The sequence below is a fragment of the Pseudomonas sp. S2_C03 genome (assembly GCF_054668405.1).
In genome coordinates this window covers 1154526-1610626 of record NZ_CP162766.1, presented here as the reverse complement: position 1 = coordinate 1610626, position 456101 = coordinate 1154526, and the positions used below count along the sequence as shown (strand labels likewise).

The following is a 456101-nucleotide window of genomic DNA, read 5'->3' as shown; positions in this document are numbered from 1 at the left end:
GCGTTCGCCAAGTCGAAGAAACGCCGGCAGCACCCGCGCCCAAACGCCTGACCAAATCCCCCGCCGACCCGGTCAAGGGCCAGACAGTGGCCAGCGGCGCACCGGGCGCTACCGGCAGTTCGTATGGCCAGTCGCTGCAAGATGATTCGCAACCGGCGCAAAGCGTTTCCAACCTGTACGACGAAGCCAGCGGCTTCTTCGGTGGCGGCAAGTTCAGCATCGAGACCGGCCTGACTTACACCCACTACGATACCCGTGCGTTGACGCTCAACGGCTTCCTGGCACTGGACTCGATTTTCCTGGGCAACATCAACCTGGACCGGATCAAGGCCGACAACTGGACCCTGGACCTGACCGCCCGCTACAACGTGGCACAGCGTTGGCAGTTCGACATCAACGTACCCGTGGTCTATCGCGAATCGACGTACTCCTCAGGCGGCGCAGGTGGCGCCGGCCCGGTCACGTCAGACGCCACCGTCACCCGCGACCCGGCCATTGGCGATGTGAACGTGGGCGTGGCCTACAAGTTTCTCGATGAAACGGCCGACCTGCCTGACGCGGTCTTCACCCTGCGTGTCAAGGCGCCCACCGGCAAGGACCCTTACGGCATCAAACTGGTGGAAGACCCGAACAACGACAACCTCGCGGTGCCCGAATCCCTGCCTACCGGCAACGGTGTCTGGGCGATTACCCCGGGTATCTCGCTGGTCAAGACCTACGACCCTGCCGTGCTGTTTGGCACCCTGGCCTACACCTACAACGTGCAGGATTCGTTCAGCGACATCAGCCCGCAGGTGGGCTCCAAGGTCAAGGGCGACGTGAAGCTGGGTGACTCCTGGCAAGTCGGCGCCGGTATCGCCTTCGCCCTGAACGAGAAGATGAGCATGTCGTTCTCCTTCACCGACCAGTTTGCCCGCAAGAGCAAGATCAAACCGGATGGCGGGGACTGGCAGTCCATCACCAACAGCGACTACAACTCGGCCAACTTCAACATTGGCATGACGTTGGCCGCGACCGACAACCTCACAATCGTGCCGCAACTGGCCATCGGCTTGACCGAAGATGCGCCGGACTTCTCCTTCAGCCTGAAATTCCCCTATTACTTTTAGGGGCAGCTACAAGCTGCAAGCCGCAAGCCGCAAGCTTGTAGCTTGTAGCTTGTAGCTCGCAGCCGCCTCATCGAATCTGATGTTTGTGCAACAACCGGTAGAAAGTCGGCCGGGAAATGCCCAGCACCTTGGCGGCAATGCTCAGGTTATCGCTGTGGCGGTTGAGGACATCGCACAAGGCCTGGCGCTCTGCCCGCAGCTTGTAGTCTTCCAGCGTGCTCATGGGCGCGGCGACGCCTGGATGACTGATCAGGCCCAGGTCCCGTGCCTCGATCTGCCGGCCTTCGGCCAACACCAGCCCGCGGCGCACCCGGTTGGCCAGTTCGCGAACATTGCCCGGCCAGTCATGATGTCCCATGGCAATCAACGCATCTTCACTGAAGCTACGGGGCCGGCGACCGGTTTCATGGCTGTAGAAGTGTGAAAAGTGATTGGCCAGCATCGCCAGGTCGCCATTGCGCTCGCGCAGCGGCGCGGTCACCACCTGCAATACGTTGAGGCGGTAATACAGATCCTCGCGAAAACGTTGCTTGCCGATCGCAACCTCCAGATCGACGTGAGTCGCTGCCAGGACCCGCACATCCACTGGAATAGGTTGACTGCCCCCTACCCGCTCGATTTGTTTTTCCTGAAGAAAACGCAACAGGCTGGCTTGCAGCTCTGGCGGCAAGTCGCCAATTTCGTCAAGGAACAGCGTACCGCCATTGGCCGCCTCGATCCGCCCGATCTTGCGTTGATGGGCGCCGGTAAACGCGCCCTTCTCGTGACCAAACAGTTCGGACTGGATCAAGTGCTCGGGTATGGCGCCGCAATTGATCGCAATAAAGGGTTTGTTGTGGCGCTGGGATTGACGGTGCAGCGTGCGGGCCACCAGCTCTTTGCCGGTTCCGCTTTCGCCGCGAATCAGGACGGGCGATTCGGTGGGCGCCAGCTTGCTCAGCAGCTTGCGCAGCTCGCGAATGGACTTGCTGTCACCGAGCAGCTCGTGTTCGGGCTGCTCGACGTGAACCGCGCCCTGGCCACGCAGGCGCGCCATGCCAAACGCCCGCCCCAGTGTGACCTGAACCCTGGAGACATCGAACGGCAACGTGTGGAAGTCGAAAAACCATTCACAAACAAAATCCCCGACATTCTGTAGCCGCAACATGTCCTGTTTAAGTACGGCTATCCACTCGGCGCCACTGCGGCTGATCAGTTCCTTGACGGCCTCGGGACTTTCCAGATGAAACGGCTGCAAACGCAGCAGGCCGACGTCGCAGGTTCGGTCGGCGGCATTCTCCAGGCTGCAACTGTCGACGTCCCAACCGATGGAGCGCAAACCTGGCAACAGACGATGACAATCGTCGCACGGGTCCACCACTAATAGACGTCTCGACGCGGGCGCTTCACTCATGACTATTCCTTGGCGCCAAATCAGAGGAATTTTATTAAAAACAGCCATTTGGCAAGCCCGACTGTAACGTTAGCAAGAATTTGACGGGGGCCTGGACCGTCTGTCTAAAGGTTTTCAATCTGCGTTTATAAACGGCGTAGTCCGTTAGTTCACCTGCGAGCCAAACCTTTCGTTGAGCTTTCAAAAACTGTCGTGCTATTGAGCCAGGACAAAAAAAACGTAATTTCTTTTAATAAAATGTGACCCACATGCTGCCAGCAGGCATCAGTACAAGTAACCAGCCGGACGGTACGCCCAACCGACGGCACATCACTTGATTGGGCATATAGAGAGAAGACCCCATGACAGCCCCGCTCCGTATCAACGAAGCTCTTTTGATTGCCGACCGCGCGTTCAAGCCATTCCAATGCGTGGCCTGGGCTCCACAAGACGGCAACGGTGAACTCAGCCTGACCGTCATCGACCGTACCAACAATCGCATCGGCCGCACGCAGATCCCAAGTAGCGCCTACACCGACCCCGCGCAACTTGAGCATGTTCTGGAAGAAGCCCGCAAAGAGCTGAGCCAGGAAGGTTATGCACTTCAATCGTGGTCGATGCCGCACTAAGTGAGCTGCGGATTACTTTCAAGTAATCCGCCCCCTCCCCCATCGTTAGTTTGTTGGCCTTTCGCGCCAACAACACTTTCGATCGTGTTTCATCCGAACTTTCACACGCCCGTTTGTTTACCTGGCTTATGAGTGGTTCGAAAAGTCATTGTTCTGGCACACAGCGACCCTCCGCCTGTTAGTTCTGTCAGTTGTGCATCGGGCCATTCAGGCGTTGAATGTTTCCCCAGTCGCCAACCCCCGTCCTGGATCCCGACGACTCGCAAGGAGATGCGTGCATGTCAATCCAGACCGCCTTTGCCTTACCCCCGCCGCAGACCAAAGCGGGCGAGCTTGATAAGCGCTTCGCCGGCACCGGCGTCACTCAGGTTTACTTCGCCGACAGCCTCAGCAGCATGACCAACGGCATTGCCATCGATTCAATGGGACGTCTGCTGATCGCGGCCAAGGTCGGCACAACGAGGGGCAGCCGCTTTGGTTTGGCCCGACTGCTGGAAGACGGCTCGGCAGACCTGGAATTCGGTGAACAGGGCAGCATCATCAGCCAGTTCGAACCGGGCTTCGAAGCCATGGCCGGCAGCGTTCAGGTGCTCGCCGATGGCCACATTCTGTTGGCTGGCCTGCACTATGAAGACGCCAACCACACGCTCCCGGCCCTGGCGCTGTTCGACCCGAGCGGCAAACCGGTGCAATCCTTTGCCAACAATGGCCGCTGTGTCGTCCGCCTGCCGGGTAATCTTGCCCGGGGCGCACGCGACAACTGGTTGCCACCGGGCGTGCCCGGCGCCGAAGCCTGTGATGCGCAGGTCCAGGCAGACGGCAAGATCCTGTTACTGGCCAATCATCATTTTGAACAGGCCGATCATGTCGGCCTGTTGATTCGCCTCAATGCCGATGGCTCAGCGGACGAGACCTTCAATGGGCGCGGCTTCGTCCTGGTCAGGCACCTGCTGATGAACACCTGGCTCGGCACGCTGATGGTGCAACGCGACGGCCGGATTCTGGTGGGCGGTTCGATCAATTTCCCCGAAGAAGGCTTGCTCGCGCGTTATCACAGCGACGGCACCCTTGATGACCACTTTGCCGTGGATGGTTTCATGAGCTTCATGGCCCAGGGGCGCCGCGTCCAGGTCAGCCAGATCGTCCAGCACGAAAACGGCGACTTGCGCTGCTTTGGCACCAGCCGCGACCCGATGCATTGCCTGGCCCTGAAGCTTCACCCCAATGGCCGACCGGACGTGCACGATAACGACGGTCAACCACGGTTGCTGGCGGTGGGTCGCAACGGCTGTCAGTGGACCGCCGCAAAAGCCCTGGCGGACGGCAGCGTATTAACCGCCGGCGCCACCAACGGAGGGATCGAAGGCGATTTCATGTTGGCGCGGCACCTGCCTGACGGGCAACTCGATGAGCGCTTCGGCAATGGCCTCGGCTGGGTCCGTACCCGCCTGAGCAGAGGCCCGGACACCGCGACTTCGCTGGCCGTGCAGGCCGATGGCAACATTGTCGTGGGGGGCTATTCGCTCGACGGCAACTACCGGGCGATGGTCGCGCGATATCAAGGATAACGACTCCGAACTTTCCTACGCTTGATCTTGCCTTCGGCTTGCGGCAACTTGCGCGCTTCTAAATAAAAGGAGCCGCCAATGTCCGGATCAATGGCCCAGGCGTTCGCGCACAATTTCCTCGGCAACTCGCCTCGCTGGTACAAAGTCACCATCATCGGCTTTCTGCTGCTCAATGCCGTGGTGCTGTGGACCGTCGGCCCGGTGGCGGCCGGTTGGCTATTGGTGCTGGAATTCATCTTCACCCTGGCCATGGCGCTCAAGTGCTACCCGCTGATGCCTGGCGGTCTCTTGCTGGTCGAGGCGCTGCTGCTGAAGATGACTACGCCCCAGGCGCTCTACCTGGAATTGCAGCACAACTTCCCGGTGATCCTGCTGCTGATGTTCATGGTGGCGGGCATTTACTTCATGAAAGACCTGCTGCTGTTCCTGTTTTCGCGCCTGCTGCTCGGGGTCCGTTCCAAGCCGATGCTGGCGCTGATGTTCTGTTTTCTGTCGGCCTTTCTTTCGGCCTTTCTCGATGCCCTCACCGTGACGGCCGTGATCATCAGCGCCGCAGTGGGCTTCTACTCGGTGTATCACCGGGTGGCCTCGGGCAAAGATCCGCGCCAGGACACCGAGTTCAGCGACGACCAACATTTGCCCAAGCTCAGCCTCGATGATCTCGAACAGTTCCGCGCCTTCCTGCGCAGCCTGCTGATGCACGGTGCTGTCGGGACGGCACTGGGCGGTGTGTGCACCCTGGTCGGCGAGCCGCAGAACCTGTTGATCGGCCACGAGATGGGCTGGAATTTCACCGAGTTCTTTCTGAAAATCGCCCCGGTTTCCCTGCCCGTGCTGGCGGCGGGCCTGGTGACCTGCGTATTGCTGGAGAAACTGCGCCTGTTCGGCTACGGCACGTTGCTGCCAGACAACGTGCGCACCGTGCTGGCCAACTACGCAGGCGAAGACGATGCCGGCCGCACGGCACGCCAGCGCGCGGCGCTGATCGTGCAGGGCGTGGCCGCGCTGATCCTGATCGCCAGCCTGGCCTTTCACATTGCCGAGGTCGGCCTGATCGGCCTGATGGTGATCGTGTTGATCACTGCATTCACTGGCATCACGGACGAACATCGCCTGGGCAGCGCTTTCAAGGACGCCATGCCGTTCACTTCGCTGCTGGTGGTGTTCTTTGCCGTGGTGGCGGTGATTCACGATCAGCAGCTGTTCACGCCGCTGATCCAGTGGGTTCTTGCACTGCCGGCCGATCAGCAACCAGGCATGCTGTTCATTGCCAACGGCTTGCTGTCAGCCATCAGCGACAACGTGTTCGTGGCGACCATCTACATCACCGAAGTCAAACAGGCGTTCGTCTCCGGACATATCAGCCGCGAGCATTTCGACACCCTGGCGATTGCCATCAACACCGGCACCAACCTGCCAAGCGTGGCCACACCCAACGGCCAGGCGGCGTTCCTGTTCCTGCTGACCTCGGCGATAGCCCCGCTGATTCGCCTGTCGTATGGGCGCATGGTGTGGATGGCGTTGCCGTATACGGTGGTGATGGGGGTATTGGGGTGGTATGCGGTGAGTTATTGGTTGTAGACATCCATCAAACATTGGATGCAAACCCTGTGGGAGCGAGTGTCGGTACCTATCCTGGAAGGATATACCGCTCGATCGCCTGCGCTGCGCCGTCTTCGGTGTTGGCCCCGGTCACCACATCCGCCTGGCGCTTGACCACCTCCTCTGCCTGCCCCATGGCGATCGACAGCCCGGCACGATGGAACATCGCCGGGTCATTGCCGCCGTCGCCCATGGCGGCGGTCTGTGCCAGCGGCACGCCGAGAAATTCGGCCAGGGTCGCCAGCGCGTCGCCCTTGTTGGCCTGCATCGCGGTCACATCCAGGTAGACCGGCTGCGAGCGCGACACTTGCGCCTGGCCCTCGACTTTGGGCAGCAATTGCGCCTCCAGTTCGATCAGCCGCTGCGTGTTGTGGCTGGCGGCGACAATTTTGTCGATGTGTTGCAGGTACGGCTCGAAACTGTCCACGACCACAGGCGCATACCCCAGGCCATGCTGCTCCCTCGGCACCATCGGGCCATTCGGGTCTTTCAGCAGCCAGTCACCGCCGCTGAATACCCAGACCTCGATGTCCGGCAGGTCGGCAAACTGAGTCAGCGCGGTCAGCGCCGCCGTGGCCGGCAGGTAATGCGCTACCAGCAGGCTGCCGTCGGGATGAACGATGGTGCCACCATTGAACGCCGCGGTCGGCAAGTCGACGCCCAGGGCTTCGATCTGCTGCAACATGGCTTTGGGTGGACGCCCGGTGGCCAGGCTGAACAACACACCGGCCTCGCGCAATGAGCGAACGGCTTCAATGGTGCGTTGGCTCAGGCTGTGATCGGGCAGCAACAGCGTGCCGTCCATGTCACTGAGCAGAAAGCGGATGGGTTGCAACGCCGCGTCACTCATCCCAGGCCGTGCCAGACGCGGCCATCGCGGGTCAGCAGGTCCTCGGCGGCAATCGGCCCGTCTTCACCCGCGGCATAGCCCTGCACGCTCGCGTCCTCTTGCCAGGCGTCGAGGAACGGCTGCACGGCACGCCAACCGTTTTCGATGTTGTCGGCACGCTGGAACAGGGTTTGATCGCCCGTCAGGCAATCGTAGATCAGGGTTTCGTAGCCGGTGGACGGCTGCATTTCGAAGAAATCCTTGTAGGCAAACCCCAGTTCGATGTTGGCCATCTTCAACGCCGGCCCCGGACGCTTCGCCAACAGGTCGAACCACATGCCCTCGTTGGGCTGAATCTGAATCCGCAGGTAGGTCGGTTGCAGCTCATCGACCTCGGTATCGCGGAACTGCGCGTAAGGCGCCGGCTTGAAGCAGATGACAATCTCGGTATCGCGCACGCTCATGCGCTTGCCGGTGCGCAGGTAGAACGGCACGCCCACCCAACGCCAGTTGTCGATCATGACCTTGAGCGCCACGTAAGTTTCGGTGGTGCTGTCGGCAGCTACGTTGTTTTCCTGGCGATAGCCGGGCAACGACTTGCCGTCGACTTCGCCTGCGGTGTACTGGCCGCGTACCGAATTGGCCCGCGCCTCCTCCGTGGACCAGGGCCGAATGGCCCCCACCACCTTGGCTTTCTCACCGCGCACCGCATCGGCGCCAAAGGCAGCCGGTGGCTCCATCGCCACCATCGCCAGCAACTGGAACAGGTGATTGGGCACCATGTCCCGCAGAGCGCCGGTGTGCTCGTAAAAACTGCCACGGGTTTCCACACCGACGGTTTCGGCGGCGGTGATCTGCACGTGGTCGATGTAATGATTGTTCCAGAACGCTTCGAACAGACTGTTGGAGAACCGGCTGATCAGGATGTTCTGCACGGTTTCCTTGCCCAGGTAATGATCGATCCGGTAGATCTGGTTTTCCGTCATCACCTTGAGCAGGCAGGCGTTCAGCCCTTGCGCAGTGGGCAGATCGGAACCGAACGGTTTCTCGATCACCACCCGCCTGAAGGCCTCCGGGGTTTCCACCAGCAAACCGGCGGCCCCCAGGCGGCGCACCACTTCGCTGAAGAAACGCGGCGCGGTGGCCAGGTAGAAGACGGCGTTACCGGTGCCGCTGGCGGCGATTTTCGCCGCCAGCGCCTGATACGTGCTGTCGTCCAGGAAATCGCCCTGCACGTAGCTGATACCCTTGGCCAGCTTGGCCCACAGTAGTGGATCAAGGGCCTGATCACCATTACCGACCTTGCTCGCCACTTCGGCCCGGATGAAATCTTCGAGCTTCTGCGCAAAGGCTTCATCGGTAACGGCGTTGTGGTCAACGCCAACGATCCGCAATCCTTCCCCCAGCAAACCGTCACGACTCAGGTTGTACAGCGCCGGCATCAGCAAGCGCTTGACCAGGTCACCGTGGGCACCGAACAGGAACAACGTGGTCGGCGGTGCAGGTTCTGCCTTGGATTTATTGCGGATCAGTCGGGTCATTTTTTCGAAGTCTCCACGTGGCCACCGAAGCCAAAGCGCTGGGCCGAGAGGATCTTGTCACCGAAGGTGCCTTGCCCGCGCGAACGGTAGCGAGCGAACAGCGAGTTGGACAGCACCGGCACCGGCACGGCTTGTTCCATGGCGGCTTCGATGGTCCATTGACCTTCGCCGCTATCGGCCACGGACCCCGAGAAACCGTCGAGTTTCGGATCGGCCGCGAGGGCATCGGCGGTCAGGTCGAGCAGCCACGAGGACACAACGCTGCCACGACGCCAGACTTCGGCGATGTCGGCCACGTTCAGGTCGAAGCGCTGGTCCTCTGGCAGGTGGGTGCTGGACTTGGTCTTGAGGATGTCAAAACCCTCGGCGAAGGCCTGCATCATGCCGTACTCGATGCCGTTGTGGATCATCTTGACGAAGTGCCCGGCACCCGCAGGGCCAGCGTGGATGTAGCCGCGCTCCGCACGGTCGTCATCGGATTGGCGGTCCTTGGTACGAGGGATGTCGCCCATGCCGGGCGCCAGGGCGGCGAACAACGGGTCCAGGCGTCGCACGGTCTCGGCGTCGCCACCGATCATCATGCAATAGCCTCGCTCGAGGCCCCAGACGCCGCCGGAGGTGCCAACGTCGATGTAGTGCAGGCCTTTCTCCGCCAGGGTCTTGCCCCGACGGATGTCGTCCTTATAGAAGGTGTTGCCGCCATCGATGATGGTATCGCCCGGCTCAAGCAAGGTGCTCAAGGTGTCGATGGTGTCTTCGGTCGGTGCGCCGGCTGGCAGCATCACCCAGACAGCGCGAGGTTTGGAAAGTCCCGCCACCAGCGCCGGCAGGTCGGCCGCGCCTTGCGCGCCCTCGGCCACAAGCGTTTCGATGAAGGCAGTATTGCGGTCAAATACAACGGTGGAGTGCCCGTTGAGCATCAGGCGCCGTGCAATATTGCCGCCCATGCGGCCCAGTCCAATAATCCCGAGTTGCATGTGCTGATGCTCCCTACTACAAATAAAAGTGTGTCAATGGTTATAGCCCAACGCGACTAATGGGGGTTAGTCCAGAGCGTCGGCATGAAGTTTCCGGGCATTGTGCCCGATCTCGATGGATAACGTCGGGAAACGTTCCGGAGACACAGCGACAGTGAAAAATAAAAAAGTTCCATTCCCAGGCAAAAGAAATCAAAATCGGCGCCGATAGTAGAACTGCACCCGATGGCGGGGCAGATCTACAGTTGAGACAGCCATTTGCGAGGTGAGCAATGGGCACAGTACAAACAGCACGGCCAGCACAAACCCTTTACGTCACGATCCGCCGCGATGAATTGCGCCAGTTGAAAGACGAACGCGACCAGTTAAAGCAGGAAGTCGAACAATTGCGCCTGCTGACGCAAGGTCTCCAGGCTCACTCGAAGCCGGTTACCCTGCGCGCCCCTCACGCCTGACCCCTCCCCGCCTCGGAAACAGCCCCTGAGCTGTTTCCGAAATGCCATTACGATTCGCTCACGAAACTTTCACAACCGCTTGTTGATACTTCGGCTCTTTACTGGCCGCGGCATCCGCGCGGCTACCGTTCGTCGGAGATTTTCAGTCCCGACGGTGGCATGTGATTCTGCCTGGAGCGCACGATGGTTTTTTTCAAACGCAGCGAGTCGACTGCGACAGGGTTCGATTGGGCCGGATTTCTCTGGCTGTTCGTGTTCTTCTGGTATTTCTCCGGCATTACCCAACTGCTGATTCAACTGACCGGCACCTCCGGCTTCACGGGTTTTCGCCAAGCCTTCGTGATGAGCGCCGTCTGGCTGGCGCCCATGCTGCTGTTCCCGAAACAGACCCGCGTCATGGCGGCCGTGATTGGTCTGGTGCTGTGGGTCTGCTCCATGGCGAGCCTCGGGTATTTCTTCATTTACCAGCAGGAATTCTCCCAAAGCGTCATCTTCATCATGTTCGAGTCGAACGTGTCTGAAGCGGGCGAGTACATGACCCAGTATTTTGCCTGGTGGATGGTGCCAGCGTTTCTTGCCCATACGCTGTTTGCCTACTTCCTGTGGACCCGCTTGCGCCCGGTGTACCTGCCACGTGGCCGTGCACTGATCGCAGCCACCGCCATCGTCGTGGCCGTCGTCGGCTATCCGCTCGTCAAGCAGACTCTGCGCGCCGGCAGCTTCGCCGAAGGTTTCGAGAAATTCGAGACTCGCATCGAACCCGCCGTGCCATGGCAGATGGCCGTGGCTTATCACCGCTATCTCGATACCCTGGCAGGCATGCAGGACATGTTGAGCAGCGCCAACAAGGTCGCACCACTGCGCAACTTCAAGGACGCGATGGCCAATCAGCCGGCGACGCTGGTGCTGGTGATCGGCGAATCCACCAACCGCCAGCGCATGAGCCTTTACGGCTATCCGCGCGAGACCACGCCGGAACTGGACAAACTCAAGGATCAACTGGCGGTATTCGATAACGTCATTACTCCCCGCCCCTACACCATCGAGGCATTGCAGCAGGTGTTGACCTTCGCCGACGAGGAAAACCCCGAGGCGTACCTGTCGACACCGTCGCTGGTCAACATGATGAAACAGGCGGGTTACAAAACCTTCTGGATCACCAACCAGCAGACCATGACCAAGCGCAACACCATGCTCACCACCTTCTCCGAACAGGCCGATGAGCAGGTGTACCTGAACAACAACCGCAACCAGAACGCCGCCCAGTACGATGGCGACGTGATCGAACCGTTCAACAAGGCCCTGGCTGACGCAGCACCACGCAAGTTGATCGTCGTGCATCTGCTGGGTACGCACATGAGTTATCAGTATCGCTACCCGTCGAGCTTCGACAAGTTCCAGGACCGCAACGGCGTACCGTCGGGCGTGCGTGATGACCAACTGCCAACCTACAACAGCTACGACAACGCAGTGCTGTACAACGACTTCGTGGTCTCGAGCTTGATCAAGGACTATGCCAAGACCGACCCGAATGGCTTTTTGCTGTACCTCTCCGACCACGGCGAAGACGTGTTTGACTCGGCAGGTCACAACACCCTGGGCCGTAACGAAAACAAACCGACAGCGCCGATGTACACCATCCCGTTCATGGCCTGGGCCTCGCCGAAATGGCGTGAAACCCATGACTGGAACTTCACGGGTGACCTGGACCGGCCCTACAGCAGTTCGCACCTGATCCATACCTGGGCCGACCTGGCGGGCTTGAGCTTCGATGAGCTGGACCGCAGCAAGAGCCTGGTCAGTGCCCAGTTCAAGGCGCGCCCGCTGTTGATCGGCGATCCCTATGCGCGTGAGCAGAAGGCCCTGATCGACTTCAGCCTGATCAAGCCCAAGAAGCCGGGACCGGCGGATGTGGTGGCCAAGTAATCCTGTCAGGGGCCGATTCCGGCCCCTTTTTCATGGGCGCCGGTCATCGGTGTGCCAAGCCGCGAATCAAACCCAGCCAACCCGCGAAGTCAAAGTGCCGGATGATCAGACGGCGCAGGTGACCGAGCGGTATAAACAGTGATCCTGTAGGAGCGAGCTTGTCTCCTACAGATACAGGTTCAGATCGGATTTAATTCAGTGGCTTGGTCCAAAACAGCATCCGGCCGTGCGCCGGGTCGAACATGCCCGCAGAGAAACCGAACTTGGCGTAGGACGACTGGGCAACCGCATTGCCTTCCAACACTTCCAGAGTGATCTTGCAGCAGCCACGCTGGCGGGCGATGTCCTCGACCTTTTGCAGCATTTTCTGGCTCAGACCCAAGCCGCGGAATTGCTTCATCACCACGACGTCATGCACGTTGACCAACGAGCGACAGGCAAACGTCGAAAACCCCTCGAAGCAATTGACCAGCCCTGCCGGCTCGCCACCGACAAAGGCCAGTACAGTGAATGCATACGGCCGTTTGGCCAGTTCCTCCGGCAGGTGCTCCAGCACTTCGGTGGGCAGCGAGTGCCCGCCACCCATCGGGTCTTCGGCGTAATGATTCAACACGACGCGCAACGCCTCGGCATGCACAGGGTTGGTGTAACTGGCTTGCAGCACAAGAATTTCAGCGGATTCCATTTCCACCCTCAAAGACACGTTTAACAGCGAGCGCTGACCCTATCGCGGGCGCACAGAGTGACGCAATGGAAATAATGACTTCAATTGTGGGAGCGGGCCTGCTCGCGATGAAACACAAAGAGCGCCTCGGGCTGTCACCCCCCCTGATTATCGTTCAAGACCATCGCGAGCAGGCTCGCTCCCACAGACAAGCAGAGGGCATAACCCCCGACCTTCAATGCCCCCAGATCAACGCTTCGGTCCAGCCCAGTTCAGCAAAATCCGCTGCCCGCAGACCCGACTCGCCGGCGCAGAAGAATTCGTCCAGTTGTGGCGGTGCAACCGAGGTGCCGCTGAGCATGGCGTGCACCTGACCGCGATGATGGATCTGGTGCTCGAACAGGTGCGACAACAGGCGCAGGCGGCTGTCGTGTTGCGGGGTGTCGCGGGCGATGGTCACGATCTTGCCCAGGTCGGCGTCGCGCAGTTGCTCGCAGTAGGCTATCAGCCGGCGATCCACCTGGATCTGTTCGCGCTTGAGATCTGCGGCGTCAGTGAAGGGCTCGTCGGCACTGAAAAATACATGACAGTCCGGGTGCGGCTCATCGGCTCGCAACTCTCGCTCCAGTGCGTCCACATAAAACCAGTCGCAGGTCAGGATGTGATTGAGGGTCGCTCGCAGACTGGGGAAGAAACTGACCCGCGGCGCTGCCAGCTCCTCGGCGCTCAACCGCTGCCACGCCTTGGCCAGTCGATGATTGGCCCACGCATTCTGGTAGGCCATGGTGAGCAAATGATGGGACAAGGGCTGATTCACGTTCGCGCTCCCAGGGTTCAAGCCTCGGCAAAACGTTGCAACTGCATTTCCTGGAGGCGGCTAAGCGTACGGCGGAACGCAAACTCCAGATAGCCCTCGGTGTAGAGCATTTCCATGGGCACTTGTGCTTCGAGGTACAACGGTACTTTGCGGTCGTAGCATTCATCCACCAGTGCGATGAAACGACGGACGCCGTCGTCATGCACCGACAACTGCGGCAGCTCGCGGTCGCCCGCCACCACCCGTTCGGCCCCGTCTTCAGTGCCTCGGGCGATGCGCCCTTCGCGTTTTTTTGCGCTGAGGTTGGGCACGTCACTCAACAGAATAGCCCTGAAGGTATCGCACAGGGCCATGAAATCCATGGCCGCCAGGGGTTGCTCGCAAAGGTCGGCGTAGCGCGTCCAGAGCACGCTATCGCTGGCCCTCACGACGTTCAATGAACGGTAGCCGACCTTGATCGGCTCGGGGCGGACCGACTGGCCGGCGGTCAGGGTCTTGAACACCTCGGCCAAAGCACTCGGCTGACCCGGCTGGGCCACCCAATAGCGCTGCAGGCCGGCGCCGGGATGCAGGCGATGATCTTCACCGCCGTCCACCGCGATCACCTGCATGTGCTGCTTGATCGCCTCGATGGCGGGCGTGAAGCGCTCCCGGTTGAAACCATCGGCGTACAACCCATCCGGCGGCTGATTGGAGGTGCAGACCACCACCACGCCGTGGTCGAACATCACCTGGAACAGGCGCCCGAGGATGATCGCGTCGCCAATGTCATTGACGAACAGCTCATCGAAGCACAGTACGCGCACCTCTTCGCTCAACTCTCGGGCCAGGGCCTTCAGCGGGTCGGCGGTGCCGGTCAGTTGAAACGAACGCTGATGCACCCAACCCATGAAGTGATGGAAATGCTGGCGTCGGGCCGGAACCTGCAGGCTCTGATAAAACTGGTCCATCAGCCAGGTCTTGCCTCGCCCGACCGGCCCCCAGAGGTAAACGCCCGACACTGGCCTGTGATCGCCTGCATGCAGCGCTTCGTAGCACTTTTGCAGCGCCCACACGGCATGTTCCTGGGCCTCGTCCTGGACGAAGCCCTTCTGTTCAACCGCCTGTTGCCAGGCACTTAACGGAGAGTTCACATTCATGCGCGGCAGTATGCCATCGCCCGGCCGTGACTACAGGGAAATATCCAGCCGCGTGATCTTGCCCTGCTCGTCCCCGGATAACGCTTGTCAGTAGCCCTCTGGCGCTTTTCACCGCTTATAAAATTCGACTTGACTCGATACATGAGTAGCATCATCTTAAATACATGTCTTGAAACATCTATGTAGCGTCTCGTCTCAGGAGTCTTCCCATGCATTACAAAGTGTTCGGCCGAAAAACCGGCTTGCGGGTCTCGGAACTGGCGCTGGGTGCCGGCAATTTTGGAACCGGTTGGGGGCATGGCGCCGAGCGCGACGAAGCCACCCGCATTTTTGACGGTTACCTGGAAGCCGGCGGCAACTTCATCGACACCGCCAACGGCTATCAGGGAGGCCAGTCGGAAACCATGCTCGGCGAACTCATTGCCCCTGAGCGCGACCGGCTGGTCATCGCCACCAAGTACACCCTGGGGACTACACCGGCAGCGGGCATTTCCCACACAGGCAACAACCGCAAGAACATGGTTCGCGCCGTGGAAGAAAGCCTGAAACGACTGAAGACCGATCACCTTGATCTGTTCTGGGCGCACATGAGCGATGGCGTGACACCGATGGAAGAGATCCTTCGCGGTTTTGACGATCTGGTGCGCGCCGGCAAGATTCATTACGCCGGGCTGTCGAACTTTCCGGCCTGGCGGATCGCCCGTGCCGACGTGCTGGCCGAGGTGCGTGGCTTTGCACCGATTGCCGCGATTCAGGTGGAATACAGCCTGGTAGAGCGCACCGCCGAACGGGAAATGCTGCCGATGGCCGAGGCCCTGGGGCTGGCCGCCACGCTGTGGTCGCCGCTGGGTGGCGGTTTCCTCACGGGCAAGTACCGCAGCAACGATGGCGACAACCGCGCCAGCAAACTCGGCATGCTGGTGCATGCTGAAAAAAGCGCTCGCGAGACGGCCCTTCTCGATGCCTTGCTTGCCGTGGCCGCTGAAGCTGACGCCAGCCCGACCCACGTGGCCATAGCCTGGTTGCTGGAAAAGGCCCGGCGCTCGACGACGGCGCTGATTCCGATTCTGGGGTCGCGCTCCCGTGAGCAACTGGACGGGACGCTGGGGGCGTTGAGCCTGAAACTGAGCGCGCAGCAGGTGGCGCGACTGGAGGCGGTCAGTGCAGTGGACGCCGGCGTGCCCCATGGCACCATCATTGGGTCGGCACCACGGTATTCAGGGGGTTGAGACGCTGGATCTGCCGGTTATTCCGGTGGCTTGATCCGCCAGTTGAATTGATCGTTCCCACGTCGTGGGAACGATCAGGCATAAGAGGGTTACTGGTCCACCTTGTGTCTGGCGGCATACAGGCACAGCATTTCCATCGCCAATGTCGCTGCCGCCAGTGAGGTAATGTCCGCACTGTCGTAGGCTGGCGCCACCTCTACCAAATCCATGCCCACCAGATTGATCCCGCGTAACCCGCCAAGGATCTCCAGCGCCTGCACCGTGCTCAGGCCGCCGCACACCGGCGTGCCGGTGCCAGGGGCGAACGCGGGGTCGAGGCAGTCGATGTCGAAGGTCAGGTACACCGGGTGATCGCCGACGCGCGCACGAACGGACTCGACAATCGCGTCCACCCCACGGCGATGCACCTGCCGCGCGTCCAGCACCTGGAAACCCCGATGATCGTCATTGGTGGTGCGCAATCCGATCTGCACCGAGCGGGACGGATCCACCAGCCCTTCGCGCGCGGCATGCCAGAACATGGTGCCATGATCGACGCGCTTGCCCTCCTCGTCCGGCCAGGTGTCGCTGTGGGCGTCGAAATGGATCAGTGACAGTGGCCCGTGTTTGCGAGCGTGGGCCTTGAGCAGCGGATAGCTGATGAAGTGATCACCGCCAAAGGTCAGCATCGCGCAACCGGCCTGCAAGATGTGCTCGGCGTGGGCTTCGATAGCCTCCGGTGTCGAGTGCGGCGAACCGTAGTCGAAGTCGCAATCGCCGTAGTCGATCACCGCCAGATGGTCGAACGGATCGAATGCCCACGGCCAGTGCCGTTCCCAGGCAAGCCCGGTGGACGCCGCGCGAATGCCCCGTGGTCCGAAACGGGCGCCGGGGCGGTTGCTGGTAGCGGTGTCGAACGGCACGCCGCTGACCGCTACGTCAACCCCGCGCAGGTCGCGGCTGTAGCGACGACGCATGAAACTGGTGATGCCGGCGTAGGTGCTTTCCGCGGCCGTGCCGTAAAGACTGTCACGGGTCATGGCCTGGTCGTTGAGTACTGGGACGTCCATCGGGTGCTCCTTCTGATAATTACTGACGGCTACGGAAAGCGGTCCACAGGCGAGTGCGCTGGCGCAGGTCCTTGAGGCTCATGCTTCGGTCGCCGTACAAGCGTTCGCGCACCTCGGCCAGCGGATAGATGTCCGGGTCGTTGCGCACCGCTTCATCCACCAGCGGGGTCGCTGCCCCGTTGGCCGTGGCGAAAAACAGCGTGTTGGTCAGCGCAGCCACCGACTCGGGGCGCAACATGAACTCGATAAAGGCACGGGCCGCTTCGGGGTGTGGCGCGTCCTTGGGGATCGCCAGGTTGTCCTGCCACACCAACGTGCCTTCCCGGGGAATGCGATAAGCCACCTCAAAGGGCTTATGGGCCTTGCGCGCCTGGTCTGCCGCCATACTCGCATCGCCGTTGTAGGTCAGTGCCACGCAGACGCTGCCGTTGGCCAGGTCGCTGATCTGTCGGCCACTGGCGACATACAGCACATTCGGCTGCAACTGACGCAGCAGCACATCGGCGGCTGACAGATCAGCCTTGTCGGTGCTGTAGGGATCTTTACCAAGGTAGTGCAGCGCCAGGCCGATCACTTCCTGGGGCGAATCGATGATCGCCACGCCGCAGTCTTTCAGCTTGCCGGCATATTCGGGCTTGAACAGCAGATCGAGGCTGTTGAGCGGCACGTCGGGCAAACGTTGTTTCACCGCTTCGACATTCATGCCAAGCCCCAGAGTGCCCCAGGTGTACGGCACGGCATAACGGTTGCCGGGATCAACCACCGCGAGTTTTTCCAACAAGTCGGGATCGAGGTTGGCGTAGCCCTTGAGCTCTTCGTGAGCAATCGGCTTCAACGCGCCCGCCGCCAGGCCCCGCGCCAGCACGCTGGACGACGGCACCACCACGTCATAACCGCTGCCGCCCGTGAGCAGCTTGGTTTCCAGCACTTCCGACGAATCGAAGGTGTCGTAGCGCACCTGGATCCCGGTTTCTTTCTCGAACCGCTCCAAGGTTTCCGGGGCGACGTAATCGGCCCAGCTGTAGAGGTTGACCGCTTTACCCTCGGACGGCGCCTGCGCGTGCGCCGATAGGGCCACGGCCAGGAACAGCGCGGGGGCACACCGCTTGAATGAAGGAGCCATGACGCACACCTGAGCAGAGGAAGTGGTTGCAGCATGAGGCGCCTGTTACATTGAAAAAAATACCAAGTCAGTTACCCTGACATTATTGCGGAGTAATGTTTGATGCTCGGCCAACTTCATGATGTGGATCTGCAACTGCTGCGCCTGTTCGTCAGCGTGGTCGAATGTGGCGGTTTCAGTGCAGCCCAAGGCGAACTGGGCCTGAGCCAATCGAGCATCAGCCAGCAGATGGCGCGCCTGGAAACCCGTCTCGGCTACCGCTTATGCAGTCGCGGCAAGGGCGGATTCCGGATGACGCCCAAGGGCGAGCAATTGCTGTTGGCCACCCGCGAGCTGTTTCAGTCCATCGAAGTGTTCAGGCATCAGTCCAACGGCGTCGCCGGACGCCTGCTCGGTGAAGTGCGCCTGGGCTTGTCCGAAGCTCTGGACCAGGTTGTGCTGCAACAAGTCGCCGACGCGATCCGGCGCTTTCGCGAGCGCGACGAATCGGTGCGCATCGAACTGATCAGCGCCATGCCGGGAGAAATGGAGCGCCTGCTGTTGCAGCAACGGCTGGACTTGGCTATCGGCTATTTCTCTCAGGTGCAGAGCGCGTTCGACTACCGCGAACTCTTCGTCGAAACCCAGCACCTTTATTGCGCTGCGGGCCACCCGCTGTTCACCGGCGATACCCCGGACGACCTGGTCCTGCAGGCCAGCGACCGCGTCGATCACCCCTACCGCTTCCTGCGCAGCCAGGAGCCGTTTCAGGGCCAACGTTGTTCGGCGCGCTCGGAACAGGTCGAAGGCACCCTCGCCTTCATCCTGTCCGGCAAACATGTCGGCTACCTGCCCAGCCACTTTGCCCGCAATTGGGAGGACAAGGGATTGCTGCGGGCGGTGCGCCGCAATGATTTGAGTTTCGACGTGACGTTCCACCTGGCCCGCCACCGCGCGCAGGTGCCGGGGGACGCGCAGAAGGCGTTCGAGGAGGATTTGTTGGCGGCGTTTGCCTGAAGGAGGATCATTCGTTGCCCTTGCTGCCGGCTGCTGGCATCCTGCGCCTCCCTTTTCCGACCCGGCCGCCTTTCGGCACGCAAACCATCATGATCGCCTCTGAAAAAGCTACCGCCCCGCGCCACAGCGACTTGCTCTACGGCCTCGATGACCGTCCGCACCTGACCGCCACAGTCTTCGCCGCCCTGCAACACGTGCTGGCCAGTTTTGTCGGGATCATCACCCCGACCCTGATCATGGGCAGCGCCCTGGGCCTGCAAAGCGAAATTCCCTACCTGATCAGCATGGCGCTGTTCGTGTCCGGGTTGGGCACGTTTGTCCAGGCGCGGCGCATCGGGCCAATCGGTTCGGGTCTGTTGTGCCTGCAAGGCACCAGCTTCTCGTTCATCAGCGTCATCCTCAGCGCCGGCTTCATGGTCAAGGCTCGGGGCGGCGGCACCGATGAGATTCTGTCGACCATTTTCGGCGTGTGCTTTTTCGCTGCGTTCATCGAAGTGGTGTTGAGCCAGTTCATCGGCAAGCTGCGCATGTTGATCACGCCGGTGGTGACCGGGACCATCATCACCCTGATGGGGCTGTCGCTGATCAAGGTCGCCATGACCGACATTGCCGGCGGCTTCGGTGCGACGGACCTGGGCGCCGCCAGTCATCTGGGCCTGGCAGCCCTGGTATTGGGAACCATCGTGGTGCTCAACCGGGTGGATGTGCCATTCCTGCGCCTGGGCGCCATCGTCATCGCCCTTACCCTCGGCTACTTCGTCGCCTGGCTCATGGGCAGCGTGGATTTCGGCAACATGCCGCAAGTGCCCCTGATGAGCGTGCCCGTGCCGTTCAAGTACGGTTTCAATTTCGACTGGGTGGCCTTTGTGCCCGTGGCGGTGATTTTCCTCGTGTCGCCTCTGGAGGCTGCTGGTGACCTGACAGCCAACTCGATGATCTCGCGCCAGCCGGTCAAGGGCCCGGTGTACATCCGCAGAATCAAGTCAGGCTTGTTGGCAGACGGTCTCAACTCGGCCATGGCGGCCGTGTTCAACAGCATGCCGATGGTCACGTTTGCACAGAACAACGGCGTGATCCAGCTGACCGGCGTCGCCAGTCGCTACGTGGCGCTGTTCATCGCCGGTCTGCTGGTCCTGCTGGGTCTATTCCCGATGATCGGCGCAGTGCTGCAACTGATGCCCAAGCCCGTGCTCGGTGGCGCCGAGCTGGTGATGTTCGGCACCGTGGCGGTGGCGGGCGTGAAGATCCTGGCCGAAGCCGGCCTGCATCGGCGCAACATGTTGATCGTGGCGATTTCCATCGGCATGGGCCTGGGTGTGGCGGCGGTGCCGGAGGTGCTGCGCGAACTGCCCAAGGCGCTGCATAACATCTTCGAATCGCCGATCACCGTCGGTGCGTTGTGCGCTATCGTGCTCAATATCTTCCTGCCCGAAGAGTTCATCGAGCTGGAAGAGGACGATTTCGACCCGGAAGCCTCGATTCTCCAGGTCATGGAAAACCCGGCCGCCAAGGATGAACCCGCGCTCGCTGAGGTTGTCGCACCTTTGAACCGATAGGCAAGCTCAAGGCCGAGCCCCTGGGGTTCGGCCTTTTCCTTTAGAGAGCATGCCATGCGCCGTGTCCACGCCCTTGTCCTTTGCCTGCTGCTGCTCACCCTGAGCGCCTGTGCCCTATTGCCCAACCGCGACCCGCTGAACATCAACGTGGTGGGCTTCGAACCGTTGACCAGCCAGGACATGGAAGTGCGTTTCGCGGTAAAGATACGCGTGCAGAATCCCAACGACACCGCCATCGACTACAACGGCGTGGCCCTGGACCTGTCGGTCAATGGTCAGCCGCTGGCGTCCGGGGTCAGCGATCAATCCGGCTCGATTGCGCGATTTTCCGAGACGGTGCTGAGCGTGCCAGTCAGCGTCTCGGCGTTCTCGGTCCTGCGCCAGACCCTGGGCCTGAGCCAGACGCAAACCCTGGACAACCTGCCTTACGTCCTGCGCGGCAAGCTGGCGGGCGGCCTGTTTGGCACCATGCGGTTCAGCGACAGTGGCAAGTTGAGTTTGCCGGGGGCGGCTGCAGGCACCTGGTAACCTGTCGTGCAGAGCCGCTCCCACAGGGGGATGTGTGCAACAGCAATCAATGGATAAATTTCACCCCGGGCTTGGCCCGCTCATCCACCGTCAACTCGAACACATCCGGCCGCGCATAGTGACCCACCACATCGTAGTCATAGCGCGCACGGATCAGTTCGTCAGTGTCAATCTCGGCGAACAGTAATCCACGTTCGCCACGCAGTGGCCCGGCAAGGACGTCGCCCATGGGACCGACGATCACGCTGCCACCGGCAATCAACGGGCGGTCTGCCGGCCAGTTGGCGATGTCCATGCCCAGCGCTTGCGGCGAGTCCTGGACCTGGCAGGCACTGACCACAAAACAACGGCCTTCATGGGCGATATGGCGCATGCTCACCTGCCACATCTCGCGCTCATCCACGGTCGGCGCGCACCACACCTCTACGCCTTTGGCGTACATGGCAGTACGCAGCAGCGGCATCATGTTTTCCCAGCACACCACCGCGCCGAGGCGCCCGACCTGGGTGTCGATCACCGGCAAGGTCGAGCCATCGCCTTTGCCCCAGATCAGCCGCTCGGTCCCGGTGGGCATCAATTTGCGATGCTTGGCAACCAGGCCCGCCTGCGGGTCGAAATACAGCGCGGTGCAATACAGGGTGCTGCCATCCCGTTCGATCACGCCGATCACCAGGTTCGCCCCGGTGCGAGCCGCCAGGCCTGCCAGCGCCTCGGTTTCCGCGCCGGGGACGTCGATGGCGTTGGCGAAGTAACGGGCGAAGGCTTCACGCCCTTCCGGCAGTCGATAACCCAGTTGCGTGCCGAAGCCCTCGCCTTTGGGGTAGCCCCCCAGCAGCGCTTCGGGCATCACCACCAGCGCCGCGCCGGCCTCCACGATGGCGTTTTCGTACGAAAGAATCTGTTCCAGGGTTTCAGCCTTGCCCCCGGGCAGAGCGCCGATTTGCAGTGCAGCAACGATAGACTTGGGCATCACGCCTCTCCATTCACATCAGGTGTTGCTCATTCTCGGGCCGCGCGCGATCATGAATAAAGACCGTTTCACTGCTGAATGATATGAACCAGATGAATATCGCCAATCTTGATCTCAATCTGCTCAAAGTGTTCGAAGCGCTGCATGAAGAGTCCAGCGCCAGCCGCGCGGCGTTGCGCCTGGGGGTGACGCAATCGGCGGTCAGCGCGGCCTTGCGCCGGCTGCGCGAAGTCTACGGTGATCAATTGTTCGTTCGCACCGGTCGCGGCCTGGCGCCCACGCTCAAGGCCAACCAACTCAAGCCCGTGCTGAGCGAAGCGCTGAGCAAATGCCGTCAAAGCCTGGCAATGGTCGATCCAGCGGCGCATCACTACGATGGCCGCTCAGTGACGGTGGGTCTCTCGGACGATTTCGAAATTGCCTACGGCAGGCGCCTGATCGAGGACATAGCCCGCCGCGCACCGAAGCTGCGCTTGATCTTCCGCCAGACTCACAGCCAGATCGTTGCCCAGGCGTTGATGGAGCGCAGCATCGACCTGGCGATCACTGCGGGCGGGTTTGCGGAGCGTCTGCTCAGTCGCCAGGTATTGGGTGAAGGCGACTATCAGTGCCTGGTCGACCCGGTCAGCCTGGTACAAGGACAGCACCGCCTGAGCCTTGAAGAGTTTGTCGCCCGCGAGCACATTCTGGTGTCCTCGGGCGGTTTCATCGGGATCACCGACGAAGGCCTGGCTGCAGTGGGTTTGAGTCGGCGGGTCTGCGCTTCGACCACGCATTTCGCCGCGCTGCCGCACCTGCTCAAGGGCAGCCAGGCAGTGGCCACCATTCCGGCCCACGCCGCACAAAGCATCGCGGCGCTCACCGGCCTGGCGGTGCTGCCCTGCCCCCTGGCATTACCGCGCTACCCGGTCGAACTGGGCTGGCGTACCAGCACGCAACTGGACCCGGTGGTATTGAAAGTGCGCGAGGCAATTGTCGCCTGCTTCGCCTGAGCGTCAGTGCTACTTGTTGGCCGCCATCAAGCGATTGACTTCACTGCGTACCATGTTGGCAAATTCCGGCGGTGACATGCCGTCCAGTTCGGCGCGGACCCACTCGGCCCACTTGCCCTTGCGCTTGGCCCGCTCGCCGAACAGGCGCCCCGCTTCGCCCTTGGCTTTACCGAGATTGCTCTGCCACAGTTCGAACAGTCGGGATTTCTCGTCCTCGATTTCCGCGCGCTCGGCGAGGGTTTTGTTGGCTAGATTGAAGCTCATGGGGAGTTACCTGTTGCGTAAATGGCTTCATATTACACTGTAGGAAGAAATACCCCGTGCTGGATTTTTGCCGAGTTGAGCCTACACGCAAAATCGCTGCAACTTTTCCCCTCGCGGCAGACTCCATTGTTCACTGCCCATTAACCCTCCAGGAGTAACCCAATGGCCCGTAAATCCGTCGCCCAAGCCGCCGAAGACCAAATCAAGGATCAGGCCTTCAGCGAGCTGCAAGCCTTGATCGAAGAATCGGAAAAACTGCTCAAGAGCAGCGCTTCGCTGGTCGGTGAAGAAGCAGACACCCTGCGCGGGCAAATCGCCCAGAAACTGCAGCAGGCACGCGACTCGGTGACCAGCGTGCGGGACCGTACGCTGCCAGCCGTTGAAGCGACAGAAACCTACATTGGCGGGCATCCCTGGCAGACCGTGGCGATCTCGGCGGGGTTTGGCCTGGTAGTGGGTCTACTGTTGGGCCGTAAATAACAACTGCCCCTGTAGGAGCGAGCTTGCTCGCGATGGCGATACATCAGGCAACGGTGATGCTGGATGTGCTGGCCTCATCGCGGGCAAGCCCGCTCCCACAGGGGAATGCGGATCCCTGTAGGAGCGAGCTTGCTCGCGATGGTGGCCCAGTTACCGCGGGCATTCAGACAGCCCACGTTATCGTTAACGACCATCGCGAGCATGCTCGCTCCTACAGGGGACCGTTGCAGGTTACAGTCCTGCCAACTCCCGCAACCCCGCCAGCGTCTGCGCGTCCAGCGCGATGCCGTTGGCCATCGATTTCGCCCGCTGGTTATGCCGGCGATCCCCCGGCAAACGCTTGAGACCCACGCCGTGCATCTGCCGGACCAGTTCCTGGCTGCGTTCGGCAAAGCCCTGCCCAGCCGCCTTGCTGGGGTCGATGACGATCAACAGTTGCCCGGTCCAGGGCGTCTTCGCTCCCGGATGGTTCGACCAATCGAACTCGAAGGAAAAATTGCCTCCGGTCAAGGCCGCCGCCAACAGCTCCACCATCATCGATAACGCCGACCCCTTATGCCCGCCAAACGGCAACAGCGCGCCGCCTTCGAGGATCGCCTTGGGGTCTTGGGTCGGCTGGCCCAGGCCGTCCACCCCCATGCCCGGTGGCAGGCGTTCACCCTGGCGTGCGGCAATTTGCACATCGCCGTGGGCAATGGCACTGGTCGCCAGGTCAAACACAATCGGGTCGCCACCGGTCCGTGGCGCAGCGAAGGCAATCGGGTTAGTGCCAAACAGCGGCCGGTCGGCGCCATGGGGCACGACGCAGGTCATGCTGTTGACCACGCTCAACGCTACCAGCCCTTCATACGCGAACGGTTCGACATCCGGCCACAACGCCGCGAAATGGTGCGAGTTACGAATCGCCAGCACCGCAATACCCGCACTGCGGGCCTTCTCCACCAGCAAGGGCCGCGCGGCCGCCAGGGCGGGCTGGGCAAAGCCGCCGCCAGCATCGACCCGCACGAACCCGGACGCCACGTCCTCGACCACAGGCTCGGCCTGGCCATTGACCCAGCCGCTCTTGAGCGTCGACACATACCCGGGGATCCGGAACACACCATGACTGTGCGCGCCGTCGCGCTCGGCGCCGGCACAGTTTTCAGCCAGCACCCGGGCGACGTCGGACGAGGTGCCATGGCGCAGGAAAATCTTCTCAAGCAGTCCCGTCAGCTCGTCGAGGGTCAGGTTTTGAGAGACCGCAGTAGACACTTGTTCGTGGGGCGCAGACATCTGAAGCTCCAGACTAATTATTGGAGGGAACAACAGCGTTGATCGAGTTGCAGATTAATCACGGCAGACCGCCAGCCTGTCAACCTCTGCCGTAACCTGTGCGCATGACAGACCACGGACGATGCGTTAACTATCTACCGCCAGCGCAATGCCGACGGCTTCTAGTCTCGAACCTCACCCCAACGGCGCACACGGGTGCGCCCTGTACGAGACTCGACAATGTCCACACCTTCCACGCCATTGTTCTTCCCCCAGGCCCTGCAATCTCCCGGCCAATGGGCTGACCTGGGCAAGGCCCACGGTTTGACGCGCAAGGATCTCCAGTGGCTTGCCCATGTGAAAATGGCCAGCCAAACACTGCGCAGCCAACAAACTCCGTCCATGCTCGCCGAGCGCATCCTGATCAGCACCGGTACGCTGTCGGTTCCCTTGGCCGGCTGCTTCGTCCTGAGCCCGACGCCGGATGACAAGGGCGACATTCTCTATACCCCCTACGGTGGCATGCGAAAGTTCGCCGGTCGCGCGCAACTGTCTGCCCACCTCAAGAAACAACTCGACAGTGCCGGCGAGGACGATGAACTGCTGGCGGTCATGTCCCTGGCCGCGCGCAAGGTCCTGGCGGCAGCCAGCGACATTTCGCTGGGCTTCGAGACCATCGACGGCGAGGTGTTCGCCGATCAACGCGCCCTCATCGAAAGCAGCCAGCGCAGCAACGAGCAGGCGATGTTCGATGAGCTGCAACAACTGCCAAGCCTGACCACGATGCTCGCTACGCTGCTCGACGAGCGCGTGAAACAGGTGTTCCCAGGCCTGGACCAGCGCCGCACCGTGGTCAATTTCTACGCCGAGGCCACCCCCAAACATGCGCCCAACCGTCGCTGGATCAGCGCCCAGTCCTTGAGCGAGGCGTTGCTTTCCTACTGCCGCCACCGGGGCTGGCCGATCGGGCAGCGTCCGGAGTTCCATCACCCATCGAGAAAGCCCCTGGATGCTGATCAGCAAAAGTGGGAAACCCTGGTCACCCAGACAGCCGAGACCCTGACCCGTCAACTGTGCGACCAACTGCAACGGTTCTGGAACGGTGTAAGCGTCGACGGCTCTACCCGTCGTGCCTTTTTCAGCCGGGCCATCCGCGAAAAGGCCCGTGCTCAACTGCTGCTCCAACGCGAGGCGCAGGTCATCACTGCGCAACAGAGCCGCGACTTGCAGCCCCTCATCGAGGAAAACCTCGGTACGGCTTCTGCGCTCACCGTTGAAACCGTTCGCCTGTGGGAATACCAGGCCAACTATGTCGAACTCGCCGGCTCCCTGATGATCAGTCAGGACAGCGCCAACGCGTTCCTCTACACCCCGTCCCAAGGGTTGCTGGTGCTCAAGGACTACAAGCACCTGAAACAGACCCTGAAGGAAAAATCCATCACGGCCGGCCACGATGACGAGCTGTATGACTTGATGAGTCTGGAGGAACGTGCGCGCTTCATCGGTTTCGACCAGGCGCAGGTCTCGGGCGCCCTTGTGACCGGTTCGGTATTCACCTGCCTCTTCGAAGCGATCATCGACAAGCAACTGGAAAACCTGGAATACGCCTTCCAGGTGTTCCGTCACAGCGATGGCGCGGTGAACATCCTGGCCTTTTTCGACAAGGCACTGGACATCCGCGCCATGCTCGGCGAACACCTGCTGACGCTCGACGCCAAGGGACGCTGGAGCACGCGCCCGGTCCTGTCGGGTCAGCAACCGTCCATGGTACTGGCGGACACAGCGGCAGGCCACGCCAAAACCTATCGGGACGTCGAATTGCCAGTGCGTTCGGAGTTCGCCGAGCAGCCGGTGTCAACGCAGGCCCAACAACGGGCGTATCTGCAAGGCATGAAGGAGCGGCTGGCGCACACCCTGTCCGTCGGTTTGCGAGGCGAGGCTGCACTTCGCGAGCTCAGTGCCAGCCTGCGTAATCTTGACTGGTATCTGGTGGAGACGGTGTTCAACCCTGACCGGCCAGACCGTAAAAGCCGACCCGCCATCCTCGGTTTTTATCCGGATGTGTTTTCGCTGGTGCTTCAATGTTCCGGCGAATACACGCTGTTACCCCTGGCTCAGTGTGCATTGTTGACCGAGCGTGGCGGCCTGGATGTCGAGCACTCGGGTCGCGCCATCCTGTGGACGCCCGCCGCAGGCCTGGAAGTGTTCGAGTCGGTGGGCTTCGCCCGCCAACAACTGAATCGGCGACTGCTGGATCCTGATCAGCGCCTTATCCTGCTGGAAAACCTGACGCCCGACCAACGCCTGCTGCATCGACGCTATTCCCTGCATTCGCTGCAACTGATCAAGGGCAATATTCTGCAGCACCTGATGCAATCGGCCATCGACCTTTTTCTGGCGCGCTGCGAGCACCTGCGTTCATTGAAACTGGACACGGCCAAACAGAACAAGGCCTTTTACGCGCTGACCCAAACGCTCATCGAGACCAACCTGCATCGAGCGAAGTGGATCGCCAACGCCATCGGCCACCAGCAGTCCCAGCCGGCGTGGTTGGGCCTGGCCCCGGTCGAAGAGCAACGGTTGCACATCGAGCTGCTGGAGCAATACCGCCACAGCGTGGCCGACGACAAGGATTACCTGCATCAGGTGCAAACGCTTGAGGACTACGTTCGCCAGACCCTCACGGCATTGCTGGCAGCGCGTTTCCCCGGACAAACGCTGAACCCGGACGAGATCGATATCGCACCCAACCTGGCACTGGCCGGGCCGGCGCAAACCCTGACCGAATACGCCCTCAACCATGTCAACATCGCCCAGGGCACAGGGTTCAGGGTCACCTCCCAGGCCGGGCGTACACTGCCCGAGGGTCTGACGACGGCTGCAGTCACACAATTGCTGCTATCGCTGAAGATTCCCGGCGATTATGCGAAAAACATCACTGAAACGCTTTCGGGCGCTCAATCGTCAATCCGTCAGTTGCGCTTCGCTAAACAATTGCCGTGGCAACTGCTGCACCACGCCCACACCCAGATGCTGCAGCAACACCTCAGTTCCAGCGCCTTCGACCTGATCAGCCAGGTACTGGACATGCCTGACGCCATCGCACGGGCGGCAGTGGCGGGCGCCCATGCAATCGTGCGCCCCCTGGAGCTGATTAAAACTGCCGGCGCCGCAGCGGTTCAGAGCCTGGGCCTGTACCTCATCGGTCCGGGCGCGGGCAAAAGCGGGCCACAGGTGCTGTATGCGCCGTATTTTTCCGGCCCGTTGTTCAGCGAGTTTGCCAATGAAGCGGCGGTAGTCGCCGCGATCAACACGCCCGGCGCGCTGCAGGACCTGGTGCTTCGTCGGCTGCCCGATGCGCAACAGGCATCGTTGCGCAACCTGCTGGCAACCAGCGTGAATGAAACGAGCGAAATCACCCTGGGCAGCACTCCGATCGTGGGCAATGTGCTGAAGCATTGGTTCCATGACAACACCCGGCTGCTCGCGCACCTGCTGGCCAGCCAGTCCCAGCCCGCAGGCCAGTCGGACTGGGACGCCGCCAAGGACCTGTTCAGCTCCGGCATCCACCTGATCGCCGGCTTCCTGCCCGGCAAGCTGGCCTACATGCGATTTTTGTGGAGCGCCTACAAAGACTTCAAGGACTCCGCCGAAGCCCTGCAAAATCGACATTGGCGGCGCGCCCTCAGGTCATTTATCGCCGGTGGCGCGCAGATGGTCACCCTGGGAAAACTGTCGCTGGACGCGCCACCGCTTCCTGAGCAGCCGCCCCCCGGCAACGCGCCCGACGCCACCCCCATCGTCGATCCGCAATGGCCACAGGTCCGACCCACCGCGCCAGCGCGCACCTCGCTGCAGCCTTTCGAGGTCACGGATGTGGCTTTGACGGACCTGAAAAAGAACGACGCCGATGGCACCTATCTTCAGTCCACGACGAAGAACCACTACGCCGCCATCGCCGGCAAAGTCTATCGCGTCGTCAAACCCGGGGCGGTCTGGCAAATCCACCATGAGCAGGGGAACGGACCGTTTCTGGCGCGCACGCCGAGCCAGCAACTGGTGATCGACCTGGACGGGCACAGCGTGCACCCCGGCAAGGCCTTGTCGACGCTGCACAATCGCTACGCCAACGACTATCTGACGCGTCGGGTGTTGAACGTCGAAGCGAGGGGAATGGACGAGATCCGCACCCTGCACCCGGAAAAGGCCCGGATGATCGTTCAGGCCATCGACATGGCACGCTTTTACGCCTTCAACAGCATGCATAACCTGGTGCAGCTGCGCAAACTGGCCCCGGGCACACGACTGGAGACCTTCCTCAAAGGCTTTTTCGATGTTCCCGAAGTTGATCTCATGCTGGTCGAGAAGATCAAACACGCCATCCTTCCCATCTGCAATGCCTTGGTGGACCCCGGCGAGGACCTGCTCAATAGCGAGCGTTTCGTGGTCGGCTCCACCCGCCAGGTGAGCAACGACCTGATCGCCTTCGTGCTCGACAATGACACGCGCAAATACGTGCACTTCACCGAACGATTTTTCGATCAGGGCCTCGACTGGTACAAGTCATGCCTAAGCGAGCCGTTCGACGTCAATGCGCATAGCCAGGCGGCCACGCTGATTCACGAGTTTGGCCATATTTACTCCAAGGCATTGGACATCGCGACGCTGGAAGCGCGACGGCCGTTCAGCGACCTCATTGCTCCCATCACCGGTTATGGCGCTGCGATGAAGCGGTCGCAACAGGACTTTCAGCGAACGGCGCTTTCCCTTGCGACCCCGCGAGACGAACTGTTTGCGCTCTGGAACGGCGCCCTGGGTGGCTGGATTAACCTGGACGCAGTACCGGGGCGCAAGCATGTCGGTCAGGAAGTCCTGAAACTGACCAACAGCAAGACCATGGCTGATGCTCGCAGCGTGTTTTTGAATCGAGTGGACGCAACCTCGCGAATCGACGTGATTTTGCGCAATGCCGACTCGCTTGCGTACCTGATCTGTGAAATGGGCCGCCAACTTGATTCGCCCACCTGACAGCCTGATTAAACGACCCGTTCAACAGCCCGTGCAGGGGCTGTCGGCCGGTGCCTGACTTTCTTACACGCAGCTTATGGATACGGTCTGAAAAGACCGAATCCATGGGCCTGCCGTGAAAATAAACAGCCGTTTGATGGGTAAATGCCATGATGGCTGTTCTCGCCGACTTCCTCTCAAGGTTAGAATGCGGGAAATCAGGATGAGTCAATGACCGACAGCCCTATCTCCCAAGCCGAATACGACGCCATCACCGACGCTGCCGCGCACTGGTGCATGCGTTTGCACGCCTCGGACTGCACCGAAGAGGAACGGCAGGCATTCGCGCAATGGCGCGACGCCCATCCGCTGCATGCTTTTGAGTACGAGGCGATGCTGGAGATCTGGGTGGTGGCCGAAGACTTGCCGCGCATGGACACGCCCCTGCCCGCTGCCGCCCCCGTCATTGCTAGGGCCCAACGTCAACCGCCCGCCTCCTGGCGCTCGCTGGCCGTGGCCGCCGCCGTCTGTGCCCTGGCACTGCCCCTGGCCGCGTACACCGGTTGGAACCTGGGTTGGCTGCCCAATTCCTACGAACATTTCGAAGCGGGCAATGCCACCCGCCAGGTCACCCTGGGCGACGGCAGCCAAGTCGAGCTGAACCTTGGCACCGAGCTGACGTACAGCAATTACAAGGATCAGCGCCGTGTCACGCTCAAGAAAGGCGAAGCGTTTTTCAGTGTCAGCCATGACGCCACTCACCCGTTCATCGTCAAGGCGGCAGAAGGCAGGATCCGTGTCACCGGGACCCAATTCAACGTGTGGATGTATCAAGACCAGGTACGAGTGAACCTGATCGAAGGCTCGGTACTGGTCAGCAGCAACGCTGACCTGCCAGGTGACGGCCTGCGCCTGGAGCCCTCGATGCAGGCGCGTTATAAACAAGGCGACTTCACGCCGCAGATCAGCCAGACCTACGCCAATGACAACTCACTGGCCTGGCGCCACGGCAAACTGGTGCTCGATGACCTGGCGCTGAGCGAAGCCCTGCCCCTGATCAACCGTTATCTGAGCAAGCCGTTGATGCTGGCCGACAGCAGCACCGGCACGATCCGCCTCGGCGGTATCTACAACATCAGGGAACTCAACGGCCTGGCAGCCACGTTGCCCAAGGTATTACCGGTCTACCTGACCCGCAACAAGGACGGCAACCCGGTCCTCAATTCCATCCCCCAACAACCCCCAAGAAGCTGAAAAGGCCGCCACATTTCAGTGTTGCGGCCTTCCTTGTGTCACGCTTTCCCTTACTGTTTTGCCACGTTGTCATCCTGCTCGCGGATCGTCTGCGCTTGATACTGCGGGTCGGCGGTAATCTGCTGTTCGGTGAATGGCAGTACGCTCAGTTGCTTCTTCGAAAATGCCAGGGTCTGATCGTTGGCGAATGTTGATGTCGGGTCGCTGGACAGCGAGAATGCCAGCAGCCCCTTGGCTTGCGGGCCGTTGTCGTCGAAGGTGACGATCTGCAGGTAGCTGGTGCCACTGACCACCTCACGTTTACCGTCGCTACGTGGCACGCTCTGGATGGCGTTGTACACGCCCAGTGCGCCCGGACCACCGTGAATCGGCGTCTGCTGGCCACCACTGCTGACCACCTGGATATCGCCCCAGCGGCTGTCAGCATCAAGGCCCGAGGCCTTGACCTGCTGCGCCGACGTCAACATCGCCTCGCGCAGCGCATTCGCCACTTCAGGTCGATCCAAGGCCAATCCACGCGGAGTGTTTTGTGGATCCGTTGCATCGAACGCCACCCGCCAGACGTCGGGCGCCTCCTGCAACGCGGCCATGAGGTTCTGGAAATGCACGAAGCCCAGGCCGCTGTCCAGGTTGGCGTGGCGGTCCCACGTCTCGAGGCTGCTGCACAACGCCTCCAACGTCGGTGCATCGCTGCCCAGCTCCCGCTCACAGAACTGCAACAGATCGGGCATGACCTGCCCGGCTTGATACACCTGGTCATCCATCACCATGTGTTGCAGGTCTACAGGCCCTATCGGGCCACCCTTTTGCAGCGCGGCCAGACGGGCCAGCGCGAAGCGTGAACGCAAGCCCAGTGGCTGGCCGTCCTGGCTGATCACCGGCGAGAAACCGGTGAGCGGTTGCGCCGGGTTGGCCATCCACGCCGAATCGTTGGAATGCTGGACGAAATCCTTGCGCAGCAGTTGTGGCATCTGCTCAGCGGCGTAAATGCCCTTTTGCGCGGCGGCGGGGTCGATGTCCCAGGCGCAGGCGCTGTTGGAACCATCGAGCACAATCATCTGCAAGCCGATCCGTGGATCGCTGCACTGCGCCAATTTGGCCGCATTGACGTTCGGCACCACCGACAGGTTCATGTACAACGTCTGCCCCTGGTCGTCCGCCGCCAGGGTGTTGACCCACGGGATGCCCTGTATCTTGTGCACCGAGGCCTGAAATTGCGGGAGGCTGGTCGCCCGATTCATCGCATACCACTGCTGCAACACGCGATCGTTGTCCAGATTGGCGTCACGCAGGCTGTAGGCGAATTGATCGTTCCAATCGAGCTTTCCAGGCCATTGCACGATCGGGCCGAACCGGGAGCTGTAGACCACGCGCGAAACCGCGCGGATCTGCCCGTCCGGCTGCCTGGCCTGCACCGTGACGGTCTGCTGTTGCATTGGCATGGATTGGCCATCGAGCAGGTAACGGGTCGGATCCTTGGGATCCAGTTGCAGGCGATACAGGGTGAAATGCTTGGACGAATCCACGGTGTGGGTCCAGGCCAGGTGTTGATTGAAGCCGATATTGATCATCGGCAGGCCGGGCAGCGCGGCGCCCATCACGTCCAGTTTGCCGGGAATGGTCAGGTGCATCTGATAGAAGCGCATGCCACCGACCCACGGGAAATGCGGGTTGGCCAACAACATGCCGCGCCCGTTGAACGAGCGCTCACTGCCCACGGCCACCGCGTTGCTGCCACGGTCGAGCGCGAAACGCTGGATACGTCGATCGGCGAGGTGGAACGACGCCGACGCGCCCGCATTGCGGGCGACGGTCTTGGGTGGCATGGCGCCGGCCAGCGCTTCGGCAAACTGCCCGATACCGCCTTCGACCAACAGGCGACGGGTCAGTTTGACGAGGTCCTGGACGCTGATATCCCGCACCCATTCGCCTTGGCATTGTTGCGGCAGCCCTCGCGCGCGACGCTCTTTCAGCGAACGGTTGTAGCCGGCCACATAACCTTGCATCAGGTCACGGACTTCGCCGGGTTGCGACTGCCAAAAAGCATCGACAGCCTGCGATGTGTTCAGCCAGTTGAAAAACACGTCGCTCACCTGGTTTTCGCGTTCCTCGACCGTGAACTGCTGCGCACCGAAATAGCGTGAACGTTCGCCATTCACCGTGACGACTTCATTGGCCAGCAGGCACAGATTGTCCTGGGCGTAGGCATAACCGATGCCGTAGCCGAGACCGCGTTCGTTGTCCGCGCGAATGTGCGGCACACCAAAACTGGTGCGACGGATGTCGGCCGTTGCCGGGTCCGGCTGGGTGCGCGCGTTTGCCTCGAGGCTCAAGACCACCATCACGGCGGCGAGACTCAATCGGGTGAATGGGCTGGTAATGATCACACGCGCTCCTGATCGAAAAACGAAGGTCGAGCCTGGCGTGCCAACACGCAAAAGGCCTGACTACAGGAACGAAATCGACAGGAAAAATTTACAGCGCCGCAGGTCGATTTTGCAGGACTTCACGGGTTTGCGACGCAGCGCCAACAAAATTTCTACATCGGGTTCTTCATGATTCGAGTGGCTCGTTCGTCCTAATTGATAAGAGCACCCAAACATTCATTCCGGTCCAGGCTCTGAATAGGAGTTTTCGCATGTACAACTCGCAACTGCCAACGGACGGTGGTACCGCGCCCCTGCACACAACCCTGGGGCCACGCCTGTTCGACCCGCGCACGGAAAAAAACGGCAATGAGCGTATTCGCGTGGTGCTCAAGAGCTTTGGGCTGCGCACCAGTCTGATACGCCTGAAGGTGATTGACGCCTTGCTCAACGCAGCCGATCACGACCACACCCTGGGCGTCCGAGGTGTGCACAGCACGCTGGTAGACCTGGACATTCCCCTGTCTTTCCTCAGCGTGCGTGAAGTGTTGAAGCGCCTGTGCAGCGAAGGTGTCATTGTGCTCAACGAGGACAAAAGCTACAGCCTTCACCCAACGGCTGCCGCCATCCTGCACGGCGAGTAATCACGGCGAGGACGTCGCTCAGAGTTTGACCTTGCGACGCATCACGCCGTTGATGACGACCACGATCACCGCCACGCCAATGGCGATGTACTGGAACAGCTTTTCGCTGATGATGCCGGCATTCTGCAAGTACGACAGGCCAAACATGATCGCCAGGACCACCAGGGCGATCAGGAGTGAATACTTCAAACGTTGCGACTGGGTCATTACCTTTCCTCAAAACAGGACATGCAGCGGATACGCCGCTGCAAGCGGGCGTTCATGTTACAGCCTATGAGGACAGGGCCGCATCGCAAAATTTCTGCATGCTTCCTGTAGGAGCGTGCTCGCCCCTACAGGTCGGTTTACGCTTTGGCGGACATGTTTTTATCGGTAGGTGTCGAGCCGTTGCCTTTGCCGTAGGAGGCCAGGTTCTGCAGAACGTAGATGGCCTTCTTGTATTCGGGGATCAAGTAGTTGGCGTACTTGTTGCCCTTCATATTGTTGTTCTGGATGCTGTCCAGTTGGGTGGCAAAATATTCAAGGGCGTTAAAGCTGGCTTCCGGGTCTTTCGGAATGCCGAAGCGATCGAACTTGTCACCGGCGTTGCTGAGGGTCACCGCCGTCACATCGGTGATCAGGCCGTTATCTTTCAGGAAGGTCGTCAGGTTGCCCAGCGACTTGGCTGTCACGTTTTCGGGATCAAAACCCTTGATCTGTTTGTGAAGTTTCAACTTGTCCATCTTCGCTGTATCCAGCGCGTTTGGATTGTTGCCCACCAACGCCAGCATCTGCTTGACCTTGACGCTCTGGGACACAGGTTTGGTGGTGGTGCCGGTGTCCTGAACAAGCAGGCCCGCCTTGGAACTCCATGCGCCGGTATAGCCGATAGTCATGACCAGGATCCTTGAGCGACGATCATAAAAAGTCCTTGTTTAAACAAGTTGGGTGCACGGAGTATCCGGGTCCAGGAAGCGCTACACAAATTACATTTCAAGTTTTTACAATTCTCGTACATTTCAGATACAAAGCGCCAGACCTCCTGATTTAATGGCCTATAACACTTTTGGATAATTGGACTAAACCAAAGTTTTTTCATTTCCTGACACATTCGTTTGATGTGTATCAATCCAGACACCTTCCCTCGCAGCATCACTTCGATACAATTTCTCCCGGTGTCATCTGCCAAAAAGCTCAGAATGTTGGCCCCGCCACCCGAGACGAGATCCTCCATGCGAACCCCATTGCGTCTGCTCGCCCTGAGCGCCCTGTTTATCTCTTCATTGGCCCAGGCGGCCGAACTGATTCCCATCGAGGTTCACCGTGACGCCAATTGTGGTTGCTGTAAAAAATGGATCAGCCACCTGCAAGACAACGGCTTCAAGGTCGAAGACCACGTCGAAAGCGACATGAGCAGTTTCAAGCGACAACACGGCGTCCCCCCTAGCCTGGCGTCCTGCCACACCGGGTTGATCAACGGCAAATTCGTCGAAGGGCATGTCCCCGCCGATCAAGTGCTGGCCTTGAGCAAGCGAGACGACTTGCTGGGTGTCGCCGCTCCCGGCATGCCCATGGGCTCGCCCGGCATGGAAATGGACGGGATGAGCGACGCCTATCAGGTGATCGGCCTGAAAAAAGACGGTTCTGACGTGGTTGTGGCGGATTACCCTGCCCGTTGATGTCCGGTGCCTACCTCGGGCTGTTTTTCGCCGCTTTCGGCGCGGCGACTCTATTGCCGTTGCAGTCCGAGGCGGTGCTGGTGGGGTTGTTGCTGAGCGAGCGTTATTGGCTTTGGGCGTTGCTGGCCGTGGCGACCCTGGGAAACGTTCTGGGCTCGCTGCTCAACTGGTGGCTGGGACGCGGCCTCGAACGCTTTCGCGACCGCCGCTGGTTTCCGGTCAGCCCGGCGCATCTGGAAAAAGCCCGCACCCACTATCAGCGTTACGGTCACTGGTCACTGCTGCTGAGCTGGGTGCCGATCATCGGTGATCCGCTGACGCTTGTCGCCGGGGTGATGCGTGAACCGATCGGCCGTTTTCTGTTGATCGTGACCCTCGCCAAAGGCGCGCGCTACACCGTGCTGGCCCTCGCAACGATGGGCTGGATGAGTTGAACCATCGCTCGCCGCCATTGCCTGTGTTTAATGTCGCCCTAATCAGGCCGAGCCAGCATCGGCCGATTTCTTCTGGAGTGTTCCCATGCCCCTCGCCCTCTCCCGCTGGCTGCCCGGCCTGCTGCTGACTGCCGCCCTGCCCACCTTCGCCGCCGAAGGTCCGGCCTACGGGCCCGAGCTGCAAGGTTTCCAATACCCTTATACGGTCAAGCATTTTGCCTTTGAGTCCCAAGGCAAATCCCTGCAGATGGGCTACATGGATGTCGCCGCCAATGGCAAGGCCAATGGCCAGAGCGTCGTGCTCATGCACGGCAAGAACTTCTGCGGCGCCACGTGGGAGACCTCGATCAAGGCCCTGAGCGACGCCGGTTACCGCGTGATCGCACCGGACCAGATCGGTTTTTGCACCTCCAGCAAACCGGACCACTACCAGTACAGCTTCCAGCAACTGGCGGCCAACACCCAGCAACTGCTCAAGGCCCTGGGCATCCAGAAAGCCAGCCTGCTGGGGCATTCCACCGGCGGTATGCTCGCCACCCGCTATGCCCTGCAATACCCTGATCAGGTGGAACAACTGGCGCTGGTCAACCCCATTGGCCTGGAAGACTGGAAAGCCCTTGGTGTGCCTTACCGGACCGTGGATCAATGGCATGAGCGCGAGCTGAAGCTCACCGCCGAAGGCATTCGCAACTACGAACGCAAGACTTACTACGACGGTCGCTGGAAACCCGAATTCGATCGCTGGGTCGACATGCTCGCCGGCCTGAATAAAGGCCCGGGACACCAGCAAGTGGCCTGGAACTCGGCGCTGATCTACGACATGATCTTCACCCAGCCGGTGTACTACGAGTTCAAGGACCTGAAGATGCCGACGCTGCTGTTGATCGGCACGTCCGACACCACGGCCATCGGCAGCGACATCGCCTCGCCCGAGGTCAAGGGTAAGCTGGGCCACTACGACGTACTTGGCAAGCAAGTGGCGAAGCTGATCCCGCAGTCCACGCTGGTGGAGTTCCCCGGCATGGGCCATGCGCCACAGATGGAAGAGCCCGCTAAATTTCACGAGGCCCTGCTGGCCTGGCTGGACAAAACCCACCCTGTTCGTTGATGAGGTAAAGCTGATGGCTGTGCAGATTGCAGTGCTCGATGACTGGCAGGACGTGGCGAGCGGCGTTGTGGATTGGTCGGTGCTGGAGCCGATTGGCCAGGTCAGTTTCCTCCATGATTACCCCGCCGACACCGACACATTGGCCCAGCGCCTGGCTGACTTTGCAGTGATCTGTGTGATGCGCGAGCGCACCCGATTCGACGAGGCGTTGCTGCGCCGTCTGCCGAAACTCAAGCTGCTGGTGACTGGCGGCATGCGCAATGCCGCCCTCGACCTGCAAGCTGCAGCCGACTTGGGCATCCAAGTCAGCGGCACGGACAGCTACAAACACGCCGCGCCGGAACTGACGTGGGCGCTGATCATGGCCGCCACCCGCAATCTGGTGCAGGAAGCCAACGCCCTGCGCGCCGGGAAATGGCAACAAGGCCTGGGCGGCGACCTGCACGGCAAGACCCTGGCGATTCTCGGCCTGGGCAGCATCGGTCAGCGGGTCGCACAGTTCGGCCAGGTGTTCGGCATGCGGGTGATCGCCTGGAGCGAAAACCTCACCGCCGAACGCGCGGCGCAGGTGGGCGTGACCTACGTCAGCCAGCAGGAATTGTTCGAACAGGCTGACATCCTGTCCGTGCATCTGGTGCTCAGCGACCGCAGCCGTGGGTTGGTCGATGCCCAGGCGCTGGGCTGGATGAAGCCGACGGCGCTGCTGGTCAACACCGCACGCGGACCGATTGTCGACGAAGCAGCACTGATCAAGGCCTTGCAGAAAAAACGCCTGGCCGGGGCGGCGCTGGATGTGTTCGAGCAGGAGCCCTTGCCCGAGCATCACCCGTTTCGCACGCTGGACAATGTGTTGGCCACCCCCCATGTCGGTTATGTCAGCCAGCAGAACTATCAGCAGTTCTTTTCGCAGATGATCGAGGACATCCAGGCGTGGTCGGCGGGGGCGCCTATCCGCCTCCTGGCCTGACACCGCGTCGGCTTCATCCCGAGCAGGCTCGCACACAGCTACTCCGCGCCCCTCTGTAGGAGCGAGCTTGCTCGCGATGGAGGCAAGAACACCGCGCAGGCGGGCCATCGAATAAAATCTCCCTGTGCGGTGTTCATGGTTCAGAACCCTGATCCGCTGCGGAGACTCCCTGCATGAACGTCCGTCTAGCCGTTTTCACCACCCAGTTGCTGCTCGCCGTCGCCTTGTGCAGCACCCTCGCCCTGGCCAACGGCGATGACAATGAGCCGGCAAAGCCCAATTGCCCCAAAGGCCAGGTCTGGGACAGCAAGTCACAGCGGTGCGTGCTGCAAACCAGCCGCCTCGTTCCGGACGCCGACCGTACCGACTACGCTTATCGCCTGGCCAAGGATGGCCGTTATGGGGAAGCCCTGGCACTGCTCGATACACTTGAAAACCCGAACACCGCCAAGGCCCTGAACTATCGCGGCTATGCCACTCGAAAACTGGGACGCACCGACGAAGGCATCAAATATTACCTACAATCGGTAAAGCTCGATCCACAGTACGCGCAAGTGCGTGAATACCTCGGTGAAGCGTATGTGATCAAGGGGCGGTTGGACCTTGCGCAGCAGCAGTTGCAGCTCATCCAGTCGATCTGCGGCAACACCTGCGAAGAATACCGGGACCTGGCCGAAACCATTCAGGGCGCATCAAAGACTTGAAACAACGGAGGTCGCTATCGCCAGCGATCAGGCAATACGAGCAGAGTTGGGCCAGCACCTGGCGCGTTTATGGCGCTACGGCCTGCTGTTGTCTCGCCAGCGGCATGTCGCCGAGGACCTGGTGCAGGCGACCTGCGTGCGGGCGCTCGAACGTGCCGGGCAGTTTGTTCCGGGTACCCGCATGGATCACTGGCTGATGACCATCCTGCATTCGATCTGGCTCAACGAAGTGCGCTCGCGCCGGGTGCGCCAGGGGCTCGGCCAGGTGGACGTCGATCACGTCCCGGCGTTCGATGGCGAGCACGCTGCCCTGACCCACGTGCTCGCCTCGCAGGTGATCCGGCGCGTCGATGCACTGCCCGAAGCCCAGCGCGAAACCGTGTTTCTGGCCTATGTAGAGGGCTTGTCCTACCGCGAAGTGGCGCAGGTGCTGGATGTCCCCATTGGCACAGTCATGAGCCGCCTGGCCGCCGCCCGGGCAAAACTGGCCGAGTACCCGCCCTTGCAGGCGGTACCGAACCCTTCCACCGGAGAACGTCGATGAACGAACGTGCACGACCATCGGACGAGCAACTGGTGGCGTACCTCGATGATGAGCTCGACACCGACCAGCGCAACCGCGTCGAGGCGGCCATCGCTGAAGACTCGACACTCAACCTGCGCCTGCAATGGCTGGACCGCAGCAGCCTGCCGTTCTGCCAGGCCTATGACGAACTGGCGACTCAGGCGCCGGTGGATCGCCTGCAGGCAATGCTCGACACCTTGCCGGCCCCCGCCCGGCCGCCGGTGAGCAGGCGCTGGTTTCTGGCAGCCGCGGCCAGCCTGGTGCTCGGCGGCGTCCTTGCAGACCGCCTGTACCTGGGTTGGCGCGCCACTCAGGTCAAACACAACTGGCGGGGTCTGGTCGCCGATTACATGTCGATGTATGTGCCGCAGACCCTGGAACACCTGCCCGTCGATGACCTCTCCCATGGTGCGCAACTGCGCACGATCGATGCACGCCTTGGCGTGAACCTGTCGCCCGCGCAACTGGCCCTGCCCAGGGCGCAGCTCAGGCGTGCGCAGATCCTGGAATACGACGGCGTGCCCATCGCCCAGATTACCTACCTGGATCCGGCCCACGGAGCCCTGGCGTTATGCGTCACGCTGTCCAACACCGGCAGTCGCCACTTTGCCCACGAGCGCCGGCATGGCATGAACGTGGTGTATTGGGCAGACATGGAGCACGCCTGGATGCTGATCGGGCGTAACCCGGCACCGGAACTCGAAGAGATGGCCAAACTGTTGAAGAGCCGACTCAATGCGTGAGGGCCGGCCTCGGCGGCAACGGGCCTGCGCCGGTTTTCAGCCGGTGTTGCCATCGTCACTGAACTTGCGCAAGTCCAGGGCCCTGGGGAACTCGCCCGCCCCGTCTTCCATCAGGACCGTGTAACTGACCCGGTCGCCGACGAGGAAATAGTCCTCACCCTGCGCGGTAATGTTGTGCCCGATGCGTACAGCCATCCTGGGGTAGCCGTCCCTGGACATGACGATGGCGAACTGCGTCGACAGGTCATCTACCCTGACATGCCGGATCGCACTGATCGTGCCTTCGGCGTGTCGTTTTATTATCAGTGCTCCCATTTCCACCCTCCTGCCGTACGCAGCTGTGCAAGCCCGACGGCGAAGGGTCATGAAACGCCTAAAAGGTCCTTGTGGCTACTGTCAGGTTTGACAGGTCAGGGAACAATCAGACAGGCGCCGGCAACCACAGGCGGAACCGTGCGCCACCTAACGGCGACGCTTCGACCGTCAAGGTGCCACCCTGCACTTCCAGTGCCCGACGGCTGATCGCAAGCCCAAGTCCAAAGCCGCCCGTCGCCCGGTCACGACTGCGGTCCAGGCGATAGAACGGTTCGAAGATGCGCTCGCGATCATCGTCCGGAATGCCGATGCCGTCATCGTCGACCCAGATTTCACAGCCTTTGGGACACACCTGCACGCCGACCTTGATGTGCTTCTCGCAATAACGCATGGCATTGCGCAGCAGGTTCTGAATCGCCCGAGCGGTCAGGCGCGGGTCGAGAAGGAAGCGTTCGAGCTGCCCGTGCAGCATCACGTCGATGACGATTTGTGGCGATTCCAGCTCCTCGTCGATGCTGCCCAGAATACTGTCGATGAACTCGTCCAGCGCCACCTCGACCCGTTCCAGCAGGCGCACAGGGTTTTGCAGCCGGCTGTAGGACAGCAATTCCAGCACCAGCTCATCCAGCTCGCGGATGTGCGCAATCAAGCCTTGCAAGCGCTCGCGACTGGCGGCTGGCAAGTCGTCGGACAGTGCCAGCGCCAGGCCGAAATCCAGGCGCGTCAAAGGCGTGCGTAATTCGTGGGACACCGCGTTCAACAAATCGCGCTGCTGATTGAGCAAGCTCTCGATGTCGCCGGCCATGGTGTCGAAAACGTTCGCCAGACTGCCGATGTTGGACCTGGCGGCGATCTGCGTGCGCTCGCTCAAGTGGCCTTTGCCGAAGCGCTCCGCCGTTGCCTTGAGGCGTTCAAGGTCATGCCAGTGCGCGCGCAACCACACCAGCAGGCACGCGAGCATGGTCGCGCCGATCAGGACGTTGATGCTCCAGTACAACAGGCTGACGTCCATCGGATCCGGCGGCACGACCATTTGCACCACGCGGTGCGCATTGAGCGGCGCCACCGCCAGCGTGCGCCACCCCCAGTCGCCGACCCGCACCACGTTTTCGCCACGCTGCAAACGCTTCTGCTCGGCCTGGGTCAGGCTGTCGTCGTCGATGGAACTGAGGACGATGTGCAGCGGTTCGAACTGCTTGTCCATCTCCGCCGCCAGCGCCGGCCATTCGGACTCGGGCACGCTCTTGAACTGCCTGACCATCAGCGATTGCAGGCCACGGGAGTAATCGAGGTTGTAGGTGAGAAAGCGTTCCTGGAACACCTTGACCACCACGTCCGGCACCAGATAAATCGCGGCGCTATAGGACACGATTGTCACCAGGTACAAGCGGAAGAGGATTCTGAACATCGTGTCAGCATTCCCACTCGGAACGGCTGAACAGGTAACCCTTGCCCCACACCGTCTTGATCTTGCGCGCCTCGCCGGCGTGGTCGTCGAACTTTCGCCGCAGCTTGGAGATCGCCACGTCCACCGAGCGGTCGGTGCCGTTGAATTCGATGCCGCGCAGGCGTTGCAGGATCTGGTCACGGCTGAGCACTTCGCCGGCATGACGCGCCAGCACCACCAGCAGGTTGTATTCGCCGCTGGACAATTCCACCAGATGCCCGCGCCAGCTCACGGTGCGTTCGGACAGGTCGATGCACAGGTTGCCCATGAGGATGCGGTCGTTGGCGGTCTGCGGTTCACTGAGGCTGCTGCGGCGCAGCAAGGTGCGCACGCGGGCCAGCAACACGCGGGGCTCGCAGGGTTTGGTGACGTAGTCATCGGCGCCCATTTCCAGGCCCAGCACCTGGTCGTGACTGTCGTCGCGAGCGGTGAGCATCAGGATCGGCAGCGTCGCCGAATCGGCGCGCAGCAAGCGGCAGACCTGCAAGCCGTCGAGCCCCGGCAGCATCAGGTCGAGGATCACCAGGTCCGGCGGATCGACGCGCGCCCGCTCGCGCACGTGGTCGCCGCGGCTGATGACGCTGACGCAGTAGCCGTTGCGTTCCAGGTAGCTGGCAATCAGTTCGGAGAGCGCGCTGTCGTCTTCGACCAGGAGAATGTTGGGCATGGGGTGTTTCCAAAGGGGTGCGGGGGTGCCGGGTAAATCGCTATCGCAGGCAAGCCCGCTCCCACAGGTTCGGTGGTGTTCATGTGATTTGTGAACAACACAAAACTCTGTAGGAGCGGGCTTGCCCGCGATGGGGCCAGCCCAGGCACAATCAATTCCAAGCCGTAAAGGATATACGCCCTCACTCGTCCCTGACTAAAACCCTTACACAATTTCACACAGCACCTACAAAGCTTCACCGCTACCCTCGCCAGCTCCCCGTAGGATGCGGGGCTCATTATTGGGGTATTTACATGTCCAAGAACCTGCTTGCCAGGCTGAGCCTGCTGGCCCTGGCGTTGACGCTCAGTGCGTGCGACCGGGCCTCGACCGCCGAGGCAGAGGCGCCACTGGCCAGCGTGCGCATCGAAACCCTCGAAGCCCGGCCACTGTCGATCACCAGCGAACTGAGTGGGCGAATTGCCGCGCCACGCATCGCCGAAGTCCGCGCCCGGGTGGCCGGCGTGGTGTTGCAGCGCGTGTTCCGCGAAGGCAGCGATGTGAAGAAGGGCGACGTGCTGTTTCGCATCGACCCGGCGCCGTTCAAGGCCGATCTGGACAGCGCCGAAGCCGAGCTGCGCAAGGCCGAGGCCAACGCCTTCCAGGCGCGCCTGCAAGAGCAACGCTACGCCCAGTTGATCGAAGACAAGGCCATCAGCGGCCAGGAGTACGACAACGCCCGCGCGGCCGCACGACAAACCGCTGCCGAAGTCGCCGCCAACAAGGCAGCGGTTGAGCGGGCCAAACTCAACCTTGGCTACGCCACCGTCACCGCACCGATTTCCGGGCGCATCGGCCGGGCGCTGGTCACCGAAGGCGCACTGGTGGGGCAGAACGAAACCACGCCACTGGCCCTGATCCAGCAACTGAACCCCATCCATGCCGACCTCACTCAATCGACCCGCGAACTCAACGACCTGCGCCGGGCCTTTCGCTCCGGGCAACTGAAGGAAGTCGGCCAGGGCGAGGCCCGGGCCACGCTGATCCAGGATGACGGCAGTGCGTACCCATTGCCCGGCAAGTTGCTGTTCACCGACATCACCGTCGACCCGGGCACCGGCCAGATCATCCTGCGCAGCGAATTCCCCAACCCGGACCTCGACCTGCTGCCGGGCAGTTTCGTTCGCGTGCGCCTGGAGCAAGCCGTCAACCAGCAGGGCATCAGCGTGCCGCAACGCGCCATCCAGCGTGACAGCGCCGGGATCGCCCAGGTGTTGCTGCTCGATGCCGAACAACGGATTGGCCAGCAACCGATCGAACTCGGCGCCGTGCAGAACGATCGCTGGATCGTCACCGCCGGCCTCAAGCCGGGCGACCGTATCGTCGTCGAAGGGCTGCAACACGCCAAGCCTGGCGACAAGGTGCAGATCGACGACTCCCTCTTCCACTTGCCCAGGTCACTGGCCAGTAAGCAGGACGCTTTTGTATGCCGCAGTTCTTTATCGATCGCCCGGTGTTCGCCTGGGTGGTTGCCCTGTTCATCCTGCTGGCCGGCGCCCTGGCCATTCCGCAATTGCCCGTGGCGCAGTACCCCGATGTCGCACCGCCACAGGTCGAAATCTACGCCGTGTACCCGGGTGCCTCCGCACAGACCGTGGACGAAAGCGTGGTCAGCCTGATCGAGGAAGAGCTCAACGGCGCTGACCACCTGCTGTATTTCGAGTCCCAGAGCAGCCTCGGCAGCGCCACGATCAAGGCGACGTTCCAGCCCGGCACCCACCCGGAACTGGCTCAGGTCGATGTGCAAAATCGCCTGAAAGTGGTCGAGTCGCGCCTGCCCCAAGCGGTCAACCAGCAAGGCTTGCAGGTGGAAAAAGTGTCCGCCGGCTTCCTGCTGCTGATCACCCTCACCTCCACCGACGGCAAGCTCGACGACGTGGCGCTCAGCGACTACCTGGCGCGCAACGTGATGAACGAAATCAAGCGCCTGGACGGTGTGGGTAAAGCGCAGCTCTATGGTTCCGAACGGGCCATGCGCATCTGGATCGACCCGCAGAAACTGATCGGTTTCAACCTGACGCCTTCGGACGTCAACACCGCCATCGTCGCGCAGAACGCCCAGGTCTCGGCCGGCAGCATCGGCGACCTGCCGACCCGCACCACCCAGGAGATCACCGCGACCATCCTGGTCAAGGGCCAACTGTCCACCCCGGAAGAATTCGCTGACATCGTGCTCAAGGCCAATCCCGACGGCTCCACGGTGCGCATCGGCGACGTTGCACGGGTGGAGATCGGCAGCCAGGATTATCAGTTCGGCACCCGCCTGAACGGCAAGCCCTCCACCGCCGTCGGCGTGCAGTTATCACCCGGCGCCAACGCCCTGAGCACCGCGACCCTCGTACGGGCGAAGATGGACGAGCTGTCGCGTTACTTCCCGGCCAACGTCGAATACAAGATTCCGTACGACACCTCGCCTTTCGTCAAGGTTTCGATCACCAAGGTGGTGTACACCCTGCTCGAAGCAATGGTGCTGGTGTTCGCCGTGATGTTCCTGTTCCTGCAGAACATCCGCTACACGCTGATCCCGACACTTGTGGTGCCGGTGGCGTTGATGGGCACCTTTGCCACCATGCTGGCGCTGGGGTACTCGATCAACGTGCTGACCATGTTCGGGATGGTGCTGGCCATCGGCATCCTGGTGGACGACGCCATTGTCGTAGTGGAGAACGTCGAGCGGATCATGGTCAGCGAAGGCCTGTCGCCCAAGGACGCCACGCGCAAGGCGATGCAGCAGATCACCGGCGCAATCATCGGCATCACCCTGGTCTTGGTGGCGGTGTTCATTCCGATGGCGTTCATGCAGGGTTCGGTCGGGGTGATTTACCGCCAGTTCTCGTTGTCCATGGCCACCTCGATCCTGTTCTCGGCGTTCCTGGCCCTGACCCTGACACCGGCGCTGTGCGCAACTTTGCTCAAGCCGATTGCCAAGGGCGAGCATCACGCCAAGGGCGGGTTCTTCGGTTGGTTCAACCGTCGCTTCGAGCAACTGACCGAGCGTTATCAGGGCTGGGTCGGTCATGCGCTGAAACGCAGCGGCCGTTACCTGTTGATCTACGCGGTGCTGCTGGTGGGCCTGGGCCTGTGTTTCAGTCGCCTGCCCTCGTCCTTCCTGCCAACCGAAGACCAGGGCTACACCATCACCGACATCCAACTGCCACCCGGCGCCAGCCAGAACCGCACGGTGCAGGTGGTGGAGCAGATCGAGGCGCACAACGCCGGCGAACCCGGCGTCGGTGACAGCACGGTGATCCTGGGCTTCAGCTTTTCCGGCAGCGGACAGAATGCCGCGCTGGCCTTTACCACGCTCAAGGACTGGTCGGAACGCGGCCGCGACGATGCCGCCAGTTCGATTGCCGACCGCGCCAACATCGCACTGAGCGGGATCAAGGACGCCATGGCGTTCGCCGTCCTGCCGCCTCCGGTGGACGGCCTGGGCACCTCCAGCGGCTTCGAGTTCCGCCTGCAGGACCGTGGCGGCCTTGGCTATGCGACGTTGATGCAGGCGCGCACTGAGTTGCTGGCCGCCGCCGAGAAAAGCCCGGTCCTGATGAATGTGCGCGAAAGCGCCCTGGCCGAAGCGCCGCAGGTGCAGTTGATCGTCGACCGCAAGCAAGCCAATGCCCTGGGCGTGTCCTTTGCCGATGTCGGCAACGTGCTGTCCACGGCCGTCGGCTCGGCCTACATCAACGACTTCCCCAACCTGGGGCGGATGCAGCGGGTGGTGGTCCAGGCCGAGGGCGATCAACGCAGCCAGGTGGATGACCTGCTGAAAATGCATGTGCGCAACACCGAGGGCAAAATGGTCCCGCTGGCGTCCTTTGTCCAGGCCAGATGGACCCAGGGTCCGGCGCAACTGACCCGCTATAACGGCTACCCGGCCATTGCCATTTCCGGTGAACCCAAACCGGGGCACAGCACCGGTGAAGCCATGGCGGAGATCGAGCGGCTGGTCGCACTGGGGCCGACGGGGCTCGGTCAGGAATGGACCGGGCTGTCGTTGCAGGAACGGTTGTCCGGCAGCCAGGCACCGATCCTGCTCGGGTTGTCGCTGCTGATCGTATTTCTCTGCCTGGCGGCCTTGTACGAGAGCTGGTCGATTCCGACCTCGGTGCTACTGGTGGTGCCGCTCGGCGTCCTCGGCGCGGTACTGGCGGTGACCTTGCGCGGCATGCCCAACGATGTGTTCTTCAAGGTCGGGCTGATCACCATCATCGGCCTGTCGGCGAAGAACGCGATCCTGATCATCGAGTTCGCCAAGAGCCTGTACGACGATGGCCATGACCTGATCGACGCGACCCTGCAAGCGGCCCGCCTGCGCCTGCGCCCCATCGTCATGACTTCGCTGGCGTTCATCCTCGGTGTGGTGCCACTGGCCATCGCCACCGGTGCCAGCTCGGCCAGCCAGCAGGCCATCGGGACCGGGGTGATCGGCGGCATGATCACCGCGACCCTGGCGGTGGTGTTCGTGCCGGTGTTTTTTGTGGTGGTGATGAAGCTGGTGCGGGGTCGTAAACAAAGCTAGCCCAGAGCCTCAATGACCTGTGGGAGCGGGCTTGCCCGCGATGAGGCCGGCACATCCAGCATCAATGGCGACCGGTCCGCCGCCATCGCGGGCAAGCCCGCTCCCACAGAGAGCAGAGCACCTCATTCATCTGGGGTGCTAAGGTATCCACACCTCCCCCACCCCCGAGCCTCCATGCCCTTCCTCGCCCGCACCCACCCTCGCCTGTCCGCCGCTGCCACCTTCGCCGTGGCAGTGGGCATTCTGGCGCCGGTCGATTCGATCATCAGCAAAGTCCTCATTGGCTGGAACGCCGGGGTCTGGACCTATCTGGTCTTGATGTTCTGGCTCGCTACTCGCGCCAGGGCACCGGACGTCAAGCGCATCGCCGAGGTCGAAGACGAGAACGCCGGGCTGGTGCTGTTGCTGGTGTGCATCGCCGCCATCGCCAGCCTGGCCACCATCGCCTTCGAACTGGCCGGCAGCAAGGAGCTGGCCACCGCCCCAAGGCTGCTGCATTATGGTTTTACCGCGCTGACGGTCATCGGTTCATGGCTGCTGATCGGCGTGATCTTCAGCGTGCATTACGCCCGCCTGTTTTACACCTGCACCGGCAAAGGCCCCGCCCTGCGTTTCGCCGAGGGCCTGACCACCCCCAACTACTGGGACTTCCTGTACTTCTCGTTCACCATCAGCGTAGCGGTACAGACCTCCGATGTCGGCGTGGCCACGCGCGAGTTGCGCAAGATCGTGCTGGCGCAGTCGCTGATCGGCTTTCTGTTCAATACGGCGATACTGGGGTTTTCGATCAACATCGCTGCCGGACTGTTCAACTGAACCGCTGCACAAACGTTCTAGGTATCGCGCGCGCCGCTACGGTTAAATAACCCGGCCATCCGCCCCACAGGTGCAGCATGACGACTCACAACTGGATCGACCTGGCCCAGGATGCCGACACCGGTATCGAGACGCTGCGCGCGCATTTCGAGGGGCACGCCTACGATCCGCATTGGCACGACAGCTACCTGGTGGGCGTGACCGAGCAAGGGGTGCAGCAGTTCAATTGTCGAAGGGCCAGGCACCAGAGCACGCCTGGCAAGGTGTTCATGCTCGAACCCGGTGACATCCACGACGGCGAGGCGCCAACGGAAGATGGTTTCACCTACCGCATGCTTTACCTCGATCCGCAGTGGCTGACCCGCGAGATCAGTACGCTGTTCGACAAGGCCCCGGACCACGGCGAGCTGGGTTTCGCCCACACGCTGACCACCGATGCGACGCTGGCCCGGGCCACTGCGCTGGCCTTTGAAACCCTGCACCATGGCGAACTCAAGATCGTGCGCCAGACGGCCCTCGATGGCTTGCTCGAACGCCTCACCACGCACCTGCACTGGCGGGCCCGTTATGGCGACGACCCGCGCCTGCCGCAGGTGGCACACAAGGCCCGGGAGTATCTGCACGCCCATGCCCACGAAGACATCGGCCTCGACCAACTGGCCCTCGCCACCGGTGTCGATCGCTTTCGCCTGACCCGCGCGTTCAAGGCCGCCTTTGGCATCGCCCCCCACGCCTACCTGGTGCAACTGCGCCTGGCCAGCGCCCGGCGCATGTTGGCCCGTGGCGAGCAACCGGCGACGGTGGCGATGACGCTGGGCTTTGCCGACCAGAGCCACCTGGGTCGCTGGTTCGTGCGCGCCTATGGCCTGACTCCGGCGCTGTACCGCAAGCGCTGCTCAAATCTTCCAGACAACTGAACCGTGGGCTTGTGAAGATCGGGTTCATGATCTTCACCGGAGTTGCCCGCGATGTTCGCTTCCTTTCCGACGTTCCTGCCTTTCCTGTTGTTCGCCTTCGTGGCCTCGATCACTCCGGGTCCCACCAACATTCTGGTGCTGAGCAACAGCGCGCGTTATGGTCTGGGCGCAGCACTGCCGATCATCCTGGGTGCCTGCGCCAGTGCCGCGACCATCGTGCTGCTGGTCGGCACCGGCGCTGGTTCGACATTGACCGCCCTGCCGGGGGTGCAAACCGCCATGCAATGGGTCGGCGTGGCCTGGTTGAGCTACCTGGCCTGGCAGATCTTCAATGCTCCCGCGCAGGCGCTGGATGCCCAGGACCCCAAGGGCCGGCTGGGGCTGGTCGGCGCGGCGAGCCTGCAACTGATCAATCCGAAAACCTGGATGATGGCGTTGGCGGTGGTCAGCGTGTTTGCCGGTGCGGGGGATGAACGCCTGAGCCATGTGCTGGTGCTGTCGCTGGCGTTTTTCCTCATTTCCCTCCCCTGCCTCGGGGTCTGGGCGCTGCTGGGGGCGGGATCGGTGCGCTGGTTGCGGTCGCCCGGCGCGGTGCAACGCTTCAACCGCTGCATGGCCTTGTTGCTGCTGGGGTCGGCCTGGCTGAGCGTGTTGGCGTGAGCCCCGCTCGTCGATCCTTGTCAGACAATTTTCCTCTCGGGGTTGACGACTCATCCGATTCTGGCGTTTTATGAAACCGGTTTCAGTGCAACCTCACACCGCACTGAAACCCTATAAATCCAATAACAAGGTTTCAGCCCGTGAACGACTTTTCCGCCGCCCAACGCAGCCGCGTCACCATGCTCGACGTCGCCGAACACGCCAAGGTGTCCAAGGCCAGCGTCTCGCGCTTCATCGGTGACGACCGTGCCCTGCTCTCCGAAGCCACGGCCCAGCGCATCGAGCAGGCGATTGCCGAACTCGGCTACCGGCCGAACCAGATGGCGCGCGGCCTGAAACGCGGGCGTACCCGCCTGATCGGCATGCTGGTGGCCGACATCCGCAACCCCTACTCGATTGCCGTGATGCATGGCGTGGAGACCGCTTGCCGCCAACATGGCTACAGCCTGGTGGTGTGCAACACCGACCGCGATGACGAACAGGAACGCCAGCACCTGGCGCTACTGCGCTCGTACAACATCGAAGGGCTGATCGTGAACACCCTCGGCCACCACCGCGACCAGTTGCACGAACTGCACCGGGAAATGCCCATGGTGCTGGTGGACCGCAAGGTCGAGCACCTGGACAGCGACCTGGTCGGGCTGGATAACCCCGCCGCGGTCGAACTCGCCCTCAGTCATCTTGAAGAACGCGGCTACCGCGATGTGCTGCTGGTGACCGAACCCTACGACGGCACCAGCTCGCGGATCGAGCGAGTCAGCAGTTTCAAGAGCGGCATCGCCAGGCGCACGGCGCTGCGTGGCACGTTGGTCGAGACCGGCAGCGACTTGACTGCCCAGCTGAAAAACTTCCTCGACAACCCCGGCCCCGGCCCGAAAGCGCTGTTTTGCGCCAACGGTGTGGCGGCGCTGGCCAGTACCCAGGCGCTGCGGGATTTGCAGTGCGACCTGTTTGCCGATGTTGGCCTGATTGCCCTCGATGACCTGGATTGGTATCCGCTGGTGGGCAGCGGGATTACGGCACTGGCGCAACCGACGGAACAGATTGGCGCGAGTGCGTTTGAGTGTCTGCTCAAGCGCTTGCGCGGGGATGTTGGGCCGGTAAAGACCCTGGATTTTTCGGCGCGGTTGATGGTTAGAGGGTCGACGCTGGGAAATTTGCGGTGAGGCCTGCTCGCGATAGGGCCCTCAAGACTCCACACCCTTTTTTTGAACAAAAATGAAACCGGTTTCAGAGGTACAAAAACAATGCACAAACCACCCGTTGCCATCAGCCTGTCCAGTTACGGCGCCGACCTCGTGCGTCAACGCGGCCAGGGCAGTTTCATCGAGATCCTCGCGGCTGCCGGTGCCAGCCGCATCGAGTGGCGCGAAGAGTTGCTGACCACCGAAGACCCGCAGCAACTGGCGACCGCCACCCAGGCAAACGGCCTGGAAAGCCTCTATTCCTCGCCCATGGAACTGTGGCTGGCCGGCCAGTCCAAACCCAACCCAGAACTGGTGACCGCCCTGCAACGCGCCCAGGCCTTTGGCGCCAAATGGCTGAAAGTGTCGCTGGGCTATTTCAACGACAACAACGACCTGTCCGCCCTCGCCCGCCTCCTGGCCACCTGCCCGGTGCAGTTGCTGGTGGAAAACGACCAGACCCTGCACGGCGGGCGCATCGAACCCTTCCAGCGTTTTTTCGCAGCGGTCGAGCAACACCAGGTGCCCGTGAAAATGACCTTCGACATCGGCAACTGGCACTGGCAGGACCAGTCCGCCAGCAGCGCCGCACGCCTGCTCGGGCGCGATGTCGGCTACGTGCACTGCAAGGCCGTTTCCCGCCGCGCCGACGGCAAGCTGGTGGCCATGCCGCCCGCCGCGAGCGACCTGCATCTGTGGGAACAACTGCTGCGGCACATGGCCCAAGGCGTGATGCGGGCCGTCGAATATCCGTTGCAAGGCGAAGACCTGGTGCAGCTCACCCGTGCTCACGTCACCGCCCTGAGCAGCCTGGGACAAACCCGCCTGGAGCACGCCCATGTCTGAGATCGATATCCTTTCGTTTGGCGAAACCATGGCCATGTTCGTCGCCGATCACAACGGTGACCTGGCCAGCGTCGATCATTTTCACAAACGCATCGCCGGGGCGGACAGCAACGTCGCCATCGGTCTGTCGCGATTGGGTTTCAAGGTGGCGTGGCTGAGCCGGGTTGGCCGGGATTCCCTCGGTCGGTTCGTGGTCGACACGTTGCAGAAGGAAGGCCTGGATTGCCGCCACGTCGCCGTCGACAGCGACCACCCGACCGGCTTCCAGCTCAAGTCGCGCACCGACGACGGCGACGATCCACGGGTCGAGTACTTCCGCCGTGGTTCGGCGGCCAGTTTTCTGGCACCGCAGTCGATCGTTGCCGAGTTGCTCGGCGCACGGCATCTGCACGCCACCGGCATTGTGCCGGCGCTGTCGGACAGTGCGCGGCAGATGTCGTTCGAACTGATGACGCGCATGCGCGAGGCCGGGCGCAGCGTCTCGTTCGACCCCAACCTGCGCCCCAGCCTGTGGGCCAGCGAACAACAGATGATCACCGAAATCAACCGCCTCGCCGCCCTCGCCCACTGGGTCTTGCCGGGGCTGAGCGAGGGTCGCCTGCTGACCGGTTTCGAGGACCCGGCCGACATCGCCGCGTTTTACCTCGACCAGGGCGCTGAAGCGGTGGCGATCAAGCTCGGGCCCCATGGTGCTTATTACCGCACGCAGATGGATCAGGGTTTTGTCGCCGGCGTGCCAGTACCCACCGTGGTCGACACCGTCGGCGCCGGCGATGGTTTTGCCGTCGGCATGATCAGCGCCCTCCTGGAAAACCACAGCTTCGCCGACGCCGTGAAGCGCGCCAACTGGATTGGCAGCCGGGCGGTGCAGAGTCGGGGGGATATGGAGGGGTTGCCCACTCGGCTGGAGATGACTGCTGAATTTGAGGCCGCCATCGCGGGCAAGCCCGCTCCTACAGGGCAACGCATTCCACGGTGGGAGCGGGCTTGCCCGCGATGAGGCCCGCCCGGTCACCGAAGATTTTAAAGCCGTTACCTGCTGCGACAAAAACAACAAGCTCAGGAGCACCACTGATGAAAACCGCTACCCTCGCCACCCGCCGCTGGTGGTACATCATGCCCATCGTGTTCATCACCTACAGCCTGGCGTACCTGGACCGCGCCAACTACGGCTTTGCCGCCGCCTCCGGCATGGCGGCCGACCTGATGATCACGCCTGGCCTGTCGTCGATGCTCGGCGCCCTGTTTTTCCTCGGCTACTTTTTCTTCCAGGTGCCGGGGGCGATCTACGCGCAGAAACACAGCGTGAAGAAACTGATCTTCGTCAGCCTGATCCTCTGGGGCAGCCTGGCCACCCTGACCGGCATCGTCTCCAACGCCTACTGGCTGATCGTCATCCGCTTCATGCTTGGCGTGGTCGAAGCAGCGGTGATGCCGGCGATGCTGATCTACCTGTGCCACTGGTTCACCCGGGCCGAGCGCTCGCGGGCCAACACCTTCCTGATCCTCGGCAACCCGGTGACCATGCTGTGGATGTCGGTGGTCTCGGGCTACCTGGTGCAGCATTACAGCTGGCGCTGGATGTTCATCATCGAAGGCCTGCCAGCGGTGCTCTGGGCATTCATCTGGTGGCGACTGGCCGATGATCGTCCGTCCCAGGCCAAATGGCTCAACGACCAGGAAAAGCACGACCTGGAGAGCGCCCTCGCGGCGGAACAAGTCGGCATCAAGGCCGTGAAGAACTACGCCGAGGCCTTCCGCTCGCCGAAAGTGATCCTCCTGGCCCTGCAATTTTTCTGCTGGAGCATCGGTGTCTACGGCTTCGTGCTGTGGCTGCCGTCGATCCTCAAGGCCGGCGCGCAGATGGACATGGTCGAGGCCGGCTGGCTGTCGGCGCTGCCATACCTGGCGGCGGTGATCGGCATGCTGCTGGTGTCCTGGGGCTCGGACAAACTGCAAAAACGCAAACGTTTCGTCTGGCCGCCGCTGCTGATTGCCTCGGTTGCTTTCTACGGTTCCTACGCGCTGGGCGCCGAACATTTCTGGTGGTCCTACACCCTGCTGGTGATTGCCGGCGCGTGCATGTACGCCCCCTATGGGCCGTTCTTCGCGATCATCCCGGAAATCCTCCCGGCCAACGTCGCCGGTGGCGCCATGGCCCTGATCAACAGCATGGGCGCGCTGGGTTCATTTGGCGGCTCGTACCTGGTCGGCTACCTGAACAGCGCCACTGGCTCACCCGGCGCGTCGTACCTGTTGATGAGCGGCGCCTTGATGGTATCGGTGCTGCTGACCCTTGCCCTCAAGCCTGGCGCCAGCGACCGGGAGCGTCCCACGGTGACCTTGAGCCGCCCAGCCCACCCTTGATTTGAAAGAGACACCGACGATGAAAAAGCAGGTTGTGCTGTACAAGAAACTCTCGCCGATGCTGATGGCTCGCCTGCATGCGCAGACCGACGTCACCCTGATCGACAAGCTCGACGCCGACGGCCTGGCGCAACTGCGCGCCGCCCTGCCCCGTGCCCACGGGCTGCTCGGCGCCAGTCTGAAACTCGACGCCCAACTGCTCGACCTGGCGCCCCACCTGCAGGCCATCGCCAGCGTGTCGGTGGGCGTCGACAACTACGACATCGACTACCTGACCGAGCGGCGCATCCTGCTCAGCAATACGCCGGACGTGCTCACCGAAACCACCGCCGACACCGGCTTCGCCTTGATTCTGGCCAGCGCCCGGCGCGTGGTGGAACTGGCGGCCCTGGTGCGCAACGGCGGCTGGCAACGCAACATCGGCCCGGCGCAGTTCGGCAGCGATGTGCACGGCAAGACGCTGGGCATCATCGGCATGGGGCGCATTGGCGAGGCCGTCGCGCAACGCGGGCATTTCGGCTTTGGCATGCCGGTGATCTACCACAGCCACTCCCCCAAACCAGCAGTGGAACAGCGCTTCGATGCGCAATACCGCAGCCTGCCGCAGCTGTTGCAGGAGGCGGATTTTGTCTGCCTGACCCTGCCGTTGACCGCCGAGACCGAGGGGCTGATCGGTGCCGAGCAATTTGCGTTGATGCGCCCCCAGACCATCTTCATCAACATTTCCCGCGGCAAGGTGGTGGACGAAGCGGCGATGATCGAGGCGCTGCGTTCCGGGCAGATTCGTGCGGCAGGGCTGGACGTGTTCGAGCGCGAGCCGCTGGACCCGGACTCGCCGTTGTTGCAGTTGGACAATGTGGTGGCGACGCCGCACATCGGCTCGGCCACCCACGAGACCCGGGAGGCGATGGCGGCGTGTGCGGTGGACAACTTGCTGGCCGCGCTGGCGGAGGAGCGGCCGAGGAACCTGGTGAATGGGGGGGCTTGGCGGGGCTGATTGCTTGTGGTGATTGTGCGGGCCCCATCGCGGGCAAGCCCGCTCCCACAGTGGCCTGCGGCGTTCACAAGACCTGTAGGAGCGGGCTTGCCCGCGATGGGGCCCGCACACACCCTGAAACCTCAGGCCCGCCGCGCCTCCAGCATGTCGGCGGCACACAGCGCAATCCGCCGACAGGCATCGGCCAGTTGCGCCTGTCCCACCACCAGGCCCAGGCGGATATGCCCCGCCGCGCTCGGCCCGAAGGCCTCGCCAGCCAGCACCGACACGCCATAACCCTCCAGCAACCGCTCGGCAAAGTGCTGGGCGGTGAGCCCGGTTTGCCGCACATCCACCATCACGAACATGCCGCCGTCTGGGCGGACGGCCCGCAGCCCCGGGCAGGCATTGAGGTGGGCGCACACCAGGTCACGGCGCTGGCGATACTCTTCCCGCATCAGCGCCACTTCCGGCAAGTCTTCAATCAGCGCCCTTTGCGCCGCGTTCTGGATGAACTCGGGAATGCCGAACAACATGCACAACGACAAATGCTCCAGATGATCGGCCAGGCGTTTGGGCCCGATCACCCACCCCACCCGCCAGCCGCTCATGGCGTGGGATTTGGACAGGCTGTTGATGGTCGCCGTGCGCTCGGTCATGCCCGGCAGGCTCGCCGGGCTGATGTGTTCGCCTTCATACAGCAAGTCACTGTAGACCTCGTCACTGATCAACCACAGGTCATGGCGCAGGCACAGCGCGGCCAGTTCCTGCCAGACCAGCAACGGCAAACTGGCGCCGGAGGGGTTGTTGGGGCTGTTGAGCAACAGGGCACGGGTTTTCGGGGTGATCAGCGCCGCGACTTCGGCCGGATCGACCCGAAAGCCGTTTTCCGGGCGCACCGCCACCGGCCGCACCGTCGCGCCAATCGCGCCGAACACCCCTTCGTAGGTCACGTACATGGGTTCGGCGACGATCACTTCGTCGCCAGGGTCCAGCAGACATTGCGCCACCGAATACACCGCACACTGGGCGCCGGGCATGACGACAACCTGTTCGGCACTGACCTCCTGGCCGCTGCGCAGGCGGTGACGACGGGCAATGGTGTTGCGCAACCCTTGAGTGCCACGCACCGGCGGGTAATGCGTATCGCCTGCCAGCAGGCTGTCGATGGCGGCGTGAACGATGGGCCCGGGCGTGTCGAAATCCGGGTCGCCAATCGACAGCAACAACACGTCCACGCCCTGCTCGCGCAACGCCAGCGCGCGATCATGGATCCGCCAGGCCGCCGCGCCGTCACCGGCAATACGTTGGGTCAGGGCTGAGTAGCGCATGGGGTCTCCTTGGGCGCGATTGCTCCTTGGCTCAACCCTATCTGAAATCTGTAAACCCGCCAGTGCGCCGCTGGAAATCGGCGAGCTGACGTAAAAAATCACGGGCGGTCATTTTTTTTCAAGGGCAAAAAACCGGGTTTTCAGCGACTTACACTCGAGGTCCAAGCCACCTGTAATTTGTGACAGGTTCCATCCATTTCCATTCGGGATATAAAGAAACCGAACCTGTCTGCACAGGATTCCGAAAAAGCGTCGCGCGTACCTGCCCTGCCGGGCGGGAGGCAGTTGCGTTGCCCGCAATCATGAAGAAAGTTGGGAGCCCTCCGCCATGTACCGTGTCCATTCAGACTCATACCCCTCAACACCTGCCCAGTCCTCCTATCACACCCGTGCGCCTGAAATGGCCACGGCGATCAACCTGACCAAGCGCGAGCGCGAAATGCTGCAGTGGAGCGCGGCGGGCAAGTCGTCCTGGGAAATCGGCAGGATCTGCAACTGCAGCGAAGCCGGGGTGAACTATCACTTTTCCAACATCCGCCGCAAATTCGGCGTGAATTCCCGGGGTTGTGCGGTGGTCAAGGCGTTGGAGTTGGGGTTGATCGAGTTGCCTTGAGGTCAGGCATCAAACACCCGGTGATTAAACAGCGTGGCCGCACGACAATTCGCTTGTCGTGCGGCCACAGGCTTTATTTTTGTTAATACTGAAACCTGCCCTCTCGCTTTACTATTTCCCTGACCGCTGCGGCCAAGTCCACCGGAGCCTCTTTTGTCTGTGCTACCGTACTACGAGGAGGTTTACCGGCCTTTTTTGACCGATCAGCAGCGGGTGCCTGACTCGACCGAGTTTGCTTGGCCCTATCCGCGCCCTTCGAAGCGGCTACTGGACGTACCCTTGAAGTCTTGACCGGTTCAAAAAAAGAATCATCAGGTACGGCATAGATTTGGTCGCTGTGGGAAACGGAGGCTGGCCTTGTAGTATTAAGCGGGGCGGGCGCTTTTTTCACCGGATTGAATTCCAATCCGGATGCCTTTGCCAGGCCCCTATCACCATGCTCCCACCAGTAGTTAATATTTATCGGCTCTTTAGTACCTGGCGAGCCCGAAACAGCGGCATTCGGATTACTTGAAGGTGAGATGGGGCCCACTTTGCCCCTCGGCGGCCGCGTGCTAAGAACCTGGGAGGTCCTGCCAGCCTTCGCCCCCTTCGAAGTGTACCTGGCGGGACCAAAAACGGACTTCAGCACCCGCCAAGCGCCCCTCAGAATCGAGAACAGCCCGGGCACATTCCCCGTAGGATCGACATAATTCACCGGGTCACCCAGGCAATACGCATACAGGTTGAACCCCGCCTCGCCATAGGGCCCGTAATCGTCCGGGCTATGGAACTTCATCAGCTTGGGGTTATACACCCGATGACCATTACCCAATAGATACCAACTGGTCCCCTCCTCCCGAACCTCGCCGTTGAACCCGATAAGTCCATGGGTCGCCGATTCCTCCTCGCGATACCCATAAGCCGAATAAACGCTGGCCACCCGCGCCGTTTTGCTCACGCTGGAGCAAACGGTCTGCTTCTGGTCGGTGGCCAGCATCATGACTTTGGGTCGGCACCTACCCGCAGCTCAGCGAGCATGCTTTCATCACCGCGCATGAAGGTGCTGCTGTTGGCACCCTCCAGTTGGTTGGCCAGTTTTCCATCGCTGTAGAAACGCTGCGCCTGGGCCGTGCCGTCGCTCATGCTGGCGAGCTTGTCCAAGGGGTCGTAGGCATGGCTTCGCGACGCTCCGCCAGCGGGTTCACTGACTTTGATCAGGCGGCCGAGGGCGTCATAATCGAGCGTGCGCAGGGCTTCATCCTGGGTCAGGTGCCCATCGTTGTTGTAGGCCAGGACAATCTCTTTCGGGTAGTCCACGTGATTGTTGGTGACCTTGGTCAGTTGCGTCTTGTCCGGGTTGTCATAGGCATAGATCGCCCGATTGGTCCCACCGGCAAAATTGGTCAACACCAGGGTCAGGTTGTCCAGCGCGTTGAAGTTGAACGTCTGCCCAGTGATGGATTTGCCATAAGGGTCCACGGGTAACTCGCTGCCCGTGCAGGTGTAGCTGGTCAGGCGTCCACGCAGGTCATAACCATAGGTTTCGTCACGCAGCACGTTGGCCCCTTCGGCCAGTGTGCGTTGCGCCAGGCCATCGACGTCGTTGTACTGCTGGTGCATCGTCTGGAGTGTGCCATCGAGGTCGAAGGTGCGCAGGGTTTCCCGGTCGAATTCATCGTAGTCCAGGGTCATGCCGACGCTCTGGTTGCCGGCGCTGTCGCGGGTGGTGATGCTGTCGTTGCGGCCAAAGCTGTCGTAGGCGAACTGCGAGCTGGTGGTGCCCAGCTCGGTGTACTCCAGGCGCCCGGCGCTGTCGTAGCGATAGCTCTGCGTCTGCCCCAGTACATCGGTGTACGCCTCCAGGCGCCCGAGTCGGCTGTAGCGGTAATGCATGGTGTACTCGTTGCCGGCCACCGTGCGTTTTTCGCTCTTCGGCTCGCCGGTGCTGAAGTAATCGCGCTCCAGGGCAATGTCCTGCTCCTTGCAGGCCAGCAGACGGGCGTTTTCCGTGTCGTAGTCGTAGCTCGATTCGCTGAACACGCCGATGTTGCCGGGGCTGGGCATCCGGCGAAAGACAGGGTCCTGACCCAGTCGCGTCTCGTAACGGTATTCGATGACCTTGTTGTCGGGCGTGGTGACGGTTTTCGGCTCGGTTTCCCCCGGATCGTACTCGTAGGTCTGCACACGTCCGCCGGTGATCGTCTTGATCCGTCGGTCCAGGCCGTCGAATTCCTGTTCGCCCAGGACGTTCGCGTCAACCGAGATCAGCACCGGCAGGTCCTCGCGGCTGTGGGCGGCAAACTCACGCTTGACCACGGCGTTGTCCGGCAACGTGTTGCTGATCAGGCGATCAAAGGCGTCATAAGCGTAAAGCGTATCGCGAATCATCGAGCCAAATCCGACCGACTCCTTGTGGGTACGCCCCAGGCCGTCGTACAGGGTCTGCGTCAGGCTGACCCGCTGGCCCGCGTTGTCGAAGCGCTCGATACGCACCGGTTTTTCAAACAGGTTGAACCAGGTTTCGGTCACACCGCCCATCACGGGCGTCGTGTCGCTGCTTTCACGCCAGCTACGCTGGATAGGACCTGCCGAAGCCGTGGTGCCAATCGGGTCGTTCTCCTCAACGTTGCGCACGCCATCAGGGCCGATCACTACGCGCTCCTCGCCCCAATCGTCATACTCGTACTGCGTGCTCAGCTTGAGCGATTGCGCGCCCAGCCAGTCGAACTCGCTCTCTTGCTGCAAGCGGTCGAACGGGTCGTATAACGCCTCGTAGATCTGCCTGGGCGGGCTGCCCGGCACGGGGTTGTCGGCATCGTCGCGCTGCTCATAGATCGCACGATTGAGCCCGTCGAAACGGGTGATGGTGTGCACGCCCTTGACGTCGATCATGGTTTGTTCGGCCTGATCGCCGGTGTTGGCACACAGCGCATACTCATAGTTGCGCGAGGCTTCGAACGCGGTGCCCGGCGCCACGGTTTCGCGGGTCACGCGACGCAGCGAATCGTAGGCGTAGCGGATCTCGACGTTGGTGTCATCGCGGTTGAGCAAAGGCTCACCGTTGAGCAGCGAATGCTCAAGGATGGTGACCTTCTGCGCGTTCCTGCCGCCCACGCCATGGTCAAACCCGGTGAGGGTTTCCCGGGTTTGCAGCACGCTTTCGTTGAGCACCGGGCCGTCGAGTTTCTGGTAGGCATAGGCGGTGCTGGTCGCCTTGCCGTTCATGGTCACCGTCTGCGTCTTGATGCGCCCGTGCAGGAAGCGGTCGCCTGGGTCATCGAACATCTGGTAATCGGTGCGTTCCAGTTCGGTGGGTGTGGCCCCATTCATCTGTTCCAGCACTTCGCTCTCGACCATCATCCAGTCGGACACTGTTGCGCCGGCCACCGGTTTCAATCTGGTGTAGAGGTAACGCGTGCGCAGCGTCGGCGCCTGGCCGTTGGGTGACGCGGCCGGGGTGACGGTCTTGTCGTTGAGGTGACGGACGAAGCCGAGCGGGTCTTCGGTGGCGGCCAGCCAGGTGCTGGTTTCCTTCACACCATTGGCCTGCAACTGCGTCAGTACGTTGCCGTGTGTATCGTAGGTGTAGCTCACGGTTTCGCTGCGGATCCGGCTCGGGTTGCTGCGCAGCGACCAGCGGGTAATGGTGTCCTTGGGCAGTTGGCAATAATTGGGCTGTGCCTGGAACGAAACGCCGGGGGTCAGGAAGTACAGGGTTTCCACGGTGTGCACGTTGTCGTTCTGGGTCGTGGTTTCCCTGGTCAGCAGGTGGAACTGGTTGAACTCGCGCTCGACGCTGCGCACCGGCTGATTGTTGACGTGCAGGGTTTCCGTGCTGCCGTAGGTGTAGACGCCCACGTGCTTATACAGGTTGTCACGGCCATCATCGGTCCAGGGCAGCGCCAGGCCATTGCCCAGGAAGTTATGCAAGTTGGCCGAGTAGGTGTAACGCACATCGATATCCGGCTGGCCGAAGCCGGGATAACTGCGATGACGGGTGACCCTGGGCAAAGGCTTGCGTGTGCTACTGGACGGGAACAGATGGCCACAGTCGCCGTAGGTGTATTCCTCGCGTCCGCCGGTGGGGGTTTCCATCGAGGTGACCACCAGGTGGTCGTCCTTGAGCAGGTAGGTGAATCGCCACGAGGCAAGTTCCGGCGTCGGCAGGATGATCTGCTCGACACGCCGGTCGGCACCGGTCAGTTTCATCAGGAACGTCGCCACCGGCCCACCGTCGGGCGCCGACACTGGCAGCAGCTGGATCTCCACCTGGAAATCGGTGCGCTCGACCGACAGCAACAGGTTGCCGGCGTCATCCTTGATCGCGCTGAGCATCGGGTGCAAGCCATTGAACTGGCGATACTCGAGCGTCACCTTGCGCCCGTCGGGCCCGTAGATCTCCACCGGCAGGGCCACGCGGTTCTGCGTGCTGCCCATCACTTGCAGTATTTCCACCAGGCCCGTGTTGTGCACCAGGCGAATGTGCGTGCTGTCGATTTCGAAGAGGTGGAAACTGTCGAGTTTCTTTTCCTCCATCTTCATTTCCAGGGCCGCCCGGTGGGTGACTTTGAACGTCTCGCCGCTACTGAGTGACACCACCTGGTCGGCGAGCGTGTATTGCGACAAGCGCAGGTTCCAGCCCAGGCCCCAGCCGCTGTCCTCGGTATTGAGCGGGTTGTAGCCCAGGGCCAGGGGCAAGCCGGGGCCGTTCAGGTCGTTGGTCTTGACGTCGGGCAGGGTCAGGGTCTGGGTGAATTGCCCGGTGCGCGGGTCGACCCCGCCCTGGATGAAACTCATGAACGCAAAGGCACCGGAGTGTACTGAAGTCTTGATGGTCATTGTGACGGCCTCGGGTAATGGCAGGCCGCGTCGGTTGAACCGCTGCCCGTCATTTAGTAAGTCAAGTTAAAAACCTGTAGACAACCGAGTCGTTACGGCACGGGTGAACGAATAATTCTGACGCAACTCAACTTACCCTTGAACGGGACAGTTGTATTCGTTCTCTTGGAGTCCAGTGTAATGCCTCTTCTGACAATATCGCCCTTCTGAAAGGTGGAAAGATCGCCGATATAAATCCAATCCGTGCTAATAGGATTAATGTATGTATCCAGCCAGAACCACCATGCCTCGCCCCCACGACAGTTTTCCGAACTCAGTTGAAATTGACCCGCTGATGGCGCGTCATTTAGCCTGAAATAACTGTACTCATCATTGACACACCCATAATTATCGCTCGTAAAATCTACAGCCGGCTGGGTTATGAACGGCACGCTGCAGGTTTTACCACCCTCGCTTCCTTTTTCTGAAAAAACGATCGAACCTGTTGCTTGCTTTTCAGTGGGCTGCTGCTCTGCTACTGCAAAGGTACAGACACACATAAACCCGCAGAAAACCGCTATTGAAGCTTTCATTTCAAACTCCTTGAAATCAATCGACACTGGCAATTGCAACGGTATTTGTTTATTTCCAGTTATGTTCTACATCACTCTGTCGTGGGCGGCGTATAGAGCGTGCGCACCAGCCTATTGCGGTGCCCCACAATACTTGGCGGCAAAAAATCGATTTGCATGAAGTGTGGATTACCGCGTTTATCCACCAATTTCAGGACCAACGGACGTGACAACTTAATTCGTTCTGGATTGGTGGGCCGCACATAGTTAACCCTCTTGTCACGATGCAACGTGATGAGCAACTTGCCTACTTCGAAGACATTCTTGACATCGATATCAAGACTGAGCCCTTCAATGACATTCTTGGTGACCTCATCAAATTTTATTTTTCTCGTTGACCCCTGACTCGGTTCTTCGAAGTACCAGCCAGTCCAACTGCAATATCTCTCGTAAAGTTGTTCCGACTCCCACCGAACCATCGAGGTATTGGTGAGCCCGTTTACCGGCAGGAATTCCAGCGTTTCGAAGGCTGTCCCGGGCATGCCTAGCCGGCCGACGAATTCAAACTTCCAGTAATCCTCGGTCTTGGGGTGAAAGTCGAAATCATCCTCCTCGTTTTCACCCGGCCCCGGCCCTCCCGATCCGCCATCGACCCGGGTTCGGGTGACCTTGTAATCGTCGTCGATATAAGTCGGTTGCGGATTTGGCGTGACGTAAATCCTGGAGTTAGGTTGTGACGCCTGGGTCGAGTCGAACCATTCGCGAGTGAATTCGGCCTGGAACTTGGCGAAGAACGTGCCCGTCAAGTTGCCCCGCTGCCGGGTATGGATGTACCGGAACATGGTGTCGGCAGCCTGCGGAACATCGTCCGGGAGAGCCGACCCGGCACCGCGCGGCGGAGCCAGTTCGAAACGGTTGGGGATGTTGCGCGTGCGCCACAGTTGAGGGTCATCGTCAGGCATGCCTTCGAGCGAGTCCGGCAGGGGTTCGACGTTCTGTTTCGAGGAATCGTCCACCAGGCGCATGCTCGCCTGCTCATAGGCACTCAACGGGTACTGCACGTTATTGATCGGGGTGGTCTGTACCGTAATCACCGCTCGCAGTTGCTGGTGACCGTTGTTGAACACGCTGCCCATCCGGTTGCCCTCGAGCCCGCCCGGCAGCTCGATGATGAACAGGTCGAGGTCTTCCCAGTGGGGTTCGTCATCCATCTGCGAAAGCAGGATGACGCTGTAACCGCTGGAAAACACCACGCCGTTGAGCACGATCTCGCACTGCACCACGACGCTGCCCGTGGCGCCCTGCGCAGGGGCTGTATAGCGCCCGTCGGCGTCGACCGTGCCGCCGCCGGCAATCACCTTCCAGCGTCGGCGCTGCCCGGGCAACAGGGTGATGTCGTCCTTAAGCTGGACCACTTCGGACGCCTTGAGCCTGGGCACGTAGGACGGTTCCATGCGTACCTGTTGCTGGCCATTGACGATCAGGATGGCGGCCTGGCCTGACTCGCTGCCCGTTGCCTGTGCCTGCTGCACGAGCAGGCTTTTGTTCTTGCCACGGGCGTCGACCGTGAACAGCGCCTGGCTGTCGGTCTGTTTCAACGTGCCGTATTCAGGCGTGAGCAGTTTCCAGGTGACGGGGACCGCATCCAGCGTCAAGGCCTGGAGCGCGACCGGTTGCCCGTCGAAGGCCGACACCGTGGTCAGTTGCGGCGAGGTCGTCATGCTGTCGAACAACACGTCCACCAGTGCTGAGGCGGTGCGGGTGACGCCGCCATCGACATACTCGGCGGTCACCACCACGTGCAGCCGGTCGTGCCCGACCAGCGCACGCACCGGGGCGGTGTAGGTGCCTGCGGTCACTTTGCCATGTCTTTCCGGCGAATGGCTGGCGAGGCTGACGGCCGTCCAGTTGCTGGCCTGGACCACCTGGCCGTCACCTTTGGTCAGGGTGAACTGCTGGGTGCCACCTGCCTTGATCGCACTGTACGCAGGGCTCAGGGCAATCGACTCGGGCGTGGCCCTGACCTGGCCGAATACGGCCAGGTCCCGAGGCGTGTGCCGCACAACTTCTTGAAAACGATTGCCTTCGGGAAACAACAGGTTCGTGAGCATCTCCATTTCGTTGCCTTCCATACGCCCGATCAACGACTCCGCCAGGATCAATACTGCGGGGTACAGGAGATCGCCACTGGCGTTCGCATCACTGGGAATGAAAAATGGGAAGTCCGCATCGAGAGGGAACTTGCCGGGCGTGGTTTGCCCCAGGACGCTGGCCAACAACACGACATTGCCGTCGCCGTAGTTTTTGGCTCCGCGTACGGTCGCCCCAGGCGCCGGTTGGGTCACGATGCGAAACGACTTGGGCGTCAGTTGCTTGTAGCCCTTGAAGTCCACCATGCTGATGTGAAAGGCGCTGCGATTGGCCGGCAGGTCGTAGAACTGCTGCTTGAACAAATCGCCCAACAGCGTGTTGGTCGGCGCATCGATGCCCACCAGATTGCACAGCACGTCGCCTCCTGCGGACAGGTTGACGGTCACCTTGCCCTGCCGGTCGACCGCCCCCAGCAACGAGATGAGGTCGACCTCCACTTCAATGGTTGAGCCCTGACCCCGCAGGATGCTGACATCGGAGAGCAACACTGTGCCGCGACCAGGTTCCTGGCGCGTGGTGACACAACGCCCGGACAGGAAATCCATGGTCAGCACCGCCTTGCCGTCCCGTAGCGATGCGTTCGCAAATGACAGCCTGGGAGCACCGAAAGCGACATCCTTCAGTTGCACGACGTCGTTTTGACCGGCAGCCCCCTTGACCTCCCCGCTGAACAACGGCAGGAAGTCCATCGAACCGAATCGGTTGGTGTATTGCTGCTCGAGCAACCGATTGATGCATTCCCGATTGAACACTGCAATAGCAGCCCAGCCCTGGGTTTTCGGACCGGTTTTCATGATTTCCAGCAGCTCAGTCAATGAGTTTGCAGCCATGATCGTACCCTCTGCCTTGATTGAATAAACAAAGCACTGCAAAAGCTTTCACAGGTTATTTGGCCAACGCCTCCAGCACTGCAGTGAAGTCACTCAGGGGCAGCGGCAGAACGATATGGCCTTCGAAGTTGCCCAGCTCACCGCCTTCGATGAGCACGGTAATCAGGGCGAACGGCTCCCTGGCCTGCGGGTCATGGGTATACAACCCCGAATCGTCGATCGTGCCCGGCCCGCCCGTGGGCAGCGACCACTGCCCGTCGACCTGGAAGCCGTTGACCCAGGCCTGCAATTGCACCTGGCCAGGCGGCAGGCCCGGGTCGATGACCGGTTTGATCGTCGCCGCCGGCTCGTGCTGGATCACCAGCATCCACGCCGATTCGCTGTCGTTGGTGGCGCTGTTTTTGACCTCGATCTGATCGATCACATAGGCTTTGCCGGTGACCCTCGGGGCGGCGATGTACGCATGATCACCGTCAGGCAGGTCGCTCTTGACCAGCGTGCCGCTCTCCCCCGGTACCGGATCCTTGATGGACCACACCAGGGGTTCGGCGCCGGTATGCCCCGCCGTTAGCTCCACGCGCTCACTGTGGTAACAGGCCTGGAAATGTAGCTGCAGGGAAATTGCACTGGTCTGCACGGTCACCAGCGCCACGCTTCGCTCCCGGCTGTCCGGGTCCGTGGCAATGATCAGCACCTGGTTGAACCGACCTTGCATCGTGTGCGCCGGTGGTGCCTGGTACTCGCCGGTCGGGCTGACGGTGCCGGGGTTGCTGCCGTCTTCGGAGAGGTTCTCCACCGCCCACTGCACCGGCCGCGCAGGCTCGACACCCAGTTGCATTTTCCTGCCCGCGATCGCCACCGCGTGTGCCGGCACCACGGAGAACGAAGTCCCCAGGGCATGCACCCGGCCGAACGCCGCGCGGTCGAACGGCATCGCCAGGTGAGTGGGCACGAACGCGCTGTCGCCCGCCACGCGCATGCCGTCGAACAATTGATCGGGCGCGGTGACGTTCAAAAGCTGGGAGAAACGCACCAGCAGCGCACGTTTGAGCGTCTGCAGGACAAAATCGAGAATCTGCACCCGCACCTTGGGGTCGATCGATTCCGGCAAGCCTTCAAGATGGGTGATTTCGTCATCGCCCCTGTAGGGCAGCGACAGTTCCGCTTCCATCCCGGCCGCCTCTGACACCTCTTCGTAAAAGCGCAAGGCATGTTCCAGGTGAACGGCAAACCTGGCGGTGTAGGTGGCCCAGACGGTGCCGCCAATGGGTCGATAACTGACGGTCACGGTGATCGGGCACTGCCAGCGTTGCAGGGCGTGGTCGTCATGCAACTCGACTGTCAGGGGTGCAGCGCCGTCCATGGCCGAAACGCTGTAGCGAGTCGACTCGAACTGGTAATCGGCGCTCTGGTACGCGGTACCCGGCACCTCCAGTTCACCGCTTTTGGCGACGAGCCCGGTCAGCCTGCCGGTGCTGTCATTGACCCGATCGAAATCGCCACCGTCCAGCAACTGGAGCACGGCGTTGGCAAAGGTTGTGCGGTGCATGAAGGCCTGGGACAGCAATATCGTCGCCGTGAAGGCTTCATCGCCTTGCGCATCAGGAATCAGGTAGCGATAGCCCGAATCGTTGCCGGGGTAGTCGCCGCTGCTGCCCTCCTCGAGTTTGGCGAACAGCAGCAAAGCGCCGTCTTCGTCGACGGCCTGGGGGGCCGCGTGCGTGGCGGGTGAATCCGGGCGTTTGTGCGCTCGTGCATCAAAACTGTGAGCATGCAGGAACGAGTTGTCCCCCTCGTCGAGCGCCAACACGTTGAAGCGCCGTTGATCGTCGCCGAGTACCTTCAGGCTTTCATGCAATTGCTCCCCGCCCTGGCGTTGTTGCTCCGGCGTCTGAAAGATCTGCAGCAACGGTTCGCGGCCCTCTGCCAGGTCCAGCAACGCTTTGCCCTTGTCGCTGCTCACCGGCAGTTCCATGGTCAGGTGCGGGGCATTGAGCGGATCGAACCTGGCAAGGCGCAGGACCTTTTTCTGCTCGGCGATGGTCTCGACCATCATCAGGCTGGCGTTGACGACCGGCAGGTGCAACTGGGTCCTGTTGACCTGCAAATTCGCGTTGGCGAATGACACCTGGGGCGCGCCCAGCCTTACGCCGGACAGATAGTGCACCACCGGCGTGTCACGGATCGGGATTTCCAGGTCGTGGGTACCCAGGCCGTTGCCTTGGCTGAGGCGCACAATGTGATCGCGCAGCAACACCCGGTTCAATTCATGCCCCTGCAGGGCCACCAGCGCATCCCAGCCGAACGTCCGCGAAGTTTCCCTCATCCATGCCTTCAGTTCTTCCAACGAGTTACCGGCCATGACGATGGCTCCTGTTGAGTAATGAATTAACCGCGCGGCGATGCACAACGCTCATCGCGTTATCCGGCTGAGCACCGCCGGGAACTCATGCAGCGGTAGTGACAGAATCATGAAACCTTCAAACCAGCCCATCATTCCGCTGTCGATCGCTGCGAAAATCAGCACGAAATGCTCAGTAGTCGTGGCCGGCGCGGTATACAGGCCATTGGCATCGATCGTTCCCGGCCCGAGCGCCACACTCCACTCGGCGGGATACGCATCGCCATTGGAAATGGCTTCCAGCTGTACCTCACGGGTACCCAGATCAAAATTGACCACTTTCACGGTCAGTGCGGGCTTTTTCTGCAGCGCCAGCACATGCACCGATTGGGCGGGACCGTTGGCGGTGGTCACCTCGATCTCATCCAGCACAAAGGTCTTCTTGGGCACTACCGGGCCATGCTCATAGGTGTGATCACCGCCGGGCACATCGCTGGGTCGCAGTTGGCCACTCTCACCGGATACGGGGTTCTTGATCTTCCACTGCCGTGCGCCTGTTCCCAGGCTGCCTGCTCGCAGTTCCACCGACTTGCCGACATCGCACGTCTGAATGCGCGGGTTCACATTCAGTTCGTTTTGCACCACGGTCAGTAGTGCCACGCTGTACTTGCCATCGTCAGCCGTGGCCGTCACCCGCACGTGCAAGTAACGCTCGTCCAGGACGGGCGCCTGATACAAGCCGGTGTTGCTGATCGTGCCCGGATTGGCCGTTTCCCCTGTGACGTTTTCCACTTTCCATTGCGCGCCTTGTGCAACTGGAACCGTGGACAATTGCAGCGTTGTGCCCTGGCGAAGCAGGCTTTGCATCGGGGAGATTTCAAAGGACGTCTGGATGGGGTTGATGTGCGCAACGTGAAGGATGTCATTGGGTGCAAAAAACTCGGTGCCGCTGATCACTCGGCCGAAATTCAGCCTGATTGTCTGCTGAAGATAATCATTGATCGCACCTTCGGGTTTCACCAATTCGGCAAATGCCACTTTGAGATAACCCAGTAGTGAGGCGTATACACCTTGCCCCATGACAAAGCCCAACAGGATGTTTCGGGTTGGCTCATCCATTTCAGCCGGGTTTTCAACTTCGACAACCTTGCCAAACTGCAACTCCACATCCATGGCGACTTGTTCCAACATTATTTCGCCATCAGTTTCGCGTAGTTCGTACTCAATCCGAAGCTCAATCAGAATCTCTGCATCGAGTATCAGCGGGTAGGAGCCAAGTGGCGTTAAAGTTATTCTCGTCACACTTACTGGCGCCCACTCAATGACGACGTTGTTATCATCAAAGCGCACTGTTAGAGCACCTTCGCCGACACCTGACAGGTGCATCTTGCTAAATATCCAGACGAACAGCGACGGATGCCCGGGGAGAAAAGTCGATCCGCCGCTACTGGGCAACTCCAGACTTCCTGATTTGATAACAGCCGATATGAGTTGCCCGTGATCACTGAAGTTGAAATTGTAACCACCACCGTTGACGAGACGAGTCACTTCATTCAGTAAAGTATCCCCTGCCGCCCGCCGGCGATCGAACAGTACACTGGCCGAGTAATTGACGCCCTGCTTGTGCGCAAGCAGATACCGATAGCCGTCCCCGGGATAGTTACCGCCATGACGAGCCATGGTCCGCACCAGGACCACGATGCAACCCTCACCGAACTCCTGCGAAGAGCGATCCCATGCCGCCGGGCTGATTGCCTGGGTTCGCAATTCAAATGACTGCGGATCCATCAGAACGTTGCTCCCGCGCTTTATCTCACCGAGCGGGTATACCCTCTGCTCATCGAGGAGCTGCTTGAAATAGTCATGAAAAAATTCCCCACCTAACCTCTTCGCATGGTCAGTGTTGGCAAAAGTCAGAAAAAACTGATCGCTGTGTTTCAGATCCAGACGCACTCGCCCTTCAACGGATATTTCCCCTGGCACGTCAGCCAGTAATAACATCAGCGTCAACTCCGGGCCTTGCAGGGGGTCGATCACTTCCACCTTGATAGCATTCCAGCCATCGCCATCCTGGGCCAGGGTAATTTGGTCGCCACCCATTACATTCATGGTCAGCTGGGCTTTGGAGTCATTCAGTCCGGTGTTGGCAAAAGACAGTACTGGAACACTTAACATAAAGTTCTGGATTCGCTCCACGTATTTGCCTTCGACCAATTCCACCTCACCTGAAATCGGCTTGATGAAACTCCCGGCGCCGAATCTATTGATGTACTCCTGACGAATCAGTAAGTTTGACTTCTGCCGATCAAGCGCAAATATCAACCCCCAATCCAACATGCGAGAAGTTTCCTTTAGCCACGTCAGCAAGTTTTCAAGCGAATTATCGGACATGACCATGATCCTTGTTCGTTCAGGTGAAAATAGCCGTCAACGGGCGAAATGGCGGCAAACGTGTTTCAGGCAACCAGTTGCGGATTGATGAACGGAAACTGTTTGTAAATGACGCCGTCGTCGAAACTTGTAAAAACTTCGACGCTGAAGTGTTCGTTCAGCTTTAACTTCTGCAGAAAAGCCAATGGCAGTTCGGCAAACAACTGACCGGCGAAATACTCCTCTTCGGTCACGACCTCTGCGTCGCCCACCCGCAAATCGAAGGTTTCCTTGTCATCGCTCGAGGACTTGCCGTCCACGGTTATCCTGACCCGCTGCCCCTTGTCCATGAAGGTCCAGGAGTCGAGCCGGAACAGCACCCCGGTGGTGACCTTGGCCAGCGAAATCACATTGTTGGGTGACTTCGGATCCTCGATCTGCAGGGTTGGCCACTTCGCGATGGGGAAGTCCTTGACCAGCAGTTCGAAGACGTCGGAATTTCTGCCGGGCGGGGTGACCTTGTAGAACACCTTGACCCATTGCTCCAGGTTGGCCGGCAGGGCCGAGGCCGGAATCTGGAAACGGTCCTTGTCGCCCGCCGTGTGATCGACGATGACGCTGCCGGTACTGCCACGACCTTCCCAGTGCATCTGCACCGTCATCCCCGGGCTGATTTCAGCATCCGCAGGCAGCTTGACATAGACACCGCCGAGCACATCCTCGGCGTACACACGCCCCCTTCCCTCGCCCTCGGCCGTGGCCTTTTCGACATTCGGCCAAGGCAGTTTGATCGGTTTGCTGAGCGTCACTTTAAGCGGCTGCGAAGTGCCTGCCGTACCGACCCGGGCGTGCTGGTAATGCAGGCTGACCTCAAGACCGACGTTGGCCGCCAGCCACACATGGCCCAGGTGCAACTCGACGATGCCGCTGTCGACCGTCGAACTGTCGATGAGCAGCGAGGCGATGGCCGTACTGTCGCCGTCGGCATACAGCACCACGCTGTCGCCGGGCTGCATGCCTGGCCAGGGCTCGACCACCACGAAAATGCCGTCTGGGAATACGTCCGGGTCCAGGTCACTGCCGTTGAAGTCCTTGATGCCCGGCGCCGGCAGCAAGGTGCTCGGGGGCGCAATGATCTGCACGGTCTGGCTTGCCGAAGTGGTGGGCGTGGTGGGCGTGGTGGGATCGGCGTACTCGATCACGTAGCGCAGATGGGCGAAACCATTGGCGATGGATTGCAGCCGGCCCCGGTCGATCAGCCACTTCTGCGGCTGGCCGATGTCAGCCTCCACCAGGGTGTTGGTGGAGCGGAAGGTTTCCCAGTACATGCCGTCGTCAAAATGCAGGTCCGCTTCCAGGGTCACCCGGTCGCCCACCGACATGGCCTTGTAGGGCAATGCCACCACCGTTGCCGGGCCCGTGGGAAACCAGTTGAGGTCGACGTGCAGCTCGTGGGACTGGCGAAAATGCGGCACAGGCAACGCCTGCGCGAACGGCCGTTTGCCCACGTAGAAAAACCGCCGCTTGGACTCCTCGCCGCGCTCGTCCGGCTGGCTGGGGTCATGCAACTTGAACGAGTAGAACACGTAGCCCTGGTCCAGGGCCTGGAGCATGTTGTTGCCGATGCTCACCTGCTTGCCTTCCGGCTCCAGCTCGCCGGGGCCGACTTCGATCAGGGTGGTGAACATGTCCCTCGGGTCGCCATTACTCGCGCAGCCGTACCAGGTAGGCCAGAGGAAGTCGCCCTCCTTGAGGGTCGAGTGATTGATGTAGGTGATCAGGTCGTCGGTGCCCAACTGGTCCAGGTCGATCGTATTGTCGGCGCCGAGTGCGGGCACTTCAGGCGGGGGTAGCGTGGCAGCCATCCTGATGACTCCTTGATGCCGACGGGCGTCGATTGCAGGGACCGGATCACCGAGGCGACCCTTGCGGATGTCACCGTTTTACGCCTCGACGGGCGTTCTGCCCACTATCAGAACTGATAGGTTCGCAGCCGATTTCTTGCTGATATGGTTTGCTGCGAAACCTGTCCGCGTGCAGGGGTCGGCCTGCTTCGGCGGTGCTGCCCACCGTGCTTTTACGCGCACTCGGGTGGGCGTTGGCAAACACCCACACCAAGCGTTCCAGGGCGAAAAAGCCCAGCAGTTTCCTGCACATTCCAAGCTGGAGGTCGATACCCATGGCTGCCCAAACGTCCCTGCACTCCAACGCCAACAATTTCCTGAGTGCCATGCAGGCGGGGGTCAACCCGCGCACCGGCCTGTACAGCATCTCGGTCAACCTCGGGGAGATCATCGCCAACGGCCTGCGTGGGCCGGGTTTCCAGCTGGCGCTTGGGTATAGCCCGCTTTCGCTGGTGGACAGCGGTTGGGGCCTGGGTTGGGACATGCAGCTGTCGCAGTACACGTTGTCCAACCAGGTGCTCTCGCTCAGCACCGGGGAATCCTTCAAGGTGACCGGCACCGACGGCAACGGGCAATTGCTGATGAAGGAAAAGAAACTCGACACCTTCCATTTCTACGAGGACACCGCCAACCAGTTTCGCGTCGTGCACAAGTCCGGCATGGTGGAAATTCTTGAAGTCAAAGGCAGCCTGCAAAACCGGGTGGCCGTGCCGACCAGGATTTACTCGCCCGTGGGTAACTTCATTACGCTGGAGTACACGACCTTCGCCGGCGTTCACCAGTTGCTCACGGCGATCAGGGATGAAGCCGGCCTGCTGCTGATGTCGGTCAAGCGCACCGACTTCCAACTGGAGGTGATGCTACTGCCGCTGGCCGGCCCCGGTGGCACCCCGTGGACGCGGTTTGTCATGGAGCTGGTCACCAACGACCGACGCGTCAGCCGAATCGTGCTGCCGGACGACAGCAAAGCTGCCTGGCGCTTCGACTACCTGCTCAAGGGACAGCACTTGTGCATCACCCAGATTGAGACCCCCGGCGGCAGTCGTGAGCAGATGTTCTATAACGATGCCGGCCATCAATACCCCACGGGAAACAACATGGACCCGCTGCCGCGGATCACCGAACATCGCCTTGACCCGGGCGCCGGGCAGCCGATGGTGCGGGTCGGCTACAGCTACCCCGGTGTCGAGAACTTTCTCGGTGGCGGGCGTACCATCGCCTGGGACCCCTCGGGCCTCGATAATCTCTACACCCTGCGCGGGCGCTACCAATACACCTGCGTGGAAAAACTGTTGATCGCAGGCAGTGCGGCGCGCACCATCGAATACACCTACAACCAGTTCCACTTGCTCACGGAAAAAACCACGACCCAGAACAACCATGTGCAAATCGTCAGGACCGAGTACTTCGTGGATGAAGACAAAACCTTCGAAGCACAGCCCAACTATTTCCAGTTACCCAGACAGGTCACCACGTTGTGGACCTACCAGGACAACGTGGCCCTGCAGCGCAGCGAAACGGCGACCAGTACCTACGACATCCACGGCAACCCACTGACACAGACCCTGCCCAACGGTGTGGTCGAGACCAATACCTGGCTCCCCCCTCGGCCAGCGACCCCGAGGGCTTTGTGCGTCACCTGAAAGAGCGCACGGTGACCCCGGCGCCCTCGGCCCCAGGCGATGCGCCAACACTGTGCACCCGCTACACCTACAAGGCCCTGACCCCACTGGGCCCCAGCCCGCTGTCGGACTATCACACCGTCGAGAGTGAAACCCTGCTGCAATTGCACAGTGGCGGCGCTGAAACCGAGTTGCAGCGTATGGTCTACAGCCACATCGATGACCCTGACGATGCGTTCCTCCATGGCCGCGTCTCGCGGGCAACCGTCACCTTGAACGGTATGTCGACCTTCAACGATTACCTGTACGAAAAGCTCGACTCCCCGGAGTTCCAGGTGCCGGTGCTGCAGACCACGCAGACCACCGCCAATGACTTTGACAGCACCAGCAGAAGCTCCCTGCAACAACAATCACTGCTCACCGGCCAGACCCTGTTGAGCCGTTTCGAGGACGTCGAAACCCGCAGTGTCTACGACAATCTTGGCCGCCTTGTCGAGCAGGTCGTTGGCCTGGGCACCCCCTATGAAGCCCGCCGTCGCTACGAGTCGAGCCTCAGCACGGTCATCGGCGAACAGCTCGAACAACGGGTGATCAATGCCCGCGATATCACTGCGCGCAGCGTACTCGACGGCTTTGGCCGGGTGGTGTACGAGGAGCGTGACCATGTCGATCCCGACAACCCGACTTCCACCCGTCAAACCAGTGCGTCGAAGTACAACGAATGGGGGGATATCGTCGAAGCCACGGCGATCGACTGGCTGGACGGTGTCCGACTGGAAGTGACCAGCCGGCAAGAGTATGACGACTGGGGCGAGCCGTTCAAGATCACCGGTCCCGACGGCGTGATCGCCTTCGACGTCGATGATCCGATCGGCACCCAGGAGTCCGATGGGCCGATTGTCCGTAGCTGGTTGCAGAGCCGCGACGGCTTGTTGATCACGGGCCTGAATGAAACCTGGCTCAACCGTTTCGGCAAGCCATCGCGCATCCGCGCCCTGAATGCAGCGGGCGATGAACTGTCGAAGAGGACCTACCAATACGACGGGCTGGGCAACTGCATCGAAGAGACCGACGAAAACAACCTGGTGACCCGCTACAGCTACGATGCCTTTTCGCGCCTGACCCGCACCCTGCTGCCCGACAACACTATCGTCAGGCGCGAGTACGCACCGCACAGTGCGGCGGAACTGGCGGTGACCCTGAGCAGCAGCACCGATGGCGTGCGGTTCACCCAGGTGGGTGAGCGCGAATTCGATGGCCTGGATCGCTTGACCCGCATGACCACGGGCACCCGCACCGAGCGTTACACCTACGAAGGCGGCCGCGAACAGCTACAAAGCCTGATCACACCGGCCAACGACACCATCCGCTACGACTACAACCTGCCGCTCAGCACCGCGCCGATTGCCAGCCAGGCGCCGGACGAAAATGCCAGTTTCTCCTACGACAACACCAGTGCACGCCTGACCCGGGCGAGCAACGAACTGGGTACCCGGGAGTACGACTACAACACCAGTAACCAGTTGACCGAAGAGCGCTGGATCGACACGCAGGGCAAGACCTGGCAGTCGCAGTTTTCCCACTCCATGAACGGTGCCCTGCTCAAGCGCACCGATCTGAAACAGGGCAACGACCCGGGGCTCGATACCGTGCATCATTACGACACCATCGGACGACTCATCCGTACCTTGCAGGGCGGGCTCGAGGCCGGTTTCAGCTACGATGGGCTGGGTCAACTCAGCGAGATCAGCACCCGGGACTTGAACGCCAGCAGCCAACTGACGACCCGGTTCGAGTACGACGACCAGGGCCAGGAATGCCTGCGTACGATGGTCGTGGACCAGCAGGTACCGCAGACCCAGGAACAGACCTGGCGCGCCGACGGACTACTGGACACCCGCCACTTGAAGCAGGGTGCCGTCAGCCTGCTGGAGGAACGATTCGGGTACGACCTGCGAGGTCGCCTGACCGAGCACTACTGTTCCGGCACCACCCTGCCCCACGATGAACTGGGGCGGGAGTACGTCGAGCAGATCTTCAATTTCAACGAGTTCGACAGCCTGACCCTGATCACCACCCGATTCAGCAACGGCCAGAGCGAACGTGCCTTCTACAGCTACTCCCCCAGTGATCCGTGCCTGCTGCAAAAAATCACCTACAACCCGACCCGCCCCACGGGCGACCCGACATTCAGTTACGACCTCAACGGCAACCAGAGCGTTGACGAGCAGGGCCGCCTGCTGACCTACGACAGCCAGAACCGCCTGGTGAAAGTGGAGGACAGCGCCGGGCAACTGGTCAGCGAGTATCGCTATGACGGCCACTCCCACCTGGTCAACACCGGCGACAGCAACGGTGACGACACCTTGCGCTTCTACAAGGACGAGCAACTGAACGCCATCGTCAAGGATGATCGCCAGACGCAATTGCTTTACCTGGGCGATCACCCCCTCGGCCAGCAGGAAGCCGGCGATCCGACGCAGACCCTGCTGTTGATGACCGGTGCGGGCAACAGCGTCATTGGCGAAAGCCAGCAGCAGGTGCTGCGTACGGCAGTGTACGGCGCCTACGGCGATCAACACAGCGATCAGGCCATGCAAAGCCTGACCGCGTTCAATGGCGAAGTACTGGAAAACGCCATGGGCTGGTACCTGCTCGGGCGCGGCTACCGGGCCTACAACCCGGTGCTCAAACGCTTTCACAGCCCGGACTCGCTGGCCCCGTTCGACGGCGGCGGCATCAACCCCTACTGCTATTGCCTGGGCAACCCGATCGCCCTGCGCGACCCCACCGGGCATCAGGCCATCGGTTTCAGCGGCCGCTTGCGTCGCCCCGACGAAGACGCCGTTACGCCCGTATCAGGCGGTAGTGACGTCATGAGCTGGATCTTCGTGGCGGTGGGCGTCGTCGGCACCGTCGCTGCGGGCGTGGCCACGGTGCTGACCGCGGGCAAGCTCGCGCCGCTGTTCGGCAAGGCCTTGTACTTTACCATCGCCAAGACGGCAGCCCTGGCCGCCTCCACCGTCACGGGTGCTGCCGCCACCGCGTTCAGTGCCGATGCTGCCGCCAACGACAACCCGGACTCCAACACCAAAGCCGGAATCTTTGGGCTCGTTTCGCTCGTGACCGGGATAGCCGCCGTCGGGTTCGGCATGGCGGCTTCGTTTTTCAAGACGGCAGGAGTTGCGGCGAGCGTGGCCGACTCGGCCGCCTCAGTGCGTTCGGCGGGTTCGATCAGTTCGGTGGGGTCGGGTAGCTCGGTTGCATCGAGTAGCTCGGGCAGCTCAATTGTCGCGGCGAGCAATCGGAACTCAGATGGATGGCAATTTTTACGACGCCTGCGTATACGGAAAGTTGGAAACAACCAACCACCAAGATCCGGCGCCAGGGCTGCAGACCTCATCAACAATAGTCCGCAAACGGCTGGCAGAAGCGCTTCGCGGGTACCACCTGTAGTGGATGATGCAGTCGCTTCCACCAGTGGCACTTCACCGGCGTCGAATGTCGGCGTGAGGCCCCCTGTCAGCCAGGGCGCACTGCGCGGGGCAAAGGCAAACCTGAAAAAAACGGTAGTACCCGACAAACCAGCGCCATCACGAGCTGATGACTTGTGGCAAAAACAAATCATCGCGGCGGCGGCGGCCCTGAATGATGGAAATGTGAGTGCTGCTGTAGACGTGGGTAACAACGTCGTGATGATGCCAAAAAGCTTCAAAATTAATCATACGGGCCCTCTCAGGCAAGCAAACATAGTCAAAGGATGATCCTCTTTAACTCGGCGACATACTTCATTGTGTCGCCGATTTTTTACCTACCCGACTTGCCCCCTCCAACAATTGCGCACAGCAGCCCCCTCCACTTCACCTTCCCACAAATAAATCCTACAAAACTTACACTACCGCCCTCCTACAACCCTACCTACGCTGACGACTTTTCCCACGCAACAAGTCTAAATTTCAACGTCTTACCTCACTACCCCTCTCCTACAAACCTCTCTACCATCCCCTCCCGTCATGACGCCGCTACAAAATAAACTTCCTGCAAAAGTGTAAGTAGCTGCATCAACAACCCGCGCCACTACTTACCCGAAACATCATTAAAGGATTCATCATGAAGAAACAACTGATTGCACTTTCCCTGGGACTTTCCGCTGCACTGGCTGGCACTTCGGCATTTGCCAACAGCGGTGTCATCAACTTCGAAGGGCGCATTACCAGCGCCACTTGCCCGATTGAAATCGTCAACCCGGAAGACGGCTCCATCGGCAACCAGGTCAAGATGGGCACCATCGAGGCCAGCCGCTTCACCGCCATCGGCCAGGAATTCAAGGGCAAGAGCTTCGGCCTGCGGGTAACCGCCGGCGCCGGTTGCGGTTTCAACCCGGCCGACAACGTGGCCAAGGTGGTGTTCAACGGCAACGCCGACAGCTCGGGCGACTACTTCGCCGTGACGCCGACCAGCGACGGCGCGAAGAACGTGGTGATTTCCCTGCACGACATCTCCGGGCCGTTGAAGCCTGGCACGGAGTCCGCGGAATACGCACTCAATGACACCGGTTCCACCGACATGATCTTCAACGCCTACTACCGCTCCACGGCCGCCACCGTGACCGCCGGTACGGCGTCGGCGGACATCCAGTTCATCGTCGCCATCAACTGATAACCCCCGCCCTCTGGACACGACGCCCGGTGCGTCGTGCGCCAGTGTTTTCGATGCGTGCGGCGAGCCTGGCTGGCCGCACGCATGAAGAAGGAGAACCCCCATGCCTGGCATCACCCCGTTACCCGCCATCTACCGCTACGCTGCCGGTTTGTGCATGCTGCTGATGTTGCTCGCACACATCCCTGCCGCCGAGGCGGCACTGAGCATCAGTGCAACCCGCGTGGTATTCGGCAGCGACAAACGCAGCACCTCGGTGATCATCTCCAACCCCAGCAATCGACCGTTCGCCGTGCAGACCTGGGTCAACACCGCCAGTGACGATGACACCACCGCCGTGCCCTTCATGCCCTCGCCGCCGTTGTTCCGGCTCAACCCGGGCAAGGAGCAACAGGTGCAGATCAACGGCCTGCCCAACGCGCTGCCCACGGATCGCGAGTCGCTGTTCTACTTCAACGTGCAGGAAATTCCCCAGGCGCAGGACACCGACGGCAACGTGCTGAACATCGCCCTGCGCACCCGCATCAAGCTGTTCTATCGCCCGGTCCAATTGAAGGACAACCCCATGTCGCGGCTCAAGGACCTTGAGTGGTCGGTACGGCAGGTCGGCGGCCAGGTGCACCTGGTGGTGCACAACCCGACGCCGTTTCACGTGTCGTTTACCCGGGTCGACGTCAGTGGCAACGGCCAGAAGCAGGCCGTGCAAAACCCCGCCATGGTCGAACCGATGAAACAGCAGCACTTCGTGCTCGACACCATCAGGCCCAGCCAGGGTTTGCAGGTGACCTTCTCGGCCATCAACGACTTCGGTGGCTTCAGCACGCCCTTGAGCGTGCCGGTTCAACCCGCCCCCTAGGGCAGTCCCCGCACTAACCCGCCAGGAACACTCATCATGATTTCACTACCCGACCGCGGGTGTGCGGCTGTGCCTGCGCGCCTGCTTTTTGCCCGGCTGCTCGTCATCGGTGGCAGTGGCTTGTTGCTGCTGGAATTGAAACCGGCGCACGGCGCGCAGCCCATCGAATTCCAGAGCGGCTTCATGCGCCAGAGCGCGGCCCATGCCGGTGATGCCGGATCCCTGGCCCTGCGCGCACTGGGCCACACCCAGGACCTGGGGCCCGGGCGCTACTGGGTCGACCTGCAGATCAACCTGCGCTACTTCGGCCAGCGCGAACTGGCCTTCGCCGTCGACCCCGCCACGCAACGCCTGTTGCCGTGCCTTTCGGCCGAACTGCTCGAAGAGCTGGGCGTGCGCCTGGGCAGCGTGGCCGACCCGACGTTGCTCAGCGGTCCGTGCGTGAACCTGTTCAACCTGATCCCCGGTGCCAAGATCGACTTCGATGGCGGCAAGCTGCTGCTGGCCCTGTCGATTCCGCAGATCGCCATGCGCCGCGATGTGATCGGCCGCGTCGACCCGGACCTGTGGGACTACGGCATCAACGCCGCCTTCGTCAGTTACCAGGTGGCAGCGCAACAGAGTTCCAGCCGGTACGGCGGCAAGAGCAACAGTGAAGACCTGTACCTCAACAGCGGCATCAACCTGGGTGCCTGGCGCCTGCGCAGCAACCAGTCGCTGCGCCAGAACGAAGAAGGCAAGCGCCAATGGACCCGCGCCTACACCTACGCGCAACGGGACCTACCCGGCACCCACGCCAACCTGACGCTGGGGGAAACCTTCACCGGCGGCGACGTGTTTCGCAGCGTGCCGATCACCGGTGCCCTGGTGGGCTCGGACCTGGGCATGCTGCCCGACGCCATGCAGGGTTATGCGCCGATCATCCGTGGCGTGGCACAGTCGCGCGCCAAGCTCGAGGTGTTGCAGAACGGCTATCCGATCTACTCGACCTATGTCAGCGCCGGCCCCTACGAAATCGATGACCTCAGCACCGTCGGTGGCAGCGGCGAACTGGAAGTGGTCCTGACAGAGGCCGATGGCCAGGTGCGCCGCTTCAGCCAACCCTATGCCAGCATCAACAACCTGCTGCGTGAGGGGGTGTGGCGCTACACCGGCGCCGTCGGGCGGTACAACCCCACCAGCAAGCTCGAAGACCCAATGCTGTGGCAAGGCACGCTGGCAATGGGCACGGTGTGGAACACCACCTTGTATGGCGGCCTGATGGCCAGCGAATTCTACCGTGCCGGCTCCCTGGGCGTGGCACGCGATCTGGGCACGTTCGGCGCCCTGGCGCTGGATGTCACCCGCTCCGATGCCGACATCGATACCCGCAACATCGGCCAGGTGCAGGGCATGAGCTACGCGGTGAAGTACGGCAAGTCCTTCCCCAGCCGCACCAGCCTGCGTTTTGCCGGCTACCGCTATTCCACCGAAGGCTATCGCGACTTCGAGGAGGCCGTGCGCCAGCGCAACCACAGCACGCCGTACCACGGCAACCGACGCAGTCGCCTGGAAACCTCGATCTACCAGCACATCGGCTCGCGCAGTTCGCTGAGCCTGACCCTGTCGCACCAGGACTATTGGGGCAGCAACTACGAGCAGCGCCAGTTCCAGTTCAACTTCAGTACCCAGCTGCAACACCTGAGCGTCAACCTGTATGCCTCGCAGTCGCTGAGCGATGACCGCAACGGCGGCGACAAGGACCGCCAGTTCGGCCTGAGCCTGTCGATGCCGCTGGATTTCGGCCACACCAGCAACGCGACCTTCGACCTGCAGAACAACGGCAGTCGCTACAGCCAGCGCGCCAGCCTGGGCGGCAACCTCGACGAAAACCGCCTCAATTACCGCGCCAGCCTGAGCAACAGCGAGGGCCGTCAACAGGCCGCTTCGCTGTCGGTGGGCTATCAGGCGTCCTTCGGCAGTATCGGCGCCGGTCTGACCCAGGCCAACGACTTGCGCAGCACCTCGATCAACGCCAGCGGCGCCGTGCTCGTGCACGCCGACGGCATTGCCCTGGGCCCGAACCTGGGCGAAACCAGCGCACTGGTGCAGGTGCCGGACATCGAAGGCGTCGGCGTCGTCAACGCCACCGGGGTGAAAACCGATGCCAAGGGTTATGCCCTGGTGCCGCATTTGCAGCCTTATCGATTGAACCCGGTGGTGCTGCAAACCGATCACCTGGGCCCCGAAGTGGAAATCGACAACGGTGCGACCCAGGTCGTGCCGCGCCGCGGGGCGGTGGTCAAGGCGAACTTCGCCGCGCGTTCGGTCAACCGCATGGTGATCACCACGCGCACCACCGAAGGCCTGCCGCTGCCCTTCGGCGCCCAGGTCAGTGCTGCCGACGGCACGGTCATGGGCATCGTCGGCCAGGCCGGCCAGGTCTTGCTGTCCAGTGGCGCAGAACCGCAGACACTGAATGTGCACTGGGGCGAACAGGCTGAGCCGCAGTGCCGCCTGAGCATCGACCCCGCCACCATGGAACAGGCCCAGGGCTACCGTTTGCAGGCACTGACATGCCTGTGACCTGCGCCCAACCAGTTGCCACCCTTGACGCGGTTGCGAGGAAAAAACCGATGAAATCTTCAACACATCGCCTGTTGCAGGGCGCGGCACTGGCCGCCAGCTGCATGGCACCCCTGGCGATGGCCAATTGCACCTGGAACACCGGCGGGCCGGCGACCATGAACTACCAGCGCGATGTCGGCTCGTTGTATGTCCCGCGCGATGCCCGGGTGGGCACGGTCATCGGCAGTGTCGACGTCAACCATGCCACTCCCAACAATGCGGGCCTGATCGCCCGGTGCATGAACGACGGCACGCGCAACCTGGAATTCAACGCGCGTGCGACCACCGGCATTTTCCCGGGGCCGATCGACCCGATCGACGGCGAGGACGTCACCGGCAAGATCCTGCAAACCAACATCCCGGGCGTGGGTGTGCGGGTCAAACTCGCCTACCCGCTCAATGGCCAGGCGGACAATACCTTCCACCCCGTCGGCCCGCCCACGGTGCCCTACGACGCGTTCAACGACCGTATGCTGCTGACGCATATTTCGCTCAACAGCCTGCACAACCGCATCACCCTGGTCAAAACCGGACCCATCGCGCTCGGCCCGCAGATGCTCGATGGCCGTGAGCTGTTCAGTGGCCACATGAGTGACCTGGGCAAGGTGTTCGGCTACGGCCTGACCGGCACCATCATTCCGGCGCAGTGCAGCGTCAGCGCCAACCCGGTGAGTGCCGACCCCGTGCTGCTGGGCGACTGGGACACCAGCGATTTCACCGGGCCAGGCTACACCACCACCGCCGTGCCGTTCAGGATTTCCCTGAGCCAATGCGAGACCGACACCGGTAATGGTTTTGTCGCCACCGCCAACATTCGCCTGGAAGGTATCCTCGGCTCGGCGCCCATCGGCCCTCCGGCCAATGGCATTTTCAGCCTGACCACCGATTCCAGCGCCAAGGGCATGGGCATCCAGGTGCTCAAGGGCGATGGCACCCCGGTGGAACTGGCCACCGAGGTCCCGCTGATCGCCATCACGCCAGGCAATACGCAGCTCGATTTCCAGGCCCGCTTCTACCAGACCGACCCACCCAACGCCGTCCGCCCGGGCCTGGCCAAGGGGGCGTTGAGTTTCACCCTGACCTACAAATGACCTGTAGGAGCGGGCTTGGAGCGGGCTTGCCCGCGATGGTCGTCAACGCTGACGCGGGCTGCCTGGATGCCTGCGGTGTTTGGTCTACCATCGCGAGCAAGCTCGCTCCTACAGTAGACCGCGATCCCCTGTAGGAGCGAGCTTGCTCGCGATGGTCGTTGACGGTGACGTGGGCTGTCTGGATGCCTGCGGTGTCTGGGCTATTTTTCGCGAGCAAGCTCGCTCCTACAGACGACCGCGATCCCCTGTGGGAGCGGGCTTGCCCGCGATGGTCGTCAACGGTGACGTGGGCTGTCTGGATGCCTGCGGTGTCGGGGCCATTTTTCGCGAGCATGCTCGCTCCTACAGGCAACCGCGATCCCCTGTAGGAGCGAGCATGCTCGCGATGGTCGTCAACGGTGACGTGGGCTGTCTGGATGCCTGCGGTGTCGGGGCTATTTTTCGCGAGCATGCTCGCTCCTACAGACAACCGCGATCCCCTGTGGGAGCGGGCTTGCCCGCGATGGTCGTCAACGGTGACGTGGGCTGTCTGGATGCCTGCGGTGTCGGGGCTATTTTTCGCGAGCATGCTCGCTCCTACAGACAACCGCGATCCCCTGTGGGAGCGGGCTTGCCCGCGATGGTCGTTAACGGTGACGTGGGCTGTCTGGATGCCTGCGGTGTCTGGGCTATTTTTCGCGAGCAAGCTCGCTCCTACAGACGACCGCGATCCCCTGTGGGAGCGGGCTTGCCCGCGATGGTCGTCAACGGTGACGTGGGCTGTCTGGATGCCTGCGGTGTCGGGGCCATTTTTCGCGAGCATGCTCGCTCCTACAGGCAACCGCGATCCCCTGTAGGAGCGAGCATGCTCGCGATGGTCGTCAACGGTGACGTGGGCTGTCTGGATGCCTGCGGTGTCTGGGCTTCCATCGCGAGCAAGCTCGCTCCTACAGGTTTAGGGTGTGGGGAGTCAAGCGATGAGCAACGGTCGCAACGAATCGAAGCGTTTCCAGGTGCGCTTGCCGTCGAAGCTCACCGTGGCCCGCACTTCAAGGCGCTCATTGAGCTTGAAGCGTTGCAGGTCCGCCTTGGAAATGCGCCCCACGGGAATTTTCGGGGCCACCTCCGGTACCGGACCTTCGACGAGCGCAGGGATCACCACGGTCTGCATGTTGGCGTCGATGCCCCGCACTTCCACGCTGACGAACTGTTCGGTGCTCATGAACGACCAGTTTTCCATGGTGAAGTTGGCAAAATCGGTGACGGCCTTCAGACTCAGGTTTCCGCCCGAATCATCCTCCTCGCACTGGACCGTGGGCAGGCCGCTGATGTCATCCACCCGCAAGTTGTAGGTCTGCGATTTGTGCGGGTTGGCCACACCCGGCTCGTGAACCTCATAGGTCACCGTCAGGCTGCCACCGCTGTGCTGGGCGATTCTGGTTTTGGGGATACTGTACTGACGCGACCCTGGTTCCACCGGGGTTTCGGTGGTGTAGTCCCCCGGCGTACCGGGCTGCGCCCAACACACCACCACCCGCTCGTCGTCATTGATGACCGCCGTTGCTGGCAGCTCCACCGTGACGCCATTGAGCGCCCTGGCCGGTACCAGCACCCCGCTGGATCCGCTGTTGCTGGCCTCCAGCACTTTCGCCGGTGGCAATACCCGGGGCACGACAGCGGTGTCCACGTTCAGCTCGACATGCACGGCGTAAGGCGTCTTGTTGCCCGCACGGTCCTCGACGCTGTACGACACAAACCGCGCACCGTTGCCGCGCAGGCGAATCAGGTCGCCGCTGGCCACCAGCTCCAGGGGGCCGGTGTAGTTCTTGTCGTCCAGTTCGATAACGCCCGCCTGCTGGTAACCCCCGGCACTGTCGCTCCAATACCAGGTGATGCGATCCCACGGCTTGGGAGTCGTGTAGAGGGGGATGCCGGCCTTCACCTGATCGTTGTTCTGCGCGAGGTATTGGGCGGTGAGTTTGTTGGGCGGCAGTACCGCCGGCGGAAACACCAGGGCGTTGGCGGTCGCCAAGGTTGGGGCCTGGGTATCGAGGGTCATGATCAGCGGGTTGGAATATTCCCAGTCGCCGTTGTAGATCGTCGCGCGATACCGCAGCGAATGCTCACCGTCATTGGCGCGCAGCCAGTGCTGGGGCAGCAGCACATAACGGTCGGTGTCGGTGATCGGCTGATCCCACGTGCGCACGACGAGCGGGTTGGGGTTGTTGTCCACGAACAGCTCGACCTTTTCTTCGCCCTTGGTGGGGTCCGAATACAACGGCACCGTGAACCAGACCTTAAGGTCGGTGCGGGTCAGGGCTTCGGGCAGCAGGTTGGTTTCGCCGCCGGGTTTGTCGGGCAGCAGCCCGACAACCTCAGGCGGGGGCATGAGCACATCGGTGGACTTGGCCATGAACAGACTCTCCTCGAACACTCAAAGAAGAGAACCGCCCCACGCCCCCTGCAGGAGCGAGCTTGCTCGCGATGGTCGTCAACGATAACGCTGGCTGTCTGTATCCCCGCGTCGTCTGGACTACCATCGCGAGCAAGCTCGCTCCTACAGGGGGCGTGTCACGGCTCTCATTTACCAGGTGTAGCGAAACCCTACATTGGCACCCCACGGCTGCTCGATCTTGCTGCCGTTGCTGTAGTCGAAGTCTGCATGGAGCGACACCTTGTCGGTCACCGTCATGGCAACACCGGCGCCCAGTTCGCCGCGCGAACCGCGCAGGTCGGTGTTGAAGCGGTTGTCGTTGACCGATACATCGGAGTTGTCGGCGAACTCATGCACGTAGGCCGCGCGCACATAGGGTTGTACGGTCTTGCCTTCTGCCCAGCTGTAGTTGCGACCGACCGTGGCACCCACCTTGCCGAGCAGCGAGTTCTCGCGATCACCCTTGGCTTTCAGGCCGTTGTCGAACGTGTAGTCGGCGCCTTCGAACGTGACCGCGGCAAACTGCACCGAAGGCTCGACGAAGTAGTCATCCGCCAGCTTGATGTGCCGGCCGAATTCCGCCGAAGCACCCAGGCCGTTGTTGTTGTAGTCGCCCTTGGTCTTGCGGCCATCGCTGAGTTGCACGTCGGCATCGTTTTGCAGGCGGTTGTACTTGATGACACCGTCGAAGTAGTAACCGCTGACGGCATCCAGCCAGGTGGCGTAAGTACCCAGGTAGTAGCTGTCGATGTCGCCACTGGTGCCACGGCTCAGGTCCAGGTCGGACTTGCTGTAACCGGCCAGCACACCCACCAGCCATTGACCGTCACCCACCGGCAACGGTGCATCGGCACCGAACGACACGCCCTGCTGCACTTGCTTGTAGGCAACGCCGGCGCTTTCGCTGACGTTGTACTTGTTGCCATACGCACGCATCCAGCCACCCGATTTACCGTGATCCAGGCGCACTTCACCCATGCGGCTGCGCAAGGTGCTGAGCTCGCCGTACCAGACCGTGCGCGCAGCGCTGAACAGCGCCATCACCGATTGAGTACCCGGGCTGATAGTGCGGGTGGCGGCATTGAGGTACCAGTCGTTGGCGCCGACCCGAACCAGGTCATAGGAATAGGTGCCCAGGTCCACCGGCCCACCTAGCAGGGAGAACTGCGCGTCACCGGCCGCGATATGCACCACTGCCGTCGAGAAGGCAGCCGTAGGTTCCGTGCCGCTGCTGTCCAGTGCCACGGTGTGCTCGCCGGTGGCAGTGCCGGTGACGGTCAGGGTGTCGATCTGTCCGGTGGTGAAATCGTTGTGCATGTAGAACGTGCCGCTGCCCGACAACTCGCCCACCGTCAGGTTGAAGAACTGCCCGGGGTTGCCAAACTGCACGCCGCCGCCATTGAGGGCCAGGTTCTCCACGGAGCCGTCGCCCACCATGATCCAGCGGGCATCATTGTTGATGGCCAGGTTCTCGACGTTTTCCAGGCGCCCGGTGAGCGTCGCGGCATTGTCCAGCGTCACATCGGCGTGGCTGCCCGCCTCGACCACGACGTCCCCTACCAACTGGCTGTTGTTGACGGCAAAGTTCGCCGAAGCACCATTTTGCACCTGCAACAGCACACCATTGCCACCGGTGAGCGTGGAGCCATTGTTGACCTGGATGTTGACCTTTTCGCTGTTGGGGTTCACGCCAACGACACTGATCGCGGCACCGCTCGTCCCTTGAACGGCCGTTTTGTCGAGGACAATCGAGTTGGCAGCCGGTAGCGCGTTGTCGGCAGACACCTCGATGCCGACGTCAGTGCCGATGATGGTGCTGTTGGCCACGCTCAGCTTGCCACCAAAGGAGAGGATGCCCACGCTGTTGGCACCGGTGCCGCTGATCTTGCTGCCTTCAATGGTCACTTCACTGTTGCGGCTCATGGTGACGCCGATCTCGCCACCGCTGATTTCACTGTCGACGACCCGTGCCTGGGACGCGCCACCGGGCAGCTCGGTCAGGATCAAGCCGCTGCGGTTGCTGGTGACCTTGCTCTGGCTGATTGTGGCTGTGCTGTTGACCAGGCTGATGCCATGCTCGTTGCCCAAAGCCGTGACCGTCGTACCGTTGAGCTGCAGGCTCGACTCGCTGGCGGCAATCTGGTTGGTGCTGGCGCCATTGGCCGTCAACTGTCCGCCCGTACGCAGTACATAGTCGTCCACCGGTGTAGTGCCGTCGATGGTTTGCGAGGCACCGTTTTCAATGATGGTCTGGCCCAGCACCAACGGGCTGGCGAACAGCAGTGGCCCCATGGCAAGCCATTTGAGAATGCGCGCAAGAGGGGTGACGGCAAAGGACGGGCTGGCATGCATGTTTATCGCTCCTGAAAGGTACACACAACGACTGTCTACAAACGCTTCGCACCTTTTCGTACAAGGGCCTGGCGTCAAACGGCGGCGATCCTAAGAATTTTCTTACGCGCGGTCTGTAGGACTAATCCGAAGCTGCTCAGAAACAACCTGTGCATGCCCGATGCGTGGAACGAAGGTCCTGCCTGCCAGCGTCGTGATGGGCGCCAACAGGCAGGGCTCGGGCATTTCGCCCTGTCATGGAGCCGGCGGCCTGGGGATTTCGCAGGAGTCATTGGGCCGCGTGAACGCTGTGCGGTTGACCTTTGGCGGGGAAGCGATCACTTCCGTGCCGTCATCGTGGGAGTACACGATCTTGACCCGTCCCCGGCGAAACGTCGCCGGATTTTCGGTCCAAAGCGGAAAGATGTGGAGGAGGTAGGGTTCGACGAAAAAATCGAAACCACCGAGGGGCGAGTCGGGCTGGCCCAATGTAAATTCCTTGCGAAAGATCGCTGTCGTAATGGGGTCGTCAGCGGCCGTCAAATCGTCGCCCTTCATCGGCGTAAACGTGACGTTGATCTTGTCGCCATCCTTGAGTTCACCTGAAAGGTCGGGGATCGTGACCTGCAATGCACCGTCGTCTCGCAACGCCATGCAACCCGGGTAATCAGGGTTGACCGCACCGTCGATTGAAGGAAAGCTCGCGGGTGGCAGCGTCACGGCAATGGCGTTGACCGCGACTTCCGTGGGCACTGAATGCAGTTCGTTGACCAGACCCGGCCCCGTGACACGGTAATGCACCAGGATCGGGTCGCCGTTGCCGGTCTCCTTGATGTAGGCCCAGGGAATATCGACGTTGTAATCCCCACCGGGAACATGGGTAGGGTCCTGGTCGTCAAAAACGACTCGCGCCTCGGCCACCTGCAACTCGCCCCAGTAGAACGTGATGATCTGATCGTTCTTGGCCTCGGTGTACCATTTGAAGTGGAACACCGCATCTTCGTCCTTGTCGGCGCGGGTCAGCTCATTGGTGCGCGTGCCATCGTGGTTTTTCACGTCGCCCTTGAGCAGGGACGGATGGATCGGGTTGGGCCAATCGACGGGAGGCCATGGGTTCCAGGGAAAGGCCACCTCGAGGTTGGTAGCGAAGCTTTCGGACAAGGGTCCGAACAACCGCCCGCTGCGAACGGCGTGGTAACTGACGAGCACCGGCTTGAGCCCGGTCGTGTTCTGTCCATACTCCTCCAGTATCAAAAGCGGTGGATGCACTGGAATCTCGAAGTTGGGCAGTGGCGCGGAGCCGGGGGAAAAGTCCCTCAGGGTTTTCGAGCCCCAGCTCACACGAATGGCGTCACCTTCCTTGTAATTGGTGTACTTGTCGACCCACACGCTCACGCCCTCCTGGACTTTCTCCATGGTCAGGAGGGGATCAGCTTGGGGGACCCGCGGTTCATTGGTCGGGTTGGGCAAAGGCCCGAAGGTCAGGGCGATTTTTTTATAGTTCGAGAGCTGGCTGGGGTTCTGCGCCTGGTCGACCAATACATAAAGCAGCACTGCTTCGGCATCGCCAAATTCACGAATCTTGTCGGCATCGATCTGCATGACCGTGTCAGCCGTGCCGGGACTGGGGACGGGGGCGTAGTAGATCGGGGTGAGCGTGGTCGGATCGGTCGGAATGTCATCGGCCGCGACCAGGTAAACGGCAACGATGTCCGTGGCCTCCCAATCCGTGTAGCCCGGCAGGGTGACGGCCAGCTTGCCACCGGCCGGCAGGTTGGAATCATCGAGGAAGTCGTCGGCGAATTCCGGGGCATCGGGCGGTGTACGGTCGTAGGGCGGCACGCGGTCAACCCGTACGGTCACTTCCAGGGAATGCGACGGAGGGTCTCCCTGGTAGTTGGTGTGCCTGTACCTCAGGATGCACGTGGCAACATTGGGAAAATCATTCGGATCGATGGTCATGACATACGGAAAGGTTTCCGGAAACTCGGTAACTCCCGCCGGGATCTTGAACTCCACTTCCAGTCCGATATCTTCGAACCTCCCGTTGCCCCTATCCACCTGCAACTGAATCTTGTCCCCGATCCTGGAACCCTCTGGAGGCAGTTCTTTCCACAACGGCACGGCGACGTCCAGCCCCTTGTTGACCTCCGGCCCCTTGAGCAAGCCCGTGGTCTTGTCGGCGTACATGTCGTCTTCGATGATCAGTTCTTTAAGGTCATCGACCAGCTTGGAGCGATACTCGGCACGCATCTTCAGGTAGGCCTGATTGCTCAGCGTGCTCGGGGTCATTTGACTTGCCATGTTCCCATCCCTCATCAATTGACAATGTTCGAGCCATGGACGAAGCCATGACCAACCGGTTGGTCAACTGCAGGGCACTGGCATACGCATCAGACACCGTCGAACGCGCCGCAGGGCGAAATGACCCTGGACGGATTAAGCGCTCGAACAAAAAAAAGCGAAACTGTCAGAGTTGACAGGTGGGGATTTGTACAGGGGTGGGATTGGACGGTGTTTAGCCCTGTAGGAGCGAGCTTGCTCGCGATGGGTTCAGGAATACCGCTGGGCTAATGACAGCCAGCGTCATCGTTGACGACCATCGCGAGCAAGCTCGCTCCTACAGGTATTGCGTGTGCATGTGTGGGGGCGCGTAGCCGAATCAGATCACGAACCGCGCGACCATCGCATTCAAGTCCACGGCCAGGCGCGACAGTTCGTGGGTGGCGGCGCTGGTCTGGTTGGCACCGGCGGCGGACTGGGTGGCCAGGTCGCGGATGTTGACCAGGTTGCGGTCCACCTCGCGGGACACCTGGGCCTGTTCTTCCGAGGCGCTGGCGATCACCAGGTTGCGTTCGTTGATCTGGTGAATCGACTGGGTGATCTGCTCCAGGGCAACGCCGGCAGCGCGGGCCAGTTCCAGGGTGCTTTGGGTACGCTGGTTGCTCTGCTGCATCGAGGACACCGCTTCACCGGTGCCGTTCTGGATACCGGCGACCATCTTCTCGATTTCCTGGGTCGATTGCGCCGTGCGATGGGCCAGTGCGCGCACCTCATCCGCCACCACGGCAAATCCACGCCCGGCTTCACCGGCGCGGGCCGCTTCGATGGCCGCGTTCAACGCCAGCAGGTTGGTCTGTTCGGCGATGGCACGGATCACGTCCAGCACCTTGCCGATGTCCCTGCCCTGCTCCGCCAGGCCTTCGATCATCACCGACGTGTTCTGCACATCGTGAGTCATGGTCTGGATCGCGTCGACGGTTTCCACCACACGGTCACGCCCTTCGCGCGCGGCCTGGGTCGACTGGTTCGACGCCTCGGAAGTCGACACGGCATTGCGCGCCACTTCTTCCACCGCCGCGGTCATTTCGTTGACGGCGGTGGCGGCCTGTTCGATCTCGTCGTTCTGCTGTTGCATGCCGCGCGACGCTTCTTCAGTCACCGCGCTGAGTTCTTCGGCGGCGGCGCCCAGTTGCGTGGCGGAACCGGCGATCTGTTCGATGGTTTTGCGCAGGTTGGCTTGCATCGTGGACAGGGCGCTGAGCAGGCGAGCCGGTTCGTCCTTGCCATCGACTTCGACGGTTTTGGTCAGGTCGCCACCGGCGATGGTTTCAGCGGCTCTCACCGCGCGGGTCAATGGCGTGACGATGCTGCGGGTCAACAGCCAGGCCAACAGCACGGTCATGACCGCCGCCAGTACGGCCACCGCGATGATGCCGTTGACGGCACCGCTGTAGTTGTCGGCGGCGGTCACTCCGGCGACCTTGGCAGCCTCGGCGTTGAAGGCCACCAGCTTGTTGAGCTGCTCGCCCATCAGGTCGGTGCCGTCCTTGATCCGCGTGTTGATCAGGGTGCGCAACTCATCGACCTTGTTCTGGCGCGACAGGTCGATCATCTCGCGCTGGGCTTGCATGTAGTTGTCCAGCGTCGTGCTGAACTCCTTGTACAGCGTGGCTTCCCGGGTGCCCATCGGCAATGCCGCGTAATCGGCTTGCGCCTTGCGCACCTTGTCGCTGAGCACGACGATGCGCGAGTCGGCTTCCTGCAAACTGGCTGGTTCGCGATTGACCAGGATGCGGAACGACAGGATGCGCATGCGCAACACGTTCTCGGTGACGGTGCTCAGGTAACCCACGCTCGGCAGTTGGTTGCTGCCCATGTCCACCGACGCCTGGCGGATGACCGACATGCGGTTGACGGCAAATACGCCCAGCACAACCACCAGCAGGGCAATGAAGGCGAACCCAAGGAAGGCGCGCGGTGCGATATTCAGATTACGCAAGGACATAGGACGATACTCGGGGGTGAGTGTGGCTTCGAGCATCCGTGCTTTGCGGGTGGGCACGACAGGTGCGCACCTGATTTATATATCGGCGGGGCTTGAGGTTTTTTGCGGGGGTTTGTGAAATATTTTTTTACGGGCTGAGGTGTGTTTCATCCTTGAAACACTCGAGGCGTCTAGCTCGATACTTGTGGGAGCGAGCCTGCTCGCGATGGCGGAGGGTCAGCTACATGAGCGCTGGTTGACCGGGCCTTATCGCGAGCAAGCTCGCTCCTACAGGGGGTGGGGAGTCAGGATTGGTTGGCCATCCGCCACACCCGGGCGATGTCGCTTGCCCGTTCCTGCAACAGGCGTGGCGCTTCACTGCACGCCTGTTGCAGGGTCATCGGGCCGCTGGTGAGGGCGAACGCGGCGTCGATGCCGTGTTCGTACAGTGCCTGGTAACCCTCGCCGAGGGTGCCGGCGATCACGATGACAGGCACACCCTGTTGCCGGGCGATGCGGGCGACACCGAACGGGGTTTTACCGCGCAGGGTCTGCGCGTCGAAACGGCCTTCGCCGGTGATCACCAGATCAGCGCCCTGCACCGACTCGGCCAGGCCCACCAGCTCCGCCACCACCTCAACCCCGGCCTGGAACCGCGCCCCGAGAAACGCCTTGGCGGCAAACCCCAGGCCGCCCGCCGCGCCACTGCCCGGCTCATCGCGCACATCCTTACGCAGCACCTGGGCGCAGTGGTCGGCAAAGTGGCCAAGGGCGCTGTCCAATTGCTCGACCTGCCGGGAAGACGCACCTTTCTGCGGACCGAAAATCGCCGAGGCACCGTGGGGGCCGCACAGCGGATTATCGACGTCGGCGGCGATGTCGAAGCGCACCGTCGCCAGGCGCGAATCGAGTTCGTCCAGGTCGATGCGCGCCAGTTGCGCCAGCGCCAGCCCACCCGGTGCCAGGCTTTGACCCTGGGCGTCCAGCAGCTTCACGCCCAGCGCCTGCATGGCACCGGCACCGCCGTCGTTGGTGGCGCTGCCGCCAATCGCCAGGATCACCCGTTGCGCCCCGGCATCGAGTGCCGCGCGGATCAGTTCGCCAGTGCCGTAGGTGCTGCTGACGCACGCATCTCGCTGTCCCGGCGCGACCAATTGCAGGCCGCTGGCTTCGGCCATTTCAATGATCGCGGTGTGGCTGTGCGGCAGCCAGCCCCAGGCGGCATCGACCGTGTTGCCCAATGGCCCGCGAACCTTCGTGCGGCGCAACTGACCTTCGCAGGCCGCGAGGATCGATTCGACCGTGCCTTCACCACCGTCTGCCATGGGGCACTTGAGCAACTGCGCATCCGGCCACACCTGGGCCAGGCCAATGGCGATGGCATCGGCGACACCCTGGGCGCTGAGGCTGTCCTTGAACGAATCCGGGGCGATGACGATTTTCATGGGGTATCTCCAGTTTCAATGCCTTTATGTTGAACCGTCCTGCCTCAGCGAGAGGGCGATCCACGTTAACGCAACCAATACCGTTTGCCACGCGGGAAAATTCTGGTATTTGATGGAGGCTTTCCCACTGGCAAAAGGAATTCATCATGAGCTACCGCACCTTGGGTCATTCCGGTTTGCAGGTGTCCACCCTGACCCTGGGCACCATGATGTTTGGCGAGCAGACCAGTACCGAAGATTCCCTGCGGATCATCGACAAGGCCTGGGACCAGGGCATCAATTTCATCGACACCGCCGACGTTTACACCCACGGCCGCTCCGAGGAAATCGTCGGTGAAGCCATTGCCTCCAACCGCCATCAGTGGGTGCTGGCCACCAAGGTCGGGTTCGGTCCGGCGGACGGCGTGCCGAACCGTTCGGGGCTCAGCCGCAAGCATCTGTTCAATGGGATCGAGGCCAGCCTGACGCGCCTGGGCACCGACTACTTGGACATCTATTACCTGCACCGCGAAGACCACAACACGCCGCTGGAGGTGACGGTGTCGGCCATGGGCGACCTGATCCGACAGGGCAAGGTGCGTTACTGGGGTTTGTCGAACTACCGTGGCTGGCGCATCGCCGAGGTCATTCGCCTGGCCGATCAACTGGGGGTCGACCGCCCCGTCATCAGCCAGCCGTTGTACAACATCGTCAACCGCCAGGCCGAGCCCGAGCAGATCACCGCTGCGCAGCACTACGGCCTGGGCGTGGTGCCGTTCAGCCCGTTGGCCCGTGGCGTACTCAGCGGCAAATATGCCCCGGATGCCAAACCCGACGCCAACAGTCGCGCCGGTCGTGCCGACAAGCGCATCCTGGAAGTCGAGTGGCGCATGGAGTCCCTGCGCATTGCCCAGCAGATCCAGCAATACACCCGGGAGCGTGGCGTGGGCATCGTCGAGTTCGCCATCGCCTGGGTGCTCAACAACAGCGCCGTCACCTCCGCCATTGTCGGGCCGCGTACCGAGGAACAATGGGATGCCTACACCAAGGCGCAGGCGGTGAAGATCACTGCCGAGGATGAAGCGTTCATCGATTCGCTGGTGACGCCGGGGCATGCGTCGACACCGGGGTTCAATGATGTGGGGCATTTTGTTTCCGGGCGTAAGCCACGATGAGGAGCGGGCCTGCCTGCGATGGCGGTATTTGTCAGACACAACTAGGCTGACTGAGACGTCGCCATCGCGAGCAAGCTCGCTCCTACAGGTGTTGTGGATTTTGATCGCGCGGCCAATATTCACAACAAAAACCGCGTATCCTCCGCATTCCGTTCAACGCTCGGCTACGCGAGGACAGTTTGTCTAAAGGTATCGCTCTATCGGTTTCAGCCTCGGTGCTGTTTGCCGTCATGTATTACTACACCTCACTGCTCAGTCCCTTGAATGGTGTGGAGATTTTCGGTTGGCGGATGCTGCTGACCGCGCCCTGCATGACCCTGTTCATCCTGATTTCCGGCGAATGGAAACGTGCCCTGGAGATCGTGCGGCGCGTTGCCGCCAACCCCAGGCTGATTGCCTGCCTGATCGTCTCGTCGGCGCTGCTCGGCGTGCAACTGTGGTTGTTCATGTGGGCGCCGCTCAATGGCTACAGCCTCGACGTCTCGCTGGGCTATTTTCTGCTGCCGCTGGCGATGGTGCTGACCGGGCGAATCGCCTATGGCGAGCGCCTGTCGTACCTGCAAAAGGTCGCGGTTTTTTTCGCCAGCCTGGGTGTGGTCAATGAGTTGTATCAGGTGGGCGGCTTCTCCTGGGCGACGCTGGTGGTGGTGGTCGGCTATCCGCTGTACTTCGTGCTGCGCAAATGGATGAAGTCCGACAACCTCGGCGGGCTGTGGCTGGACATGGTCATTATGCTGCCCATCGCGTACGGGTTCGTGCACGGCGGTACGAATGGTTTCGGCGTGTTCGATCAGTATCCGGCGCTGATGGGGCTGATCCCGCTGCTGGGACTGATCAGCGCCTCGGCGCTGGTGGTGTACATCATCGCCAGCCGGCTGCTGCCGTTCAGCCTGTTTGGCCTGCTCAGCTACGTAGAGCCGGTGCTGTTGCTCGGCGTGGCGCTGTTGCTGGGGGAAAGCATCAAGCCCGGGGAATGGCTGACCTACATCCCGATCTGGATGGCGGTGCTGGTGCTGGTGTTCGAGGGGTTCAAGCATTTGGTGCGACAGCGCAGGCCTTGAGGCTGCGCAGCACTCATTGTGGGAGCGGGCTTGCCCGCGATAGCGGTGTTACAGTCTCATCTGAGTTGACTGACACTCCGCCATCGCGGGCACGCCCGCTGCTACAGTTTTATTACTCGGCGTTCAACACGCCACGCCGAACCTGATCCCGCTCGATCGATTCGAACAACGCCTTGAAGTTGCCCTCGCCGAAACCATCATCGCCCTTGCGCTGGATGAATTCGAAGAACACCGGGCCCATCAGGGTTTCCGAGAAGATCTGCAACAGCAGGCGCTTGTCCCCCGCCTCGGAGGAACCGTCGAGCAGGATGCCCCGCGCCTGGAGCTCGCCCACCGGCTCGCCGTGGTTCGGCAAACGGCCTTCGAGCATTTCGTAATAGGTGTCCGGTGGCGCGGTCATGAAGCGCATGCCGATCTTCTTCAGGCGGTCCCAGGTGTCGATCAGGTTATCGGTGAGGAACGCCACGTGCTGGATGCCTTCGCCGTTGAACTGCATCAGGAACTCTTCGATCTGCCCGGCGCCCTTGGACGATTCCTCGTTCAAGGGAATGCGGATCATGCCGTCCGGCGCGGTCATCGCCTTGGAGGTCAGGCCGGTGTATTCGCCCTTGATGTCGAAATAGCGGATCTCGCGGAAGTTGAACAGCTTCTCGTAGAAATTCGCCCAGTACGCCATGCGCCCGCGATACACGTTGTGGGTCAGGTGATCGATGATTTTAAGGCCCGCCCCCGCAGGGTTGCGCTCGACACCTTCCAGGAAAACGAAGTCAATGTCGTAGATCGAGCTGCCCTCGCCAAAACGGTCGATCAGGTACAGCGGTGCACCGCCAATGCCCTTGATCGCCGGCAGGTGCAGCTCCATCGGGCCGGTTTCGATGTGGATCGGCTGCGCGCCCAGCTCCAGTGCGCGTTTGTAGGCTTTCTGCGAATCCTTGACGCGAAACGCCATGCCGCACACCGACGGACCGTGCTCGGCTGCGAAGTACGAGGCGACGCTGTGGGGTTCGTTGTTGAGGATCAGGTTGATCGCGCCCTGGCGATACAGGTGCACGTCCTTGGAACGGTGGGTCGCGACCTTGGTGAAACCCATGATCTCGAAGATCGGCTCCAGGGTGTTGGGGGTTGGCGATGCAAATTCGATGAACTCGAAGCCCATCAGGCCCATTGGGTTTTCGTATAAATCTGCCATGGTTGGCGCCTCATCATGCTTTTCAATTAACAAACGTTATTGGCTGAAAATGCTGAGACCGCCGGGTGGCGCGCAGGAGATGCCGCGTACGCTGCGGGCGAGGAAGTCACCATAGATCAATTGAAACCCGAAACTGTTCATCGTCGACCCAAGGCTCTGGCGGAAAAGGCTTCTGCTGCCAGAAGGATTATTATTGTATGCGTAAACCGATTCTACACAGCGTAAATCGGTTTGTCCGCCTGCTGTATCAAAAGCCCTTTTTCAACGCACGTGCAAGGGGTTTGATGCACAGGAAAACGCCCGCCAGGATCAATCCGGTCAACGAAAATGCCCAACGCCAACTATCATGGCCGTTGACCGGGCTTTTTGCGCGAAGCGTGTCCGGCAAGCAGCCCCACGCCAACGAGACAGACTCCACGCATGCCGCTGATCGTCAAACACCGCCGCACCCGCCGCACCCGCCGGCTGGTGACATTGCTCAGCGGCCTGCTGCCGATCGGGCTGGGTGTCGCCATCCTTTACTTGCAGGCCGGACGCACGCTGGAACACAGCACCCGACTCACCGCCGAAGAAGCCATCCGCCAGTTCGACCTGATGCTCGACAACACTGCCCAGGCTGCCCGGGAGCTGGTGCCACTGGCCGGCCAACCCTGCGAAACAGTGAAACTGGCCCTGCGTGAACAGGTCACCCGAAGGCCGTTCGTGCGTTCAACGAATCTGGTTTGGGAAGGCAACCTCTATTGCAGCTCGTTGTTTGGCGACTATCAGGAAAAGGTCAATGCCGACGACTACACACACGGCACCCTGTGGCTGATGAACGGCAACCCGGTCACGCCCGATACGGCGCTTCTGGTGTATCGCCTCAGCGAGGGCGAACAAGGGGCGTTGACCACCCTCGATGGGTATCACCTGAGCAACGTGCTACGCCTGATCGGTCGCAACACCCTGCTGATACTGCGCGTCGGGCCACACTGGTTATCCGCCGACGGCAGCGTCCATGAAGGCGCCCTGCCGTCGTTGCCGGTGGCTGAAAACCAGCTCACCTCCCAGCGCTACGGCTTCACGGTCGCCGCCGGTTTTCCCGAAGGCGAGACCTGGCGCTACATGCGCAGCGAATACCCGTCGCTGTTCAGCCTGCTGATCTTTTTTGGCGCCGTGTCCGCGCTGATCGGGCACGCACTGCAAAAGCGAGCATCGTCTCCCAGCCACGAATTGCGCCGAGCGCTGGATGCGCAGGAGTTCGTGCCGTATTTCCAGCCGGTGGTGCACGGCACCACCAAAAGGTGGTCGGGCGCCGAAGTATTGATGCGCTGGAATCATCCCAAAGAAGGCCTGGTGCGCCCGGACCTGTTCATTCCGTTTGCCGAGCATTGCGGCCTGATCGTGCCGATGACGCGCTCATTGATGCAGCAAACCGCGCAGTTGCTCGGCCCGCTGTCCACTTCATTCGCTGACCCCTTGCACATCGGCATCAACATCACAGCCAGCCACTGCCAGGACCTGCAACTGGTCGAAGATTGCCGGGCGTTTCTCGACGCCTTCGCACCGGGCTCGATTCATCTGGTGCTGGAGCTCACCGAGCGCCAGTTGATCGAGCCCACGCCCGTGACCCTGCAACTGTTTGATCAGCTACGGGCGCTGGGCGTGAAGATCGCCATCGACGACTTCGGCACCGGGCATTGCAGCCTGGGTTACTTGCGCCAGTTCAACGTGGACTTCCTGAAAATCGATCAGAGTTTTGTCGCCATGATCGGCGCCGACGCCCTGTCCCGGCACATTCTGGACAGCATCATCGAGCTGTCGGCCAAGCTTGACCTGGGCATCGTCGCCGAGGGCGTGGAAACCCACGAGCAAAGTGATTACCTGAGCGCCCACGGCGTTAACTTCCTGCAAGGTTATCTGTTTGGCCGACCGATGCCTCCGGCAGATTTCATTAACGCATTAACTCACCATTAACTAGCGCTTTTATGCGATGAAACAACCTAACGGCCTGTCCTTTTGAAACAACACGGCCAATCTTGTTACATGAAGAAAAAGTCACGATTTACTCTTCGGCCATTAACTACTACAATTTTTCTTGCCTGCGCTAGATTGGCAGGTGAGCCACTTATCACCGAGTCGCTTCAAGGCCCTTGCTTATAGCTTTGTTTGCGGTTGGTCTCAGCCAAACACACTATTGGAGTAAAGATATTGTCCAGACTCGCTGAATTTCGTGCAGCTGAAAAGGCCCTTCAAGAACAGCTCAAACAGCTGGAATCCCTGAAGAACGACGCCGGGCTCAAGAAAGAAATCGAATTCGAAGAAAAGCTCCAGGGGCTGATGAAAACCTACGGCAAGAGCCTGCGTGACATCATCGCCATTCTCGATCCGAATCCAAAGTCCGGCCTTCAGCAGGCTGCTGCACCCAAAACCCGCCGCGCTCGCGTGGTCAAGGTCTATCAGAACCCACACACTGGCGAACTGATCGAAACCAAGGGTGGCAACCATCGCGGGCTGAAAGCCTGGAAGGAAGAATACGGCGCCTCCACCGTTGATTCCTGGCTGCGCGGCTGATCACTCGTGGTAGCAAAAAGCCCTGCTCGATGCAGGGCTTTTTTATGGATGCTCAACAATTGCAACGAATTGAATCGATCAGTGTTCTACTTCCCGTTCAACTTTGTATTTAATCCTTTGGGGCATCTAAAAATGGCGCAATGCACGATGGTGCAATTGCTCCCATTAAAGTTGCAGGCTGTTACGGGCCGACGCTATTTCGTCCTCGCTGGCCTTATAAGCCTCGGCTTGCCCAGCGTAGGAAAAAACATACGCCTTATCCGCACCCAGCGCTGCCACCAATGTTTGTGAGAGCACATGTCGGCCATTCTGGGTAATGGTGCAGGTGGTTTCCAGCGCCGCTAGCCGGCTCAAGGTCGCCGTATGGATTTTAGTGCAGACGCTTTGATAGCCACCCTGGAAAAAGTCCTTCTGCACCGACTTGCGCATCTCCAGCAACACGCCTTGCAAATTGACCTGATGACCACTTTCCACAGGCGTCGTGGTCAACTCCATCACCATGACGGGCGTGCCACCCTCATCATGTTTCACCGCCCGCTGGCGAGACACCTGGGGCCGGGCGTCGTCCTGAGGCACCGTTTCGATCTCCCAGCCCTTCGGCCAGGTCACCGTGGGCGCATCAGCCTGCGCCTCGGCGATACCCATCAGCAGACCCAATAGAACGAACAGCAGTTTAGGGGATCGGATCATTGCAATGAACACTCGCGGATTGAACCGCAAAGTCTGAGCCCAGGCCATCGCTCAGGCAATAGCAGACGCTTTGGGGTTTGGTGATGCCAGCCCCCTTGCGTATCATTGGCACCATTATTTAGCCCAACTTGTTGACGGAGGGCCCATGAGCCTGCACGAATTGAACACCTTCCCCGGCGTCACCGCCCAACCGGACAGCGCCACCCGCCAGTTCGTCTTCAACCACACCATGCTGCGGGTCAAGGACATCACCAAGTCCCTGGATTTCTACACGCGCATCCTCGGGTTCTCGCTGGTGGAAAAACGTGACTTCCCGGAAGCCGAGTTCAGCCTGTACTTCCTGGCGCTGGTGGACAAGGACCAGATCCCGGCCGACGCCGCCGCGCGCACCGAGTGGATGAAGTCGATCCCCGGCATCCTGGAACTGACCCACAACCACGGCACCGAAAACGACCCGGACTTCGCCTACCACAACGGCAACACCGACCCGCGCGGTTTTGGCCACATCTGCATCTCGGTGCCGGACATCGTCGTCGCGTGCGAGCGTTTCGAAGCCCTGGGCTGCGACTTCCAGAAACGCCTCTCGGATGGCCGCATGAAGAGCCTGGCCTTCATCAAGGACCCGGATGCCTACTGGGTTGAAATCATTCAGCCTGCGCCGCTATAAGTCAGTACCAGGCGCGGTGAAACTATGGGAGCGGGCTTGCTCGCTCCCACAGGTTAAACTTTCACAGGTTGATTGGTGCAAGACACAAAAAACCCCATGATCACTCATGGGGTTTTTTGTTTCAGGGCCTGGCGTTACGCCGGGGCCGAGGTGCGGATCAGGTGGTCGAATGCGCTCAGGGAAGCCTTCGCGCCCTCGCCCACTGCAATCACAATCTGCTTGTACGGCACGGTGGTCACGTCACCGGCGGCGAACACCCCCGGCAGCGAGGTCTCGCCACGGGCGTCTACGATGATCTCGCCGCGAGGCGACAACTCGACAGTGCCCTTGAGCCAGTCGGTGTTGGGCAGCAGGCCGATCTGCACGAAGATGCCTTCAAGGTTGACCGTGTTGAACTCGCCCGAATCGCGGTCCTTGTACACCAGGCCCGTGACCTTCTCGCCGTCACCCTTCACTTCGCTGGTCAGCGCACTGGTGATGACATCGACGTTGGGCAGGCTGAACAGTTTGCGTTGCAACACCGCATCGGCGCGCAGCTTGCTGTCGAACTCCAGCAGTGTGACGTGGCTGACAATACCCGCCAGGTCGATGGCCGCTTCGACGCCGGAGTTGCCGCCGCCAATCACCGCCACACGCTTGCCCTTGAACAGCGGACCGTCGCAGTGCGGGCAGAAGCACACGCCCTTGGCTTTATATTCCTGCTCCCCCGGCACGCCCATTTCACGCCAGCGAGCGCCGGTGGCCAGGATCAGCGCCTTGGTTTTCAGGCTGGCACCGCTTTCGAAGCGCACTTCGTGCAACTCGCCAGGGTTCTTCGCCGGGATCAGCGCGCTGGCCCGTTGCAGGTTCATGATGTCGACGTCGTACTGCTTGACGTGTTCTTCCAGGGCACTCGCCAGTTTCGGCCCTTCGGTCTCCTGCACGGAAATGAAGTTTTCGATGGCCATGGTGTCCAGCACCTGGCCGCCGAAACGTTCCGCTGCAACACCCGTGCGAATGCCTTTACGGGCGGCGTAGATCGCCGCCGAAGCACCGGCTGGGCCACCGCCGACCACCAGCACGTCAAAGGCTTCCTTGGCGCTGATCTTCTCGGCTTGGCGCTCAGCGCCGCTCGTGTCGATCTTGGCGAGGATTTCTTCCAGGCCCATGCGGCCCTGGCCGAACACTTCGCCGTTCAGGTAGATGCTCGGCACGGCCATGACCTTGCGATCGTCGACCTCAGCCTGGAACAGCGCGCCGTCGATGGCGACGTGGCGGATGTTCGGGTTCAGCACCGCCATCAGGTTCAGCGCCTGGACCACATCCGGGCAGTTCTGGCAGGACAGCGAGAAGTAAGTTTCGAAGTTGAACTCGCCTTTAAGCGAACGGATCTGTTCGATCACTTCGGCACTGGCTTTCGATGGGTGGCCGCCGACTTGCAGCAGCGCCAGCACCAGGGAAGTGAATTCGTGGCCCATCGGGAGGCCGGCAAAACGCAGGCTGATGTCCTGGCCTGGGCGATTGATCGAGAACGATGGCTTGCGAGCATCGTTACCGCTGTCGATCAAGGTAATGAGTGTGGAAAGGCTGGCAACGTCTTTCAACAGGTCGAGCATTTCCTGGGATTTCGCACCGTCGTCGAGCGAAGCAACGATCTCGATCGGTTGGGTGACCCGTTCCAGGTACGATTTCAACTGGGCTTTAAGATTGGCGTCCAACATACGGGCGATTTCCTTTATCAAATTCTTTGCATAAAAAAACGCCCGAGCGAATCTCGCCCGGGCGTTTTCAGAGGGCGGTGCAGCTTACTGAGTAGGTGCGGTGGACCGCCCTGCGGAGCGTGTCACTGACTTAGATCTTGCCGACCAGGTCCAGGGACGGAGCCAGAGTGGCCTCGCCTTCTTTCCACTTGGCTGGGCAAACCTGGCCTGGGTGAGCAGCGACGTATTGAGCGGCCTTGATTTTGCGCAGCAGCTCGGAAGCGTCACGGCCAACGCCGCCATCGTTCAGCTCAACGATTTTGATCTGGCCTTCAGGGTTGATCACGAAGGTGCCACGGTCAGCCAGGCCAGCTTCTTCGATCAGCACGTCGAAGTTGCGGGAGATGGCGTGGGTTGGGTCGCCGATCATGGTGTACTGGATTTTGCCGATGGCTGGCGAAGTGTTGTGCCAGGCAGCGTGAGCAAAGTGGGTGTCAGTGGAAACACTGTAGATTTCGACGCCCAGTTTCTGGAATTCGTCGTAGTTGTCAGCCAGGTCTTCCAGTTCGGTTGGGCAAACGAAGGTGAAGTCGGCTGGGTAGAAGAACACGACAGACCACTTGCCTTTCAGGTCAGCGTCCGACACTTTTACGAAGTCGCCGTTTTTGAAGGCGTCAGCTTTGAACGGTTTAACTTGGCTGTTGATGATAGGCATCGATGACTCTCCGTCAGGGGTTGTGAAGTTGATGGAGAGGACTTTACCGGCTCAGGCAGCGATTGGCTCATTGGCAAACCTGATGCTGCTGATCGGTTTTGGCTATTAGCGGATGTTATTAATAGAAGAAATTGGTATCTAGCTGTCGCTGAGGTGACCTGTAGGAGCGAGCTTGCTCCTACAGGGGATTCACATCAGACCGGGGTGCGCATTGTCACGAACTCTTCCGCCGCCGTCGGGTGCACGCCGATGGTGTCGTCGAAGTCGCGCTTGGTGGCGCCGGCCTTCAGGGCGATGGCCAGGCCTTGCACGATCTCGCCGGCGTCAGGGCCGACCATGTGGCAGCCCAGCACCTTGTCGGTCTTGCCGTCCACCACGAGCTTCATCAGGCTGCGCTCCTGGCAATCGGTCAGGGTCAGTTTCATTGGCCGGAAACGGCTCTCGAAAATCACCACCTCATGCCCGGCCGCGCGGGCCTCTTCTTCGGAGAGGCCAACAGTGCCGATGTTCGGCAGGCTGAACACCGCCGTCGGGATCATCTTGTAATCCACCGGACGATACTGCTCAGGCTTGAACAGGCGGCGCGCCACGGCCATGCCTTCGGCCAGCGCCACAGGGGTGAGCTGGACGCGGCCAATGACGTCGCCCAGGGCCAGGATCGACGGTTCGGCCGTCTGGTACTGCTCGTCGACTTCGACAAAGCCCTTGTCATTGAGCTTGACCCCGGTATTTTCCAGCCCCAGGTTGTCCAGCATCGGACGCCGCCCCGTGGCGTAGAAGACGCAGTCGGCCTCCAGTACGCGTCCGTCCTTGAGCGTCGCCTTGAGGCTGCCGTCGGCGAGCTTTTCGATGCGCTCGATGTCGGCATTGAATTGCAGGTCCATGCCGCGCTTGGTCAGCTCTTCCTGCAAGTGCTTGCGGACCGCGCCGTCGAAGCCGCGCAGGAACAGGTCACCGCGATACAGCAAGGTAGTCTGGGCGCCCAGGCCGTGGAAGATCCCGGCGAACTCGACGGCAATGTAGCCGCCGCCCACGACCAGCACGCGTTTGGGCAGGGTCTTGAGGAAGAACGCCTGGTTGGAGCTGATGGCGTGTTCGTGACCCGGGATCTCCGGGATCTGCGGCCAGCCGCCCGTGGCGATCAGGATGTTTTTCGCGGTGAAACGCTCACCGTTGATTTCGACAGTATGCGGGTCGACGATGCTGGCGTGGCCTTCATGCAACGTCACGCCGCTGTTGACCAGCAGGTTGCGGTAGATGCCGTTCAGGCGGTTGATCTCGCGGTCCTTGTTGGCGATCAAGGTGGCCCAATCGAAATCGGCCTCGCCCAGGGTCCAGCCGAAACCAGCAGACTGCTCGAAGTCTTCGGCGAAGTGGGCGCCGTAGACCAGCAGTTTTTTCGGCACGCAACCAACGTTGACGCAGGTGCCGCCCAGATAGCGGCTCTCGGCCACGGCCACCCTGGCGCCAAACCCCGCCGCGAACCGCGCCGCGCGCACACCGCCGGAACCGGCGCCAATTACATACAGGTCAAAATCAAAGGCCATCGTCTATCTCCTCGGCAGGCCATCAGCATACCCGCCGCCGTTCGTTGGGCAAGCGCAGAAAAACAAAAAGCCACCCGAAGGTGGCTTTCAGTACAAGCAAGCGTGGCGTTATCAGTAAGCCTTGCCGGTCTTGTAGAAGTTCTCGAAGCAGAAGTTGGTGGCGTCGATGTAGCCTTCGGCGCCGCCGCAGTCGAAACGCTTGCCCTTGAACTTGTAGGCCATGACGCAGCCGTTCTGGGCTTGTTTCATCAGGGCGTCAGTGATCTGGATTTCACCGCCCTTGCCCGGCTCGGTTTGTTCGATCAGGTCGAAGATGTCCGGGGTCAGGATGTAACGACCGATGATCGCCAGGTTCGATGGCGCGTCTTCCGGTTTTGGTTTCTCGACCATGCTGTGTACACGGTAGATGTCGTCGCGGATCATCTCGCCGGCGATCACGCCGTACTTGTTTGTTTCCTGCGGGTCGACTTCCTGGATCGCGACGATCGAGCAGCGGAATTGCTTGTACAGCTTGACCATCTGGGTCAGGACGCCGTCGCCTTCGAGGTTGACGCACAGGTCATCCGCCAGCACCACGGCAAACGGTTCGTCACCGATCAGTGGGCGACCGGTCAGGATCGCGTGACCCAGGCCCTTCATTTCGGTCTGGCGGGTGTAGGAGAACGAGCACTCGTCAAGCAGCTTGCGGATGCCGACCAGGTATTTCTCCTTGTCGGTGCCCTTGATCTGGTTTTCCAGCTCGTAGCTGATGTCGAAGTGGTCTTCCAGGGCGCGCTTGCCGCGACCGGTGACAATGGAGATTTCGGTCAAACCGGCATCCAGTGCCTCTTCGACGCCGTACTGGATCAGTGGCTTGTTTACCACCGGCAGCATTTCCTTGGGCATGGCCTTAGTCGCTGGCAGGAAGCGAGTACCGTAACCGGCTGCTGGGAACAAGCATTTCTTGATCATAAAAGTCCTTGAAAGGGCTGTGTGTACGAGTTTCGGCGCAGTCTAATCAGGCGGCGTGCACCTTACAATGCCCCGCACTGGCTAACCGATGCCAACATAGAGAAATATTCCAGCGGATAGTTCCGCGTAATTGCTGGAGTGCCATTAGGCATAGCAGAAAATCGCGTCGACGCCGGGAATTCGCAGGCGGCGGATGCGGCCTTTTGACGCTATCATGCCGCGATTCAACCAGCCAACGAGGCAGATAGATGTCGGCAGCAAAAAGCGTCAACGGGTTCCTGATCAACAAATCCAGCGATGGCCAGTGGTGGGTCGACAGCGCCAACGGCGAGCGCATTGCCGGGCCATTCCCGAGCGAGAAGATGGCCGTTGAAGTGGCCAGCGTGCTGGAACTGGAGCGCCCGGCACCTGCGCGGCGCAGCAAGGACACCTGACTTACACCGTCCCCTGTAGGAGCGAGCATGTCGAGGCGTCGAACCGTCGCGATGGGCGTCAACGATGACGCTGGCTGTCTGGATGCCCGCGGTGCCTGAGCCACCATCGCGACGGTGCGACGATTCGACATGCTCGCTCCTACAGGCATCTCGGGAGATTGAGAAAGACATGGCCTTTGGCTATAACCTTTTGCTCACGGCGCTGTCACAGACTTAGCCCCATTATCCTGACGACGACCCAAACATGAACAAACTGCTACCGTTGATTGCGCTCCTGGCCCTGGGTGGCTGTGCCACCACCGAAACCACTTACCTGGGCAATGGCGAGCAAGGCCTCGCCATCGACTGCTCGGGGGAAGCCAATTCCTGGGCGACGTGTTACGAAAAAGCCGATGCCTCCTGCGCCGGCACCGGCTATCGAATCGTTGGCACCGACGGCACACCGTCTCCCAAAGAAGAGGACAAGACGCTGGGGGTCGACATCGGCAACTACAAGAACCGCAGCGTCGTGGTGGTGTGCAAGTAAGGCGCCCTGCCCTACATGTGGATCTCTGCGAACTTGATGCCCAGCCCACGCACCGTCTCGATCAAGTCATCGAGACGTGCGAAGGATTCGACTTCGTCGTTGTCGTCCACCAGAAAATAACTGCGCCCCGCGCTTTTCTTGAAGAACACAATCCATTGCGCCGGCTCCGCCGGGTTTTGAATCACATGGGTGGCAGAGATTTGACCCTCTGCATGGCGCTCCCGTACCTGCTCTCGCTTCATGCTCGACTCCAGAAATGACAATGCCGCCAAGCGTTGCTGTGGCGGCATCGGTGCTGACGGGCGGTATTCTATCAGCCGGAAATGCAGGCGGTGGCGGCGTTGCGTACATCCATCGGACGCAGGGGCACATTGGAAATGCGTTCGTGCAGCTTGATGCTGCTGCCACCGGAGCGTTCCTCGATATCGAACACTGCGGCAGGGCCCGAGGAAAATTTCTGCGGCACAATCACCCGTACCGCATCCTTGCCTTGCGGCTCGATTTGCAGGGGGCTGCGGCTGCTGGCCAGTTTTTCGCTCAGGCATTGCGCGTACTCATGGGGCTTCTTGCCGGAAATCACGTTCATGGTCGGCAGCGATTCATTGATTTCCTTGACGCTCGCACAACCACTCATCGCCAACGCGCACGGCAAGACCCACACAGCCCATTTCATACAAAACCTCCGACAAAGAGCCTCGGACAGCGCAAACGCTGATTTTCTCCATGGCCCCCTGCTTTTTCGTTCATTGAATTTTCGAAATACTTTGTTTAATTGCCAAAGCGATGCCCGGCGGTCGGATAATAACCCGTCCAGGCTGATAAACTGCGCCAATCACCCTGGCTATCGTTTTGATTTTGTAGAAAAAGGCCTTTTGGAGGCGCCCCCATGAAATTTATCCACCAGCGAGAGCACCTCAACGAGGACGACATCGTCGTCATCCAATGCTCGCAGACGTGCAACATCCGTTTGATGAACGACGCCAATTTCCGCAGTTTCAAGAATGGCGGCCGTCATACCTACCATGGTGGCGCGTTCGACACCTTCCCGGCGCGCATTACCGCACCGAGTACCGGATTCTGGAACATCACCATCGACACTGTCAGCCGCCGGGCAATCAGCGTGACCCGCAAACCGACCCTGACTCACTCGATCAAAATCATCCGTCGTTCCAGCACCAAACTGAGCTGAACGGCACTCGACGCACAGGCACGACCATGGCTCTAACCACTAAATACGTCATCAAGTACAAGCTCAACGGTGAGCGCCGCTTCGAGTTTGCCCAACTGGAAAACGGCACCGAAGCAGAAGCCAAGGCAGCCCTGGATGCCTTGCATGGCGCCGGCGACGATGTCATCAGCGAAATCAGCGTCAGCAAGGCGCTGTAATACTGCGCACCATGAACCCGATCACCTTTGATCTGTTTGCCGATGTTGAGCCCGAACAAGCGCCCCGGCGCGAGCAGATTGGCGAACAGTCCTACGTCTTGCGCGGCTTCGCCCTGCCCTGGCTGGAGCAATTACTGCCAGCGCTGGAAACGGTGCTGGCGGTGGCGCCGTTTCGGCAGATGGTCACCCCCGGCGGTTTCACCATGTCCGCCGCGTTGAGCAGTTGCGGCAACTGGGGCTGGACCACCGACCGCAGCGGTTACCGCTATTCGCACCTGGACCCACGTACCCAGGCCCCTTGGCCCGAGATGCCCGCTGTTTTTTTCGCCCTCGCCCAGGCGGCGGCGCTGGAAGCCGGTTTTGCCGACTTCGTGCCAGATTCCTGCCTGATCAACCGCTATATTCCCGGCGCGAAAATGTCATTGCATCAGGACAAGGACGAAGCGTCTTACGCGGCGCCGATCGTTTCGGTGTCACTCGGGCTGCCGGCGATGTTTCTGTTCGGTGGATTCGAGCGCAGTGAAAAAAGCCAGCGGGTGCCGTTGTTTCATGGCGACATCGTGGTCTGGGGCGGTGTCGACCGCTTGCGTTATCACGGGATTTTGCCGATCAAGCCAGGCGTGCACCCGCGCCTGGGCGAGCAGCGCATCAACTTCACGTTTCGCACTGCTCATTGATCATTCGAGTTTGACCGCAAGACCCGGAGTGCAGCGACCTCGTCGCCTGGTTAATCTGACTCAAACGGATCAACGGACTTCACGCCATGACCACCATCGAGAACGATCCCCGCTGGGCCGCCGTCGTCGCCCGCGATCCCCGCGCCGACGGACAGTTTGTGTATGCGGTGAAAACCACAGGGGTGTACTGTCGCCCGAGCAGCCTGGCCCGCTTGCCCAAACCGCAGAACGTCGAGTTCTTCGATTCAGCCGAGCAGGCCCAGGCGGCGGGTTATCGTCCGAGCAAACGTGCGGTGAAGGATCACAGCGACGGCGCCACGCAACATGCAGCGACGGTCGCCGCGGCGTGTCGCCAGATCGAGTCCGCCGAACACTTGCCGACCCTGGGCGAGTTGGCCGATGCGGCCGGCTTGAGCAGTTTTCACTTCCATCGAGTATTCAAAACTATCACTGGCCTGACCCCCAAGGGCTATGCCACGGCGCACCGCTCGCGCAAGGTCCGTCAGCACCTGGCGGGGGCAGGTTCGGTGACCGATGCGCTGTATGACGCCGGCTTCAATTCCAACGGGCGTTTTTATGCGGCGGCGGACCAGGTGCTGGGCATGAAGCCCGGTGACTACCGTGCCGAGGGGCAGAACAACGACATCCGTTTTGCCGTCGGCCAGTGTTCGTTAGGCGCAATATTAGTCGCGCAAAGCTCGCGGGGTGTCTGCGCGATTCTATTGGGCGACGATCCGCACCAGTTGGTCTGCGACCTGCAGGACAGGTTTCGTCGCGCCAACCTGATCGGCGCCGACCCCGAGTTCGAGCAACTGATCGCCAGGGTCGTCGGTTTTATCGAAGCCCCGGCCATCGGCCTGGATTTGCCGCTGGACGTGCGCGGCACGGCGTTTCAAGAGCGGGTCTGGCAAGCCCTGCGTGAAATCCCGGTGGGCAGCACCGCCAGCTACGCCGATATCGCCCAGCGCATCGGCGCGCCGAAAGCCGTGCGCGCCGTGGCCCAGGCCTGCGGCGCGAATAGCATCGCGGTGGCCATCCCCTGCCACCGCGTGGTGCGCAGCGATGGCAATCTGTCGGGCTACCGCTGGGGCGTAGAGCGCAAACGCCTGTTACTGGACCGCGAGTCGCACTGAATCAGCGGTTCACATCCACCACCACCCGCCCACGCAACTGGCCGGCGAGCAAACGCGGTGCGGCTTCGATCGCTTCGCTGAGGCCGATTTCGTGACTGATCAGCGGCAGCAACGCGCAGTCCAGATCGCTGGCCAGTCGGTTCCATGCCTCGATGCGTCTGGCCTTGGGCTGGGTCACGCTGTTGATCCCGGCCAGGGTCACGCCGCGCAGAATGAACGGCGCCACAGACGCCGGGAAATCCATGCCCTGGGCCAGGCCGCACGCGGCAACCGTGCCGTTGGCCTTGGTGCTGGCACAGGCGTTGGCCAGGGTGTGGCTGCCCACCGAGTCGATCACCGCCGCCCAACGCTCCTTGGCCAGTGGCTTGCCCGGCTCTGACAACGTGGCACGATCGATGATTTCATTGGCGCCCAGGCGCTTGAGGTAATCGTGTTCCGAGGTGCGCCCGGTGGAGGCGACTACCCGGTATCCGAGCTTGCTGAGCAAGGCAATGGCAAAACTGCCGACTCCACCGTTGGCGCCGGTCACCAGGACTTCGCCCTGTTCAGGGGCTACGCCGTTATGTTCCAGCGCCAGGATACTCAGCATCGCCGTGTAACCGGCGGTGCCAATGGCCATGGCCTGGGCGGGAGAAAACGGGTGTGGCAGCGGGATCAGCCAGTCGCCATTGAGTCGCGCCTTCTGCGCCAGCCCGCCCCAGTGCCCTTCGCCGACACCCCAACCATTGAGTAGGACCTGGTCACCGACCTTGTAGTCCGGATGCCCGCTGCTTTCGACTGTCCCTGCCAGATCGATACCCGGCACCATCGGGAATTTGCGCACCACCGGGCTGCTGCCGGTGATGGCCAGACCGTCCTTGAAATTCAGCGTGCTGTACGCCACCCGCACCGTCACATCGCCCTCGGGCAGTTGATCGTCGTTGATCTGTTGCAGCGAGGCGCGGTAACCGCTGTCGTCCTTGTCGATCAAAATACCTTGGAACATGGCTGTCTCCTGCGCATTTGTCGGGTTGTGATGCAATGGAATAACACATTCGCGCCCGATCCCCACACCCGACTTTCGGCCACCCCCACCCCCTGTAGGAGCGAGCTTGCTCGCGATGGGTCCAGCACATCCAGCATCAAGGCGACTGACACGCCGCCATCGCGAGCAAGCTCGCTCCTACAGGGGGTGGCGTGGTAAAACCCTCCTTGCCCTGTTTTGATGTCGGAGAAACCTGCAAATGAGCCAATGGCCAGACACCCGAATCATTGACCTGCTGGGGATCGAACTGCCGATCATCCAGGCGCCCATGGCCGGTGCAACCACTGTCGCCATGGTGGTCGCGACGAACGAGGCCGGTGGCCTGGGCTCCCTGCCGGCCGCCATGTTGAGCACCGAGCAACTGCGCGAGGACCTGAAAAGCATTCGCGAGCAATCCAGTCGCCCCATCAACGTCAACTTCTTCTGTCACCAGCCGCCCGCCGCCGATGAACAGCGTGCCCGGGACTGGAAAAATCTGCTGGAACCTTACTACCGCGAACTGGGCGTGGATTTCGACGCACCGACACCCGTGTCCAATCGCGCACCGTTCGATGATGCCACCTGCAAAATCGTTGAAGAACTGCGTCCCGAAGTGGTGAGTTTTCACTTCGGCCTGCCGGAAAAATCCTTGCTCGACCGGGTCAAGGCGACCGGGGCCAAGGTTCTGTCCTCGGCCACCACGGTCGAAGAAGCCATCTGGCTGGAACAGCATGGCTGCGATGCGATCATCGCCATGGGCAACGAGGCCGGCGGCCATCGCGGCATGTTCATCGCCGATGACGTCAGCAGACAGGTCGGTCTCTTCGCGTTGTTGCCGCAGATCGTCGACGCGGTGAAGGTCCCGGTGATTGCCGCCGGTGGCATTGCTGATGCACGAGGTGTCGCCGCAGCGTTTGTGCTCGGAGCTTCGGCGGTGCAAGTCGGCACGGCCTACCTGTTCACGCCAGAAGCCAAGGTCAGCGCTTCCCACCACCAGGCGTTACGCACCGCAAAAGAAAGCGACACCGCCCTCACCAACCTGTTCACAGGCCGCCCGGCCCGGGGCATTTTCAATCGAGTGATGCATGAACTCGGCCCCATGAGCGACAAGGCACCGGCTTTCCCCTTGGCCGGTGGTGCCTTGATGCCGCTGCGCGCCAAGGGTGAAGCGCAGTTCGCCAATCTCTGGGCCGGACAGGCGTTCCGGTTGTCCGTTGAGATGACAACGGCCGAGCTGACCCGGCAACTCGCCAAAGAAGGCCTGGCCAAACTGACTCGCGCCTGATGATCCCTCGTAGCAGCCGTCGCTGGCTGCTACGAGGGAATTCGACGCATCCGATGGATTCCGTTTACAGGCATTTCGCTATATAGTTTTTTACATAGCGATTTATCTCTCGAAATAACTGCCTATAACGGAGCTGTTTTTCATGACCATTCGTGTCACTGCCGCCCTGCTCGCCGTTTTCGCCACGGCCTTCGCTCACGCCGACGAAGTCCAGGTCGCCGTCGCGGCCAACTTCACAGCGCCCATCCAGGCCCTCGCTGCCGACTTCGAGAAAGACACCGGGCACAAACTGGTCACTTCCTTCGGCGCCACCGGCCAGTTCTACACGCAGATCAAAAACGGCGCGCCGTTCGAGGTGTTCCTGTCGGCCGACGACACCACCCCGGCCAAACTGGAAAGCGAGGGTGACACGGTCAAGGGTTCGCGCTTCACCTATGCGGTCGGCACCCTGGCGCTGTGGTCGGCCAAGGACGGTTACGTGGACGCCAAGGGCAAGGTCCTGGCCGACAACCAATACAAGCACCTGTCGATTGCCAACCCGAAAACTGCACCTTACGGCCTCGCTGCCACGCAAGTCCTGGCCAAACAAGGCCTGACCGACCAGGTCAAGGACAAGCTCGTCGAAGGCCAGAACATTACCCAGGCTTTCCAGTTCGTCTCCACCGGCAATGCCGAACTGGGCTTTGTCGCCTTGTCGCAGATCTATAAAGACGGCAAAGTCACCAGCGGCTCGGCGTGGATCGTTCCCGCCAGCCTGCACGATCCGATCAAACAAGACGCAGTGATCCTCAACAAGGGCAAGGACAACCCGGCCGCCAAGGCGCTGGTTGACTACCTCAAAGGGCCCAAAGCCGCTGCGGTCATCAAGTCCTACGGCTACGAGCTCTAAATGTCCCTGTCGAGTGCCGATTTTTCCGCAATCTGGCTGACCCTCAAGCTGGCCTCCCTGACCACGGTCATCCTGCTGATTGTCGGCACTCCCGTTGCACTGTGGCTGTCGCGCACCCGTTCCTGGCTGCGCGGCCCGGTCGGCGCCATCGTCGCCCTGCCCCTGGTGCTGCCACCGACGGTGATTGGTTTTTATCTGTTGCTGGCGCTGGGGCCGAACGGCTTTGTCGGCCAGTTAACCCAGTCATTGGGGCTGGGCACCCTGAGTTTCAGTTTTGCAGGCCTGGTCATAGGCTCGGTGCTCTATTCGATGCCGTTTGTGGTGCAGCCTCTGCAAAACGCCTTTTCCGCCATTGGCACCCGCCCGCTGGAAGTGGCCGCGACGTTGCGCGCCAACCCCTGGGACGTGTTCTTCAGCGTCATCCTGCCCCTGGCCCGACCGGGCTTCATCACCGCCGCGATCCTGGGATTTGCCCACACCGTCGGCGAGTTCGGCGTGGTGCTGATGATCGGCGGCAACATTCCCGACAAGACCCGAGTGGTTTCGGTGCAGATCTACGATCACGTCGAAGCCATGGAGTATGCCCAGGCGCATTGGCTGGCCGGAGCCATGCTGGTGTTCTCGTTCGCCGTGTTGCTGGCGCTGTATTCCGGCCGCAAAACCAAAGCCGGCTGGAGCTGATCGATGATTCACACGCGCTTGAAGTTGAAGTATTCAGGCTTCGCCCTGGATGTGGATGTGAAATTGCCAGGGCGCGGCGTCACCGCGCTGTTCGGTCATTCCGGCTCGGGCAAGACCACCTGCCTGCGTTGTATCGCCGGTCTGGAGCGCGCCGAACAGGGGTTTGTCCAGGTCAACGATGAAGTCTGGCAGGACAGTGAAAAGAACCTTTTCGTCCCACCGCACAAGCGTGCCATTGGTTATGTATTCCAGGAGGCCAGCCTGTTCCCGCATCTGTCGGTGCGGGCCAACCTGGAGTTCGGCCTCAAGCGCATCCCGAAGCCGCAGCGCCGGGTAGACCTGACGCATGCCACCCAGTTGCTGGGGATCAGCCATCTGCTCGATCGCCATCCACAACACCTGTCCGGCGGCGAACGCCAGCGTGTCGGCATCGCCCGCGCCCTGCTGACCAGCCCGCAACTGCTGCTGATGGACGAACCGCTGGCGGCGCTGGATGCGCAACGCAAAAACGAAATACTGCCGTATCTGCAGCGTTTGCACGATGATCTCGACATCCCGGTGCTGTACGTCAGCCATTCCCAGGATGAAGTGGCGCGGCTGGCCGACCATATCGTGCTGCTCAGCGAGGGCAAAGCCTTGGCCAGCGGTCCCATCGGCGACACCCTGGCCCGTCTCGACTTGCCGTTGGCCCAGGGCGATGACGCCGGCGTAGTGATCGAAGGCCAGGTCAGTGCCTATGACCGCGATTATCAACTGCTGACCCTGCAACTGCCCAACAGCGAGCTGAACATTCGTGTGGCCCACACACCGATGGCGGTCGGCCAGGCGCTGCGCGGCAAGGTGCAGGCGCGGGATGTCAGCCTGAGCCTGCATGGCAACGAACCCAGCAGCATCCTCAATCGCCTGCCGGTGACGGTGGTCAGTGAGCTGGGCGCGGAGAATGCCGCTCACGTCCTGATCCGTCTGGACGCCGCTGGCACGCCGCTGCTGGCGCGCATAACCCGTTACTCCCGTGATCAGTTGAATGTGCACCCCGGTCAGCAGCTCTGGGCGCAAATCAAGGCGGTGGCCGTGCTGGCGTAAATTCGCTGGCACGACGGCAACAGGCTGCGGTCAATGGCTGTAACGGCCCCTCTGATTCGCGCCCAAGGATTGTTGCCATGCCCGATTCCGCCCTGCCCGACGTGCTCCCCCCCGACCTGCATTATGTCGACGATGCCCAGCCCGGACTCACCCGCAGGAAGCTGCGCGGCAAGTTCTGCTATTTCGACGCCGCGGGCGAGCGCATCACCGACCCCGACGAAATCAAACGCATCAACGCCCTGGCCGTTCCGCCGGCCTATACCGATGTGTGGATCTGCGCCGACCCTCGTGGCCACCTGCAAGCCACCGGTCGCGATGCCCGGGGACGCAAGCAGTACCGCTATCACCCACGCTGGCGGGAGGTGCGCGATGCCGACAAGTATTCGCGCTTGCGCGACTTCGGCCTCGCCCTGCCCAAGCTGCGTCGACAACTGGAAGCGCTGCTGGACGCACCAGGCTTCAGTCGCGACAAAGTCATGGCCACGGTCATCACCCTGCTCGATGCGACCTTGATTCGTGTGGGCAATACGCAGTATGCGCGCGACAACCGTTCCTATGGGCTGACCACCCTGCGCAACCGTCACGTCGAGGTCAATGGCTCGGCGATCCGTTTCCAGTTTCGCGGCAAGAGCGGCGTAGAACACCAGATCACGGTAAAGGACCGGCGCCTGGCGCGGATCATCAAGCGCTGCCAGGAAATTCCGGGGCAAAACCTGTTTCAGTACCTGGATGAAAACGGCGAGCGGCACAGCGTCACTTCGTCCGATGTCAACGCCTACCTGCAAAGCCTGACCGGCGCCGACTTTACCGCCAAGGATTACCGTACCTGGGCCGGCAGCGCCCTGGCACTGGCGGTGCTGCGTGAACTGCAGTGGGAGCCGGAGTCGGACGCCAAGCGCCATGTCGTAAACATGGTAAAGGAAGTGGCAAGGCAACTGGGCAACACTCCGGCAGTGTGCCGCAAGTGCTACATCCACCCGGCGGTACTCGAGGGATTTCTGCTGGGGGCCTTGGCCGCATTGCCGCGACCCAGAACACGCAAGGGCCTGCGCGCCGAAGAAGTCGGGTTGGCGATGTACCTTGAGCAGATGATCGAGGCCAACCAACCGACGAACTGACCGCGCATTTTTTGCACGATCACGCAGGGCTTCTATAGTAGACCTGATAGAAATTCAGCTTCGGTGGGGCAATGGAAGACTTTTTCGTCGTCAAGCGCTGCAACAAGATCGTCATCCATGGCCGCCGAGCCGGGGAATCCGAACATCAATCCCCTGAGGCCGCTGTGTGGTACCGCATCGCCGATACTCGCACCAACGGCTTCATCGGTGACGGCTATGAATGCGAGGAAGACGCCCAGCGCATTTGCCGGCAACTCAATGCCCAATCACGCGTGACCGCCCGGCAAAGTTGAAGCCCGGGTCTATACTCAAATGGCTGAGGGACCAGCAACGGCAACAGCTCGCCTGAGGCGGGCTTTTTGATGCCATTTTTGCCAGGTTTCTTGAACGGAGGTTTGCCATGTCCGAAAAAGAGTCCATCACCACCCTGCTGACCTTGCTGGATTCACGCCAGGCCCGCTTGGCGGCGGCTTGCAAGGAAATCGCCGACTGGGTCGATCATCAAGGGGGGCACCCGACCGCCCTCAGGATTCGTGATCGCCTGAACGACATCGAGAAGGACACACCGCTGATTCGCAATACGCTGTCGGCGCTCAAGCCCGTCGATCGGCCACTGCCACGGTTCAGATGACGCAAGAACTTTCTTTCTCGGGACGCCTGACGGTGACGCGTGGTTCGCCGACTTCCGTCGTGCCTGACCGTTTGTCGCCAAACACCGACCCGACCGGGTGTCGGGCTTTTTTTTCCTGGCGGTTTCACGCCGTATTCACATTGGCCTTCGTACAGTCAAATCACTCCTTTTTGAACCCTGACCCGCCCGCATGCGGGTCTTTTTTTGCCCGCTAAAAATGCCTTCTCTCTGAACCGCGAGCATCAACGTCCAAGACACTTTGGGCATCGCGAGGGTGCGACAAGTTGACAGGCAAGAGAACGACGTTCGGCTGGGGCGATAACGGGTTTGCTCGGCTAGGATTGATAACGCATCCAGCCGGCGTCGACCTGTTGTGTGAACACCTGATCAAGGAGGAGCGATGACACGTATTCATGAAGCCGAGAAAACCTATCGCATGTGGTCCAGTCCGATCCTGCTGGAGCTCAAGGAACGCGAGCATCAACTGGACCCCAGCGCCCGCCAGGCCTTACAGAATATTCTGGTGGAGAGACGCCTGGTGAACACGGGCAACCCTGCGGGCGTCGAGCGGCGTCAGGAATGGGGCAGCCAGCCATAGCGCAGCCGCCTGCGGTGGCAAAACTTAAGTATGGCAATGCGATACACATGGACGATGGTTCCGTGTCCTGCCTGGGCATAGTGTTCTCGTTCATCCGCCGCAAACGCGGCACCCAGACGAGAACGCTCACCATGACCGACGAAATCCAAGGAACCTCCCGCCGTGCCCTGATGAACGCTGGCCTGACGGTGGCCGCATTGGCAGTGGCCGTGCCTGCCCTGGCAGGTCAGCCGGGCAGGCCCACAGCGCCAGCCAGCCGATCAAACCATCAGGGTTCGGGCTACCTCACACTCAAGGACGGCACCCGTCTGTTCTACAAGGACTGGGGCACCGGCCAACCCATCGTTTTCCATCACGGCTGGCCGCTGTCCGGGGACGACTGGGATAACCAGATGCTGTTCTTCCTGAGCAAAGGCTTTCGCGTGATCGCCCATGACCGCCGTGGTCACGGCCGGTCCAGCCAGACCGCCTCCGGCAACGACATGGACACCTACGCCGCCGACTTCGCCGAACTGGCAGCCCACCTCGACCTCAAGGGCGCCGTCCACATCGGCCACTCCACCGGTGGCGGCGAAGCAGCCCGCTACGTCGCACGCCATGGCGGCAATGGTCGCGTCGCCAAGGCCGTGCTGATCGGCGCCGTCCCGCCCATCATGCTGCAAACGGCAAAAAATCCCGGTGGCTTGCCCCTGAAAGTATTCGATGGTTTTCGCGAAGCACTCGCCGCCAACCGCGCGAACTTCTACCGAGACGTAGCGGCCGGCCCGTTCTATGGCTTCAACCGGCCAGGCGCCAAAGTCTCGCAACCCGTGATCGACAACTGGTGGCGCCAGGGCATGAACGGCGGTGCCAAGGCACAATACGACTGCATCAAGGCCTTCTCCGAAACCGACTTCACCGAAGACCTGAAAATGATCCAGGTGCCCACCCTGGTGCTGCACGGGGAAGACGACCAGATCGTGCCCATCGAAGACTCCGCTCGCCTGAGCATCAAACTGCTCAAGCATGGCACGTTGAAAACCTACCCCGGCCTGCCCCACGGCATGTGCACGACACATGCAGAGACGATCAATGCGGATTTGTTGGCGTTTATCACGGGGTGATGGGGTGGCTCGCGAGTGTGCGGGCTGAAACGAACAAGGGTTTGCAACGGCTTTCGCCTGCAAACCCTTGATTTTGAGCGGTGCCCGAAGCCCTTACGAGCGAGGGGATTTTAAGTCCCGAGAAGAAATGAATCACGCTTGCGACAGGTTTTCCGGCTCGCAATCGTGGGGATATTGCTGATAGGCAGCCCACTGTTTTCGCATACCTGAGAATAATTGCGGACCAGAAAACAGGGGCGAGAATAGACGGTTTCCCGACTATTTGTTACTCGGCTACGACCGCCGGTGGCGCCTTAGAAAATAGAGGCCGGGTGAACGTACCTCGCGCTCGCTCGGAATAGACTAGGTACACCATGAATATGAGTGTTAAAGCGCTACCAGCCCCGATGCCCTGTGGTCCAAGCGCCATAGCGATCAGGAAAATACCCACAAATGATTTAAGGATGAAGAACCATCGATAGATGCTCTTCCTTGCCCAAAATAAATATGCGTTCAAGACTGCCAAGGCCATCAGAATGCCGCCGATGATTGGAGCAATCGTTGCTAGCCACCCTGCAACAGCGAAATTGGTAACGGTCCATATAGCTGGGAACCAGAGCAACCCGCCTATTTTTTCGAATTGCTGAAGCTTCTTTTCTTCTATTGCCATGATCTTCTCCGTGATAGATGGCGATCTGTTATCAGTGTTGCGATTTATCCTTACCCCCGCTGTAAAAAGCAAGTGCAGCGGCGGCAAACCTCTTGGCATCCTGCAGGACGCAGTGGACCTCGCCTAGCTGACCGGGCAGCGCGTGACCGATACGCGAATGATGGACGAACGGGATGTGCGCAACGGGCAAATCTGGGTGCTCCAGGGCAAAACGAAAGCCAAGCGACGGATTGAAGTAACCGGAGAGCTGAAGGTTGATCGAATCATGTCCAGGAAAGCTCGGCATAAGGTCCGCTCGACGCGGCTGATCGTGACAGAGGATGGCTCACCAATGACGGTGGCGATGTTGCGCAGGAGGTTTGATATGACCAGGGAAGCGGCCGGGGTGTCGAAACCGGAGTTTCAAATGCGCGATTTGCGTGCCAAGGCCGGCACTGACAAAGCGGAATCCAGCGGCGATATCATGCAGGCCAAGGATCAACTTGGGCATACGACGGTGGTGATGACCGAGCAGTACATCCGCAATCGGAAAGGTAAGAAAGTCTCGCCCACCAAGTGAATTGCGGACCAACTTCAAAATTGCGGACCAGAAACGAACAAGGGCTTGCTGTGGCTTTCGCCCGCAAACCCTTGATTTTGAATGGTGCCCGAAGCCGGAATCGAACCGGCACGCCCTTACGAGCGGGGGATTTTAAGTCCCATGCGTCTACCAGTTTCGCCATTCGGGCGGTAGCGCGGTCAAGCGATCTCAACACTGACACGTGTAGGTCTGTCAGTTCTGACGCTTGTAAAACAGAGGACGAAATATATACATCCCGTCCGGGTGAAGCAAGTTCGCGCAGGCCCTTTTCAAGACTAAATCTTGCTGGGTGGCGCAAATAAAAAAGCTCCGTAAATCATTGATCTACGGAGCTATTTTAAGAGTGGAGGCCGAGGTCGGAATCGAACCGGCGTAGGCGGATTTGCAATCCGCTGCATAACCATTTTGCTACTCGGCCCCAATGCCCCTGATGCAATTGAAACAACATCAAAGGCGTACAAACCTGGAGTAGATTCAAGATCTAACTCCTTGAAAACATTGAGCTTTTTCAGCGATCAGTGCTTTCGATGGCGTGAATTATGGACTGATTTGCCGGGGCTGACAACCCCTTGATTTCAAAAAAAATCTGTCGAAGACTGGAACGCCCGCTGAGGTTTGTGCCCTCGCCCGCCAACGACAGGCAAAAAAAATCCCGGGCAGCTGATGGACGCCCGGGATCTAAAAATGCATAAACCGTGGTGGTGAACGCGGGCCGCATGTTACGGTCATTTTCACCATGTAACAAGATATTTTAGTTCACTGCATGGTTAATAAAACCTTTAACCCCTTCAATATCCACATGTTTTCCAGGGACGCTGCGCGACAGGTGGTCCATTTACAGGTACCAGCGGCACTCTCGGGCATCGATGTCCTGCAGGAAGGCTAGATGGTCCTGGCGCTTGTTTTCGCAGTAGACCATCAAGAACTCCGCGCCCAGCCCCTCGCGCACAGGCTCATGATTTTGCATGGCGCGCACGGCCTCCAGCATTTCCGTCGGGAAGTCCACGCCGCTGCCGCGATCGTCGTTGAGCGGCTTGATCGGCTCCTGCTGTGCCTCCAGCCCATGCTCCATGCCCACGAGGATAGCGGCCAGCACCAGGTACGGGTTGGCATCGGCGCCTGACAGGCGATGTTCGATGCGCAGGTTTTTCGGGTCGGACTCGGGCACGCGCACGCAGGCGTCACGATCCTCAAAGCCCCAACTGGCGCGCGTGGCGATGTTGGTGGTGCCACTCAGGCGCCGCATGGCGTTGTGGTTCGGCGCGAAGATCGGCATGCAGTGCGGGATCAGTTGCAGGCAGCCTGCGATGGCATGGCGCAACGGTTTCTGGTCATTGGCGGCCAGCAGGTTATTGCCCGCCTGGTCATACAAGCTCACGTGAACATGCATGCCGCTACCCGGATGCTGCAAATAAGGTTTGGACATGAAGCTGGCGCGGTAGTCGTGCTTCATCGCCACACCACGGGTACTGCGGCAGAACAGTGCGGCCCAGTCGGCGGCGCGGAGACCATCGTCGAGGTGGCCGAAATTGATCTCGAACTGGCCCGGCCCCAGTTCGGCGGTGATCACCGTGGTGTCGATGCCTTGTGCCCTTGCGGTCTCTACCATGTCATCGAGCACTGGCGCGAAACGCGTCAGCCGTTCGATGTGCATGTTGGGCTGGTCATCGGCGTCATCGGTCGCTGCATCCCGGGCAAACTGCGGCAAACCTTCACGCAACTGGCGATCGAACAGGTAGAACTCCAGCTCGAAGGCCACTACCGGGAAAATGCCTTTGCGTTTCAGCCGCGCCAGTACCTGCGCCAGCACTTCCCGTGGTTCGAATACAATGGGTTTTTCCGTGTCGCTGGAGGTGATCAGCATCTGGCCCACGGGCTGCTTTTCCCAGTCGACGATCTTCAGGGTGCCTGGCACGAGGCGGCGCGGCGCATCCGGGTCACCGTCGTTGAAGCAATAGTCGCCAATCTTGAACAGCCCGCCCTGGGTGCCGAGCAATACACAGTTCTGCGGCAGTTTGAGCGCACTGCCAGCGGCGACTTTTTCGAGCAGGTCGATCGGATAGCGCTTGCCGTAGAAATGCCCCGGGATGTCCAGGGAAATCAGGTCGACGTAGCGCACGTCGGGGTAGCGCTCGCGAAACGCGCGCACTTCAGCAACCAGATCAGAGCAGACAGCGTCCATCGTTGTGTTCCCTTGTTTTTATCAGGTGTAGACCCAGAGCACCCGGGTGAGTTGATCGGAGCGATTGCCGTAGCGGCAATGGGCATGGCTGGCGAGCTGGAAACTGTCCCCGGCCTCAAGCGTGACTGGCTCGGCGTCATCGAGCCAAAGCGTGAGTTGCCCTTCGAGCACGTAACCGCCCTGCTCCGAGCTGTCGTTCATGTGCCGCTCGCCGCTGCTGGCGCCGGGCTCGAGCAGGCTTTCGAGCATCGAGAACGATGCGCGCATTTTCGGCGAGACCAGGATGTCGGTGATCCCGTCGGCGTAGTACAACGTGCGGCGCTCGTCGGGGCGGGTCACCCACGGGAGGGCCATGGGCTTGGGCAAACTGTAGAAATAGGTCGTCGGCACGCCGAGGGTTTCGCTGATCGCGGTCAGGTCCGCCACCGTCGGCCGGGAGAGCCCGCGCTCGACCTGCGAGAGAAAACCCACCGAGCGGCCGATTTTGTCCGCCAGGTCCTTGAGCGTGTACTTTTTGTGCTTGCGCAGGTCCTGGATCAGGATCGCCAGCGCCGAGATTTCTTCTTGCCTGTCCATTCGATAACGTTCCGAAAATGTGCGGTTCAAAGGCTGTCGCGCAAGCGATACCAGGCTTTGCCGATGGCTTCCAGCGGGGCGGCCATGTATTTGCCGCCGGGGAAGCTGCCGTTGACCAGGCCCTGGTACAAGCCCAACTCGTCGGGCTGGCCGAGTATCGCGTCAGACACCGCACGAGCCGCCGCCAATGTCGGCAACACGCCGTGGCCCGAGTAGCCCTGGAGCCAGTAAAGATCGCCGCGCCGGCCGATATCGGGTGTGCGCTTGAGGGTCAGATCGATGTGTCCGCCCCAGGCGAACTCCAGCTCCACGCCCTTGAGCTGGGGGAACACACGCTCCAGGAACGGTCGAGTAGCCGCCGCGATGTCCTTGGGCATGCCGCCCAGGTAGGTACAGCCGCCACCGAACAGCAGGCGGTGATCGGGCGTGCGACGGAAATAGTCGAGGACAAACTGGTTGTCGGTGACGCAGGCATTGCTCGGCAGCAGCGCGGTGGCCAGCCCTTGGGAAAGCGGCGCGGTAGCGACCTGATAAGTGCCCACGGGCAACACGCAGCTCGCCAGTTGCGGGTCGAGTCGATCCAGATAGGCATTGCAGGCCAGCACCAGCACATCGGCCCGAACACGGCCGCGCTCGGTGGCCACCACGTAGCGCCCGCCTTCTTCGCGATAGCTCAGCGCCTTGCTCTGCTCATGAATGTGCCCGCCCGCGTTTTCGATGGAAGCGGCCAAACCGAGGGCGAGACGCAGCGGATTCAGGTGGCCGCCCTCGGGGTCATACAACCCCGCCTGATAACGCTCACTGGCGACCCATTGCGGCAACTGTTCACGGGGAATGAACTGCAAACCGTCGTGGCCCCACTTGTGGCTGGCCTCATGCTGCCACTCGGTGAGCAAATCGACCCGACGTGGCAGCACCGACGTCCACAGGTGTCCGGCGCGGTAGTCACACTCGAAATCATGCCGCGCCGGCAAGGCGCGCAATTCCTGCGCGGCCCAGCGCATACCATCCCACAAGCGGCGCGCCCGCTCGTAACCCAGCGCAGCTTCCAGTGGCGGCATATCGCACGACCAACCGAGAATCGCCTGACCACCATTACGCCCCGACGCCGCCCACGCCACACGGCTGGCTTCCAGCAAGGTGACACGCTTGCCAGCCAGAGCCAGGCGCAACGCCGTGTGCAAACCACTGAAACCGGCGCCAATGATCAACACTTCGGTGTCGTGCTCACCTTCCAGGGGGGCACGCTCGACCAGGTGATCAGCGCAGGCATGGGCGTAGTAGCTGGGGACGTGCCGGGTGGATTGTTGAAACATGCGGGAGGCTCATGAAATTTTGTTATTTAAATTTCATGAAAATTTATATGATTAATTTCACACGCACAAGCCATTCCTGTAGGAGCGAGCTTGCTCGCGATGGACTCAAGAACAACGTAGGGGTGTCAGGTTCCCCGCGTTATCGTTGACGTCCATCGCGAGCAAGCTCGCTCCTACAGTTTGTGTGTGAGGGCTACGGCCGGATCACGCGATCGGGATCAGCGGATCAGCCGCCGCCCAGGCAGCTTCGCGGTTGGCGGCTGGCGGGTAGATCCACACGGTGTTGATCTGGGTTTTCAGCGCCTTGGCCTCCTGCCTCACCAGTTTCACCTGGCGATCCCAGCCCTCGGTGTACACCGCGCCCCAAGCCCCCAGGTCCAGGCATGTCACGTACTTGGGCTGGCTGTAGGCAAATCCGTCCACGCCAAGGATCTGCGCCGCAACGTTATTGCCGGCGTAACGCCCCAGCATGATTGCGTGCTGGCAGGTCATCAGCGCGTAGTTTCCGATCTCGTCGGATGCCGCGTAGGCCACGTCGCCAGTGGCGAAGATGTCGTCCTGGCCGATGACTTTCAGATGGCTGTCCACATGCAGGCGGCCCAGATGATCGCGCTCCGCCGGGATCTGTTCGGTCAAGGCGCTGGCGCGCACGCCAGTGGTCCAGACCACGGTCATGGCGTCGATTCGCTCGCCATCGCTGAGGTTTACACCCTTGGCATCGACAGAATCCACCGAGGCCTTGAGGTGCCATTTCACGCCGGTTGCGATGCTGGCTTCTTCGATCGACAGGGCAATTTCTTCGCCCATGGAGCCACCAATCTTGCTCCCCCGATCGACGATGATCACGTCGATGTCCGCGTTCTCGCCAAGGATGGCTCGCAGGCGTGCGGTCATTTCGGTCGCCGTTTCAATCCCGGTAAAACCGCCACCGGCGACGACGACGGTGTTGCGCGCCTTGCTGTCCGGCAGATGGGCCAGGGATTTGAGGTGATTTTCCAGCCGTACGGCCTGCTCGATTTGATCGACGTCGAAGGCATGCTCTGCCACGCCGCTGGTCGGCGGAATGGCCAAGCGGCTACCCGTGGCCAGAACGAGTTTGTCGTAGCTGCACGACTGTTCGACGCCCGCAGCGTCGATGTAGCCGACCCGTTTGTGGGCAACATCGATGGTCTCGGCAGCACCCTTGATGAACTTCACACCCACACAATCGAGCAGCTCGCCAATCGGTGCGGCCAGTTGATGAGCATTGGGTTCATAGAAGCGCGGACGCACGCGCAGCTCGGCCTGCGGGGCCAGGACGGTGACTTCCACGTTGGTGTGGCCGTGCATGTCGAACAGGCGGGTCGCGCTCAATGCTGTCCACAAACCTCCAAAACCTGCGCCGATTACCAGGATGTGCTGTTTCATTTGTAACTCCGCGAGAAAGCCGATCAATGAATGACTGGAAGGTGGCAGGCTGTCAGCACCCACCGAACAACTACGACTATATTGATCCTAGTTAATCGACGCAATCAGTTTTTGTAGATAGCCACTATCGACCTCGTCCATACCCCTTAAAACAAAGATCTTGAAGCACACCAGCGCACCAAGGGAAAGCCTTCCAGATTGCCTGGCGAGATCCAGACTGCTAGAATTTGCGACAACATTAGTCGGAGATTGATATGTCTCTTTACAGCGCGGGCGTTGAGTACGGCATCCATTGCCTGGTTTTTCTGGTGGGCAACTGCGGCGACACCCGTGAGGCGAGCGTGCGCGACCTGGCTGAATTGCAAGGCGTGCCCCTGGACTATCTGGCGAAAATATTCACCAAACTGGCCAAGGCAAAATTGGTGGTGGCCACTGAAGGCGTGCGCGGCGGGTTTAAACTGGCGCGGCCTTCGGACGAGATCAGCGTGCTGGATATCGTCAATGCCATCGATGGGCAAAAGCAGATCTTCGAATGCCGTGAAATTCGCGGACGTTGCGCCTTGTTCGATGGCTGCACGCCCGATTGGGCGGTATCGGGACACTGTGCGATCCATGCGGTCATGCTCACCGCGCAAAAACGCATGGAAGAAGCACTGGCCCAGCAGACCATCCTTGATCTGGCCAGAAGAGTGGGACGCAAGGCCCCGGCGGCGTTCAACGGTCAGGTCGATGAATGGCTCAACGACCGGCGAGACAAAAAAAGCACTGCCGCACTGGTTATACCGACGACCGAAGTCGCAGACTGATCCGTCACAAACAGGTGCGAACGGCCTCGCGCAGTGCACCGGACTTGGCCCAGGGCGGCCCCTGGTACAACGAAACCCGGCTGCCGTCCTTGTTTTTGACGATATCCAGCGTCTCATCCGCACTGATCATGCCGGGCGCGGTGATCCGGTAGCCGTTGGAAATCCCGACTTGCGTTGTCTTGGAGACTTCCTTCTGCCAGGCCGGCAATACGCACGCAGCCAGCTCCTTGGGCGGCTTCTCACTGTATTTGCTGAAGTTAGGCTCACCCGGCACCACCGAGGCCGGCAATGAGCACCCCGCCAACATCCCCACTACGATTCCCGCCACCAGAGTCCGCATCGCGCATCCTTATCCCCAAAAAGAAAATGTAGCTCTTGGACAGGAAGATCGAGGCTAAAATTTCGTAGCGAGCATTTTCGGGAGATCATCATGTGGCTCAATGAATCTGAAAACGAACTGCGGCGGGACTTGCAGGGCATTGCCTCGGACTTGAGGTGGTCGGCGGTGGAGCTGTTGCGCCTGGCGGAACAACTGCGACAGTCGGGTAATGACGTGGATGCGCAGGCCGTTCACAGGTTATGCGATCTGTTTCAGGGAGATGAACAACGGCTGGCAGGGTATGCCGAGGAAGTGAAGGCGAAGGTGATCAGTCGCAATAAGCCTGCCTGACAACTGTAGGAGCGAGCTTGCTCGCGATGCGGTGTGTCAACCGACAAGCATGGAACTGGCCCACCGCTTTCGCGAGCAAGCCCGCCCCCACAGCAAAGCCCTTCAGTGGGCATTGGTTTTTTTGGCACGCGGCCTGTACCCCGGCAAAGACGCCGCAAACGCCAGCGCCTCTTCCCGACTGTCAAAGGCGCCCAGCCGGTCGCCCGGGGTGCAGACCCGCCAAGGGCCGTTGTTCACACTGACTACGTCATAGCCGTTCATGTGCATCTTGTTCAGCATCGGAACGCTCATAAGCCACCTCCTTTCGGTCACGTCTTTGAGCACTGACTCGGCTACCTTACACCCCTTCCTGCACCAATGCGGACCAGACGTCGTGTGAGGATCCAATATTAGATTGCACTTTTGTTTCAAGCACCCTCTCAAACCCCCTATAAGCCGCGAAGTATTGGCGACGGCTCAAATATTGCATTTTTATGACATAATTGTGGCACTGAGCTATTAGGCACCCCATGAAAGTACGCGCAACCGTCATTTGCGAGCAGGACCGGCACGTCCTCCTGGTTCGCAAGCCCAAATGTCGTTGGACGCTGCCCGGCGGAAAAGTCGAGCGAGGCGAGACCCACGCGAGCGCGGCCGTGCGTGAATTACAGGAAGAAACCGGCCTGGCCGTCGATGACGTGCTGTACCTGATGCAGCTCGAAGCCGGCAACACTCGACACCACGTGTTCGAGGCGTCGGTGTTGAACCTGGACGAGGCGCGCCCGTTGAATGAGATCTTCGACTGCCAGTGGTATCCGCTGAATGCCGTGCAGAACCTGGATGCCAGCGATGCGACGCTCAGGATCGTCAAGGCGTTTCAACGACGCCTGTAACTCAGCCGAGATCGCCACCCCCGACCGGAAGGGTAACGCCGGTGATATACGACGCCTCGTCACTGGCCAGGAACAGAATCGCGCCCGCCTGCTCATCCAGCGTTCCATAACGCTTCATCAAGCTGCTGTCCAAGGTCTGATCGACGATCTGCTCGTACCAGACTTTTTCCTGCGGGCTCTGCTGGGCGTTGTTACGCGGGATCAGCCTTGGCGGTGCTTCGGTGCCCCCCGGTGCCGTGGCATTGACCCGCACCCCGCGCCCGGCGGTCTCGAATGCCAGGCAGGCGGTCAACGCATTGACCCCACCTTTGGCCGCACCGTAGGGCACGCGATTGACGCTGCGAGTGGCAATCGATGACACGTTGACGATCGCCCCGCTGCCCTGCTCCAGCATGTACGGCAGCGCCGCATGGCAACACCACAGGGTCGGAAACAGTGAGCGACGCACTTCGGCCTCGATCTGCGCTGCCTCGTAGTGCTCGAACGGCTTGGCCCAAATGGTGCCGCCCACATTGTTGACCAGCACATCGAGCCGACCGAACCGCTCGACGGCGGTTTGCATGACTCGGCTGCACTCCTCATATTGCTCAAGGTCAGCGGTCAGGGCCAACACCTGGCAACTGCCAGACAGTTGCTGCTGCACTTCGAACACCAGCTCGGAGCGATCCACCAGGATCAACCGGGCGCCCTCGGCCGCCATGCGTTCGGCGACCCGGCGACCGATGCCTTGGGCGGCGCCGGTGATCAGGGCGACTTTTTCCTGGAAACGGTTCATGTGTACTCCCACAACGTTCAAATTCGACACAGTCAACTTTGGGAGCGGGCTTGCTCGCAAAAGCGGTGGGTCAGGCAACATCAATGTTGGATGTGCCGACCTCATCGCGAGCAAGCCCGCTCCCACGGGGGGACAATTCAGTTACGCCGCGCTGGCGGCGAATTTCTCGAAGTAGAAATTCGCTGGCGTGATGCCCTGCTCGCCTATGTACTTGCTCACCGCTTCCACCATCGGCGGCGGGCCGCACAGGTAGACGTCGACGTCGCCGTCGTTCAAATGCTGCGGCTCGATGTGCTGGGTGACGTAGCCCTTGAGCGGATGCTGGCTGTCGGGGCTGGCCACGCAGGCGCTGTAGGTGAAGTTGGGGATGCGCGCAGCGAAGGCTTCCAGGCGATCGAGTTCCACCAAGTCGAAATCGTGGGTCACGCCGTAGATCAAATGCAGCGGGTACTCACTGCCCTGCTCGGCAATCTTCTCCAGCATCGCGGTGAACGGCGCCAGCCCGGTGCCGCCGGCGAGCAGCAACAACGGCCTGCGAATGTCGCGCAGGTAAAAACTGCCCAAGGGACCTGCCAGGCGCATGCGGTCGCCGGCCTTGGCCATGCCGGTGAGAAAGCTGCTCATCAGGCCACCCGGCACATTGCGAATCAGGAAGCTCACTTCGCCATCGCGCTGCAAGGAGCTGAATGAATAGGCACGCGTCTGCTCGCTACCGGGAATCCCCAGGTTCACATACTGGCCCGGCAGAAACGCCAGCTTGCTCAACGACTCGTCCTTGATCGACAGCGCGATGGTGCTGTCGGACAACTGGCGAACGGCGCTGATGGTCGCCTCAAAACTGGCCTGACGGGTGCGGCAGACTTCGGAGGATGTCGGCACTCGTACCACACAATCGCTCTGCGCGCGCATCTGGCAGGTCAGGACGAAACCCCGCTCGGCCTCTTCGGCGCTGAGGGCGTCTTCGATGTACTCCTCGCCCAGGTCGTACTGGCCAGCTTCGGCAAAACACTTGCAGGTGCCACAGGCGCCGTCGCGGCAATCGAGCGGGATGTTGATGCCCTGGCGGTAGGCGGCATCGGCCACGGTCTCGCCCACATTGGCGTCGATGAAACGGGTGACGCCGTCTTCAAAATTGAATGCGATGGAATGAGTCATGACGTCGCCCTCACAAGTGGTAAACATCGATGACCTGACGAACGTAGTCGTTCTTCAGGATCACTTTCTTGGCCAGGATCAGCGGGTTTTCGCCGCGCATGTCCAGGGTGTAGAAACTGCTGCCGAAGTAGCTGTCGACGGTCTTGTAGCGAAAGCTCAGGGTGTGCCAGTTGCAGCGCACCTTGCACACGCCGTCGGTCTGCTCCAGCAGCTCGATGTTGCTGATATTGTGGGAGGTGCGGGTGTCCGGCACGCTGGCACTGGAACGCTCGGTCTTGATACGGAAAACCCGGTCTTCGAGGCCTGTGCGGTTGCCGTACCAGATCAACGAAATTTCCCGCTGCGGGTCTTCGGTCAGCTCGTCGTTGTCGTCCCAGGATGGCATCCAGAATGTCGCGTCGGCGGCGTACAGTTCCAGCCATTCGTCCCATTGCCGGTCATCGAGATAGCGCGCTTCGCGGTAGAGAAAATCGCGCACGGTGTCGTGGGAAATGTTCATTGCACATCCTCCACGGCGATCAACTTCGATTGCTCGACCGCCAAGGCCTTGAGCATGGTTTGCTGCCAGTATTTGTGCTGCAGCACGAACAGACCTTCGTCTTCAGTGCGCACGCCACTGAGCAGTGGATGCAAGTCGATTTCCTTTGCGGCGTCGTCGGCACCTTCGATCCAGTGCTCGGCGCCACGGGACATGTCGTTCCAGGTGGTGACGCTGCCTTGATAGCTGGTCTGGCAGGAGCGGAACTCTTCCAGATCGTCGGGAGTGGCCATGCCGCTGACGTTGAAGAAGTCCTCGTACTGACGGATGCGACTGGCGCGTGCGTGGTCGCTTTCACCCTTGGGCGCGACGCAGTAGATGGTGATTTCCGTGCGGTCCACCGAGATCGGCCGGGCAATGCGAATCTGCGAGCTGAACTGGTCCATCAGGTAGACGTTGGGGTACAGGCACAGGTTGCGCGAGTTCTCGATCATCCAGTCGGCGCGCGCCTGGCCAAAATCCTGCGCCAGTTCATCGCGACGCTCGTACAGTGGGCGATCCTCGGGGTTGGCCCAGCGCGTCCAGAGCAGCATATGGCCCTTGTCGAAGGAGTAGAAACCACCTCCCTGCTTCGCCCAGCTACCGGCGCTCATGGTCGGGTTGCTGTCACCGGCCTCGCGCTGCTTGCGCTGGTTCTGGGTGGCGGCATAGTTCCAGTGCACTGAGCTGACGTGGTAGCCATCGGCGCCGTTTTCGGCGGTGAGTTTCCAGTTGCCTTCGTAGATGTAGCTGGACGAACCGCGCAGCACTTCCAGGCCTTCGGGGGATTGATCGACGATCATGTCGATGATTTTCGCCGACTCGCCCAGATGCTCGACCAACGGCAGTACATCGGCCTTGAGGCTGCCGAACAGGAAACCACGATAGGACTCGAAGCGCGCCACCTTGGTCAGGTCGTGGGAACCGTCGCAGTTGAAACTCGATGGATAACCGGCATTGGCCGGGTCTTTGACTTTAAGCAGCTTGCCGGAGTTGTTGAAGGTCCAGCCATGGAACGGGCAGGTATAGGAACTCTTGTTGCCGGACTTGTGCCGGCACAGGGTCGCACCACGGTGACTGCAGGCGTTGATGAAGGCATTGAGCACACCGTCCTTGTTGCGCGCGATGAAGATCGACTGGCGCCCCATGGTGGTGGTGTAGAAATCGTTGACGTTGGGAATCTGGCTTTCGTGCGCCAGGTACAACCAGTTGCCTTCGAAGATGTGCTGCATCTCCAGGTCGAACAGGCGCGGATCGGTGAACATCTCGCGTTTGCAGCGATAGACGCCTTGTTCAGGATCATCTTCGAGCAAGGCGTGAAGGTATTCAGGTCGCAGGGTCATGGCCACCGCCTCCATTGTTATTGTTCAGGCAGGCTCATGCTAGGACGGGGCAATGGGGTGGACTATCCGCGGGGTGCAGACCTTTATCCGTTTTGTGCAGAAGCCGGGATCAACGGCGCTTGAGGGTGTCGGACGGTAATTCGCCAAACTGTTTACGGTAACTGTCGGCGAAACGGCCCAGGTGCAGGAAACCGTAGTCCATCGCCACTTCGGTGACGCTGCGCACGTGGCAGGTCGGGTCGCTCAGGCAGGCATGGATGCGCTCGAGACGTTTGCGGCGGATGTAGTTTTTGGGCGTGGTGGCGGCATTGCGCTCGAACAGCCCATACAGCGAACGCACGCTCATGTGCGCCTGGCGGGCCAGGTCTTCACTGTCGAGGTCATGCTTGAGATGGCTGGCGATGTAGTCTGCGATGGCGTCGAAGGTGGCCGTCTGTGAACCGATGTCCAGGCGACTGACATTGGTCTGCATCAGGGTGAGCATCTTGCTGACAATGATCTGCGCGTAGTGCTCCTGAACTTTGGGCATCGGCGTACTGGCTTCGGCTTCCTGACAGATCATTGCCAGCAGACCGACAAATCCTTCCAGTTCGTCGAGCTGGTAGCGGTTCTCGAGAAACCGCACGCCCCGCCCCGGATAACGCCAGCGCTGCTCGTCGCACACTGATTCGAGCAGCGGGGTCGGGACCTTGAGGATAAATTTTTCGCAGTCGGCGGAGTACGTCAGGTCCACCGGGTCATCGGGGTTGATCAACAGCAGCTCGCCGGGGGCGAAGTAATGCTCCTGACCGTACCCACGCCACAGGCAATTGCCCCGCAGCAGCACTTGCAGGTGATAGATGCTCTCCAGGGCACCAGAGGTGACTCGCACACTGGCGCCGTAACTGATGCGGCACAGGTCGAGGCTTGCGAACTTGCGGTGATTGAGACTGGCCAACGGCTGCCCGGTACGCGGCATCAGGATGCAATGATTACCGACATGCTGGTTGACGTAGCCGGACACCGCATACGGGTCGGCATGATCGAACACGGCGCTGCGCTGACTGAGTAGTGGCGCTTGCATCATCGGGTACTCGGGTTGTTATGCGTTAAATCATATACCTGTAGGAGCGAGCATGCTCGCGATGGTCGTCAACGATAACGCGGGGCACCTGATGCCCCGCGGAGTCTTTGCGTCCATCGCGAGCATGCTCGCTCCTACAGGGGTGAGGGCCATCAATCTTCGAGGGCACGCACCCGCTCATGCCGCTGCTGCTCTTGCGGCTGCGCCGAACCCTGCAGGGTGAAATCGAAATCGATCTCGGCAAACCGCCCGCTCACACCGTGGGCCGCTGCTCGGGCCTGGTCTTCGCTGAAGGTGATTTTGGCGATCAGCTCGTCGCGGGTGGCGTAGGCGAAATCATCGTGCAGGTATTGGTCGCCGTCGAGGTTGATCTGGGTGGTCAGGTGGCGATGATCCGGCGCCGAGATGAAGAAGTGAATATGCGCCGGGCGCTGGCCATGACGGCCCAGTTGATCGAGCAGTTGCTGGGTCGGACCGTCCGGCGGGCAACCGTAGCCCGACGGCACGATGCTGCGAAAACGATAACGGCCTTCAGCATCGGTGACGATGCGGCGACGCAGGTTGAATTCCGATTGCGTGGTATCGAAGTACGAATAAGTGCCGCCAGTGTTGGCGTGCCACACATCCACCACGGCGCCGGCCAGCGGTTCGCCAGCGGTGTTGAACACCCGACCCTGCATGAACAGGGTCACGCCCGGATCGACGCCATCATCCAGGCGCGCTTCACCCTGGGACAACGGTGCACCGGCCACGTACAGCGGGCCTTCGATGGTGCGAGGGGTGCCGCCGGCTTTACCGGCCTGCTCGTCTTCGGCGTCCATCAGCATGTCAAGGTAGTGTTCCAGGCCGAGCCCGGCTACTACCAGCCCGGCTTCCTGGCGCGCGCCCAGCACGTTGAGGTAGTTGACGGCTTTCCAGAATTCTTCCGGGGTCACCGCCAGGTCTTCGATGATGTTCACCGAATCGCGCAGGATGCGGTGGATCAACGCTTTGACCCGTGGATTGCCGGCGTCATTGAGCAGGCCGCTGGCGTCTTCGAGAAATTTCTGGGCGTGGGCAGTCTGGGAAATCTTGACGTTCATTTGGTGGGTTCCTCATCTTGTAATTATGGTCGAAGCAGGCTGAACAGGCTGGGTTCAGCGATCGTCGTCTCGGATCGAAGAAGGATGGCGGCACAACGCATCGATCTCGATGGCCATGTATGGGAACAGCGGCAATTGCATGAGTAGATCATGCAGCTCCTGGACGCTGTCGACATCGAACACGCTGTAATTGGCGTAATGGCCGGCAATGCGCCACAGGTGGCGCCACTTGCCTTGCTCCTGCAGGCGCTGGGCCAGGGCTTTCTCGTCGGCCTTGAGCCTGGCGGCGGCTTCCGGATTCATGTCGACCGGCAAATTCACGGTCATCTTTACGTGGAACAGCATAATGCTCTCCTCAGACGGGATGAATGGCAGTGGATGTTTTGTCGCGACGGAAAAACGCCAGGCGTTCTTCATCCAGGTTCAATCCCAAACCTGGTGTATTCGGCACGTGCAACTCGAAATCTCGATAAATCAGCGGTTCGCTGAGAATGTCTTCGGTCAGCAGCAGCGGACCGAACAACTCGGTGTCCCACGCCAGTTTGTTCAGGGTGACAAAGGCATGTGCCGACGCCATGGTGCCCAGGCCTCCTTCAAGCATGGTGCCGCCGTACAACGCGATACCGGCTGCTTCGGCGATGGCGGCGGTGCGTAGCACGGCACGGGGGCCACCGTTCTTGGCGATCTTCAGGGCAAACACCGAGGCCGCACCTTCGCGGGCCAGGTTGAACGCGTCTTCCACGCACTCAATGGATTCGTCAGCCATGATTGGCGCCGGGCTCATGGCATTCAGGCGTGCCATGCCCGCACGGTTGTTGCGCGATATCGGCTGTTCGATCAGATCGATGCCGTTAGTTCCCAGAACTCGGCAAGCGCGAAGCGCCACTGCTTCGTCCCAGGCCTGGTTGACGTCGACCCGCACGCTGGCGCGGTCGCCCAGGGCTTTCTTGATAGCAATGACGTGGGCCAGGTCGCGATTGACTTCACCCGCGCCGATTTTCAGCTTGAAGATGCGATGGCGGCGCAGGTCGAGCATTTTCTCGGCTTCGGCGATGTCTTTTGCGGTGTCACCGCTGGCCAGGGTCCAGGCCACCGGCAGCGCGTCGCGCACACGACCACCGAGCAACTCGCTGACCGGCAGGCCCAGGCGTTTGCCCTGGGCGTCGAGCAGCGCGGTTTCGATGCCGGACTTGGCGAAGGTATTGCCCCGGATGCTGCGCTCCAGGCGCAACATCGCCGCGTTCACATTGGCGCTGTCCTGACCAAGCAGCAGCGGCGCGAAGTGTGTGTCGATGTTGGTCTTGATGCTGTCCGGGCTTTCGTTGCCATACGCCAGGCCACCGATGGTGGTGGATTCACCGATGCCTTCGATGCCATCGGCACAGCGTACGCGGATGATCACCAGGGTCTGGTTCTGCATGGTGTGCATGGCCAGCTTGTGCGGGCGGATGGTCGGCAGGTCGACAATAATCGTCTCGATCGACTCAATGGCGGTAGCAAGCATTTCAATACCCGTCAGGTTCTTAAAGTTCTGGAACCGATTCTGGTACGGCTTTTTTCCGGAGGCCAATATAGAATTGGTCTTGCTTGATACCTTTAAGGTATCCACAGACACTTTTCACGGAGGTCCCATGGAACTGCGTCACCTGCGGTATTTCCAGGTGCTGGCTCAAACACTGAATTTCACCCGCGCCGCTGAGCTGCTGCACATTGCCCAGCCGCCCTTGAGCCGACAGATCCAGCAACTGGAAGACGAGTTGGGGGTATTGCTGCTCGAGCGGGGGCGCCCCCTGAAGTTGACCGACGCCGGGCGGTTTTTCCACGAACACTCGACGGCGCTGCTCGAACAACTGGGCAAGGTCTGCGATAACACGCGGCGGATCGGCCTGGGCGAAAAAACCTGGCTGGGCATCGGGTTCGCCCCCTCTACCCTTTATGGCTTGCTGCCCGAACTGATCCGCCGCCTGCGCAGCGGGGAGCCGTTGGAGCTGGAGCTGGGGCTGTCGGAGATGACCACCTTGCAACAGGTGCAGGCCCTGAAGGCCGGGCGCATCGACATCGGTTTCGGCCGCATCCGCATCGACGACCCCGCGATCATCCAGACGGTGCTGAGGCAAGACCGCCTGGTGGCTGCCCTGCCCGCCGGGCACCGTCTACTGGCCGGTCCCATCAGCCTGCGGGACCTGGCCAAAGAACCTTTCGTGCTCTACCCCGGCAACCCGCGCCCCAGCTACGCCGATCATGTCATTGCCCTCTTCGAATCCCAGGGCGTGAGCATTCACGTCGCGCAATGGACCAACGAACTGCAAACCGCCATCGGCCTGGTGGGCGCGGGCATCGGCGTGACCCTGGTGCCGGCCTCGGTGCAATTGCTGCACCGCGACGACATCGGCTTCACCCCGCTGCTGGAAGACAACGCGACCTCACCGATCATCCTCAGTCGGCGCGTGGGCGATGTGTCGCCGGGGCTGAATCATTGCCTGCGGATGATCGAGCAATTACAGCCGCACAGCCTCCCTCAATGACTGTCACCATCCCAGATCCAGTTCCAGATCCCCGGCAATTTGACGGCCTGTGAGCTATCGCCAACCGTGCGTGCCATGGCCGCACGCAGCAACTGCGCCTGGTCGTCGTAAAACGGTTTACCGTCGACTTTCACACCGCTCGCCTGGGCGCTGTCCAGGAGGATTTGCAGGTATTCGCGGGCATGTCGGGCGCTGTAGCGGTTGAGATCGTGGAAGGTCACCACCACGGGAATCACCCCCTCGACGGTCGGCAGTTCGCCCAGGGCGATGCGCTCACGCAGTTCGGACATCGAACGCAGAAAATTCGCGCGCCGCCGCGGGCTGGCATTGAACCCCCAGACTTTGCCGTCGTTGGCGCTCAAGTCGGTGAGCAACACGTGCATGCCGTGTCGTTGATAGGCGGCGAACACACGTTTGTCGTAGTTCCAGAACGGCGGGCGCACGAGGGTCGGTGCCGTACCGGTGATGGCGGCGATGTCGGCACTGCCCTTGCTCAACGACTGCTCCAGTTCCTCCGGGCTCAGGGAACGGTGGTTGGTGTGCCAGTGAGTTGCGGTGTGGAAACCAAGGATCTGCCCTTCGGCGTGCTCACGGCGCATGACCTCACGTCCGATATCGCTATCGCCGGCCCGCGGCGCACCGGTCTGAACAAAAAAAACCGCCTTGAGGTTCGGTTGCACCGGATTGCTGGCCAGGCTGTCGAGCACGGTCATGGTCGGGTTCCAGAAGCTCGAAGCGCTGGGACCATCGTCGAACGTCAGCAGGAAACGAATCGGGGCCTGCTGGCGCAGGCGTTGTTCGGTCTGCGGCGTCAACTCGATGGGCGCGGCGATGCACCCTGCCAGGCCTGCGGCAATGGCGAGTGCGCCGAATAGATTCAACAGTTGTTTCATGAAGAGCGTCCAGACCGTGGGGCCGCACGGGTGTGCGGGCCGCGGGTTGGATCAGGGTACACGGGCTTTGGTTCCGGTGCCGCGGGCATTGGTTACCGGGTGAGTGCCTGCTCGAACGAAGCATCGATGATCGGCGCCGTTGCCAGCGCCGCAGGCAGTGCCTTGACGCTGAACAGGAAGTCCGCCGTACTTTGCAGGTCCTTGGCGGCCTGGGCGTCAACCGGGCCGATGGTCATGTGCGCCTGGCGCAACCAGTGACGCGAGACGTTCTGATCGAGATTGGCTTTTTTCGCCCACAGGTCGGCGTATTCGTCGGTGTGACTGTCGACCCACGCCCGGGCCTTTTTCACGCGCACCAGGAAGTCGGCGATGGCTTCACGCTTGCTGTCGATGGACGGCGTCGAGGCAGCGATGGCGCTCAGCCCGGGCATGAGGTTTTTTGCGGTGATAATCGGTCGGGCACCGGAGAACAGAATCTGCTGGGAGATGTAGGGCTCCCACACCGGAAAGGCGTCGATACTGCCCTGCGGCAACGCGGCGGCGGCATCGATTGGCATCAATTTGATGAAGTCGACGTAGTCTTCCGGCAGGTTGGCCTGCTGCAATGCTCGCAAGGTCAGTTGCTGGCTCCAGGCGCCGGGCCAGTAGGCGACTTTCTTGCCCTTGAGATCGGCAATGGTCTTGACCGGTGAATCCTTGGGCACCAGCAACGCGATGGTGTCCGGGTTCTGCCGGGATACGCCGATGAGTTTCACCGGTGCCTGCTTGGCGGCGAGAAACAGGAAACCCGAATCACCGAGAAACCCCACGTCCAGCGCGCCCGTGTTCAACGCTTCGGCCAGCGGCGCGGCTGCCTGGAAGTGTTTCCAGTCGACGGTGTAAGGCGCGCCTTCGAGCACCCCCGATGCCTCAACCGAAGCACGCACGTTGTAGTAGTTCTGATCGCCGATGTGCAGGACGACAGAATCGGCGGCGTAGGCCACAGGCGTAGCAAACAATGCGCTGGTCAACAGACCGCGAACAAAGCGAGACAGGTTCATCGAAGCGTTCCTTGGGAGTGAGTGGCATAGACCATAACGCTCTCAACAACAGCTTTTTAAATTCTATTTATGCATAAGTTCATGACCGCCCATCGTCACTGTTTACCCAGCAACAGTGGGTCGACAGAGTGTTTTCCCATCAACAGCGCCCAGACCAGGATGCGGGTGCAAGCCCCTTCAAAACCGGCCCATCGCGGATATGGCACAGAGCCTGCAATATTCCATTTTGATAGGAACACTTCATAAAAACATGCTTTCGGAAATAAGAAAGCTCAACGCCTTGCCGGAGCCAACCCGATGAATTCCACCGCCCGTTTTCCGTTTGTCAGATCCTTGCTGGGCGCCTGCGCCCTGCTTCTCGGCCTGCAACCCGTGGCACAGGCGGCGCAGCCACAGCCTGCCGAAGTGCACCTGGATTACGCCTATTACTCGCCGGTCAGCCTGGCGCTCAAACACCAGGGTTTTCTGGAAAAAGCCCTGCCCCAGACCAAGGTCACCTGGGTGTTGAGCCAGGGCAGCAACCGCTCGCTGGAATACCTCAACAGCGGTGGCGTCGACTTCGCTTCCTCCGCCAGCCTGGCCGCCGTGCTCAGCCGCGCCAATGGCAGCCCGATCAAATCGGTGTACGTCTACAGCCGCGCCGAATGGACGGCCCTGGTCGTACGCAAGGACTCACCCTACAAGACCGTCGCCGACCTCAAAGGCAAGAAAATCGCCGCCACCAAGGGCACTGACCCCTACTTGTTCACCCTGCGCAGCCTGCAGCAGGCTGGCCTGAGCAAGAACGATGTGGAACTGGTGCACCTGCAGCATCCGGATGGCCGCACCGCGCTGGAAAAAGGTGACGTCGACGCTTGGGCCGGCCTCGATCCGCATATGGCCGCCAGCGAAGTCCAGGCCGGTTCGCGCCTGCTGTATCGCAACACCAACTTCAATAGCTACGGCGTCATCAGCGTCACTGAGCGTTATGCGAAAGAACACCCGCAAACCATCCAGACCGTCCTCAAGGCGTACGAACAGGCCCGTGAATGGGCGGTGAAAAACCCTGATGAACTGGCGAAGCTGCTCGCCAGCGAATCCGGCCTGCCGCTGGACGTTGCCAAGCTGCAACTGTCGCGCACGGATCTTGGCAGCCCGCAATTGACCGCCCGGGACGTCATCGCTTCAAAGGCTGCCGCCCCGATCCTGGTGTCCGAGGAACTGGTGCGTCGCGGGGTAAATGTCGACCAGGTCATCGACCAACTGATCGACACTGGCTTCAAGGACACCGTGGCTCGTCAGTAAACAACCGCCTACGGGAGAGCCCGAATCCGCGCCCGTCGCGGATTCGTCGTCACTGGAGAACCCCATGACCAGCAAAAGCAAAACCCTGCCCATCGAACGACCGGCAACCCGGCGCGCGCCGTTGCCCTTGAGCAATGCCTGGCGTTTGCGTCTCAAGGGCTTAGCCGTGCCTGTCCTGATTCTTCTGCTGCTGGAATTCGTCGTACGGATCGGCTGGCTGCCGTCCTACCAGATGCCCGCTCCCAGCGAGATCGCCCTGACCCTCGGCGACCTCGCCGAAGGCCCTTTGTGGAAGCACATCAGCGCCAGCCTGCTGCGCGTGTTGCTCGGTTTCGCCATCGGCGCCAGCCTGGCCCTGGTCTTTGCCGCCTGGGTCGGTTTGAGCCGTGAAGCCGAAGCCTGGCTGGAGCCAACCTTCGCCGGCCTGCGCTCGATTCCGAGCCTGGCCTGGGTACCGCTGTTGCTGCTGTGGCTGGGCATCGACGAGACCTCGAAAATCGTCCTGATCGCCATCGGCGCCTTTTTCCCGGTGTACCTCAACGGCGTCGCGGCAATCCGCAACATCGATCGCAAACTGGTGGAAGTCGGGCAAATGTACGGTTTCAGCCACCTGCGCCTGGTGCGGCGCATCCTGTTGCCCGCCGCCCTGCCCGGCCTGTTCACCGGACTGCGCAGCGGCCTGAGCCTGGCGTGGATGTTCCTGGTGGCCGCGGAATTGATCGCCGCGACCCGCGGCCTGGGTTACCTGCTCAGTGACGGTCGCGAAACCTCACGCCCGGACATCGTGCTGGCGGCCATCATCGTCCTGGCGCTGCTGGGCAAACTCAGCGACGGCCTGCTCGCCGGGCTTGAGAAGCGCTTGCTGACCTGGCGCGACACTTTCAACGGCCAACGTGCAGAGGATTGAGCCATGACCGACCACTTGTTGGACATCCGCGTGGAGCGAAAGACCTTCGCCTCGACCACGGTGCTGCAAAACATCCACCTGCAACTGCAACCCCGGGAAACCGTCAGCCTGCTGGGGCCCAGCGGGTGCGGCAAAAGCACCTTGCTGCGAATCGTCGCCGGGCTGGAACAGGACTTCCACGGTGAACTGCGCAGCAACGCAGGCGAAGTCGCGTTCGTGTTCCAGGAACCACGTTTGATGCCTTGGCTGACCGTGGCGCAAAACATCGGCTTCAGTGCCGATGGCAACTACGACAAGGCCTGGGTCGGCCAACTGATCGACGAGGTGGGTTTGAGCGGTTTCGCCGAGGCGTTGCCCAAGGCGCTGTCGGGCGGCATGGCGCAACGGGTTGCCATCGCCCGCGGCCTGTATTCGCGACCCGACGTGCTGCTGCTCGATGAGCCGTTCAGCGCCGTGGATGCCTTCACCCGGATGAAATTGCAGGATCTGTTACTGCAACTGGCCGAACGTCACGCCATTGCACTGCTGCTGGTGACCCACGACGTCGATGAAGCGCTGTACCTCAGCGACCGGGTATTGGTCATGGACAACCGCCCCAGCCGCATTCGCCAGGAGGTGGAAGTGCCCCTGGCACATCCCCGTGATCGTCGTGACCCGTTGCTGGCGCAACTCAAGGCCTTGTCGTTGACTGAGTTGCAGCGGGCGCACGTGATTTAACCCGTCCGGGCGAGCGGTCAACCTGTCAATTTCGCCGCTGAGAAAGTGATATCCAACAGCTGTTTTCAGAAGAGTGTTTCATTGAAGAAACACTCGCAGAGCAACACCGCGCAAACGTTTAACCGCTTGTCAGACAATCCTTTGATCGTAGATACATTCCCAGCAACTACCGATAGCATGCGCGACCATTTCCACTGACAGTCGTCAGATGACCGTAGAGTCAACTAATAAGGAAATCCCTTCTCCATCAAGCCTTGCAGAGAACTGAATGAGCGACGACTTTTCAATGGATCAGGTCGTCGGTCTGGAGTGCGTTTATCGTTCCCAGACCGAACACTACCGACTTGACTGTTTTATCGAACAATACATAAACACCCGAAACCTGCACGCCGTTGCAGAAATCGACAAAACCCTGCGTTTAACGCTCAAACGCTACCCGGGTGGGCACCGGGTGAGGGTCAACGAGTTGAATGCCTGGATCGACAGGATGCTGGGGTATCGGGCGGCGCATCCGGAAGTGGTGCAGCTGGACGACGCGTGATATCTGCTCGGCCTCCCTGTGGGAGCGGGCTTGCCCGCTCCCACAGGAGAGAGCTACTCATCATGGTTTCAGAGGCCGCTCTTCATCGCGCTCCGACAGCTGACTACGATCTTCATGTTTCCATGTCACGTTCTTTTTGCGCTCACGCGCAAGCTCTTCCTCGGACGGCTCATCCTCGTCTTCCAGGTCCGGATTTTTGCGTTCAGTTGCCATGTTCACCTCCCTCCCCAGTGATCGGTCATCGAACTTAAGCGTAGATCAGTTTCGATTGCCCTGATTCAGAGCAACCAACGCAGCAAAAAGAAAAACCCCATGCTCAACAGCATGCTCAGCAAGGTGTTGCGCGTGTAGAGCACCAGCCCCACCGCCACCACCGAGCTGAGCAGGTAGGGATTGTCCCATTGCAGGTTCAGTTGTTTGTCGGGCATGAACACGATCGGCCCGCAGATCGCCGTGAGCATGCCGGGCACGGCAAAGCCGAGAAACTGGCGGGCATTGCTGCTCAGACGCAGCGGCAGGCGAGGCTCGAGGAATACGTAGCGGTTGAGGAACACCAGGATTCCCATCCCGAAAATCACGGCCCAGACCATCATGTGCGTGCCCCCTGGAGTTTGTTGCAGACAAAACCCGCCGTCATCCCCGCCAGCCCGGACAGCACCAGCGCCGAACCCCATTGCCAATAGCTGAACAGCACCGAGCAGAACAGCGACACCGCCACGCAAACCACCGTCGGCACGTTGCGCACCACCGGGGTAATCAACGCAATGAAGGTGGCGGCGATGGAGAAGTCCAGCCCCAGGTGTTCCAGCCCTGGAATGCTGCTGCCCAGCACAATTCCGGCCAGCGTGAAGAGGTTCCAGGCGATATAGAACGTCAGGCCCACGCCCAGCGCGTACCAGCGGTCGAACTGTTGTTTGTCGTGTTGGCTGGTCAAGGCAAACAACTCGTCGGTGAGCAAAAAACCCAACCCCACGCGCCAGCGCCCCGGCAGCGGGGCAATGACCGAACGCAGGCTCATGCCGTAGAGCAAATGCTGGGAAGTCAGCAACAGCGTGGTCAACAAAATGGAAAACACCCCGGCCCCGCCCTTGAGCATGCCGATGGCCACCAGTTGCGCCGCGCCGGCAAACACGATGCTCGACAAGCCCTGGCCTTGCAGAGGGGTGAGATTGGCTTCGATGGCCATGGAGCCAGCCAGCAGCCCCCAGGGTGCGGTGGCCAGGGACAGCGGCATGATCGCCACGGCGCCGCGAAGGAAGGCAGCGCGCGGCAGGTGTGAATTGGACATAACGCTCTACAACCGGGGAAAGACACCAGACTGTGACAGTTGCCGTCGCCAATGGCTTGAACAATCTTGCGCATCTGTTCCGTTCATCGGCTACTGGCTTGATTCACTCGCATAGTGGCAACATGACGCCGCCCTTTCCGTGGAGTTCGTCATGAGTGCAATCGACAGCGACGTCTACAAAACACTGCTTGAGTCGACCAAAGCCATTCCGTGGCGCATCGACTGGAAGACCATGACCTTCAGCTACATCGGCCCGCAGATCGAAACGCTGCTGGGCTGGCAACAGGATAGCTGGGTGTCGGTGGATGACTGGGTCGAGCGCATGCACCCGGACGATCGCACCTATGTGGTGGAATTCTGCGTCTCGCAATCACGCGCCGGCGTCGACCATGAGGCCGATTACCGCGCGCTGACCAGCACCGGCGATTACGTGTGGATTCGCGACGTGGTGCACGTGGTGCGCAAGGACGGCGAAGTGGAGGCGCTGGTGGGCTTCATGTTCGACATCAGCGAGCGCAAGAAAACCGAAGAGCACCTGATCCGCCTGCAAAAACAACTGGAGGAATACTCCTTCCAGGACGGCCTGACCGGCATCGCCAACCGCCGGATGTTCGACACCGTGCTGGAGCGCGAATGGGCCAACGCCCAGCGCACCGGGCTGCCGTTGTCGCTGATCATCCTGGATATCGACTACTTCAAGCAGTACAACGACCATTACGGGCACATCAAGGGCGACGAATGCCTTCGCCAGGTGGCCAAGACCCTGTCTCAAGCCGCCAACCGACCCCGGGACTTCATCGCGCGCATCGGCGGCGAAGAGTTCATCTGGCTGCTGCCGGAAACCGATGCCGAATCCGCGAAACGGGTGGCCAACAAATGCCTGCACCTGATTCGCCAGCAACAGATTGCCCATGAGCATTCGGCGGTATCGTCACTGCTGAGCCTGAGCCTCGGTGTGGGCACCACTTCAGCGCCGTTGCAGGCCACCGCGCTGTCCTTCGTCGAGCAGGTCGACAAATTGCTGTACAAGGCCAAGCATCAGGGGAGGATGCGCGCCGAGTTCGCTGATTTCGATACGGCGAAAACCAGCGGATAGCCAACGTGCTAGTTGGCAATCACACTCATGTTGCGTCCGCTCGCCTTGGCCACGTAGAGCGCTTTGTCCGCGGCATCGATCAAGTCGTCCGGCTGGTCCCCGGAGGCAGGATCGAAGGCCGCCACCCCGAGGCTGATCGTCACCACGCCTTCGGGAGCGCCGTTGTGAGGGATGCCGGCCTGCAACACCGCCTGACGAATTTTCTCCCCCAGCAGAAACGCCCCGACATAGTCGGTGCCGGGCAGGATCACCGCGAACTCTTCCCCGCCGTAACGCGCAGCCAGATCCCATGAAGCCTGGATGTGCCGGGTGATGATCGAACTGATGCTGCGCAGGCACTCGTCCCCGGCGACGTGACCGTACAGCTCGTTGAACGCTTTGAAATGATCGACATCGATCATCAACACTGCAAAGCCGGATTCAGTACGCCGGGCACGGCCCAGTTCCGAGTGGATGAACAAATCGAACTGACGCCGGTTGGACAGCCCCGTCAGTGCATCCTCCATGGCCAGCACCTTGAGGCCACGGTTGACCTCCAGCAGTTTGTCGCGTGCATCCAGCAAGTCACTCTGTACGCGATTCTGGCGCTTCATCAGGCCGATCAGTCGATAGCCCAAAACGCCCAGAAACCCCAGGCACAAGGCGACGATGCCCGCACTTAGCAAGGACGCCTCGCGCCACGCTGCCAGGACCTCCGCCTTGTCGACGGCGGTAAATACCACCAGTGGATAGCCGGGCACCCGACGAAACCCCACCACCCTCTCAACGCCATCGACCATCGACTGGACCATGGCGGTGCCCGCATCGCCAGTGGGCAGCAACTGTTTGAACAGCGGTCCGTTGGCAATGTTGGTGCCGACGTCAGACTCCTTGAATGGCCGACGCACGACAATGTTGGCATCGGCGGCAATCAGGTTGATTACCCCATTGCGTCCCATGTCGATGCTCTCGTACAGCGACAGGAAGTGATTCAGATAAATGGTGGCCAGGGCCACGCCGGCGAAACTGCCATCGGCGTGATTGATGCGCCGCGAGACAGTCATGATCCAGTCGCCGCTGGAGCGGCTTTTGATCGATGGTCCTATGTGCGGCCCGCGGTCGGGGTGATCGCGATGGAAAATGAAGTATTCACGGTCGGCGTTGTTGGCATCCGGCATCACGGCGCCATTGGAGTTGGCGACCCATCCACCGTTTTCGTCATAGACGAAAAGCCCGTGCAACTGCGGCAGTTCGCTGCGCTGGGCGCTGAGCAGGCGCTGCAGGTGTGCCAATTGCGACGGTTCCAGGCGCTCGTATTCCAGGCGTTCCACCAAGGTGAACAGCAACGTGTCGGCCTGTTTGATCGTGGCCTGCGCCTGGGAGGCCAGGGTCTGCGACAGGTTGGACATTGCCACTTCCTTGTCGCGCAGGTGGTACTGGCGCGAGTTCCAGGCCTCCCAGATCGCGATGGCGCTCATGGACAGGCAAACCGCCACCAGCAGGATCACCACGGACCGCACCTTGAGCCTGACCACGGCGGGCGAAGCGGTCGGCGAACTATCGTCGGCGTAGTCTTCAGTTCCTTGTTCGACGGACGGCTGTCCCATGAGGCTCCCTTTCATCTCGATAAATGGCAATTGATCCTGTTATTGCCAAAAACGCTTACGCTGCGTTGTGTTTTACGGCCTCGAGCCACGCTGGGTTCAGTTGTGTCTGCTGAGTTTCGAGGCCCAGTGCTTCCATTCGTTCCTTGTGCCGGTCCATTTCGCGAATCAGTTGGCTGTGATCACTGGAGTTGCCGTCAAGCTGATGCATCTGGTTCAACCCCAGATGATAGAAGCGCAGCAGCTTCATCGCGCTCGGATCGTCCTTGGCCACCGCCGCCGTCACATGATGCATGACGTTGGTGACACTCATCAGGCTGCGCTTGAGCTGCCAGCCATAGACGGCGGGTGCCATCCAGGCCTGGCTCCAGAATGTGCCGCGCATCAGCGCCGCCATCAACAGCACCGCGACGAATACCCCGCCGACATTGAAACGAAAATTGTCGCCGCCAGGTGTGCCGAAGATCGTCACCGCCGCCGTCGACAGCACCATCGCCAGGGCAATGAAAATCAGGGCGATGAAAATCGTGCTGCGGCGCGTGTGACGGCGATAGGTTTCAGGGTCTTGCGGCTGGATCTGGAACATCAGGACGGGTTTCCTCGAGGCCATGGGCAAAAAGTCTGCGGGGCATTATCGCCTCTGCGACGGATTTAGCTATGCTGGGGCTCCTTTTCATCTTTTCATCGTCCAAGGTCAACGTGGCGATACAACGCAGTTCGTGCCATCTTCTTTTGTGAGTACAGACTATTCGGATGTCAGGCGTCGCCGATGCGTGACATCGTTTTAAGGATCTTTGCATGGCCCAACGACAAGTAATCAATGCCTCGGTCAGCCCGAAAGGCAGCCTTGAAACCCTTTCCCAGCGTGAAGTGCATCAACTGAGCGAAGCCGGTTCCGGCAGCACCTACGCCCTCTTCCGCCAATGCGCCCTGGCCATCCTCAATACCGGCGCCCACGTCGATAACGCCAAGACCATCCTCGAAGCCTACAAGGACTTCGAAATCCGCATTCACCAGCAGGATCGCGGCGTGCGTCTGGAGCTGCTGAATGCCCCGGCCGATGCCTTCGTTGATGGCGAAATGATCGCCAGCACCCGGGAAATGCTGTTCAGCGCCCTGCGTGACATCGTCTACACCGAAAACGAGCTGGATGCCCAGCGCATCGACCTCAGCACGTCCCAGGGCATCAGCGACTACGTGTTCCATCTGTTGCGCAACGCCCGCACCCTGCGTCCCGGCGTCGAGCCGAAAATCGTGGTGTGCTGGGGTGGTCACTCGATCAACACCGAAGAGTACAAATACACCAAGAAGGTCGGCCACGAACTGGGCCTGCGCAGCCTCGACATCTGTACCGGCTGCGGCCCGGGCGTGATGAAAGGCCCGATGAAAGGCGCGACCATCGCCCACGCCAAGCAGCGCATCCACGGCGGTCGCTACCTTGGCCTGACCGAACCCGGGATCATCGCCGCCGAGGCACCGAACCCGATCGTCAACGAGCTGGTGATCCTGCCGGACATCGAAAAGCGCCTCGAAGCCTTTGTGCGTGTCGGCCACGGCATCATCATCTTCCCGGGTGGCGCAGGCACCGCCGAAGAGTTCCTGTACCTGCTGGGCATCCTGATGCACCCGGACAACGAAGGCCTGCCCTTCCCGGTCATCCTCACCGGGCCCAAGCATGCCGCCCCGTACCTGGAGCAACTGGACGCATTCGTCGGCGCGACCCTGGGCGAGGAAGCTAAAAAACACTACGAGATCATCATCGACGACCCGGCCGAAGTGGCGCGGCAGATGACGGCTGGGCTCAAGGCGGTGAAGCAGTTCCGTCGCGAGCGCAATGATGCGTTTCACTTCAACTGGTTGTTGAAGATCGACGAGGGCTTCCAGCGCCCGTTCGATCCGACCCATGAAAACATGGCCAACCTCAATCTCAGCCTCAGCCTGCCACCCCATGAACTGGCCGCCAACCTGCGCCGCGCGTTCTCCGGCATCGTCGCCGGCAACGTCAAGGACAACGGCATCCGCCTGATCGAGGAACACGGGCCGTACCAGATCCGTGGCGACGCGGCGATCATGCAACCGCTGGATCAACTGCTCAAGGCGTTCGTGGCCCAGCACCGGATGAAGTTGCCGGGCGGCGCGGCGTATGTGCCGTGTTATCGGGTGGTGGCTTGATCAACAACAGGCGTACGCACTCCCTGTAGGAGCGAGCATGCTCGCGATGGTCGTCAACGATAACGCTGGAATACTGATACCCAGCGGTGTAAATCAGTCCATCGCGAGCATGCTCGCTCCTACAGGCTTGCGAACAACGAACAACCAGGGATCGCTTGATGGACCACATAAACCACATCCTGATCGTCGACGATGATCGCGAAATCCGCGAGCTGGTCGGTAATTACCTGAAGAAGAACGGCCTGCGCACCACAGTGGTGGCCGATGGACGGCAGATGCGCAGTTTCCTGGAAGCCAACCAGGTCGACCTGATCGTGCTCGACATCATGCTGCCGGGCGACGATGGCCTGGTGCTGTGCCGAGAATTACGCTCGGGCAAGCACAAGGCGACGCCGATCCTGATGCTCACCGCCCGCAACGATGAAACCGACCGGATCCTCGGCCTGGAAATGGGCGCCGACGACTACCTGACCAAACCCTTCGCCGCCCGCGAACTGCTGGCGCGGATCAACGCGGTGCTGCGCCGTACCCGCATGCTGCCGCCCAATCTGCTGATCACCGAAAGCGGCCGACTACTGGGTTTCGGCCGCTGGCGCCTGGACACCACCGCCCGCCACCTGCTGGACGAAGACGACACCATGGTTGCCTTGAGCGGCGCCGAGTATCGCCTGCTGCGCGTATTCCTCGACCACCCGCAACGGGTGCTCAGTCGCGACCAGTTGCTCAACCTCACCCAGGGCCGCGACGCCGACCTGTTCGACCGCTCCATCGACCTGCTGGTCAGCCGCCTGCGCCAGCGCCTGGTGGACGACTCGCGCGAATCGACCTACATCAAGACGGTGCGTAATGAGGGTTATGTGTTTTCGTATCCGGTGGAGATGTTGAACGAGTGATGAACGCGCTATCCATCGAGCCCTGTAGGAGCGAATTTATTCGCGATGGACGTTAACGATGACGCGGGAAAACTGATACCCAGTGGTGTTCTTACGTCCATCGCGAGCAAGCTCGCTCCTACAGGGGGGAGTGGCGAGCAGGAAATCTGCATCAATGCCCTCGATAAAGACTATGCCCTGGCATGCTTTTTCATTTTGAAACCTGCGCCATAAAGTGGACCCATCTTCTCCCCACTCTTCTGGAGCAACATCATGAAAAACATCATCGCACTCGGTCTTGCACTTTCGGTTTTCGGCGCCACTTCGGCCATGGCCGCACCCCACAAGAAACAAATGATTGCAGCGGCTGAAGTCAGCCAACCCGCCACGCTGAATGTGAACACCGTGAAGGTCGATTCGAAAGACACCCAGGCCACCAAGCTCTACGTCGCGGAAAACCGCCCTGAGTTCGGTTCGAAGTATCAGCGCTACTGAGTCACCGCTTTGTTTAACCTGAACCCCGGGGAGATCCGTCTCCTGCGGGGTTTGTTTATTTCAGGCTTCCGCATCCCGCCCCTGCCTGGGGCACCAGGCTGACGTCGACGCGCCGATTGGTCGCACGCCCGGCAGCGCTGTCATTGCTGACCAGCGGTTGCTTGTCGGCCAGGCCCTGCACGACGAAGCAACTATCGGGAATGTCGCCCATGCGCTGCAACCAGCCACGTACGGCCCACGCGCGGGCATGGGACAGCAGGAGTTTGTGTTCAGCGCTCCCGCGATTGTCCGAATGCCCGTCGATCACGATCAACCACCCCGACCGCGCCGTGATGTCGTTCAAGGCATTGATCAGGACTTTATTGCCGTCAGGCTTGAGTTCGGCACTGCCGGCCTCGAACAGTGCCAGGCTTTCCAGGCGCACCGCCTGGGGCAACGGCTGGGGCTTGCGCAAAACGCTGGCAAGGCGCTGACCCGACTCGCTGCTTGCTCCCCACCAGCCGATCCCACCCACGACGAGCACGACCACCGCGACGCCCAGCCACAAGGCTTTGCGCGGTTTTTTGGCCGGGTTGGCCTCGGGCTGCTTGTTGAATGGCAACAACATCACGGGCATCAGCATGGGGGGCATGGGCTCACGGCGCTGAACGGTGGGCCATTGCACATCCGACGAACGCACTCGCTGCCTCAGTTGCTCGATCTGTTGACGCAATCGCTGCAAGGCACCGGAATCCGAGAGACCCTGTTCTTGCAACTGCCATTGCAACCGTAGCAACTGGTCATCCAACTGTCCGAGGGCGGGTAACAGGCGGACGTTCACCGGCTGAGCGCGCAGGCACAACTGCAATTGGCTGAACAGCCAGCCCAGGACCTCCTGCCGCGCCGACGGCTGCGCTGGCCACAGGCCTACCCCGGCACGGCTCACTCCCTCCAGCAGCGCCAAACCTTGCGCAATACCTTCCAGGCCATAACGGTGGCCACGGGCCAGGGTCAATGCCGCCACCGATTGCAGGTCTGCACCGTTCAAGCGAAACAACGTCAGGCACAACTGCTCTACGGCGGCCCAATCCATGTCGGGACAGGCCGCGTGGTTCAACTTCGCCAACTCATCACACAGCGCCGCAAATTCGACGAACCGCCGTGGATCGCCGCCCACTCTGACGTCCATTTCAAACAGTACCGTCATCCGGTTTTCCCTTCGTTGCGTTGAGTCTTCATTTCAGCCACTGCTGCCGTTTCAGGTGCCTGACCACTGCCTTGCCGTCAGCCGTCAGGCTCGCGCCAAAGCTCAGCCACTGCCCGCCAGCCATTTGAGCGGCCAGGGTGAACTCCAGATGCCCCGGCTGGACCTGAGGCGACAGTTCGACGTCGAGCGCCACCAGGCGGGGCTCGAACTTGAGCAGCGTTTGTTTCATCCCCCGCATCAGGCCGTGAGTCGATGCGGGCAACCCCTGGAGAATCACACTCATGTCTGCAAGGCCGTAATCGGGCAAGTGCGCCAGGGAACCGGCGCGGCTATTGAGGATGCGCTGCAGGTTATCGAGTACCGACATCGTGTGCTGATCGGCCTCGTTGATCCGATACAGGTCCAGCTCGCCGCTGAAATTTTGCAAAAGCGTTTCGTACAACGATGGAGACAAATCGTTCATGGACTACTCCCTGGCCAGTGCTCGCAAGGTCAAGCGGTTATCACCCAGTTCGACGACTTGTGCGCGGTCCGGGTCCAGTTCATCGCGGGTGAGCATCAGGCGCCAGGTATTGAGGGCGATGTCCGGTTCGCGCACCAGCGCCACCACTGAAACGAACCGGGCTTGCGGATCCATCGGCACGCTCAGTTGCGCGCCCTCCCCCGGCTTGATCACCAGCGCACGGGTATCGAGCAGATCGCTGCGCAACAGATTGTCGTCATCGCCCAGCAGGCTTTCATAACTGGCCTTTTCCACGGCCTTGCTGTCACGTAACTGGTACACCCGCACCAGCGTCGGCACGGCCAGGTCGTTCATGTCCAGCGTGTCATTGTTCATGGCGGTCCTGGCACTGATGTCCAGGTGCAGGGTTTTCACCTGCTTGTAGAAGATTGACCGCGCCGTGGCGGCGGTGGCGTCGCTGGCCGATTGCGTCAGCCCACAACCCGCCAGCAGTGCTGTGAGCACGGTGAGCATCAGGGTTTCAGTGACGGTACGTGACATGGTGGACGTCCTTGTGGTCGGGGTTGTTGTACAGGCCCTGATAGCGGCCCAGGTTGATGGTCACGCTGCTAGGCAGCGCGGCTGGCTGACGGCCAGTGCTCAATCCGAGCAAGCCGGTCATGCCCAGCAAGACGGGAGGCCCACCGAGTATCGGCAATGGCAGGCTGCTCACGGGTAAGGTCAGTTGCAGGCAGACGGTGCAGCGCCACCCGAGGTAAACACGCAGCAACACACGAAAGTCTTCGTTCAACTGGCCTTGCGGCAGCCAGCCTTGGGCTTCGTGCGGGTCCTCGGTGAAGAGTTGCAGGCGCATCTGGCTGTTGACGTCATAGCCCACAGCGCCCAGGGGCGTGCCGCGCGAAAGGTTCACCGGGTGCCGCGAATCCAGGCTGGCCGGCTGCGCCAGGGTCACTTGCTGCGGCCAGTGCGCCGTGACCTTCACCTGCGTCCTGGGGGCCAGCAGGCTCACCAGTGCACCGATGCCCTCGGCGTTGCGGGTGGGCAGGCGCATGACGCCGAGCAGCGCCAAAAAGCGCGAAACCGGCGTGGCGATCCGTTGCGCGGTACCGGGAATACCCAGCCCGATCAGTCCCAGCAGGCATTGCGAAGTGGCGTCAACGCCCCCCGCTTCAAAGCTGGCGGGGTAGGAATACTTGCGCCAGATCCGGTAGAACTGGGTAAAGATCCGGTGATTGAAGATGTCGAGAAACGCCTCCAGCGCTTCATGGCCCTCGCGACGCAGGGCAATGTCGTCGACAAAGGCCGTGGGCAATGGCGAATCCACGCCGTACAAGCCCAGCAGGCGCGTGCGCACCGTCGCCGGGCGCGGCGATGGCGCGGTGTCGATCTCGATCGCCTTCAACTCGCCGGCAGGGAAACCCATGCCGGGGTCGGGGCGAAAGCGCACCGGGTCGTCCGCCGGGTGCGTGGTGCTGCCCAACGGCGGGTGGCCGGGCAGTGCCTGCTCCAGCAACTGGCAGAAGCGATACACGCTGGCCTCGGCCACCTGCCCCTCCAATGCCTGGAGCAAGCCGCTGGCATTCAGCCGGGAATACGCTGACTGTGGTTCTCGGTCCATCGCAGGCACTTTCCAGTAGGTTGAAGAATCAGCGTGAGCTGGTTGAACAAGTGAATGTCGGCGTACAAGGCGAAGAAGCGATTGAGCATTTCGCCAAACAGGCTGATGTCACCCTCGCCACAAAATCCGTCGGCCTGGAGCGTGACTTCGATGTCGACGCCCCGCAGCAGGAAGCCTCGTTCGAAGCGTTGCACCAGGTGATGCCGGACATCGACGATGGCCGCCAGGCGCCGCCGGTTCAGTTCGCTGTCGGTCCAGTCGTACAGCGCCAGCGTGCCGCGCAGCACTTCGGCGTTGTCGAGCATCGGCAGGAAGTTCGAACCCAGGTGACTGAGCACGCGCCAGTGGAAACGGTCGCGGTTCGGCGGGTAGCACGGCAAGGTCGGCGCGCACAGGTTGCGCACCCGCAAACCGCTGTCCGCTTGCCCCAGCGTATCGAGCAGCGTGCTTTGCAAGGCTTTGCGCGGCAGCTGGCCGTGGGTGCCGGTCAAGCGCAGCGAAAGGCTTTTGCCGGCGTCCAGGCGATCCAGGTCGAAGCCATCGCCACCCAGGATCAGCCACGTGTCGTGCAGGCCATTGGCGCCGCGCTTGAGACGCGTGTGGAAGTAGCGCTCCGGCGCTTCATCGCGCAGCATGCCGCCCTTGTGGCGGAAACTGCTGAACGGCACATAGTCCTGGCGCTCGCCATGGGTCGACGCCGTGACCTCATCCACCGAATAGATTTCGGTATGCCCGTCCTGCAAGCGCATCGGCCGCAGCAGGTAGTCCGTTTGCAAGGCACGCAGCGCCATCGGGTCGGATTCGAGGGTGAACAGGTTGATCACCGGCACCGCGTGCAGACGAATGTGCTCGGCACTCAGGTTGAATGCCTGCGGCCACGACTCGCGCAGTACCACCTGCAATTCGAACCCAGGCGTGCCCGGTGCAATGTCCAGGTGCTCCAGCCCATGGAGGGTGACGAACATGAATTTTTCGCGAAAGGTGAAGTACTCCAGCAACAGTTGGTAGCCGCTGAAGGCGCTGTCGCCCTTGGGCCACAACCGATCCTCGTCGCTGAACCCCTTGGGCGCGAAATGGCCGCGCAGGGGTTGGCGCTCCGTCTCGCCGGAAAACCGCACGTACAAGGCCTGGGTATTGAGCGTCAGCGCCTGGTGCAGCGCGCAGGCCAACGGCGCATCGCCATTGAGGTACAACGGCAGTTGGCCGAGGTCCACCTGGCTCCAGTCGCTCATGGCCCCACAGGCAAAACCCAGGACCAGCAATGAGCGTCCGTCGGGCTCGTGATCCAGTCGCACCGACTCCAGGGCCAGTGGCTGCAACGTCAGGTCCTGGGTGGTGGTGTAAAGGCAGCGCGTGCGTTGCGGGCCAATGGGCTGCGACAACACCTCCAGCCCCCTGGCGATCGTCTCGCTGCGCTTCATCTGCGCAACATCAGGGCTCAGTTCGACAATCGACAGCGAGGGGATGGTGCGCAGGTAATGCGGCCACAACAGGCTGACCAGCCCTTCGGTGAGCTCCGGCAGATCATCGTCGAGCTTTTCGCGCAGGCGCCCCATGAGGAACGCGAAACCTTCGAACAATCGCTCGACATAGGGATCGCGGGCACCCGGCTTGTCCAGATTGAGATAGGCCGCACGGTCGGGAAATGCTTCGGCGAATTCCTGGCCGGCTTCGCGCAGGTAGCGCATTTCGGCGTCGAAATAACGCAGTGTCAGGTTGTCCATGATTCAAAAATTCCTGTTAAAGGTTCAGCCGCAGAGGACCGCGGCGCGCACCGGGTCGATGGCCACCAGTGCCGCCAACAACGGCTCCATGCGCCGGCCCAGGGCGAGCTTGTCCGAGTCGTTGCGCTGGGCCTTGAGGCGCAGCAGTTTGAGCAAGCGGGCCTTGACCTCGAAACACAACAGCGGCTCCCAATCGGCCAGTGCCTGGCGCTCGCCGACTGCATCCAGTTCCCCCAGCAGGTGCAGGGCCAGTTCCTGCTTTGCGCACTGCTCGGCGACCCGCGCCATCAGCAGATGCAGCAACCAGCGTTGCCGCCCGGAGTGGATATCGGGGCGCGCCGCCAACCAGGCCAACGCCTGCTCGACGCCTGCGCTGTCGGCCTGGGCCAGGGCTTCGCCCTCCAGCGCCAGGACCTCGCTGTCACCCTCGGCTACAGCGGCGACGGGGGCTGGCAGGCATTGCGGTGATTGATTGCCGCTGACGTGCTGGGCGATCCAGGCGCGGGTGGTGTCATCGGCAAAGGCTGAACCGTCGTTCCAGCACAGGCCTTCGACGCCCGGCAGGCGTTCGATGAACATGCCCAGGTCGCGCTTGACGATATCGACCCAGGCGTCGTGGGGCGCCGCCAGCTTGCTCAGCGCCTGGCAGGCGTACCATTGCAGGTCCAGCCAGAAGTGATTGACCCCCTCGGCAAACATCCGCTCGACCTGATCGAGCAGCTCGCTCCAGCTCTGTTGCAGGTACAGGCGCTTGAGTTGCGCGCGGTATTCGCTGCGTGGCGGTGCCAGGCGAGTCATCGCGCTGGCGTCGTGGGGCGGCGCCTGATGCACGGTGTCCCAACGCAAGCTTTTCATCAGCCGATGCGCCGCCAGCCAGCCCTCGGGCTGCTCACGCAAGTAAGCGGCGAGCACACGCGCGCTGTCCAGCAGGTCACGCCCGGACTTGATCGCCAGCCCGGCGGCGGGGGCTTGCGCGCTGCCCGAGTGGTTGGCGCTGTTTTGCGGCACCAGCGCATCCACCCCGCCCGACTGCGCCAGCCGGTTGGCCAGCGCGCCGTACAACCCGCCCAGCTCCGGGCGCTGCGCCTCGGGCCACGCCTGCAATGCGCGGGCAAGCCACGTCAGTGCGGCCACTGTACGTTCCGACTCCTGCTTCACCACTTCAGGGAACAATGACAGGCAACCCAGCACTTTACTGCCCGCCAGCCACTCCAGCGCCTGCTTGCGACTGTTGCCCCGCGTCGGCAGCACGTCGGCGCCGAAGCGCTCGATCAAAGCCGCCAGCAAACTCAAGCCTTCGGCCAGGCCCGCCTCGCCCTCTTTGTGCAAGCGTGCCCAGAGGTAATACGTGGCGACGCGCAGGTCCTTGCAGCGCTTGGTCAGCAGGGTTTGTGCCAGTTGGATCACCCGGTCGGTGTCGGCGCCAGAGAGTTTGTCGACCTCTTCGCGCATCTGCTGGAAATCGTCGTCGTAGCCGGGGTCCTCACCCACCAGAGAAGCATCGCTGATGGGTTGCAACCAGGCCTGCCAGGGTTCGGCCAGCACCGGGCTGCCGGGCAGGATATCGCCCTCGCCGAAACAACGGGCGATCAGGGTACTCAGGCTCATTCGATGCTCCCGTTGCGCGCCATGGCCGCCTCGTTTTCCACCAGGAAAATCTGCCTGGGCAACTTGAAGTCGCGCAGCTTGAGCAGGGCCAACGGCCCGGCGCCCAACTCGGTGCGCAGGTCCCAGGTCAGGTCCAGGCCGTCCGGTGCACGCAGTTGCAGGCGGTAATGGCTGGCGCTGTCGTTCAGTGGTGTGACCCGGGCCTTTTCCAGCAGGCGGATCAGGCCCCAGGTGCCCTCGTTGTCGGCGAACAATCGCTCGCTCGCCCGCACACTGGTCCACAGCAGGCGCGTGCCCGGGTGGCTGGTGAAGCCCGGCCAGCCGAAACGCTGCCAGCTCTCCTTCTGGTTGAAATAGTGATGTTTCTCGCCGTTGAGGATGAACATCGTCTGCACCACGTCGCGCACCGGTTTGCCGCGCAGCTCGAAACTCATGCCCATGCCGCCCTCGGTATAGAGCACGTCCGCGAGGTGGCTGAGCTGGTTGATCGCCGTGAGAAACTGCGGGTTGAAACGCAAGCCCTGGCTGTGCCGGGAGTCGGCCACCCAGCGACTGCCTTCCTTGCGCAGCACGCCACCGAGTTGTTGCTGCAAAAACTGCTCGATGCGCCCGGAATCAGCGCGGATCATCTGCCCGAGCATCGGCAGCGACGCGTCGTTGGCGGTGTTGGCAAAGGGATAACGACCGGCGAATGACTGCTGCCAGTCGTTGACGATCGCCCGTTGCCACTGGCTGTTGAGCCCGGCGGCTGCCGGTTGCAGGACCCGTTGCCAGGCCTGTTCCAGCGGCTGCACGAACAAGGTCTGGCCGACGTTGTCCCACTCCGCGCCCAGGCTCGCTGCCACCAGGCTGGCGTAGGCCTGAGTGTCGGTGAGGTCGATCTGCTGCCCCTGAAACACCGTCTGCGCCAGCGCCTGGGTCATCGCCTGCGGGTTGGCGGCGTTGCTGATCTGTTGCAGCTTCAGGCGCACCCGGGTCACCCGGTTGAGCAAGGCTTGCAGGCTCAGGCGCTCGCTGTCGCCGTCCTTGTCCAGCAGCGCGAGCAAGGGTCCGAAACTGTTCTCCAGCGGGCCGGTGGATTCAGGCAAATCAATGGCCGCGTCCTGACCCATCAGCTTCTGCGCGGACTTCACCAAAGTATCGCCCAGCGCCTGTCCCCGACGGCCGGCCTGTCCTTGCCAGCTCAGCGTGTTCATCAGCGCAATCAACGGCGACTGGCGCACATCACTCATCAGCGTCAGCTGATCGATCACCTCGCCCAGGCTGCCCACCGGTTGCCCGTGCAGGCTGTTGAGAAAGTCCAGCCAGGCGTCGGCGTAGTCTTCAAAGTAGCGGTCAGTGAGTTGCTGGCGCAGTTGCTCCGGGCTCAGCTCGGCGGCGATTTGCCCGGGCTGGTCGCTGAGCACCCAGTCGATTTCCTCGCGGCGCGCTTCGGCGATGGCGTCGATGGCCTGGCGCACCTGCCCCTCCCAGGCCTGGCGGGTAAACACGCCGGGCACCGTGTGGGGCGTGGCAAACAACGCGTTTGCATCCGTGCCGGCGACCATCTGTTGCAGGCTCAAGGCCGGGTACTGATTGGCGCTGTCGTCGAGGACTTTCTGATACAGACTGGCCTGGGCATTGCGCTGGCCCAACTGCCCGAGCAGCACCTGGCGCGCCTGCGCCACCAGCCGCGCATCCTTCTCGATGCGCCACTGTGGGTGCGCCGCCAATTGTTCGGCGTAGAACTGCCAGAGGTTGGGCGCGACGCCTTGCCACACGCCAGGCGAAATGTCCGCCCGCTGGGGCAACGCCTCGGTCAGCGTACGGGCGAGAAACGCGCTGTCGGTTTTCGCAGGCTGCGCCAGCATCAGGTAGGCCTTGAGCTGGGCATGGGCGACTGCGGCGCGCTTGACGCGCTCAGGGCTGTCCGCAGGCAGTTTGATCAGCGCTTGCAGCTGACGCGCCAGCTCAGTCGCGACCGGGTCACGCATCAGCCGGTTGTTGGCCTCTACGTACGACGGCCAGGCAGCGGCGAGCAGACGCTCGTTCTGGATCAGGCCAAAACCCAGGTACCAGGGCGCGCCGTGTTCGGCGCGCGCGAGCAGTTGGCCGAGTTCGCGGGTCAGTTCGTGCAGGGCGAAGACTTGATCATCCACCGAGCCGCCCTGCTGCAACGTCGTCAGCGCCGTGTTGACCTGGCCGACGTGCACGCGGTTGGCCGCGAACGACAGCAACACACCCGCGCCTGCCAGCAACATCAGGCCGAGTGCCAGGGTCCGCGCAGTGCGCATGACGCCCCAGCCGAGGCGACGTTGTTCGGCGTGGCGATCATCGAGCACCCCGCCCCAGGGCGCGGTGGCGTGCCAGAAGTGGCCGTCGGATTTTTCCGGCACCGGCAACGGCAGGCTGAACCACAAGCCACGCAGCGGCACACCCCGGGCGAACAATCGCAACAGCGGCGCCAGCGCCTGCCGCCAACGGACGATGCCGTCGCTGCGCAAATCGGCGGACAGGCGCAGCAGGTAGTCGTGGCCATTGCACTCATTCATCTGGCCAAGACCGTAGGCCCGCAGGGGCTGGACGAGCTGTTCGAGTTGTTGTTCGAGCACCTGTGGCGTCAGTGAGGGCGGCAGCAAACAGCCGACCGTTTGCGTTGCGCGTTTATCCTGCGGCCAGTCGGTTGCGCAGACTTGCCACAGGTGCAGCGGCAGTTGCCAGCGGAGTTGGCGGGCCAGCACTTGCAGGTGGCGAACGCCCTGATCCATCGCTTTCGCGTCAGCGGTTTGCTGCTGGTTCAGTGCCCAGATCACCCCGTCCAACGCACGCCAACGGCTCAGGCCTTGCCAATGCTCGGCCCACACGTCATTCAACAGACCGATCGGGCTACCGCCCCACAGCAGGATGGTGTCGTGTCCGGCCAACCATTTCTCGGTCTCGAGATGCGGAGCAATGGCGTTGATCTGATCGGGCTCGCCGACCACCAGCAGCAGACGGGTCTTGAAGCGCCAAAGCGGGCCGTGGGTTTCGTGCAGGTGTTCGAGCAGTTGCTTTGCCGGCAGGCTTTTTCCACCCTCGCCTTTACGCCGCTGGGGCGGGACCGTCCACGAACTGCCGACAAGCTGGCGAATCCCGTTCAGCACGGCATGCCACATCAGCATTGCCATGGAAAACAACAGCCCCCAGACCAATAAACCCTTGAGTGTCAGATCAAGCAACGACTGACGAGAAATCGGCTGCGCACCCTTCCACAACCACCAGGCCACCCCCACCGTGACAATGAGCACTCCCAGGATCACGGCGAGCAGGAGTGCAGTCATCCAGGATGAAATCCTGCGCGAATCATTAGTTTGCGACATTGGGCTTTACCACTCCAAGGGCCAGCGTGTGATGGGGATCCTTCGCCATCCAGGCGCAGGGCACCTGATGTTGTTCGACGTACCAGGCCGCCAGGGTCTGCGCGACCATGGCCTGCAAGCCCTGCAGGTCACCGAAGTGGGCGTCTTGCATCTTTTTCTGGGGGGACCAGTCGCAGGCGCCAACATCCTGCGCTGGGGAAAACGACACGCAGACTTGCGCAGGCTTGGGCAGTTCACTTTGTTGCAGTGCGCGCTGGGTCACCGCTGTCAGTGACTCGTCGTCGACGTCGAACCATTCACCTCGCGAGAACAGAACCTCACCTTGCGCGCCGAGTAACCAGAGCACCGAGGCCTCGCCGGCAGGTAGATCACTGCCGCCCCGTGGCGAGCTGGATTGGCAACCCGCACAGAGCACCCGAGCGTCAACCGCCGTCCCCTGCAAGTGGTCAATAATGGAGTGAAGGCTGCGAATGCCTGCCCAGGGCTCAGGCCGTTCGGGTAATTGCACCTGCGGAAAACTCAGCGCCATCTGATCGACAAACGCCTGCCAGGCCGCTTGGCTGCCCTGCCAGTAACAGCGCGTCGGCTGGGGTATGGCGTGCGCAGCGCGCTGCTCCTGCCAGTGCAACACCAGTTGGATCGCCAAGTGACGCTCACGCTCGCTAACTTCATCACCCTGCACTTGCAACAGTCGAATGGCCGGCCCTTTGGGGGTGGCCACCGGCACGAGTGGCTGGTAATTGGCGCTGAACAATCGTTGCGCGTGAAGCCGCGTGGTGCAGGCAGGGCTTACCAGTACCGCTTCGGCCAGCGCGACCGTTTGCCGATGATTCGCCCACCAGGCGTGGCTGACCTGCGCTGACGTTTGCGTATAACAGTGGGCGTTGTGCTGTTTGAGGCGCAGGTACAACACCTGGATGAGCATCAACAACAGCAAGACGAACAACCCAAAACCGGTACCGACCACCACCCAGAGCGGTTCAACCCAGGGACGCAACAGCACGCTGACCACGCCCGCGACAACCAGCACACCCGCGCCGCTGGCCAACCAGCGCGAATAAGCAGGCGGTTTGATCGAGGGGTACGGCATAAACTGCGGCGCGCTGTTCACGACGCCGCCTGCGTATCGGACATGGAGCTGACCAGCGTACAGCCGCACTCGCAGCGATGGCCATGCAGCGCGGCCGGGCGCCCGTCGTAGTCCAGCAAATCACTGCCCTCGGCGATTTTGGTGCGGCCATGCAGGTTGCACATGACAGCATCACCCTTACAGGCGATGGGCTTGCCATGGCATTCGTACCGCCCCTCCAGCACTTCGCCGCCGTACTCCTCCAGCGTGTCTCCCTGACGTACCAGTACTCTCATGGTTGCTCCTTTGAATTGATGAGGCGAGTTACTGTGGACATGACAAAGGCTCCGGCAGATTCAGCGGAGTCTTGATCGGGTATTGCGGGCTGCCGAAGGCGTAGCAGGAGGTGGTGACCGCAAGCTCGTCGCACGGCAGGAAGTGCACGGTGAGGCCGCAGACTTTTTGTCCGGTGTAGTCGGGGATGGGGACGGTTTTGCTGTGTTGGCGCTTATACGAACGATTTTTATCTCGCCAAGCTAGATACTTGGGCCGGTCCGCAAAACCGGGAAACCCTTCGGGATAAGCCACACCAGTTTCCCAATCCACCACTACCGTCATCCCAGACTTCCAATGCGCAGGTGCGACATAACAACAACCTCCCCCGCCACCTTGGTACGGGCCGATGATGTCGAGACCCGAGCGCCCGTCCACACTGAAGCGATTAATAGCCCAGTGGGTATGGTTGATCGCTTCGAGAGTGCTGGCATTAACGTTTGCCGGCGCAGCCATCAGGATGCCGATTGCCCATATCACGTAACGACACTGAATACGCTGGAGCCTGCCCCACATGCTTCGCGCACAATGCCCGGCAACGTGCTCAAACCGTCTCATCGCGAACCTCCCTGACTGGCGCGCCGAAGCTCTGCCAACGTGCGCTGAGCCTCTTTTGCATCTCAGCCAAACCCTCGGCATCCAGGATCGAAGGTGGCGTCGGTCGCGGCTGGGAATGGCGATTGTCGGCTACCATCTCGCCGTTGACTTCCTTGAGCAGCACCAACTCCCGTCGATTGACTTCGCCGAAGAACACCATGCGCTCGCTGAAATACGTGCCCCCTCGCTCACGGCCTTTGGCGTAGAGGAACCAGGCGCGCGAGTCGTGGACCTGATCGTCGAATAAGGCACGCAGTAATCCGCTGGCCTCCTGCGCATTGCGGCTTTCATCGACGTTGTGGCGCGTTTTTTCATCGACGTGGTTGCGTTCGAATTTAGGTGGCGGGAACAGTTGGCTGACGCGCTCCCTGCCCATGGCCTTGATTGCCGCGCGCTCGGCCCGTGCGTGGACCGCATGTTGATTGACCAAAACCCCAGGGAGCAACGCCACGCCTACCAACCAGAGCGCTAACGTCTCGATGTTCTCGATGTTGCGGTAGTCCAGGCTGAACTCCTGGGCGGCTTCACGCAGTTGGGTCTGCGCCATGTCCGGGTCGAAGTCCTTGACGCCAGGCTCCATGGGTTTCTTCTCGGCGCCCGGCACGCGCTCGTTGATCAGCTGTTCTTTTCGGATATTTTTGATGGCGTCCTGTTTTCCTTCTCGCGCGGCCTCAGCTTTTTGCTGCACATAAGGATCGACTTGCGTGTCGCTTGCCTGTTGGTAAAACGCTGTTTGTCTGAGGCTGGAAAAACCGTAACGGTCGATGCGCCAAGCGGTGATCCAGCCGAGCTGGTTGCGCATGGTCTCTTCAAGATTGATAGAGGCTGTTAGGGGTTCGTAATAGTCTGTTTGCTCGGGACTTAATGGATAGCGAACTGAAGGCAGATTTAGTGTTACTTCGCGCCAGGCGTTGAAGCGCTGAATTACCCTAGGAGTAACATCGAACTGCTCCACCAACTCAAATTCCATTGCCCGCCAAAGATCTGTACGTAAATCGATTGGTAGAGATTCTTGAGGCACTTTCAACGGTGCACCATTAACAAATGCATCTGCGTACAAATCATTCAAAGCAATTTGCGAAAGTAAAAGGCCGTCACCTTCGAAGTTATCTTTGCTAAATGCCTTCCCCTGATCTCCCGGCGGATACCCCCCACCCACATCCGAATGCACTCCCGGATATATCACCTCCATTGAATTGAGTGGATACCCACCGCCAGCCCGGCGAATCGACTCCGACGGAAAACACAACCGCTGCTCATGACTGGCCACCAGATGCAGGCAGCGCTTGACCAACCGGTCCGGTATTTCCTGGCTGCTATCGGCCCAGCCCATATGCCCGTCCGCCCTTGGGACGATATCGGCGAGACCCACCGACGCCACGGTGTCCAGCAACCCCAGGTACGCGACACTGACGGGAAGGTTCAGGTCCTTGAACTTCAGCGAGGGCGTCGTGGCACTGCTGTCCAGCAATTGGTTGAGCCAGTTGACGAACGCCCTGGCCGCCGCTGCACCGCGGGAAAAACCATACACATAGAGCTTGAGGCCCAACAGTTTCGGGCGTGCCGGCAAATTGTCTGCCAGCGCTGTGCGTAAGGGCTGTTCAAGGGCTGCCAGCTGTTTGTCAAACACATTGGCTCGATTGGCCTCCCCACCGGACTCCATCCCCGGCGAAGTGCCCATGGCTTTTACAGCACCAAGCAACGCCGAGTTATCCAATTGGGGTAGATCCAGGCAGCGCCTGAGCGCATCGATGATCATCAACAACGCCCAGTTGATGCGTTCCTCGCCATACCACCCGGTAGCCATGCCTAATTGGGTGTAATCCGGGTCACCCACTTCGGCAAACGGTGTGCCGACACCGGGCATGTAATATTTGAAGTACTGGTTATTGCCGGCCCCTGGGATATCGGTCAGCCCCCGGGCCTTGCTGCTGGCGTGCCCGGTGCCGCCCGCATGGCCGGTGCCAATGCTGGCGCGGAACATCCTGGCGATATTGGTTGGATTCGGGGGCGTCGACAGGTAGAGGTCGTTATTGAGGTTATTGCCAGTGCCGTCGAAGCACAGACTGACGTGCAGCGTCTTGCAGCAAGGTGGCAAGACCCTGTGCCCCGCAGCTACGCTGAGGGCATCATGGAAGCCGACTTCCCACTCGGTCTGACGCCGCAGGTTTTGACGAACTTGCCCTTCCCTCCAGGGCAGACGGCCCTGCTCGGGAAAGGCAGGCGGATACCAAACGCTGGCATGATTTACTGCGGACATGATTGCGGCTCCGGCAGGTTCAATGGGGTTTTGATTGGATATTCAGGGCTGCCGTAGGCGTAGCAGGAGGTAGTGACTTGAAGCTCGTCGCAAGGCAGGAAGTGCACTGTGAGGCCGCAGACTTTTTGGTTGGTGTAGTCGGGAACTGCCACTAGTTTGCTGAGTCGACGTTTTTGCGCTTCGATCTGTTTTGTCCATTCAAGAACTTTTGACCAATCCGCAAAGTTTGGATAATCGAAGGAGTAACCTACTCCGGTTTCCCACTCAACACGCACCGTCATCCCCGGTACCCACCGCGAAGGCGCGATGTAACAACACCCTCCACCGCCACCCTGATACGGACCAATAATGTCCAACCCCGAGCGACCATTGACCGCGAATTGATTGATCGCCCAGTGAGTGTGGTTGATCGCTTCGAGGGTTCCCGCCGAGGCTTTTGGGGGAGTCAAAATTGACACCAGAGCCCCGAACAGAACGGCACGATAACCGCCGTTTGAAAATGTCGGCATGGGGTTCATTTCCTTATGTCGTTGGAGGGACTAACCCCGACCCCCGACAACCTGTCGAGGAGATACGTTTCACGCTCAGAGGTGAGCAACAGTCCGCTCTGGAGTGCCTCGAACAGGGCCACGCAGCACGCATCAAATCGCTGCTGGGCACTCCAGTCGCTCGGCAGCGCTTCACGAAGATCCTCCATCGCCTGAAGGGCATCGCAAATACAACCAAACGCTTGCAGCTGCATGTCACTGAGTTCGATGTGAACGAAGTCGAGCGGGCTCTGCGGCCGATCAGGACTGCCCATCAACCACCGAGGTTCACCATCGATATCCAGCCAGCTCCAGAACCACGCCGGGCATAACAACACCTGTTGCTGATCGGCTTGCAGCACATGACTGAACAGAAACGGGAATATCCGCGGGTCGTAGTAACGCAACAGCCCCAATCGCCCCGCATGGCGGGCTTCCAGGCATTGACAGAGATATTCGGCCAGCACTTCAAACGGCCAGCAGGACGCCAGCACCAACAATTGCGATCGATTGTTCAGGGCCTGGATCACCCCCTTCAACCATTGCCGCTGAAGCGGCTGCGCAAGATCGACCCGCACCAACAAAGGCGCCAGATCCTCGGCGCCCTCCTCCGGCAGCCCACTGAACAACGAATGCCAGGGCAGTGCCGGCTCGACACTCAGGACACTGGGCAGCAACGGGGCGCCGCCCGCCTGGTCGATGATGATGTCCAGGCAGGTGATGGAGACCTCGGCGCAGGACGAGTCCAGTTGTTCGAGCCAGGTATCACTCATGATCGACGTCATCCCTGGGCCTCCCTGGGTGCAAACCCCTGGGCAGCAGCGCGGGCTTTTTTCAGGCACTCCTTGCAGACTGAGGTGGGAAGTTCCGGCAGAGGAAACGCCTGGCTCGTAGGCGGGTTGTACCGGTGTTTACCCTTCATGCAGATCAATCCTGGCCCGTGCAGCTGAATCTCACCTTGCGGGGTAATACGGATGTAACCACCACCGCTACCCAAGGTGATGCCATTGTTCGCCGTGAGCTGAACATGCCCTTGCACCGACTGCACGGTGATGTCCTGCTGGGCGGTCAGGTTGAGCAGGTTGCCGTGGGACTCGATCTCCAGAGGCCCATTACCCGATACCAGACGCATGCCTTCCTGCCGGGCCAGCATGGACATGCCTTGCTCCGAGTAGATGGATAACCGCTCTTCGGCGCCCAGGTTGATCTCGTCCTGGCTTTGCAAGTGCATCGCCTCACCGCTGCCAAGCAGCAGGCTGGCGGGCGTGACGGCGGCGATACCCTTGGGTGCGCTGAGCAGAATGGCTGGGCCGCTGAGATCTTTCGCAGCCGCGTGAAGGCGTTGCAGGCCCTCAATGGCAGGTTGGCGGCTGCGGTGCGCGTGGGCGATACCCTGACAACTGGATGCTTGCTTTACCGCGCCTTCGACGAGCACGGTGGCCGGCGCCATATTCAGTACGTGACCGCTGGCCTTGCCCTGCGCATCAGCACTGATAAACACCCCCTTACCCGCCCGAACACTGCCCCAATCATCCGTGCGCAGCTCAAACCCTTCCCCGCGCTTTTTCTGCCGCGCATCCACCAGATGCCCCAAATTCAGCTGGCTCTTGCCGCCATACTCGGTGCTCAGCTTGACGTGCTCCTGGCCCCGGCTGTCGTCCATGCGCAGCTTGTTGTTGGCCGGGGTGCGCAGCACGTTGCGCTTGTAGTTGCGGGCGTTGAGGGTGACGTGGTCGGGGTGTTCGCTGTCGTGCAGGGCGTGGGCGATGTAGGGGCGGTCGGGGTCGCCCTGTTCGAAGGCGATCGCCACTTCGGTGCCGCAGATCAGCGGCAGGTGCAGGCCGTGGGTGTCGCCGGCGTAGGGTCGGGCCAGGCGCAGCCAGGCGCTTTCGCGGCCGAGTGGCCAGGTGTCGCGGTCGAACAGGAAGTTGACCTTGTAGCGGCCTTCCTTGTCGATTTCGGCGTAGCGGTCGTGGGCCAGACCGCTGGTGACGCGGGCGGGCACGGTGCCGGCGATCTGTGGTTTGGGTAACAACGGCGGACGGAAACACAGCTCTTCGCTGTAGGGCATCGCCTCGAACTGGCAGACAAACGCGCCATCGCGGCTGGCGCGGGTGCTGACGGCGATCACCGCGCAGCTCGGGTTGAAGGCTTGCGGGGCGCCGTCGCTGATGGTCAGCACCTGGCCCGGCGCCAGGGTCGGGCTGTTGCTGGTGCCACTCAGGTGCGTCTGGTCGTTGAGGTAACGCTCGTGGCGCAGGCGGGCGAAGAAGTAGCCGCTTTCGCCGAGCTGTTTTTCGTGGCGCTCGTAAGGGTCGCCCAGCGCCCGGTAGGGTTCGGCGTAGTGGTAGGCCTCGCCGTAAGTGCCGCGTGCACCGCGGGAATGATCGACCTCGGCATCGAGCCGCGCCTTGGCATCGCGGTGCTGATAGGTGCGCACGTTGACGTGTTGTTCCACCACCCGGTGCCGGGTTTGCAGGGCCCACACGCCGACCTCGTCGCTGCCCAACCCCGCTGGCGGGCGGTGCGGCAACTGCACGTCGAACTGGTAGCCGCTCTGGTTATCGCAGAACTCCACCACATCGAAGCGCAGGCGCTCGTTGCTGACGAAGCGGTACCAGATGCCGACCTCGGCCAGCAGGCGGTTGATGAACGCCAGGTCGCTCTCGCCGTATTGCATGACCTGTTCGCGCCGGGGGTATTCACGCTTGAGGCGGAACAGGAATTCATGGCCGCGCATGTCGTGACGGCTGCGCAGGATGCTCTCGACGATTTCCGGCACCGACTTATGTTGGTAGATGCGGTATTGCCGGCCGAGGCCGAGCAGTTGCAGGCGCGGTTGCAGGGTGATTTCGTAGCGCGCTTCGTCTTTGGAGGCGGACAGGCGCTGGAAACCGGTGATCACTCCTTGCAGGGTGCGCAGCGGTTCGATGGTCAGCGTTTCCCAGGGCATCACCGCCACCGGTATGGCGTGCAGGCTGAACCCGGCGTCCTGGCCAAGCAGTTGCTGGGCGGCCAGATCCTGCTCGGCGCTGGTGAATTCGATGTGGTAGCAAAAGGGTTGGCTCAGGCGTTCTTCGCCGTGGAAGGCCAGCACGTCGAGGGTGGGTTCAAGGTCGCGCACCCAGAGTTCATGGCGGCTGTGGTCGAAGAAGGTGGGCATTAAACCTGACATGTTCACACCCCCGCCGTCATGGCGGGCATCGGCTGCTCACCTTCGCTGAACGCCAGGCACAGGCCGTGTGCATCGCTGTGTTCCAGCCGCACGCCGCTGGTCACCCGCCGGGCGGCCTGGCGTTGCAGGAGTTGTTCGCTGAGTACCGGCAATATCTGCTGATTGAGCAGACTGTCGATCGTGCGCGCACCGTTGTCCGGCGACAGGCAGGCCTCGACCAGCAACGTGCTGAGCGAGTCGTCGATGTCACAGCTCAGGCCGTAATGTCGCTGCAAACGTCGGGCGACCTTGGCCAGCTTGAGCGCAACGATGCGCTTGAGTGCCACGGCGTCCAGCGGGCGGTAGACCAGGGTTTCGAAGCGTGCGAGCAAGGCCGGCTGGAAGTGTTCGCGCAGGATCGGTTGCAGCCATTGCGCCAGCGTGGCGTCGGCGGCATCCGGTTGAGCGCGCAGGCCGGCTTGCAGGGCATCGCTGCCCAGGTTGGAGGTCATCAGGATCACGGTGTTGCGAAAGTCGATTTCCCGCCCTTCGCCATCGCGCATGAAGCCGCGATCGAACACCTGGTAAAACAGGTTTAGCACATCGCGATGGGCCTTTTCGACCTCATCGAGCAATACCACGCTGTAGGGCCGCTTGCGCACGGCCTCGGTCAGCACGCCGCCCTGGCCATAACCGACGTAGCCTGGTGGCGCGCCCTTGAGCTGGCTGACCGTGTGGGCTTCCTGATACTCGGACAGGTTGAGGGTGATCAGCGACTTTTCACCACCGAACAGGTTGTCGGCCAGGGCCAGCGCCGTTTCCGTCTTGCCCACGCCACTGGTGCCCACCAGCAGGAACACGCCCAGTGGTGCCTGCTCGGTGGTCAGGCCGGTTTTCGCCGCGCGCAGGCGTCGGGCCAGTGCACCCAGGGCGTGATCCTGACCGATCACCCGCTCGGCCAGTTGCTGTTCCAGCGTCAGCAGGCCAGCTTGTTCGTCCTTGAGCAAAACACCCAATGGCACACCAGTCCAGTCGGCCACTACCTCGGCAACGTTACGCGCGCTGACGTCCAGGGACAGCAGCGGCTGGTCACCCTGGATGTCATCCAAGCGTTGTTGCAGCACCTGGCAATCCTGCACCGGCAGTGGCTGTTCGTCACGAAGGTCGAGCAGTTGCCTGGTCAGCGCCAACTCTTGCCGGTATTGCTCGATCAGCCTGCTTTTGTGCTGTTGCAGTTCGCGCTGCTGCAACTCGATCGACGCCAGGTGTTTGGCACAGCTATCGGTCCCCAGTTGCGCATCCTGCTCGATCGCCCGCAATTCCAACGCCAGCGCCGCCTGCCGGGCGTTGAGTCGCACCAGCGCCTGCGGTTCACAATCGAGGCCCATGCGCACCCGTGCGCTGGCGGTGTCGAGCAGGTCGACGGCCTTGTCGGGCAATTGCCGACCGGTCAGGTAGCGTCGCGACAGGCTCACGGCCGCCTGGACGGCCGCGTCCTGGATGTGCACGCCGTGATGGCTTGCGTAACGCGCCTTGAGGCCACGCAGCATCAGGCAGGCAATGGCATCATCCGGCTCGTCGACCTTGACCTGCTGGAAGCGCCGCTCCAGTGCGGCGTCCCGTTCGAAATACTGTTTGTACTCGCCCCAGGTGGTGGCGGCGACGGTGCGCAACTCGCCCCGGGCCAGTGCCGGTTTGAGCAGGTTCGCCGCGTCCGCGCCGCCGGACTGGTTGCCAGCGCCGATGAGGGTGTGCGCTTCGTCGATGAACAGCAGCACCGGCGTGGCCGACTGCTGCACCGCAGCGATGACGTTTTTCAGGCGTTGTTCAAACTCGCCCTTGACCCCGGCGCCGGCCTGCAACAAGCCCAGGTCCAGGGTGCGCAGGCTCACTGATTTGAGGCTGTCGGGAACCTGGCCGTGGGCAATACGCAACGCCAGGCCTTCAACCAGCGCGGTCTTGCCCACGCCTGGCTCGCCCACCAGCATCGGGTTGTTCTTGCGCCGGCGACTCAAGATATCGATGACCTGGCGAATCTCGTCGTCGCGGCCGAATACCGGGTCGATGCACCCTTCCCGCGCCCTGGCGGTCAGGTCCTGGGTAAATTGGTCCAGCACCGCCTGCAAGGCATCGCCAGTGGCAACGCGGGTCAGTGGATCGCCGGACTCCAATGCCGGCGTCTGCTGCAATGCCGGGCGCTCTTGCGAATGCTGGTCGAGCACCGTGAGCACCTGCTGCAACTGGGCATCGCCCACGCTGAGCAGTGGCCAGGCCGCCTGGCACGCCAGCAGTTCCGGGTTTTCCCGCAATGCGCCGAGCAGGTTGGCCGAGCGCAGGCGGTCCTCGCCGGCAAGGGACACTTGCAGCCAGGCATTCTTGATCAGGGTCTGCAGCTTTGCGCACAACGCAGGCTTGGCGTGAACCGTACGCGGCAGCGTGTCCAGATGCGCCAGCAAGCCGCGCCATAACGCATCCATGTCCCATTCCTGACGACGGGCAATCACCGTCAGGTCGCCCTCGCCCTGCTCCAGCAGTTTGAGCAGCCAGTGTTCGATAGTGATCTGCCCGTGGGCACGGCTCTGGCAAAGGCTGGCCGCTGCGCTCAAGGCCTGGGCGCAATACGGGTTTAGCCGGCGAAGCAGGCGTGTGGAGGCGTGTTCCATGGTTTACGTCCTTGTGCTGGCGGGCCAGCGAAAATTCGGGGAAAACAGTGCCGCCGGCAGGCGCAGCGGCGCCTGCCGGAAGGCCTTGATCAGCCAGTCTGGCGCTCGGTCCAGGCGTCGGAATGGGAAATGTTGCCGTCCTTGTAAGTCCAGGTGATGCGCTCATATCGCAACTCGACCTGTTCCTGGTGGCCGAGTTTTTCCTTGGTCACGTCCTTGATGTCGTGCATTTTCGGGGTGACCTTCACCACCTTGACGTTCTCCAGCAGGGTGCTGAAGTACTCGACTTCCTGGCCGGCGTCGTTGGTGGCGTACCACTTGAACTCAGCGCTCTTGAGGGTCTGGCCAGAGGTGACCGCCTTGAACAGGTACGGACTGCAGGCGTCGATATACTTGGTAAGCACGACAGGCGCGTGGATCCTCGTGCCGGTCAGCTTGCCCGTGTTGTCATCCGTTGGGATGTACACCATGTGTTCATAGGCGAGCACCTCGATGCTGCCGACCCGGTCCTGCACGTCCACCGAGCCTTTGATCTCGTTACCGCCGTCGTCCTTCAGCCAGAGGTAAATGGGAGTTGCCATGTGAAGCTCCTTTTCGTTTTCAGTGCTTGATTGCCGCGTTATGCGGCGAGGGTTGTCTGCCGGCGCCTGCGGTGGGCAGCAGGCAAGCCCCCACATCAGGCACCAGGCGGATTTCGACGCGGCGGTTGGCCTGGCGTCCGGATTCACTGTCGTTGTTGGCAACGGGCCGGCTGGCGCCGAAGCCCTGGACCGCGAAACAGCTGTCGGGGATGTCACCCATCTGGCCCATCCAGTGGCGTACGGCGGCGGCCCGAGCGCGAGACAACTGGAGGTTGTGCTCGGCACTGCCGGTGCCATCGGTGTGTCCGGCAATCACGATCAACCAACCGGGTTGGGCCTTGATGCCGACCAACGCGTTGATCAGCACTTTTGCCGATTCAGGTTTGAGCTGGGCGCTGCCGCTGGCGAACAGCGACAGGCTGTCCAGGCGCACGGTGCTGCCGGGTTGTTGGGGTTGTCGGTGTCCGGCGATGGCCGCCCACAGCGGCGCACGCAAACTTTCGCCGCGGTACAGGCCGAACCCCAGCGACAACGGCGCGCCGTGCCGGTAGTAGCTGTCCAATCGGGATGCATCGCCGCGCAGTACGTCCAGGGCTTGCTGGCGGTGATCATGGTCGGTTGCCTGGATAGAGAAATAGCGGCGCATGTCGTCGCTGACCTGCCGCGCCAGCAAGGTGTTCTGCCACGCAGAGCTGAGCAATGCGAGCCCTGCGGCAGCCATCAACAGCCACAGTGCGATGAGCCCTGCACGGCGTTTTGGCGAGGCACGGTTGTCGCTCGGCAGTTGGGCCAACAAAGGATCGGGAAATGGCAAGGTCGCACTCGCGCACGCAGCCGGCGAACGTTGATCAGCCACGGCAACCCTGTCGTGTAACCACCGTTGCCACAGGTTCCCCGCCATGACCTGAGGCATGACTGAAACGAAGGTGACTGCGCTGAGCGCAACCGGGCCCGCGAGCTCCGGCAATACCGTTTGTGCCAGCCACGCAGCGGCACTGTTCAATTGCACGCTGGCCTGCAAGCGTGTCGCACGGGTCGCCGTGTCGGCGGCCTGCGCCTGCCATTGCTGCACGCCGACACACGCTGCGCCATCGTGTACGTCGGGCAAGGCCTGACCGGCCTGCCAACTGAACCAGGGCCCGACACCTGGGCCTGCGTGCAGGTAACTGGTCAACATCAGCGGCAAGGCGATGCCACCCTTGCGCGCCCGCATCAATTGATGACGCAGCACCCGCACCCGGCCGGCGAGCCGTTCGCCGTCCACCTGCTGCTGGGCATTGACGACGAACATGACGCTCAGTTGCCGCCCCCAGTCCGGGCGCAGACTGATCAGCGTACCGATCAGCTGCGGCAGTGATTCCAGGCAGGTGACACGCACGTAGCAACCGTGCGCCGTGACGCGCAGGGCCACCTGGTCGGCGGGTATCGCCCCGAACAGGCCGCGCAAACCGTCACCACACACCAACACCACCGGATAGCGCCAGGACGGTGGCGGCAATGACTGCTGATCGGCGATGAGCAACGCTTGACGCTGGCGCCGTGCACGCTTGCCGATCCGCATCCGGGCCAGACCGACGCCACCCAACACGGCCAGCATCAAGCTCGCACGGACCAACCCGGTCATAGGCACGATCACCAACAGCGCCATGGCAAGCGTGCCAGCCCATAGCCACAGCGCACGTTTGAGATTGAACGGCATCGCCCTTCACTCCTGGCCAGGCACGAGTGTGGCGATCAGTTGCCCGAGCACCTGATCCAGGCCCCACCAGGTAGCGACGAGCAACATGCCGGCAACCATCGCCTGGGCCAGCGGATAACGCGACCAGAACCGTGGGGCGCGACGTCCCTGCATGGCGGATTGCGTCACGATCGTCTGGCTGGGCTTGAGCGGTGCCACGCGGGCGTTGAGCACTGCCACCAGCGCCTCGCGCTCGGGGTCGTGCAGCTCGCGATAACGGCCCTTGAAACCCAACATCAGCACACGATGGAAAGCCGTGAGCACCATCGGATCCGCAGCAGGCTCGCGCAACATCCGGCGCATGTCCTCATACAAGGACACGCCCGCCTGATGCCGGTTGAAATACCGCGCCTGCAAGGGTTCGCGGGCCCACTCGGCGTGGTCATCGTCCTTGGCCCGACTGAGCACGGATTCATCGAACAACGCACATTGGGCATGAATGATCGGATCGATGCTGTCCTGGCTGACTCCCGCCTGCTCGAGTTGCCGGCGAACTGACTCGATCTGCTGGCTGCATTTTTCCGCAATCTTTTTACTGTTCTCGGGCGACGCGCCGTGCAGTAACTGGACCACCAGCAGGTAGCTGTCCTGCAGCAACACGTCGATGTCGATCGTCGCTGCCGCATGGTTTTGCGAGGTGTTGGGGTTGATCACTGTATTCATGAACGCAGCACCGCGAAGAGTTCAAGCTTGACCTCGGCCAACGTGCCGGGGACGTACAACGCACAGGTGCCCCCAGCCAGCATGGCGCGCCCTTTTTCATGGCGAAGGTCGAGGGCGAAGCACTGGTTTTCCAGGCGCAACGGAATGGCAGCGGGCACATGGCTGAGCGGTTGCAACGGCACGCCATCGAGCGCGGCGTTGACCAGGTGATCGACATCATCGGGCGTGCCGATCTTGCACAGTCGCGGGAACTGGCCCTGTACTTGTGCCGCGGGCAGGCGGCAGCGCACCGACAGGTAGAAATCGACGTCATCGGGTTCGCGCAACCGCGCATCATTGAGCGTGACCTGCCAGCGATGGGCCGAGACTTCCTCCAGCTCGAGGGCAATGACCCGCGATGGCAGGCTGACCTCCAGCAAGGTCGACACCAGGCCCATCAGCGGTGCAAACACGCTTTGCAGATGGTCATGCCGGTACGGCGGAATCTGCTCGATCTCGTGATCCAGGGAGAAGGTCAGCAGGCTGCCCGCCAGCCTCACCAGTTCGAGATAGACCTGTTCGGGATGGCGCGCGGGCCCGGCCTTGAGATCGGCCAACACGGGCTGATAGGTGTTCAGGGCATTGAGCAGCCAGAACAGCGACACATCGGCCACGGCAAAATCAGCCATGCGTTGCTGGCTCTCGCGACGCATGCCCATCAGGCGCTGGCGCTTGGCAGACAGTTGGGTCAGCAGGTTATCCAGTTGCGTCAGCAGGCCCGGATGCGCGGCGAAACTCAGCAGGGGCGGCACGTAGCCAGAATCGAGGCTCCAGGCGCCCTGCCCGTCGCGCACCAGTTGTGCAATCGGGCAGGTCAGGTAGTCGCCGTTGTCGTCATGGGCAAAACGCAGGCTCAGCATGTGCTCCAGCACGCCGATCGACTGGCTGTCATCGCCGTAGATATCCTGCACATGGCGCCAGTCCTGGCGATAACGTTGCGGGCGCTCGGCCTTGGTCGTATCGAACACGCAGTTGTTGCCGTTGGCTTGCTCCAGCGGCAATGCCAACAGCACGGTGGCGTCCCGCAGGTGATCGGGCAACAGGCCCGTCAGTTGCAGGCCGGCCGGCAGCCGGTCGACCTGATCGGTATCGATCGGGGTGCCGTCAGGCATGCGCAGGCGCAGCTGCGTCGCCTTGAGCTTGCCCAGGCCTAACGCTTGCAGATCAAACGACACGGCCTGGACACCCCAGGGATGAACCAGCGACAGATGCGCCAGGCCCTGGTTGGTCCAGGCTTCCCATCGAGCCTGTTGCTGGAATTGCTGCGGGGACAGCAGCGCCCCCGAGGCCCACAAGGGGCGGTCGATTTTCATGGCATCGTTTCCGTACGAAATGGTTGGCCGCCAAAGCTCAGGCAGCCAGGACTCAGGCTTTGGCCTTGGGCATCTGCGAGACCAGCGACAAGTTGACGTCCATGCCTTCCACCTGGAAATGCGGCACGGCGTACAACTTGACGCGGAAGAAGCCCGGGTTGTCCTCGATGTCTTCCACCAGCACCTTGGCTTCACGCAGCGGGTGCGAGGCCTGCAAGTCGTCACCCGGGTCGGTCATCTCGGTCACCAGGCCGCCCACCCACCTGTTCAGTTCCAGTTCCAGCAAGCGGCGATCCTTGGTCGTGCCGATGTTCTCGCGCTGGATCAGCTTCAAGTAATGAGCGATGCGCGACAGCAGGAAGATGTAGGGCAGGCGTGAGTTGATGCGGCTGTTGGCGGTGGCATCGGGGGTGTCGTAAAGCGCCGGTTTCTGCGCCGAGTTGGCGGAGAAGAAACACGCGTAGTCGCGGTTCTTGTAGTACGACAGCGGGATGAAACCGAGGTTGGCGAACTCGAATTCGCGGGTCTCGGGGATCATCACTTCGGAAGGAATCTTCACCTGGTTGCCGGTGCCCAGGTCGTACAGGTGGATAGGCAGGTCGGTCACCGCTCCACCCGACTGCGGCCCACGAATCTGCACGCACCAGCCATTGGCGATGAAACTCTTGACCATGTTGGCGGCGAAGGCGTACGAGGCGTTGGTCCACAGGTACTTTTCGTGGTCCGGGCCCTTGACGCTTTCCATGTAGTTGAAGCTGCGCACCGGAACGGTGTCCGGGCCGTACGGTAAGCGACCCAGGACCCGGGGCATCAACAGGCCGATATAACGCGCGTCATCGCTGTCGCGAAACGACTTCCACTTGATGTATTCAGCACGATCGAAGTAGTTGGCGATGTCCTTGATGGCCGCCACTTCCTCCATCGACTGCTTGCCGAAGAAGCCCGGGCCTACTGCCCCAATGAATGGCATGTGCGCGGCAGCGGCCGCCTTGGAAATGTTGCGCAACAGGGCGATATCCTGCGGGCTGCGATCGAACTCGAAGTTGGAAATGGCCGCCGCAATCGGTTCGCCGCCTGGCGTGTCGTACTCCTGGGTGTAGGTATGCGCGTACAAGCCACTTTGGGCGATTTCCGGCGCATCCTCGAAATCCTGCACCAGGTGATCCTTGCTGATATCGAGCAGCTCGATGCGCACGTTCTGGCGGAAGTCGGTTTGATCGATCAATGACTTCACACCACGCCAGGTCGATTCAATACGCTGGAAATCCGGGTGGTGCATCACCGCATCCAGTTGGCGGCTGATCTGTGTATCGAGTGCGGCGATATGTTCATCCAGCAGGACTTTGTCCAGGCGTTCGACTTTCTGCGCCGATTGTTTGAGCAAGTTCAGGAAGACACTGACAGCCGCTGTGACGCGCTCATCGGCGGTCGCATCTGCCAACGCCTCGGCATCCTGGAATGTATCAAGGGTGCCCAGGGTTGAAACCGGGCATAAATTGATCTTGCCGAATAACGCACTGTAGATACCTTGTCTTTCTTCAGGCAATACTTCAGCGCCGCGCGATTGCACGCTGGAACTTTCTACCGACATGGAAAACTTCCTTTTTAGTTGAACCGGGGTAAATCAAACAACTTCTTGCGGGGCCAATGCAGCCAGCTCCGCTTGTAGTTCCGCACTGAGCGAATCGTCCTTGAGAATCCGCTCCAGTTCATTGCGAAACGTGGCGTTATCCAACAAATTGGATTTGAGGTCGCGCAGTAGATTGCGCATCGCCAATAAGGCGCGAAGTTGTGGAATCTGCCGGGCAACGTGTTCAGGCTCAAAGTCTTTCATGCGCTGAAAGCTCAGCGCCACCGAGGTTTCGTTCCCGTCATCCGCCAATGTGTTGCTTACCGCCAGCTTCAACGCCGGTGAAAAATCTGCCAGCACACTGTCGAAGTTGTTTTTATTGATATTCACTTTGCTGCGTTCGGATAAAGAGCGCTGCTCCTCACCGTTGCTGTAATCCCCCATCACCATCAACTTCAGGGGTAATTCGATTTTCTTCTGCGCACCACCGGTATGCAGATCCAGTTTTATATTCACCCGAGCCTTGGGCACTTCACCCTGAAAACTGTTAGAAGCCATATTTCCTCCATGCGCAAACGTAGCAGCCACTCGTTAACAAGCCTGTCAACAATCAAATAAAGTTGAATCAATTCAAAGTGAAACCGAATTTTTCGAAATAATTGACCTGCGGTATGGGTGTCAATGTTTGTCAGGCAGCCAAGATGGACTATTGACTTGGCCCTGCCAACCCCAGAAAAGCGGATGAAGAAATTTCCCACTTGGCATTCAGATCACACCTACGTTTAACCTGATTTTAACTAAGGGAATGTCAGTAATTTCCTACAGGTAAGCCGGGAAATCATTAAACACCTACAAACAAAAAAATGCGGCGACATTTCTGTCACCGCAGTCTTTCGGGAGGTTCAAGGAGAAAATTGGCCGCCGTGTTTAACCTCGAGCCGCCTGGCAGACACCTCGCTCGCGGTCCTGTTTATTTCAGGCTCCGGCGGCCAACCGCGCCGCCAGTGCTTTAGCCTGCAACGCCACATCCGTCACCGCCGTACTCTCCCACCACATCCCTCGAAGCGGCGGCCCCATGGCGAACAGTCTGCTGGCCGCCTGTCCATCGGCATCCAGCACCGCGCCATCCACAGCAGCAGCGATGCCCAGCGCCAACGGCCCCGGGCGGATCAACCCGCGTGCCAGCAACTGCCGAGGCAACGGTCGAGCCACTCGGCGCCAGTCGTATTCGATACCGCTGGAATTGATCAGCGCGGCCCCCCGCACCACCTCGGTTTGTGTCTGGCCCCGACGGCGGATGCGAATGCCCACCCCAGCTCCCGCGGCAGGTTCCAGCCCCTGGTAGGAAGCGGCCTGGATACGCAGCCGCCCCTCGTCGTGCAAGCGGGCCACCAACTCGGCGCTCAACGGCGGCGAGCGGTGGTGATGGCTCTCCCACCAGGGCCGAACGTGGCGCACGAACTGCCGGCGCTGTACGTCGGTCGCCTGATGCCACAAGCGACCGATATGCGCCCGCACGGTGTCCAGCGGCGCCTGCCAATCGATGCCCCGGGCGATGGCGTCACGGCAATGCCGACGCAGTTCACGCACCAGTTGGCGCGGGGTGCGGAGGGTGTGGTCCTCGGCCAGAAAGTCCACCCAGGCCGGCGGTTGCCTGCGCACGTGGGGCAGCAGCCCGTGACGGGAGAACACCTCGATCGGCCCGCGATGGCCGGCCTGTTCCAGCGACACCACTGCATCGACCATGGTCAGCCCGGAGCCGATGATCAGCACCGTTGATTGCGGTTCCAGTTGACGCATGGTCGCCACGTCCCACGGGTCGAGGGCGGCAGCGTTCAGGCCGCTGGACTCGGTCTGTGGCGTGCGCGCCGCCGGGAACATGCCCGTTGCCAGGACCGCATGGGTGCCCTGCAAACGTTGCCCATCGCTCAGGCTCAAGCGCACCGCGTCATCGAAGGTTTGCAGGTCAACCACTTCGGCTCGCACATGCTCGACGGTCGAACCATAAGTCGCGCCAATCGCCTGCGCCTCCGCCAGGCGCTGCTGCACGTACAGGCCAAAGATCCCTCTGGGTGGAAACAGCTCGCTGATCGGCACATGCTGCTCATCGGATTCGGGCCAACCGCCCGCCGCGATGAAGTCCGTCAACCATTGGGTCAGGTCGTCGGCGTTGTCCGGGTCGACGCTCATGCGCGCCGCGTTGCCGTTCAACGTGTGGCCCAGTTCGACCGCGCTGTAGGCCTCGCCACGCCCCAACTCGGCACGCGGCTCGATCACCAGCAACGAGCGCTTGCCCGGCAGGCGCAGCAACTGCACCGCGAGCATCGCCCCGCTCAGGCCACCGCCGATGATCAGGATGTCTGCGTGGCGGATGGCGTCTGTCGCCTGTCCGCTGTCGATTTCAGTCATGGCGCTCTCTTTGCTCAGTGTTTACCCAGGTAAAAGTCATGCAGATCACCCCTCGCCAATAATGCCTCGCTGCTGCCCGACAGCACCACCCGGCCGGTGTCCAATACATAGGCCTGCGACGCGTACTTGAGCGCGACATTGATGTTCTGCTCGGCGATGAGGAAGCTCACCTGCGCCTCGCGATTGAGTTGGGCAACGATCTCAAAAATCTCCTGGACGATAATAGGCGCCAAACCCATGGAAGGTTCGTCGAGCAGTACCAAAGTAGGACGTGTCATCAGCGCGCGACCGATGGCGACCATCTGCTGCTCGCCTCCGGAGGTCAGCCCGGCCTGAGTCTTGCGCTTGGTTTTCAGGCGCGGGAACCAGGCGTAGATACGTTCGAGGTCGCGGGCCAGGTCCTGGCGGCTGAGCCCCCGGACAAACCCGCCGCTGCGCAGGTTGTCCTCGACAGTGAGCTGTGGGAACACGTGGCGCCCTTCCAGCACGTGCACCATGCCCTGGCGCACCCGGCTGCTGGGGTCGACGCCCGCCGTGTCCTGGCCAAGAAAGCGGATGGTGCCGCGACTGACCTGTGCCCGCTCCGCCCGCACCAGCCCCGATATGGCCTTGAGCGTGGTGCTTTTGCCCGCGCCGTTGGCCCCGAGCAAGGCGACGATGCCGCCTTTGGGCACCGTCAGCGAGACCCCGGCGACGGCCAGGATCGCGCCGTCGTAGATCACTTCAATATCGTCGACATGCAGCAGCTCATCGACGGCCCTGTTACTGGCAGTTTGGCTCATGAGCTATTCGTCCCCGTTGCAGGTGCGTGGCGTGAGGCCTTTTTCCTTGGCGAACGCGGCAGATTTTTCATCGATCAACGGCCGCAACAAGGCACGGTCTGCTGGGATCCAGTCGCTGATCAGCGTCCAGTTGGCGCCGTCCCATTGCTGCACTCGCGCCGAGCCGCCACCTTCGTGGTCCTTGCACGACAGCTTGAGGTTTTGCATCAGTCCGAAGTAGCCCATGGCCTTGAGCCGGGCGTCGTCGATGTTCAGGTGCTCCAGGCCCCATCGCCCTTCTTCCCCGTTGAGCGGGCGCTTGCCGAACTTGCCCTGTGCCGTGCGGATGGCCTCCACCGCCACCGCCGCGTTCACCAGCCCGGAGTTGTAGTAGACGCTGCCGAAGTTCTTCAGGTCCTTGAGATCGCTCTTTCCCTTGTCGAGAATGTATTGCTTGAGCCGCTTGTGGATCTCGAAATCGGTGCCGGCCGGGTATGGCGTCAGCGCCAGGTAACCCTTGGCGGCAGCGCCCGCCGGCAATACGTCCTCACTGGAACTGGCCCAGATGTCGCCGACGATATGGTCCACCGGGAAGCCGAAACGCGCAGCGGTCTTGACCGCCACTGGCGTCGATACGCCCCAGGTGCGCAGGAACACCCAGTCCGGGTTGGCCTGGCGAACCTGGCGCCATTGCGCCGACTGTTCGTTGCCCGGATCCGCCACCGGAATCTGGATGTTCTCGAAGCCGTATTTTTCCGCCAGCAGCTTCAGCGGCCCGAGGGTTTCCCTACCGTAGGCCGAGTCGTGGTAGACCGTGGCAATTTTCTTGCCCTTGAGCTTGTCGAAGCCGCCCTCGCGCTGGGCAATGTAATTGATCAGACTCGATGCCTCGCTGTAAAACGTCAGCATCACCGGGAAGTTGTAGGGGAACACCGTGCCGTCGGTGGCCTCGGTGCGGCCATAGCCGAGGGTGATCAACGGAATCTTGTCGACTTCGGCGCGCTCACTCAGGGCATAGGCTGCTGGGGCGCCGTTGGGTTGGTAGACCGCCACCGGCGCACCATCCAGACCTTTCTTGAAACGCTCGTAGCACTCGATGCCCTTCTCCGCCGTCCACTCGGTCTCGCATTCCTGCCAGACCAGTTTCACGCCGTTGATCCCGCCTTCCACTTCGTTGATGTAGTTCAAATAATCGATCATCCCGGCCCACACCTGCACACCGCTGGAGGCGTAGGCGCCGACGCGGTAGGTGGCGAGTGGAAAGAACTGCTGGTCCGGCGAGGCCTGCACAACGGGCACCGCACTGCTGAAAACCGCCAGGGTCAGGGCGGCGCCGAGCAAGGAACGTTTCAAGGTTGCACGCATGGTATCTCTCTAATAGTCAGTGAAGGATTCAGAAACGCAGGGGCCAGTGGCTCAGCCGTTCGCGGAGGTTGCCGAGCAGGCGAATCAGGCCTTCCGGTTCCTTGATCAGGAACAGGATGATCAGCGCGCCAAAGATGATTTTTTGCAGGTTCTGCAATTGCCCGGCATCCACCGCGCCACCGAACAGGGCCTGGCCGGTGTGGCTGAGCAGGATCGGCAGCAGGCTGATGAACGCCGCGCCGACGAAGTTGCCGGCGATGCTGCCCATGCCACCGATAATGATGATGAACAGGATCTGGAACGATCGATTGATATCGAAGCTGCTGGCACTGGCCGTGCCCAGGTAGGCGAAGGCCCACAGCGCACCTGCGATGCCCAGGTAAAACGAACTGACGGCGAACGCCAGGTGTTTGTAGCGCACCACCGGAATGCCGATCACGGCCGCGGCGGTGTCCATGTCGCGGATCGCCATCCAGTTGCGGCCGATCTGGCTTTTCACCAGGTTCGATGCCACCCAGGTCAACAGCAGCACGGTGGTCAGGGTCAGCAGGTAACGACCCAGCGGCGTGTTCAGGTCATGGCCGAACAGTGCCAGCTTGGGTGCCGAGATGGTCCCGGACGAGCCGTAGTTGTAGAACCAGGGAAACTTGACGAACAGCCACTCCAGGAAGAACTGCGCCGCCAGCGTGGTGACCATCAGGTAGAAGCCCTTGATCCGCGAACTGGGCAGGCCGAAGACAAATCCCACCACGGCGCTGATCAGGCCGCCGCCGAGCAGCGCCACCGGCAAGCCCAGTTCCGGCAAGCGCAGCAGGAAGCCGTAGGTGGCGAATGCGCCGACCGCCATGAACCCGGCGGCGCCGACCGAAGTCTGGCCGGTGTAGCCCGTGAGCAGGTTGAGGCCCAGCCCCGCCAGCGACAGCACCAGGAACGGGATCAGGATCGCATTGAGCCAATAGTCGTTGCCCGTCAGCGGCACAATCACGAAGGCAATCACCAGGAGCGCTATCAGGGCATACGGAACACGGCGCTGGACCAGCAGCGCCGGTGCGGTTTCTCGGGTAAGGGAAATCGACATGGGTTCAGACTCGCTCGATGGCGCGCTCGCCGAACAGGCCGGCGGGACGGATGTATAGGAAGGCCAGGGCCAGCACATAGGCGAACCACGGCGTGATGCCGCCGCCAATCAAAGGACCGACGTAGACCTCGGCGAGGTTCTCCGCCGCGCCGACGATCAGCCCGCCGACAATCGCTCCGCCGATCGAGGTGAAGCCGCCGATGATCAACACAGGCAAGGCCTTGAGCACCACCAGCGACAGGGAGAACTGCACGCCTTGGCGCGCGCCCCACAGCAAGCCGGCGACCAATCCCACGACGCCGGCCACGGCCCAGACGATCTGCCAGATGCGGTTGAGGTTGATGCCGATCGACAGCGCGGCCGTGGTGTCGTCCGCCACTGCCCGCAACGACACACCGATACGGGTCTTGTTGAACAGCAGCGCCAGCACCGTCACCAGGACGATGGCGGCTGCGGCGGCGATCAGGTCGAACTGGCTGACCATCATGCCGCCGATGAACACCGGCACGTCGTCGATGCCCAGGTCCAGTGCCCGCACTTGTGAGCCCATCAGGCCCTGGGCCAAGCCCTCGATGATGAACGACAGACCCAGCGTGGCCATGAACAAGGTGATCTGCGAACGGTTGACCAGCGGCCGCAGCACGAGCCGTTCGATCAGCAGGGCGCCGACGATCATCACCAGCACCGTCAACAGCAGCGCCAGGGCAAAAGGCACGCCCTGGTCGTGCAGGCTGACGAAGGTCAGCGCGGCGAACAGTAGCATCGCGCCCTGGGCAAAGTTGAACACGCCGCTGGCCTTGTAGATCAGCACGAAGCCAATGGCGACCAGCGAGTACATGGTGCCGGCGAGCAAGCCACCGAGCAGGGTTTCGAAGAAAAATGTCATCAGTGCACCACTCCCAGATACGCTGCGATCACCTCGGGGTTGGCCTGAACTTCGGCCGGTGTGCCATCGCCGACCTTGCGTCCGTAATCGAGCACCACCACGTGGTCAGACAGGCCCATCACCACGCTCATGTCGTGCTCGATCAACACCACCGTAGTGCCCAGTTCGCGGTTGATGTCGGCGATGAAACGGGCCATGTCCTGTTTTTCCTCGGCGTTCATCCCGGCCATGGGTTCGTCCAGCAGCAACAGGCGCGGACCTGCGATCAAGGCGCGGCCCAGTTCCACGCGTTTCTGCAGGCCATAGGACAGGTTGCCCACCGGCACATCGCGGTGCGCTTGCAGCTCGAGGAATTCGAGAATGCCCTGGGCCTGCCGGCGAAAATCCGCAGCTTCGCGGCGCGCCCGTGGCAAGCTCAGCGCCTGCTCGAGGAAGCCACTGCGCAGATGGCGCGACAGGCCGGTGAGTAGGTTGTCGATCACGCTCATTTTCTTGAACAGCGCGTTGTTCTGGAACGTGCGGCCAATGCCCTGGCGTGCAGCGTTGAGCGGGTCAATGCGCTTGAAGGGCTGGCGTTCGAAGACGATGGAGCCCGCGTCGAAGCGGTACACGCCATTGAGGATGTTGAGCAGCGAACTCTTGCCCGCGCCATTGGGCCCGATCAATGCGCAGATCTCGCCACGGCGCACATCGAAGGACAGTTGGTTGATGGCTTTGACGCCCTTGAAGGACAGGGAGATGTCGCGCACTTGCAAAATGAAATCGGTCGAGGTCATGCGATGTCCCGTTTGAATTCGTTGAGCCGGGCGAGGTTGGGCGGCGGCGTGCGCGGGGCTTGCCAGATGTCGTGCAGATTGCGGAAACCCAACAGGCGGCGAACGCGCTGTTTGATCAGGCGTTGCAAGCCTTTTTCCGGCTGGGCGATGGCCCAGTCGCATAGGCGTCGGCGCCAGGTGCCTGGGGCGGCGAGGCGGCTGTCGATTTCCGCGGCCAGCCGTTGCAGGCGCTCGGCTGACAGCAGCAAGCCCGAGGGTGCCACTTCGCGGCGGTCGCGACTGGCGCTACCGGGGCTTTCCGGGAAGGCCAGGGAGTGGCCGCTGCCCAGCCACTGTTCAAGCAGCACGGTCAGCCCGCCTTGCCATTGCGTGCCCTCCTCGCTCCACCATTGCACGTGTGTGCGGCTGGTGCGCAGGCGCTGTGGCGGGTCTCCCGGGCCGAGCAGGTCGGCGAAATCGAGCAAGGCATGGCCGTGGTTGAGCCACAGTTGCCGGGTTTGGCGGCGCGGCACGAAGGCGTGGGTGGGTTGGCTTTGCCACAAGATCGGGTGCAGGGCCTGGGCGTCTAGGTCATCGGTGACGGCCAGCACCTGCCCGCCCGCCTGTTGCGCGGCGAGCGTCAGCAGCAACAGGTTCGGCTCGAAGGCGCCGCTGACGGCCAGGCGAGATTGTTCATCGAAACCTTGCTGGCGCAGGCCATCGGCCAGGCGCTCGACATCGCGCAGCACATCGATCCAGCGCCAGGCGAACCATTGGCCGTGGCGCTTGTGGCGCAACGCTGGTTGCAACGGGCTGACCTGCGCCCAGTGACGCAATTGCTCCAGCGCCTTGGGCGCATCGACCTGCCATTGCGTGGTGTCCGCAATCGGCGGCCGCTTGAGTTCGTGCACGCTCATGGATGACCTCCTGTTCATGGGCAAAAGCGTGCGGTGGTCCGCTGGGCTGGGTTTGTTCGTCTGCCACCAATGCCTGTAGGAGCGGTGGGTCAGGCGACATCGGTGGTGATTGTGTCGACGCCATCGCGCGCATGCTCGCTCCTGCGGAGGTCGCGGTAACTGGCGCCGGGGTGTTCGGGGGACAGGCACGGGCCTTCGTTGAACAGTTTTTCGCGCAGGGTTCCCGGTGTGTAGTCGGTCTTGTACACCCCGCGCTTCTGTAATTCCGGCACGAGCAATTCCACGGCGTCGATGAAGGTTTCGTGGGTCAGCGCATAAGCCAGGTTGAAGCCGTCCACGTCGGTCTCTTCAACCCACTCCTGGAGCAGATCGGCCACGGTTTCCGGGCTGCCAACAAACAGCGGACCGAAGCCACCGATGCCGACCCAGTCGGCCAGTTCGTGAGGGGTCCAGACCTTGTTCGGGTCCGCCGTGGAGAACGCCTCCACTGCCGACTGAATGGCGTTGGTGTGCACGTGCTTGAGCGGCTCGTCGGGCTTGAACCGGCTGAAGTCGATACCGGTCCAACCGGAGATCAACGCCATCGCGCCTTCATAGCTGACCCAGCTTTTGTATTCCTCGAACTTGGCCTTCGCCTTGGCATCGGTCTCGCCGAGAATCACCGTCTGCAGATTGAAAATGAGGATCTTCGACGGATCACGCCCGGCCTCGGCGGCACGACGGCGAATGTCAGCGACGGTCTTTTTCAGCAGCACTTTCGACGGCGCGGCGACGAACACGCATTCGGCGTGTTCGGCCGCGAATTGTTTGCCGCGACTGGACGCACCGGCCTGATACAACACGGGAGTGCGCTGCGGTGAAGGTTCGCAGAGATGAATGCCCGGCACCTGGAAGTGTTTACCGTGGTGGCGAATCTCATGGATTTTGCTCGGGTCGCTGAAAATCCTGCGCTCACGATCGCGCAGGATCGCGCCCTCTTCCCAACTGCCTTCCCAAAGTTTGTAGCAGACCTCAAGGTATTCCTCGGCAAAGTCGTAACGGGCATCGTGCTCGGTCTGGGCTGTCTGGCCGAGGTTCTTCGCGCCGCTTTCCAGATACGAAGTGACGATGTTCCAGCCGGCACGGCCCTTGGTCAGATGGTCGAGGGTCGACAGCCGTCGCGCGAACGGGTACGGATGCTCGAACGACAACGAGGCAGTCAAGCCAAAACCCAGGTGCTCGGTGACCAGCGCCATCGGCGGGATCAACTGCAGCGGATCGTTGACGGGTACTTGCGCAGCCTGGCGGATCGCCGCGTCACCATTGCCGTTATAGACGTCATAAATGCCCAGCACGTCGGCGATGAACAAGCCGTCGAACTTGCCGCGCTCGAGAATCTTCGCCAGGTCAGTCCAGTACTCCAGGTCCTTGTACTGCCACGAGCGATCCCGGGGATGGGCCCACAAACCGGGGGACTGATGACCGACACAGTTCATGTCGAATGCGTTGAGGCGAATTTCCCGGGCCATTAAACGGCTTCCTGTGCAGAGGGGTGAATGCCGTTGAGACGAAAGTTGCCGATCAGGTGCCGTTTCCAGCGCAGCGGATCATGCAGCGAACCGGACAATGCCGTGCGGCGCCCGGTCAATTCGAATTCGGCGTTGCTCGCGGTGGCCAGGGCTTCAGCGCTGGCCAGGTCGGACTCGGCAATCGCCACCCGAATCTCCGTGGCATCTTGCTCGGCGTCCAGCAAAGCCTCGGCACGCTCGAGCAGCGCGGCGGCGACTTCGATGCGAATGTGCACGTCGCCGAACCGGCTGATGACGTACGGATCCTTCGAGACGCTGGCCTGTTGGCGAACAAAGCCCACAGTGGAATCGAACAGGCTGCGGGCGTGATGCAGGTCATGTTGGCTGCTGGCCAGGGAAAGTCTGGCAACAACCGGTTGAGTCAAGGCGTTCATGGTGGGCTCCTCAGTTCCAGGCGTGGCGCGCGGGGTTCACGCCATTGAGCAGGTGGTTGCCGATCAGGTGGAATTTCCAGCGCGCCGGATCGTGCAGGGTGTGGGTCCGGGCATTGCGCCAGTGGCGGTCAAGGTTGTACTTGCCGAGCACCGAGCGGGTGCCGGCCAATTCGAACAGTTTGCTGCTGGCGAGCAAGGCAATTTCCGCCGACAGGACCTTGGCCTGGGCCACCACCACCGAAGCGTGGGCCACGGTGTCTTCATTGGCGTCGAGCAACGCGGCGTCGATGGCCTGGCCGGCCTTGCGCAGGATTGCTTCGGTGCCGTGGACGCGCCACTCAAGGTCGCCAATCGCGGCGATGCTGAACGGGTCTTGCCATCCATGGTCCTGACCGCTGTCGATCCACGGACGGGATTCGCGGGCATAGCGCTTGGTGTCCTCCAATGCGCCGACGGCGATGCCGGTGTCTACCGCCGCCTGGATGATTTGCGAAATCGGGCCGTCGGCCGTCGGCTCATCAAACGCCTTGTGGGCCGGGATCACGGCACTGAGCGGCACCTTGACCGCGCTCAGGGTCACCCCGCCGCTGGCGGTGGTGCGCTGGCCGAAGCCGTCCCAACTGTCGATCACGCTCAGGCCAGGATTGTCACGCTCGATAAAAGCGATGAAGGCCTGGTTCTGTTCGTTGACCGCCACCGCCGGCACGATGTGCGCAAACAGGGCGCCCGTGCAGTAGAACTTCTCGCCGTCGATTTGCGCGGTGTCAGCGTCGAAGCGAATACGGGTTTCGAAGGCCCCGGCGTTTTTGCTTTTGGACTCCGAGAAGGCATTGCCGAAGCGGTAACCCCGCAGGACTTTGTCGAAGTAGTAGCGCTTCTGCTCTTGGGTGGCGGTTTGCACCAGGATGTCGAGCACGCCGAGGTGGTTCTGGGGGATCTGGCCAAGAGAGGAATCGGCGGCCGAAATGATCTTGATCACTTCGGCAACGGTCACGTAGGAAACGCCGGCACCGCCATAGGCCTTGGGCACGGTGATACCCCACAGGCCGCTGGCGGAAAATTCGTCCAGCTCGGCGACCGGCAGGCGGCGTTCACTATCACGCACGCTGGCCTCGACGGCAAAGCGCGCGGCCAGTTTGTGAGCGACGGCAATCGCCTCGGCATCCGAGCGGATCACATGGGCGGTGCGAGGGGGTTGGGCAGAGGCTGTCATGGGGCCGACTCCAGGTTCCGGTGAGTGCACCAGAACAACTGCAGGAGTCGTGCCTGAATTTATTTTTGATTTATTTCAATAACTTAAAGATAAAACCGGAGAAACGCCGGGCAAAGTTAAACAGCAAAGTGTCCATTCATTGTTGGCTGGCCAACAGTTAGATCACCACGTTGCGGACAAACCGTGCAGCCACGTCGCCATCGTTACGGTAGGTATGGGGCTGGTTACTGGCAAACATGTAGAACTCGCCGGCCGCGATCTGCTGCGGTGTGTCGCCCAGCATCAGGGTCAGGCAGCCTTCGAAGACGTAGATCTGTTCGCTCCAGCCATCGGCGTCCGGCTGAGACGGGTAGACTTCCCCCGGTTGCAGGCACCACTCCCACTGTTCCACCTCCCGGGTCGCGATAGCCTTGGACAGCAACACCGCCTTGCTTCCGGGGATCGCCCCCGCCCAGGCCACTTCATTGATACGGCTGTGGTCGCGCACGTCCGGGGCCTGGATCAGATCGCTGAAGGCCACATCCAGCGCTTCGGCCACGCGGTCGAGAGTGGTCAGGCTGACGTTCTTCTCGCCGGCCTCGATCGCCACAAGCATGCGCCGGCTGACCCCGGATTTTTCCGCGAGCGCGGTCTGGCTCATGTCGGCGGCATGGCGCAAACGTCGGACGTTCAAACTGACGTGCTGCAGGACCGAAGCCCGCTGCGGAGAATCTTTGTGCACTATATTGCTCACTCGGTGGAGTTGGGCAGTATACTGCCCAACATTCGGCGCATTGTGCGTCGCACTTTATATAGCGTGCAAGATTATGACGTCGTTGAATACCTCCCCGCCTTCCTCGCGCTTCTTACGGCTCAGCAAGGCCGAGTGCGTGCTGGTGATGATCACCATGGTCTGGGGCGGCACTTTCCTGCTGGTGCAACACGCGATGACCGTCAGCGGCCCGATGTTTTTCGTCGGACTTCGTTTTGCGGCGGCGGCGTCCATCGTCGCCCTGTTTTCCTGGCGACACCTGCGCGACCTGACCGTGTTCGAACTCAAGGCCGGCGCGTTCATCGGCGTGGCGATCATGCTCGGCTATGGCTTGCAGACTGTCGGCTTGCAGACCATTGCCAGCAGTCAGTCGGCGTTCATTACCGCCTTGTACGTGCCTTTCGTACCCCTGCTGCAATGGCTGGTACTGGGCCGCCGACCGGGGCTGATGCCGAGCATTGGCATCATGCTGGCGTTCACCGGGCTGATGCTGCTGTCGGGACCGGCGGGCGCCTCGTTCCATTTCAGCCCTGGCGAAATCGCCACGCTGATCAGCGCCGTCGCCATTGCGGCGGAAATCATCCTGATCAGCACCTACGCCGGCCAGGTCGACGTGCGCCGGGTGACCGTGGTGCAACTGGCGACCACCTCCGTGCTGGCGTTCCTGATGGTGGTGCCGACCAACGAGGCGATTCCGGATTTCTCCTGGTTCCTGCTGGGCAGTGCACTGGGCCTGGGTGCGGCGAGCGCGGCGATCCAGGTGGCGATGAACTGGGCTCAGAAGAGTGTTTCGCCCACCCGGGCGACGCTGATCTATGCCGGTGAACCGGTGTGGGCCGGGATCGTCGGGCGGATCGCCGGGGAGCGTTTGCCGGCGATAGCACTGCTGGGGGCTGGGTTGATTGTGGCGGCGGTGATTGTCAGTGAATTGAAGACCAAGGGTAAGGCTGAGGTGGTGGATGAGGTTGAGCGTGAGGGTAATCCTCAAGACCTGTAGTGCCTGATAGTCCGTCATCGCGGGCAAGCCCGCTCCCACACTGGATCTTCAGTGTTCACAAAACCCTGTGGGAGCGGGCTTGCCCGCGATGGCGCCAGACCTGCCCCACACCCCTCCTGAAACAAGGCGAACCCTGACTTTTCCGACTACTTTGTAGGATTCTGCCACAGCTTGCCGTTTGGCGATCCGGGAACTGGCACGTATGATGCTTCACAAATCTCCGCAGATTAGAAGCCTATGTCCCTGATAGTTCTACTGCTTCTGCCCTTTGTCGGCAGTTGTCTGGCAGCCGGGCTGCCGCACAACGCGCGTAATACCGAATCGTTGCTGGCGGGTCTGGTTGCCCTCATCGGCACGATCCAGGTCGCGCTCATGTTCCCGCAGATCGCCGATGGCGGGGTCATTCGTGAAGAATTTTCCTGGTTGCCCAGCCTGGGCCTGAACTTCGTCCTGCGCATGGATGGGTTCGCCTGGCTGTTCTCGATGTTGGTGCTGGGCATCGGCACGCTGGTGTCGTTGTATGCCCGCTACTACATGTCGCCGGACGATCCGGTGCCGCGCTTCTTCGCATTCTTCCTGGCGTTCATGGGCGCCATGCTCGGCCTGGTGATCTCTGGCAACCTCATTCAGATCGTGTTTTTCTGGGAGCTGACCAGCCTCTTCTCTTTCCTGTTGATCGGCTACTGGCACCATCGCTCCGATGCACGCCGTGGCGCCTATATGGCGTTGATGGTCACGGGCGCGGGCGGCTTGTGCCTGCTGGCGGGGGCCATGCTGCTCGGCCATGTGGTCGGCAGCTATGACCTGGACAAGGTCCTGGCCGCCGGTGAACTGATTCGCGCACATGCCCTCTACCCCATCCTGTTACCCCTGATCCTGATTGGTGCGCTGAGCAAAAGCGCACAATTCCCCTTCCACTTCTGGCTGCCCCACGCGATGGCGGCACCGACACCGGTCTCGGCCTATCTGCACTCGGCGACCATGGTCAAGGCCGGGGTGTTCCTGCTGGCGCGGTTGTGGCCGTCGCTGTCGGGCAGTGAAGAATGGTTCTACATCGTCAGTGGTGCCGGCGCCGCCACCCTGTTGCTCGGCGCGTATTGCGCGATGTTCCAGAACGATCTCAAGGGCCTGCTGGCCTACTCGACCATCAGCCACCTCGGCCTGATCACCCTGCTGCTCGGGCTAAACAGCCCACTGGCCGCCGTCGCCGCCGTATTCCACATCCTCAACCACGCCACCTTCAAGGCCTCGCTGTTCATGGCCGCCGGCATCGTCGACCACGAAAGCGGCACCCGCGACATCCGCAAACTCAGCGGCCTGTTCCGACTGATCCCGTTCACGGCGACACTGGCCATGGTCGCCAGCGCCTCGATGGCTGGCGTCCCGTTGCTCAATGGTTTCCTGTCGAAAGAAATGTTCTTCGCCGAAACCGTCTTCATTAACGCCACCGCCTGGGTCGAGCTGTCACTGCCCATTGTCGCGACCATCGCCGGGATGTTCAGCGTGGCCTATTCGCTGCGGTTCACCGTCGACGTGTTCTTCGGCCCCACCGCCACCGACCTGCCGCACACCCCGCACGAACCTCCACGCTGGATGCGCGCACCGGTGGAATTGCTGGTGTTCACCTGCCTGGTCGTCGGGATCTTCCCGGCCCAGGTCGTCGGCTCGCTGCTTGCCGCCGCCGCCCTGCCCGTCGTCGGCGGCACCCTGCCCGAGTACAGCCTGGCGATCTGGCACGGCTTGAACGCGCCGATGATCATGAGCCTGGTCGCCATGTCCGGCGGTATCGTGCTCTACCTGTTGCTGCGCAATCAGTTCAGACACGGTCGCTTCAAATACCCACCGATCATTGGACGATTCAACGGCAAGCGGCTGTTCGAGCGCAGCCTGGTGATCACAATGCGCCTGGCCCGTCGCCTGGAAAGGCGGATCAGCACCAAGCGCCTGCAAAGCCAACTGTTCCTGATGGTGCTGGTGGCCGTGCTGGCGGGGTTGCTCCCTATGCTCAACAGCCACTTGAGCTGGGGCGACCGGCCAAAGATTCCCGGTTCTATCGTCTTCGTGACCCTGTGGCTGCTGGCGATTGCCTGCGCCCTCGGAGCAGCGTGGCAGGCCAAGTACCACCGGCTCGCAGCCCTGACGATGGTCAGCGTCTGCGGACTGATGACTTGCATTACGTTCGTGTGGTTCTCCGCACCGGACCTGGCCCTGACACAGCTCGTCGTTGAAGTGGTCACCACGGTGCTGATCCTGCTGGGCCTGCGCTGGTTGCCACGGCGGATAGAAGAAGTTTCGCCGTTGCCGGGCAGCCTGCGCCGGGCGCGCATTCGTCGTCTGCGCGACCTGTTGCTGTCGATCGTGGTCGGCGGCGGCATGGCGCTGCTGTCCTACGCCATGCTGACTCGCCAGACGCCTAACGACATTTCCTCGTTCTACTTGAGTCGTGCCCTGCCAGAGGGCGGCGGCAGCAATGTGGTCAATGTCATGCTGGTGGACTTCCGTGGTTTCGATACCCTCGGCGAGATCACCGTGCTGGTGGCCGTGGCGCTGACCGTGTTTGCCCTGCTGCGCCGCTTCCGCCCGCCGAAAGAAAGCCTGCAACTGCCCTCCCAGCAACGCTTGCTGGCGCCCGACGTGGTCACCGACCTGGTCAACCCGCGTCAGGCCAGCGATACCGCGCTGGGTTTCATGATGGTGCCGGCGGTGCTGGTGCGGCTGCTGCTGCCGATTGCCTTCGTGGTGTCGATCTACCTGTTCATGCGCGGCCACAACCAGCCGGGCGGCGGTTTTGTGGCCGGGCTTGTGATGTCGGTGGCGTTCATTCTGCAATACATGGTGGCGGGCACGCAGTGGGTCGAAGCACAGATGAGTCTGCGACCACTGCGCTGGATGGGCACCGGCCTGCTGTTCGCCACGGTCACGGGCCTTGGGGCGATGGCGGTCGGTTATCCGTTCCTGACCACCCACACCTGGCATTTCTCGTTGCCGCTGCTGGGGGACATTCACGTTGCCAGCGCGTTGTTCTTTGATATTGGCGTGTACTCGGTGGTGGTCGGTTCAACCCTGTTGATCCTCACCGCCCTCGCCCACCAATCGGTGCGCGGGCACAAAACCGCCGCCCTGCCCAGATCCGTCGCCAGTAAAGGAGCCGTCTGATGGAAGAAGTCATCGCAATCGCCATCGGCGTCCTGGCCGCGTCCGGCGTCTGGTTGATCCTGCGGCCTCGGACGTTCCAGGTGGTGATGGGGTTGTGCCTGCTGTCTTACGGGGTCAACCTGTTCATCTTCAGCATGGGCAGCCTGTTCATCGGCAAGGAACCGATCATCAAGGACGGCGTGCCCCAGGACCTGTTGAACTACACCGACCCGTTGCCCCAGGCGCTGGTGCTCACCGCCATCGTCATCAGCTTCGCCATGACCGCGCTGTTCCTCGTGGTGCTGCTGGCGTCGCGCGGCCTGACCGGTACCGACCATGTGGATGGCCGGGAGCCTAAAGAATGAATGTGATGACGCACCTGATCGCCGCACCGATTCTGCTGCCGTTGCTGACGGCCGCGATCATGCTCATGCTGGGGGAAAAACACCGGCCATTGAAGGCCCGTATCAACCTGTTCTCCTCCCTGCTGGGCCTGGGTATTTCCGTGCTGTTGCTGCAATGGACGCAGACCACCGGCGTGCCCGGTTCCATTGGCGTGTACCTGCCGGGCAACTGGCAAGCGCCCTTCGGCATCGTGCTGGTGGTCGATCGCCTGTCGGCCTTGATGCTGGTGCTGACGGGGATCATCGGCGTCAGTGCGCTGATATTCGCCCTGGCCCGCTGGGACCGTGCCGGTTCGAGTTTCCATGCGCTGTTCCAGATTCAATTGATGGGCCTGTATGGCGCATTCCTGACCGCCGACCTGTTCAACCTGTTCGTATTTTTCGAGGTATTGCTGGCGGCCTCCTACGGTCTGCTGTTGCATGGCTCGGGCCGGGCGCGGGTGTCGTCGGGGTTGCATTACATCTCGATCAACCTGTTTGCCTCCTCGCTGTTCCTGATTGGCGCGGCGCTGATCTACGGCGTCACCGGCACCCTGAACATGGCCGATCTGGCGCTGAAAATCCCCCTGGTTCCAGAAGCCGATCGCGGCCTGCTGCACGCCGGGGCTGGGATTCTCGCCGTGGCGTTCCTGGCCAAGGCAGGCATGTGGCCGCTCAACTTCTGGCTGGTGCCGGCCTATTCCGCCGCCAGCGCACCGGTCGCGGCGATGTTCGCGATCATGACCAAGGTCGGTGTCTATACGCTGCTGCGGCTGTGGACCCTGCTGTTCTCCGGCCAGGCGGGCGCTTCAGCCTACTTCGGCGGCGACTGGCTGATCTACGGCGGCATGGCGAGCATCATCTGCGCCGCAGTGGCGATCATCGCCGCGCAACGCCTGGAGCGCATGGCCAGCCTGAGCATCCTGGTGTCAGCGGGGATCCTGTTGTCAGCCATCGGTTTTGGGCAACCGAACCTGATCGCCGCTGCACTGTTCTACCTGGTCAGCTCGACCTTGGCGTTGAGCGCGTTGTTCCTGCTGGCGGAGTTGATCGAGCGCTCGCGTTCGGCCAACGAGATGCCCCTGGACGACGGCGACGACCTCTTGCCGCGCCCGATGGAGTCACTGCAGCCGCCCAAAGGCATCAACCTGGATGACGAACAGAAAGCCGTGGTCGGCCAGGTGATTCCCTGGACCATGGCCTTCCTCGGCTTGAGCTTCATTGCTTGCGCGCTGTTGATCATCGGCATGCCGCCGCTATCTGGCTTTATTGGCAAGCTCGGCCTGCTCGATGCCCTGCTCAACCCTCAGGGCCTTGGCGAGGCCACCGATGCGCCAGTATCGAACGCAGCGTGGGGGTTGCTGGCGTTGCTGATTCTCTCGGGAATGGCGTCGCTCATGGCCTTCTCACGCCTGGGTGTGCAGCGTTTCTGGAGCCCGGAAGAGCGGCCCTCACCTCTGCTGCGTCGGTTCGAATGCATCCCTATCATTGCGTTGCTGGGCTTGAGCATCGCACTGACATTCAAGGCTGAACCGCTGATGCGCTACACACAGGCCGCTGCACAGGCACTGAACAATCCGCAACAATACGTAATGGCGGTGCTCGGTACCCGCGCGGTGCCGAGCCCGGAAGCCCAGGCTGCGGTCGTGGAGGTGCAGCCATGAAGCGCCTGTTCCCCGCGCCCTGGTTGTCGCTGGCCTTGTGGCTGTTGTGGCTGGTGCTGAATCTATCGATCAGCCCCGGCAATTTGCTGCTGGGCGCGGCGCTCGGACTCTGCGCACCGTTGATGATGCGCAAGTTGCGTCCCCTGCCGATCAGGATCCATCGCCCCGGCGTCATTCTGCGTTTGTTCCTGATCGTAGGACGCGACGTGCTGATGTCCAATCTTGCGGTGGCCTGGGGCGTCATGAACACCGGACGCAGACCGCCACGCTCGCGGTTCGTCAAGGTGCCGCTGGATTTGCGCGACGCCAATGGCCTGGCGGCGCTCGCAATGATCTGCACCGTGGTGCCCGGCACCGTCTGGTCCGAACTGGCACTGGATCGCAGCATCCTGCTGCTGCACGTCTTCGACCTGGATGACGAGGCGCTGTTCATCGAGCATTTCAAGACGGCCTACGAGCAGCCCTTGATGGAGATCTTCGAATGAGTGCGTTACTGTCCAACGCTATTCTGCTCTGCCTGTTCCTGTTTTCACTGGCGATGATCCTGACGCTGACCCGCCTCTTCAAGGGGCCATCGGCCCAGGACCGGGTACTGGCGCTCGATTACCTGTACATCACCGCGATGCTGATGATGCTCACCCTGGGCATTCGCTATGCCAGTGACACCTATTTTGAGGCGGCGCTGCTGATTGCGCTGTTCGGCTTCGTCGGCTCGTTTGCCCTGGCGAAATTCCTGCTGCGTGGCGAGGTGATCGAATGAGCGCTGAACTGTCGTTATGGGTGGAAATCCCGGTGGCGATCCTGCTGGTCCTCAGCGGCGTGTTTGCCCTGCTTGGCGCGGTCGGGCTGGTGCGGATGAAGGATTACTTCCAGCGCATGCACCCACCGGCACTGGCCTCGACCCTGGGCGCATGGTTCGTGGCGCTGGCGTCGATCATCTACTTCTCGGCGCTCAAGTCGGGGCCGGTGCTGCATGCCTGGCTGATTCCGATTTTGCTGGCCATTACCGTACCGGTCACCACCCTGCTGCTGGCACGGGTGGCGTTGTTCCGCAAACGCATGGCAGGCGATGATGTGCCGGCCGAGGTCAGCAGTCGCAGGACGGAAACCGGGGGCTGAGTTCCCCCTCCTCTGTAGGAGCGAGCTTGCTCGCGATAGCGGTGTGTCAGCCTGCACACACATCACTGACACACCGCTATCGCGAGCAAGCTCGCTCCTACAGAGATCAACTTCAGACCCAGGCCACTGCCAACAAACCCGAGCCTAATCCCACACACAACGGCGAATACACCCAGGTATCGAGACGGGCGAATTTCGAATCTTTTATTTCCTTGAAAAAGCCCACCAGCTCCGAGTCGCCTATCGCCCGGGCGAACATGAGGATGGCGATGGCGCTGATCACCCATTGCAGGGATTGATGCGGCACCGCCGGCACCCACCAGCCAACCCGCAAACACACCAGCAGCGCAATCACCAGCAAGGCCGCGGCCACCAGCAGGGTGATCCAGCCTTGCGGCTTGAAGGCCGGTCGCAATCGCACGCTGCCCTCCACCGGCACGTGAGGGACAACGGCCAACATCGCCCACTCGCCACCCAGCCCCCAATACACGTGTACCAAACTGATCACTGCAAATATCGTCACCAGCCATTGAGCCAACGCAAGGGTCATGGTTGAAGATCCTTGAAAGAGATTTGGACAGAATCATCCTAGTCGGCATTTTTCGACGTGCACGACCGCTCGGCGCGGGATTGGGATTTTCGGGTTGGCTCCCTAAGTAAAGACAAAAGCATCGCGGGCAAGCCCGCTCCTACAGGGGATTTATGTGTTCATAAGATCCTTTGTGGGAGCGGGCTTGCTCGCGATGGCGACTCAACAGATCATTTGAGCTCAGCCGACACCTTGTCCGCCACATCCTTGGGCACCCAGGCCTGCCAGACCTCGGGGTGGGCCTTCATGAACGCCTCCGCCGCCTGCCGTGGCGGGGTGTGTTTTTCGCTCATCTCGGCCAGGGCCTTGTTCAACGGATCGATGGGAAAATCGACCTTGCTGAAGAACTCGGCGATCTGCGGGTGCTGTTTCTGGAAGGGCGTAGACACGCCAATGGACAACTTCGACGCCAGCGAGCGGGTGGGTTTCGGATTGGGATTGTCGGCGTCGGTCAGGGTTTTCCAGGCCTCGGCGTCGAACGGCGGCTCCTCCAGCTGGATCAGTTTGAAACGTCCGAGCAATGGCGTCGGCGACCAGTAATAGAACAGCACCGGCTTGCCGCGTCGGATCGACGAACTGATCTCGGCGTCCAGCGCAGCCCCCGAGCCGCTACGGAAGTTCGTGTAGCTGTCCTCAAGCCCATAGGCTTTGAGCTTCTGCTTGTTCACCACCTCGGACGTCCAGCCAATCGGGCTGTTGAGGAAGCGCCCCTTGCCCGGCGCTTCAGGGTCGCTGAATACGCCTGTGTACTTGGGCAGGTCGCTCACACTCCGCAAGTCAGGCGCCAGTGGCTTGATACCCTTGGCCGGGTCGCCCTTGATCACGTACTCCGGCACCCACCAGCCCTCAGTGGCGCCCTTGACCGTATCGCCGAGACTGACCACCTTGCCTTCGGCCTCGGCCTTGACCCACACCGGGCTGCGACCGGCCCACTCCTCGCCAATGACCTGAATGTCGTTGTTGGCCAGCGCGGTTTCCAGGGTAATGGTAGTGCCCGGCAAAGTATCGGTGGGCAGCCCGTAGCCCTTCTCGACGATGATCCGCAGGATATCGGTGATCAGGCTGCCGCTTTCCCAATTCAGGTCGGCGAAGTGGATCGGCGTTTGTGCAGCGAATACCGGGACAGGCAAAACCAGGCCACACGCAACCGCAAAAGCGGCCAGAAACCGTCGAAATCCGTTCATGCTTTTGCACCTCGTGCTGTTCACAGCAATAGCAGGATGGCCTGACAGAAGACCACACACCTCAAAATACTCAGTCAACTGACTGTAGTAGAGGTTCCTGCTTTCGAGGGCATCGGGCTAGTTTTCAGAAACTTCCTGCAAACATGCCAGTTCTCTTCTGACCATGCTGGCGTACTCCGCCGGACGCAGCGCGTAGATCTGCGACGCCACCCAACCCAACCAGGCGCCCTGCAACACAATTTTTTGCTCGAACAGCCGGCGCGCCTCAGCCTGGGCGCTGGCCAGATGCTGTTCGTGGAACTCGGCGCGGCTTTGGGTCATTACTCGCTGGCCTTGAAGGTCACCAATTCACCCTTGCGCCACTTGGCGGCCTTGGCCGTTACAGCCTTGAGCGTCTTGGTCAGGCCTTCCTGAAGCTGATGGTGCGCGGCGAACACCGTCACCACACTATGCCCTTCCTTGAACACAACGCCCTCACCGTCCGCCGTGGTCACGAAAGCGTAATCACCAATGCCATAGACGGTCAGCTTGATTTCGCGAAACCGGATTTCCAGCTTGCCGCCCTCACGACTGGGCAGCACCGAAGCACTGAAATGATCACCCACCTTGAGTTTAAGGCCAGGCTTGTCATCCACCACCAGCGCCGATTGGGTGTCGAGTTCGGCGATGTAGATGCCTTCGGCGTTCTGCTCGGTGACGTAGACAAATCGTGACTGGAACTGTTTAACCAACTTCGCGCGCAAATCACCCAGCACGAACAAAGCATGCATATCGAGATTACTTACTGCCAAGGAAACATCCCCACATTTGAAAATGATGCCGCACGCAAACCGCGCACAGCAGAAACAGGCGGCAATGCCGAAAGCGGTCAAATCCGGAAACGAGCAGAGGGCTCATTCATCGCAAGACGTGAGAAGACTAATGGAATGACACTGGTGTCGTCTTGCCTGGTATTCGCCAGAAGCTGAAGGAAATCGCCCTTCTGATCGCCAGAAAAACAGGATTACTGACCTTAGGGAAAAAACTCCGCAAAAAAAACAATTTTTCCGACATATCCCCCGGCAAAAATTGCTTTAGATAATCGTCAAGCGCAACCCCTGACCGTGATTCTAGAGCAGCGATGCTCACCGAGACTACCCAAAACGACGGACATACGTCGGCAAAACCATGAAAAGGACTTCATATGTGCACTCTTACACACTTTGCTTACGCCACAAGACAGCCATCGACGCTGTACTCGACCCTGTTCTCGCCCACTTCGTTCCCCACCGAAGGGCCTGCCTTGCCGCGTTTTCAGGTGGTGCTGGCGGGTAATTCCTTTTTTCACATCAAGGAAATCTCCACTGGCCATGTGAGAGGTTTCCGCAGCAATCACAATGAGGCTTGCGCACTGGCCCGCGAACTCGAGTCCCACGATTGAAAAAACCTGCCGTCGCAGATCGGTTCGAACTCCTGAAGCGCGGCTGCCTCAGATGTTAGGCAGTCGCCCTTCAGTTTTTGCAATCGCGCGATCAATCAGGAGATGAAAATGGACACACCGACTCACGACCTGCAAGGCCTGTTCGACCAGCTCGGCCTGGATTCCGGCGAACGCGCCATCGATGATTTCATCGCCAGCCATTCCCCGCTGCCCGAGGATAAAAAACTCATCGATGCCGAGTTCTGGACGCCGCAGCAAGCCGCCTTTCTCAAGGAACAACTGCGTGTGGACGCCGACTGGGCGCGAGTGGTCGACGAATTGAACCTGCGGATGCATCAGGCTCAATAACAAAGGCGGGGGCTACCTGGCCCGGTCCTTGTAGGACCGAGCTTGCTCCGGGCAGCGTTCCGACGATGGTGGTCGAGCGCCGTATGGGCGCGGCAGCCCCCGGCGTTATCGTTGAAGACCATCGCGAGCGTGCTCGCTCCTACAGGGACAAATCAACGTGGTCCTTCGGGTTTGTAGCCCAACCGCAACCCACCCCAATGCCTTCCCTTGACCATGATCGGTACCGACAGATCGTGCATCAACTCGCCGGTATCGCGGGTATAGGTCTGCAACAGGACTGCCTGTTGATGGCTGCCACAGCGAATGCCGGTGCGGTCGGCAAACTTGCGTTTGGTGCGGTTCTGCAAGGTATCGATCTGGACGTCGCCCGTCAGCGGCTGACTGAATACCTTGTTGTGCGTCGGCACATAGCCTTGCTGCGTGCAAGCGATGGCAAATACCAGCCCCTCATGACGGGGCAACAAGGGTTCCTGTATCGCCGGCAGCACTTTGTCGGTGTAACGGTCGAAGCGGGTCTGGTATTTGGCAGGGCTGGTGTTGGCAATGGCCTGGTAATTGCGGTCGAACAAATCATCCAGGCTGACCGCGCCAGCGTCGATATCGGCTTCAAAGCGTGCGGTGATCTGACTCGCACCTTCGCGAGCCAGATCATAGATCCGCTGGTGATAGTCATCCAGTCCGACTTCGGACAGGCGCTCGCTGATGGTTTCGGCCTGCCCCTCCATTTGCACGGCCGCTTGCGCCAGGCGCTGGGTCTGTTGATCGCTGACCGCAAGGTCGCTGCGCATCTGTTCGATGGCGTGGAAAAGGCTGTCGAGTTGCTCGCGGTTGGTCTCGGCCCCCCTGGCGATTTCGCCAACCTGGCTTTCAACGCCAGCCGCCAGGCGGGCGATGTTCTCCAGGTGTTGCCCGGTGTGCTCGACTTGCTCGACACCCGTATCGAGGTCGCTGGACAACTGTCGGATCTGCTCCACCACTTGCGCCGTGCGTTGCTGGATGTCAGCAACCATCTCGCCGACTTCACCCGTCGCCGTCGCCGTACGTGCTGCCAGGCCGCGCACCTCATCGGCCACCACCGCAAATCCCCGCCCATGCTCGCCGGCACGTGCCGCTTCAATCGCTGCGTTCAGGGCCAGCAGGTTGGTCTGGCTGGCGATGGACTGAATCACCAGCGTGACCCGCTGGATATCGTCGCTGCGCAGGCTCAACGCTTCGATCAACTGACGACTGCTGTTGGCGCGCTGGCTGAGTTGATGCATGCGACTGATCGATTCGATCAACTCGGTACGCCCGGCGGCGCTGCTTTGATGCGCCTCGCTGGCGGCACTGAGCGCTGCGCGGCTGAGAGTCGAAGTGGCTTGCTCGGTGGCGATCATCACCTCGGCGTTGCTGACAATCTGTGCTGCGGACCCAAGCTGCGATTGCAGCTTGTCCGCCAACTGCCGGACCGAGTAGGCCACACCGGCCGCCGACAACGCGTTGTGGCTGGTGGTGTAGGAAAGATCCCGAGTCAGCTCGGCCATCGCGCTGGCCTGGTCGACCGGCACGCCGTCGGGAACGGCGCGGGAACGCAGACGCGGCAGCCAGATTACCAACACCGCCAACGGCAGGCCCAGGTAAAGCGACCAACCGCCCAAGGCCATGCCACACATCAACACCATCAGGGCGATGCTTTGCAGGGTTGGCGCCAGCCAGCGGTTTTTCGGTAACAAGGCGGGCGACTGCCCTGCCCCGACCACAGATCCTTCGCGAGTCATCTTCGTCACCCACACTTCTAATTGTTGTTCCTGCATTAAACGCCACTACAAGGCCATTATCCATGGTCCCTTAGTCGTGGTCATGAAGCGGATCAATAGAAGCGGGACGAACAGTTTATCGCGGACGAAAAAAAGCATCGCGGGCCATCCTTGCTCCTTGTGGAGTCGGGTTGGCCCGCGATGCGTGGCGCTACGAAATCAGGCCTGACGCTGGTGCTTGTCGATCTGTTCGTGACGCTCTTGAGCTTCGATGCAGTACTTGGTGGTCGGGCTGATCAGCAGGCGCTTGAGGCCAATGGCCTCGCCGCTGTCGTCGCACCAGCCGAAGCTGTCTTCCTTGATGCGTTCCAGGGCCTGTTCCAACTGAGGCAGCATGCGCTGGTCGCGATCGATCGCGTTCACCAGCCAAGTGCGCTCTTCTTCGACGGAAGCCGCGTCAGCCGGGTCGGCCGGGGAATCCAGGCTCTCGATGGCGATACGGTTCTGCTCGATGCGCTCATGGGTTTCGACTTTCATGTTCTGCAACAGCTCAGAGAAAAAAGCATGTTGCTCGGCATTCATGTAGTCATCCGCCGGCATGGCCAGCAACTTGTCCTTTGTCATTGATATCTCTATAAAAAAACGTGCATTAAGGCGAATCAGGGGCGTTGCGGCGGGCCAGTTTGGCCAACGCAACGGCGCCATTTATTCCAAGCGCCACCCGGCACTCAATTTACGAGGGGCGGCAGTCTAAGGCCGACTTGCGGCCTCAGCAACAGAAAAGACTACGAATTTGTCCGAAAAAGCCTTGAAAATACGCTGCGGCAGTCTATACGCCGGCTATCGGAGTGCGTTTATAGCAAGAAATTCAACGCAGCGGCGGTATATAGAAGACAAACGGCCTCGGCGCTAGGGTGTTATCGGCCATAACGGGCCATTAATGAGGCTATACAACACGAAAACGCCGCTCCCGCCAAGGCGGGAGCGGCGCTGATACGGCTTACGTCATCAGTGCATGAACAGCGCGATCAGGATGATGATCGGGATCGGTACACCAAGAAAGAACAGCAGTAATGAGCGCATGAGGATTCTCCCGGGTTAGCGAACAGAAGCAGTGGCGACGTAAGTGTCGGTTTCCAGGTACACCACGGCATCCCGGCGGCGACCGCCGAAGGTGGCAGCGAGACTGGCGAAAAACGCCCCGATCAGCAGTGCGATGAACATCCACAGCGACGTCCAGGCAGCAACTTTCGCGGCGGTATCCGCAGCTACTTTTGCAGCCTGTTTGGCATCGGCCACGGCTTTCTGCGTGCGGGCATAGACTTCATCGACACGGCGTTCGGCGTCGGCCTGGGTCAAGTTGGTGCGCTGGGCGACCAGTTGTGCCAGGTAGGTACGGTCTTCGGCAGACAGTTGGCCGTCGCTGAGGGAGCGCACGAAGATGCGGGTTACAGTGCCGCGTGCGGCGTCATCACTGACAGCGGCGGGACGGTCGTCGCGGAACAGGCTGTCGACGAAGTAACCGTACTCATCGCTATCGGTATTGGCAGCGGCGGTCCCGGCGGTTTGGGTCGCAATACTGGCGGCGCCACCGACCACGCTGGCCCCGGCCTGAACACCGCCACTGACGATGCTGCTGACGGAGCCGACCACGAGCGTTGCGGTGACCAACGTCGCCACGCACCAAGCCAGAAAACCATGGGCAGTGTCACGGAAATAGACCTCGTCACCGTGCATGTTCGCCCATTTCACCCGAAGGCGGCCGGCAATGTAGCCTCCCATGCCCGAAGCGAGAATTTGGGTCACGGCCAGCCAGATAATGGTGGAAATGCCCAGGCCCTTGGCGCTGAGGCCTTCGTGGGCCCAGGGGGATACAGCGGAAAAACCCAGCCCGAAACCGAGCAATACCAGGATTAGCGACAACGCCGCCGCAGCAGCGGCCCCGGCGAATATCGCGCCCCAGGAAACGCCCGACAGCGCGCTTGACTCTTCGGCGGCAGGATATAAACCAGCAGAGGATCTATTCATTCTTATGTCGCTCCTGACAAGAAAGATGTTGTTACAACTCGTCATCAGGACAATTGCAGTCGCCGTGCCAGTCGTCGGCTTTTAAAAAATCATATATTTTCAATACCTTATAAAGTTTGAACTTCTAATTTCCATGCAAATTGCAAGGACCCGTGTTCAACGGCGGGTTTTATGCATTGCCGGTTGCCCCATCAACCACATGAAAGTTAATTTAAAAAGTCGTCGGCATTTCTTGGCAAAATGCCCCCACACTTGCCTTGAATTGACTACCAGGTCCGCCCTATGCCCCGCATCTTGACCATTGAAGACGACGCCGTGACCGCCCGGGAAATTGTTGCCGAGCTGAGCAGCCATGGCCTGGAAGTGGACTGGGTCGACAATGGCCGTGAAGGACTGGAGCGCGCGGTCAGTGGCGATTACGATCTGATCACCCTTGATCGCATGCTGCCTGAACTCGACGGCCTGGCGATCGTCACGACCCTGCGGACCATGGGCGTGGCGACGCCGATTCTGATGATCAGCGCCCTCTCCGATGTCGATGAACGGGTGCGCGGCCTGCGTGCCGGCGGCGACGACTACCTGACCAAGCCGTTTGCCACCGACGAAATGGCCGCCCGGGTCGAGGTGTTGTTGCGGCGCCAGAACACCGTGACCGCCCAGGCCACCACGTTGCGCGTCGCAGACCTGGAGCTGAACCTGATCAGCCACGAAGCCAGCCGCGCCGGGCAACTGCTGACCCTGTTGCCCACCGAATACAAGCTGCTGGAATTCCTGATGCGCAACACCGGGCAGATCCTGTCGCGGATGATGATTTTCGAAGAGGTATGGGGCTATCACTTCGACCCCGGCACCAACCTGATCGACGTTCATATCGGCCGCCTGCGCAAGAAAATCGATCCGCCCGGCAATGTCCCATTGATTCGAACCGTGCGAGGCTCGGGTTATGTCATTGCCGAACCCGTCTAAGGGCTGGCGCTCTTCCAGTAGTCGCCTGCTCGCGCTCTACAGTTCGTTGTTCGTGCTCTGGAGCGGGATTCTGATGGGGGTCATGTACTTCGAGGTTTCGGCGTACCTGGACAACCTGGCCAAGCATTCGCTGATGCAGCGCCAGCATCTGTTTGCGCGTTTTTCCGGCGAGCAACTGGTGGACGCCCTCGCCGTCAGCATGACCTTCGACATTCGGGGTATCGATGCCTATGGCCTCTTCGATGCCCATCATCGCTACCTCAGCGGCGGCTTGCGCCACATTCCCGAAGGCCTGCCACTGGATGGCAAAATCCACATGCTCAGCGACTGCGCCGAGTCCGACGACCCGACCCTGCCCGTCGACAGTTGCGACGCGGTGGCCACCCAGACACGTGATGGCTGGTGGCTGATCCTGGTGCGCGACAACGGTTCGCTGTTCGCCGTGACCCGAATCATCCTGCATGCGCTGTTCTGGGGGGTGACCTTGACGATCGTGCCTGGCATCGCCGGCTGGCATCTGTTGCGCCGCCGCCCGCTGCGACGGATTCGCGCCATCCAGGCCAGCGCCGAGGCCATTGTCGCCGGCGACCTGACACGACGCCTGCCGCTGTCAGATCGCCGCGACGAATTGGACATGCTCGCGGCCATCGTCAACGTCATGCTCGAACGCATCGAACACCTGATGAACGAGGTCAAGGGCGTGTGCGACAACATTGCCCATGACCTGCGCACGCCACTGACTCGCTTGCGGGCGCAGTTGTATCGCATGCAGCAACAGGCCGGCGAAGGTTCGCCCCAAGCCATGCAACTGGACTCGGTATTGGCAGAAGCCGATACCCTGATGGCGCGCTTTCGCGGGTTGCTGCGTATTTCCGAGCTGGAAGACCGTCAGCGCCGGTCCGGATTCGTGCAGCTCGATCCGGTGCCGTTGTTGCAGGAACTGCATGACTTTTACCTGCCCCTGGCCGAAGAAGGTGAACTGAATTTCAGCCTGCAACTGCCCGAGAGCTTGCCCATGCTCAACGGTGATCGGGCATTGCTGTTCGAGGCCGTGGCGAACCTGCTCAGCAACTCGATCAAGTTCACGCCACCCGGTGGGAACGTGATTTTGCGCGGAGTCAATGAACAAGGGCACACACGCATCGAAGTGCTCGACTCCGGCCCCGGTATTCCCACGGCCGAACGCGAGGCGGTGTTCCAGCGTTTCTACCGCGCCGAAGGGGGCAACCCGCAAAGCGGTTTCGGCCTGGGGCTGTCGATCGTCGCGGCGATTGTCAGCCTGCATGGCTTTGCCCTGGAAGTCGGTGACAGCGAACTGGGTGGCGCACGCCTGGTGCTGGATTGCCGGCAGGCCCTGATCCCGCACACCTGACCAATCCCTGCCGTAGGAGCGAGCTTGCTCGCGATGGCGGTGTGTCAGTCAACAAGGATGTGACTGATGCATCGCCATCGCGAGCAAGCTCGCTCCTACAGGGGGTTGTGTGCGGTCAGGCGGGATAATGTCGAAGCGGGTAATGTAATGCTTTTCCGGCCAGTAAAATTCAGATCGCCAGGCTGTCGACCACCCCACCATCCACGCGCAATGCCGCGCCGGTCGTGGCCGACGATAACGGCGAGGCCAGGTACGCCACCAGGTTGGCGACTTCCTCGACATCCGCCACCCGCTGGATGATCGAGGTGGGGCGGGCCCTGCGCACGAACGCGTCGGCTTCTTCACGGACACTGCGCCCCGACTGGGCGGTGGCATCCTTGAGCATCTCCTCCACGCCGTCGGTCAGCGTTGGGCCCGGCAGGACCGCGTTGACGGTCACCCCCGTCCCCGCCAGTCGCTTGGCCAGGCCATGGGAAACGGCGAGGTTGGCGCTTTTGGTCACGCCGTAGTTGAGCATGTCGGGCGGAATCGCGATACCGGATTCCGAAGACAGGAAAATCACCCGCCCCCAACCTTTGCTGACCATGCCCGGCACATAGCGACGGGACAGGCGCACTCCGGAAATCACATTGATTTCGTAGAAACGCGTCCATTCGCTGTCCGGGGTGTCGAAAAAATCCTCTTCTTTGAAAATACCCAGGTTGTTCACCAGAATGTCTGCCTGTGGCTCAGCGGCGAACAATTGTTCGGCGCCTTCGGCCGTGCCCAGGTCTGCCGTCAGGCCGCGCAATTGCGCGCCTGGCACGCTCTGGCGAATACTCGCCAGCGCCTGGTCGACCTTGGTCGTGTCGCGACCAATCACCACCACCGTAGCGCCGCAACTGGCCAGTGCCTTGCTGATGCCCAAGCCAATGCCGGCCGTGCTACCGCTGACAATGGCGAGTTTTCCCGTCAGATCGATCTTCATGCTGAAACTCCTGCGATGGGTAGGAAATAACCACGCCTTCAGGTCGCTTGAACAGGGTGCGTCGCAACCTGAGCCGGGGGTGAAGAACTCGAAGGCCTGAGTCAGCGTAGCTTCGATATCGCAACGCGCAGGGAACCGCGCGACGGGTTAGTGGCTTTTGAAGATAGCCCGACGCGAATCGCGGGGGCCGGCAGGTAGTTCGGCGCGGGGTCAGCGATAACGATCCGGCAGCACGTTGGTCGCGCTCGAAAACTGTGCAACACAGGGCGGTTCGGATTCAGGGGCGTTGACCACATCGAAGCCCGGATCGGTTTCGCGCAGAAACACCGGCAGGTCCGTCATCGGTGGCCGGGCCGGGATATCGAAATAGATCTGGATCACCCAGCCGCGGTGATAGCTGGCGTGATTGACCACGTGCAACAACATCGCCCCCGCGCTCATCTTGCCGCTGTCGCCGGAAACGAAGGTGAAGTCGATGGTTTTACCGAGCATGGCGTCGGTCTGGCGGTCACTCCATTGGCAGTACCAGCGATCGATATCCTGTTGCGCCCTGCGCAAGTCCTCAAGCTCGGGGTGCAGCAAGTCATGGGAAGTCTTGAAATCGTGCCCGCCACCTTCGAGGTGCGCCTTCCAGATGCAATCCACGACGTAGATGTGGTTCAGGATGCCGATGATGTTGGGGAACACCGACACCCGCTCCTTGCTGACCTCGCCTGGCGGCAAGGCGGCCAGACTGTCAAAGAGCAACCGGTTGGCCCAACGCTTGTAATCGACGAGCATTCGGGCGGTGCGTACGTTGATCATTTGAGGTCTCCCATTGTGATGGGGTGCACTGCACAGTTTAGATGGTGTGGCGTGGGGTGGTGTAAGGGGCGATTATCGGTAGGTGGTAGGACGAACAGATTATTTGAACCAGTTCTGATCATTTCCTCCGCGAATGGAATCCCTTCAGATGTCTGGACAAACCATCTGATCTGGTAAACTTTTTGTCGCAGTGCGGGCAAGGGTAAGGACGGTCGCCCGAGTGTATGCGAGAGTGCCTCTGGAGATTGGGCGCACTGGCAAACGCGGCGATACAATGAGCGCACTTGAATGGTTTTTCACCAGTATGGGAGTTAATGTGATGTTGCAGACTGATTTCCCACGCAAAAGATTTTTCGCAAAACGGACAACTTAGTTCCCCACCGTGGGCATGATCTTTCCTCTCGTGGACAGCCCGGAGATCCCACCGTGTAAACACCTGATCACATTCAGCGCATGGGAATCCTCCGGCATGTAGTAAAGAGTGTTTGTAAAGCCCACCTTTTGATGAAAAAGTTCTTTCGCACAAATTACATTTTAAGTTTTTTAGGCGAGCTGCGGTCTTTTCCGATGTCTGGGTATCTTTCGCGGTTTTTCTTTGCCGCCCGGCATCAGGGTTTTGTCTTTCGAGCAGCTCACGGGATTCACGCGACGTTGAAGGTTGGGGGGATAAAGGACGAGGAGCACTCTCACTCTCCGCTTGTCTGGCGGGATGTATAGCCTCTTCACCCATCACTCCTCTGTTGGACTCACCTCCTCGCCGCAACCACTCCGCGTACTGTGCATTTGTAGCCGCTATGTAATCGTTGAAGAACGCCGTCTCACCTGCATCCAGGCGGTTTCCTTTCAGCAGTTTTGCGAGAATGTCCTCATACGTATACCGCCCATCTTCATCAAAAAAGCGCACCGGCGAATTACGCACAAATCTGTACAGATTCGACCCGTCAATTTCCCCAGCAGGGTCCGGATTGATCCAGCGTTGCTGCCAGGGCGCGTAATAGCGAAAACCGTAATAAATCAAACCCGTGGCATCGCGCTGTTTGCCTGAGTAGCCACGTGTTTTATATGACGCTTTAGCACCTTGATGAGCAACCCACCAGGCTCTGTCTCCATACGGCCGATAGCCTTCTTCGCTGATCAGAGCGCCCTGCTCGTCCAGTTCCAGCAGGCTGGAGCGCAGGTGATCATTGAGGCTGTAAACGAGGTAATCGTTGTCGATGCCCGTGGGCGGATGGGTAACCCAATGCTCCAGCCGCACGCTGTTGCGCCCGGCTTCGACTTCGACCACGTGACGTTCTTCGCCGTTGGCTGTGAGATGGATTTCCAGCCCCGGCAGGTAACGCACCTCGGCGATCAGGTTACGACCGGAGGCCAGCGACCGGCGTACCTTGCGCAGGCGTTTTCCGCCACCGCCGTAGCGGTAGAGTTCTGAGTCGTCTTCGCCGTCGTCACGGGTGACCGGGGAAACTTCACTTAGCTGGTTGCGGGTGTCCCAGCTTAGCGTCTGCCTGCGTAGCAAATACCGCTGGTTACCGTTGCCATCGAAGGCTTGGGCAAAGTCCGGTGGGGGATCACCTTCGTTTGGAACAAGGCTGCGGTTGCTGTTTTCGTCCACTGCCCAATGCCGGGTGAAGGATTGAACACCAAGATGGCGCAATTCCAGAGTGTTGCCGCCCGCGTCGTAGGCGTACTCCTCACGGTAATTGACCAGGGCGTTGGGATCGTTGGCAGCGTGGAAGACCTCACGGCCGGTGGCGGCGATAAGCCTGTAGAGGCTGTCATAGGTGTACGTGCTGACCGGATCGACTTGTTGGTTCTTGAAGTATGTGACGGTTTTCGACTGATCTTCGATGCGCACCGGATTACCGACCGCGTCGTATTCGTAAAGCAAATCCTGCAATAACGGTTGGCCGGGGAGCCCGGCGCTCAGGCGTTCGAGGCGGGTATCCTCGGGGCGAAACATCGCACGGGTAATCACGTCGTTACCCGCCCGCTCCTGTTCGACCTGGCCTCCGGCGTTGTAGTGGATGTCACTGACAAGCGTGACTTCGGCAGCGCCCATCGGTTGCAAGTGCACCGCACTGATCTGCCCCGCACAGGTCACGCTGAAGCGTCTGCGGTTTAGCTTGGCGTCCGTCTGCGTCGCCACTCCACCCAGGGCATCGTAGGTCCATTGGCTGTCGAGACCCGGCCCGTTCTCCAGCAAGTCATCCCGTCCAGCGACCTCTTCGGGCCAGTTGACCGGATCAAGCGATTTCAGAAAATGACTGGTCTCAAGCAACGGTAAGCCATGCAGGTCGAAATCAGGCATGTGCCGCGTGGTGGCTGGGTCATCGTGGCGGATCAACTGGCCGCACTGGTTGCGCGCTCCGCCATCGGGTTTGCCGTACTCGAAACGCTCGACAACCCGTCCCGATTCATCGTGAATCTGCTCGGTGATCGCGATGGGACGCAACTGATCATCGAACCTGGTTCGCTGACCGATACGATTGTCCCAACGTTGCACCCGTTGCCCCGCCTCGCCCACCAGCGCCACAACCCATCCAGCATCGGCACGGCTGGTCAGCCGCTCGACCGCCGATAACCCATGGATGGACGTGAGATTGGGAACCTGCCCGTCGAGCGAAAAACGCGGATCAAAATGCGCCACATCGCGCCCCTGCGCATCGAACACCTGCTGGGTGATGTGCGCTTGAGGCGCCTCATCCTCGGCCCCCCGACAATATGCAACTTCGCGCACTACCAACCCGCGCGGGTCGATCGCCGCGAGGCCGGGAGTGTGGGTGTGCACGCCGAAGCTGTTCATGGGGACTTCAATACCACGCGCATTCCCGAGCGCCTACTGACACAAATGACAGTTCCGAGCGCCTGGCACCCTCCAACCGACGAGCGGAATGGTTTGAATGCGATGAATCGGTTTAAAGGAACTCTCTGCGATCACTGGGCATCCTAAGTGATGTGGTACTTCTTTCATGCAGCACGTTTAATGCTTTCGGAGGACACTGTCATGCGCCGTCTGATCATTCTCTCGTCACTTGTGTTGTGCTTACCTTTTGGCTCGGCTTTCGCGAAAGTGGATGCGGGCGATGTCGCCACATCGGCCGGTGTCTCCGCGTCGCTGTATTCAACCTTCAAGGACCATAAACTCATGATCCCTGCCCGGGACGACGCCTCCAGCTTCGTGGCCAGCGGCGGCGCGATTCGTGGCGTTTACCTGGAGTCGGTCATGCAGCAAATTCGCCAGGACAATCCTGGGCTGAATGCCAGCGACGAAGACCTGGCCAGGGCAATCCTGATCCAGGACGGCACCGCCGCCGGCCAATAGCGATAGAACAATCGCGGTGGGGCTTGTGACACTTGGATAGCGTTTCCAGCCCTGCTTCGCGTTGTCTTCGTGGATCCGATCAACGCGCCCAGCCGGCAACCAGTTGCGCACTGATGCTGACGCCGCCGCACACCACGATCACCACGTCATGGGCACCGGCAATGGCCGGATGGTCCAGATACGCAATGGCCAGCGAGACGCCACACGCCGGCTCCACCAACTGACGCAAATCGCTGGCGTAACGCACCACGCCCATGATCGCCTCGTCATCGCCGAGCACCACGCAGCGATGAGGAAAGTCGAGGATATGTTGCACTGGCCACGCCGCCACCTGCGCCGCGCCCAGCGAAGTTGCGACAGTGTCGATCCGAGATAACCTGACGGGATGCCCGGCCTTCATCGCCGCTGAAAAAGACGCCGCGCCCAGCGTTTCGCAGGCGATGATGTGGCAATCCAGACGGCCATGACGAATCAGCCCGGTGAGCAATCCGGCCAGCAATCCGCCGCCGCCGACTGATGTCACCAGCGTATCAACCTGCGGACAGTCTTCGAGGATTTCATCGATCATTGTGCTGTGGCCCTCCCACAACACCGGGTGATCAAATGCCGGAACGTACTCGGTTTCTGCCCCAAGGCAGAGCTCCTTCGCGCGCTGATTGGCGTCGTCCCAGACCTTGCCGTGGACGATCACTTCGGCACCCGTGGCGCGAATTTTGGTTCGAGTGGTTTCCGGCGTGGTATGTGGCACCACGATACAGGCCTGCAAATCCAGACGGGCCGCCGCCACCGCCGTGGCAAAACCGGCATTGCCACCCGAGGGGCACACCACTTTGCGCTTGCCTGCCGCCTTGGCCTGGCTGCACAACAGCCCCATACCCCGCAGCTTGAATGAGCCGCTGGGTTGCAGGTTTTCCAGTTTGAGCCAGATCCGCCGGGTGGCCGTAGAGAGGGTCGGGTGCAGGATCAGGGGTGTTCGGATGTGCAGCATGACAAGGCTCCAAAAGCACCTTAATCAAGTCTAGTCCACCCTGACACAGAGCTGACCCCGCACGGCATTTCAACGATACCGGGGCGCCGCCGTGGAACTGCCGAACAGTCCCGAAAGCGTTCGGCGCTGCGCCTCGTAAAGGTCCCACTGCTGGCCATCATGCAAACCGGGAATCGTCACCACCTCGCCATTGGCGAACCCTGCCAGTGCAGCGTCTACCATGTCTTCGGCGGACATGACGATCTCCTGTGGCAGGTTTTCCACCGGATTGCCCGCCTCGCTCCAGAAGTCGGTGGCGGTGGCGCCGGGCAGCACCGCTTGAACATGAATGCCCTTGTCGGCCAGTTCATGATGCATGGATTGACTCAGGCTCAGCACGAATGCCTTGGTGCCGCCGTACACGCCATTGAGAATTTCCGGGGCAATGGCCACGATCGAGGAGATATTGATCACCGCGCCGGTGCCACGGGCGACGAACCCCGGCACGACTGCGTAGGCCAGGCGCATCAACGCTGTGACGTTAAGGGTGATCATGTCTTGCATGTCATCCACCGGACTGCCCAGCAAGGGCATGACGCCACCCACCCCGGCGTTGTTGACCAGCAAGGTGATGCTGGCGTCAGTGCGCAGCAGGTCCTCGACCCTCAGCAGGTCGGAGGGATCTTTGAGATCGGCGGCGACCACCTCGACCGTCCGGCCGGTTTCATTGCTCAAATGGGTCGCCAGCGCATTAAGTCTGGTTCGGCTGCGGGCGACCAGGATGAGGTCGTAGCCCTGACGAGCGAGACGGTCGGCGTAGACCGCGCCAATCCCGGAAGAAGCGCCAGTGATGAGCGCGGTGCCCTTGGTTGAAAGCGTCATGGTCAATTTCCTTCACGATTAGGCGATCATTCGCCGGATGTGAACGTTATAAATCGACTGACACTTGGCTCAAATGACGTTTAAAGTACGTTTTCCGGACATACAGCTTGAGGATATCGACATGACAGGCGTGGCGTTCGTGGTATTTGAGGGGTTCCAGTCCATGGCGCTGGCGGCGATGCCGGTGTTCGAATACGCCAATTTCAGCGCGGGTGAAACGTTGTATGACGTGAGCGTGGTGTCCGAGAAAGGGCAAGTACTGCAGGCTTCCGGGGGATTGAGTGTCGGAACCCAGGCGTTCGATGAGCGGGTATTCGATACCGTCATCGTGGTCGGTGGCGACGCCATTCTCGAGCAGGCTCCCGAGGGTGTTTTGAACTACCTGCGTGCCAGCGTGAAAACCGCCCGGCGTACGGCGTCGATCTGCTCCGGAGCCTTCGTGCTGGCCCAGGCCGGCTTGCTCGACGGTCGCCGGGCGACCACCCACTGGGCTTACGCGCGGGAGCTTCAAGCGAGGTTTCCGAAGATCAAGATCGAGGAAGATCGCATCTACGTGATCGACGGTTCGATCTGGACCTCTGCGGGCATGACCGCCGGCATTGACCTGGCACTGGCGATGGTCGAAAAGGACCACGGCGCCGAACTGGCCCGTTCCGTCGCGCAGAAACTGGTGATGTACCACCGCCGCGCGGGCGGTCAGTCCCAGCATTCGGCGATGCTGGAACTGGAGCCCAAATCCGACCGCATCCAGACCGTACTCGGCTATGCCCGGGAGCACCTCGCCCAGGCGCTGTCAGTGGAACAACTGGCGGACGTGGCGCGCCTGAGCCCGCGCCAGTTCAGCCGGGCATTTCGTGCCGAAACCGGCCAGTCGCCGGCCAAGGCCATCGAAAACCTGCGCCTGGAAACGGCGCGGCAGATGCTGGAGCGCGGGCGTTTGACGCTCGATCAGATTGCCGCCGAAACGGGGTTCAAAGATCGACGGCGGATGCGCGAGGCATTTCTCCGGGCCTTCGGCCAACCGCCGCAGGTGATCCGCCGCAGCGCCCGCCTCGCCCTGTAGGAGCGAGCTTGCTCGCGATGACGGCGAGCCAGCCACCACCCATGTGCCAGATCTATCGCCATCGCGAGCAGGCTCGCTCACAGAGTGCAATGAGATTCAGCTGGCAATTGCGTTAAGCATCAGCCGCCCCGTGTCATCTCGCTGCACACCCACCCCCTCATAACTCGCCATAGTCGCATGCGCCGTTTCCAGTGGATGTTCATGGGTCGATGTCATGATCAACAAATCAGCCCCCGCCGCCTCCGCTGCCAATATCCCCACCGTGGCATCTTCGAAAATCAGGCATTCGGTGATGTCGACGTCCAGACGCCTGGCCGCCAGGCGATAGCCCATCGGATCGGGTTTGCCGGCGCTGACATCCTCTGCCGTGACCATGACCGCAGGCTCGGGTATCCCCGCCGCCGCCATGCGTCGCAGCGCCAATGCCCTGGGTGCTGAAGTGACGATGGCCCACTGCCGGGCTGGTAACGACTGGAGGAACTTCGCCGCGCTGGTCACCTCGACAATGCCTTCGACATCCTCGATTTCTGCCTGGGTGATCCAGGCGGCCTCAGCTTCGGCATCGATGCCGGGAAGGCCCTGGCGGTTGATGGTATCGATGGCGCGGGCGCCGTGAATGGTCGGCAGGAACGACGCAACATCCACGCCATGGCGCTGGGCCCAGACGGTCCAGATGCGCTCGGCGGCGGCGATGGAATTGAGGACGGTGCCGTCCATATCAAACAGAAAGGCGCGATAGGGTTTGTTAAAGACTGACAAGGGTGCACTTCCTCTGGCGGTAGCCGGACGGTTGATGCCCGGCAATGTAGCATTTGCCAGCGGCGAAACTCACCTTCTGACCGGTCCGGACTTCAAGGCACCCTCGACGCAATCGAGCATCTGCCCCAGCGCCCAGGGTTTCTTGATGAACGACACGTCGTGTCGGACACCGGAACTTTCCGGCGTTTCGAAGCCCGACATGATCATGATCGGCTTCTCGGGCCAGCGGTCGCCGAACTGGTTGGCCAGGTCGGCGCCATTGAGTGCGCCGGGCATGGTGATGTCCGTCAACAGCAAGGCCACCCTGTTTGCATGCTGCTCCAGATAGTTGGCTGCATCGTCGGCGCTGACCTGTGGTTCCACTGCAAAACCTTCCTCCTGAAGAATCTCGCAGAGAAACTCCAGGATCAACGGGTCGTCCTCGACGACCAGAATCAACCCGTCCGGAAGGTTCTCGTTCACCTTCGATACTGGACTCATGATTTTGCCACTCCCTGAATACCTGATGATTTCGCGGTCTCAACCCGCTGCTTACAGGTATGAGCAGCGGGTTGCGCGGAAATTCACTTTTGATACAGGCAGGGGTGAAAATCAAGTTTTAGTCAGGTCAGTGGGTTCACTGCGACATCGCATCCTTCTTCATGGCGTCTTTGGACATGGCATCTTTTTTCATCCCGTCCTTGGACATGCTGTCCTTTTTCATCGAGTCCTTGGACATTGCATCCTTGGACATGCCGTCTTTTTTCATGGCGTCCCTGGACATTGCATCCTTGGACATGGAGTCCTTGCTCATGCTGTCCTTGCTCATGGTATCCGCGGCAAAAACACTGGCGGCGCCCATGGCCAGGCACATGGACAGAACGACGGTGGTCAATTTTTTCATGATCAAACTCCTTGAAGCACAGGTTGCGAATGAGCGCAGCACACGCTGCGCGGTGAATGCGTCGGGCGCCGTCAGCTGCCACCGAACCAGTTGTAGCCCTGGTCTTCCCAGTAGCCGCCGCTGTAGGTGTTGCTGACGAAAATCGCCTGGATGTGTTTGGGATTCTTGTAGCCCAGCTTGGTAGGCATGCGCAGCTTCATCGGGAAACCGTATTCACGCGGCAGCACGGCGCCGTCGTAGGTCAGCGCCAGAATGGTTTGCGCGTGGAGCGCAGTGGCCATGTCGATGCTGGTGTAGTAATCGTCGGCGCACTTGAAACCAACATATTTGGCGTCGGTGTCAGCGCCTACGCGCTTGAGGAAATCGCTGAAACGCACGCCGCCCCAACGCCCGATGGCGCTCCAGCCTTCGACGCAGATGTGTCGGGTGATCTGGTCTTGCTGCGCCATCGCGCGCAACTCTTCCAGACGCCAGCTGCGCTTGTCGGCGACCCGCCCGGTGACCTCCAGGCGAAAGCTCTCTTCCTCCACGGTCGGTGCCTCGTCGATACCGTAGAACGCGTTGAAGGGAAACGGCCGAGTGATCATCGACGCCGGATAGGTGGGTGCCATCGCATTGGGATTGAACAGCCAGCCCTGTACCCGATCGTTTAGCCGGGACATCGATGACAATGCGGTTTCGACGCTTTCGTTGTCAGTGATGTTGCAGCCGGACAACAGCGCCACACCGCCGAGTGTCAGGCCACGCATGAGGAACGAACGGCGCGAGCGATCCTCGATCTGCGGGGCGATGATCTTGCGGGCATCCTTGAGGATGGAGTCTTCGTCCAGGCCTTCAATGCGCTTTTTCATACAGGCTCCTTGCGACCGACGATCATGGCCAGCAGCGTTTTCGGGACCAGCGCGACCATCAACAGGTGCACCGCGACGAAGGCGACCAGCAGCGCCATGGCAATGAAATGCACATGCCGCGCCGCTTCGTAGCCACCCAGCAATTCGCGCAGCAGCGCAAACTGCACCGACTTCCACAACACCAGGCCGGACATCACCAGCAGCGCAATGTCGAGTACCACGAACAGGTAGGCGAATCGCTGCACCTGATTGTAATGGCTCAGGTCCGCGTGCCCCAGTTTCCCGCGCAAGGCGGCCCACAGGTCATGCAGCACTCCTTTGGGGAAACCGGGAAAAAGCGGCGTTTGAAGCGACCGCTGAACAGGTTGATGATCAGGTAGATCAGGCCGTTGATCGCCAGAAACCACATCGCTGCGAAGTGCCACTGCAAAGCACCGCCGAGCCAGCCACCCAGGGTGATCGACTTCGGGAAACTGAATTCGTAGAGCGGCGAGGCGTTGTAGATCCGCCAGCCGCTGGTGACCATCACCAGCACCGCCAGCGCATTCAGCCAGTGGGTCAACCGCAGCCAGCGCGGGTGGCTGGCCCTGGGTGCAACAGTTGACGGCGACATGTCCGGCTCCAGTGATTGTTGTTCGTTGGGGGCGAGTATGGAGGGGGATTTGTCGCCAAATCCTCACCGAAAGTTAACTTAATTGTGATGAATGGATACCTGTACCAAGCTCGCTCCTACGGGGATTGGTGGTTAAACTTGCGTCCCCCCGCCATCTGCCGACCCCGAATCAATGAACACTCAAGCCCTCACCACCCTCCACGATCACCTGCTGACCGCACTGGCAACCGCCCCAGCGGAAACCCGCCGACTGTTTCACGGTCGTGGCCGCTGCTGGCCGGGGCTGGAACAGTTGACCGTCGACTGGATGCAGGGCGTAGTGCTGGTGTCGCTGTTCAAGGAACCCGAGCCTGCGCATCTCGAGGAGTTGAAACAGCGGCTGCTGGAGCTGACCCGATCAGTGCAGTGGACGCAGTCGGGCGCGCATACCCTGGCGCTGCAACATCGCTACCTGCTGCAAAGCACCACCGAGTGGCTGGTCGGGGACGTGATCGAGGACATGACGATCACCGAGGGTCGCCTGCAATATCGGGTCGATCTGGGCCGTAAACAGAACACCGGGTTGTTCCTCGACATGCGTTACGGCCGTGATTGGGTGCGCGCCAACGCCCAGGGCAAACGCGTGTTGAACCTGTTTGCCTACACCTGCGGATTTTCGGTGGCGGCCATTGAGGGTGGCGCCGAACACGTGGTCAACCTCGACATGTCCAGCCCGGCGCTGAACCGTGGCCGCGACAACCATCGGCTCAATGGCCACGACATGAGCAAGGTCAGTTTCCTCGGCCACGACCTGTTCAAATCCTGGGGCAAGGTCATCGGCAAGGGGCCATACGATCTGGTCATCATCGACCCACCGTCTTTCCAGAAAGGCAGCTTTTTGCTGACCAAGGATTACCAGCGGGTGTTGCGCCGCCTGCCGGAACTGCTCACACCCGACGGCAGCGTTCTGGCCTGCATGAACGACCCGGCGTTCGGCGCCGATTTCCTCATCGACGGTGTCACCCGTGAAGCGCCGGGTTTGCAGTTCGAGCAGCGCCTGGATAACCCGCCGGAGTTTCCCGATGCGGATGCCGAGTGCGGGTTGAAGGCGCTGGTGTTTCGTCGCTGATCAGCCCAGCCGTTCACGCACGTATTCACTGACTTTGTGGGTCAACTGGTCCAGATGCCGATCGCGCTGTTTTTCGGCATCGATCATGGCGCGCTTGCCGTGGCGTTGCAGCAGGTAGGTGTGAATCTGCCGCACTTCCAGCGAGCTGTAGATCGACGTGGTGTCGAGCAGCCCTACCCGCCCCGCCGAGCGATAGTCGCGGGTACTCATCAGCACCTGGGTGCCACGGGCACCCAGCAGCGCAAAGCCCATCGACTCGAACCACGGCACCTTGGCCACGGCGCAGGCCAGCTCGGCGTGGGGATAACGAGCCACCATCTCGCGTAGCATCCTGCGCGCCACGCCCTGGCGCCGATGGCCTGCCTGCACGGCCATGTAGGCCACGCTGCACGCCTCGGGATCATCCTGGGTCGGCAGATAGAGCAGAAAGCCCGCTACCGTATCCGGGTCGTCCACGTCCGTGGCCACGATCAACTCCACCGCGATCCCCTTCGCTCCGCTCAGCGCTTCCAGATACAGGTGCACCTCATAGCCGATCGTGTACTGGTACACGTTGTACAACAGGTTGCTCGGCGGGATGGCGACCATGCTGATGTCGGTCAGATTATCGACCACCATCTGCAGGATCTGGCTGGACAGGTGCTCGGGGCACGGGGTTTTGAAGTGGGTGATCTGGAACATGAAAGGCACTGCTCTGAGGCTGACGCGAAGGTGCCTATCATAACGTGCTTGAGGCTGATCGTTCCCACGCTCTGCGCGGGGACGATCACTTCACGCCTGTCTCACCACTGGTAAGTCGCACTCGCCTGCACGGTGCGTTGCGCGCCGTACCAGCACCACGAGTACGAATAGCAGGTGGACACGTACTCTTTGTTTGCCAGGTTGCTGGCATTCACGGCCAAGCGCAGGTTGTCCTTGAGGCTCATGACATTGGGGATGTCGTAGTGCACCGCCGCGTCCACCAGCGTGTAGCCCGGCACCTTCAACGTGTTGGCGGCATCGCCCCAGGACGAACCGACGTAACGTGCGCCAGCCCCGACGCCGAAGCCTTTGGCGGCGCCGTCGTGGAAGGTGTAGTCCGCCCAGACCGACGCTGTGTGGCGCGGAATGCCGTACGTGATGGTGCCTTTGGCCGACACGGGCGCGCCCACGGCAACGTCGGTCAGCGGCGCGTAGTTGACGGTGCTGTTTGACTTGGTAATGCGGTTGTCGAGGTAAGCATAGGCCGCCGTGATGTCGAGGTTGTCATTGAGGCTGGCCTTGCCTTCCAGCTCAAAACCTCGGGAGCGCACTTCACCACTTTGCTCCTGGCAACGGCCATTGCCGCAGAGGTGCGTCGGGTCCGGATCGAGCGTCGGCACGTTGGTCTGCGTCAGGTCGAAGACCGACGCGGTAATGAAGCTGTTGCTGCCCGGTGGCTGGTACTTGATACCCATTTCATATTGCTTGCCCTCAGTCGGCTTGAACACCGAGCCGCCGTAGCCGGTCCCCGACTGCGGTTCGAAGGACTCGGTGTAGCTGATGTAGGGTGCCAGGCCGTTGTCGAACAGGTAGACCAGGCCCACGCGACCGGTGAACGCTTCGCTGTCCAGCGAGGTTTTGGTCTTCACATTTCTCTGCAGATTCAGTGAGCTGTTGTGGTTGGTCGCCCAGTCATACCGCCCTCCCAGCAGCAAAACCCATCGGTCCCACTTCAGTTGGTCCTGAAGGTACAGGCCTTTCTGCTGGTTACGCTGGGTGGCGTCGGTGGTGTAGGCCGGCGTGGTGACTGGAGCACCGTACACCGGATCGAAAATATCCAGGGTCGGGCCGGTACCGAAACCGGATTTGGTATCAGTGCTGGTGTTCTGATAGTCGCCCCCAAACAGCACGGTGTGCTGCACCGGGCCGGTGTCGAACTTGGCCTGGGCCTGGTTATCCACGGTATAGGAGTCCAGGTTGACATCGGTGGCGATGGTCGACCGGTTGGACGTGCGGTAATCGGCGCGCAGGTTGCTGTGGTAGAGGCTGCGATACTCGCCCTCGCTGCGCAGGTAGCGGGCGTTCTGGCGCAGGGTCCAGACATCGTTGAGGTGGTGCTCGAACAGGTAACCGACAGAGAAATACTGGCGGTCGCTCTTCTCGAAATCCTCATCGCCGTCATAGAAGTCAACATCGATGTCCCGGCCTATCGGGCTGTCGAGTACCGAACCCCATGCGGGCATCGAACCGTAGGACGCGGCTTTCGGGTCTTTCTGGAAATGCCCGAGCAGGGTCAGCGAGGTGTCGTCGCTCGGCCGCCAGGTGAAGGACGAGGAAATCGCCTGACGCTGGGTTTCGGTGTGTTCGAGCTGGCCGTCGGCCTCGTCGTACAGGCCGGCCACCCGATAGGAATAGACCCCTTGATCATCCAGCGGGCCGCTCAGGTCGAAGGTCGTGCGTTTCTTGTTGAAGGTGCCGTACTCGACGCCGATTTCATGGAACGGCGTGTCCAGCGGCCGCTTGCTGACCATGTTGACCACGCCGCTCGGGCTGGCCTGGCCGTAGAGCACCGACGATGGGCCGCGCAGCACGTCCACGCGCTCAAGGTCGAACGAATCCTTTTGCGGCGACGCGTCCCGGCTGCCGGGCATGCGCAGGCCGTCCAGGTACACCGCCGGAGAGAACCCGCGAATGGTCATCTGGTCCAGGCGCGAGGCCGTGGAGCCACGACTTTCAGTGACCACGGCGGCGGTGTAGCGCAGGATCTGGTTGAGGCTTTCGGCGCCTTGGGCGCGCATCTGGTCCTTGGTCACCACCGAGATCGACTGCGGGGTTTCGATCAGCGCCGCATCCGTCTTGGTCGCCGACAGCGAGCGGGTTGCCACATAACCTTTCACCGGGCCGGTCGGGCTTTCGCTGGCATAGGCCCCGTTGATGTTGGTCGCCTGTAACTCCAGGGAGCCTTCCACCGGTTCGGGTGCAGGCTCGATGCGATAACGGGTGTCCGAGAGCGCGATGGCATTGAGACCAGTGCCCTGGAGCAATCGGGCCAGTGCCTGGCGGGTGCTGAAGGAACCGTTCAGGCCGTTGCTGCTTTTGCTGCGGGTCAATGCCGGGTCGAAGGCCAATGCCAGGCCCGCTTGCTCGGCCAGGCTGTTGAGTGCCTGGCTCAGATCACCGGCAGCAATTGAAAAACTGCGTACTGCGCTGGCGTGGGCACCAGGGACCGAAGGTTCAACCGCCAGCAGCGGTGTTGCGACAAAAGCCATCGCCACTGAAAGCGCCAGTGGGTGCAACGGACGAACAAAGCGTGACATGGGAAATCCTGCGAAAGGTTAGGCATTACTAACCATGACGGCCATGTCGAAAAAAGAGACAAGGAATGCGATCGATTTGCATTAAATTCTTTCTACAGCCACCTATTACCCTGTAGGAGCGAGCTTGCTCGCGATGGCGGTGTGTCAGTTGCATTTAAGCTGGCTGACACACTGCCATCGCGAGCAAGCTCGCTCCTACAGAAAGGTGTGATTCAACCGCTAGCGCCGCTTCACCACCACCAACCAATCGGTAAACCGTTCCACATGAATGGGCAGATTGTCCGCCAGGGTGGCCAGTGCTGCGTCGGTGTCGTCCAGGCGGAACACGCCGGAAACCCGCAGGCCTTGCAGCGCCTGTTCGTCGAACCGCACCAGGCCGTGCCGATAGCTGGCCAATTCGTGCAGTACTTCGCTCAAGGGTCGGTCGTCGACCTTGAGCAGGCCACGGGTCCAGGCATCCGGGCTGGCGTTGCCGATGGCTTGCGGTTTAGCCACGTCGCCGTCGCGAAGAACGGTCTGCTCACCCGCCTTGACGTTCACTACCTCCCCCGCCCTGGGTTTGGCGGCAACCACCGATTCGAGCACGCTGACCACCGTCGAGCCATCGGCATCACGCTTGACCAAATACCGAGTCCCCAGCGCGGTGGCCGTGCCTTGGTCGGTGCGCACCACGAACGGACGTTGGGCATCCTTGGCCACCTCGACCCACAACCCCCCGGAGAGCAATTCGATCACGCGCTGCTGGCCATCGAATTTCACGTCCAGCGCCGAGTCGCTGTTGAGCTGAACATGGCTGCCGTCCGACAGCACCAGTTCGCGCCGCTCACCGACGCCCGTACGTTGGTCGGCGAGCCAGACCGGCAGGTTATCCAGGCCGATCCAGCCACACATCAACACCCCCAGCAACGCCACAGCCTGCGCACCGCGAGCCGCCATCGTCGGCCGCGGCCGGATAAAGGCCTGCTTGAGGGCGACACGCGCCGGCGCCACCGGCAGTTCATCGAGACTGCCCAGCAACTCGCGCATACGCTCAACAGCCAACGCGTGAAGCGGGTCAGCCTCGCGCCAGAGTTCGAACGCCTCGCGGTCGGCATCCGTCGACAGGTCATCGTGCAGCAAGGTCAACCAATGGGCCGCTGCGTTGATCATGCGATCGGAGGGTTGCTCGAAGGCGTTCAAGGTTGGTCCGCGCTGTACAGGGTGTTGTAGCAATGCACGAGCGCACTGGCGACGTAGTTCTTGACCGTGCTGGCCGAGACGTTCAGCTCGATTGCGATCTCGCTGTAGGTCAGGCCATCGAGACGGCTGAGCAGGAATGCCTCGCGGGACTTGGTCGGCAACCCGGCGAGCATTACAGCGATTTTTTCCAATGCCTCCAACGCCACATGGACCGCCTCGGGGTCCGGCATGCCGGCCTCCTGCGCCTGGATCGCCAAGGCTTCAAGGTAGGCTTGCTCAATGCGACGACGTCGAGCGCCATCGATCAACAGGCGCCCCGCCATCGTCGCCAGGAACGCCCGCGGCTCCTTGATGGTGTGCGGTTCGGCAAGGCTGAGCACACGGATGAAGGCGTCATGGGCCAGATCGGCCGCGCGTTGCGAGCAGCCGAGTTTTTTCGTAGCCAGCCGTGCAACCAGCAATGGTGTGCGCTGTAAAGGTCGGTGAAGGTGCGCTGACGGCGGGAAAAATCATCCTCGGCCACGGAAACATCGGGCATACGAAAAAATTTCTCAAATAAGAAAGATTACCAGTCGCGTAAACGATGACAGCAAAATCATGGCAGGGCAAGCGATCAGATCAATGACAACGCCACTATTGCTGTGGCGCGACCATGCGAAAGCGGATGTTGATGTCATTGGAGACCACGGTGTCGGCAAACTCGCCCTCTCCGATCTTGAAATCGCTGCGCCTGAGGGTCAGTTGGCCGTCGAAGATGCCGATGGATCTATCCGCCTTGAGCAGCACCGGCACGTCTACTACCTGGGTGATGCCCCTGATGGTCAGCGTGCCGGTAATCAGATAGCGGCTGTCGCCGAGGGCTTTCACCGCCGTTGAGGCGAACGTCGCCACGGGTGAATTGGCCGTGTCGAACCAGGCCGGTTTTTTCAGCTCTTCGTTCGCGTCACTGCTGCCGGCGTCAATGCTGTCGAGCTCGATGATCAGCCCGGCATGAGCCGCCGAAGGGTTGGTGGTATCGAAATCCAGCGTGCCCTCGAAACGGCTGAAGGTGCCGTAAACCCGCGAGCTGAATTGGTTATAGGTGAAGGACAGTGTGCTGGCCGTAGCATTGACCTGCGTGTATTCGACGGCATTGGCGCAGGAGAACGCGCCGCAGGCCAGCGCAGCAACCCAGAGGGCGGAGCAGGAAAATCGAGGCTTCATGGGATTCTCCGATCTTGCGCTGCTTGCCTGCGCCGGTGTGGGTCAGTTCGTCGAACGCATTGATTTGATCAGGTTGCTGCGCAGTTTTACAACCGACTGTTGCAGTTGCACGAACTCTGCCGAAGTCAGCCCGGTGGCCTCGGCCAGCCCGCTTTCCGGCTGGTTCTCGCGCAGCGCCCTGCCCTGTTGGGTCAGATTGATCCGCACCTGCCGCTCGTCCTCGGGGTCACGCTGGCGTTGCAGGTACCCCATCGCCTCCAGTTTTTTCAGGATCGGCGTGAGGGTGTTGGATTCCAGGAACAACTTTTCACCCAGGCTGCCGACGGTCTGATCGTCGGTTTCCCAGAGCGCCACCAAGGTGATGTACTGCGTGTAGGTCAGCCCCAGTTGTTCGAGCAATGGCTTGTAGGCCTTGCCGAATGCCAGGTTGGTGGAATAGACCGCAAAGCACAGGAACTCGGAGAGCTTCAGGTCGGAGGGATCTGGCTTTGCATTGGCGTTCATGGGCTTCCTCGATAACAGGATATTCGCGTTCGGCCGACTATACGTCGTACGCGACAGTGTCGGAAGTGTGATAACGACATACGCCGGCTCAATCTGGAGGATCGAACCGGCGGATGCTTTCGACTTTATTCACATACGCTTTTGTCGTATGCGATTTTTACACTCGAAAAATCAGGCCGTCAGCACGTTCAATTCCACGTCGATGTTGCCACGGGTGGCTTTGGAATACGGGCAGATCTGGTCCGCCGTATGCGCCAGCCGAGTCGCAACCTCGTGCGACAGGCCCGGTACGCGCAAGGTCAATCGCGCTTGAAGGAAGTACTCCGAGCCACCCTGCCCCAGGTCGACTTCGATGTCCACCGACAGATCTCCAGGCAACACAACGTTCAAGTCATTGGCCACCAGTCCGACCGCTGCGGTGTAGCACGCCGACCACGCACCCGCGAACAGTTGCTCGGCAGTCGGGTGTGGCTGGGTGGCGGCGAACACATGAGCAGGTTTGGCGCTGCCCGGCGTCGACAAGGTAATGTCGAGAGTGCCGTTGTGGCCGCGTGAGGTGTTGCCGGCGGCGCTGGCGGTGGTGTGGGTTTTGCCGGTGGCCAGCACTTTTTCGATCTTGCTCATGGGGTGAATCCTCTGTAATGCAATGGGTTTGAGTTGTTATCGTATTCGACTAAATTGCATGCGATGTATTAATACTCGTCGTAACCGTCGGCAGTGTCAATAGCTGGTAAGCCGATCAGACGACCAACGGTATGGCCTGGTTTTCTGTCGGACAAAAAAATGGGCCACCCCTTCCAGGGCAGCCCATTGTCGTTTCGGCGGTTTTCGTGGTGTCTACACCAATCGCTCGATCTTCTGATGCTTCCACACCCGTTTGTAATACGACGTCTGCAACAGCAGCATCCCCAGGTAAGCCACCGGGAACGCCATCCACACGCCCGGCAATCCGAAGTGTCCGTCCAGCACGTAGGCAGCCGGTAACTGCACGCCCAGCACGCAGATAATCGAGATCCCCATGGGTACCAGCACCGTGCCGCTGGCGCGCATGATGCCGCCGATGATGGCCTGGAAGCCAAACACCAACAGGCTCCAGAGCATGATGTGCAGCAAGTGTTCTGCCATGGTGCGGGTGGCGTCTTCGGTGAGGAACAGGCCGAGCAGCCAGTGCGACAACAGGTAACCCAGCAGCACCAGGCCACCGGTCAGGCAGACGTTGATCCACAACCCCGTGCGCAGTATCGGCCCGATGCGCTCCACCCGTCCCGCGCCAATCGCCTGTGCACCGAGGATCGAGGCAGTGATGGCAATCGACAGCGCTGGAAACTGCACGTAATTGACGATCTGCGTCACTGCGCCATAGGCCGCCGTCGCCTGGGAGCCGTGCTGGTTGACCAGTGCCAGGATCACCAACTCCGACAGCGACAACACCACCATCTGAAGTCCCGTGGGCAAACCGATGCGCAGCACCTTGCCGAGGATTTCCCGATCAAGGCGCATCGCCGCGAACATCTCACGATCCGGCGCCAAGGGATGGTCGCGTCGGATCAACCGCCACGCCAACCATCCCATCGCCGCCAGGTTACCGACCAACCCGGCATACGCCGCGCTTTGAATCCCCAGCATCGGCAAGCCGAACCAGCCGCGAATCAGGGCCGGGGTCAGCGCCAGGCCGATCAGCGTCGACACCAGCAATGCCATCAGCGGCGACAGCGTGTCGCTGACCCCACGCAGCAATTGGGTGAACAGCACGTAGACCAGCAGCGACGGCATGATCCACAACATCACATGGGCATACGCGACCGCGTCGTCGAGCACATCCGCCGGCGTGCCCAAACCCTGCAATGCGCGTCGGGCGAACACGGTGCCCAGCACTGCGGCGAACAACCCGATGATCGCGCCGAGCAGCAAGGTGGTGGCCGCGATGGTTTTCACCAGATGGGTTTCGCGAGCCCCCCACGCCTGACCGATCAACACCCCTGCCCCGGCGCCGAGGCCGATGACCAGGGCGATGAAAAAGAATACGATGGGAAACATCCCCGACACCGCCGCCAGCGCCTGGGTACCGAGCATCTGGCCAATGTAAATGCTGTTGACCGAGCCTGTCATGGACTGGAGAAAATTGGACAGGACCATAGGGCCCAGAAACAACAGATAGGTTTTCCAGAGGGGTTGTTGGGTGATTGCGGTTTGCATGAAGTGCAAGTCCAGCTCAGACGGCGAGGATCGAATTCTAGAGGATAGCGGTGGTGAGGATGAATATTTTGAAATAACCCGATGGGGCCCTTTGTACGCCTTCCACGGTGAATGGAGGTCCAACGGAAATCTGCAGGAACGAGCATGCTCGCGATGGAGGCCCAGACACCGCGGGCCTCCAGACAGCCCAGCGTCATCGTTAACGACCCTCGCGGGCAAGCCCGTTTCTACAGAGTCAGGACACCAACATGAGCGAAAAGAAATCGCCCGTCACGCTCAACGAAGACATCTGCGTTCATGTCTTCACTGCCTCGGCGGCCATGGTAGGCGTGTGTATTACCGTGATCGGGATTTTCCAGGTGGTCGGCACCCTGAAAAGTGCCGATTCCATTGGCGATGACCTGCTGGCGATCAACGCCATCCTGTATCTGATCACCACGCTCATGTCCTATTGGTCGCTGCGCACCCGCCAGTTCCAGCGCAATCACTTCATGGAAAAACTGATCGACATCCTGTTTCTGGTCGCCCTGACCTGCACCACGGGGATTGCCGGGTTCATCACGTGGGCGATCACCTTTACCTGATGCCCTGCCCCCTACACCACCATCGCGATCAACTGCCCCGGCGTCATCTTCGTCACCATGATCAGCACAATCACGAACATCCCTCCAAACCCCGCGATGCCCATCCAGAACCATTGGCGGTACGCGCTTTGGTAGCCGTCATCCAGCGCTTCGCCCGTTGCCGCAGCGCTCGACGCCATCCGGCCCAAGCGCTTTTGCAGCACCAGCACCGGCAGCCACAGCGAACCCACGCAGAGAAAGATGACCAGCGCGGTCAGCACCCAATCGGTGCTCAGGGGCAGACCGGCGATTTTTATCAACGCGTAGCCGGTGATGATCTGGATGAAGCCGGCGGGTGTAGTAATCCAGGTGTCGAATCGCACCACCATCCTGGCCACGTGCGCAATCACCTGCGGGTTGGCCGTGCGGCTGGCGGCTATCAGGTACAGGTAGGAGCCCATGCCGAAACCGAACAGGAAAATGGCGGCAATGATGTGCAGGTATTTAAGGCTGAGGTAGAGCATGATCAGCGCTGCTCGTCAGAAAAATGCACGGACAGGCTCAGGTTCTTCGGGTCATTGATGGCGGCCATGTACTCGCCGACGCTGATTTCACCCACGCACGGCCGGGCTCCGGTTGCAGGCGTGAAGCCTTGGGCGATTTTCGCCGCCAGTGCGACCGCTGCACAACTGGGGATCTGTGGCCCCTTGTCATTGCGTGCCGTAAGTTGCGCGGTCATGGACAGCGGTTGGTCTTGTGCACCGATGCCGTGAACGTCGATGTACATCGCACTTTTGCCATCCCCCAGCCGCTCGAACCACAACCCCCAACGATGCAGCCTGGCGGCCCACGCAGCATGATCGCGCACGATCCCCATCTTCAGGGCCTGGGCCAGCAGACAGTTGGCGACACCGCCAAGCTTGAGGCCGGAGCCGGCCTTGAAGCTCAGGGTGTGGGCGCCATAACGACCCGCAAATATATCCATGTCGGGCACGTCGACATTGGCCAGCAGCCGATGTCCCAGGTGGGGCATCTTGCGCAACGTCAGGTCTTGCCAGCCGATCACTTCGTGCACTTGGCCGTTCTTGAGCTGGCGGATCGGTTTGCCCGCGTAGGCGAACACACCTTCGACGGTCGACAGCCCCGGCATCTTGGCGGAGGAAGAAATGCCGTGCTCAATGCTGTCGATGCGTTTGAAGCGATGGCGCTGTTCATCGATGATCGCCGACGACAGCGTAGGCACCGAGCTGCAGCCACTGAGAATGGCCACGCCCGCCCGTTTCGCCCGGTCATCGAGCACAGCGATGCCGTTGACGAAGGTTCGGCAATCGGACAGGTCGCAGTAATTCACGCCTGCGTCGATACAGTGCTCGGCGACGGCATAGGATTGGCCCTGGAAAGGGCCACCGGTGTGGACCACCAGTTGAATGTTCAGCGAACGCAGCACAGCGGTGAATGCCGTACCCATCGCATCACCGCACCAGCTCTCGCAGGTACTGCCCGACAGGGCGTTGAGCTCATCGACCTTGCGCTGCAATTTGCGGGGATCACGGCCCGAGATCACCAGGTCGATGCCCGGCATCACCACCAGATGCTGGCAGACGATACTGCCAAAATTCCCGTACCCGCCAATCACCAATACCCTCAACGCCATTCATCTCTTCCCTGAAAAACGGTCGGACAGTTGCCTTCCACGGCGGGGAGCTTTACGGATAACGGCGGGACGGGCAAGTCCAGGGGATTAACCAATCACCTTCGCATACACCGTTCGATCCACATTGCCCCCCGACAAAATCACCCCCACCTTCTTCCCGGCCATCGCTCCGCGCTCCTGCATGAGCGCCGCCAGTGCCGCTGCGCCGGCGCCTTCGGCGAGGTTGTGGGTGTCGGTATAATAAACGCGCATGGCCTCGGCGATCTCCGCATCGTCGACTGAAACGATGCGCGCCGCTCCGGCCAGGTAACGTTCGAAGGCTTCGGAGATGGGTTTGCGCACGGCCAGGCCGTCGGCGAAGGTATTGGCCGAGGCGGTTTCGCACAGGCTGCCGGATTCGAACGATAACTTCGCTGCGGCGGCTTCGGTGGACACCACGCCCACCACTTGAGTGTCCAGGCCCAGCGCATCGCGGGCGGCAATGACCGCGCAGATCCCCGAGCCGCAGCCAATCGGTACGTAGACGGTGTGAAGATCCGGCGCCGCGGTGAACAGCTCCAGCGCATAGGTGGCCACGCCCTTGACCAGTTCAAAGTGGAACGGGGGCACCAGGTACAAGCCTTGCGTCTGTGCCAGGCGTGCGGCCTCTTCCCGGGCTTCATCGAAATCACGACCGAACTCGACCACTTCGCCACCGAAGCCGCGCATGGCGTTGTTCTTTTCCACCGAGTTGCCCAGAGGCACCACGATCAATGCGCGCAGCCCGGCTGCCGCTGCGGCCAGCGCAACGCTCTGGCCATGGTTACCCCGCGTCGCAGAGACAATGCCCTTCACGTTCGGATGCGCCTGTTTGAGCCAGCGCATGAAGGTGATGCCGCCGCGCACCTTGAAGGCGCCGGTCGGCGTATGGTTTTCGTGCTTGACCCACACCGTGCAGCCCAGCCGTTCGGCCAGCAACGGCCAGGCGTACTGGGCGGTGGCGGGCATGACCTGGTAGACGCAGCGAGCCGCCTGTTCGATGTCGTCGCGTGTCAGCGTGTGCATGTGCAACCTCCTGAGAATTTCGCTCAGTCTAGGCAGGCGCACCCTGCGTCGGCTTTCAAAAAACTGACCTGATGCCGTCTCTTCACTACTATGCGGTAATGAGCCAGCCCAAACCTCCACCGCCAACCCTCGCCGTCGAACCGGTCCGCCGTGTCGAAGCCGGCCCCTGGGCGATAGAACTGCTGCCCGGCTCGGCCTATTCGGCGCGCTATGTCGCCAGTCATTCGGCGATTGGCTTTGCCTTCGACAGCCAGCGAGGCGTGCATGCCATCGGCAGCGACCGCGTGCAGCCCTTTGTTGCCACACCCAACAGCCTGGCGTTCGTGCCGGCCGGGTGTGACGTGCTTTCCGAATCCCCCGGCGGCGGCGAGTACCTGCGGGTGATGCACGCCCAGGGCCTGGAGGTGATCGGTGACCACGCCTTCAACAATCGCATTGATTCACAGGCCATCGCGCTGGCGCTGCGCATGCGCATCGCGTTGTTGCGGTCTTCGGTGGATGACGATTGGGAAGCCTGGGCGCTGGCCCTGATGGAGCGGGCGCAGGGGCAGGATGCGCTGGCTGCACCGCTGCGAAGCTCCATCACCGCTAGCCGGCTGCGTCTGCTCGATGAGTTCATCGACGCAGGCCTGAGTGGCCCGCTGAGTGTGCAGGCGATGGCGCGATTGCTGGAGTTGTCAGAAGGCTTCTTCATCCGCGCGTTCAAGCAGGCCACGGGAAAAAGTCCCCACAGCTACCTGATCGACCGGCGCCTGGCCACCGCCCGGGCGCGACTGATCGATTCAAGCGCAACCCTCGCCGACATCGCCCTCACCTGCGGCTTCAATTCCCAGGCGCATATGACGACAGTGTTCAAGCAGCGGCTGGGCGTCAGCCCGGCGCAATTACGCCCGACCCGCTGGATCAGATAGCGGCAAAGCCCTCGACGCTGTCAGGCCACGCGGACAACACCTCAAAACCGTGGTCCGTAACCGCCACCATATGTTCCCACTGGGCTGACAGCGAATTGTCCCGGGTCACCACGGTCCAGCCGTCCGCCAGTGTGCGCACATGGCGCTTGCCGGCGTTGAGCATCGGTTCGATGGTGAAAATCATCCCGCTTTTCAACGTCAGACCCTGCCCCGGATAGCCGTAATGCAGCACCTGCGGCTCGTCGTGGTAGACCTTGTTGATGCCGTGCCCGCAGTACTCGCGCACGACGCTAAAGCCCTCGTTTTCGGCATGCGCCTGAATGGCGTGGCCGATGTCGCCAAGGGTGGCGCCGGGACGGACCCTGCGAATGCCGGCGCACAGGGCGTCATAGGTGGTCTTGACCAGGTGCCGCGCCTCGGGGGCGGGCTCACCCACGAAATACATGCGACTGGTGTCGCCATACCAGCCCTCTTTTTTCACCGCGATGTCGATGTTGACGATGTCGCCGTCCTTCAGCACGGTTGCCGACGGCAGGCCATGGCAGACCACTTCGTTAATCGAGGTCAGCACCGTTTTCGGATAGCCGAGATAACCGACGTTGCCAGGAATCGCCTTTTGCACATTGACGATGTACTCGTTACAAAGGCGGTCGAGCTCCTCGGTGGTGACGCCGGCCTGCACATGGGGTGCAATCATCGCCAGCACTTCGGCGGCGAGCATGGCCGCGGTGCGGGACCTGGCAATGTCCGCCGGGGTGTTGATGCGCACGTTCGCCCTCATTTGCGTGCGCCGCCTGCGGACTCAAGCACGGGGGCACTGTCGGCAAGACCGCAGAGGCGTTTCAGCTCAAGCCCGCCCTCGAGCTCCGCGCGTACCAGCATTCGGCAGATCTCGGTGTGGTCGAGATTGGGGTGCAGCTCGGCGAGCATGCCGATGCGCATCCAATGTTCGGCCTGAGCGTTGATCGAGCGACTCAGCGCGTTACTCGCCACGCGCAGGTGCTCATGCAGGTCTTCAGAGATTTTGACAATGCCCATGGGTTTCACTATATGAAATGTATATGTTTCATATCTTACGTGAATGCCCTGTAAAAGGACAATGGCAGGTCACACTGATGATTCGCGCTGCTCATGCTCAATTAATGAACAATACGTGACAGCCCACGTGCGCTCTGGTTTTCAGAATATTATCCACAGGAATACCCACTCATTTTGTGGATAGTTCTCGCTCGAAACCGGGCACACTTTAGGATGATGGCAATCTTTCGCAAAGGATGATTAAGTGAGAGGCTGTGCACATGCCCCCTGTTTACGCTGCGAGTTTCTCGCCAAGGATGAACAATGATCATCGGTTCAACGTCATCGCAAGCGATGGCTACCTACACCGCTTCCGCCGGCGCCGCGTCCGCGACGGCATCGCAAGGACGTGTTCCGCAGAGCAGGACGCAGGCGGACAAGGCGCAAAACACTGATTCGATCTCGCTTTCGGACAAGTCCAGCGACTACAGCAAATCGATTGCTGACAACAAACCCTACTTTCCTGCCCGCGAAGGCATGAGTGCCGACGCACTGGTCCTGGGCGTTGCCAATCCCGGCGCGGTCTCCAGTTCCAAGGACAAGACCTTCGCCGAAGTGGCGACTGATGCACGCAAGCGCATGGATGAAAAATATGCGCTGATGAAAGCCAGCGACAAGCCTTACACCGGCAGCGATGAAGACCGCAACAGCTTGATGGGCGACCTCGACCGGCGTTCGCTGAATGCAGTGGCCAGCAATGAAGGTGGGCTGTTCACGGCCCAGGAACAGGCGTCGGCGCAAGCCTTGATGCGCCAGCAAGGCCGACTTGCCACCGGCTACTACAGCGGCCCGGCAGACCAGGAGAAAAACTGGAAAGATCCGTTTGCCAACGATCCCTATGGCCGGGCAAAAGCAGCACTGGATTTCATGAACAACATGAGCCCGGAAGAAAAGGCCAAGCCCGAATGGCTGTCGCAACGCTTGTCCCTGGAAGCCGCACTGAACCAGAGCCAGGGTTCGGAGCTTGACCCCGACAAGAAAAAAACCGGCCACTTCCCCAACCTCGCGGAAATTCTTTCAGGCGCCGTGACGCAGTCTGACGACGAGAAGTCCAGCCAATCACGCTACGGTGATCCTTCGGCGCAGATACTGAAGGGCCTCGAATCGCGCAATGCCTGACGCCTCGGTCCCGCCGTACGGGACGCAGACCCGGTAATCGGCTGCGTTCCATCCCAATGCAGTGTGTCATGATGCCCCCTCAACGTTGTCCATTGTGGCTCGCTAACGATGAGGACTTTTCATGAGCAAAGCACCCTACGTTCCGCCCCAGGTCTGGAAATACGAAGCGCCGTCTGGCGGCCAGTTCGCCAGCATCAATCGGCCGACTGCCGGTCCCACCCATGACAAGGACTTGCCCGTCGGCAATCATCCATTGCAGCTCTACTCACTGGCCACGCCCAATGGTGTGAAGGTCACCATCCTGCTCGAAGAGTTACTGGCCCTGGGGCATGGCGGCGCGCAATACGATGCGTGGCTGATCCGTATTGGCGAGGGCGATCAGTTCTCCAGCGGCTTCGTCGAAATCAATCCAAACTCGAAAATTCCGGCGCTGCTGGACCGCAGCGTGGAGCCTGCTGTACGGGTATTCGAATCCGGCTCGATCCTGTTGTACCTCGCGGAAAAATTCGGCGCGTTCCTGCCAAGCGACCTCGCGGGGCGGACCGAGACCCTGAACTGGCTGTTCTGGCAGATGGGCTCGGCCCCCTACCTGGGTGGCGGTTTCGGGCATTTCTATGCCTACGCACCGGAGAAGTTCGAGTACCCGATCAACCGCTTCACCATGGAAGCCAAGCGCCAACTGGACGTGCTCGACCAGCGCCTGGCGCAAAACCGCTACCTGGCCGGCGACCGCTACACCATCGCGGACATCGCCGTCTGGCCCTGGTACGGCCAACTGGTGCGCAACAATGTGTACTCGGCGGCCGAGTTTCTTTCCGCCCACGAATACACGCACGTGCAGCGTTGGGCTGAAGAGATCGCCCAGCGGCCGGCGGTGATTCGTGGACAGCGGGTCAACCGGACCTGGGGCGATGAAGCAAGCCAGGTGCCGGAGCGTCATGACGCAGCGGATCTGGATTGAGGGTAGGTCTTTAGCTGTGGAGGTCACTTGAAACCATCGCGAGCAGGCTCGCTCCCACAGTGGATCCTCCCAACTCACCGCAGCCCCCTGTAGGAGCGAGTTCACTCGCGATGGTCGTCAACGATGACACGGGGCATCTGGCAGCCCGCCCCTACAGAGGCTGAGTGCCGCCCAGCCACGCAGTTGCCATCAGCGCCTGGAGCCCCATCGGCCTGGAGAAGTAATACCCCTGGGCCTGCCCTGCCCCCATCTCGCGCAACAGGACCAGCGTTTCTTCATCCTCGACCCCTTCGGCCACCACGCTCAGGTCCAGCGACTCAGCCATGCGCACGATCGCACGGACGATGGCGCGACTGCGTGCGCTGGTGGTCAGTTCGAGGATGAACGACTTGTCGATTTTCAAACCACTGAAACGGTATTGATGCACATAGCTCAGGGATGAGAACCCGGCGCCGAAGTCATCGAGCACCACCGACATCCCATTATCGGCCAACTGCTGCATGGTCAACCGGGCCATGGCCGGCTCGGCCACCAGTGCGCCTTCGGTCAACTCCAGGCAGATACGCGACGGCTCGACCCCGTGTTGGCCCAACAGGACCAGTACATCCCTGGCGAAATCCGGGCGGGTCATGCTGTAGCTGGAGCAATTGACATGCACTGGCGGCCAATGGGCGTGCTCGGGCTGGGAGAGGATCACGGCGACGCTGGTGAGCATGTACAGGTCCAGGCGGCCGATCAGGCGCAGGCCCTCGACCTCCGGCAGAAACTCACCCGGTGCGATCACGCGACCATTCGGTTGGCGCCAGCGGATCAACGCCTCGAGAGCCAACAGTTCGCCAGTTTCGACGCTGACAATGGGCTGGAAGTACGGCAGCAGCTCGTCGGTGCGCTTGAGCGCATTGCGCAAGGCCCCTTCTCGCTCCATCTGATCGGAGACCTCACGGCGCACCTCCTGGTTGAACACCGCGTAACTGTCACGCCCGGCACTCTTGACCCGGTACATCGCCGCGTCGGCATCGCGCAACAGGTCAGCCGGCTCGAGATGAAACTGACTGTCGGCGCTGACAATGCCGATGCTGCAGGAGGAAAACACTTCATGGCCATTGATGAAGAACGGCCGGTCGAACGCCAGCAGGATACGTTCGGCGATCTCGGTGACAACCTCCATCGGCGCTTCGGGTGCAAGCACTGCAAATTCGTCACCGCCCAGGCGGGCCAGCATGTCGGCCTCGCGCAGGCAGCCGCGCAAGCGGTGGGCGGCCTGCATCAGCAGCAGATCGCCAAAATGGTGGCCGAGGCTGTCGTTGACCATCTTGAAACGGTCGAGGTCGATGAACATCACCGCCAGATGTCCGCCCTCGCGGTCGAACCGCATCCAGGCGAGGTTCAGGCGTTGTTGCAGGTAAGTGCGATTAGGCAGCCCCGTGAGCGCATCGTGGGAGTTTTCGTGAAGCAGCTTGGCATTGGCGTGGTCGAGTTCGCGGGTGCGGTTCAGTACCCGGGCCTCGAGCTTGAGATTGGCGGCATGGATCGCTTCGGCGGCGGTGCGCCGCGACAACGCGGTGTCGATGTGTCGCGACACGAACGTCAGTAATTCCTGATCACGTTGGGTATAGCGCACAGCCGAGGTATAGCTCTGCACCGCCAGCACGCCACGCACCCCATCACCATCAAACAACGGAATGCCCAGCCACGAACAGGACCGAACCGATTCATCGATTTCGATTTCACCGCGCGATGCCAATCGATCGGCATCGTCGAAGTCGATCAGGCACGGCCGACGCTGGCGAATCACGTACTCGGTCAAGCCCCGGTTCCCGCGTCTTGGCAACGGGCAGGTCTTCTGGCGCTCATCGACGTAGTACGGAAAGGTCACCTCCGAGGTCGCGTCATCGAACAGTGCGATGTAGAAGTTCTCGGCGAACAGCAGATCGCCGACGATGCCGTGCAGGGTCTGGAAAAATTCGGTCATGTCACCGGGCTGGCTCGACAGCTCGGCAATCTGGAACAACGCACTCTGCAAATGCTCGGCGCGTTCGCGGTCCGACACTTCCTGGCGCAAGGCATCGTTGACCGCTGAAAGCTCCAGGGTACGACGCATGACCGTCTGCTCCAGATCCTCGCGGTGCAGCAGCCGGTCCAGCGCCATCGCCACATGGCGGGCCACGACCAGGAACAAGGCGCGATCCTCGGCGCTGTAGGTCCGGGAAACGTCGTAGACCTGCATGGCAAGCATGCCGAATACCTCGTCAGAGGCATTCTTCAACGGCGCCCCCATCCAGTATTCGGGACGATCACCCACGCAGTAGAAACGCCCTTCTGCCTGGGCCGCGAGAATGCCCGCGGCGTCGATCAGCAGCGGCTGGCCGGAGGTCAACACCTGGCCGGTCAAGGACAGATGCGAAGGGTCGAGGTATTCGTAGTTCTCGGACTCCAGGGCATCGACGTCGATGATGTCGACGTAATAGGGGTAGTCGATCTTGTGAGTGTGCGAGTCATACAGCGCGAGATAGAAGTTCTCGGCATCGATCAGCCCGGCCAGCAGTTGATGCACGCCTACCAGGAACACCGAGCGGTCGCGGGTCGAACTGGCCAGGTAAGTGATTTCGTAGAGCACCCGTTGGGTATTCTGCGCACGGGCCAGCGTATCGGTCTGCAACCGGATGCCCAGGCGCTGGGCAAAATCGGTGAGCGCCGGTCCTGCGCCATCGTCCAGGGGGGCGAGTAGCCAACCCAGTTCGCTTTCACCTCTACCGGTCGGCCAGCGCTGCAGACGCCAGTCCCGGCAAAAGCTGTCGAAGTCTTCATTGGCGACGCTGGATGGCCACTGAACCTGGGGATCGCCCTGACCGATCAGGTGCAGTTGTTCACCGGCACGGTAAACGACCCACGCTTTGGTATGGCCCCACTGGCGAGCGGATTCCAGCAAACGCTCGATCGTTTCCTCGTCACCGGTGCTGGCCCTGCCGACAGTATCCGAATTCCCTTCCAATGCGGAGGCGGCCACGCCTCTGTCATCGGGTTGCAGAGGGAAGTCGGTCAATGGACGAAAACTCATCTGCCCTCCCTGAGCCAAAACTGGCAATAGCCCCTTACCGGACGCAAGCAAAATTGCCGGTGAGCTTCTCGTTTAAAGGTTCCCAGCGTTTTTTTCAATGGTTTTGTTCGCTTTGCAACCCGCCAAAGGATAGCCAACTCGATATTTGTGAATGCCCCCCCTATCGGCAGCCTTCCAGTCCAATACGCAAATCACCCCTTGACGGCCGCTTCGATCCCCGCGATGTCGATCTTGATCATCTTCATCATGGCTTCAAACGCACGCTTGGCCACAGCGGGGTCCGGATCGATGATCGCGGCCGACAGCACCCGCGGTGTGATCTGCCACGACAGGCCCCACTTGTCCCGACACCAGCCGCAGGCGATGGCTTCACCGCCATTGTCGATAATGGCATTCCACAAACGGTCCGTCTCAGTCTGGTCGTCGGTGGCCACCTGGAACGAAAATGCGCCGTTGTGCGGCGTTCCGGAACCACCGTTCAAACCGAGACACGGCAGGCCCATCACCGTGAATTCAACGGTCAGCACATCACCCTGCTTGCCCGCCGGATAGTCGCCAGGCGCGTGATGGACGGCCTCCACCGAGCTGTCTGCAAAGGTTTTGGCGTAGAACGTCGCCGCCTCCAGCGCATCCCTTTCGTACCAGAGGCAAATCGTGTTTTTGCTGAGCATAGCGGTAGTCTCCAATTGTGTTGGGCTGACACTTGAGTCTAGCTATGCTTGGTCGAACGGGATGCGGTTCATTCGACAACACGACGACCAACGCTGCGAAAAATAGCGGCAAACGCTTACAATCGCCGCGCTTTTCAACCCACTCAGGTAAACCAGTCAGGTTATGGCGCTCGATCCTGTAACGATGTTGACCATCTCGATTGCCCTCGCAGCGGCGGCAGCCTTGTACCTGGCAATCGAATGGCGCAGCGTGCGTGAACCTTCTCTGCTGTTCTGGAGCGCAGGGTTTGCAACCATCTCCCTGGGCTCGACCCTCGCCCTGCTGCGCGTCAGCGGGTTGCTCCTGATCGGCATCTGGTTCGCCAATGGCCTGCTGGTGACCGCTCACTTTTTGTTCCTGCTGGGCGTCGCACGGTTTACCGAAGTGCGCCTGTCCCGTGGCTGGTTCCTGGTTTTCGTCGCCTGGCTGGCCATGTTGCTGCTGCCCGACGAGCCGGCGTGGTCGAAGATCATGCTGGTGGCCAACTCATTGTTAGTGGCCCTGCCGACACTGCGGGCCAGCTTCCTGCTACGGCCCCATGGCCGGTCGTTGAGCGTCGGCGCGGTGCAGTTGCGTTTTGTACTGCTGACCCATGGGCTCTTCTACACGGCCAAGGCAATCTCGGTGATTATTCCCGGCACCCTGATCGATCTGGCGGCCTTTCGTGGCGAAATCATCCAGATTTCGCTGGTCGAAGGCGCGATGGCGATCATGCTGATCGCCCTGTCGATGACCGGAACCGAGCGCTATCGCCGGGAAAAACGTATTGCGCGACTGGCCGCGCGCGATCCGCTGACCGCCCTGTACAACCGTCGTGCCCTGGAAGTACGGGCGCCACGGCTCTTGGCTGACGTTTCCAACAGGCGCCCGGGTGCGTTGCTGCTGATCGATATCGACAACTTCAAACTGGTCAACGACCTCTACGGCCATACCGCCGGCGACCGATTGCTGATCTCGCTGAGCGAGATGATCCGTTCGGTGCTGCCTGAAGGCGCACTGGCGGCACGCCTGGGGGGTGACGAGTTCGTCATCCTGCTCAGGGATGCCTCCAGCGAGCGCATCATGGGGTTGGGCAGCCAACTGCGTTCTCGTTTTCAGCAGGCAGCCTGTGAGGCCTTCGTCACCCCTGTGCCGGTCACGCTGAGCATAGGAGCCAACCTGTTCAACCAACCGCCGGCCAGTTTGGCCGGGCTGATCGAGCAAGGCGACGCCGCGCTGTACGAGTCCAAGCGCGGCGGCCGCGACAGCATCCGTCTGGTGGATCGCACCCTGGCGAGTACCGAACTGCAACGCGGCTGATCGGCTATTCCTCGCGCCCCGTCCCCTCGCGATCGTGCTCGTAGCGGCGAGCGAGAGGAAACGCCGGCAGCCATGACTCGCGGCGGCAGGTCCAGAGTTCGTAGGTGGGCGTCAATTGGTCGGGAACGTCCAGGGATCCGAGATTCACTTCGACTTCATCGTTGCTGCGACCAAATACCGAAGATCCGCAACGCGGGCAGAAAAACCGTCCGGCGTAATCAGCGGTTTCGCCCCGTATGGTGACCGCCTGCTCCGGGAATATGGCGGACGCGTGAAACAGCGCGCCGTGGTGCTTGCGGCAATCGAGGCAGTGACACACGCCCACACGATAGGGTCGTCCAGAAGCTTCGATCCTGACGCTGCCGCACAGGCAACCGCCGGTGAATCGTGCCATGTCCACACCTCCCCTTTCACTTTGTGGTTAAACCATAGCAGCCGCCATTGGTCGCAGCAGCCTTGATCTGTAGACGCTATTTGACCTATTTTGAATCCATGGATTGCAATTGAGGTTTCGAACATGGCCGTTGCGCTTCAGCCATCAGCCTTCACCAAGAACCAATGCGTCACAGGCTTGCGGGCCGCCGTGGGCATCCTCGAAAAATGGCGTGCCTCCAGCGAGCAGGCCTGCCGCATCCTGCGCATTTCCCGCAGCACCTATACCCGCGCCCGCCAGCATGACCCCGACTGGTCGGTGGCGCTGGACGCGGACCAGATGCAGCGCATCAGTATCGTGCTCAATATCCACGCGGCGCTGCGCCTGGTGTTCGACAACCCGGAAAACGTCTACGGCTTCCCGTCGATGAACAATGACAACGAGTTCTTCAATGGACGCTCACCGCTCGAGATCATGGCTCAGGGCGACATGATCTCCCTGTATGAAACCTTCCGCCGCATCGATGTGCTGCGAGGCGCGCAATGGTGAGGCTGGACCAACTCGCAGTCCTTGCCGACGAGCCGTTACAGGCCTATCGGTTGGTCAACTCGAAGTTCCCGCCAGTGGCGTTGTTCGATGACGTGGCGGATGCCGATGCGTTCGAAGTGCTGTATCAGATCCAGGCGCTCACCAATCCCCGGCTTAAAAACGAAGTCGGTCACCTGGAACTGATTCGCCGCAGCGAAATTCCCTTTGGCATCCCCGGCTGTTCCTATGCAACAGCGCCCTTTACCCACGTGAATCCCTCAGGCTCGCGCTTCAGCGACGGCAGCTTTGGCGTGCTGTACCTGGCCGATACCCTGGAAACCGCGCTGGCCGAAGTGAAACATCACCAGAGCCTGTACTGGTCAAACGTGCCCCGCCTGAACTACGAGCGGTTTGTGTTTCGGGGGCTGTCATGCGCGTTCAGGCAAACCTCGATGAAGGATGCGACCACCCTTGCGCTGACCGATCCGATTTACGATCCCGACGATTACAGCGTTGCGCGGCGCCTGGGGAATATGGTCAGGAAGGCGGGCTGCCCCGGGCTTCGCTACCACTCGGTGCGCAATGCCGGCAGCCAATGCTGGGCGTTGATGACGCCCAGGCCGGTGCTTTCAGTGATCCAGGCCGCACATTACGAGATGGTCTGGAATGGCCAGATGACGAGTGTGAGCCAGATCAGCGAGGCGTAAAAACAACACCGCCCTCCCCTGTAGGAGCGAGCACGCTCGCGATGGTAGCCCAGGCACCGTTGGCCTCCAGACAGCCCGCGTCATCATTGACGACCATCGCGACGCCTCGACATGCTCGCTCCTACAGGGATAGTTCCCACAGGGTGACCTCTACAGATGGATATCCCGATCCTTGGTTTCCGGCATGAAGAATATGCCAAGTACCGCCGTCATCACCGCAATGACAATCGGATACCACAGCCCATAGTAGATATCCCCCGTGGCCGCGACCATTGCGAAGGCCACGGTCGGCAGAAAGCCACCAAACCAGCCGTTACCGATGTGGTACGGCAGCGACATCGAGGTGTAGCGGATGCGCGCCGGGAACAGTTCCACCAGCCAGGCTGCAATCGGTCCGTAGACCATGGTCACGTAGATCACCAGGATGGTCAGCAGCAACAGCACCATCGGATAGTTGGTTTTCGCCGGGTCCGCCTTCTCGGGGTAACCGGCGTCCTTCAGCGCCGTTCCAAGGGTGGCGGTAAAGGCATCATTGCGAGTCTTGAAGTCCGCCGCCGGCATGCCGGTGCCTTCGAAACTCTCGACCACCTGGTTGCCAATGCGGATTTGCGCGACGCTGCCGGGAGCGGCGTTTTCATTGGTATAGGGAATGGCCCTCTTGGCCAGTACGGTTTTAGCGAGATCGCACGAACTGGTGAATTTGGCCTTACCCACCGGGTCGAACTGGAAAGAGCACTGGTGTGGATCGGCGACGACCGTCACCGGATTTTTCTCCTGGGCGACAAACACGTCGGGATTACCGTACTGGGTCAACGCGTGGAAGATCGGGAAGTAGGTCAGCGCCGCCAGGATGCACCCAGCCATGATGATGCCCTTGCGCCCGATGCGGTCTGACAGGCTGCCGAAAATCACGAAAAACGGCGTGCCGATCAAGAGCGAACCGGCAATCAGCAAATTGGCGGTCTGGGGGTCGATCTTGAGTGTTTGCAGAAGGAAAAACAGCGCATAGAACTGCCCCGTGTACCAGACCACGGCTTGGCCAGCCGTCCCCCCCAGTAGCGCCATGATCACGATTTTCAGGTTATCCCAGCGTGCAAAGGATTCGGTCAGCGGCGCCTTCGACGCCTTGCCCTCAGCCTTCATTTTCATGAACACCGGCGACTCGCTCAATTGAAGGCGGATGTATACCGAGACGATCAGCAGCAGGATCGACAGCAGGAACGGAATCCGCCAGCCCCAGGCTTCGAATGCTTCAGTGCCGAGAATCGTGCGGCAGGCGAGAATCACCAGCAACGACAGGAACAGGCCAAGGGTCGCAGTGGTTTGAATCCATGAAGTGAAAAAACCGCGTTTACCCTTCGGCGCGTGCTCGGCGACATACGTTGCCGCCCCGCCGTACTCGCCACCCAGTGCCAGGCCTTGCAACAGCCGCAGGGTGATGAGGATGACCGGCGCCGCCACGCCAATGGTCGCGTAGCCGGGCAGGAACCCTACCACGGCGGTGGAGACACCCATGATGACGATGGTGATTAGGAAGGTGTGCTTGCGTCCGATCATGTCACCCAGACGACCGAACACGATAGCGCCGAAGGGCCGTACAGCAAATCCCGCAGCGAATGCGAGCAAAGCGAAGATAAAGGCGGTGGTTTCGTTCACCCCAGCGAAAAAATGCTTGGCGATGATCGCGGCGAGGGATCCATAAAGGTAGAAGTCGTACCATTCGAATACAGTGCCCAGGGACGAGGCGAAGATCACCTTGCGCTCTTCCCTGCTGATCCCTCGGGTGGGCGAATCGCCCGTATTGTCGATTGCGGCCATGAGTCTTCTCCGTTCTGTTTTTGTTTTAGCTGACACGGATTGCGCCGCCTCACATCGCTGCAAGGTTTCCTGAAGCATAATCAGCTTCGCGAAGATATCCACTCGCCATCATGTATGACCTTTTCCTCTCGGACAGTGCGGGCGGACGGGGCGGGACGCCGTTGGTTCATTTGTGATACACAACACTCGCCAACCCGTCCCACGCTCAATGAGGCTTGACCATGAGTTTGAACGCTCGCCTACCAAAATTGATGATCTGCGCCCTGTCCGCCTTGATCGCTTGTGGCGCACAGGCCGATGTGACCCCACCGGCACCCGCCAGCCTGCAACCGCTCCTGGCGACCATGAACGAGCGGCTCAACATCGCGGATCGGGTAGCGCTGAGCAAATGGGACAGCCGTACACCGATCCAGGACAGTGCTCGGGAAGCGCAGGTCATCGCTGCCGCCCGAAAGCAGGCGATCATCCGCAAGCTCAACCCGGAAGAAGTGGCCGAGTTGATCGCCGCGCAGATCGAAGCGAGCAAGCTGGTGCAATATGGATTGATTGCCCAATGGCAAGCGGCGGGCAAGGCGCCTGATACACCGCGATCGAACCTCGTCAAGGAAGTCCGACCACAACTCGATGAAGTGCAAAAACGCCTGCTACAGGCCTACGCCGGGTTCGCGCCCTATCGCACCCACCCCAATTGCGCTCGATGGCTGGCCAAGGCGCGATCAGCGTTGATCAAGGACGCCCTGCATGGACAGGGACTGATCCGGGCCACCGGTGATCTGTGCATCGTCAACTGAGCCTTACTGCGCCTGAAAGGTCTGCAAGTACGCCAGCACATCCTCGACCTTCTGCGGATCGCTCAAGCCCCAGAAAATCATCCGGGTGCCCGGCACGACTTTCTTCGGTGCTTCGAGGTAAGCCGTCAGGGTTTCACGGTTCCAGACCAGGCCGGCCGCTTTCATCGCGTCGGAATACTGGTAGTCCGTGGTCCCGCCCGAGGGACGGCCAAAAAGGTTGTTGAGCTGCGGCCCAAATGATGCCCGTGCCGACTCGCCGACCTGATGACATCCACCGCATAGACGTGGAAACAGTTTGGCCCCGGCGTCGGCATCACCCGCAGCAAACGCGTGCGAAACCCATCCCCCGCTCAGGGCGAATGCGAGTAAAGCGGCTTTCATTGTTTTGCTTCCAGAACAGAAAATGAAGGTCAGTTTGCGCTCGCCTGGAATTTCTTCCGGTAAGCCGCGGGCAGCAAGCCTACTCGCTCGCGGAACAAACGGCGAAAGGAATTCCCGTCTTCATAGCCAACTGTGTAGGTGATGCTGTCCAGGGTCATGCGTGTCGATTCGAGCAGCAGCTTGGCTTTTTCCAGTCGCAGGGTTTGCAGGTATGTCAGCGGCGTGTAGCCCGTCGCGTCCTTGAAACGCCGCTTGAAATTGCGCACGCCGAAACCGAACCGTCGGGCAACGTCATCGATCAGCACCGGCTGCCCAAAATGCGCTTCCAGCCAGTTCTGCACCTGCAGAATGTCGCCGTCGCCATGGTTCTTGGGCAGCGACCACATGACGTAGACCGATTGCTCGCTGCGCACGGTGTCGACCAGCAGGTACTTGCCGCAAGTCTGCGCCAACTCCAGCGAGGCGAAACGGCGCACCAGATGCAGCAGCAGGTCCATGGCCGCACTGGCGCCACCACTGGTGACGACGCCCCTGTCTTCGCAGACGATCTGCGTCGGGTCCAGGTCGACCTGGGCATACCGGCGGCGAAACAGGTCGGCGAAGGCCCAGTGCGTGGTGGCACGTACGCCTTCAAGCAAACCGGTTTCAGCCAGCATGAACGCCGCCGTGCACATCGAGGACACCACGGCCCCCTGCCCGTGCTGTTGACGCAGCCACGGTCCGTAAACAGCGAAGGCAGGCAGGGCCTCCTTGAGGGTGAAGAGAAAACCCGGGATCACCACCAGGTCGGTTTGCGGGATATCGGCGATGGCCCGGTCAACACGCAGCACCTGCCCACCCCATGCGTTGACATCCCGACCATCCAGCGACGCGCTGACCAGTTCGAACGGCGGTGTTTGCGCAAACAGGTTGGCGGCACTGAGTACCTCCAGCGCCAGGGTAGCGCTGGCAGCGGAACAGTGCTCGGCCAGCAACAAGGTCACATGCATGAATACCCCAATTGCGCTTTTCGCATGAAAAAAGTCATTTGCGCACCTACCTTAGCCCATTTCCCCCACTTACAGTGCAGCCATCCATCACTCTGTGGCGCTCCTATGAATCTCTGGTTTCGATTGTTCCTCATGCTGTTCCGTCGTCCGTGGCGCAAGCCGGTCGACGCCCTCGCCACCACGGTCATTCGCCTGCGCGTATGGCCAACCGACCTGGACCTCAACCGCCATGTCACCAATGGGCGGTACTTCACCCTGGCCGATATTGGCCGCATGGATTACGTGTTGCGCAGTGGCGCTTTTCGCGTGGCACTTCGGCACAAGGCGGTGCCGATCGTGGGCGATACCTGGGGCAAGTTCCGCCGTGAACTGAAACTGTTCGAAGCCTTCGAAATCCACACGCGAATGCTCGGCTGGGACCATAAGTGGAGCTTCATGGAACACCGCTTCGTCAGCGGCGGGCGCGTGGTCGGTGTGGTGGTGATGCGCGGCCTGTTCCGCGCCGGCAAGCGCACCGTCGACCCGGGCGAGTTTGCCCTTGAACTGGGGTTGTCCGAGCAATCGTTGCACATGCCCGAGTGGCTCACGGACTGGTCGCGCAGCTGCGACGACATGAGCCTGCAACTGCGCGAAGAAGAAGGTCAGCCCACCCGACGCCCGCCCATCGCGGCGTGATGCCCCCTTGGGGTTGCCCCGCGCAGCCCCGCGTCTTTTTGCGCGTCACAACTTGCGTCATGCAAAAGCAGGCTAAGCTGTGAGCAGCTTATTGCTCACGATGCTCGCTTCTGCAGGGTTGTGGTTTTTCTGGAGAGCGTCTGCAACAGCTATCTCAGACAGGCCCAACTTGTTCACGCAGGAATGACGTGATGACCGAGCCCCATCTCAGTTTTGACGCGCTCAAGCGCGCTGCCGCCGCAGGTGATATCGATACCGTCCTGGTTTGCATGGTCGACATGCAGGGACGGCTCGTTGGCAAGCGATTCCAGGTCGAGTTTTTCATCGACAGCGGCTATCAGGAAACCCACTGCTGCAACTACCTGCTGGCCGACGACATCGACATGGAGCCGGTGCCCGGCTATGCCGCCGCCAGTTGGAGCAAGGGTTATGGCGACTTCGTGCTCAAGCCCGACATGGCCACCCTGCGCCGCGTGCCGTGGCTGGAAGGTACGGCGCTGGTGCTGTGCGATGTGCTCGATCATCACCATCGCCAGGATTTGCCCCACAGCCCCCGGGCGATCCTCAAGCGCCAGGTCGAGCGCCTGCGCGAGCGCGGCTACACCGGCATGTTCGCCTCGGAGCTGGAGTTCTACCTGTTCGACGAAAGCTACGACGCGATCCACCAACGCAATTACCATCATCCGAAAACCGCCGGCCATTACATCGAGGATTACAACATCCTCCAGACCACCCGCGAGGAGCCCGTGCTGCGCGCCATTCGCAAGCACCTGCAAGCCTCGGGCATCCCGGTGGAAAACTCCAAGGGTGAATGGGGCCCGGGACAGGAAGAGATCAACATCCGTTACGCCGACGCGATGACCATGGCTGACCACCACGTGCTCATCAAGCACGCCTGCAAGGAGATCGCCGATGCCCAGGGCAAGGCGATCACCTTCATGGCCAAGTGGCGTTATGACGCCGCCGGGTCCAGCAGCCACATCCATAATTCGCTGTGGGACAAGAACGGCAAGAAGCCGCTGTTCTTCGAGGCCAAGGCCGAATTCGGCATGTCAAAACTGATGCGGTCCTGGGTGGCCGGCCAGCTCAAGTATGCCAACGACATCACCTGTTTCCTCGCGCCCTACATCAACTCGTACAAACGCTTCCAGGCCGGCACGTTCGCGCCCACCCGCGCGGTGTGGAGCCGGGACAACCGCACTGCCGGCTTTCGCCTGTGCGCCGAAGAGAGCAAATCCATCCGCATCGAGTGCCGCATCGGCGGTGCTGACCTCAACCCCTATCTGGCCTTCGCCGCACTCATCGCGGCGGGCCTGGCCGGTATCGACGAAAAGCTCGAACTCGCAGCCCCCTTCGAAGGCGATGCCTACGCCGACGAACACTCGCCGGAAGTCTCGAAAACCCTGCGCGAGGCCTGCGCCGCGCTCAAGGGCTCGAACATGTTGCGCCAGGCCTTCGGAGATGAAGTGGTCGAGCACTACGTGCACACCGCCGAATGGGAGCAGAAAGAGTACGACCGCCGTGTCACCGACTGGGAACTGCAGCGCGGCTTCGAGCGCTATTGAGATCACCATGACTGCGAAGATTGAGCTCATTTCCCCGGTGGATGGCCGGGTCTATGTCGAGCGCGAGAGTGCCGACGCGTCACAGGTCGAGCAGGCATTGGCGGCCGCGCAAATCGCCCAGCTCGACTGGCAGCGCCGGCCCTTGGGCGAACGCGCCGCGCTGTGCAGCGCCGCAGTCGAGGCAATGCTGAAAATGCAAGCCGACATCGTGCCGGAGCTGGCGTGGCAGATGGGGCGTCCAGTGCGTTATGGTGCTGGCGAGCTGCGCGGTTTTGCCGAACGGGCACGGCACATGATCGCGATTGCCCCACAGGCGCTGGCGACAGTGGAACCTGCGCCCATCGCCGGGTTCGGCCGTTACATCAAACGCGAACCACTGGGCACGGTGCTGGTGGTCGCGCCTTGGAACTATCCGTACCTGACGGCAGTGAACACGATCATCCCGGCACTGATGGCCGGCAACAGCGTGATCCTCAAGCACGCCTCGCAAACCCTGTTGGTGGGCGAACGCTTTGCCGAGGCTTTTCGCCGGGCGAACCTGCCGCAAGGCTTGTTTCACAACCTGTTGCTCAGCCACGCGATGACCGCACAGATCATTGGCTCGGGCCGTGTGCACCAAGTCAATTTCACCGGTTCCGTGCCAGCCGGCAAGGCCATTGAAGCCGCCGCTGTCGGCCGCTTCATCGGTGTGGGCCTGGAGTTGGGCGGCAAGGACCCCGCGTATGTGCGCGCCGACGCCAACCTTGAACACGCGGTGGAGAATCTGGTGGATGGCAGCTTTTTCAACTCCGGACAAAGCTGCTGCGCCATCGAGCGCATCTACGTCGACCAGGCCATTTACCCGGCGTTCATCGCACGCTTCGCCGAGCTGACGCGCCAGTACGTGCTGGGCAATCCGCTGGAGGAAGCGACGACGCTGGGGCCGCTGGTTTCTCCGGCTGCCGCCGATTTCGTCCGCGGCCAGATCAAGGCTGCGCAGGCCCAGGGCGCCAGGGCCTTGATTAACGCCAGCGATTTCCCCCCTGATGTGCCGGGCAGCGCCTACCTCGCACCCCAGGTGCTGGTGGACGTGAACCACGAGATGTCAGTGATGCGCGAAGAAAGCTTCGGACCGGTGGTCGGCATCATGTCGGTCACCGGTGACGACGAAGCGGTTCGGTTGATGAACGACAGCGAATTCGGGCTCAGCGCCTCGATCTGGACCCAGGATCCTGCCGCCGCCGAACACGTGGGCAACCAGATCGCCACCGGCACTGTGTTCATGAACCGTTGCGACTACCTTGACCCGGCACTGGCCTGGACCGGGGTCAAGCACAGCGGGCGCGGCGCCACCTTATCGAACCTCGGCTACGAGCACCTGACCCGACCCAAATCCTTCCATCTGCGCCACGAGGTGTAGAGCATGAGCCTGACTGGAAACTGGAACTACCCCACCAGCATTCGCTTCGGTGTCGGTCGTATCGCGGAGCTGCCCGCCATCTGCCGCAGCCAGGGCATCGAGCGTCCGCTGCTGGTGACCGACCGGGGCCTGGGCCAGGCACCGATCACCCTCGCCGCACTGGATGCCATGCGCGCCGCTGGCCTGGGCGCCGCGCTGTTTTGTGACCTCAAAGCCAATCCGGTCTCGGCCGATCTGGCCGGCGGACTCAAGGCCTGGGCCAGCGGCAATCATGATGGCGTGGTCGCCTTCGGCGGCGGCAGCGGCCTGGACATGGGCAAGCTCATCGCCTTCATGAGTGGCCAGAGCCGACCGGTTTGGGATTTCGAAGACATCGGCGACTACTGGACCCGCGCCGACGCCAGTCGCATCGCTCCGATCATCGCGGTGCCCACCACGGCGGGGACCGGCTCCGAGGTCGGTCGCGCGGCGGTGATCATCGAAGAAAGCACCCACACCAAACGCATCATCTTTCACCCGAAAATGATGCCCCAGGTGGTCATCAGCGACCCGGCGCTGACGGTTGGCATGCCGACCAGAATCACCGCTGGCACCGGGATGGACGCGCTCTCCCATTGCCTGGAAGCCTACTGCGCCCCTGGTTTTCATCCGCTGGCGGACGGCATTGCCGTCGAAGGCATGCGCCTGGTGGCCACCGCCCTGCAACGTGCGGTGCACACACCTGATGATCTAGAGGCGCGTGCGCAAATGCTCGCCGCCGCCGCGATGGGCGCCACCGCGTTTCAGAAAGGCCTGGGTGGCATGCACGCTCTGTCGCATCCGGTGGGCGCGTTGTACGACACGCACCACGGCATGACCAATGCCGTGTTCATGCCCTATGTGCTGCAATTCAATCGCTCGGCCATCGAGGAGCGCATCGCCCGCCTCGCCGCTTACCTGGGCCTGCCTTCCCCCGGCTTCGACAGCTTCCTGGATTTTGTCCTCAAGTTACGCGCAGACATCGGCGTGCCACACACGTTGCACGCGCTGGGCGTCGATGACCGGCAGGTGGAACTGATCGCAGACATGGCTATCGTCGACCCCTCGGCCGGCGGCAATCCGCTGCCCCTGAACAAGGATGGCGCCACCCGTATTTTTACCGCGGCTTATCAGGGCCGCGTGTAGATCCAGGGCAATAACGGTTGTAACGGAGCAGTACGACAAGGTGTTGAAGGCCAGCCCATTGCGCACACGCCAATGGCTTGATCAAACCTCAAGGGGTACACCGCATGAACCCAGCAAGCCAGCCCAGCGCCGACACTCACGACGAGGATGTCAAAGCGCTGCACAGCATGGGCTACGCCCAGCAACTTTCGCGAAGGATGGGCGTGTTTTCCAATTTCGCGATTTCCTTTTCGATCATCTGCATCCTCTCCGGTGGCATCAACTCGCTGGCCCAGGGCACGTCGGGTGCCGGGGGCGCATCGATCGGTATTGGCTGGCCCATCGGTTGCCTGATCTCCGGGGTGTTCGCCCTGGCCATGGCGCAAATTTCCTCAGCCTACCCGACTGCTGGCGGGCTCTATCACTGGGGCTCGATTCTTGGGAACCGCTTCACCGGCTGGCTGACGGCCTGGTTCAATCTGCTGGGGCTGGTCACCGTTCTCGGCGCGATCAACGTCGGCACCTACTACTTCTTTTTCGGCGCGTTCGGACCGGCGCTCGGCATGGAAGACACCACCACGGTCAGGGTCATTTTCCTGGCGATCCTCACCGGCATCCAGGCGTTGTGCAACCACCTGGGGATCGGCCTGACCGCCAAGCTCACCGACTTTTCCGGCTACCTGATTTTTGCCACGGCGCTGGCGCTGACCATCGTCTGCCTGATCTCGGCACCCAGTTATGAATTCGTGCGGTTGTGGACGTTCGGCAACTATTCAGGTGCGGCGGGTGGCGGCGTATGGCCAGAAGTCTCCAACAGCTGGGTTTTCATGCTCGGCCTGCTGCTGCCGATCTACACCATCACCGGTTACGACGCGTCTGCGCATACCTCCGAAGAAACCCGCAACGCTGCCATGTCGGTGCCCAAGGGCATGGTCATGTCGGTGATCTGGTCGCTGCTGTTCGGTTGGGTAATGCTCAGCTCGTTCGTGCTGATGCTGCCGAACATGGACGATGCGGCCAAACAAGGCTGGAACGTGTTCTTCTGGGCCATGGACACCCAGGTCAATCCCAACGTCAAGTTCGCGCTGTACGTGGCAATTTTCGTCTCGCAGTTCCTGTGCGGGCTGGCGACCGTGACCTCGGTGTCGCGGATGATCTTCGCGTTCTCCCGTGACGGCGGCCTGCCCTGCTCCAAAGCCCTGTCGTCGGTGTCCCCGACCTTCCGCAGCCCGGTGGCAGCGATCTGGACCGGTGCCACACTGGCAGTGCTGTTCGACTGGGGATCGTCGGTGATCTCCATTGGCGAGACGCCGGTCTACACCATCGTCGTCTCGTGCACGGTGATCTTCCTGTTCTTCTCGTTCATCATCCCTATTGTCCTGGGCCTGTTTGCCTACGGCACCGCGAAGTGGCCGACCATGGGGCCGTGGAACATGGGGCGCGGGTTGTACACGCTGTTTTCCCTGCTCTCGATCATCTCGATGGTGGTGATTTTCGTCATCGGCATCCAGCCTCCCAACGACTGGGCACTGTACATCACCATCGGCTTCCTGGTGCTGACCGCCATCGTCTGGTTCGGCTTCGAAGCCCGGCGCTTCCAGGGCCCGCCAACAGGCGACCTGATCGTCAAGCGCCAAACGGAAATCGCTGCGGCAGAGGCGGCGTTGAACAAGCAGGCGGGGGTTTGATGGGCGGGTGAACTGTAGGAGCGAATTTATTCGCGATAGTCGTCAACGATGACGCAGGCTGCCTGACGGCCCGCGTTGTCCGGGCATTCGTTCGCGAGAAAGCTCGTTCAGGTTCAGCGGTGCAATGAAAAAGCCCCGCAAGCATGAGCCTGCGGGGCTTTTTCGTGAATCAACGCTCAAGCGTGCTCGCCGCGCGGCGAGCCAATGCGCTTACTGAACGTTTTTCAGCTTGATCACATCACCGGACACCTTGGTGGTGTAGCCGTTCAGGACCCAGGCCCAGAACCACTTTTCTTCAACCTGGGTGTTGATCAGTGCGTCGCCGCCCTTGGCCTGGATCGCCGCCTGTTGTGCACGGACGAAACGGCTGTTCTGGCGAATCGGGATGAGACCGAACAGCATCAGGCCGGTGGCGCTGGCTTCGCTGTGGCCAACGACAGTGTATTGGCTGGCGTCGTAATGCTGGGTCTTCATCGGTGCGCCGGTGCAGCCGGCGAGAACCACGCCGAACAAGGAAACGGCAAGCACTTTACTCAGATAATTCACAATGTCACTCCATAGGTAAACGCCCGGGATCCATCTCTCGGGCGGCGCATACCTTAACGCAGGAAACGGCTGATGGGTATCAGGTCAAACCCTGCCCCGCCATCTGGCAGCGCCTGCCTATTCGGCTTACCATGCCGCGCATCCCCCATTCATTATCGATAAACGGCGGTACCAACATGTTCGAGGTCACCGAGGTTTCCATTGCCGAACTGCGCGCGGCGCTCGAGTCCGGGCAGACCACGGCGGTAGAGTTGGTCGAGGCCTATCTTGCCCGCGTGGACGCCTATGACGGCGCCGACACCCCGACGGCCCTTAACGCGGTGGTGGTGCGCAACCCCGACGCCATAAAGGAAGCGAAAGCCTCGGATGCCCGTCGCGCGCAAGGTCAAACGTTGGGTCCGCTCGACGGCATTCCCTACACAGCCAAGGACAGTTACCTGGTCAAAGGGTTGACCGCCGCGTCCGGCAGCCCGGCCTTCGCCAACCTGATCGCCTACCGCGATGCGTTCACCATCGAACGGCTGCGCGCTGGCGGGGCAATCTGCCTGGGCAAGACCAACATGCCGCCCATGGCCAACGGTGGCATGCAACGCGGGGTCTATGGCCGTGCGGAGAGCCCGTATAACGCAGGCTACCTCACCGCCCCGTTCGCTTCCGGTTCTTCGAACGGCGCTGGCACCGCCACCGCTGCCAGCTTCGCGGCGTTCGGCCTGGCGGAAGAAACCTGGTCGAGCGGTCGCGGCCCGGCATCCAACAACGGGCTTTGCGCCTACACACCTTCGCGCGGGGTCATCTCGGTGCGCGGCAATTGGCCGCTGACGCCGACCATGGACGTGGTCGTGCCGTTCGCCCGGACCATGGCTGACTTGCTCGAAGTACTGGACATCGTCGTCGCTGAAGACTCCGACACCCGCGGCGATCTGTGGCGTCTGCAACCCTGGGTGCCGATCCCAAGCGTTGCCTCGGTGCGCCCTGCCTCCTACGCCGAACTGGCGGTGAAGGCCGATGCACTGGCCGGCAGACGCCTCGGCGTGCCGCGCATGTTCATCAACGCCGACCCTGAAGCCGGCACCAGCGAAGCACCGGGCATCGGTGGGCCGACCGGCCAGCGCATCAACACCCGCCCCTCGGTGATTGCACTTTGGGAAGCAGCGCGCAAGGCGCTTGAAGCGGCCGGCGCTGAAGTCATCGAAGTGGATTTCCCGCTGGTGTCCAATTGCGAGGGCGACCGCCCCGGCGCACCGACGGTGTTCACCCGCGGCCTGGTGTCCAAGGAATTCCTGCACCACGAATTGTGGGACCTGACGGCCTGGGCATTCGACGACTTCCTGAAGGCCAACGGCGATCCAAAACTCAACCGATTGGTGGACGTCGACGGTTCGCTGATTTTCCCCCACGACCCCGGCACCCTGCCCAACCGTGAAGGCGACCTGGCGGCGGGCATGGACGAATATGTGCGTATGGCCGAACGCGGCATCACGCCGTGGGACCAGATCAGCACAGTTCCGGACGGCCTGCGAGGCCTAGAGCAGACCCGTCGCATTGACCTGGAAGACTGGATGGACCGGCTGGGCCTCGACGCGGTGCTGTTCCCGACCGTAGCCGACGTAGCACCGGCCAACGCCGACATCGACGAGGCCGCCGCCGACATCGCGTGGAGCAACGGCGTCTGGGTCGCCAACGGCAACCTCGCCATCCGTCACCTGGGTGTTCCAACGGTCACCGTACCAATGGGCGTCATGGCGGACATCGGTATGCCGGTCGGGCTGACGTTCGCCGGGCGTGCCTACGATGACTCGGCGCTGCTGCGTTTTGCGTCGGCGTTCGAATCGACCGGCAGCAAGCGGATGATCCCGCCGCGGACGCCGGCGCTGTAAACCGGCAAAAAAACTCGAACTCACCGTTGGCCCCCGCATCCAATGTGTAGGCCAACGGAGGAACGAGACATGAATTACAACACACGCCAGCCCCCATCACCCAACAACGCCCCGCCGACCGACACTTCAGGCAAGCCGGTCAACGTGGTTGAACGAGACTTGCGCGACCCGGACGATGCCACTGAAGGCGTCGATAAAACCATCACGCCGACGTCGACCCGCACCAAGGAACAGGACGCCGAGGAACTCAAACGCAAGACGGATGAAATTGAACGCAAGGTTGCCGATGGAAATTAGTCGGAGTCTTGCTTCGGCGCACTGGGTTCAACGCTAGCCAGCGTGGGAGTGAGCCTGTCGAACCGTGGCGATGACCCAGCGAGCGCCGCGGCTTCGCGCAATCGCGTGTTATCGTTGACGATCATCGCGACGGTGCGACGACTCGACAGTTTTGCTCCCGCCGTCATCGTGTGCCTGCCCATGGAAGAACGTGAAAACATGATCACCTGCTACCTGAAATACGTCCTGGACCCTTACCAGATCGAAGCCTTCGAACACTATGGCAAGCTGTGGATTCCCCTGGTCGAGAAATTTGGCGGCCAGCATCACGGTTACTTCCTGCCCGCCGAAGGCGCCAACAATATCGCCCTGGCGATGTTCAGCTTCCCCAGCCTTGCGGCCTACGAGCAATACCGCCAGGATTCCATGAAGGACCCCGAGTGCATCGCGGCCTTCCAATACGCGCAAGACACCAAGTGCATCCTCAGCTACGAGCGCAGTTTCTTCAGGCCGGTGTTCGGTGAACAGGCGCCACAACCGACCTGATCGATCGAACCCAGCCAGGAGACGTCCGCATGCGCCTTTTGCCCACCCTCACCCGCCCCTGGCTGCAATCACTGCCGCTGCTGTGCCTGGTCGCCACGGCCCATGCCGAGCAGCGACCGGACCACATGGTCTATCTGCGCGCGATCGATCCGACCATCGAACAGGACATGCGCTACGCCGGCGCTCACAATTTCACCGGTCATCCCCTTGATGGGTACAACGCCGCCGAATGCCTGCTGACGCTGGACACGGCCAACGCCCTCGCCCGCGTGCAGGCGTCGCTGCGCGCACAGGGTTACGGTTTGAAGGTGTTCGACTGCTATCGACCGACGCGCGCAGTCGCTGACATGGGCCGCTTCGCCACGGAACCGGGCGATCCGCTGAAGGCCGAGTTCTACCCCCGCGTGGATAAACAGGACTTCTGGCGCCTGGGCTATGTAGCGCGGGTGTCGAACCATTCCCGTGGTTCGACCGTGGACTTGACCCTGGTCGGACCCAAGGCATTGACCGCGGCAACCTGGACACCCGCTGCAACGCAAGTTGATTGCACCGCGCCATACGGGCAGCGTTGGCAGGACGGCGCGCTCGACATGGGAACCGGGTTCGACTGTTTCGACGAGCGCACCCACACCGCCAACCCGGTGATCAATGCCACGGCCAGGGACAATCGCCAGCGCCTGGGCACGGCCATGGAAAAAGAAGGTTTCGCCGGCTACTCAAAGGAGTGGTGGCACTTCTCCTATACCCGCAACGGTGCGCCCGGCGAGGTCATGGACTTCCCGATCACGCCGCTCGACGCCCGCACAGCACTCGACACGAGCGGGCAACTCATCGTGGTCACGAGCAAAACCTGGAACGATATCCAGGGCATCGCCCAACGCTATGAGCGCGATGGCACAGGCTTTCGCAAATACGGTGAGGCCTTCGCGGTGGTGCTTGGGAAAAACGGATTGGCCTGGGGCAAAGGCCTGATCAGCGCCGATCCGGGCGACGCCCCGGTCAAGAAAGAGGGTGATGGAAAAGCGCCAGCCGGGATGTTCAAACTCGGGACGGCCTTTGGCTTCGACGCCACCGCCGCCACCCGACTGCCCTACCTCGCCCTGACACCCACCACCGAATGCGTCGACGACAGCCAATCCCGAAGCTACAACCAAGTGCTCGACGGCGCGAAAGCCACACGGGACTGGGCCAGCTCGGAACAGATGCGCAACGAGGCCGGCTATCGCCAGGGCATCGTCATCGAGCACAACACCCCTGCCACTCCCGCTTCGGGTTCGTGCATCTTTTTCCACATCTGGCGTAGCCCGACCTCACCGACGGCGGGCTGCACGGCCATGGATCAGGCGGACATCGCGCGCCTGTTCGAATGGCTGGACCCACGCCAATCACCGCTGCTGGTGCAAATGCCCGAGGCGCAATACGCGCAGTGGCGCGATCGCTGGAATTTGCCGGAGCAGTGATCAACCCTGCTTCAGATCCAGGCAATAGGTGTAGTAGCCCGTGTCGCGCACGTAGCCCAGGGACTCGTAGAGCTTTTGCGCCGTGTGGTTATCGGTGGCGGTTTCCAGCGTCATGCCCTTGGCCCCCGTCAGCGACGCAAAGTCGCGGGCCGTGTTCATCAATTGCCTGGCCACGCCCCGACCCCGAGCCTCGGGTGCGGTGAACAGATCGCCCAACAGCCAGGTGCGATGCGCCTCGATCGATGAAAAAGTCGGGAACAACTGCACGAAGCCTAGCCCCAATCCCTGCCCGTCCTGGGCAACAAAGATCACTGATTCATCCCGCGCCATGCGTTCGGCGATGAAGTGCCGCGACTGTCCGAGGTTCGAGGGCTGGCCATAGAAACCTCGATAGGCGTCGAACAGTTGGGCAACATCGTCGAGGTGGGTGGCGTCGGCGCGATGAATCTGGATATCCATGAATGCGGTCTCCACCAAGTGTTGAGCGTAGATGAGGCTGATGTTCGGCTGTGGATTGTCATTGCCTGCTCGCGATGCAGCCAACTCGCACACCGCGGCTAGAAAACAATACGGCTCGTCGGCACCACATCAATCCGCGCCACCGACCCGGTCAAATGCGCCAGGTCCTTGTTGTGCTCGGCAATGATGTCTTCGGCCGTCAGGTTGCCGTTGTCGACGGTTGAGTGGGCGTCCGACGCCAGCACCACGTCATATCCCAGTTTCAATGCCTGACGTACGGTCGCGTTGACGCAGTAGTCGGTCTGCAAGCCACAAATCACCAGCCGCTCGAAATCCTGGACCGGCAGCAACTTCTGCAGGCTGGTCTGGTAGAACGAATCCCCGGTGGTCTTGCGCACGCGGGCGTCCTGTGGCGAGACGTCCAACCCCGTAGCCAGTTGCCAACCGTCGGCCGCATGGACGAGTGGCCCGTCCGGTTCCTCGTGCTGAATCACGACCACGGGAACCCCCGCCGTGCGGGCGCGTGCACTGAGGTCGTTGATGGAGTCGATGACACGCGCGATCTCGAAACACTCGTACTCGCCCGAGCAGAGTGCCTGCTGGACGTCGATGATTAACAATGCGCTGGTCATGGTGCCTTCCTTGTGATGTCGGTGTGCAGGAGGACAGAAAATAGATCTGTCCTCCTGTTCTGACAAGCCCCTAGTAGCCGAGCGACAACCCGGTGTTGCGTCGAGGATCGTTGGCCCCGTAGAAACGGTTTTTGCCCACCGGTTTGCCCTCCAGCGAAGGCGCGCCCACCAGAATTGCCGCCACGTGGTTGGCATCCTGGGGACCGGCGAACTTGTGCCCCCAGCTTTCGAGGAGCTTCACCGTATCCGGGCTGGTGGTGAACGTCTCGAGGTTGGTCTCTTCCGGCAACCACTGCTGGTGAAAGCGCGGCGCGTCGACCGCTTCCTGGATGTTCATGCCGTAGTCGATGACGTTGAGCATGGTCAGCAAGGTCGCGGTGATAATGCGGCTGCCACCCGGTGTACCGACGACCATGACCACTTTGCCGTCCTTGGTGACAATGGTCGGGCTCATGGACGACAGCGGTGCCTTGCCGGGCGCGATAGCGTTGGCCTCGCCCTGCACCAGGCCGTACATGTTCGGCACACCGATCTTCGAAGTGAAGTCGTCCATTTCGTCGTTGAGAATCACCCCGGTCTTGCTCGCCATCACTCCGGCGCCAAACCAGTCATTGAGGGTGTAGGTGACCGAGACCGCATTGCCCCATTTGTCGACGATCGAGTAATGGGTGGTGTTGCTGCCCTCATGCGGCGCGACGCCTGGCTTGAGTTCGCTGGACACCGCTGCCTTCTGCGGATTGATGGCTGCGCGGATTTTGGTCGCGTAGTTTTTGTCCAGCAGATGGCTGATCGGGTTCTTCACGAAATCCGGGTCGCCGAGGTAGCTGTTGCGATCCACGTACGCATGCCGCATCGCTTCGATTTGATAGTGCATGCCCTGCGCCGAGTGGTAGCCCAGATCCTTCATCGGGTAGCCGTCGAGGATGTTGAGGATCTCGCAGATCACCACTCCGCCGGAGCTGGGCGGTGGCGCAGAGACCACGTGGTAGCCACGATAGTCGCACTCCACCGGGGCCAGCTCGCGGGTCTTGTACTTATCGAGGTCAGCCTGGGTGATGATGCCCTTGCCGGCCTGGCTCGACGTGACGAGGGCATCGGCCACCCACCCCTTGTAGAAACCGTCGGCGCCCTTCTCGGAAATTTCCCGCAGGGTCTTGCCCAGATCCTTCTGCACCAGCTTTTGCCCGACCTGCATCGGCTCGCCGTTGCTCAGGAAAATCGCGCCGGAATCCTTCATGTCTTTCTTGAACACGTCGGTGGCGGTTTCGAGCAGATCGACATCGCCCTGCTCCAGTACAAAACCGTCTTCGGCCAGCTTGATCGCCGGGGCGATCACTTCCTTGCGCGGCTTGGTCCCGTACTTGCTCAGCGCCAGCTCCATGCCCGAGACCGTGCCCGGAACACCGACGGCCAGGTGGCCGCGGGTGCTGAGCTCGGGAACCACGTTACCGGCCTTGTCCAGGTACATGTCGGCGGTCGCGGCCAGCGGCGCCTTTTCGCGGAAGTCGAGGAAGGTCTTGCGGCCATCCGCCAGTTGTATGGTCATGAAACCGCCGCCGCCCAGGTTACCGGCTGCGGGATAGACCACCGCCAGCGCATAACCGACCGCGACGGCGGCATCGACGGCGTTGCCACCGTTCTTGAGTACGTCTACGCCGACATGGCTCGCCAGGTGCTGGGCAGTCACCACCATGCCGTTTTCGGCCGCGACCGGGGCAACGGAGGCTGCGTAGCTAGTCAGGCAGGAGAGCGCCAGGGAGGTCGCAATGAGCGATTTGGCAAAAGGTTCGAACTTCATGGGTCGGTCTCTTCTTGTTTTCAGGCTCTGCATCCAGCAGAGGACAGCGCTTCAAGAGCAGAGGCAAGTATGGTCGGGATTGCGTATTGCGCCTCCCCGATCAGGCAGTATGCTTGCACCTTGTTCAGCTCTTGGGCGCAGACCCCGGCATGACTTTCACCTGCACCACCATGACCTCGCCAGTGGGCGAACTGACCCTGGTCGCGAACGGTTCGAGACTGGCGGCCATCCTCTGGGAAAACGACAAACCCAACCGGGTTCGCCTCGGACCGATGTGCCAAGCGCCCGACCTGCCGATCCTGGTGAGCACACGGCAACAATTGACTGAATATTTTGCCGGCAGTCGCCAGCGCTTCGACCTGGAACTGGAGTTCTGCGGAACCGATTTCCAGAAAAAGGTGTGGCAGGCGTTGCTAACGATTCCGTTCGGCGAAACCCGCAGCTACAGCCAGATTGCCGAACAGATCGGCCACCCGAGTGCGGTGCGTGCAGTGGGTGCGGCCAATGGCCGGAACCCCATATCGATCATCGCGCCGTGCCATCGGGTGATTGGGGCGTCGGGGAAATTGACCGGGTTTGCAGGGGGGCTTGCGGCCAAGGAGTTGTTGCTGAAACTCGAAGGTTTCTGGCTACTGTAGGAGCGAGCCTGTCGAGGCGTCGCTCCTACAGGGGATCGGGGTATCGCTACTTAGGCGAAGATGTTTTTCATCGCCGCATACTGCAACAGCATGATGGTCTTCGCGTCGCAGATCTCGCCGCGTTCGAATGCCTGCAGCGCCTCATCGAATGACCATTCGAGCACTTCCAGTTCTTCGGTTTCTTCTTCCAGCCCGCCACCTTCGCTGACCTTGGACGCGGCATCGTATTCGGCAATGAAAAAGTGCAGTTTCTCCGTGACCGAACCGGGGCTCATGTAAGACTCGAACACTTTTTGCACATGGTGCACGCGATAACCGGTCTCTTCCTCGGCCTCCTCGCGAATACGCGTTTCGGGCGAGGCGCCATCGAGCAAACCGGCCGCCACTTCGATCAGCAAGCCATCGTGGCCGTTGACAAACACCGGCAAGCGGAACTGCCGCGTCAGCACCACGGTGCGCTTTTCCCGGTTGAACAGCAGGATCGCGGCGCCATTGCCGCGATCGTAGACCTCACGCGTCTGGCGTTGCCACTCGCCGTTGTTGCGCTGGTAATCGAAAGTGATCTTCTTCAGTAGATACCAGTCGTGGGACAACACCTGAGACTCGATGATGTTGACCCGCTCGGCGGTGTCGGGCATGACAGAACGTCCTTTTTGCGTCGGGAAAACGCTCATCCTAATCGGCCCGAACGCATCATGAAAGCTGTGCCTCATATTCCCTCTGATACTGCCCGGCGAGCGTTTCCTTCTGTTTGTCATCAAGCAGCTTGCCCGCCATCTGAAAAAACTTCTGCTCTTCTTCCTTGAGGTGGTGATGGACCTTGTCGCTGAGTTTTTTCGCCGTTGCCAGCCAGGCCGGGCTGGACATTTCGGTCTCGTCGAGTTCTTCCATCATCTCGTCCATTTCGTGATGTTCGGCGATAGCGTGGCGGCTCAGGTCCACGCCGTTGTCGAACTGCATCAACGGGATATAAAAGTGCCGTTCCTCGGCGGTTTCATGGGCCTGCAGTTCGGCCTTCAATTGCTTATAGGCTTCGACGCGCTCCGGCGTGTCGCCCCTGGTCTCGATCAGCGCCTTGGCATAGGTGCGCTGGCGCTCGTGACTTTCGCGCAAGGCTTCAAAAATATTCATGGCAATCCTCATCGGCCGCGTTCTGAAATGACGCTCAGGGAGCTAGACAGCGACGCGATGACGACGGTTCCTCAAGGGATGGACCAATTTCCACAACCCCGATACGCTCGCGGCTCTGCCATAAGGACATAGCTGATGACCTTGATCATTGAACACAAGCAAGACCCCACTCCGGAAGATCGCGAGGCGATCCTCGCCCCGCTGCGGGCCTACAACGTCGCACAGGCCGGAGACGGCAAATCGGAACTGCTGGCGCTGCTGGTACGCGATGAGCAGGGCGAAATCCTCGGCGGTTTGTATGGCCGGTTTTTCTATCGCTGGTTGTTTATCGAATTGCTCTCGGTGCCGGAACAGGCCCGAGGCGACGGCATGGGTTCGAAGCTGATGCGCATGGCCGAAGACCTGGCGCACGAGAAGGAATGCGTGGGGATTTGGCTGGACACCTTCAGCTTCCAGGCACCGGCGTTTTACCAGAAGCTGGGATACAGCGAACTGGGTGAGATCGTGGACTACCCGCCGGGACATAGGCGGCATTTTTTCCAGAAGCGTTTGACTCAAGCCTGAGGCAAACCATTGTCCGCCGTGTGGGAGCGGGCTTGCTCGCGAATGCGGTGGTTCAGCAAACAGCGTATCGACTGACAAACCGCTTTCGCGAGCAAGCCCGCTCCCACAAAAGGCGAACCGGGGTGGTCAGGACATCACAGGCACGTCGCCAATGCCGCCAACCGGCGCTTGGCGACAAAGTCATCCTTTTGCGTGTAGTAGTTCAACGCCGTCCCGGACGCATCTTCGCGAATGTCGACAAAGGACTCCGCCGAGCGCGTGTAAACGGTCGAACCTCCCCGCATGCCCGGCTCCAGGTAGGCGCCAGCATCGACACCGAAGACGGCTTCGTCCTGCCAGGAGAACTGCACGCACTGGGCGACGACTTTTTCCGGCTTGTCAGAGCTCAGGATTTTATTCGGCGCACCGTTACGGGCATTTTCCATTACCGAACCGGCACATCCGGCCAGCAATGTTGCGGCCAGGGCCACCATCAGTATTCGCATTGCATGTGCTCATCAGGAAAAAGCCGACTGTATCACCGTGGGTGGGTGTATCGTTCTGCTTTAGTGCATGCCCCCCATATTCAAGGAGCGACCATGGCGACACCGGAACAGCAACACGAGCAGGCGCTGGAACGGTTTCTCGATGAGCGCCCCGAGTTGCGCATCGAACTGGACAACCTCAACCCATTGCTGGCCCAGGCCAAGGGCGAAACCCAGGCGCAGTTTCGTGAGGAGCGTTTGCATGAAGCCTTCGAGGCCGAAGCCGAACGCCTGGGCCTTTTTGCCTGGGAGCTGACCCTGCAACTGACGGCGGCAACAGCCCAGGACTACGAAGCCCAGCGCCTGAATGTGCATCGTGAAGTCGCTGAAATGGCCGGGATGGACTGGCTGGAGTATTGCGAGTTGTATGGACTGAAACCTTAACCCTCGCCGTCCAAGGAGTCTGCCGACGATGCTGCCTTCGTCCACCACCGCCCATGCCAGCCCTGGGCACCTGCACACGCAAAAATGGCGCGGACGCGTCGGCCTGACCCTGGTGGCCGCCCTCTCGGTCCTGGCCGGCATGACCGACGCAATCGGTTTCATGGCGAGCGGCGATTTTGTCTCCTTCATGAGCGGCAACACGACCCGCCTTGCCGTGGCCATCAGCGACGGCGACCTTGGTCTGACCCTTCGCCTGTTGGTCGTGGTAGCCACCTTTGTCATCGGTAATGCCTTGGGCATTCTGGTCAGCCGTATCGGCGGACGACGCGCACTGCCGTTGCTGTTGTGCATCGCCCTGTTGCTGTGCACGGCGGCAGGCTGGCCCTATGACGAGCAACTGCCGGCGCTGCTGGCAGCGATTATCGCCATGGGCATGCTCAACGCCGCCGTCGAGCAAGTGAACGGCCTGCCGGTGGGCCTGACCTACGTCACCGGCGCCCTGTCGCGCTTCGGTCGCGGTCTGGGACGCTGGTTGCTGGGTGAACGCCGTAACGGCTGGCGCGTGCAACTGGTGCCCTGGACCGGGATGTTCGCCGGCGCGGTGCTGGGCGCCCTGCTGGAACATCAATTCGGGCTCCAGGCGTTGTTTGCCAGCGGCGTGCTGGCGGGAGTGCTGGGGGTGGTGTCACTGCAGATTCCCCGGCGGTGGCAGTTGGGGTATATGCCTCGGTAATCATGGCGATCACAAATCCCCTGTGGGAGCGGGCTTGCCCGCGATGAATCCAACAAGGTCCCCAGCGAACACTTGGCCCCTCCCCCCGATAAAGCTTTATCATGGCCGCAGTTCCGCAGATCGAGTTCACCATGAAGTTCGCCATCGCCGTATTCTCCGCCGCCCACGCGCCCTCCTCGCGCCGTGCCTTGCTGTTCGCCCAGGCTGCGCTGGCGGGGGGGCATGAGATTGTCCGGCTGTTTTTCTATCAGGACGGCGTCTACAACGCCTCCGGCAGCGTGGTCACACCCCAGGACGAACAGGACTTGCCCAAACAATGGCGTAACTTCGTCACCGAGCGTCAGTTAGACGGTGTGGTGTGCATCGCCGCCGCCCTGCGTCGAGGGGTGCTCAATGCCGAAGAAGCGACACGATATCAACGCGAAGCCGCCGCCGTGGACGCCCCCTGGGAACTGTCCGGCCTCGGTCAGTTGCATGATGCAGTGCAGGACGCCGACCGCCTGATCTGTTTTGGAGGCGCGTGACATGCCCAAATCCTTGCTGATTGTCAGCCGCCAGGCCCCCTGGTCCGGACCGAGCGCCCGCGAAGCGCTGGATATCGTATTGGCCGGCGGCGCTTTCGACCTGCCGATCGGCCTGCTGTTTCTGGATGATGGCGTGTTTCAACTGGCGTCTAAACAGGACGCCAAGGCCCTGCAACAGAAAGACTTGAGCGCCAATTTGCAGGCCTTGCCGATGTTCGGCGTCGATGAGCTGTTCGTCTGTAGCGACAGCGCCACCGAACGAGGCCTGGCCCCGTCAAGTCTGGCGTTTGAGGAAGTCCAAGCCTTGAACGCCGCTGAAATCACCGCTCTTATTGACCGTTACGACCAGGTGATCACCCTCTGATGTCGACTTTGCATGTGTTGTCTCACTCTCCGTTCGGCGACGATCGCCTGAACAGTTGCCTGCGCCTTATCGGTGCCAACGATGCGTTGCTGCTGACGGGCGACGCGGTGTATGCGTTGCAACCTGCCACCGCTCCGTTCAACGCACTGAGCGCCCGCGCACCGACGCTGTACGTACTCGCCGAGGACGCCCAGGCCCGCGCCCTGGACATTCCCGCCGACGCCCGGGCCATCGATTACCCGGCCTTCGTCGAGTTGTCGCTGCACTACGACAAGGTCAACAGTTGGCTATGAATTCCCTGACCGTCGGCGCCCGCGCCATCGAACTGGACAAGGACGGCTTCCTCGTCGAGCTTGGCGACTGGTCCGCTGAAGTCGCCAGTGCCCTCGCAGCCGCCGAAGACATCGAGTTGAGCCCCGAGCACTGGGAAGTCCTCGAGCTGTTGCGCGCCTTCTACGCCGAATTCCAGTTGTCTCCGGCCACGCGTCCGCTGATCAAATACACCGCCTTGAAACTCGGCCCGGACAAAGGCAACAGCCTGCACCTGAACCGCCTGTTCAAAGGCACTCCTGCCAAACTCGCCGCGAAACTGGCGGGCCTGCCCAAACCGACGAATTGCCTATGACCGACTACCCAGCGTTGACCCTCGAAACGCCCGCCGAGCACCCGTTCGCCCAGTTCGTGCGGATACTGGGCAAAGGCAAGCGCGGCGCCCGCGACCTGACTCGCGAAGAAGCCCGCCAAGCCATGGGCATGGTGCTCGACGAACAGGTCGAGCCAACACAGCTCGGCGCCTTCCTGATGCTCTTGCGGCACAAGGAAGAAAGCGCGGAAGAAATGGCCGGATTCACCGAAGCCTTGCGCGAGCGCTTGCAGGCGCCATCACTTGCGGTCGACCTGGACTGGCCGACCTACGCCGGCAAAAAACGTCATCTGCCGTGGTACCTGCTGGCGGCCAAATGTCTGGCACACAATGGCCTGCGGGTATTCATGCATGGCGGCGGCGCCCACACGGCCGGGCGGCTGTACAGCGAGCAACTGCTGGCGGCGCTGAACATCCCGTTGTGCCGCAACTGGCAGCAAGTGGGTGCCGCGCTGGATCACGGCGGCCTGGCGTTCATGCCGTTGATGGACTGGGCACCGCAGCTGCAGCACATGATCGACCTTCGCAATACCCTGGGTTTGCGCTCGCCGATCCATTCCCTGGCGCGCCTCCTGAACCCGTTGGCCGCCCGATGTGGCCTGCAAAGCATTTTCCACCCCGGCTACCAGGCCGTGCACCGCGAGGCCAGCCGTTTGCTCGGCGACACCGCCATTGTGATCAAGGGCGACGGTGGCGAGATCGAAATCAATCCGGATGCCGACAGCCACCTGTACGGCACGACCGCTGGCGAAAACTGGGACGAGGAGTGGCCGCAGTTGTCGACCCAGCGCCACGTCAAGCCGGCCGCGCTGGACCCTGAGCACCTCAAGGCCGTGTGGCGCGGCGATGTGGTCGACAGTTACCCGCAAATGGCGCTGATTTCGACCATGGCCCTGGCCTTGCGTGGCCTCGGTCAAACTCGCGAACACGCTTTCGAAACCGCCAACCGCTACTGGGATGCGCGAGACAAATCGATTTAATCGATAATAACTGTCTACGATTTGCGCTTTTTTATCGAACCTATAGGAATAGAATCCTCTCCAATGAATATTGGTTTGAGGAGTCGTGGACATGGGTTTGCTCGTAGAAGGTCAATGGCAGGACAAGTGGTACGAAAGCAGCAAGGACGGCGCCTTCCAGCGTGAACAGGCTCAGCGACGCAACTGGGTGACCGCTGACGGCCAACCTGGCCCGAGCGGTGTGGGTGGCTTTGCCGCCGAGGCCGGTCGTTATCACCTTTACGTTTCGCTGGCCTGTCCCTGGGCCCATCGCACGCTGATCCTTCGCAAACTCAAAGGCTTGGAAGACCTGATCGATGTCTCCGTGGTCAGTTGGCTGATGCTCGAAAACGGTTGGACCTTCGACCAGACACTCGGCTCCACCGGCGACAAGCTCGATCACTTTGACTTCATGCACCAGCGCTACACCGCCGACACCGCCGACTACACCGGCCGCGTGACCGTACCGGTATTGTGGGACAAGCAACAAAACCGCATCGTCAGCAATGAATCGGCGGAGATCATCCGCATGTTCAACACCGCCTTCGACGATCTGACGGGCAATGACCTGGACTTCTACCCCGCCCCGCTACGCGGCGAGATCGCTGCACTGAACGAGCGGATTTATCCTGCGGTGAACAACGGGGTGTACCGCGCAGGCTTCGCCACCTCGCAACAGGCCTACGAAGACGCCTTCGATGGATTGTTCGCAGAACTGGATTACCTGGAAGGACTGCTCGGCGCCAATCGCTACCTGGCCGGCCAATACCTGACCGAAGCCGACATCCGCTTGTTCACCACGCTGATCCGTTTTGACGCGGTGTACCACGGACACTTCAAATGCAACCTGCGGCGCATTGCCGATTACCCGAACCTGTCGAACTGGCTGCGGGAAATCTACCAGTGGCCAGGCGTTGCCGAGACCGTGGATTTCACCCACATCAAGAATCACTACTACGGCAGCCACAAAACCATCAACCCGACGGGTGTAGTACCCAAAGGTCCGGAGCAGGACTTCACCGGGGCTCATGACCGGGCGCGATTGAGTGGCAAAGGGGTTTGGCGCAGGGCATGAGATTGTTAAAAGCATCGCGGGCAAGCCCGCTCCCACAGGTGCAGCGGCGCATCTGTAGGAGCGGGCTTGCCCGCGATGGGCTCGACGCGGTCAGACCTGCGCCTGCGCCCCTTCAAACCACGCCAGCTTCTCGCGCAACTGCACGACTTCCCCAACAATCACCAGCGTCGGCGCATGCACTTCATGCTCTGCCACCATTTCCGACAGGTTGGCCAGGGTGCCGGTAAACACCCGCTGGTTGGTGGTGGTGCCCTGCTGGATCAACGCCGCCGGGGTATCGGCCGCGCGACCGTGCTGGATCAACTGCTCGCAAATGACCGGCAAGCCCACCAGCCCCATGTAAAACACCAGGGTCTGCGAAGGCGAGACCAGGTCGGCCCACGGCAGGTCGGTGGTGCCATCCTTGAGGTGCCCAGTGACGAACCGCACCGACTGCGCGTAATCACGATGCGTCAGCGGTATCCCCGCATACGCCGCACAACCGCTGGCCGCCGTAATGCCCGGCACAACCTGGAACGGGATGCCCTGAGCCGCCAGCTCTTCGATCTCTTCACCGCCACGGCCGAAGATGAACGGATCACCGCCCTTCAACCGCACCACGCGCTTGCCCTGTTTGGCCAGGTCCACCAGATGCTGGTTGATCTGATCCTGAGGCACCGCGTGATCGGCGCGGCGTTTGCCGACGTAGACGCGCTCGGCGTCTCGACGGCACAGCTCAAGGATTGCCGGCGCCACCAGGCGGTCGTACAACACCACATCGGCCTGCTGCATAAGACGTAGCGCACGGAAAGTCAGCAGGTCGGGATCACCCGGCCCCGCCCCCACCAGATAGACCTCACCCGTGGCCACTGGCGCTTCACCGGCGATCTTCGCCTGTAACAGGCGTTCGGCTTCGGCACCCTGCCCGGCCAGTTGGCGGTCGGCAATCGGCCCCTGGAACACGTCCTCCCAGAACGCCCGGCGTTGCTGCACATCCGGGAACAAGCCCTTGACCTGATTGCGAAAACGCGCTGCCAGGCCGGCCAGTTGACCGTAGGTCGAAGGAATCCAGGTTTCCAGCTTGGCGCGGATCAGTCGCGCCAGCACCGGCGCATCGCCACCGCTGGACACGGCAATGATCAACGGCGAACGATCGACGATCGCCGGGAAAATTACGCTGCACAACGCAGGCGCATCCACCACGTTGACCGGCACGCAACGCCGGTGGGCGTCGGCGGAAACCCGTGCGTTCAACGGTTCGTCGTCGGTGGCGGCGATGATCAGCGCACAACCGTCCATATCCGTTTCGCTATAACCACGCAACAGGCACTCGCCACCGCTGCCGGCGACCAGTTCGCGCAACTGTGATTCGATTTCAGGTGCAACCACCCGCAACTGCGCACCGGCATCGGCCAGCAGGCGGGACTTGCGCAAGGCAATCTCCCCCCCGCCGACGACCAACACACGACTGCCGCGCAGGTTATGAAACAGCGGCAGATAGTCCATTTAACCGATGACCTCGAGGCCACCCATGTACGGCTTCAGTACGTCCGGCACGCGGATCGAACCGTCGGCCTGCTGGTAGTTTTCCAGCACCGCCACCAGGGTACGACCGACCGCGAGGCCGGAACCGTTGAGGGTATGTACCAACTCAGGCTTGCCGGTTTCCGGATTGCGGAAGCGCGCTTGCATGCGACGGGCCTGGAAGTCACCGCAGTTGGAGCACGACGAGATTTCGCGGTATTTGTCCTGGCTCGGAATCCACACTTCCAGATCGTAGGTCTTGACCGCGCTGAAACCCATGTCGCCGGTGCACAGCGCCAGGGTGCGGTAAGGCAGTTCCAGCAGTTGCAGGACTTTCTCGGCGTTGGCGGTCAGCCCTTCCAGCGCTTCCATGGATTTGCCCGGCTCGACGATCTGTACCATTTCGACCTTGTCGAATTGGTGCTGGCGGATCATGCCGCGGGTATCGCGACCCGAGGCGCCCGCTTCACTGCGGAAGCACGGCGTGTGAGCAACGAACTTGATCGGCAGCAGTTTCGCATCGACGATTTCGCCGGCCACGATGTTGGTCAGCGACACTTCGGCGGTCGGGATCAGGTACAGGTCGGCTTCGCCTTCGCGACCGATCTTGAACAGGTCTTCTTCGAATTTCGGCAACTGGCCGGTGCCTTGCAACGCCGGAGCCTGGACCAGATACGGCGTATAGGCCTCTTCGTAGCCATGCTCGGTGACGTGCAGGTTGATCATGAACTGCGCCAGGGCGCGGTGCAGGCGGGCAATCGGGCCGCGCAACAGGGCGAAGCGTGCGCCGGACAGCTTGGCAGCGGTCTCGAAGTCGAGCCAGCCGAACTTTTCGCCCAGTGCGACGTGGTCTTGCACCGGGAAATCAAACGCCGTTGGTGTCCCCCAGCGACGCACTTCAACGTTGCCCTCTTCGTCAGCACCGACCGGCACGGATTCATGCGGCAGGTTGGGGATGCCCAGCAGGATCGAGTCCAGTTCGGTCTGGATCGCGTCCAGCTCGACCTTGCCGGCACTCAATTCATTGGCCATGCGCTCGACGTCCGCCATCAACGGCGCAATGTCTTCGCCGCGCTGCTTGGCCTGACCGATGGATTTGGAGCGCGCATTACGTTCAGCCTGCAGTGCTTCGGTGCGGGTCTGGACGGTCTTGCGCTGTTCTTCCAGCGCTTCGATGCGCGCAACGTCCAGCGTGTAGCCACGGGAGGTCAGGCGGTCCGCTACGTTCTGAAGATCGCTACGTAACAGTTTGGAATCGAGCATGTCGGTCTCTCGTTATCAAAGTTTGGTCAAGGACAGGCCAGCCCACGTGGCGAGCAGCCCGCCGAATACGCTGATGGCAGCATAGCCCAGGGCCAGCGGCACCTGCCCGCTTTCCAGCAGGCGCACCGTATCCAGTGAAAAGGACGAAAAAGTCGTCAGCCCCCCGAGGAAGCCGACCATCAACCCGGCGCGTACCTCGATCGGTACTTCCGGGCGTATCAAAAACAGGCCGTATAAAACGCCGATCAGCAAACAGCCGACGATATTAACGGCGAGCGTCGCGGTATAGAAGTGCCGCGGCCAATTGGCATTGATCCAATTGCCGGTGGCGAAGCGCAACAAAGTACCGGCCATCCCGCCGACGGACACCGCAACGATCAATGGGACCACTATTTTCTCCGCTGCCTTGGGCTCATTCGATCCAGTTGTGCGAGGTGATTGAGCTTCTCGCCGATCTTCAATTCCAGGCCGCGTGGCACGGGTTGATAGAAGGGTTGCGGCTCAAGCTCCTCGGGAAAGTAGTCTTCGCCGGCCGCGTAGGCATCCGGTTCGTCATGGGCGTAGCGGTACTCGTCGCCGTAACCCAGTTGCTTCATCAGTTTGGTCGGCGCGTTGCGCAAATGCAGAGGCACTTCAAGCGAGCCGTGTTCGGCAGCACTGCGCATCGCGGCCTTGAAACCCATGTACACCGCGTTGCTCTTTGGTGCACAAGCCAGGTAGGTGATGGCCTGAGCCACCGCCAGCTCACCTTCCGGGCTGCCGAGGCGCTCCTGCACGTCCCAGGCCGCCAGGCACAGGCTCAGTGCACGCGGGTCGGCGTTGCCGATGTCTTCACTGGCCATGCGCACTACACGCCGGGCAAGGTACAACGGGTCACAACCGCCATCGATCATCCGCGCAAACCAGTACAGTGCGCCATCGGGGTTGGAGCCACGCACCGATTTGTGCAGTGCAGAAATCTGGTCATAGAACGCCTCGCCGCCCTTGTCGAAACGTCGACGGGTGTCGCCAAGCAGGCTCTGCAACAAGTCGACGCCGATCTCGCTGTCGTCCTCGGCAAGGTCCGAAGCGTTTTCCAGCAGGTTGAGCAGACGCCGGCCATCACCATCAGCCGCGGACAACAGCATCTGGAAACCTTCGTCGCTGATCGTCAGGTGACGCTTGCCCAGCCCGCGCTCCTCAGTCAGCGCACGTTGCACCAGTTTGCGCAACGCGGATTCGTCGAGGCTTTTAAGCACATAGACCCTCGCCCGAGACAGTAACGCGTTGTTGAGTTCGAACGAGGGGTTTTCGGTGGTGGCGCCGATGAAGATCAGCGTGCCGTCTTCGACATAGGGCAGGAATGCGTCCTGCTGCGACTTGTTGAAGCGGTGCACCTCATCGACGAACAGAATGGTGCGCTTGCCGTACTGGCCAGCCTGCTGCTTGGCGATTTCCACCGCCTGGCGGATTTCCTTCACCCCGGCCAGGACTGCCGAGACGGTTTCGAAGTGCGCGTCCGAGACTTCCGCCAGCAACCGCGCCAGGGTGGTCTTGCCCACGCCGGGCGGCCCCCAGAAGATCATCGAGTGCAGCGCACCCTGTTCCAGCGCCTCGCGCAAGGGCTTGCCGCGAGCGAGCACGTGCTCCTGACCGACGTACTCGTCCAGGTTAGCCGCACGCAGGCGGGCGGCCAGCGGCTGGGCAATCGGGGCGCTGCGAAACAGGTCCATCACGTGCCTTTAAAACCTCGTTTATCTGGGTATCACCTTCACCTGTAGGAGCGAATTTATTCGCGATAGTCGTCAACGATGACGCTGGGAACCTGACACCCAGCGGCGTTCTTGAGTCCATCGCGAGCAAGCTCGCTCCTACAGGAGACCGCGTTATTCCTGGATCACGTCGGCACCCTTGGGTACATCGAACTTGAATTTGGACGCCGGGATCGGCTCGTTGGCCTTCACGCCAGTGAACAGGATATTGGTGCGCTGACCGACGCTGTCGATCAGTTGCATGTCATTGACCAGGCCATTGCGGAACGACAGGCGCAGACTGTCAAACAGGGTGTCCTTGGTTTTCGGCTTCAAGGTGAAGTCGATCACGCCGCCGGCTTCCTTGGCGCTGATGTCGAAACTCTGGCTGATCTTGGACACATCGCCCGACAGCAGCAGCGCCGGCGTCTGGCTCAGGCGCAGGTCGAGGGTTTTGATGGTCGCCTGCTCAAGGTCCGGGTCCCATAGCGTCACTTTCTTGCCGTCGGACACCACGACCTGCTCGGCCGGCGCATCGGTGTGCCAGTAGAAAAGACCCGGCCGCTGGACGGACATCTCGCCCGCCGTTTCCTGCAATTGCGTACCGCTGCCATCAAGGGTCAGCTGCGAGAAACGTGCAGTCAGGGTCTGGGATTTTTCCAGAAGTTGAGTCAGGCGCGCCACATCCTTGTCATCGGCGTGGGCCGAAAGCGTGGTCAAAGCCAGTACCGGCAACAACAGCATGCGGATCAGACGCATGGGAGTCCTCAATTACGATGGTGGGAGTGCGGGTGGCACCGGGGGTGCCACCCTTTCAATATCCGGTCAGTCGCGCACCGGACCAGGGGCCAGGACTTCACGCGAGCCGTTGGTATTCATGGCCGTCACGACCCCGGCCATTTCCATGGCCTCGATCATGCGCGCGGCGCGGTTGTAGCCGATTTTCAACTTGCGCTGAACCGCGGAAATGGACGCCCGGCGGCTTTCCAGCACGAACTGCACCGCCTCGTCGTACAAAGCGTCGGCTTCCGGGTCATCACCGTCGCCACCGCCGCTGCTGCTTTCGAAGCCACTGCCGGCCTCTTCGACACCGTTGAGGATGTCGTCGTTGTACTCCGGCGCGCCACGCAGTTTCCAGGCCTCGACGACCCGATGAACCTCATCGTCGGACACGAAGGCGCCGTGGACACGGATCGGCAGGCTGGTGCCCGGCGGCATATAGAGCATGTCACCGTGGCCCAGCAGTTGCTCGGCACCACCCTGGTCGATGATGGTCCGCGAGTCGATCTTGCTCGACACCTGGAACGCCATACGGGTCGGGATGTTGGCCTTGATCAGACCGGTAATCACGTCCACCGACGGCCGCTGGGTCGCGAGGATCAGGTGGATACCCGCCGCCCGCGCCTTCTGCGCGATACGGGCGATCAGTTCTTCAACCTTCTTGCCAACGATCATCATCATGTCGGCGAATTCGTCGACCACCACGACGATGGTCGGCAGTTTCTGCAACAGCGGCGCTTCGTCGTGGATGCTTTCGCGCTTGTACAGCGGATCGCTCAACGGCTCGCCAGCGTCGATGGCTTCCTTGACCTTGGCGTTGAAGCCCGACAGGTTGCGCACGCCCATCTTCGCCATCAGCTTGTAGCGACGCTCCATCTCGGCCACGCTCCAGCGCAGGGCGTTGGCCGCGTCTTTCATGTCGGTGACCACCGGGCACAGCAGGTGCGGAATGCCTTCGTAGATCGACAGCTCGAGCATTTTCGGGTCGATCATGATCAGCTTGGCGTCATCCGGGCCGGACTTGAACAGGATCGAGAGGATCATCGCGTTCACACCCACCGACTTACCGGAACCGGTGGTACCGGCCACCAGCAGGTGCGGCATCTTCGCCAAGTCAGTGATGACCGGTTTACCGCCGATGTCATGACCCAGGGCCAGGGTGACGGGAGATTTGAAATTGTCGTACTCAGGCGTCGAGAGCACTTCGGAGAAGCGCACGATCTGCCGGTCTTCGTTGGGAATCTCGATACCGACGGTGGTCTTGCCCGGAATCACTTCCACCACCCGCACGCTGGTCACAGCCAGGGATCGCGCCAGGTCCTTGGCCAGGTTGGCGATGCGACTGACTTTCACACCCGCGGCCGGCTGGATTTCGTAACGGGTAATCACCGGGCCCGGGTGGATCGAATCCACCGTGACCTCGACACCAAACTCCTTGAGTTTGATCTCCAGCAAATGACCGACGGCCGCCAGGGATTCAGGGGAATAGTTGAGCTGTTTCTTTTCGGCAGGGTCGAGAATCGAGATCGGTGGCAAGGTGCCTTCGACGGCGCTGTCGACGAACAGCGGAACCTGTTTTTCCTTTTCCACTCGTTTGCTTGGCGCGGCAGGCTTGATCGGCGCAGGGGCGATGACCGGAGGCACCTGCTTCTCGCGTTCGGACATGTGCTTGCTCAGGGCCTGTTCGCGCTCGATCAGGCGCTCCTTGACCTTGGCCTGCTCGCGTTTGTCCGTCACGGTAGGAGCGACCACGTCATGGACGCGATCGTCGACTTCACGCAATTGTGCGACCAGTTGCTTGCGCTCGACGCGCGACGACCACCACCGATTCGCTGCGCTCTGCACCAACTCGAACAGGTCGAGAGTGATCTTGCCGGTAATGTCCATCACCTTGAACCACGACAGGTCGGTGAAGACGGTCAGGCCAAACAGGAACAGGGCGATGAACAGCAAGGTGCTGCCCTGGATGTTGAACGCGTTGCGGGCGAGGTCGCCAAGGCTCTCGCCCAATGCGCCACCCGCGCCGGCCGGCAGCCCCGTCGGGGTATGGAAATGGATGTGCGCCAGCGCGGCGCCCGACAGCACCAGAAACACCAGGCCAATCAGGCGCCAGGAGAACAGCCAGCCGCTCCATTGCCAGGGTTCATGACGCTGGCGGAAGATCTGATAAACCTTGATCGCCAGCAGCAGCGGGAAGATGTAAGCGAAATAACCCAGCACCATGAACAGGATGTCGGCGCTGTAGGAGCCGGCCGGACCGCCGAAGTTCTGCACGTCGTCGATCTTGCTGTTGTGGCTCCAGCCCGGATCGTCCTTGCCATAGGTCAGCAAGGCCATCATCAGGAACAGGCACAGGGCGCCGATGGCGATCAATGCACCTTCCTTGAGTCGGTAGTGCAAATTCTGGCGCCAGATCGGAACAACGGCTGGTTTCGGTGCTGCAGTGGATTTCTTCAAAACGCTACTTTTCCTGCGCCGCCAACGGCGCGTCCATCTGTTGAATGACTATAAAAACTGCCCATTCCAGGCAGGTAAAAAATTAACGAGCGCGACCGAGACTACTTTTAACATTGCGCTCCCGTTTTTATAAACACGGTGCACACTGCTTATTTTGTTACAAGCCGCATTGTACGGGTTTGTCTCGCTGAAGCCACGGCTCAGACGCCCGCATCAAGAATAGCCAACAATGCGCTCGAAGCGACGTAATTTGAGCACGCATTACCTTTTGTGACAAAGGCTTATGGATGCTTTTCGATATTGACTGCAAGTTGTGCGCGGCGCCATAGCGCTCGCTTACGACCACATCGCTCGCGCCAAGTTGCAACCTTGCGCGTGTAACCAGGATGTACGTATCAATGCCTCGCGCCCGGGCGAGACGGCCCCGACGCAAGGCAAATGGTGAAAATTGCTCGACGACATTCCCGCCATTTGGTTGCAAACTTCATGCAGGCACCCCGCCCTCCCCTTCTGTAAGTCCGGACGCCATGCTGACCTGGTTACAACGCAACTCCCTGACCTTCCCGCCACTGGAAAAAGCCATGCGCGACCCCAATGGGTTGCTGGCGGCCGGCGGCGACCTGTCCGCCGATCGCCTGGTCCAGGCTTATCGCCATGGCTGCTTTCCCTGGTTTTCCGAAGGGCAGCCGATTTTGTGGTGGTCACCTGACCCACGCACGGTGCTGTTTCCCGACGAACTGCACGTCTCGCGCAGCCTGAGCAAATTATTGCGCCAACAGCGCTATCAGGTGACGTTCGACCAGGACTTCGCCGCGGTCATCCACGCCTGCGCCGCGCCCCGGGCCTACGCCGACGGTACCTGGATTACCGAAACAATGTGCAATGCCTACCTCGAACTGCACCGCCGTGGATATGCCCATAGCGTTGAAGTCTGGGACGATGGCCAACTGGTCGGCGGCCTGTACGGCCTGGCGATGGGCCAACTGTTTTTCGGCGAGTCGATGTTCAGTCGCGCCGACAACGCTTCCAAGTTTGGCTTTGCCAAGCTGGTCAAACATCTGAAAGACTCGGGTTTCGTGCTGATCGATTGCCAGATGCCCACCGATCACCTGCACAGCCTCGGCGCCCGCGCCATCCCACGCCAGGACTTCGCCGGCTACCTGGCGCGACACCTGGACCAACCCAACCGCGCCACCTGGGTTTGCTGAGCGACATTGGCGCGCTTGGCTTACACTTATTCAAAAGCTTATCCCGAGGGTTGATCATGACCGAGTTGGCGCGTTTGAAGTTCTATGCCACTCAACCCCACTCTTGCAGTTACCTGCCCGAGGAGCAGGCCACCACGCTGTTTCTCGACCCCAGCCAGCCCATGGATGTGCATGTTTATGCAGACCTGTCGGAAATGGGTTTTCGTCGCAGCGGCGATCATCTTTACCGGCCACACTGCCAGAACTGCAATGCGTGCGTGCCGGCGCGCATTCCCGTCGCGCAGTTTGTACCCAACCGTCAGCAGAAACGCATCTTCAAGCGCAATGCCGACCTGCAAGTACGCCCCGCCAAACCCAAGTTCAGCGAAGAATACTTCGAGCTGTACCAGCGCTACATCGAACAGCGCCACGCCGATGGCGACATGTATCCGCCCAGTCGCGATCAATTTTCGACCTTTCTGGTACGCGACCTGCCGTTTTCGCGTTTTTATGAGTTTCGGCTCAATGGCCAGCTTCTGGCCGTGGCCGTGACCGACTTGCTGCCCAATGGCCTGTCGGCGGTCTACACCTTCTATGAACCCAACGAAGAACGACGCAGCCTGGGGCGCTATGCGATCCTCTGGCAGATCGCCGAGACCCAACGCCTGCAACTGGAAGCGGTGTACCTGGGCTACTGGATCAAGAACTGCAAAAAGATGAGTTACAAGACCCAATATCGCCCCATTGAACTGCTGATTAACCAGCGATGGGTCATCCTGAACTAGAACCCCTTGGCGTAAACCCCATTTTTCGGGCACAATGCACGCCGCTTTTGCCTGGCGCAGTTGCACCGGGCCATTCATTGGACACCGAGGGCTTTACTGCATGTCGAAAGAAGACAGCTTCGAAATGGAAGGCACTGTCGTCGACACCCTGCCCAACACCATGTTTCGCGTGGAGTTGGAAAATGGGCACGTCGTAACCGCGCACATCTCCGGCAAGATGCGCAAGAACTACATTCGTATTCTTACCGGCGACAAAGTGCGCGTCGAGCTGACTCCCTATGACTTGAGCAAAGGGCGCATCACTTACCGCGCTCGTTAATCAAGTCAATACAAGACGCCCGGCTTTGGCCGGGCGTTTTTGTTTGTGCGGGAGTGCACTCCCCCCTGTAGGAGCGAGCATGCTCGCGATGCGCGCAGAGACACCGCTTGGTGTCAGACGCCCAGCGTTATCGTTGGCGCCCATCGCGAGCATGCTCGCTCCTACAGTCGCGCGGCGATATGAAAAAAGGCGCCTTTCGGCGCCTTTTTCCTTGCAGCAGTCAAACATCAGGCCATTTCGGCAGTGGTCTCGAAATCGAAGGTCAGCTCGCCATCCTTGATGTCGATATGCACCACACCACCATGGTCCGCCAGTTCGCCAAACAGGATCTCTTCCGCCAGCGGACGCTTGATCTTGTCCTGGATCAAACGCGCCATCGGCCGAGCTCCCATTGCCGAGTCGTAGCCACCCTGCGCCAGCCAACTGCGCGCTGCATCGGTCACTTCCAGCTGCACGCGCTTGTCTTCCAGTTGCGCCTGAAGCTCGGTAAGGAACTTGTCCACCACGCTTTTGATGACCTCATGGCTGAGGCGACCAAATTGGATAATGGTGTCCAGGCGGTTGCGGAACTCAGGCGTGAAGCTCTTCTTGATCACTTCCATCGCATCGGACGAGTGGTCCTGATGAGTGAAACCGATAGAAGCCCGCGCTGCGGTTTCGGCACCGGCGTTGGTCGTCATGATGACGATGACGTTACGGAAATCCGCCTTGCGTCCGTTGTTATCGGTCAGCGTACCGTGGTCCATGACCTGCAACAGCAGGTTGAAGACTTCCGGATGCGCCTTCTCGATTTCATCGAGCAACAATACACAGTGAGGCTGCTTGGTAATGGCTTCGGTCAGCAAACCGCCCTGATCGAACCCGACGTAGCCTGGAGGCGCACCGATGAGACGCGAGACCGTGTGGCGCTCCATGTACTCGGACATGTCGAATCGCACAAGCTCGACACCCAGAGCCTTGGCCAATTGCCGCGCTGCCTCGGTCTTACCTACCCCGGTAGGCCCTGCGAACAGGAACGAACCGACGGGTTTGTCCGGCGACTTGAGGCCGGCACGGGACAGCTTGATGGCGGTGGCCAGCGAATCGATGGCCGCGTCCTGGCCGAACACCGTCAGCTTCAGGTCACGCTCGAGCTTACGCAGCAGCTCCTTGTCGGAACTGGTGACGTGTTTTGGCGGTATCCGCGCAATTTTCGCGACGATGTCCTCGACCTGAGGCACTTCGATGCGTTTCACGCGTTTTTCCGCCGGCTGCAGACGCTGGTAGGCGCCCGCCTCGTCGATGACGTCGATCGCCTTGTCCGGCATGTGCCGATCATTGATGTAGCGCGAAGCGAGTTCAGCGGCAGCGCGCAAGGCTTCATCACTGTATTCGATGTTGTGATGCAGCTCGAAGCGCCCTTTCAGGCCGCGCAGGATACCCACGGTATCTTCCACCGAAGGTTCCGACACATCGACCTTCTGGAAGCGTCGCGCCAGGGCGCGGTCTTTTTCGAAGATCCCGCGAAACTCCTGGAAGGTAGTCGAACCGATGCAGCGGATATCACCGGACGACAGCAGCGGCTTGAGCAGGTTCGAGGCATCCATGACGCCACCGGACGCAGCCCCTGCACCGATGATGGTGTGGATTTCGTCGATGAACAGGATCGCCTGCGGGCGTTTTTTCAGCTCGCCGAGCAGCGCCTTGAAGCGCTTCTCGAAATCGCCACGGTATTTGGTCCCGGCCAGCAAGGCGCCCAGATCGAGGGAGTACACCACGCTGTTGGCCAGAAGGTCCGGCACCTGGTTGTCGACAATGCGCTTGGCCAGGCCCTCGGCGATCGCGGTTTTACCCACGCCCGCCTCGCCGACCAGCAGCGGGTTGTTTTTGCGGCGCCGCGCAAGAATCTGAGCAACGCGCTCGACTTCGAGCTCACGACCCACCAGCGGATCGATCCGCCCCTGGCGCGCGAGTTCGTTGAGATTGCTGGCATAAGCATCCAGGGGATTGCCTGAAGAAGAAGACTCACCGCCCTCGTCGTCCTGCATATCTTGCTCACCTTCAGAGTGATCGCCATGCCCCGGCACCTTGGAAATGCCATGGGCGATGTAGTTGACGACATCGATGCGCGCAACGCTCTGCTGTTTCAGCAGGAACACTGCCTGACTTTCCTGTTCACTGAAGATTGCAACCAGCACGTTGGCGCCAGTCACTTCGCGTTTGCCCGAGCTCTGTACATGGAAGACAGCACGTTGCAGAACACGCTGGAAGCCCAGGGTTGGCTGGGTTTCGCGGTCCTCGTCATGAACGGGGATCAATGGCGTGGTGGAGTCGATGAACTCCTGCAGGTCATGCTTGAGTTTGTCGAGGTTTGCGCCGCAGGCACGCAAAACGGTGGCGGCAGCCTCATTATCCAATAGGGCCAGCAGGAGATGCTCGACGGTCATGAACTCATGACGCTTCGAACGGGCCTCCTTGAAGGCTAGATTGAGGGTGACTTCGAGCTCGCGGTTTAACATAGCTTCACCTCATACCCAAGTGGTCGGCGATTAACCGTCCTTCTCGATTTCACAGAGTAGCGGATGCTGGCTTTCCCTGGCGTACTGGTTGACCTGCATGGCCTTGGTCTCGGCAATGTCGCGGGTAAACACTCCACATACTGCCCGTCCTTCGGTATGGACGGCCAGCATGACCTTGGTCGCCAGCTCGCGATTCAGATTAAAAAACACCTCGAGCACTTCGACGACGAAATCCATCGGTGTGTAGTCATCATTGAACAAAACCACCTTGTACATCGGCGGCGCCTGTAAAGCAGGCTTGGCCTCCTGAACAGCAATGCCTGCGGAATCGTCGTCGTGTTCCTCCGGGCGATCATTCTGGAGAGTCGGGCGATCCTGATTGAATGTTAGTCGAATCTGGCTGATTGCATGCATGGAAAGAAAGGTTCGTCAGTTGTGCAAATACAGTATTGGGGGCGGTTTTCAACGATTTCAACACCGGCAGCCGGGTCGCCTTGACTATCGGCAAAACGGTGTTACAACCAATAGAGCCCACAGTGGGTAAAAAAGGTCCGTGGAGTCAATCATATTTAAAGATTTGGCTGCGGATGTCTGGATGATACTCCAGTGATGGAGTCCGTTGCAGAGGGATATGTGTATGGCAGTCGGCAAGGTGAAGTGGTTCAACAATGCAAAGGGGTATGGCTTCATCAACGAGGAAGGCAAGTCGGAAGACCTGTTTGCCCATTACTCGGCCATCAAGATGGACGGCTACAAGACCCTGAAGGCTGGCCAGGCTGTATCCTTCAAAATCATCCAGGGCCCCAAGGGGCTGCATGCGGTGGATATTAATGACGCAGCGGTCAAGAATCCCGAGACACCGGCAGTTGCAGCGCTCAACAGCGCGCATGACACCGTCCCGAACTGACCTGCCCGCCGATACCCAGCCATAAAAAAACCGCCCCGCTCAAGTGATTGAGCCGAGCGGTTTTTTGGCTGCTTGCGGGTTTACATGTGCTTGATCAGCGCCTCGCCGAACCCGGAAGACGATACCAGGGTGGCGCCCTCCATCAGGCGCTCGAAGTCATAGGTCACCGTCTTGGCCTTGATCGCTCCGTTGGTGCCCTTGATGATCAGGTCCGCCGCCTCGGTCCAGCCCAGGTGACGCAGCATCATCTCGGCCGACAGGATGACTGAACCCGGGTTGACCTGATCCTTGCCAGCGTACTTCGGCGCGGTGCCATGGGTCGCTTCGAACATGGCCACGGTGTCGGACAGGTTGGCGCCCGGCGCGATGCCGATGCCGCCCACCTCTGCCGCCAATGCGTCGGAGAGATAATCGCCGTTGAGGTTCAGGGTTGCGATCACGTCATATTCGGCAGGACGCAGCAGGATCTGCTGGAGCATGGCGTCGGCGATGGCATCCTTGACGATGACTTCGCGACCGGTTTTCGGGTTCTTGAACTTCATCCATGGGCCGCCATCGAGCAGCTCGGCGCCGAATTCGTTCTTCGCCACCTCATAGCCCCAGTCCTTGAAGGCACCTTCGGTGAATTTCATGATGTTGCCCTTGTGTACGATGGTCAGCGACTTGCGGTCGTTGTCCACCACGTACTGCAGAGCCTTGCGCACCAGACGCTGGGTGCCCTCTTTCGAGACCGGCTTGATGCCGATGCCGCAGTCCTGGTCGAAACGGATCTTGGTGACGCCCATTTCTTCCTTCAGGAACTTGATAACCTTGTTGGCCTCAGGCGAACCGGCCTTCCACTCGATACCGGCGTAGATGTCTTCGGAGTTCTCGCGGAAAATCACCATGTCGACGTCGCCAGGTTTTTTCACCGGGCTTGGCACGCCTTCAAACCACACCACCGGGCGCAGGCAGACGTACAGGTCCAGTTGTTGGCGCAGGGCTACGTTAAGCGAACGGATACCGCCACCGACTGGCGTGGTCAGCGGTCCCTTGATGGAAACCACATAGTCTTTCACGGCATCCAGGGTTTCCTGGGGCAGCCAGGTGTCCTGGTCATAAACCTGGGTGGCTTTCTCGCCGGCATAGACTTCCATCCAGGAAATCTTGCGCTTGCCCCCATAGGCCTTTTCCACGGCAGCATCAACCACTTTGATCATTACGGGACTGACATCGACGCCAATACCGTCCCCTTCGATGAACGGGATGATCGGATTGTCAGGAACATTGAGAGAATGGTCTGCATTGACGGTGATTTTGCCACCGACGGCTGGAACCTGAATCTTCTTGTAACCCATGCTGAACTCCATTATTTGGATTGAACATCTGGCTTGGTTCGAACATACCCCAGTTGAATCGGCGCGCAAACCCTATGTTCCACCCATCTGCCGCAAAGCCACGCAGTTAGTGCCCTACAAGCCTGAAAACCAAGGGAAAAGCGCCAAACTCAAGCACGTGCCACGACTCTACGCTCCAGGCCTGCCTGCGACCTTTAGACCAATGGACGACAATCGTTGCATATGAACCATCGGCAGATTGCCAGCTACCTATGTATAATGCCGCCCGCTGACCACAGAGTCACGACGGCCGACCTCTCCTGCAACTGTATTAGTAGCCGAGATCTCGGGCCTGAAAAGCAGGGCTGTTATCACCGCCCATACGCTTGCCGCTCGACTGATGCACCCAACATCACCGCGCACAAATCTCGACATTCGGCTCATGGATGACTTTGAACGAACGCGCTTATCCGGCGCACCTCGAGTTTCTGCGCACGCTTTAGCATAGAAGAGAGAGTTAATCCGAATATGCCCACCCGCTCGAAGATCATCTATACCTTCACCGACGAAGCCCCAGCCCTCGCCACCTATTCTCTGTTGCCTATCGTAGAGGCGTTCACCGCCTCGGCTGATATCGCCGTGGAAACCCGCGATATCTCTCTTGCAGGGCGCATCCTGGCCAGCTTCCCCGAGCAACTGGGTGACAAAGCCGTAGCCGACCACCTCGCCGAACTGGGCGACCTGGCCGTTACGCCTGAAGCCAACATCATCAAGCTGCCTAACATCAGCGCCTCGGTTCCACAGCTGCAAGCCGCGATCAAGGAACTGCAAGCCCAGGGCTACGCGCTGCCGGACTATCCGGAAACCGTGACCAACGACGCCGACAAAGACGCCAAGGCGCGTTATGACAAGATCAAGGGCAGCGCCGTGAACCCGGTCCTGCGCGAAGGCAACTCTGACCGTCGCGCGCCGCTGTCGGTCAAGAACTACGCACGCAAGCACCCGCACAAAATGGGCGCCTGGGCCAAGGACTCCAAGTCCCACGTCGCGCACATGAGCACCGGCGATTTCTACGGCAGCGAAAAGGCCGCCCTGATCGACGCCGCTGGCGCCGTTAAAATCGAGCTGATCGCTCAAAACGGCACCGCCACCGTTCTGAAGGAAAAGACCACCGTACAAGCGGGTGAGATCCTCGATTGCGCCGTGATGAGCAAAAACGCCCTGCGCGCGTTCATCGCTGCCGAAATCGACAGCGCCAAGCAACAAGGCGTACTGCTGTCGGTTCACCTCAAAGCCACCATGATGAAGGTTTCCGACCCCATCATGTTCGGCCAGATCGTTGCCGAGTTCTACAAGGACGCACTGGCCAAGCACGCTGACGTGCTGGCACAGATCGGCTTCAACCTGAACAACGGCATTGGCGACCTGTACGCGCGCATCAAATCCCTGCCAGCCGAACAGCAAGCCGCCATCGAAGCCGACATCCAGGCGGTCTACGCCGTTCGTCCGGCGCTGGCCATGGTCAACTCCGACAAGGGCATCACCAACCTGCACGTGCCGAGCGACGTCATCGTCGACGCCTCGATGCCGGCCATGATCCGTGACTCGGGCAAGATGTGGGGCACCGACGGTCAACTGCACGACACCAAGGCTGTGATCCCGGACCGCTGCTACGCCACCATCTACCAGGCCGTGATCGAAGATTGCAAAGCCAACGGTGCGTTCGATCCGACCACCATGGGCAGCGTGCCAAACGTTGGCCTGATGGCCAAAAAAGCCGAAGAGTATGGCTCGCACGACAAGACTTTCCAGATCAAGAGCAACGGCGTTGTCCGCGTAACGGACAGCAACGGTACCCTGCTGCTGGAACAGTCGGTTGAAGCCGGCGACATCTTCCGCATGTGCCAGACCAAAGACGCGCCGATCCAGGACTGGGTCAAACTGGCCGTCAACCGTGCTCGCGCCAGCAGCACTCCGGCCATTTTCTGGCTGGACCCAATGCGCGCCCACGACGGCGTGGTGATCGAGAAGGTTCAGGCTTACCTGAAGGATCACGACACCGCTGGCCTGGACATCCAGATCATGGCTCCAGTCGACGCAATGAAGTACACCCTGCAGCGCACCCGCGAAGGGAAGGACACCATTTCGGTGACCGGTAACGTACTGCGCGACTACCTGACCGACCTGTTCCCGATCATGGAATTGGGCACCAGCGCCAAGATGCTGTCGATCGTGCCGCTGATGAATGGCGGTGGCCTGTTCGAAACCGGCGCCGGCGGTTCGGCACCCAAGCACGTTCAACAACTGCTGGAAGAGAACTTCCTGCGCTGGGACTCCCTGGGTGAGTTCCTGGCTCTGGCCGCTTCTCTGGAGCACCTGGGCGTGAACTACAACAACCCCAAGGCGCTGGTTCTGGCCAAGACCCTGGACCAGGCCACTGGCCAGTTCCTGGACAACAACAAGTCGCCATCGCGCAAAGTCGGCAACATCGACAACCGCGGCAGCCACTTCTACCTGGCACTGTACTGGGCCCAGGCCCTGGCCGCCCAGACCGAAGACGCTGCACTGCAAGCGCAGTTCGCGACCCTGGCCAAGACACTGGCCGAGAACGAGGCAACCATCGTTGCCGAGCTCAACGCCGTGCAGGGCAAGCCAGTTGATATCGGTGGTTACTACCACGCCGATGCCGAGCTGATCAGCAAGGCCATGCGTCCGAGCGCTACGCTGAACGCGGCGATTGCTGCACTGGTGTAAAGTTGTAAAGCTGCAAGCGAACCCCGGCCCAGTGCCGGGGTTTGTGTTTCTGGCCCTCACCCCCTGTAGGAGCTGGCTTGCCGGCGATGGCGATTCATCTCTCACCATTGATGCAGGCTGACCCACCGCTATCGCTGGCAAGCCAGCTCCTACAGGGGTTAGTGTGATGACATTTATACATCGAGGACACCCATGGACTGGCAACCCCACATCACCGTCGCCACCATCGTCGAAGACAACGGCCGCTTCCTGATGGTCGAAGAGACCAAACACGGGCGCAACGTGCTCAACCAGCCCGCCGGCCACCTCGACCCCAATGAGACCCTGATCGAAGCCGCCGTGCGCGAAACTCTCGAGGAAACCGGCTGGGACGTCGAGCCGACCGGCGTACTGGGTATCTACCTGTACACCGCCCTCAGCAACGGCGTGACCTACCAACGGGTCTGCTTCATTGCCAAGGCTCTTAAACACCACCCCGACTATCAACTGGACGACGGCATCGTCGGCGCCCGGTGGCTGACCCGTGATGAATTGATCGAGCAGCGAGAACACTGGCGCAGCGAGTTGATCATGCGTTGCATCGATGATTATCTGGACGGTAAACGCTTCGCCCTCGAACTGATCCGCCCTTCTCTTTAGCCTTGTGGACCGCAGCCTGATAGAATCGCGTCCTTTTTCAAGACACTCATTAAATCCCTATGCGTGATCCAGCCCCTTCTGACACACAAAAGAAGCGCGTCATTGTCGGCATGTCCGGCGGCGTGGACTCTTCCGTTTCCGCCCTCCTGCTGATCGAGCAGGGTTACGAGGTGGAAGGCCTGTTCATGAAGAACTGGGAAGAAGACGACGGAACGGAATATTGCACGGCCATGGACGACCTGGCGGACGCTCAGGCCGTGTGCGACAAGATTGGCATCAAGCTGCACACCGCCAACTTCGCCGCCGAGTACTGGGACAACGTGTTCGAGCATTTCCTGGCCGAATACAAGGCCGGCCGCACGCCGAACCCGGACATCCTGTGCAACCGCGAGATCAAGTTCAAGGCGTTCCTCGACTACGCCATGATGCTGGGCGCTGACCTGATCGCCACCGGCCACTACGTACGCCGGCGTGACATCGATGGCCGCACCGAGCTGCTCAAGGGCCTGGACCCGAACAAGGACCAGAGCTACTTCCTGCACGCCGTCGGCGGTGAACAGATCGCCAAGACACTGTTCCCGGTCGGCGAACTGGAAAAACCGCAGGTCCGGGCGATTGCCGAGAAATACGAACTGGCCACCGCCAAGAAGAAAGACTCCACCGGGATCTGTTTCATCGGCGAACGCCGCTTCAGCGACTTCCTCAAGCAGTACCTGCCGGCACAACCGGGCGAGATCAAGACCACCGAAGGCGAAGTCATCGGCCGCCACCATGGCCTGATGTACCACACCATCGGCCAGCGTCAGGGCCTGGGCATCGGCGGCCTCAAAGACGCCAGCGATGAGCCGTGGTACGTGCTGATCAAGGACCTGGAGCACAACGAGCTGATCGTCGGCCAGGGTAATGACCACCCGTACCTGTTCTCACGCGCCCTGCTCGCCTCGGACATCTATTGGGTCAACCCGATCGAACTGAGCCAGCCGCGCAAGCTGACCGCCAAGGTCCGCTATCGCCAGGGCGACCAGCCGTGCACGCTCGAAAAAACGGCCACCGGCTATCGTGCGACCTTCGATGACCCGCAACGCGCAGTCACCCCGGGCCAATCGGTCGTGTTCTACGACGGCGAAATCTGCCTGGGCGGCGGCGTCATTGAAGTGGCTGAACCGTGGACCAGCAAAGGCAACGCCTCATGAGCCCGATCCAGGAGCAATTGACGGCACTGGGCGGCGTGTTTCTCGCCGCCGTGCTGGTAGACCGAATCGCCAAGACCGGCCAGACCAGCGAAGCAGGCCTGACCTGCATGCTCGGCAGCCTGCTGATCCGCGACCCCAAGGACACCCTGGAAGTCTACGGCGGCGATGACCTCAATCTGCGTGAAGGTTATCGTGCGCTGATCGGCGCCCTTGAACGCGACCCGAGCACGCTCCAGCGCGAGCCGTTGCGCTATGCCCTGGCAATGCTGGGCCTTGAGCGCCAACTGGCCAAGCGCGATGACATGCTGGAAGTGATTGGCAAACGCCTGCCGCAGATCCAGTCCCAGGTCGAACACTTCGGGCCCGCTCACGAAAACGTGATCGCGGCGTGCGGCGCCTTGTACCAGGACACCCTGAGCACCCTGCGCCAGCGGATTCAGGTGCATGGCGACATGCGCAACCTGCAGCAACCGAGCAACGCCTCGAAGATCCGCGCGCTGCTGTTGGCGGGTATCCGCTCCGCGCGCCTGTGGCGGCAACTGGGCGGCCATCGCTGGCAGTTGGTGATCAGCCGCAAAAAACTGCTCAAAGAGCTTTACCCGCTGATGCGCAGCAGTTGATTTGGCACCCGCAGCACCCTGTTTGATGTGAAACGCGTACAACGCTGGTCAGTTGGCAACGGACCGGCGGTTTTTTTCATGTATGATACGCGCCCCATTTCGTTGCCCGACTGTCCGAGAACACCCCATGCAGCTCTCTTCGCTCACTGCGGTTTCCCCTGTTGACGGCCGCTACGCCGGCAAAACCCAGGCCCTGCGCCCAATTTTCAGCGAGTACGGCCTGATCCGTGCCCGCGTCCTGGTTGAAGTGCGCTGGCTCCAGCGCCTGGCCGCCCACCCGGGTATCGGTGAAGTGCCGGCGTTCTCCGCCGAGGCCAACGCCGTCCTGAATGCCCTGGCGGAAAACTTCTCCGTCGAGCACGCCGAGCGCGTCAAAGAGATCGAGCGCACCACCAACCACGACGTCAAAGCCATCGAATACCTGCTCAAAGAGCAAGCGGCCAAGCTGCCGGAACTGGCGGCTGTCAGCGAATTCATCCACTTTGCCTGCACCAGCGAGGACATCAACAACCTGTCCCACGCCCTGATGCTGCGTGAAGGCCGTGATGATGTAATGCTGCCACTGATGCGCCAGACCGCCGAAGCCATCCGTGAGCTGGCCATCCGCTTCGCCGACGTGCCCATGCTGTCGCGCACCCACGGCCAGGCCGCATCGCCGACCACCCTGGGCAAGGAACTGGCGAACGTGGTTTACCGCCTGGAGCGCCAGATCGCCCAGGTGGCGGCCGTTCCGCTGCTGGGCAAGATCAACGGTGCTGTCGGCAACTACAACGCTCACCTGTCGGCCTACCCGGAAATCGACTGGGAAGCCAACGCCCGCGCTTTCATCGAGGACGAACTGGGCCTGGGTTTCAACCCTTACACCACCCAGATCGAGCCGCACGACTACATCGCCGAACTGTTCGACGCGATCGCGCGCTTCAACACCATCCTGATCGACTTCGACCGCGACATCTGGGGCTACATCTCCCTGGGCTATTTCAAGCAGCGCACCATTGCTGGCGAAATCGGTTCCTCGACCATGCCGCATAAGGTCAACCCGATCGACTTCGAAAACTCCGAAGGCAACCTGGGCATCGCCAACGCCCTGTTCCAGCACCTGGCGAGCAAATTGCCGATTTCCCGCTGGCAGCGCGACCTGACCGACTCCACCGTACTGCGCAATCTCGGTGTCGGCTTCGCCCACAGCGTGATCGCGTACGAAGCCAGCCTCAAGGGCATCAGCAAACTCGAACTCAACGCGCAGAAAATTGCCGCTGACCTGGACGCTTGCTGGGAAGTGCTGGCCGAACCGATCCAAACGGTCATGCGTCGCTACAACATCGAAAACCCGTACGAGAAGCTCAAAGAGTTGACCCGTGGCAAAGGCATCAGCCCTGAAGCATTGCAGACTTTCATCGACGGACTGGATATGCCTGCCCCTGCCAAGGCCGAACTGAAACTGCTCACCCCGGCCAACTACATCGGCAACGCCGTGGCACAAGCCAAGCGCATCTGATCGACCGCTGACCCCGTTTGAGACGCCCGGCAGCGCCGGGCGTTTTTATTCCCGTGTGAAAAGTGCTTTTTTTCAATAGGTTACACATGAACTCTGATACTCCTCTTCAACTTCTGGGCGGCATCACGGCGCGCGAGTTTCTGCGCGACTACTGGCAGAAGAAACCACTGTTGATCCGTCAGGCGATCCCTGACTTCGAAAGCCCGATCGAGCCGGACGAACTGGCCGGCCTGGCGCTGGAAGAAGAAGTCGAATCGCGCCTGGTGATCGAGCACGGCGAGACCCCCTGGGAAATGCGCCGCGGCCCGTTTGCCGAAGACGAATTCAGCAAGCTGCCGGAACGCGACTGGACCCTGCTGGTTCAAGCCGTCGATCAGTTCGTACCGGAGGTCGCCGAATTGCTCGAACAATTCCGCTTTCTGCCGAGCTGGCGCATCGACGACGTGATGATGAGCTTCGCCGCCCCGGGTGGCAGCGTCGGACCGCACTTCGACAACTACGACGTGTTCCTGCTGCAGGGTCATGGCAAGCGCAACTGGAAGATCGGCCAGATGTGCAACACCGAAAGCCCGCTGATGGAGCACGCCGACCTGCGCATCCTCGCCGACTTCAACGCCACCGATGAGTGGGTTCTGGAGCCGGGCGACATGCTTTACCTGCCACCGCGCCTCGCCCATTGGGGCGTGGCCGTGGATGACTGCCTGACCTACTCGGTAGGCTTCCGCGCACCGAGCGCCGCTGAAGTACTGACCCACTTCACCGACTTCCTCAGCCAGTTTCTCTCGGACGAAGAACGCTACACCGACGCCGACGCCCTCCCGGCCGCCGACCCGCACCAGATTCAGCACGACGCCCTGGATCGCCTCAAAAGCCTCCTGGCCGAGCACATGGGCGACGAACGCCTGCTGCTGACCTGGTTCGGTCAGTTCATGACCGAGCCGCGCTACCCGGAATTGGTCACCGGTCTTGAAGACCTCGCCGAAGAGGACATGCTCGCCAGCCTGCAGGACGGCGCCGTGCTGATCCGCAACCCGAGCGCACGCCTGGCCTGGTCCGAAGTCGATGACAACCTGATGCTGTTCGCCAGCGGCCAGAGCCGCTACCTGCCGGGCAAACTGCGTGAGCTGCTGAAAATGATTTGCGCTGCTGACGCACTGCACGCCGACAACCTCGGCAAGTGGCTGAGCGACGAAGACGGTCGCGGCCTGCTGTGCGAACTGATCAAGCAAGGAAGCCTGGGATTTGCCGATGAATAAAATTCACGTACGTGTCGCAGACTGGCAAAAGGATAACGCCGAGATCCGGCGCATTCGTGAAACGGTGTTCATCGCCGAGCAAGCCGTTCCACCTGAACTGGAATGGGATGCCGACGATGCGACTGCGGTGCATTTCCTCGCATTCGAGGGCGACTTCCCGATTGGCACCGCCCGCCTGCTGCCCGACGGGCATGTTGGCCGGGTCTCGGTGCTCAAGGATTGGCGTGGCCTGAAAGTCGGTGACGCGCTGATGCACGCGGTGATTGGCGAAGCCGAAAAACGCGACCTGAAACAGCAGATGCTCAGCGCACAAGTTCAGGCCACGGCATTCTACGAACGTTTGGGCTTCTGCATGGTCAGTGAGGAGTTCCTGGAAGCAGGGATTCCGCATGTCGATATGGTTCGGCATTCGAGCTGACGCTTCAAGCTGCAAACAAAAACGCCCCGCCATTTTCCAGATGCCGGGGCGTTTTGCTGTCTACGATTCAACTTGCCCCACAGGACGCCGACAAACTGGCAATATCGAAGCATTACTCTTTCCCCTGTAGGAGCGAGCACGCTCGCGATGGACGTCAACGATAACGATGGCTGTCTGATTCCCCGCGGTGCCTGGTCTACCATCGCGAGCAAGCTCGCTCCTACAGGGACCGTTCACAGAAGTCGGAGATTACGGACATGTCCCTACGCACCCTGCTCACCTCGCTGTTGCTGACCTGTAGTTTTGCGGTCAGCGCCGCGACGGAGATCGTGCCGCTCAATTACCACACCAGCGCCGACATGCTGCCCCTGGCCCAGGACTTCATTGGCCAGGACGGCAAGGTCAGCGCCTACGGCAATCAACTGGTGGTCAATGCCGATCAGCGCAAGATCGACGAACTTAAAGCTCTCATCGCCCAACTCGACACCCAACCCAAACGCCTGCTGATCACTGTCGACACCAACGAAAACAACTTCCAGGGAGACCAGGGCTATTCGGTGAACGGCGCCAAGCCGAGCCAGACCCGGATCATCAACCGCAGCACCGACAGCCGCGACGGCGGCATCCAGCAAGTCCAGGCCAGCGAAGGTGCCCCGGCGTTGATCCAGGTCGGCCAGAGCGTGCCGTTGACCAGTACGCAGAGCGACTCCTATGGAGACCTGCGCAGCCAGACCGAATACCGCAACGTCACCCAGGGTTTCTACGTCACCGCCAGCGTCACCGGCGACATCGTCCACCTGTCGATCAGTACCAATCGTGACCGCATGAGCCAGGAACGCCCGGATGTAGTGAACGTGCAAAGCACCGACACAACCGTCACTGGACGCCTCGGCGAGTGGATCACCCTGGCCGGCGTCAATCGCCAGACCCAGGCCGACAAACAGGGCCTGACCCGCAGCTACTCGACTCAAGGCCGGGATGACATGACCCTGCGGGTGAAAGTCGATACTTTGGACTAAAGCACCGAAAACTGACTGATTAGTCGTATTAGACCAAAGATGTAGTGCCTGAAAAAAAGCACTACAAAACGTTTGACGGGCCAAAAAAGCGAAGGCATGATGGCCTCGCTCCCGCTAATCAGGGGCCCTGGCAAGGGCCTTCGAAGCGCAGTTTGCATCTACCCCGCGAACCGCTTCGTGTCTGTACCGCCCACAAGGTGTGTTTGACGAGATTGCCGACTGGAACGAAGTTGTCCCGAGGGACGGAAGCGTAATTAGGTAACCCGGCATCACACTGAAGTTCGCATCAAGGCCCACGACGCCCCGATGTGCCCGACAGTCGCCCTTACCTGCTCCCCTCGAGCCCATCGTTCATCCCGTCGCCAGTCCCGCCGAATCCGACTTGACCATCAAAGCTTCTGGTCAGCGAGCGCATGAATATTCCACCGCAGAACAACTTTTCATAAAGACGCGACGAGGTTTATCTCCATGGCACTGACACGCGAACAGCAAATTGCAGCCCTTGAAAAAGACTGGGCTGAAAACCCGCGCTGGAAAGGCGTGACTCGCACCTACTCCGCTGCTGACGTCGTCCGCCTGCGTGGCTCGGTTCAACCAGAGCACACCTTTGCAAAAATGGGCGCCGAGAAGCTGTGGAACTTGGTCACCCAGGGTGCCAAGCCAGCCTTCCGTCCTGAGAAAGATTTCGTCAACTGCATGGGCGCCCTGACCGGCGGCCAGGCTGTGCAACAAGTCAAGGCTGGGATCCAGGCGATCTACCTGTCCGGCTGGCAGGTTGCCGCCGACAACAACTCCGCCGAATCGATGTACCCGGACCAGTCGCTGTACCCGGTGGACTCGGTTCCAACCGTGGTCAAGCGCATCAACAACTCGTTCCGTCGTGCCGACCAGATCCAATGGAAAGCTGGCAAGAACCCAGGCGATGAAGGCTACATCGACTACTTCGCGCCAATCGTGGCTGACGCCGAAGCCGGTTTCGGCGGCGTACTGAACGCCTACGAGCTCATGAAGAGCATGATCGAAGCAGGCGCCGCCGGTGTTCACTTCGAAGACCAACTGGCGTCCGTGAAAAAATGCGGGCACATGGGTGGCAAGGTGCTGGTGCCCACCCAGGAAGCCGTACAGAAGCTGACCGCTGCTCGCCTGGCCGCTGACGTTGCCGGTACGCCGACCATCATCCTGGCCCGCACCGACGCCAACGCGGCTGACCTGCTGACTTCGGACTGCGACCCGTACGACCAGCCGTTCGTGACTGGCGAACGTACCCAGGAAGGCTTCTACAAAGTACGCGCCGGCCTGGATCAAGCCATTGCTCGCGGCCTGGCCTACGCGCCGTATGCCGACCTGATCTGGTGCGAAACCGCCAAGCCGGACCTGGAAGAAGCACGCCGTTTCGCCGAAGCGATCAAGAAGGAATACCCGGACCAACTGCTGTCGTACAACTGCTCGCCTTCCTTCAACTGGAAGAAAAACCTGGACGACGCGACCATCGCCAAGTTCCAGCGCGAACTGTCCGCCATGGGCTACAAGCACCAGTTCATCACCCTGGCCGGCATTCACAACATGTGGCACAGCATGTTCAACCTGGCGCACGATTACGCCCGCAACGACATGACCGCCTACGTGAAGCTGCAAGAGCAGGAATTCGCCGACGCTGCCAAAGGCTACACCTTCGTGGCTCACCAACAGGAAGTGGGCACCGGCTACTTCGACGACATGACCACCGTGATCCAGGGCGGCTCGTCTTCGGTCACCGCGCTGACCGGCTCGACCGAAGAAGAGCAGTTCCACTGATACACCGCTCGCATGAGCAATGGCGCTTGCGGACCGATTGAAAGCTAACCGCAAGGCCTGTGATCTGAAGCCCCGACTCGTTCGGGGCTTTTTTTCGTCTGTCGCCTGCAGCGACGGCGGCGACCTTCGCCCACAGCGGTGGCAAAAAAATCACCACATCGCACACCCGCCCACATTGATCGGGATCACTGTCATCTCAGGAAAAACAGGGTAAAACGTCGCAGCACAATACTTGCTGTAATGTACATATAAGAAGGCGCGTGAAACTCAATCCAGATAAGCAATTTACAAAACCACCGCAAACAATATTGATTATCATTTAGCGGCAACTATGCTTGTTACATCTCTCACAAAACATAATTGATGAAAAGCTGGCTAATGCCCGCAACGCCTGGGCTGAAGGGGCTTCGGAGGTGGGCTTTGTCCTTATTCCTATAAATAATTTCGCTATAGTAATTTTACTTGCACGGTGTTTAGCCATAAAATCAGCAGGATTGATTGCTGCGACATATCGTCACTGCTTTGTTCTTTCAAGCTCAGAGACCTTTGCTCTCTGTTAAGGATTACCAGCATGCCCGAAGCGACAGGACTCATGGCCCACAACTGGGGCTTTGCCATTTTCCTTCTAGGCGTCATCGGCCTCTGTGCCTTCATGCTGGGTGTGTCCAGCCTCCTCGGGTCAAAAGCCTGGGGCCGCAGCAAAAACGAACCGTTCGAGTCAGGCATGCTACCTACAGGTGGCGCCCGCTTGCGGCTCTCTGCCAAATTCTATCTGGTCGCGATGCTCTTCGTGATCTTCGATATCGAAGCCCTCTTTCTCTTTGCATGGTCTGTGTCCGTCCGCGAAAGCGGCTGGACCGGATTCGTCGAAGCTCTCGTTTTCATAGCAATTCTGTTGGCAGGTCTTGTCTACCTGTTCCGAGTGGGCGCCCTTGACTGGGCTCCGGAAGCTCGTCGCAAGCGGCAGGCGAAGCTGAAACAATGAGGCTTTGGCAATGCAATACAATCTCACCAGGATCGACCCCGATGCTCCTAACGAGCAGTACCCGATCGGCCAACGGGAAACCGTTGCCGATCCGTTAGAGGATCAAGTCCACAAAAACATTTTCATGGGCAAGCTGGAAGACGTGCTTAACGGCACGATCAACTGGGGGCGCAAGAATTCCCTGTGGCCGTATAACTTCGGCCTCTCCTGCTGCTACGTGGAAATGACCACCGCCTTCACGGCGCCCCACGACATCGCGCGCTTTGGCGCCGAAGTTATCCGGGCATCACCGCGCCAGGCCGATTTCATGGTTATCGCCGGCACCTGCTTCATCAAGATGGCGCCGATCATCCAGCGTCTCTACGAGCAGATGCTCGAACCTAAATGGGTTATCTCCATGGGTTCGTGTGCCAACTCGGGTGGCATGTACGACATCTACTCCGTGGTTCAAGGGGTGGACAAGTTCCTGCCCGTGGATGTCTACGTGCCTGGCTGCCCGCCCCGCCCTGAAGCTTTTCTGCAAGGCTTGATGCTGTTGCAGGAGTCGATTGGCCAGGAGCGTCGCCCACTTTCCTGGGTCGTTGGTGATCAAGGCGTTTATCGCGCCGAGATGCCATCGGAAAAGGAAAAGCGCCGCGAACAGCGTATTCAGGTAACCAACCTGCGCAGCCCCGACGAAGTCTGATCCAGTTCTGCTGTTTCAAAGAAACGAAAAACTGGCTTCATTCTTTACGTTGACCGAAAGCGATAAATAACCATGACTACAGGCAGTGCTCTGTACATCCCGCCTTACAAGGCAGACGACCAGGATGTGGTCGTCGAACTGAACAACCGTTTTGGCCCGGAGGCGTTCACCGCCCAGTCCACCCGCACCGGCATGCCGGTGCTTTGGGTTGCCCGCGCCAAACTCGTCGAAGTCCTGACCTTCCTGCGCAACCTGCCCAAGCCGTACGTCATGCTCTATGACCTGCATGGCGTGGACGAGCGTCTGCGTACCAAGCGTCAAGGGCTGCCAAGCGGTGCCGACTTCACGGTGTTCTACCACCTGATGTCGATCGAACGTAACAGCGACGTGATGATCAAGGTCGCGTTGTCCGAAGGCGATCTCAGCCTGCCGAGCGTTACCAGCATCTGGCCGAACGCCAACTGGTACGAGCGTGAAGTCTGGGACATGTACGGCATCGACTTCAAAGGCCACCCTCACCTGTCGCGCATCATGATGCCGCCAACCTGGGAAGGTCACCCGCTGCGCAAGGACTTCCCGGCGCGCGCCACCGAGTTCGATCCGTTCACCCTGAACCTGGCCAAGCAGCAGCTCGAAGAAGAGTCCGCGCGCTTCAAGCCTGAAGACTGGGGCATGAAACGCTCCGGCCCGAACGAGGACTACATGTTCCTCAACCTGGGTCCGAACCACCCTTCGGCCCACGGCGCGTTCCGCATCATCCTGCAGCTGGACGGTGAAGAAATCGTCGACTGCGTGCCCGACATCGGCTACCACCACCGTGGTGCCGAAAAGATGGCCGAGCGCCAATCCTGGCACAGCTTCATTCCGTACACCGACCGCATCGACTACCTCGGCGGCGTGATGAACAACCTGCCGTACGTGCTCTCGGTCGAGAAGCTGGCCGGCATCAAGGTGCCAGAGAAGGTCGATGTCATCCGCATCATGATGGCCGAGTTCTTCCGGATCACCAGCCACCTGCTGTTCCTGGGCACCTACATCCAGGACGTGGGAGCGATGACTCCGGTGTTCTTCACCTTCACCGACCGCCAGCGCGCCTACACCGTGATCGAGGCCATCACCGGCTTCCGTCTGCACCCGGCCTGGTACCGCATCGGCGGCGTCGCGCACGACCTGCCACGCGGTTGGGAAAAACTGGTGAAAGACTTCGTCGAGTGGATGCCAAAGCGCCTGGACGAGTACCAGAAAGCTGCCCTGGACAACAGCATCCTGCGTGGCCGGACCATTGGCGTCGCCGATTACAACACCAAGCAAGCCCTCGAGTGGGGTGTCACTGGTGCCGGCCTGCGCTCGACCGGTTGCGACTTCGACCTGCGTAAGGCACGTCCGTACTCGGGCTACGAAAACTTCGAATTCGAAGTACCGCTGGCTGCCAACGGCGATGCCTATGACCGATGCATCGTGCGCGTGGAAGAAATGCGCCAGAGCATCCGGATCATCGATCAGTGCCTGCGCAACATGCCGGAAGGCCCGTACAAGGCGGATCACCCGCTGACCACGCCGCCGCCAAAAGAGCGCACGCTGCAGCACATCGAAACCTTGATCACGCACTTCCTGCAAGTTTCGTGGGGCCCGGTCATGCCGGCCAACGAATCCTTCCAGATGATCGAAGCGACCAAGGGCATCAACAGTTATTACCTGACGAGCGATGGCGGCACCATGAGCTACCGCACCCGGATTCGTACCCCAAGCTTCCCGCACCTGCAGCAGATCCCTTCGGTGATCAAAGGCAGCATGGTCGCGGACTTGATCGCGTACCTGGGTAGTATCGATTTCGTTATGGCCGACGTGGACCGCTAAGCATGAACAGCACGCTTATCCAGACAGACCGTTTCACCCTCAGTGAAACCGAGCGCTCGGCCATCGAGCACGAGCTGCATCACTACGAAGACCCGCGCGCGGCGTCGATCGAAGCCCTGAAGATCGTCCAGAAGGAACGTGGCTGGGTGCCGGACGGCGCCTTGTACGCCATCGGCGAAATCCTCGGCATCCCGGCCAGCGACGTTGAGGGCGTGGCGACGTTCTATAGTCAGATCTTCCGTCAACCGGTGGGCCGCCACATCATTCGCGTCTGCGACAGCATGGTCTGCTACATCGGTGGCCACGAGTCCGTCGTCAGCCAGATCCAGAGCGAACTGGGCATTGGCCTCGGCCAGACCACCAGCGACGGTCGCTTCACCCTGCTGCCGGTCTGCTGCCTCGGCAACTGTGACAAGGCACCGGCGCTGATGATCGACGATGACACGTTCGGCGACGTGCAACCCACCGGCGTTGCCAAATTGCTCGAGGGCTACGTATGACCCTGACATCCTTCGGTCCCGCCAACCGCATCAAGCGTTCGGCCGAGACCCATCCGCTCACCTGGCGTCTGCGTGACGACGGCGAAGCTGTCTGGCTCGACGAATACCAGGCCAAGAACGGTTACGCCGCTGCGCGCAAGGCCTTCGCCGACATGGGCCAGGACGACATCGTCCAGACCGTGAAAGACGCAGGGCTCAAAGGTCGCGGCGGTGCAGGCTTCCCCACTGGCGTGAAGTGGGGCCTGATGCCCAAAGACGAATCCATCAACATCCGTTACCTGTTGTGCAACGCGGATGAGATGGAACCCAACACCTGGAAAGACCGCATGCTGATGGAGCAACTGCCCCATCTGCTGATCGAGGGCATGCTGATCAGTGCCCGCGCACTGAAAACCTACCGTGGCTACATCTTCCTGCGTGGCGAGTACACCACCGCCGCCAAGCACCTCAACCGTGCCGTGGAAGAAGCCAAGGCCGCGGGCCTGCTGGGCAAGAACATATTGGGCAGCGGCTTCGATTTCGAGCTGTTCGTCCATACCGGCGCCGGGCGTTACATCTGCGGTGAAGAAACCGCGCTGATCAACTCCCTCGAAGGCCGCCGCGCCAACCCGCGCTCCAAGCCGCCCTTCCCTGCCGCCGTTGGCGTGTGGGGCAAGCCGACCTGCGTGAACAACGTCGAGACCCTGTGCAACGTGCCGGCGATCATCGCCGACGGCGTGGACTGGTACAAATCGTTGGCCCGCGAGGGCAGCGAAGACATGGGCACCAAGCTCATGGGCTTCTCCGGCAAGGTGAAGAACCCGGGCCTGTGGGAACTGCCGTTCGGCGTCACCGGTCGCGAGCTGTTCGAAGACTACGCCGGCGGCATGCGCGACGGTTACCAGCTCAAGGCCTGGCAGCCAGGCGGTGCCGGTACCGGCTTCCTGCTGCCGGAGCACCTGGACGCACAAATGTATGCCGGCGGCATTGCGAAGGTGGGCACCCGCATGGGTACCGGCCTGGCCATGGCGGTCGACGACAGCGTCAACATGGTGTCCCTGCTGCGCAACATGGAGCAGTTCTTCGCTCGCGAATCGTGCGGTTTCTGCACCCCGTGCCGTGATGGCTTGCCATGGAGCGTCAAGCTGCTGATGGCCATCGAGAACGGTCAAGGCCAAGCCGGCGACATCGAGACCCTGTTGGGTCTGGTGAACTTCCTCGGCCCAGGCAAGACCTTCTGTGCTCACGCACCGGGCGCCGTGGAACCGTTGGGCAGCGCAATCAAATACTTCCGCCACGAGTTCGAAGCCGGCATCGCGCCTACCAGCGCCGCCGTCCCGCCTCTGGCAAAGCCGATTGTAGTCGGCGCGTAAACGCTTAAAAAGCGAAGGGTCCGTGCCCTTCGCTTTTCGTGCGATGACGCCTTTAGAGGCTGTGTTGATTCGCGCGAATAACAAGATTCCATTAGCCACGCCCGCTGACAACGGGCCAACGAAGAACTTTGAACAATGGCCACTATCCACGTAGACGGCAAAGCGCTCGAAGTCGACGGGGCAGACAACCTGTTACAGGCATGTCTGTCGCTAGGCCTCGATATTCCGTATTTCTGCTGGCACCCTGCCCTGGGCAGCGTTGGCGCTTGCCGCCAATGCGCGGTCAAGCAGTACACCGACGAGAACGACACCCGTGGTCGTATCGTCATGTCCTGCATGACCCCTGCCACCGACAACACCTGGATCTCCATCGACGATGAAGAGTCCAAGGCCTTCCGCGCCAGTGTCGTCGAATGGCTGATGACCAACCATCCTCACGACTGCCCTGTCTGTGAGGAAGGCGGTCACTGCCACCTGCAAGACATGACCGTGATGACCGGCCACAACGAGCGCCGTTATCGCTTCAAGAAACGCACCCACCAGAACCAGCAACTGGGCCCGTTCATTTCCCACGAGATGAACCGCTGCATCGCGTGCTACCGCTGCGTGCGTTTCTACAAGGACTACGCCGGCGGCACCGACCTGGGTGTATACGGCGCCCACGACAACGTGTACTTCGGTCGCGTTGAAGACGGCACCCTGGAAAGCGAGTTCTCCGGCAACCTCACCGAGGTCTGCCCGACCGGTGTGTTCACCGACAAGACTCACTCCGAGCGCTACAACCGTAAATGGGACATGCAGTTCGCGCCGAGCATCTGCCATGGCTGTTCCAGCGGTTGCAACATCTCCCCGGGCGAGCGCTACGGGGAACTGCGTCGTATCGAAAACCGCTTCAACGGGTCGGTCAACCAGTACTTCCTGTGCGACCGTGGCCGCTTTGGTTATGGCTACGTCAACCGTACCGACCGTCCACGCCAGCCGCTGCTGGCCAACGGCACCAAGCTGGGCCTGGACGAAGCACTGGATAAAGCCGCCGACTTGCTGCGCGGTCGCAATATCGTCGGTATCGGTTCGCCACGTGCCAGCCTCGAAAGCAACTACGCGTTGCGCGAACTGGTCGGCGCCGAACACTTCTACTCCGGTATCGAAGCCGCTGAGCTGGAGCGCATCCGCCTGGTCCTGCAGGTACTGAAAGACAGCCCGCTGCCTGTGCCGAACATGCGCGACATCGAAGACCACGACGCCGTGTTCGTCCTCGGCGAAGACTTGACCCAGACCGCCGCGCGCATGGCCCTGGCCCTGCGCCAATCGGTCAAGGGCAAGGCCGAGGACATGGCCGACGCCATGCGCGTACAGCCTTGGCTCGACGCCGCGGTGAAGAACATCGGCCAGCATGAGCTGAACCCACTGTTCATCGCCAGCCTGGCTGAAACCAAGCTGGACGACATCGCCGAGGAGTGCGTTCACGCCGCGCCCGACGACCTGGCGCGGATCGGTTTCGCCGTGGCTCACGCCCTCGACGCCAGCGCTCCAGCCGTTGAAGGCCTGGACAGCGAAGCGCAGGAACTGGTCAAACGCATTGCCGACGCCCTGCTCGCGGCCAAGCGCCCGCTGATCATCGCCGGCACCTCGCTGGGTTCCAAGTCCCTGATCGAGGCGGCAGCCAACATCGCCAAGGCCCTGAAGCTGCGCGAGAAGAACGGTTCCATCAGCCTGGTCGTGCCAGAGGCCAACAGCCTTGGCCTCGCCATGCTGGGTGGTGAATCGGTCGACGCCGCGCTGCAAGCCGTCATCGACGGTCAGGCTGACGCCATCGTCGTGCTGGAAAACGATCTGTACACCCGTACCGACAAGGCCCGTGTCGATGCCGCCCTGACCGCCGCGAAAGTGGTGATCGTGGCCGACCACCAGAAAACCGCCACCGCTGATCGCGCGCACCTGATCCTGCCAGCGGCGAGTTTCGCCGAAGGCGACGGTACGCTGGTCAGCCAGGAAGGTCGCGCCCAGCGCTTCTTCCAGGTTTTCGATCCGCAATACATGGACGCGAGCATCCTGGTACACGAAGGCTGGCGCTGGCTGCATGCCCTGCGCGCCACCCTGCTGAACCAACCGATCGACTGGACCCAACTGGACCACGTCACCGCCGCCGTTGCTTCGAGCACGCCGCAACTGGCGCGCATCGTCGATGCCGCACCGTCCGCCGCGTTCCGCATCAAGGGCCTGAAACTGGCGCGCGAACCGCTGCGCTACTCCGGTCGTACCGCCATGCGCGCCGACATCAGCGTGCACGAGCCACGTACCCCGCAGGACAAGGACACCGCGTTCGCCTTCTCCATGGAAGGTTACTCGGGCTCGGCCGAACCCCGTCAGCAAGTGCCATTCGCCTGGTCGCCGGGGTGGAACTCGCCGCAAGCCTGGAACAAGTTCCAGGACGAAGTCGGCGGTCACATCCGCGCTGGCGACCCGGGCACCCGCCTGATCGAAAGCAGCGGTGATTCGCTGAACTGGTTTACCAGTGTACCGCGCGCCTTCAACCCGGCCCAGGGCACCTGGCAGGTTGTGCCGTTCTTCCACCTGTTCGGCAGCGAAGAGAACTCTTCCAAAGCCGCTCCGGTCCAGGAACGCATCCCGGCTGCCTATGTGGCCCTGGCCAAGTCCGAAGCCGATCGCCTGGGTGTCAACGAAGGCGCCCTGCTGAGTTTGAACGTGGCCGGCCAGACCCTGCGTCTGCCGCTGCGCATCAACGAAGAGCTGGGCGCTGGCCTCGTGGCATTGCCGGCCGGTATCGCAGGCATTCCGCCAGCGATTTTCGGCCACTCCGTTGACGGTCTGCAGGAGGCAGCTCAATGACCTGGTTCACGCCTGAAGTGATTGACGTGATCATCGCGGTCCTCAAGGCCATCGTGATTCTGCTCGCCGTGGTGGTGTGCGGTGCGTTGCTCAGCTGGGTCGAGCGTCGCCTGCTCGCCCTCTGGCAGGACCGTTACGGTCCGAACCGCGTCGGCCCGTTCGGCGCGTTCCAGATCGCGGCCGACATGATCAAGATGTTCTTCAAGGAAGACTGGACCCCGCCGTTCGCCGACAAGATGATCTTCACCCTGGCACCGGTCGTGGCCATGAGCGCCCTGCTGATTGCCTTCGCGATCATCCCGGTCACGCCGACCTGGGGCGTGGCGGATCTGAACATCGGCATCCTGTTCTTCTTCGCCATGGCGGGTCTTTCGGTGTACGCGGTGTTGTTCGCCGGCTGGTCGAGCAACAACAAGTTCGCCCTGCTGGGCAGCTTGCGGGCCTCGGCACAGACCGTGTCGTACGAAGTGTTCATGGGCCTGTCGCTGATGGGCATCGTGATCCAGGTCGGCTCGTTCAACATGCGCGACATCGTTGACTATCAGGCCCAGAACCTGTGGTTCATCATCCCGCAGATCTTCGGTTTCCTGACGTTCTTCATCGCAGGCGTCGCCGTGACTCACCGTCACCCGTTCGACCAGCCAGAAGCGGAACAGGAACTGGCCGACGGTTACCACATTGAGTATGCCGGCATGAAATGGGGCATGTTCTTCGTCGGCGAGTACATCGGCATCGTGCTGATCTCGGCGCTGCTGGTCACCCTGTTCTTCGGTGGCTGGCATGGTCCGTTCAACATCCTGCCGCAGATCCCGTTCATCTGGTTCGCACTGAAAACCGCGTTCTTCATCATGATCTTCATCCTGCTGCGCGCCTCGATTCCGCGCCCACGGTATGACCAAGTGATGGATTTCAGCTGGAAGTTCTGCCTGCCGCTGACCCTCGTCAACATGCTGGTGACCGCTGCGATCGTGTTGCTCAACACGCCCGCCGTCGCGGCTCAGTGAGGATAGAGAATCATGAAGTACATTTTTGACATCGTGCATGGCCTCTACACCCAGCTTCGCAGCCTGGTGATGATTTTCGGCCACGCCTTCCGCAAGCGCGACACGTTGCAGTATCCGGAAGAACCGGTCTACCTGCCGCCTCGCTACCGTGGCCGTATCGTCCTGACCCGTGACCCCGATGGCGAAGAGCGTTGCGTTGCCTGCAACCTGTGCGCCGTCGCGTGCCCGGTCGGGTGCATCTCGCTGCAGAAAGCTGAAACCGAAGACGGTCGCTGGTACCCGGACTTCTTCCGCATCAACTTCTCGCGCTGCATTTTCTGCGGTCTCTGCGAGGAAGCCTGCCCGACCACCGCGATCCAGCTGACCCCGGATTTCGAGATGGCCGAGTTCAAACGTCAGGACCTGGTGTACGAGAAAGAAGATCTGCTGATCTCCGGCCCCGGCAAAAACCCTGATTACAACTTCTATCGTGTTGCAGGTATGGCGATTGCCGGTAAGCCAAAAGGCGCCGCGCAAAACGAAGCCGAGCCGATCAACGTGAAGAGCTTGCTGCCTTAAGGAAGAACGATGGAATTCGCTTTCTATTTCGCATCAGGTATCGCTGTGGTGTCCACGCTTCGCGTGATCACCCACACCAACCCTGTGCACGCCCTGCTCTACCTGATCATTTCGCTGATCGCCGTGGCCATGACGTTCTTCGCCCTCGGCGCACCGTTTGCCGGTGTCCTTGAAGTGATCGCCTACGCTGGCGCCATCATGGTGCTGTTCGTGTTCGTGGTGATGATGCTGAACCTGGGCCCGGCCTCGGTCCAGCAAGAGCGCGTCTGGCTCAAGCCCGGTATCTGGGGCGGGCCGGTCGTGCTCGCCACGCTGCTGCTGGTTGAACTGCTGTACGTGCTGTTCGCCCAGCAGAGCGGCCAGGCCATCGGCCACACCACCGTAGACGCCAAGGCCGTGGGCATCAGCCTGTTCGGTCCGTACCTGCTGGTGGTCGAACTCGCCTCGATGTTGCTGCTTGCGGCAGCCGTCACGGCGTTCCACCTGGGCCGCAACGAAGCCAAGGAGCAATGACAATGGGTGCTATCCCTTTGGAGCATGGTCTGGCGGTCGCCGGCATCCTGTTCTGCCTCGGCCTGGTCGGCCTGATGGTGCGCCGCAACATTCTTTTCGTGCTGATGAGCCTGGAGATCATGATGAATGCCTCCGCCCTGGCCTTCATCGTGGCCGGTAGCCGTTGGGGTCAGCCGGATGGACAGATCATGTTCATCCTGGTGATCAGCCTGGCAGCCGCCGAGGCCAGTATTGGCCTGGCGATCCTGTTGCAGCTGTATCGCCGCTTCCACACGCTCGATATCGACGCTGCCAGTGAGATGCGCGGATGAACCTACTCTTTCTGACTTTCGTATTCCCTCTCATTGGTTTCCTGTTGCTGTCGTTCTCCCGTGGACGCCTCTCGGAAAACCTGGCTGCCCTGATCGGCGTCGGCTCTGTCGGCCTGTCGGCGATCGTCACCGCCTACGTGATCTGGCAATTCAACGTCGCCCCGCCTGAAGGCGGTCACTACACCCAGGTGTTGTGGCAGTGGATGGCGGTGGAAGGCTTCACGCCGAACTTCGCGCTGTACCTGGATGGTCTCTCCGTGACCATGCTCGGCGTGGTGGTGGGCGTGGGCTTCCTGATCCACCTGTTCGCGTCCTGGTACATGCGCGGTGAAGCCGGTTACTCGCGCTTCTTCGCCTACACCAACCTGTTCATCGCCAGCATGCTGTTCCTGATCCTGGGCGATAACCTGTTGTTCCTGTACTTCGGCTGGGAAGGCGTGGGCCTGTGCTCGTACCTGTTGATCGGTTTCTACTACAGCAACCGCAACAACGGTAACGCAGCGCTCAAGGCGTTCATCGTCACCCGCATCGGCGACGTGTTCATGGCCATCGGCCTGTTCATCCTGTTCGTGCAACTGGGTACCCTCAACGTCCAGGAGCTGCTGGTGCTGGCACCGCAGAAATTCCAGGCCGGCGACTTCTGGATGGTCCTGGCCACCCTGATGCTGCTGGGTGGCGCGGTCGGTAAATCGGCACAACTGCCGCTGCAGACCTGGCTGGCGGATGCAATGGCCGGTCCTACTCCGGTTTCGGCACTGATCCACGCCGCGACCATGGTGACCGCAGGCGTCTACCTGATCGCCCGTACCCACGGTCTGTTCAGCCTCGCGCCGGACATCCTGCACCTGGTGGGCATCGTCGGTGGCGTCACGCTGGTACTGGCCGGTTTTGCCGCGCTGGTGCAGACCGACATCAAGCGTATCCTCGCCTACTCGACCATGAGCCAGATCGGCTACATGTTCCTGGCGCTGGGTGTGGGTGCATGGGATGGCGCAATTTTCCACCTGATGACCCACGCCTTCTTCAAGGCCCTGCTGTTCCTTGCGTCCGGTGCGGTGATCGTTGCCTGCCACCACGAGCAGAACATCTTCAAGATGGGCGGCCTGTGGAAGAAACTGCCACTGGCCTACGCCAGCTTCATCGTCGGCGGCGCGGCCCTGGCGGCCTTGCCACTGGTGACCGCGGGCTTCTACTCCAAGGACGAAATCCTCTGGGAAGCGTTCGCCAGCGGCAACCAAGGTCTGCTCTACGCAGGTCTGGTCGGCGCGTTCATGACCTCGCTGTACACCTTCCGCCTGATCTTCATCGCGTTCCACGGTGAAGCCAAGACCGAAGCCCACGCTGGCCACGGCATCGCCCACTGGCTGCCACTGTCGGTGCTGATCGTGCTGTCGACCTTCGTCGGCGCCATGATCGTTCCACCGCTGCACGGCGTGCTGCCAGAAAGCGTCGGCCATGCCGGCGGCGAAGCCAAGCACAGCCTGGAAATCGCCTCGGGCGCCATTGCCCTGGCCGGTATCCTGCTGGCCGCGCTGCTGTTCCTCGGCAAGCGTCGTTTCGTGACCGCCATCGCCAACAGCGGCATCGGCCGTTTCCTGTCGGCCTGGTGGTTCGCTGCCTGGGGCTTCGACTGGATCTACGACAAACTGTTCGTCAAGCCATACCTGGCGATCAGCCACATCCTGCGCAAAGACCCGCTGGACCAGACCATTGGCCTGATCCCGCGTATGGCCAAAGGCGGCCACACCGCCCTGAGCCGTACCGAAACCGGTCAACTGCGTTGGTACGCGGCCTCGATGGCAGCCGGCTCCGTGCTGGTCATCGGCGCCATTGTGCTGGTAGCGGTCTGAATATGAACCTTGCGAACTTGCGAAAGGAATTGAGCCCGTCATGATTCTGCCTTGGCTAATCCTGATCCCCTTCATCGGCGGCCTGCTGTGCTGGATGGGTGAGCGCTTCGGCGCCACCCTCCCCCGCTGGATTGCGCTGTTGACCATGACCCTGGAACTCGCACTCGGCCTCTGGCTGTGGGCCCACGGTGATTATTCATTTGCGCCGGCACCGGGTGCCGATCCGACCTGGGTGATTGAGTTCAAACACGTCTGGATCCAGCGCTTTGGCATCAACGTGCACCTGGCCCTCGACGGCCTGTCGCTGTTGATGATCCTGCTGACCGGCCTGCTGGGTATCCTCTCGGTACTTTGCTCGTGGAAAGAGATCCAGCGTCACGTTGGTTTCTTCCACCTGAACCTGATGTGGATCCTGGGCGGTGTCGTCGGCGTGTTCCTCGCCCTCGACCTGTTCATGTTCTTCTTCTTCTGGGAAATGATGCTGGTGCCGATGTACTTCCTCATCGCGCTCTGGGGTCACAGTTCTTCGGACGGCAAGAAAACCCGGATCTACGCAGCGACCAAGTTCTTCATCTTCACCCAGGCTTCCGGCCTGATCATGCTGGTGGCGATCCTTGGTCTGGTGCTGGTCAACTTCAACAACACCGGCGTGATCACCTTCAACTACGCCGACCTGTTGAAGGTCAAGATGTCGACCACCACCGAGTACATCCTGATGCTCGGCTTCTTCATCGCCTTCGCGGTGAAACTGCCGGTGGTGCCGTTCCACTCCTGGTTGCCTGACGCTCACGCCCAGGCGCCGACCGCTGGTTCCGTCGACCTTGCCGGTATCCTGCTGAAAACCGCCGCCTATGGTCTGCTGCGTTTTGCCCTGCCGCTGTTCCCGAATGCCTCGGCCGAGTTCGCGCCGATCGCCATGACTTTGGGTCTGATCGGGATCTTTTACGGCGCGTTCCTGGCCTTCGCACAAACCGACATCAAGCGCCTGATCGCTTTCTCGTCCGTTTCCCACATGGGCTTCGTACTGATCGGCATCTACTCCGGCAGCCAACTGGCGCTGCAGGGCGCAGTGATCCAGATGCTGGCGCACGGTGTTTCGGCGGCGGCACTGTTTATCCTCAGTGGTCAGTTGTACGAGCGCACCCACACCCGCGACATGCGTGAAATGGGTGGTCTGTGGTCGAAGATCGCTTACCTGCCGGCCATCAGCCTGTTCTTCGCTGCCGCATCCCTGGGCTTGCCGGGCACTGGTAACTTCGTCGGTGAGTTCCTGATCCTGATCGGCACCTTCGCTTCTTCGCCGTGGATCACTGCGATCGCGACGTCCGGCCTGGTGTTCGGTTCGGTCTACTCGCTGATCATGATTCACCGTGCCTACTTCGGCCCGTCCAAGTCGGACGCGGTCATGCATGGCATGGATGCTCGCGAACTGATCATGGTGGTCGGTCTGGCGGTGCTGCTGATCTACATCGGCGTCTACCCGCAACCGTTCCTCGACACCTCTGCTGCGACGATGCATGGCGTGCAGCAATGGCTCGGCACCGCCTTCACTCAACTCGCTTCGGCCCGGTAAGAGCGCTATGGAATTCACGATTCAACACTTTATTGCGCTTGCGCCACTGTTGATCACCAGCCTCACCATTATCGTGGTGATGCTGGCGATCGCCTGGCGTCGCAACCATTCGCAGACCTTCCTGATTTCAGTGGCGGGCCTGAACCTGGCGCTGCTGTCGATTCTGCCTGCGCTCAAAGTCGCGCCTCTGGCCGTGACCCCATTGCTGCAGATCGACACCTTTGCCTGCTTGTATATGGCGCTGATCCTGGTCGCCACCCTCGCCTGCGTCACCCTCGCCCACGCCTACCTCGGTGATGGCGGTTCGGGTTACCCGGGCAACCGCGAAGAACTGTACCTGCTGATCCTGATGGCCGCCGCCGGTGGCCTGGTCCTGGTCAGCGCCCAGCACCTGGCCGGATTGTTCATTGGCCTGGAACTGCTGTCGGTGCCGGTCTACGGTCTGGTGGCCTACGCCTTTTTCAACAAGCGTTCGCTGGAAGCCGGCATCAAGTACATGGTGCTGTCGGCTGCCGGGTCCGCGTTCCTGTTGTTCGGTATGGCCCTGCTCTACGCTGACGCCGGCTCCCTGAGCTTCGTCGGCATCGGCCAGGCCCTGGCGGCCACCGGTCTGCCAAGTGCACTGGCGCAACTGGGCCTGGGCATGATGCTGATCGGCCTGGCGTTCAAGCTGTCGCTGGTACCGTTCCACCTGTGGACGCCGGACGTGTACGAAGGGGCTCCGGCGCCAGTCGCCGCATTCCTCGCTACTGCCTCGAAGGTCGCCGTGTTCGCGGTGATGGTGCGTCTGTTCCAGATCTCGCCGGCTGCCAGCAGCGGTGTCCTGAGCGACGTGCTGACCATCATCGCCATCGTCTCGATCCTGTTCGGTAACCTGTTGGCGCTGACCCAGAGCAACCTCAAGCGTCTGCTGGGTTACTCGTCCATCGCCCACTTCGGTTACTTGCTGATCGCCTTGGTGGCGAGCAAGGGCCTGGCGGTGGAAGCCATCGGCGTCTACCTGGTCACCTACGTGATCACCAGCCTGGGCGCCTTCGGCGTGATCACCCTGATGTCCTCGCCATACAACGGTCGTGACGCGGATGCCCTGTACGAATACCGCGGCCTGTTCTGGCGTCGTCCGTACCTGACCGCGGTGCTGACCGTGATGATGCTGTCCCTGGCCGGCATCCCGCTGACCGCCGGCTTCATCGGCAAGTTCTACATCATCGCCACCGGTGTCGAGTCGCACCAATGGTGGCTGGTCGGTTCCCTGGTATTGGGCAGCGCCATCGGCGTCTTCTACTACCTGCGCGTGATGGTCACCCTGTACCTGATCGAACCGAACCTGCGCCGCCACGACGCCCAACTGCACTGGGAACAGAAGGCAGGCGGCGTCATGCTGCTGGCTATCGCCGTCCTGGCGTTCTTCCTCGGCCTGTACCCACAGCCATTGCTGACCCTGGTTCAGCAGGCGGTACTGGCGGGGTGATCGCTTAGCGAAACCTGCTACAAACCAAAACGGCACCTTCGGGTGCCGTTTTGGTTTTTGTGGGATTTGTTACCGATTCTCCCCTGCCCTCTCGATCTCAGAAAGCTCACGCGGGATTAGCCGCCTGGTCCTACAGGTACATTTTGGGGAATGGGGGTACCTTGAATGCTCAAAGGACGGAAACATCGAGGCAACCCCATGAAACGCGACATCTTCAATGAAATGATGGACAGCCCCAGCGCATTGACCGCCGAGTATCAGAACCCCTACTCCTACAAAATCAACGGCGACAGTTTTTCCATCAAGTGCGCGGAAAACAAAGCCGGGCACTTGCTCGTCATGGAGCCCTCCCGAGAGCGTCGCATCGGCGCGATGAAGGGCAAGTTCATCCTTGACGACAACTTCGATGCGCCCCTGCCGGACGAATTGCTGGACGCCTTCGAGGGGCTGCATGTGTGAGGATTCTGCTCGACACCCACATTCTTCTGTGGGCCCTCACCGATGACCAGAAGTTATCCTGCACAGCCCGAACGTTCATCAGCCACGCCGCAGAGGTCCATGTCAGCGCCGCGACATTTTGGGAAATGGCGATCAAGGTCGGCTTGGGAAAACTCAACGTCGACCTGGAGGAAATACGCCAGTTCTGCATCGATAGCGGGTTCATGGAATTGCCGATCGGCGCAGAGCATGCAATGGCGGTGAAAGACCTGGAGCCTCATCACCGCGATCCATTCGACCGCCTCATCGTCGCGACCACCGTCATGGAACCGATGAAGCTGCTGACGGCTGATCCGATCATGACTCGGTACACACCATTGGCCATTCTGGTTTAGCGCCTCCTGCTGCACGCACTGTACATCGAGCCAAAGCGGCACCTTCGGGTGCCGCTTTTTTTGCACTCGCGTGAGTTGCGGGCCCTCTGGGTAGTGGTCTTATCCTGCGAATTTGTATGACTGCCCTTCGAACAATATAGGAAAAATCTCAACTCTCATCCGGACAACACTCGCCAATCCTAAAACTTTAACAACCATCTCATAACAACATCCGAAATTTCTCACGCTAAATTATCAACAATCGGCGAACCCCACGGAACTCCCGTTCCTCGCAGGCCCAGATTTACTCAGCACAATCGTCAATCACCTATTGATTTGTACGTTTTTCCGTACAGCGAAAACACGCACTTCGTAACTTCCTGTCATTTTTGACCGACCCATTTCCCCTTTATACAGTTGGCCCGTGCCTCATTGAGCACACCCAATGCCAACAACCGAAGAGAGTTCAACTCATGGGATACATGACCAGCTGGAACGCCAACAAAATTGCAGATCTCGAACAATTGGATGCCCCCACGGAAGAACAACTTGAGGAACTGCACCTGACTGAAACGGAACAGGCTGAACTGGAAGCCGAGTAACTCCCGAACCGCTGCAGGAGCGACGATTCGACAAGCTCGCTCCTGCAGCACACGGGCCAGGTCATTTCGCGTTTTTTTTCAAGGGAGTGAACAATGGACAGTTATACCGGTGTGGAGCGCGAACTCACTCTGGAGCAGGCGGAGCGGCGTATCCTGGCAGACTTGGCGAACCTCGGCCTTGAGCCGCAGGCGCGCCAGTTGGGGCAGCGGGTGGTGGCGGTTCAAGTTTGCGCCAGCTCCGATGACGCCCAGGTCGTCGCCCGCGGATCGGGGAAGGGCTACCCGAGCCATGCTCGTGTCGGGGCGTTGTTTGAAACACTGGAACATCATTTGAGCGAGCAGCTCAGCAGCGAAGATATCCGCTGTATTCCCTCACGGTACTTTTCCAACAACCCACTCTTTATCGATGACACCGTGCTGGCCACTGTCACTGAACAAACTGATGCACTTGTCGCTTGCCGAACCTACACAGACCTGTGTGACCATACTTCCTTTTATTACCCCGTTGCCTTGTCCACGCCGCGTTATTGCAATTCGCCATTGGAACAAGACTCCACTGATTACAAGGCATTAAGGCGTTACGCCTCCAACAGCGGAACAGCAATTGGCGCCAACTACAATGAAGCCGTGCTTCATGCGGTAAATGAATGCATCGAGCGTGATGCCCTTGCGCTGTTTCTACTGGATCATTTCTACTACCAGAACCACTGCGCGCTGCGCCGAGTCGTTCGGCCGGAGCCAGGCGATGAACTGAGCCAACTATGGTTGGACGCCGAAGCGGAGATTGGCGCTCCTGTTGTGCTGCTCGACATCAGCAGTGAGTTCCTGGCTCGTACCTTCCTCGCATTCTCGACCGAACCTGGCACCCACCCCCGCACATTCGGCAGCGGTTGCTCGCTCATCCCCCGCCATGGTGCCTGGCGAGCCTTGACCGAACTGGTGCAGATGCATCACGCCATGGCACAACCCGAACAGCAATGCGACCTGAGCAACGCACAGCGCCACTTGAGCCCGTTTCCACGCCTATTGCGATGCCTGCAACTGGACCTCTATCCATTGCTGAGCCAATGCACACAAATGCCCGTGGTCCTTGCCCCCGTGAGCACCGAGTCCCCGCTGGACGAGCAGCTCGATGACCTGGCAGCCGACCTGAAGCGTTTCGGGCGCACCCTCGGGGTGAGCCTGCTGCACCGCACCCCCTTGGGCACCACTGTGGTCAACGTGGTGATTCCCGGGCTGGAACGGTTTTACGTGGTGTGCAGTGGCAACGTTGTGGTGCCGCAGGCACGCGGGCGGCGGTTGCAAAAATCCCGGGGAGTGCCCGCATGACCGCTGCCCTGAACCGCGAACGTCACCTCGCTCGATCCTTCACCCTTCGCCAGACCGCACCCGGTGAACAGGATCGCTACATCGAACCCTTCGGGCCAGGCCTGCATCAGCTGTTCGTGTTACGCGTGAACGGCATCGACTGGGTCGGCCGCAAAATCCTCCAGTTTTGCGAAACCACCGGTTGGCGCATCAGCAGCCTGCTCAAGCCCTGGATGCTGCTCGGGCCGCTGATGCAATGGCAGTGGGGCAATCAGGGCGCCGTGATCCATTTCCGCGCGGCCGCCATGCCGGAGAAGGAAGCGTTGTTTCACAGTGCCATGAGCGATCCGGACAGCGAGGTGAATTTTCCGTTTCCGGCCATGGGCGATGACGGCCGGGAGTGTATCTGCCCACCCGATCACTGGCGGTGCAGCGCAACGCTCGCCGCCCAATTGAATGCCGACGAGCAGCATTTTCGCGAACATTGCGCCGCGCTGCTCAAGACCGTGGCCCGCCCCGGTTCGGTGATCCTCGACCCGGCATGTTCGACCGGTGAGCTAATCACCTACCTGTCCAGCGAGCTGGTGGGTCGCCAATGCCTGGGATCTGATCGCTCAGCCTCGATGATCGAACATGCGCTACAGCGCCATGGTGCGTCGACGGTGAGATTTTTCCTCGCCGACGCGCGCCACGTTGCCATGTCCGGTGTCCGCTGCGACGTGTTGATCCTGCGGTTCCTCAATGCCGAAGTGATGACGCGCAAAGACGCACACCAGCTATTCCAGGAAATGATGACGTGCGTGAAACCGGGCGGCACGATTCTGCTGTTCGGCCATACGCCAGTGCTGCTCGGCGTGCCGTACATGGCGCAGGTATTGAAGCTTGAGTTGATTTCCAGCGTCGCAGCCCGGCCTGGCCACAGGGAACTGTTCCAGTTCTACCGGCTGAGGATGCCCGTGCAATGGTGACTCATGGCTATTACCCGACCGACGACGGCCACCAACTTTATTGGGAGCGATGCGGTACACCGGGCGGTGAACCAATCTTTTTCCTGCATGGCGGACCGGGAAGCTACTGCAATCGCCATCATCTGGAGTTCTTTGATTTGCAGCGGTTCGACATTGTCCTGTTCGACCAGCGAGGTTGCGGGCGCTCCATTCCCCACGGAGAACTGCAACGAAACGACACCGGACATTGCGTCGAAGACATCGATGGCCTGCGTCAGCACCTGGGCTTCGAGAAAATCAGCCTGCTGGGAGTGTCCTGGGGTAGCTGGCTAGCCATTCAATACCAGCAACGCTATCCGCAGGCCTTGCTGAAGACAACGCTGGTCTCAATATTCGTACCCTTTGCCGAAAACGTCAGTGCCTACGATGAACATGTGAGCATCGGCCTGGGTGCCATCCACCAGCGCACGTGCGCCGACAATGCCCGGGCGATCTACCAGATCCTGACCAAGGGTTGCGCCCTGCAGCAGCACCATGCCGCCTTGCACTGGATACAAGCCTCGATGTATCTGGAAGGACAATCCATGCCCCCCAGTCAGTTGGCGAGTTTCGCTGACCAGGACGCCGTTCGCTCCATCCGCCTGGAACTGCACTATCACCTCAATCACTACTTCTTCAGGCGTGAGGATGAATCGCTTTCACTGGATGCCAACACCGAAGTTATCCAAGGCACCCGGGACACCCTCGGCATGGCGAGCGTGCGCTGGCTCAGGCGGCGCCAGCCGTTGCAGTTCCGTCTATTTGACGCCGGGCACAATGCCTTTGAGCCGGCCATTGTGAAGGCCGTGCGCCAGTCATTGAAAAGAGACATCGCACGCTGACAAAAACGGCACCCGAAGGTGCCGTTGACTTGTTTGGCCTGGCGCTTACTTACGCGCGTCCGCCCACGATTTCAGCAGTTCGCTGTAGCTCACGGTTTCGCCCTGGGGCTTTTCGTTCGCCAGTTTCGGTTTCGGTGCGCCCGGCTGATCGAACCAGTACTGCGCGTCACGCTCGGGGTTCATCTTCGGTGCGCAGGTGGCTTGCGCCTTCGAACGTTCCAGGCGTGTCATGATCGCGTCCTGATCCTTGGCCAGGCCATCCAGCGCCTGTTGCGGGGTTTTCTCGCCGCTGGCCGCTTCGGCGATGTGGCTCCACCACAGTTGCGCCAGACGCGGATAATCCGGCACGTTGGTCCCGGTCGGCGACCATTGCACACGGGCCGGGCTGCGGTAGAACTCCACCAACCCACCGAGTTTCGGCGCCAGGTCGGTCATCGCCTGGGAATTGATGTCCGACTCCCGGATTGGCGTCAGGCCAACGATGGTTTTCTTCAGCGACACGGTTTTCGAGGTCACGAACTGGGCATACAGCCACGCGGCCAGTTTCTGTTTCTCAGGCGTGGACTTCATGAAGGTCCAGGAACCCACATCCTGATAACCGAGCTTCATCCCTTCTTCCCAGTACGGTCCCTTGGGGGAAGGCGCCATGCGCCATTTCGGCGAACCATCGGCATTCACAACCGGCAGGCCTGGTTTGGTCATGTCGGCGGTGAACGCGGTGTACCAGAATATCTGCTGGGCGATGTTGCCCTGGGACGGCACCGGCCCGGACTCGGAGAAGGTCATGCCTGCCGCTTCCGGTGGTGCGTATTTTTTCAGCCAGTCCACGTACTTGGTGGTGGCGAACACGGCCGCCGGGCCATTGGTGTCGCCACCGCGAGTCACGCTGGAGCCCACCGGATGGCAGTCCTCGACGCGGATACCCCATTCGTCCACCGGCAAACCGTTGGGCAGCCCCTTGTCGCCGCCACCGGCCATGGAGAACCAGGCATCAGTAAAGCGCCAGCCCAGCGACGGATCCTTCTTGCCGTAGTCCATGTGCCCGTAGACGCGCTTGCCGTCGATTTCCTTGACGTCTTCGCTGAAGAATTTGGCAATGTCTTCATAGGCCGACCAGTTCACCGGTACGCCCAGTTCATAACCGTACTTTTCCTTGAACTTGGCCTTGAGGTCGGCACGTTCGAACCAGTCGGCCCGGAACCAGTACAGGTTGGCGAACTGCTGGTCAGGCAATTGGTAGATCTTGCCGTCTGGTGCAGTGGTGAACGAGAGGCCGATGAAGTCCTTGAGGTCAAGGGTCGGCGAGGTGTAGTTCTTGCCCTCGTTGGCCATCAGGTCGGTGATCGATTCGGTCTTGCCGTAGCGAAAGTGCGTACCGATCAGGTCCGAGTCGTTGACCCAGCCGTCATAGATGCTCTTGTCCGACTGCATCACGGTTTGCAGCTTTTCCACCACGTCGCCTTCCTGAAGCAGGTCGTGGGTCAGCTTGATCCCGGTGATTTCGCTGAACGCCTTGGCCAGTACCTTGGACTCGTACTCGTGGGTAGTCAGGGTTTCCGAGACGACCTTGATGTCCATCCCGCGAAACGGTTCGGCGGCCTTGATGAACCACTTCAGTTCTTCCAGTTGCTGTTCGGCCGTCAGGGTGGACGGCTTGAACTCGCTGCCGATCCATTTCTTCGCGGCCTCCTCATAGGCATCAGCCCAGGCCGAAGCGCTCAAACCGCTGAGGGCCAGCATGGCTGCCAATGAAATGCTATGTCGCAGCTTATTGTTTTTGTCGAACATAGAAACCTCCTTATTGAGTTTCGGAGCGCCGAGCGATTCGACTAGCCCCAACGCATCACAGACAACAGCCACACCAGGGATAACGCGAACGCCACCCAGATGCTCCAGTCGGTTACGCCGATCACCAGCAAATGCAGGTAGGCGCTGCCGAGAAGACCGATAAACAAACGATCGCCACGGGTGGTGGCCATCGGTAAAAAGCCACGACGCAGGACGCTCGGAGAGCGTAACTCCCAGGTCGTCATGCCAATCAGGATCAGGGCGATCACGCCGAAGAATGCCCCCGTCGGGACGGTCCAGCTCATCCATTCCATCATCAGTTCCTCATACCCGACCCAGGGCGAAGCCCTTGGCCACGTGGTTGCGTACGAACCAGATCACCAGCATGCCGGGCAGGATGGTCAGCACCCCCGCCGCCGCCAACACGCCCCAGTCGATGCCGGAGGCCGAGACTGTACGGGTCATCACCGCCGCGATCGGCTTGGCGTTGACCGACGTCAGCGTGCGCGCCAGCAGCAACTCGACCCATGAAAACATGAAGCAGAAAAACGCCGTGACGCCGATCCCCGAGCCAATCAGCGGGACGAAAATCTTCACAAAAAACTTGGGAAAGCTGTAGCCGTCGATGTAGGCCGTTTCGTCGATCTCCTTGGGCACACCTGACATGAAACCTTCGAGAATCCACACCGCCAATGGCACGTTGAACAGGCAATGCGCCAATGCCACGGCAATGTGGGTATCGAACAGGCCGATCGAGGAATACAGCTGGAAGAACGGCAACAGAAACACCGCCGGCGGCGCCATGCGGTTGGTCAGCAGCCAGAAGAACAGGTGCTTGTCACCCAGGAAGCGATACCGAGAAAACGCGTACGCCGCCGGCAATGCCACGCTCAGGGAGATCACCGTATTCAGGCTGACGTAATACAAGGAGTTGAGGTAACCGGTGTACCAGGCAGGATCGGTAAAGATCACCTTGTAGTTGTGCAGGGTGAAGTCCTGGGGAAACAGTGTCAGGCCGCCGAGGATTTCGGTATTGCTCTTGAACGACATGTTCAGCAGCCAGTAGATCGGTACCAGCAGGAACAGGATGTACAGCAGCAATGGAATCAGCTTTCTCTTGCTCATTTCGCAGGCCTCAACGGTTGGCGTCAGCGTGCGTCATGGCCGTGTAGAACAGCCAGGACACCAAGAGGATGATCAGGAAATACACCAGCGAGAACGCCGCCGCAGGCCCCAGGTCAAATTGACCGATGGCCATTTGTGTCAGGGTCTGGCTGAGAAAGGTCGTGGCATTGCCCGGCCCGCCCCCCGTGAGCACGAACGGTTCGGTGTAGATCATGAAGCTGTCCATGAAGCGAAGCATCACCGCGATCAGCAGCACGCTTTTGAGCTTGGGTAATTGGATGTGCCTGAACACCGCCCAGGCCGACGCCCGGTCGATCCGTGCCGCCTGGTAGTACACGTCCGGAATGGCGCGCAGCCCGGAGAAACACAACAGCGCCACCAGCGAGGTCCAGTGCCACACATCCATCACCAGCACCGTCACCCACGCGTCCATGGTGTTTGCCGCATAGTTATAGCTGATGCCCATGGCGTTGAGCGTCCAACCCAGCAGGCCGATGTCGGCACGGCCGAAAATCTGCCAGATGGTGCCGACCACGTTCCACGGAATCAGCAGCGGGATTGCCAGGACAATCAGCACCACCGACGACCAGCGCCCCTTGGTCGGCATGGTCAGAGCGATGGCGATTCCCAGCGGAATCTCGATCAGCAGCACGCAGGCCGAATAGATGAACTGACGCAACAGCGAGTCGTGCAGGCGTGTATCGAGCAGCACCTGCTTGTACCAGTCGGCGCCGACAAAAAAGCGGCTGGACTGGTCGAAAATGTCCTGCACCGAGTAGTTGACCACGGTCATCATCGGGATCACCGCACTGAACGCCACCAGCAGAAACACCGGCAACACCAGCCACCAGGCCTTGTTGTTCTGCACTTTGTTCATGGCTGCACCTCCCCGATCGCGTGTGGCTCCAGCAGGAATTCGTCGGCGTAGACCATCAGCCATTGCGCCGGGAAACTGATGTACGCCATACCCTCCGGCACCGGTTTGTCTTCGGCCAGGCGCACCTTCAGCGGCTGGCCATCGAGCTCCAGGGTCATGATCTTGTAGGTACCAAGGTCTTCGACGTGAACGACCCTTGCCCTCAGCGCATCGTCAAAGGGCTCGTCCCACACATGGACGAACTCCGGCCGAATGCCGACCTTCAGGGTTTGCCAGGTTGACTCGGCAATGCGCTTGCACATGGCCTCGGACAACGGCAGATGGGTCGAAGCAAACCCGACGCCGCCTGCTTGTGGCTGCACGTCGATCAAATTCATGCCGGGGCTGCCAATGAAATAGCCGACAAACGTGTGGCTGGGGCGCTCGAACAACTCGCGAGGCGTGCCGAACTGCACGATCTGGCCGCCGTACATCACCGCGATCTTGTCGGCGAAAGTCGAGGCCTCCAGTTGATCGTGGGTGACGTAGACCATGGTGATGTTGAACTGCTCGTGGATCTGCTTGAGCTTGCGCCGCAGTTTCCATTTCAGGTGCGGGTCGATCACCGTGAGCGGTTCGTCGAACAGGATCGCCGACACGTCGTCGCGCACCAGGCCGCGGCCCATGGAGACTTTCTGTTTTTCGTCGGCGGTGAGGTTGCGCGCCTTTTTGTTCAGCAGGTTCTGCAGGTCGAGGACCTCGGCGATTTCCTGCACCTTGCTGTGGATTTTCGCTTCGGCCATGCCCTGGTTACGCAACGGGAACGCCAGGTTGTCGAACACCGTCATGGTGTCGTAGACCACGGGGAACTGGAACACCTGGGCGATGTTGCGCTTCTCCGGGGTCAGGTCATTGACCGCCTTGCCGTCAAACAACACATGCCCCTGGGACGGGCTGAGCAACCCGGAAATGATATTGAGCAACGTCGACTTGCCACACCCCGAAGGCCCGAGCAAGGCAAACGCACCGCCCTGCTCCCAGATGTGGTCCATCTGGCGTATGGCGTAATCCTCCGGGCCACTGGGCGTGTCGGTGTAGCTGTGGGCGAGGTTCTGCAAACGGATTTCGGCCATCAGGCAACCCTCGCGATGCGGCGACTGGGCGCCTGGACCAATCGCCCCTGCGCATCGAACACAAACAGTTTATGGGTGGGAATGTAGATGCGAATCGGCGCATCGACGTCGTACTCGTGAACACCCGGCAGGTGCAGCACCAGCAGGAAATGCTCGTTGCGTACGTGCAAAAAGGTTTCCGAGCCGCTGATCTCGGCGACTTCGACGGTCACTGCCAGCTCGAGGTCGTCATCGTTGCTGGGTACCAGCGAGATGTGGCTGGGGCGCACACCGAACCGGAACTCGCCCTCGCCTACCGGACGCAGATCCACATTCAGGGGGAAGTGCACAAAGTTGGCGAAGCTGACCTCGTTGCCGGCGATCCGGCCCGGCATCAGGTTGATCGGCGGCTCGGAAAACAGTTCGGCGGCCAGTACGGTCTGTGGCTGGTGGTAGACCTCGGCCGCCTTTCCACTCTGGATGACCCGGCCTTCATGGAGAATGGTCGTGGTGCCGCCCAACGCCAACGCTTCGTTGGGCTCGGTGGTGGCGTAGATCGCAATGGTGTGCCGTGCCTTGAACAGTTCGCGCATTTCCTGGCGCAGCTCTTCGCGCAGCTTGTAGTCGAGGTTGACCAGCGGTTCATCGAACAGAATCAGCTCGGCATCCTTGACCAGCGCCCGGGCCATTGCCGTGCGCTGTTGCTGACCGCCGGAGAGTTCCAGCGGATAACGCTTCAGGAACTTGTCGATGCGTAGCATCTTTGCGGTTTCCAGAACCTTGTCCTGTATCAGCTCGTTGGACACACCGGCCTGGCGCAGGGGCGAGGCAATGTTTTCGAACACGGTCATCGTTGGGTAGTTGATGAACTGCTGATAGACCATCGAAACATTGCGCAGCCGCACCGGGCGCTGGGTGACGTCGACGCCGTTCATCAGGACGCGCCCGCTGTCGGGCTTGTCGAGGCCCGCCATCAGGCGCATTAGACTGGTTTTGCCCGACAGCGTACGGCCAAGCAAAACGTTGAAAGATCCGGGTTCAAAACAGAGGCACGCATCGTCGATCCAGGTCTGGCCCTCAACGGTGCGGCTGACGTGTTCCAGGGTGAGTGACATGGCTCGGCCTTTTTATTATTGGAGTCAAGCGACCGGAGCAGTAGAGCGACTTTCGTGCCAGAAAATGCAAGTGGTTGATCTCAATTGGGAATTTTCGAAAAGCACGAATGTTGGTTTTCGTTGCTGAACAGAAATGAACAACTCTGGCTGAACAATTGAACAGTTCAGCGATTGACAATGAACAATACTGAACAACACTCTACGCCCAATGGAACAATGACTATCCCTGTAGGAGCGAGCTTGTCGAGGCGTCGAACCGTCGCGATGGTCGTCAACGATAACGCTGGCTTGCTGGTGCCCCGCGGTGACTGGGCTACCATCGCGACGGTTCGACGCCTCGACAAGCTCGCTCCTACAGGGGATTCGGGATTTACCTAATAAAAACAATAAAAATACCCTAGAGATCGACTGCCATGGCCGCACCCGCCTCGCCGCTCTCCCACGACGCCATCATTGCGGACTCATGGTCGCGCTGCCGTGCGTTCGGCCTCAACCACCAGAGTTCGCCGGCGTTCGATCAACTGCCCGCGGACCGCATCGCGCAGTTGCTGGAAAGTCAGCATTCACTGGTGCAGACGACTCACCAGGAAGTCCTGCCCTACTACGAAAACATCCTCAGCAATTCCAACTGCCTGATCATGCTCGCCGACAACCAGGGTCAGGTGCTGACGTCATGGGGCACCCAGCGCTTTGTCGACCCGGGCCTGGCGCGCGGGTTCAGTGCCGGCGCCAGCTGGATGGAGCGTTGCAGCGGCACCAATGCCATCGGCACCGCGCTGGCGTGTGAGCAGGCGGTGCACATCGAACACGATGAGCATTTCCTCAAGGCCAACCGCTTCATGACCGGTTCCGCCGCGCCGATTTTCGATGCCGAGCGCAAGGTGATCGCGGTGCTCGACGTGTCCAGCGACAGTTATCTACCGCCGTCGCACACCCTGGGCATGGTCAAGATGATGAGCCAGACCGTGGAGAACCGGCTGATCCTCAACCTGTTCCATGGCCAGCACTTTCAACTGACGTTCAACACCGGGCTGAACAACCTCGACAGCCAATGGGCCGGATTACTGATTTTCGATGAAAGCGGCCAGGTGCTTTCAGCCAATCGCCGCGCAGACAACCTGTTGGGTATCAGCCTGTCGCGGGTCAGTGTGGAGAGCCTGTTCAAGGTGTCGTTGATGGAGCTGCTGAACCAGCCCGAAGGCCTGCCCTTTGCCCTGCAAGCCGCAGGGCGCAACCGCTTCCAATGTGTGTTGCGCCGACCGAAACAGGCACCGATCCAGCCACGACTGTTTGCCGAACCCAAGCGCGCCGAGCCCTCTGTCGCCACCATCAGCCTCAATACCCTGCACTTCGGCGACAGCCGTGTGGAAAAAGCCGTGCGCCAAGCCGAGCGCCTGCTGGAAAAAGACATTCCGTTGTTGATCCATGGCGAAACCGGGGTCGGCAAGGAGGTGTTCGTCAAGGCCCTGCATCAGGCCAGCTCACGTAGCAAACAGCCGTTCATTGCCGTCAACTGTGCGGCAATCCCCGCCGAGCTGGTGGAGTCCGAGCTGTTTGGCTATGAGAAAGGGGCGTTCACCGGCGCCAATCAAAAAGGCAGCATCGGGCTGATTCGCAAGGCCGACAAGGGCACGCTGTTCCTGGATGAGATTGGCGACATGCCGCTTCCCACCCAGGCTCGCCTGTTGCGTGTGCTACAGGAGCGTTGCGTACAACCGGTGGGCAGCAGCGAACTGTTCCCGGTGGACATCCGCATTATCTCGGCCACCAACCGCTCGCTGCGTGAACAAGTGCAACTGGGCCGTTTTCGCGAAGACCTTTATTACCGCATCGGCGGCCTGACCCTTGAGCTGCCGCCCCTGCGCGAGCGTAGCGACAAGCAGGCTCTGTTCAAACGCTTGTGGGAGCAGCATCGCGAACCGTCGCAATGGGCGGGCTTGAGTCGGGAGGTGATGGAGCTGTTCAGCCGTCATCCGTGGCCGGGTAACTTGCGCCAGGTCAGCAGCGTGATTCAGGTGGCATTGGCCATGGCCGAGGAACAACCGGTGCGGCCGGAGCATTTGCCGGATGACTTTTTTGTCGACCTGGAGATGGAGCCAATGGAGACGCCCGAGCCGCTGGCGGTGGACCTGGATGATGCCGAAGACTTGAATCGGCAGTTGCAGGCGGTGGGGGGGAATATTTCCCACCTGGCGCGGCGGTTGGGGGTTAGTCGCAATACCTTGTACAAAAGGTTGCGGCAGACTGAGTGACCGCGGTGGATTTGAAATCGAATCGCGGGCAAGCCCGCTCCCACAGGGCCTTGAGCCGAACTCAGAATCTGATTTCACTCCGAAACACTGTGGGAGCGGGCCTGCTCCGGGCGGCGTTCCGACGATGAGGCCGGCCAGACCACCGCAATATCCAAACCCTGCACCCAAACAAAAACCCGCACAAGGCGGGTTTCTGTTTTCAGCGGTTCAGCCAATCAATCAGCCAAACGCCAGGTCGTGCCGCCCTTGCCGTCTTCCAGCACTACGCCCATGGCGGTGAGCTGGTCACGGATGCGGTCAGATTCGGCCCAGTCCTTGGCCGCACGCGCCGCCAGACGCGCCGCAATCAGGGCATCAACCTGCGCCGCGTCCACCCGCCCTTCGGCGCCGGCTTGCAGGAAGTCTTCGGCCTCGAGCTGCAACACACCCAGCACATCGGCCAGTTGCTTCAAACGCGCCGCCAGACCGGCCGCCGCGTCAAGATCGCTCTCGCGCAGACGGTTGATCTCACGCACCATCTCAAACAGCACCGCGCAGGCTTCCGGCGTGCCGAAGTCGTCGTTCATCACCTGGGTGAAGCGCTCGACAAACGCCTCGCCACCGGCTGGAGCGACTTTCGGCAGGCCTTTCAACGCATGATAGAAACGCTCGAGTGCGCCCTTGGCGTCCTTGAGGTTGTCTTCCGAATAGTTGATCGCGCTGCGGTAGTGGCTCGACACCAGCAGGTAACGCACGACTTCCGGGTGGTACTTTTCCAGCACGTCGCGAATGGTGAAGAAGTTGTTCAAGGACTTGGACATCTTCTCGCCATTGATGCGGATCATGCCGCAATGCATCCACGCGTTGGCGTAGGTCTTGCCGGTAGCCGCTTCGCTCTGGGCGATTTCATTCTCGTGGTGCGGGAACTCCAGGTCGCTGCCGCCGCCATGAATGTCGAAGGTCTCGCCCAGGCAGCAGGTCGACATCACCGAGCACTCGATGTGCCAGCCCGGACGCCCGTCACCCCACGGCGATGGCCAGCTTGGCTCACCCGGCTTGGCGCCTTTCCACAGCACGAAGTCCAGCGGGTCCTGTTTGGACTCGTCGACTTCGATCCGCGCGCCGATGCGCAGGTCTTCGATCTTCTTGCGCGAGAGCTTGCCGTAGCCCATGAACTTGGCGACGCGGTAGTACACGTCACCATTGCCAGGCGCGTAGGCATAACCCTTGTCGATCAGGGTCTGGATCATCGCCTGCATGCCGGGGATATGCCCGGTGGCGCGTGGCTCCATGTCCGGCTTGCGGATGTTCAGGCGCGCTTCGTCTTCGTGCATCGCCGCGATCATTCGCTCGGTCAACGCTTCGAACGACTCGCCGTTCTCGTTGGCTCGATTGATGATCTTGTCGTCAATGTCGGTGATGTTGCGCACATAAGTCAGGTCGTAGCCGCTGAACCGCAACCAGCGGGTCACCAGGTCGAACGCGACCATGCTGCGGCCGTGGCCCAGGTGGCAGTAGTCGTACACGGTCATCCCGCACACGTACATGCGCACCTTGTTGCCATCCAGCGGTTTAAAGACTTCTTTGCTCTTGGTGAGCGTGTTGTAGATCGTCAGCACGTCCAGGTTTCCTTGAATCACTGGCCCCACGAATCACGCAAGGTCACGGTACGGTTGAACACCGGAGCGCCCGGTTTCGAGTCCTTGATATCTGCGCAGAAGTAACCTTCGCGCTCGAACTGGAAACGGTCTTCCGGTTGTGCGTCGCCCAGCGAGGGTTCGGCACGACAACCGGTCAGCACCTGGAGGGAGTCAGGGTTGATGTTGTCCAGGAAACTGGCGCTGTCCTCGGCCTTCTCAGGGTTCGGGGAGCGGAACAGTCGATCGTACAGACGCACTTCGCACTCGATGCTGGCCGCCGCCGGCACCCAGTGGATCACGCCCTTGACCTTGCGGCCTTCAGGGTTCTTGCCCAGGGTGTCCGGATCATAGGAGCAACGCAGTTCGACGATGTTGCCATCGGCGTCCTTGATCGCTTCGTCGGCACGGATCACGTAGCTGCCACGCAGGCGCACTTCGCCGTTCGGTTCCAGGCGCTTGTAGCCCTTCGGCGGCTCTTCCATGAAGTCATCGCGGTCGATGTAGATTTCACGGGCGAACGGCAGCTTGCGCACGCCGAGTTCTTCTTTCTGCGGATGACGCGGCAGTTCGAGGTTGTCGACCTTGTCTTGCGGATAATTGGTGATCACGACTTTCAACGGGCGCAGCACGCACATCGCGCGAGGTGCGTTCGCGTCCAGGTCCTGGCGGATACTGAATTCGAGCATGCCGAAGTCGACCACGCCGTCGGAACGGTTAGTGCCGACCATGTCGCAGAAGTTGCGGATCGAAGCCGGCGTGTAGCCACGACGACGGAAACCCGACAAGGTGGACATGCGCGGATCGTCCCAGCCGTTGACGTGTTTCTCATCGACCAGTTGCTTGAGCTTGCGCTTGCTGGTGATGGTGTAGTTCAGGTTCAGGCGGCTGAATTCGTACTGCCGCGGGTTGGCCGGCACCGGCAGGTTGTCCAGGAACCATTCGTACAGCGGGCGATGGCTTTCGAACTCCAGGGTGCAGATCGAGTGGGTGATGCCTTCAATGGCATCCGACTGACCGTGGGTGAAGTCATAGTTGGGGTAGATGCACCACTTGTCGCCGGTCTGGTGGTGATGGGCATGACGGATGCGGTACATGATCGGGTCGCGCAGGTTCATGTTCGGCGAGGCCATGTCGATCTTGGCGCGCAGCACGCGAGCGCCGTCCGGGAACTCGCCGGCGCGCATGCGGGCGAACCAGTCGAGGTTCTCTTCCACGGAACGGTCACGGAACGGGCTGTTGCGGCCCGGCTCGGTCAGGGTGCCACGGTATTCCTTGGCTTGCTCGGGGCTCAGGTCGTCCACATAGGCCTTGCCGGCCTTGATCAGTTCCACGGCCCAGTCGTGCAATTGGTCGAAATACTGCGAGGCGTAGCGCACTTCGCCGGACCATTCGAAGCCAAGCCATTTGACGTCGCTTTCGATCGCGTCGATGTATTCCTGGTCTTCCTTGGCCGGGTTGGTGTCGTCGAAACGCAAGTGAGTGACGCCGCCGAATTCCTGGGCCAGGCCGAAGTTCACACAGATCGACTTGGCGTGACCGATGTGCAGGTAGCCGTTGGGCTCGGGCGGGAAACGAGTGACGATCTGCGTGTGCTTACCCGAGTCCAGGTCCGCCTGGATGATCGGGCGCAGGAAATTGACCGGCACGGCAGGGCCGGTCTTGGAATTCGAGGTAGGGTCGACAGTGGGCTTGCTCATAGGATCCTTGAACATACAAGTGCGCGGCCGGAAGACAGCCAGACAAAACAAAGCCGCTATCATAGCCGATGCCGTCAAGTACCTGACAGAGCGCACTCGGCAAACCGTCGTATTTAATCGGGCATAAAAGAAAAAACTGCCTCGAAATTCGCGCCTGTCACGCTAAACTGCGCACCTTGGCCGACAAGGCTGAACCGGTAGCGGAGCAAAATGTTCCAATGCCCATGAATTCCCTAGAAAGAGTACCGATCATGACCCAAGTCAAACTGACGACCAACTTTGGCGACATCGTTCTGGAATTGAACGCCGAGAAAGCCCCGATCACCGTGGCCAACTTCGTTGAATACGTCAAAGCCGGTCACTACGAAAACACCGTTTTCCACCGTGTCATCGGTAACTTCATGATCCAGGGCGGCGGTTTCGAACCGGGCATGAAAGAAAAGAAAGACAAGCGCCCAAGCATCCAGAACGAAGCCGACAACGGCCTTTCCAACGACAAGTACACCGTCGCCATGGCCCGTACCATGGAGCCGCATTCGGCGTCGGCGCAGTTCTTCATCAACGTTGCCGACAACAGCTTCCTGAACCACAGCGGCAAGAACGTGCAGGGCTGGGGCTACGCCGTGTTCGGTAAAGTGACCGCAGGCACCGACGTTGTCGACAAGATCAAAGGCGTTTCCACCACCATGAAGGCCGGCCACCAGGACGTGCCTGCAGACGATGTGATCATCGAGAAAGCCGAGATCATTGAGTGATATTGCTGATTTCAGACTTGCATCTGGAAGAGGAGCGCCCGGACATTACCCGGGCGTTTCTGGATTTGCTCGCCGGACGCGCCCGTTCGGCGAGTGCGTTATACATCCTCGGTGACTTTTTCGAGGCCTGGATTGGCGATGACGCCATGACGCCCTTCCAACGCTCCATCTGCCAGGCTCTGCGCGATCTCAGCGACAGCGGCACGGCCATTTTCCTCATGCATGGCAATCGCGACTTCATGCTCGGCCAGGCCTTCTGCAAACAGGCTGGCTGCACCTTGCTGAAAGATCCGAGTGTCGTGCAGTTCCTTGATGAACCGGTGCTGTTGATGCACGGCGACAGCCTGTGCACCCGCGACGAAGCCTACATGAAGCTGCGTCGGTACCTGCGTAACCCCATCACCCTCTTCATCCTGCGCCACCTGCCCCTGCGCACCCGACACAAACTGGCGCGCAAGCTGCGCAGCGAAAGCCGGGCGCAGACGCGGATGAAGGCCAATGCCATTGTGGATGTGACCCCGGAAGAAATTCCGCGAATCATGCAGCAATACGGGGTGAAAACCCTGGTCCACGGCCACACCCACCGCCCCGCCATCCACAAACTGCAATTGGGCGACCAGGCCGCCCGGCGCATCGTGCTGGGCGATTGGGATCGCCAGGGCTGGGCGTTGCAGGTGGACGAAGGCGGCTACGCCCTGGCGCCGTTCGACTTCGCCCCGCCGCCGGCGTTGGCTGCGCCTACGGCCTAATGCCCCCCTGTAGGAGCGAGCTTGCTCGCTCCTACAGGGGGCGTGTGTGTTGGCTTAATGACCGGACGCCGCAGGCCCCGCCTTCGCCGCGAACGGCGGTTTTGCCAGCCAGACAATCACGATCAACGCCATGAACGCCCAACCCAGCAGCGTGAAGTAATCCACCGTGGACAGCATGTACGCCTGGCTGCCCAGCACATGATCGAGCTGCGCGTACGCCGGGCTGCCCGCTCCGCCAAGATTCTGCAACGCATCTCGGGTGGCCGGGTCGTAAGTGGTGATGCTTTCGCTCAGGTACGCATGGTGCTGGTCGGCGCGGCGAATCCAGATCCAGGTGGTCAGCGACGCAGCGAAACTGCCGCCCAACGTACGCAGGAACGTCGCCAGGCCCGCGCCATCGGCGATCTGGCTCGGTGGCAGGTCGGACATCAGGATGCTCAGGGTCGGCATGAAAAACAGCGCCACGCCGATGCCCATGAACAACTGCACCAGGGCGATGTGCTGGAAGTCCACTTCGTTCGTGAAGCCGGCACGCATGAAGCAGCTCAGGCCAATCGCCAGGAACGCCAGCCCGGCCAGCAATCGCAGGTCGAATTTGTGTGCGTACTTGCCGACAAACGGTGACATCAGCACCGGCAGAATGCCGATGGGCGCCACCGCAAGCCCGGCCCAGGTCGCCGTGTAGCCCATCTGCGTCTGCAACCATTGCGGCAGGATCAGGTTGATGCCGAAGAACCCGGCATACCCAAGCACCAGTACCAGGGTGCCGATGCGGAAGTTGCGGTAGGCGAACAGACGCAGATTGACCACCGGGTGCTCGTCGGTCATTTCCCAGATCACGAAGACTGCCAGGGCGATCACCGAAATGGCGGCGCCGATCAGGATGAAGTTCGATTCGAACCAGTCCAGGTCGTTGCCCTTGTCGAGTATCACCTGCAACGCGCCTACGCCGATGATCAGCGAGATCAAGCCGACGTAATCCATCGGCTGGCGGCTGGTTTCCACCGGACGAGCCTTGAGCTGCTGACGCACCACCATCACCGCGAACATCCCGATGGGCACGTTGATGAAGAAAATCCACGGCCAACTGTAGCTGTCGGTGATCCAGCCCCCGAGGATCGGCCCGGCAATCGGTGCAACCACCGTGACCATCGCCAGCAACGCCAGGGCCATACCGCGCCTGGCCGGCGGATAGACCGCGATCAGCAGCGTCTGGGTCATCGGGTACAAGGGCCCGGCCACCAGGCCTTGCAACACCCGAAAGCCGATCAGTTCGGGCATCGAGGTGGAAATACCGCACAGGAACGACGCCAGCACAAACAGAATGGTCGCCCACAGAAACAGCTTAACCTCGCCAAAGCGCCGGCTCAGCCACCCGGTCAGCGGCAAGGCAATCGCGTTGCTCACGGCAAACGAGGTGATCACCCAGGTGCCCTGCTCCGAACTCACGCCAAGGTTGCCGGAAATGGTTGGCAACGCCACGTTGGCGATGGTGGTGTCGAGCACTTGCATGAAGGTCGCCAGCGACAGGCCAATGGTGCTGAGCAGCAGACTGGGCGGCGTGAAAGACGCGTTATTGCTCATCGCGAGTCCTATGCAAACATGAGGAGGAGCGCAGCCGCGCCTCCCTGTGGGGTCAGCGCTGCGCGGTTTTGCTCGCGGCGGCGCTGTTGTCGTGGATCAACTGGGTAATCATCGCGTCCGCCTCGGCCAACTGGCGGTCGTAGACCGTGGTGCTGAACGACGCCTTTTGTGGCGGCTGTTGCGCCAGGACCGGGCCGCTCTGGTCTCGCAGGTTGACATCGACCTGGGTCGACAGGCCCACGCGCAACGGGTGCTTGGCCAGCTCTTGCGCATTGATGTGAATCCGCACCGGCACCCGCTGGACGATCTTGATCCAGTTACCGGTGGCGTTCTGCGCCGGCAGCAGGGCAAACGCGCTACCGGTGCCAGCGCCAAGGCTGTCGATGGTGCCGCTGTACTTCACGTCACTGCCATACAGGTCGGCCTCGATGTCCACGGGCTGCCCGATGCGCATGTCACGCAGCTGGGTTTCCTTGAAGTTGGCGTCGATCCACAGCTGATCCAGCGGGATCACCGCCATCAGCGCGGTGCCCGGCTGTACGCGCTGCCCCAGTTGTACCGATCGCTTGGCTACGTAACCGGTGACCGGCGCGATCAAGGTGCTGCGCGCATTGGTGAGATAGGCCTGACGCAGTTGTGCGGCGGCTTCCATCACATCCGGGTGCGACGACACGACGGTGTCATCGACCAGAGCACTGGTGGTTTTCAATTGCTGTTTGGCATTGGCCAGGGCGTTTTGCGCCGAGGTCAGGTCGTCGCGGGCATGGGACAGCTCTTCCTGGGAAATTGCCCCACCCGCCGCGAGATTCTTGCGTCGGGTGTAGTTGTCCTGGGCCTTCTGCACTTCCGCCTGCTGGGCGTTGACCTGGGCCTTCATGCCGTCGACATTGCTGTACAGGCCGCGTACCTGACGCACGGTGCGAGCCAGCTTGGCCTGGGCGCTTTGCAGGCCGACTTGCGCGTCGTTAGGGTCGAAATTGACCAGCACCTGGCCTTCGTGGACCAGATCGCCATCATCCGCGCCGATGCTGACCACGGTGCCGGTGACCAACGGTGTGATTTCCACCACGTTGCCGTTCACATAGGCGTCGTCGGTGCTTTCGGTCCAGCGGCCATAAAATTCGTGATAACCCCAGACGCCGACACCGGCGAGGATCACCACCACGGCCAGCACCAACAGCATGACCTTGCGTTTGCGCGGGTTGCCGTTGTCTGGGGCGTCGGGGGTTTGAGTATTGGCAGTGGCCATGACAATTACCTTGAATTAGTGGGTCTGCGTGGCTGTTTGTGTGTCGGCTGCATCGGCGGGTTTCACCGCCGCCAGGTTCTCGCCCTGAAAACCGCCGCCCAGCGCCTGCATCAATTGGATCGACAGGTCGATCTGTTCGGCATTCAGGTTGGCCAGCTGACGCTGGGCCTGGAGCAATTGCTGCTCGATGCTGAGCACGTCCAGGTAGTTGCCGATGCCAGAACCGTAACGCTGGACGACGGTGTCGTAAGAATCCTGGGCAATGTCGGTGGCATGCTCCTGGGTTCCGATCTGCCGGCCGATATCGCGCAACTGATTGATGGTGTCGCTGATATCACCGAGCGCTTTCACCAGGCTTTTGTTGTACTGCGCCACCGCGAGGTCGTAATCGGCATCCCGCGAATCAAGGTCGGCCCGAAGGCGACCGCCATCGAAAATCGGCACCGAGATCGTCGGGGCGATGTTGAAGAAACGACTGGCGGAACCGAACATTGCATCACCCAACAAGGATTCGGCACCGGCGGCGGCGCTGAGGTTCAAATTGGGATAAAAGCGCGTCTTGCTCGCATCGATGTTCTTGCTCGCCGCCTCGACCCGCCAGCGCGCCGCCACCAGGTCCGGCCGACGCCCGAGCAACTCGGCCGGCAATACCGACGGCAAGGCAACCGCACCCGGCTTGAGAATCTGTGGCCGCACGATGTTGTTGGCGCGATCCGGGCCTTTGCCCAGCAACACCGCCAGCGCAATTTTTGCGCTTTGCAGGCGTTTCTCCGCATCGATCAGACTCGCCTGGGAAGAGGCTTCAAGGCTTTCGGTCTGCTGGAACTGGTATTGGCTGTCGATGCCGGCACTCAAGCGGCGCTGGCTCAGGTCGAGCATTTGCCGGGTGCGCTTGAGGTCTTCGCTCGCCAGGTCATGCACGATGTGCGCTTGGCCCAGATCGCTGTAGGCCCGGGCGACATCGGCTGCCAGGGTCAGTTGCGCGGCCTGCTGATCGACTTCGGCTGCGCGGGCCTGACCCAGCGCAGCTTCCCAGGCAGCACGCTGCCCTCCCCAGAGATCGAAGTTGTAATTGAAACTGACACCCACATTACGCACGGTCGAATAGGCGCCGCCCTGCCCCGCTGGGTCCTGATCACGGGCCAGGCGCGACCGGCTGACACCGGCGCTGGCATCGAGGGTCGGCATGCGCGCGGCGTCGGCGGCATACGCAGCAGCGCTGGCCTGATGAGCCCGGGCGTCGGCGATCTGCATGTCGGGGCTGTCCTGCAATGCCTCGCGGATCAGGCCGTCGAGTTGCGGGTCGCCGAGGCTTTTCCACCAATCACTTTTCGGCCAGGCTGCGGGCGAAAGGGTCACGCCGCTGAGTGACTGACCGGCCTGCAGTTTTTTTGCATCCAGGCTTGTGCCTTCGGTCGTCAGGCCGCTGTAGCTGGCACACCCGGCCAGCACCATGGCCGCCAGCACCAGGCTCAGGCCGGTCCGCATGGTTTGGCCGTTCATTTATCACCTACCCGCAGCAACGTGATCGAGTCACCGGCTGCCACCAGGATTTTCTTCAGAATCTGTTCCAGGGTAACCAGCTCTTGCGGCGTGATCGCACCCGCCAGCTCATTCATTGCCTGGGCGCCAATCTGCGGCAGGCGGCCAGCGAGTGACTGACCGTCTTCGGTCAACACAAGCTGGACCTGACGTCGATCGGCTTCGCTGCGTTGGCGGGCGAGGAAACCTTTCTGCTCCAGGCGATCGAGCATGCGCGTCATCGAACCACTGTCGAGCGACAGGTGGCGGCACAACTCGGCCGGAGTGTCGACACCGAACTGAGCCATGATGATCAACACCTTGAACTGCGCGGCCGTGATGCCGTGGGGTTCCATGTGTGTGTCGATGATCCGGTCCTTGAGCAACGCGGCGCGTCCGAGCAAGAGACCGAGGTGGCAGTTATGAAAATTGTCCGGGGTGAAATGAGTCATCTGATCACCAATTAGCTGCCTAGGCAGTGAATGTGTGACGAGATATTACTGCTTAGGCAGCAAATGTCCAAGCATTAGTTAGCTAGCTTTTTATTTAATTGACAGGAGGTGATGCAAACCCCCTGTAGGAGCGAGCATGCTCGCGATACTCGCCCAGACACCGCGGGTATCCAGGGCAACCCACGTCCTCCCTGGCGATCCTTCGCGAGGGTTGCCGCGCCTACAGAAAGTAGCCGCTAGAAATCCCGTTTATAGAAGATGTCCAGGGAACTGGCCACGCCACCCGCCGCTTCCAGATAGACCTTCTTGCTCAGCTTGTAGCGCAGGGCAATGGTGTTGGCCGGTTCGAACACGCCCACGCCATAACGCAGGCTGAGTTTTTCCGAGAGGTTGCCGCTCGCGACCACGCTGGTGGTATTGCCGCTGCCTTCGGTGTCGAGCTGGAAATCGTCGATACCCAGGTCGCTGGCCAACTTGCCGGTGACCCCGGAGCTGCCCATCAATCCCAGGCCCAGGGCGGCTTGCGCAAGCATGTTGTTGTCTTCGCCGGTGGTGCTCAGCGGACGCCCCAGCACGAGGTAAGACAAGGCCTGTTCCTGGCTCATCGCCGGTTCGGAGAAAATCTGCGTGGTCGGCTGTTCGGCGCTGCCGCTCAAGCGAATGCCGGCGATCACGTCGTCAGTCTGGCGAATCGCTTCGATATCCAGGTAAGGCTGATCAATCGGCCCCGCAAACAACAGGCGTGCCCGACGCACGCTCAGGCGCTGGCCATAGGCGCGGTAACGTCCGTCGTTGAGCCACAGCTCGCCACGGGTGTCGAGGTTGTCGCCGATGTGCACGTGGCCTTGCACATTGGCGGTCAGGCCAAATCCGGCAAAGCTCAGCTTGTCGTCGCCGACCTGCACATCGATGTCCATCTTCATGGCAACCGGTGGTTTGCCCTCTTCAGTCTGCTGGCCGATGATCACTGCGTCGTCCGAGAGCTTGACCGTCGATGGCGGCAACTCGCGCACGGTGATTGCGCCTCGGGGCACTCGCACCTTGCCAGCGACTGCCAACTCATCGCCCTTCATGGAGATTTTCAGGTCCGGTTCGACTTCAACCTTGGCGTAGGGCTCGACCGTCACCGGCAACTGCGTGCCCTTGAGCGCCAGGTCCACCACCAGCGCCTGGCCCCAGGCGATGTCGCCCGTCAAGGTGCCCTGCCCGCTCTTGCCGCTCTTCCATCCGCCATTCACTTGCAGGGCTTCACCGGCAATAACGGCTTGCACCCGCAAGTCTTGCAGTTCCATCGGCAATTCGGGACCGGAGACCTCACCGTCACTGAGCAGCAGATTGCCGTTGACCAGCGGCGCCATCAGCGTGCCGGCGATGTTGCCGCTGCCATTGAGGCGCCCGCTGAGTTTCTCGACCATCGGCACGAAAGGCCGCGCCACCGACAAGTCGAGACCATTGAGACGGAAGGAGCCGTTGAGCGGTTTGTTCTTCGCCAGCGGATTGATCTGGGCCTGGACGTTCAACTCGCCAAGCTTGTCGCCGACGAACACCAACTCGCTGTCAATGCGTTTGGGCGTGAGTTTGCTGGTGAGCTTCAGGGTCTGATAGGGGAAGTCCAGCCACTGGTCCTTTTCCTTGATGCGCAGGGTGCCGCCTCCGGCATCGAGGCTGATCACGCCGTTCGGGCCGCTGGCCGGCAGGTCCAGTTGCACGTCGGCATTGAGAACCCCTTTCCAGGCAAAATCCCTGGGTAACCACTGCGCCAGGCTGTCGATGGGGAATTGCTTGAGGTGGTAACGCAGCTTGGGTTCTGGCATCAGGCGCTGGTCTTCGCCGCAAAGGCTGGCCGCACCGGACATCCAGCAGTGGGCGCCGAAGTTGATTTTGCCGTCAGCCAGGCGTTCGAGCTTGGCCGGCCCTTGCAGCCGCCAGTCCTGGCCACCGGTCTGGATATCACCGCTGGGCAGCCGTCCGCGCCAGTTGCCCTTGTCCAGCGCGCCGTCGAAGCCCAGCGCCAGTTTCAATTGCGGGCCTTGCAGTTCGAGGGTTAATTGCTGCTTTTTGATATCGCCCTGGCCGCTGGCTGTCAGCGTGCCCAGCGCGGTGTCACCGACCTGGATGCCGCTTCCCTTGAGGTCGATTTTCGCGCGCTGCGCGTGGTCGAGGGTGGCGTCCAGGTTCAGGCTTTGCAGGCGATTGTCCTGGAACGCCAGTTGCGTACCTTGCAGCCCGAGTTTGCCCTGTGGCGCGTTGAAGGTGCCGGCGACATCCAATCGACCGTTGATTTGCCCGCGCAGCTGTGGCCAGAGTTGGGCCAGACGGGGCAATTTGAGATCGATCTGGCCAGCCAGTTGCTGGTGCAGGCTACCCTTGCCAGTGATGCTGTTGTCGCCGAGGCGGATTTGCAGTGCGCTGAGGTTCCATTGCTCGCCGCCGCCATCGGCCTTGGCCTGGATGATCGCCGGTTGGCCGCGCAGTTTTCCCTTGAGGTCGAGGTCGGCGTTGAGGCTGAGCTTATCGTTTTTCAGTTCGCCTTTGCTGCGCAAGGGTCCGGCCAGGAAACCTGGCAACTCGGCGACCCAATACGCGGGGTTGATGGCCGACAAGTCGAGCGCGGTGTCCCAGGCGATGCCATCGGCAAATTGCAGGTTCAGGTGGCCGTCGGCCTTACCCTGACCCGCCTGGAGCTGGATCTGTTGCAGATGGATTTGGCTCAGGTCGCCGGCGAATGGGCTGCTCACGTTGAACGCCCCCGCCGGGCCATCCAGCGCCGCCTTGAAGTTGCCCAGGTACTGGCCGTCGGTGTAGGAGACTTCGCCGTTGAATTGTCGCAGCGCCACCTCCGGTTCGTCGATCAACGGATAGAGGCGGTGCCAGGGAAAATCCTGCCAGTCGATGTTTGCCGTGGCGTCGAGGCCTTTGCTCCAATCGACGACGCCCGTGAGCTTGAGGCTTTGCTTGTCGTTGGCCGTCAGGTCCAGCCCGGCGATTTGCGCACCGTTCGCGTCAACCTTGCCTTGCAGCGATAGCGCGACGGGCCCCTGCTCGGCGGGCAGCGTGGCGTTGCCGCGCAACTGATAGCCGTTTTTCAGGTCGCCCTCGCCGGTCAGTACCAACTGATTGAGTTGCAGGGTATCCGGCAGGTCGGCGGCGGGCTTAAAGCCGTCGGCGGTAATGCGCACGCTGGCCGGCAGGTTTTCCACCAGCGGCTGCAATTCGCCGCTCAACTGCCCATCGAGGTAACCGCTGCTGTCGGCATTGAGCTTGAGGGTTTTCAGCAGGTCGCCGTTGACGCTCAGGTCCAGCGTCCAGGGGGCCGGGGTCGACAGGCGCAATTGACCTGAGGCCCGGAGCGGCCAGTTACCGGTGGGTTGCAGCAGGCCGGACAGGTTCAGGCTGATGTCGTCCCGTTGCAACTGCACCGCATCGATCTGAATCCCCTGCGCGGTCCAGTGCGCCGCCAGTTGCAGGCCCTTGAGTTCTTCACTGCCGTTAAACAGCAGGCGGCCGACTTGCACCTCGCCCAGTTCCAGGGCCAGCGGCAGTTTCAGGTCCGGCAAGCTGATCGGCCCATTACCGCTGTCTTCCTCGCCAGGAGGAAATTGCAGGCTGACCTGATCGGCCTTCAACTGTTCGATGCACAGCGTCATGCGTGTGAGGCACGAGGGTGACCACGCGAAAATCACCTGGTCCAACTCAACCCGGCTGGTGTCCTGCTGCCACACCAGGTGATCGGCGCTCCACTGCCCGCCCAAACGGCCCTGGAAATTCTCCACTGACAAACCCGGCACCAACCCAAGCACCCAGCGGCTGCCCGGCGCCGTGCCCAGCACCGTGGTGAACGCCAGCAGGACCAGCATCAACAGCGCCAGAATCGCCAGCAACGTTATTTTCAAACCACGCTTCACAGCTCGGGCCCCATGGAAAAGTGCAATCGAATGCCACCGTCATCATCCATCGCATGAGCCAGGTCGAGGCGAATCGGCCCCACGGGGGAAACCCAGCGAACACCGATGCCGACCCCGGTCTTGAGGTTGGGCAGTTCAAATTTATTAAAGGAGTTGCCCTGATCGATGAAGGTCGCGACCCGCCATTTTTCGGCAATGGAATACTGATACTCGACGCTGGCCGCCACCATATAACGGCCACCGATGCGATCGCCTTCGGAGTTTTCCGGGGACAGGCTTTGATAGTCGTAACCACGCACGCTCTGATCGCCACCGGCGAAGAAGCGCAGCGACGGCGGTATCGACTTGTAGCCGTTGGTGGCACTGCCGCCGACCTGCATGCGGCCGAGGAAACGGTGCTTGTCGAAGACCGTGGTCAGCCCCTTGACCAGGGCAGTGCCATACAGCAGGTTGTTGTCGGACCCCAGCCCTTCTTTGGCGACCTTGGTGTCGAACGCCAGGCGATAGCCGTTGTGCGGATCGATGCGGTTGTCGCTTTTCAGATACGAGTAGCTGACACCGGGCATCAACAAGGTACTGAGGCCGGAATCGTCCCCCAGGCGATATTCTTCGCGTTGCCACTTCAGTGACACCACCCGTTGCCAGCCGCTGGGCAATTTGCTGTGCCACTCCGGGCCTACCGTCAGCAATTTGCTGAGGCTGTCATTGTCGGCAATTTCCTCATTCTGATAACCACCGGCGAAGCGCAGTTTGTCGGTCAGCGGCGGATCCAGTGGAATGTCGTAGAACACCCCGACGTTCTGCCGGGGCGCGGAAACTTCGGTTTCCCAGCCATAGCTGTGGCCCTGGGGATTGACCCAGTGCCGGGTCCAGTTGGCCTTGACCCGGGGGCCGACGTCGGTCGAGTAGCCGAGACCGAGTCCCATCGTGCGCGGCTTGCGGGTCTCGAGTTTGACTTCGACCGGTATCACGTCTTCCTTGGAGGCAGTCGGCGCAGCGTCGACCCGAACGCCTTCAAAATAGCCACTCGATTGCAGATTGCGGTTCAGTTCGGCGATCAGCTCGGAGTCGTAGGGCGCGCCCGCCTTGAACGGCACCATGCGTTGCAACAGGTCTTCGTCGAACGGCGTGTCGCCTTCGAAACTGACTTTGCCCAAGGCATATCGCGGGCCGCTGTCGTATACGAGTTCGATATCGGCGACGCCCGCACGCGGGTCGATGGCGAGTGTTTGCCGGGTAAAACGGCCACTGAAAAAGCCGTAACGCGACGCCTGATTCTGGATCAACCGCTTGGCGTCTTCGTAATGCCCATGGTTGAGGACCGCGCCGGTTTTCAGCGCCGCGCTCTTGGGGACTTTAAAGGACTTGAGTGCGGCTGCCGGGCCATCGATACGGACCGTGACGGTGCGTAAATGAATCGGCTCGCCGGGTTCGATATTGAGGATCAGGCGCGGGTTCTTGCCACCCTTAACGTCGCTCTCGATCTGCGGCTGGTAATAACCCAGTGCCTGGGCGGCCTTGCGCGCCTGCTCTTCGGCGCCCCGACTGAAGCGCAGCAACGCCTCCTCGTCACGATCACCGAGGCTGCCGATATAGCCCTCTATATTGGCTTTCAGCTCGTCGTTGGACGGTTTGATCCGCACATCCAATTCACTTTGCGCCAGTGCCGCGCAACTGGTGAACAGCATCAGCACGGCGCTGGTGATTCTTCCTGGAAACTTCATAGGCGCGGATGCTAACACGAGCTTGGGAGCGTGATAGAACCTCGCTTGGCGCGAAAGTTCTACCGTTTATGCCGAGGCGGTTTGCAACACCTGCGGATTGGCGTGGAAAAACACATGTTCGCGGATGGGGCCTACCGCCACTTCGCCAATTTCCTCGTACCCCTGACGCTTGTAGAACTCCAGGTAGCGAGGGTTGCCGGTATCGAGTACCACCCCCTGGGAATGTTCATCCACCGCACACCAGTTGTGCACCGCCTGCAGCAACTGCTCCCCGAAATGCTTGCCCTGGAACTGCGGATGAATACCCAGCAAAGGCAGCAGGTGCACCGAGTCGGTTGGTACGCAGGCCATCACCGCGTCGTGGTATTCGAGGTAACGGCGTGTGCAGCGGAACCCGGTACTGAGCACCATGCGCAGGCGCCAGGCCCAGCTTTCGGTAATGCCTAGCCTACGTTGCGGAGGCGCGATCAGGGCGATGCCGATCAAGCGGTCGTTGACCAGCAGGCCTATCGCCGGCAGATCCTGGAGAAAATGCTGTTTGACCAGTTCGCGCACGGTGGCGCGCACGCGTTGCTCGTAACCCGGGCGTTCGGCTTCGAACAGGTAGCCGAAGGTCGGCTCGTGTCGGTAGGCCTGGTACAGCAGCGAGCGGGCTTCGCGCGAATAGCCGCTGTCGAGCATGTGGATATCGGCGGTTGAGGTTTCAGGCATGCGGTAGATCTCCCCGGCACAGTTTGGGTGGCTGTGTTCTATTTGTACGAGCGTTTGGGTGGTGATGCAGTTCCGTGTTAATCCGTAATCTGCATCGCTGCTTATGCCGCCATCGCGAGCAAGTCGAAACGTCGCACCGCCGCTCCCACAAAGGTATAGACCAACTTGTAGGAGCGGGCTTGCCCGCGATGAGGCCCGTGCTGCTGGCCAAGTCTGACAGAACACACCGAATCCCCTCACCCCGCACTGGCCCCAATCCCACAGGTCAGCTAGCATCGCCCTTTTGCCAGGACTGCCGACCATGAAGATCGTCTCCTTCAACATCAACGGGCTCCGCGCCCGCCCCCATCAGCTGGCGGCGCTGATCGAGAAACATCAACCCGATGTGATCGGCCTGCAGGAAACCAAGGTCCATGACGACCAGTTCCCGCTGGAGGAAGTCCAGGCGTTGGGCTATCACGTGCACTTCCACGGGCAAAAAGGTCACTACGGCGTTGCCTTGCTGTCGCGCCAGGCCCCCCTGGCCCTGCACAAGGGGTTTGCCACCGATGAAGAAGACGCCCAACGCCGCTTTATCTGGGGCACCTTCGCCGACGCCAATGGCGTGCCGGTGACCATCATGAACGGTTACTTCCCCCAGGGAGAAAGCCGCGACCACCCGACCAAGTTCCCGGCCAAGCAACGTTTCTACAACGATCTGCAGCAGTTGCTGGAAAGCCAGTTCAGCAACGACCAGCCGTTGGTGGTGATGGGCGACGTGAACATTTCGCCGGAAGACTGCGACATCGGCATCGGCCCGGACAACATGAAGCGCTGGCTGAAAACCGGTAAATGCAGCTTCCTGCCGGAAGAACGCGAGTGGATGGCACGCCTGAAAAACTGGGGCCTGACCGACAGCTTCCGCCACCTGAACCCGGACGTGGCCGATCGCTTCAGTTGGTTCGACTACCGCAGCCGCGGTTTCGAGGACGAGCCCAAGCGTGGCCTGCGCATCGACCTGATCATGGCCTCCCACGGTTTGTTGCCGCGGGTGAAGGATGCCGGCGTGGATTACGAACTGCGCGGCATGGAAAAGCCCTCCGATCATGCGCCGATCTGGCTGGAATTGGCCTGAACCCGACAGCATCCCTGTAGGAGCGAGTTCACTCGCGATGGTCGTCAACGATAACGCAGGCTACCTGATTCCCAGCGGTGTCCTGCAGTCCATCGCGAGTCAACTCGCTCCTACAGGGATCACACCGAACATGTGGGCTACCTGACTCCCAGCGGTGGCCTGCAGTCCATCGCGAGTCAACTCGCTCTTACAGAAAGCGGTGCCGTGTAAACCCATCTGTCATCTGCGCGAAACATTACTGACTTAATCTCCCGGCTCTTTCCTTTTCTTCAAGGTGCCGGCATGTCGCTGCGCGTTTTTTGCCTGTGGATGCTCTGCGCCATGACCGCGCAGGCGGCGGACTTGCCGATACCCCAACAAGGCCCAGTGCTGCGTATCCAGGGTTCCAACACCATCGGCGCGGCGCTGGGCCCGGCGTTGGTCGAGGGCCTTATGCACGAGCAGGGTCTGCTCAAGGTGCACAGCGAAACACCGGACACCGCCAATGAATTACGGGTGGTGGGTGAAACCGTCCAAGGGCAGCGGGTCGTGGTGGACATCGCCGCGCACGGTTCCAGCACCGGCTTCAGCGCACTGAAAAACGCCACCGCCGACCTTGCCGCTTCATCTCGCCCGATCAAGGACAGCGAAGTGCTGGCCCTCGCCTCCCGCGGGGACCTGAAGAGCCCCGGTGCCGAGCAGGTGATTGCCATCGATGGCCTGGCGATCATCCTTCATCCGCAAAACTCGCTGACTCAACTCAACACCGAGCAACTGGCCCGGATCTTCAGCGGTGAAGCGAAAACCTGGGAGGAGCTCGGCGGCCACGGGGGGCCTATTCATCTGTATGCGCGCGATGATCAGTCGGGCACCTATGACACCTTCAAGGAATTGGTTCTGAGCGGGCGTGGCAAAACCCTGGGCAACACGGCCAAACGTTTCGAGTCCAGCGAGCAATTGTCCGACGCGGTCAGCGCCGATCCACAGGGCATCGGTTTCATCGGCCTGCCTTACGTGCGCCAGGCCAAAGCCGTGGCGATTGTCGACGGCGCGTCCCAGGCGATGCTGCCGCTCGACAACCTGATTGCCACCGAAGATTATCCGCTGTCCCGTCGGCTGTTCCTGTACCTGCCACCCAACGGCAAGAATCCGTGGGCCGAAGCCCTGGTGTCCTTCGCCCAAAGCGCCAAAGGCCAGGCCATCGTCGCCGCCAACGGTTTCATTGCCCAAACGGTGCAAGCCATGGCCGTGGCGCCGAATGCGCTGATGCCCGAGGGTTATCAGGCAATCAGCCGCCACGCCCAGCGCTTGAGCGTGAATTTTCGCTTTGAGGAAGGCAGTGCAAGCCTGGACAACAAGGCCCGCCAGGACCTGAGCCGGGTACTGGACTACCTGCGTCAGAATGCCAAAACCGATCGGTTGGTCACGCTGGTGGGGTTTGGCGATGCCAAGAGCGATCCGGCCCGCGCCGACCTGCTGTCAAAACTGCGGGCCATGGCGGTGCGTCGGGAACTGGTGAAAAACGGCGTGGTGTTTCGCGAGATACGCGGCTTCGGCGCCGAGATGCCGGTGGCGGCGAACAGCGCCGATGAGGGAAGGATCAAGAATCGGCGGGTTGAGGTCTGGGTTTACTGACCTGTCCGAATGTAGGCGAAATTAATTGTGGGAGCGGGCTTGCTCGCTCCCACAGGATTCGCACATCGACTCAGATTCACATCAGCCCAAGAGTTTCTGCAATTGCGCCGTGGTATCGGTCGCCCCCATGGTTTTCGCCGCGTCCAGTGCCGACACGCCATTGGCGTCCTTGGCCTTCGGGTCGGCACCCTTGCTGATGAGGTAATCGACGATTTCCACACGGTTGAACATCGCTGCCATCATCAACGCCGTACGACCGTCGAACGAGGAACCTTCCACCTGTGCACCACCGTCTACCAGCGCCTTGACCACCGCCAGGTCACCCTTGAAGGCGGCGCCGGCAATCGGGCTCTGGCCGTTGTCGTTGCGGATTTCCGGATCGGCCTTGTGTTCGAGCAGCACTTTCACCGTTTCTACATGGCCATGGTACGCGGCCAACATCAGCAAGGTGTCGCCCTTGTGGTTGCGCAGGTTGGCCGGCAGGCCCTTGCTCAACAGCGCAGCCATCATTGCGGCATCACCCTCACGCGCCTTGTTGAAGACCTGCTCGGCAAATTCGGCAGCTTCTTCGGGTGTCATCTGGCGGCCTTGATCGGACATTGGGAACTCCACTCACAGTTAATCGCAAAGCCGACAGTTTCCCGAGCGGCCTGGGCCCTGTCACTTGTTTTTTCTCAAGCCGCGCCATAGCGACACTCAATAGCGATACTGGCCAGCGTCGATCTGCGCCAGTAACGCTGGCGTCACCTGCACATAAGTGTCTGTGCCCGGCAGCCATGCGTAGATCGGGTCATCACCGCTGCGCCCTGGATCGAAGGCTTCATCTTTGAGCCGAGTCTTCTGATATTTGAAGGTGCCGGTGGTTTCCATTTTCACTTTCACCCGCAGGAACAACGGCACCGCATACGCTGGCATGCGCTCGCGGGTGAAGGCCAGCAGCTCGCTGAAATCCAGGGTCGCCAGCGATTCGGCGGGAGTGATCGCCGCCATCCCGGCGCGCCCGTTGGTATTGCGCACTTCCACACCGTAGGCCACCGCTTCGCAAATGTTCGGGTGCTGCAACAGGATGTTCTCGACCTCGGTCGTCGACACGTTCTCACCCTTCCAGCGATAGGTGTCACCCAGCCGATCGACGAATTGGGCGTGGCCAAAACCGATGTTGCGCAACAGGTCACCGGTGTTGAAATAGCGGTCGCCCTGCTCAAACACATCGTGGAGCACGACTTTCTCGGTCTTCTGCGGGTCGGTGTAGCCGTCCAGCGGCGCCTTGTCATCAATCCTCGCCAGGAGCAGCCCGCGCTCGCCCTTGGCCACTTTGCGCATGAACCCCTTGGCGTCACGCAACGGCGCGCCGGTGTCGTGGTCGTAGGCGGCCAGCTCCCAGGCCATCAGGGAAAACCCCACGGTGTTGTCGAAATTGAGCACGTTGGTGAAACCGATGTTGCCATCGCTGGCGGCGTACAGCTCGCAGATGTGCTTGATCGCAAAGCGCGTCTTGAACGCTTCCCACGCGCCGGGGCGCAGGCCGTTGCCGATCATCTTCGTTACGTGATGTCGGCCGTCATCGGCACTCGGTGGCTGGTCGACGAGGTAGCGGCATAATTCGCCCACGTAGCCAATCGTTGTCGCGCGGTAGGCACGGACATCGCTCCAGAACTGGCTGGCGCTGAACTTGCGGCGAATGGCGAAACCGGATGCGCCTCTGACGGCCGAGCCCCAGCACACGCACAACCCGGTGGCGTGATACAGCGGCAAGGTGCAATAAACGATGTCATCGGGACGCATGTCCAGTGCGATCAGGCCGAAACTCGCGGAACTGCGCATCCAGCGGCCATGCTTGAACACGCCAGCCTTGGGCAGCCCTGTCGTGCCCGAGGTATAGAGATAGAAACAGGGATCGTCGGAAAAAACCTTCTGGCTGCTGATGGGGTTGTCATCAGGCTCGTCAAGCGTGGCCGTCATCAGGTTGATGTAGCCCTCAGGCGCGATGCCCGGTTGGCTCCAGGTGTCCTGATCGGCGACAAACCAGGTGCGTTGCGCAGCAATGGTCACCCGCTCACGAACCGCTTCAAACGCTGGCACCAACTCTTCGCCGACAATGATTGCCACGGGCGCCACCAGATTGAGGCTGTGAACCAGGGCGTCACGGGTTTGCGAGGTGTTGAGCAAGGCACTGATCGCACCGACCTTGGCCACCGCCAGAATGGTCACCAGCAATTCAGGCCGGTTCTCGATGAACACCGCCACCCCATCGCCCTTGCCGATGCCCTGGGCGATCAGGTGATGAGCGATGCGATTGGCCCACTGGTTGACCTGCCGATAGCTGAGCACGAGCTCCCCTTGCAGCAAGGCCGGACCATCGGGGTTGCGCAGGGTGGCCTGCTCGAACGTCCAGGCCAGCCCACACGCCTGACTCGGGTCCGTGACGTTCGCCGCTTTCATGCCCTTCACCACCCGGGGGATGGCTTTGGCGATCGAAGGCAATTTGCGGAGCATCATGCCCCAGGTGATCGTGTCGCTCGTCGTGCGGCGCATGCAGGCTCCCGTTCGATCTTTTTATTGTCGGGCAACGGTGATTGAGCCTGAAAATACGTCAGCGGTTCTTGAGCTGTACACGCTGTTTTTGCAATGTTTTGTATCCGCCAACCGCACCGCCGTTTACGCGAACATCGACAATCGATTTGGTTCCGTACAAAAGACGCGCATCACGCAAAATGCAGGATGCACGATGGCCGTTCATGCAGATTGCACGAAGTCAAAAAATCGGTAGAAATTTAAATCATTGATTTATAAAGAAATTATAAAAACACGGTGCTGGCACAATCACTGCAACTCCTTGGACATGCTTGCCATTCAAAGCCAACGGAGCTGATAGACATGAGCCTGATCCAAGAAAAATTTTCGTCCCTGTTCTCCAACTTTGAAGTCACCACCCAGCCTCGCCCGGACGGCGGCATCCTGCTCACCCTGCGCAGCAGCGAGGGTCGCGTGTTCAAGCGTTCGATCTCGTACCAGCAGTTGCATGCCGGTGACCAACTGTCCTGGGTAATCAGCGCCATCCGCCGTGACCTGGCCGAACAGGCCAGCGAACTGCCACAGATTTCCATGCTGCAAAGCCAGCAGCGGTTTGCGTTGCCTACGTATCATTCGGCCTGATCGCAACGGCGCATAAACCTGTAGGAGCGAGCTTGCTCGCGATGGACGACCAGACGACGCGGGCATTCAGACAGCCAGGCGTTTTCGTTGGAGTCCATCGCGAGCATGCTCGCTCCTACAGGGGGTCGGGGCCGAGGGTTAAAACGCCTCAGGCTCGATATGCGCGAAACTTTCCACCGTCACATGCCCCGCCAGCTCACCGCCCTCCCGCGCCAGGCCGCAGGTTTTCATCCCCGCCTCTTGCGCCGCGTCCAGCTCCTGCACGATGTCCGAAAGAAACAGAATTTCATGTGCGGGCAGGCCAATCGCGTTAGCGATGCGCTGATAAGACTGGGCTTCGCGCTTGGGCCCCGATGTGGTGTCGAAGTAGCCGTTGAACAGCGCGGACAGGTCTCCCGCCTCTGAACAACCGAAGATCAGCTTCTGCGCCTGGATCGACCCCGATGAATACACGTACAACTGAAAGTGCTGGCGGTGCCAATCCTGCAACGCCTGAACGGCGTCCGGGTACACGTGTCCTTTCAATTGCCCGGCCTGGTAACCCTGCTCCCAGACCATGCCCTGCAACGCCTTGAGTGGCGTGGCCTTGCGATCTTCGGCAATCCAGCCCAGCAGGATGTCGATGACACGCTCGACATCAGCGTCCGGCTCGGCGCTGTCGCGGCGCACGGCATCCAGTTGTTCGGCGACATCGGCACGTGTAGCGTGCTGGCGGACGAAATCCGGCAGATGACGGGTGGCGTAGGGAAACAGCACGTCGAAGACAAAACTCACCGCGCTGGTGGTGCCTTCGATGTCGGTAAGAATCGCCTTGATCGTCATGGGCTCAGTCCTCAAGGCGCGGGAAGCGGCTGGCGATGTCATCGCCAGTAAAATTGGCCACCCAGCCTTCAGGGTTATTGAACAGACGGATCGCAACGAAGTGCGGGTGCTCGCCCATGTCGAACCAATGCGGCGTGCCGGCCGGCACCGAAATCAGGTCGTTCTTCTCACACAGCACGGCGTACACGTATTCGCCCAAGTGCAGGGTGAACAGGCCACGCCCGGCAACGAAAAATCGCACTTCATCTTCGCCATGACGGTGTTCGTCGAGGAACTTGGCACGCAGCTCGGCTTTTTGCGGGTGATCGCTGTTGAGGCTGATCACGTCGACGGTGATATAACCGCGCTCGGTCATCAGCTTGTCGATTTGTTCCTTATAGGCGGCGATCACTTCTTCCTGGCTCGCGCCCGGCTGGATCTTCGCCGCCGCTTGCCAGCGGTCGAAACGCACGCCCTGCTCGGCAAGGGTCGCGGCGATGTCTTCGAAATGGGTCAGCACCTTGTTCGGAATGTCAGGGCTTGAGACGTGGTAAACGGACAGGCTGCTCATCAGGCAACTCCTTAACGGTTCAGGCTTGGCGGTTTAAAACCGCTCGGGTTTTCAACTCGCACTCGAACAAAAATTCAAAGGCCTCGATCTGCCGCAGGGCATCGCTCATGCGCGCGCCCCAGGTGTAGAGACCGTGACCCCGGATGAGGTAACCGACACAATCAGGGTGGGCTTCAAGCCAAGGCTGCACCTTGGCGGCCAAGCGTGCAATGTCCTGATCGTTGTCGAAAATCGGCACGCGCACTCGGGATTCGTGGGTTGAGACGCCGCTGAAGGCCTTTTGCAGTTCGTAGTCTTCGAACTCGATGAAGTCCTCAGGCGTGAGACGCGACAGCACCGTGGCGTTCACCGAATGGGTGTGCAGCACCGCGCCGATTTCCGTGCGCCAACTATAGAGCTGCGTATGCAGCAAGGTTTCGGCGGACGGTTTCTTGCCCGCTTCCAGACTGTTGCCGGCCAGATCGGTGGCCAGTACATCGTCCGGCCCCAACTGGCCCTTGTGCTTGCCGGAGACGGTCAACAGTGCTTGAGTGGGCGACAGACGCGTCGAATAATTGCTGCTGGTGGCTGGCGACCAGCCACGGCCATACAGGAAACGCCCAGCGTCAATGATTTCCTGGGCGAGGTGTTCACGGGTAAGGCTCATGGCCTGTCCTCTTGCATACGTGTGGCAATGATAACGGCCGCAGCAAAGGCTGCGAGACTGGCAATACTAAAGGTCCATGCAGCGCCGAGGGCATTCCAGCTGTAGCCGGAATACAACGCACCCAATGCGCCGCCAGTGCCGGCCAGGGCGGCATACAAGGCCTGCCCCTGCCCCTGCTGGCGCGCGCCGAAACTACGTTGCACAAAGTGGATGGCAGCCGCATGAAAGCTGCCGAAGGTCGCCGCGTGCAGCACCTGGGCAAACAGCAGCACTGTGACAAATTCGGCGAACGAGCCCAGCAACAGCCAGCGCAACGCCGCCAGCAGGAAACTGGCCAGTAGCACCCGGCGCACGGAAAACCGCGCAAGGATCTTGCTCATGGCCAAAAACATCAGCACTTCAGCGACCACACCGAGCGCCCAGAGCATACCGATCAAGCCCCGACTGTAACCGAGGTGCTCCAGGTGCAGGGTCAGGAAGGTGTAATACGGGCCGTGGCTCATCTGCATCAGCGCCACGCACGCGTAGAAAGCCAATACGCCGGGGCTGAGCAATTGCTTGAGAAAACCGTCGCCAGGCAGACGCTCGCCCTGGACCGGCTGGGCGTTCGGCACCCACAAGCTGCTCAACACGATGCCGGCCATGATCAGCACCAGCGCCGCCGGGTAGATGTCCAGGCTCAACCATTCGAACAGTCGGCCCAATGCCACCACGGTGATAATGAAGCCGATGGAGCCCCACAGGCGAATCTGACTGTAGCGCTGGGTCTGGCCTCTCAAATGCGCCAGGGTGATGACTTCGAACTGCGGCAGCACCGCGTGCCAGAAGAACGCGTGCAAGGCCATGACCATCGCCAGCCAGGCGTAGCTCTTGCTGACGAAGATCAGCGAGAACGTCAGCAAGGTGCAGATCGCACCGAAACGGACGATGGCCAGTCGCCGCCCGGTGTAGTCACCCAGCCAGCCCCAGATATTCGGCGCGACGCAACGCATCAGCATCGGGATCGCGACCAGCTCGCCGATGCGCGCAGCGCTGAATCCCAGGTGATCGAAGTACAACGCCAGAAACGGCGCCGTCGAACCGAGCAACGCGAAATAGAACAGGTAGAAACTGGAGAGCCGCCAGTACGGGAGCGCCGCGGCCATCAGACCGCGGCGACTTTCAGAACATGGATCAAAGCTGACCCAGCACCGGCGTGCTCACGCGCACGTCGGCGTTCTGCCCACGGTGGCGCAGCAGATGGTCCATCAGCACGATGGCCATCATCGCTTCGGCAATGGGTGTTGCGCGGATACCGACACACGGATCGTGGCGACCCTTGGTAATCACGTCCACCGGGTTGCCGTGGATGTCGATTGAACGGCCCGGCGTGGTGATGCTCGACGTCGGTTTCAGCGCAATGTGCGCCACGATCGGCTGACCGGACGAGATGCCACCAAGGATCCCGCCCGCGTTGTTGCTGAGGAAACCTTCAGGCGTCAGCTCATCGCGATGCTCGGTGCCGCGCTGGGCGACACTGGCGAAACCGGCGCCGATTTCCACGCCCTTCACCGCGTTGATGCTCATCAGCGCGTGGGCCAGTTCCGCGTCGAGGCGATCGAAAATTGGCTCGCCCAGGCCCGGCATCACGCCTTGCGCGACAACGGTAATCCTGGCGCCCACCGAATCCTGGTCGCGACGCAACTGGTCCATGTAAGCCTCCAGCTCCGGCACCTTGTCCGGGTCGGGGCTGAAAAAGGCGTTCTGCTCGACGCAGTCCCAGGTCTTGAAAGGGATTTCAATGGGGCCGAGCTGGCTCATGTAGCCGCGAATGACGATGCCCTGGGACGCGAGGAATTTTTTCGCGATCGCACCGGCGGCCACGCGCATCGCGGTTTCGCGCGCCGAGCTGCGACCGCCACCACGGTAATCGCGCTCGCCGTATTTGTGGTGGTAGGTGTAGTCGGCATGGGCCGGGCGGAACAAATCCTTGATCGCCGAGTAGTCCTTGGACTTCTGGTCGGTGTTGCGAATCAACAGGCCAATGGCACAACCGGTGGTGCGGCCTTCGAATACGCCGGACAGGATCTCGACTTCGTCGGCTTCCTGGCGCTGGGTGGTGTGTCGGCTGGTGCCGGGTTTACGCCGATCCAGATCGCGCTGAAGATCTTCCAGGGAAATCTCAAGCCCCGGCGGGCAGCCGTCGACAATGGCGACCAACGCCGGACCATGGCTCTCGCCTGCGGTGGTGACAGTGAACAGCTTGCCGTAGGTATTGCCGGACATCAGGACGCTCCGTGAAATCGAACCCAAATACGTAATGCGCGCCAGTATACGCAGGCTACCCAACTAGTTCATCCTCGAACCTTATGCAGGCCCGCAAGTCCAACCGGGATCCTTGTGAATGATGGCGTCATGATGCTGCGAGTTTTAGTCTTGAGTCTTACTTTGTTTAGCGGTTTTGTGCAGGCCGCTGTCCTGCAACGACCGATCACGCTGGATACGGGCACCGGAGAACTGTTCGGCTCCCTGTTGCTGCCAAAATCCGACAAACCGGTGCCGGTGGTCCTGATCATCTCGGGGTCAGGTCCGACGGACCGCGACGGCAATAACCCCGATGGCGGGCGCAACGACAGCCTCAAGCGCCTGGCCTGGGTGCTGGCCAAACACAATATCGCGAGCGTGCGATACGACAAGCGCGGCGTCGCGGCGAGCCTCGCGGCAACCCCGGATGAGCGCAATCTGTCGGTGGAAGCCTATGTGGCCGACGCCCAGGCCTGGGGGCGCAAGCTCAAGAGCGACCCGCGTTTCGGTCCGTTGATTCTACTGGGTCACAGTGAAGGCGCCTTGATCGCCAGCCTGGCCGCGCCAAGCGTCGACGCCGCCGCCGTCATTTCCATGTCCGGCACCGCACGCCCCGTCGACCAGGTATTGCGCCAGCAACTGGCGCGCAACCTGCCGCCGGCCCTGATGCAGCGTAGCAATGAATTGATCGACAGCCTCAAGGCCGGGAAAACCGACGACAACGTGCCCGACCCTCTCCAGGTGATTTTCCGCCCGAGCGTGCAGCCCTACCTGATTTCGCTGTTCCGCCAGGATCCGTCGGCAGCGTTTGCCGCGCTGAAGATGCCGGCACTGATCATCCAGGGCAGCCACGACATCCAGGTCGGTGTCGACGATGCAAGGCAACTGAAGGCGGCCAAACCGGACGCCGAACTGGCACTGATCGAGGGCATGAACCACGTCATGCGCATTGTGCCCAACGACGTGAAACGGCAACTGGCCTCCTACAAGGATCCGCAATTGCCGCTGGCCGCCGAACTTGGCGCGCGAATCCTCGGATTTATTGACGGACTTCGCACCCGTTAAGCGCATTTTACCCTCCAGTCCTCGGGAAATCGGCCGATAAGCCTTTGTCGCCAGCGCACGTGCGGGCGACAAGCTGAGCTTGGACAGGATCTCGCCGTTATGACCGATACCCAGACTTCACCTGACACCACCGCTGAAAAAGAAGCGCCGCCAGCGGTCGAGCTGCCCTGGGCGGACGTCCACGTCGAGCACCACAAGATGCTCCGCCTGGCGCCCTTGCAGACTGACCGCAACACCGGCGGGCGGCCGCTGCGTTTTGTCGAGTTCGGCTACGCCGAGCGCAACGACAAGAAACACAGCCTCCTGCGCATGACCATCTCCCTGCCCGCCCAGCGCGTGCGCAAGGAACAGAATCACCTCGACGTGTGGGTCGATCACGCCGAGAAACGTGTGCGTTTTGAACCGGAAAACTTGCAGATCGAGCCGATGAACCGTGGCATCGGCCGCTATCTGGCAGCCCAGGGCATCAGTTGGGCAAAAAAACGCTGGCCGACTTACACCTTCGACGGCACCGACCTGAACAACAAGGATGCGCTGAACGAAGACACGCGCCTGCGCCGCGACCACTTTTTGCGCGTTCATGGTTTTGACGTGGCCTACGCCGACGCCCAGCATTTGAAAGGCAGCGTCAAGGCCGTGCAGGTCGGCGACCTGCTGACCGACTGGAACACGGAAAAGCTGCAGCAGGTGGAAATTCTGGAAGCGGCGCAGATGCTTCAGCAGGCCGAACAGAATCTGGCCGAGCAGGAAGTCAAGCTCAAGAAACACGAGGAAAAGGTCAGCAAGTACAAACGCGAAGACGCTGGCCTGCGTTTCACCATCACCTGCCTGGTGGCGTTTGCAGTGTTTCAGGCCGGTCTGTTGATCTGGATTGCGACGCACCGCTGAGGCTCTGTAGGAGCGGGCTTGCCCGCGATGGGGCTTGACGGTGTACATATCCATTTCTGCGGTAACGGCCGCTTATGGTTCCGCCCTTACGGCGGGTCACTTTGGAAAAGCGCCAAAGTAACCAAAACGCTCGGCCCCTGACGTCCGGTGCCTCGCCTAGGCTCGACATACCCTCGCTCCGGCCCTGCTCCGTGGGCCCGCCGCCATCGGCCATCCATGGCCGGGGGCGGCTAACCCGGCATCCATGCCGGGTTGCCCACTGCGCAGAACCTCCACTCGGCCTTCCGACGGGGCAATCTGCGTCGTCCTTTAGAGCGCGGCTCTGCTTTCTGCAGAAGCGAGCCTGGGTCAAACGCGCGAAGCGAACAACGCCTGATGATCCCGGCACTGCTGCGCCGTCAACATGAACACGCCATGCCCGCCGCGCTGGAAATCGAGCCAGGCGAAGTCGACTTCCGGGTACAACGCCTCGACGTGAACCTGACTGTTGCCCACTTCGACAATCAGCAAGCCCTTCTCGGTCAGATGCTCACCCGCCTGGGCGAGCATGCGTCGTACCAGGTTCAAACCGTCATCGCCGCAGGCCAGGCCCAGCTCGGGTTCGTGCTGGTATTCCTGAGGCATGTCGGCGAAATCTTCCGCATCGACGTAGGGAGGATTCGACACGATCAGGTCGAAACGTTGCCCCGGCAAGCCATCGAAGCCATCGCCTTGAACCGTGTACACCCGCTCGTCGACGCCGTGGCGCTCAATGTTGCGGTTGGCCACCTCCAGTGCCTCGAACGACAGGTCGGCGAGAACGACTTCCGCGTTCTGGAACTCGTAGGCGCAGGCGATGCCGATACAGCCGGAACCGGTGCACAGGTCGAGGATGCGCGCCGGTTCGGCACCGAGCCAGGGGCTGAATTGCTTTTCGATCAGCTCGCCGATCGGTGAACGCGGGATGAGCACACGCTCGTCGACAATGAAAGGAAGGCCGCAGAACCAGGCCTCGCCCAACAGATAGGCAGTGGGAATTCGTTCTTCGATACGACGCTTGAGCATGCGCTGCAGACGTACCAACTCATCGTCCTCGAGATTGCAATCGAGGTAGGCATCAGAAATCTCCCACGGCAAGTGCAAGGCGCCCAACACCAGTTGACGGGCTTCGTCCCAGGCGTTGTCGGTGCCATGGCCGAAAAACAGATCCTCCCCTTGGAAGCGGCTGACGGCCCAACGGATATGGTCACGCAGGGTACGAAGTCGGGAAGTGATCACAGCGGTAAACTCCAGAAAATACGACCCGTGATTCTAACAGCCAAAACGCACGACGACGACGCAGGAAAAACATGAGTACCTGTGTAGGACTCATCCATTTTTCGTGCTGCCCCTTGAACAAAACGAGGATCTTGACAACGCTGTAAGCCAGCAACGACGTACCTTGCGATGGTAGCGATTCACAGAAGCGCTCAGCCAGAGGACAATGTCGCAAAAGCCCCACCCGAAGGAGCCCCAGAATGTCCGTTCCAAAAACGATGTTTCAACTCAGTGGTCGCGGTTATGCAGCCGCCAATCTGAGTCATGCGACGCTTGTGATCATCGATGCCCAGAAAGAATACCTTAGCGGCCCCCTGGCCCTGAGCGGCATGGATGCTGCCGTCGCGAACATCAAGCAACTGGTCACCGCTGCCCGTGCCGCTGGCCGCCCCATCGTGCATGTGCGCCACCTTGGCACCGTCGGTGGCCTGTTCGACCCGCAAGGCGAGCGCGGCGAATTCATCCCGGGCCTGGAGCCGCTGGCCGACGAAACCATCATCGGCAAACTGTTGCCGAGCGCGTTCCACGGTACCGAACTGCTCGAACGCTTGCAGAATCTCGGTTCGCTGGACCTGATCGTGTGTGGGTTCATGAGCCACTCCAGCGTCAGCACCACCGTGCGTGCCGCGAAGAACCTGGGCTTTCGTTGCACCCTCGTGGAAGACGCCTGCGCCACCCGCGATTTGCCCTACAAGGGCGGCGTGTTGAGCGCTGACCACGTTCAACAAACCGAAATGGCAATCATGGCGGACAACTTCGCCACCCTGGCCATCACTCACGATCTGATCTGATCGACGCCCAATGAGCGGTTTATGCCGCCGCTCATCCGCAAATGCGGCCCGTTAGCCGTAATTGTCATAGCCTCAGGAACATCCCGGTCAACTTCCGGTCGAAGGGCCGATACCCATTGAGGAAGGTCGGAATGAAGTTATCCGATGGTTTTGACGCACGCCGCCTGCGGCCCAAAGGCCAAAGCAACTGGCGTTTTCGAATAGGCGCAGCGTTCGCTGCCCTGCTGGCCACCTGCGGGGTGTTGCTGGCGATGGCCGGCTCCGCCAGTTTGCTGGGCCGCCCGCCGGCACTCGGCGAACTGAACGCCAGCCCGCTGGGCTCGGCGATTATCCTGGCGATTGGTTTGTTCGTGCTCTACCTGGGCGTGTGGTTGTGGCGTCGTTGCCGTCGCCGCGCGCGCCAATCCCGCGAGCTGAACATGTCGCCCCACCTGATGAAAAAACACGACTGAATTGACGGCCTGGGCTGATAGGCAGGCCGCAATTGTTATCGATCACCCCTGGACTTGGGTAAACTGGCCGCCCTTCGCGGAGGCTGACATGCAAGACGACGATTTTTCCCTGTTCAAAAGTGCGATCCAAGGCGTCAAGCCGATCAAGCACGACCGCGCCGAAACCGGCAAACCCAAGGCTGACCGCGCACAGATTGCCAAGCTGCGCCAGGCCGCCACCGTGCGTACCAATGACACTACCGTTGATGGCCTGTCCGATCAGTTCGTGATCGACGTCGGCCCCGAAGACGAGTTGCTGTGGGCCCGCGACGGTGTGCAGGAAAGCCAGATGCGCAAGCTCAAGGTCGGGCAGATTGCGTTTGAAGGCAGCCTCGACCTGCATGGCATGAGCGTGGAAAAGGCCCGGGAAACCTTGTGGGCATTCCTGGCCGAAGCGACGAAACTGGAAGTGCGTTGCGTGCGCGTCACCCATGGCAAGGCCGTGCGCCTGGATGGCAAGCGTCCGATGATCAAGAGTCACGTCAACACCTGGCTGCGCCAGCACCCACAGGTACTGGGTTTCACCTCGTGCCAGGCCAGGCATGGCGGCGCTGGAGCCGTTTATGTAATGCTCAAACGCACCATGATGGAAGGCCGCGACGAATAAAGCCGTTGCGACAAGCTTGCAGCGCCGTGTTTGCCACCGTACCCTTGCCCTTTGCGTAAAATCCCACAGGTAGTTTCATGTCCCTGGAACAGAATTACACCGAGATCCTCGGCCAACTCGGCGAGGACGTCTCCCGCGAAGGCCTGCTCGACACGCCAAAACGTGCCGCCAAAGCCATGAAGTACCTCTGCCGCGGGTATGAGCAGACGCTCGAAGAAGTCACCAATGGTGCCTTGTTCAGCTCCGACAACAGTGAAATGGTGCTGGTCAAGGACATCGAGTTGTACTCGTTGTGCGAACACCATCTGTTGCCATTCATCGGCAAGGCCCACGTTGCCTACATCCCGAGCGGCAAGGTGCTGGGCCTGTCGAAGGTCGCCCGGATCGTCGACATGTACGCCCGCCGCCTGCAGATCCAGGAAAACCTTAGCCGCCAGATCGCCGATGCGGTCCAGCAGGTCACCGGCGCCCTGGGCGTTGCAGTGGTGATCGAGGCCAAGCACATGTGCATGATGATGCGCGGTGTCGAGAAGCAGAACTCGTCGATGATCACCTCGGTGATGCTCGGTGAGTTCCGCGAAAATGCGGCCACTCGCAGCGAATTCCTCAGCCTGATCAAGTAATTCGATTGCACGAAAAAAACCGGCGCTCATCGCCGGTTTTTTTTCGTCAGCGAAAATCAGGTAAGCTGCGCGCCTTCTTTCGCCCCCGTGAGGCTTGTCTCGTGTTCGTCAAAGCACTTCGTGTCGGCCTCGGCCAACTGATCATCTTCATCGACTTCATCACCCGCCCAGGCAAGAAGCAGCGCCCCGCCGCCGCCCAGGCCCAGGTCGAAGCGGCGGCCAGGGACCTGACCCTCTATCAGTTCCACGCCTGCCCGTTCTGCGTGAAAACCCGTCGCACCCTGCGCCGCCTGAACGTACCGGTGGCCTTGCGCGATGCGAAGAACAACGAACAGGATCGCCAGACGCTGCTGGAACAGGGCGGCAAGATCAAGGTCCCGTGCCTGCGCATCGAAGAAAATGGGCAGACGACCTGGATGTATGAGTCCAAGGTGATCATTGATTACCTGGACAAGCGGTTTGCTGCAGTCTGATTTTTTTGCTGAATGGACTGACGCCATCGCGAGCAAGCTCGCGCCTACAGACACCGACCCCCTGTAGGAGCGAGCTTGCTCGCGATGAGGCCGGCAAAGACATCGCCAATAAAAAAACCGGCCCAACTGGCCGGTTTTTTACTCCTCCATCAAGCCGCCTCAGCCGCCTGCGCCTGCCGCACCACCTCTGCCAACCGCCTGAGCCCCTCCCCCAACCGCGCCGGTTCGATATGACTGAAGTTCAGCCGCAGGTGCCCATGATGCCTATCAGGCTCAGGGAAAAACGGCTCCCCCGGCATGAACGCCACATCCGCCGCCAATGCAGCCTGTAGCAAGGTTCGCGTGTCCAGCGGCTGCTTGAGCGTCAGCCAGAAAAACAGCCCACCTTGAGGCACATTCCAGTCAGCCAGGTCAGCGAAGTGCGTTTGCAGCGCGACTTCAAAAGCATCCCGACGTACCCGATAGAAGTCCCGCAACTCGCTCAGGTGCTGCTGGTATTTCTCTGAACCGATCCACTGCAGGGCCTGCCACTGGCCAATACGGTTGGTGTGCAAGTCCGCCGATTGCTTGAGCTTGAGCAGGTGTGGAAACAGGTCCGGGCTGGCGATCAGGTAGCCCACGCGCAGCCCTGGCAGCAAGGTTTTGGAGACGGTGCCGGTGTAGATCCAGCTGGTTGTTTTCAATCGACTGACAATCGGCGTGGCGCTGCCGCCATCGAATGTCAGCTCGCGGTAGGGCTCGTCTTCGATCAGGGTAACGTTGAACTCATCCAGCAACGCGGCGACCGCATCACGCTTGGCCTCGCTGTAACGCACCGCCGAAGGGTTCTGGAAAGTCGGGATCAGGTAGATGAACGCAGGTCGGTGCTTTTCCAGGCGACTGCGCAACGCCACCAGGTCCGGCCCGTCCGCCTCTTGCGGCACGGTGATGCAGTCGGCGCCAAACAGCTGGAAGATCTGCAACGCGGCCAGGTAGGTCGGCGCTTCCAGGAGTATTTCGGTGCCTTTATCGATGTAGAGCTTGGCCGCCAGGTCTAGGGTCTGCTGCGAACCACTGACCACCAGCACCTGGCTCGCCTCGCACGGCACACCCAAGGCCCGGGCCTGCGCCGCCAGCGCCTCGCGCAAGGCCGGCTCCCCTTCGCTCATGCCGTATTGGCCAATGTTCACAGGCATGTCATCCCACTCCACCTTCGGCAACATCGCCTCGGCTGGCAAGCCACCGGCGAACGACATCACTTGCGGACGTTGTGCCGCCGCGAGGATTTCGCGGATGAGAGAACTTTTGAGACGCGAGACACGTTCGGAAAATGGCATGGGAGTCACCGGTAGCGAGGCCAGAGGCAAATGAGTCAAACTTGTTGACCGAAATTACGACAACCCGAACGGATACGTCAACATGATTGACCTTAAAAATCCTGCGTCTCAACAACAGGCCATGGAGGCGTTCTTCTTCGGCTATCAGGCGTTCACCGCCAAAGCCGACGAAATGCTCGAGCGTCGTGGCTTGAGTCGGGTGCATCAGCGCATCGTGTTTTTCATCGCCCGTTACCCGAACCTCAGCGTCAAGGAATTGCTGGCATTGCTGGGCGTCACCAAGCAGGCGTTGAACATTCCGCTGCGCCAATTGGTGGAGATGAACCTGGTCAACAGCGTGGCCAGCGAGACCGACAAGCGCAAACGCCTGCTGGAGCTGACCGTGGACGGAGCGAAATTCGAACAGGCACTGCGGCGTGAACAGGTGAAGTTGCTGGAGCGGGTATTTGCCGAGGCTGGGGAGGCGGCGGTGAATGGCTGGCTGGCGGTGAATCTGGGGTTGGGGAGGAGTCAGGGGGTGGCGGAATAAGCGATCGACTTTGTTTTTTTGCAGGCTTAGAGGGCCTCATCGTGGGCAAGCCCGCTCCTACAGGGATTGTGGCGCGACACCGTCCAGTGTAGGAGCGGGCTTGCCCGCGATGGCGTCCTCAAGAGCGATATATCCCTATCGCCACAAATTTCGTCGACAAAATCAAAAACATTATTTGCTTTATTTGTATACAAAAGCATAATCCACTGCGTGCGAGTTCCTGACCAAGCAGTCAACAAATTCGCGAATGCCTCAAAGGGCGCCGCCACCCTCATGGGTCCGGTCCCGGAAATAACAATAAAACTCTTGAGGAGTACTCGCTGTGGAAAGCCGCAAATCCGAAGCTTCGACGCTGGAACTCTCGCCGCCATTACGCAATGGCTGGCTGGAGCGCATCTTCAAACTCTCCTTGCATGGCACCACGGTGAAGACCGAGTTGATTGCCGGTCTGACCACCTTCATCACCATGGCCTACATCATTTTCGTCAACCCCAACATCATGGCCGACGCCGGGATCGATCATGGCGCGGCTTTCGTCGCCACCTGCATCGCGGCCGCGCTCGGTTGCCTGCTGATGGGCCTGTACGCCAACTGGCCGGTCGGCCTGGCACCGGGCATGGGCCTCAACGCCTTCTTCACCTACACCGTGGTTGGCACCATGGGCTACAACTGGGAAACCGCCCTTGGCGCGGTATTCGTCTCGGGTGTGCTGTTCATGATCCTGACGTTCTCGCGGATCCGCGAATGGTTGCTCAACAGCATTCCTGTCAGCCTGCGCTATGCCATGGGCGCCGGTGTGGGACTGTTCCTGGGGCTGATTGGCCTGAAAACTGCGGGCATCGTCGTCGATAGCCCGGCCACCCTGATCAAGCTCGGCTCCCTGCGCGAACCCGGCCCGCTGCTGGCAGCCATCTGCTTTTTGATGATTGCCGTGCTCAGCTACCACAAAGTGTTCGGCGCCATCCTCATCAGCATCATCACCGTGACGCTGGCCGGCTGGGGCCTGGGCATTGTGCATTACGAAGGGATCATGTCGGCGCCGCCAAGCCTGGCACCGACCTGGATGGCCATGGATGTCGCCGGCGTGTTCAACGTCAGCATGATCAGCGTGGTGCTGGCTTTCCTGTTCGTGCACATGTTCGACACCGCAGGCACCCTGATGGGCGTTGCCCAGCGCGCCAACCTGGTGAACCCTGATGGACGCATCGAGAACCTGTCCCGGGCGATGAAAGCTGACAGCGCCTCCAGCGTGTTCGGTGCCGTGGTCGGTGTGCCACCCGTGACCAGTTACGTTGAAAGTGCGGCAGGCGTAGCGGCCGGTGGTCGCACAGGCCTGACGGCTGTCACCGTGGGCCTGCTGTTCATCGCGGCGATGTTCTTCGCCCCGCTGGCTGGCATGATTCCCGCCTATGCCACCGCCGGCGCGTTGATTTACGTGGCAATGTTGATGATGGGCGGCATGGCGCACATCGAATGGGACGAAGCGACCGATAGCATTCCAGCGATTGTCACGGCGATCATGATGCCGCTGACATTCTCGGTGGCTGACGGCATCGCCCTGGGTTTCATCACCTACGTGGCGCTGAAGGCGGGCACTGGCAAATACAAGGAAATTTCCGTCAGCCTGTGGGTGCTCTGCGCGATCTTCATCGCCAAGTTCATCTTCCTGTAAGCGAAAAAGGATTTCAAAAAACAGCCTCACCCCGTCGGGTGAGGCTTTTGTGCATGAGGAGCAAAGTAATGAGTCTGGAAACCTGGCTGCTGTTCACGGGCGCTGCATGGGTGGTGATCCTGATCCCGGGACCGCTGTCCTTGCTGATGATCAGCAACAGTCTGAATTTTGGCCTGCGCCGCTCGTACCCGGCCTTCCTCGGCGGCGTGAGCGCTTCGATCTGCCTGCTCAGCGCCTCGGCGTTGGGGCTGGGTGCCTTGCTGCTGGCCTCGGAACAACTGTTCAGTGCGCTGAAAATCGTCGGCGCGCTGTACCTGTTCTATCTCGCCTGGCAAAGCTGGCAGCAATCCCGCCAGCCGTCCCATGGCGCCGAGGTGCCCCAGGTCGCTGCCGTGCCGCGCTTTCGGGCGCTGTTTGGGCGCGCCTTCATGCTGGGGGCCAGTAACCCCAAGGACATCCTGTTTTTTGCCGCGTTCCTGCCGCAGTTCCTCAGCGCCGAGCAACCGTTGCTGCCCCAACTGCTGGTGATGATCGCCACCTGGACGGTGCTGGACCTGCTGTGCAAGCTCGCCTACGGCCTCGGCGCCCACGGCGCAGCCCAGTACTTGCGCTCGGGCAAGGGCCAGAGCTGGTTCAACCGCATCAGTGCCGGCCTGTTCGGCGGTGCCGGTGGCGCCTCGCTGCTGAGCGGACACTGACTGCCACGCCCCACCCTGGCGACACGCGCGCCGGGGTGGGCGCGCACCCGTATATACCGCAATTCGCCGAAACAGATGCACTACATAGTTATCGCTTTACTCTCCTCTCGCTTCCCTAGAGTTCGGGCCTCCTATCCACGCCCAACAAGGAAGCCCCAATGGCTCAAGCTATTCCAACCGTCGATGAATTTGGCTACGACGCAGTAAAAATCGTGGACGCCGAACCGCCGGCCGAAGCGACCACCGACAAGGAAGTCCACGACTTCATTCGCAGCGACGGCGCCTCTGCCGCGCAAGACCCTCCGCCCCGCTCCGCGCGCAAACGCGAACGGGTGCTGCGCGCCCTGGACCACTACTACGGCCCCATCACCCTGGGCCATTTCACGGTCACTCGCGAGGAGCTGCACCTGCTCAATGCCACCGTGGACGGCGCTGCACTGGACATTGGCAACAGCAATTTCCGTCACACCCCTCAAGCGTTCATCGATGGCCTGCAACTGAACGCTACCGATGTTGAAAGTCGCATGTGGGCGACCGGCAATGCCGGTCACTACACCATCCCCACCCTGCTGTTCGAGATTGCCACCCACCGCTCGGTCAACGCCGCGCCCCTGCTGACAGAGTCGCAAGGCCCCCATGGACCAAAGATCGACCGACTGGTGCGAGCCGCCCAGAAGCTGGAGATCCGCGACACTCGCCTGCCCGAGAATGTCCCCGGCTGGGTCGACCGGCAAAAGAGCAAAGTGGTGAACAGCATGGGCGTTGGCCTCCAGGCCTACGGCATCTACAGCGGCTTGATGGGCATCAACGATGCCCTCAAGCGCGGCGACTCCACCGAAGCGGCCATCAATGCCGGCGCGGTGGTGACCGAAGTGGGTTCGCTGATCATCGAACGGGGCCTGGTCAAGACCGCACAGTCGCTGATTGAACACAGCGCACAGATCTACCAGGGCTTTGCCAGAACCCAGTTCGGCCTGTATCTATCGCGTTCGGCGGGCTTGATCGCTGGCGCGCTGACGCTTCCCTTCGACGTCTACTTTGCGGTCAAGGCGTTGAATGACGCGTCCCGGACCACCGGCAAGCAGGCCCTGGATCATTACGTTGCCGCCGGCATGAGCTTGACCAGCGCGGCGTTGACCCTGATCCTCGGCACGGCCGCCCTTGCAGGTTTCGCCCACGCCGGGCCGGTGGGCATTGCCGCGGCGGCTATCCTGATCGTGGGCTCGCAGATCTATAACGCCGTTCGCCAGGTGGACGACATCGACGACTACATCGACCTGAGCATCGATGAACGCCTGATCACCGGATTTCTGGTATTCATCGGCCAGAAGCCGCCGCAGGACGTTCAGGATCGCTACAGCATTGCGGTCACCACCGACCACTATTCGAAGAGTCTCACCAGCCGGGCCCGCCGATGGCTGGATGGCGACATGAAGGACAGCATCGAAGCCATCGTCAACGGCAGGTTCACTGTCGATCTCAAGGCCGAGCAGGTGTTCTGGTTCGAGCAGGATGCCCAGGGCCGCGAATCAGTATCGTCCAGGGAAATCAAGCTGCCGTCGGTCGTGGATGCCAACGATACGATTGACGCCCGCTGGGGCGTCCCGCCCGAGCTTGGCGGGGTGGTGAAAGGCACGGTGGGTGATTCGAAGGCCACGCTGTGGCTGCTGGGAGGTGGAAAGGACACCGTGATGGGTGTGGAAAAAAAGGCCAACCATTTCAGTTTCGGCAGCGGCATCAAACACCTGACCGGGGGCGAAAAAGACGACCGATTCCTGTTCGAGGGTGCCGCCCAGGCGCTCAAGGACGCTGCGCCCGCAGGCGCGCGGGTCGTTCTCGCCGGCGGAAAAGGCAACGACACGCTGGTCCTTCAGGGCCAACTGGACAGCCGCGATACAACACTTCACGAAGGCTGGGGCTTCGACCTGGATGCCGGGCGGGTCGAACTGCTGGGCCAGGCAGGTGCTAGCGCCATTCACACCCTTCTGGAAAGTTTCGAAAACGTAGAAACGCTGGCCGGCGCCAAAAGCGTTGTCAAAGGCTCGAGCCTGGCCAATCGCATCATTGCCAGAGGCCATGACCAGATAGAAGCCGGCGCAGGCGATGACACGGTGTACCTGATGGGCGGCTATGGCCAGGCCACAGGCGGCGTCGGCAAGGACCAATACTATGTGGCCCACAAAAGCGGCACGATCATCATCACCGAAGATCCGCAGGAAGACAGCGTGATCATCATGGACTGGCCATTTGAGAACATTCAGAAATGGTCGATCAACGACAACTCCCTGGTGGTCTCATCGCTGTGTGGCAAGAACGGCGAGTGGCCGGAGCAAACGCTGATCATCAAGGACCTCTACAAGAAGGAGGCAGGCCGACGCGTATTCCAGGAGCAAAAGCTGCGGTTCATTACCGTAGACGGATTTCAACTGACCCCGGACTTCCCCCCCGAATTGACGGGCGATGGCGAACAGAGCATCAACGTGTTGATTTTGGCGAAAGGCAAGCTTGCCGCCCCGTTGATCATCACCGCCGCTGAACACGACCTGGCACCCGATAAACACTCGCACTATTTCATTGATCGCGACCTTGGCAACAGCCTCTTCAAGATTACAAAAAAAGATGAAAAGAGACTGGGCACTATTCATATCGATTGCAGCAGCGGGGAACTTACCATCGCCGAAGCGACTTACTTCGTTGAAGTCAACGCGCGTAACGGCAATCACTACTTGAACTACGGCGACTTTAATCTGACGTTAAAATTTGGCGATAAGTCAGTCGAATTCAAAGACTTGATCTCCACGGCGTCCACTGCCTATACAAATGTGCGCGACACCCCTTACAGGGTACAAGGTCTGGCATTGAATCATCCGATCAACTTGATACTGAGCGATGGCGTCTCCTATCAAATAAAATTGCCGGCGCCCAACTACGCGGATGACGTGAAAAACCCCGGCTTCAAGCAAATGGACGGCCAATTGATGCTCGAGAGACGCGCAGGCCAGTATCTGCTGATAAAGCCCGAAGAGAGCCGGGCCATTGTGCTGAAAACGCGTAAACAACGCGTGCACCTCCCCGCCCAAGCCCAGCGTACCGTGACCTCGCTGGAAGGCCAGGGCTCAGTCTATTTGGTATATCCTCAGGCAGATTCGGTGCTGCGGATTTCCACGCCAGACGCCATGAAAAAGATGTCCAATGCGTCCACCTGGTTATTTCACATGAACTCGGTCGTTCCGGCGAACATCAAATTCATCGGGAATAAACTGCTGATAGGACGCACGATCGTTTACCTTCCGGATTATCCCAGCGAAGACATACCTGTTGAGCAAATTTACGTCATCAGTCGGGCCGGCGTCCGTTATGTGGTCGACTTGATATTTGAACAAGTTTACCTATACACAGAACCATCTTCGTAATATTTTCTCGTCATCGAACAGCCCACGCGATACATAGTTATCGCTCGTCACTTCAAGAACCAAGCGATATTAAGTGCGTGCCATTCAGGCGCATGACTTGAATTCGCCACCCTATTGACGTGTTCTTTATTTATGAATGGAATCATTAAATGAAACCCCCAAGAAAAGTCCCAAGACCCCATACACCGGACGACGGCACAACACCGCGCCGCGAACTGCCGGACGCCTATTTGCCTGGGCGCTTGCCCGATGCCCCGACCGGCACATCAGGAAACAGGCTCCCCGACGCTGAGCCTGGCAACACCCCGCGTCAGCCGCACGTCGAGGTTGCGGATGTGCAGGCTGTCGACGACGTTGTCTCCAGTTCTACCCATTCGACGGCCGACATCACCTTTGTGCCTTCCTTCCTGGTCAACGGCTTGTCTGCGCCCCTGGCCGACGGATTACGCTACGGCAACAGGCGCAGGGTATACGCCGAAATCGAAAATGAAGGGGTTACCCTCGTACGACGTGGCGCCGACGGCGAATACCGGGCGGCCGTGATCAACGAACTGGACGCCTCGGGACCTCTGCTAGAACGGGTTGCAGACACTGCCTTCTGGCGCCGAAAAACCACGGACGAACAACCTGGACCGAGCAGCCGCAAGCGACCTCGCCTGGACAGCGATTCATCCGACGCCGAAGCCTTGGCCGCCGACTTGCGGGTGGGCACCGCCTCTGCCCTGGATCTTTCTCCAACCCTTTGGCGAAACTGGGGGAGCGAGACAAAACCGTTGGCCGCAGAGTCAGTGGAAATCAATGGGCTTCACTACCCGGTGGTGCCCAACGGCTCGCCGGAGCTCACCCACATCGCTTATCTGCAAAACCCGCGGTTTGCACCTTCGCGCTTTGATGAATTCGAGCACATGCTGCGTACGGACCCGACATTGCAACCACGCTGGGCGTTGAAACGAGATGGCGTCTGGGAAGTACTGGAAAGCAGCCTGCCTTTCGAGAAAAGCCTGAAGGCATCTGTCGTCGAAACGTTCAAGGACTTGTCGGACGCCTCCGTGACCACCGTCGCCAGAACGGTATTCAACCTGGCCAACCATTCCCCGGTGATTAACGCACTGGGCCTGTCGACGATGAAGCAGACTTATCGCAACTGGGCCAGCCCCACTCGCGTGCGCCTGCCTCGAACGGATCTGGCCGACCCGCTGCTGATGCTGCCCACCATTGCGAGAAAACCGGGCAATGGTTGGGTCACACAGCTGCCCGAAGCGTCCAGCGCAACCCTGCGCCGACTGGACTTCGACCCCAATCGGTTCCCCGAGCAGTGGAATACCTTCGTCAACGACCCGTCCAATTTGAACCTCAAGCGGCTGGTCAGCGACGTGCTCGTGCGCAATGGCTACGAGGTATTTCCATTGTCCAACGAACACCAGGGACCGACGCTGGTGTTCACCCGCCCCAACCATGACTGGGTGTTCTTCCTCAAACTGGGGCGCGTCAATGGAGACTCCATCAAACAAATCACGCCATCCGGCGCCGAGCTTTCCGATCCACACCTGACATTGCGTATCGGCGAGGCCGCGCGGGACAGACTGCGCACAGCCTATGACCAGAACAAGGTGATGTGGCTGCTGGGCGGTTCCCAAGTGACGGCAACAGGATTTGAATCGGTATTCCTGATCAGGGAAGGCTGATCAGCGCCTTGACGCTCGCCGACGCATCGGCGAGATCAGCCTGGGTGACCAACCGCCCAGGCCCTGCAGTCGACCCCCTCGACGTTCATCCCCATTCACGAGAACACGGCCTCCATGAGACCCAAGAACCCCCTTCGCCCTAAAACGCCTGCTCCTTCGGTCGAAGGCGTACCGATCCCCCGCGACCGGGCACCGGATTACTTGCCCACGCGTCCCGGTCGCTGGCCGGATCAAGGCCTCGACCCACTCGCGGGTCACCCATCGACCGGACACCCGCAAACACCCGACAGCCAGGCAGCAGTCGTGACCATCAGCGATCTTCCGCCCGAGACCCAGGTGACCCGCGTCTCTGTGGACCACCCCATCAGCAACTATTTCCTGCCCCCCGGGCTGGTGCAGCGGCTGCCCGCCCCGGATCCGAAAACCGGGCTGCGATCCATCGTTTCCGGGCGCCATTACATCGACCTTGCAGGGGGCGGCACGGTGCTGCTGGGGACCGATTCCCTGGGCCACCCCCGAGCCCGACAACCGTCGGAGCTGGTGCCCTCCGGCCCCAGGCTCGAGCGCGTGCCGGGTACGCATCAATGGCGCCAGGTGCTGGCGGCTTCCACGCCATGGGAAAGATGGGGGATTTCCCCGCAACAGGCGTCACCCCAGGACATCTACATCGACAACATTTGCTACAGGACACTGCCACGCGGTAACCCGCCAGACCATCCCATCGCCTACATCAAGAACCCTGGGCATGCGGTCTACGACTTCGACCTGCTACAGGCCGTCCTGCGGCACTCTCCCGACCAGCAACCCCGAGGTGCCATCCAGGTTCCGCCGAGCCAGCACTGGCAGCTGGACCCGACGCCCCCCTTCGAGCGGACACTGAGTGACTCCGTCGGCCTGCAGTTTCCAGGGCTGAACGAGGCCTCTATCCAGAATATCGCCAGGCGGCAGTTCATTCTCGCCAACGGTGCGGACACCGCCACCGAGGCCGGGATGACCGCGCTGCGGCAAGTGTTCAACGACTGGAAAAACTCGACCCCTACGCCCCGGCCGGAACTGTCCGACCCGCTGCTCATGTTGCCGATCAAGCCCATGACACCGGGCAACGGCACGGCGCGCATCCTCGACCTGCCCAACCCCGCTGACCTGGGGCCGTTGTCGCGACTGTCTTTCGATCCGGAAAAATTCCCCCGGGAATGGGACTACCTGACCACCACTCAATATGCCGGCGACCTCAAGCGCTTCATGAGGAGCCTGTTGATCAGCCACGGCTATTCGGTGTTCGAGCCCACCTCCGCGCAGACTTTCGCCGCACTGGTGTTCGAGCGCGCGGGGCATGATTTTCTGTTCCATATGACCTTGCATCGTGTGCATGGCAAGCGCGTGCACATCGCCGAAAACGCCAACGACGGGCTGCTGCCTGCCCGGTTGCCGGAACTGATCGGACGACCGGCCATGCAAGCCCTCCAGGAGGCGGATGCATCGGGCAAAGTAATCTGGCTCAAGGGCGGCAGCCACGTTTTGCAGAATCGCGACAGCTCCGTGTTCATCATGCGCACCGATGACCCCAGGAAATAGTCGCCACGCCGATCATCCGGCGATATCTGCAGGCCAAAAAAAGCCCGCAGTGTGGGCGGGCTAAAAACCAAAGAAGCTCTATGCGCAGTCGCTTCAAGGTAGAGGAAGCTGCTTGGGGGATCAGCTTCCTCGATACGTGGAATAGCTGTATGGAGAAATCAGCAAAGGCACATGGTAGTGGTCCTGTTCGGCAGAAATACCGAAGCGCAGCACTACCACGTCCAGGAAAGCCGGCTCCGGCAGTTGCACGCCACGGGCGCGGTAGTAATCACCGGCGTGGAACTGCACCTGATAAACGCCGGTGCGATAGTCATCACCTTGCAGCAACGGTGCATCGACGCGGCCATCGCTGTTGGTGACCGCGCTGGCAACCAGCTCCAGCTGCGCGCCTTCCACGCGGTACAACTCGATCTTGATTGCACTGCCCGGGCAACCGTGTGCAGCGTCCAAAACGTGTGTCGTCAAACGTCCCATTGATTCTGCGCGCCTGCTACCTGAAGCAGTCAGGTCACGCGCCTCCCGAAGTCAGTTGAAAGGAGCCCGCACCATTCCGGAGCGCGGAAAGCTGCGGCGAGTGATTAATTAAGACACTTCAGGATGAAATTGTACACAATAAAAACATCCTTTTTTTGCACGAGAAAACGTACCTCGCCTTTAAGCTGCCATGTGCCTTGAACCTTAACCCTAGCGGACCTTTCATCAAGAAGCTGACCAAGTGGGCAGCTTTTTTGCTAGGGTGTTTCATCGGCATCAGACGGGTGTCGACGAAAAAAATGCAAAAAAGTGGGCTTACAAATTGAATAATAAGTTGTATACAATCACTCCATCGCAGTGACGCCGGCCTGATCCACTCATTGAACGGCACGCCACGCAACCCACGAACAAGAAGGAACACTGCAGTGAGCGCTGACTATCCTCGCGACCTGATCGGTTACGGCAGTAACCCTCCGCACCCACACTGGCCGGGCAACGCCCGTATCGCCTTGTCGTTCGTGCTCAATTACGAGGAAGGCGGCGAACGCAACATCCTGCACGGTGACAAGGAATCCGAAGCCTTCCTCTCGGAAATGGTGGCGGCGCAGCCCCTACAGGGCGCACGCAACATGAGCATGGAATCGCTTTACGAGTATGGCAGCCGTACCGGCGTCTGGCGGATTCTTAAACTGTTCAGGGAGTACGACATCCCCCTGACCGTCTTCGCCGTGGCCATGGCCGCCCAACGCCACCCGGATGTGATCCGCGCGATGGTTGAGGCCGGTCACGAAATCTGCAGCCATGGCTACCGCTGGATCGACTACCAGTACATGGATGAAGCCCAGGAGCGCGAGCACATGCTCGAGGCGATCCGCATCCTCACCGAGATCACCGGCGAGCGCCCACTGGGCTGGTACACCGGCCGCACCGGCCCGAACACCCGTCGCCTGGTCATGGAAGAAGGCGGTTTCCTCTATGACAGCGACACCTACGACGACGACCTGCCCTACTGGGAACCGAACACCCCGACCGGCAAGCCGCACCTGGTGATCCCGTACACCCTGGACACCAACGACATGCGTTTCACCCAGGTTCAGGGTTTCAACAAGGGCGACGATTTCTTCGAATACCTCAAGGACGCCTTCGACGTGCTGTACGCCGAAGGGGCAGACGCCCCGAAGATGCTGTCGATCGGCCTGCACTGCCGACTGATCGGCCGTCCGGCGCGCCTGGCATCGCTCAAGCGCTTTATCGAATACGCTAAAAGTCATGAACAGGTGTGGTTCAGCCGCCGCGTCGACATCGCCCGCCACTGGCATCAAACCCACCCGTACAAAGGGTCTGCCCAATGAGCACCTTTCAAACTGTCAAACCGTCGACTTTGAGCCGCGACGCCTTTGTCGCCGCTTTTGCCGACATCTACGAACACTCGCCATGGGTCGCCGAAAAGGCCTTCGACCTGGGCCAGGACGCGTCGATCGACCAGATCGAAACCCTGCACCAGCGCATGAGCGACATCCTGTTGAGCGCCGATCATGCCAGCCAACTGGCCCTGATCAACGCTCACCCGGACCTGGCCGGCAAAGCGGCCGTCCAGGGCCAGCTTACCGAAGCCAGCACCAACGAACAGGCTGGCGCCGGTATTCACCAATGCACGGCCGAAGAGTTCCAACGCTTCACCGAGCTGAACGACGCCTACAAGGCCAAGTTCAAGTTTCCCTTCATCATGGCGGTAAAAGGCAGCAACCGGCATCAGATCCTGGCGGCGTTCGAAACGCGCATCCACAACCCGGTCGACACCGAGTTCAAGTGCGCGCTGGCAGAGATCAACAAGATTGCCCTGTTCCGATTACTGACCCTATAGCAAGCCTTGCCCGAGTATCCAGAACGCGAAGATACCCAGGGCACCGCGAGCATCCCAAGCCAACTTATTAAAGGCAGACAAGAAGAATGAAAGCTTACGCCGTACCTTTCGAGAAGTTCGTCAACCTGGCCGACGCCCGCCTGGGCACCAAAATCATCTCGGTCACCGATGACTGGTTCGCCGACGCCAACCGCCTGTTTCAACCGACCCCGGCCGTGTGGAAGGAAGGCGTGTTCGATGACAACGGCAAGTGGATGGACGGATGGGAGTCGCGCCGCAAGCGCTTCGAAGGTTACGACAGCGCGGTAATCCGCCTCGGCGTGCCGGGCTCGATCAAGGGCGTGGACATCGACACCTCATTCTTCACCGGCAATTTCCCTCCGTCGGCCTCCCTGGAAGCCTGCTTCCTGGCCGAAGGCGAGCCAGACGAAAACACCCAGTGGACTGAAGTGCTGTCGGCCGTCGAACTGCAGGGCAACAGCCACCACTACCACGAAATCAACAACGAACAGGCCTTCAGTCACCTGCGCTTCAACATCTACCCGGATGGCGGTGTGGCCCGCCTGCGCGTGTACGGCGTGCCATTCCGCGACTGGTCGGCGATTGGCGACAACGAACAGGTCGACCTGGCCGCAGCCCTCAACGGTGGCCGCGCCCTCGCCTGCTCCGACGAACACTTCGGCCGCATGAGCAACATCCTGAACCCGGGCCGTGGCATCAACATGGGCGATGGCTGGGAAACCGCGCGTCGTCGCACGCCTGGCAATGACTGGGTGATCGTCGCCCTGGGCCATGCCGGTGAAGTCGAGAAAGTCATCGTCGACACCCTGCACTTCAAGGGCAACTACCCGGACAGTTGCTCGATCCAGGGCGCGTTCGTGAAAGGCGGAACCGACAGCCAGATCGAAACCCAGTCGTTGTTCTGGCGCGAACTGCTGCCAAGCCAGAAGCTGGAAATGCACGCCGAACACACGTTCGCCGAGCAGATCAAGGCCCTGGGCCCGATCACCCACATCCGCCTGAATGTGTTCCCGGATGGTGGGGTCAGTCGTTTGCGTGTTTTGGGCAAGGTCGCGAAGTAAGCGTTGAACCCAATCGAGGGCAAACCCGCTCCTACAGACGACCTGAACGCCACACCCCCTGTAGGAGCGGGCTTGCCCGCGATAGCAATAGAACAGTCAAAATAGAATTCGGAAAAAAACAGCATGCGCACACTGATGATTGAACCGCTGACCAAAGAAGCCTTCGCCCCTTTCGGTGACGTGATCGAAACCGACGGCAGCGACCACTTCATGATCAACAACGGTTCGACCATGCGCTTTCACAAACTGGCGACGGTCGAGACCGCCACGCCAGAGGACACCGCGATCATCAGCATCTTCCGCGCCGACGCGCAGGACATGCCGCTGACCGTGAGCATGCTGGAGCGCCATCCGCTGGGCAGCCAGGCTTTCATTCCGCTGCTCGGCAATCCCTTTCTGATCGTGGTCGCGCCCCTTGGCGATGCACCTGTATCAGGTTTGGTCCGCGCCTTCGTCACCAACGGCAGGCAGGGCATCAATTACCATCGCGGCGTTTGGCACCACCCGGTGCTGACGATCGAAAAGCGGGATGACTTCCTGGTGGTTGATCGCAGTGGCACAGGCAATAACTGCGATGAGCATTTCTTCAAAGAGGATGAGCGTTTGATCCTCGCCCCCCACCAATAAGAGAAGGTCTGATCACTCGACAACAAGAGTGACAGGCGAGAGGTAAAGACTGTGGAAGCACATCTGTTGGAATGGCTGAACCTGAGCATTCGCTGGGTTCATATGATTACCGGTGTGGCCTGGATCGGCGCGTCGTTCTATTTCGTCTGGTTGGAAAACAACCTCAACCGGGTCAACCCGAAGAGCGGTCTGGCTGGCGACTTGTGGGCGATTCACGGCGGCGGCATCTATCACCTGGAAAAATACAAACTGGCCCCTCCCTCAATGCCGGATAACCTGCACTGGTTCAAATGGGAAGCCTATTTCACCTGGATGTCGGGGATCGCGCTGCTGTGCGTGGTGTTCTACGCCAATCCGACGCTTTACCTGTTGGCTCCGGGCAGCACCCTGAGCGGCCCTGAAGGCGTGGCCATCGGTCTTGGCTCGCTGTTCATCGGCTGGTTCGTCTACTCATTCCTTTGCGACTCGGCCCTGGGCAAACGCCCTGCCCTGCTCGGTTTCATCCTGTTCGTGCTGATCATCGGCGCCGCCTACGGCTTCAGCAAGGTGTTCAGTGGCCGTGGTGCGTACCTGCACGTTGGCGCGCTCATCGGCACCATCATGGTCGGCAACGTATTCCGCATCATCATGCCGGCGCAACGTGCATTGGTCGCGGCGATCGCCGAGAATCGCACGCCAGACCCTGCACTGCCAGCCAAGGGCCTGCTGCGTTCGCGTCACAACAACTACTTCACCCTGCCAGTGCTGTTCATCATGATCAGCAACCACTTCCCGAGCACCTACGGCAGCCAGTACAACTGGTTGATCCTGGCCGGGATCGCGATTTTTGCGGTGCTGGTGCGTCATTACTTCAACACCCGCCATGACAGCCACAAATTCGCCTGGACCCTGCCGGTGGCAGCGGTGGGCATGATCTGCCTGGCCTACGTGACCGGTCCGAAGCCGATGTCCAGCGCCCCGGAAGTGGCCAAGGCACCCGCAGCCATCGAGTACCAGCCTTTGCCGGAAACAGCAGTGGGCGGAGGGTTGAAACCGGCCGAAGCCAAACCTGCACAAGCACCTGCCGCGGCTCCGGCACAGGCATCCAATGCCGGCCCTGGCTTCGACAAGGTACACAGTGTGATTCAGGAACGTTGCGCGGTATGCCACTCGGCCAAACCGACCAGCCCGCTGTTCAGCGCGGCGCCGGCCGGCGTGATGTTCGACACCCCCGAGCAGATCCGCCAGAACGCGGCGCGGATCCAGGCCCAGGCGGTTGCCACCCAGATCATGCCGCTGGGCAACATCACCCAAATGACCCAACAAGAGCGTGATTTGATTGGGGCGTGGATTGTCCAGGGTGCGCAGACCAATTAAGCCGTAAAAGCTCGCTCCCCCAGGAAACGCAATCCCCCTGTAGGAGCGAGCTTGCTCGCGATGAGGTCAATGGATTCAACATCACATTGCCTGACCTGACGCGTTCGCGAGCAAGTCGAATCGTCGCACCGCCGCTCCCACCGGGGCTGCTTGATGCAAAACACACAAGAATAAAAAAGATCCGAGGTGTTGCATGTCCGAGCTCTCCAAAGCACGCATCCCCGACGCACCCGCCATCCAGCGCTTGCCCCTTTTGCAACTGATCCTGGTCGGTCTGCAACACGTCTTGCTCATGTACGGCGGTGCCATCGCGGTGCCGTTGATCATCGGACAGGCTGCAGGCCTGAATCGTGAAGAAATCGCCTTCCTGATCAATGCCGACCTGCTGGTGGCCGGCATTGCGACCATCGTGCAATCCCTGGGTATCGGTCCCATGGGCATCCGCATGCCGGTCATGATGGGTGCCAGTTTTGCCGCTGTCGGCAGCATGGTCGCCATGGCGGGCATGCCCGGTATCGGCCTGCAAGGAATTTTCGGTGCCACCATCGCCGCCGGTTTCTTCGGCATGCTCATCGCACCCTTCATGTCCAAAGTCGTGCGTTTCTTCCCGCCGCTCGTGACTGGCACAGTGATCACCTCGATCGGTTTGTCGCTGTTCCCCGTCGCCGTGAATTGGGCGGGCGGCGGCGCAGGCAATGTGCAATTCGGCTCGCCCATCTACCTGGCCATCGCTGCACTGGTGCTGGCCACCATCCTGTTGGTCCATCGTTTCATGCGCGGGTTCTGGGTCAACATTTCCGTGCTGATCGGCATGTGCCTGGGCTACGCCGTTTGCGGCGTGATCGGCATGGTCGACCTGAGTGGAATGGCCCGGGCGCCGTTGTTGCAAGTGGTCACCCCGCTGCATTTCGGCGTGCCCAAGTTCGAGCTCGCGCCAATCCTGTCGATGTGCCTGGTGGTGGTGATCATCTTCGTCGAGTCCACCGGCATGTTCCTGGCACTGGGCAAGATCACCGGCCAGGAAGTCTGCCCCCGGATGCTGCGTCGCGGCCTGCTGTGTGATGCCGGCGCATCGTTCTTCGCCGGGTTCTTCAACACCTTCACCCACTCCTCGTTCGCCCAGAACATCGGTCTGGTGCAAATGACCGGTGTGCGCTGCCGTTCGGTGACCATCGTCGCCGGCGGCTTGCTGATCGTCCTCAGCCTGCTGCCCAAGGCTGCATTCCTGGTGGCCTCGATTCCGCCGGCGGTGCTCGGCGGAGCAGCGATTGCAATGTTCGGCATGGTCGCCGCTACGGGCATCAAAATTCTTCAGGAGGCCGACATTGTCGACCGGCGCAACCAGTTGCTGGTGGCCGTCAGCATCGGCATGGGCCTGATCCCGGTGGTGCGTCCGGAGTTTTTCGCCCATCTGCCGTTATGGATGAGCCCGATCACCCACAGCGGTATCGCCATGGCCACGATCAGCGCGCTCATGCTCAACCTGCTATTCAACATCCTCGGTGGCCGGGAGCGGGCAGCGAACAACCTGGCCACTGAACACACCTGATCCTCTGCAGGCGCGAGCACCCTCGCACTGCAATCAGCAACACCGCGGGCAATGGCGGCCGCATGACACTTGAGACCTGGCCAACTAGTCAGTATTCTCCGCGGCCGCCCGAATCCGCATTGAAAAAACCGCCGATTTAACGCCACAAAAAAAAGCGCCGCACCAGAGCGCTGACTTCAAAAAAACTACGTGAAACACCTACCTTTTGGGAGCAACCGAATGAAACGTACGTGCACCAGCCTGATGCTGGCCGGATCCCTCCTGGCCGGTGGCCAGGCCATGGCCGGCGATTTGCTGCAATGGCAGGACAACAGCCTGACCTACCTGTATGGCAAGGACTTCCAGGTCAACCCGCGCATTCAGCAGACGGTAACGTTCGAACACGCCGATGGCTGGAAATACGGCGACAACTTCTTCTTCATCGACAAGATTTTCTACAACGGCAAGGAAGACGCCTTTGCCGGCGAGAACACTCACTACGGCGAGTTCAGCCCACGCCTGTCGTTCGGCAAGATCTTCGACCAGAAACTCGAGTTCGGCCCGGTCAAGGACGTGCTGCTGGCCATGACCTATGAGTTCGGTGAAAACGACACCGAGTCGTACCTGATCGGCCCGGGCTTCGACCTGGCCATTCCCGGCTTCGACTATTTCCAACTCAACTTCTACAACCGCCACACCGAAGGCAGCCGTGCGGGTGACGATGTCTGGCAGATCACGCCGGTCTGGTCCTACACCATCCCGGTGGGCGGCTCGAACATCCTGATCGACGGTTTCATGGACTGGGTGGTCGACAACGACGTCAACAAAAAAGGCGAATACCACGCCAACCTGCACTTCAACCCGCAGATCAAGTACGACCTGGGCAAGGCGCTGAACCTGGGCGAGAAGCAGTTGTATGTGGGTGTCGAATACGACTACTGGAAGAACAAGTACGGGATCGAGGACAGCGAAGGCTTCAAGACCGACCAGAGCGTGACCAGCTTCCTGGTCAAGGTGCACTTCTGATCTGACGCCTTGCCCCTGTACTGATCGTTCCCACGCTCCGCGTGGGAATGCATCCCGGGACGCTCTGCGGCCCATCAAAAGCCGAACGCAGAGCGTGGGAACGATCAACATGGCCGCACCGCAGGTATCAGGCCGATAGAACCGGCTCAGGCAATCCCAGAAACCTGCACAACTCATCTTTCTTGGCCAGCGCATCGCGCCGTCCCAAGTCGATCAATTCGCTGCAATACCCCGCCTCGAACAACAGATAACTCAACACCCCTGCCCCACTCGTCTTCGTCGCCCCCGGACCGCGCAGGAACAGGCGCAGTGCCGCCGGCATTTCCTGGCGGTGACGTGCAGCGATTTCATCGATCGGCTGACTCGGGGAAATCACCAACACCTCTACAGGCGCCACCCCCAGCGTGCGCACCGGCGTGCCATCAGGCATGAGGTGGCTGAACTGGTTCAAGCGCTGCAAGAGTTCGATGTCGCTTTCCAGGCTGTCAATGAACGTGCTGTTGAGCATGTGCCCGCCGATCTGCGCCAGGGTGGGTTGCTGCCCGGTGTAGGCGCGTTGCAGCGGTTGGTCGGGATCGACGCCCCGGGGGTTGCCGCTCACCCCCACCACCAGCACGCGACTGGCACCCAGGTGCAGGGCCGGACTGATCGGCGCCGACTGGCGCACCGCGCCATCGCCAAAAAACTCTTCGCCGATCTTCACCGGGGCGAACAGCAGCGGGATCGCTGAACTGGCGAGCAAGTGCTCCACGGACAATTGCGCCGGCACGCCGATGCGCCGATGCCGCAGCCAGGCGTCGATGGTGCCGCCGCCCTGATAAAAGGTCACCGCCTGGCCAGACTCATAACCGAAAGCGGTGACCGCCACGGCTTTCAATTGTTGTTGCGAGATGGACTCGGCGATGCCGCCCATGTGCAGCTTTTCGTTGAGCAAGTCACGCAGCGGCGAGCTGTTGAGCAACGCCACCGGGACCTGGGAACCCAGCCCCAATAAGCTGTGCCCTACAAAACGGCTGGCCTGGCGGATCACTCCCGGCCAGTCGCTGCGCAGGACCAGATGGCTGCGAAAGCCCTGCCAGAAGGCAGTGAGGCGCTCGATGGCGCTACGGAAATCAGTCGCGCCGCTGGCCAGGCTGACCGCGTTGATTGCCCCGGCGGAGGTGCCTACGATCACTGGGAACGGGTTGTCTGCACCCAACGGCAGGAGTTCGGCGATGGCCGCCAGCACTCCGACCTGATAGGCCGCCCGAGATCCACCGCCGGAGAGGATCAAGCCTGTAACCGGTTCGCCTCGACTCATTCACAACACTCCATGTGGCGGGATCGGATGTTACTTGCCATACAGCCAGACGCCCCGCGGTGTCTGTCGTCCATCGCGAGCGTGCTCGCTCCTGCAGGGGACGCAAGGTCAATCGCGTTTGGCGTAGAGTTTGGGCTCGCCCGGTGGGCGGCTCTTGAAACGGCGGTGCGCCCACAGGTATTGCTCCGGGCAATCGCGCAGTACGCCCTCGATCCACTGGTTGATGTGCAGGCAGTCCTCTTCTTCGGTCTCGCCAGGGAAGCCTTCCAGCGGTGGATGGATCACCAGTCGATAACCGCTGCCGTCCGCCAGACGCTCCTGGGTGAACGGCACCACCAGGGCCTTGCCCAGCCGGGCAAACTTGCTGGTAGCGGTCACCGTCGCGGCCTGGATGCCGAACAACGGCACGAAGATGCTCTGCTTGGCGCCGTAGTCCTGATCCGGTGCGTACCAGATCGCCCGGCCAGCCCGCAGCAGCTTGAGCATGCCGCGCACATCCTCACGTTCCACGGCCAGCGAGTCGAGGTTGTGGCGCTCGCGCCCGTTGCGCTGTACGTAATCGAACAATGGGTTTTTATGCTCGCGGTACATGCCGTCGATGGTGTGCTGCTGCCCCAGCAGCGCCGCGCCGATTTCAAGGGTGGTGAAGTGCACAGCCATCAGGATCACGCCCTTGCCTTCGCGCTGGGCCTTTTGCAGGTGCTCAAGCCCTTCCACATGGGCGAGTTTTGCCAGGCGCTCGCGCGACCACCACCAGCTCATGGCCATTTCAAAGAAAGCAATGCCAGTCGACGCGAAGTTCTCCTTGAGCAGGCGCTTGCGCTCGGCGGCGGACTTTTCCGGGAAGCACAGCTCGAGATTACGTCGTGCAATACTCCGCCGGTCACCGGCCACGCGATACATCAGGGCCCCCAGCACGCGACCAATGAACAGCAACGCCGGGTAAGGCAATTGGACGATCAGCCACAACAGTCCCAGGCCGCACCACAGCGGCCAGAAACGCGGCATCAGAAATGTTTTTTTAAAACTCGGGCGATCCATTAAATGTTCCGCAAAGACAGTGGCCGCGCATTCTACATCGTTCGACCCGGCTTGCGGCTGGCGAGCGTTCTCGTTATAAGTCTCGGCACTTTTAGCGACAAGCCGTTGTATGCCGACCATGAGCCAAATCGAATCGCAAGACCAGGATCCCGTGTTCCAGTTAAAGGGCAGCATGCTGGCCATTACCGTGCTGGAACTGGCCCGCAACGACCTCGACAGCCTCGATCGGCAACTGGCCGCCAAGGTCGCCCAGGCGCCTGGTTTCTTCAGTAACGCGCCGCTGGTCCTGGCACTGGACAAACTCCCGGCCGGCGAAGGTACGGTCGATCTGCCAGGCCTGATGCGCATCTGCCGCCAGCATGGGCTGCGCACCCTGGCCATCCGCGCCAGCCGCATCGAAGACATCGCGGCGGCCATTGCCGTCGACCTGCCGGTATTGCCACCCTCCGGCGCTCGTGAGCGTGCACTGGACCCACAGGAAGTCGCCGCGCCAAAAAAACCGGAAAAACCGCCGGAGCCTTCGATCAAACCGACCAAAGTCATCACTTCGCCAGTACGTGGCGGCCAGCAGATCTATGCCCAGGGCAGCGACCTGGTCGTGATCTCTTCGGTCAGCCCGGGGGCGGAACTTCTCGCCGATGGCAACATCCATGTATACGGCGCGATGCGTGGTCGCGTGCTGGCTGGCGTGAAAGGTGATACGAAGGCCAGGATTTTCTGTCAGCAGATGACCGCCGAGCTGATCTCCATCGCCGGCCATTACAAGGTTTCGGAAGATCTGCGCCGCGATCCTTTGTGGGGTTCGGGTGTTCAGGTCAGCCTGTCCGGTGATGTGTTGAACATCATTCGGCTTTAACGGATACTGCCGCATTTTCCAAGCATCTCTAAAACGTAGCGAAAACGGCTCAAACGAAGTAGGAAAATGGTCAAAACCAGTGTTTGCCAACGGTAAGCGCGGCCAGGACCGGATTCCAGCCAAGGCTGTCCGACTGTAGTCGTTTTTTTCAAGAGATGTTTTTCAGGGACCAGAAGTCCTTTTTCCTTAGGGGTGAAACACCTTGGCCAAGATTCTAGTGGTTACATCCGGCAAGGGTGGTGTGGGTAAGACCACCACCAGTGCTGCTATCGGTACCGGCCTCGCACTGCGCGGCCACAAGACTGTAATCGTCGACTTCGACGTCGGCTTGCGTAACCTCGACCTGATCATGGGTTGCGAGCGTCGCGTGGTGTATGACTTCGTCAACGTGGTGAACGGCGAAGCCAACCTGCAACAAGCCCTGATCAAAGACAAACGCCTGGAAAACCTCTACGTACTGGCCGCCAGTCAGACTCGCGACAAAGACGCGCTGACTGTCGAAGGCGTGGAAAAAGTCCTGATGCAGCTCAAGGAAGACTTCGAGTTCGTGGTCTGCGACTCCCCTGCCGGCATCGAGAAAGGCGCCCACCTGGCCATGTACTTCGCCGATGAGGCGATCGTCGTGACCAACCCTGAAGTGTCATCGGTACGTGACTCCGACCGCATGCTCGGCCTGCTGGCCAGCAAGTCCCGTCGCGCCGAACGCGGTGAAGACCCGATCAAGGAACACCTGCTGATTACCCGTTACCACCCGGAGCGGGTGAGCAAAGGCGAAATGCTCGGCGTAGAAGACGTCAAGGAAATCCTTTCGGTGAGCCTGCTCGGCGTGATCCCGGAATCCCAGGCGGTGCTCAAGGCCTCCAACCAGGGCGTACCGGTGATTCTCGACGACCAGAGCGATGCCGGCCAGGCCTACAGCGATACCGTCGACCGTTTGCTCGGCAAGACTGTCGATCATCGATTCCTTGAGGTCCAGCGCAAGGGTTGGTTCGAGCGCCTGTTTGGAGGGAACTAAACAATGAACCTTTTTGACTTCTTTCGTGCCAACAAAAAGCAAAGCACCGCGTCGGTAGCGAAAGAGCGTCTACAGATCATCGTGGCGCATGAACGCGGCCAACGCAGTACACCGGACTACCTGCCCGCCTTGCAGAAGGAGTTGGTGGAGGTGATCCGCAAGTACGTCAATATCGGGTCCGATGACGTGCATGTCGCCCTGGAGAACCAGGGTAGCTGCTCGATTCTGGAACTCAATATCACCCTGCCAGATCGCTGAGTCGACCTGGCTGGAGCCACGGCGGCTCAGGCCTTTCGGGCTTTTCGTGTGGGAGCGAGCCTGCTCGCGATAGTGTGTCAGTCAATGCGGTATCCGCTGACTCACCCTCGCGAGCAGGCTCGCTCCCACACAGGAAGCCTCGAAAACCTGCGCCGCCGTTGGCGTTTGTTACGAGACTGTTTTAATGCCGCTGTCCAACATCCGCATCATCCATCAGGACGCCGCCGTATTGGTGGTGGATAAACCGACCCTGTTGCTGTCCGTTCCTGGCCGGGCCGACGACAACAAGGACTGCCTGATCACCCGCCTGCAAGAAAACGGCTACCCCGAAGCTCGCATCGTCCATCGACTGGACTGGGAAACCTCGGGCATTATCCTGCTGGCCCGCGACCCGGACACCCATCGCGAACTGTCACGGCAGTTTCACGATCGCGAAACAGAGAAGGCCTACACTGCGCTTTGCTGGGGGCAACCGGAACTGGACAGCGGCAGCATCGACCTGCCCTTGCGCTACGATCCCCCCACCAAGCCACGCCACGTGGTGGACCACGAGCAGGGCAAACACGCCCTGACCTTCTGGCGCATTCTCGAGCGCTGCGGCGATTGGTGCCGGGTGGAACTGACGCCGATCACCGGCCGCTCCCACCAGTTGCGCGTGCACATGCTCTCTATCGGTCACCCGTTGCTGGGCGACGGGCTCTATGCCCATGAGCAGGCGTTGGCTGCATGGCCGCGACTGTGCCTGCACGCAAGCATGCTCAGCTTCACTCACCCGCAAACGGGCGAACGCTTGCGTTTCGAGTGCCCGGCACCGTTTTGAGCACTGCCTGTCGTGACGTTGTTCGCTTTAGCAAAAGGAATATTCAAGGATGAGTTGCACTGATTTCCCTGCCGTCAGGAAAACCCAAAACCAGTTGCTGTATCTGATCTACGGGGACCAGGCCGTTTACCGGCACGAAGCCAAGTTCAGCATTTTGACGGCGCTGTCCCACGCAAAGAGCGGCAAGCTGCCGAGCATCAGGATCCTCACGGATCGCCCGCAGGACTATGCAGGCTGGCCAGTCGAGACCATCACCCTGACCCCGCAGATATTGGCCCGGTGGCAAGGCGAAAACGGTTATCACCATCGCCGCAAGGCCTGCGCCATGGCGGCAGGCCTGCACCTGGCGGAAAAAACTCTGTTCGTCGACACCGACACGCTGTTCCTGCGCGACCCGAACCTGATCTTCAGCCAGATCCAGCCCGGGCAGTACCTGATGGACTGCCTGGAGTACCAATGGCAAGAGGTCTGCGAGCGCCCCGAATACCACAAGCTCGGCGAGTGCCTGCATGCGCACGGCGTCAGCGCAAACACCGGCTTCAAACTGTACAACAGCGGGCTCTGCGGCCTGACCGATACCGATGCGCCATTGCTGGAAGATTCGATCCGCTACATCGACGAATGGACGCGGGGTGAATTCGACGTTCACACCATCGAGCAGATCGCCCTGTCATTCGCCATGCGCGACAAACCAGTGCGCGAGGCGAACAGGCACATCTACCACTACTTCGCGGAAAAACGCTTTTTCCATGAAATGCACAAGTTCTTCTTTGCGCAGCATGGCGAACAATTCAGCCCGCAACTGGTGCAATGGTGCCGCGATGTTCCCCGGATCAAGCCGTACCCGACTGCCTGGCAGCGCCTGAAAATCAAATGGAAAGTGCGCAAGCACAAAGGCGCGCTGAAGAAGATCGGTCGCGACCTGCTGTATGGCAGCGCTGTGCCCGAGGATCCGTACTACGCCGCTTGCCGCCACGAATGGTGGGAATCGGCCTCGCGGGAAATCCTGCGCTGGGACAGAGCCCGACAAAAAGCGCTTCTGCGCTCCCATCAAGACAAATGGCCGCAGCAATTGCCGCGACCGCAAAAGCCCGAGGATGAGCAGATCATCATGGCTTACCTGAAAAAGCGGATCGTCAACAGGGGTTGATGCGTTGGGTGAAGACCACGCCCAAAGCTCCAGGCCAATGCGTTAAACTGGCGCCATTGCTGTCTGGAGCTACTTATGCGCGAAGAGTTGAACCAAGGCCTGATCGATTTCCTCAAGGCCTCCCCTACCCCATTCCATGCCACTGCCAGCCTCGTTCAGCGTCTGGAAGCGGCGGGCTATCAGCGCCTTGACGAACGCGAGTCCTGGAGCACCGAAGCCAACGGCCGTTACTACGTCACCCGCAATGACTCCTCGATCGTCGCCGTAAAAATGGGGCGCCAATCAGCGCTCTACGGCGGCATTCGCATGGTCGGCGCCCACACTGACAGCCCGTGCCTGCGGGTCAAGCCCCAGCCGGAACTGCAACGCCAGGGCTTCTGGCAGCTGGGCGTCGAAGTCTATGGCGGTGCACTGCTTGCACCGTGGTTCGACCGAGACCTGTCCCTGGCCGGCCGGGTGACCTTTCGCCGCGATGGAAAGGTCGAAAGCCAACTGATCGACTTCAAGGCGCCGATCGCGATCATTCCGAACCTGGCCATTCACCTCAACCGTGAAGCCAACATGGGCTGGGCCATCAACGCCCAAACCGAATTGCCGCCGGTGCTTGCGCAATTTGCCGGCGACGAGCGCGTGGACTTCCGCGCGATACTGACCAATCAGCTGGCACTGGAACACGGCCTGAACGCCGACGTGGTGCTCGATTACGAGCTGAGCTTCTACGACACGCAGAGCGCTGCCGTCATCGGTCTCAATGGTGACTTCATCGCGGGCGCACGCCTGGACAACCTGTTGTCATGCTACGCCGGCCTGCAAGCCCTGCTCACCGCCGACACTGACGAAACCTGCGTGCTGGTGTGCAATGACCACGAAGAAGTCGGTTCATGCTCCGCGTGCGGTGCGGACGGTCCAATGCTCGAACAGACCCTGCGTCGCCTGCTGCCCGAAGGTGACGAGTTCGTGCGCACCATTCAGAAATCGCTCCTGGTCTCGGCCGACAACGCCCACGGTGTGCACCCCAACTACGCCGACAAGCACGACGCCAACCATGGCCCGAAACTCAACGCCGGCCCGGTGATCAAGGTCAACAGCAACCAGCGCTACGCCACCAACAGCGAAACCGCCGGATTCTTCCGCCACCTGTGCATGGCCGAAGAAGTGCCGGTGCAAAGTTTCGTGGTGCGCAGCGACATGGGCTGCGGCTCGACCATCGGCCCGATCACTGCCAGCCACCTGGGCGTACGCACCGTGGACATCGGCCTGCCGACGTTTGCCATGCACTCGATCCGCGAGTTGTGCGGCAGTCATGACCTGGCGCACCTGGTGAAGGTGCTGAGTGCGTTTTATGCGAGTCAGGAGCTACCGTAACCCGGCAAACACCCCCCTGTAGGAGCGAGCATGTCGAGGCGTCGAACCGTCGCGATGGTCGTTAACGATAACGTGGGCAATCTGACACCCCCCGGTGTCTGGGCCACCATCGCGAGCATGCTCGCTCCTACAGGTGACACGAAACCCGCCTAGACTTTTAATATCACCCACGACAAGGCAGTCCTCCATGATCTCGTTGTCTGCGTTCCACGCCATGCTGGTTCCTATCATCACCGGGATGATCCTGTTGGCGGTAGGCTTCAACTTTCGCGACAAAAATGCTGGCGTGTTCGCCATGTGGATCGGCATGCTGACCATCCTCGCCACGGTGGTCATCAAGATCCTCGTCAAAATCAACGAATAAATCCTCGCCCTCGACTCGCATTGGCTTTGGCGGGCTCGTACACTCGGTTGATCTGCTTTTCTGGAGGTTGACCGCCCAGTGTTCGCTCGCTTGCTCGCCCTGCCCTGCCTTTTCCTAGTCTGCCTGCTGGCGCTCTTACCGGTAGTGCCCGTCCAGGCCGCCGGCCTGCCGAGCCTGCTGAGCAGTTCGACACCCGCCCAGCCCGAGGCGCAGGAACCCCTCGGCCAGTCGTTGGACGAGGTCATCAAATCGCTGGAAAACGACCAGCAACGCGCCAAACTGCTGGCCGACCTGAAAAAGCTGCGCGACGCCACCAAAAAAGCCCAACCGGCCAGCGAAGAAGGTGTGCTTGGCTTGATCGGTGGCACGCTGAACCGCTTCGAACAACAGTTTTCCGGTGCCGACAGCCCGATCACCCGTTGGACAAGGGAGTTCTCCCTGGCCAATGACGAATTGCAAGCGCTGATACTGCCGGCCAACGAATGGCTGCCGATCATCTTTGCCTTCGCCGTGATCCTGGCGCTGTGGAGCCTGCTGGCCGCCGCGTTGATCTGGCTGGGCCATCGAGTGCGGATGCGCTTTGGCCTGACCGAGGAACTGCCGCAACACCCCAGGGCCCTCGACATGCTGCGCTTTGCCCTGCGCAAACTCGGCCCCTGGATGATTGCCCTGGTGATCACCGTGTACATGAGCTACGCGCTGCCCTCATCGCTGGGTAAAAGCCTGGCGATGGTGCTGGCCTATGCACTGGTGGTCGGCACCTGTTTTTCGGCGATCTGCGTCATTGCCTTCTCCCTGCTCGATGGCCCACATCGCCATCGCGCCTTGTACATCCTGCGCCATCAGGCCTTTCGCCCGCTCTGGCTGATCGGCAGCTTTGCCGCCTTCGGCGAAGCCTTGAACGACCCTCGACTGGTCACCAGCCTCGGCGGCCACCTGGCACACAGCGCGGCCACCGTCGCAAACGTGATGGCCGCCCTGTCCACCGGGCTGTTCATCCTTCGCTTCCGCCGTCCCATCGCCCACCTGATCCGCAACCAGCCGCTGTCACGGCGCCTGACACGACGCGCCCTCAGCGACACCATCGATATTCTCGGTACCTTTTGGTACGTACCCGCCCTTGTGTTGGTCGCCATTTCACTGTTCGCCACGTTCCTGTCGGCCGGCGACACCAGCACCGCGCTGCGCCAGTCGCTGATCTGCACGGTGTTGCTGGTGCTGTGCATGGTCATCAACGGGCTGGTGCGCCGCCACTCCCAGAAACCACAACGGGGACTGAAGCGTCATGCGCTTTACTCCGAGCGCTTGAAGGGGTTTTTCTACACGCTCGCGCATCTGTTGGTGTGGCTGGCCTTCATCGAACTCGGCCTGCGGGTCTGGGGCATGTCGCTGATTGCGTTCACTGAAGGTGACGGCCATGAAGTCAGCGTCAAGTTGTTCAGCCTGGGCGGCACGCTGATCTTTGCCTGGCTGATCTGGATTATCAGCGACACCGCGGTACACCACGCCCTGACCCGATCACGCAAGGGCCTGGCGAACGCGCGGGCGCAGACGATGATGCCGCTGATCCGGAACGTGCTGTTCGTGGCGATTTTCATCGTGGCGCTGATCGTTGCACTGGCGAACATGGGCATGAACGTCACGCCACTGCTGGCCGGTGCCGGTGTGATCGGCCTGGCCATCGGTTTTGGCGCGCAGTCGCTGGTCGCCGACCTGATCACCGGGTTGTTCATCATCATCGAAGACTCCCTGGCCATCGACGACTACGTGGATGTCGGCGGCCACCTGGGCACCGTCGAGGGCTTGACCATTCGCACCGTGCGCCTGCGGGACATCGACGGCATCGTCCACACCATCCCGTTCAGCGAAATCAAGAGCATCAAGAACTACTCGCGGGAGTTCGGCTATGCGATTTTCCGCGTGGCGATCCCGGCCAACATGGACATCGACAACGCGATCAAGCTGATGCGCGACGTCGGCCAGAAGATGCGCAACGACCCGCTGCAACGGCGCAATATCTGGTCGCCGCTGGAGATCCAGGGCGTGGAGAGTTTCGAGTCAGGTAACGCGATCCTTCGCGCCCGGTTCAAGACGGCACCCATCAAGCAATGGGAGGTTTCCCGCGCCTTCAACCTTTCGCTCAAACGCCACCTGGACGAGGCCGGCCTCGACCTGGCGATGCCACGCATGAGCGTGCAGGTGGTGACGGCGGGGGGCGGCCAAGTTACCGAATAACCACGTTATCTGTAGGAGCGAGCTTGTCGAGGCGTCGAACCGTCGCGATGGTCGTCAACGATGACGCAGGCTGCCTAATGCCCTGCGGTGCCTGAGCCTCCATCGCGACGGTTCGACGCCTCGACAAGCTCGCTCCTACAGAGGTTGTGCCAAACGCAAAATGCAGGCAAAAAAAATCCCCGAACCAGTCGGGGATTTTTTATGTTCGATCAATCAACCCAAGGGCGGATCAATCTTCGCGGTAGCGACGCAGCTTGAGCTGCTTGCCGGCAACGCGAGTGTCCTTCAGCTTGGTCAGCAACTTCTCCAGACCATCTTCCGGCAGCTCGACGAGGCTGAAGCTGTCACGTACCTGGATACGACCGATCGCCTCACGCGCCAGGCCACCTTCGTTGAGGATGGCGCCCAGCAGGTTCTTGGCAGCGATGCCATCACGCGCACCCAGCGCGGTACGGCAGCGAGCACGGCCTTCGCCCAAAGGCATTGGCGCACGACGCTCGCGATCGCCACGATCAGGACGATCGCCGGAACGCTCGGGACGATCACCACGCGGGGCACTGTTCGGCACCAGCGGACGTTCTTTCTCGATAGCGGCCAGGTTCAGCGCTTGACCGTTGGTAGCCTTGCGCAGCAGGGCTGCGGCCAGGGCACGGGGGCTGCAACCGATGTCGGCGGTCAGGCGATCGAGCAGATCACCATGGGTCGACTCGGCGTCAGCCACCAGCGGCGACAGGCTGTTGGTCAGTTTCTTGATACGCGCATCCAGAACGGCCTGGGCGTCCGGCAGGCGAACCTCGGCAACCTTCTGGCCAGTCACGCGCTCGATCACTTGCAGCATGCGACGCTCGCGAGGTGTCACCAGCAGCAATGCACGACCTTCGCGACCAGCACGGCCGGTACGGCCGATACGGTGAACATAGGACTCAGGATCGTACGGCATGTCGACGTTGAACACGTGAGTGATGCGCGGAACGTCCAGGCCACGAGCGGCAACGTCGGTCGCCACAACGATGTCCAGACGGCCATCCTTGAGGGAGTCGATCACGCGCTCACGCTGGTTCTGGGCAATGTCACCGTTCAGCGCAGCGGCTTTGTAGCCTTTGGCTTCCAGGGCGCTGGCCAGGTCCAGGGTCGCTTGCTTGGTACGCACGAACATGATCAGCGCGTCGAAATCTTCCACTTCCAGCAAGCTGAGAACGGCAGAAGTCTTCTGGTCGGCGTGAACCAACAGGTGAGCCTGTTCGATCGCGGTAACGGTCTGGGTTTTGCTCTGGATCTTCACGTGCTTTGGATCGCGCAGGTGACGCTCGGCGATGGCACGGATCGACTGCGGCAAGGTCGCCGAGAACAGTACGGTCTGGCGGGTTTCCGGCATGGCCTTGAAGATGACTTCCAGGTCGTCCATGAAGCCCAGCTTGAGCATTTCGTCTGCTTCGTCGAGAACCAGGTGGTTCACGGTCTGCAGCACTTTTTCGTCGCGACGCAGGTGGTCGCACAGACGGCCCGGTGTGGCGACAACGATCTGTGCGCCATTACGGATTGCTTTCAATTGTGGGCCCATCGGCGCGCCGCCGTAGACAGCCACAACAGTTACGCCCGGCATTTGCTTGGCGTAGGTTTCGAAAGCGGTTGCAACTTGCAGCGCCAACTCACGGGTTGGGGCCAGGATCAGAGCTTGCGGCTCGCGCTTGGACGGATCGATGCGGTGCAGGATAGGCAGGGCAAAGGCAGCGGTTTTACCGGTACCGGTTTGCGCCTGACCAATCATATCGTGACCGGCGAGGATGATCGGGATCGACTGCTGCTGAATGGCCGAAGGCTCTTCATAGCCGGTAGCGACTACTGCAGCGACAATATTGGGATGAAGTTCAAGAGCGGCGAAGCCGCCGATTTCCTGGGTCATGGGTCTGCCTCTAAGTGCATCCGCAAAGACCCATGCTCCAAAGCTGCGCATGCCGTGTTGAGACTCAAGAGTCGCCCTGGCAGCTTTGTCGGCGGGGATTTGCGAAAACGTATGAATGAAAAAAGAAACGTCAAGGAAGAGCCCGCAAGGCGGACGTGCAGCCGAAGCTGGCTTCGAGTTGCGCTACCAAAACGCGGCCCGGTTAAAGGCCGGCGCGCACTATACCGGAATTCGCTCGGAATGGGAGGATTATTTGTCGGAAAACTGACGGAATCGTCGTTGTGTCACAGACTTTGCGGATTATCTGGCGGCGGTCTACTTTTCAAAGGCCCGGCCTTGGCGGCGCTAAGGCTAAAACGTTTCACCCCCATCACGCCGCCCCTCCCCCAAATGCCTCCCGCGAGGAAAGTGCCCATGAACCAGCCTGCCCGCAGTCGTGTCACCCGTGAGCGCCACGGCCATGTCCTGTTGATTGGCCTCGACCGGGTGGCCAAACGCAACGCCTTCGACCTCGACCTGCTCAACGAACTGAGCCTGGCCTACGGTGAACTGGAGGCCGACAACGAAGCGCGGGTGGCCGTGGTGTTTGCCCATGGCGAGCACTTCACCGCCGGTCTCGACCTCCTCAGCGCCACCGCGGACCTGGCCAAAGGCTGGCAGGCGCCGCCCGGTGGTTGCGATCCCTGGGGCGTGTTCGCCGGGCCGAGGGTCAGCAAACCGGTGATCGTCGCTGTTCAAGGCTATTGCCTGACCATCGGCATCGAGCTGATGCTGGCGGCCGACATCAACCTGTGTGCGAGCAATACCCGCTTCGCCCAGAAAGAAGTCCAGCGCGGGATCTTCCCATTCGGTGGCGCAACGCTGCGCCTGCATCAGGTGGCTGGCTGGGGCAATGCCATGCGTTGGTTGCTGACCGGCGATGAATTCGACGCGCACGAGGCGTTGCACCTGGGCCTGGTGCAGGAGGTCATGGCCAGCGAAGACCTGTTGCCGCGCGCCATTGAATTGGCGCAACGCATCGCCCGGCAGGCGCCGCTGGGGGTTCAGGCAACGCTGATGTCGGCGCGGCAGGCGCGGTATGAGGGCGAGACGGTGGCGGCGAAGGAATTACCTGCGCTGGCGAAGAAGCTGCTGGAAAGCGAGGATGCCCGGGAGGGGGTGAGGTCGATGGTGGAGCGGCGAGCTGGGGTGTTCAAAGGGGTCTAGATTATGGTGGGTGTCAGTTCTGGCCCCATCGTCGGAACGCCGCCCGGACCAAGCCCGCTCCCACAGTGATCGTGTTCACAATTCCCCCTGTAGGAGCGGGCTTGGTCCGGGCGGCGTTCCGACGATGAGGCCAGTCAAGCCCACTTATGTAGCCGGCCGAATCGCCTTGATCAGCGATTCCAGCGAATACCCCAACCGCGGAGCCAGCGCTTCGGCCCGGGCGATCAGACCGTCCATGTCCAGTTCCTGATCCAGCTCCGAGGGCACGATCAGGATCACATTGCCCTCCTTCACGGGCAACTCCCAGTAATGGCGGTGATAAAGTCCACGCAGCAATGCCGCACCCAACGGTTTGCCATCGTCGGTGGCCCACTGGTTGATGACCAGCCAGCCGCCCGGGTTCAGGCGCTTCTGGCAATCCCCCAGGAAATTCCACGCCAGATGGCCGACGCCCGGCCCGACATCGGTGTAAAGGTCGACAAAAATGAGGTCTGCAGGCTCGGCGGTTTCCAGCAATTGCAGCGCATCGCCGACACGGATGTACAGGCGCGGATCATCATCGAGCCCCAGGTACTCAATGGCCAGTCGAGGCACGTCCGGGCGCAACTCGATGGCCTCGACGTCTTCCAGCGGCAGGAACTTCAGGCAGGCCTGGGTCAGAGTGCCAGCGCCAAGACCGAGGAACAGCGCGCTCTCCGGTTGCTCATGACACAGAGCGCCGATCAGCATCGCCCGGGTGTAATCGTATTCGAGCCAGCTCGGATCGGCGGTGAATACACAGCTCTGCTCAATGGCATCGCCAAACTCGAGAAAACGGTAATCGGCCACTTCCAGTACACGGATCACGCCAAACTCGTCCTGCACCTCGGCGAGCAGATGCTCGACGCGCTCCTCAGTCATTTCGTCTCCCGATCGTTACCCGGCCAGGTAACGCGATAAAGCGGCAAAAGTGTGATTGTCCGCGAAGCAACGGGAACAGGTCACGCACTAATTTGCTGATAACATGAACGCCCGAGCGTAAAACAACCGAGACCGTGATGAGCCAACCCTGGAGCCCTGACAGCTGGCGCGCCCTGCCGATCCAGCAACAACCCCTCTACCCCGACGCGGCGCACCTGCGCCAGGTCGAGCAGACCCTGGCCAGCTACCCGCCACTGGTGTTTGCCGGGGAAGCTCGGGAATTACGCCGTCAGTTTGCCGAAGTGACCCAGGGTCGCGCGTTTCTGTTGCAGGGCGGCGACTGCGCCGAAAGCTTCGCCGAGTTCTCCGCCGCGAAAATCCGCGATACCTTTAAAGTGCTGCTGCAAATGGCCATCGTCATGACCTTTGCCGCCGGCTGCCCGGTGGTCAAGGTCGGTCGCATGGCCGGCCAGTTCGCCAAGCCGCGTTCGGCGAACGACGAGACTCTCGACGGTGTGACCCTGCCGGCCTACCGTGGCGACATCGTCAACGGTATCGGTTTCGACGAAAAAAGCCGCGTACCGGACCCTGAGCGACTGCTGCAGTCCTACCACCAGTCCACCGCCACCCTGAACCTGCTGCGCGCCTTCGCCCAGGGCGGTTTTGCCGACCTGCACCAGGTGCACAAGTGGAACCTGGATTTCATCGCCAACTCCGCGCTGGCCGAGAAATACAGCCACCTGGCCGACCGCATCGATGAAACACTGGCGTTCATGCGTGCCTGCGGCATGGACAGTTCGCCTCAACTGCGCGAAACCAGTTTCTTCACCGCCCACGAAGCGTTGCTGCTGAACTACGAAGAAGCGTTCGTGCGCCGCGACAGCCTGACCAACGATTACTACGATTGCTCGGCGCACATGCTGTGGATCGGCGACCGTACCCGTCAGCTCGATGGTGCTCACGTCGAATTCCTGCGCGGGGTGAACAACCCGATCGGCGTCAAGGTCGGCCCAAGCATGGACCCCGAGGACCTGATCCGCCTGATCGACGTGCTCAATCCGGACAACGATCCGGGGCGCCTGAACCTGATCGCGCGAATGGGCGCGAACAAGGTCGGTGATCATCTGCCGGCGTTGATCCGTGCGGTGCAGCGCGAAGGGAAACAGGTGCTGTGGAGCAGCGACCCGATGCACGGCAACACCATCAAGGCCAGCAGTGGTTACAAGACGCGTGACTTCGCGCAGATCCTTGGCGAGGTGAAACAGTTCTTCCAGGTGCACGAGGCCGAAGGCACCTACGCCGGTGGCATTCATATCGAGATGACCGGGCAGAACGTCACCGAATGCATCGGCGGTGCGCGGCCGATTACCGAGGATGGCCTGTCGGACCGTTACCACACCCATTGTGATCCGCGGATGAATGCCGATCAGTCTCTGGAGTTGGCGTTCCTGATTGCCGAGACGTTGAAGCAGGTTCGGCGGTAGACCGAGTCGCGGCCATCGCGACGGTTCGACGCCTCGACAAGCCCGCTCCTACAGGTCACGCCCCCTGTAGGAGCGGGCTTGTCGAGGCGTCGAACCGTCGCGATGGGGCCCTCTCAGACACCACCCATCTGAGCCAATGCCCCCCGCAACCGATCCGCACTCGCCCGCACACAATTCAACTGCACCCGCTCCAACCCCAGCCAATCAGCCATGCGCCGCAAATTCACGGCCAACGCCCACATCCCCGCCTCGTCCAGCCCCGGCTCTTCCTCATGCACGGCATGCACCGCCAGGCGCCCGTGCGTCCGCTCGGCGCGCAGATCGACCCGCGCAGCAATGCGTTCGTTGTGCAAAAATGGCAACACGTAATAGCCGTAGACCCGCTTTTCCTGAGGCGTGTAGATCTCCAGTCGGTAACGGAAATCGAACAGGCGCTCGGTGCGGCTGCGCTCCCAGATCAACGAGTCGAATGGCGAGAGCAAGGCGCTCGCTTCAAGCTTTCTCGGTACTTTCGGTTCAGGCAGGCAATACGCCGCCCGTTGCCATCCCTTCACCTCGCAAAGCTGCAATTGGCCCGCCTCCACCAGCTCGGCCAGGCGCGGACGCGCATCGCCCGGATTGAGGCGAAAGTAATCGCGCAGATCCTTCTCTGTCGCCACACCCAAGGCATTGGCCGCATGCAGCAACAGCGCGCGTTGCGCTTCCTCTTCGGTCAGCAGCGGCCGCTGCAGGATCGCCGCAGGAATCACCCGTTCCGGCAGATCGTATAGCCGCTCAAAGCCACGCCGCCCGGCCACGGTGACTTCGCCCGCAGCGAACAGCCATTCCAGCGCGTGCTTTTCTGCGCTCCAGTCCCACCAGGGCCCCGCCCGCTCCTCACGGGTCGACAGACTGCCGGCGCCCAGCGCGCCGAGCTCCTCCACCGATGCCATGACCCGGCGAATGGTGTCCTGCTGCTCGCGCCCGAACCGCGCCAGTTGCTGATAGATGTCTTCGCCACGGCTCGCACGTTGCATGCGCCAGCGCATCAACGGGTACATCGACAGCGGCAGCAAGGAAGCCTCGTGCCCCCAGTATTCGAACAGCGTGCGGCGCCGGCCCGAACTCCAGGCGGCCTGGTCGAGCACATCGGAGGAATAATGGCCTAGACGGGAGAACAGCGGGAGGTAGTGAGAACGCACCAGCGCATTGACTGAATCGATCTGCAAAAGACCGAGGCGTTCGATCACGCGATTGACATGGGCAGGCTTGACCACCGCCGGCGGCTGGCGCCCGTTGAACCCTTGGGCGGCCAGCGCCAGGCGGCGAGCCTGCTTGATGGAAAAGGACAGCGTTGCGGGCATAGGCATCTCCTTGTCTGCTCGCAACCTACCCCACGGGGAGAGGTTTTGTGTAGGTGTAGATGGCTCATTTGTGCATCGGGTCATCCCAGAATGGGCGGATGGCTTCATGCTCGACATCCGCACGACTGAGCCCGATGTCCTTCAACGCCTCGTCGCTCATGCCGGCCAGCAACTCGCGTTCGCGGTGCAACTCATACCAGCGACTGATCTTGTGCAGCAGGTCCGACACCACATGAATGGAATGTTTTTCAACCTCGGCATAACCTTTTTGACCTTTCATCTTGTTGCCCTCCGTTTGGGATGGCTCAAGTGTCTCGCCAGGGCTAAGATCAATCCAACGAATGTTTCTTATGCAACACATCTCGGAGATTGATGAATGTACCCGAGTATCGACACAGAAGTGCTGCGCACCTTTGTCGCCATCGCTGATCAGGGCGGTTTCACCCGCGCGGGGGAACTGGTCAACCGCACGCAATCGGCCGTGAGCATGCAGATGAAGCGGCTGGAAGAGGATGTCTTGCAGCGTCAATTGTTCCAGCGTGATGGGCGCCAGGTGAGGCTGACTGCCGAAGGCCAGGTGCTGCTCGGTTATGCCCGGCGCATCCTCAAGCTGCACAGCGAAGTGTTCAATACCCTGCGCGAGCCGCACATGGTCGGCACGGTACGCATCGGCACGCCCGACGATTATGTGATGCGCTTTCTGCCCGGCATCCTGCGGCGCTTTGCCCAGTCCTACCCGCTGATCCAGATCGAGGTGCACTGCGAATCATCAAAACAATTGCTGCTGCGCCAGGACCTCGATCTTTCCATCGTCACCCGCGAACCGGGCAACGAAATCGGCCAATTGTTGCGCAAGGAGCGTTTTGTCTGGGCCGAAGCACAGTGCTTCAGCGCCCACGAGCAGACTCCCCTGCCCCTGGCAATGTTCAACAGTGATTGCTTCTGCCGCCTGTGGGCGTGCAATGCGCTGGACGCCATGGGCCGCGATTATCGGGTGGCCTACAACAGCTCCAGCCTGTCGGCAATCATGGCCGTGGTCAGCGCCGGCCTCGCCATCACCGCGCAACTGGAAAGCCTGATTACGCCCGACATGCGCATCCTGGGCGAGGCAGAAGGCCTGCCTGAGCTGCCCGAGGCGAGCATCATGCTCCTGCGCAACCTGCATAATCCGTCACCGATCACCGAGTGCCTGGCCGAGCACATTGTCGAAGGCTTCAAACTTTAAACGCGAGCATCAACGCGCACAGCACCAGGAAGCCGCAGAACAGCCCGCGCAACAACCGCTCCGGCAACGCGTGGGCAACCTTCACGCCCCAACTGATGCTCATCAGACCACCAATGGCCAAAGGCACGCCGATCGTCCAGTCTACTTCATGGTGTACCGCGTAAGTCACCAGCGTGACGCCGGTACTCGGCAAAGCCAACGCCAGCGACAAACCCTGGGCCACCACCTGAGTGGTGCCGAACACGCTGGTCAGTACTGGCGTCGCCACCACTGCCCCGCCCACGCCGAACAGCCCGCCCATGGTGCCGGATGCCGCGCCGAGCACACCCAGCCAAGGCCAGGCGTAGTTCATCTGCGACTGAGCCGGTGCACTGGCCGCGAACATGCGGATCAAGTTGTAAACCGAAAGCGCCACCAGGAACGCCACAAAGCCGATGCGCATGGTTTGCGCATCAACCCCTACCGCCCAGATCGAGCCGAGCCAGGCGAAACAGAAGCCCATCGACGCCAGTGGCAGCGCGTGGCGCAACTCGATGCGGTTGCGCTGGTGATAGCGCCACAGCGCGAGCATCACGTTGGGTACGACCATCACCAGCGCCGTTCCCTGGGCCATCTGCTGGTCGAGCCCAAACCAAACGCCTAGCAGCGGGATGGCGATCAACCCTCCACCGATGCCGAACAACCCGCCCAGAGTGCCCAGGGCGGCGCCAAAAACGACGTACAACAAAAACTCGATCACGAAGGGATTTCCTATTAGCACAGGCCTTTCATCCTACGCAGTCAACGATGGCGGGGAAACGCACAGCAGCGCACAATGGCTGTGCCAAATTCGCACAAGCAAAAGTGACACATGAACCCCACGCAACTGACTGGGCAACTCGGGCTTTTTCTCGATGTCCTTGAAACGGGCAGCTTCTCTGCGGCCTCCCGCCGTCATCCGCTGACGCCGTCTGCGGTGGCACGGCGCATCGACAGCCTGGAAACCGCTGTTGGCAGCCAATTGTTTATCCGCAGCACCCATGCCGTGCGCGCCACACCCGCTGGACTTGCCTTTGCTGAACGGGCGCGACGGATTGTGGCGGAGTTGCAGTTGGCCCGCGCCGAAGCCGTGTCCCTGAGCAGCGCGCCGGAAGGCCTGATCCGCATCGATGCCCCCGCCGCATTCGGGCGTCGCCATCTGGCGCCGGTGATTGCAGATTTTCTCATGCTATACCCCGGCCTCGACGTACAACTGCACCTGATCGACAGCTTTGTCGACATGCAGGGGTTGAATCTAGGCAAGGTCGATCTGGTGCTGCGTGCCGGACAGATGGCCGATACCCGCCTTGTCGCCACACCGCTGGCAAGCATGGTGCGTATTGCGTGCGCCAGCCCCGACTACCTGAAACGTCGTGGCATGCCGACCGACCCCGCGCAACTGATCGAACACGACGGGCTCGACTGGGATGGCCTGGCCCCGCCGTTCGCCTGGCGCTTCGAGCGAGATGGACAACTGCATCTGCACCGCCCGGCGCGCATCCGCATGAGCGCCAATAATGCCGAGGCGCTGGTGTGCGGCGCGCTCGCCGGTTTGGGGATTGCCCACTTACCCACTTGGCTGGCCAGCGAGTACCTGCTGCGCGGTGAGTTGCTACCGCTGTTTTGCGACAACGGATTGCCAGCACCAGAAACGACGGGGATCTACGCCCTGCGCCTGGAACAGCAATCCAACACACGCAGTCGCCTGTTGCTGGAATACCTGAAAACCCGATTCAGCCCTGTCCCGCCGTGGGATCTGGCCTTGCAGCGCAACCTCGACCGACATTAGGTCGAAATTGTCTGGCGCATTAAACATTGGACCGCTAGATTCAGCAGACCATTTACCAAGGTTTTGAAATGACCATCGACCGCGACACCCAAGACAATTGCGACGACTTGCTGCTGGATAACCAGGCCTGTTTCGCCCTGCATTCCACCTCGCTGCTGATGACCAAGGTCTACAAACCACTGCTCAAGGCACTGGACCTGACGTATCCGCAGTACCTGGCAATGATGGTGTTGTGGGAAGAGGACGGTTTGACCGTAGGCGAGATCAGCACGCGACTGCTGACCGATCCCGGTTCATTGACCCCGCTGCTCAAGCGCCTGGAAGCCGAAGGCCTGCTCAGCCGCACCCGCAGCCGCGAGGACGAGCGGGTGGTCATTGTCGAACTGACCGAACAAGGTCGGGCCCTGCGAGACAAGGCCCGCAACATCCCCCAATGCATCCTGGGTGCCAGCGGCATGACGCTGGAGCGATTGCAGAACCTGCAAAAGGAACTGCAAGTGCTGCGCGGTAATTTGCAGGACAGTCTTTAAGACTCCTCCGATCCTGCTGCCCCTGTGGGAGCGAGCCTGCTCGCGATTGCGTTGCCACATCCAGCATGGAAGCTGACTGACGCACTGCATCGCGAGCAGGCTCGCTCCCACAAAAGTCAAAATCTTCGCAACAAAAAAATCCTGTCAAAACCGCTCTAAATCAACCATCCCAGCCCATCTAACCGCTGCTGGAGGCAGTACAGCGCATTTTTTTCAAAAATTTATCTTGCGCGCTAACTATTGGCGCGCTACATTCACCTCGCACTTAGTTAACGCGCAAACATTTAGCGCGAAATAATCCAACTCCGAACGAGGCTTACATCATGCAAACTCTCTACACCGCAATCGCAACCTCCACTGGCGGCCGTGACGGTCGTGCGGTTTCCAGCGACAACATCCTCGACGTCAAACTCGCTACCCCAAAAGAGCTCGGCGGTGCCGGCGGCGCAGCCACCAACCCTGAGCAACTGTTCGCCGCCGGTTACTCGGCCTGCTTCATCGGCGCCCTGAAATTTGTTGCCAGCCAGACCAAGCGCAGCATCCCGGCAGATGCCTCGATCACTGCCCATGTCGGCATCGGCCAGATTCCTGGCGGTTTCGGTCTGGACATCGACCTGCACATCAGCCTGCCAGGCCTGGAACAAGCCGATGCACGAGCGCTGGTCGACGCCGCTCACCAGGTTTGCCCGTACTCCAACGCCACGCGTGGCAACGTTGATGTGCGTCTGCACGTGGCCGTCTAACTGCTGGTAACCCAAGCCCGAACAGGAAAAGAACATGAACACTTTCAGCAAAGTCTTGACCGGTACCCTGCTCGCTCTGTCCGTCCACAGCGCATTCGCCGGCGACGTTGAACACAACACCCAGGCGTTCCTGGATGTGTTGAACGCCGGCACCGGCAAACCGATGGAACAGATGACCCCCAAAGACGCCCGCGCCGTGCTGGTGGGTGCGCAATCGGGGGTGAAGCTGACGCTGCCAAAAGCCGATGTCAGCGAGAAGACGATTCAGGTCGACGGACAATCGATCAGCCTGACCATCGTTCGGCCGGCCGGGGTCAAGGGCGAGCTGCCGGTGTTCATGTTCTTCCACGGCGGTGGCTGGGTGCTGGGGGACTTCCCGACTCACGAACGACTGGTACGTGACCTGGTGGCAGGGTCGGGGGCAGCGGCGGTATTCGTCAATTACACCCCCTCGCCGGAAGCGCATTACCCGGTGGCCATCAACCAGGCTTACGCCGCGACCAAGTGGGTGGCCGAGCACGGCAAAGACATCAATGTCGACGGCAAGCGCCTGGCAGTGGCCGGCAACAGCGTCGGCGGCAACATGGCAGCCGTTGTCGCCCTGATGGCCAAGGACAAGGGCACGCCTGCGATCAAGTTCCAGGTGCTGCTGTGGCCGGTGACCGACGCCAACTTCGACACCGGGTCCTACAACCAGTTTGCCGAGGGGCACTTCCTGACCCGCAACATGATGAAGTGGTTCTGGGACAACTACACCACCGACGCCAAACAGCGCAACGAGATCTACGCCTCGCCGCTGCGCGCCACCACCGCCCAGCTCAAGGGCCTGCCACCTGCCCTGGTGCAGACCGCCGGTGCCGATGTGCTGCGCGATGAAGGTGAAGCCTATGCCCGCAAGCTCGACGAAGCCGGCGTTCCGGTGACCTCGGTTCGCTACAACGGCATGATCCACGATTACGGTTTGCTCAACGTCGTCAGCCAGGTGCCGGCAGTGCGCTCGGCCATGCTGCAAGCATCGCAAGAGCTCAAGGAACACCTGAAATAATCACCCACCCGCCGTCCCTGTAGGAGCGAGCTTGCTCGCGATGCAAGTCCAGACAACGCGGAAAACCAGATACCCCGCGTTATCGTTGACGACCATCGCGAGCGTGCTCGCTCCTACAGGGGGACGAAACAACAGGCACAAAAAAGCCCGACTCAATGGTCGGGCTTTTTCATTCCTCAAGCAGTGCTTATTTCGCACGGCCTTTGTAGGAACCGCCTTCGCGGGTATCGATCTCGATCATATCGCCGATTTCGATGAAGTCAGCAACCGACAGCTCGGTACCGTTCTTCAGTTTGGCAGGCTTCATCACCTTGCCCGAAGTGTCACCGCGAGCGGAACCTTCGGTGTAGTCAACCTGACGCACGATGGTGGTCGGCAGCTCTACGGATACCAGGCGCTCTTCGAAGAACACGGCTTCGCAAACGTCGGTCATGCCTTCTTCCACGAATGGCAGAACGCTTTCGATGTCTTCGGCGTTCAGCTCGTACATGGTGTAGTCAGTGGTGTCCATGAACGTGTAGGTGTCGCCGCTGATGAAGGACAGGGTCGCTTCTTTACGGTCGAGGATCACGTCGTCCAGTTTGTCGTCCGCACCGTAAACGGTTTCGGTCTTGTAACCGGTGAGCAGGTTCTTCAGCTTGGTCTTCATGATCGCGCTGTTACGGCCCGATTTGGTGAATTCAGCTTTCTGAACCAGCCAAGGATCGTTGTCGATACGGATCACGGTACCGGGTTTGAGTTCTTTACCAGTTTTCATTGCGAATATCCGAATTTGGATGGGAGTTACTAAAATCTAGGCCGCGTATCATATCCAATTTAGGTAAAACTGTACCAGCGCCGCGGCAAGATCCGCCCGCGAGGCCTGTTCCAGACACCACGCGTCAGCATGTTTTTGCAGTTCCGGCCAGTGTTTACGGGTCACCTGCCACTGATCGGCCACCGCATGGCCGCCATTCCATGCCCGCCAAAGACCGCTGATCGCCTCGCGAGCCGGCGCCGAAAGCCCTCGGGTGTACAACGTCAGGAAGGCCTCGAGCTTGTCCAGATGGATGTCTTCGTCCTGTCGATAGATATGCCAGAGCAGCGGCCGCCCCGCCCATTGCGCCCGAACGAACGAGTCTTCGCCGCGCACCGCGTTGAAATCACAGCTCCACAACAGTCGGTCATATTGATCCTGGCGGACGAATGGCAGCACTTGCACGGTGACGGACTCGCGCCGGTGCACAGCACCCGGTGCCAGGCCATCGACCCCAAGCCAACGCTGGACATCGCCCAGAATCCGCCCTTCCGGCACCAGCAGGTGCGTCGGCAACGCGTCTGCCGCCATCACGTCCAGCCAACTGGCCAACCCCGGGTTTTCGTAGGCAAACAGCGAGATCAATTGCGCATCCTGCGCGGGATGGATCCCTAGACTGAGTAGGAATTCTCGTTGAGCCTCGGAGCTTTGCTGAAACTGCCGACGCTGCTCAAGTAAACCGCGTTCACGCAGCAGGCCACCGGTGCCCACCTGAAACCCGGGAAAGAAAAAGTATTTCTGTACGTTTTTGTACTTCACCGAAGGCAGGCCGTGACAGCCAATGACCCAGTCTTCGGCACTCAAGTAATCGAGGTTCATCCACAACGGCGCCTTGTCTCGTGCCGCCATGGCGTCCATGTAGGCACTTGGCAGCTGGCAGGCGAAAGCGGCGATCACGACATCCGAAGCATCCGCAACATCCGTGGGCAGCCAGTCGGCTGGCCAATGGCGCACATCGACACCTTCCTGCCATTGCTGAGTGGCATGAATATCGATGCCCGGGCAGAGGCGCTCGAACGCACGCAAATCATCGACCCACAACCGCACCGCCAGCGAGTGTTCGGCCACCAGTTGTCGGGCCAGGCGCCAGGTCACGCCGATGTCACCGAAGTTGTCGACCACGGTGCAGAAGATATCCCAGCGGGTTTTCATTTCAGGCATTCCAGGTTCCCGTTGGCAAAAGCGTCGATTGTCCGCATAAATTACCCGGTGCAGAAGAGCCGACGGCGATTAATCTTCATGCGACAATCGCCACTCGCCCGCCACTTGCCCACCACCACCCGCCAGGAGGCAACCATGCCCTACCGCACCAACCCGCGCCGAACTTTGCCAAGTCGGCTCAACGCCCTGCAACTGACAGGCAGCATAGCCCTGGGTGTGTGGCTGGGATTCATTGCAATCGCATTGACCTGCTGGCTCGCCTCGCGCTTGCTGTTTACCGAACAACTGGCGCCCGTGGCTCAGGCGGTGCACCAACTGGCCAACCCGCCCGTGACACAACAGGCGCCCGACCTGCCCCCTCCAAGCCCGCAGTTCGAGCAATACGAAGAAAACCTGCGCAAGAACGAACAGGCACAACGACTGGACCAGGCACGCAGCAGCAATCGCAACCTGTCCAACCCCAAATGCCAGTTCTGGCTGCAACAGGACCGAACAGCGCCCAGCGAAAAAAGCCGCGCCAATGTCCTGCAATTCTGCGATTGATCATGAACAAGACGACCGTCCACCAACTGATTATCGACAGGCTGAAGATCGATCTCGACGTCGCCGAGCGTGCCGCGCAAACCGCCTACGAAACCGCCACCCACGAAGAAAACGTCGCCGAGAACAAGTACGACACCCTGGGGCTGGAGGCCTCTTACCTGGCGACCGGGCAAGCGCGACGCATGGAAGAAATCAGGCAGTCATTGACGCTGTGCCAAAACCTGACGCTGCAGGCCTATGATGATCAGCGCGGCATCGAAGTCGGCGCGCTGCTCGGCCTGGAGGACGAAACGGGTCGTGAACAATGGCTGTTCCTGGCGCCCGACGCGGCAGGCTTGAAGGTCGACCTGGTGGGCCAGCTGATCACGGTCATCACCCCTCGCTCACCGCTGGGCAAAAGCCTGCTGGGCAAATTCGAGGGAGATGAAGTGGAGATTGTGGTGGCGGGCGCTCGGCAACAGTTCTCTGTCACCGAGGTCATTTGACAGCGATCAGTGAACGGGCAACTCGACGCCATCGAACAGTTCTTCGAGTTCCTGCTTGTTGTGGCACGCAATGGCCTTGGCCATGACTTCACGGGTCAGGTGCGGGGCGAATTTCTCGATGAAATCGCACATGAAGCCACGCAGGAAAGTGCCGCGACGGAAACCGATCTTGGTGATGCTGGATTCGAACAACTCGCTGGCGTCAAGCACCACCAGATCGTTGTCCAGCTTGGTATCGACCGCCATTTTCGCCACGATGCCCACACCCAGCCCGAGGCGCACGTAGGTCTTGATGACGTCGGCGTCGGCGGCGGTGAACACCACTTTAGGCGTCAGGCCACGATGGCTGAACGCTTCGTCGAGTTTCGAACGGCCAGTGAAACCGAACACATAAGTCACGATCGGGTATTCAGCGAGGGCTTCGAGGGTCAACTTCGGCAGCTTGGTCAGCGGGTGGCCGTGCGGCACGACCACGCAGCGGTTCCAGCGATAGCACGGCATCATTACCAGGTCGCCGAACAACTCCAGTGCTTCGGTAGCGATCGCGAAGTCGACCGTTCCATCAGCCGCCATTTCAGCAATCTGCATGGGTGAACCCTGGTGCATGTGCAGGGCAACTTCCGGGTACTGCTTGATGAAGTTGCTGATCACCGGCGGTAATGCATAACGGGCTTGGGTGTGGGTGGTGGCGATCGACAGGGTGCCTTTTTTCTCGTTGGAGAATTCCTGGGCGATCTGCTTGATGCTTTCCACCTTGCGCAGGATCTCGCCAGCGGTGGTAATGATGCGCTCGCCAGCCGGGGTGACGCGGGTCAGGTGCTTGCCACTGCGGGCGAACACCTCGACGCCCAATTCGTCTTCCAGCAGGCGGATCTGTTTGCTGATGCCCGGTTGCGAGGTGTAAAGACTTTGGGCGGTAGCGGAAACGTTGAGGTCGTGGTGCGCCACTTCCCAGATGTAGCGCAATTGTTGAAGCTTCATATCAATCCCTCAAAGCAGGTAGACGCCACGGGCATCAGCGACGGTATATAACTATATTAATGGCTTGAAGAATAAATCTAGAACTTTTTAATCAAATTGCCATTATTCGTGTTCTAGCGATCCCCTCGGCGCCGGCGTTCCGCCAGCGGCACCAGATAGACCGGGACCGGAGCCAACTGCAATACCCGCGCTGCGGTCCTGCCCAAGGGCGTTTCCGCGCCAGCACCATGGCTATGACTGCCTAGGATCAACAAATCCACAGAGAGTTTCTGTGCCTGATCAAGAATGACCTGCGACGGATCGCCCTGGAGCACCCGCACCGCTTGAATCCTTTCCAGATCCTGCTCTCCTTCACCTCCCAGCTCTTCGCGAAAACTGTCGAGCACGCGCTGCTCGATATTGGCAATGACCGTGTTCAAGCCCTGACTGTGGAATTCATTCAATGCGCGCTCATCGAGGTAGCTCTGCAACACCGATTCGGCAAACAGCCCCATGGGTTCAACCGCGTGCACGACATACAGGTCGGCGTTGAAGGTTCGAGCCAGCGCCAAGGCATGCTGCATCACCACAGGTGCATACAGGCCCAGGTCAGTGGCATACAGCATCGAACGAATCATAGGATCTCCTCGCAATGCCAACATGGCGGAGATTGATTCAGCTTAGCAGTGCGTTGACGAGTACGACGCCTTGCGTAACACGTTGAACCAGCGGCTTAAACTTTTTGCTCGTTGCTTATGCCATGAGGCACATGGCCGGTAGCGACCACCTCACGGGCCAACTCACAATGGCCTGCCTGATCATCGAAAAACACGTCGGCGGCGAAAGCTTCAAGGAACGCCGACTTGGTCAGGCCGCCGAGAAACAGCGATTCGTCCAGGCGAATGTCCCATTCACGCAAGGTGCGGATCACCCGTTCATGGGCCGGTGCCGAACGCGCCGTGACCAGCGCCGTGCGGATCGGACAGGCGTCGTCGGCAAACTCACGCTGCAACAGATTGAGCGCCGCCAGAAACCCCTTGAACGGTCCCCCACGCAATGGCTGGCGGGCGCTTTCGCGCTCACTGGCCTGAAACGCTTCCAGGCCACCCGCCTGGTAAATGCGTTCCGATTCATCAGAAAACAGGACGGCATCACCGTCAAAGGCAATCCGCAATTCATCGCTCTCGGCGCGGCTGGCACCACCGGAAAGAATGGTTGCCGCCGCAAACCCGGCGTCCAACGCGCTGCGCACGTCTTCGGCGTGGGTGGACAGGAACAGGTCACAACCAAATGCCTTGAGATACGGATACGGGCTACGGCCACCGACGAACGCCGCACGAGAAATGGACAGCCCGTAATGATGAATCGAGTTGAATACACGCAGCCCCGTATCGGCACTGTTTCGCGACACCAGCACCACTTCGACCCGGGCGCGACCCAGTCTGGCATTGAGGTTGAGGAGTTTTTGCACCAGCGGGAAGGCATCGCCCGGCTCAAGGATTTCATCCTCGTGCTCGATCTGGTACTGCCGATAGGCCTCGACACCGCTCGACAGGTACACCTTGTGACTCTCGCTCAGATCAAACAGCGCGCGCGAAGAAATCGCCAGCACCAGCTTGTCATCAATCGTCTTGGCCATCCCCTTCCCCCTTGGCTGATCGACTCATGCGTTGCGTCGATCGATAAAACTCAAACTCTGGTACAGCGCTTCGACCCTCGGCATCTCGCACCCTGCCGCCTTGGCGGCTGCCAGGGGCCTTGCATAAATCGCAGCCAGTTCCAGCGGGCGTTTGTACAGATAATCGTGGTACATGCTCGGCCAGTAGTCAGGCATTTTTTCGGTCATGGTGAACAGGTGATCGGCATAACCGGACGGCACTTCGTGACCACAGGCGATTGCGCCTTGCACCACTTCAGCCATCAGCGTTTTGATCAGTTCACGGCTGTCGGCATCGGCCATCAACGGCGCAGTACTCGCCCCCAGCAAAACCGACAAGCCGTTGTAGGGAATATTCCACACCAGTTTCTGCCAGCGGGCCTCATGAAGGTTGGGCATGCCGTGAGCGTCGATCCCCGATGCCAGGAACAGGCCGACGCCCTCCTCGACGATCGCTGCCCGCTCCCGCTCACCGGCGGCCGGGCCACTGTGATAGCCCACGCGCACCGTCCCCAGTGCCTGATGGGTGATAACGCCCGGGCCTTCACGGTGGACACAGATGTAGCAGAGTCCACCCAGGATGTGCATGGACTCGGGCAGCAAATCGCGCAGGCTGTCCTCGACATCGAGGCCATTTTGCAACAACAGCACCTTGGCGTCTGGCGCAGCGGCACCCAGTATGGCCGGCACCAGATCGGCGTTGCTGGTGGTTTTCGCCCCGATCAGCAACCAGTCGCAGGGCGGCATGTCTTCGGCGGACGAATAGGCCTGGACGGGATTCAGCGCCAATGCGCCATGCACGGCGCTATCCAGGTGCAATCCGCCCTCTGCCACCGCCGAAAACTCGCTGCGCAACAGAAAATGCACATCGAAACCAGCCCGCGCCAGCATCAATCCGTAGAAACCACCGATCGCCCCGGTCCCGATGATACCGATGGTCGGTTTTGCGACTGTTCCTGTCATGGCAACTCCTCTGCGGTTGTTCGCAGCGCCAGCCCAATGGCCCGGTTGAGCTCAGTGGCGGTCAGGCGCGACTTCAATGCCCCGAAAAACTCACCGTCGCGTACGACATACAGCGCCGGCAAATGAAAAACCTCGTAACGCTCGACCAACCCACCATTGTTACCCGCATCGATCCAGCACAGGCGATCGACGTGCAGCTTCAGCCCAGGCAATTGCTCCCGGGCAAAACGGCAACCGGAACAGCCGACGCTGGTGAAAATCAGCAGCGAAACGCCGCTCATTGCCAGCAACCGCTGGTCGGCGTCGAAATCGGTCAATTCTAATTCGGCCACTATACTGGGGGAAATAATGTCAGATGGCCGACACATGGAGTCCGTGCTCATGGGACGCTTCATTCCTCATCCTGACGATGTACCGGTGGAGTTGACGCTGCTCAAGCCAGAGTGCATTTCGCGGCAACACTTGCACTCTATCAGCCTCGGGGGCATGGCTTGCAATTACCACCGCGCCTGGCGCCACGGCACGGCGCTGGAGGTGCGCATGCCAACGCTGAACCCCGACCTGCGCTACCTGGGTTATGTTGCCTGGTGCCTGCGACGCAAGCGTGGTTACCTGGTGGGTATCGCCTTCGTCGATGAGCAGATGATGTTCACGGCGCGAATGGGTGAGCAGGTGTGTCAGATCGAACGCTACTGCCGCCTGCACGATGCCCATGACGACCTCCAGGAAACACAGGCCCTGGCCCTGGAATGGGTCCAGCAACATGCCGATGAGTTCTCCCACGACACCGTTCACAAGGCATTTGCCCAGGCGGTGGCAGACTGAAGGGTCATCAATTGGTGGGAAATGCCCGTAAAACCGGCGTCTGCCCATTGTCGAGCTACGGTGTAACGCGCTAAGGTTCCGCTCCCCGACGCGCTTAATTTGCTGTGCTCCGCCGCGCGGGTTCGCTGGCGGCCGGCACCCGTGACCTGACGAGTAAACGATGGCTGATTTACCGATCAACGACCTGAACGTCTCTTCCAACGAGACGCTGATCACGCCTGATCAGCTCAAGCGTGACATCCCTCTGAGCGACGCCGCACTGCGCACCGTCACCAAGGGCCGCGAAGTCATTCGCAACATTCTGGATGGCACCGACCATCGCTTGTTCGTGGTGATCGGGCCTTGCTCGATCCATGACATCAAGGCGGCCCATGAATACGCTGAACGACTGAAAGTCCTGGCGGCGGAAGTATCCGATACCCTGTATCTGGTCATGCGCGTGTATTTCGAGAAGCCACGCACCACCGTCGGCTGGAAAGGCTTGATCAACGACCCGTATCTGGACGACTCCTTCAAGATCCAGGACGGCCTGCACATTGGCCGTCAGTTACTGCTGGACCTGGCCGAGATGGGCCTGCCGACCGCCACCGAAGCCCTTGACCCGATTTCCCCGCAATATCTGCAGGACCTGATCAGCTGGTCGGCGATCGGCGCGCGGACAACCGAATCCCAGACTCACCGCGAGATGGCCTCCGGCCTGTCTTCGGCAGTCGGCTTCAAGAACGGCACCGATGGCGGCCTCACCGTTGCGATCAACGCCTTGCAGTCGGTTTCCAGCCCGCATCGGTTCCTGGGTATCAACCAGGAAGGTGGCGTGTCGATCGTGACGACCAAGGGCAACGCCTACGGCCACGTGGTACTGCGCGGCGGCAATGGCAAACCCAACTACGACTCGGTCAGCGTCGCCCTGTGCGAACAGGCCCTGAACAAGGCGAAGATCAAGCCGAATATCATGGTCGACTGCAGTCACGCCAACTCCAACAAGGACCCGGCACTGCAACCTCTGGTCATGGAAAACGTTGCCAACCAGATCCTCGAGGGCAACCAGTCGATCATCGGCCTGATGGTCGAAAGTCACCTGAACTGGGGCTGCCAGGCCATCCCGAAAGACCTTGCCGACCTGCAATACGGCGTGTCGATCACCGATGCCTGCATTGACTGGTCCGCGACCGAGAACACCTTGCGCAGCATGCATGCCAAGCTCAAGGATGTACTGCCCAAGCGCGATCGCAACTGATCACTTTGGCTGCGCACACAAAAACGCCGGGCTGAGCCCGGCGTTTTTGTGTGCGTTCGATTTACTGACTGAGCTTGGCCGCATGGCGCTGGTGACGCTCCATGTAGCGCTCCACATAGGAACACGAAGGGATGACGGTGTAGCCCATCTGCTCGGCATACTCCAGCGCCTTTTCGGTCAAGGCTGCCGCAATGCCACGGCCACGCAGCGCGTTGGGCACAAACGTGCGGTAGATATCCAGGGTCTGTTTCCCCAGATCCATGTAGGTCAGGTAGGCACGATGACCGTCCACATTGGTCTCGAACTGATGACCAGCCTGGTCATGGTGGATGGACAACGCCTCACTCATCACTACTCCTCGTGGGTCTTTATATGCTGACCCCTACCTTACCGATGTTTTTCCGGCGAAGGAACATCTACGCCACCCTGTGCCTCAATGGACACCGAGAAAGCTGCACCGAGCACGTATCAAATAGTAGGCACCATTGACGCAATTGCTCAAGGCACGCTCGTCTTCGCGCAGGGTTTGGCCGCAGATGACGCAGGGCAGCTCGACCGAAAATTCCCGAAGGTCGATCGCCTGCACATTGCCGGATGTTGAGACTTAAGACGAACGTCTCTCTATTAAGTCACCTCAACTAGGAGAAAGATATGAGAGCGGTCACGCAGCCCCCCAACGAAAGTGTAGACGAATCCATCTAGCCAGACTTTAGTCAAGAGCCTGCAAACAGTCGCGCGGGTCGGGAACTTTTTCGTGCCAACTCGCTCTACGCGGGGCTCGTGGCTGGATATTTTTTAAGCAAACGTAAGTAAAAGTTGCTCGAAAAAGAATCAACGCCTACAATTTTTTTGGCTTCTTGCTTTACGTCAGTTTACTTACGACAAGTAATGGGTAGTATGTACGCCGGCTCTTTCCTCACTGTGAGGAGACAGCCACTTAATGGAAAGTCCTTGAAGGGGAACACGATGAACAACGTTCTGAAATTCTCTGCTCTGGCTCTGGCCGCAGTTCTGGCTACCGGTTGCAGCAGCGTATCGAAAGAAACCGAAGCACGTCTGACTGCAACTGAAGACGCAGCAGCTCGCGCCCAAGCTCGTGCAGACGAAGCTTACCGTAAAGCTGATGAAGCTCTGGCTGCTGCTCAAAAAGCACAACAGACTGCTGACGAAGCTAACGAGCGTGCTCTGCGCATGCTGGAAAAAGCTAGCCGCAAGTAATAATCCCTCGGGATTGTTATCAAGCCGACCCATTTTTTGGGTCGGCTTTTTTATTGCCCGACGTTTCGTCCAAGCAATAAAAAACCCGCCGACGCAGCCGCATCGACGGGTTTGAAAGAAGCCTTATTGCAGAGGATCGAGCGGAGCGCTGGAGACCATCGGTGCCGACTGATTGGGCACGGCGATTTCCACTGGCAGACCATCTTCAGCGGCCACCACATCACGCACAACATCCCAGTTCATACGCAGGTTGTTGGTGATGTCTTCGCGCTTGAGCATCGCGTTGATGACCGCAGTGTGCTTGTCGACCACCGACGGGTTGCCCTTGTCGTCCAGTGGCGTGTGGGCCTCCAGGTAGACCTTGCCACCGCTGACACCGAATTTGTAGGAGTCATTGATGATGCGTACCGACGTGCCCACCGGCACCATGCCGGCCATTTCCAGCACGTTGTTGTTGAACATGCGGAAGCAGCCGTGGCTGGTGCGCATGCCGATGCCGAACTTCTTGTTGGAACCGTGGATCAGGTAGCCCGGTGTGCCCAGGGTGAACTTGAACGGGCCCAGCGGGTTGTCGGGACCGGCTGGCACGACATTCGGCAGCGGATCGCCATCGGCGGCGTGCTCGGCCTTGATCGACGCCGGAGGCGTCCAGGTCGGATTAGGCGTCTTGGCGATGATGCTGGTGTGGGCGATTGGCGAGCCCCAGCCTTCGCGACCGATACCCAACGGGAAGGTGTACACCACGTTCCGGCCCTTGGGGTAATAGTAGAGGCGGTACTCAGCCAGGTTGATGACAATGCCTTCACGCGGGCCAGGTGGCAGGATGAAGCGGGTGGGCAACACGATTTCGGTGCCAGCACCCGGCAACCAGGGATCGACGCCAGGGTTGGCCGCGACCATCTCTGTGTAACCCAGATCGTAAGTGGTGCCAAGGTCGGCGAAGGTGTCTTCGTACTTGGCCTTGATGACCTGCACCTGGCCGACGATGTCTTCACCAGGCGGTGGCAGGGGCAACTCCAATGCAGCTACGGGACCCGCAGCGCACAGGGCGGCAAGTGTCAGGCAGCGGGTGACGGCAGGAAAGCGCGGCAACATCCGGAAAATCCTTCGCAAGATCGACAAGGGTGAAAAACGCGATTGTACACCGGCACCCATAAATTCGGGGAGATGGTCGATGGCTCGCGTATCGGGATGTGTCAGAGCTCGAAACGCAGCTCTGGCCAGATAGGCGAGGTCCCACGCTTCTGCGATTCCAGGATGGCCCGGCACAGTGAGCATAGGCGCTGATCCTGAAACACCTTGCGGTCGACGCTCGACCAGCGCGGTTGTGCCGGCAGCAGGCTACCGCACAGGGTGCGATCGGCCGAACCTCCCAGCTCCAACTGACGGGTCACCAGATGCACACGCACTTCCTGGCAGGCGAACAAATCCAACTGCTCGTCTGGCTCGATCAGTTGATAGGCAAAAAGTGACCAGGCGGGACGCGGCATCGGGGGCTCCAGATAGGGGGCGCCACATTAGCCGAATCCCGGCCACTAGAAAAGCGTCAAAGCAGCGGTTTCAGTGCCGGCCAGACATTTTCCAGCAACTTGTCCTGGGCCCCCGCCGCCGGGTGCAGGCCATCGGCTTGCATCATGTCCGGATGCCCGCCCACGCCTTCCAGAAAAAACGGCACCAGCGGGATCTTTTTCTGGTCGGCGACGTTGCTGTACACCTCGGCGAACGCCTTGGTGTATCGCGCTCCGTAGTTGGGAGGCAATTGCATGCCCAGCAACAACACCTTGGCACCACTGGCGCGGGATCCGTCGATCATTATTGCAAGGTTTTGTTGCAATTGCGTCGGCAGCATTCCGCGCAGGCCATCATTGCCGCCCAACTCCAGGATCACCAACTCAGGCTTATGCTCTGCAAGCAGCGCAGGCAGGCGCGCCCGGCCTCCCGCGCTGGTGTCGCCGCTGATCGACGCATTGACCACCTTGTCGTCGAAACCTTCCTGCTTGAGCCGTTGTTCAAGCAGTGACACCCACCCCACGCGGGTATCCAGGCCGAAACCGGCGCTGATACTATCGCCAACGATCAGGACTGTACCCGCCGCTGCGTTCTGGGCCATGCACATCAAGGCCAGGCCAGCACTCAAAAACCATACACGCATCGGATTCTCCATGGGCGCAAGCATTCTCACCGCGAAGAACCTCAGCAAAGTGGTCCCCAGCGCGGAAGGTGAACTGACTATCCTGCACGAACTCAGCCTGGAACTGAACAAGGGCGACAGCCTGGCCATCGTCGGCGCGTCCGGTTCCGGCAAATCCACCCTCCTTGGCCTGCTGGCCGGCCTCGACCTGCCCAGCAGCGGTGAAGTCACCCTCGCCGGCCAGGGTCTGAGCACGCTGGACGAGGATCAACGGGCACGCATCCGTGCCGAACACGTCGGCTTCGTGTTCCAGTCCTTTCAGTTGCTCGACAGCCTCAACGCCCTGGAAAACGTCATGCTGCCGCTGGAACTCGATGGCCGCAAGGACGCCCGGGAACGTGCCACGGGGCTGCTGCAACGTGTCGGTCTTGGGCAGCGCCTGACTCACTCGCCACGCCAGCTCTCGGGCGGCGAACAGCAACGCGTCGCGATCGCCCGCGCGTTTGCTGCCGAACCCGACGTGCTGTTTGCCGACGAGCCCACCGGCAACCTCGACAGCCACACCGGCGAGCGAATCAGCGACTTGCTGTTCGAGCTGAACAAGGAGCGCGGCACCACCCTGGTGCTGGTGACCCATGATGAACGCCTGGCACATCGCTGCCGGCGCCTGATCCGTCTTGAAGCGGGCCTGCTGGTCGCCCCTCTGGAGCCTTGATGGCACGTCTGCCGCTGTTGCGCCTGTTCAGTCTCGCCATCCGCCAATTGCTGCGTGACGCCCGCGCCGGTGAATTGCGGGTATTGTTTTTCGCTTTGTTGGTGGCGGTGGCGGCCAGTACCGCCATCGGATACTTCGGCGCCCGCCTCAATGGCGCCATGATGCTGCGCGCTACCGAGTTCCTCGGCGCCGACCTGCTGCTCGAAGGCAGTTCACCCGCACGGCCCGAACAGATCAGAAGCGGCACGGAACTGGGGCTCGAACATGCCCAGGTGGTGGAGTTCTCCAGTGTCATCGCCACCGATAACGGTATTCAGTTGTCCAGCATAAAGGCGGCCGACGATGCCTATCCATTGCGAGGAGAACTGAAAAGCGCCCCTGCCCCCTTTGCACCGGAAGTCGCCGGCGGAGGGCCCAGGCCCGGGGAAGCCTGGGTCGAAGCCCGGCTGCTGACCGCGCTGGACCTGAAGATCGGCGACAGCATCGATGTTGGCATGCGCACCCTGAAACTGGCGCGGATACTCACTTACGAACCGGACCGCGCCGGCAACTTCTACAGCCTGACGCCACGTGTGTTGATCAACCTCAGCGACCTCGCCGCGACCGGCGTGGTGCAGCCAGGCAGCCGGGTCGGCTATCGCGAACTCTGGCGCGGCAAGGCCGAGGCACTGGAAACCTATCGGCAACTGATCAAACCTGGCCTGGCCGCCAACCAGCGCATCCAGGATGCCCGAGACGGCAACCAGCAGATTGGCGGTGCGCTGGGCAAGGCTGAACGCTACTTGAACATGGCCAGCCTGGTCGCTGTATTACTGGCCGGTGTGGCGGTGGCGCTGTCGGCGACACGCTTCGCCACTCGCCGCTTCGACGCCAGTGCGCTGTTGCGCTGTCTGGGATTGTCGCGCCGGGAAACGCTGGTGCTGTTCAGTCTTCAACTCACCGTGCTCGGCCTGCTGGCCAGCCTCAGCGGCGCCATGATCGGCTGGCTGGCGCAACTGGGACTGTTCGCGCTGCTGCATGACCTGTTGCCCAACGACGTGCCGCCGGGAGGTCTGTTTCCGGCCATTGCCGGGATTGGCACGGGCCTGGTCGCGCTGGCCGGCTTCGCCTTGCCGCCGTTGGCAGCGCTGGGTCGCGTTCCGCCCCTGCGGGTACTGCGCCGTGACATGCTGCCCATTGCATCCAGCACTTGGGTGATCTATGGCGCGGCATTGGGCGCCCTCGGCCTGATCATGTGGCGCCTGAGCCTGGACCTGCTGCTGACCTTCGCCCTGCTCGGTGGCGGCGTGGTCGCTGCGTTGGTACTGGGCGGCCTGCTCTTGCTGCTGTTGAAAAGCCTGCGCCGCCTGCTCGCGCGCGCTTCGTTGCCGTGGCGCCTGGGTCTGGGTCAATTGCTGCGGCATCCACTGGCAGCAGCGGGCCAATCGCTGGCGTTCGGCCTGATTCTCCTGTCGATGGCGCTGATCGCCCTGCTGCGGGGCGAGTTGCTGGATACCTGGCAGAATCAACTGCCGAAAAATGCACCGAACTATTTCGCGCTGAACATCCTGCCAGACGACAAACAGGCCTTCACCGATCGCCTGATCGAAGTGTCGGCACAATCAGCACCGTTGTACCCCGTGGTCCCGGGTCGGCTGATCAGTATCAATGGCGAGGCGGTGCAGCAGATTGTCAGCAAGGACTCCGCCGGGGACCGGGCGATCCAACGCGACCTGAGCCTCACCTGGGCCGCGGACCTGCCCGCCGGCAACCAGATCACCGCTGGTAACTGGTGGAGCGAACAGCCGTCGGATGACATTCCCGGCGTGTCGGTGGAGGGCAAGGTCGCCGAAAGCCTCAAGCTGAAACTGGGTGATCACCTGGTGTTCAGCGTTGGCGGGGTCAATCGCGAGGCGAAGGTCACCAGCCTGCGGGACATCAACTGGGACAACTTCCAGCCCAACTTCTTCATGATCTTCCAACCGGGAACATTGAAGGATTTGCCGGCGACCTACCTCACCAGTTTCTATCTGGCGGCCGGTCACGACCAGCAGATTGTCGACCTGTCCCGCGCCTTTCCGGCCGTGACCATCCTGGAGGTCGAGGCGCTGCTTGAACAACTGCGCAGCATCCTCGCCCAAGTCACCCTGGCGGTGGAGTACGTGCTGCTGTTTGTGTTGGCGGCGGGGATGGCGGTGCTGTTCTCAGGCTTGCAAGCGACACTGGATGAGCGCATCCGCCAGGGCGCCTTGCTGCGCGCACTGGGTGCCGAGCGACAGTTGCTGGTCAAGGCGCGGCGCATCGAGTTCGGGCTGCTGGGCGCGGTCAGCGGTTTGCTGGCAGCGCTGGGGTCGGAACTGGTGAGCCTGGTGCTTTACCGCTACGCGTTCGACCTGCCGTGGCACCCGCACCCCTGGTTGCTGGTGCTGCCACTGATCGGCGCCGCACTGATCGGCGGGGCCGGCGTGTTCGGCACCCGTCGCGCGCTCAATGCCAGCCCCCTGACAGTGTTGCGCGAGGGTTGATAGACTCCAGCCTTCTCCATCACAAGAAGTCGCCATGAGCCGTTACCGCCCTCCTCGCACCGCCGGCACCGCGCTGATCACCCCTGAGGGTGAAGCGCGGATGCGCGCCGAGTTTCACGAACTCTGGCACGTGCGCCGACCACAGGTGACGCAAGCGGTCAGCGAAGCGGCCGCCCAGGGTGATCGCTCGGAAAACGCTGAATACACCTACGGCAAAAAGATGCTGCGCGAGATCGACAGCCGAGTGCGCTTTTTGACCAAGCGCCTGGAAGCGCTCAAGGTTGTCAGCGAGAAACCCAGCGACCCGAACAAAGTCTACTTTGGCGCCTGGGTCACGATCGAAGACGAGGATGGCAAGGAGTCGCGCTATCGCATCGTCGGCCCGGACGAACTGGATTTGAAACGGGGCTTGATCAGCATCGACTCACCGCTGGCCCGTGCCTTGATCGGCAAGGCACTGGACGCCGAAGTCCGCGTGCAGACACCGACTGGCGAGCAGTGCGTGTATATCGTGGCGATCGACTACCCCTGACGCTCAGCGACGAGTGATCAGTCCCTGGCGTGCTACGCGGGTCAGTTGCTTGATCACTTCGGCTGCATCTTGTGCGCTGGGCGACTGGATCACGGCCAGGTCAAAACTGTCACTGGCGAATCGCGCCAGTGACTCACCGTCTTCGACAAATTGGATCAGGAATGCGGCGGGTCCACCGGTACGCCGTGGCCAGCCATCGAGATAACGCAAAAGCGTCGGCTGATGTTTGCCGCCAAGCAGGATTTTTGGATTGCGCTGAGTGAGATGTGCCGTGATCGGCGCGGGGCGTACAACAGGGTTTAGTGCATTCATCGTGTCGTGTCTCTGCCTCAAAAGTCTGCATGGCAGGTGAGAGGCAACACCGAACCAGCGCTTTAGCGGTATTTCGAAGCCCATCTCAAGCTTCTATCGGCAACTGAATGAGTCACCTGGCGCCCCGCAAGTAGCTGTTTAAATCGGCGCATGGGCAACATCCTAGAGAAGCTGATGCGGAGGTGTCAAGAACCGGCCTTTGCGCGCGCCCAGCACATCGCCAAACCACCTGTAGGAGCGAGCTTGCTCGCGATGGTGGAACAGGCACCACGGGGCATCAGTTGCCCAGCGTCATCGTTGACGACCATCGCGAGCATGCTCGCTCCTACAGAGGTGAGAGCGTGAGACGAGCAACAAAAAAGGCCCGCGCAATGCGGGCCTTTTCCTTGAGCCAGTGCAGTCAGCCGGCGATGGCGCGGTCCACCGAGAGCTTGCCGGCACCTTCGATCAGTACCGCGATGCTGCCACCGAGCAAGGCCAGGGCGAACTCGTAACCGTTGTTGGCCATGAACAGGCCGTTGCTGATGTGCACGCTGAAGATCGCCACCAGCGACAGGAAGGTCAGGCCCAGTGCCGCCGGACGCACCAGCAGGCCAATGATCAAGGCCAGGCCGGCGAAGAACTCGGTACCGCCCGCCAAAGTCGCCATGACGTAGCCCGGGGTCAGGCCGATGCTTTCCATGTACTGCGCGGTGCCGGCCAGGCCGTAGCCGCCAAAGGCGCCGAAGAGTTTCTGCGAACCGTGGGCAGCGAAGATGATGCCGACGAAAATACGCAGGACAGTCAGGCCGTAGCCAGCGCGGGTGAACAGTACCTTGTTGATCATTGTGCTCATGTTGTGTCGTCCCTAATGGAGTTATGTGTGTTGGTTGGTCGCCATATTAATCGATAAAACAAATGCTAAAAGCGCAAATTTTTCGCAATAACAATCAGTTTATTCGATCACTTCCTTGAAACGACTTTTTGCCCCTGGGGCTCCAACGACTCCCGCTCCCGATCGAATGCCAGGTAATACTTGTTCACGCTATTAACATAGCTGACAGGCCCCATTCCCACCTGCTCCATGGCGATGCGTTCCACCTGAAAAAACCATTGGTTGGGATTCAAGCCGCGCCGCCGTGCCTCCGCACGCATGCCCTGGACCCGCTCTGGCCCGATGTTGTAGGCCGCCAACGTGAATGCCATGCGCTCACGCTCGTTGAGTTTTGGGCTGGCAAAAAACTTGCGACGGATCATGGCCAGGTACTTGGCGCCGGCCTGCACATTGCCATCGACTTCCTGAATGTTGCTGACGCCGACCCGCTGCGCGGCTGACGGGGTGATCTGCATCAGCCCGGTTGGCGCGCCACCGCTACGGGCCTTGGGTTGCAGGCCGGACTCCTTGAACGCCAGCGCCGCCAGGTTCAGCCAGTCCATGGCTTGCGCATCGGCATGTTTTTGCAGCACCGGTCGAAGTTTCTCCAGGCGCTGGCGATCGCTCTTGGCCAACGGATAATGCACTTGGTACAGACGGCGATAGATGCGCAGGAACGCCGCATCCTGATCCGAAGGCTTTTTATAGCCGGCCAGGAAGCGATCGATGCTGGCCCGCAACATCGTCGCGTCGCGGCGTACGAACCAGAACTCTTCTCCGGGTTCACTGATCATCACCTGCTTGTCAAAACGCAGCTTGGGCAGGATCTTGCCCCAACGCTCGGCAATCGGTTGCTCAACGATCGTCAGGTGAAAGATCCCGCCCTGCACCATCTCCAATACGTCCTCGATCGCAAGACTCGGATCGACCCACTCGATTGTCACCGGTGGCAGTTTGTGCAGCGCCAGCTTCTGGTTGATCTGGCTGATGGCGTCACCGGCGACGCTGCCGGTCGGCAATGCCAGGGTCTTGCCCGACAGTTGCTCGAGGCGTGTGTAGCGCTTCTCGCCCTTTATACCGACCAGCACCAAAGGGATATTGGTGGCAACCGGCTCACTGGTACTGACGGCGTATCCCGGCTGCAGATCCAGCAACTCCCCCGGTGCAACCAGGTCCCCCTCCCCGCGCTGCAATGCGCCGAGCAACTGGTCCTTGCTTTTGGGAATGATCTTGAGCTTGATCTCCTGGCCATCGCGGGCATGACCGTTGAGGTATTGCTCGAAGGCACGCAGCCGATGATATTCGACCCCAATTGACTGACCCTGTACTTCGCCGGAACTGTTGCGGCTCTGGTTGACCAGCACTTTCAGCACCCGACTGCTGCGGATCTCCGAAAGATCGCGCACCTTGGCCGCCGGCACGGCTTGCAGCGGACCGGCCAGGCGCGCAACCGCCGGCATCGGAAGCAGCAGCGCAGCACACAGCAGGAGCAAAATCGAGGGACGGGTCATCCACTCTCCGCAAGAAGGACGGGGCCGATTTTAAAGCATTGATGAAATCGGGCGACGGAAACAGAGCGCATTGAGCGCTGGCAAAGTACGAAAGACTGGCACAGTGATGGCCATGTGACCAGTCCAAGGCGTCTTCCGGCCTCAAAAGACCGCTTTAACTCGTTGTAGTTCTTGGCTTTTATTATAAATCTACAGCTCTGATATGCTTTCCGGCCCTGGGTCCGAGGTAGCACCATGCAACTCATCGATATCGGCGTCAACCTGACCAACCCCAGTTTTGCCGACAAACACCAGGCCGTGCTCGAGCGTGCCTATGCCGCCGGGGTCTGCCAATTGGTACTGACCGGCACCAGCGTTGACGGCAGCGAACAGGCGCTGGAGTTGTGCCGGCAGTTGGATGAAACGTCGCAGCGGCTGTTCGCCACCGCCGGCATCCACCCGCACGCGGCCAGCGATTGGAATGCCGACAGCGCCCAGCGCCTGCGAGGTTTGCTCAAGGAGCCAAACGTGGTGGCCGTGGGTGAGTGCGGACTGGATTTCAATCGCGACTTCTCGCCGCGCCCGCAGCAGGAGAAAGTCCTGGAAGAGCATCTGGCGCTGGCGGTCGAGCTCCAACTGCCGGTATTTCTCCATGAGCGGGACGCCAATCAGCGTTTGCTGGAAATCCTGCGCGATTACCGCGACAAACTGCCGGCAGCCGTGGTGCATTGCTTCACGGGGGAAAAACAGGCGCTGTTCAGCTACCTCGATCTCGACCTGCACATCGGTATCACCGGCTGGATCTGCGACGAGCGTCGCGGCACGCATTTGCATCCGCTGGTCAAGGAGATCAAACGTGGGCGCCTGATGCTGGAAAGCGACGCGCCTTACCTGCTGCCGCGCAGCTTGCGGCCCAAACCGAAAAATGGTCGCAACGAGCCGGCCTATCTGACCGAAGTGTTGCGCGAAGTGGCGTTGCACCGAGGGGAAAGCGAGCAGGACCTGGCAGCCCACAGCACGGCGTGTGCGCGGGCGTTTTTTGGTTTGCCGGTGGTCTCCAGCAAACCCTGAAACCCTGTAGGAGCGAGCATGCTCGCGATGGACGTTAACGATAACGCGGGCAGCCTGACACCCCGAGGTGTTCGTGACTCCATCGCGAGCATGCTCGCTCCTACAGGGGTCTGGCGTGTTTAGTGATTGCTGCGCATCATCTCCCGCGGCACATACTTGCCGATCTCGAACTTGCCGATGGCCGCTCGGTGCACTTCGTCCGGGCCATCGGCCAGGCGCAGGGTGCGCTGCATCGCGTACATGTAGGCCAGCGGGAAGTCGTTGGACACCCCCGCCCCGCCATGAATCTGGATCGCCCGGTCAATGACCCGCAGCGCCACATTGGGCGCGACCACCTTGATCTGCGCGATTTCACTCTTCGCCACTTTGTTGCCGACGGTGTCCATCATGTAGGCGGCCTTCAGGGTCAGCAGGCGCGCCATGTCGATTTCCATCCGTGAGTCGGCAATCTTGTCGACATTGCCACCCAGGCGCGCCAGTGGCTTGCCAAAGGCTGTGCGCTCCACGGAGCGCTTGCACATCAGTTCCAGCGCGCGCTCGGCCATGCCGATCGAACGCATGCAGTGGTGAATCCGACCTGGGCCCAGGCGCCCCTGGGCGATTTCAAAGCCACGGCCTTCGCCCAGCAGTACGTTTTCGTACGGCACCCGGACATTTTCGAACAGCACCTCGGCGTGGCCGTGAGGTGCGTCGTCGTAACCGAACACGGGCAGTGGACGGACGATTTTCACACCTGGTGTATCCACCGGCACCAGAATCATCGAGTGCTGGGCGTGACGTGGCGCATCGGGATTGCTCAACCCCATGAACACCATGATCTTGCAACGCGGATCGCAGGCACCCGATGTCCACCATTTTTTGCCGTTGATCACCCACTCATCCCCGTCGCGGACGGCGCGGGCGGCCATGTTGGTGGCGTCGGAGGATGCGACATCGGGTTCAGTCATGGCAAATGCCGAACGAATCTCGCCCCGCAACAGCGGTTCGAGCCAGCGCTGTTTCTGTTCTTCATTGGCGTAACGAACCAGCACTTCCATGTTGCCGGTGTCCGGCGCCGAGCAGTTGAACGGCTCGGGGCCCAGCAGCGAGCGGCCCATGATTTCCGCCAGGGGAGCGTATTCGAGGTTGGTCAGGCCCGCGCCGAGCTCGGACTCAGGCAGAAACAAATTCCACAAGCCTTCAGCCTTGGCCTTGAGTTTGAGTTCTTCCATGATCGCCGTCGGCTGCCAGCGATCGCCCTCCGCAACCTGACGCTCGAACACGGCTTCGGCGGGGTAAACATAAGCATCCATGAACGCGGTCACGCGCTCACGCAGTTCCTGAACCTTGGGCGAATAAGCGAAATCCATGGGGCAGCTACCTTCTTGGGGGAAGTTGTTTAGGGCATGCAATCGATGCTAGAGCAGCTACGAAAATTTACCTAGCCTATTCTCCGCGTGTATTAACATTCATCACCGATATATGATCGGCTGATTGCCAAGGCCTCCGTGCCCGTCCAGACCGCCCTACAATAAGAGTGAAGCGCAATGAATCTGAGCAAGGTCGACCTCAACCTTTTCATCGTCTTCGATGCGATCTACACCGAAGCCAACCTGACCCGTGCCGGGCAAATCGTCGGCATCACTCAACCGGCGGTGTCCAATGCCCTGGCGCGCCTGCGTGAGACCTTTAACGACCCGCTGTTCGTGCGTACGGCCCAGGGCATGGTGCCCACCCCGATGGCCCAAAACATCATCGGCCCGGTGCGCAATGCCCTGTCATTGCTGCGCGTGTCGGTGCAGGAGAGCCGGATCTTCAACCCGTTGCAGGCGGTCAAGACCTATCGCATCAGCATGACCGACCTCACCGAGGCGGTGATTCTGCCGCCGCTGTTCCAGCGCCTGCGTCGCCTGGCGCCGGCAGTGATCATCGAGAGCTTCCTGGCCAAACGCCGTGAAACCACCAAGGAACTGGCGGCCGGGCGCCTGGATTTCGCGGTGGATGCGCCGCTCAACACCGACCCCCAGGTGCGTCACGTCAAGCTGATGGAAGACCGCTACGTGTGCGCGATGCGCAAGGGTCACCCACTGGCGGGCAAGGACAAACTCACCCTCGATGATTACCTGGGCATGACCCACGTGCATATTTCCAGCCGTCGCAGCGGCCTTGGCCATGTCGACCTGGCGTTGGGCAAGATGGGCATCCAACGCAAGATTGCCCTGCGTTCCCAGCACTACCAGATGGCCTCACAAGTGTTGCAGCAAACCGACATGGTCATGACCGTACCGGAGCGCTTTGCGCGCCGTAACGAACTGCTGGCCTTCAGCGTACCGGTCAATGACGTGCCGCCGGTGGAAACCCATCTCTATTGGCACGAAAGCACTGACCAGGACCCGGCCAACCGCTGGATGCGCGAGCAGATGATCGAGTTGTGCCAGCAGGTGACGGCACAAGAGAGAAAGCTGGAGAAGGTGGTGTAGGGTTTTGGATCGGGGCGGTCCTATCGCGAGCAGGCTCGCTTGTATGTTTAGACTTGAAGGGGTGGGGTGGGACTACAGACTCGATTCTGACTCTGACCAGTACAGACCGTGGGAGACTTCTCCTCCCACCCCTTCTACCCAAAGCGCCGATAAGGAATTCATCGGTTAACCGACGATAGAGACAAGCCAGCGCAACGGTAGACCCCAACAAGCACCTAAACCCTAGCTCCGAGGATTTGTTATGACAATCCTTACTTCGCAAACGGTTGTCGGTATCGATGTCGCCAAGGCCGAGATCGTTGTCTACCGCGCTGATCAGCAAACCCTTGAATCCATTAAAAACGAGCGAGCAGCCCTCAAACGTTGGCTTAAAACGCTGCCAGCTCAAAGTGCCATAGCACTTGAAGCCACCAACATTTACCACTTGGACACGGTCGAGCTGGCTCACGAAATGGGCCACCAGGTCTACGTAGTGGATGCTTATCGTGTGAGCCATTACCGCCGTGGAGTCGGTCAAAGAGCCAAGAATGATCCCTGCGATGCACGCTTGCTGGCGCGTTACCTGGAGAGCGAACAAAGCAAATTGCGGATCTGGACCCCGCCGCCCAAAGCCTACAGCACACTGAAGAGCCTTCTTCACAGGCGGGCAACGCTGATCAAGAACCATACTGGGCTGATGTTGAGTTGGACCAGTGAACCTCTGTTGAAAAAGCTACAAACCGCTCAACAGAAGGCATTCAAGCAGGCAGATCAGGCTATCCAGAAACTGCTGCGCAAGGTCAGTAAGGAGGCAGGAATTGAGGAAAATATCGAGCGCTGCAAAGCCATAGAAGGCGTTGGAGAGCTAACTGCAACGGGGTTGGCGGCGACCTATATACGGGGAGATTTTGCGAACGGCGATGCATTCATCGCGTTTCTAGGGATGGACTTGGCGGTCGATGACTCCGGCAAGAAAAATGGGCTGCGATCCCTGACCAAAAAAGGGGATCCGGAGGTGCGTCGTTTGGCTTACAACGCGGCAATGGCGGCGTGTCGCTCGGCCAAATGGAAGCCGTTTTACGAGGCATATCTGGTCAGAGGCTTCTCGAAAACCCAGGCCTTGGTAGCTTTGGCCCGAAAGCTCTGCCGAGTGGCATTCGCCCTGATGAAAAATCAGAGCGAATACCTGTCAGCTTGAGAATTCAAGCTTGTCGGGCAACATAGAATCTCCCACAGAAATCAGCGCCGTTAAACAATTCCCTGTAGGAGCGGGCTTGCCCGCGATGAGGCCAGCAACACCACCGACTCCAGACCCTTGACGTATACGTCAAGCAACCTTTAGCTTAGCGCCATGACCTTTCTTCGAGCGCTTCCATGAGCAGCCAGACCTATAGCATCTCCGATCTCGCCCGCGAACTCGACATCACCACGCGGGCCATTCGCTTTTATGAAGAGCAAGGCCTGCTCAGCCCTGAGCGCCGTGGCCAGGAACGCATTTACTCGCCACGGGACAAGGTCAGCCTGAAACTGATCCTGCGCGGCAAGCGCATCGGGTTTTCCCTGGCCGAATGCCGCGAGTTGATCGAACTTTATGATCCGTCCAGCGGTAACACCAAGCAGTTGCACAGCATGCTGGCGAAAATCACCGAGCGCCGGGCACAGCTCGAACAACAGTTGCTGGACATCGAACAGATGAAACTGGAACTCGATACCGCCGAAGAACGCTGCGTTCAGGCGCTGGAGCAAACACTCAAGAGCCAGCAGGCCATCCAATAACCACCCTCCCCCCTGTAGGAGCGAGCTTGCTCGCGATGCAAGCCCAGACACCACAGCCGTTCAGGCGACCGCCATCGTCGGAACGCCGCCCGGAGTAAGCTCGCTCCTACAGCAATGAACATAGGACTCAAGCCATGCCCCTACCCTCCCACGTACGCCTGGTCGAAGTCGGCCCCCGTGACGGTCTGCAAAACGAAGCCCCACCCATCAGCGTCGCCGACAAGGTGCAACTGGTCGATGCACTGACGGCCGCAGGCCTCGGTTATATAGAGGTCGGCAGTTTCGTATCGCCCAAATGGGTGCCGCAGATGGCCGGATCCGCTGACGTCTTCGCACAGATCCAGCGCAAGCCCGGCGTCACCTACGGTGCGCTCGCCCCCAACCTGCGTGGCTTTGAAGACGCACTGGCCAGTGGGGTCAAGGAAGTCGCGGTATTTGCAGCAGCGTCCGAAGCGTTTTCCCAGCGCAACATCAATTGCTCGATCAAGGAAAGCCTGGAGCGCTTCGTGCCCATCATGGACATGGCCAGGCAACACGGCGTTACCGTGCGCGGTTACGTGTCCTGTGTGCTGGGCTGTCCTTATGAAGGCGAAGTCACGCCGGAACAAGTGGCGTACGTCGCTCGCGAACTCTACGCCATGGGCTGCTATGAGGTTTCCCTGGGCGACACCATCGGTACCGGCACGGCGGGGGCAACCCGCAAGATGTTCGACGTGGTCTCGGCCCAGGTACCGCGCGACAAACTGGCCGGGCATTTTCACGACACCTATGGCCAGGCGATGGCGAACATCTATGCCAGCCTGCTGGAAGGGATTTCGGTGTTCGACAGCTCTATCGCCGGCCTCGGCGGCTGCCCCTACGCCAAGGGTGCCAGCGGTAACGTCGCGACCGAAGACGTGGTTTACCTGCTCAACGGTCTGGGTATCGAAACCGGCACCGACCTCGACGCGCTGATTCGCGCCGGTCAGCAGATCAGTGCAGTGCTGGGACGCCCCAGTGGTTCGCGCGTGGCCAAGGCCCGTAGCGCACAGTGAGTGCGCGGGGTGTTACCGCACCGGTCACGGTGTGGGGTAAAAGCGAGTAACACGGAAACAAATTGTCGGTGTTTGCCTGAGAGAAAAATCCCACAAAATATTATGTTGTTGATTTTAAATGACTTTTAAAAGTTGGCACGGCTTCTGCTATCTCTATGGCATAACAAGAATAAAAAGCAGCAAACCAATAAAAACAAGACGAAACGACTCTGACATAACAAAAACAACACGGCAGAGACGCAGCTAACAGATTTTTTTGGAGAAGGTGTGCTTTTCAGGGTGCTTCTCGAAGTTACCCGCAACCGGGCAGAGAACAATAAAACTACCTTCAGGTAGCTACCGAACGGTTGGATCGCTCAGCGAGAAAGTAGATCAGCGCTCAAAAAAATACGTTTGCTCTTGATCCCGGATGGGGATCGCCAAAAACAGCGGTAAAGGGTCACGGTTACCAAAAACAAAAACAGACCGCCCCTCAATAATAAAAAAAGAGCACGCGCAACGAAAATTAAAGGGGAGCCTCGGCTCCCCTTTGTGCTGTCTGGTATTGAGGTTTCACTCGATCAAATGTGGGAGCGGGCTTGCTCCCACAAGAGCTAAAGCAGGTTTTATCAGCCCTGCTTGCTAGCCAACTCCTCGATACTGATCTCCCGCATGCGAAACTTCTGGATCTTGCCGGTCACGGTCATCGGAAACTCTTCGACGAACTTGAAGTAACGCGGCGTCTTGAAATGCGCGATGCGCTCCTTGCACCAGGCTTGCAACTCTTGATCCGTGGCGCTGTGGCCGGGGTGGAACTTGATCCAGGCGACAATCTCTTCGCCATAGCGCGAACACGGAATGCCGATCACCTGTACGTCCGCCACCGCCGGGTGGGTAAAGAAGAACTCTTCCAGCTCACGCGGATAAATATTCTCACCGCCGCGAATGATCATGTCCTTGTTGCGTCCGGCAATGCACACGTAGCCTTCGTCGTTCATGCTCGCCAGGTCGCCGGTGTGCATCCAGCCAGCCTGATCGATTGCCTGCGCCGTGCCTTCAGGGTTGTTCCAGTAACCCAGCATCACGCTATAACCACGGGTACAAAGCTCACCGATGGTACCGCGGGGAACCAGGTTGCCAGCCTCGTCGATGATTTTGCTTTCCAGTTGCGGCTGCGTACGTCCCACCGTGGTCACGCGCAGTTCCAGGTCATCCGACGGACCGGTCTGCATCGACACCGGGCTGGTTTCCGTCATGCCGTAGGCAATCTGCACTTCACTCATGTGCATTTCACTGATGACCCGGCGCATCACTTCGATCGGGCAGGTCGCGCCGGCCATGATGCCGGTGCGCAGGGTCGACAGGTCGAACTCGGCGCGCTGGGGCTGGTCGAGCAAGGCGATGAACATGGTCGGCACACCATAGAGTGCGGTGGCTTTCTCTTGCGCGACGGTGGTCAGGGTCAACAGGGGATCGAAAGCATCATTGGGGTAAATCATCGTGGTGCCATGGGTGATGCAGCCGAGATTACCCATGACCATGCCAAAACAGTGGTAAAGCGGCACCGGGATCACCAACCGGTCATTGGCGGTCAGGCCTAGGCTTTCGCCAACCATGTATCCGTTGTTGAGAATGTTGTAGTGACTGAGCGTCGCGCCCTTGGGGAAACCGGTGGTGCCGGAGGTGTACTGGATGTTCACCGGCTGGTCAAAATGCAGGCTGTCCTGACGTTCGCGCAGTCGCTCGGCGGATACACCCGCCGCGAGATCAGCCAACTGCGACCACGGCAGGAAACCCGATGGGGCCTGCGAATCAAGGCTGATGACGCCGCGCAGGTCCGGCAAACGTTCACTTTGCAACTGCCCGATGGATTGCTCGGCCAGCTCGGGCACCAGGCCCTGGATCATGGCGTGATAGTTGGAAGTCTTGAACGAACCTGCGCACACCAACCATTGGCAGCCGGACTGCTTCAATACGTATTCGAGTTCAGAGCTGCGATACGCCGGGTTGATGTTGACGAGGATCACGCCGATCTTCGCGCTGGCAAACTGACTGATGCACCACTGCGCGCAATTGGGGGCCCAGATCCCGAGGCGATCACCGGCCTGCAACCCCAACGCCAGCAGCGCCCGCGCATGCAGATCCACGGCATCGGCCAATTGCCGCCAGGTGTAGCGCAACTGCTGATGGCGCACGACCAGCGCCTCACCGTCCGGATACTGCGCGACAGTGTTATCGAACGCCTGACCGATGGTCATCGCCAGCAAGGCTTTGTCCTGGGAACCACGGGTGTAACTGCGTTGCGGACCTGCACTGGGTTGAGCCATGACGACCCCTATTGTCTTTTTTGTGGGTTGTTTTTGTACATTGACCTGCCCCTACTGTCGCTCAAGTTGACGTTAACGTAAAGGGTGATTGACAGCCATTCGTCACAGGCTTACGTTAACGTAAAGGTGAGAGCCGGATCACTGCCCTCCCCACCCTACAAAAAAGCCAAAAGGTGACCCATGCGCTACCCATCCCTGAACTTTGCCCTCGGTGAAACCATCGACATGCTGCGCGATCAGGTTCAGTCCTTCGTCGCCAATGAGATCGCACCGCGCGCCGCTCAGATCGACAGCGACAACCTGTTCCCCGCTGACCTGTGGCGCAAGTTCGGCGACATGGGCCTGCTCGGCATCACCGTGCCGGAAGAGTACGGCGGAGCCGGCCTGGGTTACCTGGCCCACGTCGTGGCCATGGAAGAAATCAGCCGTGGCTCGGCGTCGGTGGCACTGTCCTATGGCGCGCACTCCAACCTCTGCGTCAACCAGATCAACCGCAACGGCAACCACGAGCAGAAAACCAAATACCTGCCCAAGCTGATCAGCGGCGATCACATCGGTGCCCTGGCCATGAGCGAACCGAACGCCGGCTCCGACGTGGTCTCGATGAAATTGCGCGCCGATAAACGTGGCGACCACTACGTGCTCAACGGCAGCAAGACCTGGATCACCAACGGCCCGGACGCCAACACCTATGTGATCTACGCCAAGACCGACCTGGAAAAAGGCCCCCACGGCATCACCGCCTTCATCGTCGAGCGCGACTGGAAAGGCTTCAGCCGCAGCAACAAGTTCGACAAGCTCGGCATGCGCGGTTCGAACACGTGCGAGCTGTTCTTCGATGACGTCGAGGTACCGGAAGAAAACATCCTCGGCGTGCTCAACGGCGGCGTGAAAGTGCTGATGAGTGGCCTCGACTACGAGCGTGTCGTTCTCTCCGGCGGCCCGACCGGGATCATGCAGGCCTGCATGGACCTGATCGTGCCGTACATCCACGACCGCAAGCAGTTCGGCCAGAGCATCGGCGAGTTCCAGCTGATCCAGGGCAAGGTCGCCGACATGTACACCCAACTCAACGCCAGCCGTGCCTACCTGTACGCCGTTGCGCAAGCCTGCGAACGCGGCGAAACCACGCGCAAGGACGCCGCCGGCGTGATCCTCTACAGCGCCGAACGCGCCACGCAAATGGCCCTCGACGCGATCCAGATTCTCGGTGGCAACGGCTACATCAATGAGTTCCCGGCAGGTCGCCTGTTGCGTGACGCCAAGCTGTACGAAATCGGCGCGGGCACCAGTGAGATCCGCCGCATGCTGATCGGTCGCGAACTGTTTAACGAGACGAAATGAATTTCGTCAGCTATCAGCCGCAAGCTACAAGCTGCAAGAGAACAGCTTTTACTTGTGGCTTGCAGCTTGCCGCTCACAGCTGCTTACGGAGTAAGCCATGATCCTGCATACCCAGCTCAACCCACGCTCCGCTGAGTTCGCCAGCAACAGCGCGGCGATGCTCAAACAGGTCGACGCCCTGCACACCCTGCTCGCGCAGGTGCAGCAAGGTGGCGGCCCGAAGGCACAGGAACGTCACACCTCACGCGGCAAACTGCTGCCGCGCGAACGCATCAATCGCCTGCTGGATCCGGGCTCACCGTTTCTGGAGATCAGCCAACTGGCGGCCTACGAGGTGTACGGTGAAGACGTGCCGGCCGCCGGCGTAATTGCCGGCATCGGGCGCGTGGAAGGCGTCGAATGCATGATCGTCGCCAACGATGCCACCGTAAAAGGCGGCTCGTATTACCCGCTGACCGTGAAGAAACACTTGCGCGCCCAGACCATCGCCCAGCAGAACCGACTGCCGTGCATCTACCTGGTGGACTCCGGTGGCGCGAACCTGCCGCGCCAGGATGAAGTGTTCCCGGACCGCGAGCACTTCGGGCGGATCTTCTTCAACCAGGCCAACATGAGCGCCATGGGCATCCCGCAAATCGCGGTGGTCATGGGCTCGTGTACTGCCGGGGGTGCTTACGTGCCGGCGATGGCGGACGAAGCGATCATGGTGCGCGAACAGGCGACCATTTTCCTCGCCGGCCCACCGCTCGTGAAAGCGGCGACCGGCGAAGTGGTCAGCGCCGAAGACCTCGGCGGTGCCGATGTGCACTGCAAAATCTCCGGTGTCGCTGACCACTATGCCGAAAGCGATGAGCACGCCCTGGCCATCGCCCGGCGCAGTGTGGCCAACCTGAATTGGCGCAAACTCGGTGAAGTGCAGCAACGCACGCCCATCGCCCCGCTCTACGCCAGTGATGAGCTGTACGGCGTCGTTTCGGCGGACGCCAAGCAACCGTTCGACGTGCGCGAAGTGATCGCGCGGCTGGTGGACGGCTCGGTATTCGATGAGTTCAAGGCACTGTTCGGCACGACGCTGGTGTGCGGCTTCGCGCACCTGCACGGGTATCCGATCGCGATCCTCGCCAACAACGGCATTCTCTTCGCCGAAGCGGCGCAAAAAGGCGCGCACTTTATCGAGCTGGCGTGCCAGCGTGGGATTCCATTGTTGTTCTTGCAGAACATCACCGGTTTCATGGTCGGCCAGAAATACGAGGCCGGTGGTATCGCCAAGCACGGAGCGAAACTGGTAACGGCCGTGGCCTGCGCCCAGGTGCCGAAATTCACCGTGATCATCGGTGGCAGCTTCGGCGCCGGTAACTACGGCATGTGCGGCCGTGCCTACGATCCGCGTTTCCTGTGGATGTGGCCGAACGCACGCATCGGCGTGATGGGCGCCGAGCAGGCCGCCGGCGTACTGGTGCAGGTCAAGCGCGAACAGGCCGAACGCAGTGGCCAGGGCTTCAGTGCCGAGCAGGAGGCCGAGATCAAGCAACCGATCCTCGACCAATACGAAGAACAAGGCCACCCCTACTACTCCAGTGCACGCCTGTGGGACGACGGTGTCATCGACCCGGCGCAGACCCGCGACATACTGGCCCTGGCCTTGTCCGCGTCGCTGAACGCGCCCATTGAACCGAGCCGCTTCGGCGTGTTCCGGATGTGATCCTGCCCTCTGTAGGAGCGAGCATGTTCGCGATGGTAGCCCAGACACCGCGGGTCATCAGACAGCCAGCGTCATCGTTGACGATCATCGCGAGCATGCTCGCTCCTACAGAATAAAGAGTGCAAGCCATGAACGAATTCAACACCCTCGAACTGCTGAGCGACCCCAGGGGTTTTGCCACTCTGTGGCTCAGCCGCGAAGAAAAGAACAACGCCTTCAACGCCGAAATGATCCGTGAACTGATCCTCGCTCTGGACAAGGTCTCGGCCGATCCACACCTGCGCTTCCTGCTGGTACGCGGTCGGGGCAAGCACTTCAGCGCCGGCGCAGACCTTGCCTGGATGCAACAGTCTGCCGAACTCGACTATCACACCAACCTCGATGATGCCCGGGAACTGGCGGAATTGATGTACAACCTGGCCAAGCTGAAAATCCCGACCCTGGCCGTGGTGCAAGGCGCCGCGTTCGGCGGCGCGCTGGGTCTGATCAGTTGCTGCGACATGGCCATCAGCGCTGATGACGCGCAGTTCTGCCTGTCGGAAGTACGCATCGGTTTGGCGCCGGCGGTGATCAGCCCGTTCGTGGTGCAAGCCATCGGCGAGCGCGCGGCCCGTCGCTACGCCCTGACCGCCGAGCGCTTCAGCGGACAACGGGCACGCGAGCTTGGCCTGGTGTCGGAAAGCTATCCATCGGCGGAGCTGGAAGCCAAGGTCGAGCAATGGGTCGACAACCTGCTGCTCAACAGCCCCGCCGCCATGCGCGCCAGCAAGGACCTGCTGCGCGAAGTCGGTCACGGTGCGCTGACCCCGGCGCTGCGCCGCTACACCGAAAACGCCATCGCCCGCATCCGTGTCAGCCCCGAAGGCCAGGAGGGCCTGCGCGCCTTCCTGCAAAAACGTACACCGAGCTGGCAAGCACCCACCACCAAGGAGCCCCGTTGATGAGCACACCTGTGATTACCTCTCTGCTGGTGGCCAACCGTGGTGAAATCGCCTGCCGGGTGATGCGCACCGCCAAGGCCCTGGGCCTGACCACCGTGGCCGTGCACAGCGCGACCGACCGTGAAGCCCGGCACAGCCGCGAAGCGGACATCCGCGTCGACCTGGGCGGCAGCAAGGCCGCCGACAGTTACCTGCAAATCGACAAACTGATCGCCGCCGCCAAGGCCAGCGGCGCCCAGGCGATTCATCCGGGTTATGGTTTTCTGTCCGAGAACGCAGGCTTTGCCCGTGCGATCGAAGCCGCCGGCCTGATCTTCCTCGGCCCGCCCGCTTCGGCCATTGATGCCATGGGCAGCAAATCCGCAGCCAAAGCCTTGATGGAAACCGCTGGCGTGCCGCTGGTGCCCGGCTACCACGGCGAAGCCCAGGACCTGGACACCTTTCGTGAGGCTTGTGAACGGATCGGCTACCCGGTGCTGCTCAAGGCCACGGCCGGTGGCGGCGGCAAGGGTATGAAGGTGGTCGAGGACGTCAGCCAATTGGCCGAAGCCCTGGCCTCGGCGCAGCGTGAGGCGCAATCCTCGTTTGGCGATTCGCGGATGCTGGTCGAGAAATACCTGCTGAAACCGCGTCACGTGGAAATCCAGGTCTTCGCCGACCAACACGGTCACTGCCTGTACCTCAACGAGCGCGATTGTTCGATTCAGCGCCGCCACCAGAAGGTCGTCGAAGAAGCCCCCGCCCCAGGCCTGAGCCCGGAGCTACGACGCGCCATGGGCGAAGCGGCCGTGCGATCGGCGCAGGCCATCGGTTATGTCGGCGCCGGCACCGTTGAGTTTTTGCTGGACGCCCGAGGCGAGTTTTTTTCATGGAGATGAACACGCGCCTGCAAGTCGAACATCCGGTCACCGAAGCCATCACAGGCCTCGACCTGGTGGCCTGGCAGATTCGCGTCGCTCGTGGCGAAGCGCTGCCGATGACCCAGGATCAAGTGCCGCTGAACGGGCATGCTATTGAAGTGCGGTTGTACGCCGAAGATCCGGGCAATGATTTCCTGCCGGCCACCGGGCGTCTGGAGTTGTATCGCGAATCCGCCGAGGGCCCGGGGCGACGGGTCGACAGCGGCGTCGAAGAAGGCGACGAGATTTCACCGTTCTACGACCCGATGCTCGGCAAGCTGATCGCCTGGGGCGAGGATCGTGAACAGGCACGCCTGCGCCTGTTGAGCATGCTCGACGAGTTCGCGATTGGCGGGCTCAGGACCAACATCAGTTTCCTGCGCCGCATCATCGGCCATCCGGCCTTCGCGGCGGCCGAGCTGGATACCGGGTTTATCCCGCGTTACCAGGACCAACTGCTGCCAACACCGGTAGAACTCAGCGAGGCATTCTGGCAAGCCGCCGCGCAGGCATTTGCGCAAAGCCAGCCTCAGGCCATTCGCGCAGATGACCCGGGTTCGCCTTGGGCCAACGGCAACGGAATGCGCACCGGCTTGCCGTCGGAAATCACCCAGCACTTGAGTTGCGACGGTCAGGACCGGTCGCTGACATTGAGTCATGCCGGCACGGCGCAACTCAAGGGCGAACAGCTGTCAACCGAACACGACGGCCTGCGCCGCCAGCACCGGGCAATCCGTCGCGGCGGTGTCGTGCATGTGCAATGGGAAGGCGAGTGGCGCCGCGTCGAGACCTACGACCCCATCAGCGCGGTCGAGGCCAGCCACAGCCACCAGGGCGGACTGACTGCACCCATGAACGGCAGCATCGTGCGGGTGTTGGTGGAAGCCGGGCAAACGGTCGAAGCCGGCGCGCAACTGGTGGTGCTGGAAGCGATGAAAATGGAGCACAGCATTCGTGCGCCGCATACCGGGGTGATCAAGGCGCTGTATTGCCAGGAAGGCGAGATGGTCAGCGAAGGCAGTGCGTTGGTCGAGCTGGAAGAAGCGTGAAAATCAGGATCGGTCCTACGCTTTGCGAGGACCGATCTGATTAGAACTTGGCCGTTGCCTGAACCACCACGCCGATAATTCGGCAGTCCTGGGTGAAAAGAGCTTTCGGATAGGTCGGATTGAGCGGGACCAGATAACGCTGCCCCCCTTCTTCGATCAACTTGCGAAAGGTCGCCTCAGTGCTGTCGGACCATTGCGCAATCACCAGTTTTCCGGGCTCCGGCACAATGGCCGGATCCACCAGAATCATCATGCCTTCGGCGACACTGACACCACTGGGTGCGGTCATGGCGTCGCCCATCACCGTCAACCAGAACGCCGCGCCCTGTGCGTGATAGTCGGTGAGTTCGAATCGCCCCTTGTCGTAGACAACAGCCTCGTTTTCACGCACCTCGCAGGACTCGCGCCAATTGCTCACCGGGTAACGGAAGTACGGGTTGTACTTTCTCACCAGGTCCTGGCTTTCCTCCCTGGACGCATCCGGTTCGCGGATAACCAGTGCCACTTCGAGAAAATCCATGCCGAGCGCCTTGAGCACGCGATTCATGTCTTCGATTCCGGGCTGGCGACGTTTGTTGAGCCAGTGACCGACGCCACCCTGGGACATCCCGAGGCGGTCAGCGAGTATCTCCTGAGTGACGTTGAGTTCACTCATCTTGGCCTTGACCAATTCAATCCATTTATCCATGAGCGGCACGATACGTCGGGGCATCCCCCGTTCAAAACACAAAATGTAGTATTTAAATCAAAGATACAAATACAGTTCGTATTATGATCGCATCACGGATCTGAATCCATCACGGAGCTTGCCATCACCATGACTTTCCCTAATCAAGAACTGCCCGACCTGCAAATCGATACGTCCCTCACCTCACCCCAAGGCTCGGCCGCTGCACAGCGTGCACTGGATTATTACTTGAAACCGGTTGTGTCCGATGAGGTGGTGGTGGAAGAGCGCTTTTTTGATGTGAATCGTAATGTCACCAGCGAGGAGGCACTGGTGCGTGCGTCAGACCTGCTGCGCTGCGCTGCCGCCACCGCAAGCGAGTCGGCGAGTCATCTTCAGGGTGCTCATCGAGATCTGGCGTATTCGACGGTGCACATGATCGATATGGCCAAGGCGTTGCTGGACCGATCACTGGACGGAATTCATCACGGATGATGTAGACGGGGCATTACCGCGGGGGGCAAAAAATTTTCAGTCGCGTCGATAAAATCGTTTGACTTGCAAACGAGAATGATTATTATTGCAAGCAACTGGTCGCGAGATCAGTCGATTGTCCAAGTGACCTTAGGTCGGTCTCTTGGACCATCTCCTCATCAGGCTAATCACGGTTTTTGACCCGGCTTTTTGCCGGGTCTTTTTTTTGCCAGTTTTTTTCTGGCTTGACCTTCAGGCTAATGAAGTCTTTGGATGTTGCAATGGCGCGGATGATATCAAAAGAATGCCTGTTGGCAAGTCACGCCGAGCAATGACAGTCCTAAACCAGGTATTAATACTTGAGAATCAATCTCAAGTTCAATAAGATCCATGCCAGCGTCAAGGAGGACGCCCCCCCGCTACAGCGAAGGACGCCCGCCAGTGGCCAACTTCTCCTAACCGCTCAGACGCGGGCTGGCGACACAATGATTTTTACGTTGTGCTCCTTGTTGTTCACCAATTCCTCGAACCCCTGCCCCACGATCTGCTCCAGTTGAATGCGTCCCGTCACCAATGGCGTGATGTCCAGGCGGCCGTCGGCAATGAACGCTATGACATCAGCAAACTCGCCGTTGTAGGCCAGCGCACCCAGTACCTGTTTTTCGGTGGCCACCAACTCGAAGAAATTGAATTCGCTGGGCTCTTCGAAAATCCCCACCAAAATGCACTTGCCTGCCTTACGGATCAGGTCGATGGCCAATTTGGCGGTGTTCTTGTTGCCGATGCATTCAAAACTGACATCGGCCCCCAACCCTGCGGTCAATCGTCTGACTTCGGCCAGAGCATCGCACTGGCTGGGATCGAGCACGTGGCTGGCGCCCACCTCCAGCGCCTTGGCCTTGCGTGCCGCGGACATTTCCAGGGCAATGACCTGAGCCGCACCCGCCGCCTTGGCGCACATGATCGTACACAGGCCGATGGTGCCCGCACCCACGACCACAACATTTTGCCCCAGTAGGCTCGTGGCCTTTTTTACCGCGTGCATGCCCACTGCCAGGGGCTCGATCAGCGCTCCCGCTTCGGGCGGGAAATGGGCGGGCAGCTTGTACAACAGGTTGGCCGGCACGTTGACCAGCTCGGCAAAAGCACCGTTGTTCATCAGCCCCGTGAACGCCAGGTTCTCGCAAATGTTGTAGAGCCCGTGGGTGCAGTAATAACAATGACCGCAATGCTGGCAGGCATCCGCCGCGATCTGCTCACCGACGCTAAAACCTTCGACGCCAGCGCCGAGTTCGACAATTTCGCCGCAGAACTCATGGCCAAGGATGCACTGGCCCTTGATGCCGGTAAGCGGGTGCGGGGCATCAACCGGAATGAACACCGGGCCAGCTACGTATTCGTGCAGGTCCGACCCGCAGATACCGCACCAGTGCACGCGAATTTGCACCCAGCCGGCCGGCGGCGAGACAGGCAAAGGCACGTCTTCGACGCGGATATCATGGCGACCGTGCCAAACGGCGGCACGCATGCTGCGGGTGGAAGGATGGGTAAGGCTCATGGCAATTCTCCTGAAGGTCAGTGGTACGCGGCGCCCCGCACGCAGGACGCCGGACAAGTGTCAGAGGGGTTGCAAAAAATCCAGGATCAGGCGGTTGACCTGTTCGGCCGCCTCCAGCTGCACCATGTGCGCCTGACCGGGCAGAACCTCTACACGGGCCGGCAACCCGGCGCTATGGCGCACCGGAATGATTGCGTCGTCACTGCCCCAGATCAGCAGGACAGGTTGACGGGCGTCTTCGATCACCCCCCGCAGATCCACCTGCTGCCGGCCATCGGCAAACACACCCTCAAACAATGCGCGCAGCGCGCTATCAACACCCTCCAGACGTTTGTACTTGAGCATGTCTTCAAGCATCTGCCGGTTGACCAGCTCTGCATTGGAGAACAACTTGATCAATTGCGGCTTGAGGGCATTGCGATTGCTCGCCTGGGCAAATCCCTGGAGATAGTCACCGTTGATGTCTTCGCCCAGGCCAGCACTGGCGATCAGCACCAACGAGCGCACACGCTGGGCTGCCAGGCGCGCCGTGTTGAGCGCTACGGCGCCGCCCATGGAGTGGCCGACGAAATGCGCGGCAGGGATGTCCAGATGATCGAGCAATGCCAACACCACCTCGCTCAATTCATCGAGATCGCCACGCTCCAGTTTTTTGCCCGATTCACCATGCCCCGGCAGATCGAGGGCGATCACCCGCCGTCCCGCCGCCAGTGCTTCGTGATTGAACAGCCAGTTATTCAGATCGCCGCCAAAGCCGTGCACCAGCATCACAGGGATACCGCCTTCGCCCCGTTCGAAGTAGCGAATCAGACGACCGCCCAGCTCGACCTTCTGCGGTGTGGGCCCGGCCTCTTCCTCGGCGCCGTCACCCGCAACGAACGAGGCCTGGAACTGCTCGACCAGCGCATCGATTTCGGCTTCGCTGGCTTCGCCCTCCACCACGATACCCAACAGCGCCCCCACCGGAAGCGTTTCATCAGAGCGGGCGATCTGCCGACGCAATACACCCGAGAACGGCGCCTCGACGCTGCTGGAAATCTTGTCGGTCTCCACGTCCAGCACTTCATCGCCCTTGGCGATGACCTGCCCTTCTTCCTTGAGCCAGACATCGACCCGGCCTTCGGTCATCGACAAGCCCCATTTGGGCATGGTCAAGGTATGGATCTGGCTCATGAATGTGCGCTCCACTCGATCAACTTGAGCACCGCTGCCTCGATCTTCGCCGCGTCGGGAATGTACAGGTCCTCCAGAGAGTCGGAGAAAGGCACCGGCGTATGCGGCGCCGTCACCATTTCGATGGGCGCTTTTAGCGAAGCAAAGGCCTTTTGCGCGACCAGGGCGCTGATATCCGTGGCCACGCAGCAGCGTGGGTTGGCTTCATCGATGACCACCAGGCGTCCGGTTTTTTCCACGCTTTCCAGGATGCTGTCTTCATCCAGAGGGCTGGTGGTGCGCAGGTCGATCACCTCGCAATCGATGCCACGCCCCGCCAGGTTGCGTGCCGCATCCATGGCCGTGTTGACGGTCTTGCCATAGGACACCAGCGTCACGTCCTTGCCATCACGCAGGAAATTGGCCTCACCGAATGCAATGCTGTAGAGCTCTTCCGGGACATCACCCTGCAGGCTGTAGAGCATTTTGTGCTCGCAGAAAATCACCGGGTCATTGTCGCGGATCGCCTGGATCAGCAAGCCCTTGGCGTCATAGGGTGACGACGGGCACACAACCTTCAAGCCAGGAATGTGCGTCCACAATGAGGTCAACATCTGCGAATGCTGGGCCGCCGCACGCAGGCCGGCGCCGACCATGGTGCGAATCACCAGGGGCGTGGTGGCCTTGCCACCGAACATGTATCGAAACTTGGCCGCCTGGTTGAGGATCTGGTCCAGGCAGCAGCCGGCGAAGTCGACGAACATCAACTCGCACACCGGACGCATACCCCGGGTGGCCGCGCCCACAGCCGCGCCGACGTAGCCAATTTCCGACAGCGGCGTATCCAGCACCCGACCGGGAAACTGGTGATACAGGCCTTTGGTCACGCCCAGCACGCCGCCCCAGGCGTCATTCTCACCGGGGGCACCGGCACCACCGGCGACATCCTCGCCCATGATGAACACACTGGGATCACGGCCCATCTCCTGGGCCAGTGCCTCGTTGATTGCCTGCTGGTAACTGATTTTTCTCGCCATGATGAAGTTCTCGATTCTTGTTATGAAAGGCGTTCAGGGATAGGACACGTAGACGTCAGAGAGCAGATCGGCTGGGCTGGGTTTGGGGTCGGACTTGGCCTTGCACACGGCGTTTTCGATCAGCAGTTCGACCTCGCTGTCGATCTGGTCCAGTTGACCAGGCTGGACGACGCCGGCGCGCACGGTGCGTTCGCGAAACTGCATCAGGCAGTCCTTATGCTCGCGAAAATGCTTGACCTCATCCGGTGCCCGGTAGGTCTGGGCGTCGCCTTCGAAGTGACCGTAATAACGGGTCAGTTTGACCTCGATCAGCGACGGTCCCTCTCCCGCCCGGGCCCGCTCGACGGCGGCCCCTGCCGCTTCGTGCACGGCGAAGAAATCGAAACCGTCCACCGTCACACCAGGCATGCCAAAGCCGGCCGCCCGGTCGGCGATGTGATCGCAGGCCACGGACCAGTTGGACGCGGTGGCCTCGGCGTAACCATTGTTCTCGGCCACGAACAGACAAGGCAGGTTCCACACCGAAGCCATGTTCATCGCCTCGAACACCGCACCTTCGTTGGAGCCACCGTCACCGAAGAACACCACGGCAACGCTGTCGGTGCCCTTCAGCCTGGCCGCCAGCGCCGCGCCCACCACCAGCGGCGCGCCGGCCCCGACGATGCCGTTCGCACCCAGCATGCCTTTCTCGAAGTCGGCGATGTGCATGGAACCGCCCTTGCCCTGGCAGACCCCGGTCTTCTTGCCGTAGATCTCGGCCATCATTCCGTAGACGTCCACGCCCTTGGCAATGCAATGACCATGGCCGCGGTGGTTGGATGCGATGCAATCGTCGTCGCCCAAGTGCGCCATGACTCCGGCGGCAGACGCCTCCTCACCGGCATACAGATGGACAAAACCGGGAATCTCGCCCGTGGCGAACTCCACATGCAGGCGCTCTTCGAAGGCGCGAATAGTACGCATGACCCGATAGGCATGCAGCAATTGGTCAGCAGTCAGCTGTGTCGACATTTTTATTCTCCAGGGTGTCTTGGTTTCTGTGATCAACGTTCATGGGGTGCAGCGGATGTTCGCGCCCGATGGCCAGCAGTCGCTCGCGTGCGGCATAGGCCAGAACCGCATCGACATCGATGCTCAAGGGCCCGGCGTGATCGAGGGTGACGGTAGGCCGGTCATGGACGTTGAACTCGATTTCGCGCTCGCCATCCAGGGCCAGCGTGCCGCTGGACAGGCACAGGGCGGTGGCGACACCCGGCTCCAGGCTGCCGGCGGCGGCCACTGCGCAGCCCTGCAGCAGGCCCGGTGCAAGGGGCACCAGCAATGCTTCGGGAGATCGTGGGTCCAACCGCATCCACGCGCCGCAAGGTGCCTGACGCGACACGGGCCACCACAATCCGCACAGTGCGGAAATGCCAATCGATTGAGGTTCGGCGAAGGTCACGAACACCTCCGCCAGATCGGCGCCATGACTGACGGCCCGGGCGCCGACGAAGGGCAGCGAAGAGACCGCCACGTCTACCAGGGCGATCTCGCACAAGCGGCGATTCGCCTCTCGTACCAGCAAACGCTTGTTGCGGCGCAAGGCAATCTCGCTCGGCACCTTGCCGGTGACGTATAGCCCGCCCGCCAGGCCGGCGCTGGTCGCTTCACGCAGCTGCGGGAAGGCGTTGTTGGTCCCCGTGGACAGCGTCAGCAACGGGATATCGCCCACCTCCGCAGCCACTGCCTTGTGCGTGCCGTCGCCGCCCAGGACCGCGATCAGTGCCACCCCGCGCTCGGCCATCCAGCGTGCGGCCTGGCGGGTATCTTCGACACTCTGGCGCAGCGTCAGGTCCAGGAATTCCACCGTCGGCCAATGCCCGTCCCGCGCCTGGCGGCCCTGGCTGTTCTTCTGCACGGCGGCGGCGATGCCCGTCATGTCCGTCGGCATCAGCACCCGTTCGACGCCGGTGGCGCCGAACGCCGCGAGCAGGCGCTGGATCACCGACACCTTGTCGGTACTGGAGAACAGCCCGGCGTTGGCGGTCAAACGCCGTACGTCTCGCCCCGACGCAGGGTTGGCAATGATGCCGACGGTCAGCGGTGTTCCAAGCGAACCGACGGCGGTACCGGCAGACTGGCTGGGCATGGGTGGCGCACCTTTTTTATTCTTGATGGCCGGTGCTTGAGCAAGGCCGGTGCCAGGTCCGCCAAAAACGCCTCCAGAGCCCGATGCAGAGCCCTCGCGTCGATAAAACAGGCGTGCGCGAACAAGCCCGTTTGAGACGCGTCATATCAGGCTGCACGAAAGCGCGCCCGGTGCGTGAGACATCGCGTCTCAGCGAACGCCGGGTTTGCTTCAGTGCTTGTCGAAGGGTCATCAACGGCGCTTAATGTCGGCACAACTAAAAGAAGATCGAATCGGAGGCCTTAATGCTTTCCGCACATTCCAGGGCGCACGTCGATTGCGTCAGCCGTGTTTTGAAGAATGCCGGGCATCTGCCCCAGTTGCCGGTTCCGGACCTGATACTCGACTCCTGGCGCCGTTCCATGGAGCAACACCATCTCGACCCGGGTTCGCTGCAAGGGCCGCGGATCCTTTCGCAGAACGTGCTGCAGGAATGCCGCGAACGCTCCGACCTGTTCCTGCGCATCGCCAGCGAGGAAGTGGCCCGCCTGCATGGCCGCGTGCGAGACGCCGACTATTGCGTCCTGCTCACCGACGCCCAGGGCCAGACCATCGATTACCGCGTCGAAACCTCGATTCGCAACGATTGCCGCAAGGCCGGCCTGTACCTGGGGACCTGCTGGTCCGAAGGTGAAGAAGGCACGTGCGGCGTGGCGGCGGTCCTCAATGCACGAACCCCGGTGACCGTACACAAACGCGATCACTTTCGCGCAGCGTTCATCGGCCTGACCTGCTCGGCGGCCCCGGTGTTCGACCCGCGGGGCGAACTGCTCGGCGTGCTCGATGTGTCGGCCGTTCGCTCGCCCGATGATCGCCGCTCCCAACACCTGATCCGGCAGATGGTGGTACAGAGCGCACGTGAGATCGAACAGGCATTCTTCATGAGCAGCGCCCAGGGCTATTGCGTATTGCGCGCGCACAACAACCAGGGTTACGTCGACAGTCAACCCGATTACCTGCTGGCCTGGGATGATGACGGCTGCCTGCAGGCGTTGAACCCGGCGGCGCGCCAATGGTTGCTGCAGCGTTTTGAGCAACTGCCGCAGCACATCGACCAGGTGTTCGATCAGCAGGTATTGCACCGAGCCCGAGACGGATCCTTGTGCCTACTGCCGGATCGCAACGGTCAGCCGCCCCTGCACGCCCGTCTTAGCCTGCCTCGGCGCAGCCCGCCGGCCCCTGCGCGCCCGGCACGGGCGTCGGTCGAGCTCGATCCGCGCCTGGAAGAAAGCCTGCGCCTGGCGGTACGGGTCAAGGACCGCAACCTGCCGGTGTTGATCCAGGGCGAGACCGGCTCGGGAAAGGAAGTGTTCGCCCGACACCTGCACCAGGCCAGTCGACGTCGCGACCGCCCTTTCGTCGCGCTCAATTGCGCAGCGATTCCGGAAAGCCTCATCGAAAGCGAATTGTTCGGCTATGTCGCGGGCGCCTTCACCGGCGCTGCGAACAAAGGCATGCAGGGCCTGCTGGAGCAGGCCAACGGCGGCACCTTGTTCCTCGATGAAATCGGTGACATGCCGCTGGCCTTGCAAACCCGGCTGCTGCGCGTACTTGCCGAAGGCGAAGTCGCGCCATTGGGTGCATCACGGCGCAAGGTCGTCGACATTCAGGTGATCTGCGCCAGCCACCGCGACCTGGAAGCATTGGTCGCAGCAGGCGAGTTTCGCGAAGACTTGTATTTTCGCTTGAACGGGGCACGCTTTCAGTTGCCACCCTTGCGCGAACGCAGCGACCGCCTGACCCTGGTCAACCGCATCCTGGCACAAGAGTCACCGCCCGATGCAGCCCCGATGCAATTGGCCAGCAACGTGCTGGAATGCCTGTTGAATTACCGTTGGCCGGGCAACGTGCGGCAACTGCGCCACGTCCTGCGCTATGCCTGCGCGGTGTGCGATACGCAACTGATCCAGCTCGACCACCTGCCCGAGGCCTTGCGCGGCACCGCGATAGAGAGTGCAGTCGGCCATGCCTGCGGCGAGCACAGCGCGAGCCCGGAACGCCAGGCGCTGCTCGACGCGCTGGTGCGACATCGCTGGAAGCCGGCGGCCGCCGCCCGCTCGCTGGGTATTTCCAGGGCTACCCTGTATCGGCGGGTACATCAACACGGCATCGACATGCCGGGAAGAAGTCGGGACACGCTGACTGATCTCAATTGCGTTCCCAGGGTGTAAAGTAGTCGCCATAAAAATCATATTCAGGAAATGATATGACCCTGGCCAAATCCTCCTTGAGCATCACCTCGAACTTCGACAGCGGCAACATTGAAGTGCTCGACCTCAGCAATCCGCTGCAACCGCTGCTGGCCATCAAGCCAGACACTCGCAGCCCGCACTTCCAGTGGTTTCATTTCAAGGCCAGCGGCCTGCATGTCGGCCAGGAGCACTGGTTCCGGCTGAGCAACGCGAGCAAATCCTCCTACAACAAAGCCTGGACCGGCTATCAGGCCGTGGCCTCCTACGATCATGTGAACTGGTTCCGCATACCGACCATTTTCGAAGGCGATGCCCTGCGCTTCAGCCTTGAAGCCACTGCCACCCATGCCTGGTTTGCCTACTTCGAACCCTACAGCCGCGGCCGCCATGACTGGCTGATCGAGCAGGCGCTGACCAAGGCCGGCACCGAACTGCTGGCCACCGGCAAGAGCATCGAGGGTCGGGACATCCAACTTCTGCGCAAAGGCACGGGCGCCGAGGGCCGGCGAAAAGTGTGGATCATTGCCCAGCAGCACCCCGGCGAGCACATGGCCGAATGGTTCATGGAAGGCGTGATTGAACGCCTGGAACATCAGGACGATGCGGTGTTGAATAAACTGCTGGCCAGCGCCGACCTGTATCTGGTGCCGAATATGAACCCGGACGGCGCTTTCCACGGTCACCTGCGCACCAACGCCATGGGCGAGGACCTCAATCGTGCCTGGCAGAATGCGAGCCCGGAGATCAGCCCGGAAGTGTTCTTCGTCCAGCAGCAGATGGAACAGTATGGCGTCGACCTGTTCATCGACGTCCACGGCGACGAGGAGATCCCCCACGTATTCACCGCCGCTTGCGAAGGCAACCCCGGCTACACGCCGCGCATCCAAAAGCTCGAAGAGGATTTTCGCAATCACCTCAAGCACACCACCAAGGACTTCCAGACCCAACACGGCTACGTGCGTGACGAGCCGGGCAAGGCCAACATGACCCTGGCCTGCAACGCCGTTGGCCAGAAGTACGACTGCCTGTCCCTCACCCTGGAAATGCCGTTCAAGGACCACGACGATCATCCCAACCCACTCACCGGCTGGTCGGGCAAGCGTTCGAAGCAGTTGGGCAAGGATGTACTGACGACGGTGGCGGAGATGGTCGGCAGGTTACGCTAACGCCCATAGGCTGCATGGATTTCCATGCAGCCTCGCGCGGCTGTCATTGGCACTCATCAAGCTCGTGTGAGGGAAGACTTTGCAATGAAGGCACTATTCCAGAGGGCCTGTAGTCAGGTACACGCTTCTACCTGAAAGCTGACCTTTCGCATCGATGGCCTCGACACTGTAAATACCGGCACCTGCCTGGCGCCCTTCAAGCAGAAAATTTGCGGTGGTAGGCGTACCGACTGCCGGTGGAATCCCCAGTCTTTTGAACACGGTGTATTTAACTGCGCCCGGTACCGGGTCCCAGAAAAAGTGAATACTGTTCGGCCCAGGAACTGCGCGAAAATTCTCAGGTGCCAGCTCATAAAACTCGGGAAGGGGTGGATAAGGAGGGGTGTAAGAAGCTAAACGGTATTTCTCTTCCAGCCATGTTCTTGCCATATCGGCATGAAGCCAGTTACCCCTGACCGGTTTCCCAGGCTCCCAACCGATCAGCCCTGAGTACCAAAACTCGTTGTCCAGACAAAGGACCCCTTGATCATAACCGTTTTTGTAGTTCGGCTGGTCGCCAAGACAATGGCCTCCCCCCACGTTATGACCGATCTCGTGAGCGAAAACCCAGTTATTTGTAACGGAGCTGATGCTTAATCTACCGCCCATTCGGGCAATTCCGTTTCTGTCGCCGACATGAGAATCCTTGCCGGCAAAAAGCGCGATCAAATCCGCGCCGCTTTCACGTGCCGGAGTACCAAACCACAGTTCCATGTTGTCCAACGTTTGCGAACTAATCTGTGGATTACTTTCAAAAATCACGGCCTTGGCCAAGCTCAAGGAGATGATATTGATACCGGCATTGCGTAAAGACAAATTCACTGTTTCCAATCTTGCTCGCGCATCGGCGTTGAGATCAGCCCCCACATATTTGGAGTCAACCGCATTGCGGGTATAGGCCGCAAAAACATGGATGGTCACGGGTGCGCGGGGCGAGGCACTTTTATCCGGCTTCCTGGGTCCTGCTAGCGTTTTCTCGACAACGCCTGCAACAGCGTCGTCTCGCAGTGGTTGGCCTGACCTTGGGGGCAGCGGGGTAAATGTCCGCTCGCCGTTTTTACTGACACGCGAAACGCCCTCGCCGTCTGCTCTTCTCATCAACGCAAAATGGCTTCCATCGGGTGAGCGGACATCGATCAGATAGCCTCGGGAATCATCCTTCATCCGCACGTTGCCACTAACGACCCGATATCCCTCACTGTCGTAGTCTTTGATGAGCTCAAAAACTCCCGGTTCGATCAAGTCTGCGTACAACTGGGGTGCAGTCTTATTGGCGAAGTTTTCGATCTTGCGCATTTGCGGCGCGGCATCGCCATCCGATGGCGAATGAGCACACGCGCCGAGCAACATCATCAACGACAGGATCGGCATCCCGCAAAAAATTCGATGCATCCAATGCAAACTTGCAGAGCTGAACATGATTTTTCTCCCGAAAAAAACCTATCCATTGCTGGGGGACTGGCCTATTGGCGGCCACTGCAGTCTTCGAGCATTGAACAGACTTTTTCCGGGCCGCGTAACTGTCAAAGTTGACAGGTACGCGGTGTTTCTCGCCAGACGATCAACCGCGATCCTTACCCCGCAACATGCTGTCCAGCACACCATCGCGCCGCACCCAGCCATGGAACAGCGCTGCCGCCAGATGCACCAGCACGGTGAGGAACAGCAGGTACGCGAGATAGCCGTGGGCCTTGCGCAGGAACGCGAACAGCGGTGCGTTGGCCGGCATGATCGAAGGCAGTTGCAACGAGCTGCCGAGCATCACCGGCTCGCCCGAGGCCGAGATCATCGCCCAGCCGAGCAGCGGCAACGCCAGCATCAAGACGTACAGCAAGACATGCGAAGCCTTCGCCGCCAGCACTTGCCAACCGGGCAGGTCCGCAGGCAGCGGAGGTTGTCGGGTGGAGAACCGCACGGCGAGGCGCACGATCACCAGCAGCAAAATGGCCACGCCCAACGGCTTGTGCAGATGGATCAGCCACTCATGGCGCTCGGACACGGACGCGACCATGCCGGCACCGATAAACAGCATCGCGATGATCATCAGCGCCATCAGCCAGTGCAGCAGCCGCGCCAGTTGAGCGAAGTGGTTGGGTTGGGCGCTCATTGTTGAGCCTCCTGTTTGGCGGCAGGCAATTGGCTGACTTCGCTGGTGCGACGCAGGTAGGAATTGGCGTAGCCGGCCGAACGGGCGGCCAGCAATGGGTCGTCGGAACCCTCGATGCCAGCCGGCAGCACCAGCGGGTCGTAATTGATGTCGCGGCATTCGCCATCGATCTGCGGTTGGGTGCTCTCCAAAACCAGCGTACCGGCGTTAATCACCTTGCGCCCTTCGGGCCAGGGCTTGCTGGCGTCGTTGGTGGGGTCGCCGGGGTTGGCCAGCGTGATCATCAGTTGCCACCGCAGTGGGCCCGTGGCGATCCGCTGCACCAGGTCCTGCTCGAGATAATCGCTGCCTTGCGGCGCCGTCGCACCCGGCGCGTCCTTGGCCACCGGCACCATGTTCCAGCGCACCGCCTGTTTTTGCCCGGTCGCGTTGACCAGGTAAAACGCGTTGACGCTGTTGTAGTTCTCCGTCACGTAACTCGCCGAGGGCTTGGCGGTTTTCACCCAGGCCAGAAACGGCGCGGTTTCTGGATGCGAGGCAAAAAACGCCGGCACCGCGGCCGGGTCCGGTTTGCCTGTGGCGGGTAACGGCGACAGGGCCTGCTGGAACTGGTAGAACGCCTCGGGCGTGCCCACCGGGAACACCGGCATGCTGTTCATCCCGGTGCGCCACTGTTGGCCATTGGCCTGGGTGAAGCGCAATGCCAGGCTGCGAATCGGCACCGCGCCATCCGGCGCGTAAGGACTGCCGGCAGGCAAGGCAAAGCGCCCGACCACCGGGGTGCGGGCCGCGTTGAACACCTGCGCGATGGAATAGCTGTGCGCCTCGCCGCTGCTTTCGAAATGCCCGATCACGCACACGCCCTTGGCATGGTTGCGACGAAATCCGGGATGCACGCCATTGTTGGTTTCCAGCACGTTGACCAGTTTTTTCGGCGTCAGGCGTTGTGGGTCGAAGGTTCCGTTGACGTAGGCGAACGCCCCGGCGACGGCACCGACCACCACGGCGATGGCAGCCAGGCGCAACACCAGGCTCGTGCCACTCAAAGGCGGTGATGAGCGATCTACCATGAAAAACTCCAGGGCCTGCGGCCATGAGTGAGAAGAATCAGGCAGACGCACCGCCTTGGGGTTTATTCCATCACCCGGTATTTATTTTTCCAGGCGTGGAATAACCTCGGCTTCCGGGCGTCTCTCTAGTCCAACAGCGTAGTGACTAGCCAGCATTTGATGAACGAAATCGACGAACAACTGCGAGAAATCATTCCCAGACTGCGCCGGTTTGCCGTGTCATTGACGCGCAACGCCAGCAGCGCGGACGATCTGGTGCAATCGTGCCTTGAACGCGCACTGTCGAGTTGGAGTGCCAAGCGCCCCGAGGGCGATTTGCGTGCCTGGTTGTTTGCGATCCTGTACCGGCAGTTTCTCGATGCGCATCGCCGTTCGCGCCGTTACGCGCGGATGCTCGAATTCTTTACAGGACGCGACGATAGCGAGCCGTCAGCGGAACGGACGGTGCTGGCCCAATCGACGCTCGAGGCGTTCGACCAGCTCAGCACCGAACAGCGCGCCCTTTTGCTCTGGGTGTCGGTCGAGGGCCTGAGCTACAAGGACGTCGCCGAGATACTTGACGTGCCCATCGGCACCGTCATGTCACGCCTCTCACGCGCACGCCAGGCCCTGCGCCAGCTCAGCGACGGCGAAATCACCCGCCCTTCCCTGCGGAGACTCAAATGATCAGCATGCCTCCGAACGAACGCGACCTGCACGCGTACATCGACCACCAGCTCGGTGAAGACGACCGACGCCTCGTGGAGACGTTTCTCGCCAGCAACCCGACCGTGGCCGCACAGGTACGTGCCTGGCAACAGGACGCCCAGCAACTGCGCGCGGCCCTCGGCGGCGCCTTGCAGCAACCGGCCAACCCGGCACTCGACCCATGGCTGATCCGCCAGCGGCTCAAGCGTCGGTCGCGACGCCATCTGGCCAGCGCGGCGGTGCTGTTGATCGCCGTCGGCGTCGCGAGTTTGAGCGGTTGGAAAGCCCGCGAGATGACCCTCCTCAACGCCGCCCAACCGATGGGCGATGCCATGCAGGCTTACCGCCTGTTTGCCCAGCAAGGCATGCTGCCGGCCGACTACAAGGTCAGCGAAGCCGGCGACATGCAGGGCTGGCTTGATCGGTATTTCACCCAAGCCAATCGCCTGCCCGATCTGTCGCACGCGGGATTCAGCCCGGTCAGCGGGCGTCTGCTCAGCACCGAACAAGGGCCGGCGGCGATGGTGGTGTATGAGGATCGCGGTGGCAACAAGATCAGCTTCTACGTGCGCCCGCCAGGACCGAGAAACTTCATGCTGCCACGGGGCAGTCGCACTGACGGCGAGTTGCAGGCCGAGTACTGGTCGGGCGGTGGGTACAACTACGCGATGGTCAGCCCCAGCGATACGCAGGCGGCGCGGATGTTGCGGCAGACCGTAAACTTTTGAGTCGCCGCTTACCCCCTGTGGGAGCGGGCTTGCTCAGTGCCAGGGAACGCTCACCCCTGCCCAAACACCTGTGAAGGCCGTCGCAGCAGCGGATCAAACGGATTGATCCGTGGCCCGATCAGCGCCGCTTCGCGCTTGAGCATCTCGACCACCGTCGGCAAGCGGTCCGGACCCAGTCGATCGCTGATGGTGGCCACACTCAGCGCCGCCACCGCACGTCCTTCGCGGTCCAGGATCGGCACGGCCAACCCGGCCATCCCCTGGAGCACACCAGTGTTGCGTCCGGCATAACCCAGCGCACGCACGTTATCGACTTCGGCGCGCAGGAACACTTCGTCGTACAAATGAAAGTCCTTGAGCCGTGGCAGGTTATAGCGGATCACCGTGTCGCGCTCTTCTTCCGGCAGGAACGCCAGGATCGCCAGGCTGCCCTGGCCGACACCCAACGCCACGCGTCCGCCGATGTCACCGGTAAAGGTGCGAATCGGAAACGGCCCTTCACTGCGGTCCAGGCAGATCGCATCAAACCCGCTGCGCGCCAGCAGGAACAACGAGTCGCCCAATGACGCAGACAGCCGCAGCAGCGACGGGCGAACCAGCTCACGCAGGTTGCCGGTATTGCCCGCCCGCGCAGCCAGGGCAAAGAACTCAAGACTCAAGCGGTAGCGCTTGCTGCGCCCGTCCTGCTCGACCATGCCCTCGTCCATCAGGCTGCGCAGCAGGCGGTGAGTGGTCGGTTGCGACAGACCGATGCGCTGGGCCAGTTGGGTCACCCGCTCGCCGCCCTCGACCGTGTCACCGAGGGTCCGCAGGACGGCAAACAACCTTGAGACAGCGCCGACACCGACTTCATTTTTATCTTTATTCCGCTCAGTGGAATCAGTCATGCCATTTCTCGTCATTTAATTTATTCAATGAATGAAACTAAAAATAGTCATCGATTCAGTGAAATTTGCCATTGAGCCCATCCTAGTCTTCGTCCTACTCTGCGTCCATACAGGGGCGATTCGAACAACAGCGGCAGCCGACTCAAATCGAGCGCCAACGCACCCGGCAAGACCTTTTCGTATCTGCCCATACAAAAAAGCACGGCCCCAGGCCGCGCATAACAATCACAGGTGGAGCGCAGTTATGGCTTTCGTGCAACTTGAAGGACTTGGCAAACGCTATGGCGACATCGACGCCGTGGTGGCCACCGATCTCTCGGTCGATAAAGGCGAGTTCGTTTCCCTGCTCGGCCCCTCCGGCTGCGGCAAGACCACCACCTTGCAAATGATCGCCGGCTTCGTTGAAGTCACCAGCGGGCGCATCCTGCTCGATGGTCGCGACATCACCCACGCCAAACCCGCCAGTCGTGGCCTGGGCGTGGTGTTCCAGAGTTACGCGCTGTTCCCGCACATGACCGTCAAGGACAACGTCGCCTTCGGCCTGCGCATGCGCAAGGTGGCCAACGGCGAGTTGCAGCAACGCGTGGAACGGGTGCTCAAGTTGGTGCGCCTGGACAAGCATGCCGAGCGTTACCCACGGGAGTTGTCCGGCGGCCAGCGCCAGCGGGTGGCACTGGCGCGGGCCCTGGTGATCGAACCACCGGTGCTGCTGCTCGACGAGCCGCTGTCCAACCTCGACGCCAATTTGCGCGAAGAGATGCAATTCGAAATCCGCCGCATCCAGCGCGAGGTCGGCATCACCACGCTGATGGTCACCCACGACCAGTCCGAAGCGCTGTCCATCAGCGACCGCGTGGTGGTGATGCAAGCCGGGCGCATCACCCAGATCGACGCGCCCTATACCCTCTACGAACACCCGCGCACGGAGTTCATTTCCGGATTCGTCGGCAAGGCCAACCTGCTACCCGGCGAGCGTGACAGCACAGGCGTGGTCCACGTTAAAGCGGGCGGCGAGCTGACCCTGAGCCTTCGCCCGGAAAAAATCGATCTGTGCGATGCGGGTAGCGGTCGCGTACAAGGTCGCATCAACAGCCGCTTCTTCCTTGGCAGCCAGTGGCTGTACGGCGTCACAACCGACCTGGGCGAACTCAGCGTCGTGCGCCGCAACGACGGCTCGGCACCGCTGAATGAAGGCACCACCGTCGGCCTGGACTGGGACACAGCGCTGCTGCGAGTACTGAGCGTCGACGAGGTGTCGGCATGAGTACGCTGGCCGCACTTCGACAAGGGCGCCAGGGCTATCTGCTGTCAGCACCCGCGCTGGCGTTGTACGTCTGCTTGCTCGTTGTCCCGCTGCTGTTGACCCTGGTGCTGTCGTTCAACGTGTTCGACTACGGCACCGGCATCGACAGCCAGGCCTATACCCTTGAACACTACAGCAGCCTGCTGGGGGACCCGTACTTCTACGAGATCTTCCTGCGCACTTTCTGGATCAGCGCCCTGACCACCCTGCTGTGCGTGCTGATCGGCGTGCCCGAGGCCTACATCCTCAGCCGCATGGGCGCGCCGTGGCGCTCGATCTTCCTGGTGCTGATCCTCACCCCGCTGCTGATTTCGGTGGTGGTGCGCGCCTTTGGCTGGAGCCTGTTGCTCGGCGCCGACGGCCTGCTCAACCAGACCCTGCAAGCCCTGGGCGGCTCGCCGGTGAAGCTGCTCTACACACCGTTCGCGGTAGTGGTCGCGCTGGTCCACGTGATGCTGCCGTTCATGATCATTCCGGTGTGGACCTCGCTGCAAAAACTCGATCCCGCTGCCGAGCAGGCTGCGCTGTCGCTTGGGGCCAGCCACTTCACGGTGATCCGCAAAGTGGTGCTGCCGCAGATCATGCCCGGCGTGCTCTCCGGCACCCTGATCGTGTTCGGCCTGGCCGCCAGTTCGTTCGCGATTCCCGGATTGCTCGGCGGTCGACGGATCAAGATGGTCGCCACGCTGATCTACGACCAGTACCTGTCGGAGCTGAACTGGCCCATGGGCGCGGCCATCGCCGTCGCACTGCTGCTGCTCAACCTGCTGATCATGCTGTCGTGGAACCGGATGATCGAAGGCCGCTACAAGAAGTCACTGGGATAACTCGACATGTCCAAGAACGGTCCTTTCGCTTTGCTGTTCCATACCCTGGTGGTGCTGTTCATGCTCGCGCCGCTGGTGGTGGTGTGCCTCGTGGCCTTCACCCCGGAAAACACCCTCAGCCTGCCGACCACGGAATTTTCCCTGCGCTGGTTCCGCGCCGTGTTCGAGCGTGCCGACTTTATCGACGCGTTCTACAACAGTCTGATCCTGGCATTCAGTGCCGCCAGCCTGGCGACATTGATCGCAGTGCCTGCAGCGTTGGCGATCACCCGTTTCGAGTTCCCTGGCCGGGATTTTTTCAACGGCCTGTTCCTGTCGCCGATCATCATTCCGCACCTGGTCCTGGGCGTGGCCCTGCTGCGTCTGTTTGCGCTGATGGGCGTCAACGGCAGCTTTGCCTGGCTGATCTTTGCCCACGTGTTGGTGATCACTCCGTATGTGTTGCGCCTGGTTTTGGCCTCGGCCATCGGCCTGGACCGCAGTGCCGAACATGCCGCGCAATCGCTGGGGGCCGGTCGCTTCACGCTGTTTCGCCAGATCACCTTGCCGATGATTCTGCCGGGGGTCGCCGGTGGCTGGTTGCTGGCGTTCATCAACAGTTTCGACGAGGTGACGCTGTCGATCTTCGTCACCTCCCCCGCCACACAAACGCTGCCGGTGCGAATGTACGTGTACGCCACCGAGTCCATCGATCCGATGATGGCGGCGGTCTCGGCCCTGGTGATTGCGCTGACCGCGCTGACCATGATTCTGCTCGATCGGGTCTACGGCCTGGATCGGGTCCTGGTGGGTAAACAATGAGGGCGCCATGGCTTTGCTGAAACGACTGACCGAGGGCGAGCGCCCGGCCTTGAACTTTACGCTCGACGGTGAGCCCGCCAGCGGCCTGCTCGGCGACACCGTGCTGACGGCGGTACTGACTTGCAGCGAACACCTGCGCGGCAGCGATTTCAGCGCCGAGCGCCGCGCCGGCTTCTGCCTGATGGGCGCCTGCCAGGATTGCTGGGTTCGCCTGGGCGACGGCCGCCGCGTTCGCGCCTGCTCGACAATGCTCGAAGCAGGCGAACAGATCAGCCGCGAGCCGGGGCGGTGCCTATGAGTTTCTTCGTTGATCGTTCTGGCCCCATCGCGAGCAAGCTCGCTCCTACAGGTTCAGGGTGCGCCGCGAATTCCTGTGGGAGCGGCGGTGCGACGATTCGACTTGCTCGCGATGAGGCCCGAATAGGCACCACAAATCCTCCAGCCACACAGACGAGGTGCCTATGAACCCGGTGGTCATCGTCGGCGCCGGCCCTGCCGGCATCCGTGCCGCGCAGACACTGGTGGCCCATGGCGTGCGCCCGGTCTTGCTGGATGAAGCGGCGCGCGGTGGCGGGCAGATTTATCGGCGCCAGCCGGCGAACTTCAAGCGCTCGGCGGTCAAGCTGTATGGCTTAGAAGCGCGCAAGGCCAATGCGCTGCACCAGACGCTCGACAACCTGCGCGAACAACTCGACTACCGTCCCGACACGCTGGTGTGGAACGCCGAAAACAACGCGCTCGACACCCTGCGCGAAGGTCGTGCTGCACGCCTGGAGTTCTCCCGGGTGATCGTCGCCACGGGCGCCACCGACCGGGTGTTGCCGATACCCGGTTGGACGCTGCCCGGCGTGTACAGCCTCGGCGCCGCGCAAATCGCCCTGAAATTCCAGGGCTGCGCCATCGGTGAACAGGTGGTGTTCGCCGGCAGCGGCCCTTTGCTCTATCTGGTTGCCTATCAATACGCCAAGACCGGGGCGAAGGTGGTCGCGGTGCTCGACAGCTCACCCTTCAGCGCCCAGGCCCGCGCCGTGCCGGGCCTGCTCTCGCAACCGGCCACCCTGGCCAAAGGCATCTACTACCGTAGCTGGCTTACCGCCCATGGCATCCCGGTCCATCAGGGTGCCACCTTGCAACAGGTCGAGGGCGAACACCGCGTGCAGTCGCTGAACTGGTCCGACGCCAGCGGTGTCCATCGCCTGGCCTGCGATGCCGTGGCGTTTGCCCATGGCCTGCGCAGCGAAACCCAACTGGCCGATCTGCTCGGCTGCACCTTCACCTGGAGCCCACTCAACCGTGCCTGGCTGCCACAACGGGACAACGCCGGACGCAGCAGCGTCAGCGAGGTGTACCTGGCCGGTGACGGCGCTGGCATCATGGGTGCCGACGCCGCGGAAATGGCCGGCGAACGGGCTGCGCTGGCCTTGCTTGAAGACAGCGGTTTTCTGATTCAGCCACAGCGCGGCGCACAACTGGAGCACAATCTCGGCCGCATCGAGCGCTTTCGCCATGGCCTGGAGCGCGCCTTCGTGTTCCCCGAGAACTGGGCAGCCGATACCGCCGACACCACGATGATCTGCCGCTGTGAAGAAGTGCGCGCCGGCGACATCCGCGAAGTCGTGCGCGAAGGCCACTGGGAAATCAATCGGGTCAAGGCCCATTGCCGGGTCGGGATGGGTCGCTGCCAGGGCCGAATGTGCGGCGCCGCGGCGGCGGAAATCATCGCCTGCCAGAGTCAGCGGGCAGTCTCCGAGATCGGTCGGCTTCGGGCGCAGGCGCCGATCAAGCCGTTGCCGTTTGGCCTGGAGATCGAGTCATGATCGAAGTTGATGCCGTGATCATCGGCGGCGGTATTGTCGGCTCCTCCGCCGCGCTGTTTCTCAGCCAGGCAGGGCGCAGCGTGGTGCTGCTGGAACGGGACTTCTGCGGTTCGCATGCAAGCGGTGTGAACTACGGCGGCGTCCGTCGTCAGGGGCGACCGCTGTCGCAACTGCCACTGTCGCAACGCGCGCACGAAATCTGGGGGCGCTTGCCTGAGCTGATCGGCATCGACGGCGAGTACCAGCGCAGCGGCCACTTGAAACTGGCCCGCAGCCTCGCCGATTTGCAGGCGCTGCACGATTACGCCGCCAGTAGCCAGGGCTTTGGCCTGGACCTGCAACTGCTTGACCGGGCGCAATTGCGCGCCCGTTTCCCGTGGGTGGGCGAGGTGGCGGTCGGTGCCTCGTTCTGCCCCGATGACGGCCATGCCAACCCGCGCCTGGTCTCCCCGGCGTTTGCCCAGGCAGCGCGCAGGCACGGCGCGCAGGTGCATGAACAATGCGCGGTGAGCAGCGTGGCGCACGACGGCCAGCGATTCCACGTGCACACACAAAACGGCCTGGAGCTGCGCGCCCCCTGGTTGTTGAATTGCGCCGGTGCCTGGGCCGGCACCCTCGCCGAGCAGTTCGGTGAAACGGTGCCGATGCATTCCGGCCACCCGGCCATGCTGGTGACCGAACCCTTGCCGCTGGTGATGGACGCCAGCACCGGCGTCGAGGGCGGCGGCATTTATGCCCGTCAGGTCGCGCGCGGCAATTGCGTACTCGGCGGTGGCCAGGGATTTGCGCTCGACGGTGCCCGCGCCCGTCCCGGTCAACAAGCGGTGATCGAGATCCTGCGCCAGGCCGCCGAGCTGTATCCGTTTCTGCAAGGCGCCCAGGCGATTCGTACCTGGAGCGGCACCGAAGGTTACCTGCCCGATCGCCAGCCGGTGATCGGCCACAGTGGCACCCAAACCGGCCTGTTGCATGCGTTCGGCTTTGCCGGCGCAGGTTTTCAGATCGGCCCCGCGGTGGGCCAGGCGCTCACCGAAATCATCTGCAGCGGCGCTTCAAACACGCCGCTGGATGCGTTTTCCATCACCCGGTTTCACTCCATCTCCGTTGCTTGATAGAGGAAGGTCGCGCTTATGAATAACGTCAAACGCACTGCACTGCTCGGACTCTCTTGCCTGGGCGCCCTGCTCTCCGTTGGCCAGGCTCACGCCGAACCGACGCTGTACCTGGGCATGAACGGCGGCACCATGGAACGGCTTTACGCCGACAAGGTGCTGCCGGCTTTCGAAAAAGCCAACAACGTCAAGGTGGTGATCGTGCCGGGCACCTCCGCCGACATCCTCGCCAAGGTCCAGGCGAGCAAGGGCAATCCGCAAATGCACGTGATGTTCCTCGACGACGGCATCATGTACCGCGCCATCGCGATGGGCCTTTGCGACAAGCTTCAAGACAACCCGACCCTGGCACAGATTCCGGTCAAGGGCCGTATCAAGGATGAGGCGGTGGCAGTCAGCCTGGGGGTGACTGGACTGGCGTACAACACGCGCCTGTTCAAGGAAAAGGGGTGGGCAGCGCCGACCTCATGGATGGACCTGGCCGACCCGCGTTTCAAGGACAAGGTGGTGTTCCAGTCGATGGCCTCCTCGACCTTCGGCCTGCACGGTTTCCTGATGTTCAACCGGATCCAGGGCGGCAGCGAAACCAACGTCGAACCAGGCTTCAAGGCCTGGCCGAACACCGTGGGGCGTAATGTGTTGGAGTACATTCCGAGCTCGGCGAAGATTTCCGAAATGCTGCAGACCGATGAAGCGGCGCTGTTCCCGTTGACGCCGACCCAGGTGACCGCCCTGAAACTCAAGGGTATGCAGGTTGAATACGCGCAACCGAAGGAAGGCTCGGTGGTGCTCAACGTCGCCGAATGCGCCATCGCCAACAACACCCAACCGGAGCTGGCGCAGAAACTTGCCGCCTTCCTGCTGACCCCAGAGGCCCAGGCTGTTGCACTGGAAGACGGCGACCAGATCCCGTCCAACCCGAATACGCCGACCACCGACAAGACCCGCGGTCAGGTCGATGCCATGAAGAAGTACCTGGAAGCGGCAATTGCGGTGGATTGGGACAAGGTCAACGAATTGCGCCCTGAGTGGAATGCGCGCTGGAACCGCAGTATCGAGCGTTAGCCCCCAACCCTGTAGGAGCGCGCATGCTCGCGATGGAGTCTCATACACCACTGGGTGTCAGGCAGCCAACGTCATCGTTAACGACCCTCGCGACGGTTCGACGCCTCGACATGCTCGCTCCTACAGTGGACTCAAAACCCCACATCCAGCACCACATTGTCCACGTAGGTCCCCGCTGGCGGTGTGGCCTGGTCGGTGTAGATCTTCGCGTTGTAGTTGAAGATCTGGCTGCCAGTGCCCAGCCCGTTGCCAGGGTTGACCTCGGCATCGATGCTGGCCCGCCGCGCCGCGCCGACACTGCCCCAGCGTGTGGTGCCGCTGCCCTTGAAGATGTCGTAGGCCAGGTAGTTGCTGCCGGAGATCATCCGCCGCCGTCCGCCGACACTGACGGGGTTCTGCCCGTCGCTCAGGCCCACGGAATAGGCACTTCCCTTGGTGCAGGCCAGGTTGATGGTCTGCCCGGTCACTGCCGTGAACCCGCTGACCACCGGCGCGCTGCCGAACGCGATGTTCGGCGCGGTGATGGTGCAGTCGTTGGACACCGTCATGTTCACCGTCAGCGTGGTCGTGCCACTGTTGATGTCTTGCCCCAGGCAGGCTCCCAAGGCGCCTATGCCCGAACAGTAGTTCCAGTCCCAGAAGATGCTCAGCGTCTCGCTGTAGACCCCCGCTGCCACGTTGCTGCCACTGATGCTGCCCAAATAGATCGGTACGGTTCTGGGCACCACGCCCCCCAGCAAGCCGAGCAGATCAATGATCCCGTTGCGGGCAAAATCGAACTGCGTGCCACGCGTGATCGAATAACTGGTGCTGTTGTTGGCGTACAGCGTGTAGCCAATCACGTCCCCGGTAGGGCCGACCATACCGGATGTCGTCGACGTGACGGTGGCGTAGAAATGGTCATTAGCGCTCAGCAACGTCAGCAATGAGCCCGTGCAACGCAGTCCGGCATTTGTCGTGGAACTGGGCTGCGAAGACGAACGCACGGCAATCGAACTCACCGTGCCAAATGCCGCCGGTAACGTTGAGACCACCGAACACAACGCCCACACCGATCCCGGCAGGCAAAGCAGCAACAGCGCCAGCCACCTCATGGCCGACACACCAGTGGGCCGATCAGCGGGATCTGCTCCTGCTGCATATCCACGGCAAATCGCACCTCACAGCTTTTGCCATCCGCCAGGCTCACCTTCAGGTTGTTCTGCGCCTTGAGGTCTTCCAGATAGACCAGCCCGTCCCAGCCCACCACCGTCTGCGTGCCACTCTGTTCATGCAGCACGCCGCTGCCCAGCGGCAGGTCCTGTTGCTGCGCGTCCACCAGCACGATGCTCGCGGCGACCACCCGGCTCAAGGGGAACTCCAGCAGGTAACCGCTACCCCGGCGCACGGCAATCCGTTGCTCGACATTCGGGCTGCGCACGTTGGCCGGCAGGTTCAGCGGGTCGATTTCGTACTTGCCACGGTAGTAGGCGCTGCTCCATGGCACCAGCAGGTGGCCGTTGCGATCGGTCTGGCCGACCTGCTGGTTTTCGTAACGCACCGGGATGTCGGCAAAACCGTCGGTGCTGACCACCACAAAGGCATCGTCGATACGGTTGGCGGCAAACACCTGCCTGTCCATCCACACCAGCGAACCACTGGCATCGGCCCAACGGGTTTCGGCGTCGCTGGTGCCGTAGACACCGGCCTGCAACTGCACCGATTGCAGGCGCCAGGTCAGGTCGGCCTGACGATAGGCCGGCCCGTCGCCCTGGCCGTAACCGAGGCTGAATCCGACCCCGCCCTGGGTCGGCACCGCGCGGCTGTAGTTGACCCGCTGCTGCGTTTGTCCGGTGTTGCTGCGTTCGCTGCTGACCGCCAGGCTCCCGTACAGGTCGAACGGAACGACCAGTTGCGCCTGCACCGCCCAGTTGCTGTCGCCGATCTCGCGGTTGGCCGACAGGTAGAAACTGCTGTTGTGCCACAGCGGCTTGCTCCACGTCAGGTTGAGCAGGCGGGTGCGCGAATCATCGGCCGCGCGGATGTCGAAATAACCCACGCCCAGGCTGCCCCAGCGGTCGAGGTTGACGCTCAGGGTCGCCTGTTCACTGCGCTGGCTCAAGGTGTTGAACGGGGTGTCGACTACGGTCAGGTCGGCGTAGCGGTCACGTCGTTGCAAACGCTGGTAAGAGAAGCTGTAGCGCTGGCTGCTGTACTGATAGCCGAAGCTGAGTTGCTGGCCGCGGTCGCCGTCGAACCGGCTCTGGCTGACGGCTGTATTCAGCACGCCAAAATTGCCCAGGCGCAGGTTGCCACCGATGCCGCCCAGGGTCAGCGAATCCGAGGCTTCGGCGTGGCTTTCCAGGGTGAAATTGTCACTGATCCCGTAACGTAAACTGCCCGACGTCACCCCCGGTCCGTAGGAAAAATCACGCAGGCCATAATCGCGACGCAAGGAGCCGGCGGCCACCGAAAAGTCACTCAGGCCTTTTTGCAACAGGCTGCTGGTGACGTAGAACGGCACAGTGGTCGAGACTTGGCGGCCCAGCGCATCAGTGGTGACCACTACCGCTTCGCCCGCCCCATTGATAAAGGGAACGTTGGTCAGGGTGTAAGGGCCGGGTTGCAGCTGCGCGCTACTGGATTTGTAGCCATTGATGAACAGATCCACCGAGGACGGCACCGCCGCTTCCCCGGCAAACTGCGGCAGCGGGTAGGTGACCAGATCCGGTCGCACGCCAAAGTCCCGGGACACCTGTGCCCCGCCGATGCGCACCGAACTGCTCCAGGGCAATGCGCCGCTGACCAGATCCCCGCCTTCGAAAGTCAACATGCGCTCGTCATCGGAGTAGCGCCAGGTGGTGTCGTAGCGCAGGTAGCCGTTGTTCAGCGTACTGACCGAATCCCCCGAGAGCGTGCGTCGATATTGCCCGGTGTTGGACAACGTGCCCCAACCGTCAAACAGCCTCACTTCATTCCACGCCGCGAGGTACGTGCCAGCGTCATCGGTGTCATTGAGGTACAGGTCGTAGTTGAACAAGGCGCCGAAGCTGCTCAACGCCTGGGTGCGCGGGTAGGCGTCGCGGTTGCCCACGAACTGTTCCGGCAACCAGTTGGGTGGCACTTCCAGCAGCAGGCGTTGACCGGTGCTGTCGTACTCGCTGTGCAGGCCCGGCAACCCATCGAGATCGACTTCGGCGCCAAGGCTGTCCGGCAGTTTCATGAAGGTATCGCGCAATGCACTGGCTGGCAGGAACAGCCGCCCGTTGCGTTGTTCCACGGCGACGACACGTCCGGTATTCATTTGATTGACCACCAACTCCAGAAACAACTGCGCATCGGCCACGGTCTCCATGCCGCTGGGTGGCGGCGGCAGGTCGGCGGCGATGCCACAATGCGCGAACATCAGGCAACCCACACAACCGATGGTCCGCAACGGACGCTGGAAACTGCGAGCCAGGTACTGGCTCATTACCGCTGTACGTCCGTCAATGGACCCTGCCCTCCCTGCACCACTTGATCAGCGCCACCCCATCAGCGGGACGGCGTAACGCTCTGTACCTGCGGTGCGCCGTTGACTCGCACCTGCAACGCCGGGTTGCCCGTCATCGGGCCTGGCGCCGGCCAGCGCATGATCGCGCCGGGCAGTACGTAGCCGAGCAGTCCTTCCACCAGCGGCTTCTCCTGCCCGCCCTGCTTGAGCGAGACATCCGTCAGCCGGGCATGCACCGCCCCCTGATTGCGCACCTCCACATAGGGCTGCCCATCAACCGCTACCGTGCGCCAGGTCAGCTGCGGCAGGCCCGCGCCCTTCGGATCACGCTTGCGGCTGGCGTCCTCCTTGCTCCACAGGCCCGCGCCATAGGCGAACAGCGGCACCGAGTAGCGCATCTGGAAACGTATCGCCGCCGCTGTCTTACCGTCGTCGGCGGCGGTGGGTTTCGCCGAGGGGATTTCGTCGATGATGATGCGATAAGCCAGCTCCTGCCCTGGCGCAATCTCCCGAGTACGGGTCAGGCGCACCAGTTGTTTCTGGCCGGGCTCGATCTTGGCCACGGGCGGGCTGCCGATCACGTCGCGCTGATTCTGGTACTGATCGCTGAACCCGCTCTGGCTCCAGGCAAACACGCGGATTTGCAGGTTGGCCGTTTCATCGCCACGGTTTTCCAGCCACAGGGCGCTGGCCTGCTGATCGGCCTCCAGCACCGGGTCGATTGGCCAGATCAGCACCGAACTGGCGGCTTGCGCCTTGATTGCCCCCCACAGCAGCGACGCCAACAATGCATGCCCCACGACCCCATACCGCCGCAAAGGTAACCCCATGTATCCACTCCTTGTGTTTGCCTGGCCCGATCACCGCATTACCACGTGAGCTGCACTTGCAGCACATCGCTGTAGGTCCCCCCAGGCTGATTGCCCGGCAATTGCACCTGGCCGTAGATCGGCAGGCGGATGTTGTTGGCGTCGGCGTAGGCCACCGATACGCTTTGGCCGATCCCCAGGCTCTGGCTGTAAGCCGCATCGCGAAACAACTGATAGGCCACACGGTTGCTGCCCGTGCCGAGCTGCATGTGCCGCCCGCTACTGTTGTATTGGCCGCCATCGACGCTCATGTTCAAGGCCACCCCTGGCGTGCATTGCAACTGCACATCCGCCGTCAGGGCGACTCGCACGGTACCGGTGGCCAGCGCCGACTGGCTGCCGAAATCAAGGCTGCCGTAATTCGACACCCCGCCCACCACCAGGCAACCGGGTACCACCGTGGCGTTGACCTGGAAGCTCTGGCTGGTTGCCGCGGTCAGGGACGACGGCGAACTGGTGGTCCACAGCATCAACAGTGCAGCCCATCCTTGGCGGCTCATGGTCCTAGAACGTCAGTTCAACGGAGATGGTGTCGGTGTAGGTGCCCGCCGGCAGACCGGCCTTGCCAACCGCCTGACCGTAGAGATTCACGGTCTGTGCCACTCCGGTGCTGGCGGCCAGGTTGATCACCCCGTCGATCGCCAACAGCTGCGAGTGCCCCGCGTCGGTATAGAGGTCGTACGGCACGTAGTTGGCGACTCCGTCGTACAACGCCCGGGTGCCTCCCGGCGACTGGCCGTCGTGGGCGCCCGCACGTACCTTGACCGAGGGCGTGGTGCCGCTGGAACACAGGATCGACAGCGCCCCGCCGCCACCACCCAGCACTTGCCCGGAGGCGGTGGTGAACAGGCTGTTGGCAGTGCCGAAGTTCAAGGCACCGAAATTGAGCCCCGTGGAGCCGCCCGAGCCGTTGACCTGGCAGCTACTGATGAGGATCAGGCTGGAGGTGATCTGGCCGGTAACGGTGGTGGCTGCCTGGGCACTGGACACCAGTGTCAGACCGAGCAGCGGTAAACCAATCCTTGTAGCGAGTGTGCGCATGGTGTCCTTCCTCTTCGGGTTTACCAATCGAGCGTGACGGTCAGGGTGTCGGTGTAGATCCCGGCCGGTACCGCGCGAGCGTTCGCCACCACCGAGCCGAAGACCGGAATCGGGATTCGGGTGCCGCTGGTGACTGCAAAATTGTGTTGCTGGCCGATGCTGTAGCGCTGGTTGCCCGAGGCATCGAGAAACAGCTGATAAGGGAGCGTTTGACGGCCATTGCTCAGGCGTCGGGTGGTGCCGTCGCCGTGGGTGCCGCCATCGATGGTGACGGTGAAACCATTGACGGAGGGGTCGCAGGCGACATTCAAGCGACCGCTGCCGTCTTCGCTCAGGCTGGCACGGATCGGGCTGTCCCAAGTCGGCCCGGGCCGGCCAAAGTCCAGAGTGCCACTACCACTGGCCGGGTTATCGGGGCTGGCACCATTGCTGACTTCGCAACCGGCGATGATTGTCAGCCGTGCATGAACCTGACCGCTGACCGCCCCGTTTGCGTTCATGCCCGGCCAAATCAATGCCGCCAAAGCAATCAATGCCCAATGTGTGCTTGTCTTCACGCCAATCCCAACTCCTTCAGGACATTCAAACCCACGGCCGCTTTCCTGCACTACTCAGCTCCCTCGGGGGGCGATGACACGTGTGGCTACCAGGTGACGGTCACCTTCACCAGGTCCGTATAGCGGCTGACACGCGGAATGTCGGTCAATCGCTCAATGCGCGCATAAAGCGGCAGTTCCACGCTGCCGGTATCAGGCACCCGCCCGCTGATCGGCACGTCCACCGCCAGCGGGATCAGCCGCGCGGGGTCCTGGTAAAGCCGGTATGGGATGGGTTTGCTGCCGGCAGCACTCGCCAGGTAGCGCACGTCACCGACGCCGCCATGCTGGCCGCCGTCGATGCGTAATTGGTAAGGGGTGTCCGGGTTGCACTCAAGGCGAGGTAGGCGCGCATTCATCAGCGCGGCCCCCAACGGACCCGCAGGATCGTCCAGGCGAGCGGTCTGGCCGAAGTCGAGCACACCCAGTTGTTCGACGCCGGCGCTGCGTTGCTGCCCGACCAATTGACAGCCACGCTGTACGTCTACCCGTACGTGCACTTGAAGGTCGGCGGCCCAGACGTTTGCACTGAGCATCACACTCGCCACTGCCACTCCAACGAATCCATTCACAGCCCAATCCTTCAGGTGAGGGTCGCTCCTGAAAATCAGGTTAGCAATGGGTCGAGAAATTTCCAGCAACGCGAAAGCCTGGATCCCTGGAAAAACGGGGGCTTTTATCCAGGACTATCGAGGTAGACGCGTAAAGCTTCGGAAAAAAAGTTGTACGCCCAGTATTTTCCCGTCCAATTTACCGCCCTCCCTCCGACAAAACTGGAAGCAAATTTCCCCAATTGGTTACACGGGGCCGACGCGGCTCGGGAGAGCCCGCTTGACGATTACAGGTGACATCCGTGGCCATTCGACCACCTGACCGTTCACGCTTGCGCTGGCCTTCACTGCGCCGTCTCCTCGCCAGGGTATCGAGCATTCCTGCCAGGTGGTGGTCGGGGGAATACACCCGGTTGGCGCGTAAACCGCTATCATGTCGCCTTTTTTCGGGCCTTACAGCCCTCCCTTCATCAAGCGAATCTGTTCATGGACACCCTTGCCCAACTGCGCGCTGGCCTGCTGACTGGCGCCACGCGCCTGGACCTGGCCGCCGGCCTGACGCAATTCCCCCGGGAAATCCTCGACCTGGCGGACACGCTGCAGGTGCTCAACCTCAGTGGCAACGCCTTGAGCAGCCTGCCGGATGACTTTCATCGGCTACACCGGTTGCGGGTGCTGTTCTGTGACCGCAACTTGTTTACCGAGCTGCCCGCATGCCTGGGCCAGTGCGCCGCGCTGACCATGGTCGGTTTCAAGAGCAATCTCATTAAAACCGTGCCAGGCACTGCGCTCCCGCCGTTACTGCGCTGGTTGATCCTGACCGACAACCGCGTCACCGAGCTGCCGACCGAACTGGGCGAACGTCCGTATCTGCAAAAGCTGATGCTCGCTGGCAATCGCTTGACCCAACTGCCGCAAAGCCTGCGCAACTGCCATCGACTGGAACTGACCCGGATCGCCGCCAACCAGTTGAGCGAATTACCCGACTGGCTGCTGACCTTACCGAGCCTGACCTGGCTGGCCTATGCCGGCAATCCACTGGAAACCGAAGCCGATGCTGCCGCGCTCGAGGCCACGCCGACCATTGACTGGGCACAACTGCGCCTTGGGGAAAAACTCGGCGAAGGGGCCTCCGGTGTCATTCACCAGGCCGAGTGGCAGCAGGCCAAGGCCGTCGCGGTCAAGCTCTACAAGGGGCAAATGACCAGCGACGGCTCGCCGCTGCATGAAATGAACGCCTGCATCACCGCCGGCCTTCACCCCAACCTGATCCGGGTCGAGGGACGCATCGTCGAACACCCGCAAGCCCAGGCCGGGTTGGTCATGGAGCTGGTAGACCCCAGCTACCGCAACCTCGCCGGTTTGCCGAGCCTGGATTCCTGCAGCCGGGACGTCTACGCCGACGACACC

At 60.9% G+C, this 456101-nt stretch carries 423 protein-coding genes, 2 tRNA genes and 8 pseudogenes (2 of these 433 cut by a window edge); 218 read left to right on the top strand and 215 right to left on the bottom strand.

Translation table 11 applies throughout. The features are described 5' to 3' along the window. Nucleotides 1-1109, top strand: the 3' portion of a protein-coding gene (locus AB4N64_RS07340; protein WP_460123541.1) for a coiled-coil domain-containing protein. Its footprint begins 169 nt before the window's first position; the window shows 1109 of its 1278 coding nt (coding positions 170-1278); its start codon lies off the left edge, out of view; it ends in the stop codon at nucleotides 1107-1109. Between the two features lie 67 nt (nucleotides 1110-1176). Here AB4N64_RS07340 and AB4N64_RS07335 read toward each other — a convergent pair whose 3' ends face one another. Further along, nucleotides 1177-2502 (bottom strand): sigma-54 dependent transcriptional regulator, encoded by a 1326-nt coding sequence (locus tag AB4N64_RS07335; protein WP_460123538.1) that lies wholly within the window; start codon nucleotides 2500-2502, stop codon nucleotides 1177-1179. A gap of 341 nt (nucleotides 2503-2843) precedes the next feature. On the opposite strand from AB4N64_RS07335, the gene AB4N64_RS07330 reads away from it, so the two are divergent. The 3 genes from AB4N64_RS07330 (at nucleotide 2844) to nhaB (ending at nucleotide 6259) form a co-directional block, all read left to right on the top strand. Further along, the gene (locus tag AB4N64_RS07330; RefSeq protein WP_460123535.1) at nucleotides 2844-3110 is read left to right on the top strand and encodes a hypothetical protein; all 267 of its coding nucleotides are present in this window, start codon (nucleotides 2844-2846) and stop codon (nucleotides 3108-3110) included. A gap of 278 nt (nucleotides 3111-3388) precedes the next feature. After that, nucleotides 3389-4678, top strand: coding sequence for a hypothetical protein (locus AB4N64_RS07325; RefSeq protein ID WP_460123532.1), 1290 nt, complete (start codon nucleotides 3389-3391; stop codon nucleotides 4676-4678). Between the two features lie 78 nt (nucleotides 4679-4756). After that, the gene (gene nhaB, locus AB4N64_RS07320) at nucleotides 4757-6259 is read left to right on the top strand and encodes a sodium/proton antiporter NhaB (protein WP_460123529.1); all 1503 of its coding nucleotides are present in this window, start codon (nucleotides 4757-4759) and stop codon (nucleotides 6257-6259) included. Nucleotides 6260-6308: 49 nt separating this feature from the next. On the opposite strand, the gene AB4N64_RS07315 is transcribed toward nhaB, so the two are convergent. The 3 genes from AB4N64_RS07315 to gnd are packed head-to-tail and all read right to left on the bottom strand — an operon-like array spanning nucleotide 6309 to nucleotide 9627. Beyond that, a complete protein-coding gene (locus AB4N64_RS07315) occupies nucleotides 6309-7130 on the bottom strand; it encodes an HAD family hydrolase (RefSeq protein WP_460123526.1) in 822 nt (273 codons plus the stop codon). Continuing rightward, complete coding sequence (gene zwf / locus AB4N64_RS07310) at nucleotides 7127-8650, bottom strand: glucose-6-phosphate dehydrogenase (RefSeq protein ID WP_460123523.1); 1524 nt, start codon at nucleotides 8648-8650, stop codon at nucleotides 7127-7129. The genes AB4N64_RS07315 and zwf overlap by 4 nt, the downstream gene beginning before the upstream one ends. Then, nucleotides 8647-9627, bottom strand: coding sequence for a phosphogluconate dehydrogenase (NAD(+)-dependent, decarboxylating) (gene gnd, locus AB4N64_RS07305; RefSeq protein WP_460123520.1), 981 nt, complete (start codon nucleotides 9625-9627; stop codon nucleotides 8647-8649). The genes zwf and gnd overlap by 4 nt, the downstream gene beginning before the upstream one ends. 272 nt (nucleotides 9628-9899) lie before the next feature. On the opposite strand from gnd, the gene AB4N64_RS07300 reads away from it, so the two are divergent. Beyond that, nucleotides 9900-10082, top strand: a complete 183-nt coding sequence (locus tag AB4N64_RS07300; protein WP_460123517.1) for a DUF6026 family protein — start codon at nucleotides 9900-9902, stop codon at nucleotides 10080-10082. Nucleotides 10083-10265: 183 nt separating this feature from the next. Beyond that, nucleotides 10266-12008, top strand: coding sequence for a phosphoethanolamine transferase CptA (locus AB4N64_RS07295; RefSeq protein ID WP_460123514.1), 1743 nt, complete (start codon nucleotides 10266-10268; stop codon nucleotides 12006-12008). Nucleotides 12009-12198: 190 nt separating this feature from the next. On the opposite strand, the gene AB4N64_RS07290 is transcribed toward AB4N64_RS07295, so the two are convergent. From AB4N64_RS07290 to zapE, 3 genes are all read right to left on the bottom strand, one after another. Further along, the gene (locus AB4N64_RS07290) at nucleotides 12199-12693 is read right to left on the bottom strand and encodes a GNAT family N-acetyltransferase (protein WP_460123511.1); all 495 of its coding nucleotides are present in this window, start codon (nucleotides 12691-12693) and stop codon (nucleotides 12199-12201) included. Nucleotides 12694-12907: 214 nt separating this feature from the next. After that, nucleotides 12908-13489, bottom strand: a complete 582-nt coding sequence (locus tag AB4N64_RS07285) for a DinB family protein (protein ID WP_460123508.1) — start codon at nucleotides 13487-13489, stop codon at nucleotides 12908-12910. Nucleotides 13490-13506: 17 nt separating this feature from the next. After that, nucleotides 13507-14628, bottom strand: a complete 1122-nt coding sequence (gene zapE / locus AB4N64_RS07280; protein ID WP_460123506.1) for a cell division protein ZapE — start codon at nucleotides 14626-14628, stop codon at nucleotides 13507-13509. 209 nt (nucleotides 14629-14837) lie between these two features. On the opposite strand from zapE, the pseudogene AB4N64_RS07275 reads away from it, so the two are divergent. Then, nucleotides 14838-15891 (top strand): annotated as a pseudogene (locus AB4N64_RS07275) (aldo/keto reductase). A gap of 55 nt (nucleotides 15892-15946) precedes the next feature. On the opposite strand, the gene speB reads toward AB4N64_RS07275, so the two are convergent. After that, nucleotides 15947-16906 carry an agmatinase gene (gene speB / locus AB4N64_RS07270; protein WP_460123503.1) on the bottom strand — a complete coding sequence of 320 codons (960 nt, stop codon included), beginning with the start codon at nucleotides 16904-16906 and terminating at the stop codon, nucleotides 15947-15949. Nucleotides 16907-16925: 19 nt separating this feature from the next. After that, the gene (locus AB4N64_RS07265; RefSeq protein ID WP_460123500.1) at nucleotides 16926-18029 is read right to left on the bottom strand and encodes a polyamine ABC transporter substrate-binding protein; all 1104 of its coding nucleotides are present in this window, start codon (nucleotides 18027-18029) and stop codon (nucleotides 16926-16928) included. A 102-nt stretch (nucleotides 18030-18131) separates the two neighbouring features. Here AB4N64_RS07265 and AB4N64_RS07260 point away from each other — a divergent pair, with 102 nt between their 5' ends. The 3 genes from AB4N64_RS07260 (at nucleotide 18132) to AB4N64_RS07250 (ending at nucleotide 21109) form a co-directional block, all read left to right on the top strand. Continuing rightward, nucleotides 18132-19025, top strand: a complete 894-nt coding sequence (locus AB4N64_RS07260; RefSeq protein ID WP_460123497.1) for a LysR family transcriptional regulator — start codon at nucleotides 18132-18134, stop codon at nucleotides 19023-19025. A gap of 89 nt (nucleotides 19026-19114) precedes the next feature. Then, a complete protein-coding gene (locus AB4N64_RS07255) occupies nucleotides 19115-20581 on the top strand; it encodes a nucleobase:cation symporter-2 family protein (protein WP_460126654.1) in 1467 nt (488 codons plus the stop codon). Nucleotides 20582-20635: 54 nt separating this feature from the next. Continuing rightward, nucleotides 20636-21109, top strand: coding sequence for an LEA/WHy family protein (locus AB4N64_RS07250; protein ID WP_460123494.1), 474 nt, complete (start codon nucleotides 20636-20638; stop codon nucleotides 21107-21109). A 46-nt stretch (nucleotides 21110-21155) separates the two neighbouring features. Here AB4N64_RS07250 and AB4N64_RS07245 read toward each other — a convergent pair whose 3' ends face one another. Continuing rightward, nucleotides 21156-22079 (bottom strand): carbon-nitrogen hydrolase family protein, encoded by a 924-nt coding sequence (locus AB4N64_RS07245; RefSeq protein WP_460123492.1) that lies wholly within the window; start codon nucleotides 22077-22079, stop codon nucleotides 21156-21158. 83 nt (nucleotides 22080-22162) lie between these two features. Here AB4N64_RS07245 and AB4N64_RS07240 point away from each other — a divergent pair, with 83 nt between their 5' ends. Continuing rightward, nucleotides 22163-23071, top strand: a complete 909-nt coding sequence (locus tag AB4N64_RS07240; RefSeq protein ID WP_460123489.1) for a LysR family transcriptional regulator — start codon at nucleotides 22163-22165, stop codon at nucleotides 23069-23071. Between the two features lie 9 nt (nucleotides 23072-23080). Here AB4N64_RS07240 and AB4N64_RS07235 read toward each other — a convergent pair whose 3' ends face one another. Then, nucleotides 23081-23335, bottom strand: coding sequence for a hypothetical protein (locus AB4N64_RS07235; protein WP_368557814.1), 255 nt, complete (start codon nucleotides 23333-23335; stop codon nucleotides 23081-23083). A 162-nt stretch (nucleotides 23336-23497) separates the two neighbouring features. Here AB4N64_RS07235 and AB4N64_RS07230 point away from each other — a divergent pair, with 162 nt between their 5' ends. Next, nucleotides 23498-23815, top strand: coding sequence for an ElaB/YgaM/YqjD family protein (locus tag AB4N64_RS07230; RefSeq protein WP_460123486.1), 318 nt, complete (start codon nucleotides 23498-23500; stop codon nucleotides 23813-23815). A 231-nt stretch (nucleotides 23816-24046) separates the two neighbouring features. Here AB4N64_RS07230 and AB4N64_RS07225 read toward each other — a convergent pair whose 3' ends face one another. Further along, nucleotides 24047-25087 (bottom strand): Ldh family oxidoreductase, encoded by a 1041-nt coding sequence (locus tag AB4N64_RS07225; RefSeq protein WP_460123483.1) that lies wholly within the window; start codon nucleotides 25085-25087, stop codon nucleotides 24047-24049. Nucleotides 25088-25306: 219 nt separating this feature from the next. Between AB4N64_RS07225 and AB4N64_RS07220 the strand changes: the two genes are divergently transcribed. Both AB4N64_RS07220 and AB4N64_RS07215 read left to right on the top strand, forming a co-directional pair. After that, on the top strand, nucleotides 25307-30094 hold the full coding sequence (locus AB4N64_RS07220; protein ID WP_460123480.1) for a dermonecrotic toxin domain-containing protein: 4788 nt from the start codon (nucleotides 25307-25309) through the stop codon (nucleotides 30092-30094). A 210-nt stretch (nucleotides 30095-30304) separates the two neighbouring features. Further along, nucleotides 30305-31327: a FecR family protein gene (locus tag AB4N64_RS07215; protein WP_460123477.1), complete on the top strand. Its 1023-nt coding sequence runs from the start codon at nucleotides 30305-30307 to the stop codon at nucleotides 31325-31327. A gap of 50 nt (nucleotides 31328-31377) precedes the next feature. Here the strand turns inward: AB4N64_RS07215 and pvdQ are convergent, their stop codons facing one another. Continuing rightward, entirely contained in the window at nucleotides 31378-33714 is a 2337-nt protein-coding gene (gene pvdQ / locus AB4N64_RS07210; RefSeq protein ID WP_460123474.1) for a bifunctional acylase PvdQ, read from the bottom strand. Nucleotides 33715-33965: 251 nt separating this feature from the next. On the opposite strand from pvdQ, the gene AB4N64_RS07205 reads away from it, so the two are divergent. Continuing rightward, a complete protein-coding gene (locus AB4N64_RS07205) occupies nucleotides 33966-34337 on the top strand; it encodes a fe2+ zn2+ uptake regulation protein (protein WP_460123471.1) in 372 nt (123 codons plus the stop codon). Between the two features lie 18 nt (nucleotides 34338-34355). On the opposite strand, the gene AB4N64_RS07200 is transcribed toward AB4N64_RS07205, so the two are convergent. Further along, the gene (locus tag AB4N64_RS07200; RefSeq protein WP_460123468.1) at nucleotides 34356-34544 is read right to left on the bottom strand and encodes a hypothetical protein; all 189 of its coding nucleotides are present in this window, start codon (nucleotides 34542-34544) and stop codon (nucleotides 34356-34358) included. Nucleotides 34545-34681: 137 nt separating this feature from the next. Continuing rightward, nucleotides 34682-35212 carry a hypothetical protein gene (locus tag AB4N64_RS07195; protein WP_460123465.1) on the bottom strand — a complete coding sequence of 177 codons (531 nt, stop codon included), beginning with the start codon at nucleotides 35210-35212 and terminating at the stop codon, nucleotides 34682-34684. 336 nt (nucleotides 35213-35548) lie between these two features. Here AB4N64_RS07195 and AB4N64_RS07190 point away from each other — a divergent pair, with 336 nt between their 5' ends. From AB4N64_RS07190 to AB4N64_RS07160, 7 genes are all read left to right on the top strand, one after another. After that, the gene (locus AB4N64_RS07190) at nucleotides 35549-35995 is read left to right on the top strand and encodes a DUF411 domain-containing protein (RefSeq protein ID WP_460123463.1); all 447 of its coding nucleotides are present in this window, start codon (nucleotides 35549-35551) and stop codon (nucleotides 35993-35995) included. After that, entirely contained in the window at nucleotides 35995-36429 is a 435-nt protein-coding gene (locus AB4N64_RS07185; RefSeq protein WP_460123460.1) for a YqaA family protein, read from the top strand. The genes AB4N64_RS07190 and AB4N64_RS07185 overlap by 1 nt, the downstream gene beginning before the upstream one ends. An 85-nt stretch (nucleotides 36430-36514) precedes the next feature. Further along, on the top strand, nucleotides 36515-37537 hold the full coding sequence (locus AB4N64_RS07180; protein WP_460123458.1) for an alpha/beta fold hydrolase: 1023 nt from the start codon (nucleotides 36515-36517) through the stop codon (nucleotides 37535-37537). Nucleotides 37538-37550: 13 nt separating this feature from the next. Then, nucleotides 37551-38504, top strand: coding sequence for a D-2-hydroxyacid dehydrogenase family protein (locus AB4N64_RS07175; RefSeq protein ID WP_460123455.1), 954 nt, complete (start codon nucleotides 37551-37553; stop codon nucleotides 38502-38504). 173 nt (nucleotides 38505-38677) lie between these two features. Then, a complete protein-coding gene (locus tag AB4N64_RS07170) occupies nucleotides 38678-39208 on the top strand; it encodes a tetratricopeptide repeat protein (RefSeq protein WP_460123453.1) in 531 nt (176 codons plus the stop codon). A 46-nt stretch (nucleotides 39209-39254) separates the two neighbouring features. Beyond that, complete coding sequence (locus AB4N64_RS07165; RefSeq protein ID WP_460123450.1) at nucleotides 39255-39752, top strand: RNA polymerase sigma factor; 498 nt, start codon at nucleotides 39255-39257, stop codon at nucleotides 39750-39752. Continuing rightward, the gene (locus tag AB4N64_RS07160; RefSeq protein WP_460123447.1) at nucleotides 39749-40516 is read left to right on the top strand and encodes an anti-sigma factor family protein; all 768 of its coding nucleotides are present in this window, start codon (nucleotides 39749-39751) and stop codon (nucleotides 40514-40516) included. Before AB4N64_RS07165 ends, AB4N64_RS07160 begins: the two co-directional genes overlap by 4 nt. Nucleotides 40517-40552: 36 nt before the next feature. Here the strand turns inward: AB4N64_RS07160 and AB4N64_RS07155 are convergent, their stop codons facing one another. From AB4N64_RS07155 to AB4N64_RS07145, 3 genes are all read right to left on the bottom strand, one after another. Next, the gene (locus AB4N64_RS07155) at nucleotides 40553-40831 is read right to left on the bottom strand and encodes a hypothetical protein (protein WP_460123444.1); all 279 of its coding nucleotides are present in this window, start codon (nucleotides 40829-40831) and stop codon (nucleotides 40553-40555) included. 106 nt (nucleotides 40832-40937) lie between these two features. After that, nucleotides 40938-42239 carry an ATP-binding protein gene (locus AB4N64_RS07150; RefSeq protein WP_460123440.1) on the bottom strand — a complete coding sequence of 434 codons (1302 nt, stop codon included), beginning with the start codon at nucleotides 42237-42239 and terminating at the stop codon, nucleotides 40938-40940. A 4-nt stretch (nucleotides 42240-42243) separates the two neighbouring features. Then, on the bottom strand, nucleotides 42244-42945 hold the full coding sequence (locus AB4N64_RS07145; protein WP_460123438.1) for a response regulator: 702 nt from the start codon (nucleotides 42943-42945) through the stop codon (nucleotides 42244-42246). A gap of 293 nt (nucleotides 42946-43238) precedes the next feature. Between AB4N64_RS07145 and AB4N64_RS07140 the strand changes: the two are divergent. The 10 genes and pseudogenes from AB4N64_RS07140 to AB4N64_RS07095 all read left to right on the top strand — a co-directional run bounded on the left by AB4N64_RS07140 (nucleotide 43239) and on the right by AB4N64_RS07095 (nucleotide 55293). Further along, a pseudogene (locus tag AB4N64_RS07140) lies at nucleotides 43239-44395 on the top strand (efflux RND transporter periplasmic adaptor subunit). Between the two features lie 15 nt (nucleotides 44396-44410). Then, nucleotides 44411-47506 carry a multidrug efflux RND transporter permease subunit gene (locus tag AB4N64_RS07135; RefSeq protein WP_460123435.1) on the top strand — a complete coding sequence of 1032 codons (3096 nt, stop codon included), beginning with the start codon at nucleotides 44411-44413 and terminating at the stop codon, nucleotides 47504-47506. Nucleotides 47507-47680: 174 nt separating this feature from the next. After that, nucleotides 47681-48322: a DUF1345 domain-containing protein gene (locus AB4N64_RS07130; RefSeq protein ID WP_460123433.1), complete on the top strand. Its 642-nt coding sequence runs from the start codon at nucleotides 47681-47683 to the stop codon at nucleotides 48320-48322. A 77-nt stretch (nucleotides 48323-48399) separates the two neighbouring features. Beyond that, nucleotides 48400-49239 (top strand): AraC family ligand binding domain-containing protein, encoded by an 840-nt coding sequence (locus tag AB4N64_RS07125; protein WP_460123430.1) that lies wholly within the window; start codon nucleotides 48400-48402, stop codon nucleotides 49237-49239. Nucleotides 49240-49290: 51 nt separating this feature from the next. Then, a complete protein-coding gene (locus tag AB4N64_RS07120) occupies nucleotides 49291-49899 on the top strand; it encodes a LysE family translocator (RefSeq protein ID WP_460123427.1) in 609 nt (202 codons plus the stop codon). A gap of 140 nt (nucleotides 49900-50039) precedes the next feature. Then, a complete protein-coding gene (locus tag AB4N64_RS07115; protein WP_460123425.1) occupies nucleotides 50040-51065 on the top strand; it encodes a LacI family DNA-binding transcriptional regulator in 1026 nt (341 codons plus the stop codon). 81 nt (nucleotides 51066-51146) lie between these two features. Further along, the gene (locus AB4N64_RS07110; RefSeq protein WP_460123422.1) at nucleotides 51147-51929 is read left to right on the top strand and encodes a sugar phosphate isomerase/epimerase family protein; all 783 of its coding nucleotides are present in this window, start codon (nucleotides 51147-51149) and stop codon (nucleotides 51927-51929) included. Continuing rightward, on the top strand, nucleotides 51922-52929 hold the full coding sequence (locus AB4N64_RS07105; RefSeq protein WP_460123419.1) for a sugar kinase: 1008 nt from the start codon (nucleotides 51922-51924) through the stop codon (nucleotides 52927-52929). Before AB4N64_RS07110 ends, AB4N64_RS07105 begins: the two co-directional genes overlap by 8 nt. Nucleotides 52930-53003: 74 nt before the next feature. Beyond that, complete coding sequence (locus AB4N64_RS07100; RefSeq protein ID WP_460123416.1) at nucleotides 53004-54296, top strand: MFS transporter; 1293 nt, start codon at nucleotides 53004-53006, stop codon at nucleotides 54294-54296. 19 nt (nucleotides 54297-54315) lie between these two features. Continuing rightward, entirely contained in the window at nucleotides 54316-55293 is a 978-nt protein-coding gene (locus AB4N64_RS07095; protein WP_460123413.1) for a 2-hydroxyacid dehydrogenase, read from the top strand. A 122-nt stretch (nucleotides 55294-55415) separates the two neighbouring features. Here AB4N64_RS07095 and AB4N64_RS07090 read toward each other — a convergent pair whose 3' ends face one another. Beyond that, nucleotides 55416-56603 carry a pyridoxal phosphate-dependent aminotransferase gene (locus tag AB4N64_RS07090; RefSeq protein WP_460123411.1) on the bottom strand — a complete coding sequence of 396 codons (1188 nt, stop codon included), beginning with the start codon at nucleotides 56601-56603 and terminating at the stop codon, nucleotides 55416-55418. Between the two features lie 328 nt (nucleotides 56604-56931). On the opposite strand from AB4N64_RS07090, the gene AB4N64_RS07085 reads away from it, so the two are divergent. Further along, the gene (locus AB4N64_RS07085; protein ID WP_460123408.1) at nucleotides 56932-57216 is read left to right on the top strand and encodes a helix-turn-helix transcriptional regulator; all 285 of its coding nucleotides are present in this window, start codon (nucleotides 56932-56934) and stop codon (nucleotides 57214-57216) included. An 82-nt stretch (nucleotides 57217-57298) separates the two neighbouring features. On the opposite strand, the gene AB4N64_RS07080 is transcribed toward AB4N64_RS07085, so the two are convergent. The 7 genes from AB4N64_RS07080 to AB4N64_RS07050 all read right to left on the bottom strand — a co-directional run bounded on the left by AB4N64_RS07080 (nucleotide 57299) and on the right by AB4N64_RS07050 (nucleotide 72145). Then, on the bottom strand, nucleotides 57299-58198 hold the full coding sequence (locus AB4N64_RS07080) for an RHS repeat-associated core domain-containing protein (RefSeq protein WP_460123405.1): 900 nt from the start codon (nucleotides 58196-58198) through the stop codon (nucleotides 57299-57301). Continuing rightward, nucleotides 58195-62037, bottom strand: a complete 3843-nt coding sequence (locus AB4N64_RS07075; protein ID WP_460123402.1) for an RHS repeat domain-containing protein — start codon at nucleotides 62035-62037, stop codon at nucleotides 58195-58197. The genes AB4N64_RS07080 and AB4N64_RS07075 overlap by 4 nt, the downstream gene beginning before the upstream one ends. A 92-nt stretch (nucleotides 62038-62129) precedes the next feature. Beyond that, nucleotides 62130-62609, bottom strand: a complete 480-nt coding sequence (locus AB4N64_RS07070) for a hypothetical protein (RefSeq protein WP_460123399.1) — start codon at nucleotides 62607-62609, stop codon at nucleotides 62130-62132. A 71-nt stretch (nucleotides 62610-62680) separates the two neighbouring features. Then, a complete protein-coding gene (locus tag AB4N64_RS07065) occupies nucleotides 62681-65569 on the bottom strand; it encodes a hypothetical protein (RefSeq protein ID WP_460123396.1) in 2889 nt (962 codons plus the stop codon). 55 nt (nucleotides 65570-65624) lie between these two features. Beyond that, entirely contained in the window at nucleotides 65625-67931 is a 2307-nt protein-coding gene (locus AB4N64_RS07060) for a hypothetical protein (RefSeq protein ID WP_460123393.1), read from the bottom strand. 51 nt (nucleotides 67932-67982) lie between these two features. Further along, complete coding sequence (locus tag AB4N64_RS07055) at nucleotides 67983-70301, bottom strand: hypothetical protein (RefSeq protein ID WP_460123390.1); 2319 nt, start codon at nucleotides 70299-70301, stop codon at nucleotides 67983-67985. A 65-nt stretch (nucleotides 70302-70366) separates the two neighbouring features. Beyond that, on the bottom strand, nucleotides 70367-72145 hold the full coding sequence (locus tag AB4N64_RS07050) for a hypothetical protein (RefSeq protein ID WP_460123387.1): 1779 nt from the start codon (nucleotides 72143-72145) through the stop codon (nucleotides 70367-70369). A 314-nt stretch (nucleotides 72146-72459) separates the two neighbouring features. Between AB4N64_RS07050 and AB4N64_RS07045 the strand changes: the two genes are divergently transcribed. The 6 genes from AB4N64_RS07045 to AB4N64_RS07020 all read left to right on the top strand — a co-directional run bounded on the left by AB4N64_RS07045 (nucleotide 72460) and on the right by AB4N64_RS07020 (nucleotide 83019). Continuing rightward, nucleotides 72460-73827, top strand: a complete 1368-nt coding sequence (locus AB4N64_RS07045) for a hypothetical protein (protein WP_460123384.1) — start codon at nucleotides 72460-72462, stop codon at nucleotides 73825-73827. Next, complete coding sequence (locus tag AB4N64_RS07040; RefSeq protein ID WP_460123381.1) at nucleotides 73815-77570, top strand: RHS repeat-associated core domain-containing protein; 3756 nt, start codon at nucleotides 73815-73817, stop codon at nucleotides 77568-77570. Before AB4N64_RS07045 ends, AB4N64_RS07040 begins: the two co-directional genes overlap by 13 nt. A gap of 346 nt (nucleotides 77571-77916) precedes the next feature. After that, nucleotides 77917-78465, top strand: coding sequence for a fimbrial protein (locus tag AB4N64_RS07035; RefSeq protein ID WP_460123378.1), 549 nt, complete (start codon nucleotides 77917-77919; stop codon nucleotides 78463-78465). A gap of 103 nt (nucleotides 78466-78568) precedes the next feature. Beyond that, a complete protein-coding gene (locus AB4N64_RS07030; protein WP_460123375.1) occupies nucleotides 78569-79321 on the top strand; it encodes a fimbrial biogenesis chaperone in 753 nt (250 codons plus the stop codon). A 36-nt stretch (nucleotides 79322-79357) separates the two neighbouring features. Next, nucleotides 79358-81886, top strand: coding sequence for a fimbria/pilus outer membrane usher protein (locus AB4N64_RS07025; RefSeq protein ID WP_460123373.1), 2529 nt, complete (start codon nucleotides 79358-79360; stop codon nucleotides 81884-81886). Nucleotides 81887-81990: 104 nt separating this feature from the next. Continuing rightward, nucleotides 81991-83019 (top strand): fimbrial protein, encoded by a 1029-nt coding sequence (locus AB4N64_RS07020; RefSeq protein ID WP_460126651.1) that lies wholly within the window; start codon nucleotides 81991-81993, stop codon nucleotides 83017-83019. Between the two features lie 949 nt (nucleotides 83020-83968). Here AB4N64_RS07020 and AB4N64_RS07015 read toward each other — a convergent pair. From AB4N64_RS07015 to AB4N64_RS06990, 6 genes and pseudogenes are all read right to left on the bottom strand, one after another. Beyond that, nucleotides 83969-85411, bottom strand: coding sequence for a hypothetical protein (locus AB4N64_RS07015; RefSeq protein ID WP_460123371.1), 1443 nt, complete (start codon nucleotides 85409-85411; stop codon nucleotides 83969-83971). 171 nt (nucleotides 85412-85582) lie between these two features. Further along, nucleotides 85583-87784: an autotransporter outer membrane beta-barrel domain-containing protein gene (locus tag AB4N64_RS07010; protein WP_460123369.1), complete on the bottom strand. Its 2202-nt coding sequence runs from the start codon at nucleotides 87782-87784 to the stop codon at nucleotides 85583-85585. Nucleotides 87785-88018: 234 nt separating this feature from the next. Further along, nucleotides 88019-90067 carry a hypothetical protein gene (locus AB4N64_RS07005; protein WP_460123366.1) on the bottom strand — a complete coding sequence of 683 codons (2049 nt, stop codon included), beginning with the start codon at nucleotides 90065-90067 and terminating at the stop codon, nucleotides 88019-88021. 358 nt (nucleotides 90068-90425) lie between these two features. Next, nucleotides 90426-91181 carry a methyl-accepting chemotaxis protein gene (locus tag AB4N64_RS07000; protein WP_460126648.1) on the bottom strand — a complete coding sequence of 252 codons (756 nt, stop codon included), beginning with the start codon at nucleotides 91179-91181 and terminating at the stop codon, nucleotides 90426-90428. Nucleotides 91182-91283: 102 nt separating this feature from the next. After that, a pseudogene (locus AB4N64_RS06995) lies at nucleotides 91284-92051 on the bottom strand (MCP four helix bundle domain-containing protein); the annotation flags it as partial. 284 nt (nucleotides 92052-92335) lie between these two features. After that, a complete protein-coding gene (locus AB4N64_RS06990; protein WP_460123365.1) occupies nucleotides 92336-93475 on the bottom strand; it encodes a glycerate kinase in 1140 nt (379 codons plus the stop codon). A 146-nt stretch (nucleotides 93476-93621) separates the two neighbouring features. Between AB4N64_RS06990 and AB4N64_RS06985 the strand changes: the two genes are divergently transcribed. Both AB4N64_RS06985 and rarD read left to right on the top strand, forming a co-directional pair. Then, on the top strand, nucleotides 93622-94629 hold the full coding sequence (locus AB4N64_RS06985; RefSeq protein WP_460123362.1) for an aldo/keto reductase: 1008 nt from the start codon (nucleotides 93622-93624) through the stop codon (nucleotides 94627-94629). Between the two features lie 179 nt (nucleotides 94630-94808). After that, entirely contained in the window at nucleotides 94809-95690 is an 882-nt protein-coding gene (gene rarD, locus AB4N64_RS06980) for an EamA family transporter RarD (RefSeq protein WP_460123360.1), read from the top strand. Between the two features lie 112 nt (nucleotides 95691-95802). Here the strand turns inward: rarD and hppD are convergent, their stop codons facing one another. Continuing rightward, complete coding sequence (hppD, locus tag AB4N64_RS06975) at nucleotides 95803-96879, bottom strand: 4-hydroxyphenylpyruvate dioxygenase (protein WP_460123357.1); 1077 nt, start codon at nucleotides 96877-96879, stop codon at nucleotides 95803-95805. A gap of 420 nt (nucleotides 96880-97299) precedes the next feature. Between hppD and AB4N64_RS06970 the strand changes: the two genes are divergently transcribed. Both AB4N64_RS06970 and AB4N64_RS06965 read left to right on the top strand, forming a co-directional pair. Next, nucleotides 97300-98835: an EAL domain-containing protein gene (locus tag AB4N64_RS06970; protein ID WP_460123354.1), complete on the top strand. Its 1536-nt coding sequence runs from the start codon at nucleotides 97300-97302 to the stop codon at nucleotides 98833-98835. A 234-nt stretch (nucleotides 98836-99069) separates the two neighbouring features. Further along, the gene (locus AB4N64_RS06965; protein ID WP_460123352.1) at nucleotides 99070-99432 is read left to right on the top strand and encodes a histone-like nucleoid-structuring protein, MvaT/MvaU family; all 363 of its coding nucleotides are present in this window, start codon (nucleotides 99070-99072) and stop codon (nucleotides 99430-99432) included. Between the two features lie 165 nt (nucleotides 99433-99597). Here the strand turns inward: AB4N64_RS06965 and AB4N64_RS06960 are convergent, their stop codons facing one another. Further along, the gene (locus AB4N64_RS06960) at nucleotides 99598-100122 is read right to left on the bottom strand and encodes a DUF4946 domain-containing protein (RefSeq protein WP_460123349.1); all 525 of its coding nucleotides are present in this window, start codon (nucleotides 100120-100122) and stop codon (nucleotides 99598-99600) included. Nucleotides 100123-100267: 145 nt separating this feature from the next. On the opposite strand from AB4N64_RS06960, the gene gloA reads away from it, so the two are divergent. Then, on the top strand, nucleotides 100268-100789 hold the full coding sequence (gene gloA, locus AB4N64_RS06955) for a lactoylglutathione lyase (RefSeq protein WP_460123346.1): 522 nt from the start codon (nucleotides 100268-100270) through the stop codon (nucleotides 100787-100789). Nucleotides 100790-100923: 134 nt separating this feature from the next. Here gloA and ahpF read toward each other — a convergent pair whose 3' ends face one another. From ahpF to galU, 4 genes are all read right to left on the bottom strand, one after another. After that, complete coding sequence (gene ahpF, locus AB4N64_RS06950) at nucleotides 100924-102489, bottom strand: alkyl hydroperoxide reductase subunit F (protein WP_460123343.1); 1566 nt, start codon at nucleotides 102487-102489, stop codon at nucleotides 100924-100926. Nucleotides 102490-102619: 130 nt separating this feature from the next. Next, nucleotides 102620-103183 carry an alkyl hydroperoxide reductase subunit C gene (gene ahpC / locus AB4N64_RS06945; protein WP_017338614.1) on the bottom strand — a complete coding sequence of 188 codons (564 nt, stop codon included), beginning with the start codon at nucleotides 103181-103183 and terminating at the stop codon, nucleotides 102620-102622. Nucleotides 103184-103377: 194 nt separating this feature from the next. Then, nucleotides 103378-104730, bottom strand: a complete 1353-nt coding sequence (gorA, locus tag AB4N64_RS06940; protein WP_460123340.1) for a glutathione-disulfide reductase — start codon at nucleotides 104728-104730, stop codon at nucleotides 103378-103380. A gap of 111 nt (nucleotides 104731-104841) precedes the next feature. Continuing rightward, the gene (galU, locus tag AB4N64_RS06935; RefSeq protein WP_003182953.1) at nucleotides 104842-105681 is read right to left on the bottom strand and encodes a UTP--glucose-1-phosphate uridylyltransferase GalU; all 840 of its coding nucleotides are present in this window, start codon (nucleotides 105679-105681) and stop codon (nucleotides 104842-104844) included. Between the two features lie 248 nt (nucleotides 105682-105929). Here galU and AB4N64_RS06930 point away from each other — a divergent pair, with 248 nt between their 5' ends. Further along, nucleotides 105930-106115, top strand: a complete 186-nt coding sequence (locus AB4N64_RS06930; protein WP_460123337.1) for a hypothetical protein — start codon at nucleotides 105930-105932, stop codon at nucleotides 106113-106115. A 244-nt stretch (nucleotides 106116-106359) separates the two neighbouring features. Next, nucleotides 106360-106641, top strand: a complete 282-nt coding sequence (locus AB4N64_RS06925; protein WP_460123334.1) for a hypothetical protein — start codon at nucleotides 106360-106362, stop codon at nucleotides 106639-106641. An 11-nt stretch (nucleotides 106642-106652) separates the two neighbouring features. Here AB4N64_RS06925 and AB4N64_RS06920 read toward each other — a convergent pair whose 3' ends face one another. Then, nucleotides 106653-106883, bottom strand: coding sequence for a hypothetical protein (locus AB4N64_RS06920; RefSeq protein WP_460123331.1), 231 nt, complete (start codon nucleotides 106881-106883; stop codon nucleotides 106653-106655). Between the two features lie 71 nt (nucleotides 106884-106954). Continuing rightward, nucleotides 106955-107314: a hypothetical protein gene (locus AB4N64_RS06915; protein ID WP_460123328.1), complete on the bottom strand. Its 360-nt coding sequence runs from the start codon at nucleotides 107312-107314 to the stop codon at nucleotides 106955-106957. 213 nt (nucleotides 107315-107527) lie between these two features. Between AB4N64_RS06915 and AB4N64_RS06910 the strand changes: the two genes are divergently transcribed. From AB4N64_RS06910 to ada, 4 genes are all read left to right on the top strand, one after another. After that, the gene (locus AB4N64_RS06910) at nucleotides 107528-107830 is read left to right on the top strand and encodes a DUF1883 domain-containing protein (protein WP_460123325.1); all 303 of its coding nucleotides are present in this window, start codon (nucleotides 107528-107530) and stop codon (nucleotides 107828-107830) included. A gap of 26 nt (nucleotides 107831-107856) precedes the next feature. Then, nucleotides 107857-108027, top strand: coding sequence for a hypothetical protein (locus AB4N64_RS06905; protein ID WP_460123323.1), 171 nt, complete (start codon nucleotides 107857-107859; stop codon nucleotides 108025-108027). 11 nt (nucleotides 108028-108038) lie between these two features. Beyond that, nucleotides 108039-108704: a DNA oxidative demethylase AlkB gene (gene alkB / locus AB4N64_RS06900; RefSeq protein WP_460123320.1), complete on the top strand. Its 666-nt coding sequence runs from the start codon at nucleotides 108039-108041 to the stop codon at nucleotides 108702-108704. 86 nt (nucleotides 108705-108790) lie between these two features. Beyond that, nucleotides 108791-109837, top strand: coding sequence for a bifunctional DNA-binding transcriptional regulator/O6-methylguanine-DNA methyltransferase Ada (gene ada, locus AB4N64_RS06895; protein ID WP_460123317.1), 1047 nt, complete (start codon nucleotides 108791-108793; stop codon nucleotides 109835-109837). A 1-nt stretch (nucleotide 109838) separates the two neighbouring features. On the opposite strand, the gene acuI is transcribed toward ada, so the two are convergent. Continuing rightward, nucleotides 109839-110822, bottom strand: a complete 984-nt coding sequence (gene acuI / locus AB4N64_RS06890; RefSeq protein ID WP_460123314.1) for an acrylyl-CoA reductase (NADPH) — start codon at nucleotides 110820-110822, stop codon at nucleotides 109839-109841. Nucleotides 110823-111060: 238 nt separating this feature from the next. Here acuI and AB4N64_RS06885 point away from each other — a divergent pair, with 238 nt between their 5' ends. The 9 genes from AB4N64_RS06885 (at nucleotide 111061) to AB4N64_RS06845 (ending at nucleotide 118228) form a co-directional block, all read left to right on the top strand. Then, nucleotides 111061-112125: an NAD(P)H-dependent flavin oxidoreductase gene (locus AB4N64_RS06885; protein WP_460123311.1), complete on the top strand. Its 1065-nt coding sequence runs from the start codon at nucleotides 111061-111063 to the stop codon at nucleotides 112123-112125. Between the two features lie 142 nt (nucleotides 112126-112267). After that, entirely contained in the window at nucleotides 112268-113014 is a 747-nt protein-coding gene (gene modA, locus AB4N64_RS06880; RefSeq protein WP_460123308.1) for a molybdate ABC transporter substrate-binding protein, read from the top strand. Further along, a complete protein-coding gene (gene modB, locus AB4N64_RS06875) occupies nucleotides 113015-113695 on the top strand; it encodes a molybdate ABC transporter permease subunit (protein WP_460123305.1) in 681 nt (226 codons plus the stop codon). A gap of 3 nt (nucleotides 113696-113698) precedes the next feature. Then, nucleotides 113699-114778, top strand: coding sequence for a molybdenum ABC transporter ATP-binding protein (gene modC / locus AB4N64_RS06870; RefSeq protein WP_460123302.1), 1080 nt, complete (start codon nucleotides 113699-113701; stop codon nucleotides 114776-114778). Between the two features lie 77 nt (nucleotides 114779-114855). Continuing rightward, nucleotides 114856-115896 carry a DNA topoisomerase IB gene (locus AB4N64_RS06865; RefSeq protein ID WP_460123299.1) on the top strand — a complete coding sequence of 347 codons (1041 nt, stop codon included), beginning with the start codon at nucleotides 114856-114858 and terminating at the stop codon, nucleotides 115894-115896. Nucleotides 115897-115967: 71 nt separating this feature from the next. Further along, entirely contained in the window at nucleotides 115968-116189 is a 222-nt protein-coding gene (locus tag AB4N64_RS06860; protein WP_460123296.1) for a hypothetical protein, read from the top strand. A 107-nt stretch (nucleotides 116190-116296) separates the two neighbouring features. After that, on the top strand, nucleotides 116297-116527 hold the full coding sequence (locus AB4N64_RS06855; RefSeq protein ID WP_460123294.1) for a hypothetical protein: 231 nt from the start codon (nucleotides 116297-116299) through the stop codon (nucleotides 116525-116527). 400 nt (nucleotides 116528-116927) lie between these two features. Then, complete coding sequence (locus AB4N64_RS06850) at nucleotides 116928-117125, top strand: hypothetical protein (protein WP_460123292.1); 198 nt, start codon at nucleotides 116928-116930, stop codon at nucleotides 117123-117125. Nucleotides 117126-117256: 131 nt separating this feature from the next. Further along, on the top strand, nucleotides 117257-118228 hold the full coding sequence (locus AB4N64_RS06845; protein ID WP_460126645.1) for an alpha/beta fold hydrolase: 972 nt from the start codon (nucleotides 117257-117259) through the stop codon (nucleotides 118226-118228). Between the two features lie 265 nt (nucleotides 118229-118493). On the opposite strand, the gene AB4N64_RS06840 is transcribed toward AB4N64_RS06845, so the two are convergent. Continuing rightward, the gene (locus AB4N64_RS06840; protein ID WP_460123290.1) at nucleotides 118494-118877 is read right to left on the bottom strand and encodes a hypothetical protein; all 384 of its coding nucleotides are present in this window, start codon (nucleotides 118875-118877) and stop codon (nucleotides 118494-118496) included. A gap of 100 nt (nucleotides 118878-118977) precedes the next feature. On the opposite strand from AB4N64_RS06840, the pseudogene AB4N64_RS06835 reads away from it, so the two are divergent. Further along, nucleotides 118978-119436 (top strand): annotated as a pseudogene (locus tag AB4N64_RS06835) (tyrosine-type recombinase/integrase); the annotation flags it as partial. A gap of 82 nt (nucleotides 119437-119518) precedes the next feature. On the opposite strand, the gene AB4N64_RS06830 reads toward AB4N64_RS06835, so the two are convergent. From AB4N64_RS06830 to AB4N64_RS06805, 6 genes are all read right to left on the bottom strand, one after another. Beyond that, nucleotides 119519-119605, bottom strand: a tRNA-Leu gene (locus AB4N64_RS06830). A gap of 196 nt (nucleotides 119606-119801) precedes the next feature. Next, nucleotides 119802-119875: transfer RNA gene (locus AB4N64_RS06825), tRNA-Cys, on the bottom strand. Nucleotides 119876-120292: 417 nt separating this feature from the next. After that, nucleotides 120293-121639, bottom strand: coding sequence for a glutamine synthetase family protein (locus AB4N64_RS06820; protein ID WP_460123288.1), 1347 nt, complete (start codon nucleotides 121637-121639; stop codon nucleotides 120293-120295). Between the two features lie 21 nt (nucleotides 121640-121660). Continuing rightward, entirely contained in the window at nucleotides 121661-122215 is a 555-nt protein-coding gene (locus tag AB4N64_RS06815; protein ID WP_460123286.1) for a helix-turn-helix domain-containing protein, read from the bottom strand. Nucleotides 122216-122241: 26 nt separating this feature from the next. Next, complete coding sequence (locus AB4N64_RS06810; protein WP_460123283.1) at nucleotides 122242-123531, bottom strand: NAD(P)/FAD-dependent oxidoreductase; 1290 nt, start codon at nucleotides 123529-123531, stop codon at nucleotides 122242-122244. A gap of 204 nt (nucleotides 123532-123735) precedes the next feature. Further along, the gene (locus tag AB4N64_RS06805) at nucleotides 123736-124938 is read right to left on the bottom strand and encodes an NAD(P)/FAD-dependent oxidoreductase (protein WP_460123280.1); all 1203 of its coding nucleotides are present in this window, start codon (nucleotides 124936-124938) and stop codon (nucleotides 123736-123738) included. 254 nt (nucleotides 124939-125192) lie between these two features. On the opposite strand from AB4N64_RS06805, the gene AB4N64_RS06800 reads away from it, so the two are divergent. Beyond that, the gene (locus AB4N64_RS06800) at nucleotides 125193-125744 is read left to right on the top strand and encodes an RrF2 family transcriptional regulator (protein ID WP_460123277.1); all 552 of its coding nucleotides are present in this window, start codon (nucleotides 125193-125195) and stop codon (nucleotides 125742-125744) included. Nucleotides 125745-125748: 4 nt separating this feature from the next. Here AB4N64_RS06800 and AB4N64_RS06795 read toward each other — a convergent pair whose 3' ends face one another. Further along, complete coding sequence (locus AB4N64_RS06795; RefSeq protein WP_460123274.1) at nucleotides 125749-126084, bottom strand: hypothetical protein; 336 nt, start codon at nucleotides 126082-126084, stop codon at nucleotides 125749-125751. A 90-nt stretch (nucleotides 126085-126174) separates the two neighbouring features. On the opposite strand from AB4N64_RS06795, the gene AB4N64_RS06790 reads away from it, so the two are divergent. Beyond that, the gene (locus AB4N64_RS06790) at nucleotides 126175-126414 is read left to right on the top strand and encodes a hypothetical protein (RefSeq protein ID WP_460123271.1); all 240 of its coding nucleotides are present in this window, start codon (nucleotides 126175-126177) and stop codon (nucleotides 126412-126414) included. Between the two features lie 102 nt (nucleotides 126415-126516). Here the strand turns inward: AB4N64_RS06790 and AB4N64_RS06785 are convergent, their stop codons facing one another. Further along, nucleotides 126517-126705, bottom strand: a complete 189-nt coding sequence (locus AB4N64_RS06785; RefSeq protein ID WP_460123268.1) for an SPOR domain-containing protein — start codon at nucleotides 126703-126705, stop codon at nucleotides 126517-126519. Between the two features lie 218 nt (nucleotides 126706-126923). Between AB4N64_RS06785 and AB4N64_RS06780 the strand changes: the two genes are divergently transcribed. Next, entirely contained in the window at nucleotides 126924-127286 is a 363-nt protein-coding gene (locus AB4N64_RS06780) for an NUDIX hydrolase (protein ID WP_460123265.1), read from the top strand. A 1-nt stretch (nucleotide 127287) separates the two neighbouring features. Here AB4N64_RS06780 and AB4N64_RS06775 read toward each other — a convergent pair whose 3' ends face one another. From AB4N64_RS06775 to AB4N64_RS06740, 8 genes are all read right to left on the bottom strand, one after another. Continuing rightward, nucleotides 127288-128061, bottom strand: coding sequence for a 1,6-dihydroxycyclohexa-2,4-diene-1-carboxylate dehydrogenase (locus AB4N64_RS06775; protein ID WP_460123263.1), 774 nt, complete (start codon nucleotides 128059-128061; stop codon nucleotides 127288-127290). Between the two features lie 141 nt (nucleotides 128062-128202). Beyond that, the gene (gene benC / locus AB4N64_RS06770; RefSeq protein ID WP_460123260.1) at nucleotides 128203-129216 is read right to left on the bottom strand and encodes a benzoate 1,2-dioxygenase electron transfer component BenC; all 1014 of its coding nucleotides are present in this window, start codon (nucleotides 129214-129216) and stop codon (nucleotides 128203-128205) included. Nucleotides 129217-129226: 10 nt separating this feature from the next. After that, complete coding sequence (benB, locus tag AB4N64_RS06765) at nucleotides 129227-129715, bottom strand: benzoate 1,2-dioxygenase small subunit (RefSeq protein WP_460123257.1); 489 nt, start codon at nucleotides 129713-129715, stop codon at nucleotides 129227-129229. Beyond that, nucleotides 129712-131076, bottom strand: coding sequence for a benzoate 1,2-dioxygenase large subunit (gene benA / locus AB4N64_RS06760; RefSeq protein WP_460123254.1), 1365 nt, complete (start codon nucleotides 131074-131076; stop codon nucleotides 129712-129714). Before benA ends, benB begins: the two co-directional genes overlap by 4 nt. 109 nt (nucleotides 131077-131185) lie before the next feature. Next, on the bottom strand, nucleotides 131186-132142 hold the full coding sequence (locus AB4N64_RS06755; RefSeq protein ID WP_460123251.1) for an AraC family transcriptional regulator: 957 nt from the start codon (nucleotides 132140-132142) through the stop codon (nucleotides 131186-131188). A 149-nt stretch (nucleotides 132143-132291) separates the two neighbouring features. Continuing rightward, nucleotides 132292-133221: a catechol 1,2-dioxygenase gene (gene catA / locus AB4N64_RS06750; RefSeq protein ID WP_460123248.1), complete on the bottom strand. Its 930-nt coding sequence runs from the start codon at nucleotides 133219-133221 to the stop codon at nucleotides 132292-132294. Nucleotides 133222-133275: 54 nt separating this feature from the next. Then, nucleotides 133276-133566 (bottom strand): muconolactone Delta-isomerase, encoded by a 291-nt coding sequence (catC, locus tag AB4N64_RS06745; protein WP_460123246.1) that lies wholly within the window; start codon nucleotides 133564-133566, stop codon nucleotides 133276-133278. Between the two features lie 10 nt (nucleotides 133567-133576). Next, entirely contained in the window at nucleotides 133577-134725 is a 1149-nt protein-coding gene (locus AB4N64_RS06740; RefSeq protein ID WP_460123244.1) for a muconate cycloisomerase family protein, read from the bottom strand. Between the two features lie 127 nt (nucleotides 134726-134852). Here AB4N64_RS06740 and AB4N64_RS06735 point away from each other — a divergent pair, with 127 nt between their 5' ends. Further along, a complete protein-coding gene (locus AB4N64_RS06735; protein WP_460123242.1) occupies nucleotides 134853-135746 on the top strand; it encodes a LysR family transcriptional regulator in 894 nt (297 codons plus the stop codon). Here AB4N64_RS06735 and AB4N64_RS06730 read toward each other — a convergent pair. Further along, nucleotides 135740-136639, bottom strand: coding sequence for a polysaccharide deacetylase family protein (locus AB4N64_RS06730; RefSeq protein WP_460123240.1), 900 nt, complete (start codon nucleotides 136637-136639; stop codon nucleotides 135740-135742). The two genes, AB4N64_RS06735 and AB4N64_RS06730, sit on opposite strands and share 7 nt — an antisense overlap. Before the next feature lie 92 nt (nucleotides 136640-136731). After that, nucleotides 136732-137679, bottom strand: coding sequence for an ABC transporter substrate-binding protein (locus tag AB4N64_RS06725; protein ID WP_460123237.1), 948 nt, complete (start codon nucleotides 137677-137679; stop codon nucleotides 136732-136734). 297 nt (nucleotides 137680-137976) lie between these two features. Between AB4N64_RS06725 and AB4N64_RS06720 the strand changes: the two genes are divergently transcribed. From AB4N64_RS06720 to AB4N64_RS06705, 4 genes are all read left to right on the top strand, one after another. Then, the gene (locus tag AB4N64_RS06720; RefSeq protein ID WP_460123234.1) at nucleotides 137977-138963 is read left to right on the top strand and encodes an aliphatic sulfonate ABC transporter substrate-binding protein; all 987 of its coding nucleotides are present in this window, start codon (nucleotides 137977-137979) and stop codon (nucleotides 138961-138963) included. Between the two features lie 64 nt (nucleotides 138964-139027). Beyond that, entirely contained in the window at nucleotides 139028-139870 is an 843-nt protein-coding gene (locus tag AB4N64_RS06715) for an ABC transporter permease (RefSeq protein ID WP_460123232.1), read from the top strand. A gap of 3 nt (nucleotides 139871-139873) precedes the next feature. Next, nucleotides 139874-140587, top strand: coding sequence for an ABC transporter ATP-binding protein (locus AB4N64_RS06710; RefSeq protein ID WP_460123230.1), 714 nt, complete (start codon nucleotides 139874-139876; stop codon nucleotides 140585-140587). A gap of 268 nt (nucleotides 140588-140855) precedes the next feature. Next, the gene (locus AB4N64_RS06705; protein ID WP_460123228.1) at nucleotides 140856-141128 is read left to right on the top strand and encodes a hypothetical protein; all 273 of its coding nucleotides are present in this window, start codon (nucleotides 140856-140858) and stop codon (nucleotides 141126-141128) included. A gap of 60 nt (nucleotides 141129-141188) precedes the next feature. Here the strand turns inward: AB4N64_RS06705 and AB4N64_RS06700 are convergent, their stop codons facing one another. The 3 genes from AB4N64_RS06700 to AB4N64_RS06690 form a co-directional block, all read right to left on the bottom strand. Then, complete coding sequence (locus AB4N64_RS06700) at nucleotides 141189-141341, bottom strand: hypothetical protein (RefSeq protein ID WP_460123225.1); 153 nt, start codon at nucleotides 141339-141341, stop codon at nucleotides 141189-141191. 65 nt (nucleotides 141342-141406) lie between these two features. Next, nucleotides 141407-141718, bottom strand: a complete 312-nt coding sequence (locus AB4N64_RS06695) for an AzlD domain-containing protein (RefSeq protein ID WP_460126643.1) — start codon at nucleotides 141716-141718, stop codon at nucleotides 141407-141409. Further along, entirely contained in the window at nucleotides 141718-142416 is a 699-nt protein-coding gene (locus tag AB4N64_RS06690; protein WP_460123222.1) for an AzlC family ABC transporter permease, read from the bottom strand. Before AB4N64_RS06690 ends, AB4N64_RS06695 begins: the two co-directional genes overlap by 1 nt. A 151-nt stretch (nucleotides 142417-142567) precedes the next feature. On the opposite strand from AB4N64_RS06690, the gene AB4N64_RS06685 reads away from it, so the two are divergent. After that, the gene (locus AB4N64_RS06685) at nucleotides 142568-143512 is read left to right on the top strand and encodes a diguanylate cyclase (protein WP_460123219.1); all 945 of its coding nucleotides are present in this window, start codon (nucleotides 142568-142570) and stop codon (nucleotides 143510-143512) included. A gap of 8 nt (nucleotides 143513-143520) precedes the next feature. On the opposite strand, the gene AB4N64_RS06680 is transcribed toward AB4N64_RS06685, so the two are convergent. Next, nucleotides 143521-145098, bottom strand: a complete 1578-nt coding sequence (locus tag AB4N64_RS06680; RefSeq protein WP_460123216.1) for a sensor domain-containing diguanylate cyclase — start codon at nucleotides 145096-145098, stop codon at nucleotides 143521-143523. A gap of 55 nt (nucleotides 145099-145153) precedes the next feature. Then, nucleotides 145154-145681, bottom strand: a complete 528-nt coding sequence (locus AB4N64_RS06675; RefSeq protein ID WP_460123213.1) for a DUF3087 domain-containing protein — start codon at nucleotides 145679-145681, stop codon at nucleotides 145154-145156. 212 nt (nucleotides 145682-145893) lie between these two features. Between AB4N64_RS06675 and ppnN the strand changes: the two genes are divergently transcribed. From ppnN to AB4N64_RS06660, 3 genes are all read left to right on the top strand, one after another. Beyond that, a complete protein-coding gene (gene ppnN / locus AB4N64_RS06670) occupies nucleotides 145894-147267 on the top strand; it encodes a nucleotide 5'-monophosphate nucleosidase PpnN (protein ID WP_460123210.1) in 1374 nt (457 codons plus the stop codon). Between the two features lie 158 nt (nucleotides 147268-147425). Further along, nucleotides 147426-148160 carry a response regulator gene (locus tag AB4N64_RS06665; RefSeq protein ID WP_460123207.1) on the top strand — a complete coding sequence of 245 codons (735 nt, stop codon included), beginning with the start codon at nucleotides 147426-147428 and terminating at the stop codon, nucleotides 148158-148160. Nucleotides 148161-148412: 252 nt separating this feature from the next. Further along, nucleotides 148413-148634: a hypothetical protein gene (locus tag AB4N64_RS06660; protein WP_460123205.1), complete on the top strand. Its 222-nt coding sequence runs from the start codon at nucleotides 148413-148415 to the stop codon at nucleotides 148632-148634. A 55-nt stretch (nucleotides 148635-148689) separates the two neighbouring features. On the opposite strand, the gene AB4N64_RS06655 is transcribed toward AB4N64_RS06660, so the two are convergent. The 32 genes from AB4N64_RS06655 to AB4N64_RS06500 all read right to left on the bottom strand — a co-directional run bounded on the left by AB4N64_RS06655 (nucleotide 148690) and on the right by AB4N64_RS06500 (nucleotide 187125). Then, a complete protein-coding gene (locus AB4N64_RS06655; RefSeq protein WP_460123203.1) occupies nucleotides 148690-149820 on the bottom strand; it encodes an OmpA family protein in 1131 nt (376 codons plus the stop codon). A gap of 28 nt (nucleotides 149821-149848) precedes the next feature. After that, nucleotides 149849-150283 carry a type VI secretion system baseplate subunit TssE gene (tssE, locus tag AB4N64_RS06650; protein ID WP_460123200.1) on the bottom strand — a complete coding sequence of 145 codons (435 nt, stop codon included), beginning with the start codon at nucleotides 150281-150283 and terminating at the stop codon, nucleotides 149849-149851. 3 nt (nucleotides 150284-150286) lie between these two features. Next, nucleotides 150287-150823 (bottom strand): type VI secretion system lipoprotein TssJ, encoded by a 537-nt coding sequence (gene tssJ / locus AB4N64_RS06645; protein ID WP_460123197.1) that lies wholly within the window; start codon nucleotides 150821-150823, stop codon nucleotides 150287-150289. After that, on the bottom strand, nucleotides 150804-151901 hold the full coding sequence (gene tssG, locus AB4N64_RS06640; RefSeq protein WP_460123194.1) for a type VI secretion system baseplate subunit TssG: 1098 nt from the start codon (nucleotides 151899-151901) through the stop codon (nucleotides 150804-150806). Before tssG ends, tssJ begins: the two co-directional genes overlap by 20 nt. After that, nucleotides 151865-153625 (bottom strand): type VI secretion system baseplate subunit TssF, encoded by a 1761-nt coding sequence (gene tssF, locus AB4N64_RS06635; protein WP_460123191.1) that lies wholly within the window; start codon nucleotides 153623-153625, stop codon nucleotides 151865-151867. The genes tssG and tssF overlap by 37 nt, the downstream gene beginning before the upstream one ends. 24 nt (nucleotides 153626-153649) lie before the next feature. After that, complete coding sequence (gene tssA, locus AB4N64_RS06630) at nucleotides 153650-155233, bottom strand: type VI secretion system protein TssA (RefSeq protein WP_460123188.1); 1584 nt, start codon at nucleotides 155231-155233, stop codon at nucleotides 153650-153652. Beyond that, the gene (locus AB4N64_RS06625; protein ID WP_460123185.1) at nucleotides 155230-158532 is read right to left on the bottom strand and encodes an ImcF-related family protein; all 3303 of its coding nucleotides are present in this window, start codon (nucleotides 158530-158532) and stop codon (nucleotides 155230-155232) included. The genes tssA and AB4N64_RS06625 overlap by 4 nt, the downstream gene beginning before the upstream one ends. Before the next feature lie 25 nt (nucleotides 158533-158557). Further along, the gene (locus tag AB4N64_RS06620) at nucleotides 158558-159682 is read right to left on the bottom strand and encodes a hypothetical protein (RefSeq protein WP_460123182.1); all 1125 of its coding nucleotides are present in this window, start codon (nucleotides 159680-159682) and stop codon (nucleotides 158558-158560) included. After that, entirely contained in the window at nucleotides 159679-159936 is a 258-nt protein-coding gene (locus tag AB4N64_RS06615; protein WP_460123179.1) for a PAAR domain-containing protein, read from the bottom strand. Before AB4N64_RS06615 ends, AB4N64_RS06620 begins: the two co-directional genes overlap by 4 nt. Before the next feature lie 28 nt (nucleotides 159937-159964). After that, a complete protein-coding gene (locus tag AB4N64_RS06610; protein WP_460126640.1) occupies nucleotides 159965-160429 on the bottom strand; it encodes a DUF3304 domain-containing protein in 465 nt (154 codons plus the stop codon). A gap of 88 nt (nucleotides 160430-160517) precedes the next feature. Continuing rightward, nucleotides 160518-162830, bottom strand: coding sequence for a T6SS phospholipase effector Tle1-like catalytic domain-containing protein (locus tag AB4N64_RS06605; protein ID WP_460123176.1), 2313 nt, complete (start codon nucleotides 162828-162830; stop codon nucleotides 160518-160520). Next, the gene (locus tag AB4N64_RS06600) at nucleotides 162818-163348 is read right to left on the bottom strand and encodes a DUF3304 domain-containing protein (RefSeq protein ID WP_460123173.1); all 531 of its coding nucleotides are present in this window, start codon (nucleotides 163346-163348) and stop codon (nucleotides 162818-162820) included. Before AB4N64_RS06600 ends, AB4N64_RS06605 begins: the two co-directional genes overlap by 13 nt. After that, entirely contained in the window at nucleotides 163345-164130 is a 786-nt protein-coding gene (locus AB4N64_RS06595; RefSeq protein ID WP_460123171.1) for a DUF4123 domain-containing protein, read from the bottom strand. Before AB4N64_RS06595 ends, AB4N64_RS06600 begins: the two co-directional genes overlap by 4 nt. An 8-nt stretch (nucleotides 164131-164138) precedes the next feature. Continuing rightward, on the bottom strand, nucleotides 164139-166532 hold the full coding sequence (locus AB4N64_RS06590) for a type VI secretion system Vgr family protein (protein WP_460123168.1): 2394 nt from the start codon (nucleotides 166530-166532) through the stop codon (nucleotides 164139-164141). A gap of 2 nt (nucleotides 166533-166534) precedes the next feature. Beyond that, nucleotides 166535-169174, bottom strand: coding sequence for a type VI secretion system ATPase TssH (gene tssH, locus AB4N64_RS06585; protein WP_460123165.1), 2640 nt, complete (start codon nucleotides 169172-169174; stop codon nucleotides 166535-166537). 89 nt (nucleotides 169175-169263) lie between these two features. Then, entirely contained in the window at nucleotides 169264-169755 is a 492-nt protein-coding gene (locus AB4N64_RS06580) for an Hcp family type VI secretion system effector (RefSeq protein ID WP_460123162.1), read from the bottom strand. Between the two features lie 19 nt (nucleotides 169756-169774). Beyond that, complete coding sequence (locus tag AB4N64_RS06575; RefSeq protein ID WP_460123160.1) at nucleotides 169775-171454, bottom strand: OmpA family protein; 1680 nt, start codon at nucleotides 171452-171454, stop codon at nucleotides 169775-169777. A 6-nt stretch (nucleotides 171455-171460) separates the two neighbouring features. Next, nucleotides 171461-172144 carry a type VI secretion system protein TssL, short form gene (gene tssL / locus AB4N64_RS06570; RefSeq protein ID WP_460126637.1) on the bottom strand — a complete coding sequence of 228 codons (684 nt, stop codon included), beginning with the start codon at nucleotides 172142-172144 and terminating at the stop codon, nucleotides 171461-171463. 8 nt (nucleotides 172145-172152) lie between these two features. Next, entirely contained in the window at nucleotides 172153-173508 is a 1356-nt protein-coding gene (tssK, locus tag AB4N64_RS06565) for a type VI secretion system baseplate subunit TssK (protein ID WP_460123157.1), read from the bottom strand. A gap of 52 nt (nucleotides 173509-173560) precedes the next feature. Further along, on the bottom strand, nucleotides 173561-175099 hold the full coding sequence (gene tssC, locus AB4N64_RS06560; RefSeq protein WP_460123153.1) for a type VI secretion system contractile sheath large subunit: 1539 nt from the start codon (nucleotides 175097-175099) through the stop codon (nucleotides 173561-173563). 33 nt (nucleotides 175100-175132) lie between these two features. Then, a complete protein-coding gene (gene tssB / locus AB4N64_RS06555; RefSeq protein ID WP_460123150.1) occupies nucleotides 175133-175636 on the bottom strand; it encodes a type VI secretion system contractile sheath small subunit in 504 nt (167 codons plus the stop codon). A 417-nt stretch (nucleotides 175637-176053) separates the two neighbouring features. Beyond that, entirely contained in the window at nucleotides 176054-177487 is a 1434-nt protein-coding gene (locus AB4N64_RS06550; protein ID WP_460123148.1) for an FAD/NAD(P)-binding protein, read from the bottom strand. Between the two features lie 14 nt (nucleotides 177488-177501). Then, complete coding sequence (locus AB4N64_RS06545) at nucleotides 177502-178269, bottom strand: ABC transporter ATP-binding protein (protein WP_460123145.1); 768 nt, start codon at nucleotides 178267-178269, stop codon at nucleotides 177502-177504. 3 nt (nucleotides 178270-178272) lie between these two features. Continuing rightward, nucleotides 178273-179613, bottom strand: a complete 1341-nt coding sequence (locus AB4N64_RS06540) for an ABC transporter substrate-binding protein (RefSeq protein ID WP_460123142.1) — start codon at nucleotides 179611-179613, stop codon at nucleotides 178273-178275. A gap of 28 nt (nucleotides 179614-179641) precedes the next feature. Further along, a complete protein-coding gene (locus AB4N64_RS06535) occupies nucleotides 179642-180691 on the bottom strand; it encodes a branched-chain amino acid ABC transporter permease (RefSeq protein ID WP_460123139.1) in 1050 nt (349 codons plus the stop codon). Between the two features lie 4 nt (nucleotides 180692-180695). Then, nucleotides 180696-181577 (bottom strand): branched-chain amino acid ABC transporter permease, encoded by an 882-nt coding sequence (locus AB4N64_RS06530; protein ID WP_460123136.1) that lies wholly within the window; start codon nucleotides 181575-181577, stop codon nucleotides 180696-180698. Continuing rightward, nucleotides 181577-182353, bottom strand: coding sequence for an ABC transporter ATP-binding protein (locus AB4N64_RS06525; protein ID WP_460123133.1), 777 nt, complete (start codon nucleotides 182351-182353; stop codon nucleotides 181577-181579). The genes AB4N64_RS06530 and AB4N64_RS06525 overlap by 1 nt, the downstream gene beginning before the upstream one ends. Next, nucleotides 182350-183249, bottom strand: coding sequence for an AMP-binding protein (locus AB4N64_RS06520; protein ID WP_460123130.1), 900 nt, complete (start codon nucleotides 183247-183249; stop codon nucleotides 182350-182352). The genes AB4N64_RS06525 and AB4N64_RS06520 overlap by 4 nt, the downstream gene beginning before the upstream one ends. Before the next feature lie 89 nt (nucleotides 183250-183338). Then, a complete protein-coding gene (locus AB4N64_RS06515; protein WP_460123127.1) occupies nucleotides 183339-184757 on the bottom strand; it encodes an LLM class flavin-dependent oxidoreductase in 1419 nt (472 codons plus the stop codon). Further along, nucleotides 184757-185191: an acyl-CoA dehydrogenase gene (locus tag AB4N64_RS06510; RefSeq protein WP_460123124.1), complete on the bottom strand. Its 435-nt coding sequence runs from the start codon at nucleotides 185189-185191 to the stop codon at nucleotides 184757-184759. The genes AB4N64_RS06515 and AB4N64_RS06510 overlap by 1 nt, the downstream gene beginning before the upstream one ends. Nucleotides 185192-185201: 10 nt before the next feature. After that, on the bottom strand, nucleotides 185202-186404 hold the full coding sequence (locus AB4N64_RS06505; protein ID WP_460123121.1) for an SfnB family sulfur acquisition oxidoreductase: 1203 nt from the start codon (nucleotides 186402-186404) through the stop codon (nucleotides 185202-185204). A 157-nt stretch (nucleotides 186405-186561) separates the two neighbouring features. After that, complete coding sequence (locus tag AB4N64_RS06500; protein WP_460123118.1) at nucleotides 186562-187125, bottom strand: helix-turn-helix domain-containing protein; 564 nt, start codon at nucleotides 187123-187125, stop codon at nucleotides 186562-186564. On the opposite strand from AB4N64_RS06500, the pseudogene AB4N64_RS06495 reads away from it, so the two are divergent. The 7 genes and pseudogenes from AB4N64_RS06495 (at nucleotide 187120) to AB4N64_RS06465 (ending at nucleotide 194453) form a co-directional block, all read left to right on the top strand. Beyond that, nucleotides 187120-188152 (top strand): annotated as a pseudogene (locus AB4N64_RS06495) (DMT family transporter). The gene AB4N64_RS06500 and the pseudogene AB4N64_RS06495 overlap by 6 nt on opposite strands. 237 nt (nucleotides 188153-188389) lie before the next feature. Then, entirely contained in the window at nucleotides 188390-191308 is a 2919-nt protein-coding gene (locus AB4N64_RS06490) for a monovalent cation/H+ antiporter subunit A (protein WP_460123115.1), read from the top strand. After that, nucleotides 191308-191652: a Na+/H+ antiporter subunit C gene (locus AB4N64_RS06485; protein WP_003192163.1), complete on the top strand. Its 345-nt coding sequence runs from the start codon at nucleotides 191308-191310 to the stop codon at nucleotides 191650-191652. The genes AB4N64_RS06490 and AB4N64_RS06485 overlap by 1 nt, the downstream gene beginning before the upstream one ends. Continuing rightward, nucleotides 191649-193334, top strand: a complete 1686-nt coding sequence (locus AB4N64_RS06480) for a monovalent cation/H+ antiporter subunit D (protein ID WP_460123112.1) — start codon at nucleotides 191649-191651, stop codon at nucleotides 193332-193334. The genes AB4N64_RS06485 and AB4N64_RS06480 overlap by 4 nt, the downstream gene beginning before the upstream one ends. Beyond that, nucleotides 193331-193819, top strand: a complete 489-nt coding sequence (locus tag AB4N64_RS06475) for a Na+/H+ antiporter subunit E (protein WP_460123109.1) — start codon at nucleotides 193331-193333, stop codon at nucleotides 193817-193819. Before AB4N64_RS06480 ends, AB4N64_RS06475 begins: the two co-directional genes overlap by 4 nt. Further along, nucleotides 193816-194094, top strand: coding sequence for a K+/H+ antiporter subunit F (locus tag AB4N64_RS06470; RefSeq protein WP_460123106.1), 279 nt, complete (start codon nucleotides 193816-193818; stop codon nucleotides 194092-194094). Before AB4N64_RS06475 ends, AB4N64_RS06470 begins: the two co-directional genes overlap by 4 nt. Continuing rightward, nucleotides 194091-194453: a Na+/H+ antiporter subunit G gene (locus AB4N64_RS06465; RefSeq protein WP_460123103.1), complete on the top strand. Its 363-nt coding sequence runs from the start codon at nucleotides 194091-194093 to the stop codon at nucleotides 194451-194453. Before AB4N64_RS06470 ends, AB4N64_RS06465 begins: the two co-directional genes overlap by 4 nt. A gap of 112 nt (nucleotides 194454-194565) precedes the next feature. Here AB4N64_RS06465 and AB4N64_RS06460 read toward each other — a convergent pair whose 3' ends face one another. The 4 genes from AB4N64_RS06460 to AB4N64_RS06445 form a co-directional block, all read right to left on the bottom strand. Then, on the bottom strand, nucleotides 194566-195003 hold the full coding sequence (locus AB4N64_RS06460) for a DUF3995 domain-containing protein (RefSeq protein ID WP_460123100.1): 438 nt from the start codon (nucleotides 195001-195003) through the stop codon (nucleotides 194566-194568). A 209-nt stretch (nucleotides 195004-195212) separates the two neighbouring features. Then, nucleotides 195213-196226 carry an ABC transporter substrate-binding protein gene (locus AB4N64_RS06455; RefSeq protein ID WP_460123098.1) on the bottom strand — a complete coding sequence of 338 codons (1014 nt, stop codon included), beginning with the start codon at nucleotides 196224-196226 and terminating at the stop codon, nucleotides 195213-195215. Between the two features lie 117 nt (nucleotides 196227-196343). Next, the gene (locus AB4N64_RS06450) at nucleotides 196344-196547 is read right to left on the bottom strand and encodes a hypothetical protein (RefSeq protein ID WP_460123095.1); all 204 of its coding nucleotides are present in this window, start codon (nucleotides 196545-196547) and stop codon (nucleotides 196344-196346) included. Continuing rightward, nucleotides 196547-196996, bottom strand: coding sequence for a hypothetical protein (locus AB4N64_RS06445; protein ID WP_460123092.1), 450 nt, complete (start codon nucleotides 196994-196996; stop codon nucleotides 196547-196549). The genes AB4N64_RS06450 and AB4N64_RS06445 overlap by 1 nt, the downstream gene beginning before the upstream one ends. Between AB4N64_RS06445 and AB4N64_RS06440 the strand changes: the two genes are divergently transcribed. From AB4N64_RS06440 to AB4N64_RS06430, 3 genes are all read left to right on the top strand, one after another. Next, nucleotides 196991-197194: a hypothetical protein gene (locus tag AB4N64_RS06440; RefSeq protein ID WP_460123089.1), complete on the top strand. Its 204-nt coding sequence runs from the start codon at nucleotides 196991-196993 to the stop codon at nucleotides 197192-197194. The two genes, AB4N64_RS06445 and AB4N64_RS06440, sit on opposite strands and share 6 nt — an antisense overlap. Nucleotides 197195-197409: 215 nt before the next feature. Further along, entirely contained in the window at nucleotides 197410-197646 is a 237-nt protein-coding gene (locus AB4N64_RS06435) for a hypothetical protein (protein ID WP_460123086.1), read from the top strand. Between the two features lie 108 nt (nucleotides 197647-197754). After that, nucleotides 197755-197994, top strand: a complete 240-nt coding sequence (locus AB4N64_RS06430) for a DUF2789 domain-containing protein (protein ID WP_460123083.1) — start codon at nucleotides 197755-197757, stop codon at nucleotides 197992-197994. A 152-nt stretch (nucleotides 197995-198146) separates the two neighbouring features. On the opposite strand, the gene AB4N64_RS06425 is transcribed toward AB4N64_RS06430, so the two are convergent. From AB4N64_RS06425 to AB4N64_RS06415, 3 genes are all read right to left on the bottom strand, one after another. After that, the gene (locus AB4N64_RS06425; protein WP_460126634.1) at nucleotides 198147-199370 is read right to left on the bottom strand and encodes a methyl-accepting chemotaxis protein; all 1224 of its coding nucleotides are present in this window, start codon (nucleotides 199368-199370) and stop codon (nucleotides 198147-198149) included. A 579-nt stretch (nucleotides 199371-199949) separates the two neighbouring features. Beyond that, entirely contained in the window at nucleotides 199950-200354 is a 405-nt protein-coding gene (locus AB4N64_RS06420) for a TraR/DksA family transcriptional regulator (protein ID WP_224536388.1), read from the bottom strand. A 474-nt stretch (nucleotides 200355-200828) separates the two neighbouring features. After that, on the bottom strand, nucleotides 200829-201758 hold the full coding sequence (locus tag AB4N64_RS06415) for a hypothetical protein (protein WP_460123080.1): 930 nt from the start codon (nucleotides 201756-201758) through the stop codon (nucleotides 200829-200831). Nucleotides 201759-202040: 282 nt separating this feature from the next. Between AB4N64_RS06415 and AB4N64_RS06410 the strand changes: the two genes are divergently transcribed. Together AB4N64_RS06410 and AB4N64_RS06405 are read left to right on the top strand one after the other, a co-directional pair. Continuing rightward, nucleotides 202041-202724 (top strand): response regulator transcription factor, encoded by a 684-nt coding sequence (locus AB4N64_RS06410; protein WP_460123077.1) that lies wholly within the window; start codon nucleotides 202041-202043, stop codon nucleotides 202722-202724. Beyond that, entirely contained in the window at nucleotides 202702-204096 is a 1395-nt protein-coding gene (locus AB4N64_RS06405) for a sensor histidine kinase (RefSeq protein ID WP_460123075.1), read from the top strand. Before AB4N64_RS06410 ends, AB4N64_RS06405 begins: the two co-directional genes overlap by 23 nt. A gap of 169 nt (nucleotides 204097-204265) precedes the next feature. Here the strand turns inward: AB4N64_RS06405 and AB4N64_RS06400 are convergent, their stop codons facing one another. From AB4N64_RS06400 to AB4N64_RS06390, 3 genes are all read right to left on the bottom strand, one after another. Further along, nucleotides 204266-205063 (bottom strand): SDR family NAD(P)-dependent oxidoreductase, encoded by a 798-nt coding sequence (locus AB4N64_RS06400; RefSeq protein ID WP_460123072.1) that lies wholly within the window; start codon nucleotides 205061-205063, stop codon nucleotides 204266-204268. A 210-nt stretch (nucleotides 205064-205273) separates the two neighbouring features. Then, a complete protein-coding gene (locus AB4N64_RS06395; protein WP_460123069.1) occupies nucleotides 205274-205867 on the bottom strand; it encodes a DinB family protein in 594 nt (197 codons plus the stop codon). Nucleotides 205868-205985: 118 nt separating this feature from the next. Next, nucleotides 205986-208670 (bottom strand): RHS repeat-associated core domain-containing protein, encoded by a 2685-nt coding sequence (locus AB4N64_RS06390; RefSeq protein ID WP_460123066.1) that lies wholly within the window; start codon nucleotides 208668-208670, stop codon nucleotides 205986-205988. A gap of 201 nt (nucleotides 208671-208871) precedes the next feature. On the opposite strand from AB4N64_RS06390, the gene AB4N64_RS06385 reads away from it, so the two are divergent. Beyond that, nucleotides 208872-209189 carry a DUF2388 domain-containing protein gene (locus tag AB4N64_RS06385; protein WP_368559276.1) on the top strand — a complete coding sequence of 106 codons (318 nt, stop codon included), beginning with the start codon at nucleotides 208872-208874 and terminating at the stop codon, nucleotides 209187-209189. A gap of 79 nt (nucleotides 209190-209268) precedes the next feature. Here the strand turns inward: AB4N64_RS06385 and AB4N64_RS06380 are convergent, their stop codons facing one another. Continuing rightward, nucleotides 209269-210177 (bottom strand): pyridoxal-phosphate dependent enzyme, encoded by a 909-nt coding sequence (locus AB4N64_RS06380; protein ID WP_460123063.1) that lies wholly within the window; start codon nucleotides 210175-210177, stop codon nucleotides 209269-209271. Between the two features lie 69 nt (nucleotides 210178-210246). Then, a complete protein-coding gene (locus AB4N64_RS06375) occupies nucleotides 210247-211038 on the bottom strand; it encodes an SDR family NAD(P)-dependent oxidoreductase (RefSeq protein ID WP_460123060.1) in 792 nt (263 codons plus the stop codon). Nucleotides 211039-211159: 121 nt separating this feature from the next. Here AB4N64_RS06375 and AB4N64_RS06370 point away from each other — a divergent pair, with 121 nt between their 5' ends. After that, complete coding sequence (locus AB4N64_RS06370; RefSeq protein WP_460123057.1) at nucleotides 211160-212101, top strand: GlxA family transcriptional regulator; 942 nt, start codon at nucleotides 211160-211162, stop codon at nucleotides 212099-212101. A gap of 96 nt (nucleotides 212102-212197) precedes the next feature. Here the strand turns inward: AB4N64_RS06370 and AB4N64_RS06365 are convergent, their stop codons facing one another. The 5 genes and pseudogenes from AB4N64_RS06365 to AB4N64_RS06345 all read right to left on the bottom strand — a co-directional run bounded on the left by AB4N64_RS06365 (nucleotide 212198) and on the right by AB4N64_RS06345 (nucleotide 215207). Further along, entirely contained in the window at nucleotides 212198-212860 is a 663-nt protein-coding gene (locus AB4N64_RS06365) for an HAD-IA family hydrolase (protein WP_460123054.1), read from the bottom strand. Between the two features lie 69 nt (nucleotides 212861-212929). After that, nucleotides 212930-213340 (bottom strand): response regulator, encoded by a 411-nt coding sequence (locus AB4N64_RS06360; RefSeq protein ID WP_460123051.1) that lies wholly within the window; start codon nucleotides 213338-213340, stop codon nucleotides 212930-212932. Nucleotides 213341-213476: 136 nt separating this feature from the next. Further along, complete coding sequence (locus AB4N64_RS06355; RefSeq protein ID WP_460123049.1) at nucleotides 213477-213743, bottom strand: pentapeptide MXKDX repeat protein; 267 nt, start codon at nucleotides 213741-213743, stop codon at nucleotides 213477-213479. A gap of 71 nt (nucleotides 213744-213814) precedes the next feature. After that, complete coding sequence (locus AB4N64_RS06350) at nucleotides 213815-214594, bottom strand: molybdopterin-dependent oxidoreductase (RefSeq protein WP_460123047.1); 780 nt, start codon at nucleotides 214592-214594, stop codon at nucleotides 213815-213817. After that, nucleotides 214591-215207: pseudogene (locus AB4N64_RS06345) on the bottom strand (cytochrome b/b6 domain-containing protein). The gene AB4N64_RS06350 and the pseudogene AB4N64_RS06345 overlap by 4 nt, the downstream one beginning before the upstream one ends. Nucleotides 215208-215379: 172 nt before the next feature. Between AB4N64_RS06345 and AB4N64_RS06340 the strand changes: the two are divergent. Continuing rightward, on the top strand, nucleotides 215380-216315 hold the full coding sequence (locus AB4N64_RS06340) for a class I SAM-dependent methyltransferase (protein ID WP_460123045.1): 936 nt from the start codon (nucleotides 215380-215382) through the stop codon (nucleotides 216313-216315). Here the strand turns inward: AB4N64_RS06340 and AB4N64_RS06335 are convergent, their stop codons facing one another. From AB4N64_RS06335 to AB4N64_RS06300, 8 genes and pseudogenes are all read right to left on the bottom strand, one after another. After that, nucleotides 216316-216996, bottom strand: a complete 681-nt coding sequence (locus tag AB4N64_RS06335) for a GNAT family N-acetyltransferase (protein WP_460123043.1) — start codon at nucleotides 216994-216996, stop codon at nucleotides 216316-216318. It lies immediately after the preceding gene. 101 nt (nucleotides 216997-217097) lie between these two features. Beyond that, nucleotides 217098-219593 carry a TonB-dependent siderophore receptor gene (locus tag AB4N64_RS06330; RefSeq protein ID WP_460123040.1) on the bottom strand — a complete coding sequence of 832 codons (2496 nt, stop codon included), beginning with the start codon at nucleotides 219591-219593 and terminating at the stop codon, nucleotides 217098-217100. 219 nt (nucleotides 219594-219812) lie between these two features. Next, nucleotides 219813-220742 carry a FecR family protein gene (locus tag AB4N64_RS06325; protein WP_460126632.1) on the bottom strand — a complete coding sequence of 310 codons (930 nt, stop codon included), beginning with the start codon at nucleotides 220740-220742 and terminating at the stop codon, nucleotides 219813-219815. A gap of 26 nt (nucleotides 220743-220768) precedes the next feature. Beyond that, nucleotides 220769-221310 (bottom strand): annotated as a pseudogene (locus AB4N64_RS06320) (sigma-70 family RNA polymerase sigma factor). Nucleotides 221311-221405: 95 nt separating this feature from the next. Then, entirely contained in the window at nucleotides 221406-221975 is a 570-nt protein-coding gene (locus AB4N64_RS06315; protein ID WP_460123037.1) for a YceI family protein, read from the bottom strand. Nucleotides 221976-222017: 42 nt separating this feature from the next. Further along, nucleotides 222018-222479 (bottom strand): MarR family winged helix-turn-helix transcriptional regulator, encoded by a 462-nt coding sequence (locus AB4N64_RS06310; protein WP_460123034.1) that lies wholly within the window; start codon nucleotides 222477-222479, stop codon nucleotides 222018-222020. Nucleotides 222480-222650: 171 nt separating this feature from the next. Next, on the bottom strand, nucleotides 222651-223103 hold the full coding sequence (locus tag AB4N64_RS06305) for an Ohr family peroxiredoxin (protein WP_460123031.1): 453 nt from the start codon (nucleotides 223101-223103) through the stop codon (nucleotides 222651-222653). Nucleotides 223104-223316: 213 nt separating this feature from the next. Next, nucleotides 223317-224675, bottom strand: a complete 1359-nt coding sequence (locus AB4N64_RS06300; RefSeq protein WP_460123028.1) for an MATE family efflux transporter — start codon at nucleotides 224673-224675, stop codon at nucleotides 223317-223319. A gap of 248 nt (nucleotides 224676-224923) precedes the next feature. Between AB4N64_RS06300 and AB4N64_RS06295 the strand changes: the two genes are divergently transcribed. Further along, nucleotides 224924-225259: a hypothetical protein gene (locus AB4N64_RS06295; RefSeq protein WP_460123025.1), complete on the top strand. Its 336-nt coding sequence runs from the start codon at nucleotides 224924-224926 to the stop codon at nucleotides 225257-225259. Between the two features lie 11 nt (nucleotides 225260-225270). Here the strand turns inward: AB4N64_RS06295 and AB4N64_RS06290 are convergent, their stop codons facing one another. The 3 genes from AB4N64_RS06290 to AB4N64_RS06280 all read right to left on the bottom strand — a co-directional run bounded on the left by AB4N64_RS06290 (nucleotide 225271) and on the right by AB4N64_RS06280 (nucleotide 227936). Beyond that, a complete protein-coding gene (locus AB4N64_RS06290; RefSeq protein ID WP_460123022.1) occupies nucleotides 225271-225762 on the bottom strand; it encodes a DUF2269 family protein in 492 nt (163 codons plus the stop codon). 2 nt (nucleotides 225763-225764) lie between these two features. Then, the gene (locus AB4N64_RS06285) at nucleotides 225765-226892 is read right to left on the bottom strand and encodes a saccharopine dehydrogenase family protein (RefSeq protein WP_460123019.1); all 1128 of its coding nucleotides are present in this window, start codon (nucleotides 226890-226892) and stop codon (nucleotides 225765-225767) included. A gap of 87 nt (nucleotides 226893-226979) precedes the next feature. Continuing rightward, nucleotides 226980-227936: a threonine dehydratase gene (locus tag AB4N64_RS06280; RefSeq protein WP_460123016.1), complete on the bottom strand. Its 957-nt coding sequence runs from the start codon at nucleotides 227934-227936 to the stop codon at nucleotides 226980-226982. Between the two features lie 71 nt (nucleotides 227937-228007). On the opposite strand from AB4N64_RS06280, the gene AB4N64_RS06275 reads away from it, so the two are divergent. Further along, on the top strand, nucleotides 228008-228847 hold the full coding sequence (locus tag AB4N64_RS06275; protein WP_460123013.1) for a helix-turn-helix transcriptional regulator: 840 nt from the start codon (nucleotides 228008-228010) through the stop codon (nucleotides 228845-228847). Here AB4N64_RS06275 and map read toward each other — a convergent pair. Beyond that, nucleotides 228840-229628: a type I methionyl aminopeptidase gene (gene map, locus AB4N64_RS06270; protein ID WP_460123010.1), complete on the bottom strand. Its 789-nt coding sequence runs from the start codon at nucleotides 229626-229628 to the stop codon at nucleotides 228840-228842. The genes AB4N64_RS06275 and map overlap by 8 nt on opposite strands. Beyond that, a complete protein-coding gene (locus tag AB4N64_RS06265; protein ID WP_460123007.1) occupies nucleotides 229625-229885 on the bottom strand; it encodes a ParD-like family protein in 261 nt (86 codons plus the stop codon). Before AB4N64_RS06265 ends, map begins: the two co-directional genes overlap by 4 nt. Nucleotides 229886-230188: 303 nt before the next feature. On the opposite strand from AB4N64_RS06265, the gene AB4N64_RS06260 reads away from it, so the two are divergent. After that, nucleotides 230189-231043: a hypothetical protein gene (locus AB4N64_RS06260; RefSeq protein WP_460123004.1), complete on the top strand. Its 855-nt coding sequence runs from the start codon at nucleotides 230189-230191 to the stop codon at nucleotides 231041-231043. 121 nt (nucleotides 231044-231164) lie between these two features. Beyond that, nucleotides 231165-232004, top strand: a complete 840-nt coding sequence (gene yghU / locus AB4N64_RS06255; RefSeq protein WP_460123002.1) for a glutathione-dependent disulfide-bond oxidoreductase — start codon at nucleotides 231165-231167, stop codon at nucleotides 232002-232004. 151 nt (nucleotides 232005-232155) lie between these two features. On the opposite strand, the gene AB4N64_RS06250 is transcribed toward yghU, so the two are convergent. Beyond that, nucleotides 232156-235062 carry a sensor domain-containing phosphodiesterase gene (locus AB4N64_RS06250; protein WP_460122999.1) on the bottom strand — a complete coding sequence of 969 codons (2907 nt, stop codon included), beginning with the start codon at nucleotides 235060-235062 and terminating at the stop codon, nucleotides 232156-232158. Between the two features lie 191 nt (nucleotides 235063-235253). Beyond that, a complete protein-coding gene (locus AB4N64_RS06245; protein WP_460122997.1) occupies nucleotides 235254-235733 on the bottom strand; it encodes a VOC family protein in 480 nt (159 codons plus the stop codon). Between the two features lie 163 nt (nucleotides 235734-235896). Here AB4N64_RS06245 and AB4N64_RS06240 point away from each other — a divergent pair, with 163 nt between their 5' ends. After that, nucleotides 235897-237072, top strand: coding sequence for a GGDEF domain-containing protein (locus tag AB4N64_RS06240; RefSeq protein WP_460122995.1), 1176 nt, complete (start codon nucleotides 235897-235899; stop codon nucleotides 237070-237072). A 4-nt stretch (nucleotides 237073-237076) separates the two neighbouring features. Here the strand turns inward: AB4N64_RS06240 and AB4N64_RS06235 are convergent, their stop codons facing one another. Further along, nucleotides 237077-237466, bottom strand: a complete 390-nt coding sequence (locus AB4N64_RS06235) for a GFA family protein (RefSeq protein WP_460122993.1) — start codon at nucleotides 237464-237466, stop codon at nucleotides 237077-237079. 123 nt (nucleotides 237467-237589) lie between these two features. On the opposite strand from AB4N64_RS06235, the gene AB4N64_RS06230 reads away from it, so the two are divergent. Together AB4N64_RS06230 and AB4N64_RS06225 are read left to right on the top strand one after the other, a co-directional pair. Further along, complete coding sequence (locus AB4N64_RS06230) at nucleotides 237590-237994, top strand: antitoxin Xre-like helix-turn-helix domain-containing protein (protein ID WP_460122990.1); 405 nt, start codon at nucleotides 237590-237592, stop codon at nucleotides 237992-237994. Beyond that, nucleotides 237988-238680, top strand: coding sequence for an RES family NAD+ phosphorylase (locus AB4N64_RS06225; protein ID WP_460122988.1), 693 nt, complete (start codon nucleotides 237988-237990; stop codon nucleotides 238678-238680). Before AB4N64_RS06230 ends, AB4N64_RS06225 begins: the two co-directional genes overlap by 7 nt. A 150-nt stretch (nucleotides 238681-238830) precedes the next feature. Here the strand turns inward: AB4N64_RS06225 and AB4N64_RS06220 are convergent, their stop codons facing one another. Continuing rightward, entirely contained in the window at nucleotides 238831-240498 is a 1668-nt protein-coding gene (locus AB4N64_RS06220; protein ID WP_460122985.1) for an MFS transporter, read from the bottom strand. Nucleotides 240499-240719: 221 nt separating this feature from the next. On the opposite strand from AB4N64_RS06220, the gene AB4N64_RS06215 reads away from it, so the two are divergent. Continuing rightward, nucleotides 240720-241289: a chorismate mutase gene (locus AB4N64_RS06215; RefSeq protein WP_460122982.1), complete on the top strand. Its 570-nt coding sequence runs from the start codon at nucleotides 240720-240722 to the stop codon at nucleotides 241287-241289. Nucleotides 241290-241292: 3 nt separating this feature from the next. Here the strand turns inward: AB4N64_RS06215 and AB4N64_RS06210 are convergent, their stop codons facing one another. Continuing rightward, complete coding sequence (locus AB4N64_RS06210; protein ID WP_460122979.1) at nucleotides 241293-241670, bottom strand: c-type cytochrome; 378 nt, start codon at nucleotides 241668-241670, stop codon at nucleotides 241293-241295. A gap of 29 nt (nucleotides 241671-241699) precedes the next feature. Beyond that, nucleotides 241700-242659, bottom strand: coding sequence for a GlxA family transcriptional regulator (locus AB4N64_RS06205; RefSeq protein ID WP_460122976.1), 960 nt, complete (start codon nucleotides 242657-242659; stop codon nucleotides 241700-241702). Between the two features lie 105 nt (nucleotides 242660-242764). Between AB4N64_RS06205 and AB4N64_RS06200 the strand changes: the two genes are divergently transcribed. From AB4N64_RS06200 to AB4N64_RS06180, 5 genes are all read left to right on the top strand, one after another. Continuing rightward, the gene (locus tag AB4N64_RS06200; RefSeq protein WP_460122973.1) at nucleotides 242765-243334 is read left to right on the top strand and encodes an acyl-CoA thioesterase; all 570 of its coding nucleotides are present in this window, start codon (nucleotides 242765-242767) and stop codon (nucleotides 243332-243334) included. 191 nt (nucleotides 243335-243525) lie between these two features. Further along, nucleotides 243526-244899 carry a glutamine synthetase family protein gene (locus AB4N64_RS06195; RefSeq protein WP_460122970.1) on the top strand — a complete coding sequence of 458 codons (1374 nt, stop codon included), beginning with the start codon at nucleotides 243526-243528 and terminating at the stop codon, nucleotides 244897-244899. A 7-nt stretch (nucleotides 244900-244906) separates the two neighbouring features. Continuing rightward, nucleotides 244907-246298: an aldehyde dehydrogenase family protein gene (locus tag AB4N64_RS06190; RefSeq protein ID WP_460122967.1), complete on the top strand. Its 1392-nt coding sequence runs from the start codon at nucleotides 244907-244909 to the stop codon at nucleotides 246296-246298. A 3-nt stretch (nucleotides 246299-246301) separates the two neighbouring features. Continuing rightward, a complete protein-coding gene (locus AB4N64_RS06185; protein ID WP_460122964.1) occupies nucleotides 246302-247462 on the top strand; it encodes an iron-containing alcohol dehydrogenase in 1161 nt (386 codons plus the stop codon). A 104-nt stretch (nucleotides 247463-247566) separates the two neighbouring features. Further along, the gene (locus AB4N64_RS06180) at nucleotides 247567-249129 is read left to right on the top strand and encodes an amino acid permease (RefSeq protein WP_460122961.1); all 1563 of its coding nucleotides are present in this window, start codon (nucleotides 247567-247569) and stop codon (nucleotides 249127-249129) included. A 210-nt stretch (nucleotides 249130-249339) separates the two neighbouring features. Here AB4N64_RS06180 and AB4N64_RS06175 read toward each other — a convergent pair whose 3' ends face one another. Next, nucleotides 249340-249675 (bottom strand): hypothetical protein, encoded by a 336-nt coding sequence (locus AB4N64_RS06175; protein ID WP_460122958.1) that lies wholly within the window; start codon nucleotides 249673-249675, stop codon nucleotides 249340-249342. Nucleotides 249676-249851: 176 nt separating this feature from the next. Here AB4N64_RS06175 and AB4N64_RS06170 point away from each other — a divergent pair, with 176 nt between their 5' ends. The 4 genes from AB4N64_RS06170 (at nucleotide 249852) to AB4N64_RS06155 (ending at nucleotide 253834) form a co-directional block, all read left to right on the top strand. Beyond that, nucleotides 249852-251552 carry an amidase gene (locus AB4N64_RS06170; protein WP_460122955.1) on the top strand — a complete coding sequence of 567 codons (1701 nt, stop codon included), beginning with the start codon at nucleotides 249852-249854 and terminating at the stop codon, nucleotides 251550-251552. A gap of 69 nt (nucleotides 251553-251621) precedes the next feature. Beyond that, nucleotides 251622-251849 (top strand): hypothetical protein, encoded by a 228-nt coding sequence (locus AB4N64_RS06165; RefSeq protein ID WP_460122952.1) that lies wholly within the window; start codon nucleotides 251622-251624, stop codon nucleotides 251847-251849. Between the two features lie 198 nt (nucleotides 251850-252047). Continuing rightward, on the top strand, nucleotides 252048-252374 hold the full coding sequence (locus AB4N64_RS06160; protein ID WP_460126630.1) for an NIPSNAP family protein: 327 nt from the start codon (nucleotides 252048-252050) through the stop codon (nucleotides 252372-252374). Nucleotides 252375-252403: 29 nt separating this feature from the next. After that, the gene (locus tag AB4N64_RS06155; protein ID WP_460122949.1) at nucleotides 252404-253834 is read left to right on the top strand and encodes a M15 family metallopeptidase; all 1431 of its coding nucleotides are present in this window, start codon (nucleotides 252404-252406) and stop codon (nucleotides 253832-253834) included. Here the strand turns inward: AB4N64_RS06155 and AB4N64_RS06150 are convergent, their stop codons facing one another. The 3 genes from AB4N64_RS06150 to ggt form a co-directional block, all read right to left on the bottom strand. After that, the gene (locus AB4N64_RS06150; RefSeq protein ID WP_460122946.1) at nucleotides 253835-254293 is read right to left on the bottom strand and encodes a GNAT family N-acetyltransferase; all 459 of its coding nucleotides are present in this window, start codon (nucleotides 254291-254293) and stop codon (nucleotides 253835-253837) included. A gap of 98 nt (nucleotides 254294-254391) precedes the next feature. Beyond that, nucleotides 254392-254925 (bottom strand): cysteine hydrolase family protein, encoded by a 534-nt coding sequence (locus AB4N64_RS06145; RefSeq protein ID WP_460122943.1) that lies wholly within the window; start codon nucleotides 254923-254925, stop codon nucleotides 254392-254394. 70 nt (nucleotides 254926-254995) lie between these two features. Further along, a complete protein-coding gene (ggt, locus tag AB4N64_RS06140; protein ID WP_460122940.1) occupies nucleotides 254996-256723 on the bottom strand; it encodes a gamma-glutamyltransferase in 1728 nt (575 codons plus the stop codon). A gap of 149 nt (nucleotides 256724-256872) precedes the next feature. Here ggt and AB4N64_RS06135 point away from each other — a divergent pair, with 149 nt between their 5' ends. Continuing rightward, a complete protein-coding gene (locus tag AB4N64_RS06135) occupies nucleotides 256873-257361 on the top strand; it encodes a methylated-DNA--[protein]-cysteine S-methyltransferase (protein WP_460122937.1) in 489 nt (162 codons plus the stop codon). Between the two features lie 50 nt (nucleotides 257362-257411). Here the strand turns inward: AB4N64_RS06135 and AB4N64_RS06130 are convergent, their stop codons facing one another. Further along, complete coding sequence (locus AB4N64_RS06130; RefSeq protein WP_460122935.1) at nucleotides 257412-257999, bottom strand: NUDIX domain-containing protein; 588 nt, start codon at nucleotides 257997-257999, stop codon at nucleotides 257412-257414. A 55-nt stretch (nucleotides 258000-258054) separates the two neighbouring features. Further along, entirely contained in the window at nucleotides 258055-258492 is a 438-nt protein-coding gene (locus tag AB4N64_RS06125) for a hemerythrin domain-containing protein (RefSeq protein ID WP_460122932.1), read from the bottom strand. Nucleotides 258493-258627: 135 nt separating this feature from the next. On the opposite strand from AB4N64_RS06125, the gene AB4N64_RS06120 reads away from it, so the two are divergent. Beyond that, the gene (locus AB4N64_RS06120; protein WP_460122930.1) at nucleotides 258628-259056 is read left to right on the top strand and encodes a GNAT family N-acetyltransferase; all 429 of its coding nucleotides are present in this window, start codon (nucleotides 258628-258630) and stop codon (nucleotides 259054-259056) included. Nucleotides 259057-259190: 134 nt separating this feature from the next. Here AB4N64_RS06120 and AB4N64_RS06115 read toward each other — a convergent pair whose 3' ends face one another. Beyond that, nucleotides 259191-259541, bottom strand: coding sequence for a hypothetical protein (locus tag AB4N64_RS06115; RefSeq protein WP_460122927.1), 351 nt, complete (start codon nucleotides 259539-259541; stop codon nucleotides 259191-259193). Between the two features lie 93 nt (nucleotides 259542-259634). On the opposite strand from AB4N64_RS06115, the gene AB4N64_RS06110 reads away from it, so the two are divergent. From AB4N64_RS06110 to AB4N64_RS06075, 8 genes are all read left to right on the top strand, one after another. After that, nucleotides 259635-259964 carry a DUF6388 family protein gene (locus AB4N64_RS06110; RefSeq protein ID WP_460122925.1) on the top strand — a complete coding sequence of 110 codons (330 nt, stop codon included), beginning with the start codon at nucleotides 259635-259637 and terminating at the stop codon, nucleotides 259962-259964. A gap of 28 nt (nucleotides 259965-259992) precedes the next feature. Then, nucleotides 259993-260697 (top strand): YoaK family protein, encoded by a 705-nt coding sequence (locus AB4N64_RS06105; protein WP_460122922.1) that lies wholly within the window; start codon nucleotides 259993-259995, stop codon nucleotides 260695-260697. A 131-nt stretch (nucleotides 260698-260828) separates the two neighbouring features. After that, on the top strand, nucleotides 260829-261221 hold the full coding sequence (tusD, locus tag AB4N64_RS06100; RefSeq protein WP_460126628.1) for a sulfurtransferase complex subunit TusD: 393 nt from the start codon (nucleotides 260829-260831) through the stop codon (nucleotides 261219-261221). A 1-nt stretch (nucleotide 261222) separates the two neighbouring features. Further along, nucleotides 261223-261585: a sulfurtransferase complex subunit TusC gene (gene tusC / locus AB4N64_RS06095; RefSeq protein ID WP_460122920.1), complete on the top strand. Its 363-nt coding sequence runs from the start codon at nucleotides 261223-261225 to the stop codon at nucleotides 261583-261585. Then, nucleotides 261585-261878, top strand: coding sequence for a sulfurtransferase complex subunit TusB (gene tusB, locus AB4N64_RS06090; protein ID WP_460122917.1), 294 nt, complete (start codon nucleotides 261585-261587; stop codon nucleotides 261876-261878). The genes tusC and tusB overlap by 1 nt, the downstream gene beginning before the upstream one ends. Continuing rightward, nucleotides 261875-262210, top strand: coding sequence for a TusE/DsrC/DsvC family sulfur relay protein (locus AB4N64_RS06085; protein WP_460122914.1), 336 nt, complete (start codon nucleotides 261875-261877; stop codon nucleotides 262208-262210). The genes tusB and AB4N64_RS06085 overlap by 4 nt, the downstream gene beginning before the upstream one ends. A gap of 14 nt (nucleotides 262211-262224) precedes the next feature. Next, nucleotides 262225-263208, top strand: a complete 984-nt coding sequence (locus AB4N64_RS06080) for a glycosyl transferase family protein (RefSeq protein WP_460126625.1) — start codon at nucleotides 262225-262227, stop codon at nucleotides 263206-263208. A 91-nt stretch (nucleotides 263209-263299) separates the two neighbouring features. Further along, a complete protein-coding gene (locus tag AB4N64_RS06075) occupies nucleotides 263300-264301 on the top strand; it encodes a glutathione S-transferase family protein (protein ID WP_460122911.1) in 1002 nt (333 codons plus the stop codon). A gap of 90 nt (nucleotides 264302-264391) precedes the next feature. Here AB4N64_RS06075 and cysG read toward each other — a convergent pair whose 3' ends face one another. From cysG to AB4N64_RS06045, 6 genes are all read right to left on the bottom strand, one after another. Next, a complete protein-coding gene (cysG, locus tag AB4N64_RS06070; RefSeq protein WP_460122908.1) occupies nucleotides 264392-265786 on the bottom strand; it encodes a siroheme synthase CysG in 1395 nt (464 codons plus the stop codon). Then, entirely contained in the window at nucleotides 265787-267067 is a 1281-nt protein-coding gene (gene serS, locus AB4N64_RS06065) for a serine--tRNA ligase (protein WP_460122905.1), read from the bottom strand. A 15-nt stretch (nucleotides 267068-267082) separates the two neighbouring features. Beyond that, nucleotides 267083-267457 (bottom strand): fluoride efflux transporter CrcB, encoded by a 375-nt coding sequence (crcB, locus tag AB4N64_RS06060; RefSeq protein ID WP_460122902.1) that lies wholly within the window; start codon nucleotides 267455-267457, stop codon nucleotides 267083-267085. Continuing rightward, nucleotides 267457-268779: a replication-associated recombination protein A gene (locus AB4N64_RS06055; RefSeq protein ID WP_460122900.1), complete on the bottom strand. Its 1323-nt coding sequence runs from the start codon at nucleotides 268777-268779 to the stop codon at nucleotides 267457-267459. Before AB4N64_RS06055 ends, crcB begins: the two co-directional genes overlap by 1 nt. 153 nt (nucleotides 268780-268932) lie before the next feature. After that, on the bottom strand, nucleotides 268933-269556 hold the full coding sequence (lolA, locus tag AB4N64_RS06050) for an outer membrane lipoprotein chaperone LolA (RefSeq protein WP_460122897.1): 624 nt from the start codon (nucleotides 269554-269556) through the stop codon (nucleotides 268933-268935). 66 nt (nucleotides 269557-269622) lie between these two features. Then, nucleotides 269623-272034 carry a DNA translocase FtsK gene (locus AB4N64_RS06045; RefSeq protein WP_460122894.1) on the bottom strand — a complete coding sequence of 804 codons (2412 nt, stop codon included), beginning with the start codon at nucleotides 272032-272034 and terminating at the stop codon, nucleotides 269623-269625. Nucleotides 272035-272561: 527 nt separating this feature from the next. Here AB4N64_RS06045 and aat point away from each other — a divergent pair. From aat to infA, 3 genes are all read left to right on the top strand, one after another. Continuing rightward, nucleotides 272562-273242, top strand: coding sequence for a leucyl/phenylalanyl-tRNA--protein transferase (aat, locus tag AB4N64_RS06040; protein ID WP_460122891.1), 681 nt, complete (start codon nucleotides 272562-272564; stop codon nucleotides 273240-273242). Between the two features lie 56 nt (nucleotides 273243-273298). Further along, on the top strand, nucleotides 273299-274006 hold the full coding sequence (locus AB4N64_RS06035) for an arginyltransferase (RefSeq protein ID WP_460122888.1): 708 nt from the start codon (nucleotides 273299-273301) through the stop codon (nucleotides 274004-274006). Between the two features lie 100 nt (nucleotides 274007-274106). Beyond that, a complete protein-coding gene (gene infA / locus AB4N64_RS06030) occupies nucleotides 274107-274325 on the top strand; it encodes a translation initiation factor IF-1 (protein WP_002553999.1) in 219 nt (72 codons plus the stop codon). Between the two features lie 227 nt (nucleotides 274326-274552). Here infA and clpA read toward each other — a convergent pair whose 3' ends face one another. Further along, nucleotides 274553-276823, bottom strand: coding sequence for an ATP-dependent Clp protease ATP-binding subunit ClpA (clpA, locus tag AB4N64_RS06025; RefSeq protein WP_460122885.1), 2271 nt, complete (start codon nucleotides 276821-276823; stop codon nucleotides 274553-274555). Between the two features lie 30 nt (nucleotides 276824-276853). Continuing rightward, nucleotides 276854-277237 carry an ATP-dependent Clp protease adapter ClpS gene (gene clpS / locus AB4N64_RS06020; RefSeq protein WP_192304177.1) on the bottom strand — a complete coding sequence of 128 codons (384 nt, stop codon included), beginning with the start codon at nucleotides 277235-277237 and terminating at the stop codon, nucleotides 276854-276856. 223 nt (nucleotides 277238-277460) lie between these two features. Between clpS and cspD the strand changes: the two genes are divergently transcribed. After that, complete coding sequence (cspD, locus tag AB4N64_RS06015) at nucleotides 277461-277730, top strand: cold shock domain-containing protein CspD (protein WP_460122882.1); 270 nt, start codon at nucleotides 277461-277463, stop codon at nucleotides 277728-277730. 80 nt (nucleotides 277731-277810) lie between these two features. On the opposite strand, the gene icd is transcribed toward cspD, so the two are convergent. Next, nucleotides 277811-279067: an NADP-dependent isocitrate dehydrogenase gene (gene icd, locus AB4N64_RS06010; protein ID WP_460122879.1), complete on the bottom strand. Its 1257-nt coding sequence runs from the start codon at nucleotides 279065-279067 to the stop codon at nucleotides 277811-277813. A 507-nt stretch (nucleotides 279068-279574) separates the two neighbouring features. On the opposite strand from icd, the gene AB4N64_RS06005 reads away from it, so the two are divergent. The 27 genes from AB4N64_RS06005 (at nucleotide 279575) to AB4N64_RS05875 (ending at nucleotide 310296) form a co-directional block, all read left to right on the top strand. Beyond that, a complete protein-coding gene (locus AB4N64_RS06005; RefSeq protein ID WP_460122876.1) occupies nucleotides 279575-281800 on the top strand; it encodes an NADP-dependent isocitrate dehydrogenase in 2226 nt (741 codons plus the stop codon). 192 nt (nucleotides 281801-281992) lie between these two features. Further along, nucleotides 281993-282439: an NUDIX hydrolase gene (locus AB4N64_RS06000; RefSeq protein WP_460122873.1), complete on the top strand. Its 447-nt coding sequence runs from the start codon at nucleotides 281993-281995 to the stop codon at nucleotides 282437-282439. A gap of 59 nt (nucleotides 282440-282498) precedes the next feature. Continuing rightward, a complete protein-coding gene (gene mnmA, locus AB4N64_RS05995; protein ID WP_460122870.1) occupies nucleotides 282499-283632 on the top strand; it encodes a tRNA 2-thiouridine(34) synthase MnmA in 1134 nt (377 codons plus the stop codon). Further along, a complete protein-coding gene (hflD, locus tag AB4N64_RS05990; protein ID WP_460122867.1) occupies nucleotides 283629-284252 on the top strand; it encodes a high frequency lysogenization protein HflD in 624 nt (207 codons plus the stop codon). Before mnmA ends, hflD begins: the two co-directional genes overlap by 4 nt. Before the next feature lie 127 nt (nucleotides 284253-284379). After that, a complete protein-coding gene (gene purB, locus AB4N64_RS05985) occupies nucleotides 284380-285750 on the top strand; it encodes an adenylosuccinate lyase (protein ID WP_460122862.1) in 1371 nt (456 codons plus the stop codon). 86 nt (nucleotides 285751-285836) lie between these two features. Next, nucleotides 285837-287006, top strand: coding sequence for a ribosomal protein uL16 3-hydroxylase (locus AB4N64_RS05980; protein WP_460122859.1), 1170 nt, complete (start codon nucleotides 285837-285839; stop codon nucleotides 287004-287006). After that, nucleotides 286999-287424, top strand: coding sequence for a GNAT family N-acetyltransferase (locus AB4N64_RS05975; protein ID WP_460122856.1), 426 nt, complete (start codon nucleotides 286999-287001; stop codon nucleotides 287422-287424). The genes AB4N64_RS05980 and AB4N64_RS05975 overlap by 8 nt, the downstream gene beginning before the upstream one ends. A 257-nt stretch (nucleotides 287425-287681) precedes the next feature. Beyond that, a complete protein-coding gene (locus tag AB4N64_RS05970) occupies nucleotides 287682-288443 on the top strand; it encodes a secretin N-terminal domain-containing protein (protein ID WP_460122853.1) in 762 nt (253 codons plus the stop codon). Between the two features lie 468 nt (nucleotides 288444-288911). Continuing rightward, entirely contained in the window at nucleotides 288912-290237 is a 1326-nt protein-coding gene (gene aceA / locus AB4N64_RS05965) for an isocitrate lyase (protein ID WP_020799541.1), read from the top strand. A gap of 571 nt (nucleotides 290238-290808) precedes the next feature. Next, complete coding sequence (locus tag AB4N64_RS05960) at nucleotides 290809-291222, top strand: NADH-quinone oxidoreductase subunit A (RefSeq protein ID WP_077045930.1); 414 nt, start codon at nucleotides 290809-290811, stop codon at nucleotides 291220-291222. Nucleotides 291223-291232: 10 nt separating this feature from the next. Then, complete coding sequence (locus AB4N64_RS05955; RefSeq protein WP_460122849.1) at nucleotides 291233-291907, top strand: NuoB/complex I 20 kDa subunit family protein; 675 nt, start codon at nucleotides 291233-291235, stop codon at nucleotides 291905-291907. Nucleotides 291908-291979: 72 nt separating this feature from the next. Further along, nucleotides 291980-293764 carry an NADH-quinone oxidoreductase subunit C/D gene (nuoC, locus tag AB4N64_RS05950; RefSeq protein WP_460122846.1) on the top strand — a complete coding sequence of 595 codons (1785 nt, stop codon included), beginning with the start codon at nucleotides 291980-291982 and terminating at the stop codon, nucleotides 293762-293764. 2 nt (nucleotides 293765-293766) lie between these two features. Beyond that, nucleotides 293767-294264 (top strand): NADH-quinone oxidoreductase subunit NuoE, encoded by a 498-nt coding sequence (nuoE, locus tag AB4N64_RS05945; protein WP_460122843.1) that lies wholly within the window; start codon nucleotides 293767-293769, stop codon nucleotides 294262-294264. After that, entirely contained in the window at nucleotides 294261-295616 is a 1356-nt protein-coding gene (nuoF, locus tag AB4N64_RS05940) for an NADH-quinone oxidoreductase subunit NuoF (protein ID WP_460122840.1), read from the top strand. Before nuoE ends, nuoF begins: the two co-directional genes overlap by 4 nt. Nucleotides 295617-295751: 135 nt before the next feature. Further along, on the top strand, nucleotides 295752-298466 hold the full coding sequence (nuoG, locus tag AB4N64_RS05935) for an NADH-quinone oxidoreductase subunit NuoG (RefSeq protein ID WP_460122837.1): 2715 nt from the start codon (nucleotides 295752-295754) through the stop codon (nucleotides 298464-298466). Then, a complete protein-coding gene (gene nuoH / locus AB4N64_RS05930; protein ID WP_368559151.1) occupies nucleotides 298463-299470 on the top strand; it encodes an NADH-quinone oxidoreductase subunit NuoH in 1008 nt (335 codons plus the stop codon). The genes nuoG and nuoH overlap by 4 nt, the downstream gene beginning before the upstream one ends. A gap of 12 nt (nucleotides 299471-299482) precedes the next feature. Then, nucleotides 299483-300028: an NADH-quinone oxidoreductase subunit NuoI gene (nuoI, locus tag AB4N64_RS05925; RefSeq protein WP_201190678.1), complete on the top strand. Its 546-nt coding sequence runs from the start codon at nucleotides 299483-299485 to the stop codon at nucleotides 300026-300028. A gap of 9 nt (nucleotides 300029-300037) precedes the next feature. Continuing rightward, entirely contained in the window at nucleotides 300038-300541 is a 504-nt protein-coding gene (gene nuoJ / locus AB4N64_RS05920) for an NADH-quinone oxidoreductase subunit J (protein WP_460122834.1), read from the top strand. A 2-nt stretch (nucleotides 300542-300543) separates the two neighbouring features. After that, on the top strand, nucleotides 300544-300852 hold the full coding sequence (nuoK, locus tag AB4N64_RS05915) for an NADH-quinone oxidoreductase subunit NuoK (protein WP_460122831.1): 309 nt from the start codon (nucleotides 300544-300546) through the stop codon (nucleotides 300850-300852). Beyond that, entirely contained in the window at nucleotides 300849-302702 is a 1854-nt protein-coding gene (gene nuoL / locus AB4N64_RS05910) for an NADH-quinone oxidoreductase subunit L (protein ID WP_460122828.1), read from the top strand. The genes nuoK and nuoL overlap by 4 nt, the downstream gene beginning before the upstream one ends. A 40-nt stretch (nucleotides 302703-302742) precedes the next feature. Next, entirely contained in the window at nucleotides 302743-304275 is a 1533-nt protein-coding gene (gene nuoM / locus AB4N64_RS05905) for an NADH-quinone oxidoreductase subunit M (protein WP_368559147.1), read from the top strand. Between the two features lie 7 nt (nucleotides 304276-304282). Then, complete coding sequence (gene nuoN, locus AB4N64_RS05900; protein ID WP_460122825.1) at nucleotides 304283-305746, top strand: NADH-quinone oxidoreductase subunit NuoN; 1464 nt, start codon at nucleotides 304283-304285, stop codon at nucleotides 305744-305746. Between the two features lie 198 nt (nucleotides 305747-305944). After that, nucleotides 305945-306205, top strand: coding sequence for a hypothetical protein (locus tag AB4N64_RS05895; protein WP_460122822.1), 261 nt, complete (start codon nucleotides 305945-305947; stop codon nucleotides 306203-306205). Then, complete coding sequence (locus tag AB4N64_RS05890; protein ID WP_460122819.1) at nucleotides 306202-306579, top strand: type II toxin-antitoxin system VapC family toxin; 378 nt, start codon at nucleotides 306202-306204, stop codon at nucleotides 306577-306579. The genes AB4N64_RS05895 and AB4N64_RS05890 overlap by 4 nt, the downstream gene beginning before the upstream one ends. A gap of 674 nt (nucleotides 306580-307253) precedes the next feature. Further along, complete coding sequence (locus AB4N64_RS05885) at nucleotides 307254-308489, top strand: YcaO-like family protein (RefSeq protein ID WP_460122816.1); 1236 nt, start codon at nucleotides 307254-307256, stop codon at nucleotides 308487-308489. Continuing rightward, nucleotides 308486-309436: a class I SAM-dependent methyltransferase gene (locus AB4N64_RS05880; protein WP_460122814.1), complete on the top strand. Its 951-nt coding sequence runs from the start codon at nucleotides 308486-308488 to the stop codon at nucleotides 309434-309436. Before AB4N64_RS05885 ends, AB4N64_RS05880 begins: the two co-directional genes overlap by 4 nt. Further along, nucleotides 309430-310296, top strand: coding sequence for an alpha/beta fold hydrolase (locus tag AB4N64_RS05875; protein WP_460122812.1), 867 nt, complete (start codon nucleotides 309430-309432; stop codon nucleotides 310294-310296). Before AB4N64_RS05880 ends, AB4N64_RS05875 begins: the two co-directional genes overlap by 7 nt. 45 nt (nucleotides 310297-310341) lie before the next feature. Here the strand turns inward: AB4N64_RS05875 and AB4N64_RS05870 are convergent, their stop codons facing one another. From AB4N64_RS05870 to AB4N64_RS05845, 6 genes are read right to left on the bottom strand one after another with little or no spacing between them, the layout of a single operon-like run. After that, nucleotides 310342-312084 (bottom strand): ABC transporter substrate-binding protein, encoded by a 1743-nt coding sequence (locus AB4N64_RS05870; RefSeq protein WP_460122809.1) that lies wholly within the window; start codon nucleotides 312082-312084, stop codon nucleotides 310342-310344. Nucleotides 312085-312125: 41 nt separating this feature from the next. Then, on the bottom strand, nucleotides 312126-312398 hold the full coding sequence (locus AB4N64_RS05865; RefSeq protein WP_460122806.1) for a DUF2160 domain-containing protein: 273 nt from the start codon (nucleotides 312396-312398) through the stop codon (nucleotides 312126-312128). Nucleotides 312399-312408: 10 nt separating this feature from the next. Further along, on the bottom strand, nucleotides 312409-313209 hold the full coding sequence (locus tag AB4N64_RS05860) for a carbohydrate ABC transporter permease (protein WP_460122803.1): 801 nt from the start codon (nucleotides 313207-313209) through the stop codon (nucleotides 312409-312411). Nucleotides 313210-313219: 10 nt separating this feature from the next. Further along, nucleotides 313220-314086, bottom strand: coding sequence for a carbohydrate ABC transporter permease (locus AB4N64_RS05855; RefSeq protein WP_460122800.1), 867 nt, complete (start codon nucleotides 314084-314086; stop codon nucleotides 313220-313222). Beyond that, nucleotides 314083-315198: an ABC transporter ATP-binding protein gene (locus AB4N64_RS05850; RefSeq protein WP_460122797.1), complete on the bottom strand. Its 1116-nt coding sequence runs from the start codon at nucleotides 315196-315198 to the stop codon at nucleotides 314083-314085. Before AB4N64_RS05850 ends, AB4N64_RS05855 begins: the two co-directional genes overlap by 4 nt. Further along, the gene (locus AB4N64_RS05845; protein ID WP_460122794.1) at nucleotides 315198-316292 is read right to left on the bottom strand and encodes an ABC transporter ATP-binding protein; all 1095 of its coding nucleotides are present in this window, start codon (nucleotides 316290-316292) and stop codon (nucleotides 315198-315200) included. The genes AB4N64_RS05850 and AB4N64_RS05845 overlap by 1 nt, the downstream gene beginning before the upstream one ends. A gap of 413 nt (nucleotides 316293-316705) precedes the next feature. Here AB4N64_RS05845 and AB4N64_RS05840 point away from each other — a divergent pair, with 413 nt between their 5' ends. Beyond that, nucleotides 316706-318544 carry a sigma-54-dependent Fis family transcriptional regulator gene (locus AB4N64_RS05840; protein WP_460122791.1) on the top strand — a complete coding sequence of 613 codons (1839 nt, stop codon included), beginning with the start codon at nucleotides 316706-316708 and terminating at the stop codon, nucleotides 318542-318544. Between the two features lie 215 nt (nucleotides 318545-318759). On the opposite strand, the gene cysS is transcribed toward AB4N64_RS05840, so the two are convergent. Beyond that, a complete protein-coding gene (gene cysS / locus AB4N64_RS05835) occupies nucleotides 318760-320142 on the bottom strand; it encodes a cysteine--tRNA ligase (protein ID WP_460122788.1) in 1383 nt (460 codons plus the stop codon). Between the two features lie 17 nt (nucleotides 320143-320159). Next, complete coding sequence (locus tag AB4N64_RS05830; RefSeq protein ID WP_460122785.1) at nucleotides 320160-321860, bottom strand: glutamine--tRNA ligase/YqeY domain fusion protein; 1701 nt, start codon at nucleotides 321858-321860, stop codon at nucleotides 320160-320162. 251 nt (nucleotides 321861-322111) lie between these two features. Here AB4N64_RS05830 and AB4N64_RS05825 point away from each other — a divergent pair, with 251 nt between their 5' ends. Continuing rightward, on the top strand, nucleotides 322112-322615 hold the full coding sequence (locus AB4N64_RS05825; protein ID WP_460122782.1) for a peptidylprolyl isomerase: 504 nt from the start codon (nucleotides 322112-322114) through the stop codon (nucleotides 322613-322615). Beyond that, nucleotides 322612-323364 carry a UDP-2,3-diacylglucosamine diphosphatase gene (lpxH, locus tag AB4N64_RS05820; protein WP_460122779.1) on the top strand — a complete coding sequence of 251 codons (753 nt, stop codon included), beginning with the start codon at nucleotides 322612-322614 and terminating at the stop codon, nucleotides 323362-323364. Before AB4N64_RS05825 ends, lpxH begins: the two co-directional genes overlap by 4 nt. Before the next feature lie 54 nt (nucleotides 323365-323418). Here the strand turns inward: lpxH and AB4N64_RS05815 are convergent, their stop codons facing one another. The 7 genes from AB4N64_RS05815 to AB4N64_RS05785 form a co-directional block, all read right to left on the bottom strand. After that, a complete protein-coding gene (locus AB4N64_RS05815) occupies nucleotides 323419-324948 on the bottom strand; it encodes a DHA2 family efflux MFS transporter permease subunit (RefSeq protein WP_460122775.1) in 1530 nt (509 codons plus the stop codon). A gap of 52 nt (nucleotides 324949-325000) precedes the next feature. Next, nucleotides 325001-326197, bottom strand: coding sequence for an HlyD family secretion protein (locus AB4N64_RS05810; RefSeq protein ID WP_460122772.1), 1197 nt, complete (start codon nucleotides 326195-326197; stop codon nucleotides 325001-325003). Nucleotides 326198-326212: 15 nt separating this feature from the next. Then, nucleotides 326213-327700, bottom strand: a complete 1488-nt coding sequence (locus tag AB4N64_RS05805; RefSeq protein ID WP_460122769.1) for an efflux transporter outer membrane subunit — start codon at nucleotides 327698-327700, stop codon at nucleotides 326213-326215. Beyond that, the gene (locus AB4N64_RS05800) at nucleotides 327697-328170 is read right to left on the bottom strand and encodes a MarR family winged helix-turn-helix transcriptional regulator (protein WP_460122766.1); all 474 of its coding nucleotides are present in this window, start codon (nucleotides 328168-328170) and stop codon (nucleotides 327697-327699) included. The genes AB4N64_RS05805 and AB4N64_RS05800 overlap by 4 nt, the downstream gene beginning before the upstream one ends. Before the next feature lie 236 nt (nucleotides 328171-328406). Continuing rightward, the gene (locus AB4N64_RS05795) at nucleotides 328407-332075 is read right to left on the bottom strand and encodes a translocation/assembly module TamB domain-containing protein (RefSeq protein WP_460122764.1); all 3669 of its coding nucleotides are present in this window, start codon (nucleotides 332073-332075) and stop codon (nucleotides 328407-328409) included. Continuing rightward, nucleotides 332072-333799, bottom strand: coding sequence for an autotransporter assembly complex protein TamA (locus tag AB4N64_RS05790; protein WP_460122761.1), 1728 nt, complete (start codon nucleotides 333797-333799; stop codon nucleotides 332072-332074). The genes AB4N64_RS05795 and AB4N64_RS05790 overlap by 4 nt, the downstream gene beginning before the upstream one ends. Nucleotides 333800-333865: 66 nt before the next feature. Then, on the bottom strand, nucleotides 333866-334510 hold the full coding sequence (locus tag AB4N64_RS05785) for a GNAT family N-acetyltransferase (protein ID WP_460122758.1): 645 nt from the start codon (nucleotides 334508-334510) through the stop codon (nucleotides 333866-333868). A gap of 301 nt (nucleotides 334511-334811) precedes the next feature. On the opposite strand from AB4N64_RS05785, the gene xthA reads away from it, so the two are divergent. Together xthA and AB4N64_RS05775 are read left to right on the top strand one after the other, a co-directional pair. Then, nucleotides 334812-335624, top strand: a complete 813-nt coding sequence (gene xthA / locus AB4N64_RS05780) for an exodeoxyribonuclease III (RefSeq protein WP_460122756.1) — start codon at nucleotides 334812-334814, stop codon at nucleotides 335622-335624. A 282-nt stretch (nucleotides 335625-335906) separates the two neighbouring features. Beyond that, entirely contained in the window at nucleotides 335907-337238 is a 1332-nt protein-coding gene (locus tag AB4N64_RS05775) for a substrate-binding domain-containing protein (RefSeq protein ID WP_460122753.1), read from the top strand. Nucleotides 337239-337319: 81 nt separating this feature from the next. On the opposite strand, the gene AB4N64_RS05770 is transcribed toward AB4N64_RS05775, so the two are convergent. Together AB4N64_RS05770 and AB4N64_RS05765 are read right to left on the bottom strand one after the other, a co-directional pair. Then, nucleotides 337320-337838: an ankyrin repeat domain-containing protein gene (locus tag AB4N64_RS05770; protein ID WP_460122750.1), complete on the bottom strand. Its 519-nt coding sequence runs from the start codon at nucleotides 337836-337838 to the stop codon at nucleotides 337320-337322. Nucleotides 337839-337934: 96 nt separating this feature from the next. Continuing rightward, nucleotides 337935-339773, bottom strand: a complete 1839-nt coding sequence (locus AB4N64_RS05765; RefSeq protein ID WP_460122748.1) for a long-chain-acyl-CoA synthetase — start codon at nucleotides 339771-339773, stop codon at nucleotides 337935-337937. Between AB4N64_RS05765 and AB4N64_RS05760 the strand changes: the two genes are divergently transcribed. Then, the gene (locus tag AB4N64_RS05760; RefSeq protein WP_460126904.1) at nucleotides 339736-340008 is read left to right on the top strand and encodes a hypothetical protein; all 273 of its coding nucleotides are present in this window, start codon (nucleotides 339736-339738) and stop codon (nucleotides 340006-340008) included. The genes AB4N64_RS05765 and AB4N64_RS05760 overlap by 38 nt on opposite strands. A 107-nt stretch (nucleotides 340009-340115) precedes the next feature. Next, the gene (locus tag AB4N64_RS05755) at nucleotides 340116-340394 is read left to right on the top strand and encodes a DUF3509 domain-containing protein (protein WP_192304269.1); all 279 of its coding nucleotides are present in this window, start codon (nucleotides 340116-340118) and stop codon (nucleotides 340392-340394) included. Nucleotides 340395-340532: 138 nt separating this feature from the next. Here AB4N64_RS05755 and mtnC read toward each other — a convergent pair whose 3' ends face one another. The 5 genes from mtnC to aroC are packed head-to-tail and all read right to left on the bottom strand — an operon-like array spanning nucleotide 340533 to nucleotide 344677. Continuing rightward, nucleotides 340533-341216, bottom strand: coding sequence for an acireductone synthase (gene mtnC, locus AB4N64_RS05750; RefSeq protein ID WP_460122746.1), 684 nt, complete (start codon nucleotides 341214-341216; stop codon nucleotides 340533-340535). Between the two features lie 4 nt (nucleotides 341217-341220). After that, nucleotides 341221-341766, bottom strand: coding sequence for a 1,2-dihydroxy-3-keto-5-methylthiopentene dioxygenase (locus AB4N64_RS05745; RefSeq protein WP_460122744.1), 546 nt, complete (start codon nucleotides 341764-341766; stop codon nucleotides 341221-341223). Nucleotides 341767-341785: 19 nt separating this feature from the next. Next, nucleotides 341786-342412, bottom strand: a complete 627-nt coding sequence (locus AB4N64_RS05740) for a methylthioribulose 1-phosphate dehydratase (RefSeq protein ID WP_460122742.1) — start codon at nucleotides 342410-342412, stop codon at nucleotides 341786-341788. Continuing rightward, nucleotides 342409-343557, bottom strand: a complete 1149-nt coding sequence (locus AB4N64_RS05735; protein ID WP_460122740.1) for an MFS transporter — start codon at nucleotides 343555-343557, stop codon at nucleotides 342409-342411. Before AB4N64_RS05735 ends, AB4N64_RS05740 begins: the two co-directional genes overlap by 4 nt. Nucleotides 343558-343585: 28 nt before the next feature. Then, nucleotides 343586-344677 (bottom strand): chorismate synthase, encoded by a 1092-nt coding sequence (gene aroC / locus AB4N64_RS05730; RefSeq protein WP_460122738.1) that lies wholly within the window; start codon nucleotides 344675-344677, stop codon nucleotides 343586-343588. A 129-nt stretch (nucleotides 344678-344806) separates the two neighbouring features. Between aroC and AB4N64_RS05725 the strand changes: the two genes are divergently transcribed. Together AB4N64_RS05725 and AB4N64_RS05720 are read left to right on the top strand one after the other, a co-directional pair. After that, nucleotides 344807-345760, top strand: a complete 954-nt coding sequence (locus AB4N64_RS05725) for an alpha/beta hydrolase (protein ID WP_460122736.1) — start codon at nucleotides 344807-344809, stop codon at nucleotides 345758-345760. Between the two features lie 99 nt (nucleotides 345761-345859). Further along, nucleotides 345860-346648 (top strand): hypothetical protein, encoded by a 789-nt coding sequence (locus AB4N64_RS05720; RefSeq protein ID WP_460122734.1) that lies wholly within the window; start codon nucleotides 345860-345862, stop codon nucleotides 346646-346648. Nucleotides 346649-346996: 348 nt separating this feature from the next. On the opposite strand, the gene prmB is transcribed toward AB4N64_RS05720, so the two are convergent. Next, nucleotides 346997-347905, bottom strand: a complete 909-nt coding sequence (gene prmB, locus AB4N64_RS05715; protein ID WP_460122732.1) for a 50S ribosomal protein L3 N(5)-glutamine methyltransferase — start codon at nucleotides 347903-347905, stop codon at nucleotides 346997-346999. A gap of 239 nt (nucleotides 347906-348144) precedes the next feature. Here prmB and AB4N64_RS05710 point away from each other — a divergent pair, with 239 nt between their 5' ends. From AB4N64_RS05710 to AB4N64_RS05690, 5 genes are all read left to right on the top strand, one after another. Further along, nucleotides 348145-348735: a cysteine hydrolase family protein gene (locus tag AB4N64_RS05710; RefSeq protein ID WP_460122730.1), complete on the top strand. Its 591-nt coding sequence runs from the start codon at nucleotides 348145-348147 to the stop codon at nucleotides 348733-348735. Between the two features lie 131 nt (nucleotides 348736-348866). Further along, the gene (locus AB4N64_RS05705; RefSeq protein ID WP_460122728.1) at nucleotides 348867-349187 is read left to right on the top strand and encodes a hypothetical protein; all 321 of its coding nucleotides are present in this window, start codon (nucleotides 348867-348869) and stop codon (nucleotides 349185-349187) included. An 88-nt stretch (nucleotides 349188-349275) separates the two neighbouring features. Further along, nucleotides 349276-349833, top strand: coding sequence for a Smr/MutS family protein (locus AB4N64_RS05700; RefSeq protein ID WP_460122726.1), 558 nt, complete (start codon nucleotides 349276-349278; stop codon nucleotides 349831-349833). A 77-nt stretch (nucleotides 349834-349910) separates the two neighbouring features. Then, nucleotides 349911-350456 (top strand): GTP cyclohydrolase I FolE, encoded by a 546-nt coding sequence (gene folE / locus AB4N64_RS05695; RefSeq protein WP_192304294.1) that lies wholly within the window; start codon nucleotides 349911-349913, stop codon nucleotides 350454-350456. Nucleotides 350457-350557: 101 nt separating this feature from the next. Then, a complete protein-coding gene (locus AB4N64_RS05690) occupies nucleotides 350558-350929 on the top strand; it encodes a glutathione S-transferase N-terminal domain-containing protein (protein ID WP_192304296.1) in 372 nt (123 codons plus the stop codon). A 149-nt stretch (nucleotides 350930-351078) separates the two neighbouring features. Here AB4N64_RS05690 and AB4N64_RS05685 read toward each other — a convergent pair whose 3' ends face one another. Beyond that, entirely contained in the window at nucleotides 351079-352245 is a 1167-nt protein-coding gene (locus AB4N64_RS05685; RefSeq protein ID WP_460122724.1) for an aminotransferase-like domain-containing protein, read from the bottom strand. Nucleotides 352246-352327: 82 nt separating this feature from the next. Between AB4N64_RS05685 and AB4N64_RS05680 the strand changes: the two genes are divergently transcribed. The 6 genes from AB4N64_RS05680 to AB4N64_RS05655 all read left to right on the top strand — a co-directional run bounded on the left by AB4N64_RS05680 (nucleotide 352328) and on the right by AB4N64_RS05655 (nucleotide 361817). Continuing rightward, nucleotides 352328-352774 (top strand): MarR family winged helix-turn-helix transcriptional regulator, encoded by a 447-nt coding sequence (locus AB4N64_RS05680; RefSeq protein ID WP_460122722.1) that lies wholly within the window; start codon nucleotides 352328-352330, stop codon nucleotides 352772-352774. A gap of 322 nt (nucleotides 352775-353096) precedes the next feature. Further along, nucleotides 353097-354446: an NCS2 family permease gene (locus AB4N64_RS05675; protein WP_460122720.1), complete on the top strand. Its 1350-nt coding sequence runs from the start codon at nucleotides 353097-353099 to the stop codon at nucleotides 354444-354446. Nucleotides 354447-354514: 68 nt separating this feature from the next. Then, complete coding sequence (locus tag AB4N64_RS05670) at nucleotides 354515-355144, top strand: LysE family translocator (protein ID WP_460122718.1); 630 nt, start codon at nucleotides 354515-354517, stop codon at nucleotides 355142-355144. A gap of 158 nt (nucleotides 355145-355302) precedes the next feature. Beyond that, complete coding sequence (locus AB4N64_RS05665) at nucleotides 355303-358557, top strand: calcium-binding protein (RefSeq protein ID WP_460122716.1); 3255 nt, start codon at nucleotides 355303-355305, stop codon at nucleotides 358555-358557. A 149-nt stretch (nucleotides 358558-358706) separates the two neighbouring features. Continuing rightward, the gene (locus AB4N64_RS05660) at nucleotides 358707-360242 is read left to right on the top strand and encodes a hypothetical protein (protein WP_460122714.1); all 1536 of its coding nucleotides are present in this window, start codon (nucleotides 358707-358709) and stop codon (nucleotides 360240-360242) included. Between the two features lie 114 nt (nucleotides 360243-360356). Further along, the gene (locus AB4N64_RS05655; RefSeq protein ID WP_460122712.1) at nucleotides 360357-361817 is read left to right on the top strand and encodes a hypothetical protein; all 1461 of its coding nucleotides are present in this window, start codon (nucleotides 360357-360359) and stop codon (nucleotides 361815-361817) included. Nucleotides 361818-361937: 120 nt separating this feature from the next. Here the strand turns inward: AB4N64_RS05655 and uraH are convergent, their stop codons facing one another. Continuing rightward, entirely contained in the window at nucleotides 361938-362291 is a 354-nt protein-coding gene (gene uraH / locus AB4N64_RS05650) for a hydroxyisourate hydrolase (RefSeq protein ID WP_460122710.1), read from the bottom strand. A 425-nt stretch (nucleotides 362292-362716) separates the two neighbouring features. Between uraH and puuE the strand changes: the two genes are divergently transcribed. The 7 genes from puuE to AB4N64_RS05615 all read left to right on the top strand — a co-directional run bounded on the left by puuE (nucleotide 362717) and on the right by AB4N64_RS05615 (nucleotide 369774). Next, on the top strand, nucleotides 362717-363643 hold the full coding sequence (gene puuE / locus AB4N64_RS05645; RefSeq protein ID WP_460122708.1) for an allantoinase PuuE: 927 nt from the start codon (nucleotides 362717-362719) through the stop codon (nucleotides 363641-363643). Next, a complete protein-coding gene (gene uraD / locus AB4N64_RS05640; RefSeq protein ID WP_460122706.1) occupies nucleotides 363640-364155 on the top strand; it encodes a 2-oxo-4-hydroxy-4-carboxy-5-ureidoimidazoline decarboxylase in 516 nt (171 codons plus the stop codon). Before puuE ends, uraD begins: the two co-directional genes overlap by 4 nt. An 86-nt stretch (nucleotides 364156-364241) precedes the next feature. Continuing rightward, complete coding sequence (gene alc, locus AB4N64_RS05635) at nucleotides 364242-365237, top strand: allantoicase (protein WP_460122704.1); 996 nt, start codon at nucleotides 364242-364244, stop codon at nucleotides 365235-365237. Between the two features lie 123 nt (nucleotides 365238-365360). Next, complete coding sequence (locus AB4N64_RS05630) at nucleotides 365361-365864, top strand: ureidoglycolate lyase (protein ID WP_460122703.1); 504 nt, start codon at nucleotides 365361-365363, stop codon at nucleotides 365862-365864. A 51-nt stretch (nucleotides 365865-365915) separates the two neighbouring features. Further along, complete coding sequence (locus AB4N64_RS05625) at nucleotides 365916-367220, top strand: urate hydroxylase PuuD (protein WP_460122701.1); 1305 nt, start codon at nucleotides 365916-365918, stop codon at nucleotides 367218-367220. 193 nt (nucleotides 367221-367413) lie between these two features. After that, nucleotides 367414-368769, top strand: a complete 1356-nt coding sequence (locus AB4N64_RS05620) for a nucleobase:cation symporter-2 family protein (RefSeq protein ID WP_460122699.1) — start codon at nucleotides 367414-367416, stop codon at nucleotides 368767-368769. Between the two features lie 219 nt (nucleotides 368770-368988). After that, complete coding sequence (locus AB4N64_RS05615) at nucleotides 368989-369774, top strand: outer membrane protein OmpK (RefSeq protein ID WP_460122697.1); 786 nt, start codon at nucleotides 368989-368991, stop codon at nucleotides 369772-369774. Between the two features lie 127 nt (nucleotides 369775-369901). On the opposite strand, the gene AB4N64_RS05610 is transcribed toward AB4N64_RS05615, so the two are convergent. Together AB4N64_RS05610 and AB4N64_RS05605 are read right to left on the bottom strand one after the other, a co-directional pair. Further along, complete coding sequence (locus AB4N64_RS05610) at nucleotides 369902-371074, bottom strand: patatin-like phospholipase family protein (protein ID WP_460122696.1); 1173 nt, start codon at nucleotides 371072-371074, stop codon at nucleotides 369902-369904. A gap of 108 nt (nucleotides 371075-371182) precedes the next feature. Continuing rightward, nucleotides 371183-372115 (bottom strand): lipid A biosynthesis lauroyl acyltransferase, encoded by a 933-nt coding sequence (locus tag AB4N64_RS05605; RefSeq protein WP_460122694.1) that lies wholly within the window; start codon nucleotides 372113-372115, stop codon nucleotides 371183-371185. A 118-nt stretch (nucleotides 372116-372233) separates the two neighbouring features. Here AB4N64_RS05605 and minC point away from each other — a divergent pair, with 118 nt between their 5' ends. The 8 genes from minC (at nucleotide 372234) to AB4N64_RS05565 (ending at nucleotide 380178) form a co-directional block, all read left to right on the top strand. Further along, nucleotides 372234-372971: a septum site-determining protein MinC gene (minC, locus tag AB4N64_RS05600; protein ID WP_460122692.1), complete on the top strand. Its 738-nt coding sequence runs from the start codon at nucleotides 372234-372236 to the stop codon at nucleotides 372969-372971. Between the two features lie 202 nt (nucleotides 372972-373173). Beyond that, nucleotides 373174-373986 carry a septum site-determining protein MinD gene (minD, locus tag AB4N64_RS05595; RefSeq protein ID WP_460122690.1) on the top strand — a complete coding sequence of 271 codons (813 nt, stop codon included), beginning with the start codon at nucleotides 373174-373176 and terminating at the stop codon, nucleotides 373984-373986. Nucleotides 373987-373989: 3 nt separating this feature from the next. Continuing rightward, a complete protein-coding gene (minE, locus tag AB4N64_RS05590; RefSeq protein WP_027620024.1) occupies nucleotides 373990-374244 on the top strand; it encodes a cell division topological specificity factor MinE in 255 nt (84 codons plus the stop codon). Between the two features lie 184 nt (nucleotides 374245-374428). Then, nucleotides 374429-375064 (top strand): RluA family pseudouridine synthase, encoded by a 636-nt coding sequence (locus AB4N64_RS05585; RefSeq protein WP_460122688.1) that lies wholly within the window; start codon nucleotides 374429-374431, stop codon nucleotides 375062-375064. 49 nt (nucleotides 375065-375113) lie between these two features. Beyond that, a complete protein-coding gene (locus AB4N64_RS05580; protein ID WP_460122686.1) occupies nucleotides 375114-376214 on the top strand; it encodes a hypothetical protein in 1101 nt (366 codons plus the stop codon). A 75-nt stretch (nucleotides 376215-376289) separates the two neighbouring features. Continuing rightward, on the top strand, nucleotides 376290-377579 hold the full coding sequence (locus tag AB4N64_RS05575; protein ID WP_460122685.1) for a M18 family aminopeptidase: 1290 nt from the start codon (nucleotides 376290-376292) through the stop codon (nucleotides 377577-377579). A 187-nt stretch (nucleotides 377580-377766) separates the two neighbouring features. Further along, nucleotides 377767-377943, top strand: a complete 177-nt coding sequence (locus AB4N64_RS05570; protein WP_460122683.1) for a hypothetical protein — start codon at nucleotides 377767-377769, stop codon at nucleotides 377941-377943. Nucleotides 377944-378021: 78 nt separating this feature from the next. Next, the gene (locus AB4N64_RS05565) at nucleotides 378022-380178 is read left to right on the top strand and encodes a mechanosensitive ion channel family protein (protein ID WP_460122681.1); all 2157 of its coding nucleotides are present in this window, start codon (nucleotides 378022-378024) and stop codon (nucleotides 380176-380178) included. Between the two features lie 229 nt (nucleotides 380179-380407). Here the strand turns inward: AB4N64_RS05565 and AB4N64_RS05560 are convergent, their stop codons facing one another. After that, nucleotides 380408-382081 (bottom strand): DEAD/DEAH box helicase, encoded by a 1674-nt coding sequence (locus tag AB4N64_RS05560; RefSeq protein WP_460122679.1) that lies wholly within the window; start codon nucleotides 382079-382081, stop codon nucleotides 380408-380410. Between the two features lie 115 nt (nucleotides 382082-382196). Here AB4N64_RS05560 and AB4N64_RS05555 point away from each other — a divergent pair, with 115 nt between their 5' ends. Both AB4N64_RS05555 and AB4N64_RS05550 read left to right on the top strand, forming a co-directional pair. After that, nucleotides 382197-382349, top strand: coding sequence for a hypothetical protein (locus tag AB4N64_RS05555; RefSeq protein WP_460122678.1), 153 nt, complete (start codon nucleotides 382197-382199; stop codon nucleotides 382347-382349). A gap of 146 nt (nucleotides 382350-382495) precedes the next feature. Then, nucleotides 382496-383287 carry a crotonase/enoyl-CoA hydratase family protein gene (locus AB4N64_RS05550; RefSeq protein WP_460122676.1) on the top strand — a complete coding sequence of 264 codons (792 nt, stop codon included), beginning with the start codon at nucleotides 382496-382498 and terminating at the stop codon, nucleotides 383285-383287. 144 nt (nucleotides 383288-383431) lie between these two features. Here the strand turns inward: AB4N64_RS05550 and AB4N64_RS05545 are convergent, their stop codons facing one another. Then, a complete protein-coding gene (locus AB4N64_RS05545) occupies nucleotides 383432-384187 on the bottom strand; it encodes a spermidine synthase (RefSeq protein WP_460122674.1) in 756 nt (251 codons plus the stop codon). Nucleotides 384188-384324: 137 nt separating this feature from the next. Here AB4N64_RS05545 and AB4N64_RS05540 point away from each other — a divergent pair, with 137 nt between their 5' ends. After that, the gene (locus tag AB4N64_RS05540) at nucleotides 384325-385671 is read left to right on the top strand and encodes a class II 3-deoxy-7-phosphoheptulonate synthase (RefSeq protein ID WP_460122673.1); all 1347 of its coding nucleotides are present in this window, start codon (nucleotides 384325-384327) and stop codon (nucleotides 385669-385671) included. A gap of 113 nt (nucleotides 385672-385784) precedes the next feature. Here the strand turns inward: AB4N64_RS05540 and AB4N64_RS05535 are convergent, their stop codons facing one another. Both AB4N64_RS05535 and AB4N64_RS05530 read right to left on the bottom strand, forming a co-directional pair. Then, nucleotides 385785-387014, bottom strand: a complete 1230-nt coding sequence (locus tag AB4N64_RS05535) for a winged helix-turn-helix domain-containing protein (protein WP_460122671.1) — start codon at nucleotides 387012-387014, stop codon at nucleotides 385785-385787. Nucleotides 387015-387078: 64 nt separating this feature from the next. After that, entirely contained in the window at nucleotides 387079-387294 is a 216-nt protein-coding gene (locus tag AB4N64_RS05530; RefSeq protein ID WP_368559069.1) for a DUF1127 domain-containing protein, read from the bottom strand. 96 nt (nucleotides 387295-387390) lie between these two features. Here AB4N64_RS05530 and AB4N64_RS05525 point away from each other — a divergent pair, with 96 nt between their 5' ends. Further along, nucleotides 387391-388239 (top strand): LysR substrate-binding domain-containing protein, encoded by an 849-nt coding sequence (locus AB4N64_RS05525; RefSeq protein ID WP_460122669.1) that lies wholly within the window; start codon nucleotides 387391-387393, stop codon nucleotides 388237-388239. Here the strand turns inward: AB4N64_RS05525 and AB4N64_RS05520 are convergent. Then, a complete protein-coding gene (locus AB4N64_RS05520) occupies nucleotides 388229-388978 on the bottom strand; it encodes a sulfite exporter TauE/SafE family protein (protein WP_460122668.1) in 750 nt (249 codons plus the stop codon). The genes AB4N64_RS05525 and AB4N64_RS05520 overlap by 11 nt on opposite strands. A 111-nt stretch (nucleotides 388979-389089) precedes the next feature. Between AB4N64_RS05520 and AB4N64_RS05515 the strand changes: the two genes are divergently transcribed. The 4 genes from AB4N64_RS05515 (at nucleotide 389090) to AB4N64_RS05500 (ending at nucleotide 392364) form a co-directional block, all read left to right on the top strand. Continuing rightward, nucleotides 389090-390046, top strand: a complete 957-nt coding sequence (locus AB4N64_RS05515; protein WP_460122667.1) for a LysR family transcriptional regulator — start codon at nucleotides 389090-389092, stop codon at nucleotides 390044-390046. A 68-nt stretch (nucleotides 390047-390114) separates the two neighbouring features. Further along, entirely contained in the window at nucleotides 390115-390576 is a 462-nt protein-coding gene (locus AB4N64_RS05510; protein WP_460122665.1) for a MarR family winged helix-turn-helix transcriptional regulator, read from the top strand. 323 nt (nucleotides 390577-390899) lie between these two features. After that, nucleotides 390900-391319, top strand: coding sequence for an organic hydroperoxide resistance protein (locus tag AB4N64_RS05505; RefSeq protein WP_460122663.1), 420 nt, complete (start codon nucleotides 390900-390902; stop codon nucleotides 391317-391319). A 34-nt stretch (nucleotides 391320-391353) separates the two neighbouring features. Further along, a complete protein-coding gene (locus AB4N64_RS05500) occupies nucleotides 391354-392364 on the top strand; it encodes an alpha/beta hydrolase (protein ID WP_460122661.1) in 1011 nt (336 codons plus the stop codon). A 187-nt stretch (nucleotides 392365-392551) separates the two neighbouring features. Here AB4N64_RS05500 and AB4N64_RS05495 read toward each other — a convergent pair whose 3' ends face one another. Together AB4N64_RS05495 and earP are read right to left on the bottom strand one after the other, a co-directional pair. Next, nucleotides 392552-393121, bottom strand: a complete 570-nt coding sequence (locus tag AB4N64_RS05495; protein WP_003226785.1) for an elongation factor P — start codon at nucleotides 393119-393121, stop codon at nucleotides 392552-392554. A gap of 48 nt (nucleotides 393122-393169) precedes the next feature. Next, nucleotides 393170-394321, bottom strand: a complete 1152-nt coding sequence (gene earP / locus AB4N64_RS05490; protein ID WP_460122660.1) for an elongation factor P maturation arginine rhamnosyltransferase EarP — start codon at nucleotides 394319-394321, stop codon at nucleotides 393170-393172. Between the two features lie 135 nt (nucleotides 394322-394456). Between earP and AB4N64_RS05485 the strand changes: the two genes are divergently transcribed. Beyond that, on the top strand, nucleotides 394457-394864 hold the full coding sequence (locus AB4N64_RS05485; RefSeq protein ID WP_460122658.1) for a hypothetical protein: 408 nt from the start codon (nucleotides 394457-394459) through the stop codon (nucleotides 394862-394864). 2 nt (nucleotides 394865-394866) lie between these two features. Next, nucleotides 394867-395349, top strand: coding sequence for a GreA/GreB family elongation factor (locus tag AB4N64_RS05480; RefSeq protein WP_460122656.1), 483 nt, complete (start codon nucleotides 394867-394869; stop codon nucleotides 395347-395349). Between the two features lie 6 nt (nucleotides 395350-395355). Here AB4N64_RS05480 and cysB read toward each other — a convergent pair whose 3' ends face one another. The 5 genes from cysB to AB4N64_RS05455 all read right to left on the bottom strand — a co-directional run bounded on the left by cysB (nucleotide 395356) and on the right by AB4N64_RS05455 (nucleotide 399312). After that, the gene (gene cysB, locus AB4N64_RS05475; protein ID WP_460122654.1) at nucleotides 395356-396330 is read right to left on the bottom strand and encodes an HTH-type transcriptional regulator CysB; all 975 of its coding nucleotides are present in this window, start codon (nucleotides 396328-396330) and stop codon (nucleotides 395356-395358) included. Between the two features lie 113 nt (nucleotides 396331-396443). Next, nucleotides 396444-396947, bottom strand: a complete 504-nt coding sequence (locus AB4N64_RS05470) for a universal stress protein (RefSeq protein WP_460122652.1) — start codon at nucleotides 396945-396947, stop codon at nucleotides 396444-396446. A gap of 95 nt (nucleotides 396948-397042) precedes the next feature. Continuing rightward, nucleotides 397043-397948 carry a 5'-nucleotidase gene (locus AB4N64_RS05465; protein WP_460122650.1) on the bottom strand — a complete coding sequence of 302 codons (906 nt, stop codon included), beginning with the start codon at nucleotides 397946-397948 and terminating at the stop codon, nucleotides 397043-397045. A 24-nt stretch (nucleotides 397949-397972) separates the two neighbouring features. Continuing rightward, complete coding sequence (locus AB4N64_RS05460) at nucleotides 397973-398929, bottom strand: putative 2-dehydropantoate 2-reductase (protein ID WP_460122648.1); 957 nt, start codon at nucleotides 398927-398929, stop codon at nucleotides 397973-397975. Next, nucleotides 398926-399312 (bottom strand): YbbN family protein, encoded by a 387-nt coding sequence (locus AB4N64_RS05455; protein ID WP_460122646.1) that lies wholly within the window; start codon nucleotides 399310-399312, stop codon nucleotides 398926-398928. The genes AB4N64_RS05460 and AB4N64_RS05455 overlap by 4 nt, the downstream gene beginning before the upstream one ends. Here AB4N64_RS05455 and AB4N64_RS05450 point away from each other — a divergent pair. Together AB4N64_RS05450 and AB4N64_RS05445 are read left to right on the top strand one after the other, a co-directional pair. Then, nucleotides 399311-399754 (top strand): PilZ domain-containing protein, encoded by a 444-nt coding sequence (locus tag AB4N64_RS05450; RefSeq protein ID WP_460122645.1) that lies wholly within the window; start codon nucleotides 399311-399313, stop codon nucleotides 399752-399754. The two genes, AB4N64_RS05455 and AB4N64_RS05450, sit on opposite strands and share 2 nt — an antisense overlap. A 160-nt stretch (nucleotides 399755-399914) precedes the next feature. After that, nucleotides 399915-400991: a 3-deoxy-7-phosphoheptulonate synthase gene (locus AB4N64_RS05445; protein ID WP_460122643.1), complete on the top strand. Its 1077-nt coding sequence runs from the start codon at nucleotides 399915-399917 to the stop codon at nucleotides 400989-400991. Nucleotides 400992-401052: 61 nt separating this feature from the next. On the opposite strand, the gene AB4N64_RS05440 is transcribed toward AB4N64_RS05445, so the two are convergent. Next, the gene (locus tag AB4N64_RS05440; protein ID WP_368559053.1) at nucleotides 401053-401340 is read right to left on the bottom strand and encodes a GNAT family N-acetyltransferase; all 288 of its coding nucleotides are present in this window, start codon (nucleotides 401338-401340) and stop codon (nucleotides 401053-401055) included. 617 nt (nucleotides 401341-401957) lie between these two features. On the opposite strand from AB4N64_RS05440, the gene oprI reads away from it, so the two are divergent. Beyond that, nucleotides 401958-402209 (top strand): outer membrane lipoprotei OprI, encoded by a 252-nt coding sequence (gene oprI / locus AB4N64_RS05435; RefSeq protein ID WP_003448337.1) that lies wholly within the window; start codon nucleotides 401958-401960, stop codon nucleotides 402207-402209. Between the two features lie 123 nt (nucleotides 402210-402332). On the opposite strand, the gene AB4N64_RS05430 is transcribed toward oprI, so the two are convergent. The 3 genes from AB4N64_RS05430 to AB4N64_RS05420 all read right to left on the bottom strand — a co-directional run bounded on the left by AB4N64_RS05430 (nucleotide 402333) and on the right by AB4N64_RS05420 (nucleotide 404361). Next, complete coding sequence (locus tag AB4N64_RS05430; RefSeq protein ID WP_460122640.1) at nucleotides 402333-403304, bottom strand: L,D-transpeptidase family protein; 972 nt, start codon at nucleotides 403302-403304, stop codon at nucleotides 402333-402335. Between the two features lie 101 nt (nucleotides 403305-403405). Beyond that, a complete protein-coding gene (locus AB4N64_RS05425) occupies nucleotides 403406-403699 on the bottom strand; it encodes a hypothetical protein (RefSeq protein WP_096509755.1) in 294 nt (97 codons plus the stop codon). Between the two features lie 56 nt (nucleotides 403700-403755). Then, nucleotides 403756-404361 carry an arylesterase gene (locus tag AB4N64_RS05420; RefSeq protein WP_460122638.1) on the bottom strand — a complete coding sequence of 202 codons (606 nt, stop codon included), beginning with the start codon at nucleotides 404359-404361 and terminating at the stop codon, nucleotides 403756-403758. Between the two features lie 10 nt (nucleotides 404362-404371). Here AB4N64_RS05420 and AB4N64_RS05415 point away from each other — a divergent pair, with 10 nt between their 5' ends. From AB4N64_RS05415 to greB, 3 genes are read left to right on the top strand one after another with little or no spacing between them, the layout of a single operon-like run. Continuing rightward, the gene (locus tag AB4N64_RS05415) at nucleotides 404372-405055 is read left to right on the top strand and encodes an ABC transporter ATP-binding protein (RefSeq protein ID WP_368559049.1); all 684 of its coding nucleotides are present in this window, start codon (nucleotides 404372-404374) and stop codon (nucleotides 405053-405055) included. Continuing rightward, entirely contained in the window at nucleotides 405055-407559 is a 2505-nt protein-coding gene (locus AB4N64_RS05410; protein WP_460122636.1) for an ABC transporter permease, read from the top strand. Before AB4N64_RS05415 ends, AB4N64_RS05410 begins: the two co-directional genes overlap by 1 nt. Before the next feature lie 34 nt (nucleotides 407560-407593). Then, entirely contained in the window at nucleotides 407594-408091 is a 498-nt protein-coding gene (gene greB, locus AB4N64_RS05405; protein WP_460122634.1) for a transcription elongation factor GreB, read from the top strand. A gap of 3 nt (nucleotides 408092-408094) precedes the next feature. Here the strand turns inward: greB and AB4N64_RS05400 are convergent, their stop codons facing one another. From AB4N64_RS05400 to AB4N64_RS05385, 4 genes are all read right to left on the bottom strand, one after another. Beyond that, a complete protein-coding gene (locus AB4N64_RS05400) occupies nucleotides 408095-408403 on the bottom strand; it encodes a class I SAM-dependent methyltransferase (protein ID WP_460122632.1) in 309 nt (102 codons plus the stop codon). Nucleotides 408404-408588: 185 nt separating this feature from the next. Further along, nucleotides 408589-408720 carry a hypothetical protein gene (locus AB4N64_RS05395; RefSeq protein ID WP_460122630.1) on the bottom strand — a complete coding sequence of 44 codons (132 nt, stop codon included), beginning with the start codon at nucleotides 408718-408720 and terminating at the stop codon, nucleotides 408589-408591. A gap of 83 nt (nucleotides 408721-408803) precedes the next feature. Next, on the bottom strand, nucleotides 408804-409238 hold the full coding sequence (locus AB4N64_RS05390; protein WP_460122629.1) for a DoxX family protein: 435 nt from the start codon (nucleotides 409236-409238) through the stop codon (nucleotides 408804-408806). A 107-nt stretch (nucleotides 409239-409345) separates the two neighbouring features. After that, nucleotides 409346-410767 (bottom strand): MltF family protein, encoded by a 1422-nt coding sequence (locus AB4N64_RS05385; protein ID WP_460122627.1) that lies wholly within the window; start codon nucleotides 410765-410767, stop codon nucleotides 409346-409348. 234 nt (nucleotides 410768-411001) lie between these two features. Here AB4N64_RS05385 and AB4N64_RS05380 point away from each other — a divergent pair, with 234 nt between their 5' ends. Continuing rightward, entirely contained in the window at nucleotides 411002-411817 is an 816-nt protein-coding gene (locus AB4N64_RS05380; RefSeq protein ID WP_460122625.1) for a TatD family hydrolase, read from the top strand. Between the two features lie 119 nt (nucleotides 411818-411936). Here AB4N64_RS05380 and AB4N64_RS05375 read toward each other — a convergent pair whose 3' ends face one another. Beyond that, nucleotides 411937-413166 (bottom strand): acyl-CoA dehydrogenase, encoded by a 1230-nt coding sequence (locus AB4N64_RS05375; protein ID WP_460122624.1) that lies wholly within the window; start codon nucleotides 413164-413166, stop codon nucleotides 411937-411939. 177 nt (nucleotides 413167-413343) lie between these two features. Between AB4N64_RS05375 and AB4N64_RS05370 the strand changes: the two genes are divergently transcribed. The 4 genes from AB4N64_RS05370 to AB4N64_RS05355 all read left to right on the top strand — a co-directional run bounded on the left by AB4N64_RS05370 (nucleotide 413344) and on the right by AB4N64_RS05355 (nucleotide 417065). Further along, complete coding sequence (locus tag AB4N64_RS05370) at nucleotides 413344-414276, top strand: LysR family transcriptional regulator (protein ID WP_460122623.1); 933 nt, start codon at nucleotides 413344-413346, stop codon at nucleotides 414274-414276. A 241-nt stretch (nucleotides 414277-414517) separates the two neighbouring features. Beyond that, entirely contained in the window at nucleotides 414518-415453 is a 936-nt protein-coding gene (locus AB4N64_RS05365) for an IS110 family transposase (protein WP_460121494.1), read from the top strand. Nucleotides 415454-415629: 176 nt separating this feature from the next. Next, entirely contained in the window at nucleotides 415630-416031 is a 402-nt protein-coding gene (locus AB4N64_RS05360) for a MerR family transcriptional regulator (protein WP_460122621.1), read from the top strand. 134 nt (nucleotides 416032-416165) lie between these two features. Then, complete coding sequence (locus AB4N64_RS05355) at nucleotides 416166-417065, top strand: hydroxymethylglutaryl-CoA lyase (protein ID WP_460122619.1); 900 nt, start codon at nucleotides 416166-416168, stop codon at nucleotides 417063-417065. A 608-nt stretch (nucleotides 417066-417673) separates the two neighbouring features. Here AB4N64_RS05355 and AB4N64_RS05350 read toward each other — a convergent pair. Further along, nucleotides 417674-419371, bottom strand: coding sequence for an AMP-binding protein (locus AB4N64_RS05350; RefSeq protein WP_460122617.1), 1698 nt, complete (start codon nucleotides 419369-419371; stop codon nucleotides 417674-417676). Nucleotides 419372-419551: 180 nt separating this feature from the next. Here AB4N64_RS05350 and AB4N64_RS05345 point away from each other — a divergent pair, with 180 nt between their 5' ends. The 4 genes and pseudogenes from AB4N64_RS05345 (at nucleotide 419552) to AB4N64_RS05330 (ending at nucleotide 425306) form a co-directional block, all read left to right on the top strand. Then, nucleotides 419552-420715, top strand: a complete 1164-nt coding sequence (locus AB4N64_RS05345; RefSeq protein ID WP_460122616.1) for an isovaleryl-CoA dehydrogenase — start codon at nucleotides 419552-419554, stop codon at nucleotides 420713-420715. Nucleotides 420716-420812: 97 nt separating this feature from the next. Further along, nucleotides 420813-422417 carry a carboxyl transferase domain-containing protein gene (locus tag AB4N64_RS05340; protein WP_460122614.1) on the top strand — a complete coding sequence of 535 codons (1605 nt, stop codon included), beginning with the start codon at nucleotides 420813-420815 and terminating at the stop codon, nucleotides 422415-422417. Between the two features lie 128 nt (nucleotides 422418-422545). Continuing rightward, on the top strand, nucleotides 422546-423358 hold the full coding sequence (locus AB4N64_RS05335; protein WP_460122612.1) for a gamma-carboxygeranoyl-CoA hydratase: 813 nt from the start codon (nucleotides 422546-422548) through the stop codon (nucleotides 423356-423358). Continuing rightward, nucleotides 423358-425306 (top strand): annotated as a pseudogene (locus AB4N64_RS05330) (acetyl/propionyl/methylcrotonyl-CoA carboxylase subunit alpha). Before AB4N64_RS05335 ends, AB4N64_RS05330 begins: the two are co-directional and overlap by 1 nt. A 40-nt stretch (nucleotides 425307-425346) precedes the next feature. Here the strand turns inward: AB4N64_RS05330 and AB4N64_RS05325 are convergent. Then, a complete protein-coding gene (locus AB4N64_RS05325) occupies nucleotides 425347-425994 on the bottom strand; it encodes a LexA family protein (RefSeq protein WP_460122611.1) in 648 nt (215 codons plus the stop codon). Between the two features lie 129 nt (nucleotides 425995-426123). Between AB4N64_RS05325 and AB4N64_RS05320 the strand changes: the two genes are divergently transcribed. Beyond that, nucleotides 426124-426468, top strand: a complete 345-nt coding sequence (locus AB4N64_RS05320) for a DUF6124 family protein (protein ID WP_460122609.1) — start codon at nucleotides 426124-426126, stop codon at nucleotides 426466-426468. Nucleotides 426469-426910: 442 nt separating this feature from the next. Here AB4N64_RS05320 and AB4N64_RS05315 read toward each other — a convergent pair whose 3' ends face one another. The 5 genes from AB4N64_RS05315 to AB4N64_RS05295 form a co-directional block, all read right to left on the bottom strand. Then, a complete protein-coding gene (locus AB4N64_RS05315; RefSeq protein WP_460126623.1) occupies nucleotides 426911-427975 on the bottom strand; it encodes a 2,3-butanediol dehydrogenase in 1065 nt (354 codons plus the stop codon). A gap of 90 nt (nucleotides 427976-428065) precedes the next feature. Then, nucleotides 428066-429178 (bottom strand): acetoin dehydrogenase dihydrolipoyllysine-residue acetyltransferase subunit, encoded by a 1113-nt coding sequence (locus tag AB4N64_RS05310; RefSeq protein ID WP_460122607.1) that lies wholly within the window; start codon nucleotides 429176-429178, stop codon nucleotides 428066-428068. Continuing rightward, entirely contained in the window at nucleotides 429175-430194 is a 1020-nt protein-coding gene (locus AB4N64_RS05305; protein WP_460122605.1) for an alpha-ketoacid dehydrogenase subunit beta, read from the bottom strand. The genes AB4N64_RS05310 and AB4N64_RS05305 overlap by 4 nt, the downstream gene beginning before the upstream one ends. Before the next feature lie 33 nt (nucleotides 430195-430227). Next, nucleotides 430228-431205 (bottom strand): thiamine pyrophosphate-dependent dehydrogenase E1 component subunit alpha, encoded by a 978-nt coding sequence (locus AB4N64_RS05300; protein ID WP_460122603.1) that lies wholly within the window; start codon nucleotides 431203-431205, stop codon nucleotides 430228-430230. Further along, on the bottom strand, nucleotides 431183-432322 hold the full coding sequence (locus tag AB4N64_RS05295) for an ATP-NAD kinase family protein (RefSeq protein WP_460122601.1): 1140 nt from the start codon (nucleotides 432320-432322) through the stop codon (nucleotides 431183-431185). Before AB4N64_RS05295 ends, AB4N64_RS05300 begins: the two co-directional genes overlap by 23 nt. A 284-nt stretch (nucleotides 432323-432606) precedes the next feature. Between AB4N64_RS05295 and AB4N64_RS05290 the strand changes: the two genes are divergently transcribed. Together AB4N64_RS05290 and AB4N64_RS05285 are read left to right on the top strand one after the other, a co-directional pair. Next, the gene (locus AB4N64_RS05290) at nucleotides 432607-434532 is read left to right on the top strand and encodes a sigma-54-dependent Fis family transcriptional regulator (RefSeq protein WP_460122600.1); all 1926 of its coding nucleotides are present in this window, start codon (nucleotides 432607-432609) and stop codon (nucleotides 434530-434532) included. 35 nt (nucleotides 434533-434567) lie between these two features. After that, on the top strand, nucleotides 434568-435719 hold the full coding sequence (locus AB4N64_RS05285) for a M14 family metallopeptidase (RefSeq protein WP_460122598.1): 1152 nt from the start codon (nucleotides 434568-434570) through the stop codon (nucleotides 435717-435719). A gap of 93 nt (nucleotides 435720-435812) precedes the next feature. On the opposite strand, the gene AB4N64_RS05280 is transcribed toward AB4N64_RS05285, so the two are convergent. The 3 genes from AB4N64_RS05280 to AB4N64_RS05270 all read right to left on the bottom strand — a co-directional run bounded on the left by AB4N64_RS05280 (nucleotide 435813) and on the right by AB4N64_RS05270 (nucleotide 438935). Beyond that, nucleotides 435813-437177 carry a zinc-dependent metalloprotease family protein gene (locus AB4N64_RS05280; RefSeq protein WP_460122596.1) on the bottom strand — a complete coding sequence of 455 codons (1365 nt, stop codon included), beginning with the start codon at nucleotides 437175-437177 and terminating at the stop codon, nucleotides 435813-435815. 142 nt (nucleotides 437178-437319) lie between these two features. After that, on the bottom strand, nucleotides 437320-437865 hold the full coding sequence (locus AB4N64_RS05275; RefSeq protein WP_460122595.1) for a cytochrome b: 546 nt from the start codon (nucleotides 437863-437865) through the stop codon (nucleotides 437320-437322). Further along, nucleotides 437862-438935, bottom strand: a complete 1074-nt coding sequence (locus AB4N64_RS05270) for a catalase family peroxidase (RefSeq protein ID WP_460122593.1) — start codon at nucleotides 438933-438935, stop codon at nucleotides 437862-437864. The genes AB4N64_RS05275 and AB4N64_RS05270 overlap by 4 nt, the downstream gene beginning before the upstream one ends. A gap of 159 nt (nucleotides 438936-439094) precedes the next feature. On the opposite strand from AB4N64_RS05270, the gene AB4N64_RS05265 reads away from it, so the two are divergent. Next, nucleotides 439095-439601 (top strand): sigma-70 family RNA polymerase sigma factor, encoded by a 507-nt coding sequence (locus AB4N64_RS05265; protein ID WP_460122591.1) that lies wholly within the window; start codon nucleotides 439095-439097, stop codon nucleotides 439599-439601. Next, the gene (locus AB4N64_RS05260; RefSeq protein WP_460122589.1) at nucleotides 439598-440350 is read left to right on the top strand and encodes an anti-sigma factor family protein; all 753 of its coding nucleotides are present in this window, start codon (nucleotides 439598-439600) and stop codon (nucleotides 440348-440350) included. Before AB4N64_RS05265 ends, AB4N64_RS05260 begins: the two co-directional genes overlap by 4 nt. 50 nt (nucleotides 440351-440400) lie before the next feature. Here the strand turns inward: AB4N64_RS05260 and AB4N64_RS05255 are convergent, their stop codons facing one another. Continuing rightward, the gene (locus AB4N64_RS05255) at nucleotides 440401-441237 is read right to left on the bottom strand and encodes an IclR family transcriptional regulator (RefSeq protein ID WP_460122587.1); all 837 of its coding nucleotides are present in this window, start codon (nucleotides 441235-441237) and stop codon (nucleotides 440401-440403) included. A 244-nt stretch (nucleotides 441238-441481) separates the two neighbouring features. On the opposite strand from AB4N64_RS05255, the gene AB4N64_RS05250 reads away from it, so the two are divergent. The 7 genes from AB4N64_RS05250 to AB4N64_RS05220 all read left to right on the top strand — a co-directional run bounded on the left by AB4N64_RS05250 (nucleotide 441482) and on the right by AB4N64_RS05220 (nucleotide 448162). Continuing rightward, entirely contained in the window at nucleotides 441482-442501 is a 1020-nt protein-coding gene (locus tag AB4N64_RS05250) for an ABC transporter ATP-binding protein (protein WP_460122585.1), read from the top strand. Continuing rightward, entirely contained in the window at nucleotides 442498-443367 is an 870-nt protein-coding gene (locus AB4N64_RS05245; protein WP_460122583.1) for an ABC transporter permease, read from the top strand. The genes AB4N64_RS05250 and AB4N64_RS05245 overlap by 4 nt, the downstream gene beginning before the upstream one ends. Before the next feature lie 6 nt (nucleotides 443368-443373). After that, nucleotides 443374-444168 carry an ABC transporter permease gene (locus AB4N64_RS05240; protein WP_368559022.1) on the top strand — a complete coding sequence of 265 codons (795 nt, stop codon included), beginning with the start codon at nucleotides 443374-443376 and terminating at the stop codon, nucleotides 444166-444168. A gap of 7 nt (nucleotides 444169-444175) precedes the next feature. Continuing rightward, nucleotides 444176-444466 carry a (2Fe-2S)-binding protein gene (locus AB4N64_RS05235; protein WP_460122581.1) on the top strand — a complete coding sequence of 97 codons (291 nt, stop codon included), beginning with the start codon at nucleotides 444176-444178 and terminating at the stop codon, nucleotides 444464-444466. A 163-nt stretch (nucleotides 444467-444629) separates the two neighbouring features. Further along, nucleotides 444630-445985 carry an FAD/NAD(P)-dependent oxidoreductase gene (locus AB4N64_RS05230; RefSeq protein WP_460122579.1) on the top strand — a complete coding sequence of 452 codons (1356 nt, stop codon included), beginning with the start codon at nucleotides 444630-444632 and terminating at the stop codon, nucleotides 445983-445985. Continuing rightward, nucleotides 445982-447097 (top strand): NAD(P)/FAD-dependent oxidoreductase, encoded by a 1116-nt coding sequence (locus AB4N64_RS05225; protein WP_460122577.1) that lies wholly within the window; start codon nucleotides 445982-445984, stop codon nucleotides 447095-447097. The genes AB4N64_RS05230 and AB4N64_RS05225 overlap by 4 nt, the downstream gene beginning before the upstream one ends. A gap of 18 nt (nucleotides 447098-447115) precedes the next feature. Further along, nucleotides 447116-448162: an ABC transporter substrate-binding protein gene (locus tag AB4N64_RS05220; RefSeq protein WP_460122575.1), complete on the top strand. Its 1047-nt coding sequence runs from the start codon at nucleotides 447116-447118 to the stop codon at nucleotides 448160-448162. 131 nt (nucleotides 448163-448293) lie between these two features. On the opposite strand, the gene AB4N64_RS05215 is transcribed toward AB4N64_RS05220, so the two are convergent. From AB4N64_RS05215 to AB4N64_RS05185, 7 genes are all read right to left on the bottom strand, one after another. Further along, a complete protein-coding gene (locus AB4N64_RS05215; RefSeq protein ID WP_460122573.1) occupies nucleotides 448294-449256 on the bottom strand; it encodes a Csu type fimbrial protein in 963 nt (320 codons plus the stop codon). Beyond that, nucleotides 449253-451613 (bottom strand): fimbria/pilus outer membrane usher protein, encoded by a 2361-nt coding sequence (locus AB4N64_RS05210; RefSeq protein WP_460122571.1) that lies wholly within the window; start codon nucleotides 451611-451613, stop codon nucleotides 449253-449255. Before AB4N64_RS05210 ends, AB4N64_RS05215 begins: the two co-directional genes overlap by 4 nt. A gap of 62 nt (nucleotides 451614-451675) precedes the next feature. Further along, complete coding sequence (locus tag AB4N64_RS05205) at nucleotides 451676-452464, bottom strand: fimbrial biogenesis chaperone (protein ID WP_460122569.1); 789 nt, start codon at nucleotides 452462-452464, stop codon at nucleotides 451676-451678. Between the two features lie 38 nt (nucleotides 452465-452502). Next, nucleotides 452503-453003: a Csu type fimbrial protein gene (locus tag AB4N64_RS05200; RefSeq protein ID WP_460122567.1), complete on the bottom strand. Its 501-nt coding sequence runs from the start codon at nucleotides 453001-453003 to the stop codon at nucleotides 452503-452505. 4 nt (nucleotides 453004-453007) lie between these two features. Continuing rightward, nucleotides 453008-453544 carry a Csu type fimbrial protein gene (locus AB4N64_RS05195; RefSeq protein ID WP_460122565.1) on the bottom strand — a complete coding sequence of 179 codons (537 nt, stop codon included), beginning with the start codon at nucleotides 453542-453544 and terminating at the stop codon, nucleotides 453008-453010. Nucleotides 453545-453564: 20 nt separating this feature from the next. Continuing rightward, nucleotides 453565-454044 (bottom strand): Csu type fimbrial protein, encoded by a 480-nt coding sequence (locus AB4N64_RS05190; RefSeq protein ID WP_460126620.1) that lies wholly within the window; start codon nucleotides 454042-454044, stop codon nucleotides 453565-453567. Between the two features lie 143 nt (nucleotides 454045-454187). Continuing rightward, complete coding sequence (locus AB4N64_RS05185; protein WP_460126618.1) at nucleotides 454188-454676, bottom strand: Csu type fimbrial protein; 489 nt, start codon at nucleotides 454674-454676, stop codon at nucleotides 454188-454190. 501 nt (nucleotides 454677-455177) lie between these two features. On the opposite strand from AB4N64_RS05185, the gene AB4N64_RS05180 reads away from it, so the two are divergent. Further along, a protein-coding gene (locus AB4N64_RS05180; protein ID WP_460122563.1) for a protein kinase crosses the window boundary here: on the top strand, nucleotides 455178-456101 show its 5' portion. The gene runs 378 nt beyond the window's last position; only the first 924 of its 1302 coding nucleotides appear in the window; the start codon lies at nucleotides 455178-455180; the stop codon falls past the right edge of the window.

Bases quoted from the DNA above. Each gene is read 5' to 3' on its own strand.
- nuoE (WP_460122843.1), top strand. From the start codon at position 293,767: ATGAACAGCACGCTTATCCAGACAGACCGTTTCACCCTCAGTGAAACC.
- AB4N64_RS05580 (WP_460122686.1), top strand. From the start codon at position 375,114: ATGAGTTGCACTGATTTCCCTGCCGTCAGGAAAACCCAAAACCAGTTG.
- AB4N64_RS05480 (WP_460122656.1), top strand. From the start codon at position 394,867: ATGAACAAGACGACCGTCCACCAACTGATTATCGACAGGCTGAAGATC.
- AB4N64_RS05755 (WP_192304269.1), top strand. From the start codon at position 340,116: ATGAGCCTGATCCAAGAAAAATTTTCGTCCCTGTTCTCCAACTTTGAA.
- mnmA (WP_460122870.1), top strand. From the start codon at position 282,499: ATGCGTGATCCAGCCCCTTCTGACACACAAAAGAAGCGCGTCATTGTC.
- AB4N64_RS05575 (WP_460122685.1), top strand. From the start codon at position 376,290: ATGCGCGAAGAGTTGAACCAAGGCCTGATCGATTTCCTCAAGGCCTCC.
- AB4N64_RS06340 (WP_460123045.1), top strand. From the start codon at position 215,380: ATGAACACTCAAGCCCTCACCACCCTCCACGATCACCTGCTGACCGCA.
- AB4N64_RS06985 (WP_460123362.1), top strand. From the start codon at position 93,622: ATGAGCTACCGCACCTTGGGTCATTCCGGTTTGCAGGTGTCCACCCTG.
- AB4N64_RS07050 (WP_460123387.1), bottom strand. From the start codon at position 72,145: ATGGCTGCCACGCTACCCCCGCCTGAAGTGCCCGCACTCGGCGCCGAC.
- nuoL (WP_460122828.1), top strand. From the start codon at position 300,849: ATGAACCTACTCTTTCTGACTTTCGTATTCCCTCTCATTGGTTTCCTG.
- AB4N64_RS05850 (WP_460122797.1), bottom strand. From the start codon at position 315,198: ATGGCCGAAATCCGTTTGCAGAACCTCGCCCACAGCTACACCGACACG.
- AB4N64_RS07095 (WP_460123413.1), top strand. From the start codon at position 54,316: ATGAAAAAGCAGGTTGTGCTGTACAAGAAACTCTCGCCGATGCTGATG.
- AB4N64_RS06960 (WP_460123349.1), bottom strand. From the start codon at position 100,122: ATGATCCGATCCCCTAAACTGCTGTTCGTTCTATTGGGTCTGCTGATG.
- AB4N64_RS07035 (WP_460123378.1), top strand. From the start codon at position 77,917: ATGAAGAAACAACTGATTGCACTTTCCCTGGGACTTTCCGCTGCACTG.
- AB4N64_RS07180 (WP_460123458.1), top strand. From the start codon at position 36,515: ATGCCCCTCGCCCTCTCCCGCTGGCTGCCCGGCCTGCTGCTGACTGCC.
- AB4N64_RS06115 (WP_460122927.1), bottom strand. From the start codon at position 259,541: ATGCGAATACTGATGGTGGCCCTGGCCGCAACATTGCTGGCCGGATGT.
- AB4N64_RS06725 (WP_460123237.1), bottom strand. From the start codon at position 137,679: ATGAACCTGTCTCGCTTTGTTCGCGGTCTGTTGACCAGCGCATTGTTT.
- AB4N64_RS07230 (WP_460123486.1), top strand. From the start codon at position 23,498: ATGGCCCGTAAATCCGTCGCCCAAGCCGCCGAAGACCAAATCAAGGAT.
- AB4N64_RS07160 (WP_460123447.1), top strand. From the start codon at position 39,749: ATGAACGAACGTGCACGACCATCGGACGAGCAACTGGTGGCGTACCTC.
- AB4N64_RS05385 (WP_460122627.1), bottom strand. From the start codon at position 410,767: ATGACCCGTCCCTCGATTTTGCTCCTGCTGTGTGCTGCGCTGCTGCTT.
- AB4N64_RS05975 (WP_460122856.1), top strand. From the start codon at position 286,999: ATGAATAAAATTCACGTACGTGTCGCAGACTGGCAAAAGGATAACGCC.
- AB4N64_RS05865 (WP_460122806.1), bottom strand. From the start codon at position 312,398: ATGGAATGGATGAGCTGGACCGTCCCGACGGGGGCATTCTTCGGCGTG.
- tssH (WP_460123165.1), bottom strand. From the start codon at position 169,174: ATGGAACACGCCTCCACACGCCTGCTTCGCCGGCTAAACCCGTATTGC.
- AB4N64_RS06370 (WP_460123057.1), top strand. From the start codon at position 211,160: ATGACAGGCGTGGCGTTCGTGGTATTTGAGGGGTTCCAGTCCATGGCG.
- gnd (WP_460123520.1), bottom strand. From the start codon at position 9,627: ATGCAACTCGGGATTATTGGACTGGGCCGCATGGGCGGCAATATTGCA.
- AB4N64_RS05250 (WP_460122585.1), top strand. From the start codon at position 441,482: ATGGCTTTCGTGCAACTTGAAGGACTTGGCAAACGCTATGGCGACATC.
- AB4N64_RS06165 (WP_460122952.1), top strand. From the start codon at position 251,622: ATGAATTACAACACACGCCAGCCCCCATCACCCAACAACGCCCCGCCG.
- AB4N64_RS05240 (WP_368559022.1), top strand. From the start codon at position 443,374: ATGTCCAAGAACGGTCCTTTCGCTTTGCTGTTCCATACCCTGGTGGTG.
- AB4N64_RS07010 (WP_460123369.1), bottom strand. From the start codon at position 87,784: ATGCATGCCAGCCCGTCCTTTGCCGTCACCCCTCTTGCGCGCATTCTC.
- AB4N64_RS06125 (WP_460122932.1), bottom strand. From the start codon at position 258,492: ATGAATATTTTTGAAGCCTTGCGCGAAAGTCACGAGCGCCAGCGCACC.
- AB4N64_RS06415 (WP_460123080.1), bottom strand. From the start codon at position 201,758: ATGAATAGATCCTCTGCTGGTTTATATCCTGCCGCCGAAGAGTCAAGC.
- AB4N64_RS05530 (WP_368559069.1), bottom strand. From the start codon at position 387,294: ATGAAAGGTCAAAAAGGTTATGCCGAGGTTGAAAAACATTCCATTCAT.
- AB4N64_RS06700 (WP_460123225.1), bottom strand. From the start codon at position 141,341: ATGGCAACTGAACGCAAAAATCCGGACCTGGAAGACGAGGATGAGCCG.
- AB4N64_RS07000 (WP_460126648.1), bottom strand. From the start codon at position 91,181: ATGCAACAGCAGAACGACGAGATCGAACAGGCCGCCACCGCCGTCAAC.
- AB4N64_RS07245 (WP_460123492.1), bottom strand. From the start codon at position 22,079: ATGCCCAAGTCTATCGTTGCTGCACTGCAAATCGGCGCTCTGCCCGGG.
- AB4N64_RS05610 (WP_460122696.1), bottom strand. From the start codon at position 371,074: ATGAGTCGAGGCGAACCGGTTACAGGCTTGATCCTCTCCGGCGGTGGA.
- AB4N64_RS06885 (WP_460123311.1), top strand. From the start codon at position 111,061: ATGAGCCAATGGCCAGACACCCGAATCATTGACCTGCTGGGGATCGAA.
- tssG (WP_460123194.1), bottom strand. From the start codon at position 151,901: ATGGACCGAGAACCACAGTCAGCGTATTCCCGGCTGAATGCCAGCGGC.
- AB4N64_RS06860 (WP_460123296.1), top strand. From the start codon at position 115,968: ATGGAAGACTTTTTCGTCGTCAAGCGCTGCAACAAGATCGTCATCCAT.
- AB4N64_RS06480 (WP_460123112.1), top strand. From the start codon at position 191,649: ATGAATGTGATGACGCACCTGATCGCCGCACCGATTCTGCTGCCGTTG.
- AB4N64_RS05375 (WP_460122624.1), bottom strand. From the start codon at position 413,166: ATGGATTTCGCTTATTCGCCCAAGGTTCAGGAACTGCGTGAGCGCGTG.
- AB4N64_RS05410 (WP_460122636.1), top strand. From the start codon at position 405,055: ATGGCACGTCTGCCGCTGTTGCGCCTGTTCAGTCTCGCCATCCGCCAA.
- AB4N64_RS05805 (WP_460122769.1), bottom strand. From the start codon at position 327,700: ATGAACGGCCAAACCATGCGGACCGGCCTGAGCCTGGTGCTGGCGGCC.
- AB4N64_RS07205 (WP_460123471.1), top strand. From the start codon at position 33,966: ATGTACAACTCGCAACTGCCAACGGACGGTGGTACCGCGCCCCTGCAC.
- AB4N64_RS06520 (WP_460123130.1), bottom strand. From the start codon at position 183,249: ATGAGCGTGCACGAACTCAAGCGGCCGCCGATTGCGGACACCACGCAA.
- AB4N64_RS05355 (WP_460122619.1), top strand. From the start codon at position 416,166: ATGCCCCTACCCTCCCACGTACGCCTGGTCGAAGTCGGCCCCCGTGAC.
- AB4N64_RS07075 (WP_460123402.1), bottom strand. From the start codon at position 62,037: ATGACCATCAAGACTTCAGTACACTCCGGTGCCTTTGCGTTCATGAGT.
- AB4N64_RS05460 (WP_460122648.1), bottom strand. From the start codon at position 398,929: ATGACAGGAACAGTCGCAAAACCGACCATCGGTATCATCGGGACCGGG.
- benA (WP_460123254.1), bottom strand. From the start codon at position 131,076: ATGACCCTGCGACCTGAATACCTTCACGCCTTGCTCGAAGATGATCCT.
- AB4N64_RS05235 (WP_460122581.1), top strand. From the start codon at position 444,176: ATGGCTTTGCTGAAACGACTGACCGAGGGCGAGCGCCCGGCCTTGAAC.
- AB4N64_RS05620 (WP_460122699.1), top strand. From the start codon at position 367,414: ATGTCCGAGCTCTCCAAAGCACGCATCCCCGACGCACCCGCCATCCAG.
- tssE (WP_460123200.1), bottom strand. From the start codon at position 150,283: ATGAACGATTTGTCTCCATCGTTGTACGAAACGCTTTTGCAAAATTTC.
- cysG (WP_460122908.1), bottom strand. From the start codon at position 265,786: ATGGACTATCTGCCGCTGTTTCATAACCTGCGCGGCAGTCGTGTGTTG.
- AB4N64_RS06905 (WP_460123323.1), top strand. From the start codon at position 107,857: ATGGCTCTAACCACTAAATACGTCATCAAGTACAAGCTCAACGGTGAG.
- ada (WP_460123317.1), top strand. From the start codon at position 108,791: ATGACCACCATCGAGAACGATCCCCGCTGGGCCGCCGTCGTCGCCCGC.
- AB4N64_RS06785 (WP_460123268.1), bottom strand. From the start codon at position 126,705: ATGAGCGTTCCGATGCTGAACAAGATGCACATGAACGGCTATGACGTA.
- AB4N64_RS06610 (WP_460126640.1), bottom strand. From the start codon at position 160,429: ATGGCTGCGCCGGCAAACGTTAATGCCAGCACTCTCGAAGCGATCAAC.
- AB4N64_RS05380 (WP_460122625.1), top strand. From the start codon at position 411,002: ATGCAACTCATCGATATCGGCGTCAACCTGACCAACCCCAGTTTTGCC.
- AB4N64_RS05420 (WP_460122638.1), bottom strand. From the start codon at position 404,361: ATGCGTGTATGGTTTTTGAGTGCTGGCCTGGCCTTGATGTGCATGGCC.
- AB4N64_RS05265 (WP_460122591.1), top strand. From the start codon at position 439,095: ATGAACGAAATCGACGAACAACTGCGAGAAATCATTCCCAGACTGCGC.
- AB4N64_RS06275 (WP_460123013.1), top strand. From the start codon at position 228,008: ATGCCGTCTCTTCACTACTATGCGGTAATGAGCCAGCCCAAACCTCCA.
- AB4N64_RS05450 (WP_460122645.1), top strand. From the start codon at position 399,311: ATGGGACGCTTCATTCCTCATCCTGACGATGTACCGGTGGAGTTGACG.
- AB4N64_RS05440 (WP_368559053.1), bottom strand. From the start codon at position 401,340: ATGAGTGAGGCGTTGTCCATCCACCATGACCAGGCTGGTCATCAGTTC.
- AB4N64_RS07065 (WP_460123396.1), bottom strand. From the start codon at position 65,569: ATGGCTGCAAACTCATTGACTGAGCTGCTGGAAATCATGAAAACCGGT.
- AB4N64_RS07170 (WP_460123453.1), top strand. From the start codon at position 38,678: ATGAACGTCCGTCTAGCCGTTTTCACCACCCAGTTGCTGCTCGCCGTC.
- AB4N64_RS05825 (WP_460122782.1), top strand. From the start codon at position 322,112: ATGACCCAAGTCAAACTGACGACCAACTTTGGCGACATCGTTCTGGAA.
- aroC (WP_460122738.1), bottom strand. From the start codon at position 344,677: ATGTCCGGCAATACCTACGGCAAGCTGTTCACTGTCACCACCGCAGGC.
- AB4N64_RS06055 (WP_460122900.1), bottom strand. From the start codon at position 268,779: ATGGACCTGTTTCGCAGCGCCCCGATTGCCCAGCCGCTGGCCGCCCGC.
- modC (WP_460123302.1), top strand. From the start codon at position 113,699: ATGATTCACACGCGCTTGAAGTTGAAGTATTCAGGCTTCGCCCTGGAT.
- AB4N64_RS06160 (WP_460126630.1), top strand. From the start codon at position 252,048: ATGATCACCTGCTACCTGAAATACGTCCTGGACCCTTACCAGATCGAA.
- AB4N64_RS06205 (WP_460122976.1), bottom strand. From the start codon at position 242,659: ATGCATGTGACCTTGTTGCTGGCCGAGCACTGTTCCGCTGCCAGCGCT.
- AB4N64_RS06425 (WP_460126634.1), bottom strand. From the start codon at position 199,370: ATGATCGCCACCGAGCAAGCCACTTCGACTCTCAGCCGCGCAGCGCTC.
- AB4N64_RS06755 (WP_460123251.1), bottom strand. From the start codon at position 132,142: ATGATGCAAGCGCCACTACTCAGTCAGCGCAGCGCCGTGTTCGATCAT.
- AB4N64_RS06135 (WP_460122937.1), top strand. From the start codon at position 256,873: ATGACTTTCACCTGCACCACCATGACCTCGCCAGTGGGCGAACTGACC.
- AB4N64_RS06310 (WP_460123034.1), bottom strand. From the start codon at position 222,479: ATGAACGCCAATGCAAAGCCAGATCCCTCCGACCTGAAGCTCTCCGAG.
- AB4N64_RS07105 (WP_460123419.1), top strand. From the start codon at position 51,922: ATGTCTGAGATCGATATCCTTTCGTTTGGCGAAACCATGGCCATGTTC.
- AB4N64_RS07085 (WP_460123408.1), top strand. From the start codon at position 56,932: ATGTACCGTGTCCATTCAGACTCATACCCCTCAACACCTGCCCAGTCC.
- AB4N64_RS05745 (WP_460122744.1), bottom strand. From the start codon at position 341,766: ATGAGCAGCCTGTCCGTTTACCACGTCTCAAGCCCTGACATTCCGAAC.
- AB4N64_RS06865 (WP_460123299.1), top strand. From the start codon at position 114,856: ATGCCCGATTCCGCCCTGCCCGACGTGCTCCCCCCCGACCTGCATTAT.
- AB4N64_RS06810 (WP_460123283.1), bottom strand. From the start codon at position 123,531: ATGTTTCAACAATCCACCCGGCACGTCCCCAGCTACTACGCCCATGCC.
- AB4N64_RS05840 (WP_460122791.1), top strand. From the start codon at position 316,706: ATGGCCGCACCCGCCTCGCCGCTCTCCCACGACGCCATCATTGCGGAC.
- AB4N64_RS06735 (WP_460123242.1), top strand. From the start codon at position 134,853: ATGGAACTGCGTCACCTGCGGTATTTCCAGGTGCTGGCTCAAACACTG.
- AB4N64_RS07055 (WP_460123390.1), bottom strand. From the start codon at position 70,301: ATGTCCGATAATTCGCTTGAAAACTTGCTGACGTGGCTAAAGGAAACT.
- folE (WP_192304294.1), top strand. From the start codon at position 349,911: ATGTCCCTGGAACAGAATTACACCGAGATCCTCGGCCAACTCGGCGAG.
- AB4N64_RS05310 (WP_460122607.1), bottom strand. From the start codon at position 429,178: ATGAGCCAGATCCATACCTTGACCATGCCCAAATGGGGCTTGTCGATG.
- AB4N64_RS07240 (WP_460123489.1), top strand. From the start codon at position 22,163: ATGAACCAGATGAATATCGCCAATCTTGATCTCAATCTGCTCAAAGTG.
- AB4N64_RS05370 (WP_460122623.1), top strand. From the start codon at position 413,344: ATGAATCTGAGCAAGGTCGACCTCAACCTTTTCATCGTCTTCGATGCG.
- tssK (WP_460123157.1), bottom strand. From the start codon at position 173,508: ATGAAAATCGACCGCCCCTTGTGGGCCTCGGGGGCGCTGCTGTCCCCG.
- hflD (WP_460122867.1), top strand. From the start codon at position 283,629: ATGAGCCCGATCCAGGAGCAATTGACGGCACTGGGCGGCGTGTTTCTC.
- AB4N64_RS05860 (WP_460122803.1), bottom strand. From the start codon at position 313,209: ATGAGCAAGAGAAAGCTGATTCCATTGCTGCTGTACATCCTGTTCCTG.
- AB4N64_RS05365 (WP_460121494.1), top strand. From the start codon at position 414,518: ATGACAATCCTTACTTCGCAAACGGTTGTCGGTATCGATGTCGCCAAG.
- AB4N64_RS05560 (WP_460122679.1), bottom strand. From the start codon at position 382,081: ATGACCCAGGAAATCGGCGGCTTCGCCGCTCTTGAACTTCATCCCAAT.
- AB4N64_RS05230 (WP_460122579.1), top strand. From the start codon at position 444,630: ATGAACCCGGTGGTCATCGTCGGCGCCGGCCCTGCCGGCATCCGTGCC.
- AB4N64_RS06390 (WP_460123066.1), bottom strand. From the start codon at position 208,670: ATGAACAGCTTCGGCGTGCACACCCACACTCCCGGCCTCGCGGCGATC.
- AB4N64_RS05210 (WP_460122571.1), bottom strand. From the start codon at position 451,613: ATGAGCCAGTACCTGGCTCGCAGTTTCCAGCGTCCGTTGCGGACCATC.
- AB4N64_RS06075 (WP_460122911.1), top strand. From the start codon at position 263,300: ATGGGTTTGCTCGTAGAAGGTCAATGGCAGGACAAGTGGTACGAAAGC.
- AB4N64_RS06295 (WP_460123025.1), top strand. From the start codon at position 224,924: ATGAGCGAAAAGAAATCGCCCGTCACGCTCAACGAAGACATCTGCGTT.
- AB4N64_RS06720 (WP_460123234.1), top strand. From the start codon at position 137,977: ATGAATTCCACCGCCCGTTTTCCGTTTGTCAGATCCTTGCTGGGCGCC.
- yghU (WP_460123002.1), top strand. From the start codon at position 231,165: ATGAGCAAAGCACCCTACGTTCCGCCCCAGGTCTGGAAATACGAAGCG.
- AB4N64_RS06130 (WP_460122935.1), bottom strand. From the start codon at position 257,999: ATGCCCGACACCGCCGAGCGGGTCAACATCATCGAGTCTCAGGTGTTG.
- AB4N64_RS05270 (WP_460122593.1), bottom strand. From the start codon at position 438,935: ATGGTAGATCGCTCATCACCGCCTTTGAGTGGCACGAGCCTGGTGTTG.
- AB4N64_RS05555 (WP_460122678.1), top strand. From the start codon at position 382,197: ATGAAAAAAGAAACGTCAAGGAAGAGCCCGCAAGGCGGACGTGCAGCC.
- AB4N64_RS06335 (WP_460123043.1), bottom strand. From the start codon at position 216,996: ATGTTCCAGATCACCCACTTCAAAACCCCGTGCCCCGAGCACCTGTCC.
- AB4N64_RS06465 (WP_460123103.1), top strand. From the start codon at position 194,091: ATGAGCGCTGAACTGTCGTTATGGGTGGAAATCCCGGTGGCGATCCTG.
- AB4N64_RS07330 (WP_460123535.1), top strand. From the start codon at position 2,844: ATGACAGCCCCGCTCCGTATCAACGAAGCTCTTTTGATTGCCGACCGC.
- AB4N64_RS06910 (WP_460123325.1), top strand. From the start codon at position 107,528: ATGAAATTTATCCACCAGCGAGAGCACCTCAACGAGGACGACATCGTC.
- cysB (WP_460122654.1), bottom strand. From the start codon at position 396,330: ATGAAGCTTCAACAATTGCGCTACATCTGGGAAGTGGCGCACCACGAC.
- AB4N64_RS06730 (WP_460123240.1), bottom strand. From the start codon at position 136,639: ATGAAACAACTGTTGAATCTATTCGGCGCACTCGCCATTGCCGCAGGC.
- uraD (WP_460122706.1), top strand. From the start codon at position 363,640: ATGAGCACCTTTCAAACTGTCAAACCGTCGACTTTGAGCCGCGACGCC.
- AB4N64_RS06240 (WP_460122995.1), top strand. From the start codon at position 235,897: ATGGCGCTCGATCCTGTAACGATGTTGACCATCTCGATTGCCCTCGCA.
- AB4N64_RS05785 (WP_460122758.1), bottom strand. From the start codon at position 334,510: ATGCCTGAAACCTCAACCGCCGATATCCACATGCTCGACAGCGGCTAT.
- AB4N64_RS05215 (WP_460122573.1), bottom strand. From the start codon at position 449,256: ATGAGGTGGCTGGCGCTGTTGCTGCTTTGCCTGCCGGGATCGGTGTGG.
- tusB (WP_460122917.1), top strand. From the start codon at position 261,585: ATGTCGACTTTGCATGTGTTGTCTCACTCTCCGTTCGGCGACGATCGC.
- minC (WP_460122692.1), top strand. From the start codon at position 372,234: ATGAGCCAAATCGAATCGCAAGACCAGGATCCCGTGTTCCAGTTAAAG.
- AB4N64_RS05845 (WP_460122794.1), bottom strand. From the start codon at position 316,292: ATGTCACTCACCCTGGAACACGTCAGCCGCACCGTTGAGGGCCAGACC.
- AB4N64_RS05340 (WP_460122614.1), top strand. From the start codon at position 420,813: ATGATCCTGCATACCCAGCTCAACCCACGCTCCGCTGAGTTCGCCAGC.
- AB4N64_RS05875 (WP_460122812.1), top strand. From the start codon at position 309,430: ATGGTGACTCATGGCTATTACCCGACCGACGACGGCCACCAACTTTAT.
- AB4N64_RS06085 (WP_460122914.1), top strand. From the start codon at position 261,875: ATGAATTCCCTGACCGTCGGCGCCCGCGCCATCGAACTGGACAAGGAC.
- nhaB (WP_460123529.1), top strand. From the start codon at position 4,757: ATGTCCGGATCAATGGCCCAGGCGTTCGCGCACAATTTCCTCGGCAAC.
- AB4N64_RS06470 (WP_460123106.1), top strand. From the start codon at position 193,816: ATGAGTGCGTTACTGTCCAACGCTATTCTGCTCTGCCTGTTCCTGTTT.
- AB4N64_RS05315 (WP_460126623.1), bottom strand. From the start codon at position 427,975: ATGCGTGCCGCCGTTTGGCACGGTCGCCATGATATCCGCGTCGAAGAC.
- AB4N64_RS05485 (WP_460122658.1), top strand. From the start codon at position 394,457: ATGCCCTACCGCACCAACCCGCGCCGAACTTTGCCAAGTCGGCTCAAC.
- greB (WP_460122634.1), top strand. From the start codon at position 407,594: ATGAGCCGTTACCGCCCTCCTCGCACCGCCGGCACCGCGCTGATCACC.
- AB4N64_RS06290 (WP_460123022.1), bottom strand. From the start codon at position 225,762: ATGCTCTACCTCAGCCTTAAATACCTGCACATCATTGCCGCCATTTTC.
- AB4N64_RS06360 (WP_460123051.1), bottom strand. From the start codon at position 213,340: ATGAGTCCAGTATCGAAGGTGAACGAGAACCTTCCGGACGGGTTGATT.
- AB4N64_RS05535 (WP_460122671.1), bottom strand. From the start codon at position 387,014: ATGCCCGCAACGCTGTCCTTTTCCATCAAGCAGGCTCGCCGCCTGGCG.
- AB4N64_RS05285 (WP_460122598.1), top strand. From the start codon at position 434,568: ATGACCCTGGCCAAATCCTCCTTGAGCATCACCTCGAACTTCGACAGC.
- AB4N64_RS07325 (WP_460123532.1), top strand. From the start codon at position 3,389: ATGTCAATCCAGACCGCCTTTGCCTTACCCCCGCCGCAGACCAAAGCG.
- AB4N64_RS05705 (WP_460122728.1), top strand. From the start codon at position 348,867: ATGAAGTTATCCGATGGTTTTGACGCACGCCGCCTGCGGCCCAAAGGC.
- AB4N64_RS07215 (WP_460123477.1), top strand. From the start codon at position 30,305: ATGACCGACAGCCCTATCTCCCAAGCCGAATACGACGCCATCACCGAC.
- AB4N64_RS06150 (WP_460122946.1), bottom strand. From the start codon at position 254,293: ATGGATATCCAGATTCATCGCGCCGACGCCACCCACCTCGACGATGTT.
- AB4N64_RS07255 (WP_460126654.1), top strand. From the start codon at position 19,115: ATGATCGCCTCTGAAAAAGCTACCGCCCCGCGCCACAGCGACTTGCTC.
- AB4N64_RS06450 (WP_460123095.1), bottom strand. From the start codon at position 196,547: ATGACCCAAAGCCGCGCCGAGTTCCACGAACAGCATCTGGCCAGCGCC.
- AB4N64_RS06605 (WP_460123176.1), bottom strand. From the start codon at position 162,830: ATGTCCGCAGTAAATCATGCCAGCGTTTGGTATCCGCCTGCCTTTCCC.
- AB4N64_RS06530 (WP_460123136.1), bottom strand. From the start codon at position 181,577: ATGACATTTTTCTTCGAAACCCTGCTCGGTGGCTTGCTCGCCGGCACC.
- AB4N64_RS06920 (WP_460123331.1), bottom strand. From the start codon at position 106,883: ATGAAGCGAGAGCAGGTACGGGAGCGCCATGCAGAGGGTCAAATCTCT.
- AB4N64_RS05505 (WP_460122663.1), top strand. From the start codon at position 390,900: ATGCAAACTCTCTACACCGCAATCGCAACCTCCACTGGCGGCCGTGAC.
- tssA (WP_460123188.1), bottom strand. From the start codon at position 155,233: ATGAGCCTGAGTACCCTGATCGCCCGTTGTTTCGGCGAGGGCGATATC.
- AB4N64_RS06380 (WP_460123063.1), bottom strand. From the start codon at position 210,177: ATGCTGCACATCCGAACACCCCTGATCCTGCACCCGACCCTCTCTACG.
- AB4N64_RS06260 (WP_460123004.1), top strand. From the start codon at position 230,189: ATGATCATCGGTTCAACGTCATCGCAAGCGATGGCTACCTACACCGCT.
- AB4N64_RS07150 (WP_460123440.1), bottom strand. From the start codon at position 42,239: ATGTTCAGAATCCTCTTCCGCTTGTACCTGGTGACAATCGTGTCCTAT.
- AB4N64_RS06930 (WP_460123337.1), top strand. From the start codon at position 105,930: ATGTCGGCAGCAAAAAGCGTCAACGGGTTCCTGATCAACAAATCCAGC.
- AB4N64_RS06615 (WP_460123179.1), bottom strand. From the start codon at position 159,936: ATGAGAGTACTGGTACGTCAGGGAGACACGCTGGAGGAGTACGGCGGC.
- AB4N64_RS07185 (WP_460123460.1), top strand. From the start codon at position 35,995: ATGTCCGGTGCCTACCTCGGGCTGTTTTTCGCCGCTTTCGGCGCGGCG.
- nuoG (WP_460122837.1), top strand. From the start codon at position 295,752: ATGGCCACTATCCACGTAGACGGCAAAGCGCTCGAAGTCGACGGGGCA.
- AB4N64_RS05720 (WP_460122734.1), top strand. From the start codon at position 345,860: ATGACCGATACCCAGACTTCACCTGACACCACCGCTGAAAAAGAAGCG.
- tssF (WP_460123191.1), bottom strand. From the start codon at position 153,625: ATGGACAACCTGACACTGCGTTATTTCGACGCCGAAATGCGCTACCTG.
- AB4N64_RS07175 (WP_460123455.1), top strand. From the start codon at position 37,551: ATGGCTGTGCAGATTGCAGTGCTCGATGACTGGCAGGACGTGGCGAGC.
- AB4N64_RS05570 (WP_460122683.1), top strand. From the start codon at position 377,767: ATGATCTCGTTGTCTGCGTTCCACGCCATGCTGGTTCCTATCATCACC.
- AB4N64_RS07005 (WP_460123366.1), bottom strand. From the start codon at position 90,067: ATGGCAAGTCAAATGACCCCGAGCACGCTGAGCAATCAGGCCTACCTG.
- AB4N64_RS05615 (WP_460122697.1), top strand. From the start codon at position 368,989: ATGAAACGTACGTGCACCAGCCTGATGCTGGCCGGATCCCTCCTGGCC.
- mtnC (WP_460122746.1), bottom strand. From the start codon at position 341,216: ATGACGATCAAGGCGATTCTTACCGACATCGAAGGCACCACCAGCGCG.
- AB4N64_RS06925 (WP_460123334.1), top strand. From the start codon at position 106,360: ATGAACAAACTGCTACCGTTGATTGCGCTCCTGGCCCTGGGTGGCTGT.
- AB4N64_RS05245 (WP_460122583.1), top strand. From the start codon at position 442,498: ATGAGTACGCTGGCCGCACTTCGACAAGGGCGCCAGGGCTATCTGCTG.
- AB4N64_RS06840 (WP_460123290.1), bottom strand. From the start codon at position 118,877: ATGGCAATAGAAGAAAAGAAGCTTCAGCAATTCGAAAAAATAGGCGGG.
- ahpF (WP_460123343.1), bottom strand. From the start codon at position 102,489: ATGTTGGACGCCAATCTTAAAGCCCAGTTGAAATCGTACCTGGAACGG.
- AB4N64_RS05740 (WP_460122742.1), bottom strand. From the start codon at position 342,412: ATGAGCCTTACCCGTGAACACCTCGCCCAGGAAATCATTGACGCTGGG.
- AB4N64_RS05455 (WP_460122646.1), bottom strand. From the start codon at position 399,312: ATGAGCACGGACTCCATGTGTCGGCCATCTGACATTATTTCCCCCAGT.
- AB4N64_RS05260 (WP_460122589.1), top strand. From the start codon at position 439,598: ATGATCAGCATGCCTCCGAACGAACGCGACCTGCACGCGTACATCGAC.
- AB4N64_RS06315 (WP_460123037.1), bottom strand. From the start codon at position 221,975: ATGAAGCCTCGATTTTCCTGCTCCGCCCTCTGGGTTGCTGCGCTGGCC.
- tssJ (WP_460123197.1), bottom strand. From the start codon at position 150,823: ATGTCACGTACCGTCACTGAAACCCTGATGCTCACCGTGCTCACAGCA.
- AB4N64_RS05870 (WP_460122809.1), bottom strand. From the start codon at position 312,084: ATGTTCGACAAAAACAATAAGCTGCGACATAGCATTTCATTGGCAGCC.
- catC (WP_460123246.1), bottom strand. From the start codon at position 133,566: ATGCTGTTCCACGTAAAGATGACCGTGAATTTGCCGGTCGACATGAAT.
- AB4N64_RS06540 (WP_460123142.1), bottom strand. From the start codon at position 179,613: ATGCGTGCAACCTTGAAACGTTCCTTGCTCGGCGCCGCCCTGACCCTG.
- AB4N64_RS06375 (WP_460123060.1), bottom strand. From the start codon at position 211,038: ATGACGCTTTCAACCAAGGGCACCGCGCTCATCACTGGCGCTTCTTCC.
- nuoM (WP_368559147.1), top strand. From the start codon at position 302,743: ATGATTCTGCCTTGGCTAATCCTGATCCCCTTCATCGGCGGCCTGCTG.
- AB4N64_RS06815 (WP_460123286.1), bottom strand. From the start codon at position 122,215: ATGGACAGGCAAGAAGAAATCTCGGCGCTGGCGATCCTGATCCAGGAC.
- AB4N64_RS05810 (WP_460122772.1), bottom strand. From the start codon at position 326,197: ATGGCCACTGCCAATACTCAAACCCCCGACGCCCCAGACAACGGCAAC.
- AB4N64_RS06460 (WP_460123100.1), bottom strand. From the start codon at position 195,003: ATGACCCTTGCGTTGGCTCAATGGCTGGTGACGATATTTGCAGTGATC.
- AB4N64_RS05430 (WP_460122640.1), bottom strand. From the start codon at position 403,304: ATGTTGCCGCGCTTTCCTGCCGTCACCCGCTGCCTGACACTTGCCGCC.
- AB4N64_RS07220 (WP_460123480.1), top strand. From the start codon at position 25,307: ATGTCCACACCTTCCACGCCATTGTTCTTCCCCCAGGCCCTGCAATCT.
- nuoJ (WP_460122834.1), top strand. From the start codon at position 300,038: ATGGAATTCGCTTTCTATTTCGCATCAGGTATCGCTGTGGTGTCCACG.
- AB4N64_RS06305 (WP_460123031.1), bottom strand. From the start codon at position 223,103: ATGAGCAAGATCGAAAAAGTGCTGGCCACCGGCAAAACCCACACCACC.
- clpA (WP_460122885.1), bottom strand. From the start codon at position 276,823: ATGTTAAACCGCGAGCTCGAAGTCACCCTCAATCTAGCCTTCAAGGAG.
- AB4N64_RS05540 (WP_460122673.1), top strand. From the start codon at position 384,325: ATGAGCCAACCCTGGAGCCCTGACAGCTGGCGCGCCCTGCCGATCCAG.
- tusC (WP_460122920.1), top strand. From the start codon at position 261,223: ATGCCCAAATCCTTGCTGATTGTCAGCCGCCAGGCCCCCTGGTCCGGA.
- acuI (WP_460123314.1), bottom strand. From the start codon at position 110,822: ATGTTCCAAGGTATTTTGATCGACAAGGACGACAGCGGTTACCGCGCC.
- AB4N64_RS05895 (WP_460122822.1), top strand. From the start codon at position 305,945: ATGAAACGCGACATCTTCAATGAAATGATGGACAGCCCCAGCGCATTG.
- AB4N64_RS07125 (WP_460123430.1), top strand. From the start codon at position 48,400: ATGACGACTCACAACTGGATCGACCTGGCCCAGGATGCCGACACCGGT.
- AB4N64_RS06405 (WP_460123075.1), top strand. From the start codon at position 202,702: ATGTCATTGCCGAACCCGTCTAAGGGCTGGCGCTCTTCCAGTAGTCGC.
- AB4N64_RS06420 (WP_224536388.1), bottom strand. From the start codon at position 200,354: ATGACAAAGGACAAGTTGCTGGCCATGCCGGCGGATGACTACATGAAT.
- nuoN (WP_460122825.1), top strand. From the start codon at position 304,283: ATGGAATTCACGATTCAACACTTTATTGCGCTTGCGCCACTGTTGATC.
- AB4N64_RS06110 (WP_460122925.1), top strand. From the start codon at position 259,635: ATGGCGACACCGGAACAGCAACACGAGCAGGCGCTGGAACGGTTTCTC.
- hppD (WP_460123357.1), bottom strand. From the start codon at position 96,879: ATGGCAGATTTATACGAAAACCCAATGGGCCTGATGGGCTTCGAGTTC.
- AB4N64_RS06580 (WP_460123162.1), bottom strand. From the start codon at position 169,755: ATGGCAACTCCCATTTACCTCTGGCTGAAGGACGACGGCGGTAACGAG.
- AB4N64_RS06395 (WP_460123069.1), bottom strand. From the start codon at position 205,867: ATGATCAACGTACGCACCGCCCGAATGCTCGTCGATTACAAGCGTTGG.
- AB4N64_RS05500 (WP_460122661.1), top strand. From the start codon at position 391,354: ATGAACACTTTCAGCAAAGTCTTGACCGGTACCCTGCTCGCTCTGTCC.
- AB4N64_RS06715 (WP_460123232.1), top strand. From the start codon at position 139,028: ATGACCAGCAAAAGCAAAACCCTGCCCATCGAACGACCGGCAACCCGG.
- AB4N64_RS06265 (WP_460123007.1), bottom strand. From the start codon at position 229,885: ATGGGCATTGTCAAAATCTCTGAAGACCTGCATGAGCACCTGCGCGTG.
- AB4N64_RS06655 (WP_460123203.1), bottom strand. From the start codon at position 149,820: ATGACGGTACTGTTTGAAATGGACGTCAGAGTGGGCGGCGATCCACGG.
- map (WP_460123010.1), bottom strand. From the start codon at position 229,628: ATGAGGGCGAACGTGCGCATCAACACCCCGGCGGACATTGCCAGGTCC.
- AB4N64_RS06210 (WP_460122979.1), bottom strand. From the start codon at position 241,670: ATGAAAGCCGCTTTACTCGCATTCGCCCTGAGCGGGGGATGGGTTTCG.
- AB4N64_RS06330 (WP_460123040.1), bottom strand. From the start codon at position 219,593: ATGTCACGCTTTGTTCGTCCGTTGCACCCACTGGCGCTTTCAGTGGCG.
- AB4N64_RS06805 (WP_460123280.1), bottom strand. From the start codon at position 124,938: ATGAAACAGCACATCCTGGTAATCGGCGCAGGTTTTGGAGGTTTGTGG.
- AB4N64_RS05360 (WP_460122621.1), top strand. From the start codon at position 415,630: ATGAGCAGCCAGACCTATAGCATCTCCGATCTCGCCCGCGAACTCGAC.
- uraH (WP_460122710.1), bottom strand. From the start codon at position 362,291: ATGGGACGTTTGACGACACACGTTTTGGACGCTGCACACGGTTGCCCG.
- AB4N64_RS06215 (WP_460122982.1), top strand. From the start codon at position 240,720: ATGAGTTTGAACGCTCGCCTACCAAAATTGATGATCTGCGCCCTGTCC.
- AB4N64_RS07090 (WP_460123411.1), bottom strand. From the start codon at position 56,603: ATGCGCTACTCAGCCCTGACCCAACGTATTGCCGGTGACGGCGCGGCG.
- AB4N64_RS06190 (WP_460122967.1), top strand. From the start codon at position 244,907: ATGACTGCGAAGATTGAGCTCATTTCCCCGGTGGATGGCCGGGTCTAT.
- oprI (WP_003448337.1), top strand. From the start codon at position 401,958: ATGAACAACGTTCTGAAATTCTCTGCTCTGGCTCTGGCCGCAGTTCTG.
- AB4N64_RS05345 (WP_460122616.1), top strand. From the start codon at position 419,552: ATGCGCTACCCATCCCTGAACTTTGCCCTCGGTGAAACCATCGACATG.
- AB4N64_RS06665 (WP_460123207.1), top strand. From the start codon at position 147,426: ATGGACCACATAAACCACATCCTGATCGTCGACGATGATCGCGAAATC.
- AB4N64_RS05725 (WP_460122736.1), top strand. From the start codon at position 344,807: ATGATGCTGCGAGTTTTAGTCTTGAGTCTTACTTTGTTTAGCGGTTTT.
- benC (WP_460123260.1), bottom strand. From the start codon at position 129,216: ATGACTCATTCCATCGCATTCAATTTTGAAGACGGCGTCACCCGTTTC.
- AB4N64_RS05190 (WP_460126620.1), bottom strand. From the start codon at position 454,044: ATGAACGCAAACGGGGCGGTCAGCGGTCAGGTTCATGCACGGCTGACA.
- AB4N64_RS06545 (WP_460123145.1), bottom strand. From the start codon at position 178,269: ATGAGCCAAACTGCCAGTAACAGGGCCGTCGATGAGCTGCTGCATGTC.
- zapE (WP_460123506.1), bottom strand. From the start codon at position 14,628: ATGAATGTGAACTCTCCGTTAAGTGCCTGGCAACAGGCGGTTGAACAG.
- AB4N64_RS05350 (WP_460122617.1), bottom strand. From the start codon at position 419,371: ATGGCTCAACCCAGTGCAGGTCCGCAACGCAGTTACACCCGTGGTTCC.
- galU (WP_003182953.1), bottom strand. From the start codon at position 105,681: ATGATCAAGAAATGCTTGTTCCCAGCAGCCGGTTACGGTACTCGCTTC.
- alkB (WP_460123320.1), top strand. From the start codon at position 108,039: ATGAACCCGATCACCTTTGATCTGTTTGCCGATGTTGAGCCCGAACAA.
- AB4N64_RS05605 (WP_460122694.1), bottom strand. From the start codon at position 372,115: ATGGATCGCCCGAGTTTTAAAAAAACATTTCTGATGCCGCGTTTCTGG.
- AB4N64_RS05550 (WP_460122676.1), top strand. From the start codon at position 382,496: ATGAACCAGCCTGCCCGCAGTCGTGTCACCCGTGAGCGCCACGGCCAT.
- earP (WP_460122660.1), bottom strand. From the start codon at position 394,321: ATGCCTGAAATGAAAACCCGCTGGGATATCTTCTGCACCGTGGTCGAC.
- AB4N64_RS06705 (WP_460123228.1), top strand. From the start codon at position 140,856: ATGAGCGACGACTTTTCAATGGATCAGGTCGTCGGTCTGGAGTGCGTT.
- tusD (WP_460126628.1), top strand. From the start codon at position 260,829: ATGAAGTTCGCCATCGCCGTATTCTCCGCCGCCCACGCGCCCTCCTCG.
- AB4N64_RS06820 (WP_460123288.1), bottom strand. From the start codon at position 121,639: ATGGACGCTGTCTGCTCTGATCTGGTTGCTGAAGTGCGCGCGTTTCGC.
- AB4N64_RS05685 (WP_460122724.1), bottom strand. From the start codon at position 352,245: ATGCCATTTTCCGAACGTGTCTCGCGTCTCAAAAGTTCTCTCATCCGC.
- AB4N64_RS06505 (WP_460123121.1), bottom strand. From the start codon at position 186,404: ATGACAGCCTCTGCCCAACCCCCTCGCACCGCCCATGTGATCCGCTCG.
- AB4N64_RS06235 (WP_460122993.1), bottom strand. From the start codon at position 237,466: ATGGCACGATTCACCGGCGGTTGCCTGTGCGGCAGCGTCAGGATCGAA.
- AB4N64_RS07200 (WP_460123468.1), bottom strand. From the start codon at position 34,544: ATGACCCAGTCGCAACGTTTGAAGTATTCACTCCTGATCGCCCTGGTG.
- AB4N64_RS06675 (WP_460123213.1), bottom strand. From the start codon at position 145,681: ATGTTCCAGATCCAGCCGCAAGACCCTGAAACCTATCGCCGTCACACG.
- AB4N64_RS05680 (WP_460122722.1), top strand. From the start codon at position 352,328: ATGATTGACCTTAAAAATCCTGCGTCTCAACAACAGGCCATGGAGGCG.
- AB4N64_RS05655 (WP_460122712.1), top strand. From the start codon at position 360,357: ATGAGACCCAAGAACCCCCTTCGCCCTAAAACGCCTGCTCCTTCGGTC.
- AB4N64_RS06680 (WP_460123216.1), bottom strand. From the start codon at position 145,098: ATGGGACAGCCGTCCGTCGAACAAGGAACTGAAGACTACGCCGACGAT.
- AB4N64_RS07190 (WP_460123463.1), top strand. From the start codon at position 35,549: ATGCGAACCCCATTGCGTCTGCTCGCCCTGAGCGCCCTGTTTATCTCT.
- AB4N64_RS06005 (WP_460122876.1), top strand. From the start codon at position 279,575: ATGCCCACCCGCTCGAAGATCATCTATACCTTCACCGACGAAGCCCCA.
- AB4N64_RS07145 (WP_460123438.1), bottom strand. From the start codon at position 42,945: ATGCCCAACATTCTCCTGGTCGAAGACGACAGCGCGCTCTCCGAACTG.
- AB4N64_RS07290 (WP_460123511.1), bottom strand. From the start codon at position 12,693: ATGGAATCCGCTGAAATTCTTGTGCTGCAAGCCAGTTACACCAACCCT.
- AB4N64_RS06350 (WP_460123047.1), bottom strand. From the start codon at position 214,594: ATGAAAAAGCGCATTGAAGGCCTGGACGAAGACTCCATCCTCAAGGAT.
- AB4N64_RS06695 (WP_460126643.1), bottom strand. From the start codon at position 141,718: ATGGTCTGGGCCGTGATTTTCGGGATGGGAATCCTGGTGTTCCTCAAC.
- AB4N64_RS06285 (WP_460123019.1), bottom strand. From the start codon at position 226,892: ATGGCGTTGAGGGTATTGGTGATTGGCGGGTACGGGAATTTTGGCAGT.
- AB4N64_RS06535 (WP_460123139.1), bottom strand. From the start codon at position 180,691: ATGTCGATTTCCCTTACCCGAGAAACCGCACCGGCGCTGCTGGTCCAG.
- AB4N64_RS06120 (WP_460122930.1), top strand. From the start codon at position 258,628: ATGACCTTGATCATTGAACACAAGCAAGACCCCACTCCGGAAGATCGC.
- AB4N64_RS06550 (WP_460123148.1), bottom strand. From the start codon at position 177,487: ATGACTGAAATCGACAGCGGACAGGCGACAGACGCCATCCGCCACGCA.
- AB4N64_RS06225 (WP_460122988.1), top strand. From the start codon at position 237,988: ATGGTGAGGCTGGACCAACTCGCAGTCCTTGCCGACGAGCCGTTACAG.
- gloA (WP_460123346.1), top strand. From the start codon at position 100,268: ATGAGCCTGCACGAATTGAACACCTTCCCCGGCGTCACCGCCCAACCG.
- AB4N64_RS05960 (WP_077045930.1), top strand. From the start codon at position 290,809: ATGCCCGAAGCGACAGGACTCATGGCCCACAACTGGGGCTTTGCCATT.
- catA (WP_460123248.1), bottom strand. From the start codon at position 133,221: ATGAACGTCAAGATTTCCCAGACTGCCCACGCCCAGAAATTTCTCGAA.
- AB4N64_RS07070 (WP_460123399.1), bottom strand. From the start codon at position 62,609: ATGAAAGCTTCAATAGCGGTTTTCTGCGGGTTTATGTGTGTCTGTACC.
- AB4N64_RS06740 (WP_460123244.1), bottom strand. From the start codon at position 134,725: ATGCTTGCTACCGCCATTGAGTCGATCGAGACGATTATTGTCGACCTG.
- aat (WP_460122891.1), top strand. From the start codon at position 272,562: ATGCTGACCTGGTTACAACGCAACTCCCTGACCTTCCCGCCACTGGAA.
- AB4N64_RS06145 (WP_460122943.1), bottom strand. From the start codon at position 254,925: ATGACCAGCGCATTGTTAATCATCGACGTCCAGCAGGCACTCTGCTCG.
- AB4N64_RS05275 (WP_460122595.1), bottom strand. From the start codon at position 437,865: ATGAGCGCCCAACCCAACCACTTCGCTCAACTGGCGCGGCTGCTGCAC.
- nuoC (WP_460122846.1), top strand. From the start codon at position 291,980: ATGACTACAGGCAGTGCTCTGTACATCCCGCCTTACAAGGCAGACGAC.
- AB4N64_RS05325 (WP_460122611.1), bottom strand. From the start codon at position 425,994: ATGGATAAATGGATTGAATTGGTCAAGGCCAAGATGAGTGAACTCAAC.
- nuoF (WP_460122840.1), top strand. From the start codon at position 294,261: ATGACCCTGACATCCTTCGGTCCCGCCAACCGCATCAAGCGTTCGGCC.
- AB4N64_RS05765 (WP_460122748.1), bottom strand. From the start codon at position 339,773: ATGCGCCGCACGACGAGCGACACGATCACCTGGGGCATGATGCTCCGC.
- gorA (WP_460123340.1), bottom strand. From the start codon at position 104,730: ATGGCCTTTGATTTTGACCTGTATGTAATTGGCGCCGGTTCCGGCGGT.
- AB4N64_RS05660 (WP_460122714.1), top strand. From the start codon at position 358,707: ATGAAACCCCCAAGAAAAGTCCCAAGACCCCATACACCGGACGACGGC.
- AB4N64_RS07110 (WP_460123422.1), top strand. From the start codon at position 51,147: ATGCACAAACCACCCGTTGCCATCAGCCTGTCCAGTTACGGCGCCGAC.
- AB4N64_RS05770 (WP_460122750.1), bottom strand. From the start codon at position 337,838: ATGTCCGATCAAGGCCGCCAGATGACACCCGAAGAAGCTGCCGAATTT.
- AB4N64_RS07260 (WP_460123497.1), top strand. From the start codon at position 18,132: ATGCTCGGCCAACTTCATGATGTGGATCTGCAACTGCTGCGCCTGTTC.
- AB4N64_RS05545 (WP_460122674.1), bottom strand. From the start codon at position 384,187: ATGACTGAGGAGCGCGTCGAGCATCTGCTCGCCGAGGTGCAGGACGAG.
- AB4N64_RS06220 (WP_460122985.1), bottom strand. From the start codon at position 240,498: ATGGCCGCAATCGACAATACGGGCGATTCGCCCACCCGAGGGATCAGC.
- AB4N64_RS06510 (WP_460123124.1), bottom strand. From the start codon at position 185,191: ATGAACGCCTTGACTCAACCGGTTGTTGCCAGACTTTCCCTGGCCAGC.
- ggt (WP_460122940.1), bottom strand. From the start codon at position 256,723: ATGAAGTTCGAACCTTTTGCCAAATCGCTCATTGCGACCTCCCTGGCG.
- AB4N64_RS06195 (WP_460122970.1), top strand. From the start codon at position 243,526: ATGACCGAGCCCCATCTCAGTTTTGACGCGCTCAAGCGCGCTGCCGCC.
- AB4N64_RS05880 (WP_460122814.1), top strand. From the start codon at position 308,486: ATGACCGCTGCCCTGAACCGCGAACGTCACCTCGCTCGATCCTTCACC.
- AB4N64_RS07250 (WP_460123494.1), top strand. From the start codon at position 20,636: ATGCGCCGTGTCCACGCCCTTGTCCTTTGCCTGCTGCTGCTCACCCTG.
- purB (WP_460122862.1), top strand. From the start codon at position 284,380: ATGCAGCTCTCTTCGCTCACTGCGGTTTCCCCTGTTGACGGCCGCTAC.
- nuoK (WP_460122831.1), top strand. From the start codon at position 300,544: ATGGGTGCTATCCCTTTGGAGCATGGTCTGGCGGTCGCCGGCATCCTG.
- AB4N64_RS05970 (WP_460122853.1), top strand. From the start codon at position 287,682: ATGTCCCTACGCACCCTGCTCACCTCGCTGTTGCTGACCTGTAGTTTT.
- AB4N64_RS05710 (WP_460122730.1), top strand. From the start codon at position 348,145: ATGTCCGTTCCAAAAACGATGTTTCAACTCAGTGGTCGCGGTTATGCA.
- AB4N64_RS06035 (WP_460122888.1), top strand. From the start codon at position 273,299: ATGACCGAGTTGGCGCGTTTGAAGTTCTATGCCACTCAACCCCACTCT.
- AB4N64_RS07030 (WP_460123375.1), top strand. From the start codon at position 78,569: ATGCCTGGCATCACCCCGTTACCCGCCATCTACCGCTACGCTGCCGGT.
- AB4N64_RS05185 (WP_460126618.1), bottom strand. From the start codon at position 454,676: ATGCTCAGTGCAAACGTCTGGGCCGCCGACCTTCAAGTGCACGTACGG.
- AB4N64_RS05955 (WP_460122849.1), top strand. From the start codon at position 291,233: ATGCAATACAATCTCACCAGGATCGACCCCGATGCTCCTAACGAGCAG.
- AB4N64_RS07300 (WP_460123517.1), top strand. From the start codon at position 9,900: ATGGGCACAGTACAAACAGCACGGCCAGCACAAACCCTTTACGTCACG.
- AB4N64_RS05665 (WP_460122716.1), top strand. From the start codon at position 355,303: ATGGCTCAAGCTATTCCAACCGTCGATGAATTTGGCTACGACGCAGTA.
- AB4N64_RS06300 (WP_460123028.1), bottom strand. From the start codon at position 224,675: ATGCAAACCGCAATCACCCAACAACCCCTCTGGAAAACCTATCTGTTG.
- AB4N64_RS05255 (WP_460122587.1), bottom strand. From the start codon at position 441,237: ATGACTGATTCCACTGAGCGGAATAAAGATAAAAATGAAGTCGGTGTC.
- AB4N64_RS05220 (WP_460122575.1), top strand. From the start codon at position 447,116: ATGAATAACGTCAAACGCACTGCACTGCTCGGACTCTCTTGCCTGGGC.
- AB4N64_RS05760 (WP_460126904.1), top strand. From the start codon at position 339,736: ATGCCCCAGGTGATCGTGTCGCTCGTCGTGCGGCGCATGCAGGCTCCC.
- AB4N64_RS05320 (WP_460122609.1), top strand. From the start codon at position 426,124: ATGACTTTCCCTAATCAAGAACTGCCCGACCTGCAAATCGATACGTCC.
- AB4N64_RS05280 (WP_460122596.1), bottom strand. From the start codon at position 437,177: ATGTTCAGCTCTGCAAGTTTGCATTGGATGCATCGAATTTTTTGCGGG.
- AB4N64_RS06710 (WP_460123230.1), top strand. From the start codon at position 139,874: ATGACCGACCACTTGTTGGACATCCGCGTGGAGCGAAAGACCTTCGCC.
- AB4N64_RS05295 (WP_460122601.1), bottom strand. From the start codon at position 432,322: ATGCCCAGCCAGTCTGCCGGTACCGCCGTCGGTTCGCTTGGAACACCG.
- AB4N64_RS06230 (WP_460122990.1), top strand. From the start codon at position 237,590: ATGGCCGTTGCGCTTCAGCCATCAGCCTTCACCAAGAACCAATGCGTC.
- AB4N64_RS07295 (WP_460123514.1), top strand. From the start codon at position 10,266: ATGGTTTTTTTCAAACGCAGCGAGTCGACTGCGACAGGGTTCGATTGG.
- AB4N64_RS06600 (WP_460123173.1), bottom strand. From the start codon at position 163,348: ATGAACCCCATGCCGACATTTTCAAACGGCGGTTATCGTGCCGTTCTG.
- AB4N64_RS05195 (WP_460122565.1), bottom strand. From the start codon at position 453,544: ATGCGCACACTCGCTACAAGGATTGGTTTACCGCTGCTCGGTCTGACA.
- AB4N64_RS06455 (WP_460123098.1), bottom strand. From the start codon at position 196,226: ATGAACGGATTTCGACGGTTTCTGGCCGCTTTTGCGGTTGCGTGTGGC.
- AB4N64_RS06845 (WP_460126645.1), top strand. From the start codon at position 117,257: ATGACCGACGAAATCCAAGGAACCTCCCGCCGTGCCCTGATGAACGCT.
- AB4N64_RS06690 (WP_460123222.1), bottom strand. From the start codon at position 142,416: ATGTCCAATTCACACCTGCCGCGCGCTGCCTTCCTTCGCGGCGCCGTG.
- AB4N64_RS06430 (WP_460123083.1), top strand. From the start codon at position 197,755: ATGGACACACCGACTCACGACCTGCAAGGCCTGTTCGACCAGCTCGGC.
- AB4N64_RS07045 (WP_460123384.1), top strand. From the start codon at position 72,460: ATGGCTGCCCAAACGTCCCTGCACTCCAACGCCAACAATTTCCTGAGT.
- AB4N64_RS06170 (WP_460122955.1), top strand. From the start codon at position 249,852: ATGTTCGAGGTCACCGAGGTTTCCATTGCCGAACTGCGCGCGGCGCTC.
- AB4N64_RS06440 (WP_460123089.1), top strand. From the start codon at position 196,991: ATGCATATCGAGATTACTTACTGCCAAGGAAACATCCCCACATTTGAA.
- AB4N64_RS05290 (WP_460122600.1), top strand. From the start codon at position 432,607: ATGCTTTCCGCACATTCCAGGGCGCACGTCGATTGCGTCAGCCGTGTT.
- AB4N64_RS06485 (WP_003192163.1), top strand. From the start codon at position 191,308: ATGGAAGAAGTCATCGCAATCGCCATCGGCGTCCTGGCCGCGTCCGGC.
- nuoI (WP_201190678.1), top strand. From the start codon at position 299,483: ATGAAGTACATTTTTGACATCGTGCATGGCCTCTACACCCAGCTTCGC.
- AB4N64_RS06915 (WP_460123328.1), bottom strand. From the start codon at position 107,314: ATGAAATGGGCTGTGTGGGTCTTGCCGTGCGCGTTGGCGATGAGTGGT.
- serS (WP_460122905.1), bottom strand. From the start codon at position 267,067: ATGCTCGATTCCAAACTGTTACGTAGCGATCTTCAGAACGTAGCGGAC.
- ppnN (WP_460123210.1), top strand. From the start codon at position 145,894: ATGGCCCAACGACAAGTAATCAATGCCTCGGTCAGCCCGAAAGGCAGC.
- AB4N64_RS05735 (WP_460122740.1), bottom strand. From the start codon at position 343,557: ATGGCCGCGGCGCTCCCGTACTGGCGGCTCTCCAGTTTCTACCTGTTC.
- AB4N64_RS06355 (WP_460123049.1), bottom strand. From the start codon at position 213,743: ATGAAAAAATTGACCACCGTCGTTCTGTCCATGTGCCTGGCCATGGGC.
- clpS (WP_192304177.1), bottom strand. From the start codon at position 277,237: ATGCATGCAATCAGCCAGATTCGACTAACATTCAATCAGGATCGCCCG.
- AB4N64_RS06790 (WP_460123271.1), top strand. From the start codon at position 126,175: ATGTGGCTCAATGAATCTGAAAACGAACTGCGGCGGGACTTGCAGGGC.
- AB4N64_RS06795 (WP_460123274.1), bottom strand. From the start codon at position 126,084: ATGCGGACTCTGGTGGCGGGAATCGTAGTGGGGATGTTGGCGGGGTGC.
- AB4N64_RS06660 (WP_460123205.1), top strand. From the start codon at position 148,413: ATGAAAAACATCATCGCACTCGGTCTTGCACTTTCGGTTTTCGGCGCC.
- AB4N64_RS07195 (WP_460123465.1), bottom strand. From the start codon at position 35,212: ATGACTATCGGCTATACCGGCGCATGGAGTTCCAAGGCGGGCCTGCTT.
- AB4N64_RS06850 (WP_460123292.1), top strand. From the start codon at position 116,928: ATGACACGTATTCATGAAGCCGAGAAAACCTATCGCATGTGGTCCAGT.
- AB4N64_RS06400 (WP_460123072.1), bottom strand. From the start codon at position 205,063: ATGAAGATCGATCTGACGGGAAAACTCGCCATTGTCAGCGGTAGCACG.
- AB4N64_RS07025 (WP_460123373.1), top strand. From the start codon at position 79,358: ATGATTTCACTACCCGACCGCGGGTGTGCGGCTGTGCCTGCGCGCCTG.
- AB4N64_RS05630 (WP_460122703.1), top strand. From the start codon at position 365,361: ATGCGCACACTGATGATTGAACCGCTGACCAAAGAAGCCTTCGCCCCT.
- lolA (WP_460122897.1), bottom strand. From the start codon at position 269,556: ATGCGTCTGATCCGCATGCTGTTGTTGCCGGTACTGGCTTTGACCACG.
- AB4N64_RS06855 (WP_460123294.1), top strand. From the start codon at position 116,297: ATGTCCGAAAAAGAGTCCATCACCACCCTGCTGACCTTGCTGGATTCA.
- AB4N64_RS07225 (WP_460123483.1), bottom strand. From the start codon at position 25,087: ATGTCTGCGCCCCACGAACAAGTGTCTACTGCGGTCTCTCAAAACCTG.
- AB4N64_RS05445 (WP_460122643.1), top strand. From the start codon at position 399,915: ATGGCTGATTTACCGATCAACGACCTGAACGTCTCTTCCAACGAGACG.
- AB4N64_RS05470 (WP_460122652.1), bottom strand. From the start codon at position 396,947: ATGATTCGTTCGATGCTGTATGCCACTGACCTGGGCCTGTATGCACCT.
- AB4N64_RS05815 (WP_460122775.1), bottom strand. From the start codon at position 324,948: ATGAGCAATAACGCGTCTTTCACGCCGCCCAGTCTGCTGCTCAGCACC.
- xthA (WP_460122756.1), top strand. From the start codon at position 334,812: ATGAAGATCGTCTCCTTCAACATCAACGGGCTCCGCGCCCGCCCCCAT.
- AB4N64_RS05400 (WP_460122632.1), bottom strand. From the start codon at position 408,403: ATGAATGCACTAAACCCTGTTGTACGCCCCGCGCCGATCACGGCACAT.
- AB4N64_RS06490 (WP_460123115.1), top strand. From the start codon at position 188,390: ATGTCCCTGATAGTTCTACTGCTTCTGCCCTTTGTCGGCAGTTGTCTG.
- AB4N64_RS06245 (WP_460122997.1), bottom strand. From the start codon at position 235,733: ATGCTCAGCAAAAACACGATTTGCCTCTGGTACGAAAGGGATGCGCTG.
- AB4N64_RS05305 (WP_460122605.1), bottom strand. From the start codon at position 430,194: ATGGCGAGAAAAATCAGTTACCAGCAGGCAATCAACGAGGCACTGGCC.
- AB4N64_RS06410 (WP_460123077.1), top strand. From the start codon at position 202,041: ATGCCCCGCATCTTGACCATTGAAGACGACGCCGTGACCGCCCGGGAA.
- AB4N64_RS06105 (WP_460122922.1), top strand. From the start codon at position 259,993: ATGCTGCCTTCGTCCACCACCGCCCATGCCAGCCCTGGGCACCTGCAC.
- AB4N64_RS05855 (WP_460122800.1), bottom strand. From the start codon at position 314,086: ATGAACAAAGTGCAGAACAACAAGGCCTGGTGGCTGGTGTTGCCGGTG.
- AB4N64_RS05885 (WP_460122816.1), top strand. From the start codon at position 307,254: ATGGACAGTTATACCGGTGTGGAGCGCGAACTCACTCTGGAGCAGGCG.
- AB4N64_RS05830 (WP_460122785.1), bottom strand. From the start codon at position 321,860: ATGAGCAAGCCCACTGTCGACCCTACCTCGAATTCCAAGACCGGCCCT.
- AB4N64_RS05415 (WP_368559049.1), top strand. From the start codon at position 404,372: ATGGGCGCAAGCATTCTCACCGCGAAGAACCTCAGCAAAGTGGTCCCC.
- AB4N64_RS06000 (WP_460122873.1), top strand. From the start codon at position 281,993: ATGGACTGGCAACCCCACATCACCGTCGCCACCATCGTCGAAGACAAC.
- AB4N64_RS05395 (WP_460122630.1), bottom strand. From the start codon at position 408,720: ATGCTCGCGATGGTCGTCAACGATGACGCTGGGCAACTGATGCCCCGT.
- AB4N64_RS07080 (WP_460123405.1), bottom strand. From the start codon at position 58,198: ATGATGCTGGCCACCGACCAGAAGCAGACCGTTTGCTCCAGCGTGAGC.
- AB4N64_RS06155 (WP_460122949.1), top strand. From the start codon at position 252,404: ATGCGCCTTTTGCCCACCCTCACCCGCCCCTGGCTGCAATCACTGCCG.
- AB4N64_RS06590 (WP_460123168.1), bottom strand. From the start codon at position 166,532: ATGTCAGGTTTAATGCCCACCTTCTTCGACCACAGCCGCCATGAACTC.
- minE (WP_027620024.1), top strand. From the start codon at position 373,990: ATGAACCTTTTTGACTTCTTTCGTGCCAACAAAAAGCAAAGCACCGCG.
- AB4N64_RS05200 (WP_460122567.1), bottom strand. From the start codon at position 453,003: ATGAGCCGCCAAGGATGGGCTGCACTGTTGATGCTGTGGACCACCAGT.
- AB4N64_RS06990 (WP_460123365.1), bottom strand. From the start codon at position 93,475: ATGAAAATCGTCATCGCCCCGGATTCGTTCAAGGACAGCCTCAGCGCC.
- zwf (WP_460123523.1), bottom strand. From the start codon at position 8,650: ATGACCCGACTGATCCGCAATAAATCCAAGGCAGAACCTGCACCGCCG.
- AB4N64_RS05515 (WP_460122667.1), top strand. From the start codon at position 389,090: ATGAACCCCACGCAACTGACTGGGCAACTCGGGCTTTTTCTCGATGTC.
- benB (WP_460123257.1), bottom strand. From the start codon at position 129,715: ATGAACATTTCCCACGACACCGTGCGCGATTTTCTCTACCGCGAAGCG.
- speB (WP_460123503.1), bottom strand. From the start codon at position 16,906: ATGGACGTCCCAGTACTCAACGACCAGGCCATGACCCGTGACAGTCTT.
- AB4N64_RS06515 (WP_460123127.1), bottom strand. From the start codon at position 184,757: ATGGCCCGGGAAATTCGCCTCAACGCATTCGACATGAACTGTGTCGGT.
- AB4N64_RS06280 (WP_460123016.1), bottom strand. From the start codon at position 227,936: ATGCACACGCTGACACGCGACGACATCGAACAGGCGGCTCGCTGCGTC.
- AB4N64_RS05425 (WP_096509755.1), bottom strand. From the start codon at position 403,699: ATGCCGCGTCCCGCCTGGTCACTTTTTGCCTATCAACTGATCGAGCCA.
- AB4N64_RS06185 (WP_460122964.1), top strand. From the start codon at position 246,302: ATGAGCCTGACTGGAAACTGGAACTACCCCACCAGCATTCGCTTCGGT.
- AB4N64_RS06780 (WP_460123265.1), top strand. From the start codon at position 126,924: ATGAAAGTACGCGCAACCGTCATTTGCGAGCAGGACCGGCACGTCCTC.
- AB4N64_RS06385 (WP_368559276.1), top strand. From the start codon at position 208,872: ATGCGCCGTCTGATCATTCTCTCGTCACTTGTGTTGTGCTTACCTTTT.
- AB4N64_RS07100 (WP_460123416.1), top strand. From the start codon at position 53,004: ATGAAAACCGCTACCCTCGCCACCCGCCGCTGGTGGTACATCATGCCC.
- AB4N64_RS07020 (WP_460126651.1), top strand. From the start codon at position 81,991: ATGGCACCCCTGGCGATGGCCAATTGCACCTGGAACACCGGCGGGCCG.
- AB4N64_RS05495 (WP_003226785.1), bottom strand. From the start codon at position 393,121: ATGAAAACTGGTAAAGAACTCAAACCCGGTACCGTGATCCGTATCGAC.
- cspD (WP_460122882.1), top strand. From the start codon at position 277,461: ATGGCAGTCGGCAAGGTGAAGTGGTTCAACAATGCAAAGGGGTATGGC.
- AB4N64_RS05700 (WP_460122726.1), top strand. From the start codon at position 349,276: ATGCAAGACGACGATTTTTCCCTGTTCAAAAGTGCGATCCAAGGCGTC.
- AB4N64_RS06325 (WP_460126632.1), bottom strand. From the start codon at position 220,742: ATGATCAACGCAGCGGCCCATTGGTTGACCTTGCTGCACGATGACCTG.
- AB4N64_RS05800 (WP_460122766.1), bottom strand. From the start codon at position 328,170: ATGACTCATTTCACCCCGGACAATTTTCATAACTGCCACCTCGGTCTC.
- AB4N64_RS07315 (WP_460123526.1), bottom strand. From the start codon at position 7,130: ATGAGTGACGCGGCGTTGCAACCCATCCGCTTTCTGCTCAGTGACATG.
- AB4N64_RS06575 (WP_460123160.1), bottom strand. From the start codon at position 171,454: ATGCCGTTCAATCTCAAACGTGCGCTGTGGCTATGGGCTGGCACGCTT.
- AB4N64_RS06685 (WP_460123219.1), top strand. From the start codon at position 142,568: ATGAGTGCAATCGACAGCGACGTCTACAAAACACTGCTTGAGTCGACC.
- AB4N64_RS06595 (WP_460123171.1), bottom strand. From the start codon at position 164,130: ATGAGTGATACCTGGCTCGAACAACTGGACTCGTCCTGCGCCGAGGTC.
- icd (WP_460122879.1), bottom strand. From the start codon at position 279,067: ATGGGTTACAAGAAGATTCAGGTTCCAGCCGTCGGTGGCAAAATCACC.
- ahpC (WP_017338614.1), bottom strand. From the start codon at position 103,183: ATGCCTATCATCAACAGCCAAGTTAAACCGTTCAAAGCTGACGCCTTC.
- AB4N64_RS07335 (WP_460123538.1), bottom strand. From the start codon at position 2,502: ATGAGTGAAGCGCCCGCGTCGAGACGTCTATTAGTGGTGGACCCGTGC.
- nuoH (WP_368559151.1), top strand. From the start codon at position 298,463: ATGACCTGGTTCACGCCTGAAGTGATTGACGTGATCATCGCGGTCCTC.
- AB4N64_RS07135 (WP_460123435.1), top strand. From the start codon at position 44,411: ATGCCGCAGTTCTTTATCGATCGCCCGGTGTTCGCCTGGGTGGTTGCC.
- AB4N64_RS07130 (WP_460123433.1), top strand. From the start codon at position 47,681: ATGCCCTTCCTCGCCCGCACCCACCCTCGCCTGTCCGCCGCTGCCACC.
- AB4N64_RS05670 (WP_460122718.1), top strand. From the start codon at position 354,515: ATGAGTCTGGAAACCTGGCTGCTGTTCACGGGCGCTGCATGGGTGGTG.
- AB4N64_RS05980 (WP_460122859.1), top strand. From the start codon at position 285,837: ATGAACTCTGATACTCCTCTTCAACTTCTGGGCGGCATCACGGCGCGC.
- modA (WP_460123308.1), top strand. From the start codon at position 112,268: ATGACCATTCGTGTCACTGCCGCCCTGCTCGCCGTTTTCGCCACGGCC.
- AB4N64_RS06475 (WP_460123109.1), top strand. From the start codon at position 193,331: ATGAAGCGCCTGTTCCCCGCGCCCTGGTTGTCGCTGGCCTTGTGGCTG.
- AB4N64_RS07265 (WP_460123500.1), bottom strand. From the start codon at position 18,029: ATGGCTCCTTCATTCAAGCGGTGTGCCCCCGCGCTGTTCCTGGCCGTG.
- AB4N64_RS06435 (WP_460123086.1), top strand. From the start codon at position 197,410: ATGTGCACTCTTACACACTTTGCTTACGCCACAAGACAGCCATCGACG.
- tssC (WP_460123153.1), bottom strand. From the start codon at position 175,099: ATGTCGGTAGAAAGTTCCAGCGTGCAATCGCGCGGCGCTGAAGTATTG.
- AB4N64_RS06180 (WP_460122961.1), top strand. From the start codon at position 247,567: ATGAACCCAGCAAGCCAGCCCAGCGCCGACACTCACGACGAGGATGTC.
- aceA (WP_020799541.1), top strand. From the start codon at position 288,912: ATGGCACTGACACGCGAACAGCAAATTGCAGCCCTTGAAAAAGACTGG.
- AB4N64_RS05300 (WP_460122603.1), bottom strand. From the start codon at position 431,205: ATGTCGACACAGCTGACTGCTGACCAATTGCTGCATGCCTATCGGGTC.
- modB (WP_460123305.1), top strand. From the start codon at position 113,015: ATGTCCCTGTCGAGTGCCGATTTTTCCGCAATCTGGCTGACCCTCAAG.
- AB4N64_RS06800 (WP_460123277.1), top strand. From the start codon at position 125,193: ATGTCTCTTTACAGCGCGGGCGTTGAGTACGGCATCCATTGCCTGGTT.
- AB4N64_RS06625 (WP_460123185.1), bottom strand. From the start codon at position 158,532: ATGACTGCACTCCTGCTCGCCGTGATCCTGGGAGTGCTCATTGTCACG.
- AB4N64_RS05525 (WP_460122669.1), top strand. From the start codon at position 387,391: ATGTACCCGAGTATCGACACAGAAGTGCTGCGCACCTTTGTCGCCATC.
- AB4N64_RS07060 (WP_460123393.1), bottom strand. From the start codon at position 67,931: ATGGCCGGTAACTCGTTGGAAGAACTGAAGGCATGGATGAGGGAAACT.
- AB4N64_RS05335 (WP_460122612.1), top strand. From the start codon at position 422,546: ATGAACGAATTCAACACCCTCGAACTGCTGAGCGACCCCAGGGGTTTT.
- AB4N64_RS07235 (WP_368557814.1), bottom strand. From the start codon at position 23,335: ATGAGCTTCAATCTAGCCAACAAAACCCTCGCCGAGCGCGCGGAAATC.
- AB4N64_RS06970 (WP_460123354.1), top strand. From the start codon at position 97,300: ATGCCGCTGATCGTCAAACACCGCCGCACCCGCCGCACCCGCCGGCTG.
- AB4N64_RS05585 (WP_460122688.1), top strand. From the start codon at position 374,429: ATGCCGCTGTCCAACATCCGCATCATCCATCAGGACGCCGCCGTATTG.
- AB4N64_RS05465 (WP_460122650.1), bottom strand. From the start codon at position 397,948: ATGGCCAAGACGATTGATGACAAGCTGGTGCTGGCGATTTCTTCGCGC.
- alc (WP_460122704.1), top strand. From the start codon at position 364,242: ATGAAAGCTTACGCCGTACCTTTCGAGAAGTTCGTCAACCTGGCCGAC.
- AB4N64_RS07155 (WP_460123444.1), bottom strand. From the start codon at position 40,831: ATGGGAGCACTGATAATAAAACGACACGCCGAAGGCACGATCAGTGCG.
- AB4N64_RS07015 (WP_460123371.1), bottom strand. From the start codon at position 85,411: ATGGCCAAGTCCACCGATGTGCTCATGCCCCCGCCTGAGGTTGTCGGG.
- AB4N64_RS06250 (WP_460122999.1), bottom strand. From the start codon at position 235,062: ATGAGTTTTCGTCCATTGACCGACTTCCCTCTGCAACCCGATGACAGA.
- AB4N64_RS07120 (WP_460123427.1), top strand. From the start codon at position 49,291: ATGTTCGCTTCCTTTCCGACGTTCCTGCCTTTCCTGTTGTTCGCCTTC.
- AB4N64_RS06200 (WP_460122973.1), top strand. From the start codon at position 242,765: ATGAATCTCTGGTTTCGATTGTTCCTCATGCTGTTCCGTCGTCCGTGG.
- AB4N64_RS05510 (WP_460122665.1), top strand. From the start codon at position 390,115: ATGACCATCGACCGCGACACCCAAGACAATTGCGACGACTTGCTGCTG.
- AB4N64_RS06525 (WP_460123133.1), bottom strand. From the start codon at position 182,353: ATGACCTCGACCGATTTCATTTTGCAAGTGCGCGACATCTCCCTGTCC.
- infA (WP_002553999.1), top strand. From the start codon at position 274,107: ATGTCGAAAGAAGACAGCTTCGAAATGGAAGGCACTGTCGTCGACACC.
- AB4N64_RS05390 (WP_460122629.1), bottom strand. From the start codon at position 409,238: ATGAGCACAATGATCAACAAGGTACTGTTCACCCGCGCTGGCTACGGC.
- AB4N64_RS05205 (WP_460122569.1), bottom strand. From the start codon at position 452,464: ATGGGGTTACCTTTGCGGCGGTATGGGGTCGTGGGGCATGCATTGTTG.
- AB4N64_RS06445 (WP_460123092.1), bottom strand. From the start codon at position 196,996: ATGCATGCTTTGTTCGTGCTGGGTGATTTGCGCGCGAAGTTGGTTAAA.
- AB4N64_RS05225 (WP_460122577.1), top strand. From the start codon at position 445,982: ATGATCGAAGTTGATGCCGTGATCATCGGCGGCGGTATTGTCGGCTCC.
- AB4N64_RS05775 (WP_460122753.1), top strand. From the start codon at position 335,907: ATGTCGCTGCGCGTTTTTTGCCTGTGGATGCTCTGCGCCATGACCGCG.
- AB4N64_RS06775 (WP_460123263.1), bottom strand. From the start codon at position 128,061: ATGAACCGTTTCCAGGAAAAAGTCGCCCTGATCACCGGCGCCGCCCAA.
- tssB (WP_460123150.1), bottom strand. From the start codon at position 175,636: ATGGCTTCTAACAGTTTTCAGGGTGAAGTGCCCAAGGCTCGGGTGAAT.
- AB4N64_RS05790 (WP_460122761.1), bottom strand. From the start codon at position 333,799: ATGAAGTTTCCAGGAAGAATCACCAGCGCCGTGCTGATGCTGTTCACC.